The following is a 461373-nucleotide window of genomic DNA, read 5'->3' as shown; positions in this document are numbered from 1 at the left end:
AATCCGTGGAATACCCGGTATCAACCGGATACCGATGCCGGCAATGCAGGCGCTTGGTTTGCCTTAGGATGCCGTGGGCCAGTGCAGGAGTTCAAGTCCATTTTCATCGGCGCGGATACACCAGCCGAGTTCGCCCCAGTCACCGAGCACTATTCGCTGTGCGGGCTTGCCGTCAATGTTCAGCTGGTGACGGGCAGGGCGGTGGGTGTGACCGTGGATCAGGGTCTGCACGTCAAACTCGCGCATGATCGACACAACTTCATCCGGAGTGACATCCATAATGTCTTCGGCTTTGTTGCTGTTCATAGACTTGGAAACGGCGCGGATCTGCGTGGCGATCTGGCGGCGCTCCGCAAGTGGCTTGGCCAGCAACGCCTGTTGCCACTGCGGGTTGCGGGCCTGGTCGCGAAACGCCATATACTCCAGGTCGCGGGTGCACAGGCTGTCGCCATGCATAAGCAGAACCTGCTCGCCACCCAGTTTTGCCACACTCGGGTCGGGCACAAGGGTGGCCCCGCAGCGCGCTGCGTAATCACTGCCGAGGAGGAAATCGCGATTGCCGTGCATCAGGTACACCGCAGTGCCCAGATCACTGTAGGCTTTCAGCTGGCGCGCGACGGATTCCGCCAGGGGCGCATCGTCGTCGTCCCCGATCCATACTTCGAAGAAGTCGCCCAGGATGTACAGGGTATCAGCGCCGGCAGCTTGCCCGTGCAGGAATTCGAAGAAGGCGCGGGTGAGCGCCGGGCGGGATTCGTCCAGATGTAAGTCTGAAATGATAAAGCTGGTCACTGAATGCTCCGCCCGTTTTCCATAGGTTGGCCCGATACGTGTGCCGTTAATTACTTATCGGCGTAAGCGTCTGAAACTGTGACGCCGGTAATTTCGATGGTCTCGGTCGGTACGTCCTGGTGGAAGCCGTTGCTGCCGGTGGCAACTTCCTTGATTTTGTTGACCACGTCCATACCTTCAGCAACTTTGCCGAACACGCAGTAACCCCAGCCCTGGGCGTCCTTGGAGCGGAAGTTCAGGAAGTCGTTGTCGTTCACATTGATGAAGAATTGCGCAGTGGCGGAGTGCGGGTCCATGGTGCGGGCCATCGCGAGGGTGCCGGTGTCGTTTTTCAGGCCGTTGTCGGCTTCGTTTTCGATGGCGTCGCGGGTAGCCTTTTGGTCCATGTTCGGGGTCATGCCGCCGCCCTGAACCATGAAGTTGTTGATTACCCGGTGAAAAATGGTGCCGGTGTAGAAATCGTCGCGGCAGTACTGCAGGAAGTTGGCTGCGGTTTTCGGCGCCTTGTCAAAGTTCAGTTCGATGGCGATGTCGCCGTAGGTGGTATGCAGGGTGATCATAATTTGTCCTGTCCGGGTCAGTTTGGGGCGGCATGATACTCTGAACGCCGGCCTACGCAAACTGTCCCCGGCTTTGGGGGCGCACCGATGAAAACCCATGCGGCGCCAGCCATCTGCGTTATAATCGGCCGCTTAGTTAGAACAGCTGTATAAATAGAGAAAGCTATGACATCCGAGAGCAAGCCCGCTCACTTTTTACAGAACATCATTCGTGAAGACCTGGCCGAGGGCCGGGTTAGCGAGCTGACCACCCGTTTTCCGCCGGAGCCCAATGGCTACCTGCATATCGGGCACGCAAAATCGATTTGCCTGAACTTCGGCCTTGCCAAAGAGTTCGGTGGCCAGTGCAACCTCCGTTTTGACGATACCAACCCGGCGAAAGAAGACGAGGAATACGTGGACGCGATCAAGCGCGACGTAACCTGGCTGGGATTCCAGTGGGCCGGAGAGGCGAAATACACCTCGGATTATTTCGACCAGCTGCACCAGTGGGCCATTCACCTGATCAAAGAGGGTAAGGCCTACGTGTGTGACCTGTCTCCGGAAGAGGCGCGCGCTCATCGCGGTACTCTTAAGGAGCCGGGCACCAACAGCCCGTATCGCGAGCGCTCGGTCGACGAGAACCTGGATCTGTTTGCGCGCATGACGGCGGGCGAATTGGACGAGGGCAGCTGCAGTCTGCGCGCCAAAATCGATATGTCTGCGCCGAATATCAACCTGCGTGATCCGATCATCTATCGCATCAAAAAGATGGCGCACCACCAGACCGGTGACAAATGGTGCGTGTACCCAAGCTACGACTTCGCCCACGGTCAGTCCGACGCGATTGAGGGGATCTCACATTCCATCTGTACTCTGGAGTTTGAAGACCACAAACCGCTGTATGAATGGTTTATCGAGAACCTGCCGGTGCCGGCTCGCCCCCGCCAGTACGAATTTGCCCGTTTGCACCTGAATTACACCGTGGTGTCCAAGCGCAAGCTCAAGCAGCTGGTGGATGAGGGCTTTGTCGACGGCTGGGACGATCCGCGTATGCCGACCATCTCCGGCTTGCGTCGCCGAGGTGTAACTCCGGCTTCAATTCGTCAGTTCTGCGAAATGATCGGTGTTACCCGCTCGGACTCAACGGTCGATGTGGGCATGCTGGAATACGCTATCCGCGATGACCTGGACAAAAATGCCCCGCGCGCCATGTGTGTGATGGAGCCGTTAAAGGTAACGCTGACCAACTACCCGGAAGGCCAGCAGGAAATGCTGACGGCCCCGGGCCACCCGGTGCGTGATGACCTGCCGGCTCGCGAGCTACCGTTTACCCGAACTCTGTACATCGAGCAGGAAGACTTCCGCGAGGAAGCCAACAAGAAGTACAAACGTCTGGTATTGGGCAAAAAGGTACGCCTGCGCAATGCGTACGTGATTCAGGCTGACGAGGTGGTCAAGAACGACGCCGGCGAAATCGTCGAGGTACTGTGCTCTGTAGATCTGGATACCCTGGGCAAGGACCCGGCAGACGGCGTTAAGCCGAAAGGGGTGATTCACTGGGTATCTGCTGAGAACCATGTGGACTGCGAAGTACGCCTGTACGACCGTCTGTTCAATGATGAATCCCCGGATGTCGGCGACAAGAATTTCCTGGAATCGGTGAACCCGGACAACCTGAAGATCCTGTCCGGCTGCAAGGCCGAGATTGGTCTGGCGGAAGCCAAGCCCGAGCAAGGCTACCAGTTTGAGCGCAATGGCTACTTCTGTCGCGACAGCAAATATGGCTCCGCGGAGCAGCCGGTGTTCAACCGCACGATCGGGCTGCGTGATTCCTGGGCGAAGGAACAGAACAAGTAAGCGGCCCGTTGCGTACGGAACCTGAATATGGCGCGCACACTTGAATCGAGCGCGCGCCAACCAGTAAAAAATGATTGTGAGCAGAAATGTCTCTACAGATATACAACACCTTTTCCGGAAAGAAAGAGCCCTTCAAGCCGCTGGTTGAGGACCGTGTACGCATGTACGTATGTGGTCCTACGGTGTACAACCGTGTTCACATCGGCAATGCGCGACCGGTGGTGGTATTCGATACCCTGTACCGTCTGTTGAAGACGCTGTACAAAGATGTGGCGTACGCGCGCAACATTACCGATATCGACGACAAAATCATGAAGGCTGCGCGTGAGAACGGCGAAGATATCGCCGCGCTGACGGCCCGTTATGCCCAGGCATACTTTGACGATATGGCTGCGCTCAACAACCTTGAGCCGGACATCACGCCTTATGCCACCGAGCACTTGCCGGAAATGATCGCCATGATCGAAAACCTGATCGAAAAAGGTCACGCTTACGAGGCGGATGGACATGTGCTTTTTGCGGTGGAGTCCATGGACGACTACGGCAAGCTGTCCAAGCGCTCCCTTGACGATATGCTCGCCGGGGCGCGGGTAGAAGTTGCCCCGTACAAGAAATACGCCGGTGACTTCGTACTGTGGAAGCCTTCATCTGACGACGAGCCCGGCTGGGATAGTCCCTGGGGTCGCGGTCGGCCGGGCTGGCACCTTGAGTGTTCGGCGATGATCAAGAAGCACCTCGGCGACACCATTGATATTCACGGTGGTGGCCGGGACCTTACATTTCCGCACCATGAAAACGAGCGCGCCCAGAGCTGCTGCGCCAATGGTACCGACTTTGTGCGGTACTGGATGCACAACGGCTACGTGAATATCGAAGGCGAGAAAATGTCCAAGTCTCTGGGCAATTTCCGCATGGTTAACGACCTTCTGGAGCAGTATCCAGGTGAAGTATTGCGCTTTGCACTGCTTTCCGCCCATTACCGTTCCGAATTGAATTTCAGCGCGGATTTGCTGGATCAGGCGTGGCGTACGCTGGATGGTTTGTATGGCGCACTGCGCGATACCCAGAGCGTTGAGCCGGTGGACGTGGACCTGGAAGGATCCGCATTTCTCGCCGCCCTCTACGACGACCTGAATACCCCGATTGCGATCAGTGAGTTGCACCAGCTGGCGAAAGAGTTGAACAAAGCCGAAGATGCGGATAAGGCGGCATTCAAAGGCAAGCTGCTATCGGCCGGCGCGATGCTTGGCATTCTGCAGATGGATCCGGAAGCCTGGTTCAAGCAGTCCCGTGGTGGCGATGAAATCAGCGAGGAAGAAATCGAGGCGCTGATTGCAGAGCGCCAGCAGAGCAAGCTGGATAAAAATTATGCGCGTGCCGACGAAGTCCGTGAGGAATTGAAAGCCCGCGGCGTTGTGCTGGAAGATTCCCGAGAGGGAACCAAGTGGCGACGCGAGTAATCTTATTTCGCGAATCGTAAGGGGCCTGGTTTCAGGTCCCTTGAACAAATAACAATGAAAATCGTTGCAAGACCATGAAAAAATTTCTGACCATCATCACTGCATCTCTCGCCGTATTTACCCTGACCGCCTGCGAACCCAAGCGTGGTTCTGACGCCTGGTGTAAAAAAATGGATGGAATCCCGAAAGGCGAGTGGAGCTTCAATGACGCTGGTGACTACACCAAATACTGCGTACTGAACCAGAAGCCCGAAAAGTAAGCGGAAATCTGCACGTTGTTCTTTGCAGACTCCTATCAGCACTTCTTCCGACCTCTGACTGGTAAATACCGTGAGCAGGTGGTGGAATGCCTGCGCCTGTTGTATGAGCGCCTGTATACGGCCAAGGCCGATTACGGCGAATCGCTCAGCCGCGAGCAAATTCTCGAAACCTTTGCCGAAGCGTTAACCCGCGCACCCCAGCTGGACAGCGACGGCGGTGATGAACCGGAGGGGCGTTTCCGTGGCCCACGTGAACAGGCGGTGTGGGTCCTTAATAGCCTGGTGGAGTTTGGCTGGCTGGAAAAGCTGGTCGATTCCGCCTCGCTTACCGTGTCTTATCCTTTCAGCCGCCGCGGCCGTCTGTTTACCCAGCCACTCGTGGAGCTGAACAGCACCCGAGTGCGTACCCGGCACCGCAATACCCGTAACACCCTGAATGCCCTGGAAGCTTTCGCCAGTCGTGGCGAGGTCTACGACCTTGTCGATGCCTGGGAATACTCCGAGCGCATTGTTGCCGATTTCACTGACATGATCGCTGAGCTGGAAGAGCGTAAGCGGGAACTGGTGCGGGAAGTGGAGGCGCATATCCTTGTGCAGCAGGCCACGGACGAGTTCTTCTCGTTTATGGAAAGTCGCTTTCAGCCTGATTTGGCAATCCGCCTGTCTGCAGACAGTGTTGAAAAACACCGCGATTCCATCGGTAAGGTTATCGGTCAGATTCGGCGCAAGGACAATGCAAAAAAGGCCGAGTGGGAGCAGCGTTTGCGTCAGCAGTTACCGGAGCTGATGAGCGAAGGGCAGTCCATTTTATGGTTGATGCTGAATACCATTGAGGATCGTATGCGTCGGGCTTGCGAAGTGAAACTTCCAGCATTGCGTCACGCATTGCAGGGCTTTACCAAACGGGCGGAAATCATCATTCGCCAGTTGAGCTATTTACAGAGCAATACCGAGGGCGCGTTTACAGACCTGTGTCAGGAGCTTGGCCAGTCCGGCGGGCGCGATGCGATACTCGGTCAGCTGGGAGAGCAGCTCGCTGCCTTCCAGTTACGCCTGTTCGACCCGAAACAGACTCAGCTGTGGCAGCGCAATCGCCGGGCACCGGTAAATACTCTGGTTGAAGAGCATGCTGCTCTCTCGGAGGAGAGCCAGCGCGGTATTGTGCTGCAGCAACTGCTGGATCAGGCGTTTAACTTCAATAGCGGTGACCTCCGGAACTACCTGAGTACGGCGCTCGGGAGTGGGCAACGGGTGAACAGTCGCGACTTGCCGCTCAAGGATGCGCGCGACCTGCTCACCATGAGCCATGCGCTGGAAGCTGCGGCGGTTTCACAGGACGGATCCGGTCCTTTTATGGAAGTGACTTTTACTGGCGAAGTGGCCAGAAATGAGTACTTTGACCAAATTGACGAATACACACTTGAGCTGAAACATCGTGATTGAACAGGCATTGGAAGATGCGTTGGCCCAGTGTCGGCTGACGCGTACTGAATTCTCCGAACTGTTAGTGCGCTTGCTGGATTACGGAGTGATATGCCGTGATGAGAGCAATGTTGAAACCGTGTTGTACGATCGCTTTCAGCGCTGCGAGCCGCTGATTCGCGAATGGCTGTCGCCACTGGGGTTGCGCCTGCAGCATGACAGCCGCTTTCAGTTTATTCGCGTATTTCCGCCTGGCGCCGAAGTGCCCGGAATGCCCGACCAGGAGGAGCCTCATCACGGGGGATTTCGCGCGCGGCTTACGCAACAGGAAGTGGCGGCGATCCTGGTGCTGCGGGTGGAGTATGACAAATCCCTGCGCGAAGGGCAGGTCGACGACCAGGGCTGCGTGGCACTTTCCCTGGAGGCGCTTGAACTTGGCCTGCGCAATCTCCTCAAAATGTCGCTGCCGGACAAACTGGCCGATCGCAAACAGCTGCTGAAAAAACTCCGCCAGCTACGCCTGATTCAGGTTGCGGGGGAAGATAATGAAGCCGCCGCTGAAATCCTGTTGCGAGTGCGCCCGACCATCGCACAGTTTGTCAGTGAAGCGACATTGCAGCAGTTGCTGGACGGCGAAGCGAAGGCGCCGATGCCTGAAGACGACTCTGGCTCGCGTATTACCCCGTCAGCCGAAGATCACAGTCTCTTTAACGGCCCGGAATCCTGATGGTCCGATTTCGGGCTGCGCAATTAATGAATCAATCCACCTGTTGAACACGCGGAAGTCGCATGTTTCTGAAAAAACTCATCCTCATAAACTGGGGCAATATTCCGCAACTCGAATATGAGTTCGGCCCCATCAACCTGTTTTCCGGTGGCAACGGTTCCGGTAAAACAACGGCCGCGGATGCGATACAGACTTTAATGACGGCGGCCCACGATACGCTGTTCACGTTCAACCCTGGCCAGGATGAAACCACCCAGCGCGGCCGCGGCGGCAAGCAGGTACGAACACTGGCGTCGTATGTGCTTGGTTGTGACGACGGCAGCTATGCGCGTCTGCAACCGACAGATTGTTATATCGCGGGTAACTTTTTTCCCACTGAAGGGGAAGACGGTGAGCCATTTGCCGCAATCATGGCGATACGGGCCCACCTGGATACCAGCAGCAAGCCTGCGCAGGCACGCCAGGACCTTCTCAAGTTTTTCATTTTGCCCGGCGAACAACTGGCAATTGGTGACTTCGTCAAGGAATACAAGGATGGCAAGCATTTACTGCCGCTGGACAAGTTCTACAGTATTGCAAGCAAACAGTTTGACAAGGTAGAGCAGTACGACAAAAAGAAAGCCTACCTGCGCCGTTTGTACGGCGCCTTCAGGGGGCGCAAGGACGCGGTACCAGACCGGGAGGCGATGCATGCTGCACGAACATTCGCCAACTTTATGGCGTACAAGCCGGTAAAAAGTATCAATGATTTTGTAGCCCAGGAAGTGCTCGAGAAGCGCGATCTCGGCGATGCCATCCGCTCTGTTTCCGAGCTGATGAAGACGATTCACGGCATGGAGCAGGAAGCGCGAGAGATTGTCGAACGGGTAGGTGCGCTGCAGAAAATTGCTGAGTCCGCAGACCTGTATACCGATCAGTGGCAACAGCTGCGTATCCAGGAGTACCTGCAGGCCAAGCACCAGCAATTGCGCGTCCAGAAAACGTATCTAGAAGGTAAAAATCGGCAAAAGGATACCCGGGCCGAACTTGCGCGTACTGCGCAGGAGCTGCAGCAGGCGGAAAACCGCAGCCGCGACCTGAACGAGCAGCTGGTTTCCATTCAGGCACAGCGCCAGGGTATTGCCGCACTGCGCAGCAAAGATGAACTCGGCCAGAAAATTTCGCTGGCCCAGCGCGAACTATCCGCGCTAGGTGCGCCCCTGTCGGCACAGCACCGCGTATTTGCCGCGAACCGCTCGGCGGCGGATGAGTTGCTGGGTTTGCTGAGCAGCACATCAGCCAGTCTGGAGCTGCCGGTTCTGAGCGATAAAGGACTGGTTAAATCCATCAAGGGAGTCGCTCGTGCGGACGACCTGCCGGAAGTGCAGGGACTTTTAGGTAAGGACTGGATCGACCTTTCGGCACAGGAGTCCCTGCGAGAGCAGGTGGCGGCTGCCGAAACTGTACAGAACCGATTGGTTGAGCTGCTGTTGGAGTCGGAGTCCGGGCGCCCGACGTTAAAAGAACAGGTGGCGGAACTGGTTTCTCGGGGGGAGCTGAAAGTCCAGCAGCTGCAGAAGCAATTGCATACCCAGGAGGCTCGTATCCAGCACCTGCAATCCAATCGTGTGCGCTACCCGCAATACGTGGATCAGGCCCTTTCGGCCATACGCGAACAGTGTCCGCAGGCTGAGCCCCAGGTGCTGTGCGATTTCGTAGAGGTGCTTGAGGACCGCTGGCAGATGGCCATTGAGGGTTACCTCGGGGGTGCGCGCTTTTCGATTATTGTCGATCCGGACTACGAGGCAGAGGCTATCCGCATCGTGCGCGCCATGCCGGGCCGCAGCAATCGTGCCCGGGTCATTCAGGGCGACAAGGCTCGCCGGGATGCGGAACGGCTGGATACGCCGGGGGATTCGATAGTTGAGCTGATGTCTTTCAGTCACAAGACCGCCGAGTACTATTTACGAGCGTCCTATGGCTCCGTTCTTCAGGTGGCGGGTGCGGATGTGCTGAAGAGTACCCGCCGTGGTTTGACCCCGGAAGGGCTCGCCAGTGGTAACTACAGCATGTGGCGCTGTGATATTGATGATGGTGAACTGGTCTTTGGTCAGGGCGCCCGCGCACGTGCACTGGCAGCACAGCAGAAAGCTCTGGAGCACCTGCTGGAAGAGGCAGGTCAGGTTAACGGGCAGCAGCAGCAAATACGCAAACTCGCGACGGCGGTACGCAGTCTGGAGCCGCTAAAACTGCTCGAGCCGGTAGACGCTGCGCTTGCGGCGCAGCGCCAGTGGCGCAGCGCCGAGCAGGCTCTCGCCAACCTTGATTTGCAGGACGGCATCGAGCTTGAGCAACAGGCGAATGAATTGCTCGACAAGCTGGAGGCCGAGCGGCAGCAACAGGCAGCACTGCAGAAGCAGGAAGGTAAGCTTGAGCGTGATCTGGAAAACGTTGAGAAAACCCTGAAAGCGCTCAGTGCCCAATTGGACAGCCTGGACGAGTCTCTTTCGGATAGCGAGGCGGCGGTACAGAGGATTGGCCAGCTTGCCCCGGATTTTGATTCGGAGGCTGTACTTGCGCGGGCCGACGAGCAGGCGGCAGGGGCTGGGGACAGTTTCGACTTCTCCCAGGATATTGTTGAATGGCAAGGCTTGCTGCAGAAATATAGCCACCAGTTGCTGAACGGCGTAATGCACTACAACAGTAATTGCAGCGCCGGCGACACGCTGTCATTTGATCCGGATTTCGCCAGTGGGCATAACGAGGGGCAATTCAAGCTCGTTTGCCGCTTGGTCGATCAATTGACGTCACTGCGTAACCGGCTGAAAAATAACTTGTTGGTGGAGCGCCATGAACAATTGCAGGGGTTGAAAAAGTCCTTCAATACCACATTTGTGACGCACTTGTGCCACGCCATTTACCAGTCCATTAACGATGGTAAACGGGTACTGGACGACTTGAACCTGGAGCTGGAGCACCATCGATTTGGTGCCGATCGTGAGCGTTTCCGCTTCGATTACCGTTGGGTACCGGAATTCAAGGAGTACTGGGGCTTCTTTAAAGCGGTGATTGACCTGCCGAACCTGGGGGAAGAGCAGAGCCTGTTCGATGCGGAGCTTGCGCCGAAATACCAGAAGGTTCGCGATCGATTGCTGAATATGCTGCTGAGCGAAGACGAGCAGGTGGCTCGCCGCGAGCTGGACAGAATCAGTGACTACCGCAATTATCGCAACTATGAGATCTACAAGGAGCCGGAAGGTAAGGAGCCGATTGCACTGAGCCAGTACGGCACGGGTTCGGGCGGTCAGCTGGAAACGCCAGCTTACATCATCCGCTCAGCGGCGGTTACCTCGGCGTTCCGTTTCAATGATGGCAATAGCCACTTGAAGATGGTGCTGGTGGATGAGGCGTTCTCGAAAATGGATGAGTCGCGATCACGTGAAGTGATCCGGTATCTGACGGAGACGCTGGGCTTGCAGCTGCTGTTCATTATGCCCAGCAGCAAATCCGGTCCATTCATGGACCTTATCTCCAACCAATTTGTATTCAGCAAGTGTCCGAGCCCGACCCCGGTGGGTGAGTTGAATACCCGGGTATATGTGGATCGCAAGATCTGCAACCAGGAAAAAATTGCAGAGCTGTGGGCGAACCACCGTCGCATGATCAGGCAGCAGGCGAACCTGGACTTTCTGGAACTGCTTGAAGAGGCATAGGTCAGCCGGTAATCATATTTCTGGTCACGCTTTGTACTTGCGTTTTCCGCGCTAGTTCGCGGAACATAGCCTGTGTTCCGGTAGAATTCGTCGGGATATGTTACTTTCTAGTTGATTTGCACTTGAGCAGGGGAGGCTTGGATGCGTCAGTTTTCGATTTTGGTTGTTTTCGCGCTGGCTTTTGGCGGAGCTGCTGTGCTTTATGAGCAGGAAAGCCGTAAAGTAAAAGGGGTGCTGACACAGATCACCGATCTACAGGCCAAAGTGGGCGATATGCAGGCGGAAATTAACCGGCTGAATGCCGAGCTGGAAGCGGTAAAGCTGGCGGAGCGCCGCCGGCCGAATCTTGGCGCGGTTGCCAACCGGGTACTGCACAGCAAGGTAGACACTAATCCATCTGCCCCTGTCAGCCGGCCTGCACCGCAGTCGGCCAGGAAGTCCCAGGAGTTTTCGGTTGGTGATGTTACCGTCAGTACGCCAGCTATTCACGGCCGTGGCGAGAGTCCGGAAGAGAGTGAGTGGGCGAAACCCACGGTAGATGCTGAAACTTACGAGTCGCAGTCCGGTGGCACTGACGAGCCAGTGACTGATCCGTATCAGTGAACACTGATATTTGACTTCATCCTACGATCGCCTATAAAGAGCCCGCGAGTTTTCGCGGGTTCTTCGTTTTTGGCTTTTGGTTTTTATTGGTGCTCTTTATGGCTACAGCGCTTTCCCCATTTTATGACTCCCTGTGTGCGCAACTGACCGGTTTGCTGTCGGATGAGCGCGACTGGCTGGCCAATACTGCCAATGCCAGTGCGCTGCTCTTTATGGAGCTGCCAGACATTAACTGGGCAGGGTTTTATTTCCTGCGTGGTGAAGAGTTGGGGCTTGGCCCCTTTCAGGGTAAGCCTGCCTGTACACGTATACCGGTAGGTAAGGGCGTTTGCGGTACGGCTGTCGCGACCGGTCAGTCTCAATTGGTTGAAGATGTACACGAATTTCCGGGGCACATTGCCTGTGATGCGGTGTCTGCGTCGGAGGTTGTGGTTCCGCTGTACAGTGGTGAACATTGTCTCGGTGTGCTGGATATCGACAGCCCGACAGTCGGGCGCTTTGATGAGGCAGACCTGGCGGGGATAGAAGCCTTTGCCCGTACTCTGCTCGAACTCAGCGATCTACCTACTGATTGAGGCTCAATGGCTCTGCTCTGGCAAAAACAGACGGCGGAAAGCTGTTATGAGGTTCGCACACACGGTGCGAGTGTTCGGCTGTATAGCAACGGGGTTTTCCACTCCCAGTGGAATCCCCGTGACCCCCTGAAGGGGTCATTGTGGGAGCTGTTATTGTTGCCGGCCTTCTTTGTGCCCGCTGAGCAGATTCGGCGAGTATTGGTTCTGGGGGTCGGCGGTGGGGCAGTCATCCGACTGATCCAGCAATTCCTGGCGCCGGAAGAGATCGTCGGCGTTGATATCGATCGCAATCATCTGCATGTGGCCCGGCGTTTCTTTGGTGTCAAAGGGGCGAGACTTGAGTGTGCTGATGCGCGTGTGTTTGTGGATGACCAATTGGCACTGGCGGAAAGCGCCCGTTTCGATCTGGTAATTGATGACCTGTTCGGTCATGTCGATGGTATTGCCGCCCGGGCAATCGACGCAGATATTACCTGGTGTGGCAAGCTTCTGGGGTTACTTAATACGACAGGCCTACTGGTAAGCAACTTTGCCAGTAGGAAAGAGCTGCTGCAGAGCGGTTGGCGAACGGGAGCCATTCGGCAGCAATTAAAGGGTTGCTGGACGGCCGAGCACCCGGGTTACAACAACTGCATCGGTATATTTAGTCGTCAGGGTTTGAGTCGACGGGCGCTAACCAGTCGGGCTCCTGCACCTTTGAACCCGGAGAATCCCCAGCGCAGGCTGGAATCGCGTCTTCGCCCCTTACGGTGATTTTGGTTGGCGTGTTATCGATCCCTGAGTCTATACTGATTTTAGGCAGTTGTTTTCCCGGGATTCGTTGATGCGCTACAAAACCTTGGAGGATGTGATTCAGGAGGGGAGGGAGTTCCACTCGAAGTTAAGCCAGCAGTACGAAGAGTTTGAACAGTTGGCGGCGGACGAGCGCGCCAGCTTGCTGCTGGATCAGTTGAAGCGGCGAGAGGAGTCCATGATTCATACGCTGGAAAACTTTCGCCAGGATATTGGTGAAGGCGCCCTGCACACCTGGGTGCAATTTGCACCCGAGGGGCGAGAACCCGAGTTTCTGCAGCGGCTGCGCAATCTCGATATTCGCGATGTCGAAGCCATCGGCCAGGTAGCGATGGAAATAGAAATTTACCTGGCGGATCAGTACCGGGACCTGCTTCATGGTGTCGATACTCCCTCCGCAAAGCACGCCCTGGAGCGTCTGCTTGAACTTGAGGAGTTGGAAGAGCACACGCTTTCCATGAATCTGTTTAATCTGCGCGATTATTAGCCCGTATTCGATTTGCTAATGATCCATTGGTTGTTTCAGACTCACTGCTTCGTCAGTCTGTAGATACAGAAACCCTTCGATTTTTCCAGACACTCTGACGTGGAAAAAAAGCGCTGTGCTTTCTTGCCAAGCGGAATGAACTCGTTCACCACGAACAGTGCCTTACCCTGCGGGCGCAGGATTCTTGCTGCCTGTTCCAGGAAACGGTCTGTAAGATCACCTTCTACCTGGAAGCCCTGGTGAAATGGCGGGTTGCAGATCACCAAGTCTGCACTGTTGGCTGGGATCTCTGACCCGGCATCTCCGGGTAATACATTGCCCTTTATGTCCAGCTTCTCAAAGTTTTCCGCGCAGGAACGCAAAGCGGCAGCATTGTTGTCCGTCGCGGTAATCCTGTAGTCGCCAAGTTGCGCGATACGTGCGCTCAGGTAACCGTATCCACAACCGAGATCTACGATGTTTGCCTGACCTTCAGGCAGGGAAGACGGAAAGTGTTCTGCAAGTAGTGCGCTGCCGACATCGACTTTGTTCCAGCCAAATTGCCCCGGTTTGGAGTACAGGCCACCGAGCGCCGCCGGTTGTTGCAGGGTCAGGTAATCACTGTCATCCAGTGCGACACCATTTGCACTCTCAGGGTTTACGGTGGAAATGCTCAGATACTCATTACCGTGTTTCTGGAGGTTTTTTGCTGTCTGGCAGCGCTGCGCGGCCTTTTGCGCGTAGGTTTTGATTCCGCTGCTTTTTTCACCGAGCAGAACGAGTTCACCGCCAACAGGCAACGTAGTTGCTGCGGCATTGATGACGTGGTGAACGGCGGCTTTCTCTTTGGATACCGGGTAAATAATCTGCTGAACGTCTTGGGAGCAGGCGGCGAGATCAAAGTCACTGAAGTGTGACTTGATCCCACAGGCTTGCGCCTGCTTTACGATATCCCAGCGGTTGCTGAGCAGTGCGCCGCGATAGGTCAGGCCGCGTTGTAATAGTGGCTTGCTATTTTCATCGGCAATCCAGAGGGTCTTATCCGAAGCCTGGGAAACCAGGCGGGAAAGTAGGGCGAGCATCGTGCGTTAACTTTCCTGTGAGCCTGTATCCGAACCAGCGTTCATGCCGCTGATTTCCTCGCTGGTGAGGGCCCGGTATTCTCCCTCAGGCAGATCTTCGTCCAGCACGATATCTCCGACGCGCTCACGGTGGAGTTCCAGTACGCGATTATCCAGCGCTGCAAACATGCGCTTGACCTGGTGGTAACGGCCCTCGCTGATCGTAATCCGGACTTCGTTGCGGTACAGGATTTCGAGCTTGGCGGGTTTGGTGCGCTTTTTCTCGTTGTTCAGCCAGATCCCCTTGGCAAACTTCTCGATTGCGCTGTCATCGATGCCTTCGGCCAGCAGGGCGTAATAGGTCTTTTCACAGTGGTGGCGCGGTGAAGTGATACGGTGTGACCACTGGCCATCATCGGTAATCAGGACGAGGCCGGTCGTATCAATGTCGAGGCGGCCGGCAATGTGCAGTTTCTGCTTGTTGGGCTCGTCGATCAGATCGAGTACTGTCGGGTGCTCGCTGTCTTTCGTAGCGCAGACATATCCGAGTGGTTTATTGAGCATGAAGTATCGCGGGCCGGGCTCCTGCAGGGAGTCTCCGTCCAGTGCAACATCATCTGATTCGAGGACTTTCTGTGCCGGATCTTCAACGACTTCACCATTGACAGAAATGCGACCCTGTCGGGCCGCACGTTTTACTTCTGCACGGGAAAGATCGGTGACCTGACTGACCAGTTTGTCCAGTCGCAAGCTTTTCATGTTAGCCAATCTTGCGTTCACCTGAGTCTACGGATTGATAAATCAGGGTATTGATGGTCATGGGGCCAACACCACCGGGCACTGGCGTGTAGGCTGCTACACGGTCAACAAGTGGCGCGAGCTCGATGTCCCCAACACCACCGGGGTGATAACCGGCGTCGACTACGACAGCGTCATCTTTGATCCACTCAGCCTTGATGAACTCCGGGCGGCCCACTGCACCGACTACGATATCCGCCTGGCGGATATGATCAGCCAGGTTCTGTGTGCGAGAGTGGCAGATGGTCACGGTCGCGTTAGCGTTCAGCAGCATGGCCGCCATCGGTTTGCCGAGAATGGGGCTGCGACCGACTACGACTGCGTGCTTGCCTTCCAAAGGAATATTGTAGGCTTCCAGCAGACGCATGATCCCTTTAGGGGTAGCACAGCCGTAGGCCTCTTCACCCATGGCCATGCGGCCAAAGCCCAGGCAGGTTACGCCGTCCACGTCTTTATCCAGAGCGATGGCGTCAAAACAGGCGCGTTCGTCAATTTGCTCGGGTACCGGGTGCTGGAGAAGGATCCCGTGTACGTTGGGGTTACCATTAAGCTCGGCAATCTTGTCGAGTAATTGCTCTGTGGACGTGGAGGAGGGGAGTTCCACTTGCAGGGAATCCATACCAATACGGCGACAGGCATTGCCTTTCATTTTTACGTACGTAGCGGATGCGGGGTCATCGCCAACTAGAATAGTGGCAAGAATCGGGGTCTGGCCGCCGCTCTTCTCTTTAAGGGCAGCGACCCGCGTGGACAGTTCCTCTTCAGTTTTCTGAGCCAGGGCTTTTCCGTCCAGAACCAATGCAGACATAGGAGTTTACTCAACTTGATCATAAAGCCGGCCACCTGCAGCGATTTATGGTGCAAGTGCGCGACTTGGTAGGGGTTGGTTGCGAAGCTTAATGAAAGGACGCTATTTTCGCACAGGCCGCGAACAATTTCCCTATTCAGTCAACAATCTGATTAAAGGATGAGCTATTTTAAAAATTCTTTAAAAATAATAGCTTAGCGGCGTTGACAGCCTATGGGGGCGTAAGTAATATGCGCGCTCTCCAACAGGGGGGCGACCTTCTGAAACGAGAAACGGGGCATAGCGCAGTCTGGTAGCGCGCCTGCTTTGGGAGCAGGATGTCGGGGGTTCGAATCCCTCTGCCCCGACCAATTTGCCGGGTTTTCAAGCGCCCGTAGCTCAGCTGGATAGAGCATCCGCCTTCTAAGCGGATGGTCGCAGGTTCGAGTCCTGCCGGGCGTGCCATTATTCATAGTGGCTATGTGTTCGGCAAGGTTGTGAGAGTCTGCAGCGGGCTAGCAAGCGCATGACTATCCGTTCATCAGCTAGTCTGGTGATAAAGCTGCCTCAGGCAGTTTGGCTAGGTCTGGCAAAATCGCCAGGCAAGCAGTGTTGCCACAAGACGCTGATTACCTCTTTATGGTGGCCGTAGCTCAGTTGGTAGAGCACAGGATTGTGGCTCCTGAGGTCGCGGGTTCGAAACCCGTCGGCCACCCCATATACGACCTTTACTGGTCCCTAAAACCCGGCTATATGCCGGGTTTTTTGTTTCTTCATGCGATTTGTTCTAGTGGTCACCTTTACCTGTGTCGGGACTTTCAAGGATAATGGCGCTAATTTTATAGCTTTCCAGTTAGGGGGACTTGCTGGGTGGCGCTTTTCTATATTGATTAGGGGATAAATAGTGACGGAAGTAGCTGAACGCAAAGCAACCAATATTCATTGGCACGACGGTGATATCAGTCGCGGTGACCGCGCGGCGATGCTTGGACACAAAGGTGTGACCTTGTGGTTCACAGGCCTTTCCGGTTCAGGTAAGAGTACTGTTGCTGTAGCGGTTGAGAAAGCTTTGGCTGCCCGTGGTGTGCTGAGCTACCGCCTCGATGGCGATAATATCCGTCATGGTATCAATTCCAATTTGGGCTTCTCTGCGGAAGATCGCCAGGAAAATATCCGTCGAGTGGGTGAGATCTCCCGCCTGTTCGCCGACACTGGTGTGGTGGTATTGAGTAGCTTTATCAGCCCTTACTTCGATGATCGCGCTCTGGTGCGCAAGATGCACGAAGAAAGTGACCTTCCGTTCATGGAGGTTTACATTGATTGTTCGCTTGAGGCGGCGGAGGCGCGTGACCCGAAAGGCCTGTACAAGAAGGCGCGGGCCGGCGAGATCCGTGGTTTCACGGGTATTGATGATCCTTATGAAGCGCCAGTCAGCCCTGAGTTGCACTTGCGCACCGACAAGATGACGCTGGAAGATGAAGTCGAGGCGGTCATCAAGTCCCTGCAGGAGCGTGGCATTATCGTTTAAGGTAGTGTTGCTTCAATTGCCGGATCATCGCAACGATGATCCGGCAATGCTGGGTACTTGTGCTTTTACCTCATTTGCCTCGAGCTCTACTTCTTTTTCTCCCTTCCGATAAATAATATCCGGCCTGGATTTTAGACTGTTTTAGTGTGCAGTCATTTCTTGAAGTTGTCTCTTCCGCCATCTCGCCAACGATTTCCATCGCGACACATATACTGAATCAGTAGCGGCAGGATCACTCCGGTGCCGATACAGGGATCTGTATTTTGATGGAGGCGAATATGTCTTGGAGAGCAAGGATTCTCTCTGCGGTGACGGTGTCTGTGGCGTTGCTTGTTGCAGTGGGGGGCTGGTATGGATACGAGAAGCTTCCGAGAATTCCGGGTGTCCCGAAGGCTCCTGTGCTAGGGGTCCCGGAAGGTGCTCTGAACCATGAGCCGATCGCCGCTTACAGTGGTGAGCACCCCCGCAAATCCGGGCGCCCGGCAGAATATTTCCCGTTTCCTATCGCTATTGGTGCAACCGGTCCGGTTGAGACCCTTTTTTCCGGCCCTTCGACCTACCCGTTCCTGTGCGGAGACAACGATGTCACTGGCCTGCAGCCTTTGGTGGATAACCACGAGGGTGAGGGGATTCCGGTCTTTGCTTTGGATGGTGAGGGAAAGCAGACCGATGAAATAGTCGGTTATAGCCGGGACTGCAGTCACAAGACCGCAGTGTCCTATTTTTATCGCAGTGCGAGGGACGGAAAATTTCGCCCGCTTCAGGAAGCGGTGGGAGATATTGATCAGGTCACGGTCAACGGAAAGACGACAGACTTTGTTGTGCGCCTGGAGACGGGGACGATCAATCGTTTTTTCTACGCAATTGCCGCCCTGCGTGGTAGTGGAGAGACGGCGGAAGCGCCGAACACCAGCAATTGGAATCGGCGCCTGATCTATCAATTTCGTGGTGGTGTCGGGGTTGGGCGGCGCCAGGGAAATATAGGTAAGAGTGCAATTATAGAGCGCCGGGAAGATCAGTTGGCGAGAGGGTATGCGATTGTATATTCCACGGCAAATCAGACCAGCAATCACTACAACATTTGGCTGGCAGAAGACACCGCGCGGAGATTGAAAAAACAATTTGAAGCGCTCTATGACGAACCTCTATATACGGTTGGCATTGGCGGGTCCGGTGGCGCGATCCAGCAATATCTGATTGCTCAGAATGCACCTGGGGTTATTGATGCGGCCTTGCCCCTGTATTCTTATCCTGACATGGTCAGTCAGACTATTTATGTCTTTGATTGTGAGCCGCTGGAATATTTTTTTGATGTTGTGGATGTCGACAATCCCCGATGGCAAGACGTTACGGCCAGAACACCAGTGTTGGGGTTAGCGGCTCATAAAGATTTCGATCACCGCTTTGCTGTTCTCGAAAAAGCCGCGAGCTTGCTCGATGGGCGGTACCGGGATATTGCTGACGGGGCTTCCGAATGTGTGCAGGGTTGGCGTGGCTTGGTGCCACTGGTTAACAACCCGAATTTTGTTCACTTCAGCAAAAGTTTTGCCGATGACGTAGCTCGCAAAACCCATTGGACCCACTGGGAAGATCTGAGGCCATTCTATGGCTCGGGCCGTAATGGGTATGCCAATAGCGCCTGGGACAATCAGGGCGTTCAGTATGGTCTGGTTGCGTTGCAGCAGGGGAATTTGGGAGTGGACGAATTTCTTAAGCTTAATGCGACCATTGGGGGCTGGAAGGCGCCTACAGAGCAGGGCGGTGAAAACCTTTGGTTCATGAATGGCGATGTGTTTCCGATAAAGTTATCGGTTTGGAGCGAGCAGAATATGAACCTGGGTAGTCTCGATAACCCGGCGCGTCGAAGCGCGGCAAGCCTGGAGGCGATCCGTGGAATTTATCGCTCGGGCCATGTTTTTCTTGGAGACGTAGAAATTCCTATTGTGGACGTGCGCCATTACCTTGAGGGCGAACTGGATATGCACCATAGCCTTGCTTCGTTTGTCACCCGGGAGCGGATCAAGCGGGCCCGAGGACACTCGGACAATCAGTTGATCTGGGTTAGTAATAAAGCCTACAACCCCATTGACGAGGCCCTGGATATCATTGATCACTGGATGCAAAAGATTGCGGATCATCCTGAGCGTGGTGTGGCGGGGAATCGTCCTGTTGAGGCTACAGACCGCTGCTTCGATGACCAGGGAAATGTGATAGCGGCAGGTAAAAGTGTATGGAATGGTCAGTGGAATCATCAGCCGATCGGGGCTTGCATGGCACATTTTCCAATCTACAGTACATCCAGGCAAATGGCTGGAGGCCCGATTACCGGGGATGTCTTTAAGTGTGCGTTGCAACCCGTTGAGCGCGCAATCGCCAAGGGTGTCTACGGTGTGGCTACATCTGCAATTATTGATCGAGTAGATGATCTGCGCCGGGTATTCCCGGATGGGGTGTGTAATTACAACGAACCAGGTATGGGAAGCCCTAAAGGTCCTCTATTTCCTCGCAGGGGGACTATTACGGTTGCAGGGCACGAGGTGAATGTCGATTACAGGCAGCCCGTGGAGCAGGTCGCGGCGGAGCCAGTTGAAGGTGAAGGTAGAGAGGCGTTAGCTACGCCTGTTTCTATAAAACCTGACCCGGAGGCGCCCCGGGATTGAGCTGTTGGTGAGCGTAGGTTTGATGGCGCTACCGGACAAGAGCAGAAAGAGTTTGTAAAATCTGGCGCGAAAATTGTTGACACAAATTTGGAGTTCGGTATTATGCGCCTCGCTCAGGGGGCACAGCCCATAAGCGAAAAGATTGGGTGGTTAGCTCAGTTGGTAGAGCGGCGCCCTTACAAGGCGTAGGTCACAGGTTCGACCCCTGTACCACCCACCATCTCTCCCTCTTCGAGAGAGGAGCAAATAGAGAGATGCACTACCGCGGACCGGTAGTTCAGTTGGTTAGAATGCCGGCCTGTCACGCCGGAGGTCGCGGGTTCGAGTCCCGTCCGGTCCGCCACATACGAAAAAGGCTCACACGAAAGTGTGGGCCTTTTTCGTATGTGGCTGATCGGCGTGCAAGAACCCCCGTTCGATCAAATTGCGCCAGCAATTTGAGACGCCGCCAGGCGCCCGAAGGGTGAGCGGCAGAGCCGCGAATCAGTCCCGTCCGAATACCGAAAGACACACGAAAGTGTGGGCCTTTTTCGTATATGGCTTAGTCTGAATGCAAGAACTCAGGTCCGAATAAATTGCGCGGCAATTCTAGGCTCCGCAAGGTTCTCGAAGGGTGGCTGGCAAAGTCGCGAATCAGCCGCTCCCCGCAGTTGGCTTGAGCCAGCTTTTCCTCCTCTGAAGACCTGCTTCATTTTGTCAGGCTGTCTTGTCGGGAGGGCATCGCCAACTTGCCAAATGTCCACTTCCTAGTTATATTTTGGTCAAATGTCCAAACCGCCCCGGTATGGGAGGCAAAAATGGCAAGTCCGGCCCACACTCCGCAAGTTACTGAAGATCAGGTTCTGCTGGAGGCAGTTCTAAATGCCGCCAATCACCTCGGTCTAAAAAAGACAGAACTCAGTGAAATCATCCATCTGGATGACCGCACTCTGCGCCGAAGAAATGGTTTGGAGCCTCAGAGTGCTGAGGGACAGCTGGCGCTGTTGCTGGTGCGCGTTTACCGCTCTGCCTTCGTATTGATGGGGGGGGAAGAGGGGGCCAGAATCTGGTTCGCCACGGCCAATCGTGCACTGAATGGCATTCCCAAAGAGCTTGCCTGTCGTATAGACGGTCTGGTACGTGTTGTTACGTATCTGGATGCGATGCGGGGCAAGGTTTGATCGATCTGAGGGGCAAAATCCGTAATTCTGCGACTCGTCTCATTGGTCGTTTATACCGAATTATCGAATCTCAGGAAGAGGTCGCGACGAGTAGCCTGGTGGACAGCCTGCAAAAACAGGCAATCTTGGAGAATCTCCTGGAGCAGAGTAAGCCTGCACGCTTACCCGGTAGTGAACATCTTCATTACCTGCTAGCCACGCCATTTCGCTATCCTCCGCTACCCTGGGGGTCGCGGTTTGGGGGCAAAGCGGAAAGCGGTATCTTTTATGGCAGCAAAACGGTTGCTACTGTATTGGCTGAAGCGGCTTACTACAGGCTTTTGTTTCTGAATGACATGTCTCAGGCGCCTGACAAGCCTGTGATCAGTTACCATCAGGTTTTCTCTGCCAAATACTGTGCGAATCCTGGAGTGCGCTTGCAGAGTGAAGGCTGGCAGGAGCACTGGCCGCAGCTAATACATGTTTCGCAATACAGTTTTTGTCAGGGAGTTGGTGCGCAAATGCGGGAATGCGGGATTCAGGGGTTGGAAACGCTGTCGGCCCGAGCTCTGAAAGCTGGTCTGATACAGTTGCCGGCCACCGGCGGCGATGGTGTCAATGTGGCTCTGTTTAGCCCTGAAGCTTTGCTGCGCCGCCCACCCACTATTGAGGCTGAAGTGACAGCCGAGTCCAGTATCGAGGGTGTCTCGTTTTTGGTGAAATCTGGCAACACGGTAGAGTCCATCAGCTTTCAGCGAGAAAGCTTCCTTGAAGTCGGCCAATTGCCGCAGCCCGCATAAATATCCCTAAGAGCTCTTTCGGTAATATGATCCGGTACCTTACTGAGCTTAGTCTCAAGGCATTTGATGATGCCGCTCGAAACATTCCTTATCAGCAAATTCAGTCCGAGCTATTCCCGGGAGTTGATCTCTGGGTGCGGCGGGATGATCTTATTGATCCCGTGATCTCCGGCAATAAAGCCTACAAATTAATTTACAACTTGCTACAAGCGCGCGATGAGGGTCGGAACACTATTGTGACCTGTGGTGGTGCCTGGTCCAACCATATTCACGCCACTGCCGCAGCAGGGCAGCGCTTTGGTTTTAAAACCGTCGGCATCATACGGGGGCAAAGGCCTCCCGAGCTGAGCGCCATGCTGCAGGATGCCGAGCGATTTGGTATGGAGTTGCTGTTTGTGACCCGTGCTGACTACCGGAGGCGGCATGAGCCCGGTTTCGTGGCTAGCGCATGCCGTAGAAGCAAGGTGTGCGCCGAAGACTATTGGTTTGTTCCGGAGGGCGGTGCAAATCGTCAGGGGGCCCAAGGGGTCCAGCTGTTAGGCAAGGTTATTCAGGAGACCGGCCCGGTGCCGTTTGAAGAGTGCTGGGTTCCTTGTGGCACCGGCCTGACCCTGGGGGCGCTGGCGTCTGGTCTTGAAACCACCAAGGCAGTAGGCGTAGCGGTACTAAATGCAGGGCAAAGTATCGGGGAGTCTGCCTCTAAATGGGCATCCTTGGGGCGACAGTCTCGAGAATTTGAACTGATTGGTGACTGCCATCACGGTGGGTATGGTAAGAGCAGTGAGGCGCTGGTCACCTTTCAGGAGCAAATGGAAAGGCAGGTAAATCTGGTGCTTGACCATGTCTATACGTCCAAGTTGCTTTATGCGTTGGCACAGCGGCTCCGGTCTACGAGTCTGCTGCAAGAGTCATGTCAAAAGGCCATCCTTTTGATGCATACAGGGGGCTTGCAGGGAAGGAGGGGGGTCACAAAAACGGGTTAAGGTAAGCTGCTTTCTGGTTGATAAGTAGCCTGTATGGTCATGTTGTGACCTCTGTAACACGTGAGCTTCCTACGTTCGACTCATACATTGTGCTCAGGCATAATCACCTGTCATCATGCATCGTTCTGGTTGATTATTAACCAGATTGTTGCTCGTGGCGGTTTAAAGAAAAACGATTTTCCGCCAGGTTAAGTGAACCAACTGTATTGGCCCTAGTTCGGGCACCTTGGGGGAGCGGTGTCGGAATTCCAGAATATCGGCCTGATAGGCCGAACCGAAAGTGATAGTGCAGTTCTGTCGCTCAAGCGCTTGATGGCGTTCCTCGAGCACGAGGGATATTCCGTCGTGCTTGAGGAAAATACCGCCAACGACGTGGTAGACCACAAGGCCAGGGTGTCCAGCAAAGAAAAGCTGGGCGAACTCTGCGATTTGGTTATTGTTGTTGGTGGTGATGGCAGCTTGCTGGCTGCTGCGAGGGCGTTGGCCAAATTCAGTGTTCCACTTCTGGGAATAAACCGTGGCCGCCTCGGATTCCTGACGGATATTACCCCTGACGAAATCGAACAAAAAGTAGGCGAAGTGCTTTCCGGCAAATACATGGCCGAAAGCCGTTTCCTGTTGGATATGTCAGTCACCCGTGATGGGAAGCCAATTGGCAAAGGCTCATCTCTCAATGATGTGGTTATCCACCCTGGTGAATATATCCGCATGATTGAGTTTGATCTTTTTATTGATGGGCAATTTGTTTATACGCAGCGTTCCGATGGCTTGATTGTGTCTACTCCTACCGGATCAACCGCATATGCACTTTCTGGTGGCGGTCCAATTATGCACCCAAAGCTGGATGCGATTGTTGTAGTACCGCTCAACCCTCACACACTTAGTAGTCGTCCCATAGTGGTGGAGGGTAGTAGTGAATTCAAAATCATTATTGGTGAACACAACACCGAACATTCTTATGTAACGTGTGATGGGCACGATCAGGTAATTACTGAGCCTGGGGATGTCATTCGAATTCATAAAAAGCCACATCGACTGACGCTAATTCATCCTATCGATCACAACTTCTACGAAACTTGCCGGTCTAAGCTTCGCTGGCTGAACTAAAAATATAGAGTTGAAGGAAGAAAAAAATATATGTATCAGGATATTGCGAAAGAAGTATTTAGAATTGAATCGCAAGCCATATCCAACCTTGCAAACCTGCTCACCGATGATTTTTATTGAGCCATGGAGTTTATTTTTTCTACATCTGCCCAGGTAATTATCTATTTTTTGTGGAAGTCAGGAGTTGTCGGAAAAAGATGGCTGGTCCCTTTGCCTCTTTGCATCAGTTATGTGGCTTAGCTTTCAGTTATCTTCCTTGAGTTTTTCTGATGCTCTATAGCGAATTAATTTAGTGAGGCTTTTCATTTTAAGACTTTGATCTTCTTTGTGTATAGTTGGTTTTGGTTTTGGTTTTGGTTTTGGTTTTGGTTTTGGTTTTGGTGATGCAAAAAATAGGTAAGCACTAAGAATGCAGGGTTTAAAGGTGGGGTTGATGGGCAAAAAAGTAATAGTAAATCATGTGATGTCTAGCGACATGCACAGTGCGATTTTTGATGCCTTGCTAGGGTATTTTCAAAGTTTGAAATCACCTTGTTTTGAACACCTTGTGACGGTTGACCCCGATCCAGATGTGGATGTCTATCACTTCCATCGACCAAATCTTGCAAAAGACATACCTAACAAGTCGATCTCTACTGTTCATCATGACCTCAATGATGGGGATGCTTGGTTAGATGCTTCGAACTTTGTGAATGCATATAAGAAAAATGCCGTGGTGGCGTGTTTGAATTCCCAGCAAGCAAAAATTTTACGTGAGGACTATGGGATTGAGCAAACGGTTGTAATACCTCACGGTGTTAACAAGTCACTTTTTGACGAGATGGTGATAAAAGAGGAAAGGCTTCCTTTTGGGGAGAAGATAACCCTTGGGGTTCTGTCTAAAAGATATGGGAGGAAGGTGAAGGGGGAATTTCGACTTTACGAGATAGCGAAACGTTTAGATCCCAATAGGTTTAACTTTATCCTGGTTGGCGATGGTCGAATGAAGGATTACCAAATATTGCGACGACTGGGTTTTGATGTTTTATGTTACTCATACCTCCCTTACGAGCTGATGCCGCAAATCTACAATGAGCTTGATGGGTTATTGATGCTCTCTAATTATGAGGGTGGGCCTGCGAGCCTCCCCGAAGCTATCTACAGCCGGACTCCTATTTTTTCTACGCGTGTAGGTATGGCTATAGATTTGATTGATCCTGAGTCTAATTTAAATGGCATTTTTCTGAAGGAAAACTTTGATGAGATGGCCAATCAAATTAAAGAGTACTTCATGGAGGGGAGTGATCCGGTTTCATTCACTAAAATTCCAGACTGGAAAGATGTTGTTGGAAAGTATGAAAATGTTTATTTGAGGGTTTTGGGAAATGAGTTCTGAAATTCTTATTGCTGATGGCTTGCACATTCACAAAAAAAACTTTTCTAGTTTATTTGAATTTCTAGCATCAGCGAATATTACATATCATGTGTTTTGCGACCACGATGAGTTAAGAAATTGCACGCTGATATCATATCTTTCCTCTGAAAAGCTCAAAAGGTATGCTTCTATAGTAGAGGGTGAAAAGAAAGAAGTTATTTTCGGGTATAAATATAGAGGTGTGTCTGTTTTTGATGTCATTCGTGCTGAGCTGCTTAGTGGGTTGATATCTGATGGGATGTATACATTTTCCTTTGATCGGGAAATCGATTTTTTTGAGTATTGCTTTGAGAATGCTCGAAAGGAGCTTGTGGTGTGTTATTGCGCTGCAATGTATTGGTTGGACGTCTGGCACAATGAGTTAACGAAAAATAATTACAAGTACGTGATCATATTTTCCGGCTCTTCGATCTCGGCGAAATCAATGCTGCGCCTTTGCCGGTATAACTCTACCGAACCGCTATTGGTCGAAAGCTTTTTTACGGGGAAGCATTTCTACTTAGAAAATAAATACGATCCGATTGCAAATAATTCTGATTTGCGATTTTGCTTTCCGAGTTTTAACTCGGAAATTGATTTGGCGCGATGGTCAAACTCTTGCGAGTACTTGAATGGTGTCGGGTCTAATAATAAGAATGTAAAGCAACCGACAAAAAAGCAAGATATTCCAATTAAGAATTACTTATTGCTTACTTGTCAAGTGATTAATGATTATTCGCTGATTGACTCCTTCCGGGATCTGACTTCGAGTATAGAGTTATACAAAGAAATTATTGGGTTGGTTATTGGTCACACGGATTATAATCTGGTTGTTAAGGTTCATCCTTGGGAGCGGAAAAAGGTTAAAAGTGCTGAGCCGGTAACATATCTTGCATTGGCTGAATATTTAAACAGTTTCCAGGCTCATGAGGCGAGCAGGGTTCTATTGACTGAAGAATCTAATCTTCATCACTTAATATCTGATTCAGTTACTACAATTACTCTGTGTTCTCAGTCTGGGCTTGAGGCTAGTTTTCTGGGTAAAAAGCCGATAATAATAGGTGGCTCCTTTTATTCAGGTAAGGGGTTTAGTCACGATATAGAAAGTCCCAAGTTGTTACCAGCTCTTTTAAATAGTGATTTTCGAAGTTTTCTTAGCTTAAGTGAATTTAATCAGTTTATGGCATTCATGAATTATTGCCTTTGCGAACACCTTGTTTGTTCTGAATTGGATTCCTTTGATAGATTACCCCAAATTTTTAATGACGGTAGGGGCTGCGTCTCGAATTCAGCTGGATTTTCTACAGGGAAAAGATTCTGGTATGAAGCGGAGTCTGGATTTTTAAAGAGAAATCTATTTAAGCTAGTAGAGAATCCCTCTCAAGTGTTTAGGGACCTTCAAGTTATATATAGGCGGCTGGCGAAAAAGGTCGCTTACATTCGATGATGTGGCGGTCTCTATATAGTATTTTTTAGTGGTTGCTTTTAGATTTAGTAAGTCGAGTCTTTAAATGAAAAAGAAATTTCACATTTCGTGTTGTGGTCGCAGTGGTAGTAAATACGTGGCTGCGGCACTCAAAAATATGGGTTTTTCTGTCCTCCACGAGATGGGGGATGATTGGCCATTTCCGCAAGGGAATGGTATCAAATATATAGCTCAGAATAGTGATATTTTCCAAAATTATGATGGAATAATTGGTTGGAAATGGTCTCTACTTACCCCTCGCTACGCGGAGTCATTTGATCTGCAGTTTCATATGGTTCGAAATCCGATTTCTGCTATTGAATCGGCGACAACGCATGCGGATTCTTTGTTCTCTACCGTTGAAAGGCATTTAGGTATGCCGGAGTTTTTGTCTGGAGTAGAGTCCGAGGAAACAATAAGACTTGGAAGGGCTATTAACTATTGGTTGCGCTACAACGAAGCTTTTGGGAAGGGTAAGCCGATATTGAAAGTTGAGGATTTTTCAAATGCTGGGGCTACTTTTATGACCTTTAGCGAGATGGTTGGGGGCGCGCAAAAGGCTGGTGAACTATTAGGATTCCTTCCAAAAGATATCAATGCTAGGAAGCAGGCTAAAAGGCGAGTTTCTTTAACTTGGAAAAAGTTAGGTCAAAAATTTCCTGTTCAGGCAGATCAAGTAAGGTTGCTAGCGGAAAGCTACGGCTATTCGGTTGAATGAAGTTTGTGCTGTAGGGTTTTCTCTTTATTAAAGAGGTTTTAGATGGATCCAAATACTGGGAATTTAAAAATAACATGCCCTGGGACTATCGTCTTTTTGGGCGTCAGGAAATGTTTCTTCTGGAGCAAGTGGGTAGTGCAGTTCAGGTACCCCAAGCGAAAGGTGAATGCGGCCTTGTTTCATGTACAATCTCACTATCCGGGCCGAAATATTTTTGGTAGCCGGAAAGCCGTGAGTTTGCAGCTGAAGGGCCGGGCTGTTCATTTGGCCTGTGGCTTGAAAAATTAGTGGAGTAGTCAGTGCAGATAACAACGTCCATTCCGGGTCAGGATAATCTTGTCGAGGAAGTTCTTGCGAGCTTCACCACCCCGGGCACGATTGTTGACATAGGAACGGGTTCCGGCCTCGCAGCACGCCGCTTCTTCGAGGCCGGCTGGGAGGTGACCGCCACGGGGTTCGATATGCATGCCTATCACAAGGATGGCGAAGGCTTACCGGAAGGTGTCCGTGTATTACCAGATTTGGACATCTGTAATATGAGTGCCATTGAGAATGCATCGATGGATGCTGTCTGGTGTGCCCATGTGCTCGAACATGTGTCCGACACCGGCCGAGCCTTGGCCGAGATTCGAAGAATCTTGAAGCCGGATGGATGGCTATTCGTGGCAGTTCCTCCTTTCAAGCATGAGGTTGTGGGTGGGCATGTCAATTCCGGTTGGAATATCGGAACCCTGATGTATGTTCTGGCTGATTCTGGCTTCGACCTATCCGAGGGGCGCTTTGTCCGTCACGGGTATAATATTTTTGGTATGGCTCAGCGCGGACCGGGAGTGCTAACGAATGGGAAGCTGCATCGTGCGAATGGTGACCTTGAGGCGCTCTTTAAAGCGGGACGCTTTCCCAAGGGCTTTGAAGCCAAGCAACGATTCAACGGAGATTTACCTGCGGTCAACTGGAAATGGAATCGGGCACCGAGCTCGATAGCGGTGTCTCGGTCAATGCTCGCATCGCCCGGTCCAGTCCCCAAAATGCGCATTGGTTTTTTCGTGCCCTGGATTACCCAGGGGCAGGGTGGCACAGAAAATGTCGGCCATATGATGGCCAACGCTATGGTGGCACGTGGGCATAAAGTCGCTATATTTACTTTCGATAAAAAAGCTGGCCCATCACTGTGGCCTCTCGCCGACAGCATTGAATTAGTCCATTTGTCTGAAAATGATGATGAAATAGCAGATCAAATGATGTTGGTCGAGGTTGCCAGCCGAAACCTCGATTTGCTTGTTGGTCTACATATGAACCGAACCTTCGTACGGTATGTTCGCTGCGCTCAGAAAGTTGGGCTCCCAATTGTACTCTCGGAACATATCGATCCTAGGTTTCCGGATTGGATCGGCACTTTTTCAGCAGATGAGCGAGTGGTGGCTTTTTCTGGCGCCACGCTGATCCACACTCTTGTAAAGGCCTTTGTGCCAACGCTGCCGAACTTTCTCAAGCCGCGTGTGCGAGTTGTACCCAACACCATACGTGAGCCCAAAGCGCTGGCAGAACCTGGCAAGGAAAAGGATGTCAAGTATTTGCTAAGTGTTGCACGCCTTGTGCCGCGTAAGAATACATCTCGCTTGGTCGAGGCTTTCGCGAGCCTGGCTTCAGACTTTCCTGGCTGGAAACTTCGTATCGTAGGTAGTGGCCCAGAGGAAAGTGCTCTCCGAGGGCAGGCCCGGGAGCTAGGTGTTTTGGATGCCGTCGATTTCATTGGTGCTCTGGATGACCCTTATCCCTCCTACCGTGAAGCGGACATTTTTGTGATTCCCTCGATTTTTGAGGGGTTTCCCTTGACACTTTGCGAAGCACTCGCCCATGGAGTGCCAGCTGTTGGTTACGAAATATGTAATGGTGTTAATGAGCAGATCATTCATGGCGAAAATGGTTTCTTGGCACAAGGGGGGGATGGAGTTGGCACGCTTCCAGTAGAGCTTCGAAAATTGATGGAGGATCGAGGCTTGCGTGAGCAGATGGGGCGGGCAGCTCGTGAGTCTTATCTCTCACGTTTCAGCAATGAAGTTATCTACTCAGCATGGGAAGAAATGTTCGCTGAAGCCCACGAGATGGGCTTAGTAACCTCTCAGCCTCGAAATAAAGATATAGCAGCTGTACGGCTCTCAGAACTTATCTGGGGAGCGGTCGAAATTGAGTACTCCGGTAATAATAGTAAGGCCTGATATCATGGCGAATAACCAGACTGCATTCCAGCGTTTTGCTGAACTCTTGGATACGAAGCAAAAAGAATTTGATGTTGATCGCGACATTCGTGAATATGTTTTATCGGCTTCAAAAAAAGCAGTTGCTTTCGGGTATGCCAGAGAAAACATAGAGAATAAATTTGGTTCAAATCTGCCGAGCCTTTTTCCAAATATTGCCAGTGTTGACGATCCGGGCATAAATTACAGTGAATTATACTTTGCATCAGGAACAATATACCGAGATGCCGAGCATTCACACGGTGGGGCTGTAAAACTCTTCAATGAAATGCCGGAAACGTCCGAAGTCATACTGTTTGAAGCTGGATTTTTAGCCACAACTCACAGCTGGTCTCATAGCTTTAGGGAAGGTAAGCCTGAATATGCGTGCTTGGGGTATGTCTATGACGATATTTCCCATTACTTTATGGCGGATTATCCTAATCGGATTATCCAGAAGCTGAATAGTGACGAGAAGCCTAGCACTGAAGAGTTGGTGCGTGTGGAGAAACTGATCAAGCGTCTTGTTGAGCGACGTATCAGCAAGTACAACGCCCAGCCCATGCACGCTCCAGCAATGACTGAGGGATATGTCAGGCGAGTCCTCGTATGTGACCAGGCCTACGCCGATGCCTCGACTATTTATGGCAAAGTCGATGAATCGGCGTTTGAAAAAATGCTCGTTGCCGCGCTCCAAGAAAACCCGGATGCGGAGATTCTAGTCAAGACTCATCCAGACAGCAGCTGGGAAAAGAGCAAGCGCTCGGGGTATTACTCGCACCTTACTTCAAGCGGCCGAGTTCGTCTTTTGCGCGAGCCAGTCAACCCTTATTGTATTTTCGATTTGGTAGACAAGGTCTATGTCGGCACCAGCCAGATGGGACTTGAGGCCCTATTCGCGGGCAAGGAAGTGGTGTGTTTTGGTGCGCCGTTTTATGCGGGTTGGGGGCTAACGGATGATCGCCAGCATATCCCGCACCGCCACCGTCAACGTTCATTGGATGAACTCTTCCATTATTTCTATATCTGGTACACGATTTACCATGTGCCGGGATATACGGTGCCAAGCAAAATTGAAGATGCGCTTGATTATATCGAGGCTAATCGTCCATACACTCTTCCTCCATCCGAAGCGGAGCTGACAGCTCCCCCCAAAGTTTCAATTATCGTGCCTGTTCATGGAGTGGAAGACTATATAGAGGAATGTCTAACCTCGATCCAGAATCAGTCACTACGTGAAATTGAAATTATTCCAGTTAATGATTGTAGCCCCGATCGCAGCCAAGAAATTATCGATAGGCTCGCCTCTAAAGACGTTCGGATTCGTCCTATTGTGTTGGGTGAGAATGTGGGACAAGGCTTTGCACGTAATCGCGGAATAGAAAACGCACGAGGCGAGTATATCTGGTTTATTGATGCCGATGACTGGATGCCGAATCGCTACTTTTTAGAAAAGGCAGTGTCACTCGCCGATCAGGAAAGTAGTGACATGGTTCGCGGGCGCCGGTTATTTAAGCAGTTTGAATCTAATAAGCGCGAGCCAAAGATCGTCTCTGATATCGGTGAAGAATACTTTTCTTACACTATAAAAAAGACTACATTCAAAGAGTTTCCTGAAATTCTTTTAAGTTGGAATTTTTGGCTTTGGTTATATCGAAGAGATTTTGTTGAAAAGCATCGAATTAAATTTGATCTCACGCAGATGGAAGAGCGCTCTTTCATTATAAAAGCTTTATTGTGCTCCAACCAGATAAGCTTGATTAATGAAGATGCTATTCGTTACCGTGTGCGACAAGATTCCACCATGCGAAAGTGTAAGTCCAAGAGAAATGTTCAGCAGATGTTGATGAACTTCACTATCTGTACAGAGCTTTTTGTCAAAAGGGAGGCTCATAAAAGGGATAGTCCTTTTAATAGGCATTTTCGGATTGTCATATGGCAGTTTATAAAAGCATTATTCATGGGGTGGACCTATCGGTCGATAAGAAAACTCAACGACGATGCAGTTAGGGCTGAATTTTTTCATACTGTAAAAACTCAGCTTTTAAAAAGCGATTTCAGTATACATGAAGAAATTTCTCCCGAAGCTTTTTATGCAACGAAAGATACTAGGGTTCCCGTTGCCTTAAAGCTTGCTGTGGCTGCGGCAGTAGCTGGTAGATATGATCTGGTTGATACCGCTGTTAATTTAAAAAAACTAACTCAGACGTCATATCTGGATTTCCAGTTAGATGAGCCCCGTGATTCTAGTCAGGCTGATCTGCAAGTAGCGTTGAACGATTATGCTCGAAATAACGTTGATACGGTGGAGGGTGTCTATAATTTAACAGGAGAAAAACCTCGAGTCGTAGTCCATATAGGCGCCACAAAAACCGGTAGCACTTATATCCAGCACTTTTTTGAAAAAAACCGACCTGCTCTTCTTCGTGCGGGAGTGTGGTTCCCCGAAGTTGGCCTGTTCTGGCAGCCTACCCGGCCCCACAAGCAAGCTGGACATGCCGGCTTCGCAGATGCTGCGGTCAAGAGTCTACCTGGCCTGCGTGATTATATCGAAGCAGGCTTGGCGTTGATGGAAGGGAGAGTTCACACTATCGTACTATCGAGCGAGGCTTTCTTCCTTAATCAGCGCGCGCACTGCATAGCAGAGTATTTTTCCGGTTATTCCGTTGAGATGGTAGCGTATCTGCGTCGTCAGGATGAATGGGCCAATGCGCAATATTGTGAATTTGTGGCTGGTGGCGCCGTCGGTCGGGTAGATATCCCATTTGGCGAGTGGCTTGAGCGACCTATAACCCAGCGTAGGCTTGATTATCGTGTTCCGCTTTCCGAATGGTCGGATATTATCGGCGTTGAAAATGTGAAAGTTCGTATTTTCGAAAAAGCTCAGCTACATGATAGCGGTCTTCTGGCTGATTTCGCCGAGACTTGCAGGCTTCCTATTTTACTGGATTTGCCAGAGCCAGAAGCTGACGACAGGAATTCTGCTCGGTTGTCAGCAGCTCACGTTGAGTTGGTTCGTGTCTTCAATAGCCGCCCCTTTCGTGATAACGAGGCCTATTTCAATTTCATTGAAGAGGTTACTCGAGGCCTTCAAGAATGGCGTGCAGAGCAAGGGTTGCCAATGCCAAAGCCTTGGGTTATCTCCAATGAGGTGGCGTCAAAAATCATGCGTGATGCTGAGGCTGTCAACCGTGAAGTGGCAAAGACCTATCTGGGGCGAGAGCGTGAAACGCTATTCGCACCCACGGTATCCACCCAAGAAGGAACTACTATTTATCCCGAAGAAATAGCATTGGTATCAGCCGCTTATGAGCGAGCCAAACCGAGTGACACGTTATCCTCAAGAGAGGAAAGAAAAGTCCTCCAAAAGGTCGCTGCAAAAACACAGGACGCTCGGAGCGTCTCGGAAACATACCGTCTCCCCAAGCCGGCTAAAATTGTTAATTATGGGGTGTTTGGCTGGCGTTACTGGGGATTGACTCCTGTTTTAGCAATGCTTTATGCCCGTCGAGCGACACCAGAGAGATTGCGTGACTTTTTAATAGAGCCTGCAGAGTTCGCGCGGGAAAACTGGGCGCAGCAACACCCATTCATCATTGGGTTGCTTTATCCCAATGCTGACCCTCTGGGCTTATTCAGGCTCTCCCGTATTTGGGTGCCAGTTATGAAGGCTCTCGCCAGGCTTTCCGGGCGAGGAGAGCTCTCCGGAGCTATCGTGGATGACCCCATCCGTTTTGCAAGGGTCATGCGTAATCCTCTTAGGCGAGCTATTGGTCGGTTGATGTTCCCCTGTGGGGAACTCCGGTCACAAATTTAGATGTGCGGAATTGTTACACGCTGAGCTTATAGGGGCAGATCGAAGTAACTTTAATTTTTTACGTTCGTCTATGTTTTGTAGTTCTTTCGAAGCGTTATTGATCTTTTTGGTCTGTTAGAGATACGGAGTTTCTTATGAAAGGAATTGTCCATATCGGGACGCCAAAGACTGGCAGCACTGCTGCCCAGTCTTGGTTTGCTCAAAACCGTGCAAGGATGCTTGAGTCTGGTATTCTTTACCCAAAATCTCTTGGTGCTCATCATCACATCAAGCTTTCGACAGCTTGTAGAGACTCTGGCAGGCCAGAACGTGGCTTCAAGTTGTTTTCAATTGCGTCACCCAGTGGCCACCAAAAATTTCAAGCTGATGTCGAACTCCAATTCGAAGAAGAATTAAAAAAGACCCCTCTGTGTCAGCGTGTATCATCTCGAGTGAATGGCTCTATGATAGGCTAACGGAAAGAAAGGAAAAAATTACGCTAAAGGTTTTTTTAGAAAAATTCTTTGACGATTGTGAAGTCGTGGTTTGGTTGAGGCCTCAGTTGGATTATATTCTTTCATTCGCATCGACGATTTCTCGAACTGGAGGTGTTTTTGATAGAGGGGTCCTGGAAAAAATATCTGAAACTGAGGATCTCAATTACAATAAGTCAATTGTGGAGTGGGAGTCTATTTTCGGCCGTGAAAAAATTATAGTTTTACCCTACAAAAGAGTCCCTAATGTAGCGGAATATTTGGTATCCCGCGCTGGTGGTAATGCAAACGACGATTTTGAGATCGAGCGTGCGAATGGTGCGCTTGGTGTTAACGTGGTTGCGCCGGGTAATCAAGTTAGGGTTCCGCACGCAAACAAAGAGTATGATTACGGCTGGCACCGTCGAAGATATTTCCAAAGCATCGTTTCAGAGGGAAAACTTAAATTTCAAAAAGCTGCAGCAATCCAACTTCAATCAGTATTTTTTGACGGTAATGCAGAGCTGGTAATGCGTTTTGATGAGTTGAAAGATGGAGACCTTGAGCCAGACTGGCATCGCTATCCGCAAAAAGGCAATCTCAAGCGACTCGATTTGGATTGCGCTTTTTCTGATGAGCTTAGTCAATTAATCGAATTAATGGAGTCCAGCAATAAAGTTCAAAAGGCTCTAACTGAAATTGCCTTGGCTGAATTGGCTATCGCTAGAAAGGAAAAGCCGGATCAGCATTTCGAAGCTGCGGACAAGCTTTTGAAAGCAGTTGGTAAAGGTAAGAGCTTGCCTGGGCAATTGAATAGCGCTCAAAAGAGCATGCAAAGAGTTAAGGGGTTGAAGTGAATCTCATTTCGGAACTCTATTGTAGCGCGCAGCGGCCTAAGTTGAGCTATTGTTGAATTCTTTGTGGACTGCCAGGTGGTTGTGCGTTAGTGTCCCGAATAATTTGGAGGGTTTATTTGTTGTAGTGGGCTAGGCGAACCCTCTGCTGTTGGGCCCAGATTTTTAGATGGATCGATACTTTGGAGAATAGGGTTTCTAACCTGTTGTAGCGGGTCGTTTTTGTAGATGGTTTCAGTTTTGAAGTGAAACTTTTTGTTGAGACCCTAGGCATTGATTCTTGTTTCTTTAGAAGGGCAGAGAGAAGGGAGTTACTACTTCTCCTTTTGTTTTTATTTTTCGTCGGCTTCAGTTTCTCGGTTAATTCCTGCTTTTGGATTGCATGGGATGATTGGAAGATGCCTTCTCCTAATGCGAAAACTGGTTTATCGAAGATCAAAGATTCCAGTAATGTAGTGCTATTTATGCCAAGAACTGCTGTACATTCCGCGATTAATTGATACAGATCTGTTTGAGAGTCAAGTAATACTCTGCTCGATCTTCTGTCAAAGGCTAAGTCTGGTATTTTGCTGTTAAGTGGGTGAGGGCGGGCTATTATTTTTAAGTGTTTAGGTGTGTTTTTATCTGCCCAACGTAATAAGTCTTCCATTTTCTTGAGGGGTGAAAAGAGGGTGATGTTTGTGTCAGTCTCTAGTTGTAAAGGCACGAATATATAGCCTTTATCTTTGATGATGTAGTTTCCGTTACTTTCCCTAAACTTACTTTTCCACTGCTCTATCAATCTGTTTTCATTTTCCGAAATCGGAACGGGTGATTTTCGCGCGATAGAGCTTTTTGCATTCACCCCCATTGGGTCTATGTAGAAAGTTCCTTTTTGTGGAAACCAGCCGGCCTCAATAAACAAGTACTTCTGGTTGGGGTTTAGGGCTTTGGAAAGGCGTATAAAATCTTGCTGATAGTGTATTAGGCCATTCCACAGCATAATTGAGTCTGGATTGAAATCTAAAATTATATTTTCGAAGTGTTTAGTCCGATAATCTCTAATGTCTTTAAGTGTTTCTTCTGGGGTGGCCCGGAACTGATTTTTTAGTCGTTTGTTTCGGGGGAGAGCAAAAAAAGGTATCCCTGTGTCCGCTATTTTAGCTCTAATAATATTCTTACAATAAACAGAGTGTGGTTTGTTAACGGAGTTTCTATATAAAACCTGTACTTCTTCTTCTAGAAGAAGGAGTACTTGGTGTCCTTTTTCTATTTCACGTTGTGCAATTGCACAGATATGATCTGCACGTAAAATATCCGGCATTGGTTCATAAATGAGGACTTTCTTCATTTTTCTGTCGATACTGTTTCGTTGATGCTTTTATGTGATCTCTGTTGGCGTTATGTGGCGCGAGGTGGCCTTTTTATACAAATTGATAGTCTCTTTTGTGATATCCAGTGCGGAGCGGGGTTTTTCAGGTAGAGGGAATGATGACGGATTTTGGAGAAAGTTCTTTAAAATCGACCTTAGACTGGCTGCGTTATTTGCAGGAAAGACGACAGTTTCATCCAGAAGCTCAGCGCATCCAGGGCTGTCGCTTGCGACAACCGGCTTTTTCCTGGCAGAAGCCTCAAGTAATACCTGAGGTTGGTTTTCAGGGCTGTTGCTGGGAATAACGATCAAGTCAACAGAGTCGATAAATGATACCGCCTCACTTTCTCCAATTTCACCCTTGTAGTCAATGTTCAGTTCTCTACTAAGGAGCTGATTTGCATATTGGCTGTCGTTTGTTTTCCCAGCTATTTTTAGTTGAACCTCTTTGAGCTCGGGATCGTCAAGTGCGTCTAATAATGTATGCAATCCCTTATGCGGTGCGATTGCTCCCAGGTATCCAATTTTTATCTGGGAGAGGTTGAAGTCATGATCCTTTGGCTTGGAAAACCAGGATTCGGAAAGTCCTGTTGGCAGATAGTGGGTGTTTTTTAGGCCAAAGAAGTTATCAATGCGCTTTTTCCCTGATTTTGACAGGCAGATCACTTTTTCCGCTTGATCCAATGCTGTCTTTAATATCTGATTCCTTCCGGGCCAGTCTGGCAGAGGCTGGTTGCGAGCAATAGCGTTTAACTTTATTGCTCCTTTGATTAGGGGGCGAATGGTCTGTTGTCGATACAGTCTTTGAAGCTGTTTTCTAGGGTGTGTACTCAGTATACAGTGTCGACATGCGCTAGAGTTCTCGAACCCTTGGCAAAAGCTTCCATCCTTGAGGGTAAGTGTATGTTTTGGGCAAAGCCACCAAAAATCTGTTGCCGTCACGAAATAGGGGATATTGAGCTGTTTTGCGGCGGTAAGCAGGTTTATTCCGATATGCGCTGGGTTTGCCATATGGACGATATCTGGACGGATTTCCTGGAGCAATGCGACATAGTAGTCTACATCCTCTCCATGGAGCTCCGGCCACCCATTGCTTGGTAGAGTTACCTGACGATCTTGGGAATTATTTTTACTTTTTGAGTTTTCCTGCTTTATATTTTCGGGATCACCAGCAGCGATGATCACCTCGTAGCCGTTGGACTTTAGGCCTGATGTTAAATTAGATACGTATTTTTCTGTGCCCTGCTTATATCCATACCCGTATTGCATGGTGCAGATCAGAATCTTGGCTCTTGCTTTGTCTTCCACTTTTGGGAACATCAATTGCTCGCTCAATTCTGTCATCGTTATGATTCTTTGGCTGTATCATGTCTTGTTGGCTGCCGAAGCTTGTTGCTTTTGCCAGGTATGAGGCTTCTTTCTTTACTGCCTTTCAGGTGAATATTTTTCTCAAGCGCCTTGATACGCTTTTGCTGATGCACCGAAAATTCGAGCAGCAACTTTTGACCTTGCTGGATAATTTCTTTTTCCGATGGGGCGTAATTAGATGAATCGGCATCGTTTTGGCTTGGCTTGGGGCACCCGAATTCGCGAGAAATTCTCGAGAAGGTGGGCTCGGAAATTAGCCGTGCCAGGTTTCTCTTGAAGTTGCTAGTTATCTGGCTGGTTTTTACCTGGTCGTACTGTCGTGTCATCACTTCGGAAAACCGGTGCCTTATCGGGGGGTGCGTAGATGACCAGAAACTTGCCATCGCATAGACGGCATAAATATTCGGGGTTACATTTCGTTTTTGTGAAGAGTGTTGTAGCGACTCCTGAATAGAGTTCAGTCCAATTGTCGCCATGAAGTCCGAGATAAGATTGCCATCTTTCCACTGTGCTTCGGAGTATGGCCGTACTCTTATATTTTTCTCTCCGAAAGCACGTGCCCATCTGAATACAAACCTGGGTTTTAGCCCTGAGATGTAGACCATCGGGTTAAAGAGCGCGGGAATCCATTTGATCTTTCTGTATAGTCGAAAAAAGTCTTGGTCAGATTTACTGGCTTTAAGCCTCTGCATGACGCCTGATTCCAGGTATTGATCGGCGCTTCTCAAATAAGCAACAATCGTTACGTCATGGTCGCCGAGCCATTCCTTAAATAGTTGAACTGCGGATTCACTGATACTGCAAAACATCTCTGAGCTAAGGATTAAGTGGTCGGGGCTTTGGTTTAGAATTGCCTCTAATTTCTCCCAAGCTGCTCCTTTTTTTCCAGTTAGCAGTTCTCTGGCAAGAGCCTCTTGGTGGGGCTCTTTTTCAAGGGAAGGGTATACCATCCCGTGTTCTTTTAAATGCTTGCGATTATTCTTGAGAGCTGCCTGTATGGCGGTTGTTCCGGTTTTGTCCGAACCAATATGGACGTAAATCTTCATGCCAGTTCAGCTTCTTGTGAGTAGCTATCCAGTACCTCTTTCGTCGGGCCCAGTATTTTGGCTCGGCCATTCTCGATCCACATAACTCTGTCGCACAGATTACGCAACGTTCGAATAGAGTGAGATACGAGTACGACAGTTTGTTCAGAGTTGACTCGCTTTTTTAGTTCTTTGGAAGAGCGCTCTTTGAATTGTTTATCTCCGACGCCAAGAATCTCATCCAGCAGCAGAATGTCGGGATTTGTGCGGATGGCAATGGAGAAACCCAGTCTTGCGCGTTCACCGGCGGAATAGGTGCCCACCGGTTGCTCCATCAGGTGGGGGATCTCACCGAATTCGGCGATTTCGGAAACCAGGGACTTGGCTTGGCTTATTCTCATGCCTTGCGTGACCAGCGCCATAACCGTGTTGTCATAGCCGCTCAGGTTTTTGTTGAAACCGAGATTTAGGGAGAGCAGCTGTGAACGCAACCCTTTGGCTCGCCAGATTTTGCCGGTATCTGGGTGGATGATGTCCGCCAGAAGCTTCAGCAAAGTGGATTTACCGGCACCGTTTCGGCCAATCACACCTAGGGTCTCCCCCCGATACAGGTCAAACGATAGATCCTTCAGGATGAGTTGCTTTTTGCTGAATGGGTTGAGACGACGGCGAAAAGCCACACCCACATTCTCGAATTGGAGCATCCTGTCGCTCATAACAGGGTCCTCGGGTAGTATCTATCAAATCTACGTAATGTGATTGCCCCTATCGTGTACGCGAAGACTGCGAAGAGGCAGGGGTATAGCAGGGTGTGAAGCTCTAGAAACTCTCCCCGCAAAAGTACTGCACGATAACTGTCAAATATTGTTACGAATGGATTCAGTCTCAGCAGCTCTTGTACAGATTCAGGCCTGGAGTTGATATCAAAAAATATACCTGATGTGAAAAGAATCGCTGTCATGCCGAGACTAACCAAGTGTTTCAGGTCAGGAATCAGCGGAACCATTGCCGCGGTCAGATAGCTGAATCCCAGGTTGATAAATAGCTGACAAATTAAGATCGGCAGTACAAAAAACCAGACAACTTGTGGTTCGTATCCTCCCATCGCAACGAATATACAGAGGATGGGAAGAACAAAAAGAAACCGCAATAGCATGGAGAAGTTGACCGCGGTGGGGAAAATCCATTTTGGCAGATAGAACTGGCCGAGAATCCCCTTATTGCTCGTAATGGAAGAGCTGCTGCCGGTAATCGAAGACGATGTCCACTTGAATGGAATAAGGGCGCAGATCAAAAAATATACAAAGTCGGAGCCTTTTCCTCCACCTTTAAGGCCTGTTGCAAAGGCTACGTAAAACAGTGCGGTAAGGAGAATCGGCTCAAGAACCCACCACAGGGAGCCGAGGTAGGAGTTTTCTGCGTCCGCCTTCAGGGCGCCAATTCCGCGTATCCAGATAATACTGAGGTAGTTTTTAAACATCTATTCTGACGATCTCACATTCTGCCGGGGCACGCAGCCAGTTAGCTAGACTATGCAGTCCTATCCAGACCTGCCGTTGTCTTGAATCCCTCTATATTGCTAATCTTCGCCGGGCCGGCGAATATACAAGATTTCGCAAATCAACAGTATACCCTGATCGGCATTTTCGTCGGTGCTGGTATCTCCGCGCAGGGCGCTGACTCGGTCTTATTCGTATATATGGGCATATGAGGTAATCGATTGGAAGACTCAGTCAAAGTCGTTCAGTGCTATCGGACTTTCTTCCCTGAAAGTCAAGGTGGTCTGGAGCAAGTTGTTTTCGAGATCGCGCGAGGCGCGGAAAGTGATGTTCTCACACTTACTGACGGGGGCGAGTCACAGGGCGAGCACGGTGGTGTATGTTATCGATCGGCTCGACGCTGGTTCAGTATTGCGTCTTGTTGTGTGGGCCCGGGCCTTTTCAAGCTTCTGTACAAGAAAGCAGCAGATGTTCTTCACTTTCATTTTCCCTGGCCGTTTGGCGACCTGGTCTATTTGCTTTCAGGGCGGTCCAGACCGCTGGTGGTCACCTATCACTCCGATATCGTGCGCCAGCGATTCCTCGGGGCCCTGTATCGCCCGCTGATGAACCGCTTTTTATCCCGCGCCGACCGTATTGTTGCGACGTCTCAGAATTACCTAGTTAGCAGTCCTGTATTGGCTGCGTACAGAGACAAGGTGAAGGTGATCCCCTTGGGGATCTCGGAACAAGGGTACCCTGAGCCCACTGATGCCGAGTTGGCTGCAACAGAGCTGCGCTTTGGTCGGGATTTCATGCTGTTTGTCGGTGTGTTGCGTTATTACAAGGGACTTGATTACCTGATCCGAGCTGCTGCGGGACAGCCCTACCGGTTGGTTATAGCGGGGAAAGGGCCGGAGCTTGGGCGGCTTAGGGCTTTGGCTGAGGAGCTGGGAGCAGAAAATGTGGTTTTTGCTGGGTTTGTGAGTGATGAGGAGAAGGTCGCCCTTTTAAAACTGTGCCGGGCGGTTGTCTTCCCTTCGCACTTACGCTCCGAGGCCTTCGGCGTCACCTTAATTGAGGGATTGATGTGCGGAAAACCTCTGATCTCCTGTGAGATAGGTACCGGAACCAGCTACGTAAACCAGGATGGTGAGACTGGTCATGTAGTCTCTCCGGCCAGTCCCGATGCGCTTCGTTGGGCCATGGATAATCTGTGGGGAGATCATGCGCTTGCCGACCGCATGGGACGGGCGGGTCGTCTGCGCTACGAGGCACTGTTTACCGGGGAGCACATGGCTGCCGCCTACCAAAAGCTCTACCGAGAGGTGCTCCGGGAGAGAGGTGTGGTGGAATAATGGCCAGAATTGCTGTGGACGCTCGTCCACTCTCCATTCCCACCACAGGAATTGGTCGCTATACCGACGCCATTGTTGAGCGACTGGTCAATAGTGAACACGAATGGTACTTGTACAGTCACCAGCCCCTACTTAGGGAGTTTGAATCCTCACCGAATGTGACGGTACGTTGTGGCAATGTTCGCATGTCCAGCTTGGGGTCATTGTATTCCCAGCTTGCCTTCCCCCTGTGGGCGAAGAGAGACAAAATCGAATTATTCTGGTCCCCGCGCCATCACCTACCACTTCGCTTGGCTAGTTCGATGGTCAAGGTGGTCACTGTTCATGACCTTGTCTGGGAGAGGTTTCCAGAGACCATGTCGCGGCTGGGCCGGCAGATCGAGCGGCTCCTGATGCCGCCGTCGTTGAGGGTGGCAGATGCCGTGATCGCGGTTTCCGAGAGTACGGCGAGTGAAGTAACGACATCATTTCCGGCCTGTTACGACAAGGTGCAAGCGATTCTCGAAGCGCCTTTTCTGGATATTTCAGGTGATCCCGGCTCTGTGGGGGATTACTTCCTCTTTGTCGGTACCATAGAACCCAGGAAGAACCTTGCTCGTCTTCTTACTGCATATAGTCGATATCAATCTCAAGTGACTCAGCCATTACCGTTGAAAATCTGTGGAGGCAAAGGCTGGGGGTTCCCTGAGCTGGATGGCCTTATCAGGAGTGAGGGGTTGGGGGAATACGTTGAAGTGATGGGCTATGTAGAAGATGAGGAACTGCCGACCTTGTACCGCAATGCCAGGGCTCTATTGATGCCCTCGCTTTATGAAGGTTTTGGGTTGCCGATCGTTGAGGCTTTTAGCCAGGCCACTCCAGTTATGACTTCGAGCCGCGGTGCAATGGAAGAGGTTGCTGGCGATGCGGGGGTGCTGGTGGATCCCGAAAGTATTGATGAAATGGCTGTATCGCTGGTAGCGTTGACCAACAATACAGCCCTGGTACAAGACCTTCAGCAGCGGGCGAAGGGACGGGCGAAGCTGTTCAGTTGGGACCGCGCGGCTCAGCAGACCTTATCCCTGATGGAATCTTTGCTTGTCCGGTAGCGGTGGGCATGGGCAGGCGAGTTTTACTCTAGTATTGATGCCAGTCATCCACTAAACAGGCTGGGTAGCGCCTCTGTCTGGGAGGCAGCTGTCTTATCTTCGATATGCGGCAATCTTTCCGTTAGTATCTGCAGTTGCCGTCGATTGAGCGGTTTCGGTGGTGCTTTGTAGATCGCGCTATGTAACATCTCGACGGCTTGGGCCAATTCAGGTATGCCGAGTTGCTGCGCAGCACTTTCCAGGCTCAGTGTTCGTACTTCTGGCCATCGAAGGCCAACCCACTGCCTCAGTGCAGCCTGAATTTCTTGAGGGCTGCCATTTTTGGTGAGCTCAGTGAGGTATTCTGAATCCATCGGATTTTGCGCTCTTCTGCCCTGTTTTCCTTTATCTCCGAGCGTTTCATTTTTTCTTGTATAGAAAAAATAGATGATCCACAGAAGATGAGAGGCTATAGCCGCAATCGCAACTTTCTGCCAGAACCCGGGCTCTACCTCTTGAGCAGCCGGAGTCACCGTTGGTTCTCCAGGCAGGTTTGCCCCCGGAGTAGCCGAGTCAATTACGGGAGCCCCAGTAACCCGGAATCTAAATGCGGGTAATTGTGTGGCTCGCTGCCTTCCTGTCTTGGTGTCCCACCAGGTGATGGTGATTGGAGGCAACTGATAATCGCCAGGCTTGGTAGCGACGATGGCCGTAGTTTCTATGCGGCTACCGGTGATGCCACTGGTGCCTGGGCTGTCTTCCTGCTGGGGCTGGTCGGGGTAGGTTTTGAGGCCTTCGACATTGAGTTTCGGCAGCGGTGGCAGCTGGGCTGCGCGCAGGCCTTCTGCGCGCAGCGTGATAATACGCGTGATCGGCTCGCCGACTTTGAATTCTTCCGGGTCTTTACTCCAGCTCTGTACCAGGCCAAGGCTGGCGGCGGGGAGCCAGTGGCTGCCGCTGTAGCTTTCGGGTTTGGGTTCCACCTGTATGGTTCTGGCTTCCGAGCGAAGGCGGATGCGTTGTGCGTTGCGGTTAAACAGGGAGAAGGGGTCTCGTCGCCCGGTAACGGCAATGTAGTTCAGCGGTGGTATTTGCAGCTCACCTGAACTTTCCGGGAATACCGCATAAGTCAGTTCGTATACAGCGTGTCCAACACCATTAATCTGCCGCTCATAGCGCTGTTCATCCACCTTTTCGATGTGAGCGCCGGGAATCTGTAAGGGGTCAGCGGCGATATCGTGGAGGCCGACGGTGGTATACAGGCGCACTTTGACGAGGAGCTGCTCCTGTACATGTAGTTTGTCCTTGTCGAGCTCAACCTCGAGAAATGCCTGTCGGTTGTTGCCGCTCGGGGACTGCCCGGCCTTGTTGACGGTGATCGGAATGGCGTCTGAAACCTGGCCATGAAGGTGCAATGAAGGTACGAACAGCTTGCCTTCTTTCAGTGGTGCCAGGGCTACAGTCCATTCAACAAAGCTCTCGGCGCGACCATTAAATACGCGGTACTGGTTTGACTGCTGGCGGGAAAGGATTTCGAAATCCTGTTCCAGCAGGTCAAAATCGGGCTGGCCACCGCTCTGCGAGCCGCTATAGCGAAGCGTCAGGGTGAATGTTTCGTTTATCGCCAGCTCGTTGCGGTCCACAGTGGCGGTTAATTCCTGAGCAGTGGCCAGTTGTGAGGACAGTAAAGTGCTCAGTGTGCCGACGAGCAGTAGCAAGACTTTGACGAAATTTGACATGGTCGAAGGTTGTACACGGCTTACCATCGCTGGGTAGCTCCATTTTCCGGGGGTTGCCACTCTCCGGCGCGGTAGGCGCGCCGGCGTTGCAGGCTCTCATATTTGAATTTTTCGCGCATTAGCCCGGCTGGATCATCGGGTATCTGGCGCAGCCACTGGTCCAGCGCCTGTTGCGTCTCGGGATCCAGGGGGCTTTCTTCACCCTCTTGGGTTTTTGCATTTTGCTCTTCGCCTGGCTCGCCTTCAGCGTTTTGCTGTTGCGCCTGTTGCTGTTGCTCGTCTTGCGCTTCTTGTTGCTGAGCGGACTGCTCCTGCTTGTTGCCGGACTGCTGCTGGTCCTGTTGTTGGCTGTTTTGCTGAGAGTCCTGCTGGTCCTGTTGCTGGGAGCCGTCCTGTTGTTGCTGGTTTTCCTGTTCCTGGCTGTTCTCTTGCTCTGACTGCTGGTCGCCTTGCTGCTGATCCTGTTGCTTTTGCTGCTGATTTTGCTGCTGCAGTTCCTTCAGCTTTTCAGCGATTTCCCGGTTGTGTTCGGCATCGGCCAGCTGGGGGTTCTGTTTGAGTGCTTCATCGTACGCCTTGATCGCGTCGTCGAAGCGGCCCTGCTGGGTGAGGCTGTTGCCCAGGTTGTAGAGGCCTTGAGGGTCAGCGCTTTGCGAGAAATTTTTTGTGGCGGTGTCGAATTCGCCTGCGCGATAGCTGGCGGTGCCGCGCCACTGGGGGTTTTTAAACAGTTCCGCAGCCTGTTCCGGTTTGCCCTCCTGTAGCAGTTGCTCGGCCTGCTGGTTGGGGGTTTTCCAAAGGTCCTGCCAGGTTGTTGCATCGCTTTTGGTGATCGGTAATAGCAACGCAAGGGGAAGTGCACAAGCAAGGGTACCGCGGCGGAAAAGTAGCAGGGCGATCGGCAAAATCATCAGTACTAACCAGGGGCCTTCTTCTTTCCACTGGTCGAACTGGCGCTCTGTTAGTTCAGCGCGTTCAAGCGGCGCTTCTTCCGGGAGCAGGCGGGCAATATCGCTGTCGTTGACGGAGATCTGTGCAAAGTGTCCACCGGTACCTTTCGCCAGGCTGGATAGCTCCTCGCGATCAAAGCCTGCGATGACGATGGCTCCACTGTCATCAGTGACAAAACCGCTGCCATTGGTTTTGGGAATGGGGCTGCCTTCGCCACTGCCCACCGCGAGTATTGAGAATTTTATACCGCTACCGCGGAGGTCGCTTTTTATCGTGCCAAGGGCTGCCTTGTCGATGCCGTCGGTTACTGCCAGTAATTGCCCGTGGCCATTGGCGCCATCACGAATCAGGCGTATTCCTGTCTCTACCGCCATCTCTATATTGCTACCCGGAACAGGCATGATACGAGGTGAAAGGGGCGGTACCAGATTGGCAACTGTGGCGGTATCGTCTGTAAGCGGTGCCACTACGTGGGCTTCGCCCGCATAGGCGACAAGGGCCGTCAGGCCATCTTTGCGCTGTTTCAGGATATCCAGGATCTTTAGGCGTGCACGGGTCAATCGGTTGGGAGATAGGTCGGTGGCCATCATCGATGGTGACAGATCCAGGAGAATGACGAGCGCGTCCTGATTGGTGTAGACCGGCGCGGGCAGTTTGCGCCAGGTTGGACCTGCGAGGGCAGTGATCGCGATTGTCAGCAGGGCGAAGATCAGGGCGAACAGCCACGGGCGCTTTTCGCCACCGCGCATCAATAGATGAGGGAGTAGGTCAGGATCGATAACTTTCTGCAGTCCGCCACTGGCGAGAATGGTGCGCGCCAGCGCCCAGCAGGCCAATGCTGTCGGTAGGATGAGCCACAACAGGTGTGGCCGCAGGAAGTGAAAGTCAGCGATGTCAGATGGGTTCACAGTGTCTGTCCTCCCTGTTCTGCCTGGGGAGTTCTGGTTGTCGCCTGGCTGGATCGAGTGGCGAACCATCCCAGTGCCAGGGGTACCAGGCCCCACAGTGCGGCAAGAAGTAAGGCCGCGGCGAGAGGCCAGACGTAAAGAGATTTTAGTGGGCGGTAAGTTTCCGCGTCCTGCTCCACGGGTTCCAGGCGATCAAGCTCTGTATAGATGTTTGTGAGCTCCTGGGGATTGTGGGCGCGGAAGTATTGCCCGCCGGTTTTATCCGCGATTGCCTGCAAGGTCTTGCTGTCGAGGTCGCGGGAAGGGTTTACCCGGCGTGCACCAAAGCGTGAGCCCAGTACCCCGGGCTGAACCATTTCTTCTGCGCCGACGCCAATGGTGTACACGGTAACACCCGCCTGCTTGGCGAGTTCGGCTGCTTTCAGAGGGGTTACTTCGCCTGCGGTATTGGCGCCATCGGTAAGCAGGATTAATACCCGTTGCTCCGCTGGTCGCTGAGTAAGCCGCTTGACGGACAGGCCAATTGCGTCGCCGATAGCGGTACCTTGACCGGCAAACCCGATTTGCGCCTCGTTCAGGAGGGTGTCCACGGTTTCACGATCAAAGGTCAGCGGTGCCTGCAGGTAGGCGCGGGTGCCAAATAGCACCAGTCCCAGGCGGTCGCCTTTGCGGCGCAACACGAAATCGCCAACCACATCCTTGACGGCGGTGATCCGCATGGCGGGATTGCCATTGAGAATCATGTCAGGCGTTTCCATGCTGCCGGAGATATCAACGGCAATCAGCAGGTCGCGCGCGCTACTGGTTTGGGTGATGGGTTCGCCGAACCATTGCGGGCGCGCCGCCGCCACAACGAGTAGCCCCCAGATAAGCCACAGTAGTGCGAGATTGATTCTGTTGCCGGCGGACGAACCTTTACTCCGGGGCAGCTGTTGGTAATAGGGGACTTTCAGTGCGCTGCTCAATGGCTCGCTACGCGGTAACAGCCAGCGTGCGATCAGCGGGAGCGGCAGCAGGAGAAATACCCAGGGAAATCCAAACTCAAACACCGCTTACCCCCACCGGCTTTTGGAGTGGCGCAGCAGTGTCCTGGATCTCGTGTTCGCGCACCCAATTTACCGCGAAGTCGCGAAGGGCCGCAAAATCCTGTGAATCGGCATCTTTGTGCTGGTACAGGCTCTCCAGCAGTGCCCGGCGTGCAGGTGCGTCCATTTCAAGTTGTGCGGTGTCCTCAAGAAATTTTATCCAGCGCTGGCCGGTCAGTGGTGCGCACGGGTCGCGACCATAGGCCGCAACGGCCACGCGCTTCAACACGATATTGATCGCCTCCACGGCCTGGGGCGACGAGGGGTCGATATTGTCCAGCAACCGGATACCTTCGATCCGGTAGCGATTTTTGAGTCGCTTCTGGCGCATGTGCGAATAGAGGAAGGCTGCCCCAGCTATTGCCAGCAGGATCAGCGCGCCGAGCAGCCACCACCCGGGAGCCGGGGGCCACCAGCCAATGGCGCTGGGTTCGTGAATGTCTTTGAGCTGCCCCAACAATGCCTGCATTTCCGGAGTCAGGGCGGGCTGGTTGGGTTGAGGCGCCTGTTGCATGGTCGGCAGCATCAGGTGTTCCTCCGAGCGGGGGAAGGCTGGCGCTCACCATAGGTACTCAGCAGTGTCGGTACGACTGGCTGTGTACTGTCAAAGTCCACGAGGGGCAAACGCAGCCGGCGGCACAATTGGGCCGTTTGCTCGCGAACCTGTTGTTGATGCTGGGCGAAATCGCGACGCATTTCGCGGCTGGACCTGCTGAGGAAGGTCCGCTGTTGGCCATCACTAATGGTGAGGGATTGATCCGGGATATGCAGCTCCAAAGGGTCTGCCACCCTCAGTACCTGAAGGTCTGCGTGCCGGGTCAGCAGGTACAACGTCTGCTCGCAGTGTTCGTCCAGGTCGTGGCAATCACTGATCAGGAACAGGGCGCTGCCGGGGCGGGCAATGCGTCGTGCTTCTTCCAGCAGGGTTGCGATGGACTGGCTGCCGTTTTTGGGGATCGGACTCTCGAGGTCGGAGGCGGCAGACACCATGCCATGAATGGCCGCCAGTACTGCGTGATGGCTGCGACGAGGTCGCACGGTTTCCACATCCGTGTCGGTAAACAGCAGGGCACCAATGCGGTCACCATGCTGCAGGCCAGCCCAGCACAGGGCCGAGGCGATGCTGCAGGCTGCGACGGATTTGAACGCATTCTGGCTGCCGAAAAACATTGGCGAGCGGAGGTCTAGCAGGATAACCACCGGACGCTCGCGTTCTTCCTGGAACAGCTTGGTGTGTGTTTTACCGGTGCGTGCGGTTACACGCCAGTCAATCGCGCGCACGTCATCGCCAGGCTGATAGTTGCGCACTTCTTCGAAATTCATGCCTCGCCCGCGATAGCGGGTCAGAAGATTGCCAGCCTGATCGCTGCGATTGGCTCGCGGCTTGAACAGTTTCAGCTGTCGAGCAATGTGGCGCAGGCGCACCAGCGGCGCCACCGAAGGGTAGGCGCCGCGCAGGTTGAGTTCGCTGTGGTTGATCGCTTTGTGCACTTATCGCTGTCTTAAATTGCTTGGATACAGCCCGGACAGCTGTCCGGTTTTATTTCTCCAGCCGTTCCGGCCAGTACAGGGCTTGCCGTCTAAATCGCCGGTACCTCTTGCAGCAGTTGCCTGATCACCTGGTCGGCACTGGCCCCTGCGGCTTCGGCTTCGAAGCTTAAGAGCAATCGGTGGCGCAAGACGTCCGGTGCAATCGCCATGACATCGTCAGGTGTGACGTAATCACGCCCCGCAAGCCAGGCATAGGCCCGTGCGCAGCGATCCAGGGCAATGGTTGCACGTGGGCTGGCGCCAAAGTCCAGCCAGGACGCCAGTTCTGCGGAGTAACGTGCCGGTTCCCGGGTCGCCATGATCAATTGGACGATATAGGTCTCTACGGCCTCGACCATCTGCATGTCGAGAATTTCCCGTCGCGCTGCGAACAGGGTTTCCTGGCTGACGATATTGGTCGGCCGGTTTTCCCCCTGGCTGGCTTCAGAGCGCGCCAGCTTCAGGATCTTGGTTTCCGCCTCGGCATCCGGGTAATGGATGTTGACCTGCATCAGGAATCGGTCGAGCTGCGCCTCTGGTAGAGGGTAGGTGCCTTCCTGTTCAATCGGGTTCTGGGTGGCCATCACCAGAAACAGGTCCGGGAGGGTGTAGGTTTTGCGCCCGACACTGACCTGCCGCTCGGCCATGGCTTCCAGTAGTGCCGACTGCACTTTGGCTGGGGCGCGATTAATTTCATCCGCAAGGATCAGGTTGTGGAATACCGGGCCGGGCTGAAAGTGGAATTCACCGGTTTCGGGGCGATAGATATCTGTCCCGGTGATGTCAGCGGGGAGAAGGTCGGGGGTGAACTGTACCCGGTGGAAATCCCCCTCGATTCCGTCGGCCAGCGTCTTGATGGCTTTGGTCTTGGCGAGCCCCGGGGCGCCCTCCACCAGAAGGTGCCCATCGGCCAGTAATCCTATGAGAATTCGATTGACCAAAGTCGCTTGGCCAATAATCTGCTGTTCCAGCCAATCGCTCAGAATTTTTATCTGCTGGCGTGTGTCCATATCGTCACTTCTTTTGCCAATTTCCTGTTTCAATACGCTGCCCGAGCCGGGTGCTATCTATGATCTTTATATATAGTCACTCGTCGCAGTTTGGCGGGCACGGTTGATTTTAGCGGCAGTGCGTCGATAGGCAAACCGCCGGGTGCATTTGACCGATTTTCTGGCACTTGGTTCAACTATTTGATGTTGATGTTGGTTCGGCGCTCATCGGTGGCGCCAGCAAACGCTACCGCCGGGAATAGGGCAAGCGCGAACCCTGAGGAATCAGCCCAACCGCCAGTAACCTGCGGCCAGCGGCTGCCGGCAGGCATGAACGACAGAGCATAAACAGAACAGTTAAAACTTAGACGCAAATACAATTGCGTGCCGATGGGAGGTTACACGTGAATATGGCGACGGTGATTACCGATAGCCGGGACGAGTTACTGGAGCAGATCAGTGGTCTGATTCGCGACAAACTGGGTGAAAAATCTGCGCCCGTAGTGTCCTTTGCCGAGCAGTTCCTGAGTCAGTACCCGCTGGAAGACCTGGCCGGGCGGCGCCTGGTGGATGTCTATGGCTGCATTTACACCTGTTGGGACTTCATCCAGCAGCGGGATGCGAGCGAGCCGAAAGTCAGAATTTTTAACCCGCGCCTAGAAGATCACGGCTGGGAGTGCTCCCACACGGCGGTCTGTGTACTGCAGCGTGACATGCCTTTCCTTGTAGATTCTGTGCGGATGGAGATCAACCGCCGCAATACCGTTATCCACGCAATCAAGAGTACGGTGCTGCAGTTGCAACGGGATGAAATGGGCTACCTGCAGAACCTGTTGCCTGCCCGCAAGGAGGAAACCGAGCGTCAGGACGATGCATCTGTCTCCAGCGAGGCGATGATTTTCCTCGAAATCAACCTGGATACTTCGTCCTCCAACCTCTCCGAGCTTTCCCGGGCGCTGAAGGATGTACTTGGTGATGTCGAACTGGTGGTGGACGATTATGTACCCATGCTCGATACCTGTGCCGCTATGGAAGACCAGCTGCATACGGGGTTTGCGGAGGAGCATGAAGCAAATCTTGAGGAGGCCTCGGCGTTCCTGCAGTGGATGCGTGATGGCAACTTTACCTTCCTCGGCTATCGCGAGTATGAGTTCTGCCAGCAGGGCGACAAGAAAGTCCTGTGTGAAGTGGAAAACCGTCGGTTGGGTATCTTCAAGAAGCTGCCCGAGCTGGCCGAGCCCACACCGGAATACGCGTTTAACGAAGGCAAGCAGCGCTTTTATCAGGGCCCGAATTTCCTGACCTTTGCCAAGTCGTCGGTGAAGTCCCGGGTGCACCGTGCAGCCTATTCTGACTATGTCAGTATCAAGCGCTACGATACCAACGGCGAACTGATCGGTGAATCCGCCTTTATGGGTCTCTACACCTCCCCGGTGTACACCGAGAGCCCGTCCAAGATACCGATTATCCGACGCAAGCTGGCTTCGGTGATGGAGCAGAGCGGGTTATCGCTCAGCGGCCATGATGGTAAAGCACTCAAGCGTATCCTTGATACTTTCCCACGGGATGAACTGTTCCAGAGCAGTACCCAGGAGCTGTTTGACACAGCCCGCGGCGTACTCAGTATGAATGAACGCGCACGCCTGCGACTTTTCATGCGTAAAGACCCGTTCGGCAAATTTGTCAGTGCGATGGTGTACGTACCGCGGGACCAGTTCAGCAGTGATGTGCGCGAGAATATCTGCGATCACATCGCCCGCGCGATACATGCACAAGACTCTGACTTCACTACGTATTTTTCAGAATCCATTCTGGCCCGGGTGCATTTTGTATTCCGGGTAGACCCGAGCGACCCGGTGGAATTTGATATGGCGCGACTGGAGGCGCAAATCGTGGATATTACCCGCAGTTGGGAAGATGTATTCCAAAAGTCCTTGAATGAGACCCATGGAGAAGAAGAGGGCAGCCGCCTGGGCAGTGTATTCGGTCAGGCATTTCCGGCCGGTTACCGGGAAGACTTCGAGCCGCGTATCGCGGTGCAGGATATTGCCTCCATTGCAGAGCTGACCGCGGATAACCGCGTAGCGATGAGCTTTTACCAGCCGGTTGGCGCCGAGCCTGGTAGCCTGCGCTTCAAGGTATTCAATCTCGGCAGTGGCCTGACTCTGTCGGATGTTATTCCGGTATTGGAAAATCTGGGTTTGCGGGTGATGGGCGAATTCCCCTACACAATTCGCCCGCGCGGCCAGCAGGATGTGTGGATGCACGAGTTCCGCCTGGAATTCGGCCTGCCAACCCGTATCGACGCTCAGGCCTCGCGCTCCCTGTTCCAGGATGCGTTTGCCGCGATCTGGGATGGTGTAGCCGAGAGTGACTCGTTCAATCGTCTGGTGTTGGCTGCGCGCCTCAACTGGCGGGAAGTCACCATGCTGCGCGCGTATGCCCGCTACCTGAAGCAGACCAAATTCAGCGCGAGCCAGTCCTATATTGCTGCTACGCTCGCCAACCATGTGGAGATTACCCGCAATCTGGTTGCATTGTTCCGTGCCCTGTTCGACCCCCGGATCAATTCCGCCGATCGCCAGGATCAGTCCCGGGTTGAGCGCCTGATCAGCAAAATCCACGATGGTCTGGACGGTGTCGATAACCTGAACGAAGACCAGGTGATCCGCCGCTACCTCGACCTGATCCGCGCGACCCTGCGTACCAACTTCTTCCAGCTGGACGAAAACGACCAGCCGAAGGACTACATTTCGATCAAGTTCAGTCCGCAGGAAATACCCAATATTCCCGAGCCGCGCCCGGAATTCGAGATCTTTGTCTACTCGCCACAAGTCGAAGGCGTGCACCTGCGCGGTGGCAAGGTGGCGCGGGGTGGCCTGCGCTGGTCTGACCGGCTGGAAGATTTCCGCACGGAAGTCCTGGGTCTGGTGAAAGCCCAGAACGTGAAAAATGCGGTGATTGTACCGAGTGGGGCCAAGGGCGGCTTTGTCGTGCGCCGGCCGCCGGCGGACAACAGCCGTGAGGCGATGATTGAAGCCGGAATCAAGTGCTACAAGACTTTTATCCGTGCGCTGCTCGATGTGACCGATAACCTCAAGGATGGCGAAGTCATTCCGCCGCCGCGGGTTGTGCGCCGCGATGAAGACGACCCCTACCTTGTGGTTGCAGCGGACAAGGGCACTGCGACCTTCTCCGATATCGCCAATGGCATTGCTCGCGAGTACGACTTTTGGCTGGGCGATGCGTTTGCATCCGGTGGCAGTAACGGTTACGACCACAAGAAGATGGGTATTACCGCCCGCGGCGCCTGGGTGTCTGTCCAGCGCCACTTCCGCGAGATGGGCGTGAATGTTCAGACGGAAGACTTCTCGGTAATTGGTATCGGCGATATGGCGGGCGACGTGTTCGGCAATGGTATGTTGTTGTCGGAGCACATCTGCCTGAAAGGTGCCTTCAACCACATGCACATCTTTGTCGACCCGACGCCGGACGCCAGCAGCAGTTTCCAGGAGCGCAAGCGCCTGTTTGAACTGCCGCGTTCCAGCTGGACCGATTACAACCTGAGCCTGATTTCAAAAGGCGGCGGTATTTTTGATCGCCGCGCGAAATCGGTGAAAATTTCCCCGGAAATGAAACAGGCATTTGCCATTGACGCGGATCAGCTGACCCCCAACGAACTCATCAGTGCCATGCTGCGCTCGCCGGTGGATTTGATCTGGAATGGCGGTATCGGTACCTACGTCAAGGCCACAGGTGAGAGCAATGCACAGGTCGGCGACAAGTCCAACGATAACCTGCGTGTGAACGGTAGCGAACTGCACTGTAAGGTATTTGGGGAAGGTGGCAACCTTGGGATGACCCAGCGCGGGCGAATCGAGTTCGCTTTGTCTGGCGGGCGTTGTAATACCGACTTCATTGATAACGCCGGCGGTGTGGACTGCTCGGACCACGAAGTAAACATCAAAATTCTGTTGGACAAAGTGGTGGCCAACGGCGACCTGACCGACAAACAGCGCAATCAGTTGCTGGAGGAAATGACGGATTCTGTTTCCGATCTGGTGCTGCACAATAACTACAACCAGACCCAGGCGCTGAGCGTGGCGGAGTACCAGATTGGTGATCGGTTTGACGAATATCGGCGGATCATCAATGCGCTGGAGGGCGAGGGGCGTCTGCGTCGGGCACTGGAATTTATTCCGGACAATGAAACCCTGGGTGAGCGCCAGAATAAAGGGCAGTACCTGACGCGCCCGGAGCTTTCGGTGCTGATCTCGTATGTGAAGGTAAAGCTGAAAGAAGACCTGCTCGGTTCCGGGATCATCGACAATGATCGGGTTCAGGAAGCGGTGGAGTCCGCGTTCCCGCCAGCGCTGGTCGCGCGGTACAAAGCGCTGGTCTACGACCACCAGCTGCGCCGTGAAATCGTTTCGACCCAGGTTGCCAACGAGTTGGTAAACAGCATGGGTATCACCTTTTATCACCGCGTAAGCAGTGCAACCGGAGCCGACATCAACACGATAACGGCGGCCTACATCAGTGCCCGTGATGTGTATCTGATGCAGGAATTCCAGGAAGGTGTGGCAGCGCTGGATTACCAGGTGCCGGCAGAACTGCAATTGCAGTTGATGAATTCCATGATTGGCCGCGTGCGTCGTGCTACCCGCTGGTTTGTGCGCAATCGCCGTGGTGATCTGGATCCGGCGGTGGAGCGCGAGCTGTTCAAGGATTCTGTGCAGCGCGTGATTCGCGCATTGCCGGACGTGCTCAGCGGCGAGCCGCTGCGAGACTGGCAGTCGCGCCATGAACAATTGCTGGGTGCGAAAGTGCCGGAGAATCTGGCATTGCTGGCGGCGTCACCAACTTACCTGTTCTCGGCGTTGGGTATTTCCCAGTCTGCGCGCATCAGCGATCGCCCGGTTGAAGAAGTGGCACGAGCGTATTTCAGTCTGGCAGACAAGCTGGGGCTGTACTGGTTCGGCAACCAGATCATCGACCTGCCGGTAGACAGCTTCTGGCAGGCGCAGGCGCGGGAGACCAGCATGGACGATCTGGACAGTCAGTTGTCCACGCTGGCGATCCATATTCTGCGCCTCGCCGGAGACGACGGTTTGGATGTGGATAGCGCAGTGGCCCGTTGGGGCGCTATCATGGCGCAGCCCATTCAGCGCTGGAACAGCCTGCTGAAGGAACTGAAGTCCGCGCCGGCCAGTGACTTTGCCATGTTTACGGTCGCGCTGAGGGAATTGATGTATCTGGCCAATGCCACTGCAGACCAGGAGTCCCTTGCGGAATAGGTGACGATTGTCGCCGCAGTAAGCCGGGCAGGGCGCTAATATCGCCTGCCCGGCGAACCAACCATATATAAAGGAAGCCCATGTACGACCTGTTGCGCAAAGCCCTGTTTGCGCTGGACCCGGAGCGGGTTCACCATCTTTCTATTGATGCCATTGGCGCTGCCGAGCGCCTTGGTCTGATGTCCCTGTTTACCAAAAGCATCCCCGATGACCCTGTCGAGCTGATGGGGCTGACCCTGCCCAACCCGGTTGGATTGGCAGCAGGGCTGGACAAGAATGCCCAGGCCTTCAACGGGTTGGGGGCGCTTGGATTCGGCTTTGTGGAAGTGGGTACCGTTACACCGCGCCCGCAGCCGGGCAATCCGCAGCCACGCTTATTCCGCCTGCCCGAAGCCGAGGCCATTATCAACCGGATGGGTTTCAACAACCTTGGTGTCGATTATTTGCTGGAGCGGGTCAAACATCGGCGTTACTCCGGCGTGCTCGGAATCAATGTCGGCAAAAATTTTGATACCCCGGTTGAAAAGGCTGCAGACGATTATTGTCTATGTATGGAGAAGGTGTATGCATACGCAGACTACATTACCGCGAATGTGTCTTCCCCCAACACCAAGGGCCTGAGAGACCTGCAATTTGGCGATAGCCTGAACCAGCTGCTGGCAGTCCTGAAAGAAAAGCAGAGCGAGCTTGCCGAAGAACATGATCGCTATGTGCCCCTGGCTGTAAAGATTGCGCCGGATATGGATGATGAAGCCATTGAGCAAGTGGCGAAGTCGTTTCTCGAGTATGGCATTGACGGCGTGATCGCGACGAACACGACCGTTGATAAATCTTCTGTGGCAGGCATGGCGCATGGGACGGAAGAGGGCGGCTTGAGTGGGCGGCCACTGACTCAGCGCTCGACGGAAGTCATCCGCAAATTGTCTGCGGAATTAAATGGCCGGATACCCATCATAGGTGTTGGCGGTATTTTTGATGGCGAGAGCGCGGCCGATAAAATCCGTGCCGGGGCTACGGCGGTACAGATCTATTCTGGATTTATTTACCGGGGGCCGGCGGTGATTCGCGAGGCTGCAGAGGCGATTGCCAAGCTGCATCAAGGGCGCGCAGTTGCCAGATAGTCGGTATTTTTCCGGTACTGCCGTCACTAGAAAAATCCCGGGCCCGCCCGGGATTTTTCTTTAGGTATGCTTGTTAGCTATCAGAGATTGGCAATTCGTTGTGCCTGTGCTGCTGGCCCGAAGCCGCTCCAGTAATCCTGCCGCCCCTGCCGCCAGCCGTTGACCCACTCCTGATGGAGTGACTCCATCTCGTACGGGCAACTGTCGTGATTCCTGCCTTCCATAGCGGCTACGTAACCTTTGTGGAATGCGCGGTCGGAGGGATTACGTTTTTGGCGTTTCATCGATGATGTACCTCGAACTTTCATTCAATCAATACGCGTCGTGTGGCTGTATATTCAGCTAAGCCTTCGCGCGTTTATTGTCGGTGCCGAACCAGCGTTATCACTAGCCCAGCGCGGTATCGATGTAATGTTCTCCTTAGCTGGGTAACTCGGTTGGGTAACTCAACCCGGATAATTCCCGATTGCCCGTTTTCCAGCTTATTGTGGAACGGCCAAAGCGAGAACCCCTGCAGTTAAACAGAATAGTGCTGGCGGCGGAACGAACGGTTTTTTCTGAAAAACTGCAGTGTTAGGAGAAAATCATCTAGGTGAGGAAATCGTATCGCCTACCAAGATGGCAAGAGGAAATGTGATACCTGTTTAGGGTATGCTTGCGCCACCTGAGTACCACCTGGCCAGAACGGCCAGCCTGTCTTTGCCAAAATGGCAATTAACCGCTGACTGAGAAGACTCCCTTGACCGTAGAGTTCAAATTTACCGCTACTTGCCCGAAAGGCCTGGAAAACGTGCTGGCTGAAGAATTGCGTAACCTGGGTGCGCAAGTTGAGCGGGAGCAGCCAGCCGCTGTGCGCTTTTCCGGCCCTCTGAAAACGGCATACCGCGTTTGCCTCTGGAGCCGGTTGGCTAACCGCGTACTCCTGAATCTCGGACAGGCCCGAATCTCCGGGGCCGAAGATCTGTACAACACGGTAGTGGCCCTGCCGTGGGAGGAGCATATCAGTCCCACAGGCATTCTTTGGGTGCAGTTTTCCGGGACTAATCAGGAAATCCGCAACAGCCAGTTTGGTGCTCAGAAGGCGAAGGATGCCATTGTTGACCGGTTGCGCAATACAACCGGTGCGCGCCCGGATGTCGACAAGCGCGACCCGGATCTTTCCGTGATGTTGCGGTTGCACCGCGACAACCTGGAGGTAGCAATAGACCTGACTGGGGATAGTCTCCACCGGCGCGGATATCGTACGCACATTGGTGCGGCGCCCCTGAAGGAAAACCTCGCAGCGGCATTGCTGTTGCGCAGCGGCTGGCCCGAGATTGCGAAAGATGGCGGAGCCTTGCTGGATCCCATGTGTGGCTCGGGAACCATATTGATCGAAGCTGCCCTGATGGCCGCGGATATCGCTCCCGGGTTACTGCGGGAAAGTTTTGGTTTTGAGCGCTGGTTGAATCATCAGAACGATATCTGGCTAGGCTTGCGGGAAGAAGCCCTGCAGCGTCGCAGTGCCGGGTTGGAGCTGGAATTGCCGGAGATTCGTGGTTACGACGCCGATGCCAAGGTGCTGTTTGCGGCCGAGTCCAATATTGCCCGTGCGGGTGTGGAGAAGTTTGTTCGCGTTAGTTGTCGCCCGGTGAATGCCTTCAAGGCGCCGAGCCACCGGGAAATCAAGCCCGGGCTGGTTTTGACCAACCCGCCGTATGGCGAGCGCCTGGGTGAGCAGGAGGCACTGCGGGAAACCTATGCAGAGCTGGGGGCGCAATTAAAACAGGAATTTGCCGGCTGGCGAGCAGGGGTGTTTACCGGAAACCCCGAGCTTTGCCACAACATGGGGTTGCGATCACACAAGCAGTACAAACTGTTCAACGGCAGCATCCCGAGCCAGCTGTTGCTGTTTGATGTACATGCCAGCACCGGCGGACAGGCGGGAGAGGGTGGCAAGCCCGCGCGGCCGCTGAATGAAGAGGCGCAGATGGTCGCCAACCGGTTGCAGAAAAACCTGCGAAATATCGGCAAATGGGCCAACAAAAACGGTATCAGCTGCTACCGACTGTACGATGCGGACCTGCCTGAGTATTCGGCCGCTATTGATATTTACCAGTCGCTTGAAGGTGAGAAGTTTGCGCACATTCAGGAGTATCGAGCCCCAGCGAATATTCCGGAAGGCAAAGCGCGTACCCGGCTCGCAGACCTGGTGCGGGCTACCCGTCATGTGTTGGAGTTGCCGGCACGTCAGGTGTCAATCAAAGAGCGCCGCCGTCACAGCCATAAAGAAAGTGGCAGCCAGTATCAGAAGCGCGACGCCAGTGCGGGTACCTTCTGGGTTGATGAATACGGAGCGCAGCTCGAGATCAACCTCTGGGATTACCTGGATACGGGGCTGTTCCTGGATCACCGTCCGGTCAGGCAGTACCTGAGAAAAGTGGCCGCGGACAAGAAGCTGCTCAACCTGTTTTGCTATACCGCAACGGCAACGGTGCAGGCTTATCTGGGTGGCTGTACCGAAAGCACCAGCGTGGATATGTCGAAGACCTACCAGGGTTGGGCGCAGCGGAACTTCCGCCAAAACGGCCTGGACGCATACCGTCATCAGTTGATTGAGGCTGACTGCCTGCAGTGGCTTGAAGCGGCACAGCAAAATCGCCGAGGGCATTACGGGGTCATTTTTCTGGATCCCCCGACGTTTTCGAATTCGGCGAAGATGCGCGGCGTCCTGGATATCCAGCGAGATCACGTCAAATTGATTGAGCAGTGCATGGCGCTGTTGGCACCGGGCGGCAAGCTGCTGTTTTCCAATAATCTGCGCAGTTTCAAGATGGACGAGCAGATTCTGGAGACCTATGTGGTAGAAAACCTGTCGGCCAAGCTGTTGGATAAGGATTTCCAGCGCAATCCCAAAATCCACAATGTCTGGGAAATCAGTCGGAAAGGCGAGTAACAGGGATCAGTGGGTTAACGGGGGCAGGTGAAGTCCGGACGGCGACACTGCCGGGAAAACCTGGAGTTGGGGCTTTGATCGGAACGGGGATCAGAGCTCCATAACCAGGCGAACCCCAACTTCTTTCGACGAGGCCTTTTCGTTCAGGCCGGTCCGGTAGTCCGAGCTGATATTGCGTAGTGGCTCGCGCATGGAGCCGCCGCGTACAGCGCGCAGCTCACAGTTTTTGATTTGCACCGGGCGTGCGTCAGCGCGGTGATTGCTGTAGTCGCCGAGAAAGCAGTCCTGTACCCATTCGGCAACGTTGCCGGCGGTATCAAAAAGGCCAAACTCGTTGGCCTTGTAATTGCCCACGGGTGCACTTGCTACCGAAAACAGGGTATTAAACTCGCTGGCACAGCCGCGACGACAATTTGCTTTGCCTCTGGCGCTACCGTTGCCCCACCAGAATGGTGTATCGGTAGCGGCGCGAGCCGCATACTCCCACTCCGCTTCACTGGCCAGGCGATACTTCTGGCCCGTCTGTTTGCTTAGCCACGTCGCATATTCCTGCGCGTCATTCCAGCTTATGTTGACCACGGGGCGGTTGCCGCGCCCCCAGCCGGCATCGTTCGGCAGGGGGCGCTCGGTGGCCTTGGCGAACCGGTCGTAGTCCGCGAACGTAGTTTCGTGGGCGGCGATGGCGAAGGGTCTTCTAATGGTGACTTTGTGTGCCGGGCTGGTAAACGGGCGTCGATCATTCCCCATGGTGAAGTTACCAGCTTCCACCACGATCATTTCCGGTCCTCTGCCGCCACTTTTGAGCGGAGACTGGAATTTACGCCCCCCCATGTATTTGCGTTCAAGCTCCACGGCCAGTGTTACATCGGCATCATCCACTTCGATCCAGCGTCGCAGAATGTCGTAACCGGGCTTGCTGATTTCCACATCGTAGCGCCCCGGAGGCAGGTCAATTCCGGGGGTATATCGCGGCGCAATATTCATAATACGAATGCGTGCGCCCGTAGGCTTGGCGGATACCGTGAGTGAGTAGGTTTCCGGCTGCACTTCCACTTGTTCCTGGTCGCTCGCCGCTGTGGTATCCGTTGCCGGCTCCCGCTGCGCGGGCGCGATACTGGCAGCTTCATCATCTGCCTGTGTGGCGTGGACCACCAGGGGGGCGTCTGCCACTGGCTCTTGCGGGGCTTCCACGGTCTGCGGGGCAGGTGTTGCCGTGCGCAATATAGCGCCCGAGGTGGCTGTCTGTTGGTCCTGAATCGGCCCTGGCAGTTTCTCGGCATCAGCGCCGGGCTCAGGTAACAACAGCTGTGACGTGATACCGGCCGCATCGTCCACGATTTCGGACTCGGTCTTCCAGGAGAATTTGTTGCTGATCAGGCTGAATAGAACCCAGGCAAAGATGACACTGGTACAGGCGGTGATTCCCAACAGCCATGAACGTCGTTTCACAGGTTGTGCCTGCTGCATGACCTGCTGGATGCGGAGTATGGTTTGCTGTTCGGCGCGGCCGCTGTTTTCGTGTACGGGTTTGTCGCGCCAGCGGGCCCAGGCAGCGGCAAGGCGATCACACAGGGTGCCGTACAGGGTCATCACCAGCGCGCGGAGCAAGCTTGAAACACGGACGGAGGTATTGTTGAGTTTGGTTGGCGTAGTCGGCGTTTTGCCGTCTATCGCGTGTAGCAGTTGATCAATGGCATCGACAACATCAAGCCCCCGTTGAAAACGTTGCTCGGGGTCTTTGGCGAGAAAACGGTCGATCAGTCCCTGGTACAGAGAGTGGCGCGCGGGCAACCTGGGAATGGGGTCGGTTAAATGCTTGATCGCGATCGCTACGGCTTCTTCCGCCTGAAAGGGTACTGCGCTGGTGAGCATTTCGTAGAATACAACGCCCAGGCTGTAGAGATCCGCACGTCCGTCCACGGCTGCGCCACGCGCTTGTTCCGGGCTCATGTAATGGGGTGTGCCCACTACCATGCCGGTATTGGTCATACGGGTAGTGCGCGCCACTGCGCGGGCGACCCCGAAATCGGTTAGAACGGCGGAACCGTCTTCGCGAAAGAGGATATTTTCCGGTTTGAGGTCCCGGTGCACGTACCCCTTGTTGCTCGCATGATCCAGCGCCATCGCAATCTGTCGGGTGATGTGCAGGGCTTCCAGGGGCTCAATTGCGCCCTTCGTCAGCGCGTCTGCTACCGATCCGCCGGGCAGATAGTCCATGGCGATATAGTTGAGGCTGCGGTAACGGCCGATATCGTGAATGGCGACGATATTGGGGTGCGACAGCTGTCCGACGATGTTGGCTTCGCGCTGAAAGCGTTCGCTGAAAATGGGGTCGGCGTTCAGAACCGGGGACATGACTTTCAGTGCCACCTGCCGCCCCATACTGCGCTGGGTAGCGAGGTAGACGGTAGACATGCCACCCTGATTGATCTTCTTCAGGATCTGGTAACCGGGAATTTCCAGTGAGGCAGCACCCGTGCTGACAACTTCCATTCAAGTATTCCCCGTAGATTCCCGTTTTATTCCCGGCTTCACGCTTGTAGCAGCCACCAGGCGACGCCAGCACAGGCTGCCAAAAACCCTGCAATTGTAGCGAGTTTGAGCGCAAGTTTGCCGTTACTGGCGGCCGATTGCCCTGACGTGTGTATCGGGGCGACTGTGCGGCTGTCGTGATTTTGTGAGAATTGTTTGGCCTGCTCGGGAGAGCCGACCAGTTGCACGGTGATGTTGTCGCGGCCGCCGGCATCCAGTGCCGCGGCAATCAGTAGTTCGGCCGCGCGCTGGTTATCCGTATTTTCGGCCAGCACCTGGCATATTTCATATTCGCTGACATCGTTGCTGAGTCCATCGCTGCAAATCAGCAGTTTTTGTCCAGGCTTCCACGCGAATGAGGCGCGGTCGATTTCCAGTGCGGGATTGGCGGAGCCGCCGATGCAGCGGGTGATCACGTGTTTGTTGGGATGGTTGGCCGCTTCGTCGGCATTGATTGCCCCGGAATCCACCAACATCTGTACATAGGAGTGATCAACGGTCAGCTGAGTGAGATGGCCAAAATTGGAAGGAGAGGAGGGCGCTGTAGATTCTGTTTCCTGGGAGTTTTCCGCGGGTGTCGCCGGCGTCCAGACGTAGGCCCGGCTGTCGCCAACCCAGTAAACGTGAAAATAGTTTCCGTCTTCTGCAACCACCACCGCGGTGGTGCCCATCGCGGTCGAGCTGCTTTCTTCACCGATCAGTAACGCGTGCGCCCGCCTCAGTGCCTGTTCGTAGTGACGGTCAGTGGCGGACGAACGTTGAATTTCTTCGACGACAGTCTGGCTGGCGATCTCTCCCGCCTGGTGGCCTCCGAGCCCATCTGCAACTACCCATACACCCCGGCTTTCGTCGCCCCAGAACGCATCCTCGTTCTGATCGCGGCGGTATCCGGTGTGGGTGGCCCCCGCGCTGCGCTTGTTTACGTGTACTGCGGAGTGGCTCACGCCACTTGGGCGTTCCCGTACTTTGGCTTCACTCACTGGTATGCAACTACCTGTTACCTGTCGTTATTTTCGAAAGCGCCACGCACGCTGCCCGTTCCCTCGGGTGGAGCCAGCTATAGCTTGCGGATTCAGGAGCGGGACTGCCTTCCAGGTGCAGGTCCTGCTACTTTCAATATCGCTGCCGCAGATCGTTTTGTGATCAGCACAGCTAAATCCGACGCTTCCATACTAGAGCCTTGCAGCATTGTAAGCTGCAAACCGAATCACACGCTAACGAAAATCTCCGTGATAGACTCAACTCATCGATTTCGGGCGGTCTGGGCCTGGAATCATTTATAGACTTGTAACCTGCCTGCACGCCCATTGTCTTCGACATTAAACGGCCGTAACAGGGCGGTTGCGTTGTATTGGGAATGCTCGCTGGGCCCGGGTGGCGCGGGATCTATTCAAGGAAATCTAGGCAATGCTCAAATTATGCGACGTAAAAGATAGTCGTCACAGCGTATGGCTGGTGGCACCGAAGGTGACTATCGGTCGTGCCAGTAGTTGCGACCTGACACTGTCGGATACGTCTGTCGCTAAATTGCATGCTGAAATTGTGGTTGACGGGGAAAACCTTGAACTGCACAACCTTGCGGGAAGCGGCCAGGTAGCCGTAAACGGACGCTTGGTAGATGGCAGCTGCCCGCTTCAGCGCAACGACCGGGTTCAACTCGGCGAGCGCAACCTGACTGTTATCGACCCGAAAATCACCCGCATGAAAGCCGCGGGCGCAGGGGCGAATGTTTCCTGGGCGCTGCGGGCCAATCACCCGGCAATTGTCGGCAGGGTGTTTCCCGTGCGTGAAACCAGCGTGGTGGGACGCTCCGAAGAGTGCGACCTGACTTTTGCCATGTCCCACTTGTCCCGTCGTCACGCGCGTCTCGAAGTGCGGGAAGGGCTGTTGTTTGTGGTCGACCTGGGTTCTGCAAACGGAACCTATCTAAACAATCAGCGGGTCACGGAGTGCCGGGTGCGGCGTGGCGATGAACTGCGTTTCGACAGTCTGAGTTTCAGTGTGGTCGGGCCCGCCGACGATCTCGATAAAACCACGGTCCGTCAGGCGGTAACCATGCCAGAAGCAGTACCTGGAGAAACAAGCCTGGAGCAAGAGCTCAATCGTGATCGGCTTCGTTCCGCCGCCACGCGTCCAGCCGCTGTCTCTACCGAAACCGGCAGCGGCGCTTCTCTCCACGGAAATAGTACAACAGCCAGTGGTTCCGGTTGGTTGTGGGCGGGCATGTTGTTGGCCGGCGTGGCCGTGGCCGGGTATTTCTGGGCTCGAAGCCAGGGCCTGCTGTAGAAGTTTGATTGGCTGGTGTGGGCAATGCAGTCCACACTGGTCCGCCAGTATTGAGGATCGCGAGTTGGCGAAAAAAGCGCTTATTCTTTATACGACGCTGGGCTGCACGCTGTGCGAAAAGGCCAAGATTGAGATTTGGCCGGTATTGGAGAAGTTGGGTTTGACCCTCACTTCGGTGGATATCGCTGACGATGAGCGGCTCAGCGAGCTGTTTGGCTGGAGTATCCCTGTTGTGGGTCTCGGCGATACTGGCGATGTGCTGTGCTGGCCATTTACTGCGCCCGAACTGGAAGTCTGGCTTCTCGCCCGGCTTTAGCAGGGCTGTGTTCGCCCGGCGTGACGCTCTACCTTCATTGGCCCTTTGGCGTCAGTGTCTTTTTAATCTTTCCCTTTCCCTTTCTTTGCACCTGATTCTGACGGCTCCGACGTTACGGAAGGAGCCGCGATTTCTGCGCTCGGGTCTGAATGTTTTACAGTTTGGAGTCCGCCTCACTTTTTCTCAGTAGCGACACTTTTGTTCCGCTGCGGTACGCATAGATGACCGAATAAGACAGCACATTTTGCACATACTTGCGGGTTTCCCGGTAGGGAATGGTTTCGATCCAGACATCGAACGGCAGTTTCTTGTCGGTATCCTTGAGCCACCCGGAAACACGTCCGGGGCCCGCGTTATACGCGGCGGCAGCGAGGAACCGGTTGTTGTCGAAGCGGCTCAGGAGCGAATTCAGGTAATAGGCGCCCAGATTGATATTGGTTGACGGATTTAACAGATCCCAGCTGTGACGGTAAGGCACGCCGGCTTTGTGGGCCGTTTCACTGGCAGTTGAGGGCAGTAGCTGCATAAGCCCCATCGCGCCGGCATGGGATTTCGCGTCGTGGCTGAAGTGGCTTTCCTGTCGGGCGATGGCGTAGACGAGATAGGGGTCGAGTGCGCTTTTCTTGCCCATGCGGCCCGATACCTCGGCGACAATATCGGAAAACGCCAGCGGGAAACGCAACTCCAGATCGTCGAGATAGTCAGCGGCCAGGATCGACTGGATGGACTTGTGGTACCAGCCCCAGGAGCTTGCAATTCTGCCGGCCGACATCAATTCCTGCGGAGTCATATCGTCAGTGGCGTAATTCCATTCGCGCCGGGCGTGGTAAAACTCGCCGATTGCCTGGAGCTCTTTCGCGCGCTGCATACCGCCGCGGGCGGCGACTTCCTCGACCTGTTCCGGTTTGATCGGCGCTGGTTTGTCTACAAAACTGTAATCCTGCCCGATGGCATCGGATGAGAGAAACCCGTAATAGCTGCGTTCTCCCGCGGCCTTGCGATAAAGCTGCTGCGCCAGTTCCTTGCGGGTATCGTTTTCGCTGCCGCCCTTGCGTAACTGCTCGTTGATTGAGCGGGCTTTCCAGTATTGCCAGCGTTCGTGATTTTGCTCTTCGGCCGGCAGCTGGTCGATCCAGAATTCCACCTGGGCCCAGTCCATTTCCCGCAGGGATTGCCGGATGAGCCATTCGCCGGCGCGTTCGTCGAAGAAACCATCATTGTGCTTGATGAGTGCTTTCAGGCCTTCCGGATTGTCCTGGCGGGCAAACTGCAACGCCAAGTAGCGCAAGAAGTCGTCTTGTTCGTCGTCGTCGTACAGGTAGCTGGCGCTGTAGCGCTGCCACGCGGATTCTGCTTTTCCTGCATCACGCTGTGCCAGGCGTCGCAGGGCGAGGTGCACGATGTCGCGGTATTCCGGATCTTTTTTAAGAAACTTGTCGAAGTTCAGAATTTGTTCGGGGCTGCGATAGACCGAGCGCATGAGTTCTGCGCGCTGGGCATCGGTCTTGTCCATTTTGCGTGCAATATAGGCGGCAAGGTCAAGGTTGCCGGTGGTTACGGAGAGGTAGTGGCGTTTCCACGCCAGCTCCTTCGTCAGGCCCCCGTCATTGATCCAGCGATTGAATGCCGGGTCGCATTCTTTGGGTTGCGACGCACCAACGGTCCAGAGCTCTTCAATCAGTGCATAGGCCTGTTTTTTGTCGCCATGTCGAATCAGGGCATCCACATAGTAACAGCGCAGTGAGGTGCGGCTTATGCGGTCTGGGCGGTAGTACTTGAGGTAGGCGCGAAAGCGCTCGCGGCTGCCAAGTTCTCGCAGTACGCGTACACGCATCCAGTCGCCAATAGCGGTACCATCGTACCTGTTTAGGAATTCGTCGATCTCATCGTAGGGCAATCTGGAGAGATTCTTGCTGATCGCCCAGTAATCGATATAAGGCAGGAGAGGGTAATCCTTGAGCTCCCGTTTGAGCTTTTCCAGTTCCCGGCGGTCATTGTGCGCGATTGCGAGTCGAGCTTGCTTGAGCTTTTCTCGCGCCGCGACCGCTTTTTCTGCCTCTTTTACTTGCTTGCTTTCTTTCTTTACCGGGCTCACAACACCCGCCGCGGCGACGGCTACGTGTTGTTCAGCACTCGCCCCGGTGGCGAGTACGGTGAGACCAGCGGAAAGAATAATGGCGAGTCCTTTGCTGCCAATCGACATACTGAAAACCCGATTGAGAAATCGCTTATTCGTGGCGCACAGAATAAAGCGTAAAATATCCTTTTTCACCCCAAAAATATTGTAGTTGTTAATTATGTTGCTTCAGTTGGATGGCGTGTGTTTGCGCTATGGCGTACAAGTATTGGCCGATAACGTCAGTGCGAAAATCGAGCGCGGTGATCGGATCTGCCTGGTGGGCCGCAATGGCGAGGGAAAGTCGAGCCTGCTACGCCTGGTCGCAGGCGGTGGTGAACCGGACGCGGGTGAGGTCATTCGGCAAAGCGGGGCAGTATTTGCCACCTTGGAACAGGCGTTGCCCGAAGGCTGCACCGATACGGTTTACCGATATGTTGCCGCGGGACTCGGGGAAGTGGGCAATTGGCTCGGAGAGTACCGCGACAACCAGAATCCTGACCTGCAGGCCAAAATTGACGATGCCCACGGCTGGGATTTGATGGCGCGCATCGATAGTGTCCTGGACCGGCTGAGCCTCGATCCCGAGGCTTGCGTGGCGGACCTGTCGGGCGGTTGGCAGCGGCGCGCGGCACTTGCTCGAGCACTGGTCTGCGAGCCGGATCTGCTCATTCTGGACGAGCCGACAAACCATCTGGATATTGCTGCGGTGGAGTGGCTGGAGAGCTTTCTAGGGACCTATCGGGGGGCGCTGCTGTTTGTCAGTCACGACCGGGCGCTGGCGCAGCGTTTGGCGACTACCGTGTGGGATCTCGATCGTGGCATTTTACGGGTTTTCAATTGCCCCTTCGATCGGTATCAGGAAGAAAAAGAGAAGCTGCTGGAGGAGGAAGCGCGTAACGATGCGCTCTTTGACAAAAAGCTGGCCCAGGAAGAAGCCTGGATTCGCCAGGGCATTAAGGCGCGCCGCACCCGTAATGAGGGCCGCGTAAGGGCGCTGGAAGCCTTGCGTCGCGAGCGGCAGGCGCGCCGCCAACAGCAGGGTATTGCACGTATGTCACTGGATTCCGGCGAGAAATCCGGAAAGCTGGTGGCGGAGCTGACGGGAGTCAGCTTTGCATTCCCGGGCGAGGCGCCGCTGATCAGCAATCTCGACTTCACCCTGATGCGTGGGGATAGGGTCGGTTTGATTGGCCCCAATGGAGCCGGGAAAAGTACCCTGATCCGCCTGCTGCTGGGCGACCTGGAGCCGCAGTCGGGCAATATCCGCCTTGGCACCAAGCAGCAGGTGGCGTATTTCGATCAGCGCCGAGATACGCTGAATCCCGAGCTGTCCGTCCTGGATAATATTGCTGAAGGGCGCGAGAGTATTCAAATTGGTGGTAATACGCGCCATGCAATGTCTTACCTGAGCGACTTTCTGTTTTCCGGGGTAAAAGCGCGGACAAAAGTTGGTGCGCTCAGTGGTGGTGAGCGGAATCGCGCACTACTGGCAAAGCTGTTTAGTCAGCCTGCAAATATTCTGGTGCTGGACGAACCCACTAATGACCTCGATGTAGAAACACTGGAGCTGCTGGAGCAATTGCTGCTTGATTTCCCGGGTACTGTGCTGCTGGTGAGTCACGACCGGGCATTTCTCGATAACGTCGTGGATAGCTGCCTGGCATTCGAGGGAGAGGGCAAAGTACGCGAATATGTGGGTGGCTACCAGGATTTCATCCGCCAGGGCGGCCGCTTTTTGAGCGCCGAGGAGCAGCTAAGTGCACGGAAAGGCGGCGGCAAGGGATCGGACTCGGCTGAAAAGGCGGACGTAAAACCGTCCGAGCCCGCTGCAAAGGCTGCGCCGAAGGCGAAAAAGCTCAGCTACAAGCTGCAGCGGGAATTGGACGCCTTGCCGGCTCTGATCGAACAGCTGGAGCAGCAGGTGGAAGCGCTGGAGGCCGAAATGGCGGCACCAGAGTTCTACCAGCAGGAAAGTGGTGTCGTGCAGGAAAAACTGCAGAAGCTGTCGGATACGCAGCAACAGCTCGAAACGGCGTTTGAACGCTGGGCCGAGCTGGATGAAATGTAGGCGCAGCATACTGCGCCTTTCCGCTGGTGCTGCGGGGCGAGTTCGGCGAGAAAACTATTTCTCGGTTGGATGTACTCGCACCGCGAGGACATCGCATCCGGCACCGTGAAGAACACCGTTCGCCGTTGAGCCCAGCAGCAGGGCAAGTCCATGCCGGCCGTGGCTACCGATTACGATCAGGTCGCAGCCGGCGTCTTCTGCGATGCGGTGTATCTCCGTGGCGGGCTGCCCCAGGATCACATGTTGTCGAGATTCGGGAATATTGAGAGAGGCCCCGGCTTTGCGAAGCTGCTCCTTCGCCTGGTTTTGCAGCTGTTCCTGAACCTCCGAGAGATCCATGGGGATGTCTCCTCCGTAGGCGAATGTGAGCGGCTCGATAATATGCGCCAGGCTCACCTCTGCGCCGCTATCCGCCGCAATCTGGGCGGCGCGATCCAGCACCTGGGAAGAGTCTTCAGAGAGGTCCAGTCCCACCAAAATATTTTTATATCCCGCCATAGTCTCCTCGCATCCACAGTAATTCGTGTCGAATTCCGGCAATCCTGCCGGCCGGGGCCCAGAGTGTAACGTCTGTCCAGACCAACTGAGTCTACTTTAAAAAAACAGGCTTGACATAGAGCTAGGCGTGCAGGGAAAAATGTGCGCCCAATTCATGAGCAAGGAAACCGCAATGGCCAGTTGGCTCCCCCTGATTGTTATCGTATTCGCCGTGGTGTTGGTCATTGGCCCTGTCATGTGGCTCAAGCCAAGCAGCCGCGATCGACGGCTGGCCAGTTTAAGGCAGGAGGCAGCGGCCTCCGGCTTCAAGGTGCAGATGCAAGCTTTGCCCGCATCTCAGGGGGACGGGAATGCCGCAGTTTATTTTGCCCCCTGGCGTAACCCCAGACGGCTTCAGACCGGATGGGGGCTGGAGCTCAAGCGGATGGAGCACGATATGCACTTTGACGGCGTCTGGGACTGGTACAAGGGGCGTGAGGCGCCTGAGGCCGCCAGTGCACCGCTCAAAGAGATGATTAGCCGGCTTCCGGCGGATGCCACAGCGATCATCTGTACCGATGGCGGCCTGGGCATACAGTGGAAAGAGCGCAGCGGTGATCCCGGGATGAAAGCGGTATCTGATGCCCTGCGAGACTTACGCCCAGTAATAGAAGAAGCGATTCGCGAGCCCCAGCGCAACGCTCCCGATGCCACCCGTTCGTCCGATTGAAAGGTCGACCTTGTTGAATTCCGTCACCTTCGTATGGGCGGATCTGGTCTACTGTATAGCGGGCGGGAACCTGGCGAAGTGGAAGTTGGCGCATTCGAAGCCCCATTTTCGGGGTGGCGGGGCGCGAATTTACTGGTGAACCTCTGGTCAAATAGGGGGTCGGAATTTGCAGATCGGGGCCCGATTGAGCAATAAAATTTTGGCGCTTGCTTGACCGCACCGGGGGCGGAGCATATATATTCGCGCAGCGTGCCGTGTGACAAGTTGTCACTAAACGGTGTGGAAGTAGTAAATTTTCTTTTAAAAATCAGAAGCTTATGGGTAAATCACTGGTCATTGTCGAGTCACCGGCAAAGGCGAAAACGATCAATAAATATCTCGGCAAGGACTTTGTCGTGAAGTCCAGCATCGGTCACATCCGGGATCTGCCTACTGGCGCTTCCAGCAAGCAGGCTGTGGATCCCAAAGAGCGTGCCCGTCGCGCTGCTGAGACCCGCAAGCTTTCCCCCGAGCAAAAAGAGATCTACAAGCGCAAGAAAAACCGCGAGCAATTGATCCGGCGCATGGGTATTGACCCGGATCATGGCTGGGAGGCCCATTACGAGGTGCTCCCGGGCAAAGAAAAAGTGGTGGATGAACTGCGCAAACTTGCGGCCAATGCCGATCATGTTTATCTCGCAACGGACTTGGACCGCGAGGGAGAGGCAATCGCCTGGCACTTGCGGGAATCCATTGGCGGTGATGAAAGCCGCTATCGTCGCGTGGTGTTCAACGAAATCACCAAGTCTGCGATCCAGCAGGCATTTGAGGCACCGGGCCCGCTCGATATCAACCGGGTAAATGCCCAGCAGGCGCGCCGCTTCCTGGACCGTATCGTGGGCTATATGGTCTCGCCGCTGTTGTGGGAGAAGGTTGCCCGCGGCCTTTCAGCCGGGCGTGTACAGTCGGTTGCCGTGCGTCTTGTAGTGGAGCGCGAGCGGGAAATCCGCGCGTTTATTCCGGAAGAGTACTGGACGCTGTTTGCCGATACGCAAACTGCAAAAACCGATGGTTTGCGCCTTGAAGTGAAAAAGCAGGGTGGGGAAGCATTCCGTCCCACCAACGAAGCGGACGCAATGGCGGCCGTGAAGGCTCTGCAAGCCAGTAACTTTGAAGTGGTGGCCCGTGAAGACAAGCCCACCAGCTCCAAGCCCAGTGCCCCATACATTACTTCTACGTTGCAGCAGGCCGCCAGTAACCGTCTTGGCTTCAGCGTAAAGAAAACCATGATGATGGCCCAGCGTCTGTATGAGGCGGGTTACATCACCTATATGCGTACCGACTCCACCAACCTGAGTGCTGAGGCCGTTTCTTCTGTCCGGGATTACATTGGCGAGAATTACGGCGATAAATATCTGCCGGCCGAGCCCAACCGCTACAGCAGTAAAGAGGGCGCACAGGAAGCGCACGAAGCGATTCGTCCTTCGGATGTGCGGGTCAAGCCCAACATGCTCAGCGGTATGGAGCGGGACGCTGAGCGGCTTTACACGCTCATCTGGCAGCAGTTTGTTGCCTGTCAGATGACGTCGGCACAATTTACCTCCACATCTGTGGTCGTTAATGCGGGCGATTTTGAACTGCGTACCCGCGGTCGCGTTATCCGTTTTGACGGTTTCCTCAAGGTGGCACCGCAGCAAAGTAAGAAAGATGAAGATCTGGTGCTGCCGGACATCAAGGTTGGCGAAAAGCTGACGCTGAGCAAGCTGGATCCAAAGCAGCACTTCACCAAGCCGCCCGCGCGTTTCAGTGAGGCGGCGCTGGTGAAAGAGCTTGAGAAGCGCGGTATCGGCCGTCCGTCCACATACGCCTCAATTATTTCCACGATCCAGGATCGGGGTTATGTCCGCCTGGAAAATCGCCGTTTCTACGCGGAGAAAATGGGCGATATCGTTACAGATCGTTTGAGTGAAAGCTTCAAGGATCTGATGGACTACGGCTTTACCGCGAATCTGGAAGAGTCGCTTGATGCCGTCGCTGAGGGCGATAAAGGCTGGAAGGACCTGCTCGACGAGTTCTACTCAGACTTCTCGACACGCCTGGAGGCCGCCCAGGCCAGTGAAGGCGGTATGCGCCGTAATGCGCCGACTGACACTGATATTGAGTGCAGCCAGTGTGGCCGCCATATGCAGATTCGTACCGGTTCCACCGGCGTGTTCCTCGGTTGCTCGGGTTACGCCCTGCCGCCAAAAGAGCGCTGCACGAACACCATGAATCTGGTGTCAGGTGAAGAAGCGATCGATGCAGATAAAGACGACGAAGCCGAAACCCGCCAGCTACGCGACAAGCGCCGCTGCGCAAAATGCGGCACCGCGATGGATAGTTACCTGCTGGACGAACATCGCAAGCTGCATATCTGTGGTAACAACCCGGACTGCAACGGTTTTGAAGTCGAGAAAGGCACCTTCAAAATTAAAGGGTATGACGGCCCGTTAATCGAGTGCGACAAGTGTGGCAGTGACATGCAGCTCAAGTCAGGCCGTTTTGGCAAGTACTTCGGTTGTACCAGCGAAACCTGCAAAAACACGCGGAAACTGCTCAAGAACGGCCAGCCGGCACCACCGAAAATGGATCCGGTACCTATGCCCGAGCTTGCCTGTGAAAAAGTGGATGACACCTACATCTTGCGCGATGGCGCGTCAGGTCTGTTCCTGGCAGCCAGTCAGTTCCCGAAAAACCGCGAGACACGTGCACCGCTGATCAAGGAATTGTTGCCGCACAAAGACGAAATTGATCCCAAGTACAGCTTCCTGTTTTCTGCTCCGGTAGAAGATGATGAAGGTCGGGATACGGTGGTGCGCTTTAGTCGCAAGACTCAGGAGCAATATGTGCAAACTGAGGAAGATGGCAAGGCGACTGGCTGGAAGGCGTTTTACGTCGACGGGAAATGGAATGTAGAAGTTCCAGCCAAGAAAAAGCCAGCGGCAAAGAAAAAGGCTGCAGCCAAGAAAGCACCGGCTAAAAAGGCCGCCGCGAAAAAAACTCCGGCGAAAAAGAGCCCCGCAGGCAGTAAGAGCTGATGAGCAATCCGTACACCGGTAGCGTGGCTTCCGCACTGCGGAAAAGTCAGTTATTGCTGGAATCGGCAGCGGAAGGGGCCGGTGCACAAGCGCCAGCCCTCGCGGAAACGGCTTTGCTGGAGGGGGCGTTATTGCACCTGTGGCGGGCCTACCGTGCGTTTCTGGCGGAGCAGGCGCATCAGCTCGGACTTGGCGGCGCAGAGCCGGAAAGTGCCCAGGCGTTGATGAAACTGGTTGAGGCCGGGCGCAAGGCCAGTGCGGAAGTCGGCGAGCTGGTGGGGTTGATGGAGAATCCTGACAGCTGGCTGCGAAGCATGGATTATGCGTGGAGAGGGCTCTGGCGCCTCTCCTCACAGGCTTCAGTGGCCCGCGGCGGCGTGCCGGCAGTTCAATCGCTGATTCCCGCGACAGAGCTGCGTGATCCGGCGGAAGATGTCCTCAGTGCGCGGAAAATAACCTTTTGGCACCGTTCCCTCACTGAGCTGGTGGATCGCCAGCGCGCCCAGGGGCAGGAGTGGTAGCGGAGGGTAATTACAGGCACCTGTGTTACACTGCGCGCAAATCCCGCTGTAACTGGAGAAATGAATGTCCTCTGAGACCTTTGAAATCATCGAGTTGTCCAATGGCGACGTGGCATTGCGCCGCGCTGGCCACAAGGAAGACCCGCTGGTGCGTATTCATTTCTCGGAGGAGAGCCTGCATTTCCTGCGTGAACACAAGGTCGCAATTGCCCGTGCGATGCTGGAAGCCGGGATCGAGGCGGTTCAGGATCTGAACGAACTGGAGCCGGAGCCCTTCGAGGAAGAGGATGTGGACCTGACGGAACACACCATTCACTGAGCACTTTGAGGTCTGCCGAGATCTCCCCGGCAGACAAACAAAAACAGGGCCCTTTGGGCCCTGTTTTTGTTTGTCTGATCGACAGCCTGATGAGGCTACGCGTGCCGCGGATCAGTCTGCATGCTGGCGGATAACGCCGACAGCCAACCCTTCAATCGCAAAATTCTTATCCCGCATATCGACCTGAATAACGTCAAAATCTTCGTTCTCCGGCAGCAGCTGCACCGTTGCCTGGTTGCCTCGGCGACGAAAACGTTTGACCGTCACCTCGTCATCGATTCTGGCCACAACGATCTGCCCGTTGCGGATGTTGTCCGTGCGCTGCACTGCGAGCAGGTCGCCATCCAGGATGCCGGCATCTTTCATGCTCATACCGTGTACCCGCAGCAGGTAGTCCGCTGGAGGGTGAAAAAACTCGGACGGAATTTCACAGTAATCTTCGATGTTCTCTTCCGCGAGAATGGGGTTGCCCGCGGCAACGCGCCCGACCACCGGCAGCCCTGAGTGATGATCCGGGATTCGAATACCCCGCGAAGCACCGGCAACCATTTCGATCGCGCCTTTTCTGGCAAGGGCTTTCAGGTGTTCTTCCGCTGCGTTTGGCGAGCGGAAACCCAGCTCCTGAGCGATTTCAGCCCGGGTAGGGGGGTAGCCTGTGTCATCCAGGTAGGATTTGATCAGATCCAGTACCTGGGCCTGGCGAGCGGTAAGATTTGTCATTGGCTTTCCTGTTGTCTGTATTTTTATACAGTTGCTGGGATTATATACAGATTTGGGGGTAGCGCAATATTTCCCGGTGAGCGCTGGCTGGACTGCTACACTTGAGGTGTCGCTGAAAACTTTTTACTGCCAGGTATCGCTGGAATTGCACGGAGGCACCGCGAAAAGAAAAAGGTATCCGGTAGATTACTCGCGCAGCGGCTCGGTCATTTACACCGCGTTATTTGAATAAGGAGAAGGCATATGCTGGATGCAAAAATGCCGGAAGCGTGGCGAGTGCTGCGTATTCAGTCGGAACTGGTTGATGGTATTGAACGCCTGATTACTCTGAAGGGTGCGGTAACTGTTTTTGGCGGTGCGCGTTTCCCGGAAGGCAGTCCCGAATATCAGCAGGCGGTTCGTCTCGGCGAACTTCTTGGAAGCGAAGGGATCCCGGTAATTACCGGTGGTGGTCCCGGGTTAATGGAGGCGTGTAATCGCGGCGCTTTTCCAGAGCCGGGTTCCTCTATCGGCCTCAACATCGAATTGCCATTTGAGCAGTACCCCAACGCCTATCTCGATATCAGTTTGCACTTTCGTTATTTCTTTGTTCGTAAGTTCATGTTCGTAAAGCATGCCGCGGGTTTTATTGCATTGCCTGGTGGCTACGGAACTCTGGATGAACTGTTCGAAGCGCTGACACTGGTGCAGACACAAAAAGTGCAGCGCTTTCCAATTATTTTGGTAGGCAAAAAGCACTGGTCAGGGCTAGTGAACTGGCTGATGGATACGGTGCTTGAGCGGCACTGCATTGATGCATCTGACCTGAATCTTTTTCGCCTTGTTGATACGGTGGATGAGGCGGCAGAAAACATCATCGAATATATAAAAGAGCGTAACGAAGTGGTCTGAAGCGTTTGCTGAAAAACGATCAGGTTGGAGTGGGGCGCTAGCTTGCCCCTTTTCCATTAACTCATTGGGTAAGACACACACTGGATCCCAAGTAAGCGGAATCCGCAACGTTTTACCCATAGTTTCCTGTCAAAAACTTTCGTCTGTTCCTGTGAAACTATCCCCTTCCAGCTGGTCAATGGTATTTTGCGCCGGTGACAGTACGGGGCTTCGGTAGCCGCCATCTTCGGCATCCTGCATTTCTTCTGCCAGGCTCCCGTAGCCGGCGTTGGCGTCTTCTGGAGGGGCAGCTCCGATCACGGGCAATTGCGGCCAACTATCGAATTCAATTTCTCCGACAGTGCCGTCGAGGTACTGGATTTCGATACTGTGGGCCTGGTAATCCACTGCGACGACCTCGAACAGGTCGCCGGTATCGAAATTCTCAAACCAGCTGCCGATTTCCGGGGCAATTCTGGCCATCTGCATGCCCTCCTGCTGCGAAATTTTTGATCTCTTGTATGCAATCTAGTGTTGATGTCGGGCGCCCGGTAGCGCAAATGCACCGCGCCTGTGCGTCTGGTTGAAGCTTTGGGAATCGAGCCCTGCCGTGTTGTGGGCTGCGTAAGAGGGGATTGTTCCATTTGCCGCCGACTGTGCTAGTCTCGTGGGTTAAACAAGCGTTTAAATTAGTGGTTTGAATTGGCATGAGTCAGCCGGATACAGTCGGTCGCATTCTGGACGCCGCGGAAGTGTTATTTGCCGAGCGCGGATTTACCGAGACCTCGTTACGCACGATTACCAGTACGGCCGGTGTGAACCTGGCCGCGGTGAACTATCACTTTGGTTCGAAAAAAGAACTGATTCAGGCGGTCTTCGAGCGCTTTCTTACGCCTTTTACTGAGCATCTGGATAGCGAACTCAGCCGGCGCGCGAGCCAGGACGATGATTTGCAGGTGGATGACCTGCTGCAGAGCCTGTATAGCGTGGCCCTGGCCGGTCTGGCCAAAGATGGCAGGGATCCCAAGCGCTTTATGCGGCTCCTGGGGCTCGCCTACACCCAGTCACAGGGGCATATGCGCCGATTCATCGTGTTGCGCTACGGCTCCACGTATCGCCGTTTTGCGGGACTGCTCAGGCAGGCGTTGCCCGGTATTGATCCCGTGACCTTCTACTGGCGCTTGTATTTCATGCTTGGTGCCACAATCTTTTCCCTGTCGAGCTTCGACGCCATCGAGGCTATCCTGAGAGAGGATTTTGGAGCCGAAAGCAGCCTCGAAGAAACTCTCGCCCGCTTGGCTCCCGCAGCGACCGCGTTATTGACCGGCCCAAAGTAGCTCGTTGTGTGCTGCCGTCACAAGAACGGTGGCCTTTTCCATATATCATCGCAGGGCGAGCTACGGGAGTAGCTTGCCTTTGTGTTATTTGCAGGAGATGTAAATATGTCGGCTCAGATCGGACCAGTGATGATTGATATCGACGGGGTGACGCTTACGGAAGAGGATCGCGACCTTTTGCGGCATCCGTTGGTTGGGGGGCTGATTTTTTTCGCGCGCAATTATCGGGATCGCGCCCAGCTTCAGGCGCTGGTGAATGAAATACGTGAGGTGCGTCCCGAGATTCTCCTGGCCGTGGACCAGGAAGGTGGACGTGTACAGCGATTCCGCGATGAATTTACCCGGCTTCCCTCCATGCAGGCCCTTGCTGCCCAGGCGGATGAGCAGCGCTTGAAGGATGTCGGCTGGCTGCTGGCGGCCGAGCTGCTCGCCGTGGGTGTGGATTTCAGCTTCGCGCCGGTGCTCGACGCCGATGACGATTTTTGCCGGATTGTTGGCGATCGCAGCTTTGCCTGCGATCCGCGAGAGCTGATGGCAAAGGCCCGTCCGTTTATCGCGGGCATGCACGAAGCCGGTATGGCGACCACGGGCAAGCATTTTCCCGGGCACGGACAGGTACTTGAAGACAGTCATGAAGAGCTGCCGGTGGATCACCGCAGCCTCGAAGAAGTGTTGGCCACCGATTGCCAGCCTTTTGCTGAAGGCATCGCTGCGGGCGAGCTTGAAGCCATCATGCCGGCCCATATCCGTTTTGCCCAGGTGGATGAACCTTCGGTTGGGTTCTCCCGTTACTGGTTGCAGGACATACTCCGTGGAAAGCTGGGATTCGATGGGGTTATTTTCAGTGATGACCTGACCATGGAAGGTGCTGGCGCCGCCGGAGGCTATGGCGAGCGTATCCAGGCGGCTATGGGAGCCGGCTGCGATATGGGGGTTGTGTGTAACAACCGCGAAGGGGCAAAGGCGGTACTGGCGGCACTGGAGCGGCAGGGATTTCAACCGGATCCTGAGTCCAGTCGTCGGCTGGAGCGGATGCGCGGCAGGCCCGCGATAAAATCCTGGGCGGAACTGGAACAGTCCTCCCGCTGGCAGGAAACCCGTAATTGGCTTGCTTCCTGGATGTGAAGCGCTGCCCGGGCGAGTTGCCCGGGATCTAGTGTTCGGGGCAGCGTTGATCGTGGTGTCTCCGAAGAGAAATAATTCAATAAGTTGTAGAAACGGAGTGTTGTGTGGAATCAGTAAAAGGGTTTTTGCGGACCCTGTTTGGGGATGACCGCTTCTGGATCGCTGAAGTGTTCCTGATTGTTTTTGTCACCGCGATAGCTGCCTGGCTGCTCGGCCTGTTTGTCAGCCGGCTCACGGTCAGGGCTGAGCGTACGGTCAATCCCTGGGATGATGCTCTGGTTGGCTCGATCAACCCCCCGGCGTCGATTTTGATCTGGCTGATGGGCTTGACTGCCGCGGCGGCGAGGGCCGGTTCGGCGACGCAGGCGGAGGTGTTTACCTGGCTTGGTGGGGAGCCCAGGGCCATTGCTTTCATCGTTGTGATTACTTGGTTCGCATTGCGCTTTGCCAAGGCCGTAGAAGTTAATCTGGCGGACCCGCGCTTTATGCGCAAACCCATCGATGCCACTACGGTGCGTGCGATCGGCAAGCTGGTGCGGGCTTCCATCATGATCACGGCCGGAATGGTGATCATGCAGAGCCTGGGTTACAGCGTCAGTGGCGTGTTGGCCATGGGCGGTATCGGTGGCCTCGCGATCGGTTTTGCGGCCAAAGACCTGCTCGCCAATTTCTTTGGCGGCCTGATGATTTACCTGGATCGTCCGTTCGCGGTGGGTGACTGGGTGCGCTCGCCTGACCAGGAAATTGAGGGCACGGTTGAAGATATTGGCTGGCGGCTCACGCGGATCAGAACGTTCGACAAGCGCCCCCTGTATATCCCGAATGCCGTGTTTACCCAGATTTCGGTAGAGAATCCATCCCGTATGCTGAATCGCCGTATTTACGAGACGATCGGTATTCGCTACGACGATGCAAAACTGATGGCGCCGATTGTGAAAGCGGTTAAAGAGATGCTGCTGCAGCATCCGGAAATAGATACCAACCAAACGATGATTGTGAACTTCAATTCATTCGCACCGTCATCGCTGGATTTCTTTATTTACACGTTTACCAAGACCACCGACTGGATCCGCTATCACGAAATCAAGCAGGATGTGCTGTTAAAGGTTTTACAGATTGTTGAGGATCACGGTGCTTCCTGTGCCTTCCCCACATCGACTTTGCATATTGCCGATATGCCCCCGGTGGCTTTGAATCGCCCGGAAGAAAGTAATTTGATGCGTTAATGTCAGTTAAGTCGCAAGGGTTCTTTCGGGGCGAAATGGCTATTTTTATGGAGTGGAACACATAAATTTGGTGATATGTTGCGCAGTGGGCGCGAGAATTAATATTAATTTCACGCTCAAACCTAGACACTGGCGCAGTTTTATCTAAGAATCAGTAAGGACTTGGCCCGCGGGTCAGGCACTTCGAGATAGCGGCAGATACTGCCGCTGAAATTGGGGTAGGCGCACCGTCCACAATAGAGACTGGCGCAATAACAATAATGAGGTTGGCTTAATGAGTGATCGCGTTACGGGTACCGTGAAGTGGTTCAATAATGCCCGGGGTTATGGTTTTATCACCTGTGCAGAAGGTTCCGAAGATATTTTTGTACACTATCGCAGCATTCGTGGAGATGGGTATAAAACCTTGAACGAAGGTCAGGCGGTAGAATTCGAAATGCAGAAAGGCGACAAAGGTCTTCTGGCTGAAGACGTCGTTCCTTGCGAATAGAGCTACATTAGGCCAGCTCGCTGTAACACAGAATGTGTTATAGCGGGTCCCTCAAAGCTGTATTGGCTTGCCCCTGTATTGCGTCATTTTGACGAGTATGGGAGGCGGGCTGTTGGGTGGTTTGCTTATAGTGCTCCGGGGGCACTGTATGGCTGTTTCCTATAGCCATAGATGAAGCTTCCGGATCACAGGTTTAAATTCCCAATAATTATCCAGCACAAAAAAGCCCGGGTAGTAACGATTGATGTCGTTGCTACCCGGGCTTTTTTTATGGCTTGATTTGCGGTTTAGCCTGCGCCGACCACGCGCAGTAATTGTCCGCAGAACCACGCTGCGTAAGTGCCCAGCGCGTACCCCATTACTGCCAGCAGTACGCCTACTGGAGCAAGGGAGGGGTGGAATGCCGCTGCGACTACCGGAGCAGACGCGGCACCGCCGACGTTGGCCTGGCTGCCCACCGCCATAAAGAAGGTGGGTGCCTTGATGAGTTTTGCTACCAGCAGCATCAGGCCCGCATGAATTGCCATCCAGATAACACCGAGCACAAACAGTTCAGGGCTGTCTTTCAGTGCGGTGATATCCATGTGGGTGCCGATAGTGGCAACCAGGAAATAGATAAACACGGATCCGACCTTGGATGCGCCGGCACCCTCCAGCTTTTTGGCTGGGGAGAAAGCCATGGCTATACCCAGAGTGGTCGCGATGACGATTAGCCAGAAGAACTGGCTGGTAAAACTGAAGCGGGAAAGGTGCGGTGCGTTGTTCTGGAACCAGGGTGCAAGGAAATCCGCGAAGGCGTGGGCGATGGCGGTTATGCCGAAGCCGACCGCTGCGATCAGCATCAGGTCCTGCAGGCTAGGGATACGCGCGTGTTTACGCTGCATTGTCTCTACGCGTTCCCGCAGTGTATTGATTGCTGATGTATCTGCACCGCGACGTGCGTCCAGTTGCTTGGCGTTGCCGGCCATGAAGAGCAGCACCGCCATCCAGATATTCGCAACGATCACGTCCACGGCTACCATGGCTGAAAACACCTGACCGCCCACGCCGAAGATTTCCTTCATTGCCGCCTGGTTGGCGCCGCCGCCGATCCAGCTGCCAGCGACCGTCGTCATCCCGCGCCATACAGCATCCGGGCCGTTGCCGTTCAGTATGTCGGCATCGAAAGCGGACATGATCAGCAGCGCGATCGGTCCGCCGATCACAATGCCGAGTGTACCGGTGAGAAACAGGATCAGTGCTTTCGGGCCGAGGTTGACGATGCCTTTGAGGTCAATGCTGAGCGTCAGCAGGACAAGGCTTGCCGGAAGCAGATAGCGCGAGGCAACGAAATACAGGTTGGAGTTGTGCGCATCAATAATGTGGAAGGTTGTCAGCAGCGAGGGCAGGAAGTAGCACAGGAGCAGGGCGGGGACAAAGCGGTAAAAACGCTTCCAGAAGCGGTGCTCGCTGCTCGCCGTGTAAAAAACCAGGCCGAGGATGGCGGCTAACATACCGAGAATAATGGCGTCGTTGGTGATCATAGGTTTCAAATATTTGAAGCGAATTGATGGAGTTATTATTGGGAAATATTTTCTTGGTTAGCTGAAACGCAAGGCGGCCCATATCGGGCCGCCTTTTTAATAAGTATCAATTATTGCCCGGATAGGTCCAGGCTTTCTTCCGTATCTTCGCCGGGCTGAGCGTTCACAGTGCGCACTTCGATCAGTACGCCCAGCTTGGGGTGGTCGATATAGTGCAGCTCTCCGCTACGCAGGCGGCGTTCCTCCTGCAGTACTGCGACCCGGCTGGCAAAAAATGGGGCGGGTCCCAGTGATTCGCCCTCGCCATAAAAGGTGGCGGTGTCCGCGCTGGTGCTATATCCGCTGTTGGCAGAAGAGAGGGTCATGGGCTCTTCGCTTTCCTGTGGGCGCAGCGGGGTTTTCGGCTGCCGTGGAACCTGGATGCCCGGGGTGCTGGTCTGGGCAAGTGAAGCGCTTGCGGGTGCGTCGAGCTCACTCAGCCACAGGTCGGTGCTCAGGTGCAGGTAGCGGGATACGCTGACGGTGATACTGCCTTCCAGCGCATGGTGGTCCTGAAGGGGCTGGCCACCTGTGATCAGCACCTGTGGCGCGTAGCGTCCTTCCTGTAACACCTGTCGCCAGGTTTTGTGGAAGAGAACCTGGTAGCCCGAGCTGCGTCGCAGTGCGTCCGCCTTGTTGCCCAGCTGGTTGGCGGCGGGCAGGAGGGCAGGAAGCGTGGGGTCGCTGGAAGATGGGGTATCGAAGTCTACCCAGCGGTCTGCATACTCCAGGCGTGGCGCCGCTGGCCAGCTTTCCCGGGACTGCTTCATGCCGTCTTCACGGCTGAAAACCACCAGCTCGATTTCGAACTGGGTGCCTGCATAGCTGGCAGCCTCGGCGCCGCTCGCGCAGAGTGCGAGAAGCAGGGCGCTGCCAAGGTGTCTGAAGCGACGTTTAATATTGGTCATCTTGATACCGCTATTGTCGTTATGGGCCGCGTTGCGCTGGCGGCGAAGGGTCCCATGTTACCACTGTTTTCCTGCACGATTGTGCCATGAATGCGCTATCGGGATAGTTGCTCCAGTACCTCGGTTACCTGTTGCAGGCGCTGCTCCGGGCCGCTTTCATCCAGTGTGAAGCTTAGCTGGTTGGCGCCCTGTAGTTGGAAGCTGGTGGGGCGGCTTTGTACCAGCTTGACCAGGGTAAGCGGATCCACATTGGCCTGCTCGGCAAATTCGATACGGCCGCGGCTGGCGGACGCTTCGAGCTTACGGATGCCCATCTTGTTGGCGTTGAGCTTGATTTCGGTAATCCGGAACAGGTGTTTGACGGGGTCCGGCAGCAGGCCGAAACGGTCGATCATCTCCACTTGCAGCTCTTTCAGGGCGGCCTTGTCTTCGGCGTTGGCGATACGCTTGTACATGATCAGGCGGCTGTGGACGTCCGGCAGATAGTCTTCCGGGATCAGTGCCGGCACCCGCAGGTTTACGTCCACAGCGGGTGATTCCAGTGGTTCGTCGATATTGGGTGTGCGGCCTTCGCGGATGGCCTTGACGGCATGGTCCAGCATTTCCATGTACAGATTGAAGCCGACACTCTGGATCTGTCCGCTCTGTTCTTCGCCCAGGAGTTCACCGGCCCCTCGAATCTCCAGATCGTGGGTGGCGAGGGTGAAGCCAGCGCCCAGGTCCTGGGCTTCGCTGATGGCCTCCAGCCGTTTGACGGCGTCGGCGGTCATGGCGCGCTTGTTCGGGGTAAGCAGGTACGCATAGGCCTGATGGTGTGAGCGACCAACCCGGCCGCGCAACTGGTGCAGCTGGGCGAGGCCGAACTTGTCGGCGCGCTCGATAAGGATGGTGTTGGCGCTGGGTACGTCGATACCGGTTTCAATAATGGTGGTACATACCAGCACGTTGAAGCGCTTGTGGTAGAAGTCCCCCATGACCTGTTCCAGCTCGCGCTCGCGCATCTGGCCGTGACCGACACCCACGCGCGCTTCCGGAACCAGCTCCTGGATCTCGCGGGCGATGCGTTCGATGCTTTTCACCTCGTTGTGCAGGAAGTACACCTGGCCACCGCGCAGGATTTCGCGAAGGATGGCTTCCTTTACCAGGGCGTCGTCGCGCTCGCGTACGAAGGTCTTCACGGACAGGCGCCGCGCTGGCGGGGTAGCGATCACGGACAGGTCGCGAATACCGGCCATGGCCATATTCAGGGTCCGGGGGATAGGAGTGGCAGTGAGGTTGAGAATGTCCACTTCCGAGCGCAGGCTCTTCAGTTTTTCCTTCTGGCGAACCCCGAAGCGGTGCTCCTCGTCGATGATCAGCAGGCCCAGATTCTTGAACTTGAGGTCGCTCTGCAGCAGCTTGTGCGTGCCGACGAGAATGTCCACCTTGCCTTCCGCAATCCGTTCCTTGATCGCGTCCACTTCTTTGGAGCTGCGGAAACGGGAGATAACCTCGATTGCCACGGGCCAATCGGCAAAGCGATCCTGCAGGGTCTGGAAATGTTGCTGCGCGAGCAGGGTGGTCGGCACCAGCATGGCGACCTGTCTGCCTTCGTGCGCAGCAACAAACGCTGCGCGCATCGCAACTTCGGTCTTGCCGAAGCCCACGTCGCCGCACACCAGGCGATCCATGGGTTTATCGGACAGCATGTCGGCCACGACGGATTCGATGGCGTGCTGCTGGTCCGGCGTTTCCTCGAACGGGAAACCGGCGGCGAATTCCCGGTAGGCGAGTCCGGGGTTGCCAAATGCGTGGCCCACACGGGCTTCGCGGCGCGCGTAGATATCGAGCAGTTCCGCTGCGGCATCCCGTACTTTTTCTGCGGCCTTGCGCTTGGCTTTCTGCCACTGCTCGCTGCCGAGCTTGTGCAGTGGCGCCAGTTCCTCGTCGGCACCGGAATAGCGGCTGATCAGATGCAGGCTGGCGACCGGGACGTAAAGTTTGGCGCCATCACCGTATTCCAGGGTCAGGAATTCGGCCTGTTGCCCATCAATATCGAGGCTTTGCAGCCCCTTGTAGCGACCGACACCGTGGTCGATGTGTACCACGGGTGCGCCGATACGCAGTTCTGCGAGGTTTTTGACCGCATTGTCCGCATCTTCCTTGGCCTTGCGACGGCGGCGCTGTTGCAGCACGCGGTCACCGAACAGCTGTGGCTCCGAGATCACGTTGATGGCCGGGTCCTGCAGTACCATGCCCTGGTCAATGGGGGCTACGGTAATCCCGAAGGCTTCGCCGCTATCGACAAAGGCCTCCCAGCAGTCGAATGTTTTCGGTTTCTGGCGGATGCCGGACAGCAGTTCCAGCAGGGCCTCGCGGCGGCCATTACTTTCCGCACAGAAGAGTACCCGGCCCGAATATTCCATCAGGTAGGCTTCCAGTGCCCCAAGCGGTTGTTCCGATTTCCCGTTCACCGGAAGGCTGGGGGGCGCGGCGGTAGCGAAGTTGTAGTTGCCGGCGGCTTCCTCAAGGGATTCCGTTGAGAAGAAAGCCCGCGGGTGCGTTTTTAGGGCCCCGTAAAACTCATCGACGTTCAGCAGTACCTGGCGGGGCTCGAGAATCGGCCGGGTCAGATCACCCCGGCGGCTCTGGAAGCGATTTTCGGTTTCGTGCCAGAACGATTCCACCGGTTTTTGCAGGTCGCCCTGGATGAATATCGGGCTGCTTTCGGGCAGGTAGTCAAAGAGGCTGGCACATTCGTCAAAGAACAGGGGCAGGTAATACTCAATACCCGCTGGTGCGATACCCGCGCTGATGTCCTGGTATATGGACACCGGGCCGGGATCCACGTCGAACTGTTCGTGCCAGCGTTCCAGGAACTTGGCCAGCCCGGCCTTGTGCATCGGGAACTCTCGAGCCGGCAGCAGATCGATTTGCTCCACACGGTCGACCGTGCGCTGGTCTTCCGGGTCAAAGGTGCGCAGGGATTCAATTTCATCGTCAAACAGGTCGATCCGGTAGGGCAGGGAACTGCCCATCGGGAAAATATCCATTAAGGAGCCGCGCACGGCAAACTCGCCGTGCTCATAAACGGTATCCACGCAGTGGTAGCCCGCCTGCTCCAGTAATTTGCGCTGCGTGTTCAGGTCAAATTTTTGTCCCTCGTGCAGTACCAGGGCGTTGCCGGCCACATAATCTTTGGGGGCCAGTCGGTGCAGGGCGGTACTCACCGGGACTATGACGATCCCGCTGTACATCTGCGGTAATCGATACAGGGTGGCCAGGCGGTCCGAAATGATGTCCTGGTGTGGGGAGAAGGTGTCGTAGGGGAGGATTTCCCAATCCGGGAACTGGAAGATTTCCAGCTCATCCTCACCGTTCGGGGAATTATTTTCCAGGCCCCCATCTCGCCGTGACTTGTTAAAAAATTTCAGCTGGACCTCAAGCTGGTGCGCTTCCTGGCTATTGCGCGCAATCACCAGGGTTGGGCTTGGGGCCGTTCGGGCCGCCTGTAAAATTGCCAGCGCGGCGCTGGCGCCGTGGAGTTGCCCCCAATACTGGCGGTCGTTCTGGTCGCGGAAGGCGGGGGGCGATAGTGGGGGGAACTGGCTCATGTTTCCTTATAATTCCGTACTTTCTGACCGCGTAGAGGGCGGAAGGCGCACTATTGTAGCGGCGATCGATGGCCGGTGCAGGCTGCTGGTGAAAATCCTGTTTTCCGTATGCGCGCGGGAGCGGAATTCTGGAGCCCTGACCGGCCATTTTCCGGTGTGTTTGAATGTAGTTTAACTACAGTTTTTTGACTGTTTTTCGTGCGGTTGCGCGCCTGAGGGGGAATACACATAATCCGCTGCGATGTGACCTGGGGGCTGATTCAAATGGCCGCCGGGCGCCGTACCAGGACCTATATTTTTCACTTTGCAGAGGTGTCTGACAGTGACTCAGAAGCGACCGAAGCCCGCAGACTTTTTCAAAGACTGGAAAGCGCGTGAAGCGCTGGCGGAATCCATGATTCCGATGATTGGCAAGCTCAACCGGGAAAGCAACGTCGGCATTTATATGTACGGCCAGAACCTGGTCAATCGCTCTGTGCTGAGCATCATGAAGGCGCACCGCTTTGTGCGTCAGGTGGAAGAGAATGAACTGTCCGAGTTCGAAACCTTCCCGGTGCTGGAAGCCATTTGCAAACTTGAGCTGGGTCCGGTGCATATCGACCTGGGCACCCTGACCAATAAATTCATGCGTGATGAGCGCGGCCTGTCTGTTGAAGACTTTGTTCGTGAAGAGCTGGCAGACGCGTCCGGTGCTGGCACTCCGCTGCCGCAACCGCAAGACGTGGTGATTTACGGTTTCGGCCGTATCGGCCGCCTGGTGGCACGCCTGTTGATCGAGAAGGCCGGCAGTGGTGATGTGCTGCGTCTGCGTGCGATCGTGCTGCGCAAGGGCAAGGCGGATAATGACCTGGTCAAGCGTGCCTCCCTGCTGCGTCGCGACTCCGTGCATGGCGCCTTCAACGGCACCATCCGTGTTGATGAAGAGTCCAGTAGCCTGATCTGTAACGGCAACGAAGTGAAGGTGATCTACGCAAACTCCCCGCAGGAAGTGGATTACACCGAATACGGCATCAGCAATGCGTTGATCGTTGACAGTACTGGTGTATGGCGCGACGAGGAAGGCCTGGCGCAGCACCTGGAAAGCAAGGGTGCCGCCAAGGTGCTGCTGACCGCACCGGGCAAGGGTGACATCAAGAATATCGTTTACGGTATCAACAACGGCGATATCACCCCGGAAGACAAGATCCTGTCCGCCGCTTCCTGTACCACCAATGCCATTGTGCCGGTACTGAAAGCCATGATGGACAAGTACGGCGTTGAGCACGGCCACGTTGAGACCGTTCACGCCTACACCAATGACCAGAACCTGATCGACAACTATCACAAGGGTGAGCGTCGCGGTCGTTCCGCTGCACTGAACATGGTATTGACCGAGACCGGTGCGGCGAAAGCGGTATCCAAGGCGCTGCCTGAGCTGAAGGGCAAGCTGACCGGTAATGCGATCCGTGTGCCGACCCCGAACGTGTCCATGGCCATCCTGAACCTGCGCCTGGGCAAGGAAACCACCAAGGAAGAGTTGAACGAGTACATGCGCGATGTGGCGCTGCACTCGCCGCTGCGCCAGCAGATCGACTTCACCAACTCCCCGGAAGTGGTGTCCAGCGACTTCGTAGGCTCCCGTCGCGCGTGCGTTTTCGACTCGATCGCCACCATCGTCGAGGAAGACAACGCAGTACTGTACTGCTGGTACGACAACGAGTTCGGCTACAGCTGCCAGGTTGTTCGCTGCCTCGAAGATATGGCCGGTGTCCGCTACGAGCTCTTCCCCAAGAAGGACTAAGCGGCGACTGACCGGTTCCCGGGGCGGGCGTGCCCGTCCCGGGGTGTCACTTCCTCTAAAGTTGTTGTTTTTTCAGCAAAAATTTCCCCCTCTTCGCCGCTTTTGGCTGCTTTCGCTCTGGTAAACACTTTGTCCCATCCTTATAATGCGCGCGATTTTGCGGGGCTGCCGTGCAGCCGGGATAATTGTGCCTGAAGATCGCTGAGCCCTGATGAGTGCTGGCGGAAATTCAGTGTTCCCGGGTGGTTAGCAACTTCTAATTTAGTGGCTCGCTGAGGTGTGGCTACTATTTGGTCAAGGCCTATGTTTGCCGCGGCCTAAGTCCCCGCTATGGGTTTCCTCTTTTCATTTTTAGCGTTTTTTAAACCTAGAAGCTTACAAACCTACCAACTTAGAACTTAGGCATAGGCGTATGAGAAAAATCCGTCGGGGATTGGATTTACCCATATCCGGCGCGCCCGAGCAGGTCATCTACGATGCACCTGCAGCCAAGACTGTTGCGGTACTTGGTCCCGATTACAACGGGATGAAGCCGACCATGGCAGTTGCGGAAGGGGATAGCGTCAAACTCGGACAGCTGCTGTTCACCGATAAGAAAACCGAAGGCGTGCGCTACACCGCACCAGCTGCCGGCCGCGTAGTGGCAATCAACCGTGGTGCCCGTCGGGTGCTGCAGTCTGTTGTCATCGAGGTCGAGGGCGATGAGGCCGAGCAGTTTGCCAGCTACGGTGCTGGTCAGCTGGCCAGCCTGACCGCTGAGCAGGTACGGGTAAACCTGCAGGAGTCCGGTCTCTGGACTGCACTGCGCACCCGTCCGTACAGCAAGGTACCGGCACTGGATGCCCAGCCGTCTGCGCTGTTTATCAATGCCATGGATACCAACCCGCTGGCGGCCGACCCTGCTGTGATCATCGCCGAGCAGCGCGATGCGTTCACCCAGGGCGTTGAGATTCTCGCCAAGCTGGCCGAGAAGACCTTCGTATGTACCGCGCCTGACGCGGACATCTCTGTACCGAGCGTTGCTTCCGTTCAGCGCGAAGCCTTCGCGGGTCCGCACCCGGCTGGCCTTTCCGGTACCCATATCCACTACCTGCACCCGGTCAAGCCCGGTCGCCAGGTTTGGACCATCGGTTACCAGGACGTGATCGCCGTCGGCAAGCTGTTTGAAACCGGCAAACTGTACACCGACCGCGTCGTGGCCTTGGGTGGCCCTCAGGTAAGCAAACCGCGTCTGCTGCGCACCCGTGTGGGCGCCGACCTGACTGCGCTGCTGGCCGGTGAGACCGCTGGCGACGACAACCGCGTGATTTCCGGCTCCGTATTCGGCGGCCGCACTGCGGAAGGTCCTCTGGCCTACCTCGGCCGCTACCACAACCAGATCTCTGTACTGCAGGAAGGCCGTGAGCGCCCGATGCTGCATTACTTCACGCCTGGTGCGAGCCGCTTCTCCGTGCTGCCGATCTACATCAGCCGCTTTATGAAGAGCAAGCTGTTCAACTTCACCACCAGCACCAACGGTTCCGAGCGTGCGCTGATGCCAATCGGCACCTACGAGCGCGTAATGCCGCTGGATATCCTGCCGACCCAGCTGCTGCGCGCACTGGTTGTTGGTGATACCCAGGTTGCCCAGCAGTTGGGTGCCCTGGAGCTGGATGAAGAAGACTTGGCGCTGTGCACCTTCGTGTGCCCGGGCAAGTACGATTTCGGCCCCATTTTGCGGGACAACCTGACTCGTATTGAGAAGGAGGGTTAAGGATGTTGCGTAAATTACTCGACAACATGGAGCCGCACTTCCACAAGGGCGGTAAATACGAAAAGTTCTACGCGCTGTACGAAGCGATCGACACTGGTCTGTTCCAGCCGGCTGATCGCACCAAGACCACCGCGCACGTGCGCGATGGTATCGACCTGAAGCGCATCATGATCACTGTTTGGGCTTGCGCCATGATCCCCATGTTCTACGGCATGTGGAATGTGGGCTTCCAGGCCAACACCATCATGGCTGACATGGGCATGACCGAAGCCGCCGGCTGGCGTCACGCCATCATCGGGGCGCTGACTGGCTACGACGCCAACAGCCTGTGGGACAACCTGGTGCACGGCGCCATGTACTTCCTGCCGATCTACGCGGTGACCTTCATCGTGGGTGGTATCTGGGAAGTGCTGTTCGCGGCCGTACGTGGCCACGAAGTGAACGAAGGCTTCTTCGTAACTTCCATCCTGTTCGCGCTGACCTGTCCGCCGGACCTGCCGCTGTGGATGGTGGCAATGGGTATCAGCTTCGGTGTGGTTATCGGTAAGGAAGTGTTCGGTGGTACCGGCAAAAACTTCCTGAACCCGGCACTGACCGGCCGTGCTTTCCTGTTCTTCGCCTATCCGGCGGCCATGTCTGGCGACGCGGTATGGACAGCGGTTGACGGCTACACCGGTGCGACCGCGCTGTCTGTAATGGCGAGTGAAGGCATCCAGAACGGCGTGGTGAACGCTGCGGGTCAGCTGACCTGGATGGACGCGTTCTTCGGCAAGATGCAGGGCTCTATCGGTGAAACCTCCACTCTGGCGATGCTGATTGCCGGTGTGATCCTGATCGGTATGAAGATTGCCAGCTGGCGCATTGTTGCCGGCACGCTGCTGGGCATGATGGCCACCGCCACTCTGTTCAACTTCGTTGGTTCCGAAACCAACCTGATGTTCGGAGTGCCCTGGTACTGGCACCTGGTGGTGGGCGGTTTCGCCTTCGGTCTGATCTTCATGACCACCGACCCGGTATCCGCTGCCATGACCGACGCTGGTCGCTGGTGGTACGGCATCCTCATCGGCGTAATGTGCGTGTTGATTCGCGTAGTGAACCCGGCCTTCCCGGAAGGCATGATGCTGGCGATCCTGTTCGCCAACCTGTTCGCGCCGCTGTTTGACCACTTCGTGGTGCAGTCCCATATCAAACGGAGGTTGGCACGTGGCTAATAAAGATTCCGTAAAAGGTACGCTGATCGTTGCACTGGTGCTGTGTATCGTCTGCTCCGTGGTGGTTTCCACCGCGGCAGTGATGCTCAAGCCTACCCAGAAAGCCAACGCTGAGCTGGACATGAAGAAGAACGTATTGCTGGCCGGTGGCCTGATCGATGCCGATCAGAGCAACGCCAAGGCCATCGAAGATGCGTTTGAATCCGTGACCATCAAGTACGTAGATCTGCGTACTGGCAAGTTCACCGACGAAGCGCCTGCTGGCGGTACTGGCCGTGCTGCGGCCAAAGTCGCGAGCGCCAGTGAAAAACTGCCTGCTGAGCAGGACACCGCCAAGATCATCCGCCGTGAAAACACCAAAGAGGTGTACCTGGTGGAGAAGAATGGTGAGCTGCAGCGCATTATCCTGCCGGTCCGTGGTTACGGCCTGTGGGGTCAGCTGTACGGCTTCCTGGCTCTGGAGAGCGACCTGACCACCGTAGCGGGCCTCGGCTTCTACGAGCACAAGGAAACTCCAGGACTGGGTGGTGAAGTTGACAACCCGCGCTGGAAGGCCCAGTGGGCTGGTAAAGAAGTTTACGATGCCAGCGGCGACGTAGACATCTCTGTGATCAAGGGCAGTGTTGACCCGAGCAGCCCGAAAGCTGCACACCAGGTAGATGGCCTCTCCGGAGCCACTCTGACCAGTAAAGGTGTCAACAACCTGGTTAACTTCTGGCTGGGTAGCCAGGGTTACGGTCCCTTCCTGAAAAACCTGAAAGCAGGGGAGGCGTAAGCATGAGCATGAAATTGAAAGACACTCTGCTGGAGCCGGTTTTCAACAACAACCCCATCGCGTTGCAGATCCTCGGTATCTGTTCTGCGCTGGCGGTAACCAGCTCGCTGCAAGTGACGCTGGTAATGTGTATCGCTCTGACCACGGTTACCGCGTTTTCGAACTTGTCGGTATCCCTGATCCGTAACCACATTCCCAACAGCATCCGGATCATTGTGCAGATGACCGTGATTGCATCGCTGGTAATCGTTGTGGACCAGATCCTGAAGGCGTATGCCTACGACATCTCCAAGCAGCTGTCGGTATTCGTTGGTTTGATTATCACCAACTGTATCGTAATGGGCCGCGCGGAAGCCTTTGCCATGAAGCACGGTCCCAAGGACAGCTTCTTCGATGGTATCGGCAACGGTCTGGGTTACAGCTTCATCCTGATCTGCCTCGCCGTGATCCGTGAGCTGTTCGGTGCGGGCAAGCTGTTCGGTATCGAGATCATGTCTACCGTCAACAACGGTGGCTGGTATGTACCGAACGGCATGCTGCTGCTGCCGCCGAGTGCGTTCTTCCTGATCGGCCTGATCATCTGGGCAATCCGTAGCTGGAAGCCGGAGCAGGTTGAAGAGCAGGAGTTCAAGATCGCGCCCAACTCTAAAGCTGTTGCAGCGCAGGAGGCCTGATAGATGGAACACTTTATTTCTCTGATCATTCGCGCCGTTTTCATTGAAAACATGGCGCTGGCCTTCTTCCTCGGGATGTGTACCTTCCTGGCGGTATCCAAGAAGGTCGAAGCGGCGATTGGTCTCGGTGTTGCGGTTGTCGTAGTACTGACCATCACCGTTCCGGTTAACAACCTGATTTACACCTACCTGCTGAAAGACGGCGCGCTGGCCTGGGCCGGCTACCCGGACGTGGACCTGAGCTTCCTCGGCCTGCTGTCTTACATCGGCGTTATCGCGGCTCTGGTACAGATCCTGGAAATGTTCCTGGATAAGTATGTACCGGCGCTCTACAACGCCCTGGGTGTATTCCTGCCGCTGATTACCGTGAACTGCGCCATCATGGGTGCGTCTCTGTTCATGGTGGAGCGCGAATACAATTTTGGTGAATCTGTTGCTTACGGCTTCGGCGCCGGCCTCGGCTGGGCACTGGCGATTACCGCTCTGGCGGGTATTCGCGAGCGCATGAAGTACAGTGACGTGCCGGACGGCCTGAAAGGCCTGGGCATCACCTTCATTACCGTTGGTCTCATGTCGCTGGGCTTCATGTCCTTCGGCGGCATCGATATCTAAGCGGGGAGGTTGAATAACATGGAATTAACGGATATTTATTTCGGCGTCGGCATGTTCACCGTGATCGTGCTCGCGCTGGTAGCCATCATTCTGGCTGCCCGCTCGCGCCTGGTGAACACCGGTGACGTCAACATCCTGGTTAACGGTGAGAAAACCCTCACCGTGCCGGCTGGTGGCAAACTGCTGCAGACCCTGGCTGCCAACAACCTGTTCCTGGCCTCCGCCTGTGGTGGTGGCGGCAGCTGTGCGCAGTGTGTGTGTAAAGTGAGCGAAGGTGGTGGCGACATGCTGCCGACCGAAGCGGCGCACTTCACTCCGCGTGAAGCCAAGCAGGGCAAGCGCCTGTCTTGTCAGGTTGCGGTTAAGCAGGACATGAAGATCGAAGTACCCGAAGAGGTGTTTGGTGTTAAGCAGTGGGAATGCACTGTGGAATCCAACCCGAACGTGGCGACCTTCATTAAAGAGCTGACCCTGAAGCTGCCGGAAGGCGAGAACGTAGACTTCCGTGCTGGCGGTTACGTACAGCTGGAAGCGCCGCCCCATCACGTGAAGTTCTCCGACTTCGAGATCGGCGAAGAGTACCGTGGCGACTGGGAGCACTTCGGCTTCTTCAAGCTGGAGTCCAAGGTCACCGAGCCGGTGGTTCGCGCCTACTCCATGGCCAACTACCCGGAAGAGAAGGGCGTTGTTAAGTTCAACATCCGTATCGCTACTCCGCCGCCGCGCACCGAGGGTATTCCCCCGGGCCAGATGTCTTCCTACGTCTTCAACCTGAAGCCGGGCGACAAAATGCGCGTATACGGTCCCTTCGGTGAGTTCTTCGCCAAGGACACCGACAACGAGATGGTCTTCATCGGTGGTGGTGCCGGTATGGCGCCGATGCGTTCGCACATCTTCGACCAGCTGAAGCGTCTGAACTCCAAGCGCAAGATCAGCTTCTGGTACGGTGCGCGCTCCCTGCGCGAGATGTTCTACGAGGACGACTACAACGGTCTGCAGTCAGAGTTTGATAACTTCCAGTGGCACATCGCCCTGTCTGATCCGCAACCGGAAGACAACTGGACTGGTTACACCGGCTTCATCCACAACGTCGTGTACGAAAACTACCTGAAGGACCACCCGGCTCCGGAAGACTGTGAGTACTACATGTGTGGGCCGCCCATGATGAACGCGGCGGTAATCAACATGCTGAAGAACTTGGGCGTAGAGGATGAAAACATCCTGCTCGACGACTTCGGTGGCTGATGACCACATGATTGGCTGTGTAACAACAACCGCAAAAACAGGGCCGAAGCTTTCGGCCCTGTTTTTGTTTGTGCGTAAAGGGTTTGTCGGTCTGGTCACCGTGTTGCTGGCATTGACGCTGGCGGCTTGTGACAGGAAGGCGGAAAATTGGAAACTGTCTGGCCCAACCATGGGTACCAGCTACCACATCACCGTGGTGCAGGTGCCGGCGGGGCAGGCGAAAGCGCCGTTGCAGTCGGCGATTGACGCCGAGCTTGCCGCGGTGAATCAGGAAATGTCGACGTACATCCCCGATTCCGAGCTGATGCGGTTTAACGCCGCGGCGACTGGTGTGGCGGTGGAGGTTTCACCGCACCTGGCGGACGTGGTTAACCGTTCACTGGATATCTACCGCCGCAGTGGCGGCGCGTTCGATGTCACCATTGGACCGCTGGTCAACCTCTGGGGCTTTGGCCCCAACCCCGAGCCGGAAACGATTCCGTCGGACGAGGAGATTGACCGGCTGCAGCAAGTGCTGGGATCCGATGCGCTGTCGCTGGATGGCCTGACCCTTACAAAGTCACGCCCGGTATCCATCGACCTCTCGGCCATTGCCAAGGGCCATGGTGTCGATCGTGTTGCCGAGCTGCTGGAATCCCGCGGCATCACCAACTACCTGGTGGAGGTAGGTGGCGAACTGCGCACATCAGGGGTGAGCCCGCAGGGACAGCCCTGGCGCATCGGGATCGAGCGGCCGACTGCGGGGCAGGTGGTGCAGAAGCCGATCCAGGTCAGCGGCAAGGCCGTAGCCACCTCCGGGGATTACCGCAATTACTACGAGCGCGACGGCAAGCGTTATGCCCACACCCTGGACCCCCGCACCGGGCGCCCGGTGGAGCATCGCCTCGCGTCAGTCACTGTGATTGCCGACAATTGCGCGGAAGCGGATGGTCTGGCGACCGCATTTAATGTCATGGGCGCCGAAGCGGCGTTAAAATTGGCAGAGAAAGAAGGGCTGGCGGTATTTCTGCTGGTGAAAGCGGAACAGGGCTTTGAAGAACGCTACAGCGAAGCCTTCACTCCGTATCTTGAGAGTCAGGGGAGGTAACCGTGACTATTTATATCCTTGCATTCGTAATCCTGGTTCTGATCGTTACCGGTATGGCACTGGGCGCGATCATCCAGAACAAGCCGTTGAAAGGCTCCTGTGGTGGTCTCAACAAGATCGGCATGAAGAAGGACTGCGACATTTGTGGCGGTGACGACCAGGAGTGTGAGAAAGAGCAGGAGCGCCAGCGTAAGATCGCTGAGGCCAAAGCCGCTGCCAGCACTGACCTGGCTTACGATGCCACCAAGCGCCAGGACTGATCCTGGCTCTTGCCTGGCCCTTGCCTTGCTGAGGCGCCGTGATTTGACCCAATAAACACTTAAATAATCAAGACAGTAATTCGATGGCAGATTCCAAGTACGATCTGGTAGTAATCGGTTCCGGCCCGGCCGGTGAAGCGGCAGCGATGAGCGCTGCCAAGAAAGGACTGCGCGTAGCCGTAATCGAGCGCAGTCAGTCAGTAGGGGGCAACTGTACCCATAAAGGCACCATTCCCTCAAAAGCGCTGCGTCATTCCGTAAAGCAGCTGATGCGCTACAACACCCAGGCCGTGTTCCGTGCTTTGGGCGAACCGCGCAGGCTGACTTTTCCGCAGGTTATGGAAACGGTTAACAAGGTCATTTCCTACCAGGTGGAAATGCACACCAGTTTTTATGCGCGCAACCGTGTGGACCTGATTACCGGTGATGCCCAGTTCCGCGATGCCAACAGCGTTGTGGTGCAGCTGACCGACGGCGCCCGCGAAATTGTCACTTCGGAAAAATTTGTCGTCGCCACCGGCTCGCGCCCGTACCGCCCGGCGGATGTGGACTTCAACCACGAGCGCGTCTACGACAGCGATACCATCCTGGACATGGAGCACACGCCGCAGGCCATCATCATTTACGGTGCCGGTGTGATCGGTTGCGAATACGCATCGATTTTTGCGGCGCTGGGTATCAAGGTGGACCTGATCAACAGCCGTGGCCATCTGCTGGAGTTCCTCGACGACGAGATCTCCGATGCACTGAGCTACCACCTGCGCGATATGGGTGTCACTGTCCGTCACCGGGAAGAGTATGCAAAAGTCATCGGTACCGACCGCGGTGTCGTGATGGAGATGCAATCCGGCAAGCGTATTTCCGCGGATGCACTGCTGTGGTGTAACGGCCGCTCCGGTAATACCGGCAGCCTCGGCCTGGACAAAATTGGTCTCGAAGCCAACCACCGCGGCCAGCTCGCCGTGGATGAGCACTACTGCACCGAAGTAGAAAACGTATTTGCGGTGGGCGATGTGATCGGCTGGCCGAGCCTCGCCAGTGCCTCTTACGACCAGGGTCGCGCAGTGGCCGCTGCGGTGGTTGGCCGTGGGCACCGGGTGATCGAAGACGCACCTACCGGTATTTACACGCTGCCGGAGATTTCCTCCGTCGGTAAAACCGAGAGTGAGCTGACCAACGCCAAAGTGCCGTACGAAGTAGGGCGTGCATTGTTCAAGCACACCGCGCGTGCACAGATTTCCGGCGAGCGCGTGGGCATGCTGAAAATCCTGTTCCACATCGAAACCCGTGAAATCCTCGGTATCCATTGCTTCGGCGCGGAAGCGGCGGAAATCGTGCATATCGGCCAGGCAATTATGAAGCAGCCGGCGCCGAACAATACGATCGACTTTTTCGTGAACACCACCTTCAACTACCCGACCATGGCGGAAGCCTACCGCAGTGCGGCGCTGGACGGCCTGAACCGGGTGACCCGACTGTGAGCGAGCCATCGCCCGCGGAGTTCCGCCAGCTGGTGGAGGGGATATTTTCCGATATCCCCTTCGTGCGTGAGGTTGGTCTCCGTTTGCATGAGTTTGATCTGGAGAATCAAACGCTGTCAGCAGCGTTCGAGTTGAAGCCACAGCTGATTGGTAACCATTTCCAGAATATTCTGCACGGCGGAGTTATCGCGACGGCGATGGATACCGTTGGCGGCATGACCGCGATGGTCGCAGCCTATCAGCGTATGGGTGGGGCGATTGACTGGAATGAAAAGATTCAGCGCCTCACGCGCCTGGGTACGGTGGATATGCGGGTGGATTACCTGAAGCCCGGTCGTGGCTCCCACTTCGTTTGCGAAGGCTCAATTTTGCGCGTGGGCAACAAGCTCGTGGTGACGCGTATGGAGCTGCACAACGACAGTGACGAGCTGATCGCTATGGGAACAGCGACGTTCCTTTACTGATCGCATGTCTGACTATCGACTGTTGATGCGCTGACCCGGAACGGGTCGGAAGGCGGTGTCCGGGATCGGGCATCGCCATCATCGATGTGCGTGATGGCGATGGACCCCAAAGATAGGGTGGCGGTGTGCCTGGGCTTAGCCGTGGTGCTTTTTCACCACGTGCAAAACGCGCTCATATTCAAAATAGACGTAGAAGTCTGCGTATTCCCAGCGAGTGATCGCCGGCTCGCCGACCGGACCCTGGATGCTCAGGGGCTCGCCCAATTCAGCCGTTACAAATTCCTGTTTCTTGCCGCGGAGAATGTTGGCTTCGGCCACCAGGCCCTGACTGCCTACCGGCACTTCCACAGTATCGGCCTGGGCAGATAATACCGTTGAGAAGAGTGCGGCACCGAGCAGGGATGCCATACCAAGGCGGCTCAGCAGGGAAGAAGATTGGCGGTTTGAGAACATACTGTCTCTCCGATGTGATTATTCGAGTTGTCAGGCATTAAAGCAGATATTGTGCCCAAACACGCGGCATTCTTCACGTTTTATCTCCTGTCCGCCGGCAGACAAGCCCCGCAGGCCCCCGTGGGCGAATTGATCTGGCCCGGATATGCTAGGCTGATATTCGAACTCGACCCTTCAGGCAGTCACGGATGCGACTTCCACTTCAATTCTCTACCGCGGGATTGCTGGTAGGTACTATCTTCTTCGCGCTCTCGCTAACGCCTTCGCTCATCCCGCGCGAGGGTGTGGTGCAGGGGGCGATATCCGGCATTTCCATGGTCGCCGGCTATGGCGTTGGCGTGTTCGTCGCCTGGCTTTGGCACTTTATGGAGCTGCCGGCGGTCGGTGGCCGCACCCGGCAAGTACTGCGCTGGGTGGTCACCGCCTTGTGTGTGCTGCTGGCCGTGGGGTTCCTGTTGCAGGCAACCACCTGGCAAAACTCCGTGCGCGCACTGATGGGCCTGGAAGAAGTGCCCGGGGTGCGCCCGCTTACCGTCGCCCTCGTTGCTGCCCTGGTCTTCCTCGTCCTGGTATTGATCGCAAAGCTCTTCCGGCAGCTGTTTTATTTCCTTTCCGGCAAACTGGAGCGCCGGGTGCCACAGCGGATCGCCACGCTACTGGGCCTGGTCGCCGCGTTCTTCGTGTTTTACTCGGTGATCAGCGATGTGGTGGTGAGCACCGCGCTGCACAAGGTGGATGGTATCTACCAGCGGCTGGATGCGCGCATCGTTCCGGACATGAAGGCGCCGACCGGCGCCAACCAAGCGGGAGGTCCGGATTCACTGGTGCGCTGGAAAGATATGGGGCACCAGGGGCGGCGTTACCTGGCGCTCGGGCCAAAGGAAAAGGACATTGCCGAAGTTACCGGCCGCGCCAAGGACCCGATCCGCGTCTACGTTGGTCTTAACGCCGCAGATACACCAGAGGCGCGGGCGAAGCTGGCACTGGATGAGCTCAAGCGGGTAGGGGGCTTTGATCGCGCGAACCTGATCCTCATTACCCCCACCGGCACCGGCTGGGTCGATCCGGGGGCGATCAATTCCATCGAGTACCTGCTGCGCGGCGATATCGCCAGCGTCGCCGCCCAGTATTCCTATCTCCCCAGCCCCATCGCGCTGATGACGGAAGATGCCTATGGTCGCGAGACTGCGCAGGCGTTGTTTCAGGCCGTTTATGGCTACTGGAAAGCAATGCCCAGGCAGTCCCGGCCGAAGCTGTACCTGTTCGGGCTGAGCCTCGGCGCGCTCAATTCCGACCGCTCCTTTGATTTCTACGACATCATCGATGACCCCTTTCACGGCGCCCTCTGGACCGGCCCCCCGTTCCGCTCCGATACTTGGCGCATGGTCACCGCCCATCGTGATGAAGGGTCCCCTGCGTGGCTGCCAAGTTTCCGCGGTGGCTCGGTGGTGCGCTTCGGCAACCATTTCGGCGGCTACGAGAAGGGCGAGCAGCCCTGGGGCGATTTCCGCATCGCCTACCTGCAACACGGCAGTGACCCCATCGTCTTTTTTGACCCCGCGGCCGCCTGGCGCAAGCCGGCATGGATGGATAAGCCCCGCGCGCGGGATGTGTCACCGGACCTGAAGTGGTACCCGATCGTGACCATGCTGCAGCTGGGGATGGATATGCACGCCGGGATTGCGCCCATGGGGTATGGCCACAGCTATGCGCCGGAAGACTATGTGCACGCCTGGTATCAGCTCACCGAGCCGCAAGGGTGGGATGAGGCGAGCCTGAAGCTACTAAAAGAAAAACTGCGCACATGGAATCCTCGCTGAAATATGCGGTCACAGTTGTCAGACAACTCCGGGTAGTGTGCGTAAATGCTTGGATTTCTTGGCGTTTTTCCGCTTAAATCAGCCACATGATAAAACCAGTTCCCCTCTATATCGGCCTCCGCTACGTGGCCGCCCGCCGCCGGCAGCAGTTCATTTCCTTTATTAACGGATTCTCCCTGTTGGGGATGGCGCTGGGTGTGTTTGCACTGATCGTGGTCACTTCCGTTATGAACGGTTTTGATCGCGAGCTGAAAACCCGAATCCTTGCGGTCGTACCCCACGGCTTTGTGGAGCACAAAGAGGGTCTGGAAGACTGGCAGGATGCCGCCAGCCAGTTGCGTAACCAGCCGCACGTGGTGGCCGCGAGCCCGTTTGTGCGTGGGTTTGCGCTGCTCGGCGCCAACAACCAGTCCCAGGGCGTGGAGTTCCAGGGCATTGATCCGCAGGCCCTGCGGGATGTGTCCGCAGTTGGTGAGAACATGCTGATGGGCAGCATGGATACGCTGCAGCCGCGCAGTTACGAGATTGTCCTCGGGCGTATTCTTGCCCGCCAGCTGGGTGTTATTCCCGGCGACAGCGTCATCCTCACCTTGCCGGAAGTCGTGATTACCCCGGCCGGTATTTTTCCCCGCACCAAGCGCTTTACCGTTGCCGGCGTATTTTCGGTGGGTGCCCAGGTCGACCAGAACATGGCCCTGATGCATATCGAAGACGCGTCGCGGCTGTTGCGTATGCGCGGCAAAGTGCAGGGCCTGCAGCTCAAATTCGACGATATGAACAACGCCCTTGGCCGTGTAGAAAGCTACGCCGCCGCACTGGGTGAAGGGTTCGAAGGTGAAGACTGGAGTCTTTCCCAGGGCAGCCTGTTCCAGGCGGTGAAAATGGAAAAAACCGTGGTCACCCTGATGCTGATGATCATCGTCGCCGTGGCGGCGTTCAATATTGTATCGGCGCTGGTGCTGATGGTGGCGGACAAACGCTCGGATATCGCCGTGTTGCGTACCCTCGGCCTCACCTCGCGCCAGATCATGGCGGTGTTTGTGGTGCAGGGCAGTGCGATTGGCATCATTGGTGCTTTTGTTGGCGCGGCGCTCGGTACCCTGATCGCCCTCAACCTGACCGACCTGGTGTCCTGGGTGGAAAACTTCCTGGGCGCGAAGATCTTCGATCCCCGGGTATTTTTCGTGAGCTTCCTGCCGTCGGAATTCCGTGCCGGTGACGCCGTCATGGTACTGAGTGCCGCGGTGATCATGAGCCTGCTGGCAACACTGTTCCCGGCGTGGCGCGCGGCCCAGATCGAACCGGCAGAAGCGCTGCGCTACGAATAACCCAATTACTGCTGTAGGAGCCTGCTTGCAGGCGAACCTCCCGGTGTCTCGGGAAATCGCCTGCAAGCAGGCTCCTACACAAAGACAAACAGAACACAGACGGACCAGATGAACAGCCAAGTAGAAATCAAACCGGAAGAGGCGCATATGCAGCCGTCCGCAGAAATTGTGTTGGCCTGTCACCAGCTCAGCAAAACCTACAAGCAGGGCAATAACGAGCTGCACGTATTGCGCGGCGTCGAGCTGCAGGTGCCGAAAGGCGAGCGCCTGGCGATTGTCGGCGCGTCCGGATCTGGTAAATCCACACTGCTGAACCTGCTGGGTGGCCTGGATACGCCGAGCACCGGTGAGGTCTGGGTAGCGGGGCAGAACCTGGCCACGCTCAACGCCAACGAGCGCGGCTGGCTGCGTAATTCAAGCCTCGGTTTCGTGTACCAGTTTCACCACCTGCTGAATGAATTTACCGCGCTGGAAAACGTGGCCATGCCGTTGCTGATCGGCAAGCAATCCGTGAGCGAGGCCCGCGCGGCCGCGCAGGAAATGCTCGAGGCCGTCGGCCTTGGACAACGCTTGGATCACAAGCCGGCGCAGCTGTCCGGCGGTGAGCGCCAGCGTGTCGCCATTGCCCGTGCGCTGGTGGCGAAGCCGGCCTGCGTACTGATGGATGAACCCACCGGCAACCTTGACCGCAACACCGCGCACGAGATCCACAAACTGATGGATCGCCTGAACCGGGAAACCGGGATCAGCTTCATCATCGTCACCCACGATCCGGAACTGGCCGGCGCACTCGATCGCTGCCTGCACCTGGAAGACGGTCAGCTGGTGGAAGGCTGGCAGCAGGGTGAACATGTTTAAGCCATTACCCGCATTTGTCGGCCTGCGCTACGCAGGCGCCCAGCGCAGCGGGCAGGATTCCGCCGGGCTGGTGTCGTTTATTTCCGGCCTGTCGATGATCGGTCTGATTCTCGGTGTGGCGCTGATGATCGTGGTGATGTCGGTAATGAACGGCTTCGACCGCGAACTGCGCGAGCGCATTCTCGGCATCATGCCCCACGCCACCGTCTACAACGCCAGCGTGGATATCGACTGGCAGAAGATCCGCGATGAAGTGGACGCATTTCCGGGCGTGACCGCTGCCGCCGAGGTGTGGCAGGTCAACGGCCTGGCGCGCAATGGCCTCGAAGTAACCCCGCTGCTGGTGCAGGGGGTAAACCCTGAAACCATCGTCAATGTGTCGACCATCGGCCAGTTCCTGAAACCGGACAGCTTCAGTGCAATGACCGCAGACCCGCTGCAGCCGGGCATCATTCTCGGCCAGGGCATTGCCGACAAGCTTGAGATTTCTTTGGGTGAGCATTTGTCCGTGGTAGTGCCGCAAAGTGCCAACTCGGAAAACGGCGGCCGCGCCGCGGCACAGCTGGCGGGCTTCAAGGTGGTGGATATTTTCCATTCCGGTACCGCGCTGGATCATTCGCTGGCACTGGTGGACTGGGCCCAGGCAAAAGAGCTGGCCGGTGGCGCCGGCGGTGCCGGGGTGCAGATGCGCGTGGAAGATATGCTGCGCTCGTTCGTGGTGTTCCAGCAGCTGCTGCGCCAGTTGCCCGCCGAGGGTTACTACGGCAACGACTGGACCGGCACCCATGGCAACCTGTACCAGGCCATCCAGATGTCCCGCAACCTGGTCGGCCTGCTGGTATTCCTGATTATCGCGATCGCCGCGTTCAATGTGGTGTCCACCCTGGTGATGGTGGTGATCGACAAGCACGGCGACATCGCCATCCTGCGTACCATGGGCGCGAGCACGCGGGAAATCCTGCTGACGTTTGTCAGCCAGGGGGCGCTGGTGGGATTGATCGGTGTGCTCGTGGGCGGTGCCCTGGGCGTGCTCGGTTCGCTGGTCGTTACCGATCTGGTGTCCGGGCTGGAGAGCCTGTTCGGCATCCAGTTCCTGAAATCGGATGTGTATCCGGTGGACTACCTGCCGTCAGAGTTGCAGTGGGGGGATGTAGCCCTGGTGGTGGGCGCCGGCTTCCTGCTCAGCCTGATCGCAACCCTGTATCCAGCACTACAAGCCAGCCGCGTACAGCCAGCCGCAGCCCTGCGCCACGACTATTAATCTCCCGCCGTCATGCCGGACCTGATCCGGCATCCAGTGCGGGGGTTAGGATTACTTCTGAGCTGGATCCCGGATCAAGTCCGGGATGACACACACAAATACCGTCATGCCGGACCCGATCCGGCATCCAGTGCGGGGGTTTGGACTACTTCTGAGCTGGATCCCGGATCAAGTCCGGGATGACACACACAAATACCGTCATGCCGGACCCGATCCGGCATCCAGTGCGGGGGTTTGGACTACTTCTGAGCTGGGTCCCGGATCAAGTCCGGGATGACACACACAAATACCGTCATGCCGGACTCGGTCCGGCATCCAGTGCGGGGGTTTGGACTACTTCTGAGCTGGGTCCCGGATCAAGTCCGGGATGACACACACAAATACCGTCATGCCGGACCCGATCCGGCATCCAGTGCGGGGTTCTGGATTACTTCTGAGCTGGATCCCGGATCAAGTCCGGGATGACACACACACACACAAATACCGTCATGCCGGACCTGATCCGGCATCCAGTGCGGGGGTCAGGATTACTTCTGAGCTGGATCCCGGATCAAGTCCGGGATGAGGAGAAAAGGGTGGCAGGAAAGGAAAAGAAAAGAGGGCGGACTTAACTGCCCTGTTTCAGCTGCGCCTTACGCAACTCCAATCGCGCCTTCCAGCGCTTCACCACATGCCACCGCCATACCGCCTGCATCACAAAGTAGGCGACGGTGGCAAAAAACAGCCCGCAAATCAGCGACCCGGAAAACAGCGGCAGCCAGATGCGGCCCACTTCTTCCGTCAGCCATTCCCACGACAGCTCAATCTTGAAGTCCAGCGGCGGTGTGCCCAGCAGCCAGGCGCCGAGCTTGTAGGTGCTGTAAAAAATCGCCGGCATGGTTACCGGGTTGCTGATCCATACCAGAATCATCGACAGCGGCAGGTTGCAGCGGAACCACAATGCCAACAGGGCGGCAATCAACATCTGCCCGGGCAGTGGCAGGAAACTGGTAAAAATGCCGACCGCAAACGCCACCGAAACCGAGTGGCGGTTCAGATGAAACAGGTTCGGGTCGTGAAGCAGGTTACCCAGAAACTTCAAGCCATTATTAGCGCGTACTTGCTCGGGGGTTGGCAACCAGCGCCTGATAACACTTTTGGGCATGATTCTAGTCTGCTCGATCCTAGGTTGCCTTTCGGGAAATTCAGAAGCCCGTATCACGTAAGGGGTGGTTCTCCGCGGGCTGTTATTACGCAATATTCCAACCCTAAAAGGATAGGGTGAACACGTGTAAGTGAGGCCCGGAGTTGGGCGGCGGCTATTATGCCCATATCGCCTTTTCAAGACTACCATTCACAGGCCGTTCCTATTAGCACGATTGTGCTTCTCTATTATTGTGGCGCATTGTGCCCTTTTTCGGAGGCAAGCCTTCGGTCCATCCCCGTTCTGGCACGATCTTCCTTTTTAAAGTCCATATGACCTCTTAGTCATGCGTTTACATGGTGAGATGTCGACAAAAGTAGGGTTGACGACGGAATAATGGGCGTTTAACCTGCCGCACACTACAAAACTGTCGACAATATAGTGGTGGTGCATTTGTGAGCGAAACCTTGGCGAGCAAAAACGAGGACGGGATGAGCGGGACCAGGAGTCTGGCCGACCGCCTGTTCCTCACCCTGCGCAGTGAGATTGTCGAAGGCCACATCGCCGCCGGCAGCAAGGTCAGTGAGCCGGAGCTCGCCCGTCGCTTTGACGCCAGCCGCAGCAGCCTGCGCGAAGCCCTGATGCGGCTCGAGTCCCTCGGCCTTTTAGAGCGCCGCGTTAATGTGGGCGCACGGGTGGTGGATCTCACCGAGCGCGGCCTGCTGGATCTCTACGATGTGCGCGAGGCACTGGAAGGCATGGCCTGCCGCCTGGCCGCGCAGAACCGCTCCGAGGAAGACCTGGTCGAACTGCGCCAGATGCTCAACCGCCACGAGCAGCAGGAAGAGCTGCAAAAGGGCACCGCGTATTTCCAGCCGGAAGGGGATTTCGACTTCCACTTCCGCATCGTGCAGGCCTCCAACAACGACCTGCTGATCGACACCCTCTGCAACAAACTCTATTACCGCGTGCGCATGTACCGCTACCAGCTGGGTATGGCGAGCCCGCGCGCGCATCGCGCCTTCCGCGAACACAGCCACATTATCGAAGCCATCGAGGCCGGCGACGGCGAGCTGGCCGAAATCCTGATGCGCCGCCATATCCGCGCGTCGCGCTCGAACATCGAAAAGAAATTATCCAAAACCAATTAATAGAAACTCATTGAGAGAAATTAACGAGAACCGAGGCCGTTTATGAGCAGAACAGAATCCGCCGGCGCACGCTTTCGCCAGGCCCTGAAAGATAACCAGCCACTGCAGGTAGTAGGTACCATCAACGCCTACACCGCGATCATGGCCGAGCGCATTGGTCACCAGGCGATTTACCTGTCCGGCGCCGGCGTGGCCAACGCCTCTTACGGCCTGCCGGACCTGGGCATGACCAGCCTCGAAAACGTGCTGGAAGACGTACGCCGCATCACCGCCGCGTCCAGCCTGCCGCTGCTGGTGGATATCGACACCGGTTGGGGTGGTGCTTTCAATATCGCGCGCACCATCAAAGAAATGATCCGCGCCGGCGCCGCTGCAGTACATATCGAAGACCAGGTTGCGCAGAAGCGCTGCGGCCACCGCCCGAACAAAGAGATCGTTTCCAAAGACGAAATGGTTGACCGCATCAAGGCCGCAGTAGACGTGCGCACCGATGACGACTTCTTCATCATGGCGCGTACCGATGCATTCGCACAGGAAGGCCTCGAAGCCGCCATCGAACGCGCCCAGGCGTGCATCGAAGCCGGCGCCGACGGCATCTTCGCCGAAGCCGTGACCGAACTGGAACACTACCGCGCGTTCAAAGACGCACTGAATGTGCCGATCCTCGCCAACATCACCGAGTTCGGCCAGACCAAGCTGTACAACAAGGCCGAACTGGCCGAGTCCGGTGCCGACATGGTCCTGTACCCGCTGTCCGCCTTCCGCGCCATGAACAAAGCCGCGGAAAACGTCTACAGCAGCATCCTGGCCAATGGCGACCAGCAGGCTGTGGTAGACACCATGCAGACCCGCGCGGAACTGTACGACTACCTGAACTACCACGAGTTTGAAGACAAGCTCGACGCGCTGTTTAAGAAGTAATTTGTGCCCACGCCGTCATCCCGGCGCAGGCCGGGATCCAGCCGGAGGTTGTCGAAAGGCACCGAACTGGATACCGGCATACGCCGGCATGACGGTAAAGAAGTCGTCATCCCGGACTTGATCCGGAATCCAGCCGGAGGTTGTCGAAAGGCATCGAACTGGATACCGGCATACGCCGGCATGACGGTAAAGAAGTCGTCATCCCGGACTTGATCCGGGATCCAGCCGGAGGCTGTCGAAAGGCACAGAACTGGATACCGGCATACGCCGGCATGACGGTAAAGAAGTCGTCATCCCGGACTTGATCCGGGATCCAGCCGGAGGTTGTCGAAAGGTACCGAGCTGGATACCGGCATACGCCGGCATGACGGTAAAGAAGTCGTCATCCCGGACTTGATCCGGGATCCAGCCGGAGGTTGTCGAAAGGCATCGAACTGGATACCGGCATACGCCGGCATGACGGTAAAGAAGTCGTCATCCCGGACTTGATCCGGGATCCAGCCGGAGGTTGTCGAAAGGCACCGAACTGGATACCGGCATACGCCGGTATGACGAAGTAGAATTTTCGTACCCAGCGTCATCCCAGCATGACGAAGTAAAAACTTAAATCGATAGGGGAAAATAGAGATGGCAGAGAAAAAAGTTGGCGGAGCAGGCCTGCGTGGCCAGGTAGCTGGTAAAACCGCACTTTCCACCGTAGGCGTATCCGGCTCCGGCCTGACCTACTGCGGCTACGACGTAAAAGACCTGGCAGAACACTGCGAGTTCGAAGAAGTCGCCTACCTGATTTTCAACGGCGAACTGCCCACGTCCGCACAACTGGCGGACTACAAAGGCATCCTCAAAACCATGCGCGGCCTGCCGCTGGCGCTGCGTGAAGTGCTCGAGCGCATCCCCGCCGACGCACACCCGATGGACGTCATGCGCACCGGCTGCTCCATGCTGGGCAACCTGGAAGGCGAAGAGTCCTTCGCCGAGCAACAGGACCGCGCCAACCGCCTGCTGGCCGCATTCCCGTCCATCATCTGTTACTGGTACCGCTACACCCACGACGGCGTGCGCATCGAAACCGAAACCGATGACGACTCCATCGGCGGCCACTTCCTGCACATGCTGCGCGGCGAAAAGCCGAACGACCTGCACGCACAGGTAATGAACGTCTCCCTGATCCTGTACGCAGAGCACGAGTTCAACGCCTCCACCTTCACCGCGCGCGTCTGTGCCTCCACCCTGTCTGACCTGTTCAGCTGCATCACCGGCGCCATCGGCTCCCTGCGCGGCCCGCTGCACGGCGGCGCCAACGAAGCGGCGATGGAACTCATCGAGCGTTTCTCTTCCGCCGACGAAGCAGAAAAAGAACTGATGGGCATGCTCGAGCGCAAAGAAAAGATCATGGGCTTCGGCCATGCGGTCTACACCGAATCCGACCCGCGCAACGCCATCATCAAGCAGTGGTCCGAGAAACTGGCTGCCGACGTTGGCGACGACGTGCTGTACCCGGTATCCGTACGCTGTGAAGAAGTCATGTGGCGGGAGAAGAAGCTGTTCTGTAACGCCGACTTCTTCCACGCATCCGCGTACCACTTCATGGGCATCCCCACCAAACTGTTTACGCCGATCTTCGTTATGTCCCGCGTAACCGGCTGGGCCGCCCACGTATTCGAACAGCGCGCCGACAACCGCATCATCCGCCCGAGTGCAGAATACACCGGTCCGGAACTGCGCAAAGTAACGCCGATCGCTGAAAGATAATCTCTACTTTTACCCCGTCATCCCGGACTTGATCCGGGATCCAGCTCCACCAAACCACCCGCGAGCACTGGATCCCGGCCTGCGCCGGGATGACGAGTGAAGAACATCAAGCACCAATCAACCCGAACGGGTGATATACGATGAACACCGAATTCCGCAAAAAACTCCCCGGCACCGACCTCGATTATTTCGACACCCGCGAGGCCGTCGAAAACATCCAGCCGGGTAGCTATGAAAAACTGCCGTATACCTCCCGTATCCTGGCAGAAAACCTCGTGCGCCGCTGCGAGCCAGAAATGCTCACCGACGCCCTCAAACAGCTCATCGAACGCAAGCGCGACCTCGACTTCCCCTGGTTCCCCGCGCGCGTCGTCTGCCACGATATTCTCGGCCAGACCGCACTGGTGGACCTCGCCGGCCTGCGCGACGCTATTGCCGAGAAGGGCGGTGACCCCGCCAAAGTAAACCCGGTGGTGCCCACCCAGCTGATCGTCGACCACTCCCTGGCCGTCGAACACCCCGGTTTTGAAAAAGACGCGTTCGAAAAGAACCGCGCCGTGGAAGAGCGCCGCAACGAAGACCGCTTCCACTTCATCAACTGGACCAAGACCGCGTTTGAAAACGTCGACGTGATCCCGCCCGGCAACGGCATCATGCACCAGATCAACCTGGAGAAAATGTCTCCGGTGGTGCAGCAAAAAGACGGCGTCGCCTTCCCGGATACCTGCGTCGGCACCGACAGCCACACCCCGATGGTGGATGCGCTCGGCGTCATTTCAGTAGGCGTGGGCGGCCTGGAAGCCGAAAGCGTCATGCTCGGCCGCGCCTCCTACATGCGCCTGCCCGACATCGTCGGCGTCGAGCTGACCGGCAAACTGCAGCCTGGCATCACCGGTACCGACATGGTGCTGGCCCTGACCGAATTCCTGCGCCGCGAGCGCGTAGTGGGTGCGTATCTCGAATTCTTCGGCGAAGGCGCCTCCAGCCTGAGCCTGGGCGACCGCGCCACCATCGCCAACATGACGCCCGAATACGGCGCTACCGCCGGCATGTTCGCCATCGACGAGCAGACCGTCGACTACCTGAAGCTCACCGGCCGCGACGACGAGCAGGTAGCCCTGGTAGAACAGTTCGCGAAAGAAACCGGCCTGTGGGCAGATAGCCTCAAGAATGCCGAATACGAGCGCGTACTCAAGTTCGATCTCTCTTCCGTAGGCCGCAACCTGGCCGGTCCGTCCAACCCGCATGCACTGCTGCCGGTCTCCGAACTGGCCAACCGCGGTATCGCGAAGGAATGGGAAGAGAAAGAAGGCGAGATGCCCGACGGCGCCGTGATCATCGCCGCGATCACCAGCTGCACCAACACCAGCAACCCGCGCAACATGATTGCCGCGGGCCTGATCGCGCGCAACGCCAACAAGCTCGGCCTGACCCGCAAGCCCTGGGTAAAAACCTCCCTGGCACCGGGTTCCAAAACCGTAAAAATGTACCTGGAAGAAGCCAACCTGCTGCCGGAACTGCAGCAACAGGGCTTCGACGTGGTCGCCTTTGCCTGCACCACCTGTAACGGCATGAGCGGCGCGCTGGACCCGAAAATCCAGAAAGAAGTCATCGACCGCGACCTGTACGCCACTGCGGTACTCTCCGGCAACCGCAACTTCGATGGCCGTATCCACCCCTACGCCAAGCAGGCCTTCCTGGCTTCGCCGCCCCTGGTAGTGGCCTACGCCATCGCCGGCACCATCCGCTTCGATATCGAAAAAGATGTACTGGGCCACGACAAAGACGGCAACCCGGTGACCCTGAAAGATATCTGGCCGAGCGACGAAGAGATCGACGCGATCGTCAAACAGAGCGTGAAGCCCGAGCAGTTCCGCGAGGTCTACATCCCGATGTTTGACCTGAACAAGGCCGAAGCAGAGAAGGGCGAGCCGCTGTACCACTGGCGCCCGCAGAGCACCTACATCCGTCGCCCCCCGTACTGGGAGGGTGCGCTGGCAGGTGAGCGCAGCCTGAAAGGCATGCGCCCGCTGGCGGTGCTGGGTGACAACATCACCACCGACCACCTGTCGCCGTCCAACGCGATCCTCGCCAGCAGTGCCGCCGGTGAATACCTGGCGAAAATGGGCCTGCCGGAGGAGGACTTCAACTCCTACGCCACCCACCGCGGCGACCACCTCACCGCCCAGCGCGCCACCTTCGCCAACCCGAAACTGTTGAACGAAATGGTGCGTGACGACAACGGTGCCGTGAAGCAGGGTTCTCTCGCGCGTATCGAGCCGGAAGGCAAGGTAACCCGCATGTGGGAAGCCATCGAAACCTACATGGACCGCAAGCAGCCGCTGATCATCATCGCCGGCGCCGACTACGGCCAGGGCTCCTCCCGCGACTGGGCCGCCAAAGGCGTGCGCCTCGCCGGTGTGGAAGCGATTGTGGCGGAAGGCTTCGAGCGCATTCACCGCACCAACCTGATCGGCATGGGCGTGCTGCCGCTGGAATTCCAGCCGGGCACCACCCGCGAGACCCTGGGTATCGACGGTACCGAAACCTTCGACGTACTCGGCGACCGCACCCCGGGCGCAACCCTGACCCTACTGGTCCACCGCAAAGACGGTGAGACCGTAGAAGTCCCGGTGAAATGCCGCCTGGATACCGCCGAAGAAGTCTCCATCTACGACGCCGGCGGTGTACTGCAACGCTTCGCCAACGACTTCCTCGAAGCCGAAGGCCAAGTGTAATTAAGCACCGTCATCCCGGACTTGATCCGGGATCCAGAAAAAACCTCGTCATCCCGAATTCGATCCGGGATCCAGCCAAACCCTCGTCATGCCGGACTTGATCCGGCATCCAGGGCCACTGGGTCCCGGATCAAGTCCGGGACGACAACAGTGTGAGAAACCCCATGACTCATGCCCCCCAAATCTCTCCACCACAAATCCGTGTCCCCGCCACCTACATGCGCGGCGGCACCAGCAAAGGCGTCTTCTTCCGCCTCCAAGACCTCCCGCAATCCGCCCAGGTCCCAGGCCAAGCAAGAGACAACCTGCTACTACGCGTAATCGGCAGCCCCGATCCCTACGGCAAGCAGACCGACGGCATGGGCGGAGCCACCTCCAGCACCAGCAAAACCGTCATCCTGTCAAAGAGCGAGCAGCCGGAGCACGACGTGGATTACCTGTTCGGCCAGGTCTCCATCGACAAGCCGTTCGTGGACTGGTCCGGCAACTGCGGCAACCTTACCGCCGCCGTGGGTGCCTTCGCCATCAACAGCGGCTTTGTGGATGCGGCGCGCGTTCCGGAGAACGGCATCTGCACCGTGCGCATCTGGCAGGCCAACATCAAGAAAACCATCATCGCCCACGTACCCATCACCAGCGGGGAAGTGCAGGAGACCGGTGATTTCGAACTGGACGGCGTCACCTTCCCGGCAGCGGAAGTGCAGATCGAATTCATGGACCCGGCGGATGGGGAAGGGGCAATGTTCCCCACCGGCAACCTGGTGGACGACCTGGAAGTGCCGGGTGTCGGCACGTTAAAGGCCACCATGATCAACGCCGGCATCCCCACCATCTTCGTCAACGCGGCGGATATCGGTTACACCGGCACCGAACTGCAGGAAGCCATCAACGGTGACGACAAGGCGCTGGCCATGTTCGAGACTATTCGTGCATATGGCGCAAAGGCCATGGGCCTGATCGAAAACGTGGAAGAGGCAGCCGCTCGCCAGCATACCCCCAAGGTCGCGTTCGTCGCGGCACCCAGTGGCTATGCGGCATCCAGTGGCAAGCAAGTGGCCGCGGGTGATATCGATCTGCTGGTGCGCGCGCTTTCCATGGGCAAACTGCACCACGCCATGATGGGTACCGCCGCAGTGGCCATCGGCACCGCAGCGGCTATTCCCGGTACCCTGGTCAATCTGGCCGCTGGGGGAGGGGAGCGTAATGCGGTGACCTTTGGCCATCCGTCTGGCACCTTGCGGGTGGGTGCGAAAGCGGAAGTTGCCAACGGGCAGTGGACTGCTACCAAGGCCATTATGAGCCGCAGTGCGCGGATTTTGATGGAGGGTTGGGTGCGGGTGCCTGGTGGTTCTTTTTAGCCTGCCGTGCAGAGGGAGTCGCGAATAGCGGTAAGCCTGATTTATTTGATCTCGGAAGTCCAAAAAGCGAGCCTCAATTGAGGCTCGCTTTATTATGCGAATGATTTCTTGCCTAAATTCCAGGCAATTACGATGTATTTGTCCAGCAGCTCTCGTCAGCAAAGTGATCGGTATGAGACTAAGTCATTGACTTTAAAGTGAGTGTTAATATGCTCATGAGAGTGCAGTTAAAACAGCAAGTGCCGACACTTTACGTTTTAATGTCGAAATAGTGGCTTGATGATATTCAATCCTATTGAAAGCTTCGGTTTTCGCTAATTTCGGTAAGGGGCGTGTTAGGTGCACAGCTAGTTGCTGAAAGGATTGACGCGTTTTAGAAATAAATAGTTTTGTGAGAACTCTTTTGAGGATGCGAAGTTGCTACAAAGTATAAAAATTGAAAGATTCAAAAATATAGATGAAATTGAAATCCCTTTGGGAGGTATTAATCTTCTAATTGGTTCAAATAATGCTGGAAAGAGTAGTATTCAACAAGCTATACAGTTTTCAGTTTCCATTGCGCAAACGGCCGCCCAGCAAAATGCGCGATGGAATAACGATAGGTGTCCATCATCGCTTTCTAGTGAGTCATTAATATATTCACCTCTTAGAGATATTGAAGCGCTTGCCCCTGCAGGTAAGTTGCAAACTGCATTGGAGCACGCAATAAAAGTAACCTTTAATGATGAGAGTAGCTCGACCATTACAATTAGAAAAGGGCGAAATAAAAATGTTACAACGGCAATCGAAGGTAAAATTTTAGGCGAAAGACTTCAAAGTATAGAAAATCCATTTTCAATAATTGTTCCCGGATTGGCAGGAATTCCTTCGGCAGAGGAATACAAGCCGCCATCTGTAGTTCGAAAAGCTGCGGCGAAGGGTGACTCAAATTCTGTATTCCGAAATATTTTATTGCTACTTTCATTGGATGACGCATCATGGAAAAGTTTCAAGGAGAAATTTGATTCCGTTTTTCCTGATTACGAAATCACTGTTGCGTTTGATCCTAATGTAGATGAGCATATTGACGCTCGAGTGGTTAATAATGATATATCTCTTCCAATAGATTCCTGCGGAACAGGAATTTTGCAAGCTATACAGATACTAGCTTATTACTATCTATATAAGCCTAGTTTGCTCATACTGGATGAGCCGGACTCTCATTTACATCCAAATAATCAGCGAATATTGGCCAAGCTTTTAAGTGAGCTGCACGACGAAACTGGATGCCAAATTATAATATCCACCCATTCGCGTCACTTCTTTGAATCGCTAAAGGATGTATCTCAGGTTCACTGGATTAATAACTGTAGCTTGGTGGAAGAGTCAGAAGATCTTGAGCGAAGCATTCTCCTGGAAATTGGGGCGCTCGATAAAGGCGATCAGCTAAGGAATGGAGAGGTTCCATGTATCCTTTTAACAGAGGACACAGACGTTGATTATATTAATATTCTCGTGGAAGCATCTGGCTTCGTGCCTGAAGACTATCAAATATGGTCTTATAATGGTTGCTCAAATATAGCTATAGCGCAGGCATTGAATTCGTTCATTACGGAACATGCGCCAGGAACGTCAGTCGTTGTTCACAGAGATAGGGATTACATGACAGATGGCGAAGTCGCTGGTTACAAAGAGAAACTTGAAGCTGTCGGGATTAAGGTATTTATAACATCGGGAAATGATGCTGAGAGTCATTTTGTGAATGAGAATCATGTGGCCGAGCTTTACCCGGCAATTGCCACTGCTAGGGTTGGGGAATTAATCGATGAGTGCATTTTAGAGCGTAGAAACAGAATTTTAGAAAAATATATCAATACAATTCATAACCGTCGCCTTCAGGAGTCATATAGAGGTGGTGAAAAGCCCAATGCGGGTGCCATATCTATCGAGTGCACTTCCAATTTGGATCAAGATCGCAGGCGATATATGCATGGGAAAGTTGTGGAGGGTGCTCTAAGAGGTAAGCTCCAACAAGAGCTTGGCGGAAATGTAGATCTTTGTAAGATTACGTCCCACCTTGAGAGTCCAGACCTAAGTGCTTTTGCGGCTGAAATATGGCCGGAAGAGTATGCATGAGAACATAAAAAGGACACCCACAAATACAAATAAATGGGGTCACCCATTAGCCGGATCCCGTCAACAGGGCGAAGGGCTCTCTAGGTTATCGCCCATCACTTGGCAACCGTGTCCGTCCATGCACCTGAAATTTCTATTAGATAAGCTGCTTCAGAGGAAGCGCTTCAGTCACCCACCTGGATCTAGGCATTTAGAGGCGCTGCACACTCAGGTGTAGTACCTCGCCGTTGCACTCTGTGCACCAGAAAATCATCAGTTCCTGCTACCGTCTTTATGGAATTACAGAGTCTTGGCCTCGCGGACCAACCCTAGTATGGCTTGGCACCAGGGCACTTCTTGACAGCAATTGCTGTTAGGGGCCCCTGTCGCGATATTCAGAGTAACTGGCTCATTGTCCTACCCCAATTCGATCTGCGACAGGAGCACAAATCACGCGAAAGCGCGCTTCACATCGAAAACTGTATTCTGTTTCAGCATGTGATATACCGCTCTCGCTAGCTTGTTGGCTACCGACTTCTTAGCAACCAAGATGTGGGCCCTGGATGCCTTGCGTTGGTAGTATTTTTTAATTTCTGGGCTCCAGATTGCGCTGAGGTGGGCCGCCTCCATGAAGGCCCAGGCAAGCCAAGGGTTGCCGTTCTTTCTATTGCCGGAGCCTTTGATTTTACCATTGCTAATCTTTTTATTGGGTACGCAACGAACATACGACGAGTAATTCCTTACGTCAGGGAATCGGTCCATAACTGCCAGACTCCAGCGCAATCATCTGAGATAGTATCTGACCGACACCCGGTATGCTTTGCAATAACTTATTTTCCGTGGTGTTGACGCTATATCCGGACACTCGCTGTTCGAGTAGTTTGACGGATTTAATTATCGCTTCGATTTGCATCAAATTAATCATGGCCGAGTCTCTGACGACCTGCTCGGCCATCAGTTCTTCAATAGCCTTCTGGTCTATCCTTTTCAGCTGATTGGCACTCAATCGCGCCCCGGTATGACGGGCGATCATTCCCTGAAGATTCAGATTAAGCATGGTGCGCTGTTTGATCAGCAGGGAACGCTTTCTCAGTAAGTCCCTGATGTTCCGCTGCTCCCTGGGCATAATATGGCCTACGGGCAATATGTCTAACCTGAGAAGGTTTGCCAGAAAGCGAGCATCGGATTTATCGTCTGTGTGCTTGATTCCGCTGTATTGCTGAATTGCCGCGGTGTTAGCCAGCTTCACGTGGAATCCCGCATCTTCTAGGCCATCTACGAGCCAGTACGAGTTGTAAGTAGACTCAACAACAACAGTCTGAATATCCTCTGAGAAGGGCGCTAATTGCCCGTTAATCACAGAAATATCATTTGCGCATTTTTTGCTCAGAATTGGTTTGTCTTGTTCATCAATAACTACAACTACAGAATTATTGGAGTGTAAATCGATTCCGCAATATAGTTTCATCGTTCGGCTCCCCTGTGAGTGATAGGTCAAGTGTGGGAACTCAAGGTTGGCACTTACGGTGGGAGCCGGCTAGATGATTATCAGAGTACATGTTTGTAAAATTTCCGACACCACGCATTTGGTTATATGCTCCTAGGAAATTTTTCTAAATATAAAAGACGGGTGCAGCGCTATCATCAGTCTCGCGGCGCCAGCGGGAGAGAAGACTAGGAATGATGCCAGGTTCCGGTGCCACATGCCGGCAGCTCACGCCAGGAATCGCGAGCCTGCTCCACGGCCTCACGGTTGAGCTCGGGGCTGTACTTTCTACGCTTGGTCATTAGCACTCCTTTGGCGCAGTGTGCCTCTTTTTAGAAATGTCCGCAGCAACGGGGTAGTACCTGTAATTAGCTATTTGTGGCTAATTTTTCCGTTTGCTCAGTAGCTGTTGGCGTCAAAGTCTTTTTTAATAGTGATGAATAATTGACAGGGAATGTTTTTGAAATAATATCGATATATAGTTCGTCGAAGTTCGAAAGTATTTCTGGTAAATGTATTTGTGAAAATAAAATAGCTAAGTAGGTGGCGACTTAAGTAGATAGGTTTCTTCTAGCTTTTTGACTTTTTACAACTAGATAGATTTAGGTATATAGACATTACTTAAAAATTATATTTTGAATGTAGATGCATAAGCGCGCGGTCTTGTGCATGTGTTTTGACTATTTATCTTCTATTTTTAAAGCTTATTTAGAAATATTAAAAATCAAAAATGATATGATTTTTTTACAGTAAATTTAGGGGGGGGTATGGCGACGGAGAGTAACGTAAAGAAAATTGTGGAGCAAAAACTGTCGGCAATCAGTAATCGCCCGATGAGCGTGGTTGAAAATCCTGAAAACTCCCTCCGGGGGGCGCTATTGCTTTCTGAAGGTATGATAAGGGTTTCAGCAGTTTCGATTTCTCGCGCGATAAAGGCAGAGTATCCCGATAAGGCTCTTCCTATAACTCAGTCTTCGATGTTGATTTGTAAAAAAATAAAGCAAGTTACAGCTTTAGCATTAAAGCGAGCGAATGGAGATCCTGCGTGAAAGACTTATATTTTTCAGCTATATTTTTAGTCTCCTTTTTCAGCTCGTTCGCTTTCGGTCAAACTACGGTGGTCCAGGATCAAACAGCAGCTGAATGGCTAAGTGAACGTTTCGATCTGAAACAATCGGTAACTGATCCAACAAAATCGGGAAAGCCAGCATCCATAACCTTCATAAGTCCCGCAGGCGGCGAATCAAGTCAATCCATTGATATGGCAATAAAGTTTGTCAAGCTCGACCTTCTCGCCTCCAAAGACGCTACAGACTTGATACCGTTCGTTGAGTATCATCGTAATACGGCTCTCAGTACTCCACAGAACAGCCTCCAAGCAGGATTTTCGTTACACCACATTCAAACGCTGAATGATGCATCATTATGGTATTGGCTTGATTTAGGTTATATGGAGGATCGGGAGTCTGATATCTCTAGTAACTACGTAAAAGCCTGGGTTTCACCACTGTCTTCTTCTCTGTCTCTTGGTGCAGCTAACGACTGGTTTGGACCAGGGTCTATCCGCTGGGGTTTTGCTACTGGAGTTCAGTATTTCGACTCGCCAGATATTGCGAAATCTGGGACGCCCGGCACCGCACATCGTGCAGCAGGGCAGTTGGATTTTTTATGGGTACCCCCTAGCCAGTCTGTCGAAAACCCATTTCGGATTGAACTTGTTCAGAACTATTGGGCAATGACAAATCGTGATTCGGGATTTGAAGAAATTTATGGGCAAGAACAGTCGCTTTTTACTGCAACTGCCCGCTATAAGTTAGGCGATTATGCATCAGTGGCGGTCGTTTATAGCGAAGGTGAGAACCCTGAAACTGATAAAATGTATCATGAGACTACAACGATTTCCTTGGAGTTTTCTTTGTAATAAAGTATGTATGGGTATTGAGGAAGCGACCTAATCATAACACTTATGCACCTAAGGGTGATTGGTTGCTGTATGTGTCATTGCACTTTTTAGGCTTTTAGTTATTGGTGCTTAAATAGGCTGGGGTTTAATTTATTTTTAGTGGTTGGAAGTGGTTAATCATAAAAATAATCCACGGCATATCGTGCTTCAATTGTAAATAACCTGTTTTCCTTCTTCGATAAAGAAAGATAATGGATGTTATTGCCATCCAAGTAAACTTGTCAGCTGTGTCTTACGAAATACTACTTGGTCAAAACTCACGTTTCGACTAAGTTTGTGCGAGGATGGAGTGCAATCAGAAGATTTCCTATTTCACATTAAAAGGCATTTGTAAAATGGAGCAATAAAAAGGACACCCACGAAAATAAAAATCGAAAATAAAAAGGACATCCATTAAATAGTGCCTAACAGTACAAGGCGTCAGTCACGAGTATTTTTGCTTGCGCGCAAAAAGTAATTGTTGGAAGGGCAGGTTCGTGTGGTTTTTATTACGTATTCCGTATGATTGGGTGGGCCGCACACGCATTGTACGCTCGCAGCTGACCTGCGATGCAATTCAACGGGTGGAGAGAATAGGATTTAAGGTATTACGGGAGGAGGTGACAAGAGACGTTCGCACTCACGAATTCCGTGCACCCAGCGCTTGCCAAGTTGCTCGCAAGTGGCGCGTACAGTATGGCCGCTGCCTACCAGGGATTTAAACCGGCTTTCAAAATTTTTGTTTAGGTAGGTCCATTGCTTTGGATCAATTTGCAGGCGATCCAGAATGGGAGGAAGTTTTTCGTTGATTGCTCCCCGCTTATCTTCTCGTAGGCAGCGTCCGCTCCAGTCCACCAATTCAATATAGTCCTCTAGCCGAAACGGTAGGCCTGTAGGCATGGGTTCTTTGGGATTCCCGACAAAAGGCAGCAGCGTGGTGGGCTGTTGTGCCTGTTTTGCAGAGAGAATACGTTGTTTGATCGAGGTATGGTCCGATGTCTCTGGGGTTTCGGCCATTTTCGCGCGGATTGGATTAAGGTCGACATAAGCCATACAGGCTGCCAGGGCTTTTTCGTCCAGTAATGCTTGGGATTTAAAACGGCCCTCCCAGAATCGCCCGCTACACTGGTCTTCGCGATTGGATTCCCGTGCAATAAATTCGTTCAAATAGCGCATAAACCAACTGATATCGGTCAGCCGTGCCTTCCAGATTTTGGCTACCTCGGACAGCCGGGTCAATTCGGCAGAATCCAAGAGCTCCCCACGGTAAAAACGCTGCGATAAGGCAGAGCCTTTGCATAGCTGATGCCATCGAGACACGATCTCTAGCAGGTCCCAGCCGTCAGCCTGTTGCTGGTTCACGAATAACACGACATGATAATGGTTGCTCATGACCGCATACGAACAAACATCTAGGGCGAATATTCCGGAAAGTTCCAGCAGCCGGTCTTCTATCCACTGTCGACGGTGCTCAAAGCACTGCCCGGTGCGCTCATCACGCCCGCAAAGAAAAGCGCGGCGTACGCAGCGGGATACGCAGTGATAGTAGGGCGTTGTGCTTGGATCAATCAGATTTGATCGCGGTTGGGTCATGGCTATTAGTGGTGCTGTATATATAGCCAGTATTTTGCGATAAATGATGTTAAATGCAAGTGTTTGGCGTAGGATGCCTTATCTTCTATGGGTGTCCCATTCTTGATTCTTGATTAATGGGTGTCCCATTGTTGTGTTTCCCATTGTTGTGTTAATTGTTGTGACTATAAAGCTAAGCTAGATTTAATTTGATGAATTAAGTATGGGCAAAGTATCTCAGTTTTTGGCTGTCTCAGGTTTTCTTTCATTTTGTTTATTTCTCCGCTGGGAGTCGCATGTAAGTAAATCTTATTATCTGGATTCTCTTGCGAAGATAGAGGCTGAGGATATTCATTCAATTTATATTGGTGAGTATGAACTTCCACGTGAGATGCATAGGGGGTTTCATCGCTGTTTGGTTGATATTCGGCCCGGTTTGATACGGGGTGGCCGCGAAGCTGTATCTCTACGTATTGAGCTAAAAGGGGGAGGGGAGTTGTTGACCGACTTGGTTTTGCTTCATAAGTCCAGAACGATTGTTTGGGGTTACGGCAAAAACTATTATGTGTGGCCGAAAAAGAATGTACATAGCGTATATTCGAGTTTTACAGGAATCAGTACATGTTTGTATGACTATATATATGGTTAAGGTAATTAGATGGTTGGGGACGGAGTAAATTTTTGTCGCTAGGTAGAACAGTTGATTTAGTGGAAAAACTTTACTCTACGCCCAAATATTTACCCCAAATATTTAAGAGAAAGGTTCTAAATAGGTGAAGTTTAGCGTACGAATTATAGAATCTGCCCAGTAGCTATGGCTGGCGCCATGGCCGTACAGTTGCTCGATATTCTGGGCTGGATAGATTTTAGCGGTATTGCTCGATTGACCTACTATATCGAAGCGACAGGATTGACTGCTTTCGGTGCTGCATGGCTGACAGCGAGTCGTACGTTGCCATTTATTACTAATGAAGAAGAGCGTATAAAAATCGAGCTTTTGGGAAGGTTCCTGATTTTATTTGGTTGTAATCATTTATCGCTATTGGTTGTTCTCTGTTCTTTTGCAAGTAGATTCAGGGTCTATTCAGTTGCGCCGGGTTAAAAAGCAGGTGTGAATCCAAGGAATACGCACCATGCGCCAGGTCCCATACCGATTACTCGCCGCTCTCACCATCACTTTGACACTCGGTGGCTGTGTCACCTACCCAGCAGCCCCGCCGGTGGTCGTGGGGGGCACCTATGTCCGCAAGGCTCCTCCGGTTTACTCCTATTCAGTGATCACCGATCCCGGCTATCGCTACTACGACGATGCGCTCGGCGTTTACGTGTTCTACGACCGCAGCGACGTTTTCTATCGACAGGGGCGTTACTATCGTTGGCATCAGGACCATTGGATCAGTGCCAGTCACTGGGGCGGTCGTTGGTATCCGGCCCCCAATTTCTATATCTCGGCCAACTTCAATGATCGCTGGCATACGCGCTTGCGCCGCCATGGCCCTCACTATGCTGGAGGGCACGACTACAGACCGCCACGCCGGCACGATCATGACGACGGTTACAACCGGCGGGATCGGCATGAAAGCAACGGGCATCGACGTGAACGTCGGGAGGACGGCCAGGATCGTCGTGGGCAGGGCCAGAATCGTGACCGAGGTGGTGAACAGCGGTTCGCTGGCATCGCCGAGCCAAAGCGGCGGGCGCCTCAGGTGGATAACCGGAGTCTGGATAAGCGGAGAGAGGATCGCCGTAATGAACGCGGGAATCCACGCCTGAATCCGAGTCGGGACTTGCGGGCAGTCAAACTTGCGGACAAGCCAACCGGCATTCGCGACCCACGAGTTGTTCCTGCAGTAGCGCGCCCGGCAACCGATCGCCGCATGGTGCGCGACATGCCCAAGCCACAAAACCAGCGCGGACAGCCCCAGCCCCAGCGCAAAGCGCCAAATGATCGGCGCAATGCTGCCGCGAAGCCAGCTCTGCGCCAGGAGCGCGAGCGACCAGAGAACGAGCAACCAAGGAAGAAGGAAAGCGAAAAGAAAAAGACGTCCAATAAGAAAACGGATAAGCGCGATCAGGTACGCCTGGTGCGTGAGCCGCTAAACCGCCGGTCCAATGAGGCACGCCGTCAGATCGATTGATCCTGTCCACAAAAAAGGGCGCCGAAGCGCCCAAGATAATCTGCCGAATTCAGAGCGTCAGAAGGAAAATTTGTATCCTACTGACAGGTTGAACATCCATGGATCATAGATGTAGTCCCCGGAATAGGACTCAATAATCGGATTTACATCCGGGGGTGGCGGAACGTCATCCAGAAGCTGCAGCCGCATCTCAGTCGCGGATCGCGCGTAAAGCGCAGCGACATTTACCAGCCAGGAGCTTTCGCGTCCAAAGTTGAAGTCCATACCCATTTGCCATGTATAGCCCCATGAGTACCCGATATCGAAATTGCCGCGCAGGCCAAAATCAGCCAGGTCGTCCCGCACTACACGGCGAAGGCCGCTGTCACCGAAGTCGGTATAGCTAATCCCACCACCGATATAGGGCTGGACCATGCAGGTCTCATCCAGTGGGTAGAATTTCAGGCTTAAGGTACTGATATCGGCATCAAAACGCGCCACATCACGATATTCGACATTGTCGAAGCCGATCGAAAAATAGTCGTCAGCGTGAGTGCTCGTATGGTTGTCGCCGTCCATATAGCCAAGTTCGATGCCCCAATGATGTACAGGCTTCCATTCGAGGTTTGCATACCAACCCCACTCGGAACCCGGATCAACGTTAGAGCGAAACGCGTCGAAATACTGGAAGGTATCGTCGACAAAGCTAACGTCGTCGTCTCCCGGGGAGATGTAGTATCCGCCGACACGGACAATAAAGTCCTGTGGTCCGGTCAGGTTGAGGGGGCCTGCTGAGACAGTACTGGAAAGCGCCAGAGCCAACGGCGCCAAGATAGGTGAAAATTTCAACATCCTTTTCATTCAAGGTAACTCCATATATACCCGTGGAATAAAAAGTGTAATACAGCCATTTTTGACTTAAGGGGAAAACAACTCGCTTTACGTGCCAAATAGCATGGTGCTGGTGTTTCTTTTCCGTTGAACAGGCGGTAGGTAACCAGGCTCTGATGTTACCTTCACATCTCAGCGACATTTCAGTCACATTTGCGTTGCTAACCTCCCAGCGTTTCACCAAATAAAAACGGCAGAATGTTGAAGGGAGTGCAATATGAGCAAGCAGTTGAGACAGGCATCACAGTTGACTCTAGCGGCGCTGTTGATGGGAACTCCACTTTTTACCCACGCAGCAGAGGCGCCCGGTGCACTGACTATCGTCGTCAAGGATCAGAATACGGACCGGCCACTCTCATCCGCGCAGATCATGATCAGGGAACGGGAAACCGATTCGACGCGATCTGTGGTTACCGACGCGCAGGGTCGCATCGTCGTTGAACTGCTCGACCCCGGTCTCTACTCGGTGAATGTCGTCAAAGGCGGATTCAGTTCATCCTATGAGCCAAGCGTGCGTGTGGTTACGCGCAAGAATCTCAAAATTGAATTCGAACTGCGCGAGCAGGCCATTGAGGAAGTGGAGGTTCGGGCACAGCATCCTGATGCCTTTGCCTCCGCCAGTAATACCTATCTCGATAGGGAAGCGTTGCGAAGTGCCGTTGGCGGCGGCTCAGATCCGCTGCTCTCGCTGGACGGTTTGCCTGGCCTGGCATCCGTCAGTGAATTCGCGAGCTTTAGCGTGCGCGGCCGTGGCCCGAGAGACAATTTGTTATTCGTGGATGATTTTCCTTTTGATAAAGCGGTGCACTTTGATGCGACGCTGGGGGAAGAAGAAGATGTCGGTGGCGGCGGTCGTTTCTCGATTTTTGCACCAAATGTAATCAGTGGCGCGGCATTTTCACCGGGAGGGTGGAGTGCGGCTTATGGTGGCCGGGCTGCATCGTTACTGAATCTGGAAGTTGCCGATGGCAATCCAAGTCCTTCAGCAAGCCTGCGTTTCGACATTGCGGGCTATGAAGTTGGTTACGATGGTCCTGCCGGTATCACTGAAGACTCGACGTTGCTCGTTTCTGCGCGCCGATTGGACTTCGGTTCATTTTTTGAAACGATCGAAGAGCTCGACATTGGGGATCCTGTGTTAAGCGATGTCATCGTAAAGTCGGTAATGCCAATCAACGAGAGCCATACGGTCGAAGTGCTGCTGATTGACACACACGAAGACTACACCCGCGGTGTGACTCACGTTTTTGCATCGCCCAATTTCGAAGATGCTGCACTGCAGGATTCTGAACAGGATAGTGATCTGTACGGTCTGACACTGCGGTCGTTGATCGGTGACGAAGCTGTGCTGACCAACAAGGTTTACTACCGCACCAGCGACAAGATCAGTTCAGAGGGTGAATCATTTCCTGATCTCGTACCCGAGGGGTCACCCGCGTCCAGCTTTCCGGTGCGGGAAGACATCATTACCATCGGTGAGGGTGAGACAGAGATCGGCTGGCGAAGTGACTTCGAGACGGTAAATCCATGGGGCGTGTTCAGTGCCGGTGTTCGAGTAACGCAAGTTGAACTGGACTATAGCACCGTCCTTGATGGCGACTGGGTCCGGTTTGTCTACGACGACGATGATTTCAGGTCAGACCCCGAGCAGCGCTTTATTGTACTGACGCCCGATAACATCAACTCTTCACTCAGTCAGAAAGAAACGAGCTACGCAGGTTACGTAGAGCAGGTTTTTGAGCGCGGCGATTGGGATATTCGCACCGGCGTGCGGTTGGAGCGGGACGGTTTTGCAGACCAAAGCTTCGCGTCGCCCAGGTTCAGTGTCAATTGGCGGCCGGGTAAGACGATGAGATACTTTGCGACGGCAGGGCGCTTTCATCAGTCGCCACGATTTTTAGACCTTGCCGCTAACGCGGCGAACGACCTTGAGAACGAGGAAATCACACACGCGAGTATTGGTTTTGAATACTTCCCGAACAACCGCTGGTCGGTGCTGACGGAAGCCTACTACCAAAACCTCGACCACCTGGTGGTAGACCTCGACCGGGCAAGCGGCACCTTTGCAAACATTGGTGACGGCACATCGTACGGCGTCGATGTGGTGGCCAACGGTACGATTCGCGAGGGTATTTACGCTACCGCGACTTACTCCTATAACGATGCTAAAGTCGACCGAAAAGACGGTCGCGGTGACGTAGCCGCAGAATTCAGCCGCGAGCATGTGGCTACCCTCGGCCTGACCTGGGAGATCAGCGACCGCTGGAAGGTTGCCGGGCGCTACAAATACCTTTCCGGCAGGCCAGACGATGAGTTTATTATCCACTCAGACGTGTTGGGACCCGGGGAACTCCTGCGCTATTCGAAAGAGATCACTGAGCGCAATGTCGGTCGCAAAAGCGGTTCCGCCATGTTGAACGTTCGCGTTGACTATCGACGCGCATTTGGCCCCGTGGATGCAACAGCCTTTCTTGATGTCATCAATCTGACGGCCGCGTCGTCGAGCGACGACACCGATTTTGACTACCGCCGGGGCATTGAAGTGAAAGACGATAGCGAAGCCGAGCCGCTTATTGGTCTGCGTCTGGACTATGCCTGGTAAAAGGAGAGTAGGGAATGGTACATGCGCTTGGTGCAGCGCCGGTCAGAGTGTTGATTGTCGAAGACAGCCGCGGCATTTGCGAGAACATTGCCGCGTATCTTGAAAAGCGTAGCTATGTGATGGATTTTGCCTATGACGGTATAAGCGCTATGCACCTGGCGTTGACGAATCCGTTCGACGTGATTGTTCTGGACCTGAATCTTCCGGGGATGGATGGCCTGAGTTTCTGCCAAAAACTGCGCGCAGATGCCGAGGTAGACACGCCCGTGCTTATGCTAACGGCGAGAGACACGCTGGACGACAAACTTAAGGGTTTCGAGGCGGGCGCTGATGATTATCTGATCAAACCATTCGCGTTGCAGGAGCTGCATGCGCGACTGCAGGCGCTGTACAAGCGTAGTCACGGAAAGGCCGCGAGCCTGCTAACGGTAGGTGACCTGACGATGAATCGGTCCACGCTGCAAGTGCATCGCGCGGGGCAGCGTATTGATCTCACCCCGGCAGGCATGAGGCTACTTCAACGCTTGATGGAGGCGGCACCGTCTGTTGTGGCTCGCGATGATCTTGAAACGTTGTTGTGGGCCGACGAGCGCCCCGATGGTGATGCGCTGCGTTCGCACATGTACAAGCTGCGGCAGGCGATCGACAGGCCGTTTGATAGCCCGCTCCTTCATACGGTGCATCGCATCGGGTATCGAATTGCAGAGGATGCCCTGTAATGTACCGGTACAGTTTACGCAAGCGGGTCGCCATTGCATTTGCGGTGTGTGTTGCAGTACTCAGCGTGGTCTGGGGACTCGCGTTCTTCTCTGCGATCCGGCTGAGCGAAGACCGTGTGCTGGTGCGTCAGCTACAGCGCGCCGCCGAAAGCTATCCCGATCTAACGATGAGCCTGCGCGGATACGAAGAGGTGGGTAGCCTGCCGGAATCACTCAGGGAATGGGCGCAGACAAACCCCGATGAGGGGTTGTACGAATTCGATGCCGAAGAGTTGCATGTCGCAGTGGTACCTATCGAAAACGGGCAGCGACACGCATTTGTGGTTTTCGACGTTACCGGGATTGAGGCGGCGTCCTCAGAGGATTGGTGGTGGCTGCTCGTTATCACCGGAGTGGTGGGAACGCTCGGTGCGCTTGGTTTTGGGCTCGGCGTTGTTGTGATGCGCAGGGCCGTCGCCCCTGTGGTGCAACTTGCGAACGTGGTTGCAGACATCGACCCGGAAAAGCTATCGGCCGAAGATCACAAACGCATAGAGTCCAGCCGGTTCGGCGATGATGAGGTTGGCGTACTCGCCAGAACCATTGAGAAGACGCTTGAGCGTATCAACGCATTTGTTGAGAGGGAGCGGTACTTTACCGGTTCAGCCAGTCATGAGTTGCGCACGCCGATCACGGTGATACTGGGCGCGCTTGAGCTGCTGGAGGAAAGTGATCTGTCAGCGAACGATGTGAAGACGGTAGATCGAGTGAGGTATGCGACGCTCGAAATGAAAGCCACGATTGAAATGTTCTTGTGCCTCGCTCGCGAAACCGACGCTGGGCAGTGTAACGAGCAGTTTCTGGTGATGCCGCTGGTTAGCCAGGCCATAGAACAGCAGCGCCACCTGTTGAGCGGAAAATGTGTCGATGTTGAAATCGACTTAAACGATGCTGAAATCGCTGATCTATCAAACCCGATAGCCTGCGGGCATTCACAGGCTTTTTCTATCGCGGTCAATAACCTGGTGCGCAATGCATTTGAGCACACACTGGACGGGCAGGGGCCGATCACGATTCACATCAAAGAACGCGTGCTTTTCGTCACCAATCAGGTGAGTAGTGAAGCGGAGGAACGGCAAACACCGACCGAGGCGTCGTCCCCCAGCGGGTATGGCCTGGGTCTGGGTATCGTCCAACGGCTGTGCGAACGCAACGGCTGGTTGTTTTCATTGCACGCTGACGAGGCGCGTGTGGCCGCGCGTCTTTCTTGGTGACGGCTACTTACCCTGCCATTTCGGTGCGCGTTTCTCAGCGAAGGCGAGGGCGCCTTCTTTGGAGTCTTCTGTCCGCATAAGGAAGTCGAAGGACTCTTTTTCGAGCCTGACGGCGGAGGACAGCGGCATGTCCAGCCCCTGCATTACCGTGGTCTTCATCTTCTGCACGGCCAGCGGCGCACTTTTGATAATCTCTCCGGCGATCTGCTTACAGGTTTCAATCAGCTTGTCTTCTGCAACTACGTGGTTGACCAGGCCCAGGCGATAGGCGTCCGGTGAATCGATACGGCCGCCGGTATACAGCATCTCCAGTGCTGGCCCCAGCGGGATCAGGCGCGGCAGGCGCTGTGTTCCGTAGCCGCCCGGGATCCAGCCAAGACGCACTTCCCCAGAGCCAAAGTGTGCATCTTCCGTGCACACGCGAATATCGCAGGCCAATGCCTGTTCAAGCCCGCCGCCATTGCAGTGCCCCTGTATCGCTGCAATCACCGGCTTGGTCAATGTCAGCATGCGTGGATAGAGGCGGTCTACAAACCCCTCGGCATCTGGTGACTTTACCCATTTGATATCCGTCCCCACGCAAAATGCGCGGCCCTCACCGCTCACAATGCCGACTCTCAGGCTGGGGTCATTTTCCAGCTCGTCCCACGCGTCTGCAATGGCGTTGTAGGTCTCACCATCACAGGCATTCAGGACGTCCGGGCGATTGATCTTTACGTGGATGATTCCATCGGACTTGTCGACGATGACTTTACTCATTCCTATTTCCTTAAATTTAACCGGCCCCAACAATAGAGCCGTGGCTATCCAAACTAGCTAGAACGTAAAACGCGTGCGCAATCCCAGCAGAATGATCAAGTTCTCGTTCGGGTTGAGCGCGGGCTCTGCGAGAATCTGGACATTCGGCGTTATCTGGAAGTTTTCTGATAGCTGCAGGCGATAAAAAAACTCACCGGTCCACTGGTCGTTCAGGTCCAGTGGGAGGGTGTCTGAATTCGGTCGCCCCCAGTTGAGCCCAATACCAACGAGATTTCCTCCGGGCTGTTTCATATACCCAAAGCCGGTGCTGACGGAGGCCTCATAAAGTCCGCCACCCTCATCGGCCCAGCCAGCGCGCAGGTAAGGTAGCCACTTGCCGTCGATCAGCGTCGAGAAGGAACCCATTACACCCCAACCACCGGGCGCACCGGTTTCCGCACTGTCGTCCAGGTGCCAGAAGGAGATGTGTGCATTATCGAGGAAGAATTTCTTGCCGCCGCCCGTGAGACCAATCTCCAGGCTTTTGAACGTATCAAAATCACTAAAAAACGTATCAATGCTTTTGAAGGGAGAGGTCGGATCTGCACTGGCGTCGGCAATACTGACGGCGGCGTACACCTTGTCTGTCAGATAGCCGCCAACCATGGCACCGAAGGTGCCATCGGGCAGCGCGATCATGGTGTTGGCCCCCGTAGAGAAAGCCAGGTTAAAGTAGCCACTCCACGGACTAGCCAGGGCGTAGACATCGAAGTATTCCTTGATGTCGATGATGCCCACTCGGGCAACCGCCCGATCCTCTAGAAAGTGCTGCTTCCAGTAGAAGGTGGTTCCGCGAACGCCCTGATCACTGAAGACGGGCTCCGGCACGCCGGCATACCCCACCACCAGCCCGAACGTGGCCGGGGGAATATCGGTAAAGGCGTGACGATTTTCCGCCTTGAACTCCAGGCTCCCCGTGTTTTTGCTACCGCGATTGAAGAGGGCCCAGGAACCGTAAAGGCGAAAGATATCCGAGGCGGCGGAGTTGTCGCCAAGACTTTCCGTCGCTCTTAACCCGACCGCGGTATAGTCGGCACCGAAGCCGAATCCGGTTCGCTCTTCCAGGCTGTTTTTCCAGGTTTCCCATTGCTTGAGAATATTTTTGTTGAGGACATCCGCTTTTTCTTCACTGCTATCGGTCAGCAGCGAATCCGCCGAGTCCGGGCCATTGAGTGGGTTTCGGTCCAGCCCGGTGGTAGCTGGAGTCGAGGCGGGCACGGTTGATTCGGCCTCCGTTTCACCTGCGGCATACACGCTAGCGCAAGCGGCGAGAAGCGAAAGCGTCAAACTGGTCGCAATAGAGGTCCGGTCGGTAAACATCAGCGAGCACCTTCATCTTCGCGCATAGAGTGAAACCTAGCAGGATTGAATGGGGGGGCAGCCGGTCTCGCAGCTCGGCACCTTCGAAGGGAGCCCAGATAATGAACGTGTTCCGCGTAGCAGACGCATCCCCCTCCTGCTTGTCCCATCACCCGTGATCAGGCACTCGGAGTCCGTCGTGTCACGTAGAGAATGTGTTCAACGAACGCCACGGTCTCTCCTCTTTGGTTGGTGGTGGTCTCGGTCTGTGTGAGCAGGCCGTGGGTCTTGTGCTTGGGGTGATCCTGTTTATCGGCGACCGCCACCTCGACCTTGATGGTGTCGCCGGCGAAGACAGGGTTGGGATAGCGGATTTTGTTGTATCCGTAGGCCATGACATTCGGGTTTTCCGACGAGGACTGGAAGATCAGGCCGGTGCTGACGCAAAAGGTCAGGTTGCCGTGGGCGATGCGGTGTTTGAACGGCCCTTTTTTCGCGAATTCCTCATTGGTATGGTGAGGCTGCCAGTCGCCGGAATGCATCGCGTGCATGACGATGTCAGATTCGGTAATAGTTCGGGCATTCGTCATGTACGATTCACCGATTTCAAAATCTTCAAAGAACTTATGCTCGTCCGCCATCTACTTTCTCTCGCTTGGAACTGGGTGGGTTTCACTTGCGTTGCTTGGGTAGACCGACCGCGTGGGCCTCTGCCATCGCCTTGACTTCATCTTCGGTGTAGCCGAGTGCCGTCAGTTCAGACATGGTGTGCTCGCCGATACCCGGTGGCTTTTGCGGTTTGATCCGTTCGTATCCTTCACTGTGGATCTGCATGGGGCTGTCGACAGTGCGAATGCCATCTGTGCCTTCCACTTCCGGGAAGCAGTTGTTGGCGAGCATGTGCTCATCGCGGGTACATTCCTCGGTGGTTTGCACAACACTGAAATTCACACCGAACTTCTTCAGGCGCTCGGAAACTTCGGCGAGCTCGTGTTGCGCGACAATCTTCTGCATTTCCTGATAAAGCGCCTTGCTGTTTTTCAGACGTAACTCTGGTGTTGCGAAACGTTCATCGCCTTTCAGATGGTCGGCACCGAAGGCATCGCGGAGGTTGTCGATATTGTTTGGGTTGATTTCCACGATAATGATGTAGCGGCCGTCCTTGGTTTTGAAGCGGCCACCCGCTACCGGATTCGGCCATTCCTCAAGGGTGTACTTCGGAATCGGCGGCGTACCAACCAGAGCCGCTTGTAACATGCACGAGTTTGCCCAGAGCCCCATATGCATCAGGGAGATGGACACTTCAGATCCCTTGCCGGTACGTTCGCGGTGGAACAGGGCCCCCAATACGGCTCCGGCCAGAGCCGCGGAGGTGCTCAGGTCACCAACGCCCACAGGCAGTGCGGTCGGTGGGCCATCCTTGGGGCGCAACTCTTCCATTATCCCGGTGCGGGCGTACCACGCGGTCGCGTCGAAGCCCGGGGCATCCTTGTCCGGTCCCTTCTGACCAAAACCATTGATCGCGGCGTACACGATTTTGGGATTGACTGCCTTGATGTCCTCGTAGGTGTGCTTCAGATGTTGTTGAACCGGGTGCGGCGAGTTGGTGAGGAACACGTCGGCGGTGGCCGCCAGTTTGTGCAGCGCTTCCTGGGCTTCTGGTGCCTTGAGATTGAGTGCGACCGATTTCTTGGTGCGGTTCTGGATGTAGGTCGTCCACGGAATTTTGCTGGGAGGCAGGCCGGGGGTTAAATGTCCGTAGCGCCAGGGGTCGCCAGTTGGCGGTTCAATCTTGATGACCTCAGCACCCAGGTCGGCGAGGATGACGGTGGCATTGGGGGCGGCTGCCATCGATGCAACCTCGATGACTTTAATGCCTTCTAGAATTCCGGCCATTTTCATATATCTCCGAGAATATGGTCTGGGCGCTCTGTTATTCAGGCGCGCTAGTCAGGTATCGATGTGTCGTGGTGGTGGAACCTTGCGCCATGTGGCGTGCGCGCGCGGCGGCTCGACGTCGTTTTCCATCTAATTGGTGCGAGGGTACAGTTTAGGTCGGGCTGTGTTAGGGGGGGGGGAGCGGGCGACATTCATCTCCGGCACGGGCAGCTTGAAGTTTGTGTGCCGCTGTTCATTAAGGGCCCCCGGCGGTGAGACCGACCAGAGTTGTGGCCGCCCCAAATCTAGATCAGCTCAACTACGCTTGAATCATCAGAGTTATTGGGCTAGGCGACTCAGAACATCTGTCGCCTAATCTGTTGAGACGAGATCATGCGTAGAATCAATATTCTCACTTCCATCTTCATTTTGGCCGCGTCGGTCGCCTGGGCGCAGGGAAAGGCGCAAGAGAAGACACAGGAACACACGCCGCTGGACGAGTTTGTCGATGGCTTTCCACTAGAGCTTGAAAAGCAGACGCGCAACGCCGACTACAACGAGCTGTTCAAGGGCGGCGATATCTCTGCGTATTTCAATATGCGTGCATCGGAGTTCCTGCCGACAGCCATTCTCCCGCCACATCAGGACATAATGCCATTGGGCAACAAGCCGATGCCGGAAGTCGGCAAAGTGAAAGTCGAATTGCTGTCCGAAAGTAAGCTCAAGGGGCCGCTTACCCTCGATGAATTCCTTGAGCAGTCCGATGGTGCCCAGGCGTATCTGGTGGTTCACAAGGGCAATATCGTGTACGAGAAGTATCCGCGCATGCGCCCCGAGGATCACCACGTCTGGATGTCTTCGGCCAAGCCCACCGCCAGCCTGGTCATCGATCAGCTGATCAGTGAGGGGAAGATCGACGAGAATGTGCCGATCACCAAATACCTGACGGACTTCAAGGGCACCGACTGGGACGGCATCACGACCCGTGATGTGATGGACATGGCGACAGGCATGGACCTTGAGGACACGTCCGAATCCCGCTTCGATCCGGACAATATTGCCCGCCGCGTGTATGAAGCCGAGTTTGGCTTTCCGAATAAAACCCGGGGCGTGGAAAAGCTGCGTGACGTATTGAAGAGCACACCCAAGAAAGACGAGCCCGGTTTGGCATTTGAGTATGCCTCGGGGTTGACGCAAATGCTGGTGCTCCTGGCGGAGGAGGTGGAAAATGACCGCTGGCATCAGATATTCGACCGCCGCGTATGGTCGAAGATGGGTGCCGAGGGGCCTTTGCAACTGCACATGACACCGGACGGAATTGTGGCGGCGCATGGCTTGATATCGAGTAACCTACGGGATTTTGCCCGCTTCGGCATGCTCTACACACCGAGCTGGAAAAAGATTGCCGTCGAGCAGGTGGTGACGGATGAAATCCTCGAGCGCATTCGCAAAGGGGTTCGGTCCCACGATTTCGTCATGGCCGGGTTCGATGGCGCTGTGTTCGTTGACTATCTGGGTTCAAAGGACTTTATCGCCAACAGCCGCCAGTGGGATGTGATTTGGCCCGATGGCGATATGTGGAAAGGGGGGCTGATGACTCAGGGCCTCTATGTATCGCCATCTAGGGATCTCGTGATTGTCTATTTCAATGTCAACAACGATGACCACTCGGGCCACCGCTTTGCGCGGCCGATTGCGACTTCCGGGCTTTTCGATAAATGACCCCCTTAATAAAGGGCGGATAAACGATGTGATAGGAGGAGTTTTCGAGTTTCTTGTTGGGGGGCAGTGTCTGGGCTGCCACCACATATCTGTCGGAGCGTTATCTAGCGATTACTGATATCTGTGTATTTATCCAGTAGAATGGCACGCCTCACCAACAAACACTCCAAGTCTAACCTCAACCCAGTACAGTCTCTTGCCCCAAGGTTTTCTCCTCACTCGCCACAGCTTTGATCAGCGCGGTAGCACCTGCATCCACTACTGGCTGGCCACGCCCGAGGGCCCGGTCAAGCTGGTTATTGAAGGTGAGCGCCCGGTCTTTATGGTGAAGGTGGCAGACCGCCCCCAGGTTACCGAGGCGCTGGTCGGCGTGCCTTACGACTGGCAGCAGCTGGGCTTCCAGACCTTTGGCCGCGAAGAAGCGGCCATGCTGTATTTCCCCACCATCGACGCCCACCGCCGGGCTCAGACCCTGTTGCAATCTCGTGGCATCGAGGTGTTTGAAGCGGATTTTCGCCTCCACGACCGTTACCTGATGGAGCGCTTTGTCCGAGGTGGCCTCTATTTTGAAGGGGTGGCCCGGGCCAAAGAGGGCTTTGTGGAATATCGCAACGTGCGCCTCAAGGGCGCCGAGGTGCAGCCGAATTTCAGGGTGGTGTCCCTGGATGTGGAGTGCTCCGGCCAGGGCGAGCTGTATTCCATCGGTCTCTACAGTGATGGGGTGGAGGAGGTGCTAATGGTGGGCAAGCCGGAGGCCGCCGATACCTCCATCCACTGGGTGGATGACGAACGGGCGCTGCTTGAGGCCCTGGAGGCCAGGATCCAATCGCTGGATCCGGACATCATCATTGGCTGGTCCGTGGTGGACTTCGATGTTCGGCTGCTGCTGAAAAGAGCCGGGCGCTATGGCCTGCGCCTGAAGTTGGGGCGCGGTGGTACCGATGCGCGCTGGCGGGATGGCCGGGAAGGCAACCAGGGCTTTGTGACGCTGCCGGGCAGGGTGGTGCTGGATGGCATCGACGGACTGAAGAGCGCCACCTATAACTTTGAAAGCTTTAGCCTGGAGTTCGTGGCCCAGACCCTGCTGGGCAGGGGCAAGGACACCGAGGACGTGGACAACCGCCTGGCGGCGATTGAGCACGATTTTCGCCATAACAAACCCAAGCTGGCCGCCTATAACCTCGAAGACTGCCGGCTGGTCTGGGATATATACCAGCACACCCGCTTGCTGGATTACCTGCGCCTGCGGGCCCAGCTCACCGGCCTGGAGCTCGACCGCAGCGGCGGCTCGGTGGCGGCCTTTACCAACCTCTATCTGCCCAGACTACACCGCAGCCGCTATGTGGCGCCAAACCTGCCAGCTGACGGCGGCCTCGCCAGCCCGGGCGGCTATGTGATGGACTCCCGGCCGGGCCTGTACGACAACGTGCTGGTGCTGGATTTCAAGAGCCTGTATCCCAGCATTATCCGCACCTTCAAGATCGATCCTATGGGATTGATTGAAGGATTGGCTGTGGAAGCTGCAGAGGGAACGGAAGAGGGCGGGGCAGATGAAAATACCATCCCCGGTTTTCGCGGCGCGCGCTTTTCCCGCGATAAGCACTTCCTGCCGGACATCATTACCAACCTCTGGGCCCAGCGCGACATCGCCAAGCAGGAGCAGGATGCGGCCCGCTCCCAGGCCATCAAGATCATCATGAACTCCTTCTACGGGGTACTCGGAAGTGGGGGCTGCCGTTTTTACGACACGCGCCTGGCCAGCTCCATCACCCTGCGCGGTCACGAGATCATGCAGCAGACGGCCCGCTGGATAGAGGAGATTGATGGAGGGAAACACCAGGTCATCTACGGCGATACCGATTCCACCTTTGTCTGGCTGAGCGGCCGACCCAGCCCGGAAGAAGCGGATGCGATCGGCAAGCGCCTGGCCAGTGAAATCAACACGCGCTGGCAAAACATGCTCAAAGACGAGCTGGCGTTGGAGTGCGAACTGGAGCTGGAATTCGAAACCCACTACCAGCGCTTTCTGATGCCCACCATTCGCGGCTCTGAGGCCGGCTCGAAGAAACGCTATGCGGGCCTGGTGGTGAACGGGGATGAGGAAAAGCTGGTATTCAAGGGCCTGGAGACGGTGCGCAGCGACTGGACCGCCCTGGCTAAGCAGTTCCAGACTCAGCTTTACGGGATGGTGTTTCACGGTGAAGATCCGTCCGACTATGTCCGCGAGACGGTGGAGAAAACCCGTGCAGGGCAGGTGGACGAGCAGCTGGTGTACCGCAAACGGCTCCGGCGCAAGCTGGAGCAATACGTAAAAAACGTACCGCCCCAGGTACGCGCGGCGCGGATGGCCGACGATATACGCCGGCAGCAGGGACTAGAACCCCGCTACCAGAATAAGGGCTGGATCCGTTACGTGATCACCCTCAATGGCCCGGAGCCAGTGGATTACCGCCAGTCACCGGTGGATTACCAGCATTACATCGACCGGCAGCTCAAGCCGGTGGCAGACGCCATATTGCCCTTTATAGATCTGGATTTTGACAGTCTGGTGGGTGGCCAGCTGGGCCTGTTCGGTGTGTCCGATTGAGTATCGGTATGAAGTTGTTTTGCCAGACCTGTCTGCACAGTGACATGACTGAGGTGGCAAAAACGATAAAAGGCATCAGATCAAATTTTTGATGCTAATTGTTTGAACGGATGTGATACCAAAAGGTAATCTAGCCCGCTAGTTCTGAAGTCCGCTGTCGTTTGATACGGAATCACATTGCAAGAGAATTTACATGGATTTTTTAGTTCTTTTCCTATCAGTTGCATTTTTAACCACGCTGTCGACACTTAGTGGAGCCCTTCTTCTCCGGTCTGTCGGTATTGGGGTCCCGGTGATTAAGCTCGGTACTTGGGGACCGAAAGCAACGGTGCGGATTGCCGGATCATCCGTTTCGATTAGTCCATGGATTTTTAGTGGTAGCGTCATATTTAAGGATGTAGAAAATGTCGATCTTTATGGCTCTGAGCCAGGGGGCATATTTAGCTCCTTTGGGCGGATTCCAAGAGCGCTGATGGTTTTGACTGGCCCTGCGGCAATGTTTGTTTTCGCCTTTCTTTTGATGGGGGTTGATGCAGTGGAGGCTTTCGTCTCAGGATTTTCTCAAATCTTTCGTGGGGCGCTGAGCCCATTCGGTTACGCGCAAGAATTGCTGGGTTCGTTTTGGGCTGTTGTTCATAATTCGCCGGTTTTAGGAACAGCTTTGCTGGCTAGTAAGCTTTCCGCTTTCGCCATGCTGCCGATTGCGCCCTTTAGTGGTGGGCAAGCGCTTTCCGAACTGGCTCGCCCCACTGGAGCTGTGCACGGGCGCCTGAACTCAATAATTCTGCAAGTCGGCATCCTTGTAATGCTCGTCATCGTGCTTTCTTGGATGTCTGCGTTGGGATATTGGTTGCTCTACGGCGGGTCCGTATAAGGAAGATAATTGGGCAGAACAAAATTTAGGTCTCAACTAGAGTAGTTGAATGAGGTAGCGAAATTTCAGTCTGAGCCTCGATATGACTTGAAGCTTTAAAACGCGGCCTTGACCGCGTTTTTTATTGTGGTTTCAGGCAATCATCACAGGCGTAGTACTTTACTATGTCGCCGCATTTCAGCTCTGCAGTGTTTCCTGCTCTTATTTCCCATGAGCAACTTTTGCTTCCTACGCTGGCTGTTCCATATGAATAGCAGGGCAGGTAGTTGTGCTCATCGTGCAGTTGCTTAAGTGAAGTTAGTTCTGACTTCCTGAAGAATTCTTCCGCCGCTTCCTGCGAAATGGTGAAATCTGAGCAGAACTCATTTTTGTGGTTATCAGTTTTTGAACCGGAGACCTCGGTTACTACGATTTCGATCGAGTCATTACGCTGCGTGCAACCAATAGATAGAATTATCCATGTGACAATCAATAAGCGATTCATATTCTCAATTGCCATAGTTTGACGAGGGAGCCCGCTCATCACCAATCGCGCTCAGGCCTTGCCGAAAGGTGGTGACCTGGAAATCCGGAAACCGCGCCTTGAACTTGTCCGAGACAAAGATGTTATCCGCTGTGTACCGTGGCAGAAGTTCCGCCGCGTCCCGAAGCGTTTTGTTAATCAGTCCCGCCAACCAGAGCTGCCAGCGTTTTAGCACTGTGTAGCTTCCTTCGACACCAAAAACTTCCGCGGCAAGCTCAATGAACTGCCGGTACGTCAGTCGGTTGTCGTCGCAGGGCAGGTGCCAGGTCTGGCCATAGGCATCCGGTGTGTTGCCGAGCAGGGCCATGGCACGGCTGGCGTCCGGGGTGTAGATCAGCGTGCGCAACACATCGTCACGCAGGAACACCTTTGCTGATTTGCCGGCTATGAGGTGGTCGATGACGGTGGCGTTGGTGATACTTTGCGTTCTTCCGGGGCCGTAGAACTCTGGTGCCCGACAAATTATTGCCTGTACGCGGCCTTGCGCCATGGCATCGAGCAGTGCTCTGGTGATTTCACCCCGGACCTTGCCTTTCGCTCCATTCGGTTCAAATGGGGAATCTTCAGTCTGTGGGCGATCCGTCTGCGGATACATGTAGGTGTTATCGAAGTACACCAGCTTGGCATCGTGGGTCACGCAGGCATCAATCACATTGCGCATCAGGATGGGCCACTCTTCCACCCAGCGCTGGGTATTCATGGGCAGCCCAGCCGTCAGATAGACAATCTCTGAACCCTCGACGGCCCGCAGGGTCTGCTCGGGATCCAGTAAATCTGCGCTGAGTAATGTATCCGTGTCATTGACCTTTTGTGGTCGGCGGCTGACCAGGCGGATATCGCTGGTGAAGTCACGCTTCAAGTGCCGGGCTAACTCACGCCCGATTTGTCCACTTGCGCCGAGTATTGTTTGCATCTGTTTGGGTCTCCGTCTGTACGGAGGGGACTATAACCTTAACGTTACGTTTAAGGTCAACGGCCGTGTGACGTTAGGGTCAGTCTGCGCTGGCTTCGTGCCCCATCCGTTATGTCCGGTCGGGTGCTAGAATGCCCGCCTATCTCGCTCATCACCGGAGAACAGACACTATGAACACGGCTCCCGCATTCTATTCCATTGGTACCCCCGGCACGCCCTGGGGCGAAGCCGAGCGCGCCGCGTGGCTGTCGCAACAGACGCGTCATCGCAGCTACGCGTCTGAGGTGGTAAGCAAGATCGAGTCTTTGCGCTCGCGCTTCGACATGGAAGAATACGGCCGCCTGGAATACGGCGACGAGACCTTTCCGCTGCTGGCGATCCGCAGCCGTGACTGGAATGACGATCTGCCGGTGGTGCTGGTGACAGGTGGGGTGCACGGCTACGAAACCAGTGGCGTACACGGTGCGCTGCAGTTTGTGGATCAGCATGCGGCGGATTACGCTGGCCGCGTCAACCTGCTGGTGGCACCCTGCATCAGCCCCTGGGGCTACGAGCGTATCCACCGCTGGAACCCGAACGCCATCGATCCGAACCGCTCATTCTATGCAGACAGTCCCGCAGAGGAATCGGCTGCACTGCTGCGACTGGTGGCGCCGGTGGTTGATTGCGTAGTGATGCACATCGATCTGCACGAGACCACCGATACCGACGAAACCGAGTTCCGCCCCGCACTGGCCGCCCGTGACGGCAAGCCGTTCACCCCGGGTGGCGTTCCCGATGGCTTCTATCTGGTGGACGACAGTGAGAACCCGCAGCCCGAATTCCAGCAGGCGGTGATCGCAGCAGTAGAGAAGGTCACCCACATCGCCCCGGCCGATGACAACAACGAAATCATCGGCTCGCCGGTGGTCGCCCGCGGCGTGATCGAATATCCGCTCAAAAAGCTGGGCTTGTGTGCCAGTGTCACCAATGCTACCTACAAAACCACCACCGAAGTCTACCCAGACAGTCCTCGAGCCACGCCCGAACAGTGCAATACAGCACAGGCCGTTGCCGTGTGTGCGGCGATCGAATACGCGCTGGCGCACGGCGAACAAGTATAAGAAATCGGTGGCGGGGCCAGCAGGTCGCCTCTGCCGACGATCAAAAGAAGATCTATGAAAGTACCCAAGAGATTACAACCGCTGGTTGATGACGGCATGATCGACGAGGTCATGGCGCAGTTGATGAGCGGTAAGGAAGCACAGGTGTATGTGGTGCGCTGCGGCGACAGCTTGCGCTGTGCCAAGGTCTTCAAGGAGGCGAAGCAGCGCAGCTTCAAGCAGGCGGTGCAGTACCAGGAAGGCCGCAAGATGCGCAACAGCCGCCGCGCGCGGGCGATGTCGAAGAAGACCCGCTACGGCCAGAAAGAGCAGGAACAGGCCTGGCTGAGTGCCGAGGTCGATGCGCTGTATCGGCTGGCGTCGGCCGGCGTGCGCGTCCCTGAGCCATACGGCTTCGTCGATGGTGTGTTGCTGATGGAACTGGTAGCCGATGAAGAGGGCTACGCGGCGCCGCGGCTGGATGACGTCACGCTGACTGCTGAGCAGGCCCGGGATTACCACGGCCAGGTGATGGCCGACGTGGTGCGCATGTTGTGTGCGGGCCTGGTACACGGCGACCTTTCCGAGTTCAACGTGCTGCTGGACCGCGATGGCCCGGTGATCATCGACTTGCCCCAGGCGGTGGATGCGGCCGGCAACAACAACGCCGCGATGATGCTGCAGCGCGATGTCGATAATATGCGCGCGTATTTCGGTCGCTTCGCCCCGGACCTGTTGACGACCGATTACGGCCGGGAAATCTGGGGGCTGTATGAGGCGGGCGAACTGCACCCGGACATTACCCTGACCGGGGTTTTCGAACATGACGCGGCCAGCATCGACGTCGCGGACCTGATGGCGGTCATCGATGATGTTCGCGAAGAGCAGGCCGAGCGCATGGCGCCGGCCTGGGAAGAGTAGGGCGATGTTTGGCCAGGTGTCACTGCGACGATCCACGCAATAGAACGCAGGTCGTCGCGGTGTGTGGGGACGTCGACTATCCGCTGGCCTGGGGCGCTATTGAATCCCCATCGCTGCTTTCTTCATTCCAGCTTCCAATTTTTGGATGTCCTGCGGCGACAGCTGCGGGCGATCGATTTTGATCGTCAGCTTGTTGAAATTCGCTGTTAGCGGGAAGGGGGGAAGGTAGTCGCTATCGTCGATGCCGGTAATCGTGTCCGAGCCGATGTCGAAACTCTCGTCCCACTGAAGAATGATCGGGATTGTTTTCTCCATCTTCTTCGTCGCGACCACCTTGCCGTCCACCTTCAGCGTGCCGGTTCCGCCCTTGCCGACACCGGCGAAGCTGTTGTACGCGACGGTGCCCAGGCCCAGACCATCGTATTTGAAGTCAAATTCAATGGTGTGCTGGCCGGGTGAGAGTGCCTGCGGCGCTTCCCATCTCACCCATTCGAGGTTGAGCATGTTCCAGTTGAATACGGGCTTGCCTTCCAGCAGGTAGAAGCCCCAGCCGGCGAAGCGTCCACCGGAAGTGGCAATCATGCCTTCCGCACCGCCCTCTGGCACGGTGATGTCTGCGGTGATGGTGTAGGAGGTATTGAGCAGGAAGGGCGCATCGCCTTGGGGGGTGCCTGTCATCGGCCTTATGTAGACCAGCTCGTTGCGGCCGGCGGTCAGGCTAGGGCGCTGCGCTGCGACCCGGGCTGCCACGGAGGCGTTCATGGGGAATACCTGATGTTCTTTGGCTTCCTCAACGAACATCTGCCGCATTTGTTTGACCTTGTCCGGATGCTTGGCCGCGATATCTTCGGACTGATTCCAGCTTTCGTTGAGGTTGTACAGTTGTAATTCCTGATTGTTGAGTGGGTCTGCATTGGCCTCACCAAACGCATCCCATGGTGCGCGGTTGACCTTGGTGCTCAGCAGCCAGCCTTCATGATAGAGCGCCCATTGGCCCATCATTTCGAAGTACTGGGTTTTGTGCCGCGATTCCGCTTTGGCATTTTCCTTGTCGAAGGTATAGGCGAAACTGGTGCCCTCTAGCGGCTTCTGCTTGATGCCGTCCACATACTCGGGTGCAGGAATACCGATTACCTCCAGTAGAGTAGGGGTGACGTCAATGACGTGCATGAACTGCTCTCGCATCCCTCCTATATCCTTGATGCGCTTCGGCCATGAAATGACCATATTCTGGTTAATGCCCCCAAGCCGGGAGGCGTTCTGCTTGAACCAGTCGAATGGTGTGTCGAAGGCCCAGGACCAGCCTGCGGACATGTGGTTGTAGGCAAACTCGGTGCCCCAGGCGTCGTAGTACTTCATCTGCACATCGACCGGTGGCAGGACACTATTGAAAAATGCCACTTCGCTGAAGGTACCCTCCGGTCCGCCTTCGGCGCTGGTGCCGTTGTCGCCGTTGATGTAGATGACGATGGTATTGTCGAGCTTGCCCAGGTCCTCAAAGGCCTGAATCACCCGGCCGATCTCATGGTCGTTGTACGCTACGTATGCCGCAAACACCTCGGCCTGGCGGATGTAGAGTTTCTTGGCATCTGCGCTGAGGGTATCCCAGGGCGGGAGTATGTCTTTGGGCCAGGGGGTGAGTTTCTGGTCTGGCGGGATCACGCCAAGTTTCTTCTGGTTCTCGAAGATGCGCTCGCGCAGCTTCTCGTAGCCGTCGTCAAATAGATGCATTGCGTGAATTTTGTCGACCCACTCTTTGGTGGGATGGTGCGGTGCGTGGGTTGCACCGGGGACGTAATGCAGGAACAGCGGCTGGCTGGGGTCGGTCTGGTGAATGCGGGTCATCCAGTCAATGGCGTCGTCAGCCATCGCCGTAATCAGGTTCCACGAGGGTTCCTTGCCGGTCACGGGCCACACCTTCGCGTTGGGATCGGAACGATCCATCTTCAGGGTGCCCTCATGACCCTTCCAGGGGTAGATCTGGGTCGTATTGCGGAACAGGTTCGGCCCCCACTGGTTGGCATCGCCGCCGACAAAGCCGTAGAAGTAATCAAACCCCATTCCGGTTGGCCACTGGTCGAAGGGGCCCACCTGACTCGCCTGATAGGTCGGGGTGTTGTGATTCTTGCCGAACCAGCTCGTCGCGTAACCGTTGTCGCGCAGGATGCGGCCGATGGTCGCATTGTCAACGCCGATGATGCTGTTGTAGCCGGGATAGCCTGTGGCCTGCTCGGAAATAACGCCGAAGCCGACGGAATGGTGATTGCGGCCGGTGATCAGTGCGGCGCGTGTGGGGGAGCACAGTGCCGTGGACATGATCCGGTTGTAGCGGAGGCCGTTTTCGGCGATGCGCTCCATCGTCGGTGTTGGGATGACGCCCCCAAAGACACTGTTGACCGCAAAGCCGGCGTCATCGGTCATGATCAGCAGGACATTGGGGGCACCCTCTGGCGGTACCACGCGTGGTGGCCACCAGGGCGTAGACTGCAGTGCCCCTTCCTTGATCACGCCGCCAAATTTCGGTGCTGGCGGTGGTAGCTGGCTGCCAGGGATGGTCGTGGTTGCACTGGGCGAACCGGGCTTGCCCGTATCCTGTTGTGCGATGGCAGGAACAGCAATCGTGAGAGCGAGAACTATCGTCATCCATGGCATGACTTTCATGCGTAATCCCTGATACGTTTCAAGCGGTAGATAAAGGTGAGTGGCTATTACTGCCCCCTCTATAGCCTAGCTAAGAGATATCACCTCGTTGCCGATAGGGCGCCTAAAGCCAATGCCTGGGAAAATGAATTTGGGGGAGATTAAGCCCGTGCCGATAATGTTCTTGGATGGATGCGGTGTAGAGAGCTATTTAGGGTAACTAGGTCGTTCACTAGGAATAGTGTATTCTGCGTCAATATACTTCCGAATATCTTCACGTCTTCCTGAATAATAATGATGAAACACTTTTCTTTGCGGCTATTTCTGCTGATAGCAATCACTCAAATGATTTCTGGTTGTGCCTCAAGCGTCGAACGATATATGAAGGATAGGGAGGCCGAGGAGGATCGTTATCGGCAAGAGACGATAGCGCTGCTGGCTGAGTCAAGTGGTGTAAGGAGGGTGGAATCGGAATTCTTTCTTACACCGCTGATGGCTGCCGCTACACTCGACCCCAGGCGCATCAGGTCGCTCATAGAGTCTGGTGAAGATGTTACTTACAGTGTGCCATTTCCTGGTGCTTTTATTTTTTCAGGTGGGCATACGGCTTTGCATTTGCTGGTAGGCCGGTACCATATTTATAACCTTTACTGGAACGGTGAGACAGACCAGGTTCATTACAATGAAAGCCATGATATTGCAGTGCTGGAAGCTTTGTTGAAAGCCGGTGCGGATCCCAATGCAGAAGATAGTGACGGGTTGACGTCGCTGCATCTTTTATTTGCGCAAGGTTAAACTGGCTTATTTGAGGGAGAACGCTATGCATATTGCAGCTTTGTTGTTGGCAGCACTCATATTGGTTGGCGCTGCGGCATGGGCAAGTGGATCTGGATCGAAGGCGGGGAACAGCTCGGGTGACCTGAATTGGGAACAGGTCATTCAAGTATCCAAACTCATTTCGGAATCGGATGTGCGTGTTCAGAACGCGATTAAGTATGCGATGGGCGATGCCGATATATTAAACGAACACTCTTCGTTCTATAAAAAATCGGAAGAAGAGTTTGGTCGTCGTCATATGGGTTGGGTGAACGAAGATCTGTCATTAAATGAAGTCCCCCCGGCCGTGTTTAAAACCGTTCTTTTTGGCTACGGCTATATGGGCTATCTGGACTGGAAAAATATCTATGAGCCGGAAGAGGCGCTGCACGCAGTTGCGGTCGTTTTGGAACGTCCCATCGGAAAAGAAGTCAGCAAAAGCGTATGGGTGAAACAGGCGAAAGAGTTGGAGTCTGTTGAAGACGAGAACCATCGCGCAAACCTGGTCGTTAAGGAGATGGCAACGCTCGCAGAACAGCATGGATACCAGCTGGTATGGTTTGATGAGGGTGGAGACTCCTACGCGTTTTTCGCGGTCAGCTCCTCGGTCGCTGAACAGCTGGAAAATGTAGAGTTGGATACCTACCACAAATTCAAACCCGCGCCGAAGTTCTGAGTGCCCGCTACTTGGCTTTAGTTGTTCCCACTTGGCCCTGGTATGCGTCGAGTGGGGCATCTGCTTCATTTGCATTCATTCGCCTGTTCAGGCTAAATTCCGTGTCAGCACCATGCGCGAAATTCAACCGAGGCTCAAAGGGAGGCCCGGTTGAGGGCAGAGTATAGATATGCGGCCTCGCGCAAGGAAGTTGGCTGTGCTCTCGGCGTAGCAAGGAATAGAAAGCAATAAGTAACAAGGATAAGTAACTGGCGTATGACCCCATCGGCATTGAAGGAATATCTGTCTCGTCTCCTTGATTCTCAGCTGCGGCACTCGGTGATGATCTGGGGCAAGCCCGGCATCGGTAAGTCATCCATCGTGCTGGATATCTGCAAGGAACGGAGCCTGGACTTCGTTGATTTACGGCTGAGCCAGTTGATGCCGAGTGATCTGCGCGGTATCCCGGTTCCCGAGAATGGCGCTACCCATTGGTACCCACCGTCGTTTCTGCCTACCGAAGGCGCGGGCGTGCTGTTCATGGATGAGCTGAACATGGCGCCGCCGGCACTGCAGGGCGTGGCCCAGCAGCTGATCCTGGATCGCCGTGTGGGCGATTACGAGTTGCCGGAGGGTTGGTTTGTCTGGGCCGCGGGTAACTACAAGAGCGACCGCGCGGCCGTATACGAGATGCCGGCGCCGCTGGCCAATCGCTTTCTGCACCTCAATGTCGAAGAGTCGTTGGACGACTTCAAACAGTACGCTTACCGGGCGCAGTTGTCGGCCGATATCATCGGTTTCCTGTCATTCCGCCCGGATTTGTTGCACAAACCCCATCCCGGCGAACCCAACTGGCCTTCGCCCCGCAGCTGGGAGATGGCGGCCAATCTACACGCCGCCGGTATCGCCATCGAACCGGCCGTCGGTACTGCAACCGCGATGGAATTCAATGCCTTCGTGCAGTTAAAGAATCAACTCCCTGACATCGATGCCATTTTTGCCGGCAAGGGGCCATCGCGCCTGTCTGTGGAGCCTTCTGTCCGCTACGCCACGGTGTCAACACTGGTAAGCCGTGCGGAAGAGGCGCTGCAATCGGTTAATGCCTTTAAGTGGTTGATTGATCGCGTTGGTGAGGAGTGGGTGCACCTCTATGCAAGCGACCTGTTCCCGCGCTTGCGCGAGACAGGCCAATATCAGGAATTTTCCCGCGACATCATCCAGGACGACCGTGCGAGTCGTTTCCTGCGTGATTTTGTCGCGCTTGCATCTTGATCCCAGGGGCTGCCATGAGCGGTGCGGAGAGTCTCGATAAGAGCTGGGCTAGGTTTATTCTGGGGTTGCAGCGAGACTTCCCATTCTTTGCTGTGCTGGCGATGTTCGCGCGTTTGCAGTTCGATGACGAGGTGGAAATTTCCCGGATTGACGGCCGTACACTGCAAGTTTCTCCGCAATTTTTCCTCGGTATGGATGAGCTGCAACGTCATGGCTACCTGCTGCATCAGGTGTTGCACCTGGCTCTGGGGCATCCGCATCGCGGCGCGGAGCGCGTGCCCATACTGTGGAATGTGGCCGCTGATATCGTCGTCAACAATGTCATCGCCGAAGTAACGCTTTGGCCTCCACCGCCGATGACCGCGTGGGACAAGCGCTTTACCGGTGACTCCGTCGAGCGCGTCTATGCCAGGTTGCTGAAGGAGTGCCCGGACGATGGTTCTGGTGGCGAGCCGGGGGCGGAGCCGATTTCGGCGTATGCGCAAGCGGTTGCGCGCAAGTACCGCTGCCATGATGATTTCGCACCGCAGTCGGGCAGGCAGGCCACGGCGGAGCAGGCATACTGGCAGGGTGCGATGGTCAAAGCGCGGCAGATGTCGATGCGTGACAAGCGCCATGGGACCAAGTCGCTGTCGCTCGAGCGCGAAACGGAATTGGTTATCGGTGGCCAGCTTGATTGGCGTTCGCTGCTGTGGAAGTACGCCACACCCGCGGCCAACGATTATCAGGAGTTTGACCGCCGTTTCCTGCACCAGCCGCTTTACCTGGAAAGCTTACTGTCTGAAGACTTACTGGTAGAAGTGGTGGTGGATACCAGCGGCTCCATTTGTGACCGCTCGTTGTCACGGTTCCTGGAAGAACTGCTGGCGGTACACCAGTGCCATCCTCATACCCGCATTCGTTTTTATTACGCCGACGTCGCGTTGCATGGGCCCTATGGAATCCCACGAGATCTGTCCGAATTTCCAGTGCCGGTTGGCGCTGGCGGCACGAGTTTTACTACTTATTTCACTGATTTAAAAAAACGCGATTCTCTGGTAGAGCAACCGGTGGCCGTTTTGTATTTCACTGATGGCTTTGGAAATTTTCCCGGCACGCCACCATCGATGCCGGTATTGTGGCTGCTGACCGAGGATGGTGAGGAAGACGATAAGATTCCTTTTGGAACCATTGCAAGAATAAAGGTATAGACATGGACATGGCGCTGACCGAATTGTGCATCAATAAACAGCCCGTCGACCGTAAACGGATTGAACTAATCAAGCAGGCATCGCCAGTAGTGTTAGATGAGTGCCTCGGGTTACCGGATTGCCAGGGTTGGTTTTTGGATGAAGCCTTCAGGCATCGGTATGACACGGATCTTGAGCGGACCCAGCGTATCGTCAGTCATGTCAACTGTCTACCGAAGCTAATTGCGCTGATGGATACGATCCAGCCGGAGATGGTCGCTGACGTGCCGGCCATGCGGGCTATACAGCTGGATATGATGATGCCGGAGGGGCAGAAGGAATGGCAGAGGCTTAAGCATTTTACCCGTGAGCCAAACCTAGATAGGTTTGTTGAGTATTACCTGTACGGCCGGGACAAGGATTTAATACGCGAAGCTGTGGATGGGGTAGAGCTAGATCACTACCAGCTCCGCGCAGAGCTCCTGCGTGTGACGCCCAGATTTATCATTGAGTATTGTCTCCAGCACGCGGAAAGCCAGGATTATATCGCTACCTACATGGCGATAGACGAGCTCGAACATTTCATTGAACGCTTGAGCCCAAAATACGCCGCTGTTGCGCTGCAGCGCGAGGAGATCCCACGAGAGTGGTTCGAACGTTTCGCTTCGCACAAATCGGTGACATTGAGAAAAGCCGTTGCTAACGATCCGCGTACGTCGCAGGAAGCGTTGTGCAAGTTGGCGGCGGACAAGCATGCCGGTATCAAAGAAATCGCGCTAAACAGGTTGCCCGAGGATATGCGCAATAGCGTGCTCGGGGAAAGCCTGCTCTCCAGTAGTGACGCCTCTACGACCACGTCCGATGACGGACATTTTTTTACGGTCCTCCGGCTGGCCCAGGCCGGCAGCTCTCAGCTAGCCAAGGTGGCGGCGGAGGCGGATGATTTACTGGCCTGTGCTGCAACTCTACATCCGTGCGCTGATGAGCAGGTGCTGGATGCACTGTGCCAGCGGACGGGTTTGCCACAGTGGGCATGTATCGGCCTGGCGATGAAAACGGAGCGGGCTGAAGAGATAGATACGCTGATCGATGACGGCAATCGTCATCTTTGTATCGGCCTCAGTAGCAACCCACATCTCACGTTGGATCAGGCTTCGGCGCTGATGCGGAAACTGCCGGACGATCGGGTCCTGGCCAATCTGGCCAATACGTTTATTGATCAGCCGGAAGCGATCACTGCACTGTCCAGTCTGGCGGTAGCTAAGTCGCCTTTGGCCGCGGCGCTCAAGCGATTGCTGAAGGACTCGACCGATGAGAAAAAACTTTCGAGTCTTCATGGCTCACGTAACTGCCGTCCATTGGTGGTGCAGCGCCTTGTGGCGCGTCATCCGAATTGCCCGAAGAAGTTGTATCCCCTCTATGCGTCCTACTTGCCGGACGATCTGGCCCGGAATACCCGATACAGCCTGGCCGTACTCGAGTCCGCCAAACCGATTAAGCCGAAGGCCATCGACAAGTGGAAAATAGATGACTACCTGGATCAAGGTCATGCACCCGAATTTCTGTGCGATTGGTTATTACGTAATGACGAAATCGGCCGCCAGCGCAAAGTAATCGCCTGTACTCACGCCAACCCGAACGCCATTCGCCACCTGACTGTGCTTGATGACTCTCACGTACACCGTCGCTTTGTGCACGAGCGCACGATGACCTACAGCGAGTATGAGTACCGCATGCTGGCTCGAATTGGCAGTCCATCGGTGCGCAAAGCGTTGGCTGAAAAAGGCTATGCCAATAACGCGATACTCCAGGAGCTGGCGCTGGATCGAGATAAGTCTGTTGCAATGGCGGCGCAGAGGCTGGCGAAAAAGCGCGGTGTACGGTTGGCGGGAGCTAATCGCGTGGACAGTACTAGTAGTAAAGGGCTGGGGAACAAGGCGGCACGCCTCGAATTGGCCACTGAAAGTAAGGATCCCGCGATCCTGTCTTTGTTGGTAACGGACAAGTTGAAGGATGTGCGTAGCACAGTGGCGGCACGAAGAGAGCTCGCGCCTGCATTATCTTTCGAGCTTCTGAAGGATCCTGAGGAGCAGGTATTGTTATCAGCGCTCTATGGCATCCGTGATCGCGTGTTCAATGCGGAGGAAAAACCGATCCTGCAAGAGCTCTTGTGTGCCCTCGTGTCCGATACTAGTAAAGGGGCAGATGTTCGAAAACGCGCTATGCGTTCGCTTCCCGATCCTAGCGCAGGTGACCCCTGGTACGGTCGGGAAAATGGGCTCTTTGATAGCGAAATTTTCGCGATCACCGCTGATACGGGCATTATTGATGACCTTCTGTTCCGGTTGGAGCGCGGCGAAGTAACCCGAAATTGGGAGTCAGTTTTTGACAACCCGCATTTGACGATCTCACAGTGCGAGGCTCTTCTTTCCAAGTGCAAGAGACGGCGAGGTTGGAGGCTCGGCATGCTTATCCGCAAGCACCCTGACCTCGACGTGGTCGTTGCATTGCTTGAGAAGCATATAGCTCTGTCAGAGGAGGAGGGCTTTTCCCAGCGAAAACAGGATTGTTCGCCAGAGCAGATTTTGGCGCTTGCCTCTAATCCGAATATCCCCTCGAGAGCCTTGATCTCTGTCTGGGGCCGGCACATGTGGAAACTGCCGGAACCCAAATTCACAGAGTTGTTTGAGTGGGCGTTGGAGCAGGGCGGGGCTTATGACATGGCTGTCGACCCCAATAATACTGAAAAGCGTCGGGCATATATTATCCAGCGTTTGCTGGAAAAAAATCACGAAGACCTGCTCGAATACTTTTGCTATCGCGTAAAGCTCACGGAACGCCAGATAGATGGATTCCTCGACAACGACAGCTCCGCCATACGGAGGGGAATCGCCGAAGGACAGGAGCTGACGGATGCGCAAATTCGGCGCTTGGAAAATGATGTATCACTGGGTGTGAGGGTGTCGCTTTTCGATTCTCGCGGGACACCTCGTTCGCGCCTGTCGAGCGAGTTCCTGCGTGCCTATGGCAAGGTCTATCGTGATCACCGGTCAGCAGTTGAAGAAGAGTTGCGCTTGCGTGGAGAAGAGGTAGCGTGAAGCGGTATCAGGACTGCTGATGGCTCGGAGATACGTTTTTCTGAGGGCAGAAGGGCGGAGTACACCGCCCGACTGTTATAGCTTAAAGAGGGGTTTACCTATCAGTGGCTGGCTGGGTTTTGTCGATATGCTCATTGATTTTGTCAGGTACTCACGACTCTTGGTACTTTCGGCTGCCTAAAAAGTATCCAGGCTCGCTGCGCTCCAGGCTTCTAGGGGGCGGCCAAGTCGTTACCTCGGCATCTAGTGTTTTCTCTGGCTTAAGCAAGTGAGTTGCTCCTCAGACTGAAACTGACGAAACCGAATTCCGCCTCGCATTGGCCGCTTGCAGATGTTGCAACAGCTTTTCGTTGAACGTTTGTGCTGCGGTGATCGGGACCCAGTGGGCGCCGCTGACCCTGTGATACTGCCAACTATTGTCCACCCACTTTTCTGAGCTGGTCACCTGCTTTTCGATCAGAAATAAATCGCCATCGCTCCAGATGCTCATTGTCGGTACTTTTACTTTAGGATGAGGGCGTGCAAGTACTGTCACGAGATTTGCGCGGTAGATGCGCAAGGCGGCAGTCAGGCGCCCTGGTTTTGCTAGCCGCTCCATGACTTCGTCCGGGCTTGGATGAGTGCGAAACACGTTTCGCAGTGAAAATCGTCCGGAGCCCAACAGAAGGCGTTCACTGATACCTTTTAGTTGGAAGTACCCGATATACCACCCGGCAAGCCATTGACGGAACCCCGCGCGTGCATAGGCTCCGGGATGGCCGACAGACACCGCGGTGAGTGTTCTCACCCGTTCCGGGTAGTGCGCTGCGATAAGCCAGGCTTGCACCGCACCCCAATCGTGCCCTATCACGTCAACGCGTGCGATCGTCAGTAGGTCGAGGAGCGCAATATGATCGCTGATGATTTTGAGCACGTTGTAGTCCCCGACATTTTCCGCTATGTCTGATTGGCCACAACCCAGTGTATCTGGCGCTATGCAACGATAGCCTGCGGCAGTGAGATCCTTGATCTGTTGCTGCCACAAATCGGCGGTATCGGGGAATCCATGCATCAGTAGTGCAACGGGTCTTGAAGCGTCATCCGGATGTGTATCGTTATAGGCGAGCTGAAAGCCCCGGTGTTCGAAGTGGTGACGCTGACTGGGTGTGCTTTTTATATTGTCTGTGGACATTTTTGTGATTTATTTTTTTATTCTGAAAGAGGGGGTGAATTACTCGGGCTCCCTCCATATTACCGGTGACGACTACGATGCCCGTGCAAAATTCTTACAATGTAGCTGCTCAATCCGCCGCCGATTGGATCATCCTTTTCCTGCGGTGGACTGTTGAATTATACGAATTGGGTTATTCCAGACAATAGCGATCCATTGGGACTCTTTTTCAGGTTCGGTAGGGCTTTCGGGGGTCACTTGACCGTGACCTCGGCATTCAGTGTCACTGCCGCATTCAGTGAGTTAGTCACCAGGCAGCTTTCCTCGGACTTCTCCAGCAGTTCGTGTGCTTTCTCTATATCCGTTCCCTCGGGCACTTCCAGTTTCGCGTTGATCTCAAACGCCGTGAAGCAGGTCTTGCGGCCTTCTTTGTCCAGCGTGCCGGTGGCACTGCATTCCAGTGACGTCCAATCTAGCTTGGAGAATTTGGCGATGGCGCGGAACGTCAGGATAAAGCAGTCGGCTACCGCGGCCACCAGCAAGTCCTCCGGTGACCATTGGTCACCCGGGCCATCAAATTGAGCGGGTGCCGCTGAGAGCAGAGGGGCTACACCCTCGGTGGTCAAGGTGATGTTGCCTCCACTCGCCGAGCTGGCGGTCACTTCGTATTTGTGGGGAAACGCTTCCATGGGGCCTCCATTATGTGCCTTTAATCAAGGCAGGATTGGGTGGTTGTGCTCGGCGACAATAAAGGGCCGGAGCCATGAATGACATCCAGTATGGCTAATCATTGGCTTGATAGTGCATCAGCACAATATCGCGCCCCTGTTTCCGGTAGGTGTGGAAGCGATCGATAATGGCCGAAGGCAACCCGGATTCACCCACTTCCTCATAGCCCAGAGACTCATAAAACGGCACCAGGTGCCGGTAGGGAAAGGTGAAGGTGCTCTCGTCATAGGCTTCCGCCATACCCTTGAGCAGAAACCGCGCCACACCGCGCCCGCGATAGCCTTCGGCGACCGCCACTCCGGCGAGCAACTGGCTGTCCGTCAGTTTGCGCAGGGAGCCGCAGGCAATAACCTGGTTGTGCTCGTCGCGGATTACCATACAGGGATCGTGCCGCCGCGCTTTGCCGCGGAATTTGTGGGTGCGGTAGAATTTGTTGGCTAGCGGCATCTCCGCATCGGAGAGCCACTGGGCAGTCAACGAATCAGTAGAGTTATCCGGGTCCATATCACCTCATGTCACGCGAAATCTGCCCAACCTGCCAACGCCCCCTCCGGGTCTGCTACTGCAGCGCGCTGGTTCATATCCCCAATCGAATCAGGGTGCTGATCATACAGCACCCCCTTGAGCAGAAGCACCCGTTCAATACCGGGCGCATGGCGCATCTGTGCCTGGATAACAGCGAATTGATTGTGGCCGAGCAACTCTCGAATGATGCGCTGGCGCAACTGCTCCCACCCAGGTCGGCCTTGCTATACCCCTCGCTGAGCTGGTTGCCGGAAGTGGAGCAGGTAGAGCCAGGTTCCCCACAGGCCGGGGCACTGGAGCAGCTGGTGGTGATTGATGCGACCTGGCGCAAGTCGAAGAAGATGCTGCATTTGCACCCCATGCTGCAGCAATTACCACGGGTCAGCTTTGAGGGGGAGCTGGAGTCCAATTACCAGGTCCGCCATTCGTCGCTGGAGAACAGCTTGTCTACGCTGGAAAGTATCGTGTTGGCTATGCAGGCGCTGGAGCCTGATAACGATTTTGCACCGGTTCTGGGTCCCTTCGAGAAAATGATTGCACTTCAGACGAATCTTGCCGGCGTGGAAAAAATACGCAATTAGTTGGTGAGTTGGCCCTTTCGAAATTGTATTAACAGGTTGAGGAACTAGAGTTGTGACCAGACAGAAAGTCGCAGTGGTAACGGGCGGCGCCCAGGGTATTGGCAAGGCGATCTGCGATGCGTTCGCAGAGCAGGGCGTTGTGGTGTGCTCAATTGACCTGCAGGGTGATGGTTACTATGTGGGTGATATTGCCGATGAAAACGTACTCAGGTCGTTTGCGGCAAAAGTGATCGCCGAATATGGGGAAGTCGATTACCTGGTCAATAATGCTTGTCTGTCTAAGGGTGGGTTAAACAGCTGTTCCTATGAGGATTTCAATTACGTGCTGCGGGTTGGTGTTGCCGCACCGTTTCTTTTAAGCCAGCTGTTTATGGCGCATTTCAGTGCCGGGGCTAGTATCGTAAATATCTCGTCTACCCGTGAGCAGATGAGCCAGGCGGATACCGAAAGCTATAGCGCGGCCAAGGGTGGCATTGGCAGCCTGACCCATGCCATGGCAATGACGCTGCGAGGTAAAGTCCGGGTAAATGCCGTTTCCCCGGGCTGGATTGATACTTCCGGTACGCACTTCACGGGAGCCGATGCCAGCCAGCACCCGGTTGGCCGTGTGGGCAATCCGGCAGATATCGTCAATACGGTGATGTTCCTGTGTGATCCCAAAAGCAGTTTTATCACGGGCCAGGACATCACGGTAGATGGGGGGATGTCAAAGCAGATGATCTATCACGATGATCATGGCTGGAGCTATTCCCGGAACGAGTGAAGAGCATCTCAGGCCGATTTGATCAGTTTTAACGGACGCCATTGGCGGTTTGGCTACGGGTATAAAACCAGTGAGCTGGGGGAAAACAGATTGGCATAAATGTGTAGAGCAAACTCCTCTGGTGGCAAGTATTTTTCGGTTGGCAGAAGGGCTGGTACGCAATCCAAAGGTAGCGATATGACCATTTATGTGTCTTTTCTGGCTGTTCTTGCATTGTCTCTGGTGGCGGTGACGATTCCCTATTGGTCTGTTTTTCAAAATAGCACCCACCCGCCCATATTAAGCGTTTCCGCCGGTATTGGGATCACTTACGTGTTCCTCACGCTGTTACCCAAACTGGCCGAAGTTCAGGCGTTACTTAATGTGACTGACGCCTATACCCCCGTATTACCTATTGGCCTTCAGGCGTACCTGGTTGCACTTGCTGGCTTCGTTGTGTTTCTGGTAACTGCAAACAAGGGACTGGCTGAAGAGTTCAAGGTGGCGAAGGCCAGGGTTTCATTTGGTGAAGTACTGATTTTCGGTGTTTTCGGTCTTTACTACGCCCAGATTGGCTTCCTGTTGGGCGAGTGGCCCAGTGGAAACTGGTTCGGTTACCTTGTACTGGTTTTTGCCTTTGGGATGCATTTTGTCGGTATCAATTTCCACATCTGGAAACGTTACCCGCGCCGATACCCGAAGTTCCTTCGCTGGGTGTTCTGCGCCTGTTTGATTTTAGGCTGGATCGCCTCATTGATTGCGGGGCAGCTTTCTGTGTGGACGAAATTTGCCACGATGTTTGTGGCCGGTGGGATCATCATTATGGCAATACGGGAAGAAATTCCGCCGGAAAAGGATGCGCATATTGTGTGTTTTCTGGTGTCGGTGGTTGCGGCAACCGCTTTTATCCTGTTCGCCAAAACCGTCCTGCTCCGATAACTTTGCGGTGTAGCTGACCAGGATCGCGCAAGAATTAGCAGCCGTACAAGGCGGAAAAGCTCGATTGTCACCTTCCGGGCAGATCACCGTATTTTGCGGCTTACCTTTTTAGCCGCGGACTGGTCATCGGTAGATCGCAGTGGACGTTCGCCGCGCCGCGCCGGGCGGGATTTGGCTCCGCTGGGAGGGTACAATGCGTGATTCTTGTGACCCCTTTACCCTGACCTATGGAGTGATCTGTGAAATTCCGTTCCAAAATTGTACGGATTGCGGCACCGTTGTTGCTGTGCCCGCTGGCCGCGGCAGCGGGTGTCTCGCCGGTAGCGCAGAAGACCGCGGACTACGCGGTGGATAAATACGAAGCAGCGATGACCGATACCCTCGCCGAACTGGTGCAGTTCGAGACCGTGGCGCGGGAAGACCTGCCGCTGGAGAAGAACCCGGAGTTCACCGGCTTCAAGGACACCCTGTGCGGCAAGGCGGAGGGGCTGGGACTGGAGTGCGAGGATCACGGCTATGTGGTGATCGTTGCGCTGGGGCAGGGCGAGGAGAAGATCGGTATCGTCACCCACGGTGATGTGCAGCCGGCCAACCCGGCGAAGTGGAAGAAGAGCCCGTTCGAGCTGGATCGTACCAGCGAGCCGGGCAAGCTGATCGCCCGTGGCAGCGAGGACGACAAGGGGCCAATCGCTACCGCCCTCTATTCGATGAAGGCGATCAAGGACAAGGGCGTGCCGATGAAGCGGCGCGTGGAGCTGATTGTCTACCTGGGTGAGGAATCCGATTGGGCGCCGTTGCAGGCGTTCCTGAAAGATTACGATATGCCTGCGTACAACATCACCATCGATGCAAACTACCCGGTGGTGACCGCCGAGAAGGGGTGGAGCGAAATCCGTGCGACCTTTGCCGACGCGGCGGTGGCAGACAATAGCAAGCCCTACCTGAGTAATTTCCAAGGTGGCTACTTTGGCAGCCAGGTACCGGATGAGGCCCATGCTAGCGTTGCCAACCCGACGCCTGCGCTGGAGAAGGCAATCCGTGCCCGCGCCGCGCAGCATCCGCAGGTGAAGTTCGAGTTCGCACGTAAAGACGGTTTACTGGAAATCACGTCTCGCGGCGTGGCCACCCACAGTTCCGAGCCGGAGCACGGTATCAATGCCATTGCCTTCCTTGCCGACGCACTGGGTAACTACGAATGGCCGGCCAATGCCGCCGGCGCTACGGTGCGCTATATCAATGATCTGATCGGCATCGGTATCACCGCCGAGCAGTTTGGTGATATCGCCTACAGGGATGACTTTATGGGACCGATGACCGGCGCGCTGACCATGGTGAAAGTTAGCGACAACGGGCTGACCAGCCACCTGAACCTGCGCCGCCCCACCGGCAAGACCGCCGAGCTGTTGGAGAAGCAGATCCACAGTGCTATCGACGGCTGGCAGAAAAAGACTGGTATCGAGATGGCCGATGTAGGCGTGCATCTGGGGCAACCCTACCGCGCGGACGATGCGCCCCAGGTGCAGCCTCTGCTGAAAGTGTTCCGCCACTTTACCGGTATTGAGGACGCGGGCCCGGTGGCCATCGGGGGTTCCACTAACGCCAAACTGCTGCCGAATGCGGTCAGTTTCGGGCCGTCGATGCCAGGCAAGGCCTACACTGGCCACTCGGAGCACGAATTCATCACCGTGGATCAGCTGCGCCTGAACCTGAAAATGTACACGGCGATGATGATCGAGATCGCCAATCTGTAGATTTAATGGCGAATGTTTTATTCCGCCCAATAAAAAAGGGACTGAAATTTCAGTCCCTTTTTTGTTTACTGGCCGTTCTCTCTGGAGGTAAAGGTGAGCGGCTTGCTATGAATCAGATGCGATATCTGCTTTCCTGAGTGTCAGAAGCGCAGGCGAAGGCCCAGCGCGCCATCAACTTCAAAGCCTTCCTTGTTGTCGTTATCGCTGAAAGCGAAGTTGGGTACTGCCTGGATGTAGGCCTGTACGCTCGGAGCAATTCGGAAGCTGAGGCCTATCGGTAGGCGCACACCGGCGCGGTCATTGTAATCGTCACGGCCGCCATCCTCATAAAAGCCACCCGCGTCGATATACGCAAACAGGGTGCCGCGATCATTACGGAAGTTCTGTACCCGCATATCGACCGCCAGAGCATCGCTATTCGCAAAGATGGAGGTGCCGCGAAACTGTGCGGTCACGCCAGCGCCCAGATCGTAGGCGACGCCGATGCCGAACCCATTGTTACTGCTTGCGAGTGATGGTGCGCTGATAAAAGTTGCCAGAAGGGGCAGGGCAAAACGGAGCAGTTTCATAGATACCTCATAGGTGAAGTGCGACAAAGCCGCGAGTATAGAGAAGCTGTGGTGTTATTTGTTGCTGTAAATCACAAACTCTCGCAGCCTGGGTCGCGTATATGGACGGCGATTTTGTGGCTTCATTTCCGCATTTTTGATAGCGTCCGCGGGTCGCTTGTGAATCAGTATTCTGTTTGAAATGTGTACGTTTTGAGACGGGGCGGCTTCGGGTTCCCGGAACAATGCTCGGAATCCGGGCCTGTAGTGTGAGAGGTCGAGTTAGATGGATATTGTAAACCTGTCCGAAATACCCGGTATGATCGAGCTTCTGGCGCTTTGGCACTTTGACGAGTGGAGCGACCTTTACCCGGATGAGTCCCTGGAGGATTTCAAATCGGAACTGGCCAAATGCCTCGGTCAGGATGCTGTTCCTACAACATTCATCGCTATAGAAAATGATGAGCTGTTGGGCTCGATCAGTGTTTTACCCAGGGATATGGATATTGAAGCGCGCTGGGGGCCGTGGCTGGCAAATTTTTATGTAAAGCCGGAATTCCGCAGTTTGGGTGTGGGCAGGAAGCTTGTCGAAAAACTGCTCGCCCACTGCGTATCGAACAATATCCCGCAGCTTTATCTCTTTACCCCGCGCACACGTGAATACTACGAGCGCCTCGGCTGGAAGACCATCAGCACTACCGAGTATCACGGGCAAGCCGTGGATATAATGCTGCGGAAGCTATAGGTAGGCGTTCTGCCAGGTGTTCTGCGCCGGCTTTCCCAGCGTGACGCGGAACCAGAATTCTTCAAGGATGAGTTTGTTCCCAATGTTAAAACACCGTGTTACCGCTTTTATCCTCTTTTTACTGTCTGTCCCGATTGCCTTTGCAGAGGATACCCTCGTGGAGAATGGGGTCGCTGAACTACTTGCCGGGCAGGATCTTGCCGGTATTGCATGGAGCGTCTATCGCCCGGGTTCTCCGTCGTCCGGCGCTGCGGGGTTGGCCGAGATAGTCAGGCCAACGTCGATGGGGACCGGCACCAAGGTTCAGGTCGGGTCTGTCGGCAAGACGGTGCTTGCCCTTGGAGTGTTGAGACTGGTTTCTGAAGACAAGCTCTTACTGGAGACCAGTGTTGAAGGTTTATTGCCCGAGCTCAACTGGCAAAATCCGTGGGCCGGTGAGGCACCTGTTACGGTGCGGCATCTTTTGGAACATACGTCTGGGCTCGACAATGTCCGCATATGGCAATTATTCAATTTGAGCTTCGTGCCTGATGTGCCATTGAGTGAAGCCTTCCCGTCATCCGATCCCAGTTTACTGTACGTGCGCTCAAGGCCTGGCAGCCAGTACTCGTATTCGAATATGGGATACACCCTGTTGGGGATGGTGATCGAAGCGGTGACCGGGCAGCACTTTGAGGATTACCTGCAGCGTGAGCTACTTCTGCCTCTGGGTATGCAAGACAGCAGCTTTCATTTCATTGCCCAGTCGGAAGATCCGGCCCTTGCAATGGGGTATGTGGAAGGTGGCGTGCCGCTGGAATCTGTGCCCATGATCCTCAGGCCGGCCGGGCAGTTCACCACGACAGTAGGAGATATGTCGAGACTGATGGCCTTTATGCTGGGTGATGGTGAGCTCAGTGGGAGGCCGTTTATCCTGCCGGCGTTAATGAAGAATCTGGGTACGCCAACAACCACCGATGCCGCCAGGCATGGCCTGGATAACGGGCATGGTCTCGCCCTGGCATCGAGAGACCGCCACGGTGTGGTGGGGCACTGTCATCCTGGTACGACCTTTGGTTTCAGGGCGCAACTCTGCCTGTTCCCGGAAGAAAACAAGGGCTTCTTTTACGCAATCAATACCGACAATGAGCGGGCGGATTATGAAAAATTCAACGAGCTCTTTATCGAACAATTGAACCTGCGTTCGCCGGGCAAGGCGACGGCAAAGTGGCAGCCAGCCGATCTGGCGGATTACACCGGGCTTTACGTGTTGTCGCCAAATAGTATGGCGCAATTCTCCTGGCTGGATTACATGTTCGGGAGCGTATGGATCAGCGCGGAGCAGGGCGGGAACCTATTGCTGGAATCCTTGCAGAAACCGGCGAAATTACTGGAGCCCGTTAGCGAAGCGTTATTCCGCGATTCGACACGTGTTCTGCCATCCCATGTATTTATGTTTGGCGATTCAACGCGCTTCAGTGATGGACTGAAGACATATCGGAAGCAGTCTATCTTGCCAATGCTTAGTAGCTGGCTGGTGTTGCTGGCGGGCTTGGTTGGCCTGTTGATGATTTTGCTCCGGGGGACGTGGCTACTGTTTTCCCGTGAGGCAATTGGATCCAGGGCACTGCTGCTGCCATATTTCAACCTCCTGGCGTTTGCACTTCCCGTTTACCTGTTTACCCAACAAAGTTTTCTGAAGTTCGGTGAAATGACGCCGGCCGCGCTGACCATGGCGGGGTTGAGCGGATTACTGCCCGTTTTGCTGATCGCAGCTGCGTTTATGCTTTTTAGGCACTCGAGAGCGAGCAAAATCGATTTTTGGGGATGTTTTTCCCTGTTGATGCTGTGTGTTTTACTGTTCAGTCAGGGTGTTCTGCCAATTAAATTCTGGCACTGATTGCGAACCCTTAGCTTTTGCGGAATTCGTTGCGCGAAAAATTGAGAGTTGGACATTCCGTTGAAGGTGCATGTGGGATCAGGGCTCAGCGGAAGATTGATTGCCCGGCGTTGCTACCGGGCAACGCGGAAAAAATATACACTGCCGCGCCCAGCGTCCGAGTGCGAGAAGTATGTCCACGTCAGAAAGTAGCTCCAAAAGAGACTATAGCCTCGTTGCCCCGGTCGGTGTATTCACCACTGCGATTCACGTAATACTCGGCCGCCTGTTCAAACTGGTGCTGCGCTACCCGTGGCCGGCGTTTGCTTTGGTCGGTTTGCTGTATCTGGTCGGTATCGTGGTGATCAATATCCCGATGCTGGACATTGACCGCGGTACCAGCGCCCTGGTACTGCTCAGCCCACTACTGATTGTGGCCTGGGGTGGGGTGGCTTATTTGTTCACCGCGCTTGTCCTGCTCAGTCTGTTTGCCCGTTGCCCGGATACACGTTTGACGTGGTCTGCTGTTCTGGTGTTGCTTGTCCTGGGGCCGTGGCTGATTCTGGTATTGGGAAATACCCGCTGGTTGTTACCGTTTGATCAGCGATATCTCTTGGTGGTGGTCCAGATGGTTGGGACGCTCCTGCTGTTTATACGTGCTCGCCACTGGTTTAAATGCCACGCCCGCTGGAGTACGCCTGCACTGCTATTGTTGGTCGGCGTGATCTGTTTTGAGTGGTGGGGCTACTTTTTTACTACTGAGATTCCGCGCGAACGGTTCACTTTGCATAACTGCAAACTCATCAAGGCGCCACCAGGTAAATCGGGTATTACTCCGCCGGTGCGGGTGTGTGATGTCGTTTTGCAAATGGACGGATCTGAGTACACATTCCGATCGATGCCAGTGCCTGACACTGCAGTGAAAGGTATGCAGGTGCGCCACGCCCTGTTTGATCATTACCACGTGCGATAGACTAAAAGGAATTCTCTTCAGCCATACCGGCGAACTATGCGCGATACTCTGATCCAGGCCCGGGACCTTAGCCGCTCATACAGCAATGGCCGTGAGCAGGTCCATGTACTGTCCGGCGTATCCTTCGAGTTGCATCGAGGAGAGGCCGTAGCGGTAATCGGGCCCTCGGGTTCTGGCAAGAGTACGCTGCTGAATCTGCTCAATGGTCTGTTGCCGGCCGAGCGCGGCGAGTTGCAGGTATTCGGTCGGGCGCATTCAGATCTCACCGACAGTGACTGGGCCGAGCTGCGCCGCACCCGCATCGCCACGTTATTCCAGGATGGCAACCTGATCCCCACACTCACAGTTTCCCGCAATATCGCTTTTCGCGCCGGACTCGCCGGCGTGCACCGGCACAACGGTGATGCGCTTATGGAGCGTCTGGGTATCGCGGATACCGCACAGCGTTATCCCGATCAGCTTTCCGGTGGCCAGCGGCAGCGGGCCGCGCTGGCTTGTGCTTTTGCGATGCAGCCGCAACTGATTCTGGCTGATGAGCCCACCGGTAGCCTCGACTATGCCACCGCCCAGCGCGTTGCACCGCTGTTTTTCGATGCAATCCGCGAGCGCAGCCTCGGAGCGCTGATCGTTACCCATAATCCTGAGTTGGCGCAACGCTGCGACCGGATTCTCGAATTGCGGGAAGGAGCCCTGCACCCATGGGACTCGGCACTGTCTTCCTGAGCCATTACCGCCGCCACCCGGGACAACTGGCGGGGTTGCTGCTGATCCTGGTATGTGCTGCCATGCTCTGGAGCGGGGTGCGTGCGCTTACCGGCTCTGCGGAAAATGCCGTCGCCCGTTCCCGTGCGGCACTTGAGCCGCTGGTGCGTGTGGTGCGTGAAGATGGACATCCGCTGGCAGTTGAGGATTTTGTGCAATTGCGCCGGGTGGGGCTCTGCGCATCGCCACAGCTGGAAGTACGGTTTCCTGTCAGTGACGCGCCCACAGTGATTGGCATCGATCCGTTCAGTGCCGGTTGTCTACTGCAATACCGCGAGTTGCCGGATGGGAATAATGCGCGCACAAATATTGCGGATAAGCTGCTGTCTTCTCTCAATCGCCGGGTATTGCTCGGCAGCCCGGCGGACCTGGCGCGCTGGCGGCAAGCGTCGCTGCCGGGTGCCGCAGGTATGCATCTTGAATCTTTTGAAGGGCTGCCGCGCGGGCAGTTGTTTACGGATATTTCCCTAGCGGCGGAACTGGCAGCGGGCGGTCAGGGTACCCTTGCCATTCTGTTGCCCGCGGCCGAGACGGAACGCTCGCCGCTCCCGCCAGACTACCTGTCACAAGTCGAAGACTACGGGGTAAAACCCGATCCGATGGTGGATGCATTTCTGCTCAGCCTCAATGCACTGGGTGCACTTGCGCTGCTGGTGGCAGCATTGTTGGTACGCAGCGTATACCGCTTTGCGCTGGAGCAGCGGCGCCGCAGTCTGGAGATTATGGTGCGCCTGGGTGTGCGGTCAGCGCACCTACGCTGGGCGTTGATCGTGGAAGTGCTTTTGGTGGCTTCGGTGGGCGGCATCCTCGGTGTTTTCCTGGGCGAGCGGTTGGCATCGGCGATGGCGGAAGGCTTTGAGGGTACGCTCGCCGGCCTTTTCAGCGTTGACGCTCTCACGAAAAGACCGCCCACCGTGAAAACCTGGCTCGGCATGGTACTGATCCTTGCTGTGGTAGTCGGTTGGGCGTGTCTGGATTTGATTTCGCTGCGCCGGAGCCACTGGGGCGGGGCAGTGGCCTTCGCCAGTAGCACGGGTAGCGCGGAGTCTGCAGGGTGGCGCCGGGCCGGCGCGCTGCTAGTGGCTTCCGTATCGCTGGTGGTTTTACTGTCGACGAATACGCTCTGGGTGATATTCGTGTCGACCATGGGGTGCCTGCTTGGCGTGGGTATTTTATTGCCCGAATTATTGAGCGGCGTACTTGCGCTTTTGGAGCGACGCGGCCGGCGTCCTCTCATGGAGTGGTCCTGCTCGGAGATGGGGGCGTTGTGTCGGCTGTTGGGCCTGCCCCTCACTGCCCTCGTTTTTGCCATTGCTACCACTATTGGTGTACAGGCCATGGTCACGGGATTTGAGTCCACCTTTGCCCGCTGGCTCGACCAGCGCCTGCAGGGGGATCTGTATCTGGATCCCGGCCGTCCCATCGCCACGGAAGCCTGGCGTCGGCAGCTGCGGGAAGTACCGGGGATTACTGCGGTATTGCCAATGGTGCGCGGCCGCGCACTGCTGGGCCCACCTGACCTTTCGCCCGAGGCGTCGGTGTTGCCAGTGGATGTGCTGGCGGTAGACCCGGATTCGCCCTTGTTGCAGGACTGGCCCTTTCTGGCTTCGGTTCCTTCGGTCTGGAATCGACTCGCTGCGGGCGGCGTGTTGGTGAACGAACAGCTGGCTCGCCGGCAGTCGCTCTCTGTGGGAGATCGACTTCAAATACGCGCCGGAGCGCAACAGCTCTCCCGTGAGGTGCTCGGTATCTACGCCGACTATGGGCGACCAGAGGGCGAAGTTATGGTACCGCTGAAGGTTGTTACTGATGCACTGCCCAACCGCTACACCGCTTTTGTACTGGGGGTCAGCGATGTCCAAAACATGCGCTGGCGGGATTGGCCCGAGCAATATTCCTGGCTAAATGGCAGCCGCCTGCGCGACCAGGCGGGACTGAAGGCGGCGGCAAACCGGGCGTTCTCCCGCACTTTTCAAATGACGCGGTTGTTGAACTCACTGACGCTGATTCTGACCGGCACTGCGCTGGCCCTGATGGGGCTGGTTACATTCCGTATGCGGCAGGGGAGTTACACCTTGCTGCATGTTTACGGCGTACCGCGCAAAAGTCTGCGTAGACGCCTGGTCGCACATAGCATGCTGGTGACTGGTTTGCTCGCGTTGCTGGCCATACCGTTGGGCATTTTCCTCGGTTGGGTGCTGGTGGCGCGGGTCAATCCAGCTGCCTTTGGTTGGGCGTTGCCGCTGCATTTCTATCCCGGGTTTTGGCTTCAGGTGTGGCTGGCGTGCCTGTTTATTGGCGCGCTGGTCGGCTTGCTGGTGGGAAATCCGGTGCGACTGGAAACAATGAAAAATGAATAGGGAGAGCAATCCGAACACGCAGCTGGTGTCTATTCCGAATCAGTGAACGGGAGAATATTTCTGATTGACAGGTTCTGCTAATGACAAGAATCGCGATATGGCGCCTTACCATACTGCTATATGTGTAAAAGATATAGCTAATGCTTCAAGTGAAAAAAATCTTCAAATAGTATGGGGGTAGCCCCTGCGTTAATAGGTGCGATCCACACTTTTTATTGGGAATAAATTGCAGTAATTAATTCAATAGACTAATACATCGGGTAAACGCATGGAGAACAACGATAAATTACTCTTACGTGGGGCAGGCTCGTATATCATTGTAGGACTTGCACTCGCCTGGTGTCTTATCGGCGTATATAACGGGGTTGGTTTTATAAAAGCCATATTCCCGGGCAATCCTGAGCGTGTATTGCAAGCGCATTTGGATTTTCTTTTGATGAGTGCTCTCATTTTGGGGGTATCCGCACTGCGAATATCTCTGGCCAGGCATATTCGATGGGCGATGGTGATTGGAGCCTTTACCAACTCCGGTATTTTCATTGTATTTGCGATGGCACCGACCACTGATCCTGGCTCCGAGGTATTTTTGCCTGATTCACTGGCAAATCAAATATTGCATTACGCCATTAGAACGAGTTTTATCATTACGACGTATGGGTTTGGCGGGGCAGCTATCGCGATTATTCGGTCAACGCTACCCAGAAGGCAAAAGGCGAGCCAGTGGGTGCATAATGGCCAGTCAAAGGTTGAGTCTCCCGCGTCGTAGGAAATCAACGCGTTTATATATGCTGTTTGCCGTCACAGAATCTCTATCACGCAAAACCAGAGTTGCGGAGCAATGAGTAAGAAAGCATTGATGTTTGGGTGCATGCTTTCGCTTTATCTAATTCTCGCGAATTGTACAAAAGAAACCGCTCCAAAAGATTCGTTCGATGCCCTGCGGGATCTGCCGCAGGGGTTTCGCCAGGCCCAACAGGGCGTGACGGTCAAACTACCGCAGGATCTCGCTCCCCATCCCGAATATCGCCTCGAATGGTGGTATCTCACAGCCAACCTGCAAAGCACCGATGGTGAGCCATTCGGAGTGCAATGGACTTTGTTCCGTAGCGGGCTCAAACCCGGGCCCTACACAGAACCAAAACCGGGTTGGTACAACAATGAGATCTGGCTGGCACACGCAGCCCTCAGTGTTCCGAACGATCACCGCTTCGCCAATCGTTCAGCGCGTGGTGGTACCGGCCAGGCTGGGGTTACCGTGCAACCGTTCAGTGCTTGGATTGATCATTGGCAACTGCAAAGTGTCGATGATGCTAACTGGACTCTGACTGTGGATGGCGAAGGCTTCCGTTATCACCTCAATCTGCAACCGCGCCTGCCGGCAATTCTAAATGGCGAGCAGGGCTTTAGTGCCAAATCGGCCGATGGCCGGGGATCAATGTATTTCAGTTACCCTTATCTGGTGATAGACGGCGAGGTGGAAGTTGGTGGCGAGCGGTTCCAGGTGAAAGGAAAAGGGTGGTTCGACCGCGAATGGAGCAGTCAGTACCTGAATGCGGATCAGCAAGGTTGGGACTGGCTGGCGCTGCACCTGGACGACGGCCGCCACCTGATGGCATTCCGTGTACGCGGCGCAGAGGACTTTTATTCGGGTACCCTGGTCGCCGCCGATGCCCGTGCCCGCACTCTGGGGGCCAATGAATTCACCCTTGAGCCAATCGATTACCGGACTAGTCGCTTCGGGCGGGTTCCTGTCGTCTGGCAATTGCAAATACCATCGGCAGGTTTGGATCTCAAAATCCAGTCCTGGGCCGGTGACTACTGGAATCCGGGAGCCTTGCGCTATTGGGAAGGCCCGGTCACTGTTGGCGGTACCCACAAGGGTGAAGGCTATTTGGAAATGACAGGTTACGAAAAATAAGAACTATTGTTTGCCGTGTATTTATTGTCCTCTGGCCATTCGCGGGGGCTGCCGTTGACGTCAGAGTGAATTAGCATTTGTGCCAATGATAGAAAGTTGAAGGCTTTATTATCGCGCCCGTTCCGCGGTGTTTTTAAGTTCTCGAAATTATTTATCGTTGACTTCGCGGTACTTGGAAATCATATTCACGCGGTCAATAACTGACGTTGGTTAATCATTAGTCCTTGGTCCAATGGAGGGAGCGTTATGCCGTCAATAATAAGTGAACTTACTGAAGAAGAATTTAAGGGGTTGCTGGACGAATATTTTGCGCCGCCAGAAAGGCGTATGAAAATGACCGAGGTAGAGGTCAAGGCGCTGGCTCAGGTTTTGAACGCAAAAATTGATATCCCGATCGCCAGCGAAATGTGGGAGGAGAAGATCTTTATCAAGGTCGTGCTTAAAATTGACACATTTCTTTATGATAATTTGCCAAATGAGATCTACGATTTGTTCCGTAGTCTGGAAAATGGCATCAGTGATCAGGAAGCCAGTCGCCTATTGGGGCGCCTGTCAAAACTGGCCAATGAGAAAATCAATATCCCTTATCTGCCGGAGTCGGCGGAGTATGTGGCCATTAAATGTGTCCTCGGCATAATGCTGAATGCGGCCAGGAAACAGTGGGACTTTGCGCGTGCTGTTGATTCTTCGGATGAAGAATTGTCCAAACTATTGGTGGCTGCAGCCTAGTTCGGTCGTTGCGCGCGTGGAGCAGGGCGTGCCTCGATGCTTCCGCGCGCGACTATGTGCTTTAAGCAAATAGTGATATCAGGTCCGCCTCTCTGTCGCGTTTGAACATCGCGCGCCATCTATACCGCTTCCTCAAATTGGACGAGACGAACTACCCTAAATTCTGGATAATGCCGCGCCTCGCCCCTGCGGCTTGCCAAATTCTCACACCCGGGTAGTCCCTATGGAAATCAACGTCAACTTCCTCGATAACCTGCGACTTGAAGCCAAGTTCGACGACTTTACGGTCATTACGGACCAGCCTATCCGGTATAAGGGAGATGGCTCGGCGCCGAGTCCGTTTGACTATTTCCTGGCGTCTTCTGCGCTGTGTGCGGCGTATTTTGTGCGGGTTTACTGCCTTTCACGCGATATCCCGACGGACAACATCCGCCTGTCCCAGAACAATATCGTCGATCCGGAGAACCGCTATAACCAGATCTTCAAGATCCAGGTGGAGCTGCCGGAAGATATTTCCGAGAAGGACCGGCAGGGTATCCTGCGTTCCATTGACCGCTGTACGGTGAAGAAGGTGATCCAGACCGGTCCGGATTTCCAGATCGAGACGGTGGAAAACCTGGCGGAAGATGCTCAGGCCCTGCTGATGGTCGCGCCGGATGCCGAGCACCAGACGTTTATTGAGGGCAAGGATCTGCCGCTGGAGCAGACCATCGCCAATATGACCAGGATCCTGGCGGATCTGGGGATGAAGATCGAGATCGCCTCCTGGCGCAATATCGTGCCCCACGTATGGTCGCTGCATATCCGCGATACGGCTTCGCCCATGTGCTTTACCAACGGCAAGGGTGCCACCAAGGAGAGCGCCCTGTGTTCGGCCCTGGGCGAATTTATCGAACGCCTGAACTGCAACTTCTTCTATAACGACCAGTATTTTGGTGAGGAAATCGCCAATGCGGAGTTCGTGCATTACCCGAACGAAAAGTGGTTTGCGCTGGAAGACGACGACGCGCTGCCGGCAGGTATTCTGGATGACTACACCCTGGCTATCTACAACCCCGATGGTGAACTGGGTGGCTCCAATCTGGTTGATACCAATTCCGGCCGGGCGGATCGCGGTATCTGTTCGCTGCCGTTTGTGCGCCAGTCGGATGGCGAGGTGGTGTATTTTCCCTCCAATCTGATCGAGAACCTGTTTCTCAGCAACGGTATGAGCGCTGGTAATACGCTGTATGAGGCGGAAGTGCAGTGCCTGTCGGAGATCTTTGAGCGGGCTGTGAAGAAGGAGATTCTCGAACAGGAAATCGCATTGCCGGATGTGCCCCGCGAAGTACTGGAAAAATATCCGGCGATTATTGAGGGTATTGAGGAGCTTGAGAAGCAGGGTTTCCCGATTCTGGTGAAGGATGCCTCTCTGGGGGGGCAGTTCCCGGTGATGTGTGTGACCCTGATGAATCCGCGCACCGGTGGTGTATTTGCATCCTTCGGTGCGCACCCCAGTTTCCATGTGGCACTGGAACGCAGTCTTACCGAACTCATGCAGGGCCGCAGCTTCGAGGGCCTGAACGATGTACCGCCGCCCACGTTCAACAGTCTGGAGGTTACCGAGCCGCAGAACTTTGTGGAGCACTTTATTGACTCCACCGGGGTGGTGTCGTGGCGTTTCTTCAGCGCCAGCTCGGATTACGAGTTTGTGGAGTGGGACTTTACCGGCAACCATTCGGAAACCAATGCGGAAGAGGCCACGGACCTGTTCAACATTCTCTCGGAGATGGGCAAGGAAGTGTATGTGGCCACCTATGAAGCACTGGGTGCGCCGGCCTGCCGGATCCTGGTGCCCGGGTACTCGGAAGTGTATCCGGTGGAAGACCTGATCTGGGACAACACCAACAAGGCCCTGGATTACCGCGAAGACATCCTCAATCTGCACTCGCTCGACGAGGATCAGCTGGAAGATCTGGTGGAGCGCCTGGAGGAGAGCCAGATCGATAACTACGAGACCATTATCACCCTGATTGGTGTCGAGTTTGACGAGAACACGGTGTGGGGTCAGCTGACCGTGCTGGAACTGAAGCTGCTGATTTATCTGGCATTGCAGCGGCACGAAGAAGCGCTGGAGCTGGTGGAAAGTTTCCTGCAGTACAACGACAACACGGTCGAGCGTGGCCTGTTCTATCAGGCAGTACGCGCGGTTCTCGAGATTACGCTGGATGATGAGCTTGTGCTGGACGATTACATCGTGAATCTACAGCGTATGTTCGGCGAGGAGAATATGAAAGCGGTGGTCGGCTCCGTGGATGGCAGCCTGCGTTTCCATGGGCTGACGCCGACCAATATGCAGCTCGAAGGGCTGGATAAGCACCTGCGCCTGATCGAGAGCTATAAAAAGCTGCATGCAGCGCGGGCGGCCAAGTACGCCGGCTGAAACTTGAATATTTGGACGGCAGTAAAAAAGCCCGCTAATTAGCGGGCTTTTTTACGTCTGTCATCCCCGCGCAGGCGGGGATTCAGAGGTGGGAAATCAGAGACTGGCTGCTTCCGCACCTTCAGCCGCTTCCTCGGCTTCCTTCACGTAACCATCTTCGTCCAGCTCAACAATGGAGATGTCCAAAGCTTCCAGATCTTTGCGGATGGTCGCGGCATCGCCCACCACAATCAAGGCAAGGTTCTGCGGATCGAGCAGGCCGGTGATGACCTTGTTCAGGGTCTTGCGATCCGTTTCCTTCAGAATGGCGTTCTGCTGGGAACGGTAATCCAGTGGCAGATCGTAGCGCAGGATGTTACCGAGCAGGCCGAGTTTCGCATCCGGCGTCTCGTAATTGCGGGCTTCCTGCTGGCCGATAGCCGAGCGCAGGTAGCTGAATTCGGTCTCGGTCATGCCTTTGCTGTCAAAGGTTTCCATTTCAGTGAGAACCTCTTTCAGCGCATCTGCAGTAGCTTCCTTTTTCACTTCCGAGCTGAACAGGTACATGCCGTCCTGAGGCTCGCCCAGCAGATAGGTGCGGGCACCATAGGTGTAGCCCTTGTCTTCACGCAGGTTCAGGTTGATACGGCTGTTGAAGTTGCCACCCAGCGGGAAGTTGCCCAGGTACGCCAGGTAGTAGTCGCCAAGGGCGTCGTAGGGCAGGCCGGGTTGGCCGATACGCAGGCTCGATTGGGCGGCCCCTTCCTTGTTAACGAGGTAAACCGTGCGGCCCTTGATCTCCGGCTTTTGCAGGGCAACAGCCGGTCGTGCGGGATGGGACACTTCCAGTTTCGCCAGACCGTCCAGCGCTTTGACAATGGTGTCGTGGGGCACGCTGCTGCTCACCGTTACGCCGCTCAGGTGTGCGGGGAAGTGCGCTTTGTAGAATCCCTTGATGTCATCGAGGGTGATATTGGCCACGGTGCCCGGGAGGCCGGCAGACGGGAAGCTGAGCGGATGCTCCTGACCGCGCATTACGGCACCCACCGCGCGGGTCGCCAGTCCCTGAGGTGTTTTGCGCGCCTGTTGCAGTCCTTCGATGGTCTGCTGCTTGATGCGGGCGAAATCTTCTTCGGTGAATGCCGGTTGAAGGATGCGCTCCATCATCAGTGGCACGGCTTCATCGAGATGTTTTGCCAGGACGTTCAGGCTGACAGTCGTTTCATATTTGCCGGCGCTCATGCTTACACCGGCGCCAAGGCGCTTGAGGGCTTCGGTGAACTCGGCAGCGCTGCGTTCCGTGGTGGCCTCGCCCATGAGCGAAATCATCAGCGAAGAGAGACCGGCTTTGCCGCGCGGCTCATCGTTCTGGCCGAAATCGAAGACCGCCTGTACGGTAACCGTGGGGGTTTCGTCGTTCTGTACCGCCAGCAGGCGTACACCATTTGCCAGCTTGCCGTCTTTGATTGCCGGCAGTTCCACCTGCGGGTTCACACCAGGAGTGGGCTGTACGCTGCGGTCGAAATTGTCTTTCGCCGGGCGCAGGGCCAGCGCTTCGCTTTCGTCGGCGTAGCTCTCAGGAATGGTACGCTTCCACTCGTAGTTTTGCTCAGCCGCCGCCAGTTCCGGTTTGCCGTTGGGCACTACGCTCAGTAGCACAGCCGGTTTTTTAGCGATGTACTGGTCGAATACGCGGGTGACATCGTCGGTTGCAACAGACAGGTAGGCTTTGATTTCTTCGTCAATGCCTTTCGGGCTGCCGGTAAACGTCTCGAATGCGGCCAGAGTGGATACCTTGCCCGCGACAGACTCCAGGCCAAAGACCCGGCCGGACTCATACCCGGCTTTGAACTTCACCAGGTCATCTTCGGTAACGCCGCGCTCGGCGAACTCGACCAGGGTTTCACGCACGGCTTTTTCCATTTCCGCCAGTGATTCGCCGGAAGCCGGGTTCTGGATCACGATAAACCACATCTCGCACGCCAGTTCCTTACAGGAATGGCTGACACTGGCTGATACCGCGCGACCGGTCTGCACCAGGCGTTGGTAGAGCATGGAGTCCTGGCCCTGGCCGAGGATCTGCGCCGCGGTATCCAGGGCGGGTTCATCCGGGTGGTTGCTGTGCACGGTGGGAATCATCATCGCCAGTGCCGGCAGGTGAATATTGTCTTCCAGAGTGACGTAGCGATCCGCCTCGAGGGTGGCGGGCTGCTTGGGCAGGTTCTCGACTTCCGGGCCTGCCGGAATGGAGCCGAAATACTTGTTTACCCACTCAAGGGTCTGCGCCTTGTCGAGGTCGCCGCCGATGGTCAGGGTTGCGTTGTTGGGGCCATACCAGCGCAGGAAGAAGCGCTTGAGATCATTGAGGTCGGCACGGTCCAGGTCTTCGAGCCAGCCGATCACCGGCCAGGAATAGGGGTGGCCGTCCGGGTAGGTGGCGGCGAACATGGTTTCCAGTGCGCGGCCGTATGGGCGGTTGTCGACGCGCTGGCCGCGTTCGTTTTTCACCGTCTCGCGCTGTACTTCAAATTTTTCCTCGGTGACCGCGTCGAGGAATACACCCATGCGGTCCGATTCCAGCCACAACACGGTTTCCAGCTGGTTGGCCGGTACTGTTTCGTAATAGTTGGTACGGTCGGTATTGGTGGTGCCGTTCAGCGTGCCGCCGGCTTCCTGAATGATACGGAAATGTTCTTCATCCGCCACGTTGACCGAGCCCTGGAACATCATGTGTTCAAAGAAGTGGGCAAAGCCGGAGCGGCCCGGGTCTTCCCGGTTGGAGCCTACGTGATAGGTCACATCCACATGCACCAGGGGATCGGAGTGATCTTCGTGGAGCACAACGGTCAGGCCGTTTTCCAGTTTGTATTTGCTGTACGGAATGGCTATTTCGGCGCCATTGCCGTCGAATGTTTCGACCAGTGTGACACCGGAAGGCAAGGTGTTTTGGATTTCTGCGGCCGCGTCAGTAGCTGTCGAGTTGGTGTCCTCGGGACCTTTACTGCAGGCCGCGAGGAGCGCTGCAGCGAAAGCCAGTGCGATTTTGGTGCGATGCATGTGGTTATGGACTCTCTTTTATTATCCGGAATTGTCGATGCTAGCACAGCCTGAGAGAGGTGCTGGATACTATTGGAGCTGAAGCAAGTATTAAGGCTAGATTTGTTAAATGTCGAATCGTTTAATAATGTACGTTGCTGACTGAAATCGTTCAAATTAGTCCGGCTTTTTCCTTGGCTTCATTGCCGGTAGAATGCGGCGTTTAATTCAGATAGGTAAATTATTGCCGCTGAATTGTTGAACAGGGACGCTAAATAACCAGAGCGAGGTAGGCAAATGATTGCCGTTTTCCGTCATTGGGCGATGTTAATTGTCGCTACAGCCTTAGTTTTTTCCCCGTTGGTCTTTGCCGATAACCAATCAAAGATAGCTGATATCTCTGTCCGGGACTATGGAGTGCTCCCGGAGATTAGCATGATGGCTATATCGCCCAGTGGCAATCGAATTGCCTACCGTACTACAAAAGATGGACGCGATATTGCTGTAGTTTTTTCACTTTCCGAAAAGCGTCTCCTGGGGTCTGTCGATCTGAGGGAAATTACGCCACAGTCCATATACTTTGCCACCGACAATGAATTGGTACTCGTTGCATCAGAAGTGCGTCGTTTATTCGGTTATCGCGACAAGCTGGCTCTGAGTACTGCTTATGCCTACAGCTTGGTAACCAAAGAGGTTCGCCAGCTACTAACCCCGGGTGATGTGATATATCCTGGACAGCATGGCTTGGGTAGGATTGCCGGCCTGTCTCCTGATCGTAAATATGTGTATATGCCCGCCTATGTACCGGATGATCGCCACGACCATACACCTCGTATGTCGCTGGTTGAGGTTGAGTTCGATTCTCCGCAGAGGCCGAGAGTGCACTTCAAAGGGCTAGAGAGTTCCATTGACTTCTTCCTTGATGGCGCCGGGGAGGTCATTGCTCACGAGCTGTTTGATAACCGAAGGAACCTCCATCGGATACTTGCTCGTCATGGTGATGACTGGAAGGAAATTTACCGCAAAGAAATCGATATGATGGAAATTTCCGTGGTTGGCCTGAACCCGGATCGTGAATCTCTCGTATTCCTTGCCGAAAACAGCGAAACCGGTCGTGATGACTATTTTATTATGGATCTGGTTACCGGAGAGGTTAGTGATGCGGGGCTCGGCCGCAGTGATGCGGATGTGGAGGCGACCTTCACGAGTCATGATCGCGTGGTGTGGGGTGTTCGTTACTCCGGTTTTAATCCATCGTATAAATTTTTTGACGAGGATCTCGATCGTCGTATGGCCGAGATTCAGTCAGTATTTCCCGAGCATTCGGTATGGCTGCGCGATTGGAGCGATAATTGGGAAGATCTTCTTGTCTATGTGGAAGGATCCAGCGAAGCGGGTAGCTTTTACCGATTCAGCAAGGGGCAGCAACCCGCGTATATAGCGACGGCACGCCCCAAAATTACAGCACAGCACATTCATCCTATCGGTCGCATGAGATTTCAGGCCAGCGATGGCTTGATTATCCCCAATTTACTGACCATACCCCGAAGCAAAGTTGGTGCAATGAAGAACCTGCCGGCGGTAGTTATGCCCCACGGTGGTCCCGCATCATACGATCACGTAGGTTTTGACTGGCTGGCCCAGGCGCTGGCGAATCGTGGCTACCTAGTTGTTCAGCCCCAATTCCGGGGATCCTTCGGGTTTGGCCGTGATCACTACGAAGCTGGCCATGGAGAATGGGGTGGGAAAATGCAAGAGGACCTCACTGACGCGGTAAAGGTACTTGTAAAAAAGGGGGTCGTTGACCCGGAGCGAATTTGTATCGTGGGAGCCAGCTATGGCGGCTACGCAGCCCTAGCGGGAGGCGCATTTACACCGGACCTGTACCGCTGTGTAGTGTCAATCAATGGTATTGGCAATCTTGAAGATATGCTTAAAGATAAAGGACGGCTGTTCGGTGATGATCATTGGTTAGTAGCTTACTGGCAGGAAAATATTGGCAATGGCAAGGTGTCCCAAGATCACTTGCGGAAGGTTTCGCCCGCACTCTTTGTGGACAATTTTTCTGCACCGGTGTTACTGATCCACGGCGAAGATGATCTTACTGTACCCATTTCTCAATCGGAGAATATGTACAAAAAGCTGAAGCAGGCAAAGAAAACGGTCGAGTTAATGAAGCTGGAAGAAGAGACTCACTATCTAGTCGGAAACGAAACTCGCTTGCAAACTGTGGAATCGGTAGTGGCATTTGTGGATAAATATCTTCAGCCAACTTCTCACTAAAACTCAGCGCTGATTTTGGTTGATATGATTCCGTTTATATGGAAGTGAGCTCGTCAGCTTGTGTTCACTGAGATACCGGCATGTCTCCAATAGCGGTCGACCTGTTCTAACGATGCCGCTGTTTCTATATCTTAGCGAGATACGGGGCGCAAAGTTTGCGCCCCTGAATATTCAAGTTCTGTTTAAAACTTGAATTCGGTACCTACACCGAAGTAGCTGCGCTCGTAGTCGCTTGCTGCAGTTTCATCGGTGTAGAAGGTGAATACTTTAGCGGCCTTGGACAGTTTGTAGTCCAGGCCCAGGCTGAAGGTTTCGCCATTGGTTTTGACGATGTCGGATTGGCCGTATTGGGCTTTGGCTGTCCAGTTGTTGATCTTGTACGCCACGGAGGTCATCCAGCCATCCTGCTTGCTGCTATCCGCTTTTTCCTGCTCTTCATACAGGGCGCCAACCTGAAGGTTGCCGAAGTTGTATTGGCCGACGAGACGGTTTACGTTCCAATCGTTGGCTTCGACATCCTGGTCGTATGCGTAGGCCAGGTAAACACCGTTGTTGTCGTAGGCAAATGACACGGAAGTACCGTTGTCGCGGGTGTCGATCAGGTTGCCTTCGTCGTCGAAAATTTCCGCTTCCTTGTTGCTGATGTAAGCTGCGGAAACCTTGAAGCCACTGAAAGACGGTGTGGTGTACTGGAAATTGTTGGATTCGCGGTTGTCACTTTTGGTGATCAGGCTTTTGATATCGCCTTCCAGATCGTTGAACAGGTCAACTTTCTTTTGCGCAACCTTGAACGGGGTATCAAATTTACCGCCGATAACCTGGCCGAAACCACCTTCGAGACCAGCGTAGATGTTGCGCTGCTTGAATGTTTCATCGGCTTCACCATCGATATCGACTTCGTATTCCATCTTGTAGATGCCTTTGATGCCGCTATCCAGCGGCAGCTCGCCTTTGACACCCAGGCGGGAGGCATTGCTTTTGACATCGGTTACTGCGCCTTCGCCCTCATCATTAGATTGAAAGGAGGCATTGGCTTTACCGTAGAAATTGAACACTTCTGCACTGGCAAAAGCGGGGAACAGGGCGGCAATGGCCAGGGAGAGAGCTGTCTTTTTCATCTGCGGTCTCACTGATAAAAATTATTAAGACGTTGTCCGTCGATCAGATGCCGCGCAGTTTGCTACCGCAATGTTACAAACATGTTAAATGTGAAAGGTTGTTGTAAGTTTTATGACTAAAAGCTGATCAGTAAGGCAGTTAGGGTCTGTATGGCAGCTTTATTCTTGTGGCTACACGGTAGATTTTGGTCAAGCGAGGTACGTATTGGCCAGGGTGATACCGAATTGCGTTAAGGATGACGCTGAATATGAAGCACAGGTGGTTTGAGGGGCGGGGGCCACAATTTCACAGGACGCCGGTGTCTCTGACGCTGTGGCTCTGGTGTCTGGCGCTGGGAATCGGTCAGGTGGCCTACTGGACCCGGTTGCCGGCTGTTGATACCGGCTGGTGGCTGGCCTTTATCCTGCTGGTTCTCCTGGTAGCACTGGTTTCTGTGATGCCATGTGTGATGCCTGGTTTGTCGCGCTCGGGACAACCGGGCGGCGGCAATTGGGCCGGGGGCAGGGCATTGCCTGTTGCCATCTGCCAGCTATTGCTGCCGACCCTGATCGGCACTGGCTGGGCGCTGCATTGGAACAAGCATGTATTGGATATGCGACTGCCGACTTCGCAGCACGGTGGCGATGTGAGCGTAAGCTTGGTGGTGACCTCTCTTCCAGACGTCAGACCTGCGGTGTCGGCATTCGGGCGATTCAGGCCGATTGGCAGCGATCGCTATGATGTGAAGTTCAGTGCGCGAGTGGCGTCTGCGGCAGATCCGGGCTTGCTCGGCAGGAAGTTGTTACTCGGATGGTACGGTGTACCCAAGGCCGATGTGCCTCGCGCTGGCAGCCACTGGCAGATGCAGTTACGGCTGAAGCGCCCCCGCGGCAGTGTTAACCCGCATACCTTCGATTACGAGGCCTGGTTGTTGCAGCGGGGAGTCTATGCAACCGGGTATGTTCGTGACCGGTCTTTACGGCCAACACAGATCCTGGACAGTTCCGGGCTACCCGCGTTCCGGGAATCACTGCGCGACCGTATCGATGACGGAGGCTGGGACAATGGTCGTCTGATAAGGGCGTTACTACTTGGTGACCGCTCCGGGCTGTCAGAGCAGGATGAGCAGCTATTGCGCCAAACCGGTACTGGGCACCTGTTGGCGATTTCCGGCTTGCATGTGGGCATGGTCGCAGGATGTTTTTTACTTGTTGGGGCCCTGCTAAGCCGCATTTTAGGACTTGTGTTCCCGTATAACCCGAGGTCGCTTGCCGGCGTATGTGCAATCGGGGGTGCGCTTGGTTACACGTTGTTGTGTGGTGCTCCGCTTTCTGCGCAACGCGCGTGCCTGATGGCGAGCGTTGCCTTGGCGGGGTGGATGTGGCGAAGGCGGATACCGGCAGGTTTGGCGTTTGCGGTGGCTTTGGCCCTGGTACTTATATGGCAGCCGCTGGCGGTGTTAAGTGTTGGCTTCTGGCTTTCCTTTGGTGCGGTCGCTGCTTTGCTGGTCCGCTTTAGCGGTCGGCTGCAACTTTCCGCTTGTTCTGTGCAACTGGAGGGTGCTGAAGGCGACCGCCGGTCTACACCGCTCCACATGCGTGTGACGCTGTATCTGGTCGCTGCATGGCGCAGCCAGTGGGCGGTTGCGCTGGCGCTCTTGATGCCTTCCATACTCTTCTTCTCTGGCGCTAGTGCGTCAGCTCTGGTTCTCAATCTCGTCGCGATTCCCTGGGTCGGTCTTTTGATCCTCCCGTCCATTCTGTTGGGGGCCGTGTGTCCGGGCGATGCAATAACCAACCTCTGCTGGTCCTTCGCGGATTGGCAGCTTGGGGTGTTACTCAATGTACTGGAATGGTGTAACCGCTATCTCGTAGGGTGGCAGAGCTTACCCGCACCGGGAGTATTGGTGCTTGTGATGGGTATTGGCTGTGTGGTGCTGCTACTGATGCCGCGCGGTGTACCGGGTCGCTGGGCGGGATACTGCCTGATTCCGGTGGTATTTGCGGCTTTGCTGCCACGGCCGCCTGCTACACGGGAACAGTTGAACGTAACCGTACTGGACGTAGGGCAGGGGCTTTCTGTTGTCGTCGATACTGGCGAGCGTGGCCTGGTTCTGGACGCCGGTGCGGATACCGCCAGGGGGTGGAGTGCCGGACGGGACATCGTCGCCCCTTTCCTGATTGGTCGCGGCTTCAGGTCTCTGGATGCGCTGGTGGTGAGTCATGGTGATCGTGACCATGCCGGTGGCGCTGCTGGTCTGGCAGGCGCCGTCCAGCTTGAATCTTTGATTGCACCCGGTGTTCTCGGGGAGCGCTTGTCCGCAGACATTTCCGCTCGGGAGGGCAGTAGTCCCTGTGTAGCAGGTGAAGAGGAGCAGTGGGGTTCTCTCAGCCTACGTTGGCTGTGGCCGGCTTCAGGTAATGACGCGCTCAATGTTGACGGTGAAGAGAACGACCACAGTTGTGTTGGATTGTTGCGCTGGAGGGATACGCGGGTGCTTTTTACTGGCGATATTTCCCGCAAAGTAGAGCGTGAGCTGGCATTGAGGTATCCCGACTTCCCTCCGGTTGACCTGCTGGTGGCCCCCCATCATGGTTCCCGTACGTCTTCCTCCCCCGCGTTGATCCGGTGGGCACGGCCGGAGCGCGTGGTTTTCAGCGCTGGGTACCGGCATCACTTCGGGCACCCACATCCCGATGTGGTTGAGCGCTACCGGGAATCCGGTGCGCGCTTGTTCAATACGGCGGATCTGGGGGCGGTGCGCTTTTCCTGGGGGGAGGGGCAGTTGCTGCCAAACATTGAATGCGGGCGGGAGTCACTCCGCTTCTGGTTTGCGCATGAACGATTTGCGGTCTCGAGTGTATGTGCGGAGCGCACATGACCGGATCCGACCTGTAATTGCGGTGTCTGTCGCAAGATCCAATATTCCCTTGGGGTGGCATCTGGGCCGAAGTGCGGATGAGAGTTGCTTCAAAGTTTTTCCTTACCACTCGGTGCTATCGTGCCAGTTAAATTCAGCAATAGTGGTTTTGGTTGACTGTATGAAAATTAAGCAGATTGCCGGCGCAATCCTGGTAGCTGCGGGAGCGGCATTGCCCGCTGTTACCGTGGCCTCGGACTGGAAGTACACCCTCGGCACGGATATCAGTAGTGGCGACTATGGCGATTCTACCGATACCGACATTGTGTCGACGCCCTTTACCGTCAGCTATTCCCCAAACGCGAGCTGGACCTTCAAGGCTTCTCTGCCTTGGACGCAGATTGAAGGGCCTGGGGGTGTGATCCCAGGTGGTGACGGCGGCTTTGTTGTTGGTCCGGGAAACGGGAACGGCAATGGCAATGGCAATGGGAACGGCAATAGTGGTGGCGGCGCCGCCGACGAGGTTGTTGTCTCCAGGGCATCCGGCCTCGGCGACCTGTGGCTGACCGGTACATATAGTCTGGAGCCAATTGCGCAACAGTACTTCGTTGATCTTTCGGCTAAATACAAAGTGCCACTGGCAGATGAAGACGAAGGCCTGGGCACCGGTGAAGCGGATTACACCCTGCAGGCGGAAGTGTTCACCGTGGTGGGTGATTTCACCCCCTTTGTGACCCTGGCGAAAAAATACAAGGGCGACCTCCCGGATGTGGAGCTGCGGGATGTCTGGTACACGTCTGTGGGTACCGGCTATCGGCTCAGTGAGGTTTCGAGCGTTGGCGCTTCTCTGGACTACCAGCAGGCGGCAACCGCCCAGGGAGATAGGCAGACGGAAGCATTCGGCTATTACAGTCACAAACTCAGTGACCAGTGGAGTGGCTTGGTGTATGGCTATATTGGCCTTGCTGACGGTAGCCCCGATCAGGGTTTTGGGTTCCAGGTTAGCTACCGCCCCGCCAACTGATTGGCTGGGTATTTAATGATTCATCAGATGATGACGATGCCAGTTCGCTCAGATTACTGGCGCAACCAGAGAAACCAGGAGAAAGCAGGATGAAGCTTCCATTTAAAGCGACAGCATTGGCTGCGGCGCTCGCCGGCGTTGTTGTAATGCCGCAGGTATGGGCCGATGAAGATTTACCCGAAACCGATGTCGAAGTGGTTGAGGTGGCCAGCTCCGTGCCCGGAGACCGTATCGCTGGACATTTCAGCGATTTCTTTGGGGGTGATGAAGAATCCAAGCGTATTGTTGCGGGTCTGCGCGACGGCAGTATTCACTATGTTGAGCCCCTGCCAGAAGGTGAAGACACGGATACTGACGTTGAAGTGGAAGTTCCTGAAGAGTTGCCGGAAATGGAAGAGGGCACTGAGGGGCATGCCGGTATGGGATACGGCAATGTGCTGATTACCATGGCGCTGGCAGAGCGTCTTGCAGGTATTTCAGAAGCGGAAGCAGCTGAAGGTGAGATGGGCCTTGATGCGGAAGGATGTGTTAATGAAATCCTGCGCATGCGCCAGGTTGAAGGCATGGGCTGGGGCCGGATTGCCAAAGAACTTGGTGTGAACCTGGGTGAAGTGGTTAGTGGCGTGCATTCCAATCGCCCGGATATGTCCGGGAAAATGGCTCGCCACGAAGAGCGGGAATCTATGCGTGCTGAAAAGCACGCGGAGCGCGACTTGGGGCGTGCAGAACGCGCCGATAAGGTTGCGAAAGTGGAGCGCGTAGCTAAAGTGGATCGCCCGGAGAAACCGGTTCGCCCGGAAAAAGCTGAGCGCCCGGAGAAGCCGCAGCGCCCGGAGCGTCCTGGTAAGTAATTCTCCAGACTTGCCGTTCTAGAGAAAAGCCGCCGCAAGGCGGCTTTTCTTTTTGATACATAGTAATCATGCGGCCTTCCCGGTGCTCTCTCCGTATATTGTGACAGGGGCTGTTTTGCCGTTCCGTTCACAGGGATGAAAAACATGCCCCACGAGCCCTTAGCCGTCGCCACGACCTGTGGTAGAGTCGTCGGCCACAACCTGAATTCGCTACGTTCAAGGTCCGGTCAATTTCCGTTCCGTTGTTTTGGGGCAAAGAAAACGTGTTAGAAATTATAAAAAGCGGCGGCTGGCTGATGCTGCCTATCCTGCTCTGTTCTGTTGCTGTCATTGCCATCTTTATCGAGCGCCTTTGGACGCTGAATGAGCGCAAAATCGCACCGCGCGGTTTGCTTGGTGAAGTCTGGAGTGGGTTGAAAAACAACCAGCTGAACTCCGAGAAAATCAAGGATTTGCGCGATTCCAGTCAACTGGGGCGTATCTTCGCCGCCGGTCTGTCGAACTCCCGCCATGGTCGCGATGTGATGAAAGACAGCATCGAAGAGGCCGCGAGCCAGGTGGTGCACGAGCTGGAGCGTTTCCTGAACGTGCTTGGCACTATTGCCGCCGTAGCGCCGCTGATCGGCCTGCTGGGCACCGTAGTGGGCATGATCCAGGTGTTTACCGCGATTATGCTGGAAGGCACCGGCAATGCCGGCGTGCTGGCCGGTGGTATCTCCCAGGCGCTGATCACTACTGCGGCAGGCCTGACTGTGGCCATCCCCGCACTGATGGCGCACCGCTACTTCCAGCGCAAGGTGGATTCCATTGTGGTCACCATGGAGCAGGAAGCGGTAAAACTGGTTGACGCCCTGCATAGCGACCGTCGTATCGAAGCTGCGTAAGCGCCCAGAGCCAAACCGAGGAGCGCTGCATGCAATTTCGCCGCCAGAGTAAAGACCAGGAGGGAATCAACCTCACACCACTGATTGACGTGGTGTTCCTGCTGTTGATTTTCTTTATGGTGACAACCACCTTCACGAAGGAGAGTCACCTTAAGCTCAATCTGCCAGAGGCCGCAGGGCCCAAAGCAGACAACCCACCTTCTACCATTGAAGTGCTGATCAACGCGGATGGTTCCTACGCCGTTGATGGTCGGGCACTGATCAACAAGAAACTGACTACGCTGAAATCTGCGCTGTCGGAAGTATCGGCCGGGGAGTACAATCGCCCGCTGATCATTACCGCAGACGCCACTGCCGAACACCAGGCGGTGGTTCGCGCCATGGATGCCGCTGGCCAGCTGGGATTTGTTCATCTCAGCATCACCACCCGGCAGCCGGACGAACAGTAATCTATATAGTGTTGAACCATCCGGGATTGCGCAGACGCAGCCCCGGGTGGCTTGCTGATGTGGCCGCTCCTGTTTTGGGGGTGGCTGCGCAGGACACTCTGCCAAGAATTCTATGGATAAAACGCCTCAACCTGTGCTGAAGCCTGAGCACGGTGCCCGTACATACCGCCGCCTGTTGTCGTACGCACTGCCCCAGTGGCCCCTGTTTGTGCTTGCGGTATTTGGGTTCATGCTGTTTTCCTTTATGGAAGTGACCCTGATTGCGGTGACCGAGCTTCTGCTTGATGCGGTAGGTGCGGGAATACAGCAGGGGCGGGGATTCCTTTCCCGGTTTGTTGCCGGGCATTTCCCCGGTGGCGTGATGCCGCAGGATACTGCGCGCTGGCTGGTCCCAGCCGTCATGCTGATGATCATTGTGTTCCGCGCGGTGGGGAATTTTGTTGGCAGCTATGGTCTCGCCTACGTCGCGCGTGCCGTCATTCACCAGTTGCGCACAGAGCTGTTCACGCATATCGGGCAGCTGCCCAGCAGTTACTTCGACCGCTTTACCGGTGCTTACCTGATTTCCAAGGTGGCCTACAACGTCGAGCAGGTAACCAATTCCATTACCAAGGCGCTGAAGACCATGATTCGGTCTTCATTTACGGCGATCGGTCTGCTGACTTACTTGCTGATGGTGAACTGGAAGCTCACCCTGACATTTTTCCTGTTTGTCCCGATCATTGCCATCATCGTCGGGGTGGTTGGCAAGCGTTTCCGCAAGCTCAGTCATCGCATCCAGAATACGATGGGTGATGTTACCCATGTCACCCAGGAAGCCATCAATGGCTATGAAGTGGTGCGGATGTACGGCGGGCGCCCGTATGAAAATGCGCGCTTCCAGGCCGCGAGCAATGCCAACCGCCAGCAGTTTATGAAACTGGTGGTCGCGGATAATGCCAGTGTTTCGGTGATCCAGATTATGGTCGGTCTGGCTACGGCCGTGCTGGTCTGGTTTGCATTGGCGCCCGGCATGGTGGAAGCAATGACACCGGGCGTGTTTGCATCTTATATCGGTGCCGCTGCATCGTTGGCGAAGCCGATCCGGAATCTGTCGGAAGTTTACGCGGAGATCCAGAAAGGAATTGCCGCGGCAGAGAGTATCTTTGAGGTCTTTGATGCACCGAAAGAACCGCTAGGTGGCAATTTATCATTGCCCGAGCCGGTAACCGGCACTGTGCGTTTCGAGCACCTCGGATTCAGTTACGGTGAAAATGCGCCGCCGGTATTGAGTGATATCGATTTCTCTGTTGCGGCCGGTCAGACAGTGGCGCTGGTCGGCGCGTCCGGCTCGGGCAAGAGTACCCTGGTCAGCTTGCTGTCCCGTTTCTACGAGCCTACTACAGGGCGAATTCTGCTGGATGGTGTAGATATAACCCAGGTGCCTGTCGCGGAACTGCGTGAGCAGGTCAGCCTCGTTTCCCAGAACATCGTCCTGTTCAACGATACGGTGTATCGCAACATTGCATACGGCGAACTGGGCGATAAGTCGGAAGCCGAGGTTATGCGTGCGGTGGAACTGGCGCATGCGCGGGAATTTATCGATGAGCTGCCGCAGGGCCTGCAAACAGTGCTGGGAGATAATGCCCAGATGCTGTCCGGTGGGCAGCGTCAGCGCCTCGCAATCGCGCGGGCGCTTTTGAAAGATGCGCCCGTATTGATCCTGGATGAAGCAACATCCGCGCTGGATAATGAATCCGAGCGTCATATCCAGGCAGCGTTGACGGAGGTGATGAAAAATCGCACCACCTTCGTGATCGCGCACCGCTTGAGCACCATTGAGAATGCCAGCCGCATTCTGGTGATGGACCAGGGCCGGATTGTCGAAAGTGGAACGCACGTGGAGCTGCTCGCGCAGGGTGGTCGCTACGCGATGCTGCTGCGCCAGCAGACCGGTGATCACCTGAGTTAATTGTGTGACTGGTTGTCTGATTGGTCGCAAGCAAAGTGGACGAGGGAACGGGTAGGGCAAATGTCTCTGGAAGACTGGTTGAATAAACGCTGGTACCCCGCGAGCGAAGATGGTGGCGCTGCGGGCATGCACTTGCCGCTGCTTGCGCCACTGGAACTGGCTTTTCGTCAGGCGTCGCGGTTGCGCAAAGTGCGCAGCAAACCAAAACCGTTACCCGTGCCGGTAATCGTGGTAGGTAATATCACGGTCGGCGGTGTTGGCAAGACGCCGCTGGTTGCGGAGCTTGGGCGCTGGCTGCAGGAGCGGGGTAAAAAGCCCGGTATTATCAGCCGTGGGTACGGTGGTCGCGCCCAGCACTATCCCTATGACGTCACCGCGCAGTCGCATCCTCTGGAATCCGGTGACGAGCCTTTGATGTTGCATCTGATGACCGGGTTGCCGGTGATGGTGTCGCCCAAGCGCGCGGAAGCCGCCGAGGCGCTGATCGAGCAGCACGGTTGCGATGTGATTCTCTCGGACGACGGTTTACAGCATTACCACCTTTGGCGGAGCCTGGAAATCTGTGTCATTGATGGCTCGCGGGGGCTGGGCAATGAGCATCTGCTACCACGTGGCCCATTGCGTGAGTCGGCGGAGCGGCTCGATAGCGTTGATATGGTCGTTGTGAATGGCCCGCCGTCGGAGTATGTGCGGTCCCAGTGTGAGCGCCACCTCGATTTCACCATGCAGGTACAGCCATCGCGCTGGCACCAGTTCAACCTTGACCAGACTTCTACCCTGAAACTGGAGTCGGGGCCTGAAATTGGCCCTTGCCACGGGGTGGCGGCCATTGGTAATCCCCAGCGCTTTTTCAATGCCCTGCGTGGGCTCGGTTTTACCGTGATGGAAATGGCCTTTCCGGACCACCATCAATTCAGCCAGAGCGAACTTCAACTCGATGGCATAACGCCTGTCATCATGACGATGAAAGATGCCGTGAAATGCCGCGATTTCTGGCAAAGCCACTGGTGGGCAATTGAAGCCCATGCGGTATTGCCGGATCTTTTCTACCAGCGAATTCATCAACATATTGAGGGCTTCAAATCCGCATGAGTGCTTCGGAGAAACTCCCCCCTGTGTCTTTCGACGTGATTATTCCTGCCCGTTACGCCTCCAGTCGTCTTCCCGGCAAGCCGCTTGCGGATATTGCAGGCAAGCCGATGGTGCAGCGGGTATATGAGCGTGCGGTCCTGAGCAGCGCGGAGAGGGTGATTATCGCGACGGACGATATGCGCGTTGCTGAAGTGGTGCAGGGGTTTGGCGGTGAAATTTGCATGACATCCGCCGATCACGCCTCGGGTACTGACCGCCTGCAGGAAGTCGCTGCCAACCTGGGGCTGGCGCCGGACCGTATCCTGGTCAACGTGCAGGGCGATGAACCTCTGATTCCGCCGGCGGTGATTGACCAGGTTGCGCGCAACCTGGCAGAAAATACAGCGGCCGGCGTTGCGACGCTGGCCGAGCCCATCGCAAGCGTTGAGGATTTCCTGAACCCCAATATCGTCAAGGTGGTGGCCGAAGAGGGTGGTTTGGCGCGTTATTTTTCACGCGCACCGATTCCCTGGCCCAGGGATGCCTTCGCAAGCAGCAAGGAAACGCTGCCCGAGGGGCTGAATCCACGTCGGCACATTGGCATCTATGCTTACCGGGCAGCGCAATTAAACCTGTTCGTGACCTGGCCGATGGCGCCGATTGAACAGTTCGAGGCGCTGGAACAACTGCGTTTCCTGTACAACGGCCAGGAGATTCATGTTGCTGATGCGATGGAGGAGGTGCCGGGTGGAGTGGATACCGCCGAGGACCTGCAGCGCATGCGCGACCTCTTCGTGTGATGCCCTTGACCGTTACCTGTGCGAAGTGAGCGGGTAGTTAAAAATAAATTATGGATTTCTGTGCGCGGGAGAAAGATACCTCGCGGCGCAGAGACTGGCAGCGGTAGCTCATGATTCGAAGTGATTTTGATCTTCAGCCTTTCAATACGATGACTATCGCGGCGCGTGCAAAGTATTTTGCGGATGCCACGAGTCTCGAAGACCTGCGCGCGGCGCTGGATTTCGCGCGGGAAAACCAGTTGCCAATACTGCCATTGGGTGGCGGAAGCAATATCGTGCTTACTGGCGATTTTCCCGGCCTGGCGGTACACGTTGGTCTGAAAGGCCTGGTGCTCGACGACCAGGGGGATTACACGCAGATTACTGCCGCTGCCGGAGAAAACTGGCACCAGTTGGTAATGCGCAGTGTCGCTGAAGGCCTGGGCGGTTTGGAAAATCTGGCGCTGATTCCCGGTAATATCGGGGCTGCTCCTATCCAGAATATTGGTGCCTACGGTGTCGAACTGAAAGACAGCTTCCACAGTCTTACGGCGATGGAAGTTGCTACGGGTAACCTCGTCGAATTCTCGGCAGAAGAGTGCCGGTTTGGTTATCGCGACAGTATGTTCAAGCAGGATGGGCGGGACCGCTATTTGATTTGCGAGGTGCGCCTGCGGCTATCCCACAGCTGGCAGCCGCAGGTGTCCTATCCGGCACTGCAGCAGTACTTTTCCAGCAATGGGGTGGCGATGGATACCCTGAAACCCGAGGTTATTGCGGAAGCTGTTATTGCCATTCGCAACTCCAAATTGCCAAACCCGGTACAGATTCCCAATGCCGGCAGTTTTTTTAAAAATCCGGTGGTCGATGTCGATCAATACACCTCACTGCGGCAGCAGCATCCCGAGTTAGTGGCTTACGCTGCGGGAGATAACTGGAAGCTGGCCGCCGGCTGGCTGATCGATCAGGCGGGGTGGCGTGGTTTCGAGCGGGACGGGGTTGGGGTGCACAAGCAGCAGGCGCTGGTGTTGGTGAATCCCGGGCATCGTTGCGGGAGCCAGATTGTAAGGCTGGCGATGGATATTGCTGCGGATGTGAAGGCGAAGTTCGGCGTGGACCTGGAGCCGGAACCCCGTTTTTATCCCGGTCTGTAGATTGTGCTTGAGGGGATGCCGACACTGGATTTTGACGCTGCGGCGGAGCACTTGATGAAGTGTTGCGATGCTGAGCGTATCCCGCTCTACCCGGGTAGCGCGATCTACGTTCCCGGCTGGCTTGAGTCGCCAGATGCCGCTGCCGTGCAGCGAGCGTGTCTTGATTCCCTCGACTGGACGAGTCCAATCCTGAAAATATTTGGTCGCTCGCATCCGATACCCCGTCGACACGCGTTTGTCGGGGATACCGGTGTCAGCTACCGCTGGTCAGGCATCGTGCAGCACGCGCAACCCTGGGTACCTGCGCTGTCAGATGTACGTGCCCGCCTGGCCGAGCTTGGGCTCCCATTCAATTCGCTTCTGGCCAACCACTACCGTGGGGGGAGCGACAGTATGGGCTGGCATGCGGATGACGAATCCGAGCTGGGACCGCTACCGGTAATCGCCACCATAAGCCTGGGGCAGGCGAGAAAGCTTCGCTTTAAGCCGAAGGCCGGTGGGGATGCCGTAGGCTTCCTGTTGGAGCACGGCTCCCTGTTACTCACGTCAGGGGAAGTGCAGCAGTACTGGGTTCATCAGGTGGCGAAAAGTCGGGCCAGTATGATTGACCGGATCAGTCTGACTTTTCGCTATATTGGTTCGGAAAGCCCCCCCTTCTTATAACTTTTCACTTTTAGCTCTCGGTGTCTGCATGCTTTGCAGCGCCTGTTTTGTCTGGTATGTTTTCATCAGGCTCTGTGGATGGATCTTTGCGGGAAATTCCCGCTGAGCAAAAAAAACAAAAACACAGTTTCATGCGGATACGTATTTGTAGGAAAATCTCGCGTGATCTGACTGAGAATCCGTAGTTGGGGCTAATTTGATAAAAGTCTTAGTTGTAGACGATCACGACCTGGTGCGCATGGGTATATCGCGTATGCTGGGTGATGTCTCCGATATCGAAGTGGTAGGCGAAGCCAAGAGCGGCGAGGAAGCGATTGCTTTTGTGCGCGAATCTGAGCTCGATGTCATTCTGATGGATGTCAGAATGCCGGGCATGGGAGGTATGGAGGCGACCCGCAAGGTGCTCAGCCGTTTCCCGGATGCGCGTGTTATTGCCGTTAGTGCATTGGATGATGAGCTCTTTCCCACCCGCCTGATTGAGGCTGGAGCGAAAGGCTATGTCACCAAAGGTGCCGACCTGGAAGAAATGGTCCGGGCGATCCGTGCGGTGATGGCGGGTGATACCTACATCAGCAGCTCAATTGCCGGCAAGCTTGTATGGAACAAGACGCGGGGGGGCAATGGCTCTCCATTTGGTGAGCTTTCCGAGCGGGAGTTGCAGACAGCGGTAATGATCGTGAATGGCAGTAAGGTTTCGGAAATTGCCGAAACGCTGTCGGTCAGCCCCAAAACAGTAAATACCTACCGATACCGCATTTTTGACAAGCTGGATATTCACTCCGACGTGGAGCTTACCTTGCTGGCAGTAAAGCACAACGTACTCGATCCGGAGGAGGCGTTGTAGAATAGGGGCTCGCCCATTAATCAGATTACGAAAACAGGGGCCGCATGCGGCCCCTGTTTTTTTGAAGCCGTAGCCGATGTTCGACAGTAAACGCTTTCTCCCCACCGTTACCCGCAAGCCTGGCGTCTACCAGATGTTTGATGCCAGTGGCGGGGTGTTGTATGTCGGTAAGGCAAAAAATCTGCGCAATCGCCTGTCGAGCTATTTTCGCGCTACGGGCCTCACCGCGAAAACCATGGCGCTGGTTGAGAAAATTGCGGACATTGAAGTCACGGTGACCCGCAGCGAGACCGAAGCCCTGGTTCTCGAGCAGAGCCTGATCAAGTCACAGCGGCCGCCCTACAACGTCATGTTGAAAGACGATAAGGGCTATCCGTATATTTTTCTCTCCAGTCGCGACACTTTCCCCCGCATAGCTTTTCACCGTGGAGCAAAGCGTAAAAAAGGCGATTACTTCGGGCCGTTTCCCAATGCATCTTCGGTGCGCGATAGCCTGAACTTTCTGCAGAAAACCTTCCGTATCCGCTCCTGTGAAGACAGTGTGTTTGCTAATCGCTCGCGACCCTGCCTGCAGTATCAGATCGAGCGTTGCACCGCTCCGTGCGTTGACTATATCAGTCCGGAAGATTACGGCGCGGACGTGCGCCATGCGCAGATGTTTTTACGTGGTAAAAGCGAAACCATCATGCGGGAACTGGCGGCTGAAATGGAGGCGGCATCTGCGGCACTGGAGTTTGAAAAGGCGGCGCGCCTGCGGGATCAGATTGGTGCGCTCAGGCGGCTTCAGGCAGATCAGGTTGCTGAAAGCGGTGCAGGGGATGTGGATGTGCTGGGCGTGGCAACGGCGGGTGGCTTGTGTTGCGTGCACATCCTGTTTATCCGTCAGGGGCGCATTCTCGGCAGCCGCAGCTATTTCCCCAGTGAAAAACTGGGGCTGACGGGTGGGGAATTGTTATCGGCCTTTATCCCTCAGTTTTATCTCGGCGCGGAGCGGGAAATGCCGCGCGAAATCCTGGTGTCGGAACCGCTTGAAGATTATGAGGCCATTCAGCAGGCCCTGAGTAACCATTCGGGCCGCGAAGTTGCTATTTCGCACAGGTTGCGCGGCAATCGGGCGACCTGGGTGGAAATGTCCCAGCAGGCTGCCGCACAGAACCTGCAAAGCCGCACGGCTTCCCAGCAAAAACTGCAGGGGCGCTTTGAGAACCTTCAGGAGGTCTTGCGGCTGGATGAGTTGCCCGAGCGCCTGGAGTGCTTCGATATCAGCCATTCCAGTGGCGAGGCAACGGTTGCCTCCTGTGTGGTATTCGACACCGGTGGCCCGGTGAAGTCGGACTATCGTCGTTTTAATATCGAAGGGGTTGCTGCAGGCGATGATTACGCAGCCATGGGGCAGGCGCTCAAACGTCGCTACACGCGTCTTTCCAGTGGTGAGGGGCGGTTCCCGAATATTCTCCTGATCGACGGTGGTAAAGGGCAGGTGGCGCAGGCCGTTGACGTGCTCAATGATCTGGGTGTCTCGGGTGTGCAGATTATTGGTGTGGCCAAGGGGACTACGCGCAAGGCCGGCTTCGAGACCCTGCATGTGGTGGCGGAAAACCGCGAGATGGTATTGAATGCCGACTCGCCAGCATTACACCTGATGCAGCAGGTGAGGGATGAGGCGCACCGGTTCGCTATCACCGGCCACCGCCAGCGCCGAGACAAGAAGCGACGTGAGTCACCGCTTGAGGGTATCCCGGGTGTTGGTCCGGCCCGCCGTCGGGCATTGCTCCATCACTTTGGTGGGCTGCAGGAGCTTCGAAAAGCCACAGCCAATGAAATTGCCAGTGTCGAAGGAGTGAGTCGAAAGCTCGCCCAGGATATATACTCCGCTCTACATCACGAGTAATTTTCCTGCGGAGTACCAAAATGCTCTGATTTCAAAGAGAATTGCTCGCGGAGTACTCTGCCGTCATGATGGCGTTTATTTTTATGGCAGGGCTTGTTAAGTTACGCACTGCCGACGATGTGTGTTCAGCGATATAAGGACCAGCATGACCCTCGCCAATCAACTTACCCTGCTACGTGTGGCGCTGATCCCGGTTTTTGTGCTGGTATTCTACCTTCCGTATAAATGGAGCTACTTCGCCTCTGCGCTGATATTTTCGGTCGCGGCCGCAACCGATTGGCTGGATGGCTATATTGCCCGCAAGTACAACCAGGCGACGCCATTCGGCGCTTTTCTCGATCCGGTTGCCGATAAATTGATGGTGGCAACAGCGCTTGTTCTGCTGGTCGATCTCCACAACTATCCTTTCTTTACCATTGCTGCGGCAGTGATTATTGGCCGCGAAATCGCGGTGTCCGCGCTTCGTGAGTGGATGGCAGGGCTCGGTCTGCGCAGCAGTGTTGCGGTGAACTATATCGGTAAAATCAAGACCACGGCTCAGATGGCGGCGATCATCGTCCTTTTGGCATTCGATGTAAGGGAGTTCCCGGTAATGGAAACCATAGGTTATATCCTGCTCTACATTGCCGCCGCACTTACCCTCTGGACCATGATCATTTATCTCAAGGCTGCGTGGCCGGCATTGGCGGGCGAAACTGCTAATGGTGACAACAATGAGTCCTAATCCAGCCGGCTGATCAAGCGGGCCTGAGCTCCGCGAATATTTTCTGAATGCCTGACGCTAAACGTCGGGCATTTTTGTTTTCAGCGCCTGAATTCACTATTTTTTACCCGGTATTTGCTGTCACTAGCAGTGACGGTATTGCCGCTGCACCTGCTTGACATATTTCAATGCGAGGATATTCGCGACAGCCCCTCTAATGTACGATCGTCCCACTTGGGTTGAACTATAAAATTAGGGGGAGCTGATGCGCTCAAATTTTAATCTTGCTGGCAGGTCAATTGCTGGTGTTGGCTCGGCGGTGTTTGGGGTGTTCGCGCTTGCCGTCGGCGCGGCAGTCGAAGCGGCAGGTGAAGACCGCGGCTATAAACGCACGGAATGGCTGCCGAAATGGTCGGACGTGGATCGGGACTGCCAGGATACGCGTCATGAATTGCTGATCCGCTATTCGCTCGCACCGATCACATTCAAAGATGGCGGTGAGTGTAAGGTTGTCACTGGGCTTTGGCTGGATCCCTACACGGGCAATTTTTACGAGCTCGCCTCGGACCTGGATGTCGAACACATCGTTCCGCTCAAATGGGCGTACGATCATGGCGGTGCGAACTGGAGCCGTGAAAAAAAGCGGCAGTTTGCGGAAGATCCGGACAACCTGTGGTTAGTTGATGACGGGCGTAATCAGAGCAAGGGGCAGCTGGGTCCGGAAGAGTGGATGCCTCCCTATGGGCCGGTAAAGAAGTATTATTTACAACGGTTTATGGCGGTAATCGAGAAATACGGCCTTGAGGCTACGGAGGTTGAACAGCGCCTGTATCTCGCCATGCTGGAAACCCATCGGGGTTAATTTGCCGGTATCAAAGCGGTTGGAGGCAGATGGTTGGGCAGTGCCCGTGTGCTATTCAAGCTTGTCCAGTATTCGATTGAACTGGCGCTCCAGCGGGTAGTCTTCGCCCGACCACCCCAGCCGCACGATTACGGCGCTGAGACTGGGACATACCATCAGTTTTTGCTCGCGATTGCCGAGCATGAAGTAAGTGTCGTCAGGCAGGGCGGGGTAGCGTTGCGGCATGCCCGGCCCTGAATTCAGCCAGAACTGGTATCCATAGCGGCTGTCGTTTTCACTCGGGTTGGGTGTTGTGGCAGCGTGTACCCATGCAGGGCTAAGTAAAGGTTTTCCGTCCTGGCTTCCCTGGTCGAGCATCAATTGTCCCAGGCGTGCCCAGTCGCGACCGGAGGCATAGGCGTAGGAGCTGCCAACAAATACGCCGTGGGCGTCACTCTCGAGCAAAGTATGGGCCATGCGCAATGGCTGCAGAAGTTCCCGATATAAAAAATCCATGCAGCCCTGGGTGCCTCCCAGCGTTCTGTGCATCCAGAGGGCGAGGAGGTTGGTAGTGCCTGATGAGTAATGGAAATGCCGGCCCGGTTGTTGCCTGAGCACGCTTTGCAATGCGTATTCGGAAGCGCTGGGGCTGGTATACAACATCCGGGTGACATCACTGCCCGGCAAATAGCTTTCGTCGAACGCAAGTCCTGAACCCATCTGTAATAAATTGCACAGGGTGATCGCCGATCGACCGTCGTTGTGCCACTCGGGAAACAGGTCGCTTGCCTCCATGTTTGCGAGCCCGAGTGCCTCCATGCGACCTATTAAAATTGCGGTCAGGCTTTTCGCCATTGACCAGCCCAGAAGTGGTGTTTCTGGTTGGATGGGTGGGGTGTAACTTTCGGCTAGCAGCTGTCCGCCTTGCACCACGATCAGTGCGCGTGTATCCAGCCCGCGACGGCAATCATCTTCCAGTATTTGCGCGGTTAGGGCTTGCAGGACCGGGTCGCGGTCGGGAGCACTTTCTCCCGTGGGCCAGGTGCCTGTTATGGGGCGCAACTCGGGGATGTTGAGTGGGGTCGCTTCAAATGCCGCATGGCTTTCCAGCTTGCCGCCGAGGCCGGGGTGAAAGTTGGCGCTTGATTGGCAGATTGTCCCAAAGCAGGCGATGACCCGGTTTTTTTCGTGCTTTAAGGTAATGAGCGAGAATGCGGGCGAGTAGCTGGTGAGGTCCTGCAAAACGCGGGCGTCCTCAAAGCCAGAAATATACCGTGCGGAACAGGCTAATTTCGCAGCCATGGCTGTCAGGACTTTTAGTGCTGTTGCTGCGTGCCAGAGAGAAAATCCGAAATGCCTGCAGGTGAGCCGGCTTAGCAGCCATGCGCATAGGGCGGCAACGATAAACCAAACGGCAGGCCCGCCCATCAGGGGTAATTGCACTGAAAAATGAAACGGGAAAATACGCTCATGCGCTGTCGATGTTGCGACATGTGCATGGTCTTTGTGACCTCTGTCTTTTGCTCGCGGGGTGCTCCATTGGCGCTCCGGGAGCCATCCGGCTTACCGTTTTAATAGCGCATCAATAGCGCAAGTACTAGCACAAATTATTAGCACAAATTATTAGCACAAAAGTTGCCTGGTGGGTGGGGCGTCGGCAGTAGTCTTGATGATGGGGGGCTGTTGCCAAATTGTTTCTGTGGCACGGCGGTACGATAAGCATCGGGAAATCGATCTATGAGATGCGAATCGCTGAAGGGGAATTTTGGTGCCCGGGGCGGGACTTGAACCCGCACGACCAGAAGTCGAGGGATTTTAAATCCCTTGTGTCTACCAATTCCACCACCCGGGCGGGGCGGTGTACGAGGGATTTTCCATCTTGATGCCCGAACTTACGTCGGGTGTCCCTCGTAACTCGTCGCATATAAAAAGCGACGATATAAGAAAATGGAGGCTAGGGTCGGAATCGAACCGGCGTACACGGAGTTGCAGTCCGCTGCATGACCACTCTGCCACCTAGCCATAGGTGTTCGCCCGGAGGCGTTGAAAGCGCTGTGCATTCTATCTGAATGTAGGAAAAAATCCTAGCGTTTTCTGATACTTACGCGCCATCTGGTGCGTTGAGAGGGCGCTATTCTAGGGATTGGCTTCGAATAGTCAAGGGGTAATTTTGCAGTCGGGAATTTCTTTTTGAATTGGCTGAAATCTGCTCACTGCACGGGGTGGAGGGCGGTGAGGGGTGGGGCGTTTACCCAGGTTTAATTATCTTTCCGAAGTCGGGTGGGGTGATCTATTCCCAATTGTTCTAAGTTTTTTCCGGTGCGCTACTGGCAAATTTGTCTCCGTCAACAATACTGAGTGTAGCTGGCTAGCACACATCTCCCCCACGTCGTGTTTAGTAGTGCCGGCCGGGCACCGTCCTCCATACAGGTTGCCCAAAGTGTGTTGTAAGGATGAAATCCTCCAAGTTTCACTCCTAATGGTCTTGGCCCTGACGCTCTCCCCCCCCCGTCGTCAGGGCTTTTTTTTGCCTTCAAGAAACTCGCGGTCGAGCAGGGGAATTTCCTTGCCCGCGGCTTCGTTCACCAGAGCGCTGAACTTTTTCAGTGTTACCTTGCCGCGATCTGCGGCCAGAGACGTCACAACATTATCCAGACTTTGCGTTCCTTCACTGGCGTCTTGAATAGCCATGTCGATGCCGTGCAGCACCCACACGGCGCGAGCAGTTACAGGGCCTGAAGATCGTTTGATCAGCAGGTTGGGAGATTCCTCACCCCAGGCTTTCAGTTCTTCGAGGGTCTGCTGGTAGCGACGTTCACTGATGCCCTTGGTACGGCGCAATGTCTGCAGTGAGTAGTATTCGGCGATACCTTCGACGATCCAATCGCTTTCATGATCGCCACGGATCCCGGTCCCGACGTGGACCAGCTCGTGCAAGAGACTGCTGGTGCGGTTGCCGGAGATGAGTGGCCGGTCTGCATGTATAAATAAGGAGCGTGTGCCGGAAAGGCCTCCCCGCCACATGGGGTCTCCGGCCATGACTATTAGCAGTTTCTGCGGAAATTCCGGGAAAACTTTCTTCAGCTCCGGAAGTGTCCAGCTCAGGAAGGCGAGCGTGTCCTGGCGTCGGATATTTTTGCCAAGAGGCGCGGCTATAACCGTATCGGTACCGTCGATGATGTCCTGTCTACTGCCGATTCTTCCTGAAATCAGCCAGCCTTTAGGGCGAATAAAGCGGCGCCCCGGGTCTTTCAGTTGAAAGATCCCATCCTCATCTTTCACGTACGGGGCGAGGGTATTCCACTTTTTCGGCGTCAGGACTTCCAGGGTGGCACGGGAGTGGAGTTCTTTCGGCGCTCGCGCGGAGATGGGGGGAATCAGTTTATCGCTACGGAGAATCGTCCACTTATCGGTAATCCGGGAGTCGTAACTGCCCGATGACTTTTTTGCGTCGATCACAAACTGGTAGCGGATAGAGGCCTGCTTGCCCTCGGGGGTCCAGATTGCCTCTTTACCGTCGGTTTGGAGAGAGGCGCCCTGCAGGTTTTTATGCCTGTCGGGGTCCAGGTAGAGCTTCAGCTTACTCGGTAGTTCATCGCCGGAAAGTGAAATTTCTACATCTGCCAGGCCGCTTTCCGGGTCCAGCTGTGCTTTATACAGAATGTCGTAGTACTGGGTTTCCGCCGCAAAGGCGCTGCCAACCGTTAATAGGGTGCCAATGAGAAGTAGGGCCGCTGTGACAGCGGCCCGGCCGGAAGAAATGAAATACTTACTGTGGAGCATGAATACAATCTGGCTCTGTTTACTTATAGGGGCCGTTACATGGTATGACCGCAGAGAAGGTTAACAGTGCCAGGATAGAAAGCTCAAAGTGTTTCAGGGTGAAAATTGTCCGTTTTGTGATCGGTTTTGCCGGTTAGCGTGACCCGCTTGTAGGCAAGTTGTGCGGCAACCAGGTCTTCCAGGGCATGGCCGACCGATTTGAAGCAGGTCACGCCCGATCTTGGTAGTGGCGCCTTTGCCTGGCACAGCCTGGGCAGGTCTCCCAGTATGGACTGCGGGTCGATAGTGCCTTCCGCGATAGGAATAGCTAGATCCCCGGTTTCGGAAAGGGCGTGAGGCAGCACGTCGGCATAGAGCGCGACCCGTTTGACCAGAAGGTCATCGGCTTCTCGCATATCCGGCCGGTAGGCACCTACCAGGTCAATGTGCTGCTCTTCTCGCAGCCATTTTCCAAAGAGCAGCGGCGTTTTACTCATGGTGGCGCAGCTCACGATATCCGCCCTCTGCATTCCGGACTGGATGTCGTCACAAATAGAGACGCTGAAAGGTTCACCCGTAAGGGACTTTGCCAGCGCCTCTGCTTTATCCGGGTTTCTACCCCAGATCAGCACCTTTTTAATTGGGCGGACACAGGCGTGAGCACGGATCAGTTCCGGTGCGAGCGTTCCCGTGCCGACCATCAGCAGGGTGCTGGCATTGATCGGTGCCAGATAATCCGCAGCCAGGGCGGACGCTGCTGCGGTGCGTCGCGCGGTAATACTCGCCGCGTCCATGACCACTTTCGGTGTGCCGGTGGTTGCATCGATCAGTGTGTATTGTCCCTGAATGGATGGTTGCTCGCGGTTGTCTGGCGCGACCACAACGGTTTTTATTCCGAGGAATCCGTCGGCCTGCCATGCAGGCATTAGCAGCAGGGTATTTTCGTTGTCATGATTGGCAGAGTAACGGTAGTGATGATGGTGGCGTGGTGGCACTGTCACGTTTTGAGAGCGGAATGCCTCTCTCAATGCTTCGATCAGCTCCGGATACTTTAGTGCCTGCTGTACGGCACCGGCGTCAATATATTGCATGGGTGATTTTGTCTGGCTGTTGATGGATAGGACTTAGCCGAGCAGAAAGCCATTTTTTAATGGGTCGGCGGGGTCGATATAAAAGCGGTGTTGCCCCGTAATGTGGGCGGTGCCACTGATTTCCGGAATGACCGCAGCATGACCGCAATAATCCAGGACTCCGGAAATTTTTCCGGTAAAAACGCCTCCGGTGATGCTCTTCACGTGAAGCGTTTGATTTTCAGTGAGCCGGCCTTGCGCATGGTGCAGTGCCAGTCGACCGGAAACTCCCGAACCCGTTGGCGACCGGTCCAATTCCCCATTGGCAAATACGCAAACGTTGCCACTGTGAATCCGGCTATCGCTCGCGGGTTCAGTTGTCGATTCCGGGAATTGGCTCATATCCATAAAAATGGTTCCGTAAAGAAAACTCAGGTCGGGTTCAGCCGGGTGTTCAATCGGCGGCCCCCGCTCAATCACCGCTGCCTTTATGGCTCGGCCCGCGCGGATTATTTCTTCCGAATTTTCCGGGGCCAGGGAAAAGGGCAGTTGGCGGGCATCGACATATGCGTAAAAGGCCCCACCGTAAGCAATGTCGTAGCGGATAGTGCCAAGGCCGGGCAGGGCAATAGTTTGATCGCGGGCGAGCACAAAGGAGGGGACACAGAGGAAGCGTGTGGAAAATACGCGGCCACGGGAATCCGTTCTGGCGAATGCCCGAATGCGCCCGCAGGGTGCGTCAATGACGACCGACGTTTCATCATCTGGGCAGGGCTCAACCCAACCCATTTCCACCGCGAGTTTTGCGAGCGCAATTACCGCATGCCCGCACATGGTGCTATAGCCCTCGTTGTGAAGAAAGATGGCCCCGAAATCCGCGCCATCATCATTGGGTGGTACCAGTATCACGCCGTACATATCCCGGTGCCCACGGGGTTCCCACATGAGCGCTTTGCGTAGGTCATCGTATTGTTCCCGCGCAGATCTCCTGCGTGAGAGGACATCGTTTCCTGGCAATTCGGGAAAGCCCGCGAGGATTACCCGAAGGGGTTCTCCGGCCGTGTGCATGTCGATGGTCTCGATCGCTGTCCAGTCTGCTGTCATTGGCAGACCGAACTGCTGTGCGCGATGGTTTTTAATTTTTTGAAATGCGGTTTCGCGGGACATATCAGCACCATTATTGTTATTGGCGACAATAGCAATAATAGCTGCGAGCATCAATTGCTTATATGTGCCTCGTGAATGCTTAGGTGCGGGGTTGGGTGGGGAGCGTGAAGGTCGGCAAATGGGAATACGAGAAATTGAGGCGAGATGGGGCTTTCAGCGGGCTGTGTGGCAGGTTTGTCCCCGGCTGTGTCCCTGGAGTTGACGCGTGCGAAAAAAGTCTGGGCAGGAAATCCTAATAAAGCAGGATTACGCGAAAAAAAGACACAAAAAAACCCGCTGATAGGCGGGTTTTTTCTAAATTTTGGTCGGTGAGAGAGGATTCGAACCTCCGATGGCTACCGGTTTTTCCGAATCTTTAAAAACCCTTTACTTTTCAGTGACTTACATATGCCTTGAAATTGCTAATTCAGTTTCTGTGAAGCAGATTAGCAGGTAAATGTGAAGTAATCCATTGCTGTTCAAGAGACTTCTGGGTCAGTTGCGTTGGCAGAATTCGAATCAATGGAGTGCGCGGAAATTCCATGGGGACTGGACTGTGGAACTATATAGTCACTTTTTGGGGCCAAGAGCAATCCGGATTTTAGATATTGAGTATTCCGAACTAGTGATCCCCGCTGCGGTAGCTCTGCAGCCTAAAGGCGCTAAAACGTTTCTCAGTTCCTCTACAGTGAAATGTGCAGTAGGGGGCGCTCGAGAGGTACACAAGTTCTAGTTAGGAGGTGTAGGGAACACAGAGCGAACAGTGGCGCGCTAATCAGTCAGCGTTCCTCGGCGCTCTCATCTTCGTTGACTGAATTGGAAATCTCAGTTCTTGCTGTCTTGCCTTTTCGACTTGGTTGGTACTCATAGCCTTGGTCAATGTAGCCTTTAAGGTGGGACTTGAGGAGGTCCATTTTAAGTTTGGTGCGAGCCTCGTAAATTTCGTCGCCGTCCATTTCCAAGTCATGGCTTGAGGAATCTGAGACATCTTTAGCGATGATGCTGACTTTTGATAAATTGAGTCTTTGCGAGTTGATTCGCATTATCTCTCTCACAAAGGTCGCCGAAATTTTATAGCAGGCCCCAATAATTGCGGTAGAAATCGCGACAAAGGGCAGTCTTGATATGAAAATACTCCAAACATTATCAAGGGTGAGTGTCTTGGCTATTTCCGCGAACTCTGCTGCACTGGTGAAAAGGTAATTGGCGACGAATACAAGTAAAGCTATAGGTAAAAATGCAAGTATTAGGTATGTCCTTATATTTCTAGCTCCTTGATGGACAAAACCACTTATCTCTGTGGGGAATAAGTTGATATCGTTCACGAGTGCCCGGAGTGTACTCTTTCTGTCATGGATTTCTTGGTTTAGCCCTTTGCTTTCTCGTATTTTTATATCAATTTCATCATTGACTGCAGAGAGTCTATCGTGTGTGGATTCTAATTCTTTTTCTTTACGACTTATCGCTAACAATAAGTCTTCATTTTCTTTGAGAAGATCTTGTTTTGAATTTTCCAGTGCGTCCCCAACTGATTTTAGCTCTTCTATTGAGCTTTCTTTGGAGCTTTTTTCTTCCTCAATGCCTCTGAGTTCTGATTCGGCCGCATCCTTTTCTTCAATCTTCTTCTGGCACTGGCTATAAATTTCATCTTTATATGCATCAATTCTTCCGAGTACGGTAAGCGATTGATACAGTTCGGGCAGGGTTGTCCCTATGACTGTTACTCTTTTTATTTGTGCATCATTTTGCGTTTTTTCTGGTTTAAATGAAAATGATGTAAGTAAATTGTTCACCCTTAATATAAATTTATTGTCGACTAACTTGCGTGAGGATTCTTTTGGTGAATTATCAAGATGCAGTGTTTCACTAAAGTCAGCTTTGTGATTCGGGGGGTAGCCCTCCGTTTCTACTGAGATATATTCAACATACATAGGGCGTTCAAATTCAAAGCCGAACGCTCGGTTTCGGCTTTGTAAATAATTCTCAGTCTTGTTGTTTCCGACTAATTTAGTTGTCTTATTACTTCTACGAGTGAACCAATATATAGGTATCTCTTTGCCAGATTTAAAAGAGGTTTCATCTATTTCGTCAAGCAACTCTTCTGCATCTTTGCTCATTTTTATTCTCGAAATTCCGGCGCTGTCAGTGTTCTAAGACCATATTAAGAGGGCATCAACTTGTGATGCGCATATCAATTATTGCGTCGATCCTATCATATGAAGTGCTATTTGGGGTGATTGGTAACTGAATGCTTTTGTTCGGTTAGCGGAGCTTTCGCCTATTCAGCTAAATTAGACTCTTTGTCGATCTCGGTTCGAATGGTGATACTTTGTACACTGACAGACGTCGATACACATCAGATCACTTCATGGATTCCATATGTGCTATTCAGTGAGCGTTCCCAATGATGACCAGATGACTCTGTTGCCCGTGGAGTTCGAGCGAGACAAGGCTGCGTGGGTACGTCTCCGTGAGATGCAGGCGTGGGAAGAGGGGGTGTCTATGGATGAAGTTCAGGCTGTATTGGGGATGCCTGGGAAGCCCCGCTCAAGCCAGCTGAAACTGGCAGGGCCTGGTGGGAGGGTGTATCCCCGCTACTTCTGTCCAGTCGTTGTCAGGGAGGAGAGGCAAACTTGGCTCCGCCCTCTGCGTTACACACTCCGCCCGGCGGGCTCCTATACTGAACTGTCGTCGAAATACCAACTCTTCAATGCCAGACTCGACACGATCCTCGAGAAGCGTACCTGGAAGGGGTTGATTGGACGCCGTCACGGAATTCTGCCATTCACCTCTTTCTACGAGTGGGTGGCCCCCAAAGGCAAGAGTGTTGAAATTCAGTTCATGCCCCAAGGGAAAGAGATCATTTGGGCTCCTGTGCTGTGGGACCGTTGGTCATCCTTAGGTGGGGAGTTGGAGTTCGACAGCTGCTCGATGATCACTGACGAGCCACCACCTGAGGTTGCAGCAGCGGGCCACGATAGGTCGCCCATCTTCCTGGCTGGTGATGCAGTAGACCAGTGGCTTAACCCTGAGTCCCAAAGCCCTCAAGAGTGGAAGGAATTCCTCTCTGGGCACCGAGATTCAGTCCACTACGACCACCGAATGGTCGCCTGAACAAAGAGTCTTGACCGGTTGACGGGAGTTTCCCAAAATACTGTATATGAATACAGTAGTTCCGATTCCAGTTCCTTTCTTACCTGTTGCCGTCTCGGCAGGGTTTCCCTCGCCTGCAGCGGCCTATGCCGCGAAGCCTTTGGTCATTGACGACTGGCTATGGCCTTCTCGCGTCAGTTGTCAGCTCGTGCCGTTAGGATCTGACGGACGCACATACCTTGTACTGGACGAGTCGTTACGCCCAGTAAATGGTGATCAGCTCTGGTTTCCTAGCGAGGATGAGCTGCAGCTGTGGCCGTGTGGGGAGGTTTGTGGGGACCAAATAGGCGCTGTGGTGGCGTCTACTGTCCATCTGTTCCGACGCCGCGCTGACCCAGGGCCTGACCCTGTGTCGATCCATGAGTGGTTGATACGGCGACCGTACGCCACGTACTTGGTGAAGGCAGAGGGGCGTTCCATGATCGCCCACGGCATACATCACGGGAGCTTGCTGGTGGTCGATCGTAGCTGTGACCTGCATGATGGCGACATTGTGATCGCGGGGTGTACTGAGGGCTTCCTGGTGAAGCAGTACCGGACGAAACCTGATCGCCTTGTCGCGGGGAACCCGGAGTATCCCGATGTCATACTGAGGAACGCCCCACAGTACGATCTTGATGGGGTCGTTATCGCGAGCCTGACGCGGCACAGGGGGCACGGGTGAAGTGCTGGGATCTGGAGCCTAACCAAATTGCCTTGGTGGATGTAAACAACTTCTACGTATCTTCTGAGAGAGCTTTCGACCCTACGATTCGACACAAACCGGTTGCGGTCTACTCGAACAATGATGGGTGTGTGATCGCTCGGTGTGCCGAGGTAAAGGCAATGGGAGTGAAGATGGGGACTCCCGTTTTTGAAGTCCGGAAGTTCTTCCGGGAGCGTGGCGTTGTACCGCGAAGCAGCAACTACGAGCTGTACCACGATATGTCCTGTCGCTTCACGGCCTCGCTGGAGCAGTTTTGTCCTGATGTCGAGCAGTACAGCATTGACGAGAGCTTTCTGCATTTTCGAGGGTTTGGGGAGGACCTTGCTGCTCACTGCCAGCGAGCGGTCAGTGCCGTACACAAGTGGACGTCCATGCCTTGCTGTGCGGGGATTGCACCGACACGTACGCTAGCGAAGGCTTGCAATCACTTTGCGAAGACACTGGGTGTTTCGGGTGGCGTCCTGCAGCTCAACTCGGAGTACCATCGACAGCAGCTGTTGAAGCAGTTGCCTGTGGGGGAAGTTTGGGGCGTTGGGTCTCGGCTTGCGGAGCGCTTTGAGGCTCTCGGCATCGAGACCGCGTGGGATCTGTCGGTTTCCCACATGCCGACCATGCGTAAGGCCTTTGGTGTCACGGTCGAGCGAACTATGCGTGAACTTCAGGGGACTCCTTGTATTGAGTTGGCGCCGCTTGATCAGGCGAAGAACGAAATTGTATCCGGTCGTATGTTTGGCAAGCTCCTCACCGATTTTGATGCACTGATGGCGTCTATCGCCAATCACGTCATGTTGGCTTGTGAAAAGCTCGCCGCCCAAAAGGGAGTGGCAGGTAGGTTGGTGGTCTCATTGCAGGGCAGGGTGCCGGGTGGGGAGTGGCGGGAGCAATCCGCATATACGGCCCTGAGACCTGCATGTGATGCACCTCAAGTTCTAATGAAGGCTGCCCGAGCGTGCCTGCGTGAGGTATTTGGATGTGGTCGTGAGTATCGACGAGCTTCCGTTATGTTGACAGCGCTTGAGGAGGCGTCGGAGACCCAGAGTGACCTTTTTGACGCTAGTACCGGAATGGAGGCTGGGGTCGCCGATTGCCTCGCGGCTATTAACCATCGTTTTGGGCGGGGGAAGGTTGTCCTTGGTAGCGTAAAGTTATCTGATGAATGGGTGATGAAGCGGGATTTTTTATCTCCAGCTTATACGTCGGACTTCTCACAGTTACCGAGTGCACGAGTGTGAATGGGCAGTCGGAATGATTGTTGGACACTACAGTGCGTGTGTGGAATAACTCCTGAGTAAAAGAACGAATTATTTAAAATAATGACGCTGTTTCGGAGGGTTGAGTTGAGCACGCTTACATTGAGAAAGTGGTTTTCCACTCAGAAAACTTATAGCACCGGAGAGTTATGTCCCTTTGATGACGCCGAATGGTATTTCCATCTTTCAGAATCAAATTTCCAGTCGGTGAAGCCGGTATGGGTGAAGCCCGTAGATGGGAAAGATTTGAAATGTGTGATCACCGAATACAACGCAATTACTGACGATTCTGACGCGCTCAACGTAGACAAGCTTGGCAATACTGACACCGCAGTTGTACTGGCTGCGTACTCCGACAATGCAGAGGGGAAAGAACAAAGTTTAGGATATCTTGAGTTCTCTTTCAGTCTCGAAGAGTTTGAGGGGAAGATGTGGGCAGATTTTAAACTTATGTCTGTCTACGTAAAGCCAGGCCGCAGAGGGCGAAAGGTTGGATATCAACTTGCGTTTAGTGCGGTAAGAATATTGGCTGGTTTTTTTGAAGAATTAAACTATGAAAATCTTTTGGCCGACATAGACGAACTTTACGTATCAGCGGATTGGGTCTCAAGTGGAGGTGAGGCCGTAACAGATTTTCTGATCGCGAATTTGGAGTGCTTGAGCGACGAATTAAAGGAGTGTGGGCATCGATCTTTCGGGGCAGTGTCGTTCGATGGTGGCTATTAGATTTAAGCTGATTACCTTATGGGTGGGCTTGAGTAAGTAGTGGTGAATGAAAACCGTTAGAGTGTGCTCGGGCGCTGTCATTGTCGTATGGCCTGTACAGGAACGGGCCGGGACTGGGGCGGCTTAGGGAGGACGTGGAGTCGGCTGTAGGGTAAGGGCTGAGAGAAGATCTGGGGGGCGCTCGGTAGCGCCAGCCTTATTCAGAGTCTTGCGTCAGAACACCAGTGGTTATCTTGGTATTTTCCGGTTCGGCATTTTCTTGAGCGGTATCCAATTTGTATTCAAGCATTCCCGCGCTGATTAGTGGCTGAGCTCCGGAGCTTTCAAGCGGTGCAATGTCTAAAATCAAACGCTCGAGGTTGGCGGAAATGATCGCTAGCACCACTCTGAAATTGGTACTAGGTCCTTCCCGGTGTTCGGATGTGAAGAGGAGTTTTCTGAACTGGACGCAAAAATCAAGGTGCAAAAACGGCCTCGCTAACTCTCTAACACGGTCAGCATGGGCGCCTGTTTCCAGAGTGCAGCCAGCGATTTCATGTGCGAACGAATTTCTTATGCGACGTATCAAATGGAGGGCACGACAAAACTCTGCAGTTATAAGTCCCAGGCGAAATGCCATGCTGATTCTTGAGCTATACGTCCCCAGAGGACCGTCTCCGTCTAAAAGCTCATCCCGACCACCTGAGTCCGGTATGAGGCGGGCTTTAACTAGTTGATAAAGCAATTCATCTAGCTTCGCTGCCCCCAATATTACTGCGGCTCTATCCGACTCGTTTGAAAACTCTTCGACGAACTTTCGGAAAGTGGCCCAATCCACCCTTTTGTTATTTTCAGTCATTAAATTCACTATCAGATTAGTTGCACTCCACATTTTAGCTCAGCAATCCTACCCAGAGTCCACCACATGAAAACCACCAAGAAGGAACTCGGGGCCTACGCAGAGAAGCGCGGGGACAAGGAGGCGCAGGAGAGGCACTCAATTTACATGATCACCAACCTGTACACCGGTAAGGCCTACATTGGGTCTTCCATAGTGGTCGAGCGTCGTTGGTATCGACACTTGTACTCACTGCGGAACGGCTCCATTACGTCGAGGAGCTGCAGGACGATTATGACGAGCTTGGAGAGGAGGCCTTCAGCTTTCGCGAGGTGTATTCAGGTAGCGCGGCGAAATCCGTGCGAGAGATCCGCCGTATCGAAAAGCAGTACATCGAGAGCCGCCGGGGGCTGCTGTACAACTCGAATTACTACTCGTGAACGCTGGGCAATAAATAGTCACTTTTGTTTTTGGCTCGCACCTCTGCGCCCTTTCCAATGTATCTGGATTCGGCGTCTCCCCCCGTACCCATGCCTTTCCAGGGCGCGAAGAAAGAGCCTTTCTCCCAGCGTTTCACCGCGTCCACCTTCAGTCCACGCCGCGTCCACCACCCAGCCCTCTCTCTCGCCGCCTCACTGCCTCTGTCTTTTCCACTGTGGGTGACGCAGCGTCGACGCGGGGAAGACCCAAGACGCGGAGAGGTGAAGTGAGGAGACACCGGAGACGTTACTTCTCCCGCGTCCACCAATTCCACCTGATCACGCCTCTCTCTTTCTCTTTGGGGTAATCCCTAGCGAGAACTCTCCAGGCTTTCTATTTGGGGTTGTCTGAAAAATAGAATTCTCGTATTCTGCACACATCTTAGGGCCTATCGAGAAAATGAGAAGAACATGACCGCTTACATTTACTCCCGCGTATCCACCGAAGAACAGAACGCAGCGCAACAAGCCGAATACCTCGCGGAACGGTACGCCCACGACCTGTCTGTCCAGGAGTCATTCACCGGCACCACCACCGAGCGCCCGAAGTTCAAGAAGCTCCTGGAGCGCCTGGAGAAGGGAGACAGCCTCATCGTGAAGGAGGTCTCTCGTATCGGTCGGAATACCCAGGAGGTACTCAAGGTGGCTGAGGATCTCAAGGCGCGGGGCGTCCACCTGATCATTGACCAGCTCGGGGGCGCAGACGTCACCAGTCCTGCAGGAGAGATGATTCTCACTGTAATGGCAGGCCTCGCGAAGATGGAGCGAGAGCAGCTCCTGGAGCGCCAACGTATCGGTATTGAGCGAGCGAAGAAGGAAGGCAAGTACAAAGGCCGCTCCGCCCTGGATCCCAAGACCGTCGAGACTGCCAAGCTCCTGATCTCTCAGGGTGTCTCGAAGAAGGACGCAGCGAAGCAGCTCAAGATTGGTCTCTCCACTCTGTACAAGTATCTCGCAGCTTGAGGCCACTCAGCGCCCACCTGAGGCTCTCTCAGCGTCTCCCCGCTGTCCTTGGGTGGGTTGAACTCAGCGCCAGCCTGAGGCCTTCTGAGGGTGTCTCAGGGTGTAGACCTGGAGTCTACGGGGTGTCCATCTGAGGGTATTCTGGTCTAGCATGATTGTCTGCCCCTGATTCATGTCAAAGCATAATTATAAGAATAGTGATCATTCGGCAGCATATTTAGTAACACGACCACTAGGAGCCCCCAGTCCGTCCCAAGGTAATACACCTAGTGGTAAGGCCAGGGTGTAACCCTGTGTGATCCACGGTAGTAGGTGGACACAGGGGTGTAGTCCTGTGCTCCTCGCTACCTCTTATCTCTTATTGGTAATAACCATACCCAGTACACCTAGGCGTAAGACTCTGTGTGAACCCCGGCAGGGGCAGACACAGAGCAGTGACTCACGTTGTATTGGTAAGGGAAGAAAGGAGGGAGTGAGAGCCAGCGAAGGACTACAGCCTTTCGCGAGGTCTCCTCAAGTCCACCAAGCGTCCACTCCGCGCTCCTGGTGGTCTTACATCCAGCGCCACACCCCGCGCTCCTGGTGGTCTGGCTGGTTGTGTGTTTCGTGGGTGGAGCAGAGGGACAGCGCAGTGTTGACGATGGGTGGACGCTGGGTTGTCCCTTTGTCTCCTTGTGGCACGTTATATTCCCGTTTATGTATGCGTGTCCCTGTTGTAAACGCTAGGTGGTAGGAGGTGTCCGACAACTATCAGTGATAGAAACCGGACAAGCCCCGAGCCTGTGTGTGAAGGAATATAACAAAACGGCAAGTTGCCAAAATGTTAATGCCCCTAGCCTAGCCCCGGTCACCGCTCTGGCCAAAAACCGCCAGTGGCGGAAAATGGCCAAACCCCGAGCCTCACCCGCGACCACCCCTCTGGACAAAACGGCAAGTTGCCAAAATGTCCAGTCCCCGAGTCTGACCCCCGGCCCCGGTGCGTCTTCTCTTTTCTCCACTCTGCTCTCCAGCAACGTCGAGATGGAGCCGGTCGACGTCTTCGCGCTCACCTCACCACTTACAGGTGAAGAGATGTATGTCCTGGCCGATGGTTATCATCGCGTCCTGGCTCGGGAGGAGCTGGGTCGTACCGATGTCCTGGCACGGCTGCACACCGGATACAAACTAAATGACGCCAAGCTCTTCGCGCACTCCGCCAATGTGTTCGGTAAGAAGAAGGCGACCGACGAAGACAATCGCGGATACCTGGAGCAGATCTGCCAGATGGACGGGATGAAGGAGCGCTTCCATAAAGGAATGATGCTGGACCTGAATGAGGTGCAGGCCATGACGCAGATCCCCCTGCCCACTCTGCGTCGACTTACCGCTGACTACCGGAACATCCTAAAGGAGTGTCGCGATGAAGTGATTGTCGCCGCGAAGGAGAACGATATGTCAGTCCGTGAGATCGCGGAGGAGACAGGCGCATCTATAGGAACCATCTCAGGTGTTCAAAAACGATCAGTGATCGAAAATGAACAAACCCCGAGTCTCACCCGCGACGTCCCTCCGTCTTCTCTTTTCTCCGATAGTCTCGACGAAGAGACAGTCTCGATGGAGCGCAAGCCTCTGCCGGTGAAAGAAGCCAAGGTCGAGAACTACGAAGAGAAGAAAGCCCGCGTCGAGAAACGCATGGACGAAGCCTGGGGAACCTTGGCTCGTGACTCAGCGAAACTCGAAGGCCGCGTGGAGAAGAGCGCGGAGAAACTCGCCGTCGAACTGATCCGCAATATCTCAGCGATGGTCGGCAAACTTCGCGAGCTGTCGTGACCTAGCGCCTACCAAACGTCCACCCCGAGTCTCACCCCGTACCTGTCCGCGTACACCCGTACCTGTCCACCTGTACGAATCCCACCCGCTACCAGTAACACGACCACTAGGAGTGAGAAATCTTCCTCTCTCCATCTGGGCTGTCATGAGTCCACCTCAGGTCTTTGGCCCCGGTTTCGGCTGGGGTCTCTGTTTTACCCACTTGATACCAATCCACCAAGAGAACCACACCCATGATCAACCGCCGCGAACAACAGTCCCGCAAAGACACTCGCCAAGTCCACATCCGAGTAGCTGGCTCAGTACTCGAGGCCTTCGACCGCTACGCACGAGAAGTCGCGAAGGATCGACACCGCACCTCTGTGTCTCGTTCGATCACTTTTGAGCGCCTTGTCACCGACGCCAAGAAGGCCGGAATCATCACTTAACCGGAGTCCACCCAATGTCCACCTACGATCACGCATCCTTCACCATCAATGGTCTTTTCCTTCTCCTCTGCCTTGTCGGAGTCGCCCTGTGAGCGCCCCTCAGTCCATCTGGGCGCATCCCCCAGTCTCACCCGCGTACACCGAAGAAAGGGCGCGACAGAAGCGCAGAGACTGGCAGAAGCGCAAGCGAGCAGCCGAGCGGAAGAAGACAGTCCAGGTCGATGCCAGCTTTGTCCTACTCAAGAATTTGAGAAAGGAATTGAAGAGGCAAACCGGTGAGGACGCATTGTCAGACACCGAGATCCTCAACAACGCCCTGGCAGCCTACGGCGCTGAACTGAGATTCAAGCGTCGACTCACAGCCCACCTCGAGTCCGACCTCAAGTCCTGACTCTCACCCACCTATCACCAATCCCATCACCCAACCACCACGGAAAAATCACATGAACAGCTACAACATTTACGACGAACTCAACGACCTACGAGGCAAGGATCTGCCTGGAGCCGACTTTGAGCCCACCTTCCAATCTGAAGCAGAGGCGCAGCAATGGGCCGCGACCCAGAGTCTCGCAGCGTCCCACGCAGAGATTGACCGCCAGTACGCAGAGAAGCGCCGACAGGAGCAGTACGCCACCCCGACAGGCGCGCTGTACGATGCTGATGGTCGACTGCAGGAGCGTATGACCGACGACACCATCATTGAGATTGCAGGGGCGACCATGCGTCTTGGCGATGCGAAGACTGCCGGTCTTGTCGATGGGGACGGCTTCTACTCCGATGAAGGGGAAGAAGTGGAAGAGGGCGCAGAGGAGTATCAAACGGCTCAGGTGTTGCAGGGACAGCTCCGACTGGCTGAGTCCTTGGTCGGTGCCGACGCTCTCGAGCGCTGCCTGGATGATGATACTCTGGCCATCGAAGAGCTGTCAGCGAAAGCCGGTTGCTCTGTCTCTGACACCATCGAGATGTTGGGGGAAGTTGTTGACCAGGGAATGGATACGCTGGAGGAACATCTCAGCTTCCACTTGCCTGGGTACGATATTGACCGAGTGTTGGACGTTGCGACCAGCTCACCGAAAGGAGCAGCAGAGGTTCGCCGCGCCGCTGTGGGTCTGGCTCGAGGTTCTGCAGTGACGTTCAACCAGTTGCTGGAGCGTTACGCCAAAGATTACGGGTTCAAGATCCGATAAGCAGAAATGAAAAAAGGGGCGACTCGAAGTCTGACAAAACGTCATGCTCCGGGTCGCCCCTTTTTTTTGCTTCCAAGCGCTCAAGGTAGAAGGTTAGAAGCGGGGGGGCATGGCACCCTCGGTGCCGGTGAACTTCACAATAGAAACATAAAAAAGTTTACAGGTTTGTAAGGCTGTACAGGAAGTAGGTTGCCTTAGATACTTATTGAATAACTAGCTGGTACACGGAAAGCATTCATGTGCTTCTATGCAATAAGTATTTCCGTTTCTAAGTGATCAGATATGCAATCAATAATGTCCTCAGCGACATTCTCAGGAGCGCAATGATTAATCCATACACGACTCATTGCTCTCCAAAGCTCATCAGCTCCCAAAGTCATGCGGTCCGCTACCGATTTAACCCACTTATGATGATCGGCTAGCGTTATCGCGTTCTCCGCAGCGCCGACCAAGTCCGAATGAGAGCGATTGATAAGGGGGGCTATGCCTGTCCACCCCATTTGCTGTAAATCTTCAAAAATTCGCCGCTCTGGAGCATCTTCTCCGGGAAGGATGAGACATCCCGGCGCAGGATCTTGATCTCCATCCAGGATGACTACTGTAGGTCTTGAAAACCTATCGCCCTCAACCATTTGACCAAGTGCTTTACCTACAGAGGCTGCCCCAAATGCAGAGATCGAACATCTCGAAAGGTTGTTTAATGATCTCTTCGCAAGAATTTCCTCGACAAGTATCTTTGCCGCGTCGTCCTCGACATATATATCTAGTTCAGGGTGGGCCTCCTCATCCATTTTTGACAACGCGAACTCAGGACTAACACCAGGTACAACAGATTTTTCAGTACCATTTTTAAAAACGTAGACTCTCGCGGGGGGAGGTAGTTCCTCTAATACATACGGAGAATGTGTTGTAAGAATGAATTGAACGAGCTTGGTTCTGGAAATTTCAGCCAAATCGCGAATTAACCGCCTTTGCGCCCTAGGATGGAGAGATGTTTCGATTTCATCAATGAGGACGATACTATATTGAGGGATCTCAATGGCAATTAAGTCGGCAATCGTCGCTTCGCCAGCTCCTTGGTGAAAGCCTGAATATTCAGCCCCGCCATGAGAAACAACTGGAATATTTCTGCTCTCATCTAAATTGGTAGTTGCTTGTCTGGCTGAAGAGTATGTTTTTCCCACAATGTTAGAGAATCGCTGCAAAGCAATATCTTCAAAATTCTGAGAGGTCGCTTCATTCAGGGCGGGTTTAGCTAAGCGTGCATAGCCTGTTCGGGCAGATATGGGCTGAATGCGCCGTAGATCCAAATATTTTACAGGGCGTACTTTTCTTGTGTCATTGCCTCGCCATCTCGTAGTGGGCTTGCGGACTGAGACCTCTGTTGAGTTGGTGCCCTCTCTGACTGATGCTTTTATGGCCACCCCGGATAGCTTGTCCCAGGCTGTATCAGGGAAGAAGGTCGAAGCGAAGTTTTTTTCGTCAGAAGCTGAGTCATAAATACTTGCTGCAGCTTGAATGATGGTGCTTTTTCCGGCTCCATTTTCTCCGCAGATAGCGACAATTGGGAAGTTAAAGTCCACTCGTTGACCGGTCCACCCCCGGACACCATTAATCTCAATCCACTCCAAATGCTTAGGGAAATCACCTCGTTGCCATTTTGCGGCCAATCTTCTGGTTTCTCTGCTTAAGGGCATAATCGATCCTTATTGTTCTTCGTTGACTGCGTTTCAGGTAATGAAGCGTACAAAAGCCAAGCCAATTGCACCGATGAATAACACAACTATGAGCAAGCTTTTGGGGAATTCTGAAGGTTTGACTTTACTATCTTCATTCTCCTGCCGCAAAGACTGTTATTGTTGCGGCTCAGGGCATGACGGAACGGAGATTGCTGGACACATTGATGGCCCCATTTGGGAGGCCAATAAAGTGCATCGAGTTTTCTCTTGCTAAAGAAATTTGCGACTTTGCTCAATTGTCAATTTACCGGGTCTCATATTGTGGTGGGAGCCAATCGCCACACTAGGGGGTGGCGCTGAACTGCCCTTTTTACTTCTTATTTCAATTCAGTAAAGTGAGACACAGGAAGCTTCACGCGCTCAATGCACTGCACAACATCGTTAGCCGTAGCTACACCGATACCACCGTAAGTCCGCCCCACGGATGTCCCAGAGTGGCCGGTGATTGCATCGTGTACGTCCTCAGGGACGTTGAGGCGGCGACATGCAGTCTTGAAGGCATGGCGGAAACCGTGGACAGGCTGAAGGGTAGGGGCGATACCTGAGGCTTTCAGGCGTCTTCCAATTGCCTTACTGAGGTTGGCAGCGAGACTGCCATCGGCATTTGGGCGCAGTTCTGGGAACACTCTGTGGCTCGTGGCTGTGTGCTTCAGACTGTGCTGCCGTTTCCCTTCTTCGATGTACTCCAGGAATCCTAGGTCAATTAAATGCTGATGTAAGGGTACGACTCGAGACAGCCCGTTCTTTGTACGCTTGTCGTCAGACGCGGAGTTAATGTCGATACACCAGATGCCTTCTTCTTGGCGGACGTCTGTTAGGTGAAGCTGTGCCACCTCGTTAAGTCTTGCTCCGGTGTAATAGCAGATGAGCGGAACCCAGAAAAAGGCGCTACTGTAGTCGGCGTCGTTCGCTCGTACTGGCTGATATCTGGTGCGGAAGAGATCTGAACTAAATGCCTTTTTAACGTCCTCGTCTGAGTAACCGGTCTTTTTCACAGGTGCGGCTGACACCTTCCTGTCGATCCGCTTCAATGCACCGGCGAAAGGGTTTTCTTTGATGTAGTGTTTGTCTACAGCATAAGTGAAGACAGCCTGGAGTAACCGCATGTCTTTCTTTACCGTCTTCAGCGCAACACGAGGCATATCTTGCTTGGCTGCAAGTTCAATTTGTTTGTCCAAAGATTGGGCTTTTACATCCGGCTTTTTAGTTACTGGTCGCATTACCAGCTTCGACAAAAAATTCGAAGCATCCTGACTGGTCACGCGACGCACAGATACGTCACCGCCCATGTAATCGCCGAATAACCGCACCACTTGATCAACGGCTCTGAAGCGCTCTGTAAGGGTGGTCTGTTTGTTTTTTGGAGTGGTGGCCCTCTCTTCTGCTTTGTACTCATCGTACAGCTCAGAGATGGACACAGAGTTATCAAGAAGTGAACGGCCAGCTTCGGAGAGATGCTCTGAGGTAAGTGAGGTATCTGTCGCCTGCCCCCAGTTATTGCCGCCGCGATAGGCTAGGGTCTTGAGGATGGCGACCCACTTGCTTTGTAAAGCAGTGCTGATGCCTTTAAAGGCTTTGCTGTTTGGGGAGAGGGGGATCTTTCGGGCGGTAAGGAAATCGAGTAGGAGTCGGTCCGCTGCGTCCTTGCTAGCTGCCATGTCCGGGGCGTAACCCTTGAGATACTCGATGTACTCCGAGATGTCCCTAGTGTTGCCAATCAGCTCGTCTTGGTAATCAATGACCATATCAGCGAACGCGTAGTGGTCGCGGTGCTTAAGCTCAGTGTCGTCTTTGCGTTTCGGTGCGAGCTTCAATCGGGCTTCTGCGACCTGCGCCGCAAGCTCTGCTTTTGCGTCAATTGCACGGGCGGCGGCTTCGTCCTTGTCCTTGGTTTTAAGCGACCGTTCGAAGTATTTCTTGCCGATGACGCCCTGGACATCGACAGGTACTCGCTCTCGGATGTACCAATAGCCGTTGCTCTTCTGTCTCATGCTTAAAATGATATAGCGACCCACGCGGAAAGGCTCCAAATGTGAAGCAATCTGACGGGCATTTGTGAAGCAATTGATTTGGTCAGGGTTGACCGAGAAGGAAAAACCCTTGAATTATCAAGGGCTTAGAGAATCTGGTCGGTGAGAGAGGATTCGAACCTCCGACCCCTTCGTCCCGAACGAAGTGCGCTACCAGGCTGCGCTACTCACCGATTTTGGTCTCGTCTCAGTGTGAGATCGAGATTTTCTTCCTCTTCCTGAAGAAGTGGGCGGCATTATAGCAGCCGCCGCGCATCTGTAAACCACTGATTTCATTAAATTTAGTGTGAGGGTGGAAAATATTATTCCAGCCCGCGTCAGCCCTTGATCTGGCGGATCAAACCTTCCTGAGTGGTCGAGGCGACCAGTATCCCGTCACGGGTGAAAATCTGTCCGCGGCAGTAGCCGCGGGCGCCACTGGCGGAAGGGCTGTCAGTAACATAGAGCAGCCATTCATCCGCGCGGAACTTGCGGTGGAACCACATGGCGTGGTCCAGGCTCGCCGGCATTAGGTCGCGGTCGTACAGGGAGATAGGGTGGGGCTGCAGGCTGGTCCCGAGCAGTGCCATATCGGAAGCGTAGCAAAGTGCACTGCGGTGTTCGATCGGATCGTCCGACAGGCTGTCGTCGACTTTAAACCAGAACATGCAGCGGGCTTCGCGGGCGGTGTGGTCAAAGTAGCTTTTGGGATCCACCGGGCGGAAGTCGACCATGAAACGGCGCTGGTCGTCCGCAGCGGTCTGCATGCCCATGTCTTCAGCCAGTTCCTGGGTGTTTTTTAAACCCTCCGGGGGAACGACGCCATCGATGGGCATTGAGTCCTGGTGGTCAAAGCCGGGCTCGTCGATCTGGAAGGAGGCCGACATATTGAAGATGGCTTTACCGTTCTGGCGAGCAACAATACGGCGGGTGGTAAAGCTGCCTCCATCCCGAATTGGGTCTACATCATAAATAACTGGCTTTTCGCTGCTGCCCGGGCGCAGGAAGTACGCGTGCAAGGAGTGCGGCAGCCGCCCATCCACAGTGCGGGCAGCGGCCATCAGCGCCTGTCCGAGCACCTGCCCGCCGAACAGTACTTTGCGGTGATTTTCCACGTGCTGACGACTGCGAAAGAGATTGGTGTCCAGCTGCTCGACATCGAGTAACTTGCTCAGCTTTTCCAACATGGGCGATACTGCCTATCTTATGTAAAATTTTTACCATCAAACCTGCGGCACACTTCGGTAGTGCGGCAGGGAGCGGAAAATAATAGCAAGTGTTGGCCCAATGACCATTACTGAATTCATCAAGTCTGATGTCAAAGCCGTTCTTCAGGCGCAAGGCCGCCTTCCTTACCGGCTTACGCTGGGGGCGATGTCTGAGCACTATAAGGTCAGTTTGACCCCGGTGCGCCACGCGATCGATGAGCTGGTGGAAGAGGGAGTTATTCGCCGTAAGGAGAATGGCCGCCTGGAAGCGTTGCCGGAAGCTTTGGAGGGGGTGGAGCTCGAGTCGCCGAAGCCGGATGCCACCGAAAGCAAGCTCTATGATGAGATCCGCCAGGAGGTGATCGCGCGCAGCCTGAATCAGGACTCCGAATACCTGCGTGAGCAGGCCACCGCCGAGCAGTATGGCGCCGGGCGTACCGTAGTCCGGCAGATTTTCTCCCGGCTGGCGGGCGCCGGTCTGATCGAGCATGTGCCACGCTGTGGCTGGCGAGTGCGCCCATTCAGTGAGCAGGATATGCACGACTACCTGGATATCCGGGAAATGCTGGAACTGAAGGCGCTGGAGCTGGCTCGCGGGCATTTTACCGACGACGAGCTCAAGCAATTACTGAAGGCCAACAGGCCGGGGAAAGGCGCCGCGAAGTCAGAACTGGATTTCGATCTGCACGACTACTGGATTGAGCGCTGCGGCAACCGCTATATCGTCGAGTTTTTCAAACGCTACAGTCCTTTCTACAACGCGCTGTTCAATTACGCTGTGATTGATGAAAAGGTGAAGCGGGAAATGGCGCGGGAGCACTGCGAAATTGTCGAGTGCCTGCTGGCCAAAGACTGGAAGGGCGCGCGCAAGGCGCTGACATCCCATATCCGTGAGCAGCGCGAGGCCGTTTCCAGGATGATCGACTATTTGAATGCGAAGGACGCCGTCTAAAGGCAAAGCTGAAGGTGCGAATCCGAACGTCCCTGTTTGGATTCGCGGGTTTCACTTAAAGCTTTGCGCTTTTAGATGCCGTAGGCAAAACGATCTTCGGGATCGACGATCAGCCTGGATTCAGCACAGACATAGGCGCTTCCGGTAATCGTCGGAATAATCCGTTCCCACTCATCCGTTGCGCTGTTGTCTTTGCGGACTGTGCCCTCGAAGACACTGCCGATAATACTTTCCTGTCGCCAGCTCTGGCCTTCCTTGAGCTTCCCGTCCGCATACAGGCAGGCGAGTTTTGCGCTGGTGCCGGTACCGCAGGGGGATCGGTCGTAGGCTTTGCCCGGGCAGAGAACGAAGTTCTTGCTGTCCGCCTTGCCGGGATCTGATGGCGGGCCGAAGAGTTCGATATGGTCAATCTCCTGGCCGTCTTCCCCGCAAATTCCCTGTTGCTTGAGAGCCTGACGCACCCGCCAGCAGAAATCGGTAAGTTGGCCGGTGTTACTGGCGTCAAGGGACTGGCCGTGCTCGCCGATGAGGAAAAACCAGTTTCCGCCCCAGGCCACGTCACCCGTCACAGCGCCAATGCCGGGAACCTCTACCAATACCTCTTTCCGAAATCGGTAGCTGGAAACATTCTCCAGGCTTACCCGGTGATTGTTGTGCAAAACGAACGAGATATCGCCAACGGGAGTTTCGAGCCTGTGCGTACCGGGCGTGATCAGTCCCTGGCGCGCCAGAGTGACTGCAACCCCGATCGTGCCGTGACCACACATTCCCAGGTAACCCACGTTGTTGAAAAAGAGTACCCCCGCGGCGTTCTCCGGATTAACGGGTTTACACAACAGTGCACCAACCCAGACATCGGAACCCCTGGGCTCACAGATAATCGCGGAGCGGACATGGTCGTGTTGCTCGCGAAAACGCTGTAGCCGTTCGGCCATGGTGCCGTCCCCGAGATCGGGGCCGCCGGCGACCACCACACGTGTCGGCTCGCCGCCGGTGTGGGAATCGATTACATCGATACTGAAATTGGACTGAACTGACACCAACATTCTCCAGATTATTGTTAGATTTTACGGTGAACGGTTCGTAACTGCTTTTAAAATTCACTCTGGGATTGTCACAGTGGTGTGACATCACCCTGTGTCCATTCGCCGTCGATCAGTCGCCATGCCTTCCCTGGATTGCGGTCCAGAAGTAATGCGGGCAAACGATGAGCGCGTACGTTGTCGTAACACTCGAGTTTGCTGAATCGTTGCATCGAGGCTGGTATGCCTACCGCGGTGAATCCGGGGTGGCCTGAAGCAGGGTAGGGACCACCATGATTCATTGCTGGTGATACGGCGACACCGGTTGGCATCTTGTCATTGAGCAGCCGCCCCACCTTGTTACGCAGTACCGGTTCCAGCTGCGTGTAAACAGCGTCGTCTTCGCCGCACTCTTCACCGTCTTCCGCCGAGTAAATACAGCCGGTGAGGTTGCCTTCGAGGGATTCAAGGATTTTGCGGGTTTCTTCGGTACCCTGGCTCGTCACAATCAGCGCGGTATTGCCGAACGCCTCTGTTTGAAAACCGTGGGGGTTCTGTAAGAACTGTTGCCCTTTTGCCATCAGGAGGGTGTTGGGCTGACAGCAGCGATCGGGATCCTGGGTGTTCTCGGCGGTAAGTCGTTCGGCTCCCGCATCACACAGTTGGCGCGCAGCGCGCTTGAGATTGTCCTCGGTACCTTTATTCAGCAGCGTGCCTACGGGGGCTTCGTTAAATAAGGCTGTACACCGATCCACGAAGGTATCCGCACTTTCACCCGCGGGAAGGATGACCAAACCCGGGTTGGTGCAAAACTGGCCGGTGCCCATCAGGCAACTGGATGCAAATTCCTCCGCGAGGGAGAATCCGCGCTGCTTCAGGGCGCCTTCGAGGATCACGATCGGATTGATACTGGATAGCTCAAGGTAGATCGGATTGCCGGCTTCATCTGCCGCGCGCTTGAGCGCAAGGCCCGCATTTTGAGAGCCGGTAAAGGCGCTCGCACCGGTTCTCGGGTCGCTTACCAGGCGCAAACCATCTTCTCTCGCCGTTCCATAGAGCATCTGCACGGCTGCCGCTGGCAGGCCAGCTTCAAGTGCAGCCGCATGAGCAAGGTTTGCGAGTTTCTGGCAGGTGTGCGGGTGGGCGGAATGGGCTTTGGCAATGACCGGATTACCGGCGGCAATTGCTGCGGCGAAATCACCGCCGGCTACACCGTTAAACGCGAACGGAAAATTGTTCGGGCCGAATACTATTACCGGGCCAATCGGTGCGCGCAGGGTGCGGATATTGGCGGCGGTATCCAGGGTCGCCTGCGACCAGCTGCCGGAGCGAGCAGCCGCGGCGGCCTGACGCAGCTGGTTTGTGGTACGCGGGAGCTCGACATTTAGCAGGCGCGGTTCAATAGGAAGACCGGTTTCTTCGTTGGCGATCTCGCAGAGTTCATCCGCGGCGCCTTCAATTTTGTTGGCATAGAGTTCCAGGAACGCTGCGCGTGTTTCGGCGGGTAACTGCTTCAGTTGTGCCGCTGCTTGAACGGCACATTCCAGCGCGTCATCGCAGTCTCGCCAACTGGATACTGGAAAATAACGGTCAATCGCCGCGCGCGTGGAGGGGTTGAATGGTTGGAAGCGGCCGCACTCGGCCGCTTGACGCCACTCACCCGCCACTAGGACAGGAGCTGTGTACATCGCAAATTCTCCACTCATTATGCTCAGTTGATGGCTGGGCGGGTGGCAATAGCCTGGCGAATGATGCGCAGTACTTCATCGCGCTCCTCGCCAGAAATCGGAAGGCGCGGGTTGCGGCACAATTCACTGCCGTATCCACATTCCTGTACCGCAAGCTTGATGTATTGCACCAGTTTCGGTTTGGTATCCAGGTGGAGCAGGGGGGTGTACCAGCGATAGACCTTGCGCGCTTCTTCGAATTTCCCGCTGGTAGCGAGATCCCAAAGCAGGCGGTTTTCCTGCGGGAAGGCGTTGACCAGGCCGGAAATCCAGCCGTGTGCGCCGAGTGCCAGGCTTTCCAGGGCCAGGTCATCCACGCCGCAGAACAGTACGAAGTCCTCATCGACCAGGTTGGCGATGTCCGTCAGGCGGCGCGGATCATCAGAGGCTTCTTTTACTGCCACGATATTGGGGACTTGCGCGAGCTCAGCGACCGCTTCTGCGGAAACGTCGACGCCGTAGCACGCAGGGTTGTTGTACACCATTACTGGCAAGTCGGTTGCTTCGGCTACACCGCGGATATGCGCGACGATCTCCCGGCCGTCCGCCTTATAGGACATGGGGGGCAATACCATTAGGCCGTCCACGCCGGCGCGTTTGGCCGCGCGGGCAAATTCCTGGGCCTGGGTAGTGGTGTACTCGGATACGCCGGTCAGCACCGGTACCCGGCCCGCCACATGTTTGACCGTTGCTTCCAGTACCGCGAATTTCTCATCCTGGCTCAGGGAGCAGTTTTCACCGACGGTACCCAGCATTACCAGGCCGTTGATTCCGGCATTCAGCATCACCTCCAGATGTTCCAGGGTGGCCGGGATGTTCAGGCTCTCATCGGCGTTGAACTGAGTAGTAGCTGCGGGGAAAACGCCACTCCAATTGATCTGCATTTGACTTCCTCATCATTATTGCGCGGTAGGTGTATGGCTCGGACGCTGTTCGCAAGAAAAAGCGCTTTGCCTTTATGTGTTATTGTGTACAATAAATAACAATTTCCAGTGATGTCAACTGGATTTTGCCGGGCCGGGCTTTACAGGCGTGGTCTTACGGCGACCCCAACATATATTCGAACTAACGCGGAATCTCTATTCATGCTACTGGCCGACCTGTACCCCCAACACATAGAGGAGCTCACCCGGCGTCATGAGCGCGCGCTGACGGCCTCCGGCTACAACCGTGTCGTGATCTTTTCCGGCGCCGCCAAGCTCCCTTTCCTCGATGACAATCACTATACGTTCAAGGTAAATCCACACTTCAAACACTGGGTGCCTCTACTAGAGCATCCGCACTGCGCGATTGATTTTCGGATCGGTGACAAGCCGCGCTTAATCTATTTCCAGCCCGAAGACTACTGGCACAAGCCGCCAGAGGATCCGCAGGGCTATTGGACGGACTGTTTTGCGATTGAACTGGCGACTTCTATTGATGAGGTAAAGGCTAAGCTGGCTGGTAGCCTTGATGGCTGCGCCTTTATTGGTGAGGAGCGGGGTTGTTTGCCGGCGCTGCCGGATGCGCAGTTCAACCCGGCAGTCCTGATTGATGAGCTGCATTACTACCGCGGTTACAAGACGCCGTACGAAGCGGAATGTATGCGCCGGGCGAACCTGCTGAGTGCTGCAGGCCACAATGCCGCACGGGATGCGTTTTTTGGCGGGGGCTCTGAACTCGATATCCATCATGCCTACCTGCGCGGCGCGGGTGTGCTGGAGGCAGAATTGCCCTATGCGAACATTGTTGCCATGAACAGCCACAGCTCGATTCTGCATTACCACGGTGCGGACCGCGAACCGATGAGGCCAGGGGATATTCACTCGCTGGTGATTGATGCGGGTGCGGATTTTCTCGGCTATGCCAGCGATATCACGCGTACCTACGCATTTCGAGACGGTGAATATGCGGAACTGGCCTCTGCGCTGGATCAGGTGCAGCGTACCCTGGTGGACAGCGTTGAAGTTGGGAAGAGCTTCCCGGAGCTGCACTGGTTGGCCCATTTGAAAATTTCTGAACTCCTTCAGCAATTCGGATTTGTTGAGATGTCTGCGGAGTCCATGGTGACAGAGGGGATCAGTAATATGTTTTTCCCATGCGGACTGGGCCACTTTATCGGGCTGCAAGTGCACGATGTTGGGGGCTACCTGATGGGGCCTCGTGAACCAGCGAAACTGCGGGATCCAAGGGCGCCTTACCTGCGTTTGGCACGCAATGTTGAGCCTGGGCATGCGGTCACTATTGAGCCCGGTATCTACTTTATGGATATGTTGCTTGCTGAGCTGTCGCGTTCCCGTCACAGTCGCCTTGTTAATTGGGAAAAAATCGATAGCTTCCGTCAATATGGTGGTGTACGTGTAGAGGACTGCCTGCTGGTCCACGACGACCGGGTGGAAAATCAGAGCCGGGATGCGTTTGCCGCTTTGGAAAACGAGGGTTCGGCCGATATTAGTGCGATATCTACGGAAACGGTGTAGTGAAACGGGAAGCTGTTCATACTGTCCGCAATGGAAAAGGTACCGCAAGCGATGAATAAAAGCGTTAGTGGCTGCTCCAGGGTCGGTACACTGGTGGTGGGGGCTGGTATCGTGGGTACGGCAATTGCTGAGCAGTTGCAGAGCCGCGGGCACAGCGTCTTGTTAGTTGATCGCGAAGCACCGGGCCGAGGCTGTTCATTTGGCAATGCGGGGCACTTTGCCACCGACGTGGTTTTGCCGCTGGCCAATATGCAGACCATTCTGAGCCTGCCCAAAATCCTGCGTGATCCTCTCGGGCCTTTGTCCATTCGCTGGTCGTATCTTCCGAAGATTCTGCCGTGGCTGATGCGCTTCGCGCTGGCCGCGTTGCCGCACAATGCGCGGGCCTCCTGCAACAGCCTGCGGGCGCTGAATGGCCGGTCCATCGAGAGCTATGATCGGTTGCTGACACGTACCGGTCTTTCCGAACTGATGACAAAGAATGGTGCGCTTACGATTTATGAGTCGGAATCCTCCATTGCGGCAAATGCCAACACGGTGGAGCTGTTGCGTAGCTTCGGCGTCGAAATAGAGTTGATGAGTGGGGACCAGCTGCGGGAAATGGAACCGGACCTCGGCCAGCAGGTGGCCGGCGGGCTCTTCTTTCCCAAAACGGCCCACAGCATCAATCCATACCGGCTTGTTGCGGAGCTCGCGGGCGCATTTCAGTCGCAGGGTGGGGCCTTTTTGCAGGGTGAGGTTTGTCAGCTGGTCGCCGTCGAAGGTGGGGGCGGCAAGGTTATCTTGCAGGACGGGCGGCAGATTGAAGCTGACCGCGTCATTGTGGCCACTGGCGCCTGGTCCAAGTCGCTTGCCGCTCAGTTGGGCTATAAGGTACCGCTCGATACTGAGCGCGGGTATCACCTGATGTTGCCGCAGAGTAATTGCGCAATCTCGCGACCAATGGTTTCTTTCGAGCGCTCATTCGTAATGACGCCAATGGAAGAGGGGCTGCGGCTTGCCGGAACGGTGGAATTGGCGGGGCTGGATGCACCGCCGAATTACCAACGGGCGGATGTTCTGTATCAGCATGCCGCTGCCCTGTTGCCAAATGTATCCAGGGAAGGCGCGACGCGCTGGATGGGTTTTCGCCCGTCGCTACCGGACTCACTTCCCGTGATTGGCCCCGCGCCGAATCACAAAGAAATCTATTTCGCGTTTGGGCATCAGCATCTCGGTCTCACTCAGGCGGCAATAACGGCCGAGTTGCTCGCGGATCTTGTTGAGGGCAAGACGCCGGAGCTGGATGTGAATCCCTATGCGATATCCCGTTTCGGCTGGCTGTAGTAACTCCTTGCCCGGTTTCCCGGGCAAGGGCGCCTGACGCATTACAAACGAGAGCTTGGGCACGGTTGTAGCGCCCACGCCAAATTAAAGCTCGATCAGGTCCTTGGGCGATCTGTTAAGCACCTCGATCCCGCTCTCTTTTATGAGAACATCGTCTTCAATCCTCACACCGCCCCAGCCGGGGATGTAAATTCCGGGCTCCACGGTCATTACAAATCCCGGGACAATCAATGTGTCGTCACCAAGTGCCAGGTAAGGCTTCTCGTGTGTTTCCAGTCCAAGGGCGTGGCCCAGTCCATCGCCTGCATGGCGGCTATAAGGGGTGTCGGCCAGGAATTGGCTGACGATCTCGGCAGGCTTTGCGCAGGTTACCCCGGCCATGACAGCCTCCAGGCCAAGCTGCTGGGCTTCCAGAACCAGCGCATAAACTTCACGCTGCTGGGCGGAAGCGCGTCCGAGGACAAAGCTGCGTGTCATATCGGAGCGGTACCCATTGACCACGGCACCAAAGTCGATGGTCAGTAAATCCCCGTTCTCCATGCGCCGCTCACTGGGCATACCGTGAGGACGTGCACTGCGTGGCCCCGAAGCAAAGATCGTGGGGAAGGCGAGTCCCTCGGAGCCGAGCCTGAACAGGGAATATTCAAGCTCGAGTGCGGCTTCGCGCTCACTCAAGCCGGGCTTGAGTTTGGGGAGTAGCAGCTCCAGTGCCTGGTCACCGATTCTCGCGGCTTCACGCATGAAATGCTGCTCGTCCGTATCTTTTATTCGGCGAAGTCTTTCGACGACATCGGATACGGCCTTTGTCTCCATGGTCAGTTCCTGCTCGAGCGCCAGCCACTGCCCATGGATGAAGTGATTCGGCTCAAAGCCCAGGCACTGGATACCGGCGTTCGCCGCCAGCCGGTTGATGAGCTGCCCCATGGTCTCGCGGGCCCGGTCCCGGACCACCACTTGGGTATTGGTTGCGCCACATTGCTCTTCCGCCTGCTCACCAAAGCGGTAGTCGGTAATCAGGAATTGTTGTTCCGGAGTAAGCAGGAGGACCGCAACATTGTTTTCGTCACTGGCAAACCCGCTGAGGTAGCGGATGTTTGCCATGCTTGCCACTAGCAGCCCATCAATGTTCTGCGGAATAAATGCTTTTCTTGCGTGTTCTACGCGTGTCATTTGAACAGATCCTTTAGTGTTGGCCACGTAAGTGGCGGTGATACCAGAGCTGGCCAATAGCGGTAATTATGGCGAGTGCGGCAAATCCGCCCCATAAAAGATCCGGTCGGTTCATGGACTTGACCAGGGTTGCGTACGCCCATCCGGACAGCAGGCCAGCGATAAGAAATCCCAGGGCCATGGACAGAAAGTAGTAACCCATGAACAGCGCAGACTGTTCTTTCGGCGCTACTTCGGCCACATATTCCTGGCTTTTGGGGGAGGCGAGCATTTCTCCCACTGAAAATAACAGTACCGCCGCGATCACGCCGAGACCGCTGGCTACGACGCCATAACCCAGCCACAGAAAGCTGGTGGCCATTACGACGGTACCTGAAACAATCACGGGGACTGTCGGGACGCCACGGCAATAACGGCTAATGAATATTTGTAGTGCCAGAATACTGCCGAAATTGAACGCGGTGATGAACTCGGGGCTGATTTGCCTGCCGTCTGTACTGGCGATCGCCTGGGCGACGGTTGGTGACAGGTTTTCGATTTCCCGAAGCAGTGGAGAGGTATCCACGAAATCGCGAATATATAGCGGCAGGGTGAGGAACAATTGGTTATAGCAGGCCCAGAACCCGGACATGATCAATAAATAGAGAACAAAAGATCGGTTGGTCAAAACCAGTCCGATATCCCGAAATACAGATCGTAATTCGGTCGAGGCCGCAGAAGATCCTGAATCTTGAATGGAAGGATCTTTATATAGCAGCAGTAGCAGGAAGTTGATCGCAATCCAGAAGGCGGTAACGCCAAATACCCATTCCCAGCTTATTCCCTTGATTACACCGGCAATGATCGGACCGATAAAACCGCCCACATTGATCATCGTATAGAAAATACCAAAACCGACACTGCGATTTTCAGCGTTGGTGGTCCGGCTTACGGTAGCCACTACGAGGGGCTTGAATATCGCCGCGCCAATTGCGACGGACAGTAAAACAATAAAGAACGGCCAGAAGCCCTGCACTTGGCCCAGTAAGTAGTAAGCCGGAGTCATGATCGCAAAAGCGATAAAGAACATACGCTTATATCCGTAGCGGTCACCAAGGGCGCCGGTAAATACCGGTAGCAGATACAGGATAAAGGGAATGACGCCCTGGATGGTTCCGCGCTCGATATCCGAAAAGCCCATACCGCCGTCTTCGGTAGGATTACTCATATACAGGGAAGAGAGCGTGAAGAAGCCGTACCAGGCGAGCCGCTCGAATATTTCCATCACATTGGCGATATAGAAACTGCGCTCGAAGGTTGCGGTTTTATCGCGTCTCTTATGGCTATTTATATAGCCTGGCGCCGTATTCGACGTGCTCATAGTGTGACCCTATTTTCGTTATTGGTTATTTGTTGTCATTGTACACAAGGTATGTTTAAGTTGATATTGCATGCAAAGATATTTGCTGCGAAATAATAAAAAACTCAACTTGAAACGAGGGTTAGAGACCATGGAAATCAAGAAAAGGCTGCTCGCACTCGCGATCAGCGCGACCTTGGGCAGTGGAATTGCAATGGCTGCCGATACTTCTGGCGGCACCTTGAAGGGGCATGTAATCAGTGCGACGGGAGAGGTCTTGCCCGGCACCCAGGTTACTGTCAGGCATTTGGGTAAGGGGTTTACCCGCACCGTAACCAGTAATGCCAAAGGGGAGTACAACCTCAACAACCTGCCGGTGGGCGAGTATTCGTTGGCATTTGAAAAAGACGGCTATGACACTGCGGGCGCGCCCCAGGTATTGGTTCGGGTCGGTGTGGCGGCAATCTACGACGGCCAATTGGCACGCGATGGGGAAACACTCGAAGTAATCGAGGTTACTGGCAGCAGACAGCGGCCAGTGGATACCGCGAGCTCTACCGCGGGTGTTGTTATTACCCAGGAAAAACTGGAACTGCTGCCGGTGAACACCGGTTTTGAAGCCATGGCGCAGCTGGCCCCCGGCGTGGTGGCACCCGGTGGCTCCGCGTTTAATGGCGCCTCCAGTTTTGGTGGCGCGTCTTCGGCTGAGAATGGCTATTACCTGAACGGACTTAACGTCTCGAATATCAAAACCGGGCTTGGATCCATTGCATTGCCCTGGGAAGCCATCAGTCAGACGCAGGTAAAAACCGGGGCTATTGATCCCGAGTTTGGCGGTGCGCTCGGTGGCATTATCAATGCGGTTTCCAAATCCGGTAACAATGAATTCAATTTTGGCTCACAGGTGCGGGTGGACCCGGACTCTCTGCGTAGTCAACACGGTTCGATTCATAATGCCGCGGGTGAATACGCGATCAATACGGAACAGAATGGAATGGATTTCCAGGAGTTCCAGGTATGGGGGAGTGGCCCGATTGTCAAGGACAAGGCATTTTTCTACGCGCTATTCAGTCCGCGACAGACGGACGACACCTGGGCATCGGGATCCACATATTACGATCGCACACGTAAGGAAGATCGCTGGTTGGTAACTGTCGACTGGTTTATCAATGAGAACCATGCAGTGGATTTCACTGCGATCAATAACGAAGAGCGTGGACAGTACGATAACTTCAATTACGACCCGGCACTGGACGCTATCGGCGAATTTGGTGGCACTACGAAAAGCCGGAGCGGTGGCCAGGTGTATGGCATGCACTATAACGGTCGCTTCACTGACGCCCTGACAGTGGACTTTACTGCCGGGCAAACACAGGAAACCGTTTATAACTCGGCGCTGAACAGTTTTCCGTCAGTTTATGACTGTCGTGGGACCTGCGTAAGTTTCAGTAATCACAGTGACTCAACGATTTACGATGAAGATTACATCCGCGACCAGGTTCGTCTGGATCTGCGTTATGAGTTGCTGGATCACACGATCAAGTTCGGTGTGGACTACAGCAGCCTGGATGTGTTCTATCAGGAGAATCAGAATGGCCTGGGCGATGCCCGGGGCTGGTGGCAGCAGCGTTTGGCGAAAGTAAACGATCCATCGTTGCAGCCGGAAGGCACTGATCTTATTGAGCGTCGTATTCGTGTGCGGGGTACGGATTCCACCGTTACTTCCACAGCACTCTATGTCCAGGATTCATGGGAGATGACGGATACCTTCACCCTGAACCTGGGCGCACGCTACGAGCAGTTTGAAAATACGGTGACTGGTGGTGAAGCCTTCGTGGATAACGATGGGATTTCCCCGCGTATCCAGGCTGTGTGGGATTTCAACGGTGACGGCAACAGTAAGGCCTTTGCTACCTTTGGCCGCTATTACCAGCCGGTGTCCGCCAATATGAACATCACCCAGGGCTCTTACTCCCGCGAAACATTCGATTACTACGCGCCGGGCACAGCAGATGCCAATGGGCGGGTGCTGCTGAATGAAGATGGTTCACCAAATCGCGATGAGTTGCTACACAGCTGGGTACGCCAGCAGGGCATCGTTGAGCCTGACCTGATTGCGAGTGGTAACCTCGAAGGCATGTATGCAGACGAGTTTACCTTGGGTATGGAAACCCTGGTTTTTGACGGCATGGTATTTGGCGTGCGCGGTATTTACCGGGACCTCAAACGCTCGATTGAAGATAGCGATATAGGCCCGGTATTGAGTAACTATCTGGAGGCGAATGGCATTGAGGACAACGTGGGGCAGGGGAGCTACTACGTACTTCTGAACCCGGGCGAAGACGTCGACATCAGTTATGATTTTGACGGCGATGGTACTGTAGACAATGTGAGCCTGAGCGCGGAAGAGCTGGCGCTGCCAAAGGCGTCCCGTCGATACCTGGCATTGGAGAACTCCCTGCGCGGACAAGTGACTGACCGCCTGTTTATGGATGTTTCCTACACCTGGTCTCACAGCTATGGCAATACGGAAGGCCTGGTGCGTACCGACAACAACCAAGCCGATCCCGGTTGGACTACGTCATATGACTATGCAGACTTGATGGACCACAGTTATGGTGACCTGCCGAATGATCATCGCCATGCGTTAAAACTGAACGGTTTCTACGATATTTCTGAGAACCTGACACTAGGCCTTGTGGGCTCCGTGGTTTCCGGGCGTCCCCAGAACTATTTCAGTATCCATCCAGAGGGAGTTGATAGCTGCGCGGATACCAGTCCCTGGAGTGACTGCATCAGCCAATATTATGGTGAAGCATCGTTCTACGACGAAAATGGCAACCCCAAGCGCAGGGGTACTGCGGGTAACTTGCCATGGACCAAACAGCTGGATCTGTCTTTGGCCTATCGCATGCCGCTGTTTGATGGTGACCTTCTGTTGAAAGGTACCGTGTACAATGTTCTGGATGACGATGCGCCGCTGGATGTCAATGAGATCCGAAGCATTCAGGGGGATAACGGACTGTTGGTAAACCCGGATTATGGTCTTACCGAAAGCAGAAACCGTGCACGCTATTTCAGCCTGATAGCCCGTTACGATTTTTAATCTGAGTCTCCAGTTAATTGCCCAGAAGGCAACACAAAAAATCCCGGCCCAAAGCCGGGATTTTTTGTGTTGGTGAAAAGTGCTTTTGTACAGGCAAAAAAAGGCGCCGCAGAGCGGCGCAAAACCAGAGAGGTTCGGTTGACTCTCTAAAGTGCCCGGGGAGGGCATGTACCTGTGAGTACAAGGTGAATGCTGTGTGCTGCCTTAAAAGGTGAAGCTGACTCCGGCAAACATGTAACGACCGAGCAGCGAATAGTTCGCGGAACCCCAGGAGGTGTAGGGGTGATCGGTCCAGGTTTCGTCGGTGAGGTTGTTCACACCGACGTATGCCTGTGCAGCCTCGTTGACTTGATAGCCGGCCCAGAGGTTGTAGTAGAGCGAATCTTTGATCACGCTGTTTTCATAGCGCTCAGCGCGGCCATCCAGATCAATGGGACCACCCTGGGTGAACTTGGTTGTCAGGCGAAGCGTCAGGTCGTTCAAAGAGTACGTAGTACTGAGATCCGCTTTCCAGTCGGGGACACCGTATTCGCCCGCGTAGTCGGTTGTTATCAATTCTCCGGTAAGCCCGTCGGTGGCAGAGTAGGAGTGTTCCAGCTGGCGCGTCGCGAGCAGATTGAAACGCAGATCCCCCGGCAGACTGATCGCGTCGGCCAGACTGAACTTGTAGTCCGCTTCGATATCGACACCGGTGCGGCGAGAGCCGTCGGCATTGATATAAGTATCCCGCACGGACTCTACGTCACCATTAGCTGCGCGTACGATCTGGCTACAGAAGTCATTATTGACGGTTTCTGAGTCGACGCAGAGGGACAGGGTCTTGCTCGCACCGAAACGCACAATCATGTCGCTGAGATCGATGTCGTAGTAGTCGATCGATACATTCAGGCCGTCAATGAATGTCGGGGTGAACACGAAGCCGGCGGTAAACGTGGTCGCTTCTTCTTCCGTGAGGTTTTCATTGCCCTCGGATATTACGCGGCCGCGCTGGCCTTTTAGGTTCGAATCCCACCCCGCGTCGATCCCCAGGCTGGCACAGTTGGCGGCGCGGCGGCCATCAGACGGCCCGCCGCTGATCTCGTCAGAGTCGCAGGGGTCGGTAAGGTCTGAATACCCCACACTGGTACCGAGAAACATTTCGCCCAGCTGTGGTGCCCGCACCGCCATGGAATAGACCGAGCGGAAACGCAGGCTGTCGTTGATCGCCCAGTTCAGACCGGTTTTCCAGCTGGTGAAGTTTGCGCTTTCGGTTGAGTATTCTGCAGCCCTTACCGCTGTTTCAAATTCGAGGCTGTCAACAAGTGGCAGGTCCGCCAAAATGGGCACCAGCAATTCTCCGTAGGCTTCGTGCACGGTTCGGCTTACGTCATCAATGGAGGTTTGTTGAGAGCTGAGCACACCAGACTCCCAAAGCTCAGAAGGCTGGTAATCCAGGTTTTCATAGCGCGACTCAAAGCCAGCACCAAATTTCACAATGCCGGCAGGCGCCATAAACAGGTCGCCAGTGATATTTGCCGCAAATGTGTGCTGCTTGATATCCGTAGTGGTGACATGGGTGGCCATGATGTAGTCGTTGACTGCATCAGAAGTCGGCTCGAACGGGGAAAACTCCGGGCAGTTGCCCGCTTCGACACAAGGTCCGATCAGGGTAAATGTATTTGCATCGATGCGGTCGTAGCGGATGTTGTTGCCACGGGTGAGCTCGGTACTGGTATATCCGCTGCTGACGTAGGTGTCCCACTGCCAGCCGTTGTCCAGTTCACCTTCGAGGGTAACGGTGGCGGCGACGTATTCCCGGTCGGTTTCGTGCCAGCGGGGGCCCGCTTCATCGAAGGTGTAGGGGAGTTGCAGCCAGTTGTCACCGTAGGCATCAAGCACCGTCAGCACACTGTCGGGAATGGTTACGCCATTGCCCTGTAGTTCTTCGACAGTAGTCCAGGAAGAAAAGATGAAATCCGGATCGATTTCATCATAGGACTCGGTAGCCGAATAAGTGAGGTCAGCGGCGATACTGATACTTTCACTAATCTCGTAGTTGACCCGGCTGTAGCTGTTCAAACGCTCATACGGGCTGCGTGCGAAGTTGTAGGCATTGGGATCAAAGCCGCTGCCATCGGTAACCATCCAGCCCTGGGATATGGCGGTTGCGGGGGTGCGCAGTACGGCTTCCGCACCGTCAATTTGGTACCAGTCGCTGTCGCCGGCGGCACCATTCCAGACACCAAAGACATTGCCGTCAATGTTGAAATCCTGATAGGTGACGCTGTCGTGGATGATCTGATCAGGGATTCCATCGTCAGGCCCGGTATCTTCCGGATTGGGAATGTAGCGGTTTCTGCCCGCTGCGCTTTTGCGGTCGCGGAAGTACAGGGGATCCTGTTGGAAATAGTCGAGAGAGAGTGCGATGTTTCCACGCTCTTCTGCGAAATTTTCACCGAAGGTAAATGTGAGTGATTTGTTCGCGGCGCCGCCAGCATCGGAATCACCGGCCTGGGCGCGCAACGACATACCGTCATAGTCGTCTCTAAGAATAAAGTTGACCACACCGGCCACGGCATCGGCACCGTATACAGCGGATGCACCGCCCGTCAGCACTTCAACCCGCTCAATCAGTTCGCTGGGGATCATGCCGATCTCGGTCACCATCGTGTTGTCATCGCTGGTGGTCTGTACCGGACGGTGCCCGTTGACCAGCGCGAGAGTGCGTTTTACGCCAAGGTCCCTCAGGTCAAGTACGTTCAGTCCTGAGTTGCCGAAGGAATAGCTGCCGCTGGTGGAATCAAGACCGGAGCCGAACTGCGGCATGGTGGAGAGCACTTCATTCAGGTTCAGTTCGCCCGTCATTTTGATCGATTCTTTGTCGATCATGGTTGTGGGGGAGGGGGTATCAAAAGTTGACCGTTGGATACGTGAGCCGGTGACTACTACTTCTTCCAGTGCTGCATCACCCAGCAGATTGCTCTCTTCTATAGCCTCTTGCGCATGCACAAGGGAGCTGTGACTGGCCGCCGCGGTAATGGCGAGCGTCAGGAGCTTCTTTGATGTATTCATTGGTTGGTTCCCTAAAACATGTTGTTGTTGTGTGCAAAAGCAATTAAAGGTTATATCAAAGTTTACTTGGTACACAATAGCTATTTAGGGTGGTTTTTCTACAGGTGGGCCGAGGCGGTCAGTTGCCGGGGGGGGCGCTGGCAAGTGTGCCTTCGGGAGGGGAGAGGGGGCAGTGTTGCAGCCCCCCGGACAAGCTCAGCCCAGGTGACGATGATCTTTGCCCGCGGTGAGCCGCACCGGCTGTAGGTAATCCCGGTAGAGGTAGCGGTACAACTTTCTTGGAAGTTTTTCCGATTGATCTTTGGCACCCAGTGCGAACGCCTGCTGGCCCAGCCACTCGATAAATTGCGGTTGCAGCGTTTCGGCGAGTATTTCCAGTTGTTTCTGGTAGCCCGGGAAATCGTCGACCCGAAGGTGGTGTGCGAGCTTCGCGAGGTTTTCGCTATCCTGCTGATACAGGAAGCGAATAGCGAGATAGCTCCAGGTGTATACGCGCGTGCCGCCATCTTTATATTCAGTGGCGAAAATGTCGCTGAGGGTCGGGTAGTCTGAAGGCTTGATTTTTCTCAGGTCACGCTCGGCACTGTCATAGTGATCGCCGTGGGCGATGTAGTTGGCGAGACCTTCCGCCCACCACACCATATGGCTCGGGAAGTAGCCGAAGCCTCCCTGCTTGTTGAAACGGCCATCGAGGTAGTGAACATATTCGTGTTCGAGGTTCCAGATACTGAAATCCGGGTCCTTCCAAAAGGCCTCAAAAGCAATGAAGCGCGCCTGGTTGTCCGGCTGTTCTGGAGAGCCCTCGAGAAACATGCCGCCATTGTCTGTGTTGATATCAAACAATAGTGATGCGAACTGGTTGTACTGGCTGTAGTTGTCAAATACCACAACTTCCAGCGCATCATTGTGGTCATTGGCCACCGGTTGCCGGTTACTGGCCAGCTTGTGGTGGAAGTCGTCTTCCTGTGCGAGCAGCGTCCGGCATGCGGCCTCCAGCGCATCTGCACTCATTGAGTTGGCCCGGATGTACAGCGTTGCTGAGCAATCGTGTTTTATTGGTAGTGCCTCTGTGTCACTTGGAAAAACACAGCGTCCGGTAAATTCGTTTTCGCAAGCGCTTTTGCCACGAAACGAAGTGACCAGGTAAGGGCGGGTATATAGCTTTTGACTGTCATTATCACTTAGTTGGGGCAGGTCCCGGGTAAGGAGTTTCCAGACGGTGTCGTCGAGGGCTTTTGCGGCATCCTCCTCCTTCTGGAGAAGCTGTAAATTTCCCAGTGCCCATAGGCTGTGGCTCAGAGGCCAGTCCTGGCCTTCGATAAATGCGTTGGTGCTTCTCGCGAAGTTTAGCAGTGCCTTTTCGCTGAAGCCGCTGGCGGTGAGTGCTTCGGAAATAACGCTATTACTGCGGGCTTCATAACCGAGAAACCCTAATGCGCGAAAACTTTCCCAGAGCGCGTACTTCTCTGCCTCGCTCAGCACTTTATCTTGCATCCGGTTCAGGACCGCGAATAGCGCGGGTAACTGGGAGCTCAGGTTGGCGTCGAGAGGCGAGTGATTGTAGTAGCGGTACAGGGTGACGGCAAAATGTTCATGCAGGCGCGCGGCCTGGTCGTTGAGCGCAGTGAACATCGCATGCTGGCGAAGTTTGCTCACTACCTTGTCCAGTGCCATCCAGTTCAGGTGATCTATGGAGTCTTGCGGTCCGAAATAGCTGTAGGCGCGGAGATAGTAGAGTGAACGATCGACGGTCTGGAAGTCGGGTGTATCCCGCGAGAGTTGTCGATCAAGCGATATGAGTACTTTGCGCAGGTTCGACGGCGTATGGGCCTCGCCGATCTTCCAGAGTTCAGTTTCGTCATTCGCGATTTGCGCGAGGAATGCGTCGTGCTCTTTTTGTGTATCACAGGATGTCTGTAAAACACATGTGAGGACAAAACTTACAATTACTGATAACCGCTTGCTGGGCATGTGCCTTCTCCATTGCCAGGATCTTTATATTTATATTGCGCACAATAGCATAAGTTGTGATGTGGGCAATAGGGGAAGGTGCTGTATTGCGAATGGGCGAAGACGGGTTGGTGGAAAATTGATCCCAATGGCTCCCCCGGACACACGCCGGGGGAGCATCGTTCAGTGGATTTAGTTGCTAATCAACTGAATTGCCGTGCCAGAAAATGGTTCAGTGGCAATGACTGAAATGTAGTACCAACCTGAATCCGGTTGGCTGATGGTGATAGTTTCGTTGTTACCGGCGTTGGTGGAGCGCTGGTCGTATGAGGTCGATGTCGCCCAGGTTGCATCGTATACATACAAATCCGCATTGCCTTCGCCACCGGACAGCTTCACCGTCAGGCTGTTGGTGCCACTTGGGATATAGGTGTAGTAGTAGTTGATAGTGCTGCTATCGCTGACGCAGGTGGTTGCGTTCAGCTCAATGGCCCCATAGGAAACTGGTGTGCCACTACAACTTGTAGTGCTGCCTTCCGAGTAGCTTGCAAGGAGGCTGACGCCGGAGAATGCCTGATAGGCCTTGAGGCGAACATACCAACGGCCAGATTGCGGGCTGGCGATATCACAGACCTCGGTATTGCCACCGATGTACGGACGGCAGCTGTATTCTGTATCCGTAGCTTCACTTCCATAGCGGACGTACAGGTCGGCGTCGCCGCTGCCGCCGCTGATAGCGATACTGAGGTTTTCAGCGTTTTCCGGCACGTCGATGTAGTAGTGAAGGTCGTCACCTGCGGTGGAAACTGCAATGCCGGTGACTTCTACATTGTTGATGAGGCCATCGCCCTGACCGCCGTCATCACCACCGTTGTCTCCGCCATCATCACCGCCGTTATCACCACCATCGTCGCCGCCATCGCTACCACCGCCATCGGACGTACTTTCGACCTGCTGCAGCCAGGTTTGCCACTCACTGTCGTATGTCGAACCGATATTGTTGATGTAACTCAGGTACCCGTCGTAGTTACCGGCCCGCAGGTAGGTGAGAATCTGAGTGACTTCGCTGTGATGTTTCTCGAACATGAAACGTACCGCGAGATAGCCCCAGCGGTAGATACGGTCCTGTCCACTGCTGTAGTTGTTGGCGAAAATGTCACTCAGGTTGTACGCACCGGTACGCGCCATTTCGATGGCAGTATCGTTGTAGTCCTGCTTGGAGACATATTCTGCCAGACCCTCGATCCACCACACGGTTTTGTGGCTGCTGGTCTGTGCATCGCCAAAACCGCCATAGAGGTTGTAGCGGCCATCCAGGTAGTGGACGTATTCGTGAGTCAGGTTCCAGACTTCAAACTCCGGACGCAGCCAGTCGGCTTCGTGGGCGATAAAGCGGGCCTGGTTGTCGGCAGCGGAGGGGTCGCCTTCCAGGTACATGCCTCCGTTATTGGTGCTGATGCCGTAAAACAGCGGGGCGTAGGTGTTGTACTCATCCCAATCGTCGAAGACCACAACTTCCAGGTCGGTGTTCTGGTCGTCTGCAACGGGGTTGTAGTTGGTCGCCAACAGCTGGTGGAAGTAGGTTTCCTGATCGGACAGTTTGCCACAGGAGTCCGTCATCTGTGTCTGGGTCATGTCCTGAGCGAGAATCTTCAGGGAACTACTGCAGGTGTACTGGTCGGCCAGTACCTGTTGTTGGAGGTCTTCCTCGAAACCGCAAATCCCGAAATCACTGCAGTTACCGTAGTAGTCAGCGTTGCCGGCTGCCGCGATCCAAACGGATTTCCCTGTGCCCGTCATACTGTACCGGTTGAGCAGCTGATTGGTCTCCGCTACCACGGTGTCGTAGATCGGCGCGGTCTCATATTGCAGGAAACGTGTGAGTTCTCGCGCGGCATTTTCCTGCATGAACTGGGCGTCGGTATCGAGCATCCAGTCGGAGCGGGCAAAGTCACCGAGAAGTTGAATCAGCTGGGTATCGCTGCTGGTTTGGTCAATGAAGTCAGACGAGTAATGTCCGCGAAACAGCACGGTAAAGATACCGTTGACCGAGGCGCGCATGCGGCTGTAACTGGCGGCATCCTGATCCCAGTCCTGGAGCCAGCGCTTGACGACTGGCAGATAGCGCGTGTTTTCTTGCGCGCTATCAATCAAGACGATCGCGTCAATGGTCGCGTCGCCGGCCGTATCGGATACGGCGTAGAAGTCCGGATTTGCCGTAAATGCATCGAGCGCGTCAACAACGGCGTTCTGAACGCTGGTATTGAAGGAGACGTCGTCGGGATAGTAGTACTCAATGTAGTACCCGGTGCGAAGGAAATAAAACAGCTTGTTAATGCTGCTATCTTCCGCTGATATGTCAAATGACTCCGCCATGTTCTCGGCAGCAGTGGCAACTGTAATCATCTTTTGCTGGGTGAAGCTCGCAAAACTGGTGCTGTTGCCTTCATAGAGATCATTGATACAGCTGGTTTCAGAGGCCAGGATATGATCTACGAGTGTTTGGCCACTGTATTGCGCGTAGCCCGCAGCATCACAGGTTGCGAGCGGCTCAACCGCTGCCTGGATTGCGAACGTCTGCACGGCTGCAGAGACCGTTTGCTCCTCCGGTGTGTAGCGTGGCTCTACCGGCGCTGTTACCGGGTCTGCATTTGGGGTTGGAGTAATCGCGATCCCATGAGTCATGTTGGATGGCGAAGGGGTTGCTGGTGAGGGCGCAGCGGATACCTGGCAGGCTGCACCGATTAATATGGCTGTGACTCCCGTAATTATCGAATTAGCGGAAATCCTCTTCAGGTTCTTATTCATATTGTTGCTTCTTTATTATTTCTTGAATGGTCGCGCCGGCAACTTTCTGGCGCGTCTCGAACGGATTATGAAGATTCAGAATGTCTGCATAGGTATCTCCAAGTTATTGTTGAGTGCAAAAACATAATATTGCGCGCAAAGATATTCTGTGCGCAGTGCACGCTTTGTGTACTTTTTGGCGTCAAATGCATCTATGGGCGGGTATCGGGCCGGCGCAGTGGCAAAAGAGGCTGGTTCCCTCTATGTGGCTGCTATAAATGAAAAGTGATGGAGTGCACTCGAAGGCCTGTAGCCGCGAGAAGATTTGGTGCCAGTCGGATGGTCGGCTGAGCAGTCGGCAGGGGTGGGGTTGGTCAATAAATAGGCGCGAGGTCCCCTGATAGATTGGGTAATTGCTTTTCCATCGCCGGGGAATTGCCTATCATTCATGAATGAATAGTCAATTTCAGTCTCCAAATACACGGACAGCTAAGGTCGGAAGTATGGATAAGGCAAAAGAAAAGGTTCAGCGTTTTCGTGCGCGGGAGCAGCGTATCCTGGATGCGGCACTGGAGCTGCTGCTGGAGCACGGTGAAGAGAAAGTAACCGTCGAGCAGATCGCAGAGCGTGTCGATATCGGCAAGGGCACCATCTATAAGCATTTCATCTCGAAAACCGAGATTTACATGCGGCTGCTTATGGATTACGAGAAGTCCCTCACCGAGCGGCTGAAGTCCGCTGTGGCTACGGCAGAGCAGGGCGATATTACCGCGCCAGCCCGGGCTTACTTCGAATCCCGGATGGCGGATCCGGCACGAGACCGCCTGTTCCAGCGCCTTGAAGAGAAGATTATTGCGCTGAATCTGGCGCCGGAAATGATCGCTGAGCTTCACGCTCTAAGGAATTCCAACGCCTCTGCACTGAACCGGGTGTTTGAGCGCCGGATGGAGCAGGGCGTCTTGAAAGAAGTGCCTGCCTACTATTACTACTCCACCTATTGGGCGCTGGTGCAGGGTGCTGTCGAGCTATACCACTCCAAGTCGTTCGCCGATGTTATAGAGGATCGGGAGGGGCTGATGAATTTCATTATGGATGTTGGGGTTCATATTGGTGATATGTCAGGCCGTCGTGGCGAGGAAGCCGGGAAAGTGGGTGGTGCCGCCCCGTCAGCCGCGCCGGGTGGTATGCCGGGCAGCAGCTTTGGCTGAGCCGCTGTTTCAGCAGTTAGAGAAACTGCATGAGGAGTTTCGTGGCCACCCCCCGGTGGCCAAGTGGAATCCGGATCTGTGTGGAGACATGGATCTGGTTATCTGCAGTGATGGACGCTGGGTTCATGAAGGAACTGAAATCAAGCGTCAGCCGCTGGTGCAACTCTTTGCCAGTATTTTGAAGAAAGAGAAGGGTGACTATTTTCTGGTCACCCCGGTGGAGAAATGGCGTATCCGCGTCGAGGATGCCCCCTTCCTGATTACCCAGGCGGCGAAAGACGAAACCAGGATCCTGTTGACCACCAACACCGGCGACGTTGTGCCCCTGGACTCCGACCATCCCCTGATACTGAAGCTTTACGGCGATCCGCCACAGCCCGTGCCTTATATTGAGGTTCGGGATGGACTGGAAGCCCGAACGTCCCGGGATGTTTATTACGAACTCATTGACTGGGCGGAGCCACGGCAGCCCACCGCACCTCCCGCGCGACTTTGCCAGTTGTGGCTGACGAGCAGCGGAGAGGAATTTCTTCTGGGCGAATACTGAACGCCTTCCAGCCTTCCAGCCTTCCAGCCCTCCAGCTTTCCGCCTGCTTATCGCTTTCGAGATATCGCTATGGTTTTCCCATATTTTATTCTGTCATTTATAGATATCTCTGAAGCCAGCTTGTCTCTACTGGCATCAACAGAGGTCGCCTCCATATCCTCTGCAACAAAACGGAAATAAAAAAGAAGTCATAAAGCAATATATCTGAAACATATGGACGGTAAGTGACCGGTTTTGAGAAAAGTTCAAATTTTTTTTATCGTATCTTTCATTCGTAACATTTCCGCAACACTCGATTCCTAGACTCCCCTTCGTCAAATCGCGAAAGCGAAATAAAAGAATCTGTTTCCAGGTTGATCGACAATTTGGTCGCAAGTGCGGGCTGAATAGATAGCTCAAAGTAGCGACCGTCGAGCACCAAACTTTTATATAACATCCTTTAGGGGGATCTATGAAGCGCGTAAGCAACAAGCTGCTGTTGGCGGCTGCGATTTCTGCTCTGCTGGCTGGTTGTGACAGCGGCGGTATCAATATTGAGCCGCAGACCGTTGATAACTCCGTAGACAATTCTGTAACCAATCCCGGTTCTACTGTAGAAAACCCCTGTGCTGCTCTGGCTAGCGGCGTACAAGGCACTGCGGAAGGTGCGAACTGTCGTTACGGTTCCGACTTCGTTTCTTACTCTAACCCGCTGATGGAAGACCTCTACCTGCCGGCTCTGCCCGACGGCGGCGCGCACATCTTCGACGACCTCCTGTTTGTTGGCGCCAGCTATGGTAGCGCTGCAGATCTGGCGGCAGCTGGTATCACTGAAGGTGGTGACGGCCCGGCTCTGGAAATTCAGGCTGGCGCTACCATTGCGTTTAAAGACAAAGCGTCTTTCGTTGTAATTAACCGCGGCTCTCAGCTTTTTGCTCGCGGCACTGAAACTGCACCGATCACCTTCACTTCCGAAACTGACGTTCTCGGCACTGTGGGTGCTGAAGATGTTTCCCAGTGGGGCGGCATGGTGATTAACGGCTTTGGTGTTACCAACAAGTGTGTCTACACCGGTTCCGTTGCTGGTAGCGATCTGGCACTGGCTGGTGAGTGTAGCCTGCCTGCTGAAGGTTCCGATTCTGACCAAGAATCCAACTACGGTGGTGACAACAACGCGGATAGTTCTGGTGTTATGACCTACGTTCGCGTTAAGCACACTGGTGCCGAGGTGGTTGAAGGAAACGAGCTGAACGGCGTGACCTTTGCCGGTGTTGGTAGCGGCACCGTTGTAAATAATCTGGAAGCTTACGCGACCTACGACGACGGCATCGAGATGTTCGGTGGTGCGGTAAATATCGAAAACTACGTAGCACTTTACGTGCGTGACGACTCCATCGATATCGACGAAGGTTGGCAGGGTTCCATCACCAACGCACTGGTAATCCAGAGCGAAACCGACGGTAACCACTGTATCGAAGCTGACGGTATCGGTAGCTACGACGACATGGCCGACGGCACTAAAACTGACCGTCGTGCAGAGATCGTTTCCCAGGGTATCAACAGCCGTCCGGTTATTGATGGTCTGACCTGTATCGTTTCTGCCGCCTCATCCACCGTAACCCACGATCCGGGTGCTGGCTGGCGTCTGCGTGAGGGTATCTACCCGACTATCACCAACTCCATGGTTGTAGCTTCTTTCGCCGCTGACGAGAACGGCGCTGAAGGTAGCAACTACTGCTTGCGTATTCAGAGTGACGAGACTCTGGCTGGTCTGGTAGACGGCAGCGAAGCTGGCCTGGCTTCAAACGTTTTTGCCTGTGAAGATCAGGTTAAAGGCGACCTGCCTGGCGGCGTAACTGCGGCTGAGTGGGCAACTGCAAGCGGTAACGAATTCATCGCGATTACTGGCAAGGTTGACCCGACTGCTAATGCAAACAGTGAGTTTGTCCTGCTGGGCGGTGTTCCGGCTTTCTACACCGAAGCTGCTGCTGCTCAGATGGGCGTAACCGTTTCTCCTCAAGAGCGCGCCTTCCTGGGTGCTCTGAGTGTAAACGGCAGTGACTGGACCAATGGCTGGACCTACGGTCTGCATGAAGGTAGCCGCGCTCAGCCGCTGTGGTTTGAATAAATCGCCGGTGGGGTAATCCCGTGAAAGGGCGCCGGTTCAGATGGAGAGCCGGCGCCCTCTTTGCTTCTACCGCAGTAATGACAGGAACAAAAGGGGCCTGGGTAATGGTTAAGAACGAAAAATTTCAGAGAGCGCCGCTGGTACTGGCTATTACCGCGGTCTCAGCTTTTGCGTCCGGTGCTTACGCACAGGAAGAAGATAAGGTCGGGGTGGCCATCGAGTCCAAGCCTCAAGTCGCAGCGCCTCAGATCGAGGAGTTGATGGTTCAAGGGCGCCTGCAGAGTTCGGCAGAAATGCTGATCAATGAACGCCTGGACGATGAGGTGGTTACCGACGTTCTTGGTGCTGAAATGATTGGCCGCATCGGTGACTCTACTGTCGCAGCAGCATTGAAACGCGTATCTGGTTTGACGTTGGTCAATGATAAGTTCGTTTACGTGCGTGGTCTCGGTGAGCGCTATTCCAGTACTACTCTGAACGGTGCGACTGTGCCTTCGCCGGATCTGACGCGCAATGTGCTGCCGCTGGATCTCTTTCCTACTTCTGTAGTCGAGTCTTTGGCTGTACAGAAAAGTTATTCCGCCGACCAGTCTGCAAGTTTTGGTGGCGGTAACGTGGATATCCGCACGAAGGGTATTCCAGAAGACCTGACTTTCTCTTTTGAGGTCGGAACCGGTATGAACTCCGAGACCGGAGGAGACGTGCTGAGCTATGCAGGCGGTGACGACGATGTATTCGGAACCGACGACGGCACACGCGCGCTGTCTGCAAATATCGAAGCGGCGATGCAGCGTTTTCAGGGTGACCTGAGTGTGGCCGGTATTCGCGATACTCTGATCGCTGAAGGTAACGAATACGCCAACGCCCAGGAGGCCTACGCTGCGGCTCAAGCACTAAACCGTGAGCTTGCTCTGAACCTGAATCGCGATATCGCTATAGCAGATGATTCCAGCACGCCCGACTCTGATGTAAAGGCAAGTGTTGGTAATAGCTTATACTTTGGTGATAACTGGGAGCTGGGCTTTCTGGCTGGCGGTTCATATAAGAGTAAGTGGCGGGAGACTGAGCGCACCCAGCGGAACCATGCGTTCCCGGAAGAGCGTATCAATACCCGTACCAAGTCCACCTATTCAGTGGATATGAATGGTAGCCTGAACCTGGGCCTGCGCTATGCGGACGAGCACGAGCTGGAAACCACCAGCCTGTTTTTGCGCAACACCGACGATGAAACCTCCATCAGCGATTACTTCAATGAAAACCGTCAGGTATCTGATGGCCGCGGCTTCCGTGACTACCAGCTGAAGTATGAAGAGCGGGAGATGGTGGTCAATCAGGTTAAAGGTAGTCACCGTATTGGCGCTGAAACCAAATCTCTGATCCCGGCCGGTTTACTGAACTGGGTTCCTGATGAGCTTTCTGTGGATTGGTTCTATTCTGATGCCACTGCGACCACCGATATTCCGAATCAGGTGAGTGTTTCCGCAAATACCGCAACCGATCCAGTAACTGGTGAAGTTCTCAGCTCTGAAGTGCGAGTGGCCGCTCGTAGTGCCGACTTCCGCTTTACCGAGCTGGAAGATCAGGTAACCAACTATGGTTGGTCAGCCACTCTGCCTTTGGAGTTTTCTTCTTCAACTCTGGAGTTGAGCACTGGTTTTGCGCGTATTGAGAAGGGGCGTACCTACAAGCAAACCGAGTTGCTGCTGGATATATTGGAAGTTGGCGATAATGGCTTCCTGAATGGTCCTCTGGATCAGGTATTCAGCGATGAAAATATTACGGATACTGACAATAATTTCGTATTCGACCGCTCTCCGAGCAACAAGCAGAGTTATATTGCTGCAACCTTGACCGATGCGGTCTTTGGTAAGGCTGACTGGACCCTGAACGAGACATGGCGCGTGTCTGCCGGTGCTCGCTGGGAGGACTACAACCAGGTAGCGCTGAAGTGGAATCCTTACGGTTACACCGTAGAAGATCCCCAGATCACTTCTGACATTGAAGAGCTTGAGAGTGCGGTCTACTCACAAGAGGACGTTTACCCATCTGTGTCTTTGACTTACATGGGTTCCTGGTGGGCAGAGACGTTCCAGCTCCGCTTCGGTGCTTCGAAAACTGCTGTACGCCCGGATCTGCGTGAGATCACTGACTCTCTGTACATCGATCCGATTACCGATGAGCGAGTTAGGGGTAACCCCGATGTGCGTCCATCCGAGATCAACAACTACGATCTGCGTGGTGAGTGGTTCTTCGATAATGGCGACAACCTGACAGTTTCCTTGTTCTACAAGGATATTACTGACCCGATCGAGTTCTTCGAGGCTCCGATTAGTGATACCGATCGCCTGCGCGAGCTGGTAAACGCCGAGTCCGGCGAAATTACCGGTATCGAACTGGAAGGCATGAAGGATCTCGGTTTCCTGGGCGGCTTTATGGAAAGCTTCTTTGTTCAGGGTAACGTGACTCTTCAGGAGTCTGAACTTGTGGCGGGTGCTGATGCGGATGCGCCGACAAACCAGGTGCGAACTCTGGCTGGTGCCTCTGAATATGTTGTAAATACCCTGTTCGGTTTTGACTCTCCAGATGGCGGCCATTCTGCGACCATTGGCTACAACGTTTTTGGTGAGCGTCTCTATTTGGCCGGTCGTAATGGTGCCCCGGATTCCTTCGAACAGCCGTTCCATTCCCTGGATCTGACTTATTCCTGGTATCCGACTGAAGAGATCACCGTCAAGGCCAAGATGCAGAATCTGTTGGATGACGCGATTGAAATCGAGCGGGCCGGCGTGATTGTGTTTGAAGAGAAGCCTGGACAGTCTTTCTCTTTGAGTGCGCAGTATCAGTTCTAAATACTGATATCGCGGAGTTTCGTAAAAACAACAATATTCCTGGAAGGATAATACCAACAGGGAAATGCTTAAAAACCGGACACTGGAAGCAGTGTCCGGTTTTTTTATGTGCGTGCAGTTTGCCAGGGCAAATAAAAAAGGCGCCCGAAGGCGCCTGAAAAAACTGACTGCAGTTTTACATATTCGGGTAGTTGGGGCCGCCGCCGCCTTCCGGAGCAACCCATACGATGTTTTGGGTCGGGTCCTTGATGTCACAGGTTTTGCAGTGGACGCAGTTCTGTGCGTTGATCTGGAAGCGCTTGTTACCGGCTTCTTCGATCACCTCGTACACGCCCGCAGGGCAGTAGCGCTGTGCCGGCTCGTCGTAGATCGGCAGGTTGTGGTTCAGCGGTACGTCGGCATCTTTCAGGGTCAGATGGCAGGGCTGATCTTCTTCGTGGTTGGTATTGGAAATAAATACCGATGACAGCTTGTCGAAGCTCAGTACGCCGTCGGGTTTCGGGTAGCTGATCTTTTTGCAGTCAGCAGCCGGTTTCATCTGTGCGTGATCGGCCTTGCTATCGCGCAGGGTCCAGGGCAGTTTGCCCTTGAACAGGTTGATGTCGATGAACGCATAGGCGGAGCCGAGAATGTTGCCCCACTTGTGCTGAGCCGGACCGAAGTTCCGCTGCATGTTCAGCTCTTTCCATGCCCAGCTTTGCTGGTACTTGGTGGTGTACTCGGTCAGTTCGTCACTTGCACGATCTGCGGCAATCGCTTCGGCCGCGGCTTCCGCAGCAAGCATGCCGGATTTCATCGCGGTGTGATTGCCCTTGATCTTGGCAAAGTTCAGGGTGCCGGCGTCGTCACCAATCAGCATGCCGCCCGGGAAGGTCATTTTCGGCTGGGACTGCAGGCCGCCTTTCACGATGGCGCGCGCACCGTACGCGACGCGCTGACCGCCTTCCAGGTACTGCTTGATCACCGGGTGGTGTTTGTAGCGCTGGAACTCGTCAAACGGGCTGACGTGAGGGTTGCTGTACGACAGATCGGTAATCAGGCCAACCACTACCTGGTCGTCTTCCAGGTGGTAGAGGAAACCACCACCCGGGGTGCCGGATTCATCCAGCGGCCATCCGGCCGTGTGTACGACCAGGCCTTGCTGGTGCTTGGCGCTATCAACTTTCCAGATTTCCTTGATACCAATGCCATAGTGCTGCGGATCGCGGTCGGCATCCAGGGTGAACTTGGAGATCAGTTGCTTGCCCAGGTGGCCGCGGCAGCCCTCAGCGAAGAGGGTGTATTTGGCGTGCAGTTCCATGCCCGGCATATAGGAGTCTTTCTCCTCACCGTTCATGCCAACGCCCATGTCGCCCGTGGCAATGCCTTTTACGGAGCCGTCGTCGTTATACAGGACTTCAGCGGCGGCGAATCCAGGGAAGATCTCTACACCGAGGTTTTCTGCCTGTTCTGCAAGCCAGCGGCACAGGTTGCCAAGGCTGATAATGTAGTTGCCTTCATTATGCATGGTGGTCGGTACCAGCATATTCGGTACTTTCATACCTTTTTCGGGGCCGCGTAGTACGTAGATATCGTCGCCCTTAACCTCCGTATTCAGAGGGGCGCCGCGTTCTTTCCAGTCTGGGAAGAGTTCGTTCAGGGCGGTGGGTTCGAAAACGGCACCAGAGAGGATGTGCGCACCCACCTCAGAGCCTTTTTCTACCACGCAGACCGAGAGGTCTTCATTGATCTGACGAAGTCTGCACGCGGCGGCAAGTCCGGCGGGGCCAGCACCCACGATGACTACGTCGTATTCCATTGACTCGCGTTCCACAGGTGTCTCCTCAGCAAGTTGCTCTCATTATTCAGGCGCCGAATTATGGCAAGCCTATATTCTGGCGGCCGATTATATCGGCGAATCAGTGACCCTACCAATTGCAGGAGTTTTCAATTCTGGTGGCCAAAGTAGCGTAACGTTTTGATTTTCCTTGGGAGAATAGGGTGGCGTTATGGTCTGGAATAGATCTGATGAATGACTGCTAGGCTTACTATTCCACTATTGATTTTGGTTTTTGAAAGGGCCACCATACACGCCGCTCAAACAAGTGTTTGAACTGGTGACGCCGCTATATTTGCCGTATTACCTATGGGTATTCGAGTTTTGGGTGGGCCAGTTTCCGAGCCCAGCCGGGAGGCTGCCCGAGTATAAACGCCGCGTTGGCTCCAGCCGGAGCACGACAGCGGCTTCTACGTAGACTACTGAGACGGGATTTTCATGAAAGTTCTTGTAGCTGTGAAACGCGTTGTGGATTACAACGTGAAGGTCCGCCCGAAGGCGGACGGTACTGATGTGGACACTGCCAACGTCAAGATGTCCATCAACCCCTTCTGTGAAATCGCTGTGGAAGAAGCGGTACGCCTGAAAGAAAAGGGCGTAGTGAGCGAGATCGTCGCCGTTTCCATGGGGCCGAAGCAGTGCCAGGAACAGATTCGTACCGCGCTTGCGCTGGGCGCTGATCGCGGTATTCAGGTAGAAACTGACGCCGAGCTGCAGCCGCTGGCGGTGGCCAAGTGCCTGAAAGCGCTGGTGGAAAAAGAAGAACCGCAGCTGGTTATTCTCGGCAAGCAGTCCATCGATGGCGACAACAACCAGACTGGCCAGATGCTGGCCGCACTGACCGGTATGGGGCAGGGCACCTTTGCTTCCGAGGTCAATGTGGAAGAAGGTTCCGTCAAGGTAACCCGTGAGGTTGACGGTGGTCTGCAAACCGTTGAGCTTAGCCTGCCGGCTGTAGTTACTACGGACCTGCGCCTGAACGAACCGCGCTACGCCTCCTTGCCAAACATCATGAAGGCCAAGAAAAAGCCTTTGGATACCACTACCCCGGACGAGCTGGGTGTAGATATCGCTCCGCGCACCAAAACCCTGAAAGTAGAGCCGCCGGCTGAGCGTCAGGCTGGTATCAAGGTCGCCGATGTGGCGGAACTGGTGGAAAAACTGAAGAGCGAGGCGAAGGTAATCTGATGAGCATCCTGGTAATTGCAGAACACGATAACGCCGAACTGAAAGGCGCTACGCTGAACACCATCGCTGCCGCTAAAGCCATCGGTGGAGATATCGACGTGCTGGTCGCTGGTAGTGGCTGTGGCGCGGTTGGTGAAGCGGCTGCCAAAGTCGCCGGTGTCAGTAAGGTATTGGTTGCGGACAGCGCGATTTACGAGCACCAGCTGGCAGAGAATGTCGCCAAACTGGTAGCTGACCTGGGTAAAAACTACAGTCACGTGCTGGCTCCGGCTACCACCACTGGCAAAAACATGCTGCCGCGCGCTGCGGCACTGCTGGACGTGCAACCGATCTCTGACATCATCGCTGTTGAGAGTCCGGACACCTTCAAGCGCCCGATTTACGCCGGTAACGTCATTGCGACCGTGCAGAGCTCTGATGCCATTAAAGTGGCTTCTGTGCGTGCAACAGCATTTGATCCGGTTGCAGCAGAGGGTGGTAGCGCGGCTGTCGAGTCTGTTAGTGCCGCTGACGACGCTGCAGTCTCCAAATTTGTTGGCGAAGAGCTGGCAGAGTCTGACCGTCCTGAGCTGACTGCAGCTCGCGTGGTGATTTCTGGTGGCCGTGGCATGCAGAACGGCGAGAACTTCGAGCTGCTGTATAAAGTTGCTGACAAGCTGGGCGCAGCGGTTGGTGCATCTCGCGCGGCAGTAGACGCCGGTTTTGTACCCAATGATATGCAGGTTGGCCAGACTGGTAAGATTGTCGCCCCGGACCTGTATATTGCAGTGGGTATTTCTGGCGCCATTCAGCACCTTGCGGGTATGAAAGACTCCAAAGTGATTGTGGCCATCAACAAAGATGAAGAAGCGCCGATTTTCTCGGTTGCCGATTACGGCCTTGTTGCCGATCTGTTTGATGCAGTGCCGGAGCTTGAAACAAAGTTGTAATCCTTGTTTCATACACTGACGGTAACGAAAAGGGCGGCTTTAGTCGCCCTTTTTATTGGCCTGAATCATTTGCGCCCGTGTCCAGCTGGTCATTTTTTGAACCTTTACGGCGCTTAACGTTGCCTTTCTTGTGGTGAGCTACCAGAATAGGCGCCCAATAATGAAATCGGGCTGTATGTGGTACAGCAGAGACGGGTTTAATCATGTCTTTGGTCAAGCGCGCTGTCGCGTCAGTAGTTAACAAATCGGCTGGATCCTCGCCGAACACGTTCCGTCGCAGCCTCTGGGCGACGGCCGGTGTCGTTGGCGGATGGTTATCCGTGAACCTGGTTGCCTATGGCAGTCTGGTGTTGCCGGGAAGTGGCGAAGAAAGCCTGCTGGTTGAGCGTGGTGCCCGACCGGCCGCCAGTGCACCTGCGGTAAACCTGCCCAATACGCCGTTCTTTGGCGTTGCCGAAATCAAGAAAGAAACAGCAGTAGCCGAGCTGGATCTGGAAAATATTCCCATCACGCAATTGAACCTTGTGCTGTCTGGTGTTCTAAGCAGCAGCGTCGACGACCGTGCGAGTGCGTTAATCGCCGAGCGTGGCAAGCCCGCTCAGCGTGTGTTTGTTGGTGAGACTATGGCCGGGGGGGCTGAAGTCTACTCCGTAGAGGTTGATCACATTATTCTCCGGCGCAATGGGCAGATGGAGAAACTGACATATCCCGATGCGGATGGTCGCCCAACCGTTCCCAAGCAGTATGCCAATTACGCGCGTGAGGCGGCGAAGGCGATTGGGGCGAACGCGTCGATGGGCTCGGCAGATAAACAGCAGTCTATTCGCGACAGGCTGGAGCAGCTCCGGGAGATGGCCCGTTCAAGGCAGAACGTGCGAAGCCAGAAATAGGACGCTGTAGCCCGAGAGCTAACTTTACCAAGACCACAACCTACTGAATTACATAAGAATTAGAGTCAGAATTACAATGATGCGCTTGTTTTACCGACGACTGACCGCAGTCGCCCTGGTTTTATTTATGTCGTTTTCGGTACAGGCCCAGGCCCCCGAGCGAGTCACTTTGTCCCTTGACAACGCTGACGTCCGCGACCTGATTAACTGGGCGGCCGACTTTACCGGCAAGAACATCATTGTTCACCCGAATGTGAAGGGGAAGGTCACGGTGGTGGCCGGTGACCCGATGACCCACGAGCAGGCCTTCGACGTCTTCATGTCGGTGCTGCAGGTGAATGGCTTTAGCCTGGTAGAGCAGGGTGATGCCTGGAAAGTGGTGCCGGATGCCCTGGCCAAGCAGCAGGCAATACCGGTGGCCGACGAGCGCACCAAGGCGCCCGGGGAAGCCCTGGTGGTGAGGACGGTCAAAGTTGAAAATATCTCTGCAGCCCAGCTGATTGCTATGCTGCGTCCCCTGATCCCGCAGACCGGACACCTGGCTGCCTACGCAGATACCAACACCCTGATCATTGCCGACCGCGCGGCGAACATCGACCAGATCATTCGGTTGATCAAACAGCTGGACCGCGCTGGCGCCATTGATATCGAACTGGTTCCCCTGGAGTTTGCTTCCGCCAAAGAAGTTAAGCAGGTCATGACCGAGCTGCTTCAGGGGGGTGGTAAGCAGGCGGGCAGCGATGTCCAGCCCCTGCGTATCGCGGTGGACGAGCGTTCCAACGCGATTCTCCTGACCGGCGACCCGGTCACCCGCACCCAGCTCAAGAAAGTGATTCAGCGTCTTGACCAGCCATTGTCTGGAGAGGGTAATACGGCGGTTGTCTACGTCCAGTACGCGAGTGCGACAGACCTGAAACCAATCCTCGAGGGTATGAGCGGCAGCATCCAGAAGACCGAGAAAGACCAGCAGGTGGCGGATGTCGAAGTCAGCATCCAGGTGAACGAAGAGCTGAATGCGCTCATCCTGACCGCGCCGCCTTCACTGCTGGAAACCATGAAGGGCGTCATCGCCAAGCTCGACGTACGCCGCGCCCAGGTGCTGATCGAAGCGATCATCGTCGAGGTTAGCGAAGGTACCGGTAACGATCTGGGTATCAAGTGGATCGCCGGTGACGACAACGTATTTGCGGGTTTTGAAAATGATGTCGCACTGGGTGACGAAGATGATGAGGGCTCGATTTTAGTCGATGGCGTTGCGGTTAACCCGACGTCCCTGAGCCCCGCAAATTTGATTCGTAATGGCCTTAATCTGGGCTTCCTGAGTGGTACCGATGTGCGTGTGGCGATCAATGCCGTCGCAAGTGAAAGCAACGCCAATATCCTGTCGACGCCAACCATCATGGCACTGGACAATGAAGAAGCAGAAATTCTCGTCGGCCAGAACGTACCGTTCATTACCGGTGAGCAACTATTGTCCGGTAGTAACAACGACCCGTTTACGACCATTCAGCGTCAGGATGTTGGTACCACGCTTAAAGTTACCCCGCGGGTAAACAACAACAATTCCGTGACGCTTGAGATCGAACAAAAGGTGGAAAACGTACTGCCGTCTTCAGGGCAGGCGGCGGATATCGTCACCAGCAAGCGTGAAATTCGCACAAAGGTGCTGATTGACGATGGCGCTATTCTGGTACTTGGTGGCCTTATTGAAGACAAGGTGACGGAGATCAATCAAAAGGTGCCGCTACTGGGTGACATCCCCGGGCTTGGCCGCCTGTTCCGCAACTCATCCAAGGCTGTCGACAAAACTAACTTGATGGTGTTCCTGCGTCCCAAAATTCTCAGCACGCAAGTTGCGGGCTATGAAGAGACCCGCAAGCGCTACCGCGATATGCAAGAAAGGCAGCTCATCTTACGCGACAGAACCAGCCGTATCTGGGACTGGCACCGCGGTGAAACCCTGCCAGACCTGTTGCCGCCAGCGGCCGGTATCGAGCAGCAGGAAGAGCTCCTGCCGATGGAGACTGAGGCAACCAAGTAATGGCTGAGCTTGCAGTAAAACGCCTGCCTTACGCATTCGCCAAGCGACACCAGGTGCTGTTGGCGGAAGTGGATGGTGCCCCGGTTTGCCAGTACGTCGCCCCGCTTAACCCGATGGTATTGGCGGAAGTTCAGCGCCTGTGTGAGCTGCCCCTGTCGGCCGCTGCGGTCGATGTGGAAACATTCCAGAGCACGCTGCAGCGGCTTTATGAAAACCGTGAGGGCGGCAACCTCTCTGATGTTGAGGGGCTCGGTGACGACCTCGACCTGGCCGCGGTAGCGGATTCCCTGCCGGAAACTGAAGACTTGCTTGAGCAGGAGGACGATGCGCCCATCGTGCGACTGATCAATGCGATCTTTGCTGAATCGCTGAAGCAGGGCGCTTCCGATATTCACATCGAAACCTTCGAGAAACGTCTTGTGGTGCGCTTTCGGGTAGATGGCGTGTTACGTGAAGTGCTCCAGCCCCGTCGTGCGCTGGCGCCTTTGCTGGTTTCCCGTATCAAGGTAATGGCCAAACTCGATATCGCCGAAAAGCGGGTTCCGCAGGACGGCCGGATTTCCCTGTTGATGGGTGGGCGTGAGGTCGATGTACGTGTTTCCACCATGCCATCCTCTGCCGGTGAGCGCGTGGTAATGCGTCTGCTGGACAAGCAGGCGGGTAAGATGGATATGCGCCAGCTGGGTATGGAGGAGCGGGACCTGAAGGTCATGATGGAGCTGCTCGGTCGCCCGCACGGCATCCTGCTGGTCACGGGCCCCACCGGTTCCGGTAAAACCACCACGCTTTACGCCGGTCTCGCCAGTATCAACAACCGTGAAAAAAATATCCTGACGGTAGAGGATCCGGTGGAGTACAACCTGGAAGGCGTTGGCCAGACCCAGGTGAATACCAAGGCGGATATGACCTTTGCTCGGGGCTTGCGCGCCATTCTGCGTCAGGATCCGGATGTGGTGATGGTGGGTGAAATTCGCGACCTGGAAACCATGCAGATCGCCATTCAGGCGAGTCTTACCGGTCACCTGGTGCTCTCCACCCTGCACACCAATACCGCACTGGGCGCGGTTACGCGTCTGGTGGATATGGGAATTGAACCTTTCCTCTTGTCATCCAGTATTATCGGCGTCCTTGCGCAGCGGCTTGTGCGGGTATTGTGCCCGGAATGCCGGCAGCCCCATGCCGCAGACGCGTTTGAGTGCCGTATGCTGGGCGTGGAAGAGGGCAGTGGTGCCACCATCTATCACCCGGGCGGCTGCGACAAGTGTAACCACACCGGCTATCTCGGTCGGGTCGGTATTTATGAGTTGGTACCGGTAAATGAAAAGCTGCGCCAGTTGATCCACGATCGGGCATCTGAAAACGCCCTGGTCCAGGAGGCGCGCACACTGGCGCCAAGCATTCGAGATGACGGCATGGCCAAGGTGCTGTCTGGTGTTACTTCACTGGAAGAAGTGCTACGGGTAACCCAGGAGTCCTGACATGGGTGCATTCGAGTACACGGCCCTGAATGCGGGGGGACGCAAAAATCGCGGAACCCTGGAAGCAGACAGTGCCAAGGCAGCCCGCCAGCAGTTGCGGGCAAAAGGGTTGATACCGCTGGAGGTCAGCCCCGCATCGGAATCCCATTCCCAGGCTGGCGACGGGTTGCTGTCTACCAGTCCCGGTCTTGGTATCAAGGCCCTCGCGCTGCTCACAAGGCAGATCGCAACCTTACTGCGTGCCGGTATACCGCTCGAAGAGACCTTGGGTGCCATTGCCAACCAGTCCCGCAACCAGAAGGTGCGCCGCATTGTGCTGGCAGTGCGTGCAAAAGTGCTCGAAGGGCATAGTTTTGCGCAGGCACTGGGCAGTTTTCCGCGCGCCTTCCCGAAACTCTATCGCGCTACCGTAGAGGCCGGTGAGCACTCTGGTCATCTGGATGAGGTATTGGAGCGCCTTGGTGATTACACCGAAAGCCAGCAGCAGTTTCGTCAAAAGGTGCAGCTGGCCATGATTTATCCGGTTGTTCTGGTTGTAATCTGCGTATTGGTCGTAACCGGACTGATGGTTTATGTCGTTCCTGACGTAATTGAAGTGTTTACCGGCACAGGTCAGCAATTGCCGTTGGCAACCCGGATCCTGGTGGCGATCAGCGATTTTATCTCGTCCTGGGGCTGGATAATCCCGCCGATAATCGTCTTACTGGTCGTCGGCTGGATGCTGTTGATGCGTCAGTCCGGATTCCGCTACCGTTTTCACCATCGCCTGCTGGACATGCCGATGATCGGTTGGCTGGTACGCGGTGGCCAGAGTGCCCGATATATCGGTACTCTGGCCATCCTGACCGGAAGTAGTGTGCCCCTTGTCCAGGCTATGGGTATCGCCAGCGGGGTAATGGGTAATGACTACCTGAAGGAGCGTCTGCAGGCGGCGCAGAAATTTGTGCGCGAAGGTGGCAGTTTGCGCCGTGCGCTCGAGGACGTGGAATATTTTCCGCCGATGATGATCTACATGATCGCCAGCGGTGAATCATCCGGCACACTGGACCAGATGCTGGTACGTGCGGCAGAAAACCAGGAGCGCGACCTGCAGGGGGCGGTGACGGCCTTTGTCAGTCTGTTCGAGCCCATCATGCTGCTGGTCATGGCGGGCCTGGTGCTGTTTATCGTGATGGCAATTATGATGCCGATTATGAGTATGAATCAGCTGGTAGTTTGAGCTGGTCAAATAGTGAACACTGCGGCAAAGTGTCGCTTTGACTTTGAATCGAGGTGAGAAATGAAGAATTTGCGCAAGAGTGGGGGCTTTACCCTGATCGAGATCATGGTGGTGATCGTGATCCTGGGTGTACTCGGGGCTCTGGTTATCCCGAATGTACTTGGCCGTACTGGTGAGGCCCGTATCAAGGCGGCTACTGTGGATCTGCGAGCGATCTCCACTGCGCTGGATATGTATCGCATGGATAACTTCGTCTACCCGAGTTCCGACCAGGGGCTTGAGGCGCTGGTAACCAAGCCTTCCGGCTTCCCGGAAGCCAAAAACTGGACCGACCCCTACCTGAAAAAATCACCGAAGGATCCCTGGGGCAACGAATACCAGTACATCAGCCCGGGCAGCAACGGTGCGTACGACCTCTTTAGCCTGGGTGCCGACGGCAAGCCGGGTGGTGAAGGCGAAGCAACCGATCTGTTTGCGTCTGAGCTCTGAGGCTGATTCAGGTTCATTTCGATGAAATCCGCATCCCGTCAGCGGGGCTTTACGTTGATCGAGCTGTTGGTGGTGATTGTCATCATCGCCACGCTGGCGGGTATGGCGACCCTGTCCCTGGGCAACTCCGAGGGCCGTACCTGGACGGGTGAGGTGCAGCGGCTGGCTAACCTGCTGCAGCTGGTTGCGGATCGTGCACTCATTGATAAGGCGCATCTCGGTGTTGTGCTGGAAGAGGACGGCTACACCGTGGTTCGGTATGACAGTTCGGCCATGAAATGGGTAGAGCTGGATTTTTCCGAGAACCCCGGGAGCGCCAATGCCCGCCGTTTTCTTTCCCACCAATTGTCGCCAAATATACGTATTGAAGTCCTTTCCCAAACCGAGTTGCCTGGAGCGGACAGCAGCGACGCGGAATTTGGTCGCAAGAGTGGCAAGGATGCATCGTCCAAGAAAGGCGATGACGATGGCGATAAAGAGTCACTTCCCCAATTTGCTGCGCTTTCCAGTGGTGAGGTGCTGCCAGTTGAAATCGCGGTACACCTGCTCAAGAACGACAAGGTCGCCCGCAGTGCGGTTGTTTCTTACAGCAGCCTCCACGGTATGGAACTGGAGTGGTTGAGCGATGAACTCTAAGCTCCGGCAGCGGGGATTTACCCTCGTTGAAGTGTTGGTGGCACTGGTAATTTTCGGCGTTATTGCTGCCAGTGTACTGAAAACCTTGCAGGACAGTGTCAGGCAGCAGGCGGCGCTCGAAGAGCGGCTCGGGGCAAACTGGGTTGCTCAGCAGGCACTTGAGGAAATTCGCCTGCGCACAGACTGGCCGCCTCTCGGTAAAAAGACCGAAAAGGTCATTGTTGGCGAGCGCGAGTGGCAGGTGGCGGCAGAAGTAAAGTCCACCAATGAGCCGCGCATGCGCCACCTGATAGTGCAGGTAGGCTGGCCAGATAAGGACCCGATTCTCACTATTGATTCCTGGGTGGCACAGCCATGATGAGTGCCAGCCCCTTCAAGCGACACCGGACTTCCGGTTCTGAGCGCGGCTTTACGCTGATCGAGCTGCTTGTGGTGCTGGTTATCGTATCGATTATTGGTATCGGCTCTTACTCCCTCCTGGAAACCTTTTTCAATACGGACCGCGTGCTGACGGGGCGTGCAGAAGTCATGCGGCGTCTGTCCATGGCGATGTACCGGCTGGACGATGATTTGCGCCAGGTGACGGTACGCCCGGTTAAAAATGCCTATAGCGGTTACGAGCCAGCATTCCAGGGCGTGTCGAACGAGTTCGAATTTACTCGTCTTGGTGCCGCAAATTTGACCGGTGAGCCCAGGGGCCAATTGCAGCGATTGCACTACGGTATCGGCTTCCCGGAAGAAGATTCCGATAGGCGCGACCGGGATCGATACGAAGAAGATGATGGCTCGGCGCTACTGCTGCGCAGTCGCTGGAGTGTGTTGGATCGAGGGCCGGATTCGGAACCGGTCGCGGAGCCCGTCCTGGACGGCGTGATTGACATGACCGTGCGTTATTACGATGGCGAGAATGAGGTCTGGCTCGCTCAGTGGCCTCCGGTTGCCACTGATAGCACGCCGGGGGCTGTGGATGTGCGGTTGCCGGAGGCTGTCGAAATCACCCTTATAACGCAAACGACCGGCGAAATGCGCCGGGTGTTCTCCTTGCCTGAATACACGATTACGGCGGGAAGCGGAAGCGGAAGCGGTTCGAGCAGTGGCGGTGATGCGGATTCAGCGGACCGCGATGACGATTCCGGGAGTGGGTCGAGCGGGTCGAGCGGAGGCGCCGATGAGCGGTCTGAAGACGATGCGCGGTAAGTTCCTGCAGCAGCGGGGCGTTGCGCTTATCACCGTGTTGTTGGTGATGGTTATTTCCGTTGCCGCAGTGAGCCACGCGGTGATGCGAAACCAGCTGGCGATTTCGCGGACCGGCGCAATTCTGGCAAACACCCAGTTGGCAGAGTTTGTGCGCGGTGCGGAAGCCTGGGCGATCATTGCCCTGGAAAAAGATTTTGAAGAGGATGCAAGTGAGGCCAATAGCAGCGATAACCTGCAGGAGGCCTGGGCGCAAAAGTTGACCGAATTTAACCCGGATAACGGGAAAATTCGCATACAAATCAAAGACTTGCAGTCCTGTTTTAATGTAAATAATTTAACACTTGGTCGAGCATCAGGCGCTGAAAGCGCCTATTCCAACCAGCTGCGCAACCTGGTGCGTAATGTCGGTGGCCAGGCAGATTTGGCGCTGGCTATTGAGGATTGGCTGGATGCCGGTGATACCCCGCTGGGGTCCGGTACTGAGGATACCGGCTACCTGGGCATGGAAGTGGCGTATCGCACACCGGATACCCTGATTACCGATATTTCCGAGCTGCGCCATGTACAGGGTATGGAGGCGGATATCTGGAGTGAGCTCGAGCCAGAGCTCTGCGCGCTGCCGGAAACCGGTAGCCGAATCAATGTGAATACCGCATCTCAATCACTGTTGGAAGCGCTGTTTCCGTCGGCCAACGTGGCGGGGCTGATCAATGAACGTGAATCGGGTACACCGTTCGCCCAGGCGTCGGATCTGGATCCGTTTGAAGTCAAAAGCGGTACGGCGGATGTGGATTTCCACAGCACTTACTACATCGCGTATATCGCGGTTCAGCTAGGTCTGGAGCATCGCCAGTACTGGGAATCGATTCTTCAGCTCGATCCGGCATCGGGCAAAGTGAAAGTTATTCAGCGCCAGCGGCGCGAGTTTTCCGGGCAGGTATTGCAGGAATTACTGGGGGATTAATTGAGCCAGAAACAGATGTTATTGCGGCTGGTTGAATCAGCGACAGCTGAGGCCGCGCCACTGGAAGTCCAGTGCTGGAGCGAGGGCAAATGGCAGTCGGTGACAACGGACGCTGCATTTGCGCGTGCCTTCAGGGCAGTAACGCCGGAAGCAGACGAAGACCTTATTTCGGTGCCATCCGACGTGGAATCGTTCGCAAGTGATGAAGCGACCTCAGCGGATGCCATGGTGCTCGAATTCGAGCCGGACAGCCAGGGGATACTGCTGTTACCTGGCAGCTGGGTTTGGAGTGGCCTGGAGGTCATTCCCCGCGCAGCCCGCCGCCAGAGTAGTGCTGTGGGTTATATGGTGGAAGAGCAACTGGCGGAAGATGTTGAGGATCTCCACTTTACCTGTCAGCCAGTAGATGGCGATTTGTGCACCGTAATGGCGGTTTCCCGGCGCAAGATGGATGCGCTGCATATGCAGCTCGAACGTCTCGGTTGGCCGGTTACCGTGGCAATTCCGGAGTACCGTCTATTGGGTGGCCTGTCGGGTCAATCCAGTATCTGGCTGGATGGGCAGTGGGCGCACCTGTGGCAGGGCGCTGGCCGCGGCCTCACTGTTGCTCGCTCACTGTTGATGCCTGTCGCCGAAAGCCTGCTGGCTCCGGACAGTGGTGAGGAAGCCGGTATCGAGGGCGAAGTGCGGGATAGCGTGATGCTGTTTGGGCACGCTGAAGAGCTTGAACTGGCAGGGCTTACTCAGTTGGCGGACGTTGAGGTGTCCGCATCTCCGGCGGAAGAGCAGTTGCTGGAGAATGTGACCGGATCAAGCGCTGGTAACTTGCTCAGTGGCGAGTACCAGATATCCTTTCATGCGGCCGAAGGCCCCTGGTGGCGCAAGCCGGCAATCGCTGTTGCGGCCTGTTTTGCTGCTCAATTGCTGTTTTTTGTTGGTGTCGGTACTTATTACAAGATTCAGGCCGGTCGTGCTGATGCGCAGGCCCGTGCGGTATTCAGTGAAATTTTCCCCAATGATACTCCTCGTGCGGATCTTCGGCGTCAGGTGCAGGGTTACCTGAATCAGTCGACGGGTGGCTCCGGCGATTTTGCCCGTCAGCTGCAGCAGTTGGCGAGTGTTTGGAGTAGCGGAGATTTGCGCCTGCAGTCACTGCGTTTTGATGGCAATCGCGGCGAACTCGTATTGCAGTTGCGGGCGGCGAATCTGGGGCAGATTGACGCCGTAGTCGGAAAGCTGTCAAACGGCCAGTATCGAGCCGAGCTCCTGGCTGCGAATGAGTTGGAAAACGGGGTGTCCGGGCGAATCCGCCTGCGCTGAGTGAGAATACGATGAAGCAACAAATTGAGCCGTTATTGCAGAAGTGGAAATCGTTACCAGCGAACGACCAGAGGGCCCTGGGGCTTCTCGGGCTTTTCCTGGGGTCGATGTTCATTGTATTTGGGCTGTTCAAACCGGCGCAGAGTTTCTTTGAAACGTCGCGAGTGGAGGCTGAGGAAGCCCGGGAGCTCGCGGCGTGGATCGACAGGCAGCGTCCACAGCTGGAGCGAGTTGAGCGCAGTAGTGGAGGCAACGGGCAGGCACAGGGAACGCTCCTGCAGCGGGTGACTGCTGCGGCCAAAAATCACAACGTCACCATCAAGCGCTTTGAGCCGGAAGGTGATGGGCGAATTCGCCTGTGGATTGACGAGGTGCGCTACCAGGACTTGCAGCCCTGGCTCAACAATCTGATGAAGCAGAGGTTTGTCATCCAGACAGTAAGTGTCGATGCGTTGGCGGAAGAGGGTATGGTTTCTGCGCGCCTCACGCTGGAGCGTTAATTTTCTTTTTGGTTTCTCAACAACCGGCGGTGAGTAAATACTGATCGACTTTTTTATTTGATTGCTGATTTTGTTCTATTTTGGTCAGAAATATTCGTTTTTTGCGAAGTGTTTTGCCGGGTGACAGCTGCGGTAGATCGTAAATTCGGGCCCGATTGCTGAAATTTTCTGCCCGGAATGGCACCTTTTTCTCCCTATACTCAAGTCGGAATGGTTTGAAGTGGGTGTCAGTTATGTTGTTCAGAAATGCCGAGAGTAATCACCTGGTAGATGTGGCTGACATTGTCACGCTGGCGAACCCGTATGAGCTGACGGTAATCGGGCGATACCTGTGGGGCGAGGAAGTTCAGGATCCGGAAGTCTTTGACAAGGCCCAGCTGCGCTTTCTTTCAGGAGAGCCATTGCCATTGTGTTGGCATGACAGCAAATATCGGGAGCGCGAAGTCCGCAGAATTAAATGTGGTACGCAGATTAATGACAGTGACTACTACCAGGGCGCCTGATCGAGCGTTGAGCCAGCGGCTTTAACTCAGTGATTGAAGGTGATTCTCGGCCCTTTTCCTGTCGGTGTGGCTGGTTTACCCGGCTCCGGATAAGTGGCCACGGGAAATCCCTTGTCTACTCGTGGTTTCAGGCCAACACCTCCTATACAATACGCGCCAATTTTTAGCCGGTGTCACCGAGTGGCGCGAATGTAGCGGGTAACCCTCCCGTGTTTGCAGGTCGCACAGGGCTTGCTGGTATTTGCACTGTGGCACTAGCGTACTAATTGTGGGGTGGGGCCTCACTGAATCTGAATACCGGGGCGGTTGTTCCATGAGTTTCGAGTTGTTTGAAGAGTATTCCCTTTACGTGGGAATTGGCGGTCTGATTCTGTTCATGATTTTTATTGTGTGGAATCTTGCCAAAGAGTCGAAAGCGGGTCGTTTCGGTACTTTCATTCTCTTTACCGCGCTCGGGCTGGGCCTGCTGGGGTTCTTAATAAAAACGGTACTGGTTGAAGTCATGGGACTCGGCTAGTAGATCGCTACTGAGCCGATCAGGGATGCCGGGAATAATATATGCCGCTATTTGATCGCCCCGAACTTAAAGTTCAGAAAGACCGTCGTGTCTGCCGCGCTACAGACTCACGAATCGCCAAGTACAGCCGTCGCGGAATGCTTTTTTCCCTGGTGGCTTTTACGGTTGCTGTGGCAATGGGAGAGTTGCGCCACCTGAGGCCTGAGCTTGCACTGCTGCTGGGGATTGGGCTGGTACTGTTCACGCTATGGCGCGGGTATTACGTCTTCCGTTTCGACGGGCTCTACGCAACAGGCCCCAAGCGTTGGCGTCGCCAGTATTTCCTGGCGTCCACCCTCGGTGCGGCCTGGTGGGGCGTGATCTTACTGAGCCATGTATTGTTGCTGGGGCTGTCTCCGGTGACTCAATTCCTTTGGTTGTACACGGTCGTTTTTTGCGCAAGTGTCACCACGGTTTTCTCCCCTTACCATCGGTTCCTTACCTGGTTCCTGGCGGTATCTCTGGTGCCTGCCGCCTTGCAGGGATTTCTCACTGCGGATGTAATCGGTGCTATCTACGGTGCGTTGACCTTGGCCTTCGTCTGGCTGATGGCCCACCAGGCAAGGAAGGAATCCGAAAATTACTGGGATCGGGTTTCCGCCATGCAGGCTCTGCAGCAGAAGGCCAGCAATCTGGCGGCCGCGCGCAAGCACTCTGAGGCGGCAGTCGAAGTTACCAATGAATTTCTGGCGAATGTCGGTCAGGAGTTTCGCAGCCAGCTTTCGGATTCGCTGGGTGCTCTGGCCCTGCTGGAAGGTGACAACCTGAACGAGCGTCAGCGTGAATGGGTGCGCCTGGCAAAAAACGCGGGCAACCAGCAGCTGAAGCTGGTAGACAACGTGGGCATGTTTGCCCGTGTGGCACGAAAAGATATTCACCTGCGTCGCGCGCCTTTCAATCTGGTGCGAACCATTGAAAAGGCCTTTAAGTTTGCTGCCCGCACTGCCCAGCGTCAGCGTTTGGAATTCAATTTCCAGATTGATGACAGCCTGCCCGTTATGGTCACGGGGGATAATCGAAAGACAGCGCAATTGATCCGCAATCTGGTGGATTCCGCAACGGTGATCGCCCAGTCTGGCGAGCTGTGGGGTGAGGCAAGCTTTGAGTACGTGAGTTCGGAAGAGGGTCAGCTGACGCTCAAAATTAAAGACAATGGATGCGGCGAGATCCTGCCGGATGAGTCGGAATTGTTTGGTGCCTTTTCGCGGATGGATACCACGCAGGTGACTACGGGCCTGGGGTTGAATATCGCAAAGGGGTTAGCCGAGGCAATGGGTGGCTATCTCCAGCTGCATTCTTCGGATGAAGGTAACCGCTACCAGGTGGTGATCAAATTCGAGATCGAGCCCAACCAGCGCGTATATCTTACGCCGGACCGCCGACTGCAGGATACGGATGTGGTGGTGTTGCACCAGAAGGGGCTCTTTGTTACCGGCACTATTCAAGTCCTCCAGTCATTTGGTATGGATGTGACCAGCTTCCACTGGTCGGAAGACAATGGCGACGCATTCAGGGCGTTGTCCACGGCAATCGAGCGTCAGCAGCTGGTATTGCTGATACCGTCTCTGGGGGACGGGGGCTTGTTGAGCGAAGTGCGCGAGAAGTTGGTCGTTGCCAGCGAGGCTGGCTCTCTGTCTTTCCCGCTGATCTGTCTTGGTGGCTACGGGAACAAGGCAAAGTTTGCGACCCTGGCCGGGCTCAACCCGGATGCTCAATATCTCTCTCGCCCGGTTACCCGCAAGGAGCTTCATGAGGCGCTGGTATTGCGCCTGTTTGGGGGGAGCAAAAAAGCCAGCCGGCGCGTCGTCAGTGGCAATGCGGAAATCAACCGCAAGCGGAAATTGCTGTTGATCGAGGAGTCCCGTCAGCATCAGGGTGTGACCGAAGAAATGCTGCAAACCCTCGGCTATCAGGTGGAGGTCGTTCCGTCTGTAGAGGAGGCTCTGGCAAAGCTTCCGGATAGTGCTTACGACCTGCTGCTGGTGGATTGTCAGCAGAACACCGTGCACAGTGCGGAAATTATTGAACAGCTTCGTCTTTGGGAGGCGGAATTCTCGCCTGATGACAGGCTGCCGATCGTGGCGTTGACCAGCACAACGGAAGAACAGTTTGAGGGGCGTTGTCTGGCAGCCGGTATGGATGATTTCCTGACCAAGCCGTTAAGCAAGGATAGCCTCGCAGAGACCCTTGAACGCTGGCTGGGTGAATAGTCGGTGGGCGTTCTGGAAAATCTCCGTTGGCTTGGTGTGCTTGCCGCGACCGTAAGCCTGGGAGGCAAGTGCAAGTCCTAATGCTTGCACATGCCCCCTGAATAATCACATCGAGCGCTGATCTATGCGCTTGCGAAACTCTTCCCAGCTTTCCTTTCGCTCGGAGTAGCGGTCCACAAAGTAATCCCGCTTGTCTTTGAGCAGTAGGGTAAATTTCATCAATTCTTCCATCACGTCGACAATGCGGTCGTAATAGGAGGAGGGTTTCATCCGGTCATTGTCATCAAACTCCAGCCATGCCTTGGCTACGGATGACTGGTTGGGGATCGTAACCATGCGCATCCAGCGCCCCAGAATCCGCATTTGGTTGACTGCATTGAAGGACTGGGAGCCACCGCAGACCTGCATGATGGCGAGAGTCTTGCCCTGTGTTGGCCGTACACCGCCCATAGATAGCGGTATCCAGTCGATCTGGGTTTTCATGATGCCAGTCATGGCGCCGTGCCGTTCTGGCGAAGACCAGACCATTCCGTCACACCAGGTGGCCAGATCGCGCAGTTCTTTCACTTTCGGGTGTTCCTGGTCCGCGTCATCCGGCAGAGGCAAACCGGATGGGTTGAATATCCGTGTTTCCGCGCCCAATAATTGCAGGATTCTCGCTGCTTCTTCCGCCGCCAGGCGGCTGAAAGAGCGCGCCCTCAGTGAGCCATACAGCAGTAGGATTTTCGGGGCCTGATCAAAAATTGGGGACTGTAATTCGGCGAGATCGGTTTCGCGAAAGCAGTCTTGTTCGATGTTTGGCAAGTCTTCAGTTTTCATTAGGGGTATCTCCGAACCAGTGGCGGGTGCGGTTTGCGAAAGCGACCAGTGACAGCATGACCGGTACCTCAACCAGTACCCCGACCACTGTTGCCAATGCTGCGCCTGAGTTCAGGCCAAACACGGATATGGCTACGGCCACTGCTAACTCGAAAAAATTGGATGTCCCAATCATGCAGGCGGGGGCTGCAATATTGTGTGGCAGTCGCATGCTGCGGGCTGCGCCGTAGCTGATCGCGAAGATGCCGTACGTCTGGATCAGTAGGGGTATTGCAATGAGCACAATTGCCATCGGGTTGGCGAGGATGGTTTCCGCCTGGAAGCCGAACAGCAGAACCACGGTAGCGAGCAGGCCGGCAATGGAGATTGGTTTGATTTTTGCCAGGAATTCATTGAGGCGGCTGTGGTCGTTGTTCTTATCGAGGATCCGCCGCGTGATGATGCCAGCAATAAGTGGTAGTAACACGTAGAGAACGACCGATAGCAGCAGGGTGTTCCAGGGCACGGTGATATCGCTGACACCCAGCAAAAAGGCTGCAATGGGTGCAAAGGCGAAAATCATGATGATGTCGTTCACCGACACCTGCACCAGAGTGTAATTGGGGTCCCCTTTGGTGAGGTGGCTCCACACAAACACCATCGCAGTACAGGGCGCGACGCCCAGCAGGATCATACCGGCGATGTATTCGGAGGCGGTCTGTGGGTCCACCAGATCGGCAAATATCACCCGGAAAAACAGCCAGCCCAGCGCGGCCATGGTGAACGGCTTGATCAGCCAATTCACGGTTAGGGTCAGCAGCAGTCCTTTCGGTTTGCTGCCCACATCGCGAATGGATGAAAAATCTACCTGCACCATCATCGGGTAGATCATTACCCAGATAAACACCGCGACGGGCAGGTTTACGTGGGCGACTTCCATGGCGGCAATGGCATGGAAGAGGTCGGGGGCAAAATTGCCCAGAGCAAGCCCGGCCAGAATACACAGGCCAACCCATACCGATAAATAACGCTCAAACAGTCCCATGATCAGAGTTCCTGCGCGATTTTATTCAGTGCATCATGCAGCGCGTCGCCCTTGAGTTCGTCTATTCCGGAATCGAGGATAGTCTGAATACGCGCCTCGATCGTGTCCATGACCGCGTTAAAGGCTTCGGCAATTTCGAGTTCCGGGCCGTCAAGTTTGGAAGGGTCGGGTAAGCCCCAATGTACTTTGACTCCATTGCCCATCCACAAAGGGCAGCTTTCATTTGCGGCGGAATCGCAAACGGTAATGACCGCGTCGGGCTGCAGGGTTTCGAATTCGTCCCAGGATTGACTGGCGAGATTTTCGGTTGCAATCCCGCGGGCCGATAGGTAACGAAGGGACCAGGGGTGCACTTCACCAACCGGCTGACTGCCAGCGCTGTAAGCCTCAATGCGGCCTTGTGACAGGTGATTGGTAATCGCCTCGCTGAGTATGCTGCGGCAGCGGTTGTGGGTGCAGATAAACAGTAACTTCATTGGCTGGTTCTTATCCTGGAGTTGATTAGCAGCAAATAATGCTGCGCTCTGGTCGGTTGCCCATTTGGCAGAGCGCAGCGCGCGCATCTGCCATGTAATCCGGGTTGCTTTCGAGAGTGGTCAATAAGATGTCCCTTGCCCAGGCCGGTAATTCATCAGAGAGGCGATAGAACACCCACTGGCCCTGGCGGCGATCGGTCAGCAGGCCGCACTGGCGTAGCTGGGACAGGTGTCGGGAGATTTTGGGTTGGCTCTCGCCCAGGGCAGCGGTGAGTTCACAGACGCACAGTTCTGTTTCCTGAGTGATGAGCAATATGCAGCGCAGGCGGGTATCGTCGGCGAGGCATTTGTAAAACTGAACCGGATTCATTGCGAAGACTTCACTTGCGTTCTGATTTTGGCGAATTATATATGAAAATTCATATATGTGAAAAACCGTATATATCCGCTGGTAAAAAACCGCCATGTGCGGTGCGGGTCAAGTAAATGAGTCAGTGGCGGCGCTGCTGCCGGGTGCGGTCTTGCGAGACACGCCGTAAACCCATCCCTGGGGGCTCTTCCGCGACATCCATGTCGCAGAAGGTCTCGCAAGACCGCACCCGGCATCACCGCCTTCATCCATAGCTACGTTGGGGTATGCTGTGGGGCTTTTGAGGGGGCTTAAAGCTTGAATTCAGCCCATACCGGCGCATGGTCTGAGGGGCGTTCCATACCGCGGATGGTGTAGTCCACGCCGGTAGCGACGCAGGCGTCCGCCAGTTGTTGGCTGGCCAGGATCAAATCAATACGCAGGCCCCGCTTGGGCTCGCGATCAAAACCGCGGCTGCGGTAATCGAACCAGCTGAAAATATCATTGGTTTCCGGGTTGGCGCTGCGGAAGGTATCCACCAGGCCCCAGCCCTGCAATTTCTCAAGCCACTCGCGCTCTTCCGGCAGGAAGCTGCACTTGCCGTCCCGCAGCCAGCGTTTGCGATTGGATTCGCCGATACCGATGTCGAGATCGGTGGGGGAGATGTTCATATCGCCGATAACCAGCACCGGTGATTCCTTATTGCACTCGCTGTCCAGGTAGTTATTCAGGTCTGCATAGTACTTGCGCTTGGCCGGGAATTTGAGCGGGTGCTCGCGATTCTCGCCCTGGGGAAAATAGCCATTGACGACGGTCAGAGGCTTGTCGGCGCCGATATCGAACTGGCCTGCCACCAGGCGGCGCTGGGCATCTTCCGCGTCGCTTGGGAAACCGTACTGGCTTTTCAGGAATGGGTAGCGGGAAAGCAGGGCGACACCGTAATGGGTTTTCTGGCCGAAATAGATCACTTCGTAACCCAGGTCGCGCACCACATCGACCGGGAATTCTTCGTCGGTAACCTTGGTTTCCTGAAGGCCGATAATATCTGGCGAGTGTGATTGAACCAGTGCTTCCAGCTGGTGGAGACGGGCACGAATGCTGTTTACGTTAAAGGATACGACTTTCACCTTTCCCCCTGAATACCTAAAAAAACCAAGGCCCGCTATTCGGAGAATACCGGGCCAGGTAACGTCGTAAATTGTTGCGGCTGCCCCAGGCAGCCGCGATGGTTTAGAAGTTGGCAACCTGTGGTGCGCGGGTCACCCGGTCTTTGAGGCCTATAAAGTCCGCCATGATATAGCCGGCTTCATTCAATACAGGATCATCTTCCAGTGTGATCTCAACTGGCCCGCCGACAGTTTCGGTTTCTTCCGATTCACTCTTTTCCATGGCTTCGAAGCTCTCATAGGGTTCCAGACCCTTGGCCGAGCGACGCTTGTTTTCCATAGTCAGCAGTTCGCTGTTCAGGGTTTCGCGCTCTACATTGCGCGTTTCCTCATTCAGCGACACGAACTTCTTGTTGGTCTGCTCAATCTGGTATTTGAACTGTTCACGCAGGAATACAAAATCCGGGTCTGCCGAAGTGCGCTGCTCGTGCTTGCGAACCAGGTCGGGTACCAGATCTTTCAGGTTGAAATACTTGGCGTGGGGCACTGCATGGATACGATCCCAGGGTAGGGCAGTGTCATAGGCGCTTTCACCAACACTTTCTGAGTCGATCAGCTGGGGCATGCTGATATCCGGAGATACGCCTGCATGCTGGGTGCTATCACCGGAAACCCGGTAGAACTTGGATTGGGTGATCTTCAGTTGACCTTCTTTCAGCGGTGCCATGGTCTGCACGGTACCTTTACCGAAAGACTGGTTACCGACGACGAGGCCGCGATTGTAATCCTGAATCGCGCCCGCAAAGATTTCTGACGCGGATGCAGACAGACGGTTGATCAGTACCACCAGCGGACCGCGATACATGGCACGGGAGCGCGAGCGGTTGTGGCGGGAAATCTGCTCGTTGGCGTGGCGAATCTGTACCACCGGGCCCTGGTCGATAAACAGGTCGGTGAGCATGGTGGCTTCCTGCAGTGAGCCGCCACCGTTATTGCGCAGATCCAGGATCACGCCGTCCACGCCTTCTTTCTGCAGTTCATCCAGTAGGCGCGCCACGTCACGGGTGGTGCTTTTGTAGTTCGGGTCACGGCGGCGATAGGCTTCAAAGTCGATGTAGAAGGTCGGCAGATTGATTACGCCAACCTTGTAGTTCTTATCGCCATCGGAAAATTCAAAGGTGGCTTTTTTCGCTGCCTGGTCTTCGAGTTTCACTTTGCTGCGCTTGATCAGCACAGTGCGATGGGTGCCATCGCCACCAGTGGGAATGGTCTCCAGGCGCACAAAGGTGCCGGCAGAGCCACGGATCAGGTCGACCACGTCGTCCAGGCGCCAGCCGACAACATCGACCATCTCGCCTTCTTCGTCCTGGCCTACTGCCACGATTTTGTCGTTCGGTTTGACCTTACCGGAGCGGTCGGCAGGACCGCCGGCTACGAGGCGGGCCACTTTGGTGTATTCGTCTTCTACCTGCAGCACGGCACCGATGCCCTCAAGGGACAGGGACATGCTCATGTTGAAGTTCTCCAGGGAGCGTGGAGAAAGGTAGTTGCTGTGCGGGTCGTAGAGACGGGTCAGCGAGTTCATGTAGAGCTCGAACACGTCGTCGGAATTCTGTTGACCGAGGCGTTTCAGCTGACCTTTATAGCGGCGCAGCAACAGGTCGGCGATTTCCTCGTCGCTCTTTCCGGTCAGGCGCAGGTTGAGCACGCTGGACTTGAGGCGCTTGCGCCAGAGGTCGTCGGCAGCACTGATGGTTTGCGGCCAGTCGCTCTTTTCGCGGTCGAGCTCCAGTGATTCATCCTTGGCAAAGTCGAATTTGGGCAGGCCGTTTTCCAATTGTGACAGGATGTTGTCGAGGCGGTCGGAAATCCGCAGGCGGTAGCGGTTGTAAATCTCGAAACCGCGGTCCACGTTGCCTGCTTTCAGGTCATCGTCCAGCTTTTCACGCCACTGACGGAACTCATTGATATCGGAAGCGAGGAAGTAACTCTTAGACGGATCGAGACTGTCTATGTACTCGTCCCACAGGCCCGTCGACATTTCATCGCCGACCTTGAGTTTGTTGTAGTGCAGCATTTCAAGCTTGCTGACGATTTCGCGCGCTGTGCCCCCCTGGTCTTCGTGGGGTTTGAGCTCTTTGACTTCTGCCAGGCTGGCAGGTGATACCAGTATCAGGAGGGAGAAGGAAAGGCCGGTTGCGAATGCGGCTAGTCGATTGCTAAGCATAAGGAGTCTCTTTATACGTCCTACTTCAAGGCGTCCCACTGTCGTTGGTCGTGCCGGTTTGGGCTGTCAGCCGTTCGCCGGGCAGTGGCGACTTATAGCTTAGGACAAGTATAAAGGCTGAAAGCTCCGAAAGGCATGAATTGCTTCCTGAACGAGGCGAAAGGTGCCTGGAATACGTCGTCAGGAAGGAGGATTTACCTGCCATAACGATAGTATTGTGCATTTTTTCTACATTCGGTGTCGTGGTGCGGCCGCGGGGGGTGTACTCAGCGTTGCAAGTCACCGAATTTTTGCGGTGAATTCGTTGGGCGGAGTACCTGCCGCGATCAGTCGAGCGGGGTTGATGCGCGCTGTGGGCCGGTTTGCCGTGTCCGGTCACGTTGCCGATTGTCCGCTCCGGGTGGATATTCAAACTTCCTCTACAGACTGCTTGTTTTTCATCATGTGGGGTGAGGTGCGCAGCATTTCAAGCATGGCATCCGCCTGGCGGGCGCCGACTTCTGCCAGGTCATAGGCGGCAGGGTTCATCAGCCAGTCCTGCAGCAGCCCTATCAGGCTGCCATGAATAATGGGGACCGCGCAATCCACATCCAGGTCGGCAGGGAGTTGGCCGGCCCTGATTGCCGCTTCCAGTAAAATACGCAGGCGGGTCGCCCCTTCGCAGTGGCCGTCAGAACAGCGCTGCTGGATTTCAGCCAGTTCCGCGACCTTCTCGCAGCGCATAAGAATGATTTCAAAAATACGCTGCCATTCTTCATTGGTGGCGACTTCTTTATACAGAAAAATCCAGCGTTGGCGCAGCTCGCGGAGCGGGTCGCAACCGCCGTCCAGGGGTACCTGGCAGAGAGACTCGTCGGGCAGTTTGACGCGATCAGCGACTGCACTGAACAGGTCGGCCTTGTTTTGGAAGTGGCCATAAACGGCGCCGCGGGTGACGCCGGCCAGCTCGGCGACTTCGGTAAGGGAAGGGCGGGAAACACCGCGTTTGTGAAAAACATCTATCGCGGCATCGAGGATGCGCTCGCGGGTTTCCTGTGCTTCTTCTTTACGCCTTCTGGCCATGAACGTATTCCTAAGCTGTCGTTCCGGTTCGGTTTCGACCGACTTCAAGGTGTTTGCGGTTGAGAACGTCCTGTATGCGTCGGTCTGACTTGACTGAACCGGCGGATCCTGACCGGCTGATCGCGTACGCAGTTTAATTCATCGTCACGCATGAATAAATAGTTGATATTCATTCATGCATGTATTTAAATTCCCCTCCAGAGCGTAATTAGTCATAAATGACCAGGCTGTCACAGTAAATGACAGCGTTGGCCAGTGTGACCGCACCACGCAGATTTTGGGTTCTGCCAAGGTACTCGGGCATACGGCGCGGGGGATCTCATCCCGTGTAACCGCGAGCTACTTTACGCCTTCTCTAATTAATTCCCGGCTGGCGCCAGCGGTCATGGCGCCACGCTCAGATGCGTTCCAAGAGGTTGTCATGTTGCACAAGAAAAAGTCATTGGTATCCGGCAGCCTGTTGCTGGCCGCTGTGCTGTTAACGGCCTGCGGTGACAAACAGCCAGCCATGCAAGGGCGTACCCCGCAGGTTACCGTAGTGACGCTAAGCAGCCAGCCGGTCACGCTTACCCGACAACTTCCCGGTCGTACAACCCCGTACAAGGTTGCGGAAGTTCGCCCTCAGGTTGATGGCCTGGTGAAGGGACAGTTGTTCACGGAAGGCGGCTTGGTAGAAGCTGGCCAGCCGTTGTACCAGCTGGATGATGTCCGCTATCAGGCAGACCACGAAAGCGCCCTGGCGTCGCTTGAGCGGGCCAAGGCCCAGTTCACTGTCGCGAAACTACAGGCCGACCGGACACAAGCGCTGGTAAAGAGCGGTGCGGTGAGCAAGCAGGACAACGATACCGCGATTGCATCACTGCAGCAGGCGAAAGCGGATGTGGCCGCCGCGAAGGCGGCAGTTCAGCGCAGCCGGGTTCAACTGGATTTCGCGCGTATCAGTGCCCCGATCAGTGGACGGATTGGTATTTCATCGGTCACGCAGGGCGCGCTGGTTACCGCAAATCAGGCAACGCCGCTGGCCACCGTCCAGCAGCTGGATCCGATCTACGTCGACCTGACCCAGTCAGTCAGCGAACTGTTGAGCCTGCGACAGGCCATGGCCGCGGGGACCATGGAAAGCGCGAGCAACCTGCCGGTGAGCATCCTGCTCGAAGACGGCAGTCGTTACCCGCACGATGGCAAACTCGAATTCTCTGAAGTGAGTGTTGATCCGACAACGGGCAGCGTGCGTCTGCGGGTAACGGTTCCGAACCCCGACAATCTGCTGTTACCGGGCATGTATGTGCGTGCGGAAGTTGGCAGCGGTCAGCGGCAGCAGGCGATTCTGGTACCCCAGCAGGGGATTTCCCGCGATCCGAAAGGCAATACCACGGCACTGGTTGTCGGCGAAGGTAATACCGTGGAAGCGCGCAATGTAAAAGTCGGCCAGACCGTTGGCAGCTACTGGCTGGTGGAAAGCGGTTTGAACGTCGGTGACCGTGTGATTGTGGAAGGACTGCAGAAAGTTCGTCCGGGAGCGGTAGTCAATGCCGGCGAGGCAGCTGCACCAGCAAAGGTGGATCTGCCCGCACCGAGCGATTCGGCCAAAAGCGAATCCGGTAAAAGCCAGGCCAACGATGCGAGCAAGGGGTAACAACAATGGCAGGATTTTTTATTGATCGCCCGATTTTTGCGTGGGTGATCGCGATCGTCATCATGCTGTTTGGCGGCATGGCGATCTCCAAACTGCCGGTTGAGCGCTATCCGGATATCGCGCCGCCGGTTGTATCTATCAATGCGAGCTATCCGGGTGCTTCGGCCAAGGTGATCGAGGACACCGTTACCCAGGTTATCGAGCAGAACATGAAGGGCCTCGATGGCCTGATCTATATGTCTGCCACCAGTGAATCCATTGGTACGGTGGGTATTACCCTGACGTTTGCCAACGGTACCGACCCGGATATCGCCCAGGTTCAGGTGCAGAACAAATTGCAGCTGGCCATGCCGCTGCTGCCGGAAGAGGTTCAGCGCCAGGGTATTACCGTCGGTAAAGGCCGCAGTGGCTTCCTGATGGTATTGGGTTTCGTCTCGTCTGACGGCAGCATGGAAAAGGCGGATATCGCCGACTTCGTGGTGTCCAACGTAGCCGACCCCCTCAGCCGGGTGCCGGGCGTTGGCAGTATCCAGGTATTCGGTTCCAAGTACGCGATGCGTATCTGGCTGGACCCGAACAAGCTGGATGCCTACAAACTGACTCCGTCGGATATTGCCGCAGCGGTGCGTGCTGAGAACCAGCAGGTGGCAGTCGGCAGCCTCGGCGGCACACCTGCGGTGGCCGGGCAACAGCTTACTGCGAGTATCAATGCCCAGAGCCGGATGCAAACGCCGGAAGAATTCCGCAATGTGATCCTGCGTGCGAATGCCGACGGTTCGGTACTGAAACTCGGCGATGTGGCCCGCGTTGAGATGGGGGCAGAGAGCTACGGCAATATCACCCGCTACAACCGCGCGCCGGCCACCGGTGTTGCGATTTCACTGGCGACAGGTGCGAACGCGCTGGACACCTCCGATGCGGTCAAGGCGAAGCTGGCGGAAATGAGCCCGTATTTCCCGGCGGGCCTGAAAACCGTGGTGCCGTTTGATACCACGCCGTTTGTAAAGGTATCCATTCATGGCGTGATGCAGACTCTGGTGGAAGCGGTGATTCTGGTATTCCTGGTGATGCTGCTGTTCCTGCAGAACATCCGCGCCACCATCATCCCGACGATTGCTGTTCCGGTGGTACTGCTCGGTACCTTTGGTGTGCTGTCGTTGATGGGCTTCTCCGTCAATATGCTCACCATGTTTGCGATGGTACTGGCTATCGGCCTGTTGGTGGACGACGCGATTGTGGTGGTGGAAAACGTAGAGCGGGTGATGCACGAAGAACATCTGTCTCCGAAAGAAGCTACGAAAAAATCCATGAAACAGATTACTGGTGCACTGGTGGGCATCGGTGTGGTGCTGTCGGCCGTGTTTGTACCGATGGCCTTTATGGATGGGTCCACCGGGGTTATTTACCGTCAGTTCTCGGCAACTATTGTGGCCGCGATGACCTTCTCGGTACTCGTTGCGATTGTGCTGACACCGGCCCTGTGTGCCACCATGCTGAAGCCCGGCAGCCACGGTGCGAAAACCGGATTCTTCGGTTGGTTCAACCGCAATTTTGATCGCGGTGCCGACACCTATCAGCGTGGTGTGCGCGGGATTCTGGCCCGCAGTGGCCGCTTTATGGCGATCTTTGTCGCGTTGACCGCGGTCATGGTCTTCCTGTTTATGCGCTCTCCGAGCTCCTTCCTGCCGGAAGAGGATCAGGGTGTACTGTTCTCACTGGTACAGACGCCGGTGGGCGCGACCCAGGAGCGCACCATGGAGTCGGTGAAGAAGCTCGAAAACCACTTCCTGGAAAACGAAAGCAACCTGGTGGAATCGGTATTCTCGGTACAGGGTTTCAGCTTTGCCGGTAGTGGCCAGAACAACGCCATGGCCTTTATCAAGCTGAAAGACTGGGATGAGCGGGAAGAGGAGTCGCAGTCGGCCAAAGCCGTCTCCATGCGTGGCATGGGTGCGCTGAGTCAGATCAAGGATGCGATTGCTTATGCGTTCTCGCCACCGGCGCTGCCGGAACTGGGTACCTCGGCTGGCTTCGCTATGTACCTGAAAGACAATGCCAACCAGGGCCACGAGACATTGATCGCCGCGCGCAACCAGTTGTTGGGTATGGCAGGGCAGAGCCCGCTACTGACCGGCGTACGCCCGAACGGCCAGGAAGATACACCGCAGTTCCGCCTAAAGGTGAACAATGCGAAAGCGTCGGCACTGGGTGTTTCCATTGCGAACATCAACAGCACCCTGGGTGTTGCCTGGGGCGGCCAGTACATCGATGACTTTATCGATCGCGGCCGTATCAAGCGCGTCTACATGCAAGCGGATGCCCCATACCGGATGAATCCGGAAGATTTCCGCCTGTGGTCCGTGCGCAACGCGAATGGCGAGATGGTACCGGTTTCTTCCTTCGCTACCTTTGAATGGGAGTACGGCTCGCCGCGCCTCGAGCGTTACAACGGCGTGCCAGCAGTACAGATCCAGGGGCAAGGTAAGCCGGGTGTGAGCTCTGGCGAAGCCATGGCAGAAATGGAGCGTCTGGTCAGCCAGTTGCCGGAAGGTTTTGGTCTTGAGTGGACCGCGCTTTCCTATCAAGAGCAGCAGGCCGGTTCGCAGACCATGCTGCTGTACGGTCTGTCGATCCTGATTGTGTTCCTGTGCCTTGCGGCGCTGTACGAAAGCTGGACCGTACCTACGGCGGTACTGCTGGTCGCTCCGCTGGGTATTCTCGGTGCGATTCTCGCCAGTAACATGCGCGGTTTCGAGCGGGATATTTACTTCCAGGTAGCGATGCTGACGACTGTCGGCCTGACGAGCAAAAATGCGATTCTGATCGTCGAGTTTGCCAAGCAGAATCTGGAAGCGGGTATGTCACTGATTGACGCAACGATGAGCGCAGTACGCGACCGTCTGCGCCCGATCCTGATGACCTCTCTGGCATTTGGTCTTGGTGTACTGCCATTGGCCATTGCCACTGGCGCGGGATCCGGTGCCCAGCAGGCAATCGGTACCGGTGTTCTGGGCGGCATGGTTGTGGGTACTTTCCTGGGCGTTTTCTTTATTCCACTTTTCTTTGTGGTGGTGCAGAAAATGTTCGGCAGTCGCAAACAGGTCGTATCTGGCGATGAGTTTGCCGGAAACCTGAAGGCTGAGAAGAAAGGTATTGAACAGCGGGAAACGACTGCCGATCCCGCGTAAACAGAATTTACACGAGCTTGTAAACCTTGGCCGGGCCTCGCGAAAGCAGCCCGGCTTTTTTTATTTGAAAATGGCTCGCTTGATCAGCGCGCGATCGCGACAGACTTGATTTGCGCCCAGACCTGGTCGCCGCGTTTCAGTTGCAAGTGCGCGAGGGAACGGCGGGTAATACGGGCGAGCAGGGCGTTTGTACCACGATCAGGTTCCGCGTTTTCGGGATTTGAACTTGCCCGATCGACCTCGCCGATAGCCCCGAGTGTTATCAGCGCCATCGCAGAATCGCGGTCATCGCTAATTTCCTGCACCTGCACAGGAAGCCGATTGAGGATACTGGTGTCCTCGGTGGGTGAGCGGCTGAGGCTTACATCCCGGGCCAATATGCGCAGGCGAATGTCAGTGCCGATGGCGTCGCCGTGATCCCGCAGCCAGATTGCACCACCGTCAAAGTCGGCCCGCGCCAGTTGCCACTGATGGTCGATTTCCCGCACTGTTGTCTGTAGTAGCACACCGATATCATCGCCCAGTGGCACGGGGAAATCGGCGCGCGACATCAGTTCGGTTGCGGGTCCGCTCGCGGTAATTTTCCCGTTATCCAACACTACCAGGTGGTCCGCCAACCGCGCCAGTTCATCGGCGGAATGGGTGACATACAGTACCGGAATATCCAGAGTGCGGTGGAGTGTTTCCAGGTAGGGGAGGATTTCCTGTTTACGCGCGTTGTCCAGAGCGGAAAGAGGTTCGTCCATTAACAACAGCCGTGGCTGGATCAGTAGTGCGCGGGCAATGGCTATACGCTGTTGCTCGCCACCCGACAGTTGCGTGGAGTTTCGCTGCAACAGGTGTCCAATACCCATCAGGTCGATAATGTCGTTAATTGTCGCCTGTGCCGGCTGCGTTCTTGCGCGGCGGCAGGCGAAATCCAGATTGCCCTTCGCAGACAAATGCGGAAACAGGCTGGGTTGCTGGAATACGAAACCGATGGGGCGCTTGTGGGTGGGCAGGCTTTGGCGGCCATGTTGCCAGGTCTCGCCGTTCACCCGGAGCGTCGCGCCGGGTGCATGCTGCAGTCCCGCGATGCAGCGCAGTAGTGTGGTTTTGCCCGAGCCGGATGGACCGAATATTCCAGTAACGCCGCTACCAGGAAGATCAAACTCTGCGTCCAGCACAAAGCTATGGGCATCGGACTTTGCCGTTGCTGGGGGCAGCCCGAACTGAAATCGCCCAAAAATTCCAGATTGGGGGTTAGATGTATTGTTATGGCTCATACCGCAACCCGACAACAGCCTGTGCGCTGGTCTGGCGACGCTGCTGCACCAGGTACAGCGCCAGCAATACGCTGAATGAGAAAATTACCATTGCCGCCGACAGCCAGTGGGCCTGAGCGTATTCCAGCGCTTCCACATGGTCGTAAATCTGTACGGAAACTACCCGGGTTTCACCGGGAATGTTGCCTCCAATCATCAGGACAACGCCAAATTCGCCCACGGTGTGTGCAAAGCCCAGGACTGTAGCGGTGACGATGCCCGGTTTGGCCAGGGGCAGGCGCACATGCCAGAAGGTATTCCAGGGGCTGGCCCTCAGCGTGGCCGCAACTTCCGCAGGGTGGGTGCCCTGAGCAGCAAATGCGTTCTGGATCGGTTGTACCACAAACGGCAGGGAGTAAAGCAGCGAGGCGATAACGAGTCCCCAGAAGGTGAACGCCAGTGTCCCCAGGCCCAGGGATGTGGTCAGTTGGCCCAGTGGGCCATTGGGACCCATAAACAGCAACAGGTAAAACCCGAGTACCGTGGGCGGCAGAACCAGCGGCAGCGTAATGAGCGCACTGAGCGGCCCTTTGAGTCGCGAGCGGGTATTGGCAAGCCACAGTGCCAGCGGCGTACCGATCAGCAACAGCAGCAGGGTCACTGTTGTGGCGAGACGCAAGGTGAGCCAGATTGCGGACAGGTCGGATTCGCTAATCAACATGCTGGCTTAAACTCACCGGGCCTGGGCGGCTGAATGGGGGGACGCATAGCCATAAGATTCAATAATGCGTTGTGCAGGTTTGCTCTGCACAAACTCCCAGAACGACGCGAGCGCGGCACTGTTGCGTCCAGGTACCAGAATGACGGCATCCTGCAATATCGGGCTGTACAGTGTTTCTGGCACCAGCCATGCTGAGCCGCTGCCAATCTCACCGTTTCGCATCACCTGGGACAATGCGACCAGGCCCAGCTCCGCATTGCCAGAGGCAACAAACTGGAATGTCTGGGCGATGTTTTCACCCTGCACCAGATGTTTGCGTGCGCTCGATTCCAGGCCAAGGTTTTTCAGGGTTTCCACCGCGGCGGCACCATAAGGGGCGAGCTTGGGGTTGGCAATGGCGAGCTTGTGATAGGTACCGCGCTTTAATGCATTGCCCGTTGCGTCGACGGCTTCAGGGGCGGCGGACCAGAGTACCAAACGGCCCCGTGCATAGGTAAAGCGGCTGTTGGGCACGGTTAAACCATTCCGCTCCAGTTGGGCGGGTTTGGCCTGGTCGGCAGAGAAAAATGCCTGAAATGGCGCGCCGTGCTCGATTTGCGCGAAAAACTTACCGGAAGAACCGACGGCGAGGTGTACCTTGTGGCCTGTGTCCTGCTCAAACCGCTGGCAAATAGCCTCCATCGGCGTCGCAAAATTGGCTGCGACGGCAATGGTAATTTCATCTGCACGGACGATACTCGCGGCAACAACGCACCACAGGGCAAGGAATTTGCACGGTATCCTAATCACGCTGGCGCGCCGGGGGGCGTTCACCAGCTGTATCAGACAGGCTTTGAGCACAGAAACGGGCCTTAACACAACGAAATAGAGCGGTAACCAAGCGCTATATAGTTGTTTATATGGCGGGTGACTGCAAGTCCGCCGATGTATGAGCTGTAGGGTTGGAATCCGTGTAAGAAATCCCGCTCCGGCGCGACCAATAACCGACTGGCAACAGCAAGAACCGACTTATGACAGAAGTGTCCGAAGCAGCGCCGAGCGCGGCCGTAGAGCAGCTGATCGATCCTGGCTACCTGGCCCAACTGCGAGTACAGATGCTCAAGTTTGCCCAGATTCAGTTGGGTGATCCGTATCAGGCGGAAGATGCGGTGCAGGAGGCATTGATCGGTGCGTTAAAAAACGCTGGGTCTTTCGCCCGGAAGTCTGCGCTCAAGACGTGGGTGTTTTCGATCCTGAAATTCAAAATAGCGGATATTTTCCGTGAACAGAAGAAGCTTATTGCTACCAGTGCGCAGGAGGAGGATTCCGATGAGGCCGCTTTTTCTGGGCTCCTGTTCAAAGATAATGGCCATTGGCACAAATCCCAGCGCCCAACGGCCTGGGAGGGACCGCAGGGCGGTGCTTACAGTGCGGATTTCTGGCGGGTATTCGACGCCTGCCTGAATGGCCTGCCGGAACAGCAGGCGAGGGTTTTTATGCTGCGGGAATTCATCGAGCTGGAATCGGACGAAATCTGCAATCGCCTGAATCTCACTACCAGCAACCTGCATGTCACACTGTATCGCGCCCGTTTGCGATTGCGGCAATGTCTGGAAAGTAGCTGGTTTGCCTCCGAGAGTGCCGAACAAATAGCGGGGGAAATAGGGCTATGATGAACTGCAAGCAGGCGACGCGAATCTGCTCGGAATCTCTGGAACGTCCGCTTAAAACCGCAGAGAACCTTGAGCTGAAAGTGCATCTCGCCATCTGCTCCGGGTGCCGCAATTTCAATCGCCAGATGCAGACATTGCGAAACCTGGCAAGAGACTATGCAAAAGAGTCGGGGGAAGAAGGAGGCATCAAGGATGCCCGTGAAACGTGAAATGAAAACTGCAGGCAAGCGGGGCGGACTTGCCTGCGTCTGTGGTCGAGACCTTTAGTCTCAGGCTTCGGTCGTCTGGGCAGTGCTTTGCTCAGGCCGTCCGTACCAGAAATTGTAATAGTCTTCCGTCACCCGCTGTTCGATAGAGGTCGCTTCTTCTCGTGGGCAGAACAGGGTAACCGTCAACACATCGTGCCCGATATCGCTGGTCGTAATACTGATTTTCGGCTCGGTGCCAGCCAGCTCAACACCCATGCGGTGCTCGATCAGCTTGCAGTAGCGCTCGGCAACGTCCTTAAACGAATCACAGTACTCAAGCACTCGCTCGGTGATATAGGCCTTGGCCTTGAACGGGTTGGCACCTTTGCTTTCGCGCACGATCGAGAAGGTATGCTCGATATAGCGGCGCATGAAGTTGAGATTTTTTACCGGCTGTGAGAAGAACACGCTGTTGGGCACATACAGGGTGGTTCCGGTGTAGCCGTTGCCGAGCCCGTGCGGATCAATCTCAAGCAGAGTGGTACTCAGCCAGTTGTTGTCGATGACTTCGCCGAACTGGTCCCCGATCTTTACCCAATCCCCAATCGTGAACGAGCGCATGCTGGCCTGGTATATACCACCCACCAGGCACTGCACCGCGTCGCGCAGGGCGACCACGATAGCGACGGAAAACGCCGCAATCGACAGGGCAAAATTGCGCAGCTCCGGCATCCAGATCGCAAACAATGCAATGACAACCACGAGGTTGCCGACGTTGTGCACTGTGTGAATACGGCGACGGATGTCCTGACGCGGCCAGCTCGATTTCCGAAACAGCGTGGTCAGGATAAAGCGCACGAGCAGAATGGCGGCCACCGCCAAAAGGCTGATGACGAATTTGTTTTCGATGAGTTTGGTCAGTAAATCGGTGGGCATGAACAATCCAGCAGTGAAGACCGGCGATGCGGCATTTCCGGGCGTGGCAAGCATAGTCGGATTGGAGCGCTAAATGAACCCGCATTCACCAATTCGCTGGCGGATTTTGCGTTCCGCTGACCTTGATGGCCGGTTATCCCGCGGCGCCGTTCAGCGAGGTTCTGGCTGAGCGATTGCGGACGGCGTGTTTTGTGCGTGCAGCGCACGCCCGAGCAGTGAAAAGTATTCACTGAATGCGGCATTGATACGTTGCCGGTGGGCGCCCGATGGGTAAAGCCCCAGGCGCGCTTCCTCCGTTGCCTTGGTGCCGGACACCAGGAAGTTGTTGCTGATACTGGCGTCCTGCACGAAGGCTTCAAAGGCGCGCGCGCTGATTTCCGCCGGGTCGCTGAAGTACACGCAACCATTGGCCTTGTCCGCGGCACAGGACACGCGGAAGAGCTCACTGGGGTTTTCGCCGGTTTCATCCAACATGATGGCCCTGAAGCAGGCGAACAGGCGATCATTGAGCGGGTGTGGTATTGGTGTCGCGTCGCGCAGCCAGGCTTCCGAGGCGTACACGCGCCCGCTCACGTCGCTGAATACCTTGTCGGCGAGGTAGTGATCCAGCGCGTGAAACCACTCATGGGCAATGGAGCCGGGGCCGGCGTTCTTGGCCAGGGAAAATGTCCGCGACGCGGGTTCGTAAAACGCCATCGTGCCGGCACGCCCGCCAATACCGTACTGGAACGAGAGTGTTTCGCGCAGGGAGATGAGGATTTCCGGGCCGCGCAGAATGGACATCAGGTCTGCCAGGGCGTCATAGAACAACCCGGCGGCCCGGTCGCGTTCCACCTCGGTTACCCAGCGGCCAACACTGATGGAGCGGAAACCGAACTTTCTGCGTACGTCGACGAAAGTGACGGTGTCCCGGTCGCGCTGCACGGGGCCGCGGCGGTAAAACTGTCGTTTGGAGACCATAAATCAGGCTGGGGTATCGAGCTGGGAAGTGAAAGCGAAGCTGGATGTTAATACAGCTGCTCGCGGTGCAACAAGGGGATGTCCCGGGTCTCTATGGGCTCGAACCAGTATCCCAGAACTGTTGTAGCGCCCGAGACAGGTCGGTGCCGCTAGCACAGGTCTGCAACGGCCAGTGTGCGGGATACAGCGGGCGATAAAACGGATCGGTGAATCGCGTATCCGCCAGGATCACCACCCCGCGGTCCGATTCTGTGCGGATCACCCGCCCGGCGGTTTGCAGTACCCGGGTCAGTCCCGGGTAGCGGTACGCGACATCAAATCCGCGGCGGCTTCCTGGTGCTGAGTCAGATTCGCAGGCAAGCCTTAGCAGTTCCTGCTCCTCATTGACCTGCGGCAGGCCGACACCCACCACGATGGTGCCGATCAGCTGTTCACCGACATAATCGATTCCCTCGCCGAAGACACCACCCATAATGGCAAAGCCGAGGGTCTGGCGATTCTCGCTGAATGCCTCAAGAAAGTCCGCCCGCGCCTGCTCACTGGCGCCGGATTGTTGCTCGATCACGGGAACCCCCGGATGTTGCTGGGCAAAGTGTTCCAGCACCTGTTGCAGGAACCGGTAGGAAGGGAAGAACACCAGGTAGTTGCCGGGGCGGCTTTGGTAGACCCGGGCGATCAGGTCCACCAGTGCATCGGTTGCGCGCTCCCGTGCCCGGTAGCGGGTGTCCACATATGAACACAGGTACACGCCCATTTGTTCGGCCTTGAATGGCGACGGCAGCGACAGGTAGGGCACGTGTGCCTCGAGCCCCAGTTGCCGATAGACATAGCCCGGTGGGCGCAATGTGGCCGAAAACAGGATTACGCCGTGAAACTGTCGATAGCACTGGTGCAGGTAGTCGGCGGCACTGAGGCAAAGCAGCTTCAACTGTTGTTCCTGCCAGGGCGCATCCGGATTTTCCCGGCGGGTCAGGCAGCGGTGCTGATTGCCCAGCAGGCCCTCGATGGTGAGATAGCGATAGAGCCCATTCAGCCACTCGCGGATTTCGTCCGGCGGGGCTATGGATTGGTCCGATAACTGGCTGATGACCGCCATTACTTTATGGGCGGCCTGGGTGAGGGCATCGGGGTTAAACCCGGTGGGTTGTTCTATTGTGCCGGTGTCATTCGCCGGTTTTTCGTCGGATTCCTTAACCGAAAGCGGTGTAACCCAGACGTCGGCCTTGCCCGTAGCTGCGGGGGAGGCAAAGCGCTCTCCCTCGTTACGCTCGTTTACCCATTGATCCAGCGCGCGTACCAGCGACTGGATGCTCCGTTTCAGTGAGGGATAACCCTTACAGGCCGCGGCGGCCCGCCGGCTGTCACTGCGCGTCAATGCAGCACTGTACATATCCCGCGCGCGGTCACTCAGGTTGTGGGCTTCATCCACCAGCAGTGCCCGACGCCGGCTGTCGTCGTGCAGGCTCTGCATGCGCACCAGTGGGTCGAAGACATAATTGAAATCGCATACCACCAGATCGGCCCAGGGCAGCATTTGCAACGACAGTTCAAAGGGGCACAGCTGGTGTTTATCGGCCACGTCGCCAATATCAGCCGGTGTCAGCTGCGACCTGCCCAGGAGCTGGGATCGAGCCTCCGGCAGGCGGTCGAAAAACCCCTGGGTGCGTGGACATATCCCGTCGGCATCGCGGCTGCACAGGCCGGTGCGGCACGCGCAGGTCTTGTCTTTGGCCTGGATTTCCAGCAGTGACAAACTGAGCCCGTTATCGTGCAATCGCGCTGCGGTATCCCGCACCATCTGTCGTCCGGAGTTTTTCGCGGTGAGGTAAATCAACTGGTCGACATGCTGTTCCGCCAGCGCCTTGATGGCCGGGAACAGGGTACTGACCGTTTTGCCAATACCCGTGGGTGCTTCCACCACGAGTTCATTGCTGTCACGCAGGCATCGATAGGCGGCAACGGCCAATTCGCGCTGGCCGGGGCGGTAGTCCGGGAAGGGAAAGGTGAGCGCCTGTGCGGATGATTGAACGCGCGCGCGGTGTTGCTGCCAGGCCTTATGCCACTGGATATAGGTGCGCAGTGCACTGTGGGCGAAGGCTTCCAGTTCCTCGCGCCGGAACTCGTGCTGTTCCGGGTAAGACTTTTTGTCCTTCAGGTTGTACCACAGCATTTGCAATGCGACAGAACTGTCATTGAACGCATCGCTATCAGCGTACTGCTCAAGCAGGTAGCAGAATCCGTAAATTTTTAGCTGTGCCCAGTGTAACTGCCGCACGGATTCAGGGAGTTTTTGCGGCGGGCAGTAAGTGGTTTTGATCTCTTCGAGCGTTGCCGGCTGGTGCAGGTCTGCCTGTGGATGCAGGATATCCACGCGGCCGCTGAGCTGAACCGGTTGCCCCTCGAGCAGAAAGTCCACTTGCAGCCGGTATTCCGCCTCGCTCCCGTGCGGACGGCGCTTCTGTAGTTTCTGGTGTGCACGAATGCCTTCCTGCGCGGTGGGACCGGCGGGGGCGTCGGTTACCAGATCGCCGGTGCGGCAGGCGAAAGCGACCAGTTCGCCCACAGACAGGCGCAGGGGAGCCACAGCGGTGTCGTGACTCTCCGTCATCACTGTTGCCACTCGACATGCAATACCCGGTGCGGGATTCCATGCCTTGCAAAAAAGCTGAGCCAGCGTTGCTGGTTCTGTTGCAGGCGGTCGCCGGGGCCTTTGACTTCCACCAGCTCATAACCGCCGTCAGCGGGGAAGTGGATCAGGTCCGGCAGACCATTGCGGTGGTTACTGATGTCCGCCAGCAGGCGCCGGAACAGTGCGCGCCAGTGGTCTGCGGAAATACGTTCGAGCGCGTGTGCCAGCAGCGCCGGCGACAGCGCCTCCCAGGCTACCAGCGGGTTGGCGATTCCCTGTTTTGTTTCGAAATGTTGCCAGACACGAGCCGCCAGGGTCTCACCATTGAGTTCGGCAAGGCGCTGCTCAAATGCCTCGCGGCGCGACGGATAAAAGTCCGGGGTGCGGAAATCGCTGGGCGCGATCTGAAACGGATTGAAGAACGCGCCGGGAACCGGGGTAAAAAGCAGATCCCATATGTACAGTCCAAGCACGCCATTAAACAGGGTGTTTTCCACGTAAAAACACTCGCTGCCGTGTGCGCTTTCGAGCCACATTGCTGAGATAAATTCCACGCGCTCGTCCGCCGGAGGGAGCGCGACGGTCTCTGTTGGCGGCAGGTAGCGGTCTGGCACTGCCCAACCGTCTAATTTCTTAGCGCGTTTGGCGGTGCGATGGCCGAAGCTTTCCGCAAACACCGCCTCGGCCTCGTTCAGTGGTGCAGCGAGAATTTCGCGGCACAGGGCAAGCCCGGAATCGATATCGCCGCGTTTGACGGCAATTCGTGCGCGGCGTTCCCGTGCGGGCGGTCGCATGCATTCGCGGTACAGCTTGTCGGCGGCTTCAAGAGCGTCGAGCCGTTCCAGTTGTCGCGCAAGATTCAGGCGCAGCCTGTCTACGCGCCGGTGCAGGGTGGCATCTTCACCATCAGTGGTTGGGAGCTGTGCGGCCAGCGCCCGGATTGCTTCCGGGCCGTTGTCCAGCGCCTCGTCTGTCTGCATCAGGCAGTCGTAATAGCGCAGGTGTTGTTCGATCTGCGCCCGGCTCTGAAATGGCAGGTTTTCGCGGTCGAGGGGGTAGCGCTCGTACTGGTAAAGACCGAGATCCCGCAGCACCCAATCGGTGAGATCCTGATTTAGGTTGCCAAAGAAACACAGCTTGAAGGTTTCAAAATGTTCCGCGGCCTTTACGGCGAGTACTGTTTCGCCCGCGTAATAGCCAGCGGGATCGAGCGCCTGCTCCAGCAGGGCCTGTTCCAGCTCGGGGCGCTTAATGGTCTGGGGTAGGGGCGACAGGCTTCGGGGCAAGAGTTCGGCTTTCGTGAACAGCGGCAGGATTTCCGCGAGCGGGAGTTCGGGATTTCTCTGCAACAGTCCCGCTGCCACCAGCTGTTCCGCTGCATGGGGCAGGTCGCCAATTTCTGTGTAGGCCAGTTTGTTTTGCCGGAACAGCGCGCCCGCAGATGAAGGCACGCCTTTGCGGGACAGCAATCGTACGTACAGTCGCTGGCTATCCGGCGCCAATGCCTGGAAATCCGTAAAAAATGCCCGCTCCTCCGCCGACAGCAGCCCGTCGTAACGGGATACCACGAACTCCAGCAGCGCGCGGAAGTTGCTCAGGTAATAGTCGGGGGCCAGTTCGACAGGGGTGGGTGAGGGCATATCGGTACTGATTTGTGTAGGCGCTTTCGTATAGGCAGTCGTCTTGTTGTAGCTGTATGGTTATACAGCACATGCAGGGGTTGGACAAACCGCAATGCGACCATCCGTTCAGGCTGCTGGTAGCGGGTCTAGACTTTGAGATCGAACAGGTTACCCGGCAAGGAGGTGCAGGTGATTCGCAATTTCCAGGAGCACGCCGCCAACGAGCGGACCTTTCTCGCCTGGATTCGTACGGCTACGGCAGTGGTTGGCTTCGGTCTCGCCATCGGACGCCTGGGGCACCAGACACCATCGCCGTGGACCGAAATTGCCATGCTGGTGACGGGTGGTCTGGTGATTGTGTTTTCCTATCTGCGGATGCGCACCAAGCAAAAGGAAATCGATACCCCGGCGGAATTCACCGCCGAAGAACGCCCCTTCGACCTGCTGTTGCTGGCACTGGTGTGCAGCATGTTTGCTCTCATCGCATTTTTCACCCTGCATCTCGTATAGCGCCAGCGCATATTTAGCGCTGAATTGTTTTCGGGTGTTCCTTTTATGGAACGGTTCCTATATAAAGCGTTCCATATATCGAACGAGCAAATGAACGTACGTAAGGAACACCCTTGGACAAACTGTCTCTCGATACCCTGGGGCGGCATCTCCAGAGCTTGCGTCTGGCGCGCGGCCTGTCGCTTTCCCAGCTTGCCGCTGCTGCCGGCATTGCCAAGTCCAACCTGTCGCGGCTGGAGGCGGGCAATGGCAACCCGACTCTGGATACCATTTGGCGTATCGCGGTCCAGTTGGAGGTGCCATTTAGCCAGTTGGTAGAACCGGTCAGTGCACCTGTAGAAGAAGAGGGGATACAGGTACGGTTGATCGACCGGGGTGGCGACACCCCTCAGGTCGATGTGTATTGGATGTCTTGTGCGCCGCACATATTGCGCGTCGCTGAGACGCATACACCGGGGGCGCAGGAGTCTGTGATGGTGATCAGCGGAGAACTGGAGGCAGGGCTTGAGGGCGAGACCCGATTACTCGGCCCGGGGGAAAGTCATACCTTCCCTGCAGACCAGCCTCACCTGTATCGCACGGGGGAAACCTGGGCCACCTTGCTGGTAACAATCGTCTACGCGGCACAGGGAGATGTTTTGTGAGTCAGCAGGCCAGTGTTCCAAATAGCCGCCCCTGGCTGCTGGGCGTACGCGAATCCATCCCCTTATTGGGTGGCTATATTCCGGTCGCCATCTCTTTCGGCCTGATTGCCGTTCAGTCCGGTTTCACCGCCTGGGAAGCGGTGGCCATCTCGGTACTGATTTACGCTGGCGCTTCCCAGTTCCTGTTTGTGGCCATGGTTGCTGCGGGCGCACCGCTTTGGTTTGTGGTCGTGATGACGCTTCTGATCAATGCGCGGCATGTGGTCTATGGACCCAACCTGGTGCCCTGGCTGACTACCAGCCGCTGGTGGCCGTGGTTGATGCATGGGCTCACGGACCAAATCTTCGCATTGGCCCATACCCGCCTGCCTCAGCTTCCCCCTGAGGATCGACTTGGCTGGTTTTTCGGAGGCAGCCTGTTGGCCTGGTTCAGCTGGATTGGTGGCACAGCGCTTGGCGCCGTCGCGGGTAAAGAGCTGACACAACAGTGGCCATTACTCGGCGAGGTGATGCCGTTTGCCTTGCCTGCGCTGTTTCTGGTGCTGTTGGCGCCGCGCTTTAGTTCCTGGGTATGGTCGATGGCGTTGGGTAGTACGGTTGTTGTCGCACTGCTGTTCACACTGAATGGTATGAGCAATGCAGCGATTCCTGTGGCCGCGATTGCGGGTGCTATCGTGTTTTTCGGCATGAATGCGCTGAAGTAGTGGGGATATGTAATGGATAGCGGAATCTGGGTTGCGTTGATCGTGACCGCCGTGGGGACTTTCCTGATGCGCTCGCTGCCAATGGTGTGGATGCAGCGACACCTGGTTCGGCGCAAGGCGAAAAACACCATGGACGCCATGCCCATCTGGCTTGGGGTGCTCGGGCCACTTATGATCGCCGCGATGTTCGGGGTATCGCTGGTGCCTGCGAAAGCCAGCCTTGCCTCCTGGACTGCCACTGCACTTGGCGTGCTGGTAACCCTGATTGTTGCCCGGCGTACGGGATCGCTGGGGTGGCCGATCGTTGCGGGTGTTGCAACCTATGGGGGTGTGATACTCCTGGCGAATACCGCATTTTGAATTTTGGCTGAAATAGAAAAATGAAATTGATGATTGTGGGCGCCACCGGATTGGTGGGCCGCCATGTACTCGACCTGGCGCTGGCGCACGAAGGGGTGGATCAGGTAGTCGCACCGGTAAGAAGGCCGCTTTCCGCGCATGCGAAACTTGTCTCGCCAGAATTGGACTTTGAGCAATTACCGGAAGACGCCGACTGGTGGCAGGTGGATGCCGTTATCTGTGCGCTGGGCACCACCATGCGTACCGCAGGATCCCGAGAGGCCTTTGCAAGGGTGGATCACGATTATCCGCTGGCTATTGCACAACTGGCGCGTCACCATGGGGCCAAAACGTACGTACTGAATTCTGCGCTTGGTGCAGATCCCAATTCCCGCTTTTTCTACAATCGCACCAAGGGTGCATTGGAGCGGGATCTGCAAATGATCGGGTTTGAATCACTGACGTTTGTGCGTCCGGGGCTGATCGGCGGGCAGCGCGATGAATTTCGTTTCGGTGAGCGTATGGCGATTTTTTGTCTAAGTTTTATCGGGCCGTTACTGCCTCGACGCTGGCGAATCAACCCCGCCGAAAATATTGCTCGTGCACTTTTGGGCGCGGTACTTACCCGCGAGCCGGGTGTTCACACTGTGGAATCAGAAAAAATGGCTTGAACGCTTCAACGGGGAAAGCCGCTAAAGCGCTCGCTCTATTACCTTTATTCCGTCGGTAATCCGCTCACTGGGGTGCAGCACAATAGTTTCGCCAGGCGTGATGCCAGAAAGTATTTCCGCAGTACGACCGTTGTTGTGGCCCACCTCCACCTCGGTGCGCACCGCGCGGTCGCCCACCACTTTGAATACAGCCCATTTTTTTTGGTGACGAAACAGGGCACCGGTCGGTACCTGTACCACATCGTCCGCGCGCCAGATTTCTATGGCAGCGTCAACCCGATAGCCGTGGCCGAGGCGTGACCATTTTTCCCTTGGATCAGCTAAGTCGACAATGACATTGACCCGCTGCTCTTCAATGCCCAGTGCCGAGATCTTGGTAAAACCAAAAGGCTCTACCAGCCGTACGCGCCCATGCAGCGGGTTGTCGCCTCCCCAACTGGTGATAGCGACCGGTGCTCCTTGCTGCACCCTGACGGCATCGCGGGACAGCAGGTCGATGACAATTTCCAGTTGTCCCGGGTTGCCGATCTCCAGTAGTGGAGTGCCCACGGGGACCACCCGCTCGCTTTCCTGCAACAGCTGTAGAACTCGTCCACCAACCGGTGCGGTGACGTTGACCAGATTGCCGTCGTCCAATTTTGGCTTGCCCCGATGCGGCGCGATCAGGGCCGCGCGGGCATTGTCCAGCTCGCTCTCGCTGACATTTTCAGCGGCCCTTGCGGTATCCAGTGCGGCTTCGGCGCTGTCCAGGGCGAGTTCGGTGCGTTCCAGTTCCACTTTGGAGATATGGCCTTTTGCTGCCAGCTTGCGCGCACGTTTTGCATCGGACTGGGCAAATGCCAGCTGGGCTTCTGCATCGCGGCGTTCCGCCTTCGACAATTTCAGTGCCGCCTCGGCGCTGCGAATTGCTGCCTCGGCCTGATTGCGGCTGCGTTCGTCAAGAAACTGCGGATGGGTGGGGAGCAGCTCGGCGAGTATCGTGGAGCCGGCTTCGACGGGATCGCCCACTTCACTCTGGATACGCAACAGATAACCGGTAACCGGCGCCGAGACCACAAATACATCGTGTACACGGGTGTAGCCTTCGTCGGCGACGGCCACTTGCATGGGACCGCGGCTGACCTGCGTCATATCCACGGGAACCGGTTTGGGCATAAATGCGTAGGCGAGAAAACCCAGCACGCTTGCGAGTAATACGATTCCGACAATGCGTTTGAAAAATTTCCGCCCCATATCACTCCCGCGTTTTGAGTACGGCGATCAGGTCCAACTGCTGGATGCGCCGGTGCACCAGTAGGCCTGACGCGGCAGCGGAGAGCAATACCACCAGTGCCGCGTAACCGTAGGTGGAGGGACTGATAATAAGCGGAATCCGGAACAATTCGGTATTAAATGACTGCACCAGTGTCCAAGCCAGCAAATAGCCGAGCAGGGCGCCCAGCGGAAGGGCGAGTAAAGTCAGCAGGGCGAGCTCACCGAGCAGTATGTAAGACACTTCGCCACGGGTCAGCCCCAGTACCCGCAGGCTCGCCAGTTCGCGGCCCCGTTCAGAAAGCGATATACGAGCGCTGTTGTACACCACCCCCAGCGCGATCAGGCCTGCAAATAGGGTATTGAAAAACACAAATGTACCGAGACTTTCTTGAAGCGTGTCATAAAAGGCATCCTGGGCCTGTTCCTGGAGGCTCACACCCGCCACCACAGGGGTATTTTTCAGCGCCTGGTAAAATTCGTCGGTGCGATCCGGATCCACCAGGAGGTAAGTACCGGAAATAGCGATATCGTCTTTCAACATCCGGTTCATCACTTCCAGATCCATATACGCTGCAGTGCCCATATACGTTTTTACAATTCCGCTAACTTCTACATCCAGTTCCGGGCGACGCCCGGTACGCACTTCCAACCGCAGGAGTTCGCCTTCGCGAATATCCAGTAATTCAGCGAGTTTGTCCGACAGCACGATACCGTAGCCGGGTAGCGGCACGGGGCGCAGTTCGGTATCCACTACGCGGCTCAGTTCCGCATTGGGCTGCAAGCCGATGATCGCTTCACGACGGCTGTTGGTGCCGTTGCGCAGCACCACCGGTATGGCCCGGAAGGGTTCTGCGTGCATGGCACCCGGTGCGTGCAGTACATCCTGGATGGCACGTACATTGCGCGGTTCAACAAAATTGACAGTCACATCCTGTCGGTCGATCACGTTGAAACTGACGTCCACCATATACATCATCGCGTCCAGCGAAAAGCTCGAGCCGATCAGCAGCCCCATAGACATAGCAATGCCGATGGTGGTCATCGCTGCGCGCCGAGGCCAACGGTAGAGGTGGCGTAAAATCATGCGCGATGGCTGATCGATCAGCCGTGTCATACGCTCCAGCCAGCGCGCGGAGCGGCTGTAGTCCGGCGGTGGTGGCGGCACCATGGCTACCGCGGGGTCCAGTCTCAGGACTCGGAGCACAGCGCCAAAAGTACCCACTGCTGCTACCACCAGACTGAACCCTATGCCCACAAGATAGACTTCCGGCGGCGCGCGAAACAGCAGAAACGGAAACTTGAAGTAATCCATGTACATGCGCGCGAGCCCGTGGCCCAGCCAGAGCCCGAGCACGATTCCAATAACAACCCCAAGCAGCGTGATCACTCCGATCATTTTCAGGTAGTGTTGTGCCACCGCGCCATTGCTATAACCGAATGCCTTTAACAGGCCGATCTGTTCGCGCTCGGTATCCACCAGCCGGCCAATCACCACATTGAGCAGAAACGCTGCCACCAGCAGGAAAATGGGGGGCAGTAACCGCCCCATGGTTTCCAGTTGCTGGATTTCATTGGTGAGGAACTGGTCCGAGATCTGCTGATCGCGCCCGTAGGCACTGGTGGCACCGTACCGTTTCAGCAGCAGATCCAGTTGTTCCAGCAGGGCGTCGGTATTTTCACCGGGGGAGGCCAGCAGCACCGCCTCGTTAAATGCACCGTCCAGGTCGAACGCATTGGCCAGCGCATCCAGGTTCATCCACAGCACCCCGAAGCGCTTTTTATCCGGAACAATTTCACCAGGGGAAATGGCGTAGACATATTCCGGCGACAGGACCAGGCCGGTAATGGTGAGCTTTTTCTTGGTGCCGTTAAGGATTGCGTACAGGTGGTTGCCAGGTTCCAGCTGGTGGGCTTCGGCAAAGGCTTCCAGTGCCAGCACTTCATCTTCGCGCAACGGATCCGGGTAGCGGCCTTGGCGCAAGACGAAGTCGTTGATATGCGGGCCGCGAATCGCGGGCAATGACTGGATTTCGCCAGTGATGGGGGCGGCAGCGCCCTCGACATCGAGGATAACGCCGGCGCGGATACGAGTTTCCGCGCGGCGCACCCCGGGGAGCTCGGTAATCTGCTCCAGCAGCGCATCCGGGGCGCGCTTTACCGGCGCCCAGATATCCGCAAAGCGATAGCGCTCGTAATAGGCGGCCCGGGTATCGGCGAGGGACGCCAGCATGCCTTTGGACATCAGGTACATGCCGACTCCGCAGCCGATTACCACCGCAATGGCCAGTGCCTGCCCCTTGATGGCCCAGAGGTCGCGCAGCAGCTTGCGGTCGAGGGGGGCGAGGAATTCGAGCACGGGCGGATTACCAGGTCAGTTCCGCGGGCGCACAGGGATGGGCGTTTTGCTCGATATTCTGTATTTGCCCGTCCGCCATGCTGAGAATTCGGTCCGCCATATTGGCGATGGCGGCGTTGTGGGTGATGACCATGGTGGTGGTGCCGAGTTCGCGGTTTACCCGCGCGATGGCTTCCAGCACTACGATGCCCGTCTTACTGTCCAGCGCGCCGGTGGGTTCATCGCAGAGCAGCACCCGTGGCTGTTTGGCAATGGCGCGGGCAATGGCCACGCGCTGTTGCTCGCCGCCGGACAGTTGTGCGGGAAAGTGATCCATGCGCTTCCCGAGTCCCACCAGCTCAAGTGCGTGTTCCGGCGTCATCGGGTTGTGTGCGATTTCGGTCACCAGGGCGACGTTTTCCCGCGCCGTCAGGCTGGGGATCAGGTTGTAGAACTGGAACACGAAGCCGACATACTCGCGGCGGAATTGTGTCAGGTGGCGATCGTCAAATGCGGTGAGTTCATCTTTATCGAAAAACACCCGGCCTTCAGTTGGGGAATCAAGTCCACCGAGAATATTGAGCAGGGTGGATTTACCGCTACCGGAAGGACCCAGTAATACCACCATTTCCCCGTGCGGTACCGCCAGATCCACGCCACGCAGTGCATATACGGTGGATTCGCCACTGCCGTAGGTTTTGGTCAGGCCCTCGGCGCGTATGGCTGCCTGGCTGGTGGTCGGTTGATTTTCATTATTCATGGCGGACACCACATCCTTTGGCTTTCCAGCTGGCGCGAATTACGTCGTCAATTCTGGAAAATCGGCTACAGCGTTGCTGACTGCTTCTATTCTAGAAGGAAACTTATGACATGAAACCATGAAATAAAAAAGCATGCTGACCACCGACGAGGGCACCGTTGAGAGTGTACCCATTGGCACCATCTCGGAAGTGCACGGACCGGTGGTTGTCATACGCTGCGAAACATTACCGCCACTGCACCAGGCGCTGCGTGCGTCCATTGATCACGAAAGTTACCTGTTTGAAGTCCACCAGCACCTGGACCAGCACCACGCCCGGGCAATCACATTGCACCGTACCGCCGGATTGCGTCGCGGCTTGCCAGTGTTTGATACCGGTGCGCCGCTGCATGTGCCCGCCACGCCGGAATGCCTAGGCCGCTTGCTGAATATTTTCGGTGAGCCCCTGGATGGCGGCGCACCGCTTGAGGCTCAGGAGTTTCGCAATATCCATGCGCCTCCGGCGGCGCTGTGGGATGCAGTGGGTACCGGGGATATTCTGCAAACCGGAATCAAGGTGATCGACCTGCTGTGTCCCTTCGTGCGGGGCGGTAAAACCGGGCTGTTTGGTGGTGCCGGCGTGGGCAAGACGGTGCTGGTGATGGAATTCATGCATGCAGTGGCTTCATTACACAGCGGGGTATCGGTATTCGCCGGTGTCGGCGAGCGCATTCGCGAGGGCCATGAACTCTGGCACGAGATGCGCGAGGCCGGGGTCATGGAGCAGACGCTGATGTGCTTCGGGCAGATGGATGAATCTCCGGGGGTACGTTTTCGGGTGGGGCTTTCCGCACTGACTTATGCGGAATACCTGCGGGACTCGCTCCATAAAGAAGTGTTGTTCGTGATGGACAATATTTTCCGCTTTGTGCAGGCGGGTAGCGAAATCTCCAGCCTGCTCGGGCGTATGCCAGCAACGGTTGGCTATCAGCCCACCCTGATCAGCGAAGTGGCGGAGATGCAGGAGCGTATTCTCTCCACCCCACAGGGTGCAGTGACTTCGGTACAGGCAGTCTACGTGCCCGCAGATGATATGACCGATCCGGCGGTAGACGCGATCCTGGGGCACCTGGATTCCTCGGTAGTGCTGTCCCGGGCGCAGGCCGGTAAGGGCATTTATCCGGCGGTGGAACCCCTGCAATCCGCCAGCCGCCTGATGGATCGTCACACATTGGGTGACCGTCACTACACGGTGGCGGAAGGGGTACGGGAATACCTGGCGCGCTATCACGAACTGGAAGACATCATTGCCATGCTCGGTATCGGCGAGCTCTCTGCCGCTGACCGGCTTGTGGTGATGCGCGCGCGCAAGCTTCAGCGCTACCTCACGCAGCCCTTTATGGTTACGGCCTCCCACACAGGTATTGCCGGGGTTTCCGTGCCGCTCGAACACACTCTGGATGACTGTGAGGCATTCCTGCGCGGGGATTACGACGGGTTGGAAGAGGAAGACTGCTATATGCGCGGGACTATGAACTCGTAAAACAATGAGTAGTAAAAGAATGAAGTAGTGAAGGCCAGCAAATGAACCGTTTTTCCCTCGAGCTGTTGTCAGCAACAGAACAGCAGCGCTTTGACGGCGTGACCAGCTTTGTGGGCGAGGATAATTCCGGCAGCTTTGGCATTCTCGCCGGCCATACCCGCACCATCGCTCCACTGCTGTTTGGCCTCGCGCGCTTTCGCTGCGGTAGCACGCCATGGCAGTACCTGGCACTACCGGGAGGGCTGCTTTATTTTCTCGACAACCGCTTGCAGATTTTCACGCGCCGCTTCCTGATCGACGCCGACTACGAGCGGATCTCCACGCTTCTGCAACAGCAATTGTTGGCCGAAGAGCAGCGTCTGGTGGAAACCAAGGAAAGCCTCGCGCGCATGGAGGAATCCATGCTGCGGCGGTTGTGGGAGCTGAGTAGGGAATAGGGGAATAGGGGTATCGAGATGGTGAACAATCGTGATCAACAACAGCGCAATCAACAACTGAGCGATCGCGTGGAACGCCAGGCAAAGCGGATGAAAAAAGCCGAGCGCGAACGGGAAACGCTTTTAGCCCAGACCATCTATATCGGCACCCTCGGGCTGGTGTTCATATTGCCGGTAGTGGGCGGTGCCTATCTCGGCCGCTGGCTGGATGGATTCGTGGAGGGTTACTCCACCCGCTGGACCCTGAGCCTGATTTTTCTCGGCGTAGTGGTGGGTGCCGTGAATGTCTATCTGCTGATAAGGGAATAGGGTATGAACAGCGATCAGCTGTCGTTTCCGGTGCTGTTCCAGATCGGGCCGCTGCAGGTAACGACGACGGTCGTCACGACCTGGGTCATCATGGCGTTGCTCGCGCTGGTGGCCTGGCTGGTGACGCGACGCCTGCAATTGCGTCCCGGACGGGCACAAACCGTGGCGGAAGGCATTGTCACTACCATCGAGGAAGCGATCCGGGCAGTGGCACCAAACCATGTATCGCAGTTGCTGCCGTACATCGCCACGCTGTGGATTTTTCTGGTGGTGGCCAATCTGTGTGGCCTGATCCCCGGCGTGCATTCGCCCACCCGGGATCTTTCGGCAACTGCCGCACTGGCGATACTGGTATTTCTGTCAGTGCACTGGTTCGGGATTCGCGACCAGGGCCTGAAAGCCTATTTACGGCACTACCTCGTGCCAACGCCAGTGTTGCTGCCGTTCCATATCCTCAGCGAAATCACCCGGACCCTGGCGCTGGCAGTGCGCCTGTTCGGCAACATCATGAGCCTGGAAATGGCTGCTTTGCTGATCCTGCTGGTCGCAGGTTTTCTTGCGCCGGTTCCTATACTGATGCTGCATGTAATCGAGGCGCTGGTTCAGGCCTATATTTTTGGCATGCTGGCGCTGATCTATATCGCCAGTGGACTGCAATCACAACAAATAAGGCAGGAAGCCCGCAATGAATGAACTGTCCTGGTTTTCAACCCTCTCGACGGTCGCGGCGATGATTGGCATGGGCATCGGTGTGCTGGGGCCCGCCCTTGCGATGGGGCGCGCCATCAGCAGTGCGCTGGAGGCCATTGCGCGGCAGCCAGAAGCGGAGAAATCCATCCTGCGCACCCTGTTTATCGGTCTCGCCATGATTGAATCACTGGCGATCTACGTGCTGGTGATTGGGCTGATTATACTGTTCCGCAATCCGTTGCTGGAATATGTGCTCAAAACCAAATCCTGACGGGGCACAATCGTGGAGCTTAGCTGGTCGACCTTCCTGCTGGAAATCTTCAACTTCCTCGTTCTGGTATGGATTCTGAAGCATTTTCTCTACCGTCCGGTGCAGTCGGTGATTGCGCGGCGCCAGCAGGAAATTGATGCGCGGCTGGCCGAGGCTCGCGAAAAAGAGGAGCAAGCGGAGCAGTTACAGAAAGACTACGAGGGCCGGTTGGTGGAGTGGCGCACCGAGCGGCAGCAATCCCACGAAGCACTGGAAAATGAATTGCGTGGCGAAAGGGCGCGGCGGGAAAAATTACTGGTGGATGAGCTGGAACAGCAGCGGAAGAAATCCGCCACGGTCGACGCCCGGCGACAAGGGGAGCAGCGTCGGCAGATGGAATTGCAAGCGATGGAGCAGGGCAGTCGCTTCGCCGCGAAACTGCTGGAGCAGGGTGCAGGCCCCGAGACCGAAACCCGGCTGGTGAAGCTCTTCCTCACAAGCCTCGCGGAAATGCCGGAAGCGCAGCGGATACAGCTGCGCCAGCAGTTAGGGGATAGCGCGGAGGAACCCAGGGTGCAGGTAGCAAGCGCCCATACGCTGAATGCGGACACGCGCACTGCCATTGAGGCGGCTCTGAAGGCTTGCCTAGGGCGCGCGGTGGCGTGCGAATTTGTGGAGCAGCCGGAACTGATCGCCGGTATCCGGGTTTCCATTGGCGCTTGGGAAATGGGCATCAATGTGCGCGACGAGCTACAGGGCTTCGCGCATCTTGCGCCGGAGCCGGTTGGCGGTGAGTCATGAATGGCGACTCGATTCAGCAACGGAACGACTGGCTCGACAAATACCACCCAAAACTACGCATAGCCGAGCAGGGCTGGGTGGTATCCATTGGCGATGGCATTGTCTGGGTGGCAGGGTTGCCGACGGTGGCTATCGACGACGTGCTTGAATTCAGTGATGGCAGCCGCGCCCAGGTATTCGATCTTAATGCAACGCTCGTAGGTGGAGTGCTGTTACAGGCAACAGATAGTTTGACCGCGGGTACCCGAGCGTGGCGCCGGACCCAGCCATTGGGAATTCCGGTGGGTGATGAAGTGCTCGGGCGTATTCTCGATCCGCTCGGCGGTCCACTGGATGGCGGCGCGATGCCGGAATGTGCCGGCTGGCGATCGCTGGAGAGCCGCGCACCGGCCATCGCCGAACGGGATTTTGTGCAGCGGCCGCTGTACACCGGGAGCAAGGTGTTGGACACCATGATCCCGATTGGCTGCGGCCAACGGCAATTGCTGATCGGTGACGAGGGCTTGGGGCGCAGTGCCCTGGCACTGGATGCGGTCACCAATCAAAAGGGCAAGAATATTCGCTGCGTTTACGTGCTGGTCGGGCAGAAGCGCTCCACGGTTATCGGTACCATCGAGCTGTTGCGCAATGCCGGCGCACTGGAATACACCACGGTGATAGTCGCGGAGGCCAGTGCCTTGCCTGGGTTACTGCACCTTGCGCCATTTGCCGGCTGTACCGTCGCGGAGCACTGGATGCACCAGGGTTGGAATACGCTGGTGGTCTACGACGATCTGTCTACCCACGCCAAAACCTACCGCGAACTTTCACTGCTGTTGCGACGTCCACCGGGCCGGGAAGCCTACCCCGGTGATATCTTTTCCGTACACGCCCGCTTGCTGGAGCGTGCCACCTGCCTGAATGCCGCCAATGGTGGCGGCAGCATGACTGCACTGCCCATTGTGGAAACCAAACTGGGTGAAATTGCGGCTTACATCCCCACCAATCTGATTTCCATTACCGATGGCCAGGTGTACCTGGACCGGGACCTGTTCAGCGGTGGTTTCCGCCCCGCGATCGACATCGGTAAATCGGTGTCACGTATTGGCGGCCGCGCCCAGCACCCAGCGGTAAAGCAGGAAGCGGGGCGCATGAAGCTGGATTATCTGCAGTTTCTGGAACTGGAAATGTTTACCCGCTTTGGCGCCAAGCTGGAGGCCGGGATGGAAAAGGTGATTCGCCGCGGCCGCGTGCTGCGGGAAATCTTCAAGCAGGATCGCCTGTCACCGCTGCCCATCGAATTTCAACTGGCGTGGATGGTGGCCTTCAACGATGGCCTTCTGGATGACCGCGAACCTCGCGCGTTGCCGGACTTACTGTCGCAACTGGAAAAACAGGTAGCGGCCTCTGGCCTGACCCTGGACGATGCTCGGGAACGATGGGCGGCGTTGGCACAGGACTGGGCCGGTGAACTTGCCACTGATAAAGCGCGCGAAACCCCATGAGCCGGCGGCATGAACTCCTGCATCACCAGAGCCAGCTATCGGAGGCACGCCAGATCATCGGCGCCATGCAGTCACTGGCGTTTATTGAGGTCCGCCGCCTGCGTAAAGTACTGGAGATCCAGCAAGGCGTGGTGGCGGGCCTGTACCGCGCGGCCCAGGATTTACTCGGGTTTCATGGTGAACTGCTGCCGGAGCCACAGCCGGAAAGTCCGCTCTATCTGGTGCTCGGATCCGAACGCGGATTTTGTGGTGATTTCAATGAGCCGCTTCTACTGACGTTACAGCAGCAACTGGCCGCAGCCGGCGGTGAAAATGCCGGCGTGGTGGCCTGCGGCCGCAAGCTGAGCGGACATCTGGAATCACACCCGCAATTGAAGGCGACTTTTGAGGGCGCCACAGTACTGGATGAGGTGGACGGCACCATGATCCGGCTCGCCAATGGACTGGCCAAACTGTTGCAGGGCGATACGCCGCTGATCGTGATTTATCACGGCGGCCCGGAAGATGAGGTTATTGCACGTCCACTGTTACCACCATTTGCCGAACTGCGCGACCAGCCAGCTGCGTTTGCCTATCCGCCTCAACTGAATGTCACTCCGGCGAAACTGATGCAGGAACTGGCGGATCAGTACCTGTTTGCCGCCCTCCACGAAATTCTCTATGTCTCCCTGATGGCGGAAAATCGCCGCCGGATGCAGCACCTCGAAGGCGCAGTGCGCCACCTGGACAAGCGCCTGAGGGATCTGAAAACCCGGGAAAACCAGGTGCGGCAGGAAGAAATCATAGAGGAAATCGAGGTGATATTGCTCAATGCGGAAAGTGGCACCTCTTCAGCGTTCAGCGATAGTTAATTTATTTCGGAGTACCCGGTTATATGAGCAACCCGGGAAACAACAGCATGACCATGCCAAGCAACAACATCACCAGCCCGCTGATCAACTTGAGCCAGCGCCCGGTGCCTTCTGATAATTTGCGGCTGCCGAGGGCCATTACCGCAATGGTAACCATCAGTGCGTCGTCGGCAATGTAGGCAAGGATGTAGAGGCCGAGATAGCCGTAGTAGACCGGGGCACTCAACGCTTGCTGGGACAGTACGGCGGTGTAAATCGCGGGCAGCCCTGCGGTACACAGCAACTCAATAAAATTTACCAGCACCGCCAGTGTTGCCACGCCCAGCAGGGAAGTGAGGAGTTTGTTGCTACGCAGCACATTGCGCACCCGCGCGTAGAGCCCGGGCTTGGCGGACTCCGGTATCGCCAGGGTATAGCCGTGACGGCTGTTGAAGAAGTCCCGCAGGTTCACCAGGCCGATGCCAATGGCGATCGCCGCCAGTGCCCACCGCAGCCAGTTTGAAAATCCCAGCACCAGAAACAGGTTGAGCCAGGCAGCCATAAACGCGTAATACACCACACCGCTCACCAGCACAAAGGTCCCGGCGATCAACGCCATCCGGCGACGGTCTTGCAGCCTTACCAGAAGCGACAGCAGGAACAACAACACCCACATGGCACAGGGGTTGAAACCGTCGAGCAACCCCAGCGCGATGGTAAAGAGGGGGAGGCCGAGCCGGTCGACACGCAGGTCGCCGAACCCGGCCTCTTCAGTCTTTCCCGGCGGTGCGGTGCCTCCGTCCAGCAGTCTTTCGAGGTGTGGTCCCGTCACTTGCGGGCTGATAAAGCCCACGTGCACCTGGCCATTTACGACGAAGGTGGGTACACCCGCAGGGGATTGACCGGCCTGGCGTGAGTAACGCTCGAGCTCCTCCGCTGCCCTCGGGTCTTTGTCGACGGCTCGATATACGATACGCAGATTTGGTTTGTGTCGTGCCAGCTTGCGCAAATATTTTTTCGCATCGGCGCAGTGGGGGCAGCCGTCACGCACATAGACAAGGAGTACCTGTGGGGAGGAAGTCTGGGGCCTTTCCGCGGCCGCATCCGCAATAACTGTAAAAAGCAGGAGCGCAAGGGCGAGACGGATAAGGCTGGCCACGAAAAGCGGGCGCGCTATTTGCGTGGGTGAACGGCGGATCTTTGCGGGTGTTTGAAACATCATGGGCAGTGATTCGGGCTGGTTTCGGGACACCTATCCAGGTATTCGCAAGAGCGAGGGCCAGTTACTTTGCTGCGGCATTGCCGTTCGAATGTTTCACTAAATAATCCACGGCGCCGTCGACGCTTTGTAATTCCCTATAGTCGTGTTCGGGTATTTCCAACTGGCATTGCTGCCCCAGCGCGATGGCGAAGTGCAGGAAATCCATGGAGTCGAAATCGTACTGGTCGCGAATTGGCGTTGCGGTATCCAATTGTGCAGGCTCGATATCCGGCGCCACCTGTAGCAGCTTCTCCAGCACCAGGGCTTTGATTTCGTCGGCACTCATATTGGGGGTCATAGAGATTCCGGCTCCTGTAGCAGGCGATTGATCTCTGCCAGGAAGAGACCGCCACGGTGGCCATCACTGACGCGATGGTCGGCGGCAAGGCTGGCATTGATGACCCGCCGCACCGCGGGTTTACCTGCTACCGGTATAACGCGATCCACCAGGGAACCAAAACCCACGATGGCGATCTGCGGTGGATAGATGATGGGGAAAACGGTTTCCACGCCCTGTTCTCCGAGGCTGGTAACGGTGATGGTGCCGTCCTGTAATTCCGAAGCGCGCAGATGGCCACTGCGGGCGCGATCTACCAGATCGAAAAAATCCGGCATCAACTGATCCAGGCTTTTTTTAGTCACATTATGCAAGGCTGGAACCACAAGTCCGCCGGTGCGCAGTGAAATGGCGACACCGATATGTACGTCCGTATCGAGCTGCACTTGGCCATCCGCAAAATAGCCATTCATTTCCGGGATTTTTTTCACGGCCATTGCCACGGCTTTGAGCAGCAGGGCGGCGTAAACCATACGTTCGGGTAATGGACGCTGCGTATTGCGCGCTTCCAGCCAGTCCAGGGCCGGAGTCATATCAATGGTGGTGGAAAGGTAGTAGTGGGGAATTTCCCGCTTTGAGCGGGCCATGGCGGCGGCGATGACCTGGCGCATACCGGCCCTGGATAGTTCCGGCTGGGTGGCAGGTTTGGTGACCGGTGCCGCAGGGCCGGCGCCGGCGAGGACGTCGTCCAGGGTTACCGCGCCATCGGGCCCGGTACCGCTCAGGGTATCCGGGTCGATACCAAGTTCGCGGGCCCGCTTGCGTGCGGCCGGGGAAATGCGCTTGCGTAAGGGTGCTTCAGCAGAGGTTGATTCCGGTTCGGGCGTGCGTTCCGGTTGGCTTGCGCGTTCTTTGTTGAATGGATGCGTTGCGGGTTCTGGGGTTAGCCGTTTGACTTCACTCTCGTGCTCTGTGCGATAGAGTGCCAGCACTGCGCCCACCGGTACTTTCTCATCCGGTTGCACCATAATCTGCTCGATGGTGCCACCCTCGAAAATCTCGATATCAATAATGCCCTTGTTGGTCTCCACGGCGGCAACGATATCGCCGTTTTTTACCGTATCGCCCGGTTTTACAAACCACTCTCGCAGGGTGGCGTCGTCCATGTCGGCGCCGAGTGAGGGCAGGCGGAATTCAGACATGTTGCCCCAGCACCTCGCGCGCCTTGCTGACAATGGTGGCTACCTGTGGCAGTGCCGCCTGTTCCAGGTGGCTGGGGTAGGGGATGGGAACTTCCGCCGTGCACACCCGGGCCAGTGGTGCATCGAGATCGTAGAAGGCCTGCTCGCTGATGCGCATACCGATTTCTGCCGCGAGGCTGCCGCTGTGCCAGCCTTCGTCAATCATGATTGCACGGCGGGTCTTGCGCACCGAGGTGAGTATGGTTGCGTCGTCCAGAGGACGCAGCGAGCGCAGGTCGATCACTTCCGCTTCAATTCCTGATTTGGCGAGTTCGTCTGCGGCTTCAAGCGCTTTGACCAGGTTGCCACCGTAACAGATCAGGCTGATGTGATTGCCGGTACGTCGCACTGCCGCACGGCGGATTTCGGTGACAGATACGTCATCAGGCAGTTCGCCTTCGCGGTTGTACAGGGCGTTGTGCTCGAAAATGATGACCGGGTCGGGATCTTCCAGCGCTACCCGCAACATGCCGCGCATGTCTTCCAGGGTGGCAGGCGCGATTACTCGCAGCCCCGGCACATGCGCATACCAGCATTCGAGACTGTGGGAATGCTGCGCGGCCAGCTGCCGGCCGGCCCCGGTAGTCATGCGCAGCACCACCGGCACACTGAACTGGCCGCCAGACATATGCCGCAGGGTGGCTGCGGTATTTACGATCTGGTCCAGGCACAGCAGGCTGAAATTGACTGTCATAACCTCGACAATCGGTCGCATGCCGCCCAGTGCCGCACCAATCCCGGCGCCCACAAACGCCGATTCAGACAGCGGGGTATCGCGGATGCGCTCTTCGCCGAACTCGTCCAGCAGCCCCTTGCTGACTGCGTAACAGCCGCCGTAACGGCCCACGTCCTCGCCCATCAGGAAGACCCGCTCGTCCTGCTGCAGGGCTTCGCGCATTGCGGCGCGCATCGCTTCGCGGTAGGTCATGTTCATGAAAAAATCCGCTGTTGATGCTCAGGGTGGTGGCGTCTGGATTCCGGCCTGCGCCGGAATGACGGAATTTTCCGATTCGGTGTAGACATACTTCATCAGGTCTTCCACCGGTTCCCAGTGCCCGGCCTCTGCAAAGGCGACGGCTGCCTGTATTTCCGCAGCTGCGGTCTGCTCGATTGCGGCTATATCTTCGTCGGTAATTACCTGCTGGGCCTTCAGACGCGCACGAAGTGTGGTGATGGGGCAAAGCTGTTTCCACTGCTCGACCTCCGTTTTTTCGCGGTAGAGCTCCGGGTCGAACATGGAGTGGGCACGAAAGCGGTAAGTGCGCATTTCCAGAAACGCGGGCACCTGTTCTGTGCGGATTTTTTTCAGCGCGAGGCGCGCGGCGGTATTCACCGACATCACGTCCATGCCGTCTACCGCAGTGGAGTGGATACCGTAACTCTCGGCCTTGCGGTGAATATCCGTGACCGACTCCGAGCGCGCGAGCGCAGTCCCCATCGCATACAGATTGTTTTCACACACGAACAACACCGGTAACTGCCAGAGTGCAGCGAGGTTAAGGGATTCGTGGAATTCGCCTTCGGCCACGGCACCTTCACCGAAAAAGCACACCGTGACCCGAGGCTGTTTCTGCATTTTGTCCGCGAGCGCCAGACCGATGGCAAGGGGCAGGCCGCCGGAGACGATGGCGTTGCCACCGCAGAAGCGGGTATTGGCATCGAACAGATGCATGGAGCCGCCGCGCCCGCCGGAACAGCCTTCCTGCTTGCCATACATTTCTGCCAGGATGGCGTTCATGGAAATACCGCGCATCAATGCATGGCCGTGTTCGCGGTAGGTGGCCACCACTGCGTCCTCGGCTTCAAGTTCCGGTATCACACCGGCCGCTACCGCTTCCTCGCCGATATACAGGTGCAGGAAGCCACGGATTTTTTCCTCGCCGTACAGTTCCGCGCACTTTTCTTCCATACGACGAATACGCAGCATATCCAGTAACCATTGCAGTCCCTGCTCGCGACTTACCTGGGAGGGCTTGTCGTTCACTCGTTACCCTCCAGCGTTGAGGTGTCGCCCTCGGGCAGGCCGAGTTCGCGCGCTTTCAACAGGCGGCGCATGATCTTGCCGGAGCGGGTACGCGGCAGTGTGGGTTCAATCTGGATTTGCCGGGGCGCCACAGCGGGCCCGAGCCGCTTGCGCGCGAGCGCCATGATTTCCTGTTGCAGTGCTTCCCCGGCTTCGAACCCGGGCTTCAGGGAAACGAAGCCTTTGACGATTTCGCCGGCCATCGGATCGGGCACGCCGATCACGGCGGCTTCCGCCACGGCCGGGTGTTCCATGAGTGTGCTTTCGACTTCAAAGGGCCCGATTAAATGGCCGGAGGATTTGATCACATCGTCGGCGCGGCCGACGAACCAGAAATAGCCGTCTTCGTCGCGTCGCGCCAGGTCGCCGGTCAGATACCACTCGCCGTGGAAGCACTTCTGGTAGCGCTCTTCCTCGTAGAGGTAGGTGCGGAACATGGAGGGCCAACCGCGTTTCAGTGCGAGTTCGCCCTCCTGGTCCGGATCGTCGATTACCTGAAGCGTGCCGTCCTTATCGAGACGCACCACCGCGGCCTCGATCCCGGGCAGCGGCCGACCCATGGAGCCGGGCCTTATCGGTTGGCTGAGGAAATTGGCGATCATGATGCCGCCGGTTTCGGTCTGCCACCAGTTGTCGTGGAACGGTAGCCCGAAAGCTTCCTCGCCCCACATTACCGCCTCCGGGTTGAGCGGTTCACCGACGCTGGCCATAAACCGCAGGGATGGCAATTCATATTGTTTGGCCAGTTCCGAGCCCACTTTCATCATCATGCGCACCGCTGTAGGTGCGGTATACCAGACGCTGACTTTGTGATCCCGGAGGATGCTGTACCAGCGCTCGGGGTCAAATTCCTGCTGGTCAACGATCATGGTGGCACCGATGACCAGGGGCGCGATGATGCCGTAGCTGGTGCCCGTTACCCAACCGGGGTCGGCAGTGCACCAGAACACATCCTGTGGGTGGAGGTCGAGCGCGAGGCGAGCACTGGCGTGATGGGCGAGCACCGCTTCGTGTACGTGCAGGGCGCCTTTGGGTTTTCCAGTGGTACCACTGGTGAAATGCAAAAGTGCAGGATCTTCGGGGTCGGTATTTTCGATGGAAAATTCTTCGCTCGCATGGTTCAGTAATTGCTGGAAATCCTGCGTATCCGCAGGCAGGTTGCCCTCCGCTTGTTCTCTTATCAGTAGTACATGACGCAGCTGAGGCAGGTTTTCACGCAGCGCAGCCACCTTCCGGCGGTAGAGCGCTTCACTCGTGACCAACACCGTAGCCTCGCCGATTGAGAGACGTGCGCGCAGCGGCTCCGGACCGAAGGCAGAAAATAGCGGGCAGAATACGCTGCCATTTTTCAGCGTGCCAAGCGCCGTTATATAGAGCGACGGAATACGCTCGCAGAGCGCAAAGACGCGATCGCCTTTCTGCACGCCCAGTTCCCGTAGCACATTCGCGAAGCGGTTGGTGAGCAGGCTCAGATCGCCATAGGTGAAATCTGTAACTTCGCCGCTCTTATCCAGCCAGCGCAGTGCCGTGTGTTCGCGACGATCGCCGGCGGCGTGACGGTCCACTGCCTCGTGAGCGATGTTCAGGCCACCAGCTGGCAATCCGTCGAGCAGCGTCATTTCGTGCTCCCAGGAGAAATGATCCCGGGCGGCATCGTAATCCAGCAGGTTGGGAATCAGCTCCCAATCCTCGCTGTTTTTGCGGATTATCTGTCGAGACATAAGCAGTTTTCTGGCATTGCTTTTTTCGCGCATAGCCATTCGGCAGCTACCGGCAAAAGCTTCACAAAGTCGGTGACATAATAATTTTCAGCTACTGTTAGCTACTGACTAAAAAAATAAACGCCCATATTGCTGCTTCCAATGACCATGCAACTCGATGCCACAAAAACCGCCATGACTGAAATTGACGCAAAGAGCCGCGACTCCCAGCGCCAGTGGTACAGCCTGCCTGCGCACCAAGTGGCGCAAAGCCTCAGCAGTAGCAGCGCCGGATTGTCAAAAGCGGAAGCAGAACGACGTCTCACCATATATGGCACCAACGCACTGCCGCTGCCACGACTGCCGGGATTTCCGCGTTTGTTCCTGCGCCAGTTCATCAGTCCGTTGATCTACGTGCTGCTGGCGGCGATGGTGGTTTCGCTGAGTGTGGGAAAACTCGCCGACGCGTCTTTTATCGGTCTGATTCTGCTTATCAATGCATTGATCGGCGCGTTACAGGAAAACCATGCCCACCGCAGCGCGCAGGCGTTACGGCAGCTGATGGTGAATCGTGCGCGGGTGATCCGTGATGGCGAGACGTGTGAAATTGCTGCAGAAGACCTGGTGCCGGGAGACCTGGTGCTATTGAGCTCCGGTGACCGCGTGCCCGCGGATCTGCGATTACAGGAAGCGACGGGACTGGAGATCGACGAATCCGTCCTTACCGGCGAATCCCTGCCGGTGTACAAGAACAGTGATGCGATATACGCCGTGGGCACCCCGGTCGCTGAAAGGACCAACATGTGTTTCGCCGGTAGCCTGGTTGCGGTGGGGCGTGCACGGGCACTGGTGACCGCAACCGGTCAGCAAACGGAAATGGGCAAACTTAGCCTGACCATGGAAGCCGCGCAGGCCGTCAAACCGCCGCTGTTTCAGCGTATCGAGCGGTTCAGTAAAAAGCTCACCATCGCATTGTTAATCGCGGTGGCAGTGCTGGCCGCGGTTGAACTTGCCCGGGATACGCCGCCACTGGTGATCTTTATGACGGCGGTCGCGCTTGCCGTATCCGCGATCCCGGAGGGGTTGCCCATGGCATTGACGCTGGTGTTGTCCATAGGCACCCGCCGAATGGTCAAGCGCAACGTCATTATCCGCAAGCTGGTGGCCGTGGAGAGTCTCGGTTCCTGTACCGTGATTGCTACGGACAAGACCGGTACGCTCACGGAAAACCGCCTGACGGTACGGGATATCGCTTTTTTTGACGGCAGTGGTGTTACCGTGGATGGCGGCATATTACCAACAACACAGAGCTCCCCCACAGCCGCCCACCCACTGGTGTCCCGCCTCGCGCGCGTTGCGGCACTGTGCAATGAAGCTGAGCTGCACCCTCTGGAAAATGGCCAGTGGCACAGCAGTGGGGATACGGTGGACCAGGCGCTATTGGTAATGGCACACAAGACCGGACACGTACGCTCCCACATTCTCGACCAGTGGCCACTGAATGGACAAATCCACTATGAGCCAGCACTGGGTTTCGCCGCGACCTTGCATGGCTCTGATGCCGGTGTGCGCCTGGTATGTGTCAAGGGTGCACTGGAAAAGCTGCTGCCAATGTGCGACCGCATGGCAACTGACACTGGCGATGTGCCACTTGATCGTGAGCGGGCACTGGCAACTATGGGTCGCCTGGCCGAGAAAGGCGCCCGGGTGCTGGCTTTCGCCGATGGGCAGTTTGACAACGTCAATGCATTTACGGCGGACCACCTGGGCGGGCTCTGCCTGGTCGGGCTGGTTGGCATGATCGATCCGCTGCGACCCGAAGCGGCGGAAGCCGTGGCTGAATGCCGCGCGGCGGGGATCCACGTGTGTATGCTTACCGGCGACCATCCGCGTACGGCTCTCAGTATCGCGCGAGAACTGGGCTTGGCCGACACTGATGAAACAGTGGTGACCGGAGCCGAACTGGCACAGGCAGAGGCAAGCGGGCCACCGGCTCTGGATGCCATGACCGTGAATACTCGCGTATATGCCCGTGTGTCGCCGGAGCAGAAACTCACCATTGTGCAGTCGCTGCAACGTCAGGGGGAATTTGTCGCGGTAACCGGTGACGGCGTCAACGATGCACCAGCACTGAGCCGTGCCCATGTGGGTGTGGCCATGGGCGAGCAGGGCACGGAAGTCGCCAAGGAATCGGCGGATATGCTGCTCACCGATGACAACTTTGCTTCCATAGTCGCTGGTGTCAAAGAAGGGCGCATTGCCTACCAGAATATTCGCAAGGTCATTTTCTTCCTCATCTCTACCGGTGCGGCGGAAGTCGTGCTGTTTGTATTGACCACCAGTTTTGGCTTGCCACTGCCACTTACAGCGGTGCAATTACTGTGGCTCAACCTGGTGACCAATAGCGTGCAGAGTATCGGCCTGGCGCTGGAGCCGGGGGAGGGCGACGAGATGCGCAGGCCACCGCGTCCACCCAAAGAGTCGCTGTTTGATCCACTGATGTTACGGCGGGTACTCGTTTCCGGGCTTGTGATGGGCGGGCTGGCTTTTGCTTCGTTTTACTGGTTGTTGGAACAGGGCTGGTCGGTGGAAAGCGCACGCAACAGTGTTTTGTTACTGATGGTATTGTTCGAAAACGTGCAGGTGTTCAATAGCCGCTCGGAAAAACGCTCGATATTCCGTCAGCCGTTCTTTTCTAATCCTGTTTTACTGGTGGGTACGCTGGCCGCCCAGGGAATTCACATCCTGTGTCTGTATTCGCCGCTGATGCAGGAAGTTTTGGGCGTTTCACCGGTGAGCGCGGCGCAGTGGGTAACACTCTTTTCCATCGCGCTGCTGCAGCTGGTTGCGATGGAAGTATTGCTGATTCTTGGCAAGCCAAAAGTTTGAAGCCATGGAAAAGCTTGATTCGCTAGTGGCCTGCAGGGTTTACGCCTCCGGCGTACCGGTATCCTTTACCCCGCGCGCCAGTTCTTCCCGCGCGACGGTTGCCAGGTGTTCATAGCGACGCAAAAAGTCCTGCAGGCTCTCATCGTCCAGTTCTTCCAGATCTAGCAAGGCATTGTGCGCGCCTTTGGTGGCCCGTATCAGTTCGTCCAGTTTGAGCTGGATGGCCTCGGTATCACGGTTCTGGGTGTTCTGGATCAGGAAAACCATCAGGAAGGTCACTGTGGTAGTGATGGTGTTGATGATCAGCTGCCAGGTGTTGCTGAAGCCAAATATCGGGCCGGTGATTGCCCACAGTAAAATGGTGGCGACTGCGAGCGCGAATATTCTCGGCCTGCCGCAAAAATGTGCGGCAGACTTTGCAAGCTTCGAGTACCAGGTAGTTGGGCGCATGGCTTTTCCCTGTTTCTAAATTTCGATCTTTGTCCCAAGTTCAATAACCCGATCCGCAGGAATCCGAAAATATTCCACTGCACTACTTGCGTTGCGCGCCATCGCCGAGAAAATCCGTTCCCGCCAATAGGCCATGCCTCCGGCCACACTTTTGAGTGGTTTGATGTTTTCCCGGCCGAGGAAAAATGACGCCTGGTTCGGATCAACCCGGAGTCCGTGCTCCTCGTCCAGACCACGCAATGCCTGAGCAATGTCCGGGCTCTGCATAAAACCGTAAGACAGTTTGACGAGAAAACAGCCGTGGCCGAGCTGACAGAAGTAGTATCGTTGGTCAAGACCCACCCTCGGTTGCTCGAGCACCTCTACGGTAAGAAACAGTACGCGTTCGTGTAGCACCTTGTTGTGTTTGAGATTATGCATTAGTGCGTGAGGCGTCGATTCTGGCTTGGAGGTCATGAAGATCGCAGTACCCGATACCCGTATTGGCGGATGCTGGAACAGCTGTTTGAGGAAGTCGTCGAGCTTTGACTCTTCCAACAGAAGCCGCTTATTGAGGAGCTTCCTGCCGTCGCGCCAGGTGACCATCAACAGCATCGCGATAGCGGCGATTACCAAAGGGAACCAACCTCCGTGACCGATTTTCATCAGGCTCGATGAAAAGAAGGCCAGATCGATACAGCTGAAGAACAGTGCGCCCGCCACGCACAATAGCAATGGATAATGCCAGCGGAAGCGGTACACAAACGACGCGATAAACGTATCCATCAGCATGGCACCACTGACGGAAACACCGTAGGCCGCCGCCAGGTTCGTAGAAGAGCCGAAGCCGATGACTGCGGCCAGGACCATCGCCAGTAGCAGCCAGTTGATGGCCGGCATATAGATCTGCCCGGCCTGTTCCGGCGACGTATGTCGCACGGCCATTCTAGGCAAGTAGCCCAGCTGTATGGCCTGTTTCGCCAGGGAAAAAACACCAGAAATGCACGCTTGTGATGCAATGACCGTGGCTGCGGTGGCCAGGACCACCATGGGGTAGAGCGCCCAGGCAGGAAACATACGGTAAAACGGGTTATCGACTGCGCCGGGCTCCGACATCAGCAGGGCACCTTGCCCCAGGTAATTCAGCGTAAGCGCAGGGAATACCAGTCCCAGCCAGGCGAGTCTTATAGGCCCGCGGCCAAAATGGCCCATATCCGCATACAGCGCCTCAGCACCGGTAAACACCAGCAGCACCGCCCCGAGCACAATAAACGAAGCCATACCGTGCCCGGTAACGAAGGTCAGTGCGTGGAGTGGATTCAGTGCCGCGAGAATGGCCGGGTTACCGACTACCGAATGAAGGCCGGAGATCAGGAGCGTGAGGAACCAGACCGCAGTAATCGGGCCAAACAGCGCACCAACAGTGGCGGTCCCAAAGCGCTGGACAAAGAACAGCATCAAAAGCACGCAGACCGCGGTTGGCAGTACGAATGCCTCGAGGTTTGCCACCCCGACTTCAAGTCCCTCGATGGCAGACAGCACGGAAATCGCTGGCGTCAGGACGGCGTCGCCGAAGAACAGGGCGGTACCACACAATCCCGCTGAGGCAATAAGCCAGCGCACACGCTTGCGCCCTCGGGTGGCGGAAAGGGCGAGTGCCGTGAGCGCCATAATGCCACCCTCACCGCCATTGTCGGCACGCAGGATCAGGATCACATACTTGATGGTGACCAGGATCATCAGCGCCCAGAAGATCGTCGAGATACCGCCGAGCAGGTTGGCATGGTTCAGTGTAATTCCGTGCTCCTGGTGAAACACAAGCTTGACCGCATAAAGCGGGCTGGTGCCGATATCTCCGAACACGATACCGAGTGCCGAAAGAGTCAGTGCCGCTTTGGTTTTTGCTGGCTGAGCTGCATTTTCATTCATGGTGAGGGGGCTTTGTCGTTTACTCGACAAGCTGGCACTGTTCCCAAGACGTGGTCATTTTATGATTCACGGGTTTGTTCGATTGCCACCACTTTCTCAATGGTGCGCAGCAATGCATCCGGACTGAGGCTGATGGAGGTAATACCCAGTTTTACCAGGTATTCCGCCACTTCCGGGTAGTTGGATGGCGCTTCGCCGCAGATTCCCGCCGGGATGCCGTTGCGCTTTGCGCCCTCGACGGCCTGGCGGATCATCTCCATTACCCCGGGGTCCCGTTCGTCGAAATCGAATGCGACGATATCCGAGTCGCGATCCACTCCCAGCGTCAATTGCGTCAGGTCGTTGGAACCGATGGAAATACCGTCGAACAGTTGGCTGAATGCATCGATCTGCACCACGTTGTTGGGGATCTCGCACATCACATAGACTTCGAGGCCCGCTTCGCCCGGTGTCAGGCCGTGCTCGGCCATGGCCGCAAGCACCTTTTCGCCCTCGGGGATACGGCGGCAGAAGGGGATCATGACCTTGATGTTTTCCAGCCCCATCTCTTCCCGCGCGCGCTTAAGCGCCGCGCATTCCAGTGCGAACCCCTGCGCATAAGCCGGGTGCGCGTAACGTGCCGCACCGCGGAATCCCAGCATCGGGTTTTCTTCGTGGGGCTCGAAACTGCTGCCGCCGATCAGGCGCGCGTATTCATTGGTCTTGAAGTCTGAGGTGCGCACGATTACCGGGCGCGGGTAAAAGGCTGCGGCGATGGTGCCAATGCCTTCGGAAAGCTTCTGGATAAAAAACTCGCTACCACTCTCGTAGTTAGCGGTCAGTGCATTTAGCGCGTCACGGTCTCTTTCATCGGAAACCTGTTCCGGGCACGCCAGTGCCATGGGATGCGCCTTGATATGCTCATTGACGATAAACTCCATCCGCGCCAGACCCACGCCATCACAGGGCAGGGCGCTCAAGCGAAACGCCTGCTCGGGACTCCCCAGGTTGATCATCATTTTTGTTTTGGGTGACGGTACCTGGTCGAGTTCGGTGGTGACAACGTCGAATGGGAGTGCATCCTGGTAAATACGCCCAATGTCCCCTTCGGCACAAGAAATGGTTACCAGTTCGCCATCTTCAAGCGGATTGTCACCGCCAATACCGACGACCGCAGGGATACCGAATTCCCGCGCAACAATGGCGGCGTGGCAAGTGCGACCGCCGCGCTCTGTTACCACGGCTGCGGCCTTGCGCATCGCCGGCCCCCAGTCGGGGCTGGTACTTTCTGCGAACAGGATTTCGCCCTCGTTGAACGCAGACAGCTGGGTCGCGTCGCTGACCCGGTGCAGCTTGCCGCTGGCGATCCCGCTACCGATGGCTCGCCCGGTTGCGAGCAGGGTGCTTTTGTCTGGCTTCTCGCTGAACAGGTAGCGCTTCAACTGGTTGCGTGGTTTTTGCGAGGCCACGGTTTCTGGTCGCGCCTGCAATAGATACAGCTGACCGTCGTCACCATCCTTGCCCCATTCAAGGTCCATGGGGCAGGGGGCTCCCCGCTGAGCGCTGTAGTGCTTTTCGGTTTCAATAGCGTAGTGGGCGAGGGTCAATATATCGGGATCGGTCAGGCTGTAGTGGGCTCGGCGTGCGTCGGGGGTATCGATATTGTGCAGTTCCTGGCTATTAAGGTCTTCATCGCACACCAGGGTCTGCTGCTTGGCGCCGAGCTGCCTGCGCAATACACAGCGGTGCCCGAGTTCGTAGGTGGGTTTGTGTACATAAAATTCATCCGGGTCGACGATACCCTGGACGATATTTTCTCCGAGACCATAGGCTGAGGTAACGAAAACCACATCGCGGAAGCCGCTGTCGGTGTCCAGGGTAAACATGACACCACTGGAAGCGAGATCGGCGCGCACCATCTTCATTACGGCAATCGCCAGGAATACCTTGAAGTGGTCAAAACCATTGCGCTCCCGGTAACTGATGGCGCGTGCGGTAAACAGGGAAGCAAAGCAGCGCCGGCAGGCGTCCAGCAGGCCGTCGAGATTACCGATATTCAGGAAGCTGTCGTGTTGCCCGGCGAAGCTGGCTTCGGGCAGGTCCTCGGCAGTGGCGGAACTGCGCACGGCCAGTCGCACTTGGGGTCCGTATTGTTCGCATAGTTCGACATACGCTGCAGTGATTTGCTCCACCAACTCGTCCGGCAGTCCTGCTTCATACACGATTTTGCGTGCCTGTGCGGCCAACTCTGCCTGTCGGTCGTTGTCAGCGGAGCCGGCTTCGTTGAGGAGTTTGCGCAGTGGCTCCCATGCAGAGGCGCGATCGAGCATGGCGCGATAAGCACTTGCTGTGACCGTAAAACCATTAGGTACATGGATGCCCGTCGGCGTGAGTGTTCGGTACATTTCCCCCAGGGAGGCGGCTTTGCCGCCCACCTCGGCAAGATCGTTCAGTCCTGTATCCGCGAACCAGCGGATGTAGTTTGTATCAGTCATGTCGAGAGTAACGCCTGAAATTGACTCGTTATTCAACGTGAATTACGTCGAATTTCGTATTTCTCAAAATAGTCGAGCTAAGCTCTAAGCGCGTCCAGATTTCCCGCATTCCGTGTGTTAAACGCCAGCAATAACAGAGCAATATTCGCTCTAATAAATCCGCAGGCGTGATTTTCTTTTCCGTTAAAAAACCGTTATTCAATTAGCTTTGCCGATCCACTTCCGGGGGGAGCCGCTATGCCGTTCAAACATTTGTTAATTCCGTTGGATAGTTCGTCACTGGCTGAGGAGGCCATCGCACACGCCATTTCCATCGCGCAACAGAGCGGCGCAGACATTCATCTGTTACATGTGCAGAAATCTTCCTCTCACACGGATGATCACTGTACCGACCCGGTGGACTGGCGGCTGCGGCGGGCAGAAATGCGCAGCTATCTGAACAGTCTCAATGAAAAAATTGCCGCGCAGGATATACCTGTGACGGTGAGTATCGTGGAGGGCAGGCCGGCGGAACAGATCGTCGAATACTGTGAAAAGCATGCGATCGACCTGATCGTGATTACCGCCTACGGCAAGGGTGGGCTCAGCCGATTTGATTTTGGCAGCACCGCGCAAAAGGTATTCAGCGGCGCCGGGCGTTCCTTCCTGATTGTGCGGCCAGGTGAAAAACCGGCCGGGTCGGAACCAACAGCCTATCGGCGCATCCTGGTATCCATGGATGGTTCGCCACGCTCGGAGTGGGTAGCGTGTAAGGTAGCGTCGCTTATGCGCGGGCAGGAGGTAGAGATTATCCTGTTGCAGGTGATCGCGGTGCCCGAGATGCCCCGGCGTATGCCAATCACCCGGGAGGAACATGCCACCCGCGAAAAATTTGTTGAATGTAACCGCCGCGCGGCAGAAGCCTACCTCGACGAAATCGCCAATCAGCTCAAAAACGGTATCAAGGTAAGACCCCGCTTGCAGGTTTCCCAGAATGTCGCGGAACGTATTTACGCGACTGCGGCAGAAGAGGGCGTGGACCTGATTGCGATGAGTGCCCACGATTGGCAGACGGGCGCACAGCAGGTAACCGGTACGCTCTGCCATACGGTATTGTGTCATAGCAGCCTGCCTGTGCTGGTGTTTCAGGATATGCCGGAATCGCAGTTGCAGGCATTGCGCGGCGGTGTAGATACCGCGCATCAACCCCACCCATCACTGGCAAATAACGGCAATACCCATCAATGAAACTGCGTCGTGGAAACTCCGACGGGCTCGCCCGTGCGCGCGAGTTTTTCTCGCGCAAAAAGAAACATCGCCCCCCTGTAAACCAGGCAACCCGCACCAGCTCAACCGCTGGGGATTCCGGTGCGGATGATGAACAACGCCGTCAGGGAGAAATAAGCGCGCTTGCCAAACACCACCGGCATGTCATTTCATCGGGTCGCGTTTATCCCCTGAATGCACAGTTGCGCCGCCTTGATCAGCATTTCCAGGATATTTATCGGCGCCTCGCCGCGCGAGTAGAAGCCGGTGAGAAGGGCAGTCGCAGTGAGGAATGGTTGCTCGACAATCGGCACGTAGTGCAGGAAGCGCTTGAGCTGGTGAGGGAATCGCTACCGCGGACCTATCTCCGGCAATTGCCTATGGCGACAGCAGAAGAGGGTGGGTCCGATTTACGCGTGGGCTCACTGGCCGCTGTTCTTGTTGCCAATGTCCGTCAGCCCCTTGACCTTGAATCGGTGTACGACCTTGTCGACCACTATCAACAGGAAACCATCCTGACCACCGGTGAGCTCTGGGCGCTACCAGCCATGCTTCGCCTCCGCCTGTTGGAGCATCTCGCGCACTTTTCCGAAGACGCGCTGGAAAAGGCGGAAGCGGGCGGTGAGGGGGAAAGTGTCGGTATTGCGAGTGCGATCATCAGCCTGCGTGAATTACGCACACACGACTGGCGGGATTTTGTCGAGGCGCAAAGCCGTGTAGAGCGGATACTGAACACTGATCCTGCTGGTGCCTACGGGCAAATGGATTTTGAAACCCGCGATCGCTATCGCGGTGTGGTCGAACGTCTTGCCCGTGGCAGTAGTAGCGCCGAACACCGGGTAGCAGAGTGTGCTGTAGACCTGAGTGACAAAGAGCTGCAAGAGATACGTCGCCGGCACGTCGGCTATTACCTGGTCGGTGATGGGCGCGCGGAGCTTGAACAGACACTGGAGTTCCAGCCGAATTCCATGCAGCGTTTACACCGCTGGGTACTGGACCATGCATCGGCGGTCTACTTTTCTTCCCTCGCACTCCTTTCGGTGCCGCCTATCGTAGGCCTGGCTATATACCTTTTAAATAGTGGGGTTTCGCCCTGGTGGCTATTGCTGACGCTGGTGATTGTCGCGATACCTGTGGTCGGTATTGCCCTTGCGCTGGTTAACGGCCTGATCACGCATAGCCTGTCACCGCAAATGCTTCCAAAGATGGATTTTGATCGTGGTATCACGGACGAATTTCGCACTGCCGTGATCATGCCCGTACTGTTTGCCGATACCGAAGATGTAGAGCGAATCCTGCAGTGCCTGGAAATCAATTACCTGAATAATGAAGATCGCAATCTGGTTTACGTCGTGCTGAGTGATTTCGCCGATGCTGATACTCAGGACTCCGCAGAGGATGCGGTGTTGCTCCAGTGCGCGCGGGATACCGTTGAATCCCTGAATCTGCGATATGCCGACAGCGATGGCCGCGAGCCATTCCTGCTGTTGCATCGGGAGCGGCGCTGGAATCCGGTTGAGAAATGCTGGATGGGATGGGAGCGCAAGCGCGGCAAACTGATTGAGTTCAACCATTTGCTGAAAGGACACGACGATCACAGTTACACCACCTGCATAGGTAATCGCTCGGCACTGGAAAAAATTCACTTCGTCATCACCCTGGATGCCGACAGCCAGATGCCGCCAGGAACCGCTGCCCGGTTGGTCGGAACCATGGCGCACCCGCTGAATCGGGCGGTCATCGACGAGAGCAGCCGTCGTGTTGTGGCGGGACACGGGTTCATGCAGCCCAGGCTGGAGACCGATCCTGCGGGTGCGGTGGACTCGGTATTCAGTGAGATCTTTTCCGGCGATCGCAGTGTCGATCTGTACACCCATGCAGTGTCTGATGCCTACCAGGATCTATTTGGGGAGGCCATTTTTGCGGGTAAGGGTATCTATGATCCGCGCGTGTTTTCCCAGACCCTGGCGGGACATCTGGCGCAAAACGCGATTCTCAGCCACGACTTGCTGGAGGGATCCATCGGCGGCGCGGCACTCCTGTCGGATACCATTTTCTACGAGCAATATCCGCCCAATGTGGTTGCCCTGTTACGCCGCTCACATCGCTGGATTCGCGGCGATTGGCAATTACTGCCCTGGCTTCGGAAGCGGGTAACCATTGACGGTGGAGAGAGAGTAATAAATCCACTGCCGCCGATACACCGCTGGAAGATCGCCGACAACCTGCGCCGAAGCCTGGAAGCGCCGAGTCTGCTGGTGCTGTTCCTGCTGGCGTGGAGCGGCGCACTGCCGGGTAACGCCTGGGCGTGGACGCTGGGCGTTCTGCTGCTTTCTGCCGCTCCGGTGTGGCTAGAGCCGTTGTCTACCCTTTGGCGAGCGGTCGCAAGGCCCAATCGTGCGCATCACTACCTGCGCAATCTGGGCGGGATTCTGTGTCAGCGGCTCCAGCACTGGCTGATGTCCCTGGCGCTGCTACCTGTGCAGGCGGCCAATGCACTGGATGCGATCGTGCGGACGGTCTACCGGTTGGGGATTTCCCGCCGTCACCTGCTGGAGTGGACATCCGCAGCGCATGTGAACAGGTCTGTCGGTGCGGCTTCGGTTGCGAGTCGCAGCTGGCGTGAACTCTGGTTTGCACCGGTACTGGCGATATTGATCGCGGTCTGGTTGGCTGTTACTGCTCCACTCAGCCTGCTGCCCGCGGTGCCGCTCCTGTTTGCGTGGCTGATACTGCCGCAGCTCAACCAGCGCATTAATCGGCCGTATAAACCCGAGGCTCAGCCGTTATATGAAACCGATGAGCAGGAGTTGCGCCTGCTTGCCCGCCGGACCTGGTATTTCTTCGAGCACTTTATGGGGCCGGACGATCACTGGTTGCCGCCGGACAATTACCAAGAGCAGCCGGTGGCGGTACTCGCCCGGCGCACATCGCCGACCAATATTGGCCTGGGTCTGCTGGCGACGCTCAGCGCGTACGATTTTGGTTATCTCGACCTGACTCAGTTACTGGCGAGGCTTAACAACACCTTTGATCGCATGCGCGGGCTGCAGCGTTACCGTGGCCACTTTCTCAACTGGTATGAAACTCGAGAACTTCACCCATTGGACCCGCGCTATGTGTCCACGGTGGATAGTGGAAATCTTGCCGGCAGCTTTCTGACCCTGGCGAGCGGATTAGAGGCCCTGGATTCTACACCGATCGATGGTCGCCAGTTGGTGCAGGGCATGGCGGATACCCTGGGTGTCGTTGTCGAAACCCTGCAACCGCAAGAACCAGAGGTGGCATCAAGCGCGTTACGTGAGGTTACCGGTTATATTTCACAGCTGCGGGAAAGACTGGAAAGCGGTGGTGAAGGTGGCCACTGGTGGCAGATCATCGACGACATTCACGAGCGGGAAGTGCCGGCATTGCAGGACCGCGTGGTGGCATTGATTGAGGGCGACGAAAATTTCAGTGCGGAATCCCTCGGACGCCTGCGCCATTGGCTCGATGAACTGCTTCAGCACTCTATTGCTGCACGTCGCTATCAGGAAAGCCTGGAACCCTGGCAGCGGCTTATTGCTGCACCGCCGGTGGCGTGCCGTGAACAGGGCGGCCAGGTGGCCGAGCTTTTCCGGACATTGCATGGACAGCTGAACGCCCCGGTTACCCTCGTGACGTTGAAAGAGAGCTGTGCGGAGGCTTCAATGCAGCTGGACCAGCTTGAGGCGGCATTGTCTTACGTGGAGGGGCAGCAGCGCGAAGACACCGACGAGTGGATAGCCAGACTCAGGGATTCTTTCGTGGTGGCGCAGGGGAATGCGGACAAGTATAGGCGCGACCTGCAGCGCCTCGCCGACAAAGCGCGGCGTTGGGTTGCTGAGATGGATTTCGCATTCCTCTATGATCCTGACCGGCACCTGTTCCATATTGGGTATAACGTCAATGATGCAGCGCTGGATCCCAACTACTACGATCTGCTGGCATCGGAATCCAGGCTTACCGGGTTTATTGCCATTGCCAAAGGGGATGTACCTGCTCGTCACTGGCGACATCTCGAGCGTCCGTTCCGGCGTATCCAGCGTCGGACAGTCTTGATGTCATGGAGTGCCACGCTGTTCGAGTACCTGATGCCGCGCCTGCTGATGGAAACACCGGACCACAGCCTGGTAGGTCGTGCATGCCGCAATGCTATTGAGGTACACCGGGAATTTGCCGGGCGATTCGGGGTGCCCTGGGGAATTGCGGAGTCAGGCTTTTACGAACTGGATAGCCATCTGCATTACCAATACCGTGCATTCGGCGTGCCGGGAATAGGTTTTCGCCGAGACCTTGGCGAGCGCCTGGTGATTGCCCCCTATGCCTCCATGATGGCACTGCCTTTCTGTGCCGATAAGGTGATGGAAAACCTGCGCCAGTTGCGCAGCCAGGGCGGCTATGGACAGTTCGGCCTGCACGAGGCGATCGACTTCGGGCGTACGTCCAAACCCGCACCTCGGCGCGGGCGCACGGTACGATCCTATATGAGCCACCATCAGGGAATGATTCTGCTGGCGGTTAACAACTTCCTTCATGGCGATGTGATGTTGCGCCGCTTCCATAACGATGCGCGCATTTCTGGACTGACGCCCCTGTTACATGAGCGCATGCCGTCGTCACCGCCTGCGCTCCGGCCGTGGAAACGCCCGGGGGTTATGCGCAGTTTCCACGCGGAAGTCGTACTCGAGACCTGGTCGGCAACACCATCCCGTCCGTACCCACAGTACAACCTGCTATCCAACGGGCACTTTACTTCCGTACTCGCTGCCGATGGCGCCGGTGGCAGTTACTGGGACAACATCGCGTTGACGCGCTGGCAGACTGATCCAACCCATCACCAATGGGGACGCTTCTGTTATGTGAGGGATCTCGATAGTGGTTCGCTGTTTTCCGTTGGTCTGGCCCCGTGTGGTGGTGATGCACACCACAGCGCAGCCTATTTTTCCCCACAGAGTGTGGAGTACCAGCAGCGTGAATCGGAGCTGTTCTGTCGTTTGCATGTGGCGGTCAGCTCGCAGCACGACGTGGAAGCGCGCCGCCTGAGTATCAAAAACGAAAGCGATCGCGAGCGGCACTTGTTGCTGGCCGATTTTGCCGAAGTTGTTTTGGCGCCGGAGCGCGATGACCTGCGGCACCCGGCCTTTGCCAAGTTGTTTGTCGAGAGCCAGTACCTGCCGGAAGAGCAGGTGATGATTTATCGCCGGCGACCGCGCGGCAGCAATGAAAAGCCGATTTATCTGGCTGTCTCGGTCCTGGTGCAACCGGGTGTACGCCATCGACTGGCGTGGGAAACCGACCGTTTCCGCTTCCTCGGCCGGGGTGGCTCACCGGCTCGCCCGAAGGCCATGAACGAAGGGCTTGGAAGTTTCAGCGGTACTACCGGTCCTGTGCTGGATCCGGTTATTGCCGCCGCGCAGGAGGTCACAATTCCACCGCAATCGGAAATCGAGGTTGTGTATCTCACTGGTGCCAGTAAGTCTCGCAGTGAATTACTCTCCACCCTGAGCGCCTACCGCTCCCGCCCGAAAGCACGCTGGGTATTTGACCTCGCACGGATGCAGTCGGAGCAGGAGCTGCGTAACCTGCATATTACGTCCGGCTCCATGCACTGGATGATGGACCTGCTTTCGGTAGTGCTCGCTCCAATAGCACCATTGCGTGCCCCGTCGCGGATACTGGCGCGCAGCCGGCATATTCAGCCGGGTTTATGGAGCAAGGGCATTTCCGGTGATAACCCGATCTTGTTGGTACATATCCGCAAAGAACAGGAAAGCGCGTTTGCCGAACCCCTTCTGCAGGCACATACCTACTGGTGCGCGCGCGGCGTCACCGTCGATCTGGTTATTATCGACGAGGAGTCTGCCGGCTATGAGCAGCAAACGCGCGACAGGCTGCAGGAATTGATTGTAGATATTCGCGGTCGCACCTTGCGTAAACTGTCCGGGGCGGTGGTACTGATCCCCGGTCAGGAACTACCGGGGGATGCGCGCATGACCCTGCTGTCTGCGGCGCGGGTCATTCTCGATTCATCCGTGGGGTCGGTGCAGTCGCAATTGCAGAACGGATTTACCGCACTGCAGGAACAGCTGCAACCTCTGCCGCCATTTGTACCGGTGTCACCGGCAAATGCCACTCCACATGCGACGCCGGTTTTGCAGCGGCCGGACGATCTACTGTTCGACAACGGTCTGGGTGGATTCTCCACGGATGGCCGCGAATATGTCCTGCACCTGGAACCGGGGCAGCGGCCCCCGGCTCCATGGGTGAATGTCATCGCCAACCCAAATTTCGGTTGCCTGGTTTCTGAAGGTGGGTCCTGTTGCACCTGGGCCGGTAACAGCGGCGAACACCGCCTCACCGCCTGGAATAATGATCCGGTGCGTGACCCGAGCGGGGAAGTACTCTACCTGCGCGACGAGGAAACCGCGGAAGTATGGACACCAACGCCGGCACCGCGGCCGGCCGAAGGCGCCTATCAGGTTCGACACGGAGCGGGGTACAGCGAATATCGCCATAACAGCAACGGCCTTGAGCAATCCTGGCGGGTGTTCGTCGACCGTGAGGCCCCGGTGAAAATAGGGCGACTGACACTCACCAATTGCTGGGATCGGCCGCGCAGGCTTACGGCTACTTATTATCTCGAGTGGATTCAGGGGCTGGTGCGCGCCAATAGCTGGCCTCATCTGGTATGCGAATTCGAGGCCGAAAGCTGTGCACTTCTGGCTCGCAATGCGTTTGTAGCGGATGCCAAACCGGGAGTCGGTTTCCTGACTTCAAACCTGCCGCCTCACGGGGCCACCATGGACAGGCATGAATTCCTTGGGGACTCGGTCGGCCTGGAATCGCCGGAAGCGCTGTTTCGTATCGGTTTGTCGGGCCGGGTGCAGTGCGGTGGTGACCCCTGTGCCGCTTACCAGGTGCATATCGACCTGGCTGCTGGCGAAACACAGCATGTCTATTTTGTTGTCGGTGAAGGTGTCGACCGGACTCAGGCGCTCGCTCTCGCGCAAGAATTTCGTGTGCCGGAAAGAGCAGAAACTGCCCGGGAAGATTTTGAACAATTCTGGGAAGAGTTCCTTGGCAGGGTGCAGGTGGAAGTGCCGGATAAAGCCACCGAGATACTCGTCAACCGCTGGCTGCCTTACCAGACGCTGGCCTGTCGCCTGTGGGGGCGCAGCGGATTTTACCAGTCCAGCGGCGCATTCGGGTTCCGCGACCAGCTTCAGGATGTACAGGCATTATTGTGGACCCATCCTGAATGGACGCGCGAACACATCCTGCGCGCGGCATCGCGCCAGTTTCAGGAGGGCGACGTGTTGCACTGGTGGCACGAGCAACCGCTGCGAGGGGTTCGCACGCGCTGTTCCGATGACTTGTTGTGGTTGCCATTCGTTACCGCACAGTACATCCGCACCACCGGTGACTATGACATTCTCAATGAATCGGTTCCCTATCTGAAAGGGGATCCGCTGAAGAAGGATGAACACGAGCGCTACGCGGAATTTGATACCAGTGACGAGTCGGGTTCACTCTACGAACATTGCTGTCGAACGATAGAGCGGGCGAGCTCTGTCGGCCCGCACGGTCTGCCGATTATCGGCAATGGAGACTGGAATGACGGTTTCAGCCGTATCAGTACCACCGGTCGCGGTGAAAGCGTGTGGATGGGCTGGTTCCTGCTGCGGGTCTGCCGGGATATGGCCCCGCTTTGTGAGTACATTGGCGACTCGGCGCTGGCAGAGCACTATCGCGCGCTGGGCGAAAATTTTCGCAAGCAGGTGGAGGAGAGCGGCTGGGACGGCGCCTGGTACCGGCGCGCCTATTACGATGACGGCACGCCGGTTGGCTCAAAAGAGAGCGACGAATGCAAGATCGATCTGATTGCACAGACCTGGTCGGTTCTGTCTCAGGAAGCGCCTACGAACCGTGCGCGTGAAGCCATGGCTTCGGCCTATGTGCACCTGGTGCAAGAAGATGCACGGCAGGTACTGCTGTTAAAGCCGGCTTTTGATAAAACCAAGAAGGATCCGGGTTATATCAAAGGTTATCCCCCGGGTATCCGGGAAAATGGCGGTCAGTACACACATGCCGCAACCTGGTCAGTTTGGGCCGCTGCCGGTTTGGAACACAGTGATCGGGCGCACCATCTTTTCAGTTTGCTCAACCCGATAACCCATACAGATAACGCCGCCGGTGTCGAGCGCTACCGCACGGAACCCTATGTGCTCGCCGGTGATGTCTACGGCGTTGCGCCTCACATCGGACGCGGTGGCTGGACCTGGTATTCCGGTGCTTCCGGCTGGTTGTATCGCGGTGCACTGGAGGCATTGCTGGGCGTGCGGATTGTAGAAGGCAAAAGCCTTGAGATTAAACCTTGCCTGCCGGATAACTGGGATCAATTCCGTTTTTCAATGCGTTTCGGCGAAAGCCGATATGACATTGAAGTGCAGAACTGCGGCGACTGCCCGCGCAATATTTCCGAGTTGACGGTGGATGGGGATTCCATCAATGGAGAGCGCATACCGTTGGTTGATGATGGTGAGAACCATCGTGTGCGATTGGTATTTTCTGAAGAGGTGGTAACCAGCCAAAGCTGAGTTGCAAATTGAAGCTCGGGGTTAGTGAAACTGGGATTGGTGAATCAGACGGGGCAATCACATAGTTTGAAATAGTTGCTCGGCCACTTCCCTTTGACACAGTTCGGTGCCCTCAGTCATTACCGCCGCCGCACCTGCAGCCACGCCATACCGTGTGGCTTCGGGCAGCGTCATCCCTTGGGATAGACCGGCGACCAGGCCGCCAACGACCGCATCACCAGCCCCGACTTTACTCTGCAGCCGGACTGACGGTGCCGCTATGCGCTCCAGTATGTCCGCGGTAACGAGCAGCACGCCGGCGCGCCCGAGGGATACGATGACAACTTCGGCACCACGGTGCTCAATGATTTCCCGCGCGGCCTGTCCGATCGTGGCTTCGTCGCTCAGTTCGCGCCCAACGAGTTCCTCTAATTCACGCACATTCGGCTTGATCAGGTAGACACCGACCTTGAGGGCGTGCCTTAGAGCTTCCTTTTTTGTATCCACAATGATCTGAATGCCTTCCGGGACGTCACGCAGCAGGTTCTCATACCACTCTGGCGGTGCTCCCTCGGGCAGGCTGCCACTAAAGATCACATATTGGGCGGAGGCGGGAATTTGCCGGACTTTCTGTATCCAGCGTTGTTGCTCTACCTCGCGAAGCAGCGGGCCGGGCATACCAAAGCGAAACAGGTTTCCACTGGACTCCTCGCGAACGATCAGGTTTTCCCTGACCGGGTCCACTATCGGAACCGTCTCATACTGGACGTGCTCCGCATCTAGAAATTGACGCAGACGCTCGCCGTTTTCGCCTCCGCAGCTCCAGTAGGCGCAGACCGCTCTTCCCAGCCGCTGTATGACCCTGGCAACGTTAATTCCTCCCCCACCCGGATAGGCCCGGACGTCAGTACAGGACAGTTTACAGTTGGGAAGGATTTGCTCGACGCAGACGGTCTTGTCGATACATGGGTTGAGGGTAACGGTCACGATGGCCATAAAGTTCCTTTAAGACGGTAGATTCGCCTGTGACTAAAGCATCTTCGTGATCATGTCGGCACACCGCTGGGAAAAGGCCCACTCGTTGTCATACCAGGCAAACACTTTTAGGAATTTATCGCCCACCATCATGGTGTCCTTGGTGGTGATAATCGCGCTGTACGGCTTGCCTACAATGTCGCTCGAAACCAACTCCCGGTCGTCCACAGCGAGAATGCCCTTCAATGGCCCTTCTGCCCAATGCCTGAAAGCGTTGTTGACTTCGTCTACGTTGGTTCCTTTTTTCAAGGTACAGGTGAGGTCCAGTAGCGAACCGCATTTGAGTGGTGCGCGCACGGCACAACCGTGCATTTTGCCCGCCAGAGAGGGCAAAATGAGGCCGATAGTGGTTGCCGCCCCGGTAGTTGTCGGGACAAGGTTGGCCGCGGCCGCACGACCGCGGCGGAATTTACTGCTGTGACCGTCAACCAGGTTTTGGGAGGCGGTATAGGAGTGAATCGTGTTGATCATCCCGTATTCGATACCGAATTCTTCCTCCAGTACCTTCGCCACCGGCGCGAGGCAATTGGTCGTGCAGCTGGCCGTGGATATGATTTTGTGCCGATGCCGGTCATAGCGGTGATCATTGACGCCTACGACAAAATGCCCATCGATCATGCTCTTGCCAGGCGCTGAAATCAGTACTTTTTTGGCGCCGGCAGCCAGGTGTTTCGCTGCGCCCACCCTGGTGCGAAACATTCCGGTAGCCTCGAATACGACGTCTACGCCTTTTTCTCCCCAGGGCAGTTTGGCTGGGTCTTTTTCCGAGCTGAAAGAGATTGCCTGGCCGTCAACCATCAAGACATCGCCTTCACCGTGTACCTTCAGGTTTCGCGTGTGGTAGGTGGTATCCAGCTCAAGCAGATAGGCGATATTTTCTACGCTGGCCAAATCGTTCACATGAACCACTTCCAAACCGCCGCGGTGGGATTCTAGAGCGATGCGAAGTACCTGCCGGCCAATACGGCCAAGCCCATTGATGCCAATTCTCATCGTTTTCCCTTAGTGTCAGTTTGGCGTCTGGTCAGGCATGCACGGAATGCATTGCCAATGAGTAACGCAGCTCTCTAGGCCACCGTCAGATCGCGAGTGTAAATAACCTGGGTATGGTCCTCGGGATCAGTTCGGCAATCCCAACCCATATTGCGCGCCACTTCGCGCAGTCTGGAATTAGCGGCCGAGTCGATAGAGTAGAGGTTCTCTATGCCTCGTGCGCGCGCAGATTCGATAAGACGGTTGAGTAAAAGCGTTCCCAGTCCCTGTTTCTGCCAGTCGTCGGCTATAACCACGGCGCATTCAGCGGCTTTGCCTGCTGGCTCCAGCGCATAGCGGGCGACGCCAATTTCCAATTCACCGCTCTCCTGCTCGGTTGTCGCGATAAAAGCCTCCCGCTGGTCGTGGTCGATGTCGGTCAGTTGCTGAAGCAGTGTTTCACTCGGCGCCCCGACGCCACCGAGAAAGCGGAAATGGCGGGATTCCGGGGAAAGATTGGTAATAAATTCCCGTTCCAGATCGATATCTGCGCGGTTCATTGGCCGAATTGTCACCACCTGGCCGTTTCGTAGTTTTTCGGTGACGGTTCTGCTTAGTGCTTCGTGATGCTGTTCGCTCGACATTGTCATCTTTGTCCTCTCAAGTGTGGCCGTCCGTTTCTACACTCTGGCTACATAAATCTGCATAAAGAATAGATCCGTGTGGTTGATACCGGCCAATCGCATAAAGGTATTTAGGTGCAGGATGCACGCCGGGGCGGGACAGCCAACCAATGGGTACTTTTCTACTGGACGCGCGTGACCTGGATGCGTTGATTCAGGCGATCCGATCTCAGGGGCATCAGGTGGTGGGGCCGACATTGCGTGACGGGGCCATTGTGTACGACGAGTTACATGCGGCGGCCGACCTTCCCCATGGCTGGACCGACGAGCAGGAAAAAGGAACGTATCGTGTTCTTAAACGCGACGATGGCGCCTACTTTGGCTATGCCGCCGGGCCACACTCCTGGAAAAAGTTTTTACAGTTGCCGCGGCGGCCGGTGTGGCAAGCACAAAAAAGCGACAGCGGTGTTCAGATTCTGGAAATACAGGAAGCGGTGCCCAATCTCGCATTTATCGGCGTGCGCAGTTGTGAGCTGCACGCGATCGCCATTCAGGACCGGGTGTTTATCGGTGACCAGTACGCTAATGACAGCTACGCAAAGCGGCGTGCGAATCTGTTTACTGTCGCAGTGAACTGCACTTCCGCGGCGTCAACTTGCTTCTGTCTGTCGATGGATACCGGTCCGCAAGTGACCCTGCCAAGTGATCTGGCGATGACGGAAGTCCTTGAAGGCGACGAACACTACTTTCTGATTAGCGGTGGTAGTGAGCAGGGCGAGCGAATTTTGCAGCAGCTGCCAGTTCAGCCCGCGAGCGAGCATCAGGTGGCCCTGGGCAATCGAGCAATCGACCATGCCTCAGAGCAGATGGCCGAGGGGCCGCGTAATTTCGATAGCAGCGATATGAAAGCACTGCTTTACCGCAACTTTGAGAGTCCTGCGTGGGATCTGGTGGCGGATCGCTGCCTGTCCTGTGCCAATTGCACCATGGCTTGTCCGACCTGTTTCTGTTCCACGGTGGAGGATTCTACCGACCTGAGCGGTGAGCATGCCGAGCGCTGGGAGCGCTGGGACTCATGCTTTACCGGAGATTTCAGCTATATCACCGGCGGTTCGGTACGCGCCGACACACGTTCACGCTATCGCCAGTGGATGACTCACAAACTTGCCACCTGGCAGGACCAGTTTGGCTCCTCCGGCTGTGTCGGTTGCGGCCGCTGCATCGCCTGGTGTCCGGTAGGGATTGATATCACCGAGGAAGTAACTCGGATAAGAGAGATGGAAAAACAATGAAGAGCATGGCGCAACTACTGCACGAGCACCCTTTTTTTGCGGGTATGGAGCCGGAACATCTCGACTTTATCGCTGGCTGCGGAGAAAACCATATCTACAATGCCGGTGACTATATCGCCAGGGAAAATGCGCCAGCGGACCACTTCTTTCTGATCCGTGATGGCCAGGTGGCCGTCGAATGCTATGTGCCCAACTACGGATCGCTCTGCCTGCAGACATTACACAGCGGCGATATTTTCGGCTGGTCCTGGCTGTTTCCTCCACATCTCTGGACCTTCGACGCCCATGCTCTGGATGAGGTTCACGCAATCCGCCTGGACGGAAAATGCCTGCGCGAAAAATGTGAGAGTGATCCTAAATTCGGCTACGAACTGATGAAGCGCTTTGCACATATCATCACTGACCGGCTGCGCGCGACCCGCATACAACTCATGGATATCTACGGCCAGCGCAGGCCGCCAATGGATAGCGGGCAATGATACCAACCCTGTTCCGGATTGATCGTCGCTATGAGGAGCATGCCGGAACCTTCACGCTACAACTGAACCCGCCGTTGGGCTCGGACACTACGGGGTTCCGGCCGGGCCAGTTCAACATGCTGTACGCGTTTGGTGCCGGGGAAGTGCCAATCTCGATCAGTGGATCACCATCGGATAAGAATGGACTGGTGCATACATTCCGCACCCACGGCCTGGTGACGCTGGCGCTCGCGCGGCTGGGTGAGGGGGATAGCATCGGTGTTCGCGGTCCCTTTGGTGATGGTTGGCCGCTTGAACAAATCGCCGGTAAGGATCTGCTGATTGTCGCAGGTGGCCTGGGTCTGGCGCCGTTGAGGCCGGTAATTTACGGCGTGATGGAAGGAATATTGGGGCAAAGAAAGGCGACGCTTTTCTACGGTGCCCGGCGCCCTCAGGAAATGCTGTACCGCAATGAAATGTCATCCTGGCGGGAAAAAATGGAGTTGGAGCTGTCCGTTGATCACGCGGTAGCCGGGTGGCAAGGGCGGGTAGGGGTGGTAACCGGTCCCCTGGCGGCTGTGGAAATTGACGTGGCCAATTCCGTGGTGTTTTTGTGCGGGCCCGAAATCATGATGCGCTTTTGCATACGAGTTCTTGAGGAGAAAGGGGTCCCTTTATCGTCCATCTATCTGTCGATGGAGCGGAACATGAAATGCGCTACTGGTCACTGTGGCCACTGTCAGTGGGGGCCCAATTTCATCTGCAAAGACGGGCCGGTATTCTGTTACGGGAGTGTGAGCCGGTGGTTCAACATTCGCGCACTATAGAGACTGCGGAGACAAAGCCAAAACTCGCGGTTTGGAAATTTACTTCCTGTGATGGTTGCCAGCTCAGCTTGCTTGACTGCGAAGACGAACTCCTGCAACTGGCTGAGCAGGTGGAAATTGCCAATTTCATGGAGGCGTCCAGCGTTCAGTTGCCGGGGCCATATGATCTTTCGTTGGTGGAGGGGTCGATCACAACGCCGGAAGAAGAGCGCCGCATTCGTGAGATACGCGCGCAATCCCGTGTACTGGTAACAATAGGAGCTTGTGCTACCTCCGGGGGTATTCAGGCACTACGCAATTTTGCCGAAGTTGATGACTTCATTGCCGCAGTGTATGCGCACCCGGAATATATCGACACTTTGAAAACCTCAACGCCGGCCAGCGCTCATGTTGCGGTGGATTTTGAACTGCACGGTTGTCCAATCAACAAGCGACAGTTACTTGAAGTGATCAGTGCCTTTCTCCATCGGCGGCCACCGCAGATCCCGGCGCACTCGGTGTGTATCGAGTGCAAGCTCCGTGGCAATGTCTGCGTCTGGGTTGCCCATGGTACACCCTGTATGGGGCCAGTAACCCACGCTGGTTGTGGTGCTATCTGCCCGGCCTACAACCGCGGGTGTTACGCCTGTTACGGGCCCAAGGAAAATCCCAATACAGATTCCCTATGCCACTGGTGGCAGCAGGAACTGGGTGCAGAAAAGGCTACGGTGATTGAGAACCTGCGCAACTTCAATAGTGCGGCTCCGATATTTGATGTGGCGAGCCGGCGACAGGAAGGGGGCGATGACCAGGACTAAAACGGTAAAGGTAGACTACCTGGCACGTGTCGAAGGCGAGGGTGCCTTGTATATCCGTTACGACGATCGCGGCGTTCACGATGTAAAACTAAAAATATTCGAGCCACCGCGTTTTTTCGAAGGTTTTATGCGTGGGCGCGACTACCTGGAGGCACCGGATATTACCGCGCGCATCTGTGGTATCTGTCCTGTGGCATACCAGATGAGTTCCGTGCATGCAATGGAGCACGCGCTTGGGGTTACTGTTACCCCGGAATTGCGGGCCTTGCGCCGATTACTCTATTGCGGTGAATGGATCGAGAGCCACTCGTTACATATCTGTATGTTGCATGCCCCGGATTTTCTCGGTTACCCGAGCGCGGTAGCAATGGCTAAAGATCACGGCAAAATCGTGCAGGATGGGTTGCAGATCAAGAAAGCCGGCAATGCCATTGTGAATCTTCTTGGAGGCAGGGAGGTCCATCCAATCAATGTGCGGGTGGGTGGCTTTTACCGCGTGCCCACTGTTGCGGAGTTGAACCCTCTCAGAGAGCCGTTGTTGCGTGGTCGCGATATGGCCATGGACCTGGTGCGCTGGGCGGCATCGTTGCCATTCCCGAAATTTGAGCGCGACATGTCGCACCAGTATGAGTTTGTCGCCCTAAGTCATCCTTGTGAATACCCGATGAGTGAGGGGCGTATTGTTTCCACCCGTGGGCTGGATATACCGGTGTCAGAATATGACCAGCACTTTCGCGAAGAACAGGTCGAATACAGCAGTGCACTACACAGCGCGCTTATCGAACGCGGAGCGTATTTTGTCGGACCCATGGCCCGCTACAATATCAACTATGCGCAGCTGTCACCCCTGGTAAAGGAAACCGCAGAAGATATCGGCTTCCCGCCATTTTGCGCCAATCCGTTCCAGAGCATCGTGGTGCGTTGCCTCGAAGTACTGTTTGCCTTTGATGAAGCATTGCGCATTATCGACAGCTACCGTGTGCCGCAGAAGCCCTACGTCGAAACTGCACGAAAATCAGCAACTGGCTATGGCGCAACGGAAGCTCCGCGCGGCTTGCTGTTTCACCGCTACAGTATTGACGACGCAGGGAAAATCACGGATGCCAAAATAGTGGCGCCTACCTCGCAAAACCAGAAAACCATTGAACATGACCTGCGCTTGATGCTGCCGAAGTTTTTCCACCTGCCGGAGGCTCAATTGCAGGCCCAATGCGAGCAGGCCATACGCAATTACGACCCATGTATTTCCTGCTCGACCCATTTCCTGCGCCTGGACCTGAGGCACAGTGAGAGGAGTCAGCCATGAACAAGTGGGTGGTGATAAGCCTGGGGAACCGCTTCCGCGGCGACGATAGCGTAGGCCCTTATATTCTGAATCGACTGCGCGATCAGGTCGGTCATATGGCCGAATGTATAGAAAACGGCGGTGATATCGGTCAACTACTGGATGACTGGAAACAGCGTTGCGTGTGTCTGGTGGATGCAGTGATGGACCAGGGGGGAAGGGTAGGCGACATCGTGCGGATCGATGGGCTGAGTGAAGACCTACCGCAAAACCTCAGCACCACATCCAGCCATGGCTTGAGTCTGGTGGAGGCGATCGAGCTCGGGAAGACGCTCGATGCGCTGCCACATCATTTGGCAATCTACGCCATCTGTGGCGAGAACTTTGCCATCAGCGCGGGCTTGTCCCCGGCCGTGAAGGCCGCTGCGACAACCGTTGAACAGGAAATTGTTGAATTATTGAATAGGCAGGAGGCCAACAATGCACGAGCAATCCCTGATCCAAAACCTGGTAGATAAAATTCACCGCCTGGCGGCGAGTGAGCGCGGTACGCTCGTCGGGGCCACGCTGCGTTTGGGCGCACTGGCCCATATATCCGCCGATCACCTGCGAGAGCATTTTGAGCGGGAGACGAATGGTACGGCGCTCGAAGGCCTGCAGCTCAAAATAGAAGAGCTGCATGATATCAACCACGCGGAGGCCCAGGACATTGTTCTGGACAGCCTGGAGTTTGAGGGCTGCGATGAGCGCTGAGGTGATTGAACGCCACCGCCTGAATATTACCGGCGTAGTACAGGGCGTAGGTTTCCGGCCATTTGTCTATCGCCTGGCTCAAGCTTGTGAGCTTGATGGCTGGGTCTCCAACGACCCGGGCGGTGTCTGCGTCGAAGTGCAGGGGGATCTACAGCTCGTGCAGGCGTTCATCCGGCAGTTGCCGCTGGACTTGCCTGAACGGGCCGATATTCACAGTCTCACCAGCTCGCAGATTCCGATATGTTCAGAATCCGGGTTCAGCATCCGGGAAAGTGCAACAGGCGCAGTTCCAACTGCACTCATATTGCCGGACATTGCCCCCTGCGAAGCCTGTTTACAGGAACTTTCCGATCCTGCCGCACGCCGCTACCGTTACCCGTTTATCAACTGTACGCAATGCGGTCCCCGCTTCAGCATCGTGGAACGCTTGCCGTATGATCGTGCACACACTGCAATGAAACATTTTGCTTTGTGCGATCCCTGCCAGCGGGAATACGGGAATCCCGTCGACAGGCGCTTTCATGCCGAGCCCACCGCCTGTCAGGAATGTGGCCCTCAGCTAGCCCTGTGCCGTTCGGATGGAACAATCGTTGCCCGTGGAGAAGATGCCCTGCAAAAGGCCGCAGAGGCGATTCGGCGGGGAAGCATCCTGGCGCTGAAAAGTATCGGTGGCTTTCAGTTGATGGTGGATGCGTCCAACGCGGAGTCTGTCAGCCTGTTGAGAGCGCGTAAACAGCGTCCACACAAGCCTTTTGCGCTGATATATCCGGACATTACCAGTGTGGTCCAGGACTGCTTCCTTTCTGAGCCGGAGCAGCAACTGCTCAGTGCCCCGGAGCGGCCGATTGTCATCCTTAAGGGCAGGCCGCAGGCAAGTATGCACGTGGCTCGCGAAGTTGCCCCCGGAAATCCGAATATTGGTGTAATGTTGCCGTGCTCACCTCTGCACCATCTATTGTCCCAGGCTCTGGAAAGTCCACTGGTTGCAACGAGTGGCAACCGCGGGGGGGAGCCGATCTGCACCCGCGATGAGGATGCGATACAGCGGCTTGGTGATATTGCAGACCTTTTTCTTGTACACGACCGTCCGATTTTACGGCCATTGGATGACTCGGTTGTTCGGGTAATGGACGGAAAGCCTGCGATACTCCGTCGCGCCCGGGGCTATGCCCCTCGTCCGCTCCAGCTGCCGGAGGGGATTGTCAACAACGGTGATCTGTTGGCACTGGGTGCCGATCTGAAAAATACAGTAGCGGTGTGCCGCGGCCGAACAGTACACCTGAGTCAGTACCTGGGGGATTTGCAGAATCCGCGAGTGATGGCGAATTTCCAATCTACTATTGAAGACCTCACAAAGTTCCATGGCCTGAGTTCATTGAGCGTCGTTTACGACCCGCATCCCGGCTATTCATCTCGACGCTGGGCTGAGGCGTCGGGGCAGATGTCGCTGGCAGTGCAGCACCATGTTGCACACTTCTTTGCGTGTATGGCCGAGCATGGGCACGGATTTTCCGCGCTTGGCGTATGCTGGGATGGCAGTGGTTACGGCGAAGATGGCACGCTGCGCGGCAGCGAATTTCTGCAATGGGACGGCCGCGTAGAGGTGAATCGCAGGGCCAGTATACGAAGTTTTCCGTTACCTGGCGGTGAACTGGCTATTCGTGAACCCCGCCGCGCACTTGCGGGGATACTGTATGAGGCACTGGGCGAAGCTGCTTTCAGTAAAGCCCCGCTATTACAGCTATTCAAGCGCAGTGAGTTGCCAAACCTTAAAAAAATGCTTACGCAAGACATAAATTCTCCGCGCTGCTCAAGCGTGGGACGTCTGTTCGATGGTTTTGCCGCACTGTGCGGTTTGGCTGGTGCGACCAGTTTCGAGGGTCAGGCGGCGATGGCGGTAGAGTTCGCCGCGGAAAAGGCAACTACCGACCATTGCTACCCATTCAAAATAGAACAGGACGACGGGCACCGGATCCTCGACTGGGCCCCTATGCTCTCTGCGGTATTGGAGGATATACAGCGCGGTGTGAAGGCCGAAGTCCGGGCAGCGATTTTTCACAATACCCTTGCGAACATGGTCCTCTCTATCGCCGAGACCATTGGTGAGCGCGATGTGTTTTTGTCCGGGGGAGTCTTCCAAAACAAAAATTTGCTGGAAAAAACCGCTGGTTTGTTGCGGACTCAGGGATTTCGTCCGCACAGCCATAGCCAGGTACCAGCCAACGACGGGGGGCTCGCGCTGGGCCAGATGTACTATGCCCGTGCTATGGCGGCTTGCGGGTTGATCAATGGCAAGGGTGGTGCCCTGTGTGTTTAGCAATCCCTGGGCGCGTCGAAGTTATCCTCTGTGAAGAACCACTGGAGCGTAGTGCACGGGTGAGTTTTGGTGGCATCAATAAGGAGATCAATATCACCTTTGTCCCCGAAGCTACAGTGGGGGACTACGTGATCGTGCATGTGGGTTTCGCTATCTGCCGGGTGTGCGAGCAGGAAGCGCAGCGGATTTTCCAGTATCTCGCAGAAATTGGCGAGATTTCAGGGCGTGGGGGAATCGGCAGGGATAGCGGATGAAGTATCTGAAAGAATACAGGCAGCGGGAAAGCATCGAAGCCATTTCAGCGGAGATAGCCCGGATCACTACCCGGCCCTGGACGATCATGGAGGTGTGCGGCGGCCAGACCCACGCCATCGTAAAGTATGGTCTGCAGGCATTCTTGCCAAAGCAGGTTGAACTGGTACACGGTCCAGGCTGCCCGGTTTGTGTTACTTCCCTCGAAATCCTGGACCAAGCGATGATGATAGCGGCGCGTGCCGATGTTATTTTTTGCTCCTTTGGCGACATGCTCCGGGTGCCAGGTAGCCGGCAGACCCTGCTTGCGGTCAGGGCCGCCGGCGGTGACGTGCGTACCGTATATTCACCGCTTCAGGCGGTAGGGTTGGCGGAACAGCATCCTGATAAAGAAGTGGTCTTTTTCGCGATCGGATTTGAAACAACGGCACCGGCCAATGCAATGGCTGCCTTCCAGGCACAACACAAGCAACTGCAAAATTTTTCCCTGCTGGTGTCCCAGTTTCTGGTACCACCGGCAATTGCCTCGATCAGCGCCAGTGCGGACTCCCGTATACAGGCATACCTGGCGGCAGGACATGTGTGTGCAATCACCGGGTACGAGCAATACCTGCCATTGGCCGAGCAATATGGGGTACCCATCGTCGTTACCGGATTTGAGCCGCTGGATATTCTGGAGGGCGTGATGATGTGCGTGAAACAATTGGAGCTGGGTCACCATGTGGTGGAAAACCAATATGTCCGCGCCGTAGTACGTGACGGCAACCGCAAGGCTCAGGAAATACTGGAGCGCGTTTTTGAAATTTCGCCGCAAACATGGCGTGGCGTTGGGCAAATTGAGAATAGCGGATTGCGGCTGCGGACAGAGTACATGCACCTGAATGCGGGGCAAAAGTTCGGGCTGCCATCGAAAAGGCCCGTCGATAGCAGTGGCTGCATTAGCGGCGACATCATGCGCGGCCAGAAAAAGCCGGCACAGTGCCCGCATTTTGGCACCCGTTGCCGGCCACAACATCCTTTGGGTGCGCCGATGGTGTCTACGGAAGGGCCCTGTGCGGCCTATTACCGTTACAGTAAACCGGTGACCTCGAATGAATATTGAATGCCCGGCTCCCGTGGAGACAGCGGATCGTATTTGTCTCGCTCATGGCAGCGGTGGTGAACTCAGTCAGCGATTGTTGCACAAGTATATTTACCCCCATTTTAAAAACCCCTGGCTCGAACGGCCCCATGACAGTGCGATTCTGCCTCTGGATGGCGGAAAACTGGCTTTCACCACGGATTCATTTGTCGTCTCGCCCCTGTTCTTTCCTGGTGGCAATATCGGGGAGCTCGCAGTCTACGGAACGGTAAATGACCTCGCCATGAGTGGCGCTCGTCCGCTGTACCTGAGTTGCAGCCTGATTCTGGAAGAGGGACTGCCGCTGCGCGCGCTGGATCGGATTATGGCATCTATGGGGTGTGCCGCTGCTGAAGTGGGTGTGCAACTGGTAACCGGTGATACCAAGGTGGTAGAGCGGGGAAAGGGCGATGGCCTCTATATCAATACGGCGGGGGTTGGCAGGGTAGCATGCAAGGAACATATTGCCCCCGAGTGTATTGAAACGGGTGATGTAATACTGCTCTCCGGAGATATTGGTCGTCACGGCATGGCGGTCATGGCGAAACGGGAAGGACTGGAGTTTGATAGCCCGCTACAGAGTGATTGTGCTCCACTACACGAGCCAGTTCTGGATTTACTTGCCGCCGGTATTTCTGTGCACTGCCTGCGTGACCTGACCCGTGGTGGATTGGCGACGGCACTTATTGAACTGGCAACAGCCAGCGGTCGGCAAATGACCCTGCAAGAACCTGAAATTCCCGTCGGAGAGGCGGTACAGGGCGCGTGTGAGCTACTGGGCATTGATCCCCTGTATGTCGCCAATGAAGGACGTTTCATAGCTGTAGTGCCTGTGGAGCAGGAAGCGCAGGCTTTGGCCATTCTCAAGCGTCATACCGTTTCCGCTGGTGCCTGTGCCATTGGTCGGGTAGGGGTGTCGGGCCACTCCAGCCTGATTCTGCAGAATATGCTTGGCTGTGAGCGAGTACTGGACTTTCTCCCGGGGGAGCAGCTGCCGCGAATCTGCTAACTTGCTACGATAGCGAATATGCGGATATTTCAATGGTATTCTCGATATCGGCCGCACGTGGCGGCCTGTATCGGTCAGCGATATTTTAGGGGCTCTTAGCCGCTCAGGGTTAAAATATAAATTTAACCTTCTCCAAATCAACCGTGCTATCGAGCCGTGTACCTGATCCCGGTGCAGCCACAAATTTATCCGACTTTATATCAAAGCCGTTGTCCTTAAACCAATAGATGCTTCCCCCCTCATCTACTGCAAAAAAGATTCCGTCTGCTCTTCCGATCAGCGTATGCAGCTTTTCTTGCAAGAGCCCTTTCCAGGGTGTTTTATTTAGTACTATCGGGTTATTGTTTTTTACCCATATGTTTTCCCCGGATGATCCGAGATACTGATTTCGGGCCACGTTTTCGCCGTCCGGTGTTGGGTCATAGAAGTAAAGTTTATGGTCGCCAACGCAAAATGCATTCTTATACGGAACCTTGTGTAGTTTGCTTCCGGATCCGATTTGCCAGCCAACAGCACCGGATTCGCTTATACATTGATACCAGAAAATCGCTGCGGAGCCATTATTTGGTTTCTTTATCTCGAATATCATGCCATCGCTACTTGCGGTGATCGCTTTTATATCGTCATGGTTCGCAGAAAAGTTATGGCTCACGATATTTCCGGATCCCGGCTTAAGGGTCATATGCTCGCCTGCACCGGAAAATTCGTAACGCTTAAGTGTGTTTTTATTATCCAGGGTGAATATGAGGTTGTTTCCGGCAGAGAACGCAAAGTCTATATTTTCATCCTTTTGCAGCGTTACGAGAGGGTGCTTCTTGGAAATCCATTTCCCCACGCCATTTGCGCCCTCGTAGCTGTATACAGCGAGTTTGTTGTCATTGTCGATTACAAATATGTTGTTTGGATTGCCGACGCTTCCTGATTTAATATGCTTTTCAATGGCTCGGGCCAGTAGTTTTCCCTTTTCCTCAATGTCCTTTTCAGGGAAATATTCTTTGGTAAATAGCTTGTCAAGCTGCTCAAGAGATACTCGAATTGGCGCTGGGTTTCCCGGTACAGAAGCCATCCAGGCGTTGATGTCCGAGTTTGGCACGCCCCCTCTGAAGCGTAGCTGTTCCTGCGTTGTTTCGGTTTGCCTTTTGAATTCTTTGGATTTTTTATTGCTTTCAGAATAAGAAGCACCGCCGGAAAATTGTTTGAACGTCGCTTCGGCTTCGGTACTGATATCAATATTTTCTTCGATCAGCGATTCATAAGTTTCGGAGTCGATTCGAATTGTCTGGTAGGCCATGCCGCCAAAAGTAACCTCAGTGGCAAAGTGTGTACCAAATTTTTGCACGAAGTTATCGTATTCAGTTTCACCCCCATCTACCTTAAGCGCAATTACCGCATTGGTAAATTCCGGCGAGAGATTATGCCCATCTGTATAGCCATCATCGGCACCCAGTAAGCGTATTGCAGGCGCTTCTACCTCCGCAGACATCCAGGTGAACATCGCCCGGCGTCCACGATTGGTGCGCGCAAACGAGTTGAACATGACGGAGGCACTAGCGCTCACAACGCCTTCAAGACCAGCGTTTACCTTCACATGTTGGGTGAATTTTTTCTCCAGGGTCGAAGACTCGAAGATCATCTGTGACTCACTGACCTGATCTCCTCCGGTTTCCGGTCGATACCCAACACCCTTTGGGAGGAGGCGGCTACCATCCGCAATTGATTCGAAGTCTGTGGTCTTGAATTGGAGGGCGGTTAGCAGTTTCGCGGATTCTTCGAGGTCGAGTGGGTTTATTTTCGTAATATCGAAGAGTCGACCAAGATAGCTTACATTTTTGAGTTTGCTTGTTACGCTGCCGACAAACTGTGTCAATGTGACTTCTTTGGGGGGATCTTGATCTTTCATTCGTGCAACTCCTTTAGCTTTGAAAAATGCATCTGGATTACGCAACAGGTAACCCTTTCAAAATCTAGCAGAGTTCTATTTTTGTCCAGGACTGAAAAGCACCATATTCGCGTCTAATTTTTTTCGACTCAAAGCAGGAGGGGGTTTCGAAAAATGGACTAAGTGTTTCTTTGTTGATCAGTTTGTCCGGAGGGTGGGTCCTGGGTGGAAAGGTTGGATGGTCTTAGGCGATTTTAAATAAATTAGCAATTAGGCATGGTTCTTTATCTGCTTTTTTTCTTGTTATCTCTGAGTACGGAGGTTCCGCAGTTTCAGGTTTAATTTGTTGCCTTTCTCGGTGTCAGCACCAAAATGTTCTTCGTTGCTGCTATCGTATTTTCGACATCTAGCGGTACAGGAATTCTGGTAATGCACACATTGGAGCTACGACAAAACAGCATACCGCTTCGCGGAAAGACAGCACTTCAATTTCGGGGTGGCTGGCAAATGCAAGCCGGGATGAGCCTTTGGAGTGGATAAATCGTGTTCAGGATTTTGCAAGTTCTGCCATTTTCTCCATCAGCGATACGGTAGCGTTATCAGTGAGTCGCTTTCCTTCGTCAATATATTCCCAAACGGTGGCGTCACTCTTCCAGCCCCCCTGTTTTTTGATCAATTCGAAGTCTACATTCTCACGTGCAGCAGAGGTTGAAAGCCCCCGGCGGAAGCTATGGCTGCTTAGCGTGTCGACAAAATCGAAGTTGCACTCGGTGCCCAGCTTCTTGAGCAGGTCATTGATCGAAGCAGGGTTCAGTGGGCGCTGCTGTATCTGGTCCCAGCGATTGACGGCGAGGAATACCGGACCATTTGTTATTCCTGTGTGGGTCAACCAGGTTTTCAATGCGCTAGCCGGGCATACGGAAGGATTCCCGAAGGGAAGGGCGCGAACCAGGCCCTCTCCACTCTGATCGGTTTTTGAGCGTGGAATTCGGATGACAAGCCCTTCTTCTTCCCAGACCAGATCTTCCACCTGTATCGCTACCAGCTCGCTGCGCCGGAAAGCGCCAAAGAATCCGACCAGCACGAGAGCAAGGTCTCGCAGCTTTTTTAGGCTGTCTGGCCGGGTACGCAGCGTGTTCGTCATGGTGGCGATATGTTCGAGGCGCAACGCTTTGGCTTTCTGCTTTGGTTTTGCGTGTACCCGGCGAATGCCCTGCATGGTTTTATGTATCAGGGGATCAAGTACCGGGTTAGCGATGCCCTGATAGTTGTGCCATTGCCCAATGGCAGTCAGGTGCAGTTCCAGTGTGCGAGGGTTTACGGCTTCTGCACGCCCCAGCAGATAGTGCATCAGCGTCTGGCTATCTGTGGGCAGGCGTCCTCCCCATTTTTCGAACTGCCGGATTGCAGAGCGGTATGCCTTGCGGGTGCTTTCCGACGTTGCGGCATTCAGGTATTCCTGAACCTTTTCGCGAGGTTGCAGTTCCCCGCTGCCATAAGAGGTTGGTGTCGAGGCGGTAGTGGGTGCGGGATGGTAGGGCTTTGTTTTCATTATTAGCGTGTCTTCGGGACTGGGGTGCGAACTGTACTGTGAAACCCAGAAGGTATTTTTGTGAAAATCTAACCTGCGATAAGTTTGATTATCGTAGGTTACAGCTCTGAGCTCAATAAGTGATTTATTGATCAAATATTATGTTATATAACGTAACACGTATTATGGTATGAAATCGTTGCGAGACCAATAAGTTCAAGGAGCCAAAATGGCACGCTCAGGAGTTGGATATTTCGATATTGCCCAGGCAGCAACAACCATTAAGGAGCGCGGGGAAGAACCCACGGTTGACCGGGTAAGGGCTGAGTTAGGTACCGGGAGTAAAAGTACGATTGCGCCCTTGCTGAAACGGTGGCGCACCGAAGCCGGTGACGTACAAACGGATACGCATGGATTGCCAAAAGACTTGTTGGATGCTCTGAAGGCACTGCACGACCGTGTGCAGGAGGATGCAGAGCGTAAGGTGACGCAAGCGCAAAGTGAGGCAGCTGCGGCTGTAGATGTTTTGCGAGAAGAGCAAGCTCAGTTGCGCGCGGTACTGGCCGAGCGCAATGCAAATCTGGACGATTTGGAGCAAAAGTTGCAGGTTTCCAGGAGCGAGACGGTGGCGCTTGAGAAGAACTTCGCCGATTCAGTGGCACATCTTGCAAAGTGTGAGTTTCAGCGCGATGAGGCGGCGAACCGAATCATTGAGCTCAAGTCGGCACTGGAAGAATTGAAGCAGGAAAACCGGGATGTCCGTGAGCATTTCGAATTTTTCCAGCAGCGCACCGCAGATGACCGTCAGCAGGAGCGCGACCAGTTCCGACAGGCCAATATGCAGCTGGCGGCCCAGGTTTCCAGTCAGACGGAACAGAATAGGGTACTCAATCAGCGTCTTGCAGAGCGCGAGAAGTTAATTGAAGAATTACAGGCCCGGAACGCAGGGCTTGAGTCGGCCCGCCAGCAGGCGGAGTATTCGATTTCGCACAAAGAGGCTGAAATACAATCCCTGAGCCAAAAAGTCGCAATACAGCAAGAGCAGTTAACTGATAAGGACACCGCTATCAGCGGGATGCAGGAGCGGCTTGCGAGCCTTGCGAGCGACAATGCTGCCCGGCAGAGAGAGGTTGAATTGCAGCGAGCTGCCTATGTGAGGCTAGAGAATGAACAGAATGCTCTTGCGGCCAGGTTTTCGACGGCGAATGAAGAAAACCGACAAATACTGCAAGACAGGGCCCAGCTTCAGGGGCGCCTCAATCAGCTCGAACGGTCGCTGGCCCGTACAGAAATTGCATAGCCTTACGTACTGGTCAAAAGAATTTTCGTCACACCCACAATAATAAGGACCACATTATGGATGACTATCGCGATCACCAACTCAGTATGAGCGTGTTGATGACCCCGGATATGGCTAACTTCACCGGGAAGGTCCATGGTGGCGAACTCTTATCCTATCTGGATAAAGTTGCCTACGCCTGTGCGAGCCGATATGCGGGGTGTTATGTGGTAACGCTATCGGTAGACCGCGTGATATTTCGGCAATCCATAAATGTGGGCGAGCTAGTCACGTTTCTGGCTTCGGTGAACTACACCGGTAATACCTCCCTTGAGGTGGGTATCAAGGTTGTCACGGAAGACATACATACTCGCATTGCCCGGCACACCAACAGTTGTTACTTCACTATGGTAGCCCTGGATGATCAGGGGAAGCCGACAAAGGTGCGCCCACTGGAACCCCTGACAGTGATCGAAAAGCAGCGTTTCGAAGCCGCGGCTCTTCGCAGAAAGCTGCTGCATGAGCAGGAAGCGGCACATAACGCGATTAAGGAGAAAGTGCGCAGCGCCATGTTTGAGGTGACTGAACAATGATCAGGGGGTATTTACATAGCGCCGCAACAGGTGCGATGCGAGTACGGTTGTGTGCCGGTCCGCAGTTGGCGAATAGGCGGGTGTGGCATTTAAAGGTGAATACTCCCTGAGAAAAGACCTGTCTAACCTGAATTAGTGCTCGTCAGCTCTTTTTATTTGTACGAAAAATATCCTTGCTGGCGGGCTTTCACGTGATTTGTATCACATTACGACAATGTTCGTGTATAAAGTGGCGGTTCGTCCTTCTTATTAGTAATTAACGAGAATTAGCACCGGCCGTTGACCGGGCAGAATACGAGACGCCGCCATGTCCCGCACCCCTCAGATAGAGAGCCACTTTCGTCGAACCGTTGCTGATGCCCGTAATCTTGCGGCCTCACTGGAACAGGGGCAGGCGCAGATGCCGCTCTCCGATCATTTTGGCCACCTGATTCACACCCTGGAGCGAAAGCCATTCTCAGTAACCTTACTGTGTCTTGATAAGGCCAGCCGCGAGACTGTGTTGAAATGGCTTTATGGGCATCAGTTTGCCGTTTTTTCATTGCAGCTCTCGGGCCAGATCGGCTTGCTGGAAATCCAGTTAAAAGATAAGGGCTACGCGTTTGAAAACAGCAGTGGGCTGCGGAGGGAGTTTGAATCCTGGGAAGATCTGGTGCAGGAAGTCAGTGGCAATACGGCGTTACAGCTGCAGACATCCCAAGGCCTCAAGTTGACCACTGAGCGGGTCAATGCAGTCAAGAATCTCAACTTACTGCTGCCCGACAGTATAAATTTTATTGAGGAATCCCCTGCGTTGCTGACGCGCATTCTGCGGGAGACCAATGTCCTGATGGTTGCCGGACACCCGCATTACGCACTTTCTGAGCAGGAAAGAACGACCATCAATGACCTGATGATGGAAATGGAAGGGTTCTGGCCACTATTGCCGATCGACGAACTGGCAGAGGAGGTCAGCATCCCGGAGAACGGCTGGTGGCAGCAGGTAAAACACCCGCAGATCAATCTTCCACCGAAACTGATTACTACCCATGTGGAAGCGGCGCTGCCGGAATTCCTGACGAGCCCGGAAAATACACTTCGCCAGGCATTGCAGCTCCTTTTACTCAGTCGAAAGGCGGAAACTGCGGTAGAAGCGGTCAATGAGCGCCTCACTCAGGAAATCCGCCAGCTTGAGAACCGAAAAAAGCGGGAAGCCAGAAAGAGTCAGTCGAGTACCGCAAGCGGCCCTGACATGGGGTTCGGTAGCCAGTTGCGGAGCCATCTTGGCGATGGGATCGCCGACATCAACAAAAAGCTTCAAGAAAAGGCCCGCCGTAGTGATACCGGCACCGGTAACAGCGGGCAGCAACTAAAGCAATTTGTAGACTCCCTGAAAATCGACGATCTGGCCATGGAAAATGGCTACAAATCCATCAAATTGTCCCTCAGTCATCGCTACCAGCAAGAACTTACCCGTTTTCTCCGCGATGCACTGAAATCCGGTGTGAAGCACGATGCAGAGACGTTAGATAATTCCCTCGACACTCTCCATCGTTCATTGACCAACGAATTCAAAAGTCAGACTGGCGTTGAACCATCGCTGAGCATGGAACAGCTGGACAAGAGCCGCTTGATTGATGACCTCACCAGAGCGGTCAATCTGGAAATGCGTTACCAGGGCGAGATGCCCAAACGGGGCTTTTTTCAGCGACTCAGCGAAGCGCGTCGTGCGGCTTTCGTGATTGTAATGGGGGTATCACTTTTATCAATGATGGGGCTGGGAAATCTGCGCGAGGCGCCACTACTCGGTATCGTGGTGTTCATGGTGTTTATCGGTGCGTTTATCTTCAGCTACTACGGTTGGAAACGTGAAGATCAGGAACGCCTCGAAAAAGAGGTTACACGAGTACGGGAAGAAGTCCTGAGCAACAGCCGTCGTATCCTCGCAGAGTTGGTCAGGGAGAAGCAGTCTCATATCGCTGATTTTTTGGATCGCACTAAAAAGCAATGGCAATCGGTGCTGGATAAAACCCTGGCAGATTGGCAGCAACGTGATCGCCAGAGCAGTGAAAAGCAGTCCCAGCAGGCCCGCCAACGTATGGCTAGCATTGACGCCCAAATCAGCCAGTGGCAGCGCCAGCAAATGCCTGTTCAGAAGCTCCAAAGCAGTGTCAGCGGTATCGTTGCGGATTGTCGTGCCGAACTCGAAACGCTCGCAGAAAGTTGATGTTTCACACCCCGATTCCAAGTGGCGCAGCGCGCCTAAAAATCTCATTACCCTGATATCGAATTCTGTAGAGGGAATTCAATCCATGACTCAAGACCGTGACTTTGGATTTTTAGGCTTGGCTGAAAGCGCCAGCCCGAGGCAGGTTCAAGAAGCAGCTGCCCGGAAACAGGCGCAACTCCAACAGGCTTTGGCCAAGGCGCCCACGGATGCCCTGAAACAAAAGTATCAGCAACAGTTGGATAAACTCGCCCAACTGGCAACAACACTCCAGTCCGAAGCAACCGCGGATGCGAGTCGAAATCCTTCGCTGTCCCACACGAAACTCGCCGACCTGCCGCAATCCGCCACCCAGTTTGACGGCGGCGAGGGACCGCAGGTCACTCTGGAACCGGGTACTGTGCTGGCCGGCCGTTTCACCATTGAAGAGCGCATTGGTGCGGGTGGTATGGGTGCCGTGTTCCGCGCCCATGACAAGAACCGCGGGGAAGATATCGCCCTCAAGGTACTGCTGCCGCAACTAACGAAAAATCCCCGCGCGCGGGAGCGTTTCCTGGATGAGGCGCGCCTGGCCAGCCAGCTGAGCCATCCCAATATCGTCAATGTGTTCGACGTGCAGCAGGATGGCGAGCTGTTCTTTATTACTATGGAGCTGCTTGAGGGCCAGGACCTGCGCAGCTATCTGGACAATCTCAAGCTCGGCCGCCAGCAAATTCCCGTCAGTGAGGCAATGCGTATCGCGAGCGCCGTCTGTGACGGTCTGGCGCACGCCCACGAGCGCACCGTGCACCGTGATATCAAGCCGGAAAACATCTGGCTGACCGAAGATGGCAAGGTCAAGGTCATGGATTTCGGCATTGCCCGCGTCCAGTCCACCAGCCAGCGCACCCAGACCGGTGCCGCCATGGGCACCGCCTATTACATGGCACCGGAGCAGCTGCAGGGTCGAAGCGACATCGACGGCCGCGCGGACCAGTATGCCCTCGGCGTGCTGCTCTACGAGATGCTTACGGAGAAGATCCCCGCCGGGCGCATTGATCCCGCGTACAAAGTGCGCAGCGAGATCGGCAAGAAGCTCTCCGCCACCATTGACCGTCTGCTGTCCAATGATCCCAATGCGCGATTTGCCGATATGGAGCAGGTTAAGCTGGCGCTTGCCGGTAAAGGCAAGGGCGGAGGGTTTGCTCTTCCAGATTGGCCGTGGAAACAGGTAGGCATCTCTGCCGGGGTATTGGTGGCGCTCCTTAGCGTCGGCGGCCTTGTGGCCAGTGGCAGTATCGACCTGGGCAGCCTGAAGAAACTGTTGCCCATGAGCCAGGAAGAAATTGCCGCGCGAAAGGCCGAATTGGCCAAAATCGAAGGTGAGATCGGTGTACTGCATCGACGGCTGGAAAGTGGGCGTCGGGAACTTGAAAACACACTGCGGACTGCAGAGCGGGAAGACGACAAAAATCTGCCGATTCTTCGCGTGTGGAAGCGGGCCGTTGACAGCGAAATTTTTTCCGGCTCCGCAATGGGAGAGCTGGAAGGAAACCTGAAAATGGCGCAAACCCTGCTGCGGGAAAACGCCTTTGACCAGGCAAGACCGGTATTTGAGCAGGTTAGGGCAGGCTATAACGGATTGGTGGATGCACTCGATGCCCGTGGCAAACATTACCGGGACGCACAAGCCTTCGATTCCCCTCAGCGCACCTATGAACAGGCACTGTTATATCTCCGGTATCATTTTACGGCTCGCGGATATCAGCGTGATTTAAATGTGCGATTTGAAGCGAATTTTGCTGCCGCCGGGATAAAGGGTGTGAATGGAAATCGCGATTCTGCCCTGCCACCGGAGGTGGTCGAGCAAATCAAGGCATATCACGCAAATGGCCCTGACAGGCCGAAGGCCATTGAGCGTGTCGAGCAGCTTCTGGGCGTTGATGGAATTTCGGCCGGTGATGGGCGATCAGTCATGAGGTCATTTTCGCAGGTGCTGTCTTATTCTGATGGGCGTGATTCTGCGAATTGGATGATTGAAAATGGCTATTCCGCGGAACCTGATTCGGCTGAACTTGCGATTAATGATGTAAATCTCGGCATTGAATCCCGACTTTCTGACAGTGAAAGGGATGCCGTAGAGAAAAGATTCAAGGCCGAATCGAAAGTGCGGTCCGAAGAGCGCGAAAAACTGGCAGGCATAAAAAATCTGGCCGAGGGACAGGCGTTTCTTGCGGAAAATGCCGGGAAGCCGGGCGTGGTGACCACAAAAAGCGGCCTGCAGTATCTGGTCTTGCGCGAGGGCACAGGGAAATCTCCAAAGTCGAAGAGTGTTGTGAAGGTTGACTATCGCGGGACCTTTCTGGACGGGCAGGAATTTGACAGTTCCTATAAACGCGGTGAGAGCACCGAGTTTTCTGTCAATACTGTGATTTCAGGATGGACAGAGGCACTGCAGTTAATGAAAGAGGGGGCCAAGTGGAAGATATTTGTGCCTTCAAATTTGGCTTATGGCGACCGTAGCGTAGGAAAAATTGGTCCAAATTCCACACTCATATTTGAGGTGGAGTTGCAGCGGATCGTCGCGAATTAGCGAACGGCAAAAACAATAAATTCGCCGTTCGTTCGGCCAATTTCACCGGCCACTATATAGTGGCCTCCCGGGGGTGTGACGCCAGTTGTCAGTGGGCTGATTCGTAAAGGCTGTCGGGTTTGGGAATGACGGTGGTGCGGATCAGTTGCCCCTGCTGGAAATGGAGCTGCAGGTACCCCCGCTCATGGGTGTCTGTTGAATGGCTCAGGGTCAGCCTGCCGGTATAGTCGAGTGCAAGGTTGATATCGGTATATTCCCAGTAGCTGGATCCCGCATTTTTGGCCGCCACGCCATTTAGCAACGGCAGTGGCGGTGAGCCGGCACACAGAAAGGACAGGGGATCATCTGGATCCTGAAGTCGTGGCGGGCCGCGCCTGGGTGTGTGCCCCACCGAAAGGTTGTCCAGATACAGTCGTTGGTTGCGAATATCAAAAATGGCAACATAACCTGCCCAATTGCTGGTACAGACCACCTCTGGCTCAATATCGTGCTCCCAGGGTGAGAAAAGACCGGGCTCAGCGGCCAGTAAATCGTAGCCCTCGCCATTGTAGCGTAGGCCATTATTCAACTGATCTGTCATCTGTGCGGTACCTATTCAGGAGCGACGGCGAGATTGACCACGCCTACCGCCCCATGCAAGTTTTCTAATGTGAGGAAAAAACGATTCAGGCTGCCATTTGCTCCCAGGCGACCGCGTTCCAGAAGAGAACCGAGGGGAGTTTCTGATAGTGGTTGGTCGGTAACCAGCGCAATGTAGGAATCTGTCGTGAGGGTATCGGGTGCAATCAATCCTGCTTCCAGTACACCGCCTTGTTCTGGAATGATCAAGGGAGTTGCGCGGCGGATACTGAGATCTTGCCGCAGGATATCCAGCTGTCCGTCCTGATAGAAGCCGATCAGGTGCAAATAGCCTGTGTTGTTCGCTGTAACTTCCCAGCGATACTCAGTAGCTGGGGGTATTTGTAATGGCAGTCGTTTTCCGCTGATAAGCTGCGGGATAAGACTCAATTTATGGCGGTTCAGTGTTTGCCAGTTGATGGCATAGGGCAGTTGCTCATCTTTCAGTGGAATGACCTGTTCGGCTACGTAGAGGTTCCAGCCGTTGGCGGTGTGCTCCAGGATGATGTCGCTCGAAAATTCCTCCTTACCCAGAGGATTTTCTACAACCTTTCGCAAATCCTCGGCGAAGGGGCTGGATGTCAGGGCGACAGCACCCACCAGATTCAATGTGTGTGGTTGGTAGCCAAGCAATTCAACAATGCGCTCCCCATACCGTACATGCAGCGGTCGGGCGTCATAGAGTAGGGCGAGATGGACTCGTCCCGAAGGGTCACTTTTGTCGAGGCAATCCAGCTGTAAGTCGTCAAGGGTGGCGGTAGCAAGGGAATGTATACGTTCGTTCCAGTCAGTGGATACAGTCCTATTCTGCTTGAGGGTTTGTATTTCACTATCGCTATGGACAAGGACGGAGAGTTGTTCTGCGATATCTGCATAAGCGCGGCGGCGGGCTTCAGGCAAATCTTTTCCACTGCCAATTCCCCGATATATTCCACTTGTACTTCCAGTCGTTACTGTGAGGCAGTGAGAACTCAGTGTCCGGGGGAGTTGTTGAGGCCCGTCTGTGTCGGGCGCCCCAGCACAGCCTAACGTAATGAGGCAGGCCACAATGACACTATGTAGGGCGGGCTTCACGATGCGTATTCCTTTTACTGATTGGCGAAAATTTATCGCCATTACCTATGGGCGGGCCCAGCCGTTAGGGGTACTGTTCATACGGTCAAGCCTGTCGCGTTTGCGTTGTTCAGCTACGCGTGCCCAGTCTTCGGCCTCGAGTCTGCTGGAATCGGCAGAGCCCATCTCGCCTTTACAGCTGGCCGCCATACTATGGCACTGGCCCAGTCCATTGTTTGCATCACCGCAATGTTGCTGCGCCCCCTGGGCGGCTTGGCCGGCCTGCTGGGAATACTGGTTCGCCTGATCACGATTACCTTCTGCCGTATATTGGGCATTGCTCGCATCGAGCCTGCCATCTTCAGCCCGAGTTTTGGCACTTTCGGCTTCCTTTACCAGCTGGTTGAAGTGGGCACGGCTGGTTTGCGCTGCATCCTCGGCGTACGCGAGTAACTGTTCGATTTCAGATTTCAGCGCTGCAGTGTCGTCGCGTGTCTGCTGCGCATCCTGTGCAACCTGTTTGATCTGGTCGAGTAAATCGTCAACTTCATCAGTGTTTTTCTCCGCGTCCGTCTTGGCTTGCGTTGCCATATTTTCAAAACGCGTGGCAACTTGGGATGCTGTCTGCGCGGTAGAGGCGGCGGTTTGTGCTACCGATACTTCACTCTGTGCACGGCTCACAGCGGCAGTCGCCTGAGCGTCTGCCGCAGAAGCTTCGCTCGCGGAGGCCGAAGCGCCAGTGGCCGCAGATTTCGCCTGCGCTAGTACGCTTTCTGCCTGTTGCCCGCTGCTCTGGGCATTGCTCGTATGTTCGTCCGCCTGTTGTCTTGCCTGCTGCGCCTCTACTTTGCGTTCCTGAGTTTCTGCACTTTGCAGGGCAGCGTCCTTTGCGTATTCCTCAGCCAGTTTCTGTTGCTCTGCGGCTGCCTCTGCAGCGCGTTGCGCGGCATTCTTATGTTCCTCAGCTTCTCCGGCCGCGCTGTTGGCTGCTTGCTCGCCCTCCCGGGAGGTTGCAGCAGCAGAGCGCGCGCTATCCGCATGCTGTTGAGATTGGCCGGCGGAATCGGCTGCGGTACCGGCTGTCGATTGTGCATCGCGGGCAGCAGCGCCTGCCTGCTGCGATTGTGTCGATGCTGTATCGGCTTGACTGGTAGCTTCGGTCGCCTGTGTGCGGGACTGGTCAGCAGCTTGCGTTGTTGCCCCTTGTTGATCCCGGGACATTTGGGCGGAGCTGGACGCGGATGCAGACTGTGATTGTGCTTCCTGGGCTGCTGAGGTGGCACTGGCGCTTTGATTGGTCGCTTCAGTGGCGGCGCTTCCGGATACTTGTGCGCTGCTGGAGGCATTGGAGGCCGCGGCACTTGAAACCGTGGTTTGGGTCTGAGCCTCAGACGCTGCAGAGTGGGCATTGGCGCTGGCCTGGTGCGCAGTACCGGCTACGACGCCCGCGCCAATGGCTGCCCGGTTTGCGTCATCTGCACCGTCTTGTGCCTGTGAAGATGCACGCTTAGCCGTCAGCATTTCCTGTTCCGCAACGTCAGCAGACCGACCTGCTTGTGCAGCCTGCCGCTGAGCTTCACCAGTAGCCTGCTGGGTTTGCTGAAATTGCTGTTGAGCGGCGGAAGCACTGGTCTGGGACTGCTGCGCAGTTTGCGCCGACTGAGCAGAAGTATGGGTGGCTGCCTGTGCTTGCTGCTGGGCGTTCTGCATGGCGTCGCGGCTGGCCGCGGTCTGTTCTTGCGCGATTCCGGCTTCAATTTCCGCTGCCTGTTTTTCCGTTTGGGCTTGCTGCGCAGCCTGGCGCGCCTGCTCGGCTTCAGCGCGTGCGCGTGCCAGCGCGGCTTCGAGTTCGCTGCGGCTTTTATTGTTTGTGGTGTCCATGCAAGTTGCTCTCTTTCAAAACCGCATTAAATGGAGTTGGCTGCTGAGCGCGCGTCAGAGGCTGCACTACGTGCGTCACTTGCCGCGTCGCTGGCAGTGGTAAGAGCACTTTGGGCATCGCCAACAAAGGCCACGACCTGACGAGCCCCATTCTCGGCATCGCCCATATGGCGCTCCGCGTCATCCATATATTTCTGTGCTTCGATCATGGCATCCATCGCTTGCGCGTTGTGCTGCCATGCCTCAACCGCCGCAAACTTTGCGTCCTGCGCTTCATCTTCAGCCTGCTGGACTGCTGCAGCCGCTTCCTGCTCCATTTGCGATAACAGCTGTGCCAGCCGCTCTGAAGTTTGTCGGGCTTCCTGGCGCAGGGATTCCGCCTCTTGCCGGGCAGCTTCTGCCTGTTGCAGCTGCTGTTCTGCTTGCGCGAGATAATCTTCCGCACGGCGCAAGGCGTCTTCCGTTTGCTCCGCTGTATCCTGAGCCCGATACGCAGAACTGGCGGCAGCATTGGTGGCCGACTCGGCCTGGCTGGCTTCCGTTTGTGCCTGAGAGGCCGCCGCTGCGGCGTGGGAGGATTCAGCCTGGGCTTGGGAGGCCGCGGACTGTGCCTGACTGGCGGCGCTGGCAGCCTGGTTTGCCTCTCCGTCCGCCTGTTGCGCTGCAGACTCTGCGTGCTGCGCGGCGGATTGCGCGGCCTGCTGAGCCTGGTCCGCTTCTTCCGCTTCGCGGCCGGCAGTTTCGCTGGCTTGTTTGGCTATCTCCGCTTCTTTTGCGATTTCGCTCGCTTGTTCCGCGGTCCGTTCTGCAGCCTCCTGTGCCGACTGTTGTTGTTGCGCGCTGACATTTGCTGCGTCGGCCGCTTGCGTTTGACTGTCTTTGGCGCTGTCGGCAGAGGCCTGAGACTGATCCCGCATTTGGTCAGCGGTATCCGACGCGGTTTGTGCACGCTCAGCTTCTTGCGTGGAGCGCTGCGCGGCATCGCTCGCGGTGCCGGCTTGCGCTTGCGCATCGTCAGCAGAGGCAGAGGCTTGCTCTGACTGTGTTCTCGCCGTGTGCGCGGATCCGGCCGCGTCCGAAGCCTGGGCTTTTGCATCACTGGCAGATGCACTGGCATCGCTCGCCTGACTTTGAGCTTCGTTCGCTGCACTGCCTGCGGTATTGGCTTGGGATTGGGCTTCGCCGGCAGACTGTCCGGCCTGAGCAGCTTGCGACTGGGCTTCACTGGCGGAAGCGCCAGCGTGGGAGGCCTGGGCCTGCGATTCGCTCGCCGATTGGCTTGCAGCGCTTGCTTGTTGCTCGGCGAGGTTGGCGGCGTTGCCCGCCGCACTGGCCATTTGCTGCGCTTCTCCGCGCGCTGCCTCGGCTTCATTGCTGGCAGTGCGCGCAGACTGGGCTTCGCTGTCAGCGGAATCGGAGGCCTGGCGGGCGTCCGACGCTTCCCGCTGTGCTTCTGCGGCAGCTTGCGCGGCCTGGCTCGCCTGTTGTTGCGCATCACCGGCGGCACCGCTCGCCTGTTGTGCACCGGTGGCCGCCTGAGCCATAGAATCGGTTGCAGCTTGAGCTTGCTGCTGGGCCACATTCAGCGCCTCTTGGCTCTGTACCGCCTGATCTTTGGCCAGGGAGGCTTCTCCCTCCGCCCGCTGTTTGTCCAACTCAGCGTCTTGGGCCGCCTGGCGAGCACGTTCTGCCTCAGCGCGCGCCTGTGCCAGTTGTTGTTCTAATTCATTGCGGGAAGAACTGAATTCCTTACTGGGCATGGCTATTAGTTCCTGTGGAGGTGACCGGATTTTTAGGTTTATGTGGTGCGGTTCTCAGTTTAAGGGCGTTTCTTTCCTCAAACCAGCCTGCGAACCGCGCAATTCCTGTAGATGGACAGAAAAAAACAGTGAACAAGAGTTTGTCGAACTCAATAAGATGTACCGGGCAGAGAATTACCGCCTCGGTTGTTCAACATCGAGATTTGTCCATCCATGAACAGTGAAACCAGCCAATCTTTGGGAGTTCACTGTGAAACGACATGTTCTGGGCGCTTATATACTGTCACTGGTAGTCTTGGTAATCGGAAGCCATTACCTTTTCATGGCCACGGTCGAGCAGGAAACCGGGGCTTCACGAGCAATTGAGGTTCAGGAAAAAAAGGCGCTGATAGATGCCCGAAGGGCGAGGGAGGCGGGGCGTCAGGCGAAGATGGTCGCTCCGGCGATGGAAGCGCGGCCGATTATCAGTCCGCCCCGAATTGAGAGATTCAGCGAAAACACAATAAAGCGGGTTTCCAAGGCTCCAGTCTCTACCTTCTCCGCGGATGTAGACACGGCCTCCTACAGTTTCGCCCGGCGCATGCTGCTTGAGGGTCACCCTATGTGGACCACGGGTATACGTCTCGAAGAATGGTTAAATTACTTTGACTATGATTACCCTGTGCCCAGTGATCCCGCGCGACCGTTTACCACGCATGTAACGGTTACTGACTCCCCCTGGAAGTCCGGCAACAAAGTGTTGCATATCGGCATTCAGGGCTACAAACCTGAGATCACGTCACGCCCCAGATCCAATCTGGTATTCCTGCTGGATATTTCCGGCAGCATGAAATCCCAGGACAGGCTGCCCCTGATCAAGCGCGCTCTGCGCATGATGCTGGATGAAATGCATCCCCAGGATTCAGTGGCCATCGTCACCTACGCCGGTGCATCCGGCATTGCCTTGCCGCCTACCAATGTTGCAAAAAAGTCTGAAATTCTGCGGGCTCTGGACAATTTGGAAGCTGCGGGCAGCACCGCCGGCAGCGAGGGTATTCAGCTGGCCTACCAGTTGGCGGAAGAGCATTTCGATAACGAAGCTGTAAATCGCGTACTTTTGGCGAGTGACGGAGACTTTAATATAGGGGTGACGGACCGCGGTGGGCTGGAAGCGCTGATATCCCGCAAACGGGAAAAGGGCATCTATCTGTCGGTATTGGGTGTTGGGCTAGGCAACTACGATGATCAATTGATGCAGACGCTCGCGCAAAAGGGCAATGGCGTCGCTGCGTACATCGGCGATATTGACGAGGCCAGGAAGGTGCTGATGAATGAAGCTTATTCTGCGCTGTTTCCCATCGCGGAAGATGTCAAATTCCAGGTGGAATTCAATCCGGCTACCGTACTCGAATACCGCCTGTTGGGTTATGAAACTCGCGCTCTGGCCCGGGAAGATTTCAATAATGACAAGGTGGATGCCGCCGAAGTCGGCGCGGGCCACAGTGTCACTGCCATTTATGAAATCACCCCGGTCGGTGGGACACCGCTGGTGGAGTCTTCCCGCTATAGCCCCAAGACTAATGCCGATGCTGACTCGCGGGATGAATATGCTTTTGTCCGGCTGCGGTACAAGCTGCCGGGTAAAAAGCGCTCTCAACTAGAAGAGGTGCCGGTGCCGGCTCACAACACGGCTCAGGCCGAAGATTGGCAACAACGGGAAGTTGCTTTTGCCACTGCTGTAGCCGGTGCGGCCCAGCTGTTGCGGAAAAGTAAATATACCGGCGACTGGACACTGGACGATGCAATTGCCCTGGCCCAGGCCAATCGTGGCCAAGATCCGTATGGTTATCGGGTCAACTTTGTCGAGTTCTTGCGTCTGGCGAAGTCGGAACTGCATTGATGCCGGGTGATAGGGGAATTTCACATATTGGGGCGCGCGATATGCGCGCCCCAAATGTTTGGGAGGGCGTTTGGGAGGGATTAGCGGGAAAGCTCTTTTTCTAGTTCTTCCTGCGCCTTGTGCGCCCGGAATTCTTCGTACAGCACGGCCTCGTCCTTTGGATCCAACTGGCGGCCACTATCGGCGAGGATATTGTCGAAGATTTCTTTGGTTTTTTCCGGTTCCATGGTCACCATGGAGCAGAGCTGACGCTTGCGATCAATTTCAAATATGTCTGTTTTGGTTGCTCGGGTGCCAGACAGGCTGCGCTCGGTTACCTGCTTGGAGACGGTCTCGAAATTTGCGCCGATATTCAGGCTGCCGGTGGTATCGGTGCGACGGTTGTAGACCTTATCCATGGCTTTGACTTTTACCGCGATTTGCTGGGCAATACCGCTGCGGGCCATAGCGGTGGCCTGCTGCTTGTCGATGGAGATATGGCCAGAGAAGGGTACACAGGCGGTTTCCGCCAGTCCGTTTTCCAATTCTGGCTGCATAACCCAGGCGGGCAGGCCGATATTACCTACCGGGGTGTCCGGGTTGCTGCCACAGCCCGTGAGCATCAGGGTACCGAGCGCCAGTGCTAAAGCGGAGTTGATTGTTCGCATTATTATTTCCTACCGTTTTTAAATGGACAATTAGTTAGAGGGCCAGACAAAAATATTGAACAGGCCTATTTACCGGGGGCTTCGATACCGAATATTTCCTCGCGCAATTCTTCTGCGAGCGCGCAAAGATCCTGCTCCATTCCCATTCTTGCCATGGTCAAAGAAAGCGGGCCCGATGGCCAATTCAGCCCTTCTGCTTGTGTCTGGAGTTCGCTGCGCAGCTGTTTTTCAATTTTTCCATCGCCGGCACAGGCGTTCTGCAGCTGCCCCAGGCTCACACCAAATGCGTAGAAGCCGCTGTTTTGCGCGGTGGTGGAAGCCAGTGATTCGAGCTTTGTGCGGTAGGTTGTTTCTGCGGGTACCAGTGTATCGGCCATGCCCTTTAACGCATCGCGCAAGTCTTGGGACAGGATGACCTGAGTACCTGCGGTTTGCGGCAGCTGCTCAACCTGGGGTTCCTTTACCCGACTTTCTTTTCTCTGGGATTCCCGCGCCTGGCGTTTCTCCAGCTGGGCTTTCTGCTCACGGGCGATATCGTGCTGCACTGAGATTGATGGTGGAGTATCCCGCCACGGCGCGATCACGAGTACCGCGGCCAAACCGGCGAGGGCGCTGGAGGCACCGAACCAGCGCAGCCAGTGGAAGGGGTTTTTTCCATGGTTTTCGGTTGTGCCGCTTTGTGCCTGTCGCTCTGCGTGACTTTCTGCGAGGAGCAGCCACTGGCGGTAAAGCTCGGGGTTAGCGTTCAGGTGGCTGTAGATTTCCTGCTTACGAGAAAATTCCAGGCGGTCGTCCAGTAACTGGGCCAGCTCTTCCTCGCTGGGCTCAGGGCCACGGGGCGGCTGGCCGCGACTGGCGTGGAGGGCAAGCCGGGCAGCGGCGGCTTGTTCCCGGGAGGATTTATTCATGAATGGCTCCTCCTTTATGATCGCGAAACAGGTCTTCGAGGGAAATACCGCAGGCTTCCAGTGCTGTGCCGATACGTTGGTGCAGGCGGTTCAGCAGACGGCCCGGCTGGTAGGCGGGCAGGTTCATAGCCTGGGCCACTACATTGAGCTTGAGCCCATCCTGATAAACCATTTTCAGTAGCAGGCGCTCTTCGTCATTGAGATCCAGGCGTTGTTGTAGCTGCAGTGCCGTATCCGGCTGCATTATGAGGTCACTGTTTTTACTGGATTCGCTCTTCATACCTTGCATAGAGGGATTTTGCGCGGAGAGTAACAGTTGGTGAATGACCAACAGGGCATCTTCCCACTGGGCTTTGTCCAGGCTTTGCTCGGTGGAAAGGTCGACCTGCTCTGGATGTGGTTCATCGCTGTTATCGACAACCAGGCAGGCCGCGGGAATTTCCCGGGCGCTGTCGCCGCACCAGGGCAGGCGCGCCTTGATGACGGTAATAGTGCGCTGAATAAATGAAGGCTCACGCTGTTTATCCGCACACAGGCGATCTATGACCGAGGGCACCAGTTGGCGCTCAAGGCACACCATCTTCCAAAGCCGCACCCAGAGTTCGCCCTCCCGTTGCAGCCAGGTCGGCGGGCGCGGGCGACCGAAACGCTTGCGGGCAAACTCTTCCAGCAGATTTACTGCCAGCACCTGAGCAAACGTTTCGGCGCGGGACTGACCGGAAAAGGTGCGGCAGCGAGCCCAGTTGTCTTCACTGAGGCGATGGATCACATAGGTGCTGGCTTCTTCCGCGAGGCCCTGCTGGCCAAAGCGGGAATGCGCGAGTCGATCCAACTTTGCCATCCAGCCGGTGGAAAGGATCAGCTCCGGCCACGAAATCTCACTGGGCATAATTCTTGGTTATTGTTGTTTCTAAATATTGCTCAAAGTGGCAACCAGATCCGAATGGAACCTTGCTCGTTTGGTACGCGGCAGCTTCTTGAAATCCGAACTGGTTAAAAAACGCGTCAACTGGTTGAGTTTCACTCAATCCTGGCGGGTTTCTCCACGTACACCGTAAATAACAGCAATTTTCACTGGAGAAGTGGTGATCCTCGCACTTTATGCTCTGCAATTCACGTCAAAAGTGCTACTGTTGTCACATTTTTCGGCGCCGCTAACAACAATTTCGGCAGAGGTGTAAGTTTCGCCGATTTGGCCATCTGTAAAAAACAACGACAATAACCACGTACGATCTCATGAGACTGGTCACATTGTGTCTTCTGGCACAGGTCATTTGTGTTTCCGGCAGTTTTGCCCAGGGCGATACCGATTTCGACCGATGGAAACAGCAGCAGCGCGGTGAATTTCAGCAATTCGCCAGTGCCCGCGACCGTGAATTTGCAGAATATTTGCGCACTCACTGGCAGGAGTTTGAGGCGCACAAGGCGTTGGTGCGTGACGATACGCCGAAACCGAAGGAGCAACCCCGGGTGCCGGGGCTAGGTGCTCCGGTGCCGAAGTCAAACCCTGTCTCCCCCCAGCCTGAGCCTCACAAGCCCCAATCGGGCCCGCAATCCAAACCCGTTTCCCCTCAAAAGTCACCGGTACCCCTGCCGGACCCAGTACAAACTGAGCCGGAACTGAATCAATTGCTGAGCGTCGATTTCTACGGTAATGCGCTGCAGTTTCCCCGGCCACAAAACCTGCACAGCATACAGTTGGCGGAGTTGGCTCCGGCGCAGTTTGCCGAAACATGGCTTGCTCTGGCAGGGACAGATTTTCAGGCCTTACTGAAGGCGCTACAGGCGAAGCAGAGTGAATTACAGTTGCCCGACTGGGCACTGTTACAACTGGTACGCAAAGTGATAAAGGCGGAAATCCAGCACTCCGCTACCGCCACCGCGTATAGCTGGTATCTACTCAATCAACTGGGTTTTGACGTTCGCCTGGGTTATAGCAAAACGGATATGGCCCTGCTGATGCCCGCAGACGTGCCGGTTTACGGCAGACCATTTTTTACCATCCATGGCGAGCGCTATTACCGCGTGGATGGTGGCCCAGCCAACAGTTTACGCATTCATACCGCCGGTTTTCCCAGTGGCAATGGCCAGCTTCGCCTCGGCTTTGACAAGCTGATGCATACCCCGGGTGAAAAGAAGTCCCGGCAGCTCCGCTTTATCGATGGGGGGCGAATCGCCAATACGTCGATCAGTTACGACCCGCATTGGGTTGCCTTTCTGCAAGACCACCCGGCAATTGACCTGGAGCACTACTTCCGAGCACTGGTATTCGGTACTACGGCAAAAAGCCTGGATGATTTCTGGCGCTCACGCATTCAGCAGGATACCCCGGAGCTCGCAGTAAACCGCCTGCTGCAGTTCGTGCAAAACGGATTCAAATACCAGACTGACGACGAGCAGTTTGGCCGCGAGCGCTATCTGCTACCTTCGGAATCCTTTCACTACGCCGCCATCGACTGCGAAGACCGATCATTTTTACTGGCATGGTTGATCAAGGATTTACTCAATCTACCGGTAGTGGGCCTGCACTACCCGGGCCATGTGGCACTGGCAGTCGCATTGCCCGGTGAACCGGAAGAGGGCGCTGCAGTAGTGGAGCATGGGGGCAAGATATACACCGTGGCGGATCCCACCTATATAGGGGCGAAAATTGGCCAGGTAATGCCCAAGTTTCAGGGCGTAAAGCCGGAACTGCTTGCTGCACAGTAATTTTTCTCCCGGCCACCGGGATGTGTTTTTAACTTGGAGAATAAAAAATGAAACTTAAATCAAAGCTCGTTTCCATCGTCGCGGTTGCTATTGCGATTTTGAACACCGGCGTGACGGCCTCCGAATCGAACGGCCCCGATACTCGCTCTTTTGACGATTCTTACAAGCCGATTGTCAAGATTGCTCCGCGCTATCCAACGAACGCACTGAAAAGTGGAATAGAAGGTTATGTGGTGCTGGAATTTACCGTCAATGCACAAGGCAGTGTTGAAACCCCAAGAGTAATCGAAGCGGTACCTGCCAATATTTTTGATGAGGCAGCGAAGAAAGCGGTATCCAAATACAAGTACAAGCCGAAGTATGACAAGGATGGCCGGATTGCAGCCGTTGAAGGGGTGCAGGCAAAGATCGAATTTACGATCTCCAAGTGACATTTGTGTGGCAACTCGCACATAGCGGAAAGCTGAGCCGCAGCTGCATGGCGGCGGTGTGAAAATTATACGAAAGAAGCGCTAAGAATTTTGGGAATCCACACAATGAACCAAGGCACGCTCGTTGAATCTCTGGGATTGGATGCCAACGCCACCCCAGCTCAAATCCAGCAAGCAATTACGCAGAAAGTAGCACAGCTGGAGCAGGCCTTGGAAAATGCGCCCACGGACGCGCTGCGACAAAAGTATAAGCAGCAGTTGCAGAGTCTTGAGGAGCTTTCGATGATACTGGTGTCTGAGTCCGGGTCAAACAATGCCCGGCCGTCATCCCTGTCGCAAACCAAGCTCGCAGACCTGCCTCAATCCGCTACTCAGTTCGATGGTGCAAACACTGCGCAAATAACGCTGCAAGCGGGGCAGGTGCTCGCCAACCGCTACGAAATCCGTGAGCAAATCGGTGCGGGTGGTATGGGTGCTGTTTACCATGCCTATGACAGTACCAAACAGGAAGATATTGCCCTTAAGGTACTGCTGCCCTCATTGGTGCAGAACGAGCGCGCCAGGCAGCGATTTCTTGATGAAGCCCGTGTCTCTTCAAAACTGAGTCACCCGAATATCGTCAATGTCTTCGACGTACAGCAGGACGGAGACTTCTTCTTTCTGACCATGGAGCTACTGGAAGGCCAAGACCTGCGGCAGTTGATGGAAGTCCGCAAGCTCACACGCCAACCGTTTGACGAGGGGGAGGCCCGTACTCTCGCCGCGACTCTCGCCAATGCCCTGGCCTATGCCCACCAGCACACCGTACACCGCGATATCAAGCCGGAAAATATCTGGGTCACCGAAGATGGTGATTACAAGATCATGGACTTCGGCATTGCCCGTGTTCAATCCACCAGCCAGCGCACCCAAACCGGTGCTGCCATGGGTACCGCCTATTACATGGCCCCGGAACAGCTCAAGGGTACCAGCAGTATCGACGGCCGCGCCGACCAGTACGCCTTGGGTGTGTTGCTCTATGAACTACTCGCTGGGGAAGTGCCGGCGGGCCGTTTCAGGCCTCTGCGTGAACTGCGCAAGGATTTGGGTAAACGCTTTGCCACAAACGTGGAAAAGGCGCTCGAAACCCGCCCTGAAGACCGTTTTTCAGACATGGCGGCTTTTGCTCAGGCAATGCAAAGTCACAAAGGCGGTGGTATTGACCTGAATTTGCCGCGGAAAGGCATTGGCATCGCTGCCGGGGTGCTGGTGGCCCTGCTCGGTATTGGTGGCCTGGCCGCCAATGGCAATTTGGGGCTCGATAGCCTGAAGAGCTTGCTGCCGATGAGCAAAGAGGAGATCGCAGCCCAAAAAGCCAGCCTGGCGAAGATCCAGGGCGAGATCAAGGTGCTCAAGCAGCGCCTGGAAACTTCTCGCCGCAACCTCGATAACGACGTGCGTGATGCTGAGCGAGCCAACAGTAGCGAGCTTGCATCGCTTCGGTACTGGCAGCGCATCACCGAAAGCGGAATTTTTGCCGGCTCCGGACTCACCGAACTGGAGGGTGATCTGGCCATGGCTGAGGCGCTGATACGGGACAATGTCCTTATCCAGGCTGAGCCGATTCTTGTGCAAGTTCGTGCAGATTATCAAACACTTCGGGAAAACTTTAATGCCGCTGAACAGCTGTTTGTCATAGAAAAGACGGTAAAGCAGTACAAGCAGCGCTGGATTGACCTGGATTTATTGCAAACGGCACCACTGGTTGAGCAGAGTAATTCCAGTGAACAAATGGCTCAGAGTGACCAGGCTGCGGGCAACTTCGCCAATGCGCTCGCTCACTGGGAAGCGGCCAGCGCGGGGTGGCAGAAACTGACGCGTTTGGGCGAGATGTTGATCGCCAGCCGCAAACTAAATAGCGGCAAGAAGCAATCCTGGCTCACGTTAAAACAGCAGTATGACCTGGCTGAATCTGAGTTGACAGGTAGAGCCTCTTCTGAAGAAGAGCGGGCGGAATCGGCTTATCAGGAGGGCAGCTTGCATGAAGCGACCTCCCTCTGGAATGCGGCGGCGGCCCTCTGGGCAGATTCGGTTGTATCGGCACAAGGGGCAGTAAAACGAGTTCAATCCGAGCGTAACGCAGCCAAAAGGCAGGCTGCCGAAGCTGAGGCTCGCAGACGTGAAGAGGCCAAACTGGCAGCAGAGAACGCCGAACGGCAACGCCAGGAAGCGATCAAAAAAGAGATGGAGCGGAAATTGGGCGCCGTACTAGATTTACATATTCAATTTCTCGGAGGAAGAGAGCGTCTGGATGCCGTAAAGCAGCTTATGGTGAAATCCCAAATGGACATTAAGGGCACTGGAAAGATTGACCAGTCCTTAAGCTACGGCGATAACGGTAGATATTTAAAGAATACGGACTTTGGCGAATTCGAATCCTCTCTTTATCGAGAAGGTACGAATTGCTGGGATGAGGAAGAATCAACGATGAAACCTTGCATGGCAGCCTTTTTACGAGCGAGCTGGGAAGTCGAATTGAGTCTTTTGCTTTGGAATATCAGAAATCTGGATGAGGTTGAATATTTAGGAAAAGAGGGCGGATCCGGTGGTGAAAACTTTCATGTTGTTAGTGCAAGCTACGATACAGAATTTCCAGATTACACGATGCGAACCAAGGCAAAGTACTACCTGGACTCGTCAAACGGCCAGCTAAAGAAGCTTGATTTTGAGACCTATAGGGGTGATGTGCTGCTAATGGATATTCAGCAGCAGATTGAAAGTTACCGCGAATACGGCGGATTAATGTTCCCGTATCGTCAAACCAGTCGATCGATATCGGTAGCCACCAATAGCATTACGAATGCGACAATTGTGCTTAAAAAGGTTTCGGTTAACGGGAAAACAGAACTGGATGGCTACTCTCCTGCGGTAAACAACTGACCGATCACAGAGTGCAATAAAATTCGGAGTAAAAAATTGCTGTATTTGGGAATAGACCTGGGAACCACCTTCACCGTTGCGGCTTACGTCAATGACCACGGCCAGCCGACGCTGTTTCCCGATTTTCACGACGCCAATGAATTCCGCACACCCAGTGTGGTGCATCTGGGGGAAGAGGGCTGCCTGGTGGGCACGCCGGTAGAGGAAATTCTGGAAGACGAGCCGGGCCTCCCCCACGCGCGTTTTTTCAAGTTGGAGATGGAAGCCAACACACCGGTGTTTACCGACAGCGACAAGCGGGAATGGTATCCGCAGGCACTGTCTGCGCTGCTGCTGAAAAAAATCCTGAAGGATGTGGACGCCTTCGCCCATGAGGACATCGGCGGGGTGCTGATCGCCGTACCTGCCAATTTCAATGACGCCCAGCGCCGCGCCACCAAGCTTGCGGCGCAGATGGCCGGTATCTCCCAGGTAAAGCTGATCGAGGAGCCAGTGGCCGCGGCTACATTTTATGGGGTGCATCAGGTAGGTGGCGAGCAGACGCTGTTTGTTTACGACCTGGGCGGCGGCACCTTTGATGCCACTGTGTTGCAGTCTTCGGAAGATGGGCTTTATGCGCTGGCCACGGAGGGTAGTAACCGGCTTGGGGGTAAACATATCGATGAGCGCATCGTGCGTTTTATTGTCGAGGAGTTTGAACGTCAACACGGCTTCAAGCCCGATGATCCCGCCTCGCAGCAGAGCCTGCGTCGTTTTGCCAATGAGGCGAAGCACACGCTTGCCAAGCCAGGTAAGGGACGAGTGAACAAGACCCTGGTGATCGGTGGCCGTACCCTGGAATTTATCCTGACCAAGGACCGTTTTAATCAGCTGATCGACGATTTTGTGGATGACACCCTCGCGGTGTGCGAACGAGCGCTGCAGGCATCCGGTATGGACTGGAGTTTTATCGACACGGTGCTGCTTACCGGTGGTTCCTCCCTGTTGCCGCTGGTGCTGGACAAAGTAGCCCGCGCCAGTGGTAAGGCGCGGGATCAACTTGTATGCAAACAGCCGCATCAGGCCGTGGCCTACGGCGCGGCCATTCTGGCCCAGCAGGCGTTTGGCCAGTCCGGCGGCAAGGCATTGCAGTCCATCTGCTCCTACGACCTGGGTATCCGTACCCTGGGGCGTGACGGTCAGCCAACAGTTAAAGCGCTGATTGACCAGAACTCTGCGGTGCCTGCCAGCGCGAGTACCACCTTCTATACCACCCGTGATGACCAGACCCGTATGATTATCGAGGCGGTGCAAAAGCGCGGTGAGGGCGATGGCGGGGAAGAAAAGAGTCTGGGTTACTTTGCCTTCGGCCCTATTGAGCGTCCACGCAGGAAGTACCCGGTAGAAATTAAAATGCATTACGACCTGGAAGGCATTGTCACCATTACCGCCCGCGACCCGGAAACCGGCCGGGAAATTCGTCAGGTGATGGACGAAGAAACCGAAGCTCTGGATCGCGCCCTGTTCGAGCAGCAGGGCTGGTTGCAGAAAATGGATGTCAATACGTGAGCTGCGGGAACCAGGAAAGATGCAGGTGCAAGTAAAAAGCGTCGCCATATCTGAAGTGGGCCATGTACGTGACCACAATGAAGATACCGTTTTTGCTGACGATGAGCTGGGCTTATGGCTCGTGGCCGACGGTATGGGAGGGCATGCCGCCGGTGAAGTAGCGAGCCAGCTTGCGGTGGATTCGGTAGCTGCGGATGTTGCGGCGGGGGACGGCTTGCAGCAAGCAGTGCAGCGCGCGCACCTGGCGATCAAGGCTGCGGCAAAGGCAAATCCCGAGCAAGCGGGTATGGGTACCACGCTGGTGGCTGTACAAAAGGAAAAACGTGGCTTCCGACTGGTGTGGAGCGGCGATAGCAGGGTTTACGCCTGGAGCGCAAAGGGCCAGCTACAACAACTCACCCGCGACCACTCCTTCGTGGAAGAGCTGGTAATGCGCGGGGTATTGAGTGCGGAAGAGGCCCAGGAGCACCCAAAGAAAAACCTGATCAGCCAGGCTCTCGGGCTTAAAGAGATTACCCACCTTCGCCCGGGTGAAACCCACTACAAACCAAGTGGGGCCGGTGGCCTGATGCTCTGTTCAGACGGGGTAAGCGACATGCTCACATTTGATGAGCTGAGCGCAATACTGCTTGCACGCGATAACTTGGATGATACGGCGCGTTCACTAACACGTGCAATTCAGAAAACGAGTGCCAAGGATAACTTCAGTTTTGTATTGCTGGAGCATTCAGCCCAAGGGTTGAAAGGCCTCTTGCGGCGTTGGCGCCGATAGTAAATATCAGAACCTTTTACAAAATAGAAAAAACAACGGTAACAAGTCATGAAACGCGAAGAAGCATTGCGCCTGTTGGGGCTGGGGGATAGTGCCGGTAAGGCTGAAATAGAGCAGGCTGTGGCGGCAAAGCGTCTGCAGTTACAACAGGCGCAGGCCAAGGCGCCCACCGATGTACTCAAGGCCAAGTACGGCAAGATGCTGGCACAACTGGATAGTGTGCAGAGCGCATTGCTCAACCCGGCACAGCCTGGCAATTCAGCAAATCCGCTGAGCCAGACCAAAATGGCCGACCTGCCGCAATCCGCTACCCAGTTCGGAGAGGGCACCCAGGTTCAGATTGATTTGCAGCCGGGTACTATTTTGGCTGGGCGCTATGAAATCAAGGAGCAGATTGGCCTCGGTGGTATGGGTGCTGTGTTCCGTGCTCACGATGCCAACCGTGATGAAGACATTGCCATCAAAGTGCTGCTACCCGCACTGATCCGCAACGAGCGCGCCCGTGAGCGCTTTCTCGACGAGGCGCGCCTGTCCAGCAAGCTCAGCCACCCCAATATCGTCAATGTGTTTGACGTACAGCAGGGCGGTGACTTCTTCTTTATCACCATGGAGCTGCTGGAAGGCCAGACCCTGCGTGACATGATGGAAAACCGCCAGCTTGCCCGGCAGCAGTTCTCCGAAGCTGAGGCAGTAGAAATACTGGCCCAGGTCTGCGCGGCCCTGGCCTACGCCCACCAGTACACTGTGCACCGGGATATCAAGCCGGAAAATATTTTCTTCACCGAAGACGGCAACTACAAGCTGATGGACTTCGGCATTGCGCGTCTGATGTCCACCAGCCAGCGTACCCAGACGGGCGCCGCTATGGGTACCGCCTACTACATGGCCCCTGAACAGCTGAAGGGCACCAAAAATGTGGACGGCAGGGCCGATCAATACGCCCTCGCCGTAATGGCCTATGAGCTACTCAGCGGAGAAGTACCCGCGGGTATGATCAAGCCCCTGAAAACCCACCGTAAAGACATCAGCGGTCGTCTCAACAAGGCGGTCACCCGTGCGCTGGACACTGACCCGCAACAACGCTTTGCAGATATTGCCGCTTTCGCCGCGGCCTTGACAGGCGGAGGCAAAGGTATTGCCATGCCCGCGTTGCCCTGGAAAGGCGTCGGTATTGCTGCGGCGGCCCTGGTGGCCATTGTGGGCGTCGGCAGCCTGGCCACCAGCGCCAATTTTGGTGAACTCTGGCAAAGCATCAAGCCGGTATCCCAGGAAGAGCTCGCCCGGCAAAAGGCCGAAGCCACGCGCCTGCTGGGCATGATCGAAAGTATCCAGAAGCGCCTGGCAGATTATCAACGTAATTTCGAGCGCGAGACCCGCGACTACGAGAGCGATATTGAGCGGCTGGAATCCTCCTTGCGCAATGCGCGCACTAGTGCAGACAAAAAACACTTTCAAAGCGCGCTGGAAGAAAAACGCCAGCAGCAGCAACACCATGAACGACGTATGGGACTGCTGAACGGCGTGGTATTTGGTGGCGACGACGTGGAAGTCGCCGGTGAAATTGCCATGGCCAAGGCACAGATTTCGGATAGTGATTTTACGGCGGCGACTGGAGTGCTGGAAAAAACCAGTGCCCAGCTCCAGCGTCGTATGAATAATTTGGAATCTGTGGATGGGCTGATGTCGGCGCTGGACGACAGTGCAGAAGTCGAGGCAAAGTGGAAAGCATTGACCGACGATAACGTTTGTGATGCCACTATCATTGTCAACGAAAAACGACGGGTGGCCGGGGACGCATTTTCATGTCAGCTTACTCGTGAGGTAGTGATCTACATCAATGAGTTGAAAGATCGCATTGACAGTGTTCGGCAGCAAGGTCAGTGGAAAGAAGCCCTGGAACTGATCGAGTTCCGCAATCGATCTGCGCTGAACCTGGTAAGTCGAGGAAGAGCGAACTGGCGTTATGTGAGTGAGACGGATGAGGAATTGTATAAAGCATACTCTTTGAACCTCGATTTCAGTTTTGACGACGAGGAGGCTGAAAGTAAGCAGGTGCGGTTTGCCTTGTTTAAGCGTATGGCAGATGAGGGTAACCATCTTGTCGGTTTCTTCCTGTACCAACAGCTAGTTGATCGAAATGAATCTGTGGATGGATTGACGGAAGCATTGGTGCTTGACTATCTGGACAGAGCCGTTGAAGGTGAATATGAACCAGCCTATATAGTGGCATATGCTCGCAAGAGCGACGCTTTAGTTGATGCCTATCGCCGCGGTGACCGCGAGGCAGCTGGAAAAATTACGACATTGAACAAGCGCTTCAAGCCTTTGCTGGAAAGTGCGGTGGAACGCGGCTCGCAAGATGCTGTCTTCTCACTGATTGCACTGTATGAAGGTGAATATGATCTGGAGTTTGTGCCCGATCCCGCGATGCCGGCACCGGACCTACAGGCGGCGAAACTTCTTGTTGCGCAATTAGAAGGAAAAGCCCGGGAAGACGAGGACTACGAAGCACTGGCGAAGGAAGCATATCTTAGTCAATTGACCATTGAGTATGTACTGGCGGGCCAGAATCGTGACCCGGAGCGAGTGCGCCTGCTTGAGGCGGTGGAAGAGATACTTGCCGGTGACGATGCCTCCATGCTTTTTGGTTCCCCGATCAATAACTTTGCTGCGCAGGCACTGTTGGCGAAGGGGGATAAAGAGGCGGCAGCTTTCCATTTGGCAGTGGCCGTTTCGCAGCGATTCACAAAATTTACCAGTGCGCGCGAGGTAGAGGACGCCCTGCCAGAGCAATGGGGAAAATTGCAGGAGCTGGTTGCCAATGATAATAAACTGGCAGTGAAAGTGGCTGATATGTGGCTTGATATATACGAATTGACCGTTGACCGCGAAGGCCAGGAAAGTCAGCGCGATATTCAAAGAAAGATATTTGAGAATCTTGAATTGGCGCTTGTTGCAGGTAGTGGTGAGTCTGCCGTGGCACTTGCCAAATTGTACGGCAAAGATACTTACCCTTGGGACCAGTACTACGGCGGCGATCTGGTCAAGCCGGACGCAGCGAAAGCTCTGCGCTATCTGGAGGTGGCAGCTGAAAAAGGTGCGGATTTTGACGTCTATAAGAAGCTTGGTGATATATATAAAGAGGGTGACAGCGTAAAAGTTGATATCAACACGTCCGTTAAGTACTGGGAGATGGCATTCGAGGTCGCAGAGTCTGACGCTGCCAAATTCTCTCTGGCAAGACAATTGGGTTATTTTTTCATAAACGACAAACAGCTCCAAAATGGCAGCCAGGCCTATAGCTGGTACCGCCGTGCTTACGATCTCAAACCCGAGGATTCGAACGTACTCAACCAGATGGGGTACCTGTATTTCAACGGCCTGGGCGTGAAAAAAAATCGCAGTAAGGCACATGACTACTTCTTGAAGGCGGCCCGCGCTGGCAGCAAATCATCTATGGGCTGGGTTGCCAGTAATTATGAGAATGGGCGAGGTGTCGCGCAGGATCTGGACAAGGCACTGTTTTGGCACAAGAAACTTGCCGACGAGCACAAGGATGCAGCAGCGGCGAATAGTGCCGGCAAGATATATCTTAGTAAACTTGAAAACCGACAGTGCGATAATGCATATGCGATGTACAAAAAAGCTTACAACCTTGACAGTAAAAATCGTCTCACCAATAACCAGCTTGGTTACCTGTACTACGAGGGGTGCGGGGTGGCGAAAAACCGGGCCAAGGCCCTGAAGTTTTTCCGTGCTGGCGCCGATTTGGGGAATGCCACTTCCATGACCTGGGTGGGATCTGCCTACCTGAACGGCTGGGGGGATGTCGAGAAGTCCCAAAGTAAAGCCGTGCCGTGGTTCCAGAAAGCCGCACGGGAAGGGAATGACTGGGCGAAAAAAGAACTGGCTAGGCTCGACAAGAGTTGGTGAATAGGTATTTTAATTAACACCACAACTTCAGACTGGGCCTCCTCAATGGCAGGTACAGGGGGGGAACCGTTGATTTAGTTGGTCCAGTATTGGGCCGATTGTTATGTGATATCCGGGCCTGGTCACTCTTTTCAGTAAACCGCCAGGCCCGGTAATCGCTCAGCCTGCTCAAAGGTCAGCCCCCCGTGGCTACGTTTAAGTCTTGTGTGGCGCCAGTAATGCGCAGAGAATCTTGACGCTGCTTGTGATATTGGCCCGGAGGTTACGTAATGCGTGTGCTGGTCGTTGAAGATAATGTCGATATCCTCACTAATGTGCTTGATTACCTGGAGCTGCATGGTTACTCGGTCGATTGTGCGCAGGATGGTATTACCGGACTGCACCTCGCGGCTACGCAGCACTACGACCTGATCGTGCTCGATATCATGCTCCCCGGCCTCGATGGCTACCAACTGTGCCAGCGCTTAAGGGAAGACGCGCGACGAGACACCCCAATTCTGATGCTCACGGCCCGCGACGCCCTCGATGATCGTTTACGCGGTCTTCGCGCGGGTGCTGATGATTATCTGGTGAAGCCATTTTCCCTGGCGGAACTGGTTGCCCGGATCGAGGCCATTACACGTCGTAGCCGCGGAGTTTCCGTTGCCGAGCTTCAGGTTGCCGATCTGGTGTTGAACCCAGCGACTTACCAGGTGACGAGAGCGGGGCAGACATTAAAGCTCAATCCTATGGGCACCAGGCTGCTCGCGCTTCTGATGAAGAAAAGCCCGGCCGTCGTCAAGCGCGAAGTACTCGAGATGGAGATGTGGGGCGAAGATCTGCCGGATCGCGACAGTTTGCGCAGCCATATCCATCAATTGCGCCTGGTGGTGGACAAACCCTTTGCGCAACCTCTGATTCATACCGTCCACGGCGTCGGGTATCGGCTCGCGGAGCTTGCGGAATGACACTCAGGCAACCCCTCAAGCAGCGAATAGTCGCGGCCTTTGTACTGATGACGACCTTGGTAGGTGGGGCGTTTGCTATCGGTATCGTTCAAATTGTCCACCAGGTAGAAGAGCACCTGGTCTCTGAAGATATGCATGCAGAGCTTCAGCTGGCCATGGATGCGCTGGGTACCGGCAGAGAGCTCACCCTCGATAAAGGCGTTCGGCTCTTTACCAACGCCGACCCACAACTCGCGCCCCCGGCGGAATTTGCGCAAATGAAAGCCGGTTTCTCGGAAACTTTTCAGGGCGATATGTCCTACTACGTGCTGAAACGCGAACGTGATGGCTTTGATTATCTTCTGGTGCAGGACCAGAGTGATTTTGAGCAGCGGGAACAGTTGCTCTTCAGGGTGGTACTGACCTGTTTTCTTGGTAGCGTATTGATTGCCTGGGCACTTGGATCACTGCTTGCCAACCGGGTGATGCAGCCGGTGACGTCACTTGCGGCGAAAGTGCGCACCGGTACCACCAGCGTGTGTAAGGAACCCCTGGCCAGTAACTATGCCGATGACGAAGTGGGGCGTCTGGCAGAGGCCTTTGATAGTACGTTTGAGCGGCTGCAGCGGTCTCTTGACCGCGAAAGATTGTTTACCGGTGATGTCAGCCACGAGCTGCGTACACCGCTTATGGTCATCGGTACGTCCTGCGAGTTGCTGGAGCAATCGCCGGGTTTGGATGGGAAGCAGCGCGTCCAGGTTGATCGCATTAGCCGAGCGACCAGGGAAATGATGGAGCTGGTGGAGACGCTCCTGTTGCTGGCCCGCGAGGATGGTGCGGATGAAGGGCAGGGTGGTGGTCTCTCGCTCTCCGATGCGGCCGCGGAACAGAATGAAATATGGGTTGACCAGTTTTCGGCTCGCAATATCGGCTATCGCTGTGTCGTAGAGGCGAAAGATACCGGGCGCTACCACGCCATATTTCTGCGCACTGTGATGTCGAACCTGCTGCGAAATGCCCTCCACTACACGGAAGAGGGGGAGGTTGAGCTGGTCCTGCTCAAAGGGGGATTCCGGGTGAAAGATACCGGTCCCGGTATTGCGCCAGAACAACAAGCTCGCCTGTTCATGCCGTTTCAGCGTGGCGCTTTGGCTCGAGGTGAAGGTTTGGGGCTCGGCCTTTCACTGGTAAAGCGCATCTGTGAGCGGCAGGGCTGGTCTGTGAATATCGAGCGGACCGGGGGTGAAGGCTGTACTTTTCGGGTGGATTTAGCCTAGAGCCCAGTAAATAGCGCGGAAAAACACGCAAGAACACCGGTTTTTACATTTTTTTTACAATTCCCTGACATTCATTTGACCCCTGCGGCCATAGGCTCCTGCTATCGAAAAGCACCGCAGGGGGGCAAGATGATACTGCTGGGTCAACGGCACTCTACAGCCGCAAGCGTGATAGTCGCGGTCACTATGTGGATGGTGTTGCTGTGTAATTTCTCATTTTTCTCCAATGTGCTGGGCGCCTATCCGCTGTCAGCGGAGAATCTAGGTTTTATTTTCTCGTTGGGCGCGCTACTCGCGTGTTTGACTGTGCTTCTGCTCGTGGTTTTTGCGGTAGGGCCGGCCTTCAAGCCGGTATTGATCGCCATACTTCTGGTGACGTCGCTGACTGCATACTTCATGGACTCCTATAACGTCATCATCAGTACGGAAGTTATTGAGAGTATGCTGCAAACGGACACTTCCGAGTCAGCAGGGCTACTCAATTTGAAACTGGTTCTGTACCTTGGTGTGCTGGGTCTTCTGCCGGCGCTATGCGTTTATCGCACTCGCCTCCAGCCACGTTCGACCCGAGCCGAATTTGTCTCCCGGTTGAAACTGTTTGGTGGTGCTCTTGCCGTGGTGATTGCGCTTCTTGGCATGTTCAACAATGCCTACGCTTCATTTTTTCGCGAACACAAGTCAGTTCGCTTTTACACTAACCCGATCACGCCTGTGTACACGGCGGCGACGTTCCTCCACGGCAAATTCGGCGGCGGAAAACCGATGCCTTATCAGCAACTTGGCCTGGATGCCCGGCAGGTAGCTGACACCGGCAAGCGCCGGTTGGTGATACTGGTGGTCGGGGAGACGGCGCGGCAAGATCATTTCTCGCTTAACGGGTATCCACGTGAAACCAATCCATTGTTGGCCTCGCGCCAGGTCACCAGTTTTGATGATGTCTGGTCTTGTGGTACGGCTACGGCGATTTCCGTGCCGTGTATGTTTTCTGTATTGGATCGTGGCCATTACGGCGAACGGCAGGCCAGGAATACCGACAATGTACTGGATATCCTGCAGCGTGCCGGAGTCAATGTAGCCTGGCTGGACAATAACTCGGATTCCAAGGGAGTGGCAGTACGCATACCGTATACCAGCTATCGTTCAGCTGAGCTGAATCGAGTGTGTGACACGGAATGTCGAGATGAAGGCATGTTGGTGGGTGTTGAAAAGTTTGTCGGTGAGCAGACCTCAGGGGACATCCTTATTGTACTGCATCAGATGGGCAGTCACGGGCCGGAATACGCCAAGCGCTATCCCGCGGAGTTTGAACATTTTTCGCCATCCTGCCATAGCAATTTGCTGGAAAACTGTACTGCCGAAGAAATCCGTAATGCATACGACAACTCGATTCGTTATACGGATTATTTTCTCAACCGGGTAATTGGCTACCTCGAGAGCCAGTCAAAAGATTTTGCCCCGGTGATGCTTTACCTCAGTGACCATGGCGAGTCCCTTGGGGAAAGCGGGATTTACCTGCATGGCTTTCCCTATGCACTGGCACCAGAAGAGCAAAAACACGTTCCGATGATAATGTGGGTGGGTGCGGGCTATCCAGACGTACAGCAAAAGCTGGCCGACGGGGCGTTTGCACACCAGAAATTCAGCCAGGATAACCTGTTTCACACACTACTTGGGCTGATGAGCGTCCGGACGGCCGTCTATCAACCGGACCTGGACATGTTTGGCAATGGATAAGAAGTTTTGTTTCCGCCAGATGCTACTGGCTACGACGTTTTTGGTATTTGCTCTGGTTTTGTTTGAGACCAGCGGTCTTGACCTGTGGCTGCAGAAGATCATGTACCAGTCAGGTAGCGGGCAATGGACGCTGGACAAGCAAAACGAAGTCCTCAGATATTGGTTTTATGATGAGCCCAAAAAGGTACTCGGTGGAGTATTGATGTTCATGGCATTGGCTCTGGCGCTATCCGGCCAATTTGAGCGGCTAAAGCCCTATCGTCGGGGGCTCGCAATTGTCCTGGTTTCAACGGCGGTTACCGTCCTGCTTGTTGGGTACCTGAAAGCGCTTACCAATGTGCCATGCCCGAAGGATTTGGGATTTTTCGGCGGCGACTATCCCTATATAACGCTGCTCCACAGGGCTGAATCTGTGGGTTCACTGGACCGGGTCCGCTGCTTTCCCGCGGGGCATGCCAGTGGTGGCTTTGCGCTGCTGTCACTGTTCTTTTTATTCCGTCGCAGCCGCAATCAATGGCTTGGTCTCGGTATTGGTATGACTGTGGGGTGGGTGCTGGGGATATACAAGATGCTGATTGGTGATCACTTTTTGAGCCACACTGTGACTACGATGTTGCTTGCGTGGCTGGTTTCGGTGTCGGTTGCCTGTTGCGTGTATTGCCTTGCTCCTGAAAGAGGGCACGAGCCTGCTCGGTAGTCCGTTTTTGAAAAATTCCCTGAGTTTCATTTCACATATGGTTGCCCTGGTTTTTTCTATGGGCAGCGTGAATTGTGATTGAGCCGACAAAACGAACTCGCCTTTACACGACCGCACTTGCATGATTCGATAATAAGCTTAGATTGTTCGGAATCTGTGCTTTTGGAAATCTGACAAGGAGCTACGTCATGTCTTCCACTCTCTCCGTGAACGGTGTTGACCATCAGGTTGATGCGACCCCAGATACTCCCTTGCTCTGGGTCCTGCGGGACTTCCTCAATATGACCGGCACGAAGTTCGGATGTGGCATGGCGCTGTGCGGGGCCTGTACGGTACATCTTGATGGACAGCCTGTGCGTTCTTGTTCGACACCACTACAGGCCGCCATTGGTAAAAAAATAACCACGATCGAAGGGGCCCAGTCCGCCGTGGCCAAGGTGGTGCAGCAGGCCTGGGATGAAATCCAGGTGCCCCAATGCGGGTACTGCCAGTCAGGACAGATCATGTCCGCTGTCGCCTTGTTGGAGCGGAATGCCTCGCCGTCGGACGCCGATATTGATTCGGCCATGTCGGGCAATATCTGCCGCTGCAATACTTACCAGCGCGTGCGAAAAGCGATTAAAAATGCAGCAGAGCAATTGGGCTGAAGCGTAAAAAGGGAGATTTTATGCGCCGTTTTAGCGATACCAGCGAAACCGAATTGAGTAGCAGCCGCCGCAGTTTCCTGAAAATTGTGGGTGGCGTTGGGGCCGGCTTGACCCTGGGTATTAATGTACCCGTAGTGGCATCCCAGATGGGCGGCCGCGCAGGGCCTTCCGTTGCTGGCGAAAACTTCGCGCCAAACGCGTTTGTCCGCATTGGATTGGATAATCGCGTTACCGTAGTTATCAAGCATCTGGAAATGGGCCAGGGGACGTTCACCGGCCTCGCAACATTGGTTGCCGAAGAGCTTGATGCCGATTGGAAACAGATCGATTCTGAAGGCGCGCCGGCTGATGCGAAGCGCTATAACAATCTCCACTGGGGGCCCATGCAGGGGACTGGCGGCAGCTCGGCCATTGCCAACTCCTACCAACAGATGCGCACGGCCGGTGCGACGGCCCGGGTCATGCTTGTTGCCGCAGCGGCTCAGCAGTGGAGTGTTCCCGCTTCAGAGATTCAGGTAAAGCAGGGGATAGTGAGCCATCAGGGCTCGGGTAAGAACGCCACATTTGGCGAGTTGGCGGAACTGGCGGCGACCCTTCCGGTGCCCGATGCGGAAAGTATTCAACTGAAGGATCCTTCGGAGTTCACCTATATTGGCAAATCATTGCCAAGAAAGGATACGGGCAAGACGGACGGAAGCGCGACGTTTACCCAGGACGTGCAGCTTGAAGGGATGTTGACCGCTGTTGTGGCACACCCGCCGCGCTTCGGTGCGAAAGTGAAAAGCTTCGACGCAAAAAAAGCACTCGAATCAAACCGGGTTGTGGATGTGATTGAAATTCCATCGGGCATCGCGGTACTGGCGAAGGACTACTGGAGTGCCAAGGTCGCCAGGGACAAGCTCACGATTGACTGGGATGAAGGTCAGGCGATGACCAGAAACTCGGCGCAGATGATGGCTGAATATCGGGAGCAGTCGAAGAAAAAAGGCAGTCTCGCGCGTGACGATGGCAATACGCAAAAGGCATTGCAGGGGGCGGAAACCGTCATTGAGGCCTTTTACGAGTTCCCATATCTGGCCCACGCGGCGATGGAACCAATGAACTGTGTCGCCTTGGTAAACAGGGATGGTTGTGAGATCTGGAATGGCGAACAGTTCCAATCGGTTGACCAGAACAATATCGCCACGCTGCTTGGTATCCCCGCGGACAAAGTCAAACTGAACATGATGTTTGCCGGCGGCAGCTTTGGTCGTCGGGCGAACTCGGACTCCGATTACCTGATCGAGGCCGTGCAGATTGCGAGGGCAAAACCCGGTACGCCGGTCAAGTTGGTGTGGTCCAGGGAGGATGATATGCAGGCGGGCTATTACCGGCCGGCCTATGTTCATCGCGTACGCGGCGGACTGGATGCGAAGGGCAATATTGTGGGCTGGGAACAGCACATCGTGGGGCAATCCATCCTTGCGGGAACCGTATTTGCGGGCGGCATCAAAGATGGCGTCGATGGAAGCTCAGTCGAAGGCGCCAGCACGCTGCCTTACAAGATTCCGAACATCCGGGTCGAAACCACATCAGTCGAAGAGCAGGTGCCAGTGTTGTGGTGGCGATCCGTTGGCCATACGCATACCGCGTTTTCTACAGAAACCTTTATTGATGAATTGGCAGCTAAGGCCGGACAGGATCCGGTAGCGCTAAGAATGAAACTCCTCTCTGACCATCCGCGCTGGCAGGGGGTGCTGCAACTTGCCGCCGACAAGGCTGGTTGGGGCAAGCCGCTACCAAAAGGCTGGGGGCGCGGGGTGGCCGTGCACGAATCGTTCAACTCGTACGTGGCGCAAGTGGCTGAAGTGTCCGTCGCGGCGGATGGCGGTTTCAAAGTCGAGCGGGTGGTATGCGCTGTCGATTGTGGTGTGGCGATCAATCCAGACGTTATTCGGGCGCAAATGGAAGGTGGGATCGGCTTTGGCCTGTCGCCAGCCTTAATGAGTGCGATCACTTTCGATAATGGCAAGGTGGTAGAGTCGAACTTCCACAATTACCAGGTGCTGCGCATTAACCAGATGCCGAAGGTTGAAGTGCATATCGTGCCGTCGGCCGAACCCCCGACCGGCGTTGGAGAACCTGGTGTTCCCCCGATCGCACCCGCAGTCGCCAATGCGCTGTCTGCGGTAACCGGGAAGCGTTATCACGAGCTGCCGATCAAGGCTTAATTGTTTATGGCGGCGTATTGGCGTCGCCCGAAGTGCCGGGGTTCTGATGTCCAGCCATTTGATCGCGCTACTCAAGGAGTGGCACCCACTCAGACATGACACGCAGTGGGTATTGGGCACGGTTTATCGTACTGAAGGACCGGCCTATCGGAAGGCGGGGGCGATGATGCTGTTCAGCGCCGAAGGCCACCAGCTGGGTATGTTGAGTGGTGGCTGCCTGGAGTCCGATATTCACCACTATGCCCGCCGTGTCATGCACTCTCAGCGGGCAATCACGCTGACTTATGATGGCAGCGACGAAGATGACCTTTCATTTCAGCTCGGTATTGGCTGTGGTGGCAGCGTGCATATACTCCTGCAGCCACTCAACCAGGCCAACGAATATTTGCAGCTTGAGCGAATCTACAACGCGCTGCGCGAATTCCGTACTGGCTATTACTATCAGCGGATCCCAACGCAAGCCGGTGAAGTCGAAGTACGCTTCATGGATGCTGACCCAGTTCCCATGGACGGATTTCAGATCATCGCAAGACTCGAAGAAGAGGGTGGTGAGCAATGGTTGTGCACACCTGTAAAACCGCCGCCCCACCTCCTGATTGTTGGTGGTGGGATTGACGCACGGCCTGTTTGTGCCATCGGTCACGCAATGGGGTGGCGTATCAGTGTCTGGGATCCGCGGCCGGCCAACGGCCGGGCAGAATACTTTCCATCCGCGGATGCACTGTTAAGTGGTCCAGTCGCTGAATTACCGGGCTACATTCGCGCACAGAGCGTTAATGCGGCTGTACTGATGTCGCACAGTATTGAGCTGGATGCCCGGGCGCTCGCGGCCCTCCACCGGGAACCACTCGGATACCTGGCTTTGCTGGGGCCTCGCACGCGCCGGGATCGTATTATTCAGGCGGCAAATATCGATTCTGGTGCGGGTTCATTGCCTGTCTACGGTCCCGCCGGGTTAGCTATCGGTGCGGATTCGCCAGAATCTATCGCACTCTCAATTCTCGCCGAATGCCAGGCTGCCCTGTACCAGGGCTCCGGACGATCAATCAGTGGTCAGCTGCCCGATGAGTAGCCTCAGGGTTGCGGCGTTGATTATGGCTGCGGGAGCCTCATCCAGATTCGATGGCTGCAAGCTGTTGAGCGACGTCCACGGAGTCCCGATGGTGCAATCCGTGATCAATCAGGTACATGGATTGGTGGCGGATACCTTTGTCGTTACGGGAGCCTGGCAGCAAGCGCTGGAATCGGCGGCGCAGCGAGGCGCGCTGAGTGGTGCAACAACGATTTACTGTGCATCCTGGCAGAAAGGCCTCGGCCACTCGATCGCAACCGGCGTTGCAAAGCTTGAACCACGGTATGACGGAATTCTCGTACTGCTTGGGGATCAGGTCGCCGTTACATCTGCAGACATTCGGAGGCTCCTGGCGTGCCTGGATGGGCATGATGCGGCCTGCGCTGTGTACCGGGGCAGACGCGGTGCGCCGGCTGTATTTGGCAAAAACTGTTTTGGGCTACTCAAGGAGCTCACTGGGGATCGGGGTGCGAAAACCATGCTGTATAACCCGGCCTTGGCCGTCGCTAAATGCGATATGCCGCACGCAGCGATTGATATTGATTCGCGGCCCGAGCTGCTTCGCTGGTTGAATTGCTCGGATATTGCACCGCTATTGTGATTGATAGGGCAGTTACCTGCCCAATTAGTCGATTATTATGCGCCTTTTCCGATGCAGATCGAACGTTTTTGTCGAATGATAGCCTGTTATTTGTGTCAATAAATCGGCAATCACCAGATATACCAGTGATTGCCGATTTGCGGCCTTTAGAACGTGTATTTCACTTCCACTGCTGCAGACCGGGGCGGGGCGGGATAGCGGCCAGATGGGCTGACATCGATGCCTCGGAAATAATATTCCCGGTCAAGCAGGTTGTTTAAGGACAAACCTGTATACAACGCGTTGCCGTTTTCCTGGTCAAAGGTTTTGCTGACTTGTAGATTCCACACGACAAAGCTCGGCAATTTGCCGGTGGTACCGGAAGCGCTCTCCGTAGCGGTATTCGCGGCGTCGCTGTAGGCGCTGCTGTAATAGAAGCCGGACAGCGTGACGTCGGCAATAGCAAAGCTGTAGTCTGCATCCCACACCAGCTGATGACGGGAGGAGTAAGGAAGTTCCTTGCCTTTATTCGCCCCCTGCATCTGTTCACTGTCCAGGTAGTTGTAGCCCAGGTGGAGTTTTAATTCTGGTAGCGCTGCTGGGGTATAGCGGCCTTCCAGCTCAATACCCTGGTGCCGGGTTTCCCCGATATTGTCGAAGCTCTGCAGGCTGCTGTTGTAGAGCAGCTGATCCTCGAAATCGATTCGGTAGGTCGAGGCACTGATGGACGTACCGGTAGACGCGTGGAAGCGAGCACCGATTTCATAGTTCCATGACAGTTCAGCACCTTCTTCACCGGTGCCGCGGATTACGGCAATTTGCGGCGCGCGCAGTGAGCGTTGCGAGTTGGCATAGACGAAGAGGTTTTCGCTACTTTCATAGCCAACGGTCAGTCCCGGCAAAAGCTCTTTGACGGTGTTGTCGGTGGCGGTGCCCGCATTGGCGTCGGTAAAGCGCATGTCCACCTGCTCATAGCGCAACCCCGGGGTTACCGTCAGGCCAGTTTGTGACAGGCGGAATTCATCACTCAGGTAGAACGCCGCAGCGGAGGTGTCGAGAATCCAGTCTCGGGGCACAGCGAGCAGGTCGCTGGCAAGATCCAGTTGTTCCAGACGGTAGCCAATATTTTCGCGAACGAAGCGCGAGCCAATGGTGACTTTGTGCTCGGAGTTGTCACCCTGGAGCAGCACGCTCGCGCGCGGTTCGGTACCCCATACCAGAAACTTGCGCGGTGAACTGCGCAGGTGCGTCGCCGGCGCATCAGGATCTGCCCAGTGATCGGCGGACGGGGCGGTGCTGAAATCCCACTGGAAGTTCCGGCGGGATTTGTGGGCAAAACTCGTCCAATCGAATTCACCTACAGTCCCGGCAAGATCAAACTGCTGGTTGTAGCGTGCGCTCAGGCGCTTCGTGTCCCCCAGGAATCGGTCATTCGGCCGTTGGGACTGGTCGCGGTTCTGCTGATATGCCGCTGTTGTAAGGGCGCCCGGCATTTCTGTATCCGCATCATAGTGCTGGATGTTCAGGTCCAGCCGCTTGTGCTCAGCGATGTCCCAGCGGGATTTCAACACCCAGTTTTCAACACGGGTATCCGAGTGATCGCGGAATGAATCGCCGGCGATCACGTTGCCTTCCATTTGCAGGGCAAAGCTGTCGGTCAGATTGCCGCCGGTGCGGACATAAGTGTCCGTCAGGGTGTTGCCGCCGGAGAAGGTGGTTACTTTTTCTTCGAGGCTGGTTTCATATTCCTGCGGGACGGGCTTGCTGACGAGGTTGATCACGCCGGCCACATTGTTCGGCCCGTACTGGACAGCCGCGCCGCCACGAACGATATCGATACGTTCGATGCTTTTCAGGGCTGTAGGGAAAAGGGACTGGCCGGTGTGTCCATAGGGCGCCAGCGTCAGAGGCACGCCATCCAGCAGGAACTGGGTGTAGCCACTGCGGCTTGCGTTCATACCGCGCACGGCCACATTGGGAAGTACACCGGTGCCGGTTTCATCTTGTACCTTGACGCCGGGTACCTGCTGAAGCGCGCCATCCAGCGACAGGCTGGCACTTTTGCGCAGTTGTTCGGCGCTGAGCACGCTGCGGTTGCCCGGGTATAAGGTGACTTCCTCCGGAAGCGACTCACCCAACAAGCTTCCGGTAACGGTAACTTCTTCCAGGTTTTCATCCTTGGCGTCGGCCGCAATAACCCAGGATGGGATACAGGTCGCAACAACGGCGGCACTTAAGATGGCGCGTTTGAATGTTTTCTCTGAGTTATGCATTGGCTTCTTGCCTTAAGTCTTGAATCTACTTGAACATTTCCTGAGCAGTTTGCTCGGAAAGTTGAGACGCTCGCTAACGATGGTAAATCTGCTGCGATAGTGGGGGCGGAAAGATAGGGCGTGATCCCACGTACTTGGAGATCCCATTCCACCTCATGCGTGCTTCACGATTGAGTAACCCATATATTGCTCAATTCGCCGCGAAAGATAATGGTTCGCATTTATCTATTCAAGAGGGTGATGGCTACCAGGTCACAATTGGCTCTAACTCCAGGACCTTGTCTCGACTGGCGTGCTTGTTTCGAAATTGTGTGTGATAACCTGCCCGCCGATTAATTTATCCACTACCGTCTACCTTTCGAGATGTTTCAGTATTCGTAACGGCAACAGGTATTAATAAACCCGGGCTTTTTTCTTCGGGCGATAGGGTGAACGGGCGGGGCTCGGTTCCACCGATCTCGCAGCCCGAACTGGACTGCCCGTAGGCCGTGTGCTTGGGGAGAGCGTCGCAAAATGCAAGCTAAGTCAGACATACAAGGGGTTGCGGTCAACGTGATCACCGGTTTTCTCGGCGTTGGCAAGACCACTGCAATTCGCCACTTGCTGGAGAGCAAGCCGCGCGATGAGCGCTGGGCGGTTCTTGTGAACGAGTTCGGTGAAGTAGGGGTTGATGGAGGGCTATTCGGTTCGGAACGGGACGGCGAAATTTTTATCCGGGAAGTGCCCGGTGGATGTATGTGCTGTACGGCGGGCCTGCCGATGCAGGTTGCCCTGAACCAATTATTGGCGCGTGCCCGGCCGCACCGTTTATTGATCGAACCTACCGGGCTAGGTCATCCGCGCGAGGTCCTTGCGACACTGTCTGAAGGTGTGCGAACGGGTGTACTCAAACTGGGTGCGACGCTCACACTTGTCGACGCACGTTGTATTGAAGACGAGCGCTACCTGCGTAGCGACACCTTCCGGGAGCAACTGGAAGTGGCGGACCTGGTGGTGGCGAACAAAAGCGATCTCTACGGGCCCGACGACCTGGAAAACCTGCGCCGCTACCTCACATTTCTAGGCCGTGAGCCAAACTCAGTGCTGCCTACGGTAGAGCAGGGGCGTATCCAGCAGGATTGGTTGAACGCGCCCAGCGGCTTCCAGCTAAACCGTAGCCACGCACCGCATCAGCATCATTCATCCCCCACGCAAGATCAGGAACCTGTTGCTGTGAACGGCTATCGCCGTCTCGAAAATAGCAACGGGACTTACCACAGTTGTGGCTGGGAATTTGGTCCCGCCCGGGTATTCGACTATGAACGACTTTTTTCACTGCTCATTGGGGTAGAGGCGGAACGTGTTAAGGGCGTTTTCATTACTGAGCGCGGGGTTTTCGGGTTCAACAAAGCCGATGCGGTTTTAAGTGTGCTGGAGCTGGATGACACACTCGATAGCCGTGTTGAAGTCATCGATCACGAGCGACATAACTGGGAGGAGCTGGAGCACGCTTTCTTGGCCGTTCTTTGTTCGGGTTGATCTTTAATTGCCCAATTTTCTGGTAAACCCCACACTTGTCAGGTCTCTATATGGACCTGGCAACGGGGGGGATAAACGGGGCGGATAGTTGTGCTGCTGCGATAAAGCGCATGGCGCAGAATTCCCAGTCACCATTGACGTGATATATTGCCCGATTGCATGTGATTAAGCTTGCTTGCAGTCTCACACCCATGGAACCTTGGGCGAGGTTGCTTGTATACCTTCACAAGCTTTTGGCACAAACAGTAGATATAAAACACTTTCGGAGTATGAAATGCGCAAATCTCTGCTAGCGGTAGCCATTGTGGCTATTACTGCCTGTTCCGAGGCGCCCAAGCCAGATTCTGCTAAATCTGAGTTGGCACCTGAAGTAGAAAACGCACAGGTAGCTGGTGATTTGACCGCTCCAGCAGCGCAAAACAATCCCTTGCTCGAACGTAGTTCTCTGCAATACCAGGCGCCGGATTTCAGTCAAATCAATGACGGCCACTTTGAACCCGCCTTTGAACAGGGAATGACCGAGCACCTGAGTGAAATTCAGGCGATCGTAAACAACCCCGAGCCAGCCAGTTTTAACAACACCATTGTGGCGATGGAAAAAGCCGGTTCTCTGCTGACACGAGTATCACGCGTTTTCTTTAATTTGGTTGGTACTGACAGCAACGAAGCGCGCCGGGCATTGCAAAGCAAGCTGGCGCCGAAGCTTGCCGCACACTCCGACAGCATTTACCTGAATGCCGACCTGTTCGCGCGCGTGGAAGCACTCTATAAACAGCGTGTGACAGATGAAATGGATGCGGAATCTACGCGTCTGCTGGAAGAGTACTACGATAATTTCGTCAAGGCGGGCGCCAAGCTCTCCGCAGAGCAGAAAGTTACTCTGCGTGCCCTGAACGAAGAGCACTCCAAGCTCACGACAGAATTCAGCCAGAACCTGCTGAAACTCAGCAAAGCCATTGCCGTCGTTGTTGAAGACAAGAGCGAGCTGGAAGGCCTCTCCGAGAGCGAGATCAAAGCCGCCGCGGAAGCGGCCGCTGATGCCGGTCACGAAGGCAAATACCTGATCAGCATCACCAATACCACTCGCCAACCGGTTCTTACCTCCCTGAAGAACCGCGAGCTGCGCCAGCGTATCTGGGAAGCCTCTGCGCACCGTGGCACTTCCGGCGAGCTGGATAACCGCCCGCTGGTCAAGCGTATGGCACAGATCCGTGCGCAAAAAGCCGATCTGCTGGGTTACGAAAACTGGGCTGAGTACCAGCTGACCAACACCATGGCGGAAAAGTCTGAAAACGTGTTCAGCATGCTGAGCTCCATGGTGCCGGCAGTGGTCAGTAACACCCAGGCAGAGCAGGCCGACATTCAAGCCATGATCAAGGAAGAGGGTGGTGATTTCGAGGTTCAACCCTGGGATTGGGCCTACTACGCAGAAAAAGTACGTCAGGCAAAATATGACCTGAACGAAAGCGAGGTACGTGAGTATTTCGAGTTCGATCGCGTGCTGCACGATGGCCTGTTTTACACCATGAACAAGCTGTTCGGCATTCGCTTTGAACCGCGTCCAGACCTCCCTGTTTACCACCCGGACGTGCAGGCATTCGAACTGTTCGATCACGATGGTAAGAGCCTCGCGATTTTCTATGCGGATTACTTCGCACGTGACGGCAAGCGCGGCGGCGCCTGGATGAGCTCCTTCGTTGGTCAGTCCGGCCTGCTGGAGCAAAAGCCAGTCGTGGTCAATGTGATGAACATTCCGAAAGGCCCGGAAGGGGAGCCGACTCTGGTCAGCTTTGACAATGTCACCACCATGTTCCACGAACTGGGCCACGGTCTCCACGGCATGTTTTCCAACGTCCGCTACCCGAGCCTGGCGGGTACCAGCGTATCCCGTGATTTTGTCGAGTTCCCGTCTACCTTCCAGGAAGACTGGGCGAGCAACCCCGAGGTGCTGGCCAATTACGCTTACCACTACAAAACCGGTGAGCCGATCCCTGCGGAGCTGCTGAAAAAAGTCCTGAAGGCCAAGAACTTCAACATGGGCTTCGACACCCTGGAATATATGTCTGCCGCGCTGCTGGATATGGAATGGCATTCCCTGTCTGCTGATGCTCCGCAACAGGACGTAGAAAAGTTTGAAGCCGAAGCACTGGCTAAACACGGGGTTGATCTGCCTGCGGTACCGCCGCGCTACAAGTCGACCTTTTTCGCCCACTCCATGGGTGGTGGTTACTCCGCCGGGTACTACGCCTATATGTGGAGCGAGATCCTGGCGGCCGATGCGTTTGCCTATATGGGTGAACGCGGTGGGTTGAACCGGAAGAATGGTGACTGGTTCCGCAAGAACATCCTGGAAGTGGGCAACTCCCGCCCGCCCATGGAATCATTCAAGAAATTCCGTGGCCAGGCGCCGACAACCGACGCACTTCTGGTTCGTCGCGGACTCAAGCCAAAAGAAGGCTAAATCAAAAAGCCGGGCATTAGCCCGGCTTTTTTTTGAATGCTTCCTTGCCGTTGGCCCGGTAATTCTTACTGCTCGAAATGGATTACGGAGCGGATGCTTTCTCCTCGATGCATCAAGTCGAAGGCTTCGTTGATGGCTTCAAGACCCATGGTATGGGTAATGAAGTCATTCAATTTGAACTCGCCTGCAAGGTAGCGCTCCACATAGCCTGGCAATTCAGAGCGTCCCTTGACGCCTCCAAAGGCCGTGCCTTTCCAGACGCGACCGGTCACCAGCTGGAACGGGCGTGTAGAGATTTCCTGGCCTGCACCGGCAACGCCGATGATGATCGATTCACCCCAGCCTTTGTGACAGCACTCGAGCGCGGAACGCATGATGTCCACATTGCCGATGCACTCGAAGGAGTAGTCCACGCCGCCATCAGTCAGTTCGACAATCACTTCCTGAATCGGTTTGTCGAAGTCTTTCGGGTTAATGCAGTCGGTTGCACCCAGCTGACGGGCGAGCGCAAATTTGCTTTCGTTGATGTCGATGGCAATGATACGTCCGGCTTTGGCCATGGCGGCGCCGATCACGGCAGACAGGCCGATGCCACCGAGACCGAAGATGGCCACAGTAGCGCCTTCTTCAACCTTCGCCGTATTCATCACAGCGCCCATTCCGGTAGTGACACCACAGCCCAGCAGACAGACCTCTTCCAGTGGTGCGTCCTTATTGACCTTGGCCAGAGAGATTTCCGGCAGCACGGTGTACTCAGAGAATGTAGAGCAGCCCATGTAGTGGTAGATGGGCTGGCCGTCTTTGGAGAATCGGGTGGTTCCGTCCGGCATCAGCCCCTTGCCCTGAGTCTCGCGGATCTTGCCACACAGGTTGGTCTTACCGGATTTACAGAATTTGCACTCGCCACATTCCGGGGTGTAGAGAGGGATCACGTGGTCGCCCACGGCAACGCTGGTGACACCTTCACCCACAGATTCAACGATTCCGCCGCCTTCGTGGCCAAGAATTGCCGGGAAAATGCCCTCGGGATCATCCCCGGACAGGGTGAAGGCATCGGTGTGGCAGACACCGGATGCAACTACCCGAATCCGGACTTCGCCCGCCTGCGGCGGCATAACATCTACTTCTTCAATGGACAGCGGCTGTCCCGCGCCCCAGGCAACGGCGGCCTTGGCTTTGATTATGTCGCTCATATTGCACTCCTCGGTAATTGGGTGGCTTACGGCGGTTGTCGCCGCAGTATTGCGGCAGAGTCTATCTGTTTCCAATTTGTTTATAATTGCCATAAATGTAAATTCATTTTTACTCAGCAGTAATAATCGGTGCGGTTGCCGGTACGGAGGGGATGTGTCGAACTGGGAAGGCGTCAGTGAGTTTGTGGCTGTGGCAGAGGCGGGCAGCTTTACCCGGGCTGCGGAGCGCCTGGGTATATCTACCGCCCAGGTCAGCACGCTGGAAGCGCGGCTGTCCACCAAGTTGCTGTACCGCACCACACGCAAAGTTTCGCTCACCGAAGCGGGTAGCGTTTATTACCAGCATTGTCGTCAGGTACTGGATGGACTCGACGAGGCTGAACGCGCGTTGACCGACCTGAATCAGGTCCCGAAAGGGCGGTTACGACTGACCGCTCCGGTGACGTACGGAGAAACGATGTTGGCTCCGCTGGTCAATGATTTTGTGTTGCGTTACCCCGAGCTACAGGTGGAGATGGAGCTCACGAACCAGAAACTCGACCTGGTCGCAGAGGGCTACGACCTCGCGATTCGCCTTGGCAAACTCACTGATTCCACAATGATGGCGCGAAAGCTGGGTTCACGTACCCTGCATGTCTGTGCATCTCCACAATATCTCGCACTCCACGGTGAGCCACGCAGCCTGTCGGAACTGGCTCGACACAACTGCCTGCTCGGCACCCTGGACTACTGGCGATTTCATCAGCAAGGGCGCCCACGAAATATCCGCGTCAGTGGCAGTATTCGCTGCAATAGCGGACGCGCCCTGGTTGATGCGGCACTGAAAGGTATAGGCATCGTGCAACTACCGGACTATTACGTGGATGAAGATCTGGAAGCAGGGCGGCTGTTTCCTCTACTTGAGCACTACCGGGAGCAGGACGACGGAATCTGGGGAATCTACCCACAAAATCGCCATCTGTCGCCGAAGGTCAGTATGCTACTGGACTTTTTAAGTGGATTTATCAATCCGGTGTAGTGAAGGTGTCATTGCAGCTGGGTAATCTCGCACTCTCAGTGATTACGCATCTATCTTCCTATCTTAATTTCGGTGCGGGTTATTTCATACATCAGATCATCAAACTAACGTGACGTATAGCGCGAAATGGAGCCTCAAGATAAATATGGCACGGCAGTGTTAGATTTAATTTTTTATGAGCACCCATAAAACCGAAATCATGCGCAGCGCTATAAATTTAAAATATAAATAGCTAGTTATTGGTACTTTGGTTTCTGTTTTTTCATTTAGAAAAAACTTTTTCAAAAGTATTTATATCTATGTGATGTGGTTCCAAATCTGCCCGAGAGTTTTTGTGCCGATAACTTTAATATTGGCCGATGGTTTTATCGGCCAATATGATTTTTTGAGCTAAGTAGCGGCGGATACAGCGATATTAGGAATTATTTGGAGTGATGTTAGCTCCGAAAATATCCTCCGATAAAACATCTATATTTTCACTTGAAATCGCAACCATAGATATATATAGCGCATGCTTTAGAGTGGTATGAAATGGATTCTGCTAAAAAATCCGGAACTTTGGACTCCGGTCTTTTCGCGCTAATAATATTGGCACGCTTTTACCAGGTTGCTGTAGATGCTGACCAGCTACGCCACCAGCACGGGAATTCTGATCAAAAATTTGGTGAATCTGAAATTGTTCGCGCGGCGAGACGCCTTCAATTAAAAGCTCGAAGCTTCTCTGCTACGTGGGATAAATTATCAAACTTGTCGCTACCTGCCATTGCATCACTAGCGGATGGCTCCTTTATCGTTTTGGCACGGGTGTCCGAGGATAAAGTCTTAATTCAACGCCCATCCGGAGGAGGCCCCGAAACGCTCCTGAAAGAAGAATTTCTTTCCTTGTGGAGTGGCCGTTTGGTTTTGATTACCAAGCGGGCCCTGTTGCCAGGGGCGAGTGGAAAGTTCGATATCAGCTGGTTTATTCCTGCCATCCTGAAGTACAAGCACCTGCTTCGGGACGTGATCCTTGCCTCTTTCTTTATCCAGCTATTTGCCCTGGTTACCCCCCTGTTTTTTCAGGTCATGATCGATAAGGTCCTGGTGCACAAGGGGCTGACCACGCTTGATGTGCTGGCGTTTGGTCTTATCGTTATTTCTGTATTTGATGTGCTATTAAATGGGCTGCGCAACTACCTGTTCACCCATACCACAAACAGGGTGGACGTCACTCTCGGCGCAAAGCTTTACCATCATCTGACTCAATTACCTATTGCATACTTTATCTCCCGTCAAGTGGGTAATACAGTGGCTCGCGTGCGAGAGCTCGATACTATCCGTAATTTTATTACGAGCTCCGCGCTTACTCTGGTGATCGATCTCTTTTTTACCGTCGTATTCTTCGCTGTAATGTACTTTTACAGCCCAACTCTAACCTGGATTGTTTTGGGCTCGATTCCTTTTTACGTCGCGCTGTCCGTCTACATTACACCGATTCTCCGGCGTAGACTGGATGAAAAATTTAGGCGTGGTGCAGAGAACCAGGCTTTTCTTACCGAGTCCATTGCCGGGATCGAAACAGTAAAAGCAATGGCAGTAGAGCCACAGATGCAGCGCCGCTGGGAGGAAAACTTAGCAGGGTATGTGGCGGCTTCATTTAAGGCCAATAATCTGGGCAATATCGCGGGCCAGATATCACAACTGATCAATAAAGTGGTCACGGTGTTGATCCTGTGGGTGGGGGCAACTCTGGTGATGCGTAACGACCTGAGTATTGGCCAGTTGATTGCGTTCAATATGATCGCCGGCCGGGTGAGCGGGCCAATTCTTAAGTTGGTACAACTCTGGCAGGACTTCCAGCAGGCCGGTATTTCCATAGAACGTTTGGGGGATATTCTCAATACCCCAACAGAACCCGGCCATAACCCGAACCGTACTACCTTGCCGCGGGTTCAAGGGCGAGTGACCTTCGATAATGTGTCCTTCCGTTATGGGCCGGACCAGCCCGACATCTTGCGCCAGCTTTCACTTGAAGTGAAACCCGGGGAGGTAGTGGGCATTGTCGGTCGCTCAGGGTCTGGGAAAAGTACCCTGACGAAACTCATCCAGCGCCTGTACCTGCCGGAATCCGGTCGCGTGCTGGTGGATGGCATAGATCTGGCGCAGATGGAACCTGCCTGGCTGCGCCGGCAGGTGGGTGTGGTGCTACAGGAAAATCGGCTGTTCAACCGCTCCGTCAAAGACAATATCGCCTTGGTTGACCCAAGTCTGCCAATGGAGCGGGTGGTGCAGGCGGCCAAACTCGCCGGCGCTCACGATTTTATTGTTGAACTATCCGAGGGCTACGACACGTTGGTCGGAGAGCAAGGTGCGTCTCTATCTGGCGGTCAGCGGCAACGTATAGCCATTGCCCGGGCCTTGATCACCAACCCGCGGATTCTGATCTTCGACGAGGCCACCAGTGCTCTGGATTATGAGTCCGAACGCATTATCCAGGAGAACATGCGACATATATGTAGGGGGCGCACGGTGTTCATTATTGCACACCGTCTTTCTACCGTGCGCCACGCGGACCGCATATTGGTGGTGGACAAAGGGCGGATTGTCGAGAGCGGCCCCCACGACCAATTGTTGGAACAGGATGGCTACTACGCGAGGTTGCACAGTTATCAGAGTCATACGCCCGTCTTAAAAACAGTATCTGTCACTCGTAATACAGAGAGGCAGCCATCGTGAAGCTCCCAGTGTTGGCCTCGAAACAAGAGGCGGTATTGACGGATAACGACATCCACAGCTTCCGCGCCGCCGCCATTGAGATCGAGCAGACGCCGCCTTCACCCCTTGGACGCGGAATCCTGTGGGCGATTGTTGCACTATTTGTAATCGCTCTGTTATGGGCCTGCTTCGGGCGTATCGATATCGTCGCTACCGCTCAGGGCAAGGTGATTCCCAGCGAACGGGTAAAAACCATACAGCCACTGGAAACCGCCGCAGTAGCAGAGATTCATGTAAGTGAAGGGCAGCGGGTAGCAGCGGGTGAACCACTGATAACTTTGGATACCGCCATAACCGAAGCCGATGTACGTCGCTTGAGGCAGGAATGGCGTGATACCGCCACGCAAAGACTCAGACTGGAGGCGCTTGCCGAATGGTTCGCCGGGGGGCGACGCCAAGCTCCGATTCTAGAAGCCAACACTCCGGATTTTGTTCCCCAGCTTCCAAAATATCAGGCGTTGCTGCAGCAAGAAGCTGCAGAGATTACTGCCAACCTGAACGCTATGGAACGGGAGGCCGCCCGTATGAAGGCCGAATACCGGATGACCGAGGCCGAAGTCACCAAGAATCAGCGAGTGCTTGAGGTTCTGAATGAGCGCGTAAGCGCCTACGAAGTGATGCAGCGGAAAAAGCTAGGCCCGCGTATGGAATATCTGGAGATTAAGCAAGAGCAAATTGAAGTAGAGCAGGATATTGGGATACAGCAGGCGCGATTACAGCAATTGGACGCCTCTCTGGCAGCGAACAGTGCGCAACAGGATGCGCTAATCCATCAGCAGTACAAAAGCACCTTGCAGAAGCTACAAGAGTACCAAACACGAGAGGCCTCTCTACTAGAAGAAAAAAACAAAGCAGAGCAGCGCAGCAAGCAGTACCACCTGGTGGCACCGATAGATGGCACCGTACAGCAACTAGCCTTACATACGATTGGCGGTGTGGTCACACCGGCGCAGGAATTGATGTTAATCGTACCCGAGGATAGCGAGATGGAGGTTGAGGCTTATATTCTCAATAAAGATATAGGTTTTGTTCGGGAGGGGCAGTTAGCGGAAGTCAAGATCGATACCTTCAACTTTACCAAGTATGGGGTTGTAGACGCGGAGCTCTTTAATTTGTCTGACGATGCTGTGTTGGATGAAAATCTGGGGCTCATCTATAAGGCCCGGCTGACTTTGAAGCAGGGTGGAGTTGCCGTCGAGGGAAATTTTGTCCGGCTGTCGCCAGGTATGTCGGTGATGGCTGAAGTTAAAACCGGACAACGGCGGATAATTGAATTCTTCCTGTCGCCTTTACTCAGGTATAAGGAAAATAGCCTTAAGGAAAGGTGATTTTTGATAATGAACTTCAAAAATTAAGGTATACATGCTGGATTTCATGTTATGAGGAATCGGAATGTAAATTTCGAACTCCCGACACCATCTACTACAAGAGGTATAGTATTTAATATATAGCTGAAAACTTAAAGTATACGATCCGGATGAATTATTTGATTCTAAATAGGTGGGGACGTCATGAGTAGGTTGTTTTTTAAGTATGCCCGCATGTTAATGCTGTTTAAAGCGCTATTTTTGGTATCTATTCTGAGCAGGGCGGAAGACATTAATACAAACTTAGAGCATTTAAAAAGTACAGGCATTGATGGGTGGAGATATCAAGGTAAGTGTGAGGGGGGCAGTGAAAGATATAAATTCAAATTAGATTATTATACCCCTCCGCCAAGAAAGGACGTTGGCGGTTACGGGATTTTTAGTGTTCAGGTCAATGGGGAGAAATTTTATTACTCTGGATTCGATTTGTATCCATCAAATCGGAGTGAAGATTGTGGAATTATTGCTGATAAAAACACAATAATTATTGACTCCGAAGATTGGTCGAGAGCAAAAAAATATATTGTCACATTCGATATTCCTGGTAATGAGAAGAGAATTTTCCAGTACAATCTCAAAAAAACACTTGCCTTTAAAAAAAATATATCAACCGATGTGTATTTGATAGCGGGTTTTGGCGTGTGTGAAAGTGATTCTATTGAGAATTGGAGGTTTGATCTTTTCTGTAAGGATGTTGACGCAAAATCCGTAAGCTCGGCGTCTGAATCACTGGAGGCGCATTTTGGATATGACTTTCTTCCGTACATACCGGGTGTTGGCATTGGTGCATTTAACTATTTTGTAGTATGTAATCAATGTTCTGAAGTGGATAGTGAGCTGGTTCGAAGATATTTGAAGGATTATTTAAGCGGGGTGATATCTAAAATAGAAACGCTTGACCCAAAGAGCCGCGATTTTCACAGCTCACTTCTGGCGCTGGATAGCGTACCATTTTCCAGCCCTAGTTTGGACGGAGAATTTTCTTCAGAGGTATTCAATGATAACTCTGAAAGGCGTAAGGTTATTGGTGATAAATTTAAAAGTTATTGGTCCATAATTTACGTTACTGATTAATTTTTTAAAAAATATAAAAGGGAATTCCAGTGTCCTCTGATTTAAGTAACTTAACTAGCAATCAACTGAGCCAGGTCGACGATATAGTCGACATAGGGAATGAGCTTGGCCTAGATAATATATTAATTGAAACTGCGATATTAATTGCAAACGCAGAATCGGATTTCAACCCAAATGCGGCAGCAGGAACGACAACAGCTTCCGGACTGTTTCAATATACAGACGCAGGTTGGCAAACGGCTTGGAATCGATATGTTAGAGACAATCCTAATGGGCCGATGGCTGATCAAACTGCAGATGCCATGAGGAACAATGCAGAAGCTCAGACTCGGGCGTTTTATAATGAGCTCCAAATATACAATGACGGATTTCCCACGGTTATCAACCCAGTTTGGCAGGATGAAGTTGATCAATTGGTGTCCGAAGGCTATGACCCGAATACCGACATCCGTCAGTATGCATATTTGAGGCACAACACAGACTTGGTTCAAACCCGTCATATTTACGATACTGCGATGACTCCAGGCGATTACACCGGGGCATCTAACTTAAGAGCTCAATTTACAGATATAACGGATTCCGGCGGTGGTAGTAACCCCACTGATCCTGGTGAATCGGGAGATTCGGATGGCTCGGGTTCTGGTTCGGAATCTGGTTCGGAATCTGGCTCGGGTTCTGGCTCGGGTTCTGGCTCGGGTTCTGGCTCGGGTTCTGGTTCGGAATCTGGCTCGGGTTCTGGCTCGGGTTCTGGCTCGGGTTCTGGCTCGGGTTCTGGCTCGGGTTCTGGCTCGGGTTCTGGCTCGGGTTCTGGCTCGGAATCAGGCTCGGAATCAGGCTCGGAATCAGGCTCAGATAACTATTGGCCCGATAGCTTGATAATTGGCGGCGACTCTGAGGGCTATGGTTATAGCCCAAACAGAGATGGAACAATCAGTGAATTTGGTCCCGAAGAGGGGCAAGAACGCATTTTTGAGAAAGGTACACCTGAGTGGTACGAAGCAAAAAAGAAAATCGAGGATGCTCTTGGACGGGAAATTACCCCTCCTAGTGGAGAGGAGGGCGGTGCAGGTGGTGACGCCGGTAGCAGTGCCAGTTCTGGAAGTAACGGCTCAGGCCGCTCAATTCCGCGCGATCCTCTGGTGCTTGATCTTGATGGCGATGGTGTTGAACTTACCAATTTGGATGGTAGTAGTGCCTATTTCGATTTAAATGGCGATGGATTCGCCACGCGGACCTCCTGGCTAAATAGTGATGACGGCTTCCTTGCTTTGGACCGCAATGCAGATGGCACCATCAATGATATCAACGAGTTATTCGGCAGTCCCCTACGCACCGGTTATGAAGAACTCTCCGAGCTGGATAGCAATGTCGATGGCATAATTGACGCGAATGACGAACGTTTTTCGGAGCTTCTGGTCTGGCAAGATGTCAATGGTGACGGCGTAAGCCAATCTGACGAGCTCCAGTACTTGACCGATTTGGGAATCTCTGAAATCAGCTTGGCATATGTGGAGGTCGATGAGCAGGAGGGTGCGGACGCACAAATTGCACGTCAGGGTACTTTCACCTGGTCCGATGGCTCGCAAGGGGTAGCGGCCGAGACATCCGGTATCGCTGCTGATGTTCTGTTTACATCCGATCCCACATTCACAGAGTTTGTAGGTGAAGTAACTCTGGATCCCGATGTATTGGCAGTCTCTGATATCAAAGGCTATGGCCTGATGCCTAACCTGCATCAAGCTATGAGCCTTGACGGAGATTTGAAAAATTATGCGCTCGACTTGCTCAATGCACCGACCGCTGAATCGCTACTTGCTGGCTTTGAAGACCTGCTCGCCAAGTGGGCGGGCGCTGAAGATATTGCGATTAACGATATTGATCCTGATCACCAACTTAACGTCAATTTGGAATCAGGCCTCGTCGATTTTCGTCTGGCAGGCGAATCCTTCACTTTGGAGCAGTTGGGAATAATCAAGCAATATGCAGGATTGGACGCGTTGCTATTGGGAGATGGACAGTGGCGGGATGAGGGAAAGCTTGTTACCACCGGCGGGTACTATCGCCAGGCCTACAATGAGCTATTCCGCAATCTGTTGGTGAAGTTCTCGGTGGCCAGTGGCCTGCTGGCAGATATCGCCCCCGGACTAACTTACGATCCGGGCACAGATTTGCTCACAACCAATACCGAGATTGGCGCGCAGGTATTTGATGATGCCCTGGCCAGTATCGCTGTTTCTTTGGGGGACGAGGAGGCGATAGCCAAGCAGTGGCTGAAGTTGACCGCGTTAGTAGAAATAGACCCTTCCGCCCGTTCGGATCTCTCAGATGCGATTGGCCGTTTCGTCTCCTCACATGGTGATATCGAATCACTGCTTCCCGCTTTCGAACACCCGGTATTTGAGTATTTGGATATCGACTCCAGCATTGGTTCCTCCGGTGCGGATACTATCTATGGAGGTGAACCCGAGGACGTAATCGTCGGCTTCGATGGTAACGATCGCCTATACGGACGTGCCGGAGACGATGCGCTGTATGGTAATAATGGTAGCGATTACCTCTATGGAGAGGCTGGCAATGACACCCTAGAGGGCGGTGATGGTCGCGACCGGCTGTACGGTGGTGATGGCAATGATACTTTGCGGGGCGGTACGGGCGTGAACGATTATCTGTCGGGTGGAACCGGCAGCGACACCTACCTGTTTGGTGCCGGAGACGGTAACACCACAGTCTATAACTATGACAAAAGTTCAGAGCGTATTGATGTCCTGCGTTTTCTAGACGGTATTGAGTCAAGTGATGTCGTCGCCACCCGTAATAGCGACAACCTTTTGCTGACGATTGGTGCAACTGGTGAAGTAATTACCGTCTCGGGGTACTTCAATGATGACGGTGCAGGAGGGTACGCCCTGAATGCTATCGAATTTGCCGATGGAGCTGTATGGGACGTTGACACTGTTAAACAAAAAGTACTAATTCCCTCAGAAGGCGCTGATGAAATTTGGGGCTACAATGGCACCGATGACAATTTAGAAGGTCTCGGCGGTAGTGATCATTTGCGAGGTCAGGCAGGTAACGACACAGTAGATGGCGGCACCGGTAACGATACAATCTACGGTGGCGCAGGCAGTGATTATCTGATTGGCGATGAAGGCTCGGATTTCCTCCGTGGCGATGCAGGGGATGATGTTCTCAACGGGGGTGTCGGCAACGATTCCCTTAGAGGGGGCGCAGGCAGTGACACTTACGAAATTGCTAGTGGCGATGGCCACGATACTATTTTGGAGGACTCTAACCCGGCGGATCATGATCGATTGCTTCTAGGCGAGAATATTCTTCCAGAAAATACTGTTCTTCTCCGACGTGGTTGGGACCTTCTGCTCGACATTAATGGTGGTGAGCAGTCCATCCGAATATCCAGTTATTTCAGTGAAGATGCGACTGCTGGCCAAGCAGTGGAAACAATCGAATTCATAGATGGCACAGTCTGGAATATCGATACCGTCAAGCAAAAAGTACTTGTCCCTACGGAGGGCTTTGATGAAATTTGGGGTTACGATACTACAGGTGATGATCTAAGTGGTTTTGGTGGTAATGACCTGATACGCGGCCAGGTTGGCGCCGATTCCCTAGACGGTGGTAAGGGCAATGATAGGCTTTACGGCGGTGAGGGTAATGATGAACTAATCGGCGGGGAGGGTGCGGATTCCTTATACGGAGATTCCGGTAATGACATCCTCACCGGAGGTGTAGGCAATGATTACCTTAACGGTGGTGAAGGTAGCGATGTCTACGAAATCGCCGGTGGCGACGGTCATGACACGATAGGGGAGGTCAGCGCCGCAGAAGATAATGACCGCCTACGCCTAGGTGAAACAATTCCGCCAGATAATACTGTTCTGCTCCGCCGTGGCTGGGACCTTCTGCTCGACATTGACAGTGGCAATCAGTCTATTCGTATTTCCAACTACTTCAGGAGCGATGCGACCACCGGTCAGGCGGTCGACACCATCGAATTTGCTGATGGGACTGTTTGGGATATCAATTCCGTCAAAGAGAAGGTACTCATCCCAACTGTGGGCGCCGATGAAATCTGGGGCTATGACGCGACGGATGATGAGCTCGTGGGGTTGGCCGGTAATGACGTCATAAGAGCGCAGGCCGGCAACGATACGATTGATGCCGGTGATGGTACCGATACGGTTTACGGTGGTGATGGTAACGATATCTTGTCTGGAGGCGTTGGCAATGACGCGCTTTACGGTGAACAGGGTAGCGATACTTACATATTCAACCTGGGCGATGGTCTAGACACCATTCTGGATCGGAATCAGAGCGGAACCGATATCAATATCCTGCAGTTCGGTCCGGGTATCACTTCGAATGACCTCTGGGTGCGCCGCAGTGGCGATGACCTGGTGTTGTATCATCAAAACATGCAGGACCGGGTAACCGTACGACAGTACTTTGAAGCGGACGGCTTGGGTGAATACGCACTTAGCCACATCCGCTTCGATGACGGCACCGAACTGGATCTGGCAGCGCTCAAAGACCGAGCCATACAGCCGACGGAAGACGACGATACCATCTACGGCTTTTCCAGCAACGATGTGCTTACTGGCTTGGCGGGTAATGACAACCTGTATGGTCAGGAAGGCGATGATGTCATCCAGGGCCAGGATGGCGATGACCGTCTGTTTGGCGAGGAAGGTGAGGACGAGTTGCAGGGTGGCCTGGGGGAGGATTCTCTCTACGGCGGTGCGGATAGCGATCGCTTGTTCGGCGAGGAAGGAAATGACGTTCTATATGGCGGCGACGGGAATGACAAGCTGATTGGTGGCTTGGGTAATGACCATCTTGAAGGTGGTGCCGGTAACGATGATTATTACTTTACTGCGGGTGACGGCCAGGACTCTATTAACGACAGTCAGGGAAAGATCACCATTTACGTTTCCGAAATTGAACTGGAAGATGTCGTATTTCGTCGCGATGGACGAAACTTGGACATTTTGTTCAAACAAAGCGAGACAGATAAGGTCACTATCCGCAATTACTATCCAGATCTCAATGGTATCGCCGGGCGGATGATTGGCTTTCAGCAAGCCGTGTACGGCCAGTCTTGGGATGTTTCCGCAGCGGAAATTAACAGCAAGATCCTGGAAGCAACAGAGCAGTCTGATGCGATTTACGGTAATGTCAATGACAACAACATAGATGGCTTGGCCGGTAATGATTTCCTGGACGGCGATAAAGGTGATGACGAGTTATTCGGCAATGCCGGCAACGACCAGCTCTTGGGTGGTGAAGGCAATGACTTGTTGATCGGTGGTGCTGGCGATGACGCTCTGACCGGTGGTGAAGGTTCCGATACCTACCAGTTTGGTGCCGGAGACGGTAATGACCTGATCTACAACAGTGATTCAATGGGAACTGACGCGGTCGTGTTTGCTGCGGAAGTATTACCTGCGAGCGTTTCCGTCTCGCGAGAGGCTGACAACCTTCAGCTGGACTACGGTTCTGGTGATCAAGTTCTGGTACACAATTTTTTCCAGAATGAAGGTGCCAGTAGCTATGCGATTGATGAAGTCCGCTTTGCAGACGGCACCATATGGGACCGGGAAACCCTTCTGGATATGGCTCTGATTGGTGCCGAGGGCGATGATAACCTGATCGGCTACAGCACTGACGATGTGCTGGAGGGTAACGGCGGTGCAGATATCCTGAATGCCAATGCAGGCAATGATCACTTATCCGGTGGTGCTGGCGATGATCAGCTGTTTGGCGGAGCCGGTAACGATATTCTCAGTGGTGGCACAGGTAGTGACATTCTTTCCGGCGGAGATGGCGACGATATCTACCGCTTCGCCCGCGGCGATGGCTTGGGCAATCTCTCTGATTCCGGTGGCATGGACCGTGTTGAGTTCGTCGATATCGAATCCAGTGAAGTGCGTGTGCGCCGCGAAGGGGCAAATCTGGTGATCACTTTGCCAGGCTCGACAGACAAGCTCATTTTCTCCAATCAATATGACGGCGAACTGCTGACGGCAGCGGAATCCAGTTTTGAGTCGGTTTCCTTTAGTGATGGCGTCATTTGGGAATTTGCCGAGCTAATGGCCAACGCCATTGCGGGCAGTGGAGAAGATGATGTCATTCAGGGCTTTAGCGCGGACGAAGTGATCGAAGCTCTGAGTGGTGATGATAATGTCCAGGCGGGGGCCGGTAATGATCAGGTTTCTGGTGGCCTGGGCAATGACGAGGTGCACGGGGATCTGGGTAACGACCATCTCCAAGGTGGAGACGGCTCTGATACTTTGCGCGGTGGAAGCGATGACGACGAGCTGTTTGGCGACGCAGGTACCGATACCCTTCACGGAGACAGTGGTGATGACCAGCTGCATGGTGGGCTCGATGACGACGAGCTGTTCGGCGGGAGCGGTATAGATACGCTTTCCGGGGGAACTGGCGATGACCTGCTGCACGGAGGCAGCGACAGCGATACCCTTTACGGCGATGCCGGCAACGACAAGCTCTACGGCGATAGTGGCGAAGACTCGTTACATGGTGGTGACGGGGATGACGAACTTTATGGTTCGGGCGAGCTCTATGGTGATGCTGGAGCAGACTTGTTAGAGGGTACCGGAGTTTTGTCTGGTGGCGCAGACAACGACGAGCTGCGTGGGCTGGGCTCTGCCACATTATTGGGCGGTGCAGGTGATGACACGCTGATTGCAGACATCGACACCTGGTCCGGCAGTGCCAGCACCCTTGCCGGTGGCACCGGTGATGACATTCTTTACGGCTCATTCGGCAATGACATTTACCAATTCAATCTTGGCGATGGCCGCGACACCATAATCGAGCGTCGCGACGGTGAGGCCTACAACAATATTGATCCGTCCTCGGATACCCTGCAGTTCGGCGCCGGTATCAATTCGGAAGAGCTCCAGTTTATTCGAACCGGTGACGACCTACAGATCCAACACAGTAATGGAAGCGATGTAATCACAATCCAGAACTGGTTCCAGGAGCCTACCAATCATTTCAAAGTCAACCGCTTTGAGTTTTCTAACGGCACAATACTGACTGATGCGGATGTGGAAGCCCGCATGGCGACCTTGGGCACGGCCGACGCTGAAATTTTACTGGGATATCGGGATTTGCACGAGGAAATCCATGCAGGGGCTGGTGACGACCAAGTTTGGGGGCGCACCGGTAACGATGAAATCTACGGTGAAGCAGGAGACGATTACCTCGACGGAGAAGAGGGAGATGATCGTCTATTCGGCGGCGACGGAGTAGATAACCTGGTGGGCCGCAGCGGCGATGATTATATCGAGGGCGGGGCAGGTGGTGACAGCCTCCAGGGCGGTGACGGGGCCGATCAGTTGTTCGGCCAAGAGGGCGCCGACAAGTTCTTCGGCGGTGACGGCGATGATTATCTGGATGGCGGTGCTGACGATGACTACTTCGAAGGCGGAGCCGGCAATGACACCTTGTTTGGTGGAAGCGGGAGCGACCAACTGAGCGGCAATGCCGGTGACGATCAGCTGGCTGGCGGCACTGGCGACGACAAGTATGTCTTCGGAGCCGGTGATGGCCACGATGTAATACTAAACGGCGATGGTGGTTCCGACGGTATCTTATTCATCGGAGAGTTGTCTGAAGAGCGCCTGACGTTTACACGCGACGGCGACGATCTGCTCATCCTTATTGATGACGGCAGTAGTGATAGTGTGCGGGTCCGGGACCATTTCCTAGGAGGCGAGTCTGCTATTGACTGGGTGCAGCCTGCCGGCGGATATATGATTCCGACCGAACAAATCAACCAGATGGTTGATGCTGGTGGCAGCGATTACGATGCTGTGATTACCGGTACCGCGAGTGGAGAGCAATTGGTTGGTACTACGGGTAATGATCAGGTGACTGGTCTTGCCGGAGACGATACTCTGTTTGGCATGGCCGGTGATGATGAATTACTTGGCGGCGCCAACAATGACTACCTGGCCGGCGGTAATGGCTCTGGTAGTGGTTCGGGTAATGACATCCTTAAAGGGGAGGAGGGGAACGACACTCTCTCCGGCGAGGATGGTGACGACCTATTAATTGGAGGTGTTGGCGACGACCACTATTACTACATCGCCAACGGGGGTGTCGATACCGTCGACAATACCGGCGGAGGTTTCGATGGTATTTTCTTCCTGAACGGTATTGCCAGAAGCCAGCTCACCTTCCACCAGGACGGCGATGATCTGGTCATCTTGGTAGATTCTGATCTGAATCAGCAAATGCGGGTTAAGGATCATTTCCTTGGCGGTGACAGCGCCATCAGCTATGTGCAACCAGATGATGGTGGCGCTTCTATAATGGCCGCCGATTTCTCAGGTTTGCTGGAAACTTTGCCGGATGGCAACGGTAGCGGCGGCAATGGTGAGCCGATTGACCCTGTTGATCCTGTAGACCCCGACCCAGTTGATCCCGGTGCAGGAGGAGATCCCACGGCGCCGGAAATCGGTGGTAACGATGTGATAACCGGCACCGCAGGTGATGATGTTCTGCTTGGTGGTGAAGGTAATGATACTTTACAGGGCGGTGCTGGGAATGATCTTCTTGTCGGCGGCGTGGGCGACGACCTTTATATCTATACCGGTGGCCAAGACCGAATTGACGGCACTGGTGGCGGCACCGATACACTACGTTTTGCCAACGGCATTACCTTTAGCTCTGTAGCCTCATTTCTCACCAAGTCCGGTGATGATCTGATTCTCAAAGTAAACGGAGGACCGGATCAGGTCACGCTCAGCGGTTTCTTCCTAGGAGGTGAAAACCTTGTTGAAACTATTGAATTTGAGACCGGCGGTTCGCTAACAGCACAGCAAATTTTTGATGCGTTTGGCCTGACGGTGCCAACACCAGCCCCGGGGTTCGACAACACACTGGAAGGCACAACCGGGAATGACGGAGCTTTATCGGGAACCGCTGCTCGCGACTTGATTCGAGGCGGCAATGGTGACGATGTCCTCAATGGCGGTGCCGATGAAGACCGGCTTGAGGGCGGGAATGGGGCAGATATTCTAGCTGGCGATAGCGGAAACGATCTTCTAATCGGCGGTCGCGATAACGATGTCTACATCTTCCGTTCTGGTGACGGTCAAGACACTATTGACAACGTGGGCGGCGGCAGCGATGAACTGCATTTTGATGGTATCGACTTCAATGACGTCGCATCCGGGCTAATGATGAGTGGCAATGACCTCGTGCTGAATATTAGCGGTGGTAGCGACTCCGTTACCATCAAGGACTGGTTCCTGGGTGGCGACCATGTAGTAGACAGCATCACATTTGCCTCCGGCGGTAGCATTTCATCGGATCAGATTTTCGGCGCCTTTGGTTTGTCCAACCCGGATTCCTCGGGCTCTCCAGAATACCAAGGGCTACCCGATGAACGCAGTTATGCCAATCTGGTCGCAGCTGATGCCGCCGCTCAGTCAATTTTTGGCTCATCCGATGCCGACTTCATCGATGGCGGCGCGGGTGATGACCAAATAAACGGTGGGCTTGCGAATGACTATCTTATCGGTGGCGAAGGCAGTGACACCTATTTGATAGGCGTGGGTTCTGGCCAAGACGTCATCAACAATCTCTCTAGTACCGCTGTATCAGATAACGATGTCTTGCAGTTCCTAACCGATATCGACGAAAGCAATCTATGGTTCAGCCGCGATGGTGACAACCTGATCGTCGACATTATCGGGTCTGATGACCAGGTGACGATTCAAGACTGGTATGCTGATAGCGCACAGCAGCTAGATGAAATCCGTACCGGTGATGCGATTCTGCAAGCAAGCATGGTCGAGAATCTGGTGAGCGCGATGGCGGCATTCGGTGCGCCGCCAGCCGGAGAAACTCAATTGCCGCAGGAAGTACGCGACCAGGTAGATCCTGTTATCGCTGCGAACTGGCAAGCTGCGTAATAGGAGCAATGCGGCAAACCCGAGTATATGAAGTGCTCGGGTTTGCCTTAAATAGCTTAGTTTAGGGGGAACGACGATCTAAGGGGCAAACCTCCTATAGACTGTCTTAACTAATTGAATTTAAAGGAAAATATATAAACCCGATCACGCAAAACTGCAAAGGGGATCCGTGCGCTCATTTTCTTCCACTGAGCCATCTAAGCGATTGAATGATTAAGGAATTATATTCAATTCTTGTAGTGGCGAGAGCAGGGTTCAGCATCACTTCACACCGCGTTGCTTCCCACTTTTAGCCCGAACTTTGCTTTCTGTGTGGACATAAACAGTATCGGTTGTGGCCATACTGAAGTGCCCCAAGTCCTCAGATAAGTCCTTTAGGGCGCGGCCGCGCTCAATTTCCATGCTCGCTCCTGTATGTCTGAGCCAATGTGTAGATACTTCTTTTAGCTTATGCGCGCTATCTTCACCCTCGGCCTGACGCATTTCGTCGTAGGCATGATCGAAAACTTGCTGAACCACCCGAATAAGCTGGCGGGATGTCATGCCGCATTGTTCCCGAATTTTCTCTACGATGGGGTGATTCTCTCTTGAAGCCGGTAACGGACTTGGGTCTCTATAAGCGCTCTTAGGCAGCGGCCCCTAGGTACTGCTCTCGCTCTATCAACATCAGCTCGTTGACCAGCACCTCAACGGCTGATGACAGGCCATCAAATCTCCGATCAGACAGGATATCAGCCATATAGGTAATTGCGTTTTTCTCATTGTCGCAGGTCACGGTTATTTCCTTTTAGGACTGACTTTGTTTGGCGACATTCAGTCTAACCGTGGCCTACTCCTAAACCATGTGCAAGCGAATTTACAGAAGGGATGGTGCAATACCGACGATGGAGGCACAGTGATATTCGAATGAGTAGAGTTATCAATGCCTGAATATCTTAGGAATGAGGGAAAAAATGGGGCTATTCGTGTTATGCCAGCAGACACTTCAAAAGAGAAGCATGAATACGCTTGGCGGAGTAACACAGTTGAGATACATGCTTCGAACCCATATGTTCGACGTACAGAATATACGGTGTTTAGGAAGCTAGATGGTCAGGAGCTGGGAAAGAAGATCACGTTTTCCCGGAGGGGCGGGGACTTCCCAACAGGCGGCATGCATGAGTCAAGCTTCAGTTGTAATAATGTATTGGTATTCGACGTCAATATTATTAATAAAATATTTACTATTAAGGAAAAATAGGGATGGAATATTTTGATATATATGATAGCGCAGAAAAAGAACATTGTGATGTCTGGGTGAACATATGAAGCGAGTCGTCTGGGTGTTGGCCGTTTTTATCTCCTGAATTCACATAATAATCGCAACGTTTGAGCCGTAGGACGTAGAGCAAGAAGGAGGGCGCCAGCTACTGGTAGAATCCAAGCTCTGACCCAAGGATTCAAGCAAAATGCAGTACCAACAACTGGCGCCGAGTGAACGATACCATATTCAAGCGCTACGAGAACAAGGCTATTCGATGAGTGAGATCGGCAGACGCCTGGGGCGAAACAAGTCGACAATCAGCCGGGAGCTTTCGAGAAACAGCAGTGAAGAAGACTATTGCGGTGGAAAGGCTCAGACCGCCTCGGTGCATCGTCGTAAGACTGCGAAGAAGGGATGCAAGAGAAGCGTTGAGATTCTTGCGATACTCGAAACCTACATGGCATTTGGATTCTCGCCAGAAGCTATCAGCGGACGGCTGGAAAAGGAGCGAGGCAAGAAAATAATCAGCCATGAAAGCCTCTACCGGTACATCGCTGAAGATAAGCGGAATGGAGGTGCGCTGTTCGAGAGCCTGTGCCGGGCGCCAAGGCCCTATAAACGCCGGTTCGGCAGTAAGGACAGACGCGGCCAAATCAAAGGTAGGGTCCCTATGAGTGAGCGCCCAAAGGAAGCAGATGAGCGTTCAGAGCTTGGGCACCTAGAGGGCGATACCGTGCACGGTCCCGGTGAGTGCCTGGTAACAGTTAACGACAGGCATAGCCGATACTTCTGGATAAAGAAAGTCGCTGACCGGGGTGCAGAAGCAGTGACTGAGGCTCTACGTGAAATACTGGCTGCAGCTGGAAGTAAAACGTTGACCGTGGACAACGGAAAAGAGTTTGCTGCGCATCAAGCCCTTACGGAATCTACGGGCATACAGGTATATTTTGCAAGGCCGTACCGCTCCTGTGATCGCGGCAGTAACGAAAATTTAAACGGCTTGATACGCCGAAAATATCCGAAGGGGACCGACTTCAGCAAAGTCAGCGACGAAGACATTCGACGGCTACAGATGAGCATCAATCTAAAGCCAAAAAAATGACTCGGGTGGAAAACACCTTACGAGGTTCAGTTCGGCCAAACCGTTGCACTTATTAGTTGAATTCAGGGAACGATAATTCATTAGTGAATGATTAAGGGTGGTGTCATGAGGAAATGCGTTTGGCTCGCGGCTTTATTAATACCTGCAGGTATATCTGTATGCTCAGTAGCTGGTGAGTTGAAGGCCTGTGGAGATCACTCTCTGGTGGTCGGTATATATGAGGATCACCAAGTTGATCGAATGTTAGGTTCTCTTTATTTGCACAAACCCTACACAAGAGATGATAGCTATGCACAGTTCGTTTCCAAGATGGTTGCCAATTTAACGGATAATTATGGCTTCGAGTCTTGCCATTTAAAGGGTGGAGAACATCCAGTAGTTGAAATTTCTTTTATTAATCACCCATTTCTTCTGTGGAGATCCAAATCCTCTAGGAATTCAGTTTCTGAGCATGGTGTACGTACTTATAGAAATGCATTTCTACGCGATTTTCGCGATTTATCACAGGATGACCTCCTTGCTCCACCCGAGGTAACACTTTCCGAAAGTATAAATTATCTGTGCCGTATAGACACTCCATGGATGAAAATGGGTGTCTATTTTGATGGAAATATTAAAAACGTTAATGCAGTTATAAACTGGAGTACACGGCAGCATATTTATGATCAGTACCTTCTGTCCAAAAATAGCGTAGATCAAAGGGGCTCCTTCAAACCCATATTTTCCGACACGTATCGTTTTCATTTTAATGATTACCGTGATGCATGGTTTCATTCGAAGGACTTGGAGGAATACCTTGATAAAGTAGAGCACATACCACCAGATTTGGTGTGGCTATTTGCAAGCTCTCCAAACGTCAGTGCTCACGATTCAACATTTCCAGATATCGGCATGGTGGTTGATCACGCTCAGGATGTCTATTCGACATTAATTGGTAATTTGTTTGATGTCTGCTATCGGAGAATAGATTATAGGGAAATTAAAATTAGATCCATCATTGATTCCGGTGATTATGTGGATCTAAGTGGGTATAAGATTGAAAGGCCAATATTAAAAAATTTCCGAAATGAAATAAATTGATGTCGAGTGTTTATGTCCAAGAATAGTCAAAATTCTCAATCATAATAATAGTACATGATTTTTAGGGTTCCATGGGTGGGTGGTTAATTTGGGAAGTAACGGAAGGTGAAATTTGAAGTTGATGAATTGCATTTGTGTTTTTCTCTTATTGATTTGGATTTTTTTCCCGTCGTACTCCGTGTCAAATGAGTTGCGTTCCTGTGAAGGAAGGTCAATCGTTGCAGGTGTATATGAAGATCAGCTACTTGATAAGATGATTGGACGCTTATATTTGGAAAAGGTTTTTTCTAGTAAGCGTCAGGTTGAGCATATAGTTGTAGGAAAAATTCTAGCCATGCTTGAAAGCAAGTACAATTTTTCGACCTGTCATTTGAAGGGCGATACACCCGATGTAACACTTGCTTTTATAGTTCATCCACTAACCGTTATGCGTAGTTTGGATGCCAGGAAAAAAATTTCTAGTTCACAGAAGTGGCGACATGAAATTGATTTGGACAAGCAGTATTCAAAATTATCTATTGATGGTTTTTTAAGTTCGCCACCACCAAACCTTCCAAAAGATATAAACTATTTATGTAAAATGAATACGCCATGGATTGACATGGTTATCTTTATTGATGGTGGCATGAAGAGAGCTCATGTCGTCATAAATTGGAGCGAGAGGCAAATAATCTATGATCAATTTATTTTGCATGGTGGACAAAAGGATAATGAACTTAAGAGAATAGAATTTTATGATGATTTCAGTCGGTATATCGATAAATTTAACTCGATTCTCAGGTTGGAGAAATCTAGAGATAAGCTATTTAAGACTGATAGCGGTATACCATCAGATTTAGTTTGGTTATTTTCTAATTCTCCTAACGCAGGTTGGGCAGATTCCAGCTTTCCAGATATCGATGATCTCATCGATAAGTCTAAAGAAAACTATGCCAAACTGATTATTGAATTTTTTGGTGCCTGTTATGAGTCGAAAAGCCATAAGCTTATAGAAGTTGAGTCAATTCTAGAAGCAGGTGAATATGTAGATCCCTCCTTTTATAAGATAGACCGACCTATCAAAAGTGAATTTTTAAACTAGATGAAGCAAAAAAATGATTTCGGTGAACTGGTCTAATAATCGCAATAAGACATTTTGTGATGGAAATCTTATAACTCGCCTACATTATCTTGATCGAAATTCATGCTTAGTGAGTGCGATAATTTTTCAAAGCCCTTAAAAAAGATGCATATCGAGCAGCTTCTAATGACACTTGAAAATTATACTTATTTATGGGGCATGCTAAATCATGAGTTTTTATAAACCTATTGTTGCTGCCTTATTGGCCACTTGCGCTCTTCTTTTCTTTTGGGTGTGGGCCAATTCCGACTCGGCTGGCGAGAGCAAAAATGCCAATTCCGTTTACAGTTCTATGCTGGGAGAGATTCCAAAAAAGTATATTTCCTACGGACCAGAGCGCTCTGAGCCGGACCCCAATATTTGGAGGTCGAGCATAGAATTCGATTCTAGAGATGTTTCCGGATACTCTGGGGAGTTATTTTCTGTAAAGGTATTTTTTACGTACAACGAAAACAGCTCTATAGAAGGCAGTTGCCTATCGAGAAAGATTAATTTCTTAAGAAACTCTGATAGGTATTTAGAAGAGGAACCTAGAAAATATCATTTTGATAGTTCAAGTGGTAGGGGTTACATAATTCTGATAGCTCGATTCAAAGGGGTGGGAAGGAACAAGCAATACTATGATTTGATTAGTCAGGATGGAAAGGATGTTGCTCTATACAAAAACCTTTATCCAGGAAATTCTGAAAAAATGCTTCCTAGTATTGACGATTTTTTGTCTGTCGCGCCGGCCCAGATCTGTGCGGAATACCAAATTAAATATCTCGCGGGCAACAGATCTTCGATTCAATACTTTTTAATATCAAAAGAATTTTTAGACGGTTTTTATAGGTAAAGCTTTTACATTAGAGGATCACGAGTTGACGGAACTAACATCTACCCAGCTACAAACATTGCAAGGAATACTGGATTCTGAGAATTATCCAGAAGCATATGAATTTCTGGCAGACATCAATGACAGTAAAGGTGGCGATTCTCGTACACCTAATTGGCTAAGGGCGGCGGCTCACATTAATAGGCCTAGAAATGGCGAGTGGTCCTTTTACAAATGTTTGGTGCGCGGAACGAGAGTCTGGGCAGCGAATGACAAAAGAGAAGAAGAAGGGCTCCCTAAAATTGGTGATGCCGAATTTCAGGATGCGTCGGATAGACTAGCGATAGATGTAATTACAACGATAGTGGACGGCGGGGCAATACCGTCAATAGATGACACTATTTCTACAGACGCTGCAGCTGTTGGTTATTTGGGCCTCGATATGGAGAACTGGGTCGGCACTGCTGCGGGTGACTGGTATCAGACGGTGAGGCTACAGATCCGACCTTGACAGCCGGCCCCTCCTGCCTTAAGTGCGCATAATATAGATTATGTTAAATTGGGTGTTGGGTATTCGTCATTCCAAGGTATCTCGGTTATGATGATTTTCCTGATATCGCAGATGTGACCTTTCTTTTGAAAAATGCAGTCGCCCTCCCTAAAGACATCCTATCGCAGTCTCAAGCATAAGTTTCGTAATCAATGTTTTCGGATATACACACTCTTTGACTGTATACAGATCCGGGAAAACAGCCCGCCATAAAAGCTAGATCTAAATCTCACCACATGGAATGTTGGCGATTTAATATGGAAAAGAAACCAATCAATACAAATAAAATTGTTGTCTTTACTGGTGCAGGAATTAGTGCTGAAAGTGGCCTGAAAACTTTTAGAGATAATGACGGATTGTGGGAAAATGTCCCGGTTGAGCTAGTCGCAAGCAAAAGCGGATGGGAGCACGATCCGGAGTTTGTACTCTCATTTTACAATCAGCTTCGAAAGGATTCGTCTCTAGTTGAGCCAAACGCGGCGCACCTGGCGATTGCAGAATTAGAAAGATATTTTGACGTTGTTGTTATTACGCAGAATATCGACAACCTACACGAGCGTGCGGGTTCTACGCATGTTATTCATCTCCACGGTGAGCTAAATAAAGCTCGTGGTGTAGACGATGTCAGTCGTATTTATGATATAGGTGAAAAACCCATTGACTTGGGCGACCAATGTGAATCAGGAAGTCAATTACGTCCGCACGTCGTCTGGTTTAGCGAGACGCCCTTCCACATTGATAGCGCAAAAAAACACCTAGGTGAAGCGGCCTATGTATTAGTTGTTGGAACCTCATTAACAGTCCAGCCCGCCGCTTCGTTATTAAAAAAAGCGCGCTATCATGCAAAGAAAATTATCGTCACTATGGATATTGAGCGTGTACCCTTTGGTTTCACTCTATTGAGAGGCCGGGCGACAAATCTTGTTCCGGGCGTTTGCCAAGAATGGTGCGAAAAATGTAACAGCAGTTCTTAAACAGGATGTTTAGGATGCAGAAAAATATGGCAAATGATAAACATTTGGATCAGTTGATATTTTCATTTGAAGAGCAGCGCCTGCAAGTTCCTTACTTTGAAGGAATGAGAGTTTTAGCTGCTGCATCGTGTACAACTGACCCAAAAAATATTTTTATATTGACAGATCGCTCTGAGTTAATATGCCTTGACCTGTATACGGGTGATTTGAGCCTTGTCAAAGAATTGAATGGGGATGAATTCCCCGTCAACTCAGAATTTCAACTATATTGCAGTCAGGACGGTCGATTTCTCGCGGTAACTTGTCGACGACAGCAATCACATGAACACTCGGCAATTTGCAGGGGTGTTGTTGTTAGGATTGGCGATAGCAAAGAAATACTTTCGTTATCTGCGGGCGAATATCATACCGAGTTAACCCCCCTGCCCGTCTGTTTTATTGCACATAACTCAAAGACACACTTGGTTCACGCGACTGACTGGAACCGCCTGGATATTACAGATCTCGAAACAGGAGAGATTATTACCGGGCGAGATTTAACTGAAAGTCCACGCGAGAACGAGGATAACGATTATGTATTTAAGGAGTGGTCGGGTGTTTTAAAAGCCTCTCCAAGTCAAACTCGCCTTGCAACTATTGGCTGGGTTTGGCACCCAATTGGTGTTGCATTGAGTTACGACCTCAAATCTTGGCTTAATGGCGACCTTTGGGAAACTGACTCAAGCCCCAATATGCGTAGTTATGCTATTTGGGACTACTTTTGGGACTCCCCTTTTTGCTGGATAAATGATCAAAAAATTTGTATTTGGGGAGTGGATGATGGTCAGTTTGGCGACGCTCCCACGAATACTGCTGCAGTTTTCGATGTAGAATCTGAAGAGCTATTGCTGTCCATCTCAGGCCCCACCAGTGATATTTTCTTTTTCGATAAATATTTGTTTTCAGGTTTATATCACGAAGAGAAGGAGCCGGCAGGAATAACAATTTGGAGCATTGACGATGGATCCTTGCTGTACAAAAAGGAAGGTGTGTTTTGTGATCTTTACGTTCCAGAGGAGAAAGCACTTATTGCATTCGGATGCCAGGGGTTAATCACGATTAACAGATGGCGCAGCCACCCTTAGAAGTAGACTCTAGCGTACCCCCGATATTACCCCTTTAGATATTTCAGTTAACGGATTAAATATGTCTGATATGGCGCACTCAGAGATTGCTGACAGTTTTCAACAGCTGCTTGTAAAGCTCGATAACGTATTTCAACAAGAGCTCACTAGAAACATAGACTTAATTTATGAGAAATATATAGAAAGCGGGCTGTACGGAATAATACTAGATAGCAGTGGAAACGAGATTGCATTGCGATTTCAGACAAGAGCTAAGTTGGATCAAATTTCGAATGAAATGTCGGGGAAGTGTGGTGCTAACTCAGATCAACTTAAAAATTTTATGCTTTGGAGACTTGAATCATTTGGAACAGATAGCGAGATTTCTTTCAGTCAAACAACGGCGATAGCCAAATGTATTTATGAGCGCCAAGAAAGCCTCTTCGACGATGCCCTTGAAAAAGATGGAAAAGAATTCCACTCAATATATGCATTAAGTAATGATTTGGATTTGAAGATAAAGGAAGTATATGTAAAAAATCTTTCCGATCAACATCAAGTGCTGTATCCAAGGTTAGAAAATAACCCCATCAAGCCTATTGGCATCTCATACTGTTCCGGTAATGGCGATAAAAATCGTATTTTGGAGTGCATGGCAGAAATATCTGGGGATTCGCTATCGCAGATATCTATCGAGCTTGGCGACGGTAGTGTATTTTCAAGTTTAGATTGCAAAACCCAGGAAAATATCAACACCCTTTTAGGGGCTCTTGCTAGTTCTGTCAAACAAGAGGCCAGTTCTGCGTTCAAGAAAATATTAACGGAATACGGTGGTGAAAGTATTTATTCCTTATATTTATATCACAATGGTGACTGCACATCTTATCTGTTTCCCGGGTTTAATTCTGAAAATGGACTGAATCACGTAGCGAAATTATACAGCAGGCACTCTCAGATCAGCTTCGATGAGAATCGGATGCTGTTGCGCTGGAGCCCGTGCGACTCTCCTTACCACGGTGACCATGAAAGTGACTTAAAAAAAACAGAGCAAATCTTGTCAGAGCTATCAAAGGCCGCGGACGAGGCTAGCGACCACGCGCTTAAATACTTAAATATTGAACCTTATTCAGACTGTGCGTACGAACTGAGCCGAGAAATCTCTAAAAAAATCCATGATATGCTCGTAGAGCAGCTAAGAGAAATTAGCCGACTGCCTGACATAGCAGAGTATATCCAAAAGACCGATTGCGTGGTTTGGATAACGGCTGGCGATACCAGTGACGACCCAGTTGAAGATATCGCTAGAATTCATGATGAATCTGTTGCATGCAAAGTTAAGCAAGAGATGGTAGAAGGTGAGCGTTTATCTGAAATTGATTATGAGCTGCAAACTCAAAACGCAATGAAAGAGGCAGGAAATCCATCGGTACCCTCTTTCGACATTTCAGACTTTGACCCTGTTGTAGATGAATTCAATCCAGAATTTGTAGAACATAATGGCGGAATCTACTTAAAAGGTGTTGATGAAAACGCTTTTCTCGATGCTAGTTCTCGATCTGAAGCAAGTCACAACATTTTTGACTTGATGCGACTGCTTAAAAAATCACCTTTTTACGATGAAATTGAAAAACTTTATGGACATTTTATCGGTGCAGAATTTAAAAAAGATGATTTTCTACCTGAAATAGGTCGTAAGTTTTCATTTAAGCTTAGGCAGCTATTGTCGGAAGTTTATCCAGATAGGAGCTTTACGATCTACATGGAGGTTAGTCGTGGCTCTCAATCGCGTATCCAATTCTTTCAGAATCGGCAAGATGGCTACACTCCGGCATTTAAAAGTAACTTAGTAAAAGAAGGGGTAAGGGAATCTTGGCTCATTGGAAGCAAGCCTCCAAGTGTAAGATTTCCTGTTGGGTTCTTTGTTGACGATGGAAAAGCCGTCGCTCAAGTCTTTGGAATGGTTGCAAATACGATCCGTACCAACAGGTCTCTTTCAGAGCATTCAGTGGTTTGTGAGGGTATTGATTATGATCAGGCAAGCCATATTGCTCGGGAGGCACTGTTGGAGCACCTTAACAGTAGCTTCCACGAGTCACACCTCGAATTTGATTGTGTTCACTACCCCGAGGTTGCCGTAGGTGGCCATGAACAAGGCCTTGTTGTATTCGATATGAGTGAATTCCACGGGCATGTTCAATATTGGCGAATGATTGAGGTTACCCCGAATTACTTAACGAAAAATCTAGTTTCTCAATGAAGAGATATACCCAGAACGAATTGCTGATAAGTGTTTCTTGAATAATGCTATTCACGTCAACCGAAAAGCGTTTAGCGCCAGACTGAAAAATTGTCGCTGATTTCTTGCTGTTAGGCCTATTACACCTTTGGATTTCTCCATTGCTTCAGTAGCATGCGCGCCTCTTTTAAGGGGGATCAACAATGACTATCGGGCAGAAAATTTATCAGGCGATTGAACGTCTATCCATTGCGCCAAAACACTGTAATGAGTTCAGAGTTTCTTTGCGTGACTCACTGGTTAACGAAGGCGCTGAGTCGCAGTTGGCGGATCATCTGGCTGCTGTGGCTCAGGATACGTTGAAGGCGCAAGGCAGTAACAACTACCACTTAAGCATGGTTGAGCTGATCGCGGTGCATCCTGAGTTCGAAAAACTCCTGTTACAGGATGTCGCTGCGACTTCCGCAATGCACAAATACATGTCGTTTTTTCTCGACTTGGTGGATATCCAGTCGGCAAATCCTCAAGGACAAGCGCTTTAAGCGCATTTAACCTACGCCATACATACATTCGTATTCGTGAAACTTAAGTTTCCCTTAAGTTTCACCGAGTAGCCTCCTGGTTCCACTTTTCGTTGAGGCGCCCCAATAGAAGCAGTTTTAACCACTGCTAGCGCCGGGGCTCTTCACGCCTTTGCATCGGGCCAGGCAATGTTTCAGCTATCTGCACGCTTCTTCATTCTCACGATAACCAACCTAACCCTGTGGCGCCTTGGCCTGGGGATCTGGTTTTTCGAGCGTGTTGGTGATGTGTCGTCGCTCGGGCAGCTATTGTTGGGCGGTCTACGGATTGATTTAAGTCTGCTGGCGATAATCGTGGCGGTACCTTTGTTGGTCGCCCCATGGATCGGTCACTCAAGACGTGTGCAAACGGTCGTTACCTGGTGGTATCGGTTCTGGTGGCTGCTGATCATATTCATGGAGCTGGTAACCCCGGAATTTATCGCGGAGTACGATACGCGGCCAAACCGACTGTTTTTTGAGTATCTGGTGAGCCCGCAGGAGGTGGGCTCCATGCTTTTGGAGGGCTACATTGGAGCCATTTTCACCGTGCTGCTGCTGACAGTGTTTGCTTGGTTCATCGGCCGCCGCCTTATCAGGCCTGTGGATACGCGAGAGGCCGTTATTTCTCATGCTGGCACACGACTGGCAATCACCCTCGCCTGCTTTTTACTTTGTTTCTTCGCGGCCCGTGGCACCTTGCAACACCGACCTATCAACCCAGCGCTGGTCGCCTTTAGCGATGACAATCTGGTCAACGTGCTGGCTTTGAATTCGCTGTATAGCACCGCCTATGCATTGTATTCACTGCGTCATGAGAGTGATGCTGGTAAGCACTATGGAAAGCTCGCAGAAAGTGAAGTGATCCGGTTGGTGCGGACAGCAGCGGGGCTTGATGCCAGTCCCGAGGATCTGACACACCCGAGCGTTCACCGGCAGCAACCAGTTCAAAAGCCTGTGTCACCAATGAACCTGGTAATTATCGTGGAGGAGTCTCTTGGGGCGCGATATGTGGGCGCGCTTGAAGGGGAAAATCTTACTCCAAACCTTGATGCTCTGGCGGACGAAGGATGGTGGTTCGAGCAACTGTATGCAACGGGTACCCGTTCAGTACGGGGGCTTGAAGCACTCGTGACCGGCTTTTTCCCGACACCGGCCCGTGCGGTACTGAAGCTCCCCCGCGCACAGCGTCACTTTTTCACGCTCGCGGACCTTCTTGGGCAGAACGGATATCACAGCCGGTTCGTGTACGGTGGTGAATCCCATTTCGATAATATGAAAACGTTCTTCCTTGGCAATGGTTTCCGGGAAATTCACGACTTGCCGGCGTTCCAGGATCCGAGATACGTAGGCTCCTGGGGAGCGAGCGATGAAGATATGTTCAACGAGCTGGATCGCCTGCTCTCCGCTGATGACCAGCCAACCTTTACCCTCGCCTTCAGCGTCAGTAACCACAGCCCTTGGGAGTTTCCTGAAGGACGTATAGCGGTGCAGGGCGAAGCGCAATCCCGTGAAAACGCCGTCCGCTATGCGGATTGGGCGCTTGGGCAGTTTTTTGCCGAAGCCCGGCGCTCCCAGTACTGGGACAATACATTGTTCCTAGTAGTGGCTGATCATGACTCGCGCGTATCCGGGGCTGATGTCATCCCCATTGAGCACTTTCATATCCCGGCGCTGATCATTGGCCCCGGTATTGTGCCTAAGCGGGATGAGCGTCTCGCCAGCCAGGTCGACCTGCCCCCTACTCTGCTTTCTTTACTCGGGATTGACGGTAGCCATCCGATGCTGGGTCAGGATCTCACCAGGCAGAACCCGAATCGTGCGCTGATGCAATATGGCGATCGATTCGGCTTCCGCACGGGTAACCAGCTGGTGGTGTTGCGCCCGGATCAACCGGCCAGTCAGTTTGAGATCCAGGACGGCACTCTGGCATCACAGCCTGTTTCGCCGACAGCGATGAAAAGTGCCCTCGCCCATGCTCTGTGGCCAAGTCTCGCCTATCGGAAAGGGTGGTATACAGCGAGCACGAGGGGAGAGGCTGGACTTGGTAATGGTGTCTCGTTTGCCGGCCATTGAGAATCACGGGTTATGTTTCAGGACGATTCGTAGCCGGTGCTGCTTCGCTCGTATGGAGCAGCCGATATAAGGCAGGCAGGACCAACAGTGTCAGTATCGTGGATGAAATGATACCGCCAACGACTACCGTCGCCAGCGGACGTTGAACCTCGGATCCAACCCCGGTATTGAGCGCCATGGGCACAAAGCCGAGAGAGGCCACCAGGGCGGTGGTAATCACGGGGCGTAGCCGTATCAGGGCCCCTTCGATGATGGCGCTATCGAGGTCGTAGCCGTGGTAACGCAAATCCCGGAAAAAGGCGACCATTACCAAGCCATTCAGAATTGCGATACCGGAGAGCGCGATAAAACCGACCGCCGCCGAAATGGAAAACGGGATATCACGAAGCATTAATGACAGTACACCACCGGTAAGTGCCAGAGGAATTCCACTGAAAATAGTCAATGCATCTCTTATGGAACCCAGGGCGAGTAACAGTAATCCCATGATCAGTACCAGTGTTAACGGTACCACCAAAGTCAGCCGGTGAGTGGCGGAGCGCAATGACTGATAAGTGCCGCCGTACTCGAGCCAATATCCGGAAGGCAGTTTCACCTTGCTGCTGACGGTCTGCTGCACATCAGAAACGAAACTACCGAGATCCCTGCCGCGCACGTTTGCGGTGACTACCACACGCCGCTTTCCATTCTCCCGAAATACCTGGTTGATTCCCCGGACAAGTTTCAGCTCGGCAACCTCCTCCAGAGGAACGTAGTTTCCACCGCGCCGGTGGACCGGCAGCTTTGCCAGCGCCGAAGGATCCTGGCGTAGAACTTCGGGCAGTCGCACAACGATATCTACGCGCCGGTCACCTTCATAAAACTGGCCGGCGACTGAACCGCGCAGTGCGGTGGCTAGCTGGCCCTGAACAGTACTGATGTCGAGACCGTATTGTGTAAGTGCCTTTCGATCGGGGCTGATTGTGAGCATGGGCAGGCCAGTGGTCTGTTCTACCTGAATATCGGCGATACCCTTCACGTTCCTGATTGCCGCTTCGATTTGATTTCCAAGCGCGGTCAGTTGGTTAAAGTCATCGCCAAATACCTTGATCGCGAGCTCTGATCGAACGCCGGCAATAAGTTCGTTGAAGCGCATCTGGATCGGCTGCAGGAACTCATACTGGTTACCGGGAATTGGCTCCACCAATGCGGCGAGCTCTTCAACCAGTTGGGCTTTGGGCTTATCCGGATCGGGCCACTCGGTACGTGGCTTCATGATGATGAAGTTGTCGGCGACGCTTGGCGGCACTGCATCCGTTGCCACCTCCGCAGTGCCAAGCTTGGCAAATACCCGCTCAACCTCAGGCAATTCCTTAATCCGGGATTCCAGTGTTTCCTGCAGCGCGATGGCCTGCTCAAGGGATGTGCCGGGTATGCGCAGTGCGTGCATCGCGATATCCCCTTCGTCCAGGTTAGGTACGAATTCACTGCCCAACCTGGTGGCACTGTATGCAGAAAGTGTCGCCAGCACCACTGCCACCGAGACCACGAGTAGCCGTTGCCGGATGGCAAACTCCAGCAGTGGGCGGTAAAGACCGCGCATTTTATCCAGTACCAGATGCTTTTTCTCAACAACCGGTTTGCGGAACAGGATAGCAATGCAGGCCGGGACAAAGGTGATGGAAAGTAGCATAGCGGATAGCAAGGCCATGACCACCGTCGTTGCCATCGGGTGGAACATCTTTCCCTCAATACCCGTGAGCGCAAAAATCGGCAGATACACCGCAGTGATGATGAAGACACCGAACATGGCCGGTCGGATCACCTCACGGGTGGATTGAAAGACGACTTCCAACCGCTGTTTTAAGCCAAGTTCGCCACCATTTCCAGATGCTTCACCCAGGCGACGAAGGCAGTTTTCAACGATGATGATCGCACCATCCACCAACAGACCAAAATCAAGCGCACCGAGACTCATCAGGTTTGCGCTGACCCGTGTTTGGACCATACCGGTTACGGTCATCAGCATCGCAATCGGGATAACCAGGGCTGTCAGTATGGCTGCGCGCACATTTCCCAGCAGCAGGAACAGAATGACGATGACCAGCGTTGCCCCTTCGAGCAAATTCTTCCTTACCGTCTGTAGTGTCTTGTCTACCAGAGCAGTGCGGTCGTAAACCGCCGTGACAGTAATACCGGCAGGCAGGCTTGCCTTGATCGTTTCCAGTTTTTCCCCAACAGCATGAGCGACCGTGCGGCTGTTCTCCCCGATCAACATGAACACAGTGCTCATTACTACTTCGCGGCCATTTTGCGTCGCGGCGCCGGTACGCATCTCCCGCCCCTCGCCAATCCTGGCTACATCGCCAAGCCTTACCGGAACGCCTCCAGTATCTGTTACCAGGAAGTCTGCAATAGCACCAACCGTCTCCACTTGCCCGGGCACTCGCATCAACCATTGGGCCCCGTTGTAATCAATAAAACCCACGCCGCGGTTCGTATTGTTTGCTTGCACTGCACGTATCACATCTTGCTGGGTCAGCCCGAAGGCAAGCAGGTTTTCCGGTTGCAAGGCAACGAGAATTTCCCGTTTGTAGCCGCCAATAGGATTAACTTCAACGACACCAGGAACGCGCAGCAGCTGCGGCCGGATAATCCAGTCGTGTACTGTGCGCAGGTCTGTAGTGGTGATCGGACTGCCGTCCGGTTTTCTCGCCCCCGGCTCGGCATCGACGGTAAACATGAAAATTTCGCCGAGACCTGTTGAGATAGGCCCGAGCTCCGGTTCCAATCCCGGCGGCAGGCTGTTGCGTGCGGCAGTCAGGCGCTCATTCACTAGCTGGCGTGCGAAGTATATGTCGGTGCCGTCTTCAAAAATTACTGTGACCTGGGACAAGCCATAGCGCGATAGAGAGCGTGTATAGGCGAGTTTCGGCATCCCCGCCATTGCACTTTCCACCGGAAAGGTTACCCGCTGCTCAACCTCCAACGGCGTGAAGCCGGGTGCTTCTGTATTGATCATTACCTGGATATTGGTGATGTCTGGCACCGCATCAATGGGCAGGCGCGTAAAGTTCCAGACCCCGATACCGCACAGTAGCGCAACAATCGCCAGCACCAGTACGCGATTCTGGATTGAGGTTCGGATCAGGTATCCAAGCATCCGTGGCCCTCAGTGATCGTGGGCGGCACCGGATTTCTCGATGTCGGCCTTGATGATGTAGCTGTTTTGGGTGACATAGCGCGTGCCGGGCTTGAGTCCGTCGAGTACTTCTACCCATTCACCGGTTTCACGCCCGAGTTTGAGCATGCGCACTTCATACTGGTCGCCATACCTGGCATAAACCACGGTGAAATCCCTAAAAGACTGGAGTGCAGACCGCTTTACTGCGAGAGGCACCTCATATTCATCGATCTGGATAACAGCAGAAAGAAAGGCGCCCGCGGCCAGCTGCGTGGGTGTTTGGCGTAACGCGACCCGCACGATGCTGGCCTGGTTTGGGCGAATAATCGGATCAACCTGCTGTACCACGCCGTCCAGTTTCGTTGCCAGTCCTCGCACGGTTAGCGATACCGGGTTTCCAGGCCGAACACGCGAGCGCGCTGCGGGAAAAACTTCCAGTTCCGCCAATAACGCATTGTCATCGCCGATGACAAGCAGGTTGCGGCCACCGGTTTGCTCGCCCGGATTGGCATTTCGTTGCAGGACGACACCATCTATAGGGGAGTGGATGGTATAAGACTTGAGATTTTCGTTACTGTTTACCGCAACTACCGCCTGCCCTCTCGCCACTCTCTCGCCCAGAGCCACTTTTACCGTGTCTACGGTGCCGTCAAAACGGGCCCGAACTTCCCTCATTTGTTCGGGGTTCACAACCAGTCGGCCATAAGCGCTTGTGGCCTCGCGCAAAACTGCGGGGCCTGCGATTGCCGTTTGTATACCCATAGCCTCGGCATTTTCCGCTGAGATGCGTGTGCGCCCCTCAAAGCTTTCGTATTGCCAGTGATACGTCTTGCCGCGATGGCGAATATCCACGGTTACAACAAAGGAATGGGGTTCACGAATAACCTTGTTACCCTGTAAATAATCTTCTTTCGGGACGAAGTTGATTTGTTCCTTGTCGCCCCCCAACCGGTCCAGGGTTACCGTGGCGATGATTTCTTTTGGATCCAGCGGCTTACCCTTCTCTGAAACCCAGGCCCTGAATTCCGGTGAAACGCCAGATTCAAAAATCGCGAGTTCAACCGCAAAATCGCCCTCGCGCAGTACTCGACCCTGATGGGGACCAGTCTCCCCCGTGGCGGCGTCATGTCCTCCAGGTGTTTTGCTGTCTGCAATCCCGACGGCACCGCGGCTGTATACGAAGCCCAGAAGCATGAGCAGAGTAGCCACGATGCAGGTGAATACAGCCGTTTTCACTTTCTGAACCCGGGCTGTATAGCTGGCACTGGTGGGACCGCCAGCGGTTGCGAGAGGGAAAGGCCGGTAAGTTTTTCTATTTCAATCCAATACAACCGTGCGGCGTATTGCGCCTCCAGTAGTGAAAGACGTGCATCGATAAGGTCCCGCTCAGCAGCAGCCAGTTCGTAATAACTGTATTTGCCCTGCTGGTAGGCGGCGCGAGTATCGGCCAGTGCCCGCTGAAGACTGGGGATAATGCGCTGGGCGATTGCTTCAGAGATATGGCGACTGTGCTCCATTTGCTGCGCCATGGCATACACCTGGGTTTCCAGCGCGATGGTTTGCGCGCTCTGTTCCGCCCGGTACTGGTTCTGCTCCGCCATTAGAGCGTTCACTCTGGCGTTATTTCGGTTGCGGCGCCCCAGCGGAATGGCAACACCGGCGACGAGACTGTAATCGTTGAGCTCCTCGAGGCGGCGGATACCGGCGTCGATGCGCCACTGTATTCCAGCTTCCGCTTTTGCCAGTTCTATTTGTGCAGCAGCAATGCGATCGCGATTCAGGAAAATCGCGAGCTCCGGGTTATTGGTTACCTGCCGTCGCAGCCAGGCGATATCCAGCTTGGCGACCGGTGCGGAGAGCGTACCTTCCAGCGTGGTAAATCCTGGAGACCTGACACCCCACTGGGCGGCCAATTGGTGCTTCGAGATGGTGTATTCGTGTTCGACGTCTTCGGCCGCCAGGTTTCGACGCTCCAGTTCCGCCCTGGCACGGGAAGCTTCCGCCTCGGGAAGTTTTCCTGCCTGAACCTGCCGGCGAATATCTTCCAGACCGTGACGGGCCTCTTCCTTAGCCCGCAGGGCCAGAGATAACCGGTCCTGCTGTGCCAGCGCCTGCAGAAAATATCTGGCAGTATCCGCAGCAACATCCAGGGCGGCAATTTGCTGCTCCGTCTCAATCAGCGAAGCTTTTGTATTTGCGGCTTGTACCCGTTTGTCGATCACATCGCACTGCAGTAGCCAGCTCACACCCACCGTGGTTTGAGCACTTTGGGTACCACTGAAGTCGCCGGTACCGGCGACGTCTTCAATTTCCACGCCAAGTTCTGGTCGTGGGCCTACCCCGGCCTGGATTGTACGCGCCGCAGCCGCCTGGCGCCGAAATTCGAACCCGGCCAGACGGGGGTGTTGCTGCAGACTGAAGAGAATGGCCTGCTCATAACGTAGGGGCGAGGTATTGGATTGTCCCTGAGCCATCGAGACCGGCTGCGCAAATGCGACTGCATACACGAGCAAAATGGCTACTGAGGTTCGGGCAAAAAGCTTCTGTCGATGGAAAAGCAAGACGGATCGCTGCACTGGGGTTCCCTGCGAAGATTCGGGACAGGCGCGCTACCAGCCGCCATATCCGATTTATCGCTGTTATGAACCAACATTAGCAGCTCGTCGCGAAACCGCTCGTCAATCGGGGGGATTGAGGTACTTATCCAGAAAAAACTGAGGGATTCGCGTTTCCAGCCAGTATTCGGGACGCCAGAGGCTTCCGCAAATAAACCCCACATGACCGCCCTGCTTGCTGATCGCCAGGCTGACTGATGCGCTGATTTCGTGCGGTTCCGGGATGGCGCTGGTACAAACAAATGGGTCATCGGCAGCATGAATAATCAGCGTCGGGACCTCAATCTGCCTGAGCAATGGTTTGCTGGATGCTCGTGTGTAGTAGTCATCAACGCCCCTGAAACCGTGCAGAGGCGCGGTAAAGTGGTCATCAAAATTACGGAAGCTGGAAAAAAACCTCGCCTCGTCCAACCGTGGCATTTTGCTCGCGAGTTCCGGATTCTTGGCCTTGCGCCTGAGACTCTCTTTCAAGCTGCTGAGCAGGTGGCGTTGATAGACCTTGGAAAATCCCTGCTGTAGCCGGCGGCTGGAGGCGTGGAGGTCCAGTGGTGCCGAAACGGAAACGGCGGCACTCAACAACGATTGCGCACCATCCTCGCCAAGCCACTTCAGGAGGACATTACCTCCCAGTGAATAGCCAACCGCCATCAGTGGTGTTGCCGGAAAGCGTTCCCGCAACTGCCCCGCGAGCCAGCGCGGATCGGCACTGTCACCGCTGTGATAGGCACGCGGTAACAGGTTTGGCACACCTCCGCAGCCGCGAAAGTGCATTACCGCGACCTGAAAGCCTGCCGCCAGTAGTGCCTGCATAATCCCCTGTACATAGGGTGATTCTACCGACCCTTCCAGACCGTGTAGCACCAGTACAATTGGGGCACTCGCGTCATCACGCAGGGGGGCCGGCGTGTGTAGTGCCAGGCGATCTCCATCCGGTGTCTGCAGCCATTGGCATTGGGTGTGGATCCACGGACGTGGACGGTGGTAGCGGGGAAATATGGTCTGCAGGTGGCAATTGCCAAGCCCGGTGGCTGGGCGAAAAACTTGCCTGCTTTCCTGCGGAAATGATTGGCTACTGGGCATTATTGGGCGCGACTTCACTACGGCTTTGAGGGCGCCCAGATTAACCACACCAGGGGGAATTTGCCAATGTCACGAAGGTTCCGGCGCGGTTACCGTTTCGTACAGGCTGTAGTCGCCACCGGGCATAATGACGAAGACGTTATAGGGTTTAAAATCTTTGCCCCGATACATGCCCGGACTGCCTTTGGGCATCCCCGGTACTGCCAGACCGATGGCATTTTTCGGTGGGTGGGCCAGGAATTTCCGGATTAATCGGGCGGGCACATGCCCTTCAAATACGTATTTACCACTCCAGACACCGGTATGGCACCCCTGCATACTGTGCGGTACCCCTTTTTGCTGTTTGATAGTCGCCGTATCCAGGTCATTTTCACTGGCGACCACAAACGCATTTTCCTCGAGGTGTTTGATCCATTCTTTGCAGCAAAGGCAGAACGGTGACTTATATACGATGATCTCGGCCTCAGTTTCAGCAAGGCTGGTCAACGGCATGAGCCAACAGGTAAAGGCGAGAAGCCCGGCGGTGCGATTAAGAAATTTCAGCATAATAAATGGCGAAGTGGTTGTTGTTGTCTGTCCAATGCCGGCATGACACAAATCCAGCGCGGTTCAGTAAGGCGGTGAGGCTTTCATCAGTATATTTATGGCTGTTCTCGGTGTGGATGGTTTCCCCTTCGGCAAATTGAAATTCGATACCAGCAACCCGAACCTGCTGGGCTTTCAGGCTGACCAAATGCATTTCTACGCGCTGGCGCAGCGGGTGGTAGAAAGCCCGATGGGCAAAGCTTTCCAGTTCAAAGTTTCCATTGAGTTCGCGATTAATACGCTGGAGCAGGTTCTTGTTAAACGCTTCTGTAACATGCTCGTTGTCGTGATAGGCGCGCTCAAGCACCACAGAGTCTTTGACCAGATCGGCACCGAGTAACAGTCCGTCCCCTGGCTTCAGCCAGCTGGCGAAACCTTTCAGGAGTCTCTCGGCGTCCTTCTCTGTGAAGTTGCCAACTGTCGAACCTGGGAAGAAAACGACCTGCCGGCCATCTACCGCGCTTCCATCCCAGCTGGTGGGATCTGTGAAGTCACCGACGATCGAGTGTACCGGGAGCTCAGGCAACGAAGCCTGCAGTCGGATTTGCGCTGCAAGTAATATCTCCGGCGAGATATCGATCGGGAAATACGCGGCCGGGGATGTCATGGCACACAGCAAAGGCTGCGCCTTTTCGCAATTGCCCGCACCCGGTTCAACCAGGGTCACATTGGCGCCCAGGGTTTTTGCAATGTCCGGTAAGTTCGTGGCGAAAATGTCTGCCTCGGTACGCGTCAGGTAGTAATCGTCCAGTTCACAGATTTGCTCGAAGATTTTTGATCCGGTCTCATCGTACAGATACTTGCAGGGCAAAGTCTTCTGAGGTGCTGAAAGTCCGGTAAGGACATCTTTCGAAAACTCGTGAACTTCATCGCATTGGTCCTCTAGCGCGCGAGTTACGGTGTTTTCCGGGGAATTTTGGTGTGTTTTCAGTGCAATATTCAAACTGGGTCTCCTGCCAGTCGGATGCCGGTAAATTGCCATGCCTGATGAGGATAGAAAAAATTCCGGTAACTGATGCGGATATGACTCGCTGGCGTGGCGCAGGAACCGCCGCGCAATACCATTTGGTTGCACATGAATTTGCCGTTGTACTCGCCTACCGCATCCGTGCTGGCGCGGAATCCCGGATACGGCTGGTAGGCACTGCTTGTCCATTCCCAAAGGTTGCCGAGAAATTGCGGGCGGCCACTGGACTCGATACAAGCGTCGAACTTGCGCTTTTCCATAAGGTTGGCACTCGAGAGCGTGTCCGGTTGCCGGTGCAGCCAGGCGGCAACCTCCCACTCAAACTCCGTCGGGAGGCGTTTTCCTGCCCAGGTCGCAAAGGCGTCAGCTTCGTAATAACTCAAATGACACACCGGCGCGTCCAAATTCAACGGGACGAGACCAGCCAGGCTGAACTGGTACCAGTGCCCTTCCCGCTGCTGCCAGTACAGTGGCGCTTTGCGGTGGTTCTGGTTTACCCACGTCCAGCCATCGGACAGCCACAGGCGCGGCTCGAGGTAACCGCCCTCTTCCATGAATTCGAGGTATTCCGCGTTCGTCACCAGCCGTGACGCAATGCTGAATGCCGGGATGAATTGCTGGTGCGGCGGTCCCTCGTTGTCAAAGTGAAAGGTATCGCCGTCGCTGCCGAGTGTGTAGATGTCTTCGGGGACCGCCAGCCAACCTAGAGGGTGAGCCTGTCCAGTCGGCGCCTCGTCAGGCTCGAGGTCTTCCTGGTACGCAGGTAGCAGTGGATTGATGGAGAACGCATGCTTGATATCCGTAAGCATCAATTCCTGGTGTTGCTGCTCGTGATTGAGTCCCAGGGTGATCAGATTCCATACATCCGGGGGGGGCTCCTCTTCGGTCAACAGCCGCTCAATAGCTTGATCGACGTACCGCCGATAAGCGAAAACCTGTTCGATATCCGGCCGGGAAAGTAGGCCCCGCTGCGGCCGTGCAAAGGGTTGCCCGAGAGAGTTGTAGTAGGAATTGAACAGGTGGTGGTAGTCAGGGTCGAAAACCCGGTAACCGGTGAGGTGTTTGCGCAATACAAAGGTTTCAAAAAACCAGCTTGTATGTCCAAGATGCCATTTACTGGGGCTGACATCCGGCATGGATTGCAGTTGCATGTCTTCTGCACTGAGTGGATCAGCCAGTGCACCGCTCTCTGCGCGAACCTGCTGGTAGTGGTTGAGCAGCTCGACACATGACTCTATCGACAGCTCCTGATTAGGATGAGAAGTCCCGGACTCCCCTGCTACCTCTGATCCCGCCTGCGTAATCAGATTCATTCCCGGATCCAGTCAACGGCTTTACTAGTTTTTGATCATACATACATTGTGGTGGATTCCCATGAATGCAGAGAAGGTGGCGCGACATAATGCGCCAGGAATTCTCTCCACCAAACACTGGGCACAAAAAAGGGCCGGCAGAGCCGACCCTTTTTGCGATCTGCAATCGGGATTGCGATCAGAAACGAACGGTGAAATCCGCACCGTACATGCGAGGCATGAAACGCCACGCGGGGCTTGCGCCGATCGCTGCACCGGTACCGCCATAACCGCCGGCAACTTCTTCGTCGGTCGCGTTCTGTACCCACAGCGCTGCGGAGTAACGATCGGATGCGCTGTTCCAACCTGCGCGCAGGTTAAACAGCTGGTAATCCGGAATCACACGAGCAGGATCGCTGATGGAACCCACACGTTCGCCAGTCCAGTTGTAGTCGCCGCGCAGAACAACATCACCGCCTGCATTCAGGGGAATGGTGTACTCAGCAAGGATGTTGAACTTATTCTTGGGTGTGCCTACACGAGGCTGACCCACGCGGGAGTTTTCCTCTTCCGTTTCACCGATGGATTCGATGATCTGGTAGCGGGTGTACTCGGTATCCAGGTATGAGTAATTACCGGCGACAAACAGGTTGTCAGTAGCAGCCCACTGGATCTCCATTTCAGCACCACGCCCCTCGGCGTCGGCGTTCCGCAAGTAGTAGTTCGGGATGGGCTTACCAACCAGATCCAGCTGCTGCAGATTGTCGTAGTCGTAGGCAAATACAGAAGCGTTGAAGCGAACCGCATTGTCAAACAGGCTGCTCTTCAGGCCGATTTCCAGGTTGGTCACGCTCTCCTGGTCGAAGGACGGGTCGATACCGTCAGCAACTGCAAAGCTGTTGAAACCACCGGCTTTGAACCCGTCCGCCAGGGAGATGAAGGTCATCACATCATCGTTCCAGCGGTAGTCCAGCACGATTCGGCCAGACAGGTCGCTCCAGGAATCGTTCAGCTTGGCATTCAGTACCGGTTCATTATTGTTGTTAAATGCCATACCGAACGGCTGCTGCATCACTACACCGGGCATCGGGATCGCGGTGAGGAAAGTGCCGTCAGGCAGCGGAATTTGCAGTGGATTGCCTTCGTCATCGACCAGCCCAATATTGCCAGTCAGGGCAACAGGCAGCGCATTTTGATAGGCGCTGTCGATGGTGAAATCTTTCTCGTCGGCGGTGTAGCGCGCACCAACGGTGAGATCCATTTTGTCGGTCAGGGTCCAGGTTACGTCACCGTAAATCGCCGCAGAGCGGTAATCACCGGTATTGGTAACACTCTCATTCCAGGGGGTATCGGCAGTAACCCACGGATAAATACCGGTCATCAAAGAGGCCATCATGTCCGCTTTGCTGAGGTTGTTGGCGCCGAGTTCCATACCGTAGGCCGCCAGCATCTGGTTGAGTGGCGCCAATTGCGCGTCAATTTGCTGATGAAAATCTTCCGAAGCCATCAGGAGGTCATAGACAACCGAGGTAACGGCAGTACCTTCGGGCATACCCGGGATCGCGCCAGCAGCCATAGCCGCGCGAATTTGTGCTGCAGCATCTTCCTGCTGAGTGGTCGTCATCTGATCGAAAGCCGCCTGCGGGATACCGAACAGCTCAGGGTTTGCTTTCAACCCTTCGTAAATTGCGAAGGACTCGAGCGAGCCGGCAGTAAAGTAAGCATCGGTGACGTGCTCAAGTTCTTCACGAGAGTAGGACGCGCCCAAAGTCCACTTCAGAGTGTCACTTGCGCCGTTCAGACGGAACTCCTGAGAGAACTGGGTCTGGTCGTCGAAGTTTGCGGAGCCGAACATGTAGTCCGGGTTCGCAGTGCCGTCCTCATCCTGCTGCAGGTGGGCATCAAAGCCACGGTACGCAGTAATCGAGGTAAAGGTTACGTTCTCAAAATCGTGAACGATGCTGAGGGAAGTACCCCAGGAATCACGGTCTTCGATGGTTGGGGTATCCAGGGCGTAGTCACCAAAGACACTGGTGCCACCATCCTGCGCCTGCAGGGTCGGGACGATGGAGGAGCGCAGTGCGCTGCCCTGATCCATGATGCCGTAATCTGCACGCCAGAGCACTTCGGTATCGGGGGATGGTTCCCACAGTAAGGACGCGCGGTAGGTCTGGGTATCAATGTTGCCAGTAGTGGCACCGCCATTAATGTTGTCGGCAAATGAATCGCGACGGTTGGTAGACGCAGTAAAGCGGCCATACACGTTGTCGCTCAGCTGGCTGTTGATCAGCAGGTCGGAAGACGTACGACCGTAATTTCCTGCGGTCAGGTTCAGTTCGGCAGAATCTTCAGCCTGCGGCTTTTGGCTGATGATGTGAATTGCACCACCGGTGGCGTTACGGCCGAACAGTGTGCCCTGTGGGCCTTTCAGTACTTCAACTCGTTCGATATCTGCCAGTGGAATTTCAGCGCCAGCGCCACGGCCGGTATATACGCCATCCACGTAGACAGCTACTGCGGGGTCTGAGCCCACGGTGAAATCGCCAGTCTCGATACCGCGCACGCTATAGGTGGGCTGCAGTGGGGTATCGTTGTTCATTTCCACACCCGGGGTGAATTTACCCAGGTCTGTCAGGTTTTTTACGCCCATCGCTTTCATGGAGTCGCCGGTAAAGGCAGAGATTGCGATAGGAACATCCTGAAGGTTTTCGGCGCGTTTCTGTGCCGTTACAACTACTTCTTCGATTTCCGCTGCATACGCAGTACTGCCAAATGCAGTTGCTACGGCAATGGCTCCGGAAAGTGTGGACAGGGTAAAGAGCCGGTTTTTACCGGACTTATCGGCGTTGTGCATCATCGCGGCCTCGCGTTTAGTTTTTATTGAACAAGCGTGATGAAAACTGCTTTTTTCATTGTTATGTCCGGCCATATTACGGGCACAAAACTGCCAAGAAAAGCTCTTGGTGACTTTTTTGTTGTGACTAGTCAGTTTTCTTTCAGTGCAATGTGCATTATGGCGCCATAGTGGCATTTATTTCTACCCTAACTGTGCCTATATGACCAAATATTGTTCCTTGGTAAGCTAAAAACTGAAGATTGCATTGGTACACTGCGAATGACGACAGGTCCCAAAATAACAACCCTAATAACAGCCCCGGAATTTGAGCGATGACTGATAAGCCACAAAACTCCTCTCGCCTTCTGCGAGTCTCAAGTGCCCTACTTGTCCTTTTTATACTAGTTTTTCTGACTGCCTGGTTTTGGCTGCGCCAGAGCCTGCCTTTGCTTGAGGGAGAGATTGAAACTGGTGAACTGGAGATTCCCGTTGAGATTCAGCGTGACCACCAGGGCGTGGCCTTTATCAGGTCGGACGATCGAGGCAGCATCGCCTATGCGTTGGGGTTCCTGCACGCGCAGGAGCGCTTTTTTCAGATGGATCTGTTGCGGCGGAATTCCTCGGGAGAGCTCTCCGAGTTGGTGGGCACTGCCGCGTTGGAACACGATCAAGGCATCCGCCTCCACCAATTCCGCAAGCGCGCAGAACGCAATATTACCGCCATGCCCGAGGAGCAGCGCGCGCTGTTGGAACGCTATGCGGACGGCGTGAACTTCGGGCTCGAGACGCTGGGAGCATACCCATGGGAATACGCGCTTCTTTCGCAGACGCCGCGTAAATGGGTGCCGGCGGACAGCCTCTTGTCAATTTTCAGTATGTACCTGACTCTGCAAAGCGAAACCGGAAAGTTTGAGCGGCGTGACAATGCGCTGGCTGAATTGCTGCCGAAAGATCTCTACGATTTCTTTGTGCCGAAAGGGGGAATCTGGGATGCACCACTTATCGGTAACGCGCGTGGACCACTGGCCCTGCCGGACACCAATATCGCTGCACTCGAGGTGTCGGGCCAGCCAATGGCCTATCTGCCGATGCAAAGCGAAGACATGATCGTCGGTAGTAACAACTGGGCGGTTGGCGGTGCGTTGACTTCCCATGGCGGCGCGATCGTGGCAGACGATATGCACCTTTCCATCACGGTCCCCAACATCTGGTACCGCGCCGGCTGGGAAGTTCCGGGCAGTGAGCGTGAGATGCGCGGCGCTTCCCTCCCCGGTGGTCCCATTATTGTAGCGGGCAGCAACGGCCAGGTGGCCTGGGGCTTCACCAACACCACCGCGGACTGGGGGGACCTGATCCCGTTAGAGCTTTCCGCTAATGGGGGGCAATACCGCACTCCCGACGGCTGGACAGATTTCGCTGTTGAGGAAGAGCTGATTGAGGTCAAAGGTGGTGAGCCGGTAACACTCGAGGTTCGCAAGACTATCTGGGGGCCAGTTGTCGCCAAAAACCATCATGGCACTCCCCTGGCCTATCGCTGGGTTGCACACGATGTGCGCGGTGCAAATATGAACCTGCTGCTGATGGAGCAGGTTTCCAGTACTCGCGAAGCCCTCGATCTGGCACCGCAATTGGGTATACCCCACCAGAATTTTGTCGTTGGAGATAGCGCAGGCAATATCGGCTGGACAGTGGCGGGCCCTATTCCGCGTCGCGTTGGACTGGACGGAAGCCGCTCCGTCAGTTGGGCTGATGGTACCGCCTACTGGGATGGATATCTTTCGCTGGCTGAACAGCCGCGAGTCTACAACCCACCGTCCCATCGTATTTGGACTGCGAATTCCCGGACAATGGATGGTGAATATCTGAAAGTCATGGGGGACGGCGGGTATGCGCTGGGCGCCCGCCAGCAACAAATCCGTGATGATCTTTTCGCCCGTGAGCAATTTGACGAGCAGGATCTCCTGGATATACAGCTGGATGATCGCGCGGTATTCCTGCAGCGCTGGCAGGAGCAGTTGCAGGCACTGACTGATGATATCGAAGGGTATGAAGAGGTCGCTGCGCAAATTGAGAGTTGGGGCGGGCGAGCCAGTGCGGAGTCGGTTGGTTACCGGATCGTACGCAATTTCCGGCTCAAGTTTATCGAGCTTGCGACCGCACCTGTGCTGACTTACATGCGTCGACACGAAGAAGACTTTTCATTTGGCCGGGTGAATCGCCAGGTGGAATATCCAGCCTGGGCAATGCTGGAAAAGGAGCCGGAACACTTGCTCAATCCAGAGTTTCAGACCTGGCGCGCCTTGAAAATAGCTGCGCTGGATGCAGTGCTTGAGGAAATGGCGGAAACCGACCTCCCTCTCAATGAGCAGACCTGGGGTGTACAAAACGCGGCGCGTATTCAGCACCCACTGGGCAAGGCTGTATCGTTGGTGAACTGGTTTACGGCAATGCCGGCGGACCCATTGTCTGGCGATTCCCATATGCCGCGAGTGCAGTCCTCTACCAATGGCGCATCAGAACGCTTGGTTGTGGCACCAGGTCGTGAAGAATCGGGTATTTTCCACATGGCAACAGGCCAGAGCGCCCATCCCCTATCGCCTTTTTTCGGAAACGGGCACCGGGACTGGGTTGAGGGTAATCCCTCCCCCTTCAAGGAAAAAGAAACCACTTACAACTTGCGATTGAATTGAAAATAAGGCGCACCTGAGCGGCGCAATGCTGCTCAGGCCGTTTCGTCAAGAATGGCGAATGAAAGGAACGATGTGAACAGCCCTATCGCCAAAATAAATGGCAGTAGCGGAAAACACAGCATCAGCAGTGACGTGCCGATCCAGAGGTTTTTAACCCAGCCCCGCTTGATCTTGTAGCGGCGTGAATAGCGCCGCAGGTGATCATCATCTTCTTTCGCCAAGACAATTTCACTTTCCTGTGGAAGGAAAGTTCGCACCAGGATGGTGCAATAAAATCGAATCAACATCCAAAACATACTGGCCACCACTCGCGAACAACTTCCTCAGTATAGTTACGAGCGCAGCGAGTGATGGTTGAGATGTTGCCCGAGCGGCAAAAGAATGGATAGTAGATCGGCCAGACTTGCCGGCTACTGGAACCAGCCCAGTTTTTCGCGAAGATTGACGACGCCGCCGACGATCGTAAGCGCGGGCGCCTCCACTTTGTGTTCCTCAGCGAGGGCGGGCAGCGAAGCGATAGTCCCCACCACGACGCGCTGGTCCACGGTAGTGCCTTTCTCCACCAGTGCGGCGGGCATGTCTGGAGCCATGCCATGGGCGATCAATTGCTCGGCGATGGTAGACAGGCCTGTCAGTCCCATATAAAACACCACGGTCTGATTCGGTGTGACCAGCTCTTGCCACGGCAATACCAGATCCCCCTGTTTCAGGTGCCCGGTAATGAAGCGAACGGATTGGGCATAATCCCGGTGTGTCAGTGGTATCCCGGAATAAGCGGAACAGCCGATCGCCGCGGTGATACCCGGTACCACCTGAAATGGGATCTTTGCCTCCGCCAGCCTATCGATTTCCTCGCCGCCACGACCAAAGACAAACGGGTCACCGCCTTTCAGGCGCAATACCTTTTTGCCCTCTTTTGCCAGATCAACGAGCAGTTGATTGATGTCATCCTGGGGGACGGAATGGAACTGCTTTTTCTTGCCGACGTAAATACGCTCTGCGTCGCGGCGTACCAGCTCAAGTACTTCGGTTGATACCAGTCGATCATATAAAACGACGTCCGCCTGCTGCATGAGACGCAACGCACGAAACGTCAGTAGGTCGGGATCCCCGGGGCCGCCGCCGACCAGATACACCTCGCCGCCAGGCGCCGGGGTGTCTTGCCAGCGCTGGAGCTCGCGCAATAGCGTCTGTTCAGCATCCGCACTGTGGCCGCGTTCGACCTGGCCGACAATCGGGCCACTGAAAACCCAGTGCCAAAAATCCTTGCGGCGTGCTTCAGGCAGTGCGGCCTTTACTCTGGCCCGCATACGCCCGGCGAGCTCGGCAACAAGCCCCAGTCCGGGTGAAAGCAAAGTCTCGATCTGGGCGCGCAGCATACGAGCCAGCACCGGGGCGCTGCCGCCACTGCTTATGCCGACCGTCAACGGGCCTCGCTCGACAATAGAAGGGAATGTGAAAGTGCAAAGATCCGGGGAATCCACCACATTCACCGGTAGGCGCAAAGCCTGTGCATCTGCCGACACCTGCGCATTCACGCCGCCGTCGGCTGTAGCAGCGACGACCATGTCGACGTTTTTGAGCAGATCCGCGTGATAGCGACCGACGATATATTCACCGCCGCTTGCCAGCACCAGCTGGCGCAGCTCATCGGTGATATCCGGAGCCACTACCAGCAGGCGCGCCTCCGCCTTTTTCAATAGCCGCGCTTTGCGCGTGGCAATGGAGCCCCCACCGACAACTAGGCAGGGACGATTTCTTAAATCAAAAGCGAGAGGCAGGTAACGCAAAGTTGTATTCCAATTACTGCTTAGCCGATCTTGGTGGCGCCCCCCATATAAGGGCGCAGTACTTCCGGTACTTCGATACTACCATCAGCCTGTTGGTAGTTCTCCAGAACCGCAATCAGTGTGCGGCCCACTGCCAGCCCAGAACCATTCAGGGTGTGCAGCAATTCCGGCTTGCCTGTCTCCGGGTTGCGCCAGCGGGCTTTCATGCGGCGAGCCTGGAAATCCCCCATCAGGGAGCAGGAAGAGATCTCGCGGTACTTGTCCTGGGACGGGATCCAGACTTCCAGATCGTAAGTCTTACGGGCACCAAAGCCCATATCTCCCCCGCAAAGCACAACCGTGCGGTACGGGAGGTTCAGCTTCTGCAGAACCGCTTCTGCATGGCCGGTCAATTGTTCCAGGGCGTCAATGGACTGATCCGGGCGGGCAAACCATACCAGTTCTACCTTCTCGAACTGGTGCTGGCGAATCATACCGCGCGTATCCCGACCGTGGGAGCCCGCTTCTGAACGGAAGCAGCTGGTGTGGCTGACAAACTTGTGCGGCAGTGAATTGGCGTCTTCGACAATTTCATCGCGGTACAGGTTGGTCAGCGGCACCTCTGCGGTCGGGATGAGGTAGAAATCGCGCTCGTCTTCCAGCTTGAACAAATCTTCAGCAAATTTGGGCAGCTGCGAAGTGCCGTACAAGGAGTCAGCGTTAACGATGACCGGGACATTGGCTTCGCGATAGTCATGTGCCTCAATGTGCAGGTCAAGCATGAACTGTGCCAGCGCGCGGTGCAGCTTGGCGACGGAACCAGTCATCACCGCAAAGCGTGATCCAGTAAGTTTGGTGGCTACCTCAAAATCAAGGCCGCCGAGGCTCGCGCCCAGGTCTACGTGATCCCGCACTTCGAAATCAAAACTGCGAGGCTCACCCCACTGGCGTACCTGCACGTTATCGTCTTCCGTCGCACCTTCCGGCACCGACTCATCGGGGATATTCGGGATCGCGAGCAGAATATCATCCAGCTCCTGCTGCAATTCGGAAAGCGCATGCTTCGCTTCGGCCAACTGACCGCCCAGCGATTCGACTTCTTTCAGTAGTGGCGCAATGTCTTCACCGGCAGCCTTGGCACGACCGATGTTTTTAGACTTGCTTTTGCGCTCGTTCTGCAGCGACTCGGTACGCACTTGCAGTTCCTTGCGCTGCTCTTCGAGCTGTTCCAGTTTTGCCGTGTCCAGCTGCATGCCGCGCTTGGCGAGCGCCGCCGCAACCTGGTCCAGTTGAGTACGAATCAGTTTAGGGTCGAGCATGATGTATTGATTACCGCGTTATAGATATTTCATAGCCAGTGCAATGGCCGCCCCTGTGGCCGCCAAACACACCAGCAAACTGACCAGAATATAGGCCAGAGCCGTTAAAGGCTGGCCATTGTGCCACAACAGCACGGTTTCCAGCGAGAAGGTCGAGAAGGTTGTCAGAGCGCCGAACAGGCCAGTCATGATCATCAGCCGCCACTCCGGCCCCAGGAGTCCGCGTTCGACGATCAAAACATAGGTGATGCCGATCAAAAAAGAACCGACCACATTTACGATAAACGTGCCGAGTGGTACCCGGCCTTCGAAGACCGGGTAACTCCATACGCCTATCAGGTGGCGAAGTATGGCGCCTACAGCGCCGCCAAGTGCGATTGCAAGCCATTGCATAGACTGGATCTGACGTTTTTGTTGTTGTCTTGGAATATTACGGTTTTTCCGGGCTTGGGTACCGTTGCAACGGGCTCTTCCGATTCAGGCTTTCCAGGCGCTGCAGCTTCTCTAAAATTTTGCCTTCCAGTCCGCGATTTACCGGATGGTAGTAGCGCCGGTCCGCGATCGCCTCCGGGAAATAGTTCTCTCCCGCTGCAAACCCCTCAGGTTCGTCGTGTGCGTAGCGATACTCAGCCCCGTGCGCCATTGACTTCGCAAGCTTGGTGGGTGCATTGCGCAAATGAATGGGCACCTCGTAACTGGGCTCCCGGCGCACATCCGCCAGCGCGCGCTTGTAGGCACTGTATACAGCGTTACTCTTGGCGGCGATGGCGAGATATACAATGGCCTGTGCGATTGCCAGTTCCCCTTCCGGGCTGCCGAGACGCTCCTGAACATCCCAGGCGTTGAGCGCGATTTCCATGGCGCGCGGATCTGCGTTGCCGATATCCTCGCTGGCCATTCGCACTGCCCGGCGTGCGATATATAGCGGGTCGCAACCGCCATCGATCATGCGCGCAAACCAGTAGAGCGCTGCGTCCGGGTCAGAGCCGCGTACAGATTTGTGCAGCGCAGAGATCTGGTCGTAAAAGTAATCCCCGCCTTTATCAAACCGGCGGACATCCGCACTCAGCACCTCAGTCAGTACGGAGTCATCAATTACCTGCTCTCCACTTTCTTCGCGGGAAAGGTCGCAGGCAATTTCCAGCAAATTGAGTGCACTGCGGGCATCGCCGTCGGCACTCAGGGTGATTTTATCCAATATGTCCTGGGGTATGCGGATGTTGCGGGCAGACAGCTCCGCATCCTCAGCCAGCGCGCGGGTCAGCAGCCCGTTCAGCTCTTCCTGGCTGAGGCTCCGCAGGAGGTAGACCCGGCAGCGCGACAACAGCGCATTGTTAAGTTCGAACGCCGGATTTTCCGTGGTGGCGCCGACAAAGGTAACCGTACCCTCTTCCACATATGGCAGAAAAGCGTCCTGCTGGGACTTGTTAAACCGGTGAACCTCGTCCACGAACAGGATGGTGCCGCGCCCGAATTGCGCACTATGCTGCTCGGCCTCGGCAACCGCCTGGCGAATCTGCTTTACCCCCGCAAGTACAGCAGACAGTGTGGCGAAGCGCGCATCACACTCCTGTGCCAGCAGGCGCGCAAAGGTGGTTTTGCCAACCCCAGGAGGCCCCCACAGTACCATGGAGTGGAGCTGCCCGCGCTCTATGGCTTCGCGCAGCGGTTTACCTTGCCCCAATAAATGCGTCTGGCCCACATAGTGGGCCAGAGTTTCGGGCCGCATGCGGGCGGCCAATGGTTGGTGTCGGGGTTGCGACTGGAACAGGTCATTCATCGCGGATTACGTCGGTCCCCTTGGGTACTTTGAAGTTGAAGATGGAAGACGACAGCTTCGGGTTAGCCTGCAAGCCATTGAAGTTGATCTCGGTGGTCTGCCCCATGCCATCACGTACGGTCATTGCGGAGGGCAAGCCACCTTTATCGAAGCGAATCACCATGGATTTGAACGGTGCAGACTTGCGCTTGGGTGTAAGGTAGTAAGCGCCCTTCTTGTTGGCTACTGCAAACGAGCCGCGAATGTCTTCAACCTTGCCGCCGAGCAGTAGCGCAGGTGTTTCTTTCATGCGGTTATCCACCGGGCGGATGGTCACCTGCTCCAGGTCCGGATCGTACAACCACAGATTCTTGTTGTTGGTCACCAGAAGCTGCGGAAAGGGTTCGCCGGTCTGCCAGCGCAACTTGCCGGGACGCTGCACAGAAAAGTTGCCGCTGCTTTTCTGCAGTACCTTGCCCTTTTCGTCCTTCAGCGTTTGGCGGAAGCTCCCGGAAATGGCACCCAGTGGCTGCAGTAACCGGCTGAGCTCATCGGTGGCATCAGCACGGGCGCCGGAGGTGCCCAGGGTGAATCCCAGTGCGATCAGGAAAAGACTAAGAGTTTGTTTCATGGCTGCCTTCCTATTTGCTTGTCGGTTGGGGCTGTCCTTAAAGACTAGTTGGCGGCAAGTGAACCCTGCCTGAACCCCAAACGAAATACCGAAGCTCTATGCCGGTGGCGGTGCCAGCACCTCGCGATTACCGTTAGCCTGCTGGGGCGAAACCACGCCGGCTGCTTCCATGGTTTCAATCATGCGCGCGGCGCGATTGTAGCCGATACGCAACTGGCGCTGCACGGATGAAATGGATGCCTTCCTGGACTTGGTCACAAAAGCAACAGCCTCATCGTAAAGCGCATCCGCTTCCGGATCGTCTTCCCCACCCTCAGTAGCCATACCCGGCACCGGGATACTGTTGTTCGAGTCGTCTACGATGCCATCAATGTACTCTGGCTCACCGCGGCGACACCAGTCAGCAACAACCTGGTGAACCTCATGATCATCCACGAAAGCACCGTGTACCCGGATCGGCACTGCAGTGCCTGGTGGCAGGTAGAGCATGTCACCATGGCCCAGCAGCTGCTCGGCTCCGCCCTGGTCGAGAATGGTGCGGGAGTCGACTTTCGAGGACACCTGGAAGGCCATTCGTGTCGGTACGTTGGCTTTGATCAAGCCAGTGATCACGTCTACCGACGGGCGCTGCGTGGCCAGTAGCAGGTGGATACCGGCTGCCCGTGCCTTCTGGGCAATTCGGGCAATTAGCTGTTCAACTTTTTTACCGACGATCATCATCATGTCGGCAAATTCATCAATCACAACAACGATAGCAGGTAGATGCTTCAAGTGTGGCGCCGTTTGCTCTGCTTCCGGCACACTCGACATCGGGTCTGGCTGCCACGTCGGGTCGATCAGGGGTGTTCCTGCGGCGATGGCTTCCTTCACCTTGCGGTTGAAGCCCGCGAGATTGCGCACTCCCATAGCGGCCATGAGTTTATAGCGGCGCTCCATTTCACCGACGCACCAGCGCAAGCCATTGGCCGCGTCATTCATGTCGGTGATTACCGGTGTGAGCAAATGCGGGATACCCTCGTAGACCGAAAGCTCGAGCATCTTCGGGTCGACGAGGATTAGCCGTACCTGCTCGGGTGTGGATTTGTAAAGCAGGCTCAACAGCATCACATTGATGCCTACCGACTTACCGGAACCGGTGGTACCGGCCACCAACAGGTGTGGCATTTTGGCAAGATCAGCGACAACGGGCTGTCCGGCAATATCGTGACCGAGTGCCAGCGTCAACGCGGAACCAGCCTTTTCATATATTTCAGCGCCGATAACCTCCGACAACCGTACCATCTGGCGGTTTTCGTTCGGGATCTCGATGCCTACCACCGATTTCCCGGGAATGACTTCCACAACCCGGACACTGATTACCGCCAGTGAACGTGCGAGGTCTTTGGCCAGATTGGTGATACGGCTGACTTTCACCCCGGGCGCAGGCTGAATTTCGAAACGGGTAACCACCGGACCCGGCAAAACTGAGACCACCTCGGCAACGACCCCGAAGTCTTTTAGCTTGAGTTCAAGCAGCCGCGAAAGGGCCTCCAGGGACTCACGTGAAAACCCGGCCTTCTTATTAGTGTCTGCAGGGTCCAATAGCGAAAGCGCAGGTAGCTCGCCGGTCACCGGTTCGTTGAACAGTTCCCGCTGCTTTTCTTTCGCGACCCTGGGACTTTCTTTGACTGGCGGGACAGTGGGCTCGATCCTTGGTGGCTGCCGCTTCGCGGTACGCTGCTTCTCTTCTTCTATTGCCGCTTTGCGTACCACTTTCGCTTCCAGTGCCACACGCTTTTCTTCACGGTTCTGTCGCGCTCTTGCCAGGCGCGAGGCAATCACGGAAAACACAAACAGCACACTGCGGCCAATATCTTCGAAAAGCTTGAGCCAGGACATACCGGTAAAGATGGTGACACCGATGGCAAATAGAGAGAGCAGCAGGATGGTTGCTCCCACATAACCAAGCCCCTGCTCCATAAACGCAGAGATTGCAGCGCCGAGGATGCCGCCGTTCGAGAACGGCAATGGAGCTTGTGATTCAGCAAAGCAAAGTGTTGCGATGGCCGCGCCAGCTAAAAGCAATACCACCAGCCCGGCAAGCCTTAACGCAAACAGCGGACCGTGAAAACGCGCATTGCGGTCGCGCAACATCCGCAAGGCGCGCCAGCCGATCAGGATCGGAAACAGGTAGGCCATCCAGCCCAGCAGCGACAGACTGACGTCGGCAAGCCAGGCTCCGGTGGGTCCTATCGCGTTATGTATGTCGCCACCACTGCCCGTATGGGACCAACCGGGATCACCCGCGTCGTAGCTCAGCAAGCTGATGCCGGCCAGCAAGGTGCCCGCTAGCAGCGCAATCAACGACCCCTCACGTGCAATACGCGCAATGAATGTTTCCGGGATCGCGTTTGCCGTTTTGGCTTCTGTCTCAGCCTTCAATGGCTTACCTCAGTCTTATTCGTGGAGTTCTTTTCTTGTGGCGGCGCTGGGCTGAGCCGCAGCGTTTCATGTCGACTGTGTACTACACCCGCCCGGCAATTGCCACACCAAAGCCATCTAAGAAACCACTTCAATATCAATAAATTCGTTATAGAACAATAAGTTATATAGACTTGTTGAAGTAGTTTGCAATATGGGGTTAGAAGTGTCGAGGGGGTTAGATATCGCCTTCGAAAATCAAAGAAACAGGCGCCAGAGTGGGTTTTCTAGCGGCGATAAAACTGCCCAATGAGACAAATAAGACCAAACTATTTGGTCACGTTTCTGCGATCCCCTATCATTCCCGCAATTTTTGGCGGCCCTTGCTTCGGGCGAATCCGATTCTCTGCCCCGGGACCTGGTGTGGCCTTGATCCCGGCCTGCCTTCTCGGCATGATCGCCAACCTGGGCGATGAGAGTTGCCAAACACTATTATCTAAAACCTGAAGTTTGCGAGCATTCCATGAGCAACCATCACCGACTGATTATTCTCGGATCCGGTCCTGCCGGTTATACCGCGGCCATTTACGCAGCGCGTGCCAACCTCAACCCGGTTGTTATTACCGGCATGCAGCAAGGTGGCCAGCTCACCACGACCACTGAGGTCGAGAACTGGCCGGGCGGCACCCACGACCTGCAAGGTCCCGATCTGATGGTGCAGATGCAGCAGCATGCGGAGCGTTTCGAAACCCAGATCCTGTTCGATCATATTCATGAGGTAGATCTCAAGCAGCGCCCGTTCACCCTGAAAGGCAATGAAACCTACACTTGTGACTCACTGATCATTGCTACCGGCGCCTCAGCACAGTACCTGGGACTGCCGTCCGAGGAAGCCTTCCAGGGACGCGGTGTCAGCGCCTGTGCAACCTGCGACGGCTTCTTCTACCGCGACCAGAAAGTTGTGGTTGTCGGTGGCGGCAACACCGCTGTTGAGGAAGCTCTGTACCTGTCTAACATCGCCAGCGAAGTAACCCTGGTTCACCGCCGCGATGAGCTGCGCTGCGAAAAGATCCTGCAGGACCGCCTGCTGGACAAGGCAGAAAACGGCAATATCAACCTGTGCTGGAACCACACCCTGGAAGAAGTGCTGGGTGACGACAACGGCGTAACCGGCGTGCGCCTGAAAAATACCCAGGATGACTCCACTAAAGAGCTGGAGACTGCCGGCGTGTTCATCGCCATCGGTCACAAGCCGAACACTGACATTTTCCAGGGGCAGCTGGAAATGAACGGTGGCTACATCGTGGTTGAAAGCGGCCTGAACGGCAACGCCACTCAGACCTCTGTTCCCGGCGTATTTGCCGCTGGCGATGTCTCTGACCACATCTACCGCCAGGCCGTTACATCAGCCGGTACCGGCTGTATGGCCGCACTGGATGCAGAACGCTACCTGGATGCCTGATGGCCTCGACCGGTGTGCGTGATGCGACCCCAAAAGGCGATCTTCGGATCGCCTTTTTTGTGCAAGTCGGTGGCATCATTTTTCTTATTCGGTATTGTTATCCGGACTCAGGAGCAAGGCGCCCCCAAATTCATGATACTTCCCCTTCTTGATGCGGATAACGTTGATTTTCCGGCCACCGAGCAGGCACTGGATGACCCCAATGGGCTGCTGGCCGTTGGTGGCGCGCTGACCCCGGATTGGCTTTTGGCCGCTTACCGCCGAGGTATATTTCCCTGGTTCTCAGATGACCAGCCAATTCTCTGGTGGTCACCCTCCCCCCGTTGCGTCTTTTTCCCTTGTGAGGTCACATTTTCCCGCAGCCTGCGCAAGACACTCCGCCGCCAGCGCTATCAGGTGACGTTCGACCAGGCATTCAGTGCAGTGATGCAGGGCTGCGCCGGCCCCAGGCCTGATGACTCTGGCACCTGGATCACGAATGAAATGCATTGCGCCTACCAGCTGATGCATGCCCGCGGGCATGCGCACTCCGTCGAGGCATGGGAGGATGGCGAGCTCGTTGGTGGGCTCTACGGTATTGCCATCGGCCGCGTTTTCTTCGGTGAGTCCATGTTTCACCGCGCTACTGACGCCTCCAAAGTCGCTTTTGCGCATCTTATCGCACAGCTGCGGCAGTGGGATTGCCAGCTGATTGACTGCCAGGTGAGCAATCCCCATCTGGCCAGCCTGGGAGCGCAGGAGATTTCCCGGAGCCGCTTTGAGGCGAAACTGCAAAATGAGGTAGCCCGACCCGGATTCCCGGCGCCCTGGCCACGCATGGCCCCCTCCCCCGAGAGTTAAGCCAGGGGTACTTGGTACGAGCACAGAAACAAATTAACCTGAGATATTGATGGCTCAGGGCTACCCATCGCGACAGGTAACACCGGCAGGGGAAATGGTTTGAGTAAGTATTCCCAATTGGATTCGATACGACTCCTGGCAACCCTGCCGCACCCCTGCGGCTACCTGGAAGACCGGGAAGCCACGACCGTATTCGTTGACCCGGAAGCTCCCGTAGATCAGGCGCTATATAGCCGCCTTTCCGAACTGGGCTTTCGGCGTAGCGGCAATTACCTCTACCGACCGCAATGCGCTACCTGTAACGCCTGTATAGCATCCAGGGTGCCTGTTGAGCTGTTTACGCCAAATCGCAATCAGAGGCGCTGCTGGCGTAGAAACAGTGATCTGGAGATCCTGCATCAGACTGATATTGATACCGAAGAGCACTACGCACTCTACGCGCATTACCTCGAGCAGAGGCATGCGGATGGCGAAATGTACCCACCCAGCCGCGATCAGTTTCGCAGCTTCCTGAATAACCCCTGGGGCACCACGAAATATTTGGAATTTCGTGATCGGGGTCGCCTCATTGCGGTAGCGGTCACCGATGTACTCAGTGCGGGCATTTCCGCTATCTATACTTTCTATGATCCCGATGCAGAGCGCCGCAGCCTGGGAAGCTATTCGATTCTGTATCAAATTGACTGGGCGCGCCGCCTGGGATTGGCGAGCGTGTATCTGGGATACTGGATCGAGTCGTGCCAGAAAATGGCCTACAAAAGCCACTTTCAGCCGCTCGAAACACTGGAGAATCACCGCTGGTCGCGCCGGGGTGACTGAGCGGTTTTAACCCGCTTTCCGCAAGCCGCTTCCGCAATCATTGCTGAGATCCCAATAGCGCTTGGCCTGGAAGCGCTTTTCGTGCAAAATGCACGCCCGTTGCACCTGGCGTCTGCTCCAGAGGCGACTGCAAAGCTAGTAGAAATTAATCAAAGGTTGCTGCCGCATGGCAAAAGACGATTACATTGAAATGGAAGGTGAGGTGATCGACACCCTGCCGAACACCACGTTCCGCGTGAAATTGGAAAACGGACATGTGGTGATCGCACACATTTCCGGCAAGATGCGCAAGAACTATATTCGCATCCTGACTGGCGACAAGGTCAAGGTAGAGCTGACTCCCTACGACCTGAGCAAAGGTCGGATCACCTACCGCGCTCGCTGATTCCTTCGCTGCGTGATTCTTGAATCCGCAGTAATAAAAAAGCCACCTTCTGGTGGCTTTTTTCGTTTCTAAATTTCTGCGGTATTAATGCAGGGCTGGCACCGCAGTACTAATCTTGAGCCGATCTTCCTCAACGGTGACTTCCACACGCCCCCCCTCTTCCGAAAGATCACCGAACAATACCGCTTCAGCCAGTGGCTTGCGCAACTTCTCGCGAATCAGGCGGGCCATGGGGCGCGCACCCATCTTTTCGTCATATCCGTTGACAGCAATCCACTCCCGAGCCTCATCATCCACTTCGAGTGTCACTCTGGACTCATCGAGTTGTGCCTGTAGCTCGACGATAAACTTGTCCACCACAGTTTTGACCACGGAGAGATCCAGGGCTCCAAACTGGATGATGCTATCCAGACGGTTGCGGAACTCGGGAGTAAACATCTTTTTAATCTCCTCCATTCCGTCAGAACTGTGGTCCTGACTGGTAAACCCAATCGAGCGGCGACTCATACGCTCTGCACCGGCATTGGTCGTCATAATCAGGATTACATTGCGGAAGTCAGCTTTGCGGCCGTTGTTGTCCGTAAGCGTGCCGTGATCCATAACCTGAAGCAGCAGGTTGAACACTTCTGGGTGCGCTTTCTCGATTTCGTCCAGAAGCACCACACTGTGAGGATGCTTGGTCACCGAATCGGTAAGCAGGCCGCCCTGGTCGAAACCGACGTAGCCGGGAGGCGCACCAATGAGCCGGGAAACCGTGTGGCGCTCCATATACTCGGACATATCGAATCGAATCAGCTCGATCCCCATGACCTGGGCAAGCTGCCGGCAAAGCTCGGTTTTACCCACACCAGTGGGCCCGGCAAACAGGAATGAGCCAATAGGCTTCTCTTCTGCACCCAGGCCGGCTCGGGAGAGCTTGATCGACGTGGCAAGCGCATCAATAGCCTGATCCTGCCCAAACACAACCATCTTGAGGTTGTCTTCAAGCTTGGCCAGCTGAACCTTGTCGGATGCGGAAACACTCTTGGCCGGTATCCGCGCCATTTTCGCAACGACATTTTCGATTTCTGTGACAGTAATGGTCTCGGTACGCTGGCCTGCCGGGAGCAGAGCCTGGTATGCACCAGCCTCATCAATGACATCAATGGCCTTGTCTGGCAGGAAGCGCTCCGTAATATGTCGATTCGCCAGTTGTGCAGCAGCTTCCAGAGCAGAATCAGTAAAGCGGACCTTGTGGTGATCCTCAAAGCAGGATTTCAGGCCCTGCAGAATCTGCACGGTCTCCTCCACGGAGGGTTCATGAACGTCAATTTTCTGGAAGCGGCGTGAAAGCGCGCGATCTTTTTCGAAAATCCCGCGATACTCGTTGAAGGTCGTCGAGCCGATGCAGCGCAACTGGCCACTGGAAAGTAATGGTTTGAGCAGGTTAGATGCATCCATTACGCCGCCAGATGCTGCGCCGGCGCCAATAATGGTGTGAATCTCGTCGATAAATAGCACCGCATGCTCACGCTTTTTCAGTTCTGCCAGCAGCGCCTTGAAGCGCTTTTCGAAGTCTCCTCGATACTTGGTGCCAGCAAGGAGAGAGCCCAGGTCGAGCGAGTAAATAGTGCTCTCCTGTAGCGGCTCGGGAACCTCACCATCCACGATGCGGCGGGCCAGGCCTTCTGCAATCGCAGTCTTGCCCACGCCGGACTCACCAACGAGCAGCGGGTTGTTTTTACGCCGGCGCGCCAGTACCTGAGTCACTCGCTCAACTTCCGGGGCCCGACCTACCAGAGGGTCGATCCGACCAAGAATTGCTTCCTGGTTTAGATTGGTGGCGTAACTTTCCAGCGGATCTGAACCACCAGGTTCCGCAGTGCTGCCCAGATCTTCATCCACCTGCTCTGGGGATGGATCGGGGTTGCTGTGAGAGTTGTGCCCGCCAGAGCTTACGCGGGAAATACCATGGGTGATGTAATTAACGACATCAATGCGAGCAACACTTTGTTGCTTGAGGTAGTAGACCGCCTGACTTTCCTGCTCGCAAAAAATTGCGACCAGCACGTTTGCACCGGTCACCTCTTTTTTGCCTGACGATTGCACATGGAACACCGCACGTTGCAGTACGCGCTGGAAGCCGAGCGTTGGCTGGGTCTCCCGCTCGGTGTCGTTCTCTGGAATGAGTGGCGTTGTTGAGTCAACGAACTCGAGCAGCTCCCTGCGCAGGGCGCTCAAGTCAGCTCCGCACGCGTGGAGAACGTCTGCGGCGGATTCATTGTCCAGCAGTGCCAGCAACAGGTGTTCAACCGTCATGAATTCATGGCGTTTCGCACGTGCACCTTTGAACGCTAGATTGAGCGTTACCTCTAAATCCTTGCTGAGCATCTAAACCTCAAACCTTACTGGCCAATTTCACCCGGGCGCCTAAGCCGCGTTCCGGTACTTGCTGATTTGTCTTTCGCCGACCTCGCCGGCTGGAAGTGTCCGCATTTCGTCAGCTGCGGTGAACTCGCCCTATTCCTCCTCTCCGCTTTCATCACCCTCATCAGCTTCAATTTCACACAGCAATGGATGCTCGTGGTCTCGTGCAAACTGATTAACCTGCGCGGCCTTTGTTTCCGCTATATCTCGAGTATAGACACCGCAGATCGCTTTTCCCTTAGTGTGTACCTGTAACATGAGTTGTGTGGCGCGCTCCCTATCCACATAAAAAAACAACTCCAGTGCTTCGACCACAAAATCCATTGGGGTGTAGTCATCGTTCAGCATCACGACCTTAAACATCGGGGGGCGCTTCAAGCGAGGCTTGGCCTCTGCTACCGCTGTATCGCCCAATCCATCCAGGTAGTCGTCGTCTCCTCCCTCACCTTGGTCAGAGTGTAGTTTAATGGTTTGTATTTTTCCCATAGCGCCAATCAATCAGAATTCAGGTTTATTGGAGGTTTCCACAGGTCCATGGTGACACGCCACCAGAGCCCGGGAAGCGGATAAATTCGAGGGGGCATTGTAACCTCATTCTGAACCAGGCAAAGTCTGAGTAGTCTTATCTTCTTGACAAGCAGGAGGGTCTTGGCTACAAGAGGTAGTAACCGCGCCAGCGCGGTTTGTGGCTTTTGCCACCAGCAGTACATAGTGAAGATGTACCAATAAATGAAGCGCATGAGGCGCGATAACAATAAATAAGACAACTTACTAGGCGGCCAGCAGTCGCCCCGGCAATTAGAGGGATTTCGCCATGCCTACCGGTACCGTTAAGTGGTTCAATAATGCCAAGGGATATGGATTTATTCTGGCGGACGAGGGAGGAGAGGATCTGTTTGCGCACTATTCCGCAATTCAGATGGAGGGGTACCGCACCTTGAAAGCGGGTCAGCAGGTCAATTTTGACATCATTCAGGGCGATAAAGGCTATCACGCTGCCAATATCACCATTGCCACCGCTGACGCTCCCAAAGCGCCTGTGCAGGCCTCCCCTGCTCAAACTCACCAAGAAGAGCACGCCAAAGAAGCGGAAGAGGTTCTGGACTGACCGCCTCGCTTGCCGCGACGCTCAAGCTTCCAGCACCCATAGCCCGGTGAGAGCCGGGCTCCCCTTCTGATCGAGGACGCGTTCGCGCGCGGCTTCTGCTGACAGCGCTGTCCAACTTGGTACGACCGTGCCTACACTAATCATCGATTCCCCTCTTTCGGCCCCATTTCAGCCCTCTGTGGACGGCTTGATATCCAGCTCTGGGGCTGCCCGCCTTTCGGATAATAAATTTCAGGCAATAAAAAGCCCCACCTCCTTTCGGAGGCAGGGCTTTTTCGGCCTGAGGTCGAATTAAGCCATGTGCTTAACGACTTCCTTGCCGAACTCGGAGCAGGACTTCAGGTCTGCACCATCCATCAGGCGCTCGAAGTCATAAGTAACGGTCTTGGCTTCAATAGCACCTTCCATGCCTTTGATAACCAGATCTGCAGCTTCGTTCCAGCCCAGGTGGCGGAGCATCATCTCTGCAGACAGGATCAGGGAGCCCGGGTTTACCTTGTCCTGACCGGCGTACTTCGGCGCAGTGCCGTGAGTTGCTTCGAACAGCGCAACGTCATCAGACAGGTTGGCACCCGGAGCAATACCGATACCACCAACCTGCGCGGCCAGTGCGTCGGACAGGTAGTCGCCGTTCAGGTTCAGGGTGGCGATTACGTCGTACTCAGACGGACGCAGCAGGATCTGCTGCAGCATGGCGTCGGCGATCACGTCTTTTACAACGATCTCTTTGCCGGTGTTCGGGTTCTTGAAGCTGCACCAGGGGCCGCCGTCGATCGGTTGCGCACCGAACTCTTCACGAGCCAGTTCGTAACCCCAGTCAGCGAAGGCGCCTTCGGTGAACTTCATGATGTTGCCTTTGTGCACCAGAGTCAGGGAGTCGCGATCCTGGTCAATGGTGTACTGCAGCGCTTTGCGTACCAGGCGCTTGGTACCCTCTTCGGAAACCGGCTTAACACCGATACCCACGTTTTGCGGGAAGCGGATTTTCTTAACGCCCATTTCTTCTTGCAGGAACTTGACGACCTTGTTGGCTTCGTCAGTACCGGCTTTCCACTCGATGCCAGCGTAGATGTCTTCGGAGTTTTCACGGAAGATCACCATGTCTACCTTGTTCGGCTCTTTTACCGGAGAAGGTACACCGCTGAACCAGCGTACTGGACGCTGACATACGTACAGATCCAGCTCCTGGCGCAGGGCAACGTTCAGGGAGCGGAAGCCGCCGCCTACCGGGGTAGTCAGCGGGCCTTTGATGCTTACAACGTAATCTTTGATCGCTTCCAGGGTTTCAGCCGGGAACCAGTCGCCGCTGTAGGTTTCAGCCGCTTTCTCGCCGCAGTAGATTTCCATCCACTCGATGGCTTTCTCGTCGCTGTACGCTTTGCTGACTGCGGCGTCGATTACGCTGCGCATTACCGGGGTGATGTCCACACCGATGCCGTCGCCTTCGATGAAAGGAATGATCGGGCGATTCGGTACATTCAGAGAACCGTCTGCGTTTACTGACACTTTTTCGCCGTTGGCCGGCACTTGGATGTGACCCATGTGGTATGACTCCCGTAACACATAATTAATTGACCAGCCCAGAGCCCGAAAAACCTGCATAATGCGCGGCTGATACGGCGGCCGGTAAGAACTGCCGACCCCTTGTTACTCCGGGGGCTGGCTAAAAATCGGCGCGATTATATCAGTATCAGTCGAATTTTGTAGTTTGATTACAACTAAAGCACCACTAAGTCTTATGAGTCGCCTGATTCTTCTCAACAAACCCTTCGGCGTTCTTTGTCAGTTCACCGACCCGGAGGGTCGTCCGACACTGGCAGACTATGTGCGCGAGCCGGGGGTCTATGCGGCCGGGCGGCTGGATTTTGATTCAGAGGGCCTGCTGTTACTGACCGACGATGGCCAACTCCAGCACGCCATCGCCCACCCCCGCAAGAAGCTGCCAAAAACCTACTGGGTGCAGGTTGAGGGTGAGATGGATGAAGAGGCGCTTCGCCAGCTCCGCAGCGGCGTACGCCTGAAAGATGGAATCACTGCGCCGGCAAAGGCCCGCGTGATCCGCGAGCCCCAGCTCTGGCCACGAAACCCGCCCATTCGAGAGCGGAAAAGCATACCCACTTCCTGGCTCGAACTGACCATCCAGGAAGGACGCAACCGGCAAGTGCGGAGAATGACTGCCGCCGTCGGGTTTCCCACCCTTCGCCTTGTTCGTTCCGCCATCGGCCAGTGGAATATTGATGGGTTGCAGCCTGGTGAATCGCGCTCCGAAGAGGTACATCCACCCTCCCCCGGTACCCATGTGGCCGATGGGCGGCGACGTACCCGGCCAGAAAAAAGCACCGGCCGACCCGGGTCACGCCGGCCACAACGAGGTGGCCGTTAATCGATCATTCGGGTGCAGACTCCCTCACAATACCTCCTGGATACGTCCTGGCGCGTCCTTTCACGCTCCGGCGGCGAACCAACTAGTCTGTATTAGGGGCCTGTCGATCACCGTCCGAATGGATGCAGGTTGGTCACGACAGGCATTCATGGGTAAAATGCGCCCCCAATTTTCCCGCTTGCGGTGGAAAACTGCTCTCAATCCTTTATGGCGGAGTCTTCTGTGCCTCTAGATTCACCTGCAAACCTTCCTGATTTTGCCAGTACCGGTATCCCTGCCGGCGGGCGCGTGATTGTCGGCATGTCCGGCGGTGTCGACTCTTCAGTCGCCGCCCTGCTCCTGATGCAGCAGGGCTATCAGGTGGAAGGGTTGTTCATGAAGAACTGGGACGAGGATGACGGCACAGAGTACTGCACCGCAAAGCAGGACCTGGCTGATGCAGAGTCGGTCTGCGCGCGCCTCGGGATCAAGTTGCATACAGCGAACTTTGCTGCTGAATACTGGGACAATGTATTCGAATATTTTTTGTCCGAATACAAAGCTGGCCGTACCCCCAATCCCGATATCCTGTGTAACCGGGAAATCAAATTCAAAGTCTTCCTTGAATACGCCCAGGTATTGGGTGCGGACGCCATTGCCACCGGCCACTATGCCCGCCGCAAAGATATTGATGGCCGCACGTATCTGGCGAAGGGCCTCGATGCCAACAAGGATCAAAGTTACTTCCTCCATGCAGTGGGCGAAGCGGAATTTGCACGTTCCCTGTTCCCGCTTGGGGAGCTGGAAAAGCCGGAAGTGCGTCGTATCGCAGAAGAAAACGGCTTTATCACCCACGCTAAGAAAGACAGTACCGGTATCTGCTTTATCGGCGAACGTCGCTTCAAGGATTTTCTTGAGCAGTACTTACCCGCGCAACCCGGAGAAATGCAGACCCCGGAAGGTGAAGTGATGGGGCAGCACTGCGGCCTTATGTACCACACCATTGGCCAGCGGCAGGGCTTGGGTATCGGCGGTGTAAAAGGCGCTGGCGATGCGCCCTGGTATGTAGTGGGTAAAGATCTGGAGCGCAATGTCCTTCTGGTGGCTCAAGGCAAGCACCATCCCCTGCTCTATTCTACCGGCCTCAGGGCCTCACAAACCCACTGGATCAACCGTGAGCCGCCGGCCATGGAGTTCCGCGCCGGAGCCAAGACCCGTTACCGCCAGGAAGACCAGGATTGTCTCGTCACAGTGGGCGCTGACGGCAACCTGACGATCACTTTTGACCAGCCCCAGCGCGCCGTAACGCCGGGCCAATCGGTGGTGCTGTATCAGGGCGACATCTGTCTTGGTGGCGCGGTCATTGATGAAGCAACCGGCATCGGCCAGATTGACTCAGTAACAGGGGGCCACTCTTGAGCGACTGGAAAGATCAGGCGCTGGCATTGGCTGGCGTCTTCCAAGCGGCGATCCTGGTGGAGCGTCTGGCCAAAACCGGCACAGCACCGGCAGACCAGCTCGAAACCGGCGTCTACAGCCTGTTCCAACAGAGCCCGGAAACCACCGAAGATGTATTTGGTGGTGTTGAAAAAGTGCTGCCCGGACTGCGCGGCGCACGCCAGCTGATTGCAACCCGCCAGCACCCGGAATACGCCGACTGCCTGCGGTATGTGCTTTCGATCCTCTACTTGCAGAGGCAGCTGGCGAAGAAGCCGGAATTGCTGTCGATCATCGGCAGTCGGCTGGAAAATGCCAAAACCCAAACCGAACACTTTGGCCTGGATCACGAAAACGTCTATGCCAACCTCGCCAGTATTTACGGCGACACCCTCAGCACTTTCCGCTTTCGCATTCAGGTGCTCGGGGATTTCAATTACCTTCAGCAACAGCGTATCGCGAATCAAATCCGAACCATGCTGTTTGCCGGCGTGCGATCAGCAACCCTGTGGCGACAATTGGGCGGACGACGACTTCATTTGTTGTTCCAGCGCAAGAAATTGATTGCCGCAATGGACGCGCTGATTTCCAAGTACGAAAGCCTGGAACACTGACCCATTTCGTTTTTTCTGCCGCTAAATTACCTGGGTAAAAAGCGGCTGATATTCAATATCGGAGAGATATGATGACTGTCGAACTATCCGCACTGACCGCGGTTTCCCCCATTGATGGCCGCTATGAAGGCAAGACTGCAGCCCTTCGGGATATTTTTAGTGAGTACGGCCTGATCCGCGCGCGGGTGGAAGTGGAAGTACGCTGGCTGCAGCAGCTGGCCAGTCATGAAAAGATCGGTGAAGTGCAGCCATTCACTGGTAACAGCAACCAGGTTCTGGACGACATCGTCAGCAAGTTCTCCATTCAGGACGCCGAGCGCATCAAGGAAATCGAGCGCACCACCAACCACGACGTAAAAGCGGTTGAGTACTTCCTGAAAGAGAAAATCAAAGGCGATGCGCAACTCGAAGCCGTAAGTGAATTCATACACTTCGCCTGTACCTCTGAAGATATCAACAATCTGTCGCACGCTCTGATGCTGCGCGCTGGTCGCGATCAGGTACTGCTGCCGGCAATGAACCAGATCATCAGCGAAGTGGCAGAGCTGGCCAAAACATTCGCCGACGTGCCTATGCTGTCCCGCACCCACGGACAAACTGCGAGCCCGACCACCGTCGGCAAAGAGCTGGCGAACGTTGTTGCACGCCTGCGCCGCCAGGTTAAGCAGATTCACGAAGTAGAACTGCTCGGCAAAATCAATGGCGCCGTCGGTAACTACAATGCCCACCTGTCCGCCTATCCGGATGTCGACTGGCAGGCGAATGCGGAAGCGTTTGTTACATCTCTGGGACTGAGCTGGAACCCCTACACCACTCAAATTGAGCCGCACGACTACATCGCTGAACTGTTCGACGCAATCGCCCGTTTCAATACTATTCTGATCGATTTTGACCGCGATATCTGGGGCTACATCTCCCTCGGCTACTTCAAGCAGAAAGTGGTAGCTGGCGAGGTTGGCTCTTCCACCATGCCGCACAAAGTCAACCCGATCGACTTCGAAAACTCCGAAGGCAACCTCGGCATCGCAAACGCAGTATTCCAGCACCTGGCGGCCAAACTGCCGGTTTCACGCTGGCAGCGCGACCTGACCGACTCCACCGTGCTGCGCAATATGGGTGTCGGCGCGGGCTACTCGGTCATTGCTTACGCGGCGACCCTGAAAGGTCTGAGCAAGCTTGAAATCAACCGTGCGCGCCTGGAAGAAGACCTGAACAACGCGTGGGAGGTTCTCGCCGAACCAATCCAGACCGTAATGCGTCGCTACAACATTGAAGAGCCTTACGAAAAACTCAAGGCACTGACCCGTGGCCAGGGCATTACCAAGGAAACCCTGGCGGTGTTCATCGACGGGCTGAAAATGCCGGAAGAAGCCAAGCAGGCGCTGCGTGAAATGACCCCGGCCAGCTATATCGGTAACGCTGTGCAACAGGCAAACAATATCTAACCATTGCCTGGAGGCGATGCCGTGACTAAAGCCCTGACTCATCTTGGCGATATCAGCGTCGAGGAATTTCTGCGGGATTACTGGCAGAAAAAACCATTGCTGATCCGGCAGGCCTTCCCTGACTTCACTCCCCCGATTTCGGGGGAGGAACTGGCGGGGATGGCACTGGAAGAGCATATCGAATCACGCCTGATTGAAGAGCACGGTATCGATGGGCCCTGGCAGCTACGCAACGGGCCCTTCAAGGAGGAAGATTTTTTCTCCCTTCCGAAAAGCCACTGGACATTGCTGGTTCAAGCGGTGGACCAGTGGGTTCCTGAAGTAGCGGAACTAAAAGACAAGTTCCGGTTCATCCCGTCCTGGCGCCTCGACGACATTATGATCAGCTATGCCGCTGATCAGGGGTCGGTCGGCCCGCACTACGACTTTTATGACGTCTTTCTGCTGCAGGCAGAGGGCAAGCGTCGCTGGCATCAGGGCGGCAAGGCCGATGCCAGCAGTCCGCGCGTGGAAGGTACCAAGCTCAACATCCTGCAACATTTTGATGCGGATAACAGTTGGCTGCTGGAGCCGGGTGATATGCTCTACCTGCCTCCACAATATAGCCACTGGGGCATAGCCGAGGGCGGATGCACCACCATTTCAATCGGCTTTCGCGCTCCGTCCGCGCGCACACTGCTTGAAGACCTGGCCTCGGAACTCGCCATGGGGCTTCCGGACCATCTGCGCTACACCGATCCCGATCTGACCCTCCCGGAAAATCCGTCAGAAATCGATCCCGCATCGGTCGCCCGCGTGCAGAGACAGCTGGCCGAATGGCTGCAACAACCGCAAAACGTCGCCCAGTGGTTCGGCGCGATCATGACGGAAGCCAAATACCCGGATACCATCGCACTTGACGCTGGCAGCGCAGAAAACTGGCGCGATCTGCTGGCCGAAGACGGTGCTCTCGTACTCAACCCCGGCTCCCGCTGTGCCTTCTGTCGCGATCCGGAAACCCTGTTTATCGACGGGGAATCCTTCCCAGCCCCGCTGCTGTTTGCGGAAGTCTTCTGCGATACCCGTGAGCTTACCAGTTCCGACCTTGACCCCTACCCCGAGCTGATGGCCCATAACGGCCTGATCGATCAGCTGGTTTCTCAAGGGAGCCTGATCAATCCCGCGGACCTCGATGCCTGGGATGAAGAGGACGAGGAAGAGCTATGAGCCTGTTTGTGCGTCTGGCTGACTGGAATGCAGATCACGAAGCAATCCGCAGGATTCGTGAACAGGTGTTTATTGAAGAACAGAAAGTGCCTGCAGATATCGAGTGGGACGAGCACGAAACCAGCGCACAACATTTCCTGATTTTCCTTAACGACAAACCGGTAGGCACAGGTCGCATAACAGGCGATGGGAAAATTGGTCGGATGGCTGTATTAGCAGGCGCCCGAGGACACGGCGCTGGTCTGCAGCTTCTGAAGTTTATCTGCGGGTTTGCCCGGGCTGAGGGGCAGAAGTCTGTTTATCTCAACGCGCAATGCCAGGCGGAACCCTTCTACGAGAAAGCAGGCTTTGCCAAGGAAGGAGACGTATTCGCGGAAGCCGGGATACCCCATGTGCGCATGACGAAAAAGCTGGGGGAAGCTGCGGAAAATGCGTGAAGCAGATACCGAGCTGCAATCCTTTACCGGCCCTGAAGGGTGTGCAACGGCGTTGCGTCAGTTAATTCAAAATGCCAAACGTCACGTTAGAATCGCATCGCAGCGGCTTGAACATGCGATTTATCACGACCCCCATACCGTGCAGGTCCTGTCGGACTTCGCCCGACGCAGCCGGTATAGCCGGGTAGAAATTCTGGTGACGGATACCCAGTCCATGCACCAGCGCAGCCACCGGCTAATCCCCTTGATCCAGCGCCTCAGCAGTTACATCCAGTTGCGCTGCCTGCAGGAAAATAATGTACTCACCGCACAAGAGTATGCGCTGGGAGACGACCAACAAATCCTGCTGGTTACGGATACTGAACAATGGCGCGGGGTTTACGAGCCATACAACCGTCAGCGGGCACGCAAACTGGACGATCAATTTTCCCGAGACTGGATCCACGCTTGCGAGGATCCAAACCTGCGTCAATTGCAGCTGTAACCTGCAGTGAACGCGGGGCTTGCGCCCCGCTCGGGCAAGTCTTCAAGCCGCCACCCGAAGCCCCTGCCGCGCCGCGCGAATCGCCGCAGTTTCACTGCGCTCAATCACGTCGACATCAATACCGCGCGTACTTGCTGTACCGATAAAGTCATCAATGATTTCGGCAACATCGTGATTGATATATACGCAGTTCTGCTTGTCGATAATCACATGCGCATTATCCGGTATTTCGCTGAGCTCTTTACGGATGGCGCCCATATTCAAAAAGGTAACCTCTTCCGCCAGTTGCAGGCTGATCCGGGGCCGGTCGTCTTCCTCGGTGTCCTCTTTTTTGTGCAGGAAGTGTGAGTTGAGATAGTTCCGGCGCAACAGGGCGAAAACAGCCGCTGCCATGCCAAGGCCAACCCCTGTCAGCAAGTCTGTCAGCACTACGCCGAGCACGGTCACCATAAAGGGTAGGAACTGCCCGGCACCGTTGTCCCACATTTTCCTGAACAGGGCCGGCTTGGCGAGTTTGTAGCCAGTGAGGATAAGTACCGCCGCCAACACACCAAGAGGAATCATATTCAGCCAGCTGGGCAATGTAGCCACGCACACGAGTAACAGCAGACCATGCAAAATGGTGGATGCCTTGGAGCGCGCGCCGGTCTGCAAGTTGACCGAGCTGCGTACAATTACCTGGGTTACCGGCAAACCACCGATAAAGCCTGACAGGGAGTTACCCACGCCCTGAGCTACCAGCTCGCGGTTCGTCGGCGTCGTGCGCTTGAGCGGATCCATTTTATCGATCGCTTCGACGCTGAGCAGAGTTTCAAGACTGGCAACAACGGCAATGGTTACTGCAACCGTCCATACCGCCGGGTTATTGAGCTGGGAAAAATCAGGCAGCGTAAACTGACCAAAAAACTCTCCCAGACCGGAAGCTACCGGAACGCTGACCAGCTGCGCTTCAGAAAGTCTCAAAACATCAAACGGAACAAACATCAGGTGCAGCATCACGGCAGAGGCTACCGCCAGAACGGGGCCAGGAATTCGGCTTGCGATACGATTGTTTTTGACGATCGGCGTTTCCCAGACAATGAGCAATGCGACCGAAATCAGGAAGATGATCAGCACACCACGGTGAATATTGGCGATGAATTCGGTCATCGTTGCAGCGAAACCGCCGCCTGCAAACTCGACATCCCCTACCCCGAACGCGTAGGGAATCTGCTTCAGAATAATGATCAGACCGATGCCTGTGAGCATGCCGTTGATCACCGAAGACGGAAAGAAATATCCCAGGATGCCTGCACGCAATACGCCAAGCAGTATCTGCATCAGACCACCTAGAAACACCGCCAACAGGAACGTTTCAAATGCGCCGAGAGTTTCGATCGCAGTAAGAACGATCACGGCGAGACCGGCAGCAGGTCCGGAAACCCCGAGGGGTGACCGGCTGATCGCACCAACCACCACACCGCCGATAATGCCAGCAATCAAACCGGAAAAAAGCGGCGCCCCTGACGCGAGCGCTACACCCAAGCAAAGTGGTAGCGCAACAAAAAAGACTACCACACTCGCGGGCAAATCTTTTTTAAGATCCTTCATATTCATTACAACTCACTCCTGCAAAACCACTGCTGATCAGCGGAGACCAGCAAACAACAGCAGATGCGTGCCCACGTCCCCGGGCGCACATAAAAGGACGAGCAGATTACACAAGCTAACTTTCAGCAACCTTTCACCACCGGCGACGGCTTCGTGTCCAAATAGTCAGGTAAATCGATCGCTCATCGTGTAATCTCTGCCCGGCTGAACGTCACAGCGAACCGGTTTGGAGAACCATGAATATACTTTTGGTTGAAGATGACCCATTGCTGGCTGAGGGTCTGCAGCAGGCTCTGCGGCAGGCTGAATATTCAGTCGTGCACACCGCGCTGGGAGAGCATGCCGATGGCCTGTTGCTCGCCCAGGAGATGGATCTGATGATTCTGGATCTTGGCCTGCCGGACATAGACGGCCTCGACGTACTGCGCCGCTTACGGAGTCGTAAACACCGTATCCCGGTATTGGTGCTTACCGCCCGGGACGGCATGGATCAGCAGGTGCAGGCCCTGGATATGGGAGCCGACGATTTTCTGGAAAAACCTTTTGACCTCAGGGAACTCGAAGCCAGGGTCAGAGCGCTGCTGCGTCGTAGCTACGATCTGTCCTCTGACGAAGTCAGCATCGGTGAGCTGACCGTGAGTCCGTTTCACCGCACTGCGACGTTAAAGGGGCAGCGCCTGGAACTGACCGCCCGGGAATATGAAATCCTCGAGGCTCTGGCGATATCCGCACCGCGGGTTATGACCAAGGCGCGGCTGGCACAGCGACTGACCAGGCCCGGCGAAGAGCTGGGGGATAACGCCGTAGAGGTCTATATACACCGGCTGCGTCGGCGGCTGGCGGATTCCGGCGTGGCCATTCGCACCCTGCGGGGGGCCGGGTACCAGCTTGAGGAGCAGGCGTGAAAACACGCTACGGTCTGCGCACACAGCTATTGATGCTGGTCGGCATCTCGCTTTTTTTCCTGTTTTTGATTGAGATGCTGGTGTCATACGCCATCGGCCTGCATGTCACAAACCAGGTGTTCGATCGCTGGCTACTGGACTCCGCCTACTCGCTGGCGCAGGAAGTGCGACGCGATGACGGTGAACTGAAGTTTTACGCCGACAAAGCCGCGATCGAAGTATTTGAGTGGGACGAGCTGGATCAGGTCTATTTCCGAGTGGCGACGCCGGATGGCCAGGTGCTCGGCGGTCAGGTGCAACCCTGGGTTGCTGCCGATATCGCAGCACTCAGGAAGGGTCCGGTATTCAGCAATGTCGAACTCGATGGTGACTGGGCAAGAACGGTAACCGTTCTTGCCAACCCTGACTCTCCCGATAGCACCGCGATCGTGAGTGTTGCCGAGACACTACACAAAAGATCGCCACTGGCGCGCACGCTGATGGCGGAGGTACTGTTTTCAAAAATTACCTTGTTCATCGTGGCGCTCGTGCTAATCGCTATCGCCCTTACCCAGGGAATCCGCCCACTGCGCAAACTGAGCCAGGAGCTCGCGAACCGCTCTCCCGGTGATTTAACGGCCATCAGCACCCCGCCTGCGCCACATGAAGTCCACACTCTGGTCGACAACACCAATCGACTTTTGCAACGTCTGGATACGGCGTTTACCTCACGCGAACAGTTTATTGGCAATATCTCCCACCAACTGAAAACACCGCTCGCGGGCATCAAACTTCAGGCACAGCTGGCCCTGCGCAACAACGATATCAACTCGGTTCACGAGGCACTCGAGCGCATATGCCAGACCACGGATGCGATGTCTCACGTTAACAGTCAGCTACTCAAACTGGCCCGCGCAGAAGCCGCCTCGGGCCGCGGTGTAAGGAACGAGGTGGTCCCACTCAATACCGTGGTTCAGGAGGTCGTCGCGGGTCTCAAATACCTTGCGCAAGAACGCGAGGTGCTCATTCACCCTAAATTGGGCAGCGCACAATACGAAGTGCTCGGCGAGTACACCTTGCTGCGGGAATTGGTGTGGAACCTGGTTGAAAACGCAATCCTGTACGTGGGCGAGGGGGGAGTTGTGTGGGTAGAGTTGACGCAGGACAGTGCCACCAAAGAAATTGTACTGAGCGTCAAGGATAGCGGGGCCGGAATACCGCGGGAGCACTGGCCGCAGATTTTTGAGCGATTTTTCCGCCCTCAAAATATCGGGGAAGGTTGCGGCTTGGGGCTGGCGATTGTCCGCGAAATCGCCCTCGCCCACAGCGCCAAGGTCAGTCTTGAAGACGCACAAGATACCACCGGCGCCTGCTTCGTTACCCGCTTTCCACCTCTCGAGTGAGCCGCTCTTGCTATCTTGCAATGTAGCAGGACTCGATAACTTCGCCAGCGATCTGACAAGGTTCTCGGAGCTGCGATCGTTTCCAACCTGCCCTTCGCAGCACTTATTCAGCGCGCAAAACCGGATTTCATCGATCCTTGTCGCGCTGATCTCGCCCGTTTGATCGCCGGGCAGGGTCAAATAATCCTGGCCGGTGCCGTGCTGGGCTCCAGGCGGATCGCAATGAACTTGGAGGTCGGCGTATAACTGCCGATTCCGTAACTTTCCAGCGGTACCAGCGGATTCGTTTCCGGGTAGTACGCCGCGGCTTGTCCGGGGGGAATATCGAACGCGATCAGGGTAAATCCCGACACCCGGCGCTCGTGATCATCGTCCCAGAGGGAGACGATATCCACCTGCTGCCGGTCTTCAAAGCCCAACCGATGTATATCCTCGCGATTGGCAAATACCACATGGCGTTCACCCTGCACGCCGCGGTAACGATCATTGAGGCTGTAAACGGTTGTATTGTACTGGTCGTGGGAGCGCAGGGTTTGAAGTACCAGGTCGTGCTTGCGGCCTTTCCTGCGCACACCATCACTGATCAAAAACTCGGGCAATGGCTCGGCAGCGAAGTTCGCTTTTTCAGTGCTGGTCTTCCACTGCCGTTTTCCGGCTGAGTTTTGCAGATAAAAACCACCGGGCGTGGACAGGCGCAGGTTGAAATCGTCAAAGCCTGGAATGACGTCCGCAATGAGATCGCGGATCCGGGCGTAGTCTTCGATCAGCCACAACCAGTCCACTGGCTGCTTTCCGAGCGTCGCCTGCGCCATGCCGGCGATGATGGCGGGCTCCGAACGCATTTCACTCGAGAGCGGCTTCAGCTGCCCGTAGGACGCGTGCACCATACTGAACGAGTCCTCGACGGTTACCGCCTGAGAGCCGCGCGCCTGCTGATCGATATCGGTACGTCCGAGACAAGGCAGGATCAAGGCTTCCTGACCGGTAATGAGGTGGCTGCGGTTCAGCTTGGTACTGACCTGTACGGTGAGCGCACAATTGCGCAGGGCCTGATGTGTACGCTCGCTATCCGGTGTAGCTTGGGCAAAATTGCCACCTAGCGCGATAAATACCTTAATTTTCTTATCGAGCATGGCACCAATGGACTGCACTACGTTGACGCCATCTTCCCGAGGGCAGTCAAATTCAAAACGTCGCTCCAAGGCGTCCAGCAACGCCGCCGGCGGTTTATCGTCAATGCCCATGGTGCGATCACCCTGCACATTACTGTGCCCGCGGACCGGGCAGACTCCTGCCCCGGGAATGCCGATTTGGCCCCGCAATAACTGCAGATTAGTGATTTCCTGAATCGTTGCTACCGAGTGGCGATGCTGGGTAACGCCCATGGCCCAGCAGACAATCGTGCGATTGCTGCGGCAGTAAATGTGAGCCGCGCGCTCAATTTCGGATTTTTCCAGTCCGCTCTGGGAAAGAATGCTTTCCCATGACGTGCGGTCTACGAGCTCACGATAGGCTTCGAAGCCCGTGCAGTGTTCGTCGATAAATGCCTGATCCAGCGGGCCATCAACGTTGTCCCTCTCCGCCTCCTGTTGCCACTGGAACACGAATTTCGCCATGCCCCGGATCACCGCCATATCACCACCGAGTGCGGGGCGAAAGAACGCTGTACACAGTGCAGTCTCACCATTGGTCATCATCTGCACCGGATCCTGCGGCGCCTGGAAGCGCTCCAGTCCCCTTTCCCGCAGGGGATTAAATACCACTACTTGCGCACCGCGTTCCACTGCTTCGCTAAGAGGCTCCAACATCCGCGGATGGTTTGTGCCCGGGTTTTGACCAATGACAAAAATTGCCTCAGCACTCGCGAAATCCGTATAGGTAACCGTGCCTTTGCCGGTACCGATACTGGCTTTCAGCGCGACACCGCTTGCCTCGTGACACATATTCGAGCAATCCGGCAGGTTGTTGGTACCGTAGGCACGCGCGAAAAGCTGATACAGAAAGGCGGCTTCATTACTGGCACGCCCGGATGTATAGAAGGCGGCCTGGTCCGGTGAGTCCAACGCTTTCAGGTGGCCACCGATAATCTCGTAGGCGCGATCCCACGAAATGGGCTGGTAGCGATCACTCTTTCCATCGAAGTACATCGGTTCCGTGAGGCGCCCCTGGTATTCGAGCCAGTAATCGTCGTGCTCCAGCAGTTCACTGATACGGTGTTTCGCAAAAAAGTCGGCGTCCACCCCTCGCCCACTGGCTTCCCAGTTGACCGCCTTGGCACCATTTTCACAGAAGCGGATACGACCTTCCTTCGGCGCCTCCCCCCAGGCGCACCCGGGGCAGTCGAAGCCGCCATGCTGGTTGGTCTGTAACATGGCACGCAGGTTCTTGAACGGCTGACGGCTGTCCAGCCACGCGTGAGCGACACTACGCAATGCGCCCCAGCCAGCGGCAGGTTTCTGGTAAGGGCGGAAGCGAAAACGGTCGACCGGGGTCTTCATGGTAAATCTCGTTATCTGGAGGGGTTGAGTTCAGATGGGTTCAGTAATGGTAGCGGGCTGTAAATACGCGCAGGGCCTTGGGCCGGTTGATGCAGCAGGTTGAGCTGGTATTTCTGCGCCCAGCGGACACTGATGTCAGAAGGCGAAGACAGGCTTATCAATGTGCCCACCTTGAGACGTAGAGCTTTCTGTACAAGCTCGAGACTGCAACGGCTGGTCAGGGCCACGAAACCCTCGGCCAGATTGAAACCACTGCGTACGCAGGCTCCCAATAATTTATCCAGTGCGTTATGGCGGCCGATGTCTTCCCGACAAAGCTTTGTGGTGCCGCACGCGTCAACAAACAGCGCTGCGTGCATGGCACCCCGGCGCTTCCTATACTGTTGCGCCTGCTGAAAGCGGCCACGCAGGTCCTGTAGCTGTGATACGGGTGGCAGTGCCGCAGTGTCCTGGCCGGATACGACGGCCAGTGGCGCCAGTGCCTGCTCCAGGGCCTCCATGCCACAAAGCCCACAGCCACTGGTACCCGCAAGGTTCCGCCGTGACTGTTTCAATTCATGCAGGGCGCGTTGATTGAGTGTGATATCAACCAGCATGCTGTCTTCATCACCGGTGGTCACTTCCACGTCCAGAATCTGCGCAGCCCCACTAACAATACCGGCGCTCAGGCTGAAACCAACCGCAAAGTCTTCAAGGTTCTCCGGCGTCGCCATCATTACAGCGTAATTCAGGCCGTTGAAACTCAGCGCGACTGCGCACTCCACAGCAAGCGCCTGTGTATCTTTGCGCACTGCACATTTGCTGGGCGCCGATTCATCTTCATAGTGAAGGAATGGCATTGCGCCCTGGTCAACCGAAATCACAGGATAAACTACTTCCGTTATCGAATTTTCACCGCGGTACCACTGACACTGACCATCATCATGCCGCCCTTCTCACCTACGACTTCGTAATCGAGATCAATACCTACAATGGCGTTTGCACCCATCGCGCGCCTGATGCTCGACCTCTTTGAAGGCAATTTCCCGCGCACGCCCCATTTCCCGCTCATAAGCACCGGACCGGCCGCCGACTATATCGCTAATGGCACCGAAAAGATCCTTGAATATATTCGCACCAAGAATAGCTTCGCCGACAACAATTCCCAGATATTCCTCTATCTGACGCCCTTCAATGGTTGGCGTAGTTGTTTTGATCATTTGAAATTCCCTTTTCAATTATCCATGCCAGATTTACGCGCTATAGAAACATAAAGCCCCGCACAGTGGCGAGGCTTTATCTTGGGGTACGCGTTTAATTGCAGCAGGCAATCAGCCCTTCTGCCGCGCCTTGAACTCACGGCGGCGACGGTGCAGTACCGGCTCTGTGTAGCCATTCGGCTGGGCGCAACCTTCAAACACCAGCTCACAAGCGGCCTGGAACGCGATGCTGTTGTCAAAATCCGGCGCCATATCAGAATAACTGGCATCACCAGCATTCTGGCGATCCACCACTGCTGCCATGCGCCGCATGGTTTCCTCGACCTGGGCTCTGGTGCAAACCCCCTGCTTCAGCCAGTTGGCAATATGCTGCGAGGAAATGCGCAGTGTCGCGCGGTCTTCCATCAAGCCCACATCATTGATATCCGGCACTTTGGAACAGCCCACGCCCTGGTCTACCCAGCGCACCACATAGCCCAGGATGCCCTGCGCGTTGTTGTCGAGCTCCCGCTGGATTTCTTCCGCGCTCCAATTCGGGCTATCCGCTACCGGTACCGTGAGGATGTCATCCAGGCTCGCCGGGGTGCGCTTGGCCAGTTCGGCCTGGATTTCCGCAACATCCACCTTATGGTAATGCAGTGCATGCAGGGTTGCCGCAGTAGGCGACGGAACCCAGGCGGTATTCGCACCCGCCTTGGGATGACCAATTTTGGCTTCCATCATGGCGGCCATCTGGTCGGGAATAGGCCACATGCCCTTACCGATCTGCGCTTTACCCTTGAGACCGGTCGCCAGACCTGTATCCACATTCCAGTCTTCATAGGCTGCAATCCACTTGGACTGTTTCATGTCGCCTTTGCGGATCATTGGTCCTGCCAGCATGGAGGTGTGAATTTCATCGCCGGTGCGATCGAGGAAACCGGTATTGATGAACACCACGCGTTCACGCGCAGCCGCAATACACGCCTTGAGATTGACCGTAGTGCGGCGCTCTTCGTCCATAATCCCCATTTTTACAGTATTGCGCGCCAGCCCCAGCGCATCTTCGATACGGTTGAACAGGGTGTTGGCAAAGGCCACTTCTTCCGGGCCATGCATTTTGGGTTTTACGATATAGACGCTGCCGGAGCGGGAATTTTTTACAGAACTGCTGCCGTTCAGATCGTGCATGGCAATCAGGCTGGTCACCATGCCGTCGAGAATGCCTTCGGGAATTTCATTGCCGTCGCTGTCGATGATCGCATCGTTGGTCATCAGGTGACCGACATTACGGACAAACATCAGGCTGCGCCCGGGCAGGGTTACCTTGCCGCCTTCCACACCGGTGTACTCTCGGTCGGCATTCAGGGTGCGAACAATTTTCTTGCCGCCTTTTTCGATGGTTTCCTGCAGATCCCCCTTCATCAACCCGAGCCAGTTGCGATACACGAGCGCCTTATCTCCGGCGTCTACCGCGGCGACGGAGTCCTCGCAATCCATGATCGTGGTCAATGCCGACTCCACCAGGACATCCTTGACACCGGCAGGGTCGGTTTTACCGATGGGGCTTTCGCGGTCGATCTGAATTTCAAAATGCAGGCCGTGATGGGTCAGTAAGATCGCGTCCGGTGCGTCTACCGCGCCGCGGTATCCGACGAACTGACGGCTGTCATTCAGCGTTGCGACCTTGCCGTTGCGCAGTTCCACTTCCAGCAAGGAACCGTTAACGCGGTAGGCAGACACTTCCGAGTGGCTGACACCGTTCAATGGCGCCGCCTGGTCGAGGAAGTCGCGAGCGTAGGCGATTACCTTCGCGCCGCGCACCGGATTATAGGCGCCGGCTTTCTCGGCACCTTCAGATTCACTGATGACGTCGGTGCCGTACAAGGCATCGTACAGGCTTCCCCAGCGCGCATTGGCGGCATTGAGCGCATAACGGGCATTCATAACAGGAACTACAAGCTGCGGCCCCGCCATGGTGGCAATTTCCGCATCCACATTCTCTGTGCTTGCGCTAAAGTCCGCCGGCTCATCAACGAGGTAGCCGATTTCTGACAGGAATGCCTTGTAGCCGTCCAGGTCGCGGAATCCGTCAGAGTTATCCAGATACCACTGATCCAGCTTTGCCTGAATTTCATCGCGCTTTTGCAGTAAAGCGCGGTTAACCGGGGCCAGGTCATTGACGATCTTTTCCAGCTCAGCCCAGAACACGTCGGCATTCACACCGGTACCGGGGATCACATCCTCGCTGATCAGTTTGTGCAGTTCTTCGGCAATCTGTAAACCGCCAATGCGGACTCGTTCCGTCATGTCTGACCTCTCGGTATTTGTGGTTTTTGCGGCATTCTAATCAAGCAAACCGCCATATCGCTAATTTATAGCCGCTATCTTCACTATTTTTAAACTGAATATTTATCCGTCCGCACAGCCCATAGTTATAGCTGGCGCCCCACATCCAGGATCAATCGACGCATCCAGCGGTGTGGTGCACTCTGCTGCAGCAGTGGGCTCCAGGCCATTTTCAGCTCCAGCGGCGGAATATTAAGCGGCGGGTCACGCAGTACTACCCGGGGGTTGGCATTTGCGAGCTGGGCCATGCGTGCGGGTACCGTCACAATGAGGTCACTTTGCTCCGCGAGCAGCATGGCCACCTGATAGTGGCGGGTGAATACCGAGATATCGCGCTTCTTCCCCAATCGTGCGATCGCCTCATCCACCCAGCCAAGTCTCTGCACGTCCTCCGGGTTAACCCCCACACCCACGCCCATACCGGTTTTGCTCACCCAGATATGCTGCGCCTGCAGGTAGCTGTCGAGATTGTAGTCGTCCAGGATGGGGTTATCGGCGCGCAGAACGCAGGAAAAGGCGTCGCTCCATATCGTTGCCTGATGGAAGCTCTGGGGCATGCTGTCAAAGCGGTTGATCACCATGTCCACCTTGCCCTGCTCCACGTCCACAAAACTCACATCACTGGGCGTCATGATGTCTAAACTGATGCCTGGTGCGGATACGCGTAACTGTTTCAACAGCGGTGGAATCAGTGTGGATTCTGCGTAGTCACTGGCCATGATACGGAAGGTACGGCGCGCTTCGGCCGGCTCGAATTCGCGGTTGGGCTGAATCACCTGATCAATCGCCGCGAGGGCCTCGCGCACCATGGGCTGAAGCTCAATGGCGCGCTCCGTGGGCATCATGCCCTCCCGGGTACGCACCAGTAGCGGGTCTGAAAACAGTTCCCGGAGGCGTTTCAACCCGTTACTCATTGCGGGCTGGGAAAGCCCCAGCTGGTTCGCCGCACGGGTAACGTTGCGTTCCCGCAGCAAGACATCCAGGTATACGAGGAGGTTGAGATCGGCTCTTTCCAAATTCATTGACGGCTCTCACCCTGCTTTCGCGGCAGGTGTTATCTAGGGTTTCCAAGGGCTGACGCCATTTATTCACTATTTGGATAGCGGAAATAATGACAATAAATTAGCCAAATTATGCCAGCACTCCTAGGATACGAACAACCTACTTGCAGTCACCTTTTTGAGGAAAAACGGCTATGTCTACTTACGCACAAGAAATCGAAAAAGCAGCCAAGCTCCGTAACGCCAACGGCTCTTCCTGGGATGCCATCAACCCGGAGTCCGTGGCCCGCATGCGTCTGCAGAACAAGTTCCAGAACGGCCTCGATATCGCGAAATACACCGCTGATATCATGCGTAAAGATATGGAGGCCTACGACGGCGACACCAGCAAGTACACCCAGTCTCTGGGTTGCTGGCACGGCTTTATCGGCCAGCAGAAAATGATTTCCATCAAGAAACATTTCGAAGGCAAGACCGATCGCCGCTACCTGTACCTGTCCGGATGGATGGTTGCCGCACTGCGCAGCGAATTCGGTCCCCTGCCCGACCAGTCCATGCATGAGAAGACCGCGGTTGCCGGCCTGATCGAAGAGCTGTACACCTTCCTGCGCCAGGCCGATGCCCGCGAGCTGGGCGGCCTGTTCCGCGCACTGGACGCGGCACGCGAAGCCGGTGACGAAGCCGCCGCCAAAGCGGTCATCGACCAGATCGACAATCACGTTACCCATGTTGTACCGATCATTGCCGACATCGATGCCGGTTTCGGTAACGCGGAAGCCACTTACCTGCTGGCCAAGAAAATGATTGAAGCCGGCGCCTGCTGTATCCAGATTGAAAACCAGGTTTCCGACGAGAAACAGTGCGGTCACCAGGACGGTAAAGTAACCGTTCCCCACGAAGACTTCCTGGCCAAGATCCGCGCAGTACGTTACGCGTTCCTGGAACTGGGCGTCGACAACGGTGTGATCGTGGCACGTACCGACTCCCTGGGTGCAGGCCTCACCAAGCAGATCGCAGTAACCAATGCACCGGGCGACCTGGGCGACCAGTACAATGCTTTCCTGGATTGCGAAGAAGTGGCTGCGGGCGACCTGGCCAACGGCGACGTGATCATCAACCGCGAAGGCAAACTGCTGCGTCCAAAGCGCCTGGCTTCCAACCTGTTCCAGTTCCGCAAAGGTACCGGTGAAGCACGCTGCGTACTGGACAGCGTAACTTCCCTGCAAAACGGCGCCGACCTGATCTGGATCGAAACCGAGAAGCCTCATATCGGCCAGATCGCCGGCATGATGGACGAGATCCGCAAGCAGGTACCGAACGCCAAGCTGGTGTACAACAACAGCCCGTCCTTCAACTGGACCCTGAACTTCCGTCAGCAAGTGTTCGACGCGTGGAAAGAAGAAGGCAAAGACGTTTCCGCCTACGATCGCGATAACCTGATGAGCGCAGAATACGACAGCACCGAACTGTCTGCGGTGGCTGACGACAAAATCCGTACCTTCCAGGCCGATGCAGCCCGCGAAGCCGGCATCTTCCACCACCTGATCACCCTGCCGACTTACCACACCGCGGCGCTGTCTACCGACAACCTGGCGAAAGAGTACTTCGGTGAAAAAGGCATGCTGGGCTACGTGGAAGGCGTACAGCGTAAGGAAATCCGCCAGGGTATCGCCTGTGTGAAACACCAGAACATGGCCGGCTCTGACATGGGCGATGACCACAAAGAGTACTTCGCCGGTGAAGCCGCGCTGAAAGCTGCTGGTAAAGACAACACCATGAACCAGTTCGGCTAAGCGAACTGCAAAAAAATCCCTGAGTATCGCTTCACTCATTTGACGGGCCGCATTGCGGCCCTTTTTTGTGGCCATTTTTTTCCCCCTGTATTGTCGTAGTTTTAGACTACTCTTATGGCATGCCTGAATCTCAGCCGGCGTGCGATATGCAGAAACCCAGCCATGTCCTGGTACTGAACTGTGGCAGCTCCTCGCTTAAGTTCGCCATTGTCGACCCGCGCGATGGCCGTGCGCTATTGAGTGGTATCGGCGAATCCCTTGGAGAAAGCACCCCGCGTATCAGCTGGAAATGTGAAGGCCGCAAGAACCAGCAACCGCTGGAACAGCGCTCTGGTCACACAGCCGTCATTCACTTTCTGGTCGAGCAGATTCTTAGTCAGCAGCCGGCGCTCAAGACAGACCTGACCGCCATCGGCCACCGGGTAGTACACGGCGGTGAAAAATTTTCCCACTCAGTCCTGATCGACCAGGCCGTTATCAATGCCATCAATGAATGTTCGGCGCTGGCGCCACTGCACAACCCCGCGCACCTGCTGGGGATTGAGGCAGCTGCGAAGGCGTTTCCCGAACTCCCACAGATCGCGGTATTTGATACAGCCTTTCACCAAAGCATGCCCCGGCACGCATATATCTACGCCCTGCCCTACAGCCTGTATCGCGATCACGGGCTCCGACGCTATGGCATGCATGGCACCAGCCACCGCTTTGTCACTGAGCGTGCGGCAGAAATTCTCAACCTGCCACTGAACGAGATCAACCTGATTTCCGCGCACCTGGGCAATGGTGCGTCGATCACCGCGGTAAAGAACGGCCAGAGCGTGGACACCAGTATGGGACTGACACCACTGGAGGGACTGGTCATGGGAACCCGCAGTGGCGATGTTGACCCCGGCTTGCTGATGCACCTGGGCAACCACCTGGCTTTCCCCATTCAGCAGATCAACAGTCTACTCAATAAAGAAAGCGGCCTGCTGGGCATCTCTGAACTGAGTAACGACTGCCGGGAACTGGAAGAAGCCGCTGAAAAAGGGCACACCGGCGCCTTGCTGGCACTGGAAATTTTCTGCTACCGCCTCGCGAAATATATTGCCAGCTATTACGTCCCTCTTGGCGACGTAGATGCCCTCGTATTTACCGGAGGCATTGGTGAAAACTCGAGTGTGATCCGGCAAAAAGTGATCGACTACCTGGGCGGCCTCGGTTATCGCCTGGCCGTGGAAAGAAACCTGCAGGCACGGTTTGGCGAGGAAGGCCCGATCAGTGCCGATCACAGTCCGATGACACTGGTGATCCCCACCAACGAGGAATGGGTTATTGCGCGGGACGCGGCGGCGCTTGTGCCGCCTGACACACCGAACCACGATGCACTCACCCGGGAGTAACAAGAAATGTCGCGGACAATCATGTTGGTCCCTATCAGCGCAGGTGTCGGCATTACCTCTGTCAGCCTGGGTACGCTGCGGGCCCTGGAGCGTAACGGTGTCGGTGTCAGTTTTTTCAAGCCTGTGGCCGAATCGGTAAAGAACGAGAAAACGTTTGACCGCTCCAACGAAATACTACGCAATGCCTCCAACCTGAAGGTGCCCGATTCCTTCCCGATGCATGTGGCCGAGTCGATGATCAGTCGCGGCGATATTTCTGACCTTTTGGAAAATATTCTGGCGCGTTTTCGCGAAGGTGTGAGCGATGCCGATGTCGCTATCGTCGAGGGCTTGGTGCCCAATGCCGAGAACCAGTACGCCACACAACTCAATTACCAGATTGCGAAAACACTGGATGCTGAAATTGTCCTTGTGGTCTGCCCCAACCTGGATTCGACACAGCAATTGAAAGACCGCCTGGAACTGGCCATGGCAGCGTTCGGCGGGGTTGAGTCCGGGCGCGTAGTGGGCTGTATCGTCAACAAGGTGGGTGCACCGTCCCATGTGCCGGACACACCGGGTGCCGATATTACCGGGGTGTTCGAGCAGCCCAAAGCCCGACGTGGAAACCTGGAAATCCTCGCCCTGTTCGGCAAAAGCCCCCTGCCAATTATCGGTTGTATCCCCTGGAACGCAGATCTGGTCGCACCGCGAGCCAAGGACCTGGCGGATCACTTTGGTGCCGAGATCATAAACTACGGTGAGCTCGACACCCGTCGCCTGCACAGCATCACCTTCTGTTCCCGGTCTCTCGGCAACATGATCTACCGTTTCGAACCCGGTGCCATGCTGGTTACTTCCGGGGACCGCCCGGATGTGATTGTTGCGGCCTGTCTGGCGGCCATGAACGGGGTGAAAATCGGTTGCCTGCTGCTCACCGGCGGCTATTACATTGAACCGATGGTGCGCAAGCTGTGTGGTCCGGCGATGGAAACCGGGCTGCCGGTGATACTGATCAACACCAATACCTGGCAAACAGCCCTGCAGCTGCAGGGCTTTAACAGCGAGACCCCCACCGATGACCTGGAGCGTATCGAGCGTGTACAGGATTTCATTGCCGGACACCTCGACAACCACTGGCTGGAGTCTCTGGGGAAGGATTCCAACCGGCCGAAACGCTTGTCGCCACCGGCGTTTCGCTACCATCTGACGGAGCTTGCGCGCAAAGCGAACCGCCGCATCGTACTGCCAGAAGGCGATGAGCCGCGCACAGTAAAGGCCGCGCATATCTGCGCTGAACGTGGCATCGCACGGCCAGTACTCCTGGGTGACCCCAAAGAAATTTACCGGGTGGCTGAGCAACAGGGACTTATCCTGACGGATAAGGTCGAAATCATCGACCCGAAGTCAGCCCGCAACAAGTATGTCGAGCCCATGGTCAAGCTACGGAAAAACAAGGGGCTGACGGAAATCGTGGCGAAGGAGCAGCTCGAAGACAACGTGGTTCTCGGCACCATGATGCTGGCGCAAGGCGAAGTGGATGGCCTGGTCTCCGGCGCGGTTCACACCACAGCGAATACGATTCGCCCTGCCCTGCAGTTGATTAAAACCGCGGAAGGAGCCGCCCTGGTGTCTTCCGTATTCTTTATGCTGTTGCCCGATCAGGTGTTGGTCTACGGCGACTGTGCGATCAACCCCGACCCAAATGCCGAAGAACTCGCGGATATCGCGATTCAATCTGCGGATTCCGCAACGGCGTTCGGCATCGAACCGCGCGTCGCGATGATCAGCTATTCGACAGGTACATCGGGTACCGGCTCAGACGTAGATAAGGTACGGGAAGCCACCAAGCTGGCGAAGGCAAAACGGCCGGATTTGGTGATTGACGGGCCACTTCAATACGATGCGGCAATTATGGAAAACGTTGCCAAGAAGAAGGCACCGGATAGTCCCGTCGCCGGACGCGCGACCGTATTTATTTTTCCAGACCTGAATACCGGGAATACGACCTATAAGGCAGTACAACGCAGTGCAGACCTGATCAGTATCGGGCCCATGCTGCAAGGGATGCGCAAACCGGTCAACGATCTTTCCCGCGGCGCACTGGTAGACGATATCGTGTATACCATCGCGCTCACCGCAATCCAGGCGAGCCAGTAAACACCGGCTGAATTAAACGCTACCGCCCATTCAAATCCGGCCACTTGAGCGGCCGGCGCTCGTCAACGAAACGTACCAGCCCACCGGCCACCAGGTAGGCTTCCAGGCGGTGCTCAAACGTATCGGTAAACTCAAACTCCATCCGCTCCAGACAACGGTGTATGTGGCCGTTCTCCGGGCTGCGATCCTGCCAGGCACGGTAGCCGTCACGCACCACCGGCAATAACTCCCAGATTTTTTTGCCGCGCGCTTTCAGCGCCTTGAGTGCGATCGCTAACCGAGCTTCTTCCTCCGTCAGATCGGTACCGAGGGGAAAGTGCGGCAACAAAGAGAGGCGGTGCCCCTGTTCAAATACCCGGGTCAAACGCTCCGGTGTGTTGTTACGGAATGATTCCGGTATCTGGTACTGGGCTTCAATCTTGCCGGCTTTTTTCGCCTGTTCCAGCAACCGCGCCTGGAAACGGGAGTCTGCGATACACAGTAGTGCGGCAATGACGTCGCGGTCCGTCTTGCCCCGGAGATCGACAGCACCGTATTCCGTAACGACGATATCTCTGAGGTGA

357 protein-coding genes, 8 tRNA genes and 3 pseudogenes (1 of these 368 only partly in view) are annotated in these 461373 nt (G+C 55.0%); 233 read left to right on the top strand and 135 right to left on the bottom strand.

Going from position 1 to position 461373, the window contains the following annotated elements; all coding sequences use genetic code 11:
* Positions 1-63 precede the first annotated feature (63 nt).
* The gene (locus tag LC093_RS03430; protein WP_226662069.1) at positions 64-792 is read right to left on the bottom strand and encodes a UDP-2,3-diacylglucosamine diphosphatase; all 729 of its coding nucleotides are present in this window, start codon (positions 790-792) and stop codon (positions 64-66) included.
* A 50-nt stretch (positions 793-842) separates the two neighbouring features.
* Positions 843-1352, bottom strand: a complete 510-nt coding sequence (locus tag LC093_RS03425; RefSeq protein WP_226662066.1) for a peptidylprolyl isomerase — start codon at positions 1350-1352, stop codon at positions 843-845.
* Positions 1353-1517: 165 nt separating this feature from the next.
* Here LC093_RS03425 and LC093_RS03420 point away from each other — a divergent pair, with 165 nt between their 5' ends.
* The 10 genes from LC093_RS03420 to LC093_RS03375 all read left to right on the top strand — a co-directional run bounded on the left by LC093_RS03420 (position 1518) and on the right by LC093_RS03375 (position 13209).
* On the top strand, positions 1518-3191 hold the full coding sequence (locus tag LC093_RS03420) for a glutamine--tRNA ligase/YqeY domain fusion protein (protein WP_226662062.1): 1674 nt from the start codon (positions 1518-1520) through the stop codon (positions 3189-3191).
* An 86-nt stretch (positions 3192-3277) separates the two neighbouring features.
* Positions 3278-4651, top strand: a complete 1374-nt coding sequence (gene cysS / locus LC093_RS03415; protein ID WP_226662059.1) for a cysteine--tRNA ligase — start codon at positions 3278-3280, stop codon at positions 4649-4651.
* Positions 4652-4725: 74 nt separating this feature from the next.
* Entirely contained in the window at positions 4726-4911 is a 186-nt protein-coding gene (locus LC093_RS03410) for a DUF3012 domain-containing protein (RefSeq protein ID WP_226662055.1), read from the top strand.
* A 15-nt stretch (positions 4912-4926) separates the two neighbouring features.
* Positions 4927-6354: a Wadjet anti-phage system protein JetA family protein gene (locus LC093_RS03405; RefSeq protein WP_226662053.1), complete on the top strand. Its 1428-nt coding sequence runs from the start codon at positions 4927-4929 to the stop codon at positions 6352-6354.
* Positions 6347-7060: a DUF4194 domain-containing protein gene (locus tag LC093_RS03400; RefSeq protein WP_226662051.1), complete on the top strand. Its 714-nt coding sequence runs from the start codon at positions 6347-6349 to the stop codon at positions 7058-7060. The genes LC093_RS03405 and LC093_RS03400 overlap by 8 nt, the downstream gene beginning before the upstream one ends.
* Positions 7061-7122: 62 nt before the next feature.
* On the top strand, positions 7123-10752 hold the full coding sequence (locus LC093_RS03395) for an ATP-binding protein (RefSeq protein WP_226662048.1): 3630 nt from the start codon (positions 7123-7125) through the stop codon (positions 10750-10752).
* Between the two features lie 141 nt (positions 10753-10893).
* Positions 10894-11355: a hypothetical protein gene (locus tag LC093_RS03390; protein ID WP_226662046.1), complete on the top strand. Its 462-nt coding sequence runs from the start codon at positions 10894-10896 to the stop codon at positions 11353-11355.
* Positions 11356-11453: 98 nt separating this feature from the next.
* Positions 11454-11930, top strand: coding sequence for a GAF domain-containing protein (locus tag LC093_RS03385; RefSeq protein ID WP_226662043.1), 477 nt, complete (start codon positions 11454-11456; stop codon positions 11928-11930).
* A gap of 6 nt (positions 11931-11936) precedes the next feature.
* Positions 11937-12683 carry a spermidine synthase gene (locus tag LC093_RS03380; RefSeq protein WP_226662040.1) on the top strand — a complete coding sequence of 249 codons (747 nt, stop codon included), beginning with the start codon at positions 11937-11939 and terminating at the stop codon, positions 12681-12683.
* 70 nt (positions 12684-12753) lie between these two features.
* Positions 12754-13209: a hypothetical protein gene (locus LC093_RS03375; RefSeq protein WP_226662037.1), complete on the top strand. Its 456-nt coding sequence runs from the start codon at positions 12754-12756 to the stop codon at positions 13207-13209.
* 41 nt (positions 13210-13250) lie between these two features.
* Here the strand turns inward: LC093_RS03375 and LC093_RS03370 are convergent, their stop codons facing one another.
* From LC093_RS03370 to folD, 3 genes are read right to left on the bottom strand one after another with little or no spacing between them, the layout of a single operon-like run.
* Entirely contained in the window at positions 13251-14270 is a 1020-nt protein-coding gene (locus LC093_RS03370; protein WP_226662032.1) for a methyltransferase, read from the bottom strand.
* Between the two features lie 6 nt (positions 14271-14276).
* Positions 14277-15008, bottom strand: a complete 732-nt coding sequence (gene rsuA / locus LC093_RS03365) for a 16S rRNA pseudouridine(516) synthase RsuA (protein WP_226662030.1) — start codon at positions 15006-15008, stop codon at positions 14277-14279.
* 1 nt (position 15009) lies between these two features.
* Positions 15010-15855: a bifunctional methylenetetrahydrofolate dehydrogenase/methenyltetrahydrofolate cyclohydrolase FolD gene (gene folD / locus LC093_RS03360; RefSeq protein WP_226662027.1), complete on the bottom strand. Its 846-nt coding sequence runs from the start codon at positions 15853-15855 to the stop codon at positions 15010-15012.
* A gap of 273 nt (positions 15856-16128) precedes the next feature.
* Here folD and LC093_RS03355 point away from each other — a divergent pair.
* The 18 genes from LC093_RS03355 (at position 16129) to LC093_RS03270 (ending at position 34990) form a co-directional block, all read left to right on the top strand.
* Positions 16129-16205, top strand: a tRNA-Pro gene (locus LC093_RS03355).
* Positions 16206-16222: 17 nt separating this feature from the next.
* A tRNA-Arg gene (locus tag LC093_RS03350) sits at positions 16223-16299 on the top strand.
* A 177-nt stretch (positions 16300-16476) separates the two neighbouring features.
* A tRNA-His gene (locus LC093_RS03345) sits at positions 16477-16552 on the top strand.
* A 186-nt stretch (positions 16553-16738) separates the two neighbouring features.
* Positions 16739-17362 carry an adenylyl-sulfate kinase gene (cysC, locus tag LC093_RS03340; RefSeq protein WP_226662024.1) on the top strand — a complete coding sequence of 208 codons (624 nt, stop codon included), beginning with the start codon at positions 16739-16741 and terminating at the stop codon, positions 17360-17362.
* Positions 17363-17628: 266 nt separating this feature from the next.
* Positions 17629-20022, top strand: a complete 2394-nt coding sequence (locus LC093_RS03335; RefSeq protein ID WP_226662429.1) for a DUF6351 family protein — start codon at positions 17629-17631, stop codon at positions 20020-20022.
* A gap of 144 nt (positions 20023-20166) precedes the next feature.
* Positions 20167-20242 (top strand) — tRNA-Val (locus LC093_RS03330).
* A gap of 46 nt (positions 20243-20288) precedes the next feature.
* Positions 20289-20365, top strand: a tRNA-Asp gene (locus tag LC093_RS03325).
* Positions 20366-20819: 454 nt separating this feature from the next.
* Positions 20820-21182 carry an antitoxin Xre/MbcA/ParS toxin-binding domain-containing protein gene (locus LC093_RS03320; RefSeq protein WP_226662021.1) on the top strand — a complete coding sequence of 121 codons (363 nt, stop codon included), beginning with the start codon at positions 20820-20822 and terminating at the stop codon, positions 21180-21182.
* Positions 21179-21961: an RES family NAD+ phosphorylase gene (locus tag LC093_RS03315; RefSeq protein ID WP_226662020.1), complete on the top strand. Its 783-nt coding sequence runs from the start codon at positions 21179-21181 to the stop codon at positions 21959-21961. Before LC093_RS03320 ends, LC093_RS03315 begins: the two co-directional genes overlap by 4 nt.
* Positions 21962-21987: 26 nt before the next feature.
* Positions 21988-22944: a 1-aminocyclopropane-1-carboxylate deaminase/D-cysteine desulfhydrase gene (locus LC093_RS03310; protein WP_226662017.1), complete on the top strand. Its 957-nt coding sequence runs from the start codon at positions 21988-21990 to the stop codon at positions 22942-22944.
* 237 nt (positions 22945-23181) lie between these two features.
* Positions 23182-24051 (top strand): NAD(+) kinase, encoded by an 870-nt coding sequence (locus tag LC093_RS03305; protein WP_226662014.1) that lies wholly within the window; start codon positions 23182-23184, stop codon positions 24049-24051.
* A gap of 433 nt (positions 24052-24484) precedes the next feature.
* Positions 24485-25426: a glycosyltransferase family 4 protein gene (locus tag LC093_RS03300; RefSeq protein WP_226662011.1), complete on the top strand. Its 942-nt coding sequence runs from the start codon at positions 24485-24487 to the stop codon at positions 25424-25426.
* Complete coding sequence (locus LC093_RS03295) at positions 25416-26891, top strand: hypothetical protein (RefSeq protein ID WP_226662008.1); 1476 nt, start codon at positions 25416-25418, stop codon at positions 26889-26891. Before LC093_RS03300 ends, LC093_RS03295 begins: the two co-directional genes overlap by 11 nt.
* Positions 26892-26955: 64 nt before the next feature.
* Positions 26956-27627: a hypothetical protein gene (locus LC093_RS03290; protein WP_226662006.1), complete on the top strand. Its 672-nt coding sequence runs from the start codon at positions 26956-26958 to the stop codon at positions 27625-27627.
* A 299-nt stretch (positions 27628-27926) separates the two neighbouring features.
* Positions 27927-29846 carry a glycosyltransferase gene (locus tag LC093_RS20420; protein ID WP_226662004.1) on the top strand — a complete coding sequence of 640 codons (1920 nt, stop codon included), beginning with the start codon at positions 27927-27929 and terminating at the stop codon, positions 29844-29846.
* Positions 29847-29850: 4 nt separating this feature from the next.
* Entirely contained in the window at positions 29851-33681 is a 3831-nt protein-coding gene (locus tag LC093_RS03280) for a glycosyltransferase (protein ID WP_226662002.1), read from the top strand.
* 134 nt (positions 33682-33815) lie between these two features.
* Positions 33816-34136 (top strand): hypothetical protein, encoded by a 321-nt coding sequence (locus LC093_RS03275; protein WP_226662000.1) that lies wholly within the window; start codon positions 33816-33818, stop codon positions 34134-34136.
* Positions 34137-34222: 86 nt separating this feature from the next.
* Entirely contained in the window at positions 34223-34990 is a 768-nt protein-coding gene (locus LC093_RS03270; protein WP_226661998.1) for a hypothetical protein, read from the top strand.
* Between the two features lie 112 nt (positions 34991-35102).
* Here LC093_RS03270 and LC093_RS03265 read toward each other — a convergent pair whose 3' ends face one another.
* Genes LC093_RS03265 through LC093_RS03245 form a run of 5 tightly spaced genes read right to left on the bottom strand, consistent with a single transcriptional unit; the run spans position 35103 to position 40211 of the window.
* Positions 35103-36317, bottom strand: a complete 1215-nt coding sequence (locus tag LC093_RS03265) for a hypothetical protein (RefSeq protein ID WP_226661996.1) — start codon at positions 36315-36317, stop codon at positions 35103-35105.
* A 30-nt stretch (positions 36318-36347) separates the two neighbouring features.
* Positions 36348-37682 carry a glycosyltransferase gene (locus tag LC093_RS03260; protein ID WP_226661994.1) on the bottom strand — a complete coding sequence of 445 codons (1335 nt, stop codon included), beginning with the start codon at positions 37680-37682 and terminating at the stop codon, positions 36348-36350.
* A gap of 2 nt (positions 37683-37684) precedes the next feature.
* Entirely contained in the window at positions 37685-38752 is a 1068-nt protein-coding gene (locus LC093_RS03255) for a hypothetical protein (RefSeq protein WP_226661991.1), read from the bottom strand.
* A complete protein-coding gene (locus LC093_RS03250) occupies positions 38749-39447 on the bottom strand; it encodes an ABC transporter ATP-binding protein (RefSeq protein ID WP_226661988.1) in 699 nt (232 codons plus the stop codon). The genes LC093_RS03255 and LC093_RS03250 overlap by 4 nt, the downstream gene beginning before the upstream one ends.
* Complete coding sequence (locus LC093_RS03245; RefSeq protein WP_226661986.1) at positions 39444-40211, bottom strand: ABC transporter permease; 768 nt, start codon at positions 40209-40211, stop codon at positions 39444-39446. Before LC093_RS03245 ends, LC093_RS03250 begins: the two co-directional genes overlap by 4 nt.
* Before the next feature lie 240 nt (positions 40212-40451).
* Here LC093_RS03245 and LC093_RS03240 point away from each other — a divergent pair, with 240 nt between their 5' ends.
* Both LC093_RS03240 and LC093_RS03235 read left to right on the top strand, forming a co-directional pair.
* A complete protein-coding gene (locus tag LC093_RS03240; RefSeq protein WP_226661982.1) occupies positions 40452-41567 on the top strand; it encodes a glycosyltransferase in 1116 nt (371 codons plus the stop codon).
* Entirely contained in the window at positions 41567-42655 is a 1089-nt protein-coding gene (locus LC093_RS03235; protein ID WP_226661979.1) for a glycosyltransferase family 4 protein, read from the top strand. Before LC093_RS03240 ends, LC093_RS03235 begins: the two co-directional genes overlap by 1 nt.
* 44 nt (positions 42656-42699) lie before the next feature.
* Here LC093_RS03235 and LC093_RS03230 read toward each other — a convergent pair whose 3' ends face one another.
* The 6 genes from LC093_RS03230 to LC093_RS03205 form a co-directional block, all read right to left on the bottom strand.
* Positions 42700-44400 (bottom strand): BatD family protein, encoded by a 1701-nt coding sequence (locus LC093_RS03230; protein WP_226661977.1) that lies wholly within the window; start codon positions 44398-44400, stop codon positions 42700-42702.
* Complete coding sequence (locus tag LC093_RS03225; RefSeq protein ID WP_226661974.1) at positions 44394-46232, bottom strand: VWA domain-containing protein; 1839 nt, start codon at positions 46230-46232, stop codon at positions 44394-44396. The genes LC093_RS03230 and LC093_RS03225 overlap by 7 nt, the downstream gene beginning before the upstream one ends.
* The gene (locus tag LC093_RS03220; RefSeq protein WP_226661973.1) at positions 46229-47281 is read right to left on the bottom strand and encodes a vWA domain-containing protein; all 1053 of its coding nucleotides are present in this window, start codon (positions 47279-47281) and stop codon (positions 46229-46231) included. The genes LC093_RS03225 and LC093_RS03220 overlap by 4 nt, the downstream gene beginning before the upstream one ends.
* Entirely contained in the window at positions 47274-47843 is a 570-nt protein-coding gene (locus tag LC093_RS03215; protein WP_226661970.1) for a DUF4381 domain-containing protein, read from the bottom strand. Before LC093_RS03215 ends, LC093_RS03220 begins: the two co-directional genes overlap by 8 nt.
* Positions 47843-48808, bottom strand: a complete 966-nt coding sequence (locus LC093_RS03210) for a DUF58 domain-containing protein (protein ID WP_226661968.1) — start codon at positions 48806-48808, stop codon at positions 47843-47845. Before LC093_RS03210 ends, LC093_RS03215 begins: the two co-directional genes overlap by 1 nt.
* Positions 48809-48897: 89 nt before the next feature.
* Positions 48898-49857, bottom strand: a complete 960-nt coding sequence (locus LC093_RS03205) for an AAA family ATPase (protein WP_226661965.1) — start codon at positions 49855-49857, stop codon at positions 48898-48900.
* A gap of 389 nt (positions 49858-50246) precedes the next feature.
* On the opposite strand from LC093_RS03205, the gene LC093_RS03200 reads away from it, so the two are divergent.
* Positions 50247-55133, top strand: coding sequence for an NAD-glutamate dehydrogenase (locus tag LC093_RS03200; protein WP_226662427.1), 4887 nt, complete (start codon positions 50247-50249; stop codon positions 55131-55133).
* Between the two features lie 80 nt (positions 55134-55213).
* Positions 55214-56254, top strand: a complete 1041-nt coding sequence (locus LC093_RS03195) for a quinone-dependent dihydroorotate dehydrogenase (protein ID WP_226661961.1) — start codon at positions 55214-55216, stop codon at positions 56252-56254.
* 80 nt (positions 56255-56334) lie between these two features.
* Here LC093_RS03195 and rmf read toward each other — a convergent pair whose 3' ends face one another.
* The gene (rmf, locus tag LC093_RS03190; RefSeq protein ID WP_226661960.1) at positions 56335-56538 is read right to left on the bottom strand and encodes a ribosome modulation factor; all 204 of its coding nucleotides are present in this window, start codon (positions 56536-56538) and stop codon (positions 56335-56337) included.
* A gap of 455 nt (positions 56539-56993) precedes the next feature.
* On the opposite strand from rmf, the gene rlmKL reads away from it, so the two are divergent.
* Positions 56994-59189 (top strand): bifunctional 23S rRNA (guanine(2069)-N(7))-methyltransferase RlmK/23S rRNA (guanine(2445)-N(2))-methyltransferase RlmL, encoded by a 2196-nt coding sequence (gene rlmKL / locus LC093_RS03185; RefSeq protein ID WP_226661957.1) that lies wholly within the window; start codon positions 56994-56996, stop codon positions 59187-59189.
* A gap of 90 nt (positions 59190-59279) precedes the next feature.
* Here rlmKL and LC093_RS03180 read toward each other — a convergent pair whose 3' ends face one another.
* Together LC093_RS03180 and LC093_RS03175 are read right to left on the bottom strand one after the other, a co-directional pair.
* Positions 59280-61682 carry a bifunctional serine/threonine-protein kinase/formylglycine-generating enzyme family protein gene (locus tag LC093_RS03180; RefSeq protein ID WP_226661955.1) on the bottom strand — a complete coding sequence of 801 codons (2403 nt, stop codon included), beginning with the start codon at positions 61680-61682 and terminating at the stop codon, positions 59280-59282.
* Positions 61683-61720: 38 nt separating this feature from the next.
* Entirely contained in the window at positions 61721-62701 is a 981-nt protein-coding gene (locus tag LC093_RS03175; protein WP_226661943.1) for a PP2C family protein-serine/threonine phosphatase, read from the bottom strand.
* Positions 62702-63128: 427 nt separating this feature from the next.
* On the opposite strand from LC093_RS03175, the gene LC093_RS03170 reads away from it, so the two are divergent.
* Positions 63129-64007, top strand: a complete 879-nt coding sequence (locus LC093_RS03170; RefSeq protein WP_226661940.1) for an FHA domain-containing protein — start codon at positions 63129-63131, stop codon at positions 64005-64007.
* A gap of 64 nt (positions 64008-64071) precedes the next feature.
* The gene (locus LC093_RS03165) at positions 64072-64323 is read left to right on the top strand and encodes a glutaredoxin family protein (protein WP_226661938.1); all 252 of its coding nucleotides are present in this window, start codon (positions 64072-64074) and stop codon (positions 64321-64323) included.
* Positions 64324-64477: 154 nt separating this feature from the next.
* Here the strand turns inward: LC093_RS03165 and LC093_RS03160 are convergent, their stop codons facing one another.
* Positions 64478-66526, bottom strand: coding sequence for a transglycosylase SLT domain-containing protein (locus LC093_RS03160; RefSeq protein WP_226661935.1), 2049 nt, complete (start codon positions 66524-66526; stop codon positions 64478-64480).
* Positions 66527-66620: 94 nt separating this feature from the next.
* On the opposite strand from LC093_RS03160, the gene LC093_RS03155 reads away from it, so the two are divergent.
* Positions 66621-68510: an ATP-binding cassette domain-containing protein gene (locus LC093_RS03155; protein ID WP_226661932.1), complete on the top strand. Its 1890-nt coding sequence runs from the start codon at positions 66621-66623 to the stop codon at positions 68508-68510.
* A 54-nt stretch (positions 68511-68564) separates the two neighbouring features.
* Here LC093_RS03155 and LC093_RS03150 read toward each other — a convergent pair whose 3' ends face one another.
* Entirely contained in the window at positions 68565-69008 is a 444-nt protein-coding gene (locus LC093_RS03150; protein ID WP_226661930.1) for a universal stress protein, read from the bottom strand.
* A 172-nt stretch (positions 69009-69180) separates the two neighbouring features.
* On the opposite strand from LC093_RS03150, the gene LC093_RS03145 reads away from it, so the two are divergent.
* The 4 genes from LC093_RS03145 to LC093_RS03130 all read left to right on the top strand — a co-directional run bounded on the left by LC093_RS03145 (position 69181) and on the right by LC093_RS03130 (position 73613).
* Positions 69181-69717 (top strand): hypothetical protein, encoded by a 537-nt coding sequence (locus LC093_RS03145; protein ID WP_226661927.1) that lies wholly within the window; start codon positions 69181-69183, stop codon positions 69715-69717.
* Positions 69718-70034: 317 nt separating this feature from the next.
* The gene (gene topA, locus LC093_RS03140; protein ID WP_226661924.1) at positions 70035-72773 is read left to right on the top strand and encodes a type I DNA topoisomerase; all 2739 of its coding nucleotides are present in this window, start codon (positions 70035-70037) and stop codon (positions 72771-72773) included.
* Positions 72773-73294: a DUF6586 family protein gene (locus tag LC093_RS03135; RefSeq protein ID WP_226661922.1), complete on the top strand. Its 522-nt coding sequence runs from the start codon at positions 72773-72775 to the stop codon at positions 73292-73294. The genes topA and LC093_RS03135 overlap by 1 nt, the downstream gene beginning before the upstream one ends.
* Positions 73295-73358: 64 nt before the next feature.
* Positions 73359-73613, top strand: a complete 255-nt coding sequence (locus tag LC093_RS03130; protein ID WP_226661919.1) for a hypothetical protein — start codon at positions 73359-73361, stop codon at positions 73611-73613.
* A gap of 111 nt (positions 73614-73724) precedes the next feature.
* Here LC093_RS03130 and lexA read toward each other — a convergent pair whose 3' ends face one another.
* Entirely contained in the window at positions 73725-74333 is a 609-nt protein-coding gene (lexA, locus tag LC093_RS03125; protein ID WP_226661917.1) for a transcriptional repressor LexA, read from the bottom strand.
* Positions 74334-74576: 243 nt separating this feature from the next.
* On the opposite strand from lexA, the gene LC093_RS03120 reads away from it, so the two are divergent.
* Entirely contained in the window at positions 74577-75224 is a 648-nt protein-coding gene (locus tag LC093_RS03120; protein ID WP_226661914.1) for a TIGR00730 family Rossman fold protein, read from the top strand.
* A 129-nt stretch (positions 75225-75353) separates the two neighbouring features.
* Here the strand turns inward: LC093_RS03120 and LC093_RS03115 are convergent, their stop codons facing one another.
* Positions 75354-75686 (bottom strand): DUF6763 family protein, encoded by a 333-nt coding sequence (locus LC093_RS03115; protein WP_226661912.1) that lies wholly within the window; start codon positions 75684-75686, stop codon positions 75354-75356.
* Positions 75687-75910: 224 nt separating this feature from the next.
* On the opposite strand from LC093_RS03115, the gene LC093_RS03110 reads away from it, so the two are divergent.
* From LC093_RS03110 to LC093_RS03095, 4 genes are all read left to right on the top strand, one after another.
* On the top strand, positions 75911-76540 hold the full coding sequence (locus tag LC093_RS03110) for a TetR/AcrR family transcriptional regulator (protein ID WP_226661908.1): 630 nt from the start codon (positions 75911-75913) through the stop codon (positions 76538-76540).
* 105 nt (positions 76541-76645) lie between these two features.
* On the top strand, positions 76646-77665 hold the full coding sequence (gene nagZ / locus LC093_RS03105) for a beta-N-acetylhexosaminidase (protein ID WP_226661905.1): 1020 nt from the start codon (positions 76646-76648) through the stop codon (positions 77663-77665).
* A 104-nt stretch (positions 77666-77769) separates the two neighbouring features.
* Entirely contained in the window at positions 77770-78891 is a 1122-nt protein-coding gene (locus tag LC093_RS03100) for a mechanosensitive ion channel family protein (protein ID WP_226661902.1), read from the top strand.
* Between the two features lie 274 nt (positions 78892-79165).
* Positions 79166-79381 (top strand): cold-shock protein, encoded by a 216-nt coding sequence (locus LC093_RS03095; protein ID WP_226661900.1) that lies wholly within the window; start codon positions 79166-79168, stop codon positions 79379-79381.
* Between the two features lie 287 nt (positions 79382-79668).
* Here the strand turns inward: LC093_RS03095 and LC093_RS03090 are convergent, their stop codons facing one another.
* From LC093_RS03090 to mfd, 3 genes are all read right to left on the bottom strand, one after another.
* On the bottom strand, positions 79669-80904 hold the full coding sequence (locus LC093_RS03090) for a DUF819 domain-containing protein (protein ID WP_226661898.1): 1236 nt from the start codon (positions 80902-80904) through the stop codon (positions 79669-79671).
* A gap of 110 nt (positions 80905-81014) precedes the next feature.
* A complete protein-coding gene (locus LC093_RS03085) occupies positions 81015-81851 on the bottom strand; it encodes a CsiV family protein (protein ID WP_226661896.1) in 837 nt (278 codons plus the stop codon).
* 95 nt (positions 81852-81946) lie between these two features.
* Complete coding sequence (gene mfd / locus LC093_RS03080; RefSeq protein ID WP_226661892.1) at positions 81947-85444, bottom strand: transcription-repair coupling factor; 3498 nt, start codon at positions 85442-85444, stop codon at positions 81947-81949.
* Positions 85445-85760: 316 nt separating this feature from the next.
* Between mfd and LC093_RS03075 the strand changes: the two genes are divergently transcribed.
* The 11 genes from LC093_RS03075 to LC093_RS03025 all read left to right on the top strand — a co-directional run bounded on the left by LC093_RS03075 (position 85761) and on the right by LC093_RS03025 (position 96786).
* A complete protein-coding gene (locus LC093_RS03075) occupies positions 85761-87224 on the top strand; it encodes a glyceraldehyde-3-phosphate dehydrogenase (RefSeq protein ID WP_226662425.1) in 1464 nt (487 codons plus the stop codon).
* Positions 87225-87636: 412 nt separating this feature from the next.
* Positions 87637-88977: a Na(+)-translocating NADH-quinone reductase subunit A gene (locus LC093_RS03070; RefSeq protein WP_226661889.1), complete on the top strand. Its 1341-nt coding sequence runs from the start codon at positions 87637-87639 to the stop codon at positions 88975-88977.
* A gap of 2 nt (positions 88978-88979) precedes the next feature.
* Positions 88980-90188 carry an NADH:ubiquinone reductase (Na(+)-transporting) subunit B gene (locus tag LC093_RS03065; RefSeq protein ID WP_226661886.1) on the top strand — a complete coding sequence of 403 codons (1209 nt, stop codon included), beginning with the start codon at positions 88980-88982 and terminating at the stop codon, positions 90186-90188.
* A complete protein-coding gene (locus LC093_RS03060; protein WP_226661882.1) occupies positions 90181-90963 on the top strand; it encodes a Na(+)-translocating NADH-quinone reductase subunit C in 783 nt (260 codons plus the stop codon). Before LC093_RS03065 ends, LC093_RS03060 begins: the two co-directional genes overlap by 8 nt.
* Before the next feature lie 8 nt (positions 90964-90971).
* A complete protein-coding gene (locus tag LC093_RS03055) occupies positions 90972-91637 on the top strand; it encodes an NADH:ubiquinone reductase (Na(+)-transporting) subunit D (RefSeq protein WP_226662422.1) in 666 nt (221 codons plus the stop codon).
* Between the two features lie 3 nt (positions 91638-91640).
* Complete coding sequence (nqrE, locus tag LC093_RS03050) at positions 91641-92249, top strand: NADH:ubiquinone reductase (Na(+)-transporting) subunit E (RefSeq protein ID WP_226661879.1); 609 nt, start codon at positions 91641-91643, stop codon at positions 92247-92249.
* Between the two features lie 18 nt (positions 92250-92267).
* Entirely contained in the window at positions 92268-93494 is a 1227-nt protein-coding gene (gene nqrF / locus LC093_RS03045) for an NADH:ubiquinone reductase (Na(+)-transporting) subunit F (protein ID WP_226661876.1), read from the top strand.
* Positions 93460-94581: an FAD:protein FMN transferase gene (locus LC093_RS03040; RefSeq protein ID WP_226661873.1), complete on the top strand. Its 1122-nt coding sequence runs from the start codon at positions 93460-93462 to the stop codon at positions 94579-94581. The genes nqrF and LC093_RS03040 overlap by 35 nt, the downstream gene beginning before the upstream one ends.
* Before the next feature lie 2 nt (positions 94582-94583).
* Entirely contained in the window at positions 94584-94841 is a 258-nt protein-coding gene (gene nqrM / locus LC093_RS03035; RefSeq protein ID WP_226661871.1) for a (Na+)-NQR maturation NqrM, read from the top strand.
* Between the two features lie 83 nt (positions 94842-94924).
* Positions 94925-96322 carry a Si-specific NAD(P)(+) transhydrogenase gene (gene sthA, locus LC093_RS03030; protein ID WP_226661868.1) on the top strand — a complete coding sequence of 466 codons (1398 nt, stop codon included), beginning with the start codon at positions 94925-94927 and terminating at the stop codon, positions 96320-96322.
* The gene (locus tag LC093_RS03025) at positions 96319-96786 is read left to right on the top strand and encodes a thioesterase family protein (RefSeq protein ID WP_226661865.1); all 468 of its coding nucleotides are present in this window, start codon (positions 96319-96321) and stop codon (positions 96784-96786) included. The genes sthA and LC093_RS03025 overlap by 4 nt, the downstream gene beginning before the upstream one ends.
* Before the next feature lie 135 nt (positions 96787-96921).
* On the opposite strand, the gene LC093_RS03020 is transcribed toward LC093_RS03025, so the two are convergent.
* Positions 96922-97239, bottom strand: a complete 318-nt coding sequence (locus LC093_RS03020) for a hypothetical protein (RefSeq protein ID WP_226661862.1) — start codon at positions 97237-97239, stop codon at positions 96922-96924.
* 188 nt (positions 97240-97427) lie between these two features.
* On the opposite strand from LC093_RS03020, the gene LC093_RS03015 reads away from it, so the two are divergent.
* The 4 genes from LC093_RS03015 (at position 97428) to LC093_RS03000 (ending at position 102506) form a co-directional block, all read left to right on the top strand.
* Positions 97428-99059, top strand: coding sequence for an alpha/beta hydrolase (locus LC093_RS03015; RefSeq protein WP_226661858.1), 1632 nt, complete (start codon positions 97428-97430; stop codon positions 99057-99059).
* Positions 99060-99145: 86 nt separating this feature from the next.
* The gene (locus tag LC093_RS03010; protein WP_226661856.1) at positions 99146-100387 is read left to right on the top strand and encodes a lipoprotein-releasing ABC transporter permease subunit; all 1242 of its coding nucleotides are present in this window, start codon (positions 99146-99148) and stop codon (positions 100385-100387) included.
* Positions 100388-100495: 108 nt separating this feature from the next.
* Complete coding sequence (gene lolD, locus LC093_RS03005) at positions 100496-101245, top strand: lipoprotein-releasing ABC transporter ATP-binding protein LolD (protein WP_226661852.1); 750 nt, start codon at positions 100496-100498, stop codon at positions 101243-101245.
* Entirely contained in the window at positions 101238-102506 is a 1269-nt protein-coding gene (locus LC093_RS03000) for a lipoprotein-releasing ABC transporter permease subunit (RefSeq protein WP_226661850.1), read from the top strand. Before lolD ends, LC093_RS03000 begins: the two co-directional genes overlap by 8 nt.
* A 607-nt stretch (positions 102507-103113) precedes the next feature.
* Here the strand turns inward: LC093_RS03000 and LC093_RS02995 are convergent.
* Positions 103114-103650 (bottom strand): DUF2062 domain-containing protein, encoded by a 537-nt coding sequence (locus tag LC093_RS02995; protein ID WP_226661847.1) that lies wholly within the window; start codon positions 103648-103650, stop codon positions 103114-103116.
* Positions 103651-104120: 470 nt separating this feature from the next.
* Between LC093_RS02995 and LC093_RS02990 the strand changes: the two genes are divergently transcribed.
* The 6 genes from LC093_RS02990 to LC093_RS02965 all read left to right on the top strand — a co-directional run bounded on the left by LC093_RS02990 (position 104121) and on the right by LC093_RS02965 (position 113664).
* Positions 104121-104780 (top strand): GntR family transcriptional regulator, encoded by a 660-nt coding sequence (locus tag LC093_RS02990; protein ID WP_226661844.1) that lies wholly within the window; start codon positions 104121-104123, stop codon positions 104778-104780.
* Positions 104781-104822: 42 nt separating this feature from the next.
* Entirely contained in the window at positions 104823-105701 is an 879-nt protein-coding gene (gene prpB, locus LC093_RS02985) for a methylisocitrate lyase (protein WP_226661843.1), read from the top strand.
* A gap of 627 nt (positions 105702-106328) precedes the next feature.
* Positions 106329-107453, top strand: a complete 1125-nt coding sequence (prpC, locus tag LC093_RS02980; RefSeq protein WP_226661840.1) for a 2-methylcitrate synthase — start codon at positions 106329-106331, stop codon at positions 107451-107453.
* Positions 107454-107593: 140 nt separating this feature from the next.
* On the top strand, positions 107594-110191 hold the full coding sequence (acnD, locus tag LC093_RS02975; protein ID WP_226661839.1) for a Fe/S-dependent 2-methylisocitrate dehydratase AcnD: 2598 nt from the start codon (positions 107594-107596) through the stop codon (positions 110189-110191).
* Positions 110192-110355: 164 nt separating this feature from the next.
* On the top strand, positions 110356-111549 hold the full coding sequence (gene prpF, locus LC093_RS02970; protein WP_226661835.1) for a 2-methylaconitate cis-trans isomerase PrpF: 1194 nt from the start codon (positions 110356-110358) through the stop codon (positions 111547-111549).
* 417 nt (positions 111550-111966) lie between these two features.
* Positions 111967-113664, top strand: coding sequence for an ATP-dependent nuclease (locus tag LC093_RS02965; RefSeq protein ID WP_226661832.1), 1698 nt, complete (start codon positions 111967-111969; stop codon positions 113662-113664).
* Between the two features lie 429 nt (positions 113665-114093).
* On the opposite strand, the gene LC093_RS20505 is transcribed toward LC093_RS02965, so the two are convergent.
* The 3 genes and pseudogenes from LC093_RS20505 to LC093_RS02950 all read right to left on the bottom strand — a co-directional run.
* Positions 114094-114405, bottom strand: a complete 312-nt coding sequence (locus LC093_RS20505) for a transposase (protein ID WP_226661830.1) — start codon at positions 114403-114405, stop codon at positions 114094-114096.
* Positions 114389-115111 carry an IS110 family transposase gene (locus LC093_RS02955; RefSeq protein ID WP_226661828.1) on the bottom strand — a complete coding sequence of 241 codons (723 nt, stop codon included), beginning with the start codon at positions 115109-115111 and terminating at the stop codon, positions 114389-114391. Before LC093_RS02955 ends, LC093_RS20505 begins: the two co-directional genes overlap by 17 nt.
* A gap of 154 nt (positions 115112-115265) precedes the next feature.
* Positions 115266-115431: pseudogene (locus LC093_RS02950) on the bottom strand (transposase); the annotation flags it as partial.
* 465 nt (positions 115432-115896) lie between these two features.
* Here LC093_RS02950 and LC093_RS02945 point away from each other — a divergent pair.
* Together LC093_RS02945 and LC093_RS02940 are read left to right on the top strand one after the other, a co-directional pair.
* Positions 115897-116178 carry a hypothetical protein gene (locus tag LC093_RS02945; RefSeq protein ID WP_226661826.1) on the top strand — a complete coding sequence of 94 codons (282 nt, stop codon included), beginning with the start codon at positions 115897-115899 and terminating at the stop codon, positions 116176-116178.
* Positions 116175-117050, top strand: a complete 876-nt coding sequence (locus tag LC093_RS02940) for a hypothetical protein (RefSeq protein ID WP_226661824.1) — start codon at positions 116175-116177, stop codon at positions 117048-117050. The genes LC093_RS02945 and LC093_RS02940 overlap by 4 nt, the downstream gene beginning before the upstream one ends.
* A 621-nt stretch (positions 117051-117671) precedes the next feature.
* Here LC093_RS02940 and LC093_RS02935 read toward each other — a convergent pair.
* Complete coding sequence (locus tag LC093_RS02935; protein WP_226661823.1) at positions 117672-118664, bottom strand: transposase; 993 nt, start codon at positions 118662-118664, stop codon at positions 117672-117674.
* 202 nt (positions 118665-118866) lie between these two features.
* Between LC093_RS02935 and LC093_RS02930 the strand changes: the two genes are divergently transcribed.
* The 3 genes from LC093_RS02930 (at position 118867) to LC093_RS02920 (ending at position 120781) form a co-directional block, all read left to right on the top strand.
* A complete protein-coding gene (locus LC093_RS02930) occupies positions 118867-119292 on the top strand; it encodes a hypothetical protein (protein ID WP_226661822.1) in 426 nt (141 codons plus the stop codon).
* Between the two features lie 177 nt (positions 119293-119469).
* Positions 119470-119745: a hypothetical protein gene (locus tag LC093_RS02925; RefSeq protein ID WP_226661820.1), complete on the top strand. Its 276-nt coding sequence runs from the start codon at positions 119470-119472 to the stop codon at positions 119743-119745.
* Positions 119746-119776: 31 nt separating this feature from the next.
* Positions 119777-120781: a hypothetical protein gene (locus LC093_RS02920; protein ID WP_226661818.1), complete on the top strand. Its 1005-nt coding sequence runs from the start codon at positions 119777-119779 to the stop codon at positions 120779-120781.
* A 57-nt stretch (positions 120782-120838) separates the two neighbouring features.
* On the opposite strand, the gene LC093_RS02915 is transcribed toward LC093_RS02920, so the two are convergent.
* Positions 120839-121621, bottom strand: a complete 783-nt coding sequence (locus LC093_RS02915) for an OmpW/AlkL family protein (RefSeq protein ID WP_226661817.1) — start codon at positions 121619-121621, stop codon at positions 120839-120841.
* A 247-nt stretch (positions 121622-121868) separates the two neighbouring features.
* On the opposite strand from LC093_RS02915, the gene LC093_RS02910 reads away from it, so the two are divergent.
* From LC093_RS02910 to LC093_RS02900, 3 genes are read left to right on the top strand one after another with little or no spacing between them, the layout of a single operon-like run.
* Positions 121869-124253 (top strand): TonB-dependent receptor, encoded by a 2385-nt coding sequence (locus LC093_RS02910; RefSeq protein WP_226661815.1) that lies wholly within the window; start codon positions 121869-121871, stop codon positions 124251-124253.
* 14 nt (positions 124254-124267) lie between these two features.
* Positions 124268-124972, top strand: coding sequence for a response regulator transcription factor (locus LC093_RS02905; RefSeq protein WP_226661813.1), 705 nt, complete (start codon positions 124268-124270; stop codon positions 124970-124972).
* The gene (locus LC093_RS02900; RefSeq protein ID WP_226661811.1) at positions 124972-126225 is read left to right on the top strand and encodes a sensor histidine kinase; all 1254 of its coding nucleotides are present in this window, start codon (positions 124972-124974) and stop codon (positions 126223-126225) included. Before LC093_RS02905 ends, LC093_RS02900 begins: the two co-directional genes overlap by 1 nt.
* A gap of 3 nt (positions 126226-126228) precedes the next feature.
* Here LC093_RS02900 and LC093_RS02895 read toward each other — a convergent pair whose 3' ends face one another.
* From LC093_RS02895 to LC093_RS02880, 4 genes are all read right to left on the bottom strand, one after another.
* A complete protein-coding gene (locus tag LC093_RS02895) occupies positions 126229-126984 on the bottom strand; it encodes an enoyl-CoA hydratase/isomerase family protein (RefSeq protein WP_226661810.1) in 756 nt (251 codons plus the stop codon).
* A 57-nt stretch (positions 126985-127041) separates the two neighbouring features.
* Positions 127042-128343: a carbohydrate porin gene (locus LC093_RS02890; RefSeq protein ID WP_226661808.1), complete on the bottom strand. Its 1302-nt coding sequence runs from the start codon at positions 128341-128343 to the stop codon at positions 127042-127044.
* A 158-nt stretch (positions 128344-128501) separates the two neighbouring features.
* Positions 128502-128963 (bottom strand): MaoC/PaaZ C-terminal domain-containing protein, encoded by a 462-nt coding sequence (locus LC093_RS02885; protein ID WP_226661806.1) that lies wholly within the window; start codon positions 128961-128963, stop codon positions 128502-128504.
* Between the two features lie 31 nt (positions 128964-128994).
* Positions 128995-130218: a CaiB/BaiF CoA transferase family protein gene (locus LC093_RS02880; RefSeq protein WP_226661804.1), complete on the bottom strand. Its 1224-nt coding sequence runs from the start codon at positions 130216-130218 to the stop codon at positions 128995-128997.
* Between the two features lie 375 nt (positions 130219-130593).
* On the opposite strand from LC093_RS02880, the gene LC093_RS02875 reads away from it, so the two are divergent.
* From LC093_RS02875 to LC093_RS02865, 3 genes are all read left to right on the top strand, one after another.
* Positions 130594-131922 (top strand): serine hydrolase domain-containing protein, encoded by a 1329-nt coding sequence (locus LC093_RS02875; protein WP_226661802.1) that lies wholly within the window; start codon positions 130594-130596, stop codon positions 131920-131922.
* Between the two features lie 196 nt (positions 131923-132118).
* Positions 132119-134509, top strand: coding sequence for a DNA polymerase II (locus LC093_RS02870; RefSeq protein WP_226661800.1), 2391 nt, complete (start codon positions 132119-132121; stop codon positions 134507-134509).
* Between the two features lie 193 nt (positions 134510-134702).
* Positions 134703-135383, top strand: coding sequence for a hypothetical protein (locus LC093_RS02865; RefSeq protein ID WP_226661798.1), 681 nt, complete (start codon positions 134703-134705; stop codon positions 135381-135383).
* A gap of 121 nt (positions 135384-135504) precedes the next feature.
* On the opposite strand, the gene LC093_RS02860 is transcribed toward LC093_RS02865, so the two are convergent.
* Both LC093_RS02860 and LC093_RS02855 read right to left on the bottom strand, forming a co-directional pair.
* Complete coding sequence (locus tag LC093_RS02860) at positions 135505-135867, bottom strand: hypothetical protein (RefSeq protein WP_226661796.1); 363 nt, start codon at positions 135865-135867, stop codon at positions 135505-135507.
* 4 nt (positions 135868-135871) lie between these two features.
* Positions 135872-136819: an SDR family oxidoreductase gene (locus LC093_RS02855; protein ID WP_226661794.1), complete on the bottom strand. Its 948-nt coding sequence runs from the start codon at positions 136817-136819 to the stop codon at positions 135872-135874.
* Positions 136820-136989: 170 nt separating this feature from the next.
* On the opposite strand from LC093_RS02855, the gene LC093_RS02850 reads away from it, so the two are divergent.
* Positions 136990-137922: a M14 family metallocarboxypeptidase gene (locus LC093_RS02850; RefSeq protein WP_226661792.1), complete on the top strand. Its 933-nt coding sequence runs from the start codon at positions 136990-136992 to the stop codon at positions 137920-137922.
* Between the two features lie 54 nt (positions 137923-137976).
* Positions 137977-138822 (top strand): PA4780 family RIO1-like protein kinase, encoded by an 846-nt coding sequence (locus LC093_RS02845; protein ID WP_226661790.1) that lies wholly within the window; start codon positions 137977-137979, stop codon positions 138820-138822.
* A gap of 96 nt (positions 138823-138918) precedes the next feature.
* Here LC093_RS02845 and LC093_RS02840 read toward each other — a convergent pair whose 3' ends face one another.
* Entirely contained in the window at positions 138919-141483 is a 2565-nt protein-coding gene (locus LC093_RS02840; protein WP_226661788.1) for an arylsulfatase, read from the bottom strand.
* A gap of 273 nt (positions 141484-141756) precedes the next feature.
* Between LC093_RS02840 and LC093_RS02835 the strand changes: the two genes are divergently transcribed.
* The 5 genes from LC093_RS02835 (at position 141757) to LC093_RS02815 (ending at position 148472) form a co-directional block, all read left to right on the top strand.
* Entirely contained in the window at positions 141757-142257 is a 501-nt protein-coding gene (locus tag LC093_RS02835; protein ID WP_226661786.1) for a hypothetical protein, read from the top strand.
* 25 nt (positions 142258-142282) lie between these two features.
* The gene (locus LC093_RS02830) at positions 142283-142954 is read left to right on the top strand and encodes a hypothetical protein (protein ID WP_226661784.1); all 672 of its coding nucleotides are present in this window, start codon (positions 142283-142285) and stop codon (positions 142952-142954) included.
* A gap of 255 nt (positions 142955-143209) precedes the next feature.
* Positions 143210-144205: an ATP-binding protein gene (locus LC093_RS02825; RefSeq protein WP_226661782.1), complete on the top strand. Its 996-nt coding sequence runs from the start codon at positions 143210-143212 to the stop codon at positions 144203-144205.
* Positions 144206-144219: 14 nt separating this feature from the next.
* A complete protein-coding gene (locus tag LC093_RS02820) occupies positions 144220-145395 on the top strand; it encodes a DUF2201 family putative metallopeptidase (RefSeq protein WP_226661780.1) in 1176 nt (391 codons plus the stop codon).
* A gap of 2 nt (positions 145396-145397) precedes the next feature.
* Positions 145398-148472 (top strand): hypothetical protein, encoded by a 3075-nt coding sequence (locus tag LC093_RS02815; RefSeq protein ID WP_226661779.1) that lies wholly within the window; start codon positions 145398-145400, stop codon positions 148470-148472.
* Between the two features lie 280 nt (positions 148473-148752).
* Here the strand turns inward: LC093_RS02815 and LC093_RS02810 are convergent, their stop codons facing one another.
* The 3 genes from LC093_RS02810 to LC093_RS02800 all read right to left on the bottom strand — a co-directional run bounded on the left by LC093_RS02810 (position 148753) and on the right by LC093_RS02800 (position 150855).
* Positions 148753-149643: an alpha/beta fold hydrolase gene (locus tag LC093_RS02810; RefSeq protein WP_226661777.1), complete on the bottom strand. Its 891-nt coding sequence runs from the start codon at positions 149641-149643 to the stop codon at positions 148753-148755.
* Positions 149644-149876: 233 nt separating this feature from the next.
* Positions 149877-150311, bottom strand: coding sequence for an OsmC family protein (locus LC093_RS02805; RefSeq protein ID WP_226661775.1), 435 nt, complete (start codon positions 150309-150311; stop codon positions 149877-149879).
* Between the two features lie 94 nt (positions 150312-150405).
* Positions 150406-150855 (bottom strand): GNAT family N-acetyltransferase, encoded by a 450-nt coding sequence (locus LC093_RS02800; RefSeq protein ID WP_226661773.1) that lies wholly within the window; start codon positions 150853-150855, stop codon positions 150406-150408.
* A gap of 8 nt (positions 150856-150863) precedes the next feature.
* On the opposite strand from LC093_RS02800, the gene LC093_RS02795 reads away from it, so the two are divergent.
* The 4 genes from LC093_RS02795 (at position 150864) to LC093_RS02780 (ending at position 154889) form a co-directional block, all read left to right on the top strand.
* Positions 150864-151457, top strand: a complete 594-nt coding sequence (locus LC093_RS02795; protein WP_226661772.1) for a tRNA-uridine aminocarboxypropyltransferase — start codon at positions 150864-150866, stop codon at positions 151455-151457.
* Positions 151458-151509: 52 nt separating this feature from the next.
* Positions 151510-152220 (top strand): SDR family oxidoreductase, encoded by a 711-nt coding sequence (locus tag LC093_RS02790; RefSeq protein WP_226661770.1) that lies wholly within the window; start codon positions 151510-151512, stop codon positions 152218-152220.
* A 222-nt stretch (positions 152221-152442) separates the two neighbouring features.
* On the top strand, positions 152443-153138 hold the full coding sequence (locus LC093_RS02785) for a hypothetical protein (protein WP_226661768.1): 696 nt from the start codon (positions 152443-152445) through the stop codon (positions 153136-153138).
* A gap of 239 nt (positions 153139-153377) precedes the next feature.
* On the top strand, positions 153378-154889 hold the full coding sequence (locus LC093_RS02780; RefSeq protein ID WP_226661766.1) for a dipeptidase: 1512 nt from the start codon (positions 153378-153380) through the stop codon (positions 154887-154889).
* A gap of 140 nt (positions 154890-155029) precedes the next feature.
* Here the strand turns inward: LC093_RS02780 and LC093_RS02775 are convergent, their stop codons facing one another.
* Positions 155030-155458: a hypothetical protein gene (locus LC093_RS02775; protein WP_226661764.1), complete on the bottom strand. Its 429-nt coding sequence runs from the start codon at positions 155456-155458 to the stop codon at positions 155030-155032.
* A 265-nt stretch (positions 155459-155723) separates the two neighbouring features.
* On the opposite strand from LC093_RS02775, the gene LC093_RS02770 reads away from it, so the two are divergent.
* From LC093_RS02770 to LC093_RS02730, 9 genes are all read left to right on the top strand, one after another.
* On the top strand, positions 155724-156182 hold the full coding sequence (locus LC093_RS02770) for a GNAT family N-acetyltransferase (protein WP_226661762.1): 459 nt from the start codon (positions 155724-155726) through the stop codon (positions 156180-156182).
* 16 nt (positions 156183-156198) lie between these two features.
* Positions 156199-158061 (top strand): serine hydrolase domain-containing protein, encoded by a 1863-nt coding sequence (locus LC093_RS02765; protein ID WP_226661760.1) that lies wholly within the window; start codon positions 156199-156201, stop codon positions 158059-158061.
* 172 nt (positions 158062-158233) lie between these two features.
* Entirely contained in the window at positions 158234-159013 is a 780-nt protein-coding gene (locus LC093_RS02760) for a hypothetical protein (RefSeq protein WP_226661758.1), read from the top strand.
* A 36-nt stretch (positions 159014-159049) separates the two neighbouring features.
* Positions 159050-159736: an ABC transporter ATP-binding protein gene (locus tag LC093_RS02755; protein WP_226661757.1), complete on the top strand. Its 687-nt coding sequence runs from the start codon at positions 159050-159052 to the stop codon at positions 159734-159736.
* Positions 159712-162135, top strand: a complete 2424-nt coding sequence (locus LC093_RS02750) for an FtsX-like permease family protein (protein WP_226661755.1) — start codon at positions 159712-159714, stop codon at positions 162133-162135. Before LC093_RS02755 ends, LC093_RS02750 begins: the two co-directional genes overlap by 25 nt.
* A 268-nt stretch (positions 162136-162403) precedes the next feature.
* Positions 162404-162901 carry a hypothetical protein gene (locus LC093_RS02745; RefSeq protein ID WP_226661753.1) on the top strand — a complete coding sequence of 166 codons (498 nt, stop codon included), beginning with the start codon at positions 162404-162406 and terminating at the stop codon, positions 162899-162901.
* A 72-nt stretch (positions 162902-162973) separates the two neighbouring features.
* Complete coding sequence (locus tag LC093_RS02740; protein WP_226661751.1) at positions 162974-164053, top strand: lipocalin-like domain-containing protein; 1080 nt, start codon at positions 162974-162976, stop codon at positions 164051-164053.
* A 246-nt stretch (positions 164054-164299) separates the two neighbouring features.
* The gene (locus LC093_RS02735) at positions 164300-164782 is read left to right on the top strand and encodes a hypothetical protein (RefSeq protein ID WP_226661749.1); all 483 of its coding nucleotides are present in this window, start codon (positions 164300-164302) and stop codon (positions 164780-164782) included.
* Positions 164783-165005: 223 nt separating this feature from the next.
* Positions 165006-167204, top strand: coding sequence for an OsmC domain/YcaO domain-containing protein (locus LC093_RS02730; protein WP_226661748.1), 2199 nt, complete (start codon positions 165006-165008; stop codon positions 167202-167204).
* Positions 167205-167300: 96 nt separating this feature from the next.
* Here the strand turns inward: LC093_RS02730 and LC093_RS02725 are convergent, their stop codons facing one another.
* Positions 167301-170240 carry a M16 family metallopeptidase gene (locus tag LC093_RS02725; protein WP_226661745.1) on the bottom strand — a complete coding sequence of 980 codons (2940 nt, stop codon included), beginning with the start codon at positions 170238-170240 and terminating at the stop codon, positions 167301-167303.
* Positions 170241-170516: 276 nt separating this feature from the next.
* Between LC093_RS02725 and LC093_RS02720 the strand changes: the two genes are divergently transcribed.
* Entirely contained in the window at positions 170517-172502 is a 1986-nt protein-coding gene (locus LC093_RS02720; protein WP_226661743.1) for an alpha/beta hydrolase family protein, read from the top strand.
* 182 nt (positions 172503-172684) lie between these two features.
* Here the strand turns inward: LC093_RS02720 and LC093_RS02715 are convergent, their stop codons facing one another.
* The gene (locus tag LC093_RS02715) at positions 172685-173620 is read right to left on the bottom strand and encodes a porin (protein ID WP_226661741.1); all 936 of its coding nucleotides are present in this window, start codon (positions 173618-173620) and stop codon (positions 172685-172687) included.
* Between the two features lie 299 nt (positions 173621-173919).
* Between LC093_RS02715 and LC093_RS02710 the strand changes: the two genes are divergently transcribed.
* The 14 genes from LC093_RS02710 (at position 173920) to LC093_RS02645 (ending at position 189586) form a co-directional block, all read left to right on the top strand.
* Positions 173920-176481, top strand: coding sequence for a DNA internalization-related competence protein ComEC/Rec2 (locus LC093_RS02710; protein WP_226661739.1), 2562 nt, complete (start codon positions 173920-173922; stop codon positions 176479-176481).
* Positions 176482-176641: 160 nt separating this feature from the next.
* Positions 176642-177484 carry a hypothetical protein gene (locus LC093_RS02705; protein ID WP_226661737.1) on the top strand — a complete coding sequence of 281 codons (843 nt, stop codon included), beginning with the start codon at positions 176642-176644 and terminating at the stop codon, positions 177482-177484.
* Between the two features lie 89 nt (positions 177485-177573).
* Positions 177574-178335: a hypothetical protein gene (locus LC093_RS02700; protein ID WP_226661735.1), complete on the top strand. Its 762-nt coding sequence runs from the start codon at positions 177574-177576 to the stop codon at positions 178333-178335.
* Positions 178336-178598: 263 nt separating this feature from the next.
* A complete protein-coding gene (locus tag LC093_RS02695; RefSeq protein ID WP_226661733.1) occupies positions 178599-179219 on the top strand; it encodes a MotA/TolQ/ExbB proton channel family protein in 621 nt (206 codons plus the stop codon).
* A gap of 29 nt (positions 179220-179248) precedes the next feature.
* Entirely contained in the window at positions 179249-179668 is a 420-nt protein-coding gene (locus LC093_RS02690) for an ExbD/TolR family protein (protein ID WP_226661731.1), read from the top strand.
* Between the two features lie 112 nt (positions 179669-179780).
* Positions 179781-181619, top strand: coding sequence for a lipid A export permease/ATP-binding protein MsbA (gene msbA / locus LC093_RS02685; protein WP_226661729.1), 1839 nt, complete (start codon positions 179781-179783; stop codon positions 181617-181619).
* Between the two features lie 60 nt (positions 181620-181679).
* Positions 181680-182711 (top strand): tetraacyldisaccharide 4'-kinase, encoded by a 1032-nt coding sequence (gene lpxK / locus LC093_RS02680; RefSeq protein ID WP_226661726.1) that lies wholly within the window; start codon positions 181680-181682, stop codon positions 182709-182711.
* 23 nt (positions 182712-182734) lie between these two features.
* Complete coding sequence (gene kdsB, locus LC093_RS02675; protein ID WP_226661723.1) at positions 182735-183490, top strand: 3-deoxy-manno-octulosonate cytidylyltransferase; 756 nt, start codon at positions 182735-182737, stop codon at positions 183488-183490.
* Positions 183491-183600: 110 nt separating this feature from the next.
* Complete coding sequence (gene murB / locus LC093_RS02670) at positions 183601-184623, top strand: UDP-N-acetylmuramate dehydrogenase (protein ID WP_226661721.1); 1023 nt, start codon at positions 183601-183603, stop codon at positions 184621-184623.
* Between the two features lie 54 nt (positions 184624-184677).
* Positions 184678-185286, top strand: a complete 609-nt coding sequence (locus LC093_RS02665) for an alpha-ketoglutarate-dependent dioxygenase AlkB family protein (protein ID WP_226661719.1) — start codon at positions 184678-184680, stop codon at positions 185284-185286.
* A gap of 196 nt (positions 185287-185482) precedes the next feature.
* Positions 185483-186130 carry a response regulator gene (locus LC093_RS02660; RefSeq protein ID WP_226661711.1) on the top strand — a complete coding sequence of 216 codons (648 nt, stop codon included), beginning with the start codon at positions 185483-185485 and terminating at the stop codon, positions 186128-186130.
* 76 nt (positions 186131-186206) lie between these two features.
* Positions 186207-188021, top strand: coding sequence for an excinuclease ABC subunit UvrC (gene uvrC / locus LC093_RS02655; protein WP_226661709.1), 1815 nt, complete (start codon positions 186207-186209; stop codon positions 188019-188021).
* 145 nt (positions 188022-188166) lie between these two features.
* Entirely contained in the window at positions 188167-188745 is a 579-nt protein-coding gene (gene pgsA / locus LC093_RS02650) for a CDP-diacylglycerol--glycerol-3-phosphate 3-phosphatidyltransferase (RefSeq protein ID WP_226661708.1), read from the top strand.
* A 244-nt stretch (positions 188746-188989) separates the two neighbouring features.
* Positions 188990-189586 (top strand): HNH endonuclease family protein, encoded by a 597-nt coding sequence (locus LC093_RS02645; protein WP_226661706.1) that lies wholly within the window; start codon positions 188990-188992, stop codon positions 189584-189586.
* Positions 189587-189637: 51 nt separating this feature from the next.
* Here the strand turns inward: LC093_RS02645 and LC093_RS02640 are convergent, their stop codons facing one another.
* The 7 genes from LC093_RS02640 to LC093_RS02610 all read right to left on the bottom strand — a co-directional run bounded on the left by LC093_RS02640 (position 189638) and on the right by LC093_RS02610 (position 197660).
* Positions 189638-190867 (bottom strand): serine hydrolase domain-containing protein, encoded by a 1230-nt coding sequence (locus LC093_RS02640; protein WP_226661704.1) that lies wholly within the window; start codon positions 190865-190867, stop codon positions 189638-189640.
* A 464-nt stretch (positions 190868-191331) separates the two neighbouring features.
* Positions 191332-191417, bottom strand: a tRNA-Leu gene (locus LC093_RS02635).
* 96 nt (positions 191418-191513) lie between these two features.
* A tRNA-Cys gene (locus LC093_RS02630) sits at positions 191514-191587 on the bottom strand.
* A 492-nt stretch (positions 191588-192079) separates the two neighbouring features.
* The gene (locus LC093_RS02625; RefSeq protein ID WP_226661702.1) at positions 192080-193348 is read right to left on the bottom strand and encodes a hypothetical protein; all 1269 of its coding nucleotides are present in this window, start codon (positions 193346-193348) and stop codon (positions 192080-192082) included.
* 83 nt (positions 193349-193431) lie between these two features.
* On the bottom strand, positions 193432-194418 hold the full coding sequence (locus LC093_RS02620; RefSeq protein ID WP_226661701.1) for an ornithine cyclodeaminase family protein: 987 nt from the start codon (positions 194416-194418) through the stop codon (positions 193432-193434).
* 33 nt (positions 194419-194451) lie between these two features.
* A complete protein-coding gene (locus tag LC093_RS02615; RefSeq protein ID WP_226661699.1) occupies positions 194452-195564 on the bottom strand; it encodes a proline racemase family protein in 1113 nt (370 codons plus the stop codon).
* 758 nt (positions 195565-196322) lie between these two features.
* Positions 196323-197660, bottom strand: coding sequence for a hypothetical protein (locus LC093_RS02610; RefSeq protein ID WP_226661695.1), 1338 nt, complete (start codon positions 197658-197660; stop codon positions 196323-196325).
* 298 nt (positions 197661-197958) lie between these two features.
* On the opposite strand from LC093_RS02610, the gene LC093_RS02605 reads away from it, so the two are divergent.
* From LC093_RS02605 to LC093_RS02590, 4 genes are all read left to right on the top strand, one after another.
* Positions 197959-198657, top strand: coding sequence for an SOS response-associated peptidase family protein (locus LC093_RS02605; RefSeq protein ID WP_226661693.1), 699 nt, complete (start codon positions 197959-197961; stop codon positions 198655-198657).
* A 46-nt stretch (positions 198658-198703) separates the two neighbouring features.
* On the top strand, positions 198704-199360 hold the full coding sequence (locus LC093_RS20500) for a S24 family peptidase (RefSeq protein ID WP_226661691.1): 657 nt from the start codon (positions 198704-198706) through the stop codon (positions 199358-199360).
* The gene (locus LC093_RS02595; RefSeq protein WP_319004898.1) at positions 199357-200634 is read left to right on the top strand and encodes a Y-family DNA polymerase; all 1278 of its coding nucleotides are present in this window, start codon (positions 199357-199359) and stop codon (positions 200632-200634) included. The genes LC093_RS20500 and LC093_RS02595 overlap by 4 nt, the downstream gene beginning before the upstream one ends.
* A 105-nt stretch (positions 200635-200739) precedes the next feature.
* Entirely contained in the window at positions 200740-201378 is a 639-nt protein-coding gene (locus LC093_RS02590) for a hypothetical protein (protein ID WP_226661689.1), read from the top strand.
* A gap of 196 nt (positions 201379-201574) precedes the next feature.
* Here LC093_RS02590 and LC093_RS02585 read toward each other — a convergent pair whose 3' ends face one another.
* The gene (locus LC093_RS02585) at positions 201575-202216 is read right to left on the bottom strand and encodes a hypothetical protein (protein ID WP_226661688.1); all 642 of its coding nucleotides are present in this window, start codon (positions 202214-202216) and stop codon (positions 201575-201577) included.
* A gap of 66 nt (positions 202217-202282) precedes the next feature.
* On the opposite strand from LC093_RS02585, the pseudogene LC093_RS20495 reads away from it, so the two are divergent.
* The 7 genes and pseudogenes from LC093_RS20495 to LC093_RS02555 form a co-directional block, all read left to right on the top strand.
* Positions 202283-202414: pseudogene (locus tag LC093_RS20495) on the top strand (hypothetical protein); the annotation flags it as partial.
* Positions 202415-202425: 11 nt separating this feature from the next.
* Positions 202426-202635 carry a hypothetical protein gene (locus tag LC093_RS02575; RefSeq protein ID WP_226662441.1) on the top strand — a complete coding sequence of 70 codons (210 nt, stop codon included), beginning with the start codon at positions 202426-202428 and terminating at the stop codon, positions 202633-202635.
* 450 nt (positions 202636-203085) lie between these two features.
* Complete coding sequence (locus tag LC093_RS02570) at positions 203086-203637, top strand: recombinase family protein (RefSeq protein WP_226661686.1); 552 nt, start codon at positions 203086-203088, stop codon at positions 203635-203637.
* A gap of 786 nt (positions 203638-204423) precedes the next feature.
* Entirely contained in the window at positions 204424-205446 is a 1023-nt protein-coding gene (locus tag LC093_RS02565; protein WP_226661684.1) for a hypothetical protein, read from the top strand.
* A 233-nt stretch (positions 205447-205679) separates the two neighbouring features.
* Positions 205680-205874 (top strand): hypothetical protein, encoded by a 195-nt coding sequence (locus LC093_RS02560; RefSeq protein ID WP_226661682.1) that lies wholly within the window; start codon positions 205680-205682, stop codon positions 205872-205874.
* A gap of 259 nt (positions 205875-206133) precedes the next feature.
* Positions 206134-206265 (top strand): hypothetical protein, encoded by a 132-nt coding sequence (locus LC093_RS20300; protein WP_264192826.1) that lies wholly within the window; start codon positions 206134-206136, stop codon positions 206263-206265.
* A 52-nt stretch (positions 206266-206317) separates the two neighbouring features.
* Positions 206318-207061: a hypothetical protein gene (locus LC093_RS02555; RefSeq protein ID WP_226661680.1), complete on the top strand. Its 744-nt coding sequence runs from the start codon at positions 206318-206320 to the stop codon at positions 207059-207061.
* A gap of 245 nt (positions 207062-207306) precedes the next feature.
* On the opposite strand, the gene LC093_RS02550 is transcribed toward LC093_RS02555, so the two are convergent.
* The 4 genes from LC093_RS02550 to LC093_RS02535 all read right to left on the bottom strand — a co-directional run bounded on the left by LC093_RS02550 (position 207307) and on the right by LC093_RS02535 (position 211996).
* Positions 207307-208758 carry an ATP-dependent nuclease gene (locus LC093_RS02550; protein WP_226661678.1) on the bottom strand — a complete coding sequence of 484 codons (1452 nt, stop codon included), beginning with the start codon at positions 208756-208758 and terminating at the stop codon, positions 207307-207309.
* 359 nt (positions 208759-209117) lie between these two features.
* Positions 209118-210815, bottom strand: coding sequence for a DUF6538 domain-containing protein (locus LC093_RS20415; RefSeq protein ID WP_226661676.1), 1698 nt, complete (start codon positions 210813-210815; stop codon positions 209118-209120).
* A 111-nt stretch (positions 210816-210926) separates the two neighbouring features.
* Positions 210927-211003 (bottom strand) — tRNA-Pro (locus LC093_RS02540).
* A 144-nt stretch (positions 211004-211147) separates the two neighbouring features.
* Positions 211148-211996: an acyl-CoA thioesterase gene (locus tag LC093_RS02535; protein WP_226661674.1), complete on the bottom strand. Its 849-nt coding sequence runs from the start codon at positions 211994-211996 to the stop codon at positions 211148-211150.
* A gap of 100 nt (positions 211997-212096) precedes the next feature.
* Between LC093_RS02535 and LC093_RS02530 the strand changes: the two genes are divergently transcribed.
* Entirely contained in the window at positions 212097-212969 is an 873-nt protein-coding gene (locus LC093_RS02530; RefSeq protein ID WP_226661672.1) for a GntR family transcriptional regulator, read from the top strand.
* Positions 212970-213040: 71 nt separating this feature from the next.
* Here LC093_RS02530 and LC093_RS02525 read toward each other — a convergent pair whose 3' ends face one another.
* The 3 genes from LC093_RS02525 to LC093_RS02515 form a co-directional block, all read right to left on the bottom strand.
* Complete coding sequence (locus tag LC093_RS02525) at positions 213041-214009, bottom strand: proline racemase family protein (protein ID WP_226661670.1); 969 nt, start codon at positions 214007-214009, stop codon at positions 213041-213043.
* Between the two features lie 74 nt (positions 214010-214083).
* Positions 214084-215679, bottom strand: coding sequence for an aldehyde dehydrogenase (NADP(+)) (locus LC093_RS02520; protein WP_226661668.1), 1596 nt, complete (start codon positions 215677-215679; stop codon positions 214084-214086).
* 23 nt (positions 215680-215702) lie between these two features.
* Positions 215703-216602 carry a dihydrodipicolinate synthase family protein gene (locus LC093_RS02515; RefSeq protein WP_226661666.1) on the bottom strand — a complete coding sequence of 300 codons (900 nt, stop codon included), beginning with the start codon at positions 216600-216602 and terminating at the stop codon, positions 215703-215705.
* A 201-nt stretch (positions 216603-216803) separates the two neighbouring features.
* Between LC093_RS02515 and pepQ the strand changes: the two genes are divergently transcribed.
* Together pepQ and LC093_RS02505 are read left to right on the top strand one after the other, a co-directional pair.
* On the top strand, positions 216804-218177 hold the full coding sequence (gene pepQ / locus LC093_RS02510; RefSeq protein WP_226661664.1) for a Xaa-Pro dipeptidase: 1374 nt from the start codon (positions 216804-216806) through the stop codon (positions 218175-218177).
* A 51-nt stretch (positions 218178-218228) separates the two neighbouring features.
* Entirely contained in the window at positions 218229-219503 is a 1275-nt protein-coding gene (locus LC093_RS02505; protein ID WP_226661662.1) for an NAD(P)/FAD-dependent oxidoreductase, read from the top strand.
* Between the two features lie 84 nt (positions 219504-219587).
* On the opposite strand, the gene LC093_RS02500 is transcribed toward LC093_RS02505, so the two are convergent.
* Together LC093_RS02500 and LC093_RS02495 are read right to left on the bottom strand one after the other, a co-directional pair.
* Positions 219588-220673, bottom strand: coding sequence for a M24 family metallopeptidase (locus LC093_RS02500; RefSeq protein ID WP_226661660.1), 1086 nt, complete (start codon positions 220671-220673; stop codon positions 219588-219590).
* Positions 220674-220686: 13 nt separating this feature from the next.
* Positions 220687-222033 (bottom strand): MFS transporter, encoded by a 1347-nt coding sequence (locus LC093_RS02495; protein ID WP_226661658.1) that lies wholly within the window; start codon positions 222031-222033, stop codon positions 220687-220689.
* A 130-nt stretch (positions 222034-222163) separates the two neighbouring features.
* Between LC093_RS02495 and LC093_RS02490 the strand changes: the two genes are divergently transcribed.
* Entirely contained in the window at positions 222164-225118 is a 2955-nt protein-coding gene (locus LC093_RS02490) for a TonB-dependent receptor (protein ID WP_226661656.1), read from the top strand.
* Between the two features lie 204 nt (positions 225119-225322).
* Here the strand turns inward: LC093_RS02490 and LC093_RS02485 are convergent, their stop codons facing one another.
* From LC093_RS02485 to LC093_RS02475, 3 genes are all read right to left on the bottom strand, one after another.
* A complete protein-coding gene (locus LC093_RS02485; RefSeq protein WP_226661654.1) occupies positions 225323-228169 on the bottom strand; it encodes a TonB-dependent receptor plug domain-containing protein in 2847 nt (948 codons plus the stop codon).
* A gap of 195 nt (positions 228170-228364) precedes the next feature.
* On the bottom strand, positions 228365-230140 hold the full coding sequence (locus tag LC093_RS02480) for a collagenase (RefSeq protein WP_226661652.1): 1776 nt from the start codon (positions 230138-230140) through the stop codon (positions 228365-228367).
* A 171-nt stretch (positions 230141-230311) separates the two neighbouring features.
* Positions 230312-232804, bottom strand: a complete 2493-nt coding sequence (locus LC093_RS02475) for a M9 family metallopeptidase (protein ID WP_226661651.1) — start codon at positions 232802-232804, stop codon at positions 230312-230314.
* Between LC093_RS02475 and LC093_RS02470 the strand changes: the two genes are divergently transcribed.
* The 5 genes from LC093_RS02470 (at position 232803) to LC093_RS02450 (ending at position 239617) form a co-directional block, all read left to right on the top strand.
* A complete protein-coding gene (locus tag LC093_RS02470) occupies positions 232803-233054 on the top strand; it encodes a hypothetical protein (RefSeq protein WP_226661649.1) in 252 nt (83 codons plus the stop codon). The two genes, LC093_RS02475 and LC093_RS02470, sit on opposite strands and share 2 nt — an antisense overlap.
* A 355-nt stretch (positions 233055-233409) precedes the next feature.
* Positions 233410-234114 (top strand): TetR/AcrR family transcriptional regulator, encoded by a 705-nt coding sequence (locus LC093_RS02465; protein WP_226661647.1) that lies wholly within the window; start codon positions 233410-233412, stop codon positions 234112-234114.
* Positions 234107-234661 (top strand): DUF1285 domain-containing protein, encoded by a 555-nt coding sequence (locus tag LC093_RS02460; protein ID WP_226661645.1) that lies wholly within the window; start codon positions 234107-234109, stop codon positions 234659-234661. Before LC093_RS02465 ends, LC093_RS02460 begins: the two co-directional genes overlap by 8 nt.
* A gap of 451 nt (positions 234662-235112) precedes the next feature.
* Complete coding sequence (locus LC093_RS02455) at positions 235113-236768, top strand: serine/threonine protein kinase (RefSeq protein WP_226661643.1); 1656 nt, start codon at positions 235113-235115, stop codon at positions 236766-236768.
* A gap of 104 nt (positions 236769-236872) precedes the next feature.
* A complete protein-coding gene (locus tag LC093_RS02450; RefSeq protein ID WP_226661641.1) occupies positions 236873-239617 on the top strand; it encodes a TonB-dependent receptor domain-containing protein in 2745 nt (914 codons plus the stop codon).
* A 175-nt stretch (positions 239618-239792) separates the two neighbouring features.
* On the opposite strand, the gene LC093_RS02445 is transcribed toward LC093_RS02450, so the two are convergent.
* On the bottom strand, positions 239793-241415 hold the full coding sequence (locus tag LC093_RS02445; protein ID WP_264192868.1) for an electron transfer flavoprotein-ubiquinone oxidoreductase: 1623 nt from the start codon (positions 241413-241415) through the stop codon (positions 239793-239795).
* A gap of 456 nt (positions 241416-241871) precedes the next feature.
* Here LC093_RS02445 and LC093_RS02440 point away from each other — a divergent pair, with 456 nt between their 5' ends.
* The 16 genes from LC093_RS02440 (at position 241872) to LC093_RS02365 (ending at position 257553) form a co-directional block, all read left to right on the top strand.
* A complete protein-coding gene (locus LC093_RS02440; RefSeq protein ID WP_226661638.1) occupies positions 241872-242621 on the top strand; it encodes an electron transfer flavoprotein subunit beta/FixA family protein in 750 nt (249 codons plus the stop codon).
* Positions 242621-243550 carry an electron transfer flavoprotein subunit alpha/FixB family protein gene (locus tag LC093_RS02435; protein WP_226661636.1) on the top strand — a complete coding sequence of 310 codons (930 nt, stop codon included), beginning with the start codon at positions 242621-242623 and terminating at the stop codon, positions 243548-243550. The genes LC093_RS02440 and LC093_RS02435 overlap by 1 nt, the downstream gene beginning before the upstream one ends.
* A 203-nt stretch (positions 243551-243753) precedes the next feature.
* Positions 243754-244440: a type II secretion system protein N gene (locus LC093_RS02430; protein WP_226661633.1), complete on the top strand. Its 687-nt coding sequence runs from the start codon at positions 243754-243756 to the stop codon at positions 244438-244440.
* Positions 244441-244516: 76 nt separating this feature from the next.
* Positions 244517-246481, top strand: coding sequence for a type II secretion system secretin GspD (gene gspD / locus LC093_RS02425; RefSeq protein WP_226661632.1), 1965 nt, complete (start codon positions 244517-244519; stop codon positions 246479-246481).
* Positions 246481-247959, top strand: a complete 1479-nt coding sequence (gene gspE, locus LC093_RS02420; RefSeq protein WP_226661625.1) for a type II secretion system ATPase GspE — start codon at positions 246481-246483, stop codon at positions 247957-247959. The genes gspD and gspE overlap by 1 nt, the downstream gene beginning before the upstream one ends.
* A 1-nt stretch (position 247960) precedes the next feature.
* Positions 247961-249178, top strand: coding sequence for a type II secretion system inner membrane protein GspF (gene gspF / locus LC093_RS02415; RefSeq protein WP_226661623.1), 1218 nt, complete (start codon positions 247961-247963; stop codon positions 249176-249178).
* A 60-nt stretch (positions 249179-249238) separates the two neighbouring features.
* Positions 249239-249667, top strand: a complete 429-nt coding sequence (gene gspG / locus LC093_RS02410; RefSeq protein ID WP_226661621.1) for a type II secretion system major pseudopilin GspG — start codon at positions 249239-249241, stop codon at positions 249665-249667.
* Between the two features lie 21 nt (positions 249668-249688).
* A complete protein-coding gene (locus tag LC093_RS02405; RefSeq protein WP_226661618.1) occupies positions 249689-250303 on the top strand; it encodes a type II secretion system protein in 615 nt (204 codons plus the stop codon).
* On the top strand, positions 250293-250661 hold the full coding sequence (gene gspI, locus LC093_RS02400) for a type II secretion system minor pseudopilin GspI (RefSeq protein WP_226661616.1): 369 nt from the start codon (positions 250293-250295) through the stop codon (positions 250659-250661). Before LC093_RS02405 ends, gspI begins: the two co-directional genes overlap by 11 nt.
* Complete coding sequence (locus LC093_RS02395; RefSeq protein WP_226661615.1) at positions 250658-251500, top strand: type II secretion system protein GspJ; 843 nt, start codon at positions 250658-250660, stop codon at positions 251498-251500. Before gspI ends, LC093_RS02395 begins: the two co-directional genes overlap by 4 nt.
* Positions 251472-252464, top strand: coding sequence for a type II secretion system minor pseudopilin GspK (gspK, locus tag LC093_RS02390; protein ID WP_226661613.1), 993 nt, complete (start codon positions 251472-251474; stop codon positions 252462-252464). The genes LC093_RS02395 and gspK overlap by 29 nt, the downstream gene beginning before the upstream one ends.
* Positions 252465-253784 (top strand): type II secretion system protein GspL, encoded by a 1320-nt coding sequence (gspL, locus tag LC093_RS02385; protein WP_226661612.1) that lies wholly within the window; start codon positions 252465-252467, stop codon positions 253782-253784.
* 11 nt (positions 253785-253795) lie between these two features.
* The gene (gene gspM / locus LC093_RS02380; RefSeq protein WP_226661610.1) at positions 253796-254284 is read left to right on the top strand and encodes a type II secretion system protein GspM; all 489 of its coding nucleotides are present in this window, start codon (positions 253796-253798) and stop codon (positions 254282-254284) included.
* A 233-nt stretch (positions 254285-254517) separates the two neighbouring features.
* Positions 254518-254787: an acetyltransferase gene (locus tag LC093_RS02375; protein ID WP_226661607.1), complete on the top strand. Its 270-nt coding sequence runs from the start codon at positions 254518-254520 to the stop codon at positions 254785-254787.
* 313 nt (positions 254788-255100) lie between these two features.
* Positions 255101-255304 carry a DUF2788 domain-containing protein gene (locus tag LC093_RS02370; protein ID WP_226661606.1) on the top strand — a complete coding sequence of 68 codons (204 nt, stop codon included), beginning with the start codon at positions 255101-255103 and terminating at the stop codon, positions 255302-255304.
* Between the two features lie 41 nt (positions 255305-255345).
* A complete protein-coding gene (locus LC093_RS02365; protein ID WP_226661604.1) occupies positions 255346-257553 on the top strand; it encodes a hybrid sensor histidine kinase/response regulator in 2208 nt (735 codons plus the stop codon).
* A gap of 105 nt (positions 257554-257658) precedes the next feature.
* Here LC093_RS02365 and arsH read toward each other — a convergent pair whose 3' ends face one another.
* The 7 genes from arsH to LC093_RS02330 form a co-directional block, all read right to left on the bottom strand.
* Positions 257659-258372 carry an arsenical resistance protein ArsH gene (gene arsH, locus LC093_RS02360; protein ID WP_226661602.1) on the bottom strand — a complete coding sequence of 238 codons (714 nt, stop codon included), beginning with the start codon at positions 258370-258372 and terminating at the stop codon, positions 257659-257661.
* The gene (arsB, locus tag LC093_RS02355) at positions 258362-259396 is read right to left on the bottom strand and encodes an ACR3 family arsenite efflux transporter (protein WP_226661599.1); all 1035 of its coding nucleotides are present in this window, start codon (positions 259394-259396) and stop codon (positions 258362-258364) included. Before arsB ends, arsH begins: the two co-directional genes overlap by 11 nt.
* Before the next feature lie 2 nt (positions 259397-259398).
* Positions 259399-259872 (bottom strand): arsenate reductase ArsC, encoded by a 474-nt coding sequence (locus tag LC093_RS02350; RefSeq protein ID WP_226662417.1) that lies wholly within the window; start codon positions 259870-259872, stop codon positions 259399-259401.
* A gap of 25 nt (positions 259873-259897) precedes the next feature.
* Positions 259898-260242 carry a metalloregulator ArsR/SmtB family transcription factor gene (locus LC093_RS02345; RefSeq protein WP_226661597.1) on the bottom strand — a complete coding sequence of 115 codons (345 nt, stop codon included), beginning with the start codon at positions 260240-260242 and terminating at the stop codon, positions 259898-259900.
* 290 nt (positions 260243-260532) lie between these two features.
* Complete coding sequence (gene xthA, locus LC093_RS02340) at positions 260533-261348, bottom strand: exodeoxyribonuclease III (protein ID WP_226661595.1); 816 nt, start codon at positions 261346-261348, stop codon at positions 260533-260535.
* A 103-nt stretch (positions 261349-261451) separates the two neighbouring features.
* Entirely contained in the window at positions 261452-263554 is a 2103-nt protein-coding gene (locus LC093_RS02335; protein WP_226661593.1) for a carboxy terminal-processing peptidase, read from the bottom strand.
* Between the two features lie 408 nt (positions 263555-263962).
* Complete coding sequence (locus tag LC093_RS02330; protein ID WP_226661591.1) at positions 263963-264616, bottom strand: TetR family transcriptional regulator; 654 nt, start codon at positions 264614-264616, stop codon at positions 263963-263965.
* A 421-nt stretch (positions 264617-265037) separates the two neighbouring features.
* On the opposite strand from LC093_RS02330, the gene LC093_RS02325 reads away from it, so the two are divergent.
* Together LC093_RS02325 and LC093_RS02320 are read left to right on the top strand one after the other, a co-directional pair.
* A complete protein-coding gene (locus LC093_RS02325) occupies positions 265038-266252 on the top strand; it encodes an efflux RND transporter periplasmic adaptor subunit (RefSeq protein ID WP_226661589.1) in 1215 nt (404 codons plus the stop codon).
* Between the two features lie 5 nt (positions 266253-266257).
* Positions 266258-269440, top strand: coding sequence for an efflux RND transporter permease subunit (locus LC093_RS02320; RefSeq protein WP_226661587.1), 3183 nt, complete (start codon positions 266258-266260; stop codon positions 269438-269440).
* 83 nt (positions 269441-269523) lie between these two features.
* Here the strand turns inward: LC093_RS02320 and modC are convergent, their stop codons facing one another.
* From modC to modA, 3 genes are read right to left on the bottom strand one after another with little or no spacing between them, the layout of a single operon-like run.
* Positions 269524-270705 (bottom strand): molybdenum ABC transporter ATP-binding protein, encoded by a 1182-nt coding sequence (gene modC, locus LC093_RS02315; RefSeq protein ID WP_226661585.1) that lies wholly within the window; start codon positions 270703-270705, stop codon positions 269524-269526.
* A complete protein-coding gene (gene modB, locus LC093_RS02310; RefSeq protein ID WP_226661584.1) occupies positions 270695-271405 on the bottom strand; it encodes a molybdate ABC transporter permease subunit in 711 nt (236 codons plus the stop codon). The genes modC and modB overlap by 11 nt, the downstream gene beginning before the upstream one ends.
* 12 nt (positions 271406-271417) lie before the next feature.
* Complete coding sequence (gene modA, locus LC093_RS02305; protein WP_226661582.1) at positions 271418-272245, bottom strand: molybdate ABC transporter substrate-binding protein; 828 nt, start codon at positions 272243-272245, stop codon at positions 271418-271420.
* Positions 272246-272415: 170 nt separating this feature from the next.
* Between modA and LC093_RS02300 the strand changes: the two genes are divergently transcribed.
* A complete protein-coding gene (locus LC093_RS02300; protein WP_226661580.1) occupies positions 272416-273057 on the top strand; it encodes a sigma-70 family RNA polymerase sigma factor in 642 nt (213 codons plus the stop codon).
* Entirely contained in the window at positions 273054-273266 is a 213-nt protein-coding gene (locus LC093_RS02295) for a zf-HC2 domain-containing protein (protein ID WP_226661578.1), read from the top strand. Before LC093_RS02300 ends, LC093_RS02295 begins: the two co-directional genes overlap by 4 nt.
* A 60-nt stretch (positions 273267-273326) precedes the next feature.
* Here the strand turns inward: LC093_RS02295 and LC093_RS02290 are convergent, their stop codons facing one another.
* The 4 genes from LC093_RS02290 to LC093_RS02275 form a co-directional block, all read right to left on the bottom strand.
* Positions 273327-274181, bottom strand: a complete 855-nt coding sequence (locus LC093_RS02290; protein ID WP_226661576.1) for a mechanosensitive ion channel family protein — start codon at positions 274179-274181, stop codon at positions 273327-273329.
* A 150-nt stretch (positions 274182-274331) separates the two neighbouring features.
* A complete protein-coding gene (locus tag LC093_RS02285; protein ID WP_226661573.1) occupies positions 274332-275141 on the bottom strand; it encodes a CLCA_X family protein in 810 nt (269 codons plus the stop codon).
* 91 nt (positions 275142-275232) lie between these two features.
* Positions 275233-277749: an ATP-dependent DNA helicase gene (locus tag LC093_RS02280; RefSeq protein WP_226661571.1), complete on the bottom strand. Its 2517-nt coding sequence runs from the start codon at positions 277747-277749 to the stop codon at positions 275233-275235.
* A complete protein-coding gene (locus LC093_RS02275) occupies positions 277749-279410 on the bottom strand; it encodes a VRR-NUC domain-containing protein (protein WP_226661569.1) in 1662 nt (553 codons plus the stop codon). The genes LC093_RS02280 and LC093_RS02275 overlap by 1 nt, the downstream gene beginning before the upstream one ends.
* A 171-nt stretch (positions 279411-279581) precedes the next feature.
* On the opposite strand from LC093_RS02275, the gene LC093_RS02270 reads away from it, so the two are divergent.
* The 5 genes from LC093_RS02270 (at position 279582) to LC093_RS02250 (ending at position 282260) form a co-directional block, all read left to right on the top strand.
* Positions 279582-279902: a YidH family protein gene (locus tag LC093_RS02270; protein WP_226661567.1), complete on the top strand. Its 321-nt coding sequence runs from the start codon at positions 279582-279584 to the stop codon at positions 279900-279902.
* 113 nt (positions 279903-280015) lie between these two features.
* On the top strand, positions 280016-280546 hold the full coding sequence (locus tag LC093_RS02265; RefSeq protein ID WP_226661566.1) for a helix-turn-helix domain-containing protein: 531 nt from the start codon (positions 280016-280018) through the stop codon (positions 280544-280546).
* Positions 280543-281250, top strand: coding sequence for an AzlC family ABC transporter permease (locus LC093_RS02260; protein ID WP_226661564.1), 708 nt, complete (start codon positions 280543-280545; stop codon positions 281248-281250). The genes LC093_RS02265 and LC093_RS02260 overlap by 4 nt, the downstream gene beginning before the upstream one ends.
* A 12-nt stretch (positions 281251-281262) precedes the next feature.
* Positions 281263-281610, top strand: coding sequence for an AzlD domain-containing protein (locus tag LC093_RS02255; protein WP_226661562.1), 348 nt, complete (start codon positions 281263-281265; stop codon positions 281608-281610).
* 20 nt (positions 281611-281630) lie between these two features.
* Entirely contained in the window at positions 281631-282260 is a 630-nt protein-coding gene (locus LC093_RS02250; RefSeq protein WP_226661560.1) for an NAD(P)H-binding protein, read from the top strand.
* Positions 282261-282281: 21 nt separating this feature from the next.
* Here the strand turns inward: LC093_RS02250 and LC093_RS02245 are convergent, their stop codons facing one another.
* From LC093_RS02245 to LC093_RS02235, 3 genes are read right to left on the bottom strand one after another with little or no spacing between them, the layout of a single operon-like run.
* On the bottom strand, positions 282282-283493 hold the full coding sequence (locus LC093_RS02245; RefSeq protein WP_226661558.1) for an efflux RND transporter periplasmic adaptor subunit: 1212 nt from the start codon (positions 283491-283493) through the stop codon (positions 282282-282284).
* 1 nt (position 283494) lies between these two features.
* Positions 283495-285870, bottom strand: coding sequence for an ABC transporter permease (locus LC093_RS02240; protein ID WP_226661556.1), 2376 nt, complete (start codon positions 285868-285870; stop codon positions 283495-283497).
* Between the two features lie 7 nt (positions 285871-285877).
* Positions 285878-286609 carry an ABC transporter ATP-binding protein gene (locus LC093_RS02235; RefSeq protein WP_226661554.1) on the bottom strand — a complete coding sequence of 244 codons (732 nt, stop codon included), beginning with the start codon at positions 286607-286609 and terminating at the stop codon, positions 285878-285880.
* Between the two features lie 133 nt (positions 286610-286742).
* On the opposite strand from LC093_RS02235, the gene atpD reads away from it, so the two are divergent.
* From atpD to LC093_RS02195, 8 genes are read left to right on the top strand one after another with little or no spacing between them, the layout of a single operon-like run.
* Entirely contained in the window at positions 286743-288131 is a 1389-nt protein-coding gene (atpD, locus tag LC093_RS02230; RefSeq protein ID WP_226661553.1) for a F0F1 ATP synthase subunit beta, read from the top strand.
* A 41-nt stretch (positions 288132-288172) separates the two neighbouring features.
* Positions 288173-288568: a F0F1 ATP synthase subunit epsilon gene (locus tag LC093_RS02225; protein WP_226661550.1), complete on the top strand. Its 396-nt coding sequence runs from the start codon at positions 288173-288175 to the stop codon at positions 288566-288568.
* A gap of 18 nt (positions 288569-288586) precedes the next feature.
* Positions 288587-288877, top strand: a complete 291-nt coding sequence (locus LC093_RS02220) for an AtpZ/AtpI family protein (protein ID WP_226661549.1) — start codon at positions 288587-288589, stop codon at positions 288875-288877.
* A gap of 3 nt (positions 288878-288880) precedes the next feature.
* Positions 288881-289570 carry a F0F1 ATP synthase subunit A gene (locus LC093_RS02215; protein ID WP_226661547.1) on the top strand — a complete coding sequence of 230 codons (690 nt, stop codon included), beginning with the start codon at positions 288881-288883 and terminating at the stop codon, positions 289568-289570.
* Positions 289563-289838, top strand: coding sequence for an ATP synthase F0 subunit C (gene atpE / locus LC093_RS02210; RefSeq protein ID WP_226661545.1), 276 nt, complete (start codon positions 289563-289565; stop codon positions 289836-289838). The genes LC093_RS02215 and atpE overlap by 8 nt, the downstream gene beginning before the upstream one ends.
* Before the next feature lie 12 nt (positions 289839-289850).
* A complete protein-coding gene (locus LC093_RS02205; protein ID WP_226661543.1) occupies positions 289851-290618 on the top strand; it encodes a F0F1 ATP synthase subunit delta in 768 nt (255 codons plus the stop codon).
* The gene (locus LC093_RS02200; RefSeq protein ID WP_226661541.1) at positions 290615-292102 is read left to right on the top strand and encodes a F0F1 ATP synthase subunit alpha; all 1488 of its coding nucleotides are present in this window, start codon (positions 290615-290617) and stop codon (positions 292100-292102) included. The genes LC093_RS02205 and LC093_RS02200 overlap by 4 nt, the downstream gene beginning before the upstream one ends.
* Complete coding sequence (locus LC093_RS02195; RefSeq protein ID WP_226661540.1) at positions 292099-292953, top strand: FoF1 ATP synthase subunit gamma; 855 nt, start codon at positions 292099-292101, stop codon at positions 292951-292953. Before LC093_RS02200 ends, LC093_RS02195 begins: the two co-directional genes overlap by 4 nt.
* Before the next feature lie 19 nt (positions 292954-292972).
* Here the strand turns inward: LC093_RS02195 and LC093_RS02190 are convergent, their stop codons facing one another.
* The 6 genes from LC093_RS02190 to acsA all read right to left on the bottom strand — a co-directional run bounded on the left by LC093_RS02190 (position 292973) and on the right by acsA (position 299455).
* The gene (locus LC093_RS02190) at positions 292973-294154 is read right to left on the bottom strand and encodes a glutaredoxin domain-containing protein (protein ID WP_226661538.1); all 1182 of its coding nucleotides are present in this window, start codon (positions 294152-294154) and stop codon (positions 292973-292975) included.
* A gap of 61 nt (positions 294155-294215) precedes the next feature.
* Positions 294216-294491, bottom strand: a complete 276-nt coding sequence (locus LC093_RS02185; protein ID WP_226661536.1) for an acyl carrier protein — start codon at positions 294489-294491, stop codon at positions 294216-294218.
* On the bottom strand, positions 294488-295672 hold the full coding sequence (locus LC093_RS02180) for a dihydrolipoamide acetyltransferase family protein (RefSeq protein WP_226661534.1): 1185 nt from the start codon (positions 295670-295672) through the stop codon (positions 294488-294490). The genes LC093_RS02185 and LC093_RS02180 overlap by 4 nt, the downstream gene beginning before the upstream one ends.
* On the bottom strand, positions 295665-296645 hold the full coding sequence (locus LC093_RS02175) for an alpha-ketoacid dehydrogenase subunit beta (RefSeq protein WP_226661532.1): 981 nt from the start codon (positions 296643-296645) through the stop codon (positions 295665-295667). The genes LC093_RS02180 and LC093_RS02175 overlap by 8 nt, the downstream gene beginning before the upstream one ends.
* A 21-nt stretch (positions 296646-296666) precedes the next feature.
* Entirely contained in the window at positions 296667-297695 is a 1029-nt protein-coding gene (pdhA, locus tag LC093_RS02170) for a pyruvate dehydrogenase (acetyl-transferring) E1 component subunit alpha (RefSeq protein WP_226661531.1), read from the bottom strand.
* On the bottom strand, positions 297692-299455 hold the full coding sequence (gene acsA, locus LC093_RS02165; RefSeq protein ID WP_226661529.1) for an acetate--CoA ligase: 1764 nt from the start codon (positions 299453-299455) through the stop codon (positions 297692-297694). Before acsA ends, pdhA begins: the two co-directional genes overlap by 4 nt.
* 141 nt (positions 299456-299596) lie before the next feature.
* On the opposite strand from acsA, the gene LC093_RS02160 reads away from it, so the two are divergent.
* Entirely contained in the window at positions 299597-302323 is a 2727-nt protein-coding gene (locus LC093_RS02160) for a cation-translocating P-type ATPase (protein WP_226661528.1), read from the top strand.
* 39 nt (positions 302324-302362) lie between these two features.
* On the opposite strand, the gene LC093_RS02155 is transcribed toward LC093_RS02160, so the two are convergent.
* From LC093_RS02155 to ppsA, 3 genes are read right to left on the bottom strand one after another with little or no spacing between them, the layout of a single operon-like run.
* A complete protein-coding gene (locus LC093_RS02155; RefSeq protein WP_226661526.1) occupies positions 302363-302773 on the bottom strand; it encodes a low affinity iron permease family protein in 411 nt (136 codons plus the stop codon).
* Between the two features lie 15 nt (positions 302774-302788).
* Positions 302789-304711, bottom strand: a complete 1923-nt coding sequence (locus LC093_RS02150) for a potassium transporter Kup (RefSeq protein WP_226661524.1) — start codon at positions 304709-304711, stop codon at positions 302789-302791.
* Positions 304712-304740: 29 nt separating this feature from the next.
* Complete coding sequence (gene ppsA / locus LC093_RS02145) at positions 304741-307155, bottom strand: phosphoenolpyruvate synthase (protein ID WP_226661522.1); 2415 nt, start codon at positions 307153-307155, stop codon at positions 304741-304743.
* Positions 307156-307392: 237 nt separating this feature from the next.
* On the opposite strand from ppsA, the gene LC093_RS02140 reads away from it, so the two are divergent.
* A complete protein-coding gene (locus LC093_RS02140; protein WP_226661521.1) occupies positions 307393-308382 on the top strand; it encodes a universal stress protein in 990 nt (329 codons plus the stop codon).
* Positions 308379-317018 carry a GH36-type glycosyl hydrolase domain-containing protein gene (locus LC093_RS02135; RefSeq protein ID WP_226661519.1) on the top strand — a complete coding sequence of 2880 codons (8640 nt, stop codon included), beginning with the start codon at positions 308379-308381 and terminating at the stop codon, positions 317016-317018. The genes LC093_RS02140 and LC093_RS02135 overlap by 4 nt, the downstream gene beginning before the upstream one ends.
* A 57-nt stretch (positions 317019-317075) precedes the next feature.
* Here the strand turns inward: LC093_RS02135 and LC093_RS02130 are convergent, their stop codons facing one another.
* The 3 genes from LC093_RS02130 to LC093_RS02120 form a co-directional block, all read right to left on the bottom strand.
* Complete coding sequence (locus LC093_RS02130) at positions 317076-317993, bottom strand: 1-phosphofructokinase family hexose kinase (RefSeq protein WP_226661517.1); 918 nt, start codon at positions 317991-317993, stop codon at positions 317076-317078.
* 33 nt (positions 317994-318026) lie between these two features.
* The gene (gene gap / locus LC093_RS02125; RefSeq protein ID WP_226661515.1) at positions 318027-319025 is read right to left on the bottom strand and encodes a type I glyceraldehyde-3-phosphate dehydrogenase; all 999 of its coding nucleotides are present in this window, start codon (positions 319023-319025) and stop codon (positions 318027-318029) included.
* 74 nt (positions 319026-319099) lie between these two features.
* Positions 319100-319648: a GNAT family N-acetyltransferase gene (locus LC093_RS02120; protein WP_226661513.1), complete on the bottom strand. Its 549-nt coding sequence runs from the start codon at positions 319646-319648 to the stop codon at positions 319100-319102.
* 149 nt (positions 319649-319797) lie between these two features.
* On the opposite strand from LC093_RS02120, the gene LC093_RS02115 reads away from it, so the two are divergent.
* Genes LC093_RS02115 through hypE form a run of 11 tightly spaced genes read left to right on the top strand, consistent with a single transcriptional unit; the run spans position 319798 to position 329737 of the window.
* The gene (locus tag LC093_RS02115) at positions 319798-320919 is read left to right on the top strand and encodes a 4Fe-4S dicluster domain-containing protein (RefSeq protein WP_226661512.1); all 1122 of its coding nucleotides are present in this window, start codon (positions 319798-319800) and stop codon (positions 320917-320919) included.
* Positions 320916-321398 (top strand): cyclic nucleotide-binding domain-containing protein, encoded by a 483-nt coding sequence (locus LC093_RS02110; RefSeq protein ID WP_226661510.1) that lies wholly within the window; start codon positions 320916-320918, stop codon positions 321396-321398. The genes LC093_RS02115 and LC093_RS02110 overlap by 4 nt, the downstream gene beginning before the upstream one ends.
* Entirely contained in the window at positions 321395-322204 is an 810-nt protein-coding gene (locus LC093_RS02105; protein WP_226661509.1) for an FAD/NAD(P)-binding protein, read from the top strand. Before LC093_RS02110 ends, LC093_RS02105 begins: the two co-directional genes overlap by 4 nt.
* Positions 322180-323001 (top strand): oxidoreductase, encoded by an 822-nt coding sequence (locus LC093_RS02100; RefSeq protein WP_226661507.1) that lies wholly within the window; start codon positions 322180-322182, stop codon positions 322999-323001. The genes LC093_RS02105 and LC093_RS02100 overlap by 25 nt, the downstream gene beginning before the upstream one ends.
* Positions 322988-324307: a Ni/Fe hydrogenase subunit alpha gene (locus tag LC093_RS02095; protein ID WP_226661506.1), complete on the top strand. Its 1320-nt coding sequence runs from the start codon at positions 322988-322990 to the stop codon at positions 324305-324307. The genes LC093_RS02100 and LC093_RS02095 overlap by 14 nt, the downstream gene beginning before the upstream one ends.
* A complete protein-coding gene (locus LC093_RS02090; RefSeq protein WP_226661504.1) occupies positions 324304-324804 on the top strand; it encodes a hydrogenase maturation protease in 501 nt (166 codons plus the stop codon). The genes LC093_RS02095 and LC093_RS02090 overlap by 4 nt, the downstream gene beginning before the upstream one ends.
* A complete protein-coding gene (locus tag LC093_RS02085) occupies positions 324767-325039 on the top strand; it encodes a hydrogenase/urease maturation nickel metallochaperone HypA (protein WP_226661502.1) in 273 nt (90 codons plus the stop codon). The genes LC093_RS02090 and LC093_RS02085 overlap by 38 nt, the downstream gene beginning before the upstream one ends.
* Positions 325029-327356, top strand: a complete 2328-nt coding sequence (hypF, locus tag LC093_RS02080) for a carbamoyltransferase HypF (protein ID WP_226661500.1) — start codon at positions 325029-325031, stop codon at positions 327354-327356. The genes LC093_RS02085 and hypF overlap by 11 nt, the downstream gene beginning before the upstream one ends.
* The gene (locus tag LC093_RS02075) at positions 327347-327610 is read left to right on the top strand and encodes a HypC/HybG/HupF family hydrogenase formation chaperone (RefSeq protein ID WP_226661498.1); all 264 of its coding nucleotides are present in this window, start codon (positions 327347-327349) and stop codon (positions 327608-327610) included. Before hypF ends, LC093_RS02075 begins: the two co-directional genes overlap by 10 nt.
* Positions 327607-328710 carry a hydrogenase formation protein HypD gene (gene hypD, locus LC093_RS02070; RefSeq protein WP_226661496.1) on the top strand — a complete coding sequence of 368 codons (1104 nt, stop codon included), beginning with the start codon at positions 327607-327609 and terminating at the stop codon, positions 328708-328710. The genes LC093_RS02075 and hypD overlap by 4 nt, the downstream gene beginning before the upstream one ends.
* Positions 328700-329737 carry a hydrogenase expression/formation protein HypE gene (gene hypE, locus LC093_RS02065; protein ID WP_226661494.1) on the top strand — a complete coding sequence of 346 codons (1038 nt, stop codon included), beginning with the start codon at positions 328700-328702 and terminating at the stop codon, positions 329735-329737. Before hypD ends, hypE begins: the two co-directional genes overlap by 11 nt.
* Positions 329738-329846: 109 nt before the next feature.
* Here the strand turns inward: hypE and LC093_RS02060 are convergent, their stop codons facing one another.
* Both LC093_RS02060 and LC093_RS02055 read right to left on the bottom strand, forming a co-directional pair.
* Positions 329847-331637, bottom strand: coding sequence for an MAC/perforin domain-containing protein (locus LC093_RS02060; protein WP_226661491.1), 1791 nt, complete (start codon positions 331635-331637; stop codon positions 329847-329849).
* Positions 331638-332163: 526 nt separating this feature from the next.
* On the bottom strand, positions 332164-333168 hold the full coding sequence (locus LC093_RS02055; RefSeq protein ID WP_226661490.1) for a site-specific integrase: 1005 nt from the start codon (positions 333166-333168) through the stop codon (positions 332164-332166).
* Positions 333169-333376: 208 nt separating this feature from the next.
* Here LC093_RS02055 and LC093_RS02050 point away from each other — a divergent pair, with 208 nt between their 5' ends.
* The 4 genes from LC093_RS02050 (at position 333377) to LC093_RS02035 (ending at position 339797) form a co-directional block, all read left to right on the top strand.
* Positions 333377-334447, top strand: coding sequence for a DNA-binding protein (locus tag LC093_RS02050; protein ID WP_226661488.1), 1071 nt, complete (start codon positions 333377-333379; stop codon positions 334445-334447).
* Between the two features lie 56 nt (positions 334448-334503).
* Complete coding sequence (locus tag LC093_RS02045; RefSeq protein ID WP_226661487.1) at positions 334504-335019, top strand: acyl-CoA thioesterase; 516 nt, start codon at positions 334504-334506, stop codon at positions 335017-335019.
* Between the two features lie 307 nt (positions 335020-335326).
* Positions 335327-337225, top strand: a complete 1899-nt coding sequence (locus tag LC093_RS02040) for a hypothetical protein (RefSeq protein ID WP_226661485.1) — start codon at positions 335327-335329, stop codon at positions 337223-337225.
* An 85-nt stretch (positions 337226-337310) separates the two neighbouring features.
* Positions 337311-339797, top strand: coding sequence for a protein kinase domain-containing protein (locus LC093_RS02035; protein WP_226661482.1), 2487 nt, complete (start codon positions 337311-337313; stop codon positions 339795-339797).
* A gap of 88 nt (positions 339798-339885) precedes the next feature.
* Here the strand turns inward: LC093_RS02035 and LC093_RS02030 are convergent, their stop codons facing one another.
* The 4 genes from LC093_RS02030 to LC093_RS02015 are packed head-to-tail and all read right to left on the bottom strand — an operon-like array spanning position 339886 to position 345109.
* On the bottom strand, positions 339886-340377 hold the full coding sequence (locus tag LC093_RS02030) for a hypothetical protein (protein WP_226661474.1): 492 nt from the start codon (positions 340375-340377) through the stop codon (positions 339886-339888).
* 11 nt (positions 340378-340388) lie between these two features.
* A complete protein-coding gene (locus LC093_RS02025) occupies positions 340389-341531 on the bottom strand; it encodes an LPP20 family lipoprotein (protein WP_226661471.1) in 1143 nt (380 codons plus the stop codon).
* A gap of 3 nt (positions 341532-341534) precedes the next feature.
* Positions 341535-343349, bottom strand: coding sequence for a hypothetical protein (locus tag LC093_RS02020; protein WP_226661470.1), 1815 nt, complete (start codon positions 343347-343349; stop codon positions 341535-341537).
* 26 nt (positions 343350-343375) lie between these two features.
* A complete protein-coding gene (locus LC093_RS02015; protein ID WP_226661467.1) occupies positions 343376-345109 on the bottom strand; it encodes a hypothetical protein in 1734 nt (577 codons plus the stop codon).
* A gap of 250 nt (positions 345110-345359) precedes the next feature.
* Between LC093_RS02015 and LC093_RS02010 the strand changes: the two genes are divergently transcribed.
* A complete protein-coding gene (locus tag LC093_RS02010) occupies positions 345360-346988 on the top strand; it encodes a vWA domain-containing protein (RefSeq protein WP_226661466.1) in 1629 nt (542 codons plus the stop codon).
* An 80-nt stretch (positions 346989-347068) separates the two neighbouring features.
* Here LC093_RS02010 and LC093_RS02005 read toward each other — a convergent pair whose 3' ends face one another.
* The 3 genes from LC093_RS02005 to LC093_RS01995 form a co-directional block, all read right to left on the bottom strand.
* Positions 347069-347635, bottom strand: coding sequence for a hypothetical protein (locus LC093_RS02005; RefSeq protein WP_226661463.1), 567 nt, complete (start codon positions 347633-347635; stop codon positions 347069-347071).
* A 65-nt stretch (positions 347636-347700) separates the two neighbouring features.
* On the bottom strand, positions 347701-348543 hold the full coding sequence (locus LC093_RS02000) for a hypothetical protein (protein WP_226661460.1): 843 nt from the start codon (positions 348541-348543) through the stop codon (positions 347701-347703).
* Positions 348536-349432: a hypothetical protein gene (locus tag LC093_RS01995; RefSeq protein WP_226661458.1), complete on the bottom strand. Its 897-nt coding sequence runs from the start codon at positions 349430-349432 to the stop codon at positions 348536-348538. The genes LC093_RS02000 and LC093_RS01995 overlap by 8 nt, the downstream gene beginning before the upstream one ends.
* A gap of 347 nt (positions 349433-349779) precedes the next feature.
* On the opposite strand from LC093_RS01995, the gene LC093_RS01990 reads away from it, so the two are divergent.
* The 14 genes from LC093_RS01990 to LC093_RS01925 all read left to right on the top strand — a co-directional run bounded on the left by LC093_RS01990 (position 349780) and on the right by LC093_RS01925 (position 370019).
* Complete coding sequence (locus LC093_RS01990; protein WP_226661456.1) at positions 349780-351252, top strand: hypothetical protein; 1473 nt, start codon at positions 349780-349782, stop codon at positions 351250-351252.
* A gap of 47 nt (positions 351253-351299) precedes the next feature.
* Positions 351300-351683: an energy transducer TonB gene (locus tag LC093_RS01985; protein ID WP_226661454.1), complete on the top strand. Its 384-nt coding sequence runs from the start codon at positions 351300-351302 to the stop codon at positions 351681-351683.
* A gap of 105 nt (positions 351684-351788) precedes the next feature.
* Positions 351789-354602, top strand: a complete 2814-nt coding sequence (locus LC093_RS01980; RefSeq protein ID WP_226661453.1) for a serine/threonine protein kinase — start codon at positions 351789-351791, stop codon at positions 354600-354602.
* A gap of 36 nt (positions 354603-354638) precedes the next feature.
* Positions 354639-356150 (top strand): Hsp70 family protein, encoded by a 1512-nt coding sequence (locus LC093_RS01975; protein ID WP_226661451.1) that lies wholly within the window; start codon positions 354639-354641, stop codon positions 356148-356150.
* Positions 356151-356175: 25 nt separating this feature from the next.
* Entirely contained in the window at positions 356176-356922 is a 747-nt protein-coding gene (locus tag LC093_RS01970; protein ID WP_226661449.1) for a PP2C family protein-serine/threonine phosphatase, read from the top strand.
* A 48-nt stretch (positions 356923-356970) separates the two neighbouring features.
* Positions 356971-360855, top strand: coding sequence for a serine/threonine-protein kinase (locus LC093_RS01965; RefSeq protein WP_226661447.1), 3885 nt, complete (start codon positions 356971-356973; stop codon positions 360853-360855).
* Positions 360856-361124: 269 nt separating this feature from the next.
* Positions 361125-361802 carry a response regulator transcription factor gene (locus LC093_RS01960; protein WP_226661445.1) on the top strand — a complete coding sequence of 226 codons (678 nt, stop codon included), beginning with the start codon at positions 361125-361127 and terminating at the stop codon, positions 361800-361802.
* Entirely contained in the window at positions 361799-363058 is a 1260-nt protein-coding gene (locus tag LC093_RS01955; protein WP_226661443.1) for a sensor histidine kinase, read from the top strand. Before LC093_RS01960 ends, LC093_RS01955 begins: the two co-directional genes overlap by 4 nt.
* Before the next feature lie 129 nt (positions 363059-363187).
* A complete protein-coding gene (locus LC093_RS01950) occupies positions 363188-364792 on the top strand; it encodes a phosphoethanolamine transferase (protein ID WP_226661441.1) in 1605 nt (534 codons plus the stop codon).
* Entirely contained in the window at positions 364785-365489 is a 705-nt protein-coding gene (locus LC093_RS01945) for a phosphatase PAP2 family protein (protein ID WP_226661439.1), read from the top strand. The genes LC093_RS01950 and LC093_RS01945 overlap by 8 nt, the downstream gene beginning before the upstream one ends.
* A 188-nt stretch (positions 365490-365677) precedes the next feature.
* Positions 365678-366136 carry a (2Fe-2S)-binding protein gene (locus LC093_RS01940; protein WP_226661437.1) on the top strand — a complete coding sequence of 153 codons (459 nt, stop codon included), beginning with the start codon at positions 365678-365680 and terminating at the stop codon, positions 366134-366136.
* A gap of 20 nt (positions 366137-366156) precedes the next feature.
* Positions 366157-368346 carry a xanthine dehydrogenase family protein molybdopterin-binding subunit gene (locus LC093_RS01935; RefSeq protein ID WP_226661436.1) on the top strand — a complete coding sequence of 730 codons (2190 nt, stop codon included), beginning with the start codon at positions 366157-366159 and terminating at the stop codon, positions 368344-368346.
* A 46-nt stretch (positions 368347-368392) separates the two neighbouring features.
* The gene (locus LC093_RS01930; protein WP_226661434.1) at positions 368393-369418 is read left to right on the top strand and encodes an XdhC family protein; all 1026 of its coding nucleotides are present in this window, start codon (positions 368393-368395) and stop codon (positions 369416-369418) included.
* On the top strand, positions 369411-370019 hold the full coding sequence (locus LC093_RS01925) for an NTP transferase domain-containing protein (protein WP_226661431.1): 609 nt from the start codon (positions 369411-369413) through the stop codon (positions 370017-370019). Before LC093_RS01930 ends, LC093_RS01925 begins: the two co-directional genes overlap by 8 nt.
* 146 nt (positions 370020-370165) lie before the next feature.
* On the opposite strand, the gene LC093_RS01920 is transcribed toward LC093_RS01925, so the two are convergent.
* The gene (locus LC093_RS01920; protein WP_226661429.1) at positions 370166-372271 is read right to left on the bottom strand and encodes a TonB-dependent receptor family protein; all 2106 of its coding nucleotides are present in this window, start codon (positions 372269-372271) and stop codon (positions 370166-370168) included.
* Positions 372272-372784: 513 nt separating this feature from the next.
* On the opposite strand from LC093_RS01920, the gene LC093_RS01915 reads away from it, so the two are divergent.
* Complete coding sequence (locus LC093_RS01915; RefSeq protein WP_226661428.1) at positions 372785-373789, top strand: CobW family GTP-binding protein; 1005 nt, start codon at positions 372785-372787, stop codon at positions 373787-373789.
* Between the two features lie 274 nt (positions 373790-374063).
* Positions 374064-376250, top strand: coding sequence for a M3 family metallopeptidase (locus tag LC093_RS01910; RefSeq protein ID WP_226661427.1), 2187 nt, complete (start codon positions 374064-374066; stop codon positions 376248-376250).
* Positions 376251-376315: 65 nt separating this feature from the next.
* Here LC093_RS01910 and LC093_RS01905 read toward each other — a convergent pair whose 3' ends face one another.
* Positions 376316-377434: an S-(hydroxymethyl)glutathione dehydrogenase/class III alcohol dehydrogenase gene (locus LC093_RS01905; protein ID WP_226662414.1), complete on the bottom strand. Its 1119-nt coding sequence runs from the start codon at positions 377432-377434 to the stop codon at positions 376316-376318.
* A 163-nt stretch (positions 377435-377597) separates the two neighbouring features.
* Here LC093_RS01905 and LC093_RS01900 point away from each other — a divergent pair, with 163 nt between their 5' ends.
* The 4 genes from LC093_RS01900 to LC093_RS01885 all read left to right on the top strand — a co-directional run bounded on the left by LC093_RS01900 (position 377598) and on the right by LC093_RS01885 (position 383656).
* Positions 377598-378461 carry a LysR substrate-binding domain-containing protein gene (locus LC093_RS01900; protein WP_226661424.1) on the top strand — a complete coding sequence of 288 codons (864 nt, stop codon included), beginning with the start codon at positions 377598-377600 and terminating at the stop codon, positions 378459-378461.
* A 531-nt stretch (positions 378462-378992) separates the two neighbouring features.
* Positions 378993-381176 (top strand): type I secretion system permease/ATPase, encoded by a 2184-nt coding sequence (locus tag LC093_RS01895; protein ID WP_226661421.1) that lies wholly within the window; start codon positions 378993-378995, stop codon positions 381174-381176.
* A gap of 35 nt (positions 381177-381211) precedes the next feature.
* Positions 381212-382543 carry an HlyD family type I secretion periplasmic adaptor subunit gene (locus LC093_RS01890; protein WP_226661419.1) on the top strand — a complete coding sequence of 444 codons (1332 nt, stop codon included), beginning with the start codon at positions 381212-381214 and terminating at the stop codon, positions 382541-382543.
* A gap of 183 nt (positions 382544-382726) precedes the next feature.
* Positions 382727-383656 carry a hypothetical protein gene (locus tag LC093_RS01885; protein WP_226661417.1) on the top strand — a complete coding sequence of 310 codons (930 nt, stop codon included), beginning with the start codon at positions 382727-382729 and terminating at the stop codon, positions 383654-383656.
* Between the two features lie 561 nt (positions 383657-384217).
* On the opposite strand, the gene LC093_RS01880 is transcribed toward LC093_RS01885, so the two are convergent.
* Complete coding sequence (locus LC093_RS01880; RefSeq protein ID WP_226661416.1) at positions 384218-384586, bottom strand: hypothetical protein; 369 nt, start codon at positions 384584-384586, stop codon at positions 384218-384220.
* Positions 384587-384795: 209 nt separating this feature from the next.
* On the opposite strand from LC093_RS01880, the gene LC093_RS01875 reads away from it, so the two are divergent.
* On the top strand, positions 384796-393624 hold the full coding sequence (locus LC093_RS01875) for a calcium-binding protein (protein WP_226661415.1): 8829 nt from the start codon (positions 384796-384798) through the stop codon (positions 393622-393624).
* A gap of 261 nt (positions 393625-393885) precedes the next feature.
* On the opposite strand, the gene LC093_RS01870 is transcribed toward LC093_RS01875, so the two are convergent.
* Together LC093_RS01870 and LC093_RS01865 are read right to left on the bottom strand one after the other, a co-directional pair.
* Positions 393886-394167: a tyrosine-type recombinase/integrase gene (locus LC093_RS01870; RefSeq protein ID WP_226661413.1), complete on the bottom strand. Its 282-nt coding sequence runs from the start codon at positions 394165-394167 to the stop codon at positions 393886-393888.
* Positions 394168-394249: 82 nt separating this feature from the next.
* Positions 394250-394399 carry a hypothetical protein gene (locus LC093_RS01865; protein ID WP_226661411.1) on the bottom strand — a complete coding sequence of 50 codons (150 nt, stop codon included), beginning with the start codon at positions 394397-394399 and terminating at the stop codon, positions 394250-394252.
* A 673-nt stretch (positions 394400-395072) separates the two neighbouring features.
* On the opposite strand from LC093_RS01865, the gene LC093_RS01860 reads away from it, so the two are divergent.
* From LC093_RS01860 to LC093_RS01815, 10 genes are all read left to right on the top strand, one after another.
* Positions 395073-395969 carry an IS30 family transposase gene (locus tag LC093_RS01860; RefSeq protein WP_226661409.1) on the top strand — a complete coding sequence of 299 codons (897 nt, stop codon included), beginning with the start codon at positions 395073-395075 and terminating at the stop codon, positions 395967-395969.
* Positions 395970-396074: 105 nt separating this feature from the next.
* On the top strand, positions 396075-397049 hold the full coding sequence (locus LC093_RS01855) for a hypothetical protein (RefSeq protein WP_226661407.1): 975 nt from the start codon (positions 396075-396077) through the stop codon (positions 397047-397049).
* A gap of 178 nt (positions 397050-397227) precedes the next feature.
* Positions 397228-398130: a hypothetical protein gene (locus LC093_RS01850; RefSeq protein WP_226661406.1), complete on the top strand. Its 903-nt coding sequence runs from the start codon at positions 397228-397230 to the stop codon at positions 398128-398130.
* A 208-nt stretch (positions 398131-398338) separates the two neighbouring features.
* Positions 398339-399004, top strand: a complete 666-nt coding sequence (locus tag LC093_RS01845) for a hypothetical protein (RefSeq protein ID WP_226661404.1) — start codon at positions 398339-398341, stop codon at positions 399002-399004.
* Positions 399005-399029: 25 nt separating this feature from the next.
* The gene (locus tag LC093_RS01840; RefSeq protein ID WP_226661402.1) at positions 399030-399494 is read left to right on the top strand and encodes a hypothetical protein; all 465 of its coding nucleotides are present in this window, start codon (positions 399030-399032) and stop codon (positions 399492-399494) included.
* Positions 399495-399790: 296 nt separating this feature from the next.
* Positions 399791-400507 carry a Sir2 family NAD-dependent protein deacetylase gene (locus LC093_RS01835; RefSeq protein WP_226661397.1) on the top strand — a complete coding sequence of 239 codons (717 nt, stop codon included), beginning with the start codon at positions 399791-399793 and terminating at the stop codon, positions 400505-400507.
* 14 nt (positions 400508-400521) lie between these two features.
* Complete coding sequence (locus LC093_RS01830; protein ID WP_226661395.1) at positions 400522-401631, top strand: hypothetical protein; 1110 nt, start codon at positions 400522-400524, stop codon at positions 401629-401631.
* A gap of 61 nt (positions 401632-401692) precedes the next feature.
* Positions 401693-403867 (top strand): DUF4303 domain-containing protein, encoded by a 2175-nt coding sequence (locus tag LC093_RS01825; protein WP_226661393.1) that lies wholly within the window; start codon positions 401693-401695, stop codon positions 403865-403867.
* Positions 403868-404049: 182 nt separating this feature from the next.
* The gene (locus LC093_RS01820) at positions 404050-404388 is read left to right on the top strand and encodes a hypothetical protein (protein WP_226661391.1); all 339 of its coding nucleotides are present in this window, start codon (positions 404050-404052) and stop codon (positions 404386-404388) included.
* Between the two features lie 168 nt (positions 404389-404556).
* The gene (locus LC093_RS01815) at positions 404557-406482 is read left to right on the top strand and encodes an LTA synthase family protein (RefSeq protein ID WP_226661390.1); all 1926 of its coding nucleotides are present in this window, start codon (positions 404557-404559) and stop codon (positions 406480-406482) included.
* Between the two features lie 10 nt (positions 406483-406492).
* Here LC093_RS01815 and LC093_RS01810 read toward each other — a convergent pair whose 3' ends face one another.
* The 8 genes from LC093_RS01810 to LC093_RS01775 all read right to left on the bottom strand — a co-directional run bounded on the left by LC093_RS01810 (position 406493) and on the right by LC093_RS01775 (position 419041).
* Positions 406493-409624, bottom strand: a complete 3132-nt coding sequence (locus LC093_RS01810; protein ID WP_226661389.1) for an efflux RND transporter permease subunit — start codon at positions 409622-409624, stop codon at positions 406493-406495.
* Between the two features lie 9 nt (positions 409625-409633).
* Positions 409634-410881, bottom strand: a complete 1248-nt coding sequence (locus LC093_RS01805) for an HlyD family efflux transporter periplasmic adaptor subunit (protein ID WP_226661388.1) — start codon at positions 410879-410881, stop codon at positions 409634-409636.
* The gene (locus tag LC093_RS01800) at positions 410878-412221 is read right to left on the bottom strand and encodes a TolC family protein (protein WP_226661386.1); all 1344 of its coding nucleotides are present in this window, start codon (positions 412219-412221) and stop codon (positions 410878-410880) included. The genes LC093_RS01805 and LC093_RS01800 overlap by 4 nt, the downstream gene beginning before the upstream one ends.
* Before the next feature lie 102 nt (positions 412222-412323).
* The gene (locus LC093_RS01795; RefSeq protein WP_226661385.1) at positions 412324-413340 is read right to left on the bottom strand and encodes a hydrolase; all 1017 of its coding nucleotides are present in this window, start codon (positions 413338-413340) and stop codon (positions 412324-412326) included.
* Positions 413341-413409: 69 nt separating this feature from the next.
* On the bottom strand, positions 413410-413886 hold the full coding sequence (locus tag LC093_RS01790; protein WP_226661384.1) for a DUF411 domain-containing protein: 477 nt from the start codon (positions 413884-413886) through the stop codon (positions 413410-413412).
* Positions 413870-414868: an L-histidine N(alpha)-methyltransferase gene (egtD, locus tag LC093_RS01785; protein WP_226661382.1), complete on the bottom strand. Its 999-nt coding sequence runs from the start codon at positions 414866-414868 to the stop codon at positions 413870-413872. The genes LC093_RS01790 and egtD overlap by 17 nt, the downstream gene beginning before the upstream one ends.
* Positions 414865-416205: an ergothioneine biosynthesis protein EgtB gene (egtB, locus tag LC093_RS01780; RefSeq protein ID WP_226661381.1), complete on the bottom strand. Its 1341-nt coding sequence runs from the start codon at positions 416203-416205 to the stop codon at positions 414865-414867. The genes egtD and egtB overlap by 4 nt, the downstream gene beginning before the upstream one ends.
* 178 nt (positions 416206-416383) lie before the next feature.
* Positions 416384-419041: a TonB-dependent receptor gene (locus LC093_RS01775; RefSeq protein ID WP_226661379.1), complete on the bottom strand. Its 2658-nt coding sequence runs from the start codon at positions 419039-419041 to the stop codon at positions 416384-416386.
* 425 nt (positions 419042-419466) lie between these two features.
* On the opposite strand from LC093_RS01775, the gene LC093_RS01770 reads away from it, so the two are divergent.
* Positions 419467-421710, top strand: a complete 2244-nt coding sequence (locus LC093_RS01770) for a penicillin acylase family protein (RefSeq protein ID WP_226661378.1) — start codon at positions 419467-419469, stop codon at positions 421708-421710.
* A 32-nt stretch (positions 421711-421742) separates the two neighbouring features.
* On the opposite strand, the gene LC093_RS01765 is transcribed toward LC093_RS01770, so the two are convergent.
* From LC093_RS01765 to LC093_RS01735, 7 genes are all read right to left on the bottom strand, one after another.
* Positions 421743-422006 carry a hypothetical protein gene (locus LC093_RS01765; RefSeq protein ID WP_226661376.1) on the bottom strand — a complete coding sequence of 88 codons (264 nt, stop codon included), beginning with the start codon at positions 422004-422006 and terminating at the stop codon, positions 421743-421745.
* A 114-nt stretch (positions 422007-422120) separates the two neighbouring features.
* A complete protein-coding gene (gene cysG / locus LC093_RS01760; RefSeq protein WP_226661375.1) occupies positions 422121-423500 on the bottom strand; it encodes a siroheme synthase CysG in 1380 nt (459 codons plus the stop codon).
* Positions 423501-423520: 20 nt separating this feature from the next.
* A complete protein-coding gene (serS, locus tag LC093_RS01755) occupies positions 423521-424798 on the bottom strand; it encodes a serine--tRNA ligase (RefSeq protein WP_226661374.1) in 1278 nt (425 codons plus the stop codon).
* 18 nt (positions 424799-424816) lie between these two features.
* Positions 424817-425191: a fluoride efflux transporter CrcB gene (crcB, locus tag LC093_RS01750; RefSeq protein ID WP_226661372.1), complete on the bottom strand. Its 375-nt coding sequence runs from the start codon at positions 425189-425191 to the stop codon at positions 424817-424819.
* Between the two features lie 37 nt (positions 425192-425228).
* Positions 425229-426578, bottom strand: a complete 1350-nt coding sequence (locus LC093_RS01745) for a replication-associated recombination protein A (protein WP_226661370.1) — start codon at positions 426576-426578, stop codon at positions 425229-425231.
* A complete protein-coding gene (lolA, locus tag LC093_RS01740; protein ID WP_226661368.1) occupies positions 426571-427188 on the bottom strand; it encodes an outer membrane lipoprotein chaperone LolA in 618 nt (205 codons plus the stop codon). The genes LC093_RS01745 and lolA overlap by 8 nt, the downstream gene beginning before the upstream one ends.
* 96 nt (positions 427189-427284) lie before the next feature.
* On the bottom strand, positions 427285-429609 hold the full coding sequence (locus LC093_RS01735) for a DNA translocase FtsK (RefSeq protein WP_226661366.1): 2325 nt from the start codon (positions 429607-429609) through the stop codon (positions 427285-427287).
* Between the two features lie 502 nt (positions 429610-430111).
* Between LC093_RS01735 and trxB the strand changes: the two genes are divergently transcribed.
* The 4 genes from trxB (at position 430112) to infA (ending at position 433094) form a co-directional block, all read left to right on the top strand.
* Positions 430112-431050, top strand: coding sequence for a thioredoxin-disulfide reductase (gene trxB, locus LC093_RS01730; protein WP_226661364.1), 939 nt, complete (start codon positions 430112-430114; stop codon positions 431048-431050).
* A gap of 132 nt (positions 431051-431182) precedes the next feature.
* Positions 431183-431890: a leucyl/phenylalanyl-tRNA--protein transferase gene (aat, locus tag LC093_RS01725; protein WP_226661357.1), complete on the top strand. Its 708-nt coding sequence runs from the start codon at positions 431183-431185 to the stop codon at positions 431888-431890.
* A 99-nt stretch (positions 431891-431989) separates the two neighbouring features.
* Complete coding sequence (locus tag LC093_RS01720; RefSeq protein WP_226661355.1) at positions 431990-432709, top strand: arginyltransferase; 720 nt, start codon at positions 431990-431992, stop codon at positions 432707-432709.
* Positions 432710-432875: 166 nt separating this feature from the next.
* A complete protein-coding gene (gene infA / locus LC093_RS01715; protein ID WP_010130378.1) occupies positions 432876-433094 on the top strand; it encodes a translation initiation factor IF-1 in 219 nt (72 codons plus the stop codon).
* A gap of 84 nt (positions 433095-433178) precedes the next feature.
* On the opposite strand, the gene clpA is transcribed toward infA, so the two are convergent.
* Both clpA and clpS read right to left on the bottom strand, forming a co-directional pair.
* Positions 433179-435464: an ATP-dependent Clp protease ATP-binding subunit ClpA gene (gene clpA, locus LC093_RS01710; protein ID WP_226661353.1), complete on the bottom strand. Its 2286-nt coding sequence runs from the start codon at positions 435462-435464 to the stop codon at positions 433179-433181.
* A gap of 129 nt (positions 435465-435593) precedes the next feature.
* Complete coding sequence (gene clpS, locus LC093_RS01705; protein ID WP_226661350.1) at positions 435594-435986, bottom strand: ATP-dependent Clp protease adapter ClpS; 393 nt, start codon at positions 435984-435986, stop codon at positions 435594-435596.
* A gap of 328 nt (positions 435987-436314) precedes the next feature.
* Here clpS and cspD point away from each other — a divergent pair, with 328 nt between their 5' ends.
* A complete protein-coding gene (gene cspD / locus LC093_RS01700; RefSeq protein ID WP_319004897.1) occupies positions 436315-436608 on the top strand; it encodes a cold shock domain-containing protein CspD in 294 nt (97 codons plus the stop codon).
* Between the two features lie 291 nt (positions 436609-436899).
* On the opposite strand, the gene icd is transcribed toward cspD, so the two are convergent.
* The gene (gene icd, locus LC093_RS01695) at positions 436900-438150 is read right to left on the bottom strand and encodes an NADP-dependent isocitrate dehydrogenase (RefSeq protein ID WP_226661348.1); all 1251 of its coding nucleotides are present in this window, start codon (positions 438148-438150) and stop codon (positions 436900-436902) included.
* Positions 438151-438346: 196 nt separating this feature from the next.
* On the opposite strand from icd, the gene LC093_RS01690 reads away from it, so the two are divergent.
* From LC093_RS01690 to LC093_RS01660, 7 genes are all read left to right on the top strand, one after another.
* Positions 438347-438991, top strand: a complete 645-nt coding sequence (locus LC093_RS01690) for a pseudouridine synthase (protein ID WP_226661347.1) — start codon at positions 438347-438349, stop codon at positions 438989-438991.
* Positions 438992-439291: 300 nt separating this feature from the next.
* Entirely contained in the window at positions 439292-440389 is a 1098-nt protein-coding gene (mnmA, locus tag LC093_RS01685; RefSeq protein WP_413231486.1) for a tRNA 2-thiouridine(34) synthase MnmA, read from the top strand.
* A complete protein-coding gene (gene hflD / locus LC093_RS01680; RefSeq protein ID WP_226661343.1) occupies positions 440386-441021 on the top strand; it encodes a high frequency lysogenization protein HflD in 636 nt (211 codons plus the stop codon). The genes mnmA and hflD overlap by 4 nt, the downstream gene beginning before the upstream one ends.
* Positions 441022-441092: 71 nt before the next feature.
* Positions 441093-442466 (top strand): adenylosuccinate lyase, encoded by a 1374-nt coding sequence (gene purB, locus LC093_RS01675; protein WP_226661340.1) that lies wholly within the window; start codon positions 441093-441095, stop codon positions 442464-442466.
* A 21-nt stretch (positions 442467-442487) separates the two neighbouring features.
* Entirely contained in the window at positions 442488-443672 is a 1185-nt protein-coding gene (locus tag LC093_RS01670) for a JmjC domain-containing protein (RefSeq protein WP_226661338.1), read from the top strand.
* Positions 443669-444109, top strand: a complete 441-nt coding sequence (locus LC093_RS01665; RefSeq protein WP_226661336.1) for a GNAT family N-acetyltransferase — start codon at positions 443669-443671, stop codon at positions 444107-444109. The genes LC093_RS01670 and LC093_RS01665 overlap by 4 nt, the downstream gene beginning before the upstream one ends.
* Positions 444102-444593 carry a hypothetical protein gene (locus LC093_RS01660; protein WP_226661335.1) on the top strand — a complete coding sequence of 164 codons (492 nt, stop codon included), beginning with the start codon at positions 444102-444104 and terminating at the stop codon, positions 444591-444593. Before LC093_RS01665 ends, LC093_RS01660 begins: the two co-directional genes overlap by 8 nt.
* Positions 444594-444635: 42 nt before the next feature.
* Here the strand turns inward: LC093_RS01660 and LC093_RS01655 are convergent, their stop codons facing one another.
* Complete coding sequence (locus tag LC093_RS01655; protein WP_226661333.1) at positions 444636-446189, bottom strand: SulP family inorganic anion transporter; 1554 nt, start codon at positions 446187-446189, stop codon at positions 444636-444638.
* Positions 446190-446419: 230 nt separating this feature from the next.
* Here LC093_RS01655 and LC093_RS01650 point away from each other — a divergent pair, with 230 nt between their 5' ends.
* Both LC093_RS01650 and LC093_RS01645 read left to right on the top strand, forming a co-directional pair.
* Complete coding sequence (locus LC093_RS01650; protein WP_226661331.1) at positions 446420-447088, top strand: response regulator transcription factor; 669 nt, start codon at positions 446420-446422, stop codon at positions 447086-447088.
* The gene (locus LC093_RS01645) at positions 447085-448470 is read left to right on the top strand and encodes a sensor histidine kinase (RefSeq protein WP_226661330.1); all 1386 of its coding nucleotides are present in this window, start codon (positions 447085-447087) and stop codon (positions 448468-448470) included. The genes LC093_RS01650 and LC093_RS01645 overlap by 4 nt, the downstream gene beginning before the upstream one ends.
* Before the next feature lie 176 nt (positions 448471-448646).
* Here the strand turns inward: LC093_RS01645 and LC093_RS01640 are convergent, their stop codons facing one another.
* The 5 genes and pseudogenes from LC093_RS01640 to LC093_RS01620 form a co-directional block, all read right to left on the bottom strand.
* Positions 448647-450968, bottom strand: a complete 2322-nt coding sequence (locus LC093_RS01640) for an FdhF/YdeP family oxidoreductase (RefSeq protein WP_226661328.1) — start codon at positions 450966-450968, stop codon at positions 448647-448649.
* 11 nt (positions 450969-450979) lie between these two features.
* Positions 450980-451759 (bottom strand): formate dehydrogenase accessory sulfurtransferase FdhD, encoded by a 780-nt coding sequence (gene fdhD / locus LC093_RS01635; RefSeq protein WP_226661326.1) that lies wholly within the window; start codon positions 451757-451759, stop codon positions 450980-450982.
* Positions 451760-451848: 89 nt separating this feature from the next.
* A pseudogene (locus tag LC093_RS01630) lies at positions 451849-452167 on the bottom strand (heavy metal-binding domain-containing protein).
* A 111-nt stretch (positions 452168-452278) separates the two neighbouring features.
* Complete coding sequence (locus LC093_RS01625; RefSeq protein ID WP_226661324.1) at positions 452279-454456, bottom strand: malate synthase G; 2178 nt, start codon at positions 454454-454456, stop codon at positions 452279-452281.
* Between the two features lie 125 nt (positions 454457-454581).
* Positions 454582-455517, bottom strand: a complete 936-nt coding sequence (locus tag LC093_RS01620) for a LysR family transcriptional regulator (RefSeq protein ID WP_226661322.1) — start codon at positions 455515-455517, stop codon at positions 454582-454584.
* Between the two features lie 173 nt (positions 455518-455690).
* Here LC093_RS01620 and LC093_RS01615 point away from each other — a divergent pair, with 173 nt between their 5' ends.
* The 3 genes from LC093_RS01615 to pta all read left to right on the top strand — a co-directional run bounded on the left by LC093_RS01615 (position 455691) and on the right by pta (position 460810).
* A complete protein-coding gene (locus tag LC093_RS01615) occupies positions 455691-457289 on the top strand; it encodes an isocitrate lyase (protein ID WP_226661320.1) in 1599 nt (532 codons plus the stop codon).
* Positions 457290-457435: 146 nt separating this feature from the next.
* On the top strand, positions 457436-458671 hold the full coding sequence (locus tag LC093_RS01610) for an acetate kinase (protein WP_226661319.1): 1236 nt from the start codon (positions 457436-457438) through the stop codon (positions 458669-458671).
* 6 nt (positions 458672-458677) lie between these two features.
* A complete protein-coding gene (pta, locus tag LC093_RS01605; protein ID WP_226661317.1) occupies positions 458678-460810 on the top strand; it encodes a phosphate acetyltransferase in 2133 nt (710 codons plus the stop codon).
* A gap of 19 nt (positions 460811-460829) precedes the next feature.
* Here pta and LC093_RS01600 read toward each other — a convergent pair whose 3' ends face one another.
* A protein-coding gene (locus tag LC093_RS01600) for an acetyl-CoA hydrolase/transferase C-terminal domain-containing protein (protein ID WP_226661315.1) crosses the window boundary here: on the bottom strand, positions 460830-461373 show its end. It continues 1676 nt past the right edge of the window; 544 of the gene's 2220 nt are visible here — the last part of the coding sequence; its start codon lies off the right edge, out of view; the stop codon is at positions 460830-460832.

The organism is Microbulbifer aggregans (genome assembly GCF_020524005.1).
Lineage (GTDB): Bacteria > Pseudomonadota > Gammaproteobacteria > Pseudomonadales > Cellvibrionaceae > Microbulbifer > Microbulbifer aggregans_A.
Note: the sequence above shows the minus strand (reverse complement) of the source record. Positions and strands in the feature narration are given on the sequence as shown.

Excerpts from the sequence above, each read along its gene's own strand:
- LC093_RS02455 (WP_226661643.1), top strand. The coding sequence starts at position 235,113 with ATGAAGCGCGTAAGCAACAAGCTGCTGTTGGCGGCTGCGATTTCTGCT.
- LC093_RS03015 (WP_226661858.1), top strand. The coding sequence starts at position 97,428 with ATGCGACTTCCACTTCAATTCTCTACCGCGGGATTGCTGGTAGGTACT.
- LC093_RS02855 (WP_226661794.1), bottom strand. The coding sequence starts at position 136,819 with ATGCAAACAATACTCGGCGCAAGTGGACAAATCGGGCGTGAGTTAGCC.
- LC093_RS02040 (WP_226661485.1), top strand. The coding sequence starts at position 335,327 with ATGTCCCGCACCCCTCAGATAGAGAGCCACTTTCGTCGAACCGTTGCT.
- LC093_RS03295 (WP_226662008.1), top strand. The coding sequence starts at position 25,416 with ATGAGTTCTGAAATTCTTATTGCTGATGGCTTGCACATTCACAAAAAA.
- LC093_RS01665 (WP_226661336.1), top strand. The coding sequence starts at position 443,669 with ATGAGCCTGTTTGTGCGTCTGGCTGACTGGAATGCAGATCACGAAGCA.
- LC093_RS02935 (WP_226661823.1), bottom strand. The coding sequence starts at position 118,664 with ATGACCCAACCGCGATCAAATCTGATTGATCCAAGCACAACGCCCTAC.
- LC093_RS01965 (WP_226661447.1), top strand. The coding sequence starts at position 356,971 with ATGAAACGCGAAGAAGCATTGCGCCTGTTGGGGCTGGGGGATAGTGCC.
- LC093_RS02115 (WP_226661512.1), top strand. The coding sequence starts at position 319,798 with ATGGGTACTTTTCTACTGGACGCGCGTGACCTGGATGCGTTGATTCAG.
- LC093_RS01895 (WP_226661421.1), top strand. The coding sequence starts at position 378,993 with ATGGATTCTGCTAAAAAATCCGGAACTTTGGACTCCGGTCTTTTCGCG.
- LC093_RS02215 (WP_226661547.1), top strand. The coding sequence starts at position 288,881 with ATGAACAGCGATCAGCTGTCGTTTCCGGTGCTGTTCCAGATCGGGCCG.
- LC093_RS02375 (WP_226661607.1), top strand. The coding sequence starts at position 254,518 with ATGTTGTTCAGAAATGCCGAGAGTAATCACCTGGTAGATGTGGCTGAC.
- clpA (WP_226661353.1), bottom strand. The coding sequence starts at position 435,464 with ATGCTCAGCAAGGATTTAGAGGTAACGCTCAATCTAGCGTTCAAAGGT.
- LC093_RS02350 (WP_226662417.1), bottom strand. The coding sequence starts at position 259,872 with ATGAAGTTACTGTTTATCTGCACCCACAACCGCTGCCGCAGCATACTC.
- LC093_RS02280 (WP_226661571.1), bottom strand. The coding sequence starts at position 277,749 with ATGACGGAGAGTCACGACACCGCTGTGGCTCCCCTGCGCCTGTCTGTG.
- LC093_RS02805 (WP_226661775.1), bottom strand. The coding sequence starts at position 150,311 with ATGGAAGCGTTTCCCCACAAATACGAAGTGACCGCCAGCTCGGCGAGT.
- LC093_RS02555 (WP_226661680.1), top strand. The coding sequence starts at position 206,318 with ATGAACAGCTACAACATTTACGACGAACTCAACGACCTACGAGGCAAG.
- LC093_RS03335 (WP_226662429.1), top strand. The coding sequence starts at position 17,629 with ATGGAGGCGAATATGTCTTGGAGAGCAAGGATTCTCTCTGCGGTGACG.
- LC093_RS02905 (WP_226661813.1), top strand. The coding sequence starts at position 124,268 with ATGGTACATGCGCTTGGTGCAGCGCCGGTCAGAGTGTTGATTGTCGAA.
- msbA (WP_226661729.1), top strand. The coding sequence starts at position 179,781 with ATGGATAAAACGCCTCAACCTGTGCTGAAGCCTGAGCACGGTGCCCGT.
- LC093_RS01910 (WP_226661427.1), top strand. The coding sequence starts at position 374,064 with ATGCGCAAATCTCTGCTAGCGGTAGCCATTGTGGCTATTACTGCCTGT.
- LC093_RS02450 (WP_226661641.1), top strand. The coding sequence starts at position 236,873 with ATGGTTAAGAACGAAAAATTTCAGAGAGCGCCGCTGGTACTGGCTATT.
- LC093_RS02095 (WP_226661506.1), top strand. The coding sequence starts at position 322,988 with ATGACCAGGACTAAAACGGTAAAGGTAGACTACCTGGCACGTGTCGAA.
- LC093_RS01650 (WP_226661331.1), top strand. The coding sequence starts at position 446,420 with ATGAATATACTTTTGGTTGAAGATGACCCATTGCTGGCTGAGGGTCTG.
- LC093_RS02290 (WP_226661576.1), bottom strand. The coding sequence starts at position 274,181 with ATGCCCACCGATTTACTGACCAAACTCATCGAAAACAAATTCGTCATC.
- LC093_RS01765 (WP_226661376.1), bottom strand. The coding sequence starts at position 422,006 with ATGTTTTGGATGTTGATTCGATTTTATTGCACCATCCTGGTGCGAACT.
- gspF (WP_226661623.1), top strand. The coding sequence starts at position 247,961 with ATGGGTGCATTCGAGTACACGGCCCTGAATGCGGGGGGACGCAAAAAT.
- LC093_RS02465 (WP_226661647.1), top strand. The coding sequence starts at position 233,410 with ATGGATAAGGCAAAAGAAAAGGTTCAGCGTTTTCGTGCGCGGGAGCAG.
- LC093_RS03375 (WP_226662037.1), top strand. The coding sequence starts at position 12,754 with ATGCGCTACAAAACCTTGGAGGATGTGATTCAGGAGGGGAGGGAGTTC.
- LC093_RS03120 (WP_226661914.1), top strand. The coding sequence starts at position 74,577 with ATGCTGGATGCAAAAATGCCGGAAGCGTGGCGAGTGCTGCGTATTCAG.
- LC093_RS01815 (WP_226661390.1), top strand. The coding sequence starts at position 404,557 with ATGTTTCAGCTATCTGCACGCTTCTTCATTCTCACGATAACCAACCTA.
- LC093_RS03255 (WP_226661991.1), bottom strand. The coding sequence starts at position 38,752 with ATGAAGATTTACGTCCATATTGGTTCGGACAAAACCGGAACAACCGCC.
- LC093_RS02910 (WP_226661815.1), top strand. The coding sequence starts at position 121,869 with ATGAGCAAGCAGTTGAGACAGGCATCACAGTTGACTCTAGCGGCGCTG.
- LC093_RS03195 (WP_226661961.1), top strand. The coding sequence starts at position 55,214 with ATGTACGACCTGTTGCGCAAAGCCCTGTTTGCGCTGGACCCGGAGCGG.
- LC093_RS01745 (WP_226661370.1), bottom strand. The coding sequence starts at position 426,578 with ATGAATGACCTGTTCCAGTCGCAACCCCGACACCAACCATTGGCCGCC.
- nqrF (WP_226661876.1), top strand. The coding sequence starts at position 92,268 with ATGGAATTAACGGATATTTATTTCGGCGTCGGCATGTTCACCGTGATC.
- LC093_RS02470 (WP_226661649.1), top strand. The coding sequence starts at position 232,803 with ATGTTGGATGGCGAAGGGGTTGCTGGTGAGGGCGCAGCGGATACCTGG.
- lpxK (WP_226661726.1), top strand. The coding sequence starts at position 181,680 with ATGTCTCTGGAAGACTGGTTGAATAAACGCTGGTACCCCGCGAGCGAA.
- aat (WP_226661357.1), top strand. The coding sequence starts at position 431,183 with ATGATACTTCCCCTTCTTGATGCGGATAACGTTGATTTTCCGGCCACC.
- LC093_RS02050 (WP_226661488.1), top strand. The coding sequence starts at position 333,377 with ATGGCACGCTCAGGAGTTGGATATTTCGATATTGCCCAGGCAGCAACA.
- LC093_RS03150 (WP_226661930.1), bottom strand. The coding sequence starts at position 69,008 with ATGGCGGGATATAAAAATATTTTGGTGGGACTGGACCTCTCTGAAGAC.
- LC093_RS02190 (WP_226661538.1), bottom strand. The coding sequence starts at position 294,154 with ATGATGTTTCAAACACCCGCAAAGATCCGCCGTTCACCCACGCAAATA.
- LC093_RS03070 (WP_226661889.1), top strand. The coding sequence starts at position 87,637 with ATGAGAAAAATCCGTCGGGGATTGGATTTACCCATATCCGGCGCGCCC.
- sthA (WP_226661868.1), top strand. The coding sequence starts at position 94,925 with ATGGCAGATTCCAAGTACGATCTGGTAGTAATCGGTTCCGGCCCGGCC.
- LC093_RS02925 (WP_226661820.1), top strand. The coding sequence starts at position 119,470 with ATGGCCGTACAGTTGCTCGATATTCTGGGCTGGATAGATTTTAGCGGT.
- LC093_RS02830 (WP_226661784.1), top strand. The coding sequence starts at position 142,283 with ATGCATATTGCAGCTTTGTTGTTGGCAGCACTCATATTGGTTGGCGCT.
- LC093_RS02180 (WP_226661534.1), bottom strand. The coding sequence starts at position 295,672 with ATGTCTGAATTCCGCCTGCCCTCACTCGGCGCCGACATGGACGACGCC.
- nqrE (WP_226661879.1), top strand. The coding sequence starts at position 91,641 with ATGGAACACTTTATTTCTCTGATCATTCGCGCCGTTTTCATTGAAAAC.
- LC093_RS02135 (WP_226661519.1), top strand. The coding sequence starts at position 308,379 with ATGAAACTGCGTCGTGGAAACTCCGACGGGCTCGCCCGTGCGCGCGAG.
- LC093_RS02495 (WP_226661658.1), bottom strand. The coding sequence starts at position 222,033 with ATGAGCACGTCGAATACGGCGCCAGGCTATATAAATAGCCATAAGAGA.
- LC093_RS02345 (WP_226661597.1), bottom strand. The coding sequence starts at position 260,242 with ATGAATCCGGTTCAGTTTTACAAATGCCTCGCCGACGATACCCGCCTG.
- gspE (WP_226661625.1), top strand. The coding sequence starts at position 246,481 with ATGGCTGAGCTTGCAGTAAAACGCCTGCCTTACGCATTCGCCAAGCGA.
- LC093_RS01625 (WP_226661324.1), bottom strand. The coding sequence starts at position 454,456 with ATGACGGAACGAGTCCGCATTGGCGGTTTACAGATTGCCGAAGAACTG.
- arsB (WP_226661599.1), bottom strand. The coding sequence starts at position 259,396 with ATGGGACTGTTTGAGCGTTATTTATCGGTATGGGTTGGCCTGTGTATT.
- prpC (WP_226661840.1), top strand. The coding sequence starts at position 106,329 with ATGGCAGAGAAAAAAGTTGGCGGAGCAGGCCTGCGTGGCCAGGTAGCT.
- LC093_RS02820 (WP_226661780.1), top strand. The coding sequence starts at position 144,220 with ATGAGCGGTGCGGAGAGTCTCGATAAGAGCTGGGCTAGGTTTATTCTG.
- LC093_RS02130 (WP_226661517.1), bottom strand. The coding sequence starts at position 317,993 with ATGGCCATCGTGACCGTTACCCTCAACCCATGTATCGACAAGACCGTC.
- rsuA (WP_226662030.1), bottom strand. The coding sequence starts at position 15,008 with ATGAAAAGCTTGCGACTGGACAAACTGGTCAGTCAGGTCACCGATCTT.
- acsA (WP_226661529.1), bottom strand. The coding sequence starts at position 299,455 with ATGTCTCGACAGATAATCCGCAAAAACAGCGAGGATTGGGAGCTGATT.
- LC093_RS02550 (WP_226661678.1), bottom strand. The coding sequence starts at position 208,758 with ATGCCCTTAAGCAGAGAAACCAGAAGATTGGCCGCAAAATGGCAACGA.
- LC093_RS03250 (WP_226661988.1), bottom strand. The coding sequence starts at position 39,447 with ATGAGCGACAGGATGCTCCAATTCGAGAATGTGGGTGTGGCTTTTCGC.
- LC093_RS02880 (WP_226661804.1), bottom strand. The coding sequence starts at position 130,218 with ATGGCCGGAATTCTAGAAGGCATTAAAGTCATCGAGGTTGCATCGATG.
- LC093_RS02745 (WP_226661753.1), top strand. The coding sequence starts at position 162,404 with ATGGAGAACAACGATAAATTACTCTTACGTGGGGCAGGCTCGTATATC.
- LC093_RS01660 (WP_226661335.1), top strand. The coding sequence starts at position 444,102 with ATGCGTGAAGCAGATACCGAGCTGCAATCCTTTACCGGCCCTGAAGGG.
- LC093_RS01915 (WP_226661428.1), top strand. The coding sequence starts at position 372,785 with ATGCAAGCTAAGTCAGACATACAAGGGGTTGCGGTCAACGTGATCACC.
- LC093_RS03390 (WP_226662046.1), top strand. The coding sequence starts at position 10,894 with ATGCGTCAGTTTTCGATTTTGGTTGTTTTCGCGCTGGCTTTTGGCGGA.
- LC093_RS02735 (WP_226661749.1), top strand. The coding sequence starts at position 164,300 with ATGCCGTCAATAATAAGTGAACTTACTGAAGAAGAATTTAAGGGGTTG.
- LC093_RS03145 (WP_226661927.1), top strand. The coding sequence starts at position 69,181 with ATGGCCAGTTGGCTCCCCCTGATTGTTATCGTATTCGCCGTGGTGTTG.
- LC093_RS03090 (WP_226661898.1), bottom strand. The coding sequence starts at position 80,904 with ATGATCACCAACGACGCCATTATTCTCGGTATGTTAGCCGCCATCCTC.
- LC093_RS01985 (WP_226661454.1), top strand. The coding sequence starts at position 351,300 with ATGAAACTTAAATCAAAGCTCGTTTCCATCGTCGCGGTTGCTATTGCG.
- LC093_RS02625 (WP_226661702.1), bottom strand. The coding sequence starts at position 193,348 with ATGCTCCACAGTAAGTATTTCATTTCTTCCGGCCGGGCCGCTGTCACA.
- LC093_RS02275 (WP_226661569.1), bottom strand. The coding sequence starts at position 279,410 with ATGCCCTCACCCACCCCTGTCGAACTGGCCCCCGACTATTACCTGAGC.
- LC093_RS01775 (WP_226661379.1), bottom strand. The coding sequence starts at position 419,041 with ATGATGCACAACGCCGATAAGTCCGGTAAAAACCGGCTCTTTACCCTG.
- LC093_RS01990 (WP_226661456.1), top strand. The coding sequence starts at position 349,780 with ATGAGACTGGTCACATTGTGTCTTCTGGCACAGGTCATTTGTGTTTCC.
- LC093_RS02005 (WP_226661463.1), bottom strand. The coding sequence starts at position 347,635 with ATGCGAACAATCAACTCCGCTTTAGCACTGGCGCTCGGTACCCTGATG.
- LC093_RS02200 (WP_226661541.1), top strand. The coding sequence starts at position 290,615 with ATGAATGGCGACTCGATTCAGCAACGGAACGACTGGCTCGACAAATAC.
- LC093_RS02445 (WP_264192868.1), bottom strand. The coding sequence starts at position 241,415 with ATGGAATACGACGTAGTCATCGTGGGTGCTGGCCCCGCCGGACTTGCC.
- LC093_RS02740 (WP_226661751.1), top strand. The coding sequence starts at position 162,974 with ATGAGTAAGAAAGCATTGATGTTTGGGTGCATGCTTTCGCTTTATCTA.
- LC093_RS02715 (WP_226661741.1), bottom strand. The coding sequence starts at position 173,620 with ATGAAAAAGACAGCTCTCTCCCTGGCCATTGCCGCCCTGTTCCCCGCT.
- LC093_RS03000 (WP_226661850.1), top strand. The coding sequence starts at position 101,238 with ATGTTTAAGCCATTACCCGCATTTGTCGGCCTGCGCTACGCAGGCGCC.
- LC093_RS01790 (WP_226661384.1), bottom strand. The coding sequence starts at position 413,886 with ATGCTGAAATTTCTTAATCGCACCGCCGGGCTTCTCGCCTTTACCTGT.
- rmf (WP_226661960.1), bottom strand. The coding sequence starts at position 56,538 with ATGAAACGCCAAAAACGTAATCCCTCCGACCGCGCATTCCACAAAGGT.
- LC093_RS02085 (WP_226661502.1), top strand. The coding sequence starts at position 324,767 with ATGCACGAGCAATCCCTGATCCAAAACCTGGTAGATAAAATTCACCGC.
- LC093_RS02435 (WP_226661636.1), top strand. The coding sequence starts at position 242,621 with ATGAGCATCCTGGTAATTGCAGAACACGATAACGCCGAACTGAAAGGC.
- LC093_RS02395 (WP_226661615.1), top strand. The coding sequence starts at position 250,658 with ATGATGAGTGCCAGCCCCTTCAAGCGACACCGGACTTCCGGTTCTGAG.
- LC093_RS01945 (WP_226661439.1), top strand. The coding sequence starts at position 364,785 with ATGGATAAGAAGTTTTGTTTCCGCCAGATGCTACTGGCTACGACGTTT.
- LC093_RS02025 (WP_226661471.1), bottom strand. The coding sequence starts at position 341,531 with ATGGCGATAAATTTTCGCCAATCAGTAAAAGGAATACGCATCGTGAAG.
- pgsA (WP_226661708.1), top strand. The coding sequence starts at position 188,167 with ATGACCCTCGCCAATCAACTTACCCTGCTACGTGTGGCGCTGATCCCG.
- LC093_RS02105 (WP_226661509.1), top strand. The coding sequence starts at position 321,395 with ATGATACCAACCCTGTTCCGGATTGATCGTCGCTATGAGGAGCATGCC.
- LC093_RS02325 (WP_226661589.1), top strand. The coding sequence starts at position 265,038 with ATGTTGCACAAGAAAAAGTCATTGGTATCCGGCAGCCTGTTGCTGGCC.
- LC093_RS01980 (WP_226661453.1), top strand. The coding sequence starts at position 351,789 with ATGAACCAAGGCACGCTCGTTGAATCTCTGGGATTGGATGCCAACGCC.
- LC093_RS03055 (WP_226662422.1), top strand. The coding sequence starts at position 90,972 with ATGAAATTGAAAGACACTCTGCTGGAGCCGGTTTTCAACAACAACCCC.
- LC093_RS02535 (WP_226661674.1), bottom strand. The coding sequence starts at position 211,996 with ATGTTGGAAAAGCTGAGCAAGTTACTCGATGTCGAGCAGCTGGACACC.
- LC093_RS02605 (WP_226661693.1), top strand. The coding sequence starts at position 197,959 with ATGACTCTGTTGCCCGTGGAGTTCGAGCGAGACAAGGCTGCGTGGGTA.
- LC093_RS02700 (WP_226661735.1), top strand. The coding sequence starts at position 177,574 with ATGAAGCTTCCATTTAAAGCGACAGCATTGGCTGCGGCGCTCGCCGGC.
- LC093_RS20505 (WP_226661830.1), bottom strand. The coding sequence starts at position 114,405 with ATGGACCGATTCCCTGACGTAAGGAATTACTCGTCGTATGTTCGTTGC.
- LC093_RS02875 (WP_226661802.1), top strand. The coding sequence starts at position 130,594 with ATGCGTAGAATCAATATTCTCACTTCCATCTTCATTTTGGCCGCGTCG.
- LC093_RS02775 (WP_226661764.1), bottom strand. The coding sequence starts at position 155,458 with ATGAAACTGCTCCGTTTTGCCCTGCCCCTTCTGGCAACTTTTATCAGC.
- LC093_RS03260 (WP_226661994.1), bottom strand. The coding sequence starts at position 37,682 with ATGACAGAATTGAGCGAGCAATTGATGTTCCCAAAAGTGGAAGACAAA.
- LC093_RS03310 (WP_226662017.1), top strand. The coding sequence starts at position 21,988 with ATGATCCGGTACCTTACTGAGCTTAGTCTCAAGGCATTTGATGATGCC.
- LC093_RS02055 (WP_226661490.1), bottom strand. The coding sequence starts at position 333,168 with ATGAAAACAAAGCCCTACCATCCCGCACCCACTACCGCCTCGACACCA.
- gspI (WP_226661616.1), top strand. The coding sequence starts at position 250,293 with ATGAACTCTAAGCTCCGGCAGCGGGGATTTACCCTCGTTGAAGTGTTG.
- LC093_RS02225 (WP_226661550.1), top strand. The coding sequence starts at position 288,173 with ATGAACCGTTTTTCCCTCGAGCTGTTGTCAGCAACAGAACAGCAGCGC.
- LC093_RS02895 (WP_226661810.1), bottom strand. The coding sequence starts at position 126,984 with ATGAGTAAAGTCATCGTCGACAAGTCCGATGGAATCATCCACGTAAAG.
- pepQ (WP_226661664.1), top strand. The coding sequence starts at position 216,804 with ATGCTACTGGCCGACCTGTACCCCCAACACATAGAGGAGCTCACCCGG.
- LC093_RS02585 (WP_226661688.1), bottom strand. The coding sequence starts at position 202,216 with ATGACTGAAAATAACAAAAGGGTGGATTGGGCCACTTTCCGAAAGTTC.
- LC093_RS01860 (WP_226661409.1), top strand. The coding sequence starts at position 395,073 with ATGCAGTACCAACAACTGGCGCCGAGTGAACGATACCATATTCAAGCG.
- LC093_RS02250 (WP_226661560.1), top strand. The coding sequence starts at position 281,631 with ATGAAATTGATGATTGTGGGCGCCACCGGATTGGTGGGCCGCCATGTA.
- LC093_RS02915 (WP_226661817.1), bottom strand. The coding sequence starts at position 121,621 with ATGAAAAGGATGTTGAAATTTTCACCTATCTTGGCGCCGTTGGCTCTG.
- LC093_RS02840 (WP_226661788.1), bottom strand. The coding sequence starts at position 141,483 with ATGAAAGTCATGCCATGGATGACGATAGTTCTCGCTCTCACGATTGCT.
- LC093_RS03010 (WP_226661856.1), top strand. The coding sequence starts at position 99,146 with ATGATAAAACCAGTTCCCCTCTATATCGGCCTCCGCTACGTGGCCGCC.
- LC093_RS03230 (WP_226661977.1), bottom strand. The coding sequence starts at position 44,400 with ATGGTAAGCCGTGTACAACCTTCGACCATGTCAAATTTCGTCAAAGTC.
- LC093_RS03200 (WP_226662427.1), top strand. The coding sequence starts at position 50,247 with ATGGCGACGGTGATTACCGATAGCCGGGACGAGTTACTGGAGCAGATC.
- LC093_RS02440 (WP_226661638.1), top strand. The coding sequence starts at position 241,872 with ATGAAAGTTCTTGTAGCTGTGAAACGCGTTGTGGATTACAACGTGAAG.
- lexA (WP_226661917.1), bottom strand. The coding sequence starts at position 74,333 with ATGACAAATCTTACCGCTCGCCAGGCCCAGGTACTGGATCTGATCAAA.
- crcB (WP_226661372.1), bottom strand. The coding sequence starts at position 425,191 with ATGCAATGGCTTGCAATCGCACTTGGCGGCGCTGTAGGCGCCATACTT.
- LC093_RS01995 (WP_226661458.1), bottom strand. The coding sequence starts at position 349,432 with ATGCCCAGTGAGATTTCGTGGCCGGAGCTGATCCTTTCCACCGGCTGG.
- ppsA (WP_226661522.1), bottom strand. The coding sequence starts at position 307,155 with ATGACTGATACAAACTACATCCGCTGGTTCGCGGATACAGGACTGAAC.
- LC093_RS01810 (WP_226661389.1), bottom strand. The coding sequence starts at position 409,624 with ATGCTTGGATACCTGATCCGAACCTCAATCCAGAATCGCGTACTGGTG.
- cysS (WP_226662059.1), top strand. The coding sequence starts at position 3,278 with ATGTCTCTACAGATATACAACACCTTTTCCGGAAAGAAAGAGCCCTTC.
- atpD (WP_226661553.1), top strand. The coding sequence starts at position 286,743 with ATGCTGACCACCGACGAGGGCACCGTTGAGAGTGTACCCATTGGCACC.
- LC093_RS01855 (WP_226661407.1), top strand. The coding sequence starts at position 396,075 with ATGAGGAAATGCGTTTGGCTCGCGGCTTTATTAATACCTGCAGGTATA.
- LC093_RS02045 (WP_226661487.1), top strand. The coding sequence starts at position 334,504 with ATGGATGACTATCGCGATCACCAACTCAGTATGAGCGTGTTGATGACC.
- LC093_RS03115 (WP_226661912.1), bottom strand. The coding sequence starts at position 75,686 with ATGGCCAGAATTGCCCCGGAAATCGGCAGCTGGTTTGAGAATTTCGAT.
- LC093_RS02705 (WP_226661737.1), top strand. The coding sequence starts at position 176,642 with ATGAAAATTAAGCAGATTGCCGGCGCAATCCTGGTAGCTGCGGGAGCG.
- LC093_RS02160 (WP_226661528.1), top strand. The coding sequence starts at position 299,597 with ATGACCATGCAACTCGATGCCACAAAAACCGCCATGACTGAAATTGAC.
- LC093_RS02505 (WP_226661662.1), top strand. The coding sequence starts at position 218,229 with ATGAATAAAAGCGTTAGTGGCTGCTCCAGGGTCGGTACACTGGTGGTG.
- LC093_RS02365 (WP_226661604.1), top strand. The coding sequence starts at position 255,346 with ATGCCGCTATTTGATCGCCCCGAACTTAAAGTTCAGAAAGACCGTCGT.
- LC093_RS01655 (WP_226661333.1), bottom strand. The coding sequence starts at position 446,189 with ATGAATATGAAGGATCTTAAAAAAGATTTGCCCGCGAGTGTGGTAGTC.
- LC093_RS02900 (WP_226661811.1), top strand. The coding sequence starts at position 124,972 with ATGTACCGGTACAGTTTACGCAAGCGGGTCGCCATTGCATTTGCGGTG.
- LC093_RS03085 (WP_226661896.1), bottom strand. The coding sequence starts at position 81,851 with ATGACCAATATTAAACGTCGCTTCAGACACCTTGGCAGCGCCCTGCTT.
- LC093_RS02990 (WP_226661844.1), top strand. The coding sequence starts at position 104,121 with ATGAGCGGGACCAGGAGTCTGGCCGACCGCCTGTTCCTCACCCTGCGC.
- gspD (WP_226661632.1), top strand. The coding sequence starts at position 244,517 with ATGATGCGCTTGTTTTACCGACGACTGACCGCAGTCGCCCTGGTTTTA.
- LC093_RS02295 (WP_226661578.1), top strand. The coding sequence starts at position 273,054 with ATGATGAACTGCAAGCAGGCGACGCGAATCTGCTCGGAATCTCTGGAA.
- prpF (WP_226661835.1), top strand. The coding sequence starts at position 110,356 with ATGACTCATGCCCCCCAAATCTCTCCACCACAAATCCGTGTCCCCGCC.
- LC093_RS03290 (WP_226662006.1), top strand. The coding sequence starts at position 26,956 with ATGAAAAAGAAATTTCACATTTCGTGTTGTGGTCGCAGTGGTAGTAAA.
- LC093_RS02800 (WP_226661773.1), bottom strand. The coding sequence starts at position 150,855 with ATGGACCCGGATAACTCTACTGATTCGTTGACTGCCCAGTGGCTCTCC.
- hypE (WP_226661494.1), top strand. The coding sequence starts at position 328,700 with ATGAATATTGAATGCCCGGCTCCCGTGGAGACAGCGGATCGTATTTGT.
- LC093_RS02530 (WP_226661672.1), top strand. The coding sequence starts at position 212,097 with ATGACCATTACTGAATTCATCAAGTCTGATGTCAAAGCCGTTCTTCAG.
- LC093_RS02615 (WP_226661699.1), bottom strand. The coding sequence starts at position 195,564 with ATGTCCCGCGAAACCGCATTTCAAAAAATTAAAAACCATCGCGCACAG.
- LC093_RS02810 (WP_226661777.1), bottom strand. The coding sequence starts at position 149,643 with ATGTCCACAGACAATATAAAAAGCACACCCAGTCAGCGTCACCACTTC.
- LC093_RS02235 (WP_226661554.1), bottom strand. The coding sequence starts at position 286,609 with ATGAATAATGAAAATCAACCGACCACCAGCCAGGCAGCCATACGCGCC.
- gspG (WP_226661621.1), top strand. The coding sequence starts at position 249,239 with ATGAAGAATTTGCGCAAGAGTGGGGGCTTTACCCTGATCGAGATCATG.
- LC093_RS02155 (WP_226661526.1), bottom strand. The coding sequence starts at position 302,773 with ATGCGCCCAACTACCTGGTACTCGAAGCTTGCAAAGTCTGCCGCACAT.
- modC (WP_226661585.1), bottom strand. The coding sequence starts at position 270,705 with ATGAGCCATAACAATACATCTAACCCCCAATCTGGAATTTTTGGGCGA.
- LC093_RS03110 (WP_226661908.1), top strand. The coding sequence starts at position 75,911 with ATGAGTCAGCCGGATACAGTCGGTCGCATTCTGGACGCCGCGGAAGTG.
- LC093_RS03425 (WP_226662066.1), bottom strand. The coding sequence starts at position 1,352 with ATGATCACCCTGCATACCACCTACGGCGACATCGCCATCGAACTGAAC.
- LC093_RS01610 (WP_226661319.1), top strand. The coding sequence starts at position 457,436 with ATGCAGAAACCCAGCCATGTCCTGGTACTGAACTGTGGCAGCTCCTCG.
- lolD (WP_226661852.1), top strand. The coding sequence starts at position 100,496 with ATGAACAGCCAAGTAGAAATCAAACCGGAAGAGGCGCATATGCAGCCG.
- LC093_RS02430 (WP_226661633.1), top strand. The coding sequence starts at position 243,754 with ATGTCTTTGGTCAAGCGCGCTGTCGCGTCAGTAGTTAACAAATCGGCT.
- LC093_RS02285 (WP_226661573.1), bottom strand. The coding sequence starts at position 275,141 with ATGGTCTCCAAACGACAGTTTTACCGCCGCGGCCCCGTGCAGCGCGAC.
- LC093_RS02475 (WP_226661651.1), bottom strand. The coding sequence starts at position 232,804 with ATGACTCATGGGATCGCGATTACTCCAACCCCAAATGCAGACCCGGTA.
- egtB (WP_226661381.1), bottom strand. The coding sequence starts at position 416,205 with ATGAATCTGATTACGCAGGCGGGATCAGAGGTAGCAGGGGAGTCCGGG.
- LC093_RS02835 (WP_226661786.1), top strand. The coding sequence starts at position 141,757 with ATGATGAAACACTTTTCTTTGCGGCTATTTCTGCTGATAGCAATCACT.
- LC093_RS02645 (WP_226661706.1), top strand. The coding sequence starts at position 188,990 with ATGCGCTCAAATTTTAATCTTGCTGGCAGGTCAATTGCTGGTGTTGGC.
- LC093_RS02480 (WP_226661652.1), bottom strand. The coding sequence starts at position 230,140 with ATGCCCAGCAAGCGGTTATCAGTAATTGTAAGTTTTGTCCTCACATGT.
- LC093_RS01845 (WP_226661404.1), top strand. The coding sequence starts at position 398,339 with ATGAGTTTTTATAAACCTATTGTTGCTGCCTTATTGGCCACTTGCGCT.
- LC093_RS03385 (WP_226662043.1), top strand. The coding sequence starts at position 11,454 with ATGGCTACAGCGCTTTCCCCATTTTATGACTCCCTGTGTGCGCAACTG.
- LC093_RS02795 (WP_226661772.1), top strand. The coding sequence starts at position 150,864 with ATGTCACGCGAAATCTGCCCAACCTGCCAACGCCCCCTCCGGGTCTGC.
- mnmA (WP_413231486.1), top strand. The coding sequence starts at position 439,292 with ATGTCCGGCGGTGTCGACTCTTCAGTCGCCGCCCTGCTCCTGATGCAG.
- LC093_RS02035 (WP_226661482.1), top strand. The coding sequence starts at position 337,311 with ATGACTCAAGACCGTGACTTTGGATTTTTAGGCTTGGCTGAAAGCGCC.
- prpB (WP_226661843.1), top strand. The coding sequence starts at position 104,823 with ATGAGCAGAACAGAATCCGCCGGCGCACGCTTTCGCCAGGCCCTGAAA.
- LC093_RS03040 (WP_226661873.1), top strand. The coding sequence starts at position 93,460 with ATGAAAACATCCTGCTCGACGACTTCGGTGGCTGATGACCACATGATT.
- LC093_RS03170 (WP_226661940.1), top strand. The coding sequence starts at position 63,129 with ATGCTCAAATTATGCGACGTAAAAGATAGTCGTCACAGCGTATGGCTG.
- LC093_RS02720 (WP_226661743.1), top strand. The coding sequence starts at position 170,517 with ATGATTGCCGTTTTCCGTCATTGGGCGATGTTAATTGTCGCTACAGCC.
- LC093_RS02090 (WP_226661504.1), top strand. The coding sequence starts at position 324,304 with ATGAACAAGTGGGTGGTGATAAGCCTGGGGAACCGCTTCCGCGGCGAC.
- LC093_RS20500 (WP_226661691.1), top strand. The coding sequence starts at position 198,704 with ATGAATACAGTAGTTCCGATTCCAGTTCCTTTCTTACCTGTTGCCGTC.
- LC093_RS03410 (WP_226662055.1), top strand. The coding sequence starts at position 4,726 with ATGAAAAAATTTCTGACCATCATCACTGCATCTCTCGCCGTATTTACC.
- LC093_RS02320 (WP_226661587.1), top strand. The coding sequence starts at position 266,258 with ATGGCAGGATTTTTTATTGATCGCCCGATTTTTGCGTGGGTGATCGCG.
- LC093_RS03320 (WP_226662021.1), top strand. The coding sequence starts at position 20,820 with ATGGCAAGTCCGGCCCACACTCCGCAAGTTACTGAAGATCAGGTTCTG.
- LC093_RS02570 (WP_226661686.1), top strand. The coding sequence starts at position 203,086 with ATGACCGCTTACATTTACTCCCGCGTATCCACCGAAGAACAGAACGCA.
- LC093_RS02110 (WP_226661510.1), top strand. The coding sequence starts at position 320,916 with ATGAAGAGCATGGCGCAACTACTGCACGAGCACCCTTTTTTTGCGGGT.
- LC093_RS01830 (WP_226661395.1), top strand. The coding sequence starts at position 400,522 with ATGCAGAAAAATATGGCAAATGATAAACATTTGGATCAGTTGATATTT.
- LC093_RS02185 (WP_226661536.1), bottom strand. The coding sequence starts at position 294,491 with ATGACCCCCAATATGAGTGCCGACGAAATCAAAGCCCTGGTGCTGGAG.
- LC093_RS02930 (WP_226661822.1), top strand. The coding sequence starts at position 118,867 with ATGGGCAAAGTATCTCAGTTTTTGGCTGTCTCAGGTTTTCTTTCATTT.
- lolA (WP_226661368.1), bottom strand. The coding sequence starts at position 427,188 with ATGAAACAAACTCTTAGTCTTTTCCTGATCGCACTGGGATTCACCCTG.
- nagZ (WP_226661905.1), top strand. The coding sequence starts at position 76,646 with ATGTCGGCTCAGATCGGACCAGTGATGATTGATATCGACGGGGTGACG.
- LC093_RS01885 (WP_226661417.1), top strand. The coding sequence starts at position 382,727 with ATGAGTAGGTTGTTTTTTAAGTATGCCCGCATGTTAATGCTGTTTAAA.
- LC093_RS02825 (WP_226661782.1), top strand. The coding sequence starts at position 143,210 with ATGACCCCATCGGCATTGAAGGAATATCTGTCTCGTCTCCTTGATTCT.
- LC093_RS01930 (WP_226661434.1), top strand. The coding sequence starts at position 368,393 with ATGTCCAGCCATTTGATCGCGCTACTCAAGGAGTGGCACCCACTCAGA.
- LC093_RS03215 (WP_226661970.1), bottom strand. The coding sequence starts at position 47,843 with ATGCTGCCGACCATGCAACAGGCGCCTCAACCCAACCAGCCCGCCCTG.
- LC093_RS03065 (WP_226661886.1), top strand. The coding sequence starts at position 88,980 with ATGTTGCGTAAATTACTCGACAACATGGAGCCGCACTTCCACAAGGGC.
- LC093_RS03235 (WP_226661979.1), top strand. The coding sequence starts at position 41,567 with ATGGCCAGAATTGCTGTGGACGCTCGTCCACTCTCCATTCCCACCACA.
- mfd (WP_226661892.1), bottom strand. The coding sequence starts at position 85,444 with ATGAGCCAGTTCCCCCCACTATCGCCCCCCGCCTTCCGCGACCAGAAC.
- LC093_RS01835 (WP_226661397.1), top strand. The coding sequence starts at position 399,791 with ATGGAAAAGAAACCAATCAATACAAATAAAATTGTTGTCTTTACTGGT.
- LC093_RS02865 (WP_226661798.1), top strand. The coding sequence starts at position 134,703 with ATGGATTTTTTAGTTCTTTTCCTATCAGTTGCATTTTTAACCACGCTG.
- LC093_RS02885 (WP_226661806.1), bottom strand. The coding sequence starts at position 128,963 with ATGGCGGACGAGCATAAGTTCTTTGAAGATTTTGAAATCGGTGAATCG.
- arsH (WP_226661602.1), bottom strand. The coding sequence starts at position 258,372 with ATGAAAACTGAAGACTTGCCAAACATCGAACAAGACTGCTTTCGCGAA.
- LC093_RS03135 (WP_226661922.1), top strand. The coding sequence starts at position 72,773 with ATGAGCAATCCGTACACCGGTAGCGTGGCTTCCGCACTGCGGAAAAGT.
- LC093_RS02560 (WP_226661682.1), top strand. The coding sequence starts at position 205,680 with ATGATCAACCGCCGCGAACAACAGTCCCGCAAAGACACTCGCCAAGTC.
- LC093_RS01820 (WP_226661391.1), top strand. The coding sequence starts at position 404,050 with ATGACTATCGGGCAGAAAATTTATCAGGCGATTGAACGTCTATCCATT.
- gspK (WP_226661613.1), top strand. The coding sequence starts at position 251,472 with ATGAGCGGTCTGAAGACGATGCGCGGTAAGTTCCTGCAGCAGCGGGGC.
- LC093_RS02755 (WP_226661757.1), top strand. The coding sequence starts at position 159,050 with ATGCGCGATACTCTGATCCAGGCCCGGGACCTTAGCCGCTCATACAGC.
- LC093_RS02955 (WP_226661828.1), bottom strand. The coding sequence starts at position 115,111 with ATGAAACTATATTGCGGAATCGATTTACACTCCAATAATTCTGTAGTT.
- gspM (WP_226661610.1), top strand. The coding sequence starts at position 253,796 with ATGAAGCAACAAATTGAGCCGTTATTGCAGAAGTGGAAATCGTTACCA.
- LC093_RS02195 (WP_226661540.1), top strand. The coding sequence starts at position 292,099 with ATGAGCCGGCGGCATGAACTCCTGCATCACCAGAGCCAGCTATCGGAG.
- LC093_RS01925 (WP_226661431.1), top strand. The coding sequence starts at position 369,411 with ATGAGTAGCCTCAGGGTTGCGGCGTTGATTATGGCTGCGGGAGCCTCA.
- LC093_RS02860 (WP_226661796.1), bottom strand. The coding sequence starts at position 135,867 with ATGAATCGCTTATTGATTGTCACATGGATAATTCTATCTATTGGTTGC.
- LC093_RS02015 (WP_226661467.1), bottom strand. The coding sequence starts at position 345,109 with ATGCCCAGTAAGGAATTCAGTTCTTCCCGCAATGAATTAGAACAACAA.
- LC093_RS02995 (WP_226661847.1), bottom strand. The coding sequence starts at position 103,650 with ATGCCCAAAAGTGTTATCAGGCGCTGGTTGCCAACCCCCGAGCAAGTA.
- LC093_RS01870 (WP_226661413.1), bottom strand. The coding sequence starts at position 394,167 with ATGACATCCCGCCAGCTTATTCGGGTGGTTCAGCAAGTTTTCGATCAT.
- folD (WP_226662027.1), bottom strand. The coding sequence starts at position 15,855 with ATGTCTGCATTGGTTCTGGACGGAAAAGCCCTGGCTCAGAAAACTGAA.
- LC093_RS03380 (WP_226662040.1), top strand. The coding sequence starts at position 11,937 with ATGGCTCTGCTCTGGCAAAAACAGACGGCGGAAAGCTGTTATGAGGTT.
- LC093_RS02020 (WP_226661470.1), bottom strand. The coding sequence starts at position 343,349 with ATGGACACCACAAACAATAAAAGCCGCAGCGAACTCGAAGCCGCGCTG.
- LC093_RS02850 (WP_226661792.1), top strand. The coding sequence starts at position 136,990 with ATGAACACGGCTCCCGCATTCTATTCCATTGGTACCCCCGGCACGCCC.
- LC093_RS01690 (WP_226661347.1), top strand. The coding sequence starts at position 438,347 with ATGAGTCGCCTGATTCTTCTCAACAAACCCTTCGGCGTTCTTTGTCAG.
- LC093_RS01955 (WP_226661443.1), top strand. The coding sequence starts at position 361,799 with ATGACACTCAGGCAACCCCTCAAGCAGCGAATAGTCGCGGCCTTTGTA.
- LC093_RS02300 (WP_226661580.1), top strand. The coding sequence starts at position 272,416 with ATGACAGAAGTGTCCGAAGCAGCGCCGAGCGCGGCCGTAGAGCAGCTG.
- LC093_RS03370 (WP_226662032.1), bottom strand. The coding sequence starts at position 14,270 with ATGCTCGCCCTACTTTCCCGCCTGGTTTCCCAGGCTTCGGATAAGACC.
- LC093_RS03275 (WP_226662000.1), top strand. The coding sequence starts at position 33,816 with ATGAAAGGAATTGTCCATATCGGGACGCCAAAGACTGGCAGCACTGCT.
- LC093_RS02945 (WP_226661826.1), top strand. The coding sequence starts at position 115,897 with ATGGCGACGGAGAGTAACGTAAAGAAAATTGTGGAGCAAAAACTGTCG.
- infA (WP_010130378.1), top strand. The coding sequence starts at position 432,876 with ATGGCAAAAGACGATTACATTGAAATGGAAGGTGAGGTGATCGACACC.
- LC093_RS02815 (WP_226661779.1), top strand. The coding sequence starts at position 145,398 with ATGGACATGGCGCTGACCGAATTGTGCATCAATAAACAGCCCGTCGAC.
- LC093_RS02520 (WP_226661668.1), bottom strand. The coding sequence starts at position 215,679 with ATGTACACAGCTCCTGTCCTAGTGGCGGGTGAGTGGCGTCAAGCGGCC.
- LC093_RS02120 (WP_226661513.1), bottom strand. The coding sequence starts at position 319,648 with ATGTCGAGCGAACAGCATCACGAAGCACTAAGCAGAACCGTCACCGAA.
- LC093_RS02750 (WP_226661755.1), top strand. The coding sequence starts at position 159,712 with ATGGGACTCGGCACTGTCTTCCTGAGCCATTACCGCCGCCACCCGGGA.
- LC093_RS02060 (WP_226661491.1), bottom strand. The coding sequence starts at position 331,637 with ATGAAAGATCAAGATCCCCCCAAAGAAGTCACATTGACACAGTTTGTC.
- hypF (WP_226661500.1), top strand. The coding sequence starts at position 325,029 with ATGAGCGCTGAGGTGATTGAACGCCACCGCCTGAATATTACCGGCGTA.
- LC093_RS03245 (WP_226661986.1), bottom strand. The coding sequence starts at position 40,211 with ATGTTTAAAAACTACCTCAGTATTATCTGGATACGCGGAATTGGCGCC.
- acnD (WP_226661839.1), top strand. The coding sequence starts at position 107,594 with ATGAACACCGAATTCCGCAAAAAACTCCCCGGCACCGACCTCGATTAT.
- LC093_RS03095 (WP_226661900.1), top strand. The coding sequence starts at position 79,166 with ATGAGTGATCGCGTTACGGGTACCGTGAAGTGGTTCAATAATGCCCGG.
- LC093_RS02890 (WP_226661808.1), bottom strand. The coding sequence starts at position 128,343 with ATGTTTACCGACCGGACCTCTATTGCGACCAGTTTGACGCTTTCGCTT.
- LC093_RS03300 (WP_226662011.1), top strand. The coding sequence starts at position 24,485 with ATGGGCAAAAAAGTAATAGTAAATCATGTGATGTCTAGCGACATGCAC.
- LC093_RS01640 (WP_226661328.1), bottom strand. The coding sequence starts at position 450,968 with ATGAAGACCCCGGTCGACCGTTTTCGCTTCCGCCCTTACCAGAAACCT.
- LC093_RS02000 (WP_226661460.1), bottom strand. The coding sequence starts at position 348,543 with ATGAATAAATCCTCCCGGGAACAAGCCGCCGCTGCCCGGCTTGCCCTC.
- LC093_RS03180 (WP_226661955.1), bottom strand. The coding sequence starts at position 61,682 with ATGGAAGTTGTCAGCACGGGTGCTGCCTCACTGGAAATTCCCGGTTAC.
- LC093_RS02220 (WP_226661549.1), top strand. The coding sequence starts at position 288,587 with ATGGTGAACAATCGTGATCAACAACAGCGCAATCAACAACTGAGCGAT.
- LC093_RS03395 (WP_226662048.1), top strand. The coding sequence starts at position 7,123 with ATGTTTCTGAAAAAACTCATCCTCATAAACTGGGGCAATATTCCGCAA.
- pta (WP_226661317.1), top strand. The coding sequence starts at position 458,678 with ATGTCGCGGACAATCATGTTGGTCCCTATCAGCGCAGGTGTCGGCATT.
- LC093_RS02760 (WP_226661758.1), top strand. The coding sequence starts at position 158,234 with ATGTCCACGTCAGAAAGTAGCTCCAAAAGAGACTATAGCCTCGTTGCC.
- LC093_RS02845 (WP_226661790.1), top strand. The coding sequence starts at position 137,977 with ATGAAAGTACCCAAGAGATTACAACCGCTGGTTGATGACGGCATGATC.
- LC093_RS03160 (WP_226661935.1), bottom strand. The coding sequence starts at position 66,526 with ATGTCGATTGGCAGCAAAGGACTCGCCATTATTCTTTCCGCTGGTCTC.
- clpS (WP_226661350.1), bottom strand. The coding sequence starts at position 435,986 with ATGGGAAAAATACAAACCATTAAACTACACTCTGACCAAGGTGAGGGA.
- LC093_RS02405 (WP_226661618.1), top strand. The coding sequence starts at position 249,689 with ATGAAATCCGCATCCCGTCAGCGGGGCTTTACGTTGATCGAGCTGTTG.
- uvrC (WP_226661709.1), top strand. The coding sequence starts at position 186,207 with ATGTTCGACAGTAAACGCTTTCTCCCCACCGTTACCCGCAAGCCTGGC.
- LC093_RS01825 (WP_226661393.1), top strand. The coding sequence starts at position 401,693 with ATGTCTGATATGGCGCACTCAGAGATTGCTGACAGTTTTCAACAGCTG.
- gap (WP_226661515.1), bottom strand. The coding sequence starts at position 319,025 with ATGAGAATTGGCATCAATGGGCTTGGCCGTATTGGCCGGCAGGTACTT.
- LC093_RS02725 (WP_226661745.1), bottom strand. The coding sequence starts at position 170,240 with ATGCATCGCACCAAAATCGCACTGGCTTTCGCTGCAGCGCTCCTCGCG.
- LC093_RS02770 (WP_226661762.1), top strand. The coding sequence starts at position 155,724 with ATGGATATTGTAAACCTGTCCGAAATACCCGGTATGATCGAGCTTCTG.
- trxB (WP_226661364.1), top strand. The coding sequence starts at position 430,112 with ATGAGCAACCATCACCGACTGATTATTCTCGGATCCGGTCCTGCCGGT.
- atpE (WP_226661545.1), top strand. The coding sequence starts at position 289,563 with ATGAATGAACTGTCCTGGTTTTCAACCCTCTCGACGGTCGCGGCGATG.
- LC093_RS02030 (WP_226661474.1), bottom strand. The coding sequence starts at position 340,377 with ATGACAGATCAGTTGAATAATGGCCTACGCTACAATGGCGAGGGCTAC.
- cspD (WP_319004897.1), top strand. The coding sequence starts at position 436,315 with ATGCCTACCGGTACCGTTAAGTGGTTCAATAATGCCAAGGGATATGGA.
- icd (WP_226661348.1), bottom strand. The coding sequence starts at position 438,150 with ATGGGTCACATCCAAGTGCCGGCCAACGGCGAAAAAGTGTCAGTAAAC.
- LC093_RS02140 (WP_226661521.1), top strand. The coding sequence starts at position 307,393 with ATGCCGTTCAAACATTTGTTAATTCCGTTGGATAGTTCGTCACTGGCT.
- LC093_RS02335 (WP_226661593.1), bottom strand. The coding sequence starts at position 263,554 with ATGCTTAGCAATCGACTAGCCGCATTCGCAACCGGCCTTTCCTTCTCC.
- LC093_RS01940 (WP_226661437.1), top strand. The coding sequence starts at position 365,678 with ATGTCTTCCACTCTCTCCGTGAACGGTGTTGACCATCAGGTTGATGCG.
- LC093_RS01795 (WP_226661385.1), bottom strand. The coding sequence starts at position 413,340 with ATGCCCAGTAGCCAATCATTTCCGCAGGAAAGCAGGCAAGTTTTTCGC.
- LC093_RS02690 (WP_226661731.1), top strand. The coding sequence starts at position 179,249 with ATGCAATTTCGCCGCCAGAGTAAAGACCAGGAGGGAATCAACCTCACA.
- LC093_RS02255 (WP_226661562.1), top strand. The coding sequence starts at position 281,263 with ATGGATAGCGGAATCTGGGTTGCGTTGATCGTGACCGCCGTGGGGACT.
- LC093_RS01620 (WP_226661322.1), bottom strand. The coding sequence starts at position 455,517 with ATGAATTTGGAAAGAGCCGATCTCAACCTCCTCGTATACCTGGATGTC.
- LC093_RS02920 (WP_226661818.1), top strand. The coding sequence starts at position 119,777 with ATGCGCCAGGTCCCATACCGATTACTCGCCGCTCTCACCATCACTTTG.
- LC093_RS02730 (WP_226661748.1), top strand. The coding sequence starts at position 165,006 with ATGGAAATCAACGTCAACTTCCTCGATAACCTGCGACTTGAAGCCAAG.
- murB (WP_226661721.1), top strand. The coding sequence starts at position 183,601 with ATGATTCGAAGTGATTTTGATCTTCAGCCTTTCAATACGATGACTATC.
- LC093_RS03420 (WP_226662062.1), top strand. The coding sequence starts at position 1,518 with ATGACATCCGAGAGCAAGCCCGCTCACTTTTTACAGAACATCATTCGT.
- LC093_RS03020 (WP_226661862.1), bottom strand. The coding sequence starts at position 97,239 with ATGTTCTCAAACCGCCAATCTTCTTCCCTGCTGAGCCGCCTTGGTATG.
- LC093_RS03155 (WP_226661932.1), top strand. The coding sequence starts at position 66,621 with ATGTTGCTTCAGTTGGATGGCGTGTGTTTGCGCTATGGCGTACAAGTA.
- LC093_RS02665 (WP_226661719.1), top strand. The coding sequence starts at position 184,678 with ATGAAGTGTTGCGATGCTGAGCGTATCCCGCTCTACCCGGGTAGCGCG.
- LC093_RS03265 (WP_226661996.1), bottom strand. The coding sequence starts at position 36,317 with ATGAAGAAAGTCCTCATTTATGAACCAATGCCGGATATTTTACGTGCA.
- LC093_RS02490 (WP_226661656.1), top strand. The coding sequence starts at position 222,164 with ATGGAAATCAAGAAAAGGCTGCTCGCACTCGCGATCAGCGCGACCTTG.
- LC093_RS03130 (WP_226661919.1), top strand. The coding sequence starts at position 73,359 with ATGTCCTCTGAGACCTTTGAAATCATCGAGTTGTCCAATGGCGACGTG.
- LC093_RS02610 (WP_226661695.1), bottom strand. The coding sequence starts at position 197,660 with ATGAGCAAAGATGCAGAAGAGTTGCTTGACGAAATAGATGAAACCTCT.
- LC093_RS02620 (WP_226661701.1), bottom strand. The coding sequence starts at position 194,418 with ATGCAATATATTGACGCCGGTGCCGTACAGCAGGCACTAAAGTATCCG.
- topA (WP_226661924.1), top strand. The coding sequence starts at position 70,035 with ATGGGTAAATCACTGGTCATTGTCGAGTCACCGGCAAAGGCGAAAACG.
- purB (WP_226661340.1), top strand. The coding sequence starts at position 441,093 with ATGACTGTCGAACTATCCGCACTGACCGCGGTTTCCCCCATTGATGGC.
- modB (WP_226661584.1), bottom strand. The coding sequence starts at position 271,405 with ATGTTGATTAGCGAATCCGACCTGTCCGCAATCTGGCTCACCTTGCGT.
- LC093_RS01960 (WP_226661445.1), top strand. The coding sequence starts at position 361,125 with ATGCGTGTGCTGGTCGTTGAAGATAATGTCGATATCCTCACTAATGTG.
- LC093_RS01920 (WP_226661429.1), bottom strand. The coding sequence starts at position 372,271 with ATGCATAACTCAGAGAAAACATTCAAACGCGCCATCTTAAGTGCCGCC.
- LC093_RS02515 (WP_226661666.1), bottom strand. The coding sequence starts at position 216,602 with ATGCAGATCAATTGGAGTGGCGTTTTCCCCGCAGCTACTACTCAGTTC.
- LC093_RS02485 (WP_226661654.1), bottom strand. The coding sequence starts at position 228,169 with ATGAATACATCAAAGAAGCTCCTGACGCTCGCCATTACCGCGGCGGCC.
- LC093_RS02500 (WP_226661660.1), bottom strand. The coding sequence starts at position 220,673 with ATGACACGCGTAGAACACGCAAGAAAAGCATTTATTCCGCAGAACATT.
- LC093_RS01615 (WP_226661320.1), top strand. The coding sequence starts at position 455,691 with ATGTCTACTTACGCACAAGAAATCGAAAAAGCAGCCAAGCTCCGTAAC.
- LC093_RS03280 (WP_226662002.1), top strand. The coding sequence starts at position 29,851 with ATGGCGAATAACCAGACTGCATTCCAGCGTTTTGCTGAACTCTTGGAT.
- LC093_RS01950 (WP_226661441.1), top strand. The coding sequence starts at position 363,188 with ATGATACTGCTGGGTCAACGGCACTCTACAGCCGCAAGCGTGATAGTC.
- LC093_RS02245 (WP_226661558.1), bottom strand. The coding sequence starts at position 283,493 with ATGGGGCGGAAATTTTTCAAACGCATTGTCGGAATCGTATTACTCGCA.
- LC093_RS02175 (WP_226661532.1), bottom strand. The coding sequence starts at position 296,645 with ATGAACATGACCTACCGCGAAGCGATGCGCGCCGCAATGCGCGAAGCC.
- LC093_RS01935 (WP_226661436.1), top strand. The coding sequence starts at position 366,157 with ATGCGCCGTTTTAGCGATACCAGCGAAACCGAATTGAGTAGCAGCCGC.
- hypD (WP_226661496.1), top strand. The coding sequence starts at position 327,607 with ATGAAGTATCTGAAAGAATACAGGCAGCGGGAAAGCATCGAAGCCATT.
- serS (WP_226661374.1), bottom strand. The coding sequence starts at position 424,798 with ATGCTCGACCCTAAACTGATTCGTACTCAACTGGACCAGGTTGCGGCG.
- LC093_RS02330 (WP_226661591.1), bottom strand. The coding sequence starts at position 264,616 with ATGGCCAGAAGGCGTAAAGAAGAAGCACAGGAAACCCGCGAGCGCATC.
- LC093_RS02370 (WP_226661606.1), top strand. The coding sequence starts at position 255,101 with ATGAGTTTCGAGTTGTTTGAAGAGTATTCCCTTTACGTGGGAATTGGC.
- LC093_RS02640 (WP_226661704.1), bottom strand. The coding sequence starts at position 190,867 with ATGGCTGCGAAATTAGCCTGTTCCGCACGGTATATTTCTGGCTTTGAG.
- LC093_RS03205 (WP_226661965.1), bottom strand. The coding sequence starts at position 49,857 with ATGGACACACGCCAGCAGATAAAAATTCTGAGCGATTGGCTGGAACAG.